The organism is Paraburkholderia yinzeri (assembly GCF_046581065.1).
Classification (GTDB): Bacteria; Pseudomonadota; Gammaproteobacteria; order Burkholderiales; family Burkholderiaceae; genus Paraburkholderia.
Genome location: NZ_JBFOCJ010000002.1, coordinates 229,446 through 689,281 on the forward strand (window position 1 = coordinate 229,446; position 459,836 = coordinate 689,281).

Sequence of the window (459,836 nt, forward strand, 5' to 3'; positions counted from 1 at the left end):
CGCGCCCGCTCGCTCGTTGCCGGCAATGCGAAAGATGCGCTCGCGCGCGACCTGCTCGCGGCACAGCAGCACAATCTCGACGCCAGCGCCGCGCAGAACGCCCGCGCGATCGTCGAGGCTGCACGCGTGCTGCGCAAGGTCAAGCACGTTCATGTGGCGGGCTTCCGCTCGTGCTACGCGGTCGCATTCGGGCTCGTGTACGAATATCGGCTGTTTCGCCCATCCGTTTCGCTGCTGGGCGGGGAGGCGGGCACGCTCGAAATGCAACTGCTGGGCATCGAGCGCGACAGCGCGACGATCGTCGTCAGCTTCGCGCCGTACTCGGTGGAGGCTGTGCGGGTGGCCGAAGCGGCCCTGGAAAAGGGGAGCCGGCTGATCGCGATTACCGATAGTGCGGTTTCGCCCGTTGCGCTCAATGCCGAAACGGTCCTTATCTTCACGCACGAGAGCCCGTCGTTCTTCCCGTCGCTCGTGGCTGCGACGGCGTTGACCGAATCGCTCGTCGCGCATCTGCTCGCACTCGAAGGCGCGGAAGCCGTCGCGCGGCTCGAACAGGCCGAGCGCTCGCTCAATGCCCGGGGCGCTTACGTGCCTTGAAGTGCCTTGAAGCGTGCTGAACGCGCGCTTTTTCCCGCTTTCCGATCGGCAGTCCTTGTTCATTGCCACGGCGGCTTTCAGCGATGAGGCCGCCGGGACTTTTACGCTACCTAGTAAGTCATTTGTTGTTAAATATTAATTATTGACAACATATGTTGATGAGGCGTATAAATCGGCCCTAGGCAATGGCGGGCACTCTTCGGACGTTTTTTCCGACAGGAAAGGCGCCAGAACACGGGCCCGATGGAACCAGGAACATCGATGCAGGAACTGAAGTGTTACCCCTTGGGCGGCACGTCCGAGGCGATAGGGCGGCAGCTTGGCCGTCTCGCCGCCCCCATCTTCGACGCCTACATGGCGCAGAGCGCGGCGTGGCAGGCGGTAAGCCGCTGGCGCGGCAGCGTGTTCGCGCAGCAGTTGCGCGATAGCGCACAACACTATTTTCCGGCCTACGTAGCCGAACTCGATGCCATGGCCGAGGCACTCGGCTGGCCCGCGGAAGATGTGTTCCTCTGGAACTGCCGCGGCGAACTGATCCATCGGGTGCCCGACGGATGCACGACCGTCGCGGCCCCCACGCCGGCGGGAGCGCTGATCGCGCACAACGAAGATGGCGACCCTTATCTGCGCGGCCGCTGCTTCCTCGTCGACGTGCAGCCCGAGGGCAAGCCCGGCTTCGTCAGCTTCTGTTATCCGGGCTCGCTGCCCGGCCACACCTTCGCGGCTACCCGAGCCGGTCTTGCCCAGACAATCAACAATGTGCGCATTCGCGCGCCGCGCGCCGGCGTGCCGCGCATGATACTCGCGCGCGCCGTGCTCGACGCGGCGACGCTCGACGAGGCGCTTGCGCTGCTACGCGACACCCCCCGCGCGAGCGGTTTTCATCACACGATTGGCGGCGCGCAGGCGGATGGCGTGCGCGTCCACAGCGTCGAGGCGACCGCGCAACGCTGCTCGATCGCAGCGCTGGACGAGCCGTCCGGCCATGCTAACCACCTGATTCATGCGGGCTGCGAGAGCGAAGCGCAGATCGTGACCGACTCGTCGCGCGATCGTCAGATTCGCCTTGCCGAATTGCTGCCGGCGCTGGACACGCAGCCGGACGGCGACGCACTCGTCGGCGTACTGCAAGACCGGGCCGGAGACGGTCTGCCGATTTTCCGCGACGATCCGCACGATCCCGACGACGAGAACACGCTCGCGACAGCCTGCTTCACGATTGGCGCCGAGGGTGTCGGCTTCGGCGTCTGGCAGGACGGCCGGCGCGTGTTCGATCGCTTCATCGCTGCTGAGGCCCGCCGCTGACAGCGCCGTTCCGACGAATTTCATTTCACCGCATCGAGAGAACCCCATGACCCATGTCTTTCATCGGATGCCCAAGCAGACGCTGCCCGTAGCGGTTGCGGGCGACGGCATCGAAATCATCGATTCCACCGGCAAGCGCTACATCGACGCGAGTGGCGGCGCGGCAGTCTCGTGCCTCGGCCACAGCAACGCGCGCGTGATCGGTGCGATCAAACGCCAGGCGGAGCAACTGCCTTACGCGCACACGTCGTTCTTCACGACCGAAGCGTCCGAGCAACTGGCCGATCACCTCATCGCCGCCGCGCCGGCAGGGCTCGATCACGTCTATTTCGTGTCGGGCGGTTCGGAGGCCATCGAAGCCGCGCTCAAGCTCGCGCGCCAGTACTTCGTCGAGAAAGGCGAACTGGCGCGCCGCCATTTCATCGCGCGCCGCCAGAGCTACCACGGCAACACGCTCGGCGCGCTGGCGATCGGCGGCAATGCCTGGCGCCGCGAGCCGTTCCTGCCGATCCTGATCGAGTCGCATCACGTGAGCCCGTGCTACGCGTATCGCGAGCGCCGCGAAGGCGAATCCGACGAGGTCTACGCCCAGCGCCTTGCCGACGAGCTCGAACAGAAAATCCTCGAACTCGGGCCTGAGACGGTTGCCGCGTTCGTGGCGGAAACGGTTGTGGGCGCAACGGCCGGCGCGGTGCCGCCGGTGCGGGAATACTTCCGCAAGATCCGCGCGGTGTGCGACCGCTACGGCGTGCTGTTGATCCTCGACGAGATCATGTCGGGCATGGGTCGTACCGGCTACCTGTTCGCCTGCGAAGAAGACGGGGTGAGCCCGGACCTGCTGACCATCGCCAAGGGCCTTGGCGCCGGCTATCAGCCTATCGGCGCGACGCTCGTCAGCCAGCGCATTTACGACACGATTGTCGGCGGCAGCGGCTACTTCCAGCATGGCCATACCTATATCGGTCACGCCACCGCCTGCGCGGCGGCGCTCGAGGTGCAACACGTGATCGCCGACGAGAAGCTGCTCGACAATGTGCTCGCACGCGGCGAGCAACTGCGCGCGAATCTGCGCGAACGCTACGCGGCGCATCCGTATATGGGCGACGTGCGCGGACGCGGGCTTTTTGTAGGCGTCGAACTGGTGAAAGATCGCGAGACGAAAGCGACCTTCGACCCTGCGCTGAAGCTGCACGCGGCGATCAAGCGCGAAGCGTTCGCGCGAGGCCTGATGGTGTATCCGATGGGCGGCACGGTGGACGGCAAGCATGGCGACCACGTGCTGCTCGCACCGCCGTTCATCTGCACGGCGCGCGATATCGATGCCATCGCGGAGCGCCTTGCCGACGCGATCGACGGCGCGCTTGCCGCAACGGGTGTGTCGCGCGCAGCGTGAGCGCGGATTCTTGCTTTCTGACTCTCGGAGTTCATCCATGACGCAATTGCGGAACCCGCGGCTTCCCGCTTTCGACGCCTCGCAGGCGACGCCGGAACAGAAGACCGTGCTCGATGAAATCCTCTCCGGTCCACGCGGCAACCTGAACGGACCGTTTCTTGGCTGGATCTACAGCCCTGAACTGGCGCAGCACGCCCAGCGCCTGGGTGCGTTTTGCCGCTATCGCACGGGTTTGCCGCTGCGCCTTTCGGAACTGGCGATACTCGTGACGGCGGCGTGCTGGCAGGCTCAGGCCGAGTGGTATATCCACTATCCGATCGCGCTCGAGGCGGGCGTGCCCGCTGCGCTGGCGGAGCAGATTCGCACGGGCGTGACGCCGCAGTTCGACGATCCCGACGATGCGCTTATCTACGCGTTCGCGACCGAGCTGTACGATGCCAGGCGTGTATCGGACGCGACGTACGCGCGGACGATAGAGCGGTTTGGGCGCGAGGTGACGGTGAATCTCGTTGGCTTGCTGGGATACTACGCGCTCGTGGCGATGACGCTAAACGTGTTCGACATGCGCGCCGAAGGGCAGCAAGGCGAGGGTGCGCTCCCGTTTCGCGAATAGGATGCCGGTCAGGCGACCAACCCCTCGAGCTCGCGGCCGGCGAGGGGTTCTCTTTCACGCGCATCTTTTGCCAGATTGACCTGCTTTGCGGAACTGGCTATGTCGAGCAGGTCGGCGTCGATGCTGTAGCCGTCCCGGTCGTTCAGCCACGCAAGAATGTCGGACAGGTGCCACAACGAGGGGTTGCCTTCGTGCACCGGCGCGGGAAAGTCCGTGGCGTGCGCGAGCATCAGTTTGCGCATGTTCTGACGGGACATGCCGGTTGCGTCGGCGGCGTCTGTCAAACCGACGAAATCCGGCGCCGCCTCGATAAGGCGAGCGGACGGAATGGCCTGCTTCACATCCTGAAGAGCAGTACGGATAGCCGTCCAGGCGTCAGGGCTCTCGCGCGTAAACGCAAGAGCGATCCGCCCTGGTTGCCCGATACCCGGGGTGGCGTCATCGCAGCCCGCCTCGCCAAGCCGTTCGACAAGCGCTTCGTGATCGCAATCGCTTGCCGTCAACTGGTATTTGAGAGTGAAAGCGTATTCCATGAGTTACTCCGGCTCGTGAGCGCTTGCGCCACATGGGGCATGTTCTGGACGGTGAGTCGTGCAGTTGCTGACGACCCGCATCAGGTGCGCCGCGTGATTCGCGGCGCTGCGAGGCGTGCTCCATACGCTCGTAATGCAAAATTCCCCGCAACGGCAATCTGCATCGTTGTAGGGACAGTAAATCCGTCCCCACGCATGGCCATTGCCCTTCTTTGGCCGCACCATCCAGCCGTTCGACTCGGCATACTGCAGCGCAGCTTCTATCTCTTTCCTCGGATGTGGACGTCTCATCAACTGCCTCAGTGTATGCGGGGTAACGTTGGTTGTCAACTGACAACTTCATGTGGCCTTCTTGCAAGTCGGATACCGTGTCGATGCGGCTCCAGAGCGATGTCCCGGTTTGGATCGGGCTCTTTTTGGGGAGCGAGAAAATCGGGCAATGTGACAGGCATTCTTTGCTGCTCGTCCTGCGGCAAATACCATGACTAATACCGGCAGGTCTGGGTTAATGAATTGTTCAAAAAGTGCTTCACGGTACATAACGAACAGCCTGCCGGCCGCAAAGCGTTTTCAATCGCCTCATGAAAATTTCAGACGGGCGATTATTCCGGGCATTCTGCGAGCCGCCTTTCAGCGGGTAACAGACAGATTATTGCGGCATTGCAGAACGAAATGCCGCGGCGCATTGCGCCGATTATTCGCCGGATTGCTGGCGGAGATTTTGCCCGTCGCGGTTGGGGCGCCCGGTAATTCGTGCTGCCGCGACCGGGGTTGCGGCATTGCCTGATTTCCTTTCTGTCCGTTTCATCTAAAAATCACTTGCGCGGAATAATTCGTATTGTTAGTCTTTCGAGACTTATAAAAAAGCCGGGTGCCATTATTGACAGACCGGCCTGCAAGCGGGGAAACGTATAACCCAGCCGGGTATGCATAACCCATTTCCGGGGAATAACATGCTTGATACGACCATCGACGTTGCCGAAAATCAGCGCGCCGCCATGGCCGGAATTGGCGACGTCGTCACCCTCAAATCCGGCGGTCCGCGCATGACCGTCATGTATGCCGGCCCGGTGGGCTTTGCGCCTGGCCACTGGCTGATCTGCCAGTGGTTCGATGAGCATGGCGAACTGCGGCAGGACATGTTCGCCCAGGACATGGTCCAGATCGAGCCGCGCTCCATTCCCGCCGGTTCGGTCAAGCTGCACGCGCCCGCTATGCGTTCGCCATCGGGGCGCGTTTGAGTTTCGTTTGCGGTTAGCTGGAGTTAGCTGGGAATTGGCTCGACGTTCACTCCGGGTACGCAGTGGCGCCGGCCAGCCGGGCTTGCCTTAGCGCTGCCCTTCGGCCGCGATTTTTACGGCGAGTCCCGCCAGCACCGTTCCCATCAACCAGCGCTGGATTGTGAGCCAGGCGGGACGCCCTGCCAGGAAAGCCGCGATCGTGCCTGCCGTCATGGCTACGGTGGCATTCACCGTGATCGAAAGCGCGATCTGGATCAAGCCGAGCATGATCGACTGGGCAAGAACGCTGCCCTGGTGCGGGTCGATGAACTGCGGCAGCAGCGAGAGATAGAGGATCGCGATCTTCGGATTCAGCAGGTTCGTGACGAAACCCATCAGAAACAGCTTGCGCGGGCTATCCGGCGCCAGTTCACGAACCTGGAACGGCGAGCGGCCGCCCGGCTTGAGTGCCTGCCACGCGAGCCACACGAGGTAGAGTGCGCCGCCAAAGCGCAGCGCGTCGTAGGCAAAAGGCACTGTCATCAGCAGCGCGGTAATGCCGAACGCGGCGCACAGCATGTAAAACACGAACCCGAGCGCGACGCCTCCGAGCGAAATCAGGCCGGCTTTGCGCCCCTGGCAGATCGAACGGGAAAGCAGATAGATCATGTTCGGGCCGGGCGTGAGGGCCATGCCGAGCGAGACGGCGGCAAATGCGAGGATCGGGGCGGCGTGATGCATCGTGGGCTCCGGAAAGTGCAGGGAAGACGGGCCGGTTCGTGTGACCGGTGAGGACTTCGAGTCATTATTTCACGCCGCTCCGGCCAACGGGTGCCCGTGCCGCATCCGCTGGCCATCGGGACAAGCCGGACGGCGCGGCATCCCTCAGCGCGACGGGCCTTTGCGATCACCGCTGCCGCGCGCGGCGCGCGCCGCTATGCGATCGGAGAGCATGCGCGAAAATCCCCCCATGCCAAGGCGTCGCTGGCGATCCCTGGTTTCTCTCGCGAGATCTTTGGGCGGATTCGGCTGGATCGACCAGTAGAGCGCCGCCAGCCAGCCGACGACGGACCAGCCGAGCACGGCATTGAAGAGCGCGATCGTCAGCAGGTCGTGACGCCTGCGGCGGTCTGCGATCAGCGCAGGCAGGAAATAGAGCACCACCGTCGCGACGAGGACGACGATATCGAAGACGGAATGGCTCGCCATGTCGATCCTCCCTTTATGTGAAAGCCCGCGCCGGGCTGCAGCGTAAGCTTACATTGTCGCCCTAAATGGGATTGCGCGCAGCCCCTGGCCGATCGGCCAGGGGGATATCGGCGGGCGGATGAACGGGTCTATCATCGGAGCTTTCATCGCGGGGACACAAACCATGATTTCCGATTCGACCCAGGACAGCCAGCAACTCGATCACGACGCATTGCGCGCCTTCGTCGAGCGCAAATGGAACGACGAGATCGTTTCCGCGCTGACCGACTATATCGCGGTGCCCGCGAAGAGCCCGGCCTTCGATCCGGACTGGGCGAAGCACGGTTATGTCGAGCGTGTCGTGCAGGACGCGGCGTCCTGGGCGGAGCGGCAGCCGGTGCGCGGTCTGAAGCTCGAAGTTGTGCGGCTCGTGGGCCGCACGCCGGTGATCTTCTTCGAAGCGCCGGCCACGCGCTCGGGCAGCGAGGAAACCGTCGTGCTCTACGGCCACCTCGACAAGCAGCCGGAGTTCGCGGGCTGGCGCAACGATCTGGGCCCGTGGACGCCGAAGCTCGAAGACGGGCGGCTGTACGGTCGCGGTGGTGCCGACGACGGCTATGCCATCTACGCGAGCGTCACAGCGCTGGCGGCGCTGGACGCACAGGGGATCGAGCGGCCGCGCTGTGTCGGCATCATCGAAACCTGCGAGGAGTCGGGCAGCTATGACCTGCTGCACTATGTCGACGTGCTGAGCGAACGGCTCGGCAAGGTCGGGCTCGTGGTCTGCCTCGACTCGGGCGCGGGCAACTACGATCAGCTCTGGCTCACCACGTCGCTGCGCGGCCTCGTGTCGGGCGATCTCGAAGTGCAGGTGCTCGACGAGGGCGTGCACTCGGGCTCGTATGGCGGCATTGCCCCGTCCAGCTTCCGCGTGATGCGGCAACTCTTCGAGCGGCTCGAGGACGCCGCGAGCGGTACGCTCCTGCCCAAGGGGTTCCATTGCCCGATTCCGCCGCAGCGCCTGCGTGAAGCGGAAGCCACCGCGAAGATACTGGGCGACGGCGTCTGGAAAACGCTTCCGTGGGCCTGCGGCCAGGACGGCCGCCGCGTGCTGCCCACGACCACCGATTCGCAAGAGGCGCTGCTCGATTCCGCGTGGCGGCCTTCGCTTTCCGTGACGGGCGCGGCTGGCTTGCCCGCGCTGACCGACGCGGGCAACGTGCTGCGCCCGCGCACGGCGTTCAAGCTGTCGCTGCGCCTGCCGCCGCTGGTCGAGGCATCGAAGGCCGTGGCCGAACTGAAGGCGCTGCTCGAGTTCGACCCGCCGTACAACGCGAGGGTGACCTTCAGGCCCGACACGGGCGCCGCGAACGGCTGGAGTGCGCCCGAACTCGCACCGTGGCTGGCGGACGCGCTCAATGCCGCTTCGCGCGAGCATTACGGCGCGGACTGCGCCTACCTGGGCCAAGGCGGCACGATTCCGCTGATGAACGTGCTGCAGGCGGGCTTTCCGAAATCGCAGTTCATGGTCTGCGGCGTACTCGGGCCGAAATCGAACGCACATGGCCCGAACGAATTCCTGCACGTGCCCTACGCGAAAAAGCTCACGGCCACGGTAGCGGAGGTGATTGCCGCCGCGCCCTGAAGTACCCCGAAACGTCCTGGGCGCGCCGCTCGGTTGCGCTCAGTTATGGTCCGGCGGCGGCGTGCCGTCCGCGGCGTGCAAAGGCGCATCTGCGTGACAGGAGCAGGATTCTTCATCCATGGGCTGCTCCAGATTTCTCATGATTCCGCATTCGCTGGTGCTGCTGTTGTGCGCGTGGCAGGTTTCGCGCAGCGTACGCAATTGTTGCTCCAGCGTCCGCATCGACGCGATCTGCTGGTGGATCCGCTCGATCTGGCAGTCGATGAGCTGGTTCACTTCGTCGCACGGCTGGCTCGGGTCTACCTGGAAGCGTCGCAGCATGCGGATATCGGCAAGCCCGATACCGAGCGAGCGGCAATGGCGGATGAAATTGAGCTGCGCGACATGTCCGCCCGCGTAGCTGCGGTAGCCGTTGGTTTCGCGCGCGGGTTCGTCCAGCAATCCCTCACGTTCGTAGAAGCGCACCGTTTCGACATCGCAATGAGCGAGGCGCGCCAGTTCTCCGATCCTCATGCTCGTGGTTCCCAAAAATGGCTTGACCCTGTAGCCGCTACAGGCTGTCCAATGATTGTGTCATTTTTGGGAGAAATCGGCCATGGTCACGGCTTTCAGGTTGCGGCACGCCGCGGGGCAACGCTATTGCGCGCGCATCGAAGGGCTGGCGGGAGATCCGTCCGGCGGGGCATCGGCGCTGGATGAGGGGCACGAGCATCGTCATGGTTGTGATCATGACCCTGCGCACGAGCACGACCATGCCCGTGATCAAGGGCACGACCACGGCCCTGGCTGCGGCGACGAACATGACCACGACCATGGCGGGCACAGCCGCGGAGACGACCACGGGCATGACCACGGTGCCCGCCATACGCACGACCACGCCAACACCTCAGCCCGCGCCTGCTGCCACGGCCACGATCACGCCGCAGCACCCAGCGAGCTGCCGCCGCCTGCCCCCGATGGCACACAGCGCGCGCGCTATCGCATCGACAACATGGACTGCCCGACCGAGGAGCGGCTGATCCGCAACCGCCTCGAACCGATGCCGGGCGTCGTGCGCCTCGATTTCAACCTGCTCGCGCGCGAGCTGACGGTGCACCACCGCCTCGACGATGCGCAGCCGTTGATCAAGGCACTGCGTGCCCTCGATATGGCACCGCGCGTGCTCGACGAGGCCGCGCCGACCGCAGGCCAGGTCGAGACGCTGCGTTTTGCGGGCCGCCAGAAGCTGCTGCTGGCAATCAGCGGCGTCGCGGCCGCGTCCGCCGAGGTGCTCGCGTGGAGCACCGGCCAGCCGACGCTGCGCAAGGGCTGGATCGCGCTGAAGAACGTCACGGTCAATATCTACTTCCTGATGTCGTTGGCGGTGATCGGCGCGGTCGTGATCGGCAAGTGGCCGGAGGCGGCGATGGTCGTGTTCCTGTTCGCGCTCGCCGAGGAGATCGAAGCGCTGTCGCTCGAACGCGCGCGCAACGCCATCCGCTCGCTGACGGCGCTCGCCCCCGACACCGCCGAGGTCTGGCAGGCGGAAGACGCCAGCCAACCTGCCGATGCCGCCGCGCGCGGCCTCGGCCGGTGGCTCACGCGCGCGGTCGGCGAGGTGGCGATCGGCAACCGGATTCGTGTGCGGACCGGCGAGCGCGTGCCGCTCGACGCTCGCGTGGTGGACGGCCCTGCGGCCCTGGACCAGGCGCCCATCACGGGCGAAAGCCTTCCCGTCGACAAGGCCGCGGGCGATACGCTCTACGCGGGCAGCATCGTCGTCGACGGTGTGGTCGAAGCCGTCGTCACGGCGACGGCGCGCGAGAGCACGCTCGCCCGCATTGCAGCCGCGGTGCAGGACGCCCAGGCGCAACGCGCGCCGACCCAGCGCTTCGTCGATCAGTTCGCGCGCTTCTATACGCCCGCCGTGGTCGCGCTCGCAGTGCTGATCGCGGTGGCCGGCCCGCTCGCCATCGGCGGCGCCTGGACTGGCTGGCTCTACAAGGCGCTCGTGCTGCTCGTGATCGCGTGCCCGTGCGCGCTCGTGGTCTCGACCCCGGTGACGGTCGTGAGCGGCCTCGCGGCCGCCGCGCGCTTCGGCATGCTCGTGAAGGGCGGCGTCTGGCTCGAACGCGGGCGGCTGCTGAAAGTCGTCGCGCTCGACAAGACGGGCACGCTCACGCGGGGCGAGCCGGTACTGACCGATGTGCTCGCCATCGCCGGGTTGCCTGTCGAAGCGGCGCTGCGCATTGCCGCGAGTCTCGACGAATCGAGCACCCATCCTGTGGCGCGCGCACTCGTGTCCGGCTGGCGCGAGCGGCAGCCCGTCGATACGCTCGAACGCATCGACGACTTCGCCGTGCTGGGCGGCCGCGGCGTGAAGGGGCGCGTCGACGGCCCGTTCTGGCATCTCGGCAACCATCGGCTCGTGGAAGAACTGGGGCTGTGCTCGCCCGAGCTCGAAGCGACACTCGCCACGCTCGAGGGCGCGGGCAAGACGGCCATCGTGCTGTGCTCGCCGAAGGAGGCGGTGGCCGTGTTCGCTGTCGCGGACGCCGCGCGGCCCGAGAGCGCGGCGGCGGTGCGTGCGCTGAAAGCGCTGGGCGTGCGGCCCGTGATGCTGACGGGCGACAACCCGGCGACCGCGCGGGCGATTGCGGGGCAACTCGGCATCGACGAGGCCCGCGGCAATCTGCTGCCGCAGGACAAGCAGGATGCGGTCGCGGAACTGTCCGCGCAGTCCGGCATGACAGGGATGGTCGGCGACGGCGTGAACGACGCTCCGGCGCTCGCGCGCGCCGACATCGGTTTCGCGATGGGCGCGGCGGGCACGGCGACGGCGCTCGAAACCGCCGACGTCGCGATCATGGACGACGATCCGCGCAAGATCGCGGCGTTCATCGGCCTGAGCCGCAAGACCGCGGCGGTGCTCACGCAGAACATCGCGCTCGCACTCGGCATCAAGGCGGTGTTTCTCTCCCTGGCGCTGGCGGGCGAGGCGACGCTCTGGATGGCCGTATTCGCGGACATGGGCGCGAGCCTGCTCGTGGTGGCGAACGGTTTGCGCGTGCGGCGCCATTTCGGGGCGCCTCGCTGATGGGCGGTCGCCGGAGCCGTGCCTGCGCTCGTTGCACTAGCACGACGGCCGCATCAACCGCGCCTGCAGAGCCGCGCGCACCGTTTCGTCGAAGGCGCCCAGCAGGCTGAAGCGTCCCGCCACGAGCGTCGCCGCAGGCACGCCGTCGCGAAACACGATGCGATTTCCCGCGAGCGCCGGCACCTTCTCCCCGGGCAGCAGCGTGCCGGCCAGATTGAGCGGGTCGGTGGCCGCGAGGCAGACCAGGGTGCCGTCGCCGGGGCCGCGCCGGCGCACCTCGCGCAACAGCGCGACGGCCTCGGGCAGCGCGAATTGTTCGCCCGAAAGGCCGGTGACGAAGCGCCCGCCGCGCACGTGCCCGCGCGCTTCCATGCGGTGCAGCACGCGCAGCAGGTCCCGCCATGGCGGCATCCACTCCGCCTCGCGTATCAGCAGTTGCCAGCACACCACGCCGTAGCGGCGCAGCAGCACGTTGGCCACGTGTTCGAGCAGATCGGGATCGGCGCGCGGCTGGGTGCGTGTATCCGGAATCGCCGCAACGTCTTGTTGACCCAAAGATTGGTCTACGGCGGCCGCATCGGCGACAGACAACTCGATGCGTCTCACCACCGCCCAGCGCCCCGCGTCGGCCATGCCCCCCACAAGCGGCGCGAAGCCGCGCGTGCGCCGCCGCCCCGCGTGCGCACTTCGCTTTGCCGCGGGCTTTACCAGCGCGCGCAGGCCCGCGAAGCTGTCGGCGTTCACGAGCCCCGCCGCGACCAGCTCGCCCAGCGCGGTTTCCAGCTCTACGCCCAGCAGATGCGTATCGGCAGCCAGTTCGTCGAAGAACATCGCGCCGTGCCGCAGCAGGGCGTCGTAGACGCGCCGCGCTCTGGCCGGCAGGCCGGCTGCGTCGGGTGTTGCCGCGAGCGCGGTCCAGCGCGCGAGTTCGCGCCGCGGCAGAAGTACGACCGGCGTGCTGCGCACCGCCGACCCCGCCGTCGCGCGCGACGGCAGGCGGCCCCACGCCAGGCGCCCGGAGCGGCACAGCTCGTCGAGCAGCATGGGGGTGAAATCGTCGATGCGCGCAGGCAGGATCTCGTCCTCCCAGGCGAGCGCCGAAGCCTCCCAGCCCTCGAACTGTGCGAGCACGGCGGCGAGCGCGTCGCGCCCCGAGCCGCGGGTGGGGGCGGCAACGTGCTGCCACTCGAACAGGAAGCGCATGAAGTCGTGGCGCTCGACCGGTTCGATCTCGCGGCGCAGCTTGCGCACGGTGTAGCGATGGATGCGTGCGAGCAGATGGCGCTCGCACCATTCCTCCTCGCGCGCGCCAGGCGTGAAGCGGCCGCGCATCACCGAACCTTGGGCTTCGAGCGCCGTCAGGGCCCGCGCGACGGCGCTTGCCTCCAGCGCGAGGGGCCGCGCCACCTGAGCGAGGGTGAGCGGACCCAAGCCCGACAGCCGGGCAAGAACCACTTCGACGAGGGCGGCTTCCTCGGTCCAGCTTTCGTCGTAGCCGGGTGGCGCCTGCAGCGGCGGTTCGGCGCGCGCCTGCGGATAGACCGCGCGCACGCAGTTCAGCCGTTCGGCCGCAATCCAGAGCGTGTCGTGTTCCGCGACAGGCAAACGCGTCGCGCGGCCCGAGCGTGCCAGTTCGCGCAGCCAGTCTGACCAGCCCGGCTCGCGTTGCACTTCGCTTTCGGTAAGGCAGGCAAGCGTCGTGAGCGCGTCGTGCATCTCTTCCGCGTCGCGCGCTTGCGGCCACGCTTCCTCGCGCACGCCCGCGATGGCTTCGGCATCGAGCGCGCCCAGGTCGTCGGCCGTTTCGGGGTCGCTCCAGCGACGGCTCAGCACGGCCTGGGTGCGGCGCTCCTCGATCGGCGCGTCGTCGAGGAACGCGTAGGGGCGCGCCGTGAGGATCTCGGCGGCGAGCGGCGACGGCCCGTTCAGGTCGCGGGTCACGAGCCGCACCTTGCCTGCTTCGATACGCCGGAGCAGGGCGAGCCATGCTTCGGTATCCATAGCATCGTGCAGGCAGTCGTCGAGCGTCTGGTCCACGAGCGGATGGCGCGGAATTTCGCGCTCGCCCACGAGGTTTTCCACGCAAGCCACCTGATCGGGAAAGACCGCGGCGAGCAAATCCTCGCTGCGCATGCGCTGGATCTGCGGCGGCGTCTTGCGGCCGCCTGTCTGGCGCGGCAGCGCGAGGGCCGTGGTGGCGTTCCAGCGCCAGCGCACGCCGAAGAGCGGAGCGTCGAGCAGCGCCTGCACGAGCAGGTGCCCGGCGGTATTCGAGTGCAGGTAGCGCCATACCTCGTCCAGCGCGAAGCTGTGCGCGCCGGTGAGCGAGAGGATGATGGCGTCCTCGGTCGCGGCGGCCTGCAGTTCGAAGTTGAACTGCCGGCAGAAGCGCTTGCGCAGCGCGAGACCCCACGCGCGGTTGATGCGGCTGCCGTAGGGCGTATGGATCACGAGCTGCGTGCCGCCCGATTCGTCGAAGAAGCGTTCCATCACGAGCGTGTCGTGGGTCGGCAGCGCGGTGAGGGCGGTCCAGGCGCGCGCGAGGTATTCGGCGATCTGGCGGGCGGCGGCGTCGGGCAGGCCGATCGTCGCGGCGAGCCAGTCGCAGACGCGCTCCACGCCGGACGAGGCTGGCTCGGCGGTCCGGGATGGCGGGCATTGCGGCTGAATGTCGGTCTCGTCTGAAATGCAACTAACAGCCAGTTCCGCCTCGCGCACGGCTTCCGGCGAGGGCGAGGCGGGCCGGTCAATTTTGTCTATAGCGCCAAGGGGTGTTTCCGCTCCCGCTAACAACCTTTCCGCCTGAGACCGGAGGCGTCCTACGGCGACAGAAAGCTCGTCGCTGCGTCCCGGCGCCTCGCCGAGCCAGAACGGAATGTTCGGCGGCTGCCCTTGTGCGTCTTCCACGCGCACGCGTCCCGCTTCGATGCGCAAAATGCGATACGACGCATTGCCGAGCTGGAAGACATCGCCCGCGAGGCTCTCCACCGCAAAGTCCTCGTTGACCGTGCCGATCTGCAGGCCTTGGGGTTCGAGCAGCACGCTGTAGTCGGCGTTATCGGGAATCGTGCCGCCCGACGTCAGCGCGACGAGCCGCGCGCCGCGGCGCGCGCGCAGCACGTGGTGCACGGCGTCGCGATGAAGGTACGCCGCCCGCGGTCCGTGCCGGCTCGTATAGCCCTCGGCGAGCATGCGCAGCACGGCGTCGAACGGCTCGCGTTCCAGCCGGGCCCAGGGCAGCGCCCGCCGCACGAGTGCATAGAGGGCGTCTTCGTCCCACGCTTCGCAGGCCACTTCGGCGACGATCTGCTGCGCGAGCACGTCGAGCGGCGCGTGCGGCACGCTCAGCCGGTCGAGTTCGCCGCGTCGCACGCAGTCCAGCAGCGCGGCGCACTCCACGAGGTCGTCTCGCGAGGTTGGAAAGAGCCGACCTTTCGGCATGCCGCCAACCTGGTGCCCCGAGCGCCCCACACGCTGCAGGAAGCCTGCGATCGAGCGCGGCGAGCCGATCTGGCAGACCAGATCCACGTCGCCGATATCGATGCCCAGTTCGAGCGACGCCGTCGCCACGAGCACGCGCAACGCGCCGCGTTTCAGACGCTGCTCGGCATCGAAGCGGTGCTCGCGCGCGAGGCTGCCGTGGTGCGCCGCGACGGCTTCGGCGCCGAGCCGGTCGCTGAGGTGGCGCGCGACGCGTTCGGCCATGCGCCGCGTGTTCACGAATACGAGCGTCGTGCGGTGCTGCGCCACGAGTTCGGCCATGCGGTCGTAGACGCGCTCCCAAACGTCGTTGGCCATCACTGCTTCCAGCGGCACGGGCGGCACCTCGATCGCCAGATCGCGCTCGCGCGTATGGCCGACGTCGACGATTTCGCAGGCCGGTGGCGTCTGCGGCTCGGGGCCCATGCCGACGAGAAAGCGCGCGACGGCATCGACAGGCTTTTGCGTCGCCGAAAGCCCGATGCGCAGGAGCCGCCGTCCGCACAGCGCGTCGAGCCGCTCGAGGCTCAGCGCGAGATGGCAGCCGCGCTTGTTGCCCGCGAGCGCGTGAATTTCGTCGACGATCACGCTGCGCGCCGTCGCGAGCATGCGGCGACCCGACTCCGAACCCAGCAGTACGTAGAGGGATTCGGGCGTGGTCACGAGGATGTGAGGGGCGCGCTTGCGCAGGGCGGCGCGCTCGGGCTGCGGCGTGTCGCCGGTGCGGACCGCGGTGCGGATTTCGACGGGCGGCAGATCGAGGCGCGCGAGTTCTTCGGCGATGCCTTCGAGCGGTCGTTCGAGGTTCAGGCGAATGTCGTTCGAGAGCGCCTTGAGGGGGGAGACGTAGACCACGAGCGTCGCATCTGGCAGGGCGCCGCCGTTTGCGAGTCCTTCGCGCACGAGTTCATCGAGCGCGGCGAGGAACGCCGTGAGCGTCTTGCCGGAACCGGTCGGCGCGGCGACGAGCGTCGCGCGGCCCCCGGCAATGAGCGGCCAGGCGGCGCACTGGGCGGCCGTGGGCGCGGCGAAGCTGCGCCTGAACCAGTTCGCGACGGCCGGATGGAAGCGTGCGAGCGGATCGTCCGCAGCCGCTTCGAGACTCAGGGTGGCAGGGGAAGGCAATGTCATGCTGACACAGGTAAGGGCGCACACGCGTTTGTCCAGCGTGCGCATGCGCCAGTCTCGCAGTTTTTGCGCGGGGCTGCATGGGGCGCAAGCGGCACGCGTTTCGCTGCGCTGTCGAAGGGGCTCGCTCCGGCCTGGCCGGTTTTCTGCACGCGCGCGCCGCGAGCAGTATTCTCGCCGGGGTCGGCTTTTCTCCCTGTTCTCAAAACGGAGGCATCACCATGCGATACAACACTCTTGGCCGCACCGGCCTGTTCGTCTCGGAACTTTGCCTCGGCACGATGACCTTCGGCGGCGGCGACGGCATCTGGAATCAGATCGGCGATCTGCAGCAGGCCGATGCCGAACGCCTGATCGGCCGGGCTATCGACGCCGGTATCAATTTCATCGACACGGCCGACGTCTACTCGCAGGGCGTGTCCGAGCAGATCACCGGGCAGGCGCTGAAAAACCTCAAGATTCCGCGCGAGCAGGTGGTGGTCGCAACGAAAGTCTTCGGTCAGATGGGCGCGACGCCCAACGAGGCGGGCGCCACGCGCTATCACATCATGGACGGCATCAAGGCGAGCCTGAAGCGCCTGCAGCTCGACCATGTCGATCTGTACCAGATCCATGGCTTCGACCCGGCTACGCCGATCGAGGAGACCGTGCGCGCGCTCGACACGCTCGTGCGGCAGGGGCATGTACGCTACGTCGGCGTATCGAACTGGGCGGCCTGGCAGATCGTCAAGGCGCTCGGCATCGCGCAGCACCATGGCCTCTCGCGCTTCGAATCGCTGCAGGCGTACTACACGATCGCGGGCCGGGATCTCGAGCGCGAACTCGTGCCCATGCTCGCCAGCGAAGGGCTGGGTCTCATGGTGTGGAGCCCGCTCGCCGGCGGCCTTCTGAGCGGCAAGTATGGCCGCGACAAGGCAGGGGAAGCGGGCAGCCGCCGCACGACATTCGACTTCCCGCCCGTGGAGCGCGAACGCGCGTGGAATTGCGTTGATACGATGCGGGCGATTGCCGGGCGCAAGGGCGTTTCGGTCGCGCAGATCGCGCTGGCGTGGCTGCTGCATCAGCCTGTCGTGACCTCGGTGATCGTCGGCGCGAAACGCGTCGATCAGCTCGACGACAACGTGGCGGCGACGCAGGTGAAGCTTTCTCAGGAGGAACTGGCGGAGCTCGACGACGTGAGCCGCCTGCCCGCCGAATATCCGGGCTGGATGCTCGCGCGCCAGGGCGACCGGCGCCGCGAGCAACTGAGCCAGGCCGGGTCGCGCCGCGGCTGACACGCGCACAGGCGCACAGGCGCTGCGGACGGCCCGAGGTCGAAGTCCAGGCCGGGGGCGCGGTATTTTGCGCCCCCGGTTGTGGTGTTACTGGGTCACGACCTTGAGGTGATCCTTCACCGAAGTGACGCCGGCGACGTTTTCCACGACCTGCTTCGCATTGTCGCGGTCTTCGGCGCTCGGCACGGTGCCGGTCAGCGACACGACGCCCTTGCGCGTCTTCACATGAATGTGCTCCGACTTCACGTTGTTCGCGGCAAGCAGATCGGCTTTTACCTTGGTCGTGATGGTTGCGTCGTCAACGTGCTGGCCCACGGTTTCCGAGCTGGCCGCCGGCGCGGTCGAGCCGTTTGCGTCCGTCTGCGCCGCGGCGGCGAGGGCGAAGGTCATGCAGGCGATCCCGGCTGCGGTCTTGAGAGTCAGGGTGTGCTTCATGCGAGCTTCTCCTTTTGCGGTGATGTCCGCCATGACTCGTGCAAGTGTTGTGCCGCGCCGCGCAACGTGGCGGGCGGCGCGGCTTCCGGAGCCCGCCGGTTCATCGCCGCGTCTGTCCCCACCGGCCACGTGCGCGGCCCGGCTGCAAGCCGTGCCAGTCGCGAGAATTTTCCGTGCGATTGTAAAAACGTGCCGACCGGGCGGGTGCCCGAAATTGCCTAGCAAGTGCCGATCCCGTTTCAGAACATAGACTTGTCGATACTGGCATGGGTGTTGCTTGATCTCGTTCACTTGCCTTTTCACGAACGGGATTCGCCATGCCTTCCATTGCGTTACACGCGCGCCAGCAGATCGCCCTGACGCCGCGCCTGCAGCAGGCGGTGCGCCTGTTGCAGCTATCGTCGCTGGAGTTCCAGCAGGAGCTTCGCGAAGCACTCGACACCAACCCGTTCCTGGAATACGCCTCGTCCGCGGCGGAGAACGGCGAGGCAGCCGAGACCGCGGACGGCGCGGCGGCGGGCATCGGCGCCGTGGCGGCGAACGCAACGCCCGAGACTGCCGCTGGGTCCGCGAGCGACGGGGCGGACGACGGCGCGCTCGCGTCGGAGCCGTCGGCCTACACCGCGGACCTGCCCGCGGCCGGCACGCTACGCACATCGAACTATCGCGGTGCCGACGATTCGGAATCGGAGGCCTCGGACTGGGTCCGGGTGCCGATATCGTTGCGCGAGCAACTGCACGATGCATTGCGCCTCTCGCCGCTCGACGATCTCGATCGCGGCGCCGTCCAGGTGGTGATCGAGGCGCTCGACGACGACGGCTACCTGCGCCAGGATCTGGCCGATCTGGCGGACGTCGAGGGTGTGGGCGACACGCTCGACGAAGACCGCCTGCGCGTGGCGCTGCGCGTCGTGCAGACGCTCGATAGGCCGGGTATCGGCGCGCGTTCGTTGTCCGAATGTCTCGCGCTGCAGCTTGAGTCGATGCCCGAGGACACGCCGAACCGGGATCTTGCGCACCGGATCGTCACGCAGCATCTCGAACGGCTGGCGCGCCGCGAGAACGGCGAGCTCCAGCGCCAGCTAGGCTGCGACGCGGGAGAACTGCAGGCGGCGTGCGCGCTCGTGCGCCGGCTCGATCCGAAGCCGGGCAACCAGTATGGCCGGGCCGACGGCGGCTACGTCGTGCCCGATGTGATCGTGCGCCAGGTGCGGGGCAAGTGGGTCGTGAGCGTCAATCCGGCTATCGAGCCGCGCGCGCGGATTCACAAACTCTACGCGGAGATGTTCGCGCGCTCGGGAGAGACGAGCCGCTCGCCGCTTGCCCAGCAGTTGCAGGAAGCGCGCTGGCTGATCCGCAACGCGCACAAGCGCTGCGAGACGATCCTGCGCGTGGGCGAATGCATCGTCGCGCGCCAGAAGGCGTTCTTCCAGTATGGCGAGATCGCGCTGCGTCCCATGCTGCTGCGCGACGTCGCCGACGAACTCGGCCTGCACGAGTCGACCGTTTCCCGGGCGACCGGCAACAAATACATGGCCACGCCGCGCGGCATCTTCGAGTTCAAGCGCTTCTTCCCGCGCGAGCTGGAAACGCGCACGGGCGGCACGTGTTCGGCGGCAGCCGTACGCGCGCTCATCAAGGAAATGATCGGTGCGGAGGATCCGCGCGATCCGCTCTCCGACGTCGTGCTCACGCAGGAACTCGAAAAGCAGGGTGTGCAGGTCGCGCGCCGTACCGTCACGAAATACCGGCAGATGATGAAGCTGCCGGCGGCGGAGATGCGCCGGCAGATCTGAAAGCGCCTGCGCTCACCCGCGCTGCCCGCGGGAAGGCCCGGATGCGAGGTGTAGAATGCGAGCGATAGCTCACATCTGCCCTGGCGTCCACGACCATGACCACCACGACACGCGGCGCGCGCCGCCGACCGGCACCGCTCGATGCGCGCAAGCAACCGACGCAGCGCCGCTCGGCAGCCACCGTCGAGGCCATACTCGAAGCGGCTGCCCGCATCCTTGAAACGACGGGTCTGCCAGGTTACACGACGAACGCGGTCGCCCAGCGTGCGGGCGTGAGCGTCGGCTCGCTCTATCAATATTTTCCGAATCGCGACGCGCTGACGGCCGCGCTCATCGAGCGCGAAAGCGCGGTCTTGCTCTCGGAGGTCGACGCGGCAGCCTTGGCGTCGACCTGCGAGGCCGGTCTGCTCGGCCTCGTCCGGGCGGGCGTGGCGCACCAGATGCGGCGTCCGGCGCTCGCGCGCGTGCTCGACTTCGAGGAGCGCCGCCTGCCGCTCGACGAGCGCGATGCGCGGGTGGGCGAGCGGCTCCACGCGGCACTCGTCTGTTTGCTGCGCCTGACAGATGCGCCGCGGCTGGACGATTGCGATACCGCCGCGCATGACGTGTCGGCCATCGTGCACGGCATGGTCGACGCGGCAGGCGAGCGCGGCGAGACCAATGCCGCGGTGCTCCAGGCGCGCGTGACGCGCGCGGTGATCGGTTATCTGTGGTGCAGCGAACAGCCGCGCTGAACGGTGCGGCCAGTCACGCCGCGCTCAGCCGTTCGATCAACGCCCTCGCGGCCGCGGGGTTGCGCACCTTGTAACCGCTGATCACGTAGAGGAACACGTCGCGGCCGTCCTTCGCGGCAAGCGGCGCGCCGAACGTGGGCAGATCGTCCGGCGTGCCGCCGCGGGCCCAGAGACTTGCCCGCTGCGCCCACCGGTCGAGCTCGCCCGGAGCGTAGCCCAGGGGCTCGTTCTCGCGCGTGCCCATGATGCGCGCATAGACGAACGGTGCGCTTGCGTCGGCGATAGAGACGTAATCGGAGTCTCCCGATACCACGATCGCCGCGCGGTGGCGGCGCGCCAGCTCGACAAATTCCGCGGTGCGGAAACTCGCGTCGCGCACTTCCAGTGCGTGCCGCAAAGGCACGCCTTCTGCCTCGGACGGCAGCAGTTCGAGGAATCGTGCGTAGTCCTCCGGATCGAACCGCTTGCCGGGCGTGAGCTGCCAGTTGATCGGGCCGAGCTTCGCGCCAAGGCGCAATACGCCCGAGGCGAGGAACCGTTCGATGGTCGGACCCGCTTCGGCCAGCACGCGGCGGTTCATCGCAAAACGCGGCGCCTTTAGCGCGAAGACGAAATCGTCGGGGGTCTCGTCGTGCCAGCGAGCGAAACTTTCGGGGCGCTGGGCGCCGTAGTAGGTGCTGTTGATTTCGATGGTCGACAGGCTGCGGCTCGCGTATTCGAGTTCGCGCCGCTGGGGGAGGCCGTCCGGATAGAACGTGCCACGCCATTCCGGATAGATCCAGCCGCCGATGCCGACACGGATGCGGGAAGCGGCGGAGAAATCGGAGGAAGCCTTCATCGGGATGCGTCCGCGATATTCGGAAAGCGGCAGTGTAGCGTGCCGGCGTAACGTCGGTGGCGCAATGGTCCGGGCGGAACGGCGCCCAGAGGCGTCGCGGAGTTTTGAGACTAGTCCGATATTGTCTGGCTGGCTTGAACGGTAACTTGGGAGGGTTGCTGTAAGAGAGAATCTCATGGAACATCAGATTTCCCGCCAGCCCTGCCTGGAGCTGAACGATGAACAATGGAACAGCGTCGCATCGCTGTTTCACGAAGGGCGTCTTGGCGGCCCGCGCCGCGGACGGCCCGCGCATTGCGCGCGGGCCGTGTTCGAAGCTATCCACTCGGTACTGCGGACCGGTTCGGTCTGGTCCGCGTTGCCCGACTGCTATCCCGACTTTCGCACCTGTCACCGGCGCTTCAAGGGCTGGTTCGAGGCGGGCCTCGTGCAGCAGGCCATGGCGAGCCTGTACGGCGAGGAGGGCATTGCCCTGTGTTCGGCGATGAGCGCCCGCATGCAGTCCTGGCGCGCCCCTGTGGGCCGCAAACCGAGCTTTCCGGTCGCATCCACGCTGCGCTGGCCGGTCGTGCGGCCAATCGTCGTGCGCTGACCCTCCCCGGGGCGCCGGCGCGGGCGACCGTCGCCGGTCCGATCCCGGGCGCCTGCCGGTGCGCCGTCACGAACGTCCCCGCCGGCAGGCCCGCGCCGGGCAGCGACCCTGCGGTATTCCACCTCATTCGATGCTGTTCGCATGCCGCGCCTCGCCATGTTTAGCGGGTGGCACGGCTTGACCGAATCGCTTCGCGTTTGCGCTCGTCTTTGTCCTTGCGCCCCACGGTGCGCGATACTGTTACGTTTTACACATCGATAACAGAGACAACATGGCGCACTTCGATGTATTCAACGGCGACGCGGACGGCATCTGCGCGCTGCACCAGCTTCGTCTCGCGAGGCCGCTGGAGACGAAGCTCGTGACCGGCGTGAAGCGGGATACGGCGCTCGTCGCGCGCGTGCCGGCCAGGGCAGGCGATACGCTGACGGTACTCGACATCTCGTTCGACACGAATCGCGAGGCGCTCGTCAAGCTGCTAGAAATGGGCGTACGAGTCGAATACTTCGACCATCATTACGCGGGCGACCTGCCGCACACCGTGAATCTCGTCGCGCATATCGACACCACCGCTCAGGTTTGCACGAGCGTGCTGGTGGATCGTCACGTGGGCGGACGCTATCGTGGGTGGGCGATCACGGCGGCGTGGGGGGACAATCTGCCCGCCACGGCTCGTGCGCTTGCGCAGCAGGCCGGTTTGAGCGACGCGCAGTCCGGGCAGTTGCGCGAGCTGGGCGAGTCGATCAACTACAACGCCTACGGCGACGCGGTCTCGGACCTGATGATCGCGCCCCAGACACTCTACGAGGCGATCCGGCCCTACGCCGATCCGTTCGACTTCCTCGGGGCCGAGCCGTTCGTCGGGCAACTCGCCGAGCGCCGCCACGAGGATCTCGCGCTCGCCCAGGCCGTGACGCCGCTCATCGCATTGCAGTACGGCAGCGTTGTCGTGCTGCCGGACGCGCCATGGGCGCGCCGCGTGCGCGGGGTGTTCGGCAATGCGCTGGCTGTCGAGGAGCCCACGCGCGCGCACGCCGTACTGACCACGAATGCGGACGGCAGCTATGCCGTGAGCGTGCGCGCGCCGCTCGCAAGCCCGCGCGGCGCCGACGAACTGTGCCGCGGTTTTCCGGGCGGCAACGGCCGGGTAGGCGCCGCGGGCATCAACTGCCTCGCGGCGGACCGGCTCGACGTGTTCGTGACCGCTTTCGCACGAGTATTCGGCCGGGGAGGCTGAGGGCGTTGCATAGCCTTGCGCAGTGATGCGCCGCTCGCATGCCGACCGCGTAACATGATTCTTGTGGACACCGCGCATTCATCCGCGGTGCATTGCCCGGGAGCCAGGCCATGCGTGCGATGCTGTTCGACGGCACGAGTCCGTTGCTGCGCGAAGTCGATTTGCCCGACCCCGAACCGGGCGAGGGCGAATTGCTGATCGACGTGCACGCGTGCGGCGTTTGCCGTACCGATCTGCATGTCGTCGACGGCGAGCTTCGGCATCCGAAGAAACCGGTGATTCCGGGGCACGAGATCGTCGGCACGGTCGCGGCGCTCGGGCGCGGCGTCACCGGGTTCGCGCCGGGCGACCGCGTGGGCGTGCCGTGGCTCGGCCACACCTGCGGCCATTGCCGCTTCTGCCTGCGCGGCCGCGAGAACCTCTGCGACACGCCCGGCTTCACCGGCTATACGCTCGACGGCGGTTATGCGCAACGCACCGTCGCCGACGCACGCTATTGCTTCCATCTGCCGCGCCAGTACAGCGACGTCGACGCGGCGCCGCTGCTGTGCGCCGGCTTGATCGGCTATCGCACGCTGGCGATGGCGGGCGATGCCGAGCGCATCGGCATTTACGGATTCGGCGCTGCGGCGCATATCGTCGCGCAGGTCGCGCGGCATCAGGGCCGCACCGTGTATGCGTTCACCCGTCCTGGCGACAACCCGGCCCAACAGTTCGCGCGGCGCCTCGGGGCTGCATGGGCGGGCGGCAGCGACGAGCCGGCGCCCGAGGCGCTCGATGCCGCCCTGCTGTTCGCTCCCGTGGGCGCGCTCGTGCCGGCCGCGCTGCGGGCGGTCGCGAAGGGCGGCACGGTGGTCTGCGGCGGCATCCATATGAGCGACATTCCGGCGTTTCCCTACGCGTGGCTCTGGGACGAACGGCACATCGTGTCGGTCGCGAACCTCACGCGCGAGGACGGCGCGGCGTTCATGGCGATTGCCGCGCGCCACACGCTCGAAATCGAGGCAAAACCTTACCCGCTCGCGCGCGCGAACGAAGCGCTCGCCGACCTGCGCGAGGGACGGCTGACGGGCGCGGCGGTGCTGACCCTGCGCTGATGAGTGCATGCGGGGCGGCGGCGCTCAATGGCCGCCGCGCATCATGGGCATTGCCCGGGAGGTCACGATGTACAAGGAAATTCTGGTGGCGGTCGATGGCAGCCGTAGCGGCCGCCGCGCGCTCGACGAGGCCGTAAAGATCGCGAAGGCGACGGGCGGCCGCGTGCAGGCGCTGTGCGTCGTGCAGCATCCCGCACGGCTCGTGGATGTCGCCTCGGGCTTCGCCGAGGAGCCGACGCGCCAGTCCGCGGAGAACGACGCCGCCACGCTGGCGTTCGAGGAAGCGAGGGCGGTGTTCGCGCGCGAAGGGGTAGAAGGCAGCACGCGCGCCGCCGATTCGAGCGGCGAAGAAATTGCCGCGGTGATTTATCGCATCGCGGCTGAAGAGGGCGTCGAACTCGTCGTGATGGGCACGCGCGGCCTTTCGGGCGTGAAACGGCTGTTGCTGGGCAGCGTGGCGGAATCGTTCCTGCGCATGGCCGATCGTCCCGTGATGCTCGTGCGCTGCGAGGACGAGGCCGCCGCGTGAGCGTCCACAATTCGTGAAGCACTTCGTGCTGGTCCGGCGATTAATCTCGAAATTGCTGGGAAAGGGGTTGGGTGGCGTCTGTCGGGTCACTCTGTTTTCTCGATAAATGATCTGGATCAGCGGGTGGAAGCGCATCCGTCACGCAGCGGCCAATCTTCGTGCCTATGATGATGAGGTGATCGAGCGAACCTGAAGTCTGCTGCATCCCGAACCCTCGGTGCAGCGCCGCCTGGGCCGCCGCGATCCGCTGCGCGCAGCCCGCACGTGCATCGAACGAACGTGCGTCGTGTGGCGCGCCGTCCGCGCCCGAAATCCGGACATGACCGGGTCCGAACCGCACATGCCGCCCGCGTTCGCTCCCGCCGGTCCGTGGCGCGCCGAACCCGGCGCCGCGCCGGGCATTCCGATCCTGAGAGGACCCCGCTCATGGCTACCGTTTCCTTTTCTGCATTCGATGCGTACCGAGTCAACGCCAGTGCCGCACTTCAACTGCTCGAACATGGCCAGCAGTGGCGCGAACAACTCCTGAAGTTGCAGCAGCGCCGCCTTGCGCGCGACAGGGCAGCGCTTGAAAGCACGCTGGAATCCTTGCGCGAGGCCCATGACTGGAGCGACTTCGCCACCGCCGGCCAGAGCGTGCTGCACGACTACGTCGGCGCGAGCACCGCGCTCTGGCAGGAGGGCGTCGCCGCCACGCTGCAGGGCGCAGGCGCGTGGAGCGATCTGGCGCGCGACCTCGCGCAGAACTGGCATGACTCGCTTGGCACGTTCCAGCCTGGCGCCGGCACGGCGTCCGCGCTGCCGATGCGCGACTGGATGGCGATGTTCGAGCGCGCCGTAGGCAGCGCTTATGCAGGCAATGGTGTGGTCAGCGACGCGGTCGTGCACACTGCCGAGCCCGCCGGGCATGCCCACGGAGAGCAGCATGGCCGCTAAACGTATCGCATTGGTAACGGGGGGCATGGGGGGCCTCGGCGAGGCGATCAGCCGAAGGCTGCACGACGCGGGCATGACCGTTGCGGTATCGCGCTCGCCCGGTAACGAGCGGGCGCCGGCGTGGCTCCAGGCGGAGCGTGCGGCCGGACGGCACTTCGAGTCGTACGAGATGAACGTCGCCGATTTCGACTCATGCCACCGCGCTGCCGAACGCGTCCTGAGCGAACTCGGCCAGGTGGACGTGCTCGTCAACAACGCGGGCATCACCTGCGACCGGACCTTCATGAAGATGACGAAGCCCGACTGGGACGCCGTGGTGCGCACCGACCTCGATGCGATCTTCAACGTCACGAAGCCGTTCGTGGCGGGCATGATCGAGCGCGGCTTCGGCCGCATCGTGAACGTCGGCTCGGTCAACGGCTCGCGCGGTGCATTCGGGCAGACCAACTATGCGGCGTCGAAGGCGGGGATGCACGGTTTCACGAAGTCGCTCGCGCTGGAGGTCGCGCGAAAGGGCGTTACCGTGAATACGGTGTCGCCGGGCTACCTCGCGACCCGGATGGTGGAAGCGGTACCGCAGGACGTGATGCAGACGCGCATCCTGCCGCAGATTCCCGTCGGGCGGCTCGGGCAGCCCGACGAAGTCGCCGCGCTGGTGGCGTTTCTGTGCTCGGACGACGCGGCGTTCATCACGGGCGCCGATATCGCCATCAACGGCGGAATGCATATGCAATGAAGCCGGCGGCGCGATGTGCCGTGGGCCAGCGGCAGCGAGCGCCGGGAAGCCGGCCGGAACGATGCGTCCCGGTCACGCTTTGCCCGTCTGCGGAATTCCGGATCTTCATTGAGGAATCCGATTTAACAGGCGAACAGCAAAAAAAGCCAAATCATTGCATTCGAACGGCACAACAATCCGCCGTGACGGCGAACGCGGCTTGCGCATCGTTTCTCGTATGGTCCACGCGCCGCGTTGCTGTGTCACATAATACCGCGAAACACGACTGTAGCGAAACTGTACCGCGGGACGACTATGCTGGTCGCTACGGGGAGTTCTGAACAGGAGAAATTCGATGCTCAGTCACCACGAGCTTGCTGCACTGCTGTTGATCCGGGATGCGGATACGCCGATTCAGGCACTCGATTCCGACTTTCTCGCGCTGCAACGATATCAACTCGTCGAGATGGACGTAACCGAGCGCGATCCGGCGCTGCGCCTCACGAGCCGCGGTCAGGAACTGCTGAAGCGACTCGCACCGGTTGGCGCGAATGGCTGAGTACATGGGCCGGCAGCACAATGGCAGGACGTGTCAAGACGTTGATAGCGAGCGCTACGTGCGTTACAAATGCGTAACGAACGGCGAAGCGGCTTGCGTTACAGTTTGTCACGTCGAGCATCACAACTATCATCCGTTGCGCGTTTGCCATCGCGTTCACTGACATTCGCGTTATCCGGCAAGCGATGCCGCACAAAGATGCGGCATTTTTTTACGCAATATTAATCAGGATTACATAGTAGATGCCGGAAGGAAACCGCTGTAGAGTCGTGGGTGTCATGGCTGTAACGCGGGTAAACGTCGCGCATATAATTGACACGCTCGCCGGCTATGCTGAGGCCGGCCGCAAGCTGGCCGTGGCAAGTTCTGGCGATGGTGGCCAGGCCGTGCCGGTCTTTGGAGCGGCGTTCGGCAATTCACGGCACAATGAGCCCGTCGGGTATGTCCGCTATCGGCGGTTGCGGCCAGCCGGTGCCGCGCCGCTTTCGAACGGCTACGAAGAACGATGAAGAAGTGGACTCTGGCCTTTGCTGCCGCAGCGCTCGCGGCTGGCTCCAGCCCGTCGCACGCGCAGGAGTTCTCGCTGTACGGGGGAGGACTGAGGAGCGGCTCCAACCACACCTACTCGTGGGCGATGGACTACACCGAAGGCTTCGGTGAGTATTTCGCGGCCAGTATCGACTGGCTCAACGAAGGCCACATTCCCGACCATCACCGTGACGGCCAGGCGATCCAGGGCTGGTTCCGCCTGCCGCTCGCGCAGCGGCGCCTCGTGCTCGCGCTCGGCGTGGGGCCTTATCGATACTTCGACACCGAGGCCGCCACGCAGGGGCTTGGCTACTCGAATACGCATGGCTGGGGCGTGGTCTACAGCGCACGCGCAACATGGTATGCGTCGAACCGGGTGACCGCAAACCTGCAACTGAACCGCGTGCAGGTCGTCAACGGTCCGTCGACGACCGCGCTGCTGCTCGGCATCGGCTATCAGCTCGACGCGCCCGACAGGCCGGGACCGCGCGATTGGGCCCTGCCGCGCACGCACGACGTCACGAACAACGAAATTACGCTGATGGCCGGGGAGACGATCCTCAACAGCCTTCAGTCGCAGACTTCGGCGGCGGAATCGATCGAATACCGCCGCGGGCTCTGGCATTTCGTCGACGCGACCATCGGCTATCTGCACGAGGGCAACGGCATCGAGGCGCGGCGCGACGGCGCCACGGCCCAACTCTGGCTCACGCGGGCGTTCCTCGACGACAAGCTCACGCTCGGCTTCGGCGCGGGCCTGTATGCGGCCGTCCATCATGGCCGCAATGGCGACGATCGCGATACGGGCGACGGGATTCTCTCCGGCCTCGTTTCGGTGTCGGCGTCTTACCGCGTGACGCAGCACTGGGCCGCGCGCGTCACGTGGAACCGGGTGGTGACGCGCTATAGCCGTGATACCGACGTGATCCTGGGCGGCATCGGCTACCGTTTCTGAGACGGCCGCCGCGAGGCTCAAGCGGGAGACAGACCGGTTCCGCCAGACGGGCGATCAGCCTCCGCCCGGCAGTCTTCCGCCACCCCCTCCTCCGCCGCCACCGCCCCCACCCGGCGGCCTTCCGCCCCCACCGGGCGGGCGGCCGCCAGAATTCCCGCCAGGCGGGCGCCCGCCGCCCGCGCCGGGTTGTCCACCGGGCGGCCGGGGGCCCGGGCCGGCGCCAGGGGGCCGGCCGCCTTGTCCCGGTCCTGCGCCCGGAGGCCGGTTGCCGTTGTGGCCCGAACCTCCACCGTGCGGCGGCGGCTTCCCGCCGTGCGAGGGCGGACGCGGACCCGGCCGGGGCGGCGGCGCGGGCCGCGGCGGCGGGTGCCGCGTCCAGCGGGACTGATTGCCGTACCAGGGGCGGTCGCGATAATAGTTGCCCCAATAGGCGCCGATCGAGAACGTGACGATGGGCAGGCCAATGGTGGCGCCATAGTTGAGGAGCGGAACGGGGCTACCCTGATACGGATAGTTCAGGTAGCCGCCGTATACCCAGCCGCGCAGGCCTGGCAGGCTCACGTCGCACCAGCTATAGCCCGCGACGCAGCCCATCACCGCCAGTTGCACGCCGCCCGGTACCTGCGCGACGACGGGGTAGTCGCCCGCCGGGCCCGCATAGAGATTCACGGTCATGCTCGTGATGGCCTGGCTTTGGGCGTATGCCGGCGCCGAGACCGCGAAGGTGCCGGCGAGACCGGCAAGCACTGCACCGACAAGCTGCTTGCGCATCGCAGTTGCTCCGTGGAGAGGGGATGGCTCGAAGATCGTTGCGTGATCAGCCATTACGGTAGCAGATCAGGCTCTCCGGAGCGCTGCTTTTGCCGGGATACCTTTACGACGTTTTGCTTGCTACCTGCGCTTGAGCTTTTGCAGCAGATAGTCGCGCAGCACGATCGCGTGATTGTGCTCGACGTCGCGCGAACCGTAGAGCAGGGCGACCGGCCCCTTCGCGCAGGCTTCGGCGAGCGGCTGCCAGGCGGCAGGATTCGCGTCGAGCTCCGCCAGGTAGCGCTGCTCGAACGCGTTCCATTGCGTCGGGTCCTGATGAAACCACTGTCGTAGCGCCGTGCTCGGTGCAACTTCCTTTAGCCACTGCACATGCGCGAGCGTCTCCTTGCGGATGCCGCGCGGCCAGAGCCGGTCGACGAGGAAGCACGCGTGACCGGCAGTGGGCGGCGGATCGTAGACGCGCTGGATGTCGATGATCGGCTTGCTCATGGTGCGGTCTCCCGAGGGGCGCTTGGTGGAGGAAGGACGCGAGGGCGCGAGCGCTGCCGCCACGCGCTCGCGCAGCGCCGGCAGCACGTCGTGCTCGAACCAGGTGTGGCGCTTGAGCCAGGGCTGGTTGCGCGGCGACGGATGCGGCAGCGGCAAATAGTCGGGCAGGTAGTCGCAGGCTTGCTCGACGGTCTCGGTCAGCGAGGCCTTGCGCCGCGCGCCGAGGAACGCACGCTGCGCGTACTGGCCGACGAGCAGCGTGAGCCGGACGTCGGGCAGTTGCGCCAGCAGGCGCGCGTGCCACAGCGGCGCGCATTCGGGGCGCGGCGGGTTGTCGCCGTCGGCGGCGCGTCCCGGGTAGCAGAAGCCCATTGGCACGAGCGCGACTTTCGACGCGTCGTAGAAGGTCTCGCGGTCGATGCCCAGCCAGCCGCGCAGGCGCTCGCCGCTCGCGTCGTCCCAGGGGACGCCCGAGGCGTGGACTTTGGCGCCGGGCGCCTGCCCCACGATCAACAGCCGCGAGCCCAGGCCCGCCTGCACGACCGGACGCGGGCCGAGCGGCAAGCTTTCGGCGCAGATCCGGCAGGCGCGGATTTCCGCGAGCAAACGGGGCAGGGCGGGTGTGGCAGGCACGATGAGGAACGAGACGGGGCCGGTGCAATCGATGGTGACGAGTCTATCAAACGCGTCGCCGTTGCCAACCGCCGCACCAACCGTACCAACCGCACCGCGGCCGCAGTGGCGAGACGCCGGAGTGCGAACGCGCGTAGACTCGGACGGAAGCGCCGTGCAGACGGATGTCGAGCAGGGAGGCGCGTTTCTTGCGCAGTGGCGCGGCGGGCGTCGTCGGTGCGATAGCCCCGGCGCATCGCAAGGAGGCTTCATGAGATTGCTTGCTGTTCATCCGAGCGGTCTGATGTATACGCGCGTATTCCTGCGGCTCGAACCGCTTGGCCTCGAAGCGGTGGCAGGTGCGGCGCGCGAGGCGGGCCACGACGTGCGCCTCGTCGACCTGCAGGCCGACACGCACGCCGGCCTCATGCGCACACTGCGCGAGTTCCGGCCCGAGGCGCTGTGCTTTTCCGGCAATTACCTCGCGAATATTCCCGAAATCGTCGATCTCTCGAAAGCCGTAAAGGCGGCGCTGCCGTCGTGCTTCGTCTTCGTCGGCGGCCATAGCGTCTCGTTCACCGCCGCCGACCTGCTGCGCCACGCAGCGGGCGCGATCGACTGTGTGCTGCGCGGCGAAGGCGAGGCTTCGGTGGCAGCCCTGCTCGAAGCGGTGGCGAGCGGCGGCAATCTGCTCGCGGTGCCGGGCGTATTGACGCGCGACGGGTCGGGGCCGCCGCCGCGCTTCGTCGAAGACCTCGATACGGTGCGCCCCGCGCGCGACCTGTTGCGGCATCGCCGGCGGTACTTCATCGGCACGCTCGATCCGTGCGCGTCCATCGAGTTCGCGCGCGGTTGCCCGTGGGACTGCACCTTCTGCAGCGCATGGACGTTCTATGGCCGCAGCTATCGCATCCGCAGCCCGGAAGTCGTGGTCGAGGAACTGGCCGCGCTGCGCGAGCCCGGGGTGTTCATCGTCGACGACGTGGCCTTCGTGCACGCCGAGCACGGCATGGCCATCGCCGAGGCGATTCGCCGGCGCGGCATCCGCAAGCGCTATTACCTCGAAACGCGCGGCGACGTTCTGCTGCGCAACAAGGACGTCTTCCGGGAATGGCAGGCGCTCGGGCTCAAGTACATGTTTCTCGGCCTGGAGGCAATCGACGAGGAAGGGCTCAAGGCGTTTCGCAAGCGTATCAGCCTCGACCGCAATTTCGAGGCGCTGGAGTTCGCGCGCTCGCTCGGCATCACGGTCGCGATCAACCTGATTGCCGACCCCGACTGGGACCGCGAGCGCTTCGAGACGATACGCCAGTGGTGTCTCGAGATTCCGGAGATCGTGAACATCAGCGTGAACACGCCTTATCCGGGCACCGAGAACTGGCAGCACGAATCGCGGCGCCTCACGAGCCTCGACTACCGGCTCTACGACATCCAGCACGCGGTCGTGCCGACGCGCTTGCCGCTGCCGGAGTTCTATGCGGAGCTTGTGCGCACGCAGCAGGTGCTCAACCGCAAGCACCTGGGCTGGACCGCGCTGCGCGGCGCGGCGGGCCAGGCCGCGCGCCTTCTCGCGCATGGGCAGACGAACTTCGTGCGGATGCTGTGGCGTTTCAATTCGGTGTTCGACCCGCGTCTGCAGATGGCCGACCACGAACGCAACGTGCGCTACGAGATGGCGCCGCCGCCGGCGACGAACAGCGAGTCGCGCGTCGATATGAAAGCCATCTTCATTCACGGACCCATGGGCCGCCGGGGCCGCAGGATCGACGATGCCACCGAGAAGTTCGTCGACGAAACGCGCATGAGCGCCGGTTGACCGGTGCCATGGCAGGGCGAACCCGCTCAGCCGGCTTTGACGCCGTCGAGCCAGCCGTTCTTCGCGCTCGCCGCGGCGAGCTGCTTTGCGATGTTCTTCGCGAGTCTGGCCGTGTCGGACGAAACGGTATCGCGCTTCGTCTCGGACACGCCGTGCAGGCCGCCGCTCACAGCCGCGGACGTGGCGATCTGCCCCGCGGCCGCGCCGACGCCCGCCGTTTCCGCCATGCCGGGCATGTGACCGCTGTCGGCATTCGCCGAGAAGGTGGCGAGCGGTTGCGGCGCGCCGTAGGCGGGCCGATAGAGCACCGCCACCGTGGCTTCCACTTCGCTCTTGCCCGCGCCGAGGCCGATCACGATACGGCGGCGGCGATTGCCCGCGTCGATCTTCTCGAACTGGCCTTCGACGATGAGTGCGTTGCGGCCGCTGGGGGCGGGGCCGTCCACGCGCATGGCGGGCACGCCCATCGACTGGAGCTGGTGCACGATGTCGTCGGCGAGCTGTTCGCGCGCCTTGAGCGCGGTCTGCAGTTGTTGCTGCGCGGCCGAGGTGCCGCTCGCCGTCGACATGAGCTTCTGGAGCAGGCCGCTGTCGTCGAGTTTGACCTGGTCTGCCGCGGCGTCGAATGCGTACACGTAGACGATTTCGGCTTTCGCCGCGGGCACCGGCCCGGTCGATTGCATGACGGGCATGGCCGAGGCGCAGCCCGCGCTGAAGATGGAACCGGCGATCAGCGCCGTGCCCGCGAGACGTTTGGCCTTGATGACGAGGGAATGGAGGGAGGGGTTCATGTCGATGTCCGTTGCCTGAGTGGCGCGATTGAGGGCGGCGGGTTGCCGACGAGTTGCCGATAATCGCCACATAATCAGGATTGCGAACTATCGGGGAGGGTTGCTCGACGCTTGCGGGCCGTTCGGGCCGGCTTCGTTTCGCAACGCTCAGGCGCAAGTATGAGGGGGTGGGCGCGATCGCGCCACGCGCAAATTATGTCGATTCATGTCACCGGCACGGTCGTGCGAAAGCCCGGAAGCGTTCAGGCGCGCGGCATGCCGGTCGGCACGGCGAGCGGATCGAGCGGCAGGACGACGAGCGCTTCGAGGCCGCCGCCGTCGCGGTCGCGGAAGGTGAGGGAGCCGCCATGCAGGCGCGCGATGCGATCGACGATCGCGAGCCCAAGGCCGGTGCCGCCCGAGTGCGTGCGCGCATTCGTGCCCCGGCTGAACGGCGCCTTCAGCCGTTCGAGTTCGGCGGCGCCGATGCCGTTGCCGCGGTCGCACACGGCCACATGCGCGGCGTCGTGCGCGACCCAGGTGCGCACGAGGAGGCCGCTGTGCCCATAGGCGACCGCGTTCTGCATGAGATTCATGAGCAGGCGCATTACGGCGACGGGCCGGAACGCAAATGGAGGAATCGGGCCTTCCTCGAACTCGAATTCGTGGCCGAGTCCCGCGAAATCGGCGACGAGCTGTCCGGCCAGCGCGTTGATGTCTCCCATCTGGGGTGGCTCGCGCTCGCCGCTGCCCGCGTAGTCCATGAATTGCTGCAGGATCGTGTCGATACGATCGAGATAGCTTTCCGACGACGCCACCAGCGCGTCGTTCGTGCCGCGCGGCAGGGCCATCGCGATCGCGAGGCGCAGCTTCGTGAGCGGCGTGCGGATGTCGTGCGACACACCGGCCAGCATCAGCGCGCGTGTCGTTTCGGCCTGCTGCAGCGCCTCGGTCATCTGGTTGAACGCGCGGCTCACCTGGGCGATCTCGGTCGGACCGTCGGTGGGCAGGGGCGGCGGAGTTTCGCCCGCGCTCAGGCGGCGAGCGGCGCGGGCGAGCTCGGCCAGCGGGCGGTTCAGGTGCAACTGGATCAGGTAGCCGGTGAGCGCCGCGAGCAGGGCGAGCACGAGCGAGAGGGCGAGCGTCGTCATGAGGCCGGCTGCCTGCGTGTCGGGGACCATCGGCATGGGTAGCCATGCCGGCTCGCCCGCCGCGTGCAGGCGGATCCACAGACGCTGATCGGCGCCGCCCTGCCATTGCACGGGCATGTCGGCGGGCAGGTGGCGCTGCAATTGCGCGACGAAAACGTCGCGTTGCCACGTGCGGAAAAAATTCAGGAGGGTGGGCGGCTGCGGGGGAATCGCGGGCGGCGGGTCGCGCTGCGCGTGAAGGCGGGCGGCGGCGGCGCGCCCTTCGGCGGGCGGCATGCCTGCAATGGCGCCGTCCAGCAGCATCACGTAGTCGGCGAAAATGGTCGAGGCGCGTTCGATGCGCGGGCGCTGCACGAAATGCAGCAGCACCGCAAGCGAGCACACCTGCGCGAGCGCGACGAGGATCACCAGCAGCGCGATATTGCGCGCGAGCAGCGAGCGCGGGAGCGTGGCGCGCATCACGCGTCGACGCCGGCCACGAGCATATAGCCGATGCCCCAGACCGTCTTGATGAAGCGCGGCTTCGCCGGATCGTCTTCGACGATCTGGCGCAGCCGCAGGATCTGGACGTCCACGCTGCGGTCGAGCGCGTCGTGATCGCGGCCCCGCGCTCGCGCCAGCAGGTTTTCCCGGCTCACGGCGCGGTTCGGCGAGGACCCGAGCGCGTGCAGCAGGAGCATCTGCGCCGAATGCACCTCGACGGGCTGGCCGTCGCGCAGGAGCGTTTGTTTGCCGACGTCGAAGGTGAAGTCGCCGAAGCGCAGGACCTGCGAGGTCACGGTCGGCTCGCCCGCCGCCATCTTCTGGCGGCGCAGCAGCGCGCGGATGCGCGCGATGAGTTCGTCGGGCAGGAAGGGCTTGGCGAGGTAGTCGTCGGCGCCGGTTTCGAGGCCGACGACCTTGTCGGCCGCGTCGCCCTTCGCCGTGAGCATGAGGATGGGCAGCGTCTGGCCCTCGGCGCGCAGACGCCTGCAGACAGCGAGACCGTCTTCGGGCTCCATCATCAGATCGAGCACGAGCAGATCGTACGGTTCGCGCTGCAGCAGACGGTCGAGCTTCCTGCCGTCCGCCACGGCGCGCACCTGGAAGCCGTGGCCGCTCAGGAAGCGCTGAAGCATATTGCGTAACTCCACCTCGTCGTCGAGTACGACGATCCTGCTGGCCTGCTCCATCGGTGGTCTCCTGGTAAGCCTGGCCGCGCCCGGCCTCAGCCGCCCTGACGGGCCGCCATCTTCTGGCGCATGAAGTCCTCGATCTGCGCCAGCGTGACGTAGCCCTGTTGCTGCGTGTCGATCTCGTCGAAATGCTGGGCCACCATCGGCATGCCGGCCTGCGCCTGGGCGCGGGTCAGCTTGCCGTCGCGGGTGGTGTTCGCGCTCGCGAAACGCGTTTGCAACTGGGATATCGCGCGTTCGACGCGGGCATTGTCGGCGCCCTGGGGCGGCGTGCCCTGAGCCGAGGCTGCTGCTGAAACGATACACAAAACGAGCACGGCAATCATCTTCTTCATGGGTTTCTCCGTGGGGTGGCCGGCATCCCTTGCCGGCCGGGTTGGGTTGATCAAGGTCGAAAGCGGTTGAACGGTCTACGGATCAGTTCCAGTGCGCGGGTACCCAGACGCCGCCGGCCCAGTGGCCCGGCACCCGGATGGCGGGGCGCGAAGCCGGTGCCACGTAGACGCCGCGGGGCACGACGTAGACGGATTGCGGCACCAGGCGAGCGACATACACGACCCGCGGCGGCGGCGCGACATAAACCGCAGTGGCGGGGGGCGGAGGCGCCACCACCACCGGCGCCGGCGCCACGGCCACGCCCACCGTCGTCACGGTACCGCCGGCGACAACCGCCGTTCCGCCTGTCGTGACCGTGCCGCCATGGACGACCGTCGTACCGCCCGAGGTGGTCACAACACCGGGCGCGACGCGCGTCGCGCTGCCCGAATGCGTGACGGTGCCGCCGTCCGTGCCGGTCGCGGTGCCCGAACGCGAGCAGGTCGAACCGGCGCAGTTCGTCGAAGCCGAGTGGCTCACCGTATTGCCGCCCGACCCCGTGATCGTGCCCGACGACGAATACTGTCCCGGTGCGTCGCGCGTCACGCTGCCCGCCGTCGAAGCGGTGCGTCCATCCGACCCGGTCATCGTGCCGGTATGCGAGCAGGTGTCGCTCGCGCAGCTCGTGTCGCCGGAATGCTGCACCGAGCGGCCATTCGGGCCGACGGCGGTGCCGCTGTTCGAGAACTGTCCCGGCGCGGTGCGCGTGACGGTGCCGGTGTTGGTGGCGACGCCGCCCCACGGCCCGACGGCTCCGCCCGCGTGCGAGCAACTACCGCCGCCGCACGAGCCCCCATGGGCCGTGTTGTAGGTGCCGTGCGGCGTGTAGGCGGTGCCGTGGCCGGACCATCCGGCGAAGGCCGGCGCGCTGGCACTGGCGAAGGCGAGCAGCGAAATGGCGGCGGCGAGAGTGCGGGTCTTCATCAGAGGTCCTTGCGATTCGTTTCGGGTCACGCTTTGGCGTGTCAGCGGGACGAACTATAGGACCGGGACGCGCGCCGGTCGCGTCATAAAGCATGTCGTGGTGTTACACGGAGGGCGGCTTCTTTGGGCGACGGGGTCCGGCGCATTTCCGGCGCTACGGTCCGTGCAGCGGGCGCGGGCGGGAATCCGGCGAACGCCGTTGCGCGGCATGCGTTCGCTTGCGCTGTCCGTGCGGCCCTCGGCGTGACAGGTGCCGTGACATACGGCGACATGGTTTGTGCGTGGTTTTTCCGGGGCCGCGCTTCTAGAGTGCGTTTCATCCGACGCACTGGCGGCCTGATCCGCCCACGGCGCGTCCTTTTTCACCCGACAAAAGACTCATCATGCTCACCACCGGAAAAATTGCGTACTACGTGACGTTGTTCGTCATCGTCGTTTCGTTGATCGAAGCTTGCGTACTGACGTGGCGCCAACGCCGCAGCGGCACGCCGTTCGATTGGTATGAAGTCTGGCTCTCGCTCGCCGACCTTGCCGGACGCAAGCTCTTCGCGCTCGTGCCGCTTTCGCTCGCCGCACCGGTCTTTGCCTTCGCCTGGGAGCATCGCCTTTACACGCTGCATTTCGACAGCCTCCTGCTCGCGTTGCCGATCTTCGTTGGCCAGGAGTTTTGCTATTACTGGTATCACCGTGCGTCGCACCGTATCCGTTTCTTCTGGGCGACACATGCGGTGCACCACTCGCCCAACCAGTTGACGCTCTCTTCCGCGTACCGGCTCGGCTGGACCGGCAAGCTCACGGGTCCCGCCATGTTCTTCGCGCCGCTCGTGTGGCTGGGCGTGCACCCGGAGGTCGTGCTCGCGATGCTCTCGTTCAATCTGCTCTACCAGTTCTGGCTGCACAACACCTGGATACCGAGGCTCGGCTGGCTCGAGTACGTGTTCAACACGCCCTCCGCGCATCGCGTGCATCATGCGTCGAATGTCGATTACCTCGACGCGAACTATGGCGGCGTGCTGATCGTGTTCGATCGGCTGTTCGGTACCTACGTCGCCGAACGTGCCGACGAACCGTGCCGGTATGGTCTCGTCACGCCGACGCGGCCGCGCAATCCGCTCGTCGTCGAGTTCGAGCACTGGGTCAGCCTGGTCCGTGACGTGGCCGCGGCGAAGACGCTATGGACGGCGGTGCGCCATGTCGTTCTGCCGCCGGGCTGGAGTCCGGACGGCAAGGGCACGACAACGGAAGCGTTGCGCAGGCGCAGCCTCGTGGCGGCGCGCAGCGAGGCTTGAAGCTGCGCCGCATGCTTGAAGCGATGTAAGGGTGTGCGCGCAGGCGGCCGACCGGCCGCCGTGTTGAATCGTGTTGAACCGGGATGGATGAAACGGCTATGGAAACGGGCACAACGGACATGACAGGCGCAGCCGGAGTCAAGGGCAAGGTGGTGGCGATCACGGGCGGCTTCGGCAATCTGGGCGTCGCGACAGCGGCGTGGCTGATTGCGCGCGGCGCACGCGTGGCGCTCATCGGACGCGGCGCAGCGCCCGCGAAGGACGCGCTGCCAGCCGGCGTCGGCGAAGCGGCTGGCATCGGCGGCGTCGATCTGACCGACGTCGCGGCGGCGCGCGAAGCGCTGGATATCGTGAACACGCAATTGGGCGGGCTCGACGCGCTGCTCAACATCGCTGGCGCGTTCCGTTGGGAGACCGTGGCGGACGGCGATCCGGCCACCTGGGACCTGATGTTCGAATTGAACGTAAAGACGGCGCTGAACGCATCGCGGGCCGCGTTACCGCATCTGCTGCGCGGCAAGGCGGGGCGGATCGTGAATATCGGCGCGGGCGCGGGATGGAAAGCCGGACTCGGGACGGGCGCCTATGCGGCTTCGAAAGCCGGCGTCGCCCGGCTGACCGAGGCGCTTGCGGAGGAGTTGAAGGACAAGGGCGTGACCGTCAACGCAGTCCTGCCGGGCATTATCGATACGCCGCAGAACCGCAAGGACATGCCCGATGCGGATTTCACGCGCTGGGTGGCGCCGCATGAAGTCGCAGCGCTCATTGGATTTCTGCTATCGGCCGAGGCCCAGGCGATTACGGGGGCGCTGATTCCCGTGAACGGGCGCATGTGAACGTCGTGCCGTTGCGCGGCGCCGGCCGCGCAACGGCAATCCCGCTTACCGGGGGCTGTGCCGGTTAGCGACCGCCGTGAGCGCCACCCATGCCACCCATGCCGCCGCCCCATTGGCCGCCGCCGCCGTGGCTACCACCGCCCCAGTGACCGCCGCCGCCGTGCCAGCCACCGCCATGCCAACCGCCGCCATGCCACCCTCCGTGCCAGCCGTTGCCATGCCACCAGTAGCCGTGATGGTAGTAGTAACCGCCGCCACCGCCCCAGAAGCCGATGCCTGCATCACCTGGGTAATAGCCGTAAGCGTAAGGATAGGGATAGCCATACCCATAATCGTTGTAATACGGATAGCCAGAGCCGTCATAGTACGGATAGCCATATCCAGGTGCCACGGCGCAGCCGGCCAGCATGGCCGCTGCCACGAGTACAGAAATAAGCCGCAACACGATCATCTCCGTCTGTTTTAATGCTTGGAAACAAAAGCACGGGGCCAGGTTCAAGCATAATTGTGTCGACAGTTTACCGGGTCGGGTGGCAACGTGCTGCGGCGGGCGCAACGCGTCAGGCATTCGACAGCTTCGGGCGGCGCCCCGAGGCCACGCGATCGGCGATCCAGACGGCGAGGATCGTCGCCCCCATCAAGGGAAATACGACGCCGAGCACGACGAGGCCGGCTTTCCACGCCCGCATGGGCGGTGCCGCGCGTTCGCGGGAGGGCGCGCCGAGCGTCCGCGAGGGCCGGCGCAGCCACCACATCACGAAGCCGGTCACGGCAAGGGCGCAGAGCCCGAGCGAGATCGCGGCGCAGATCCATTGATTGAGGATGCCGAAGTATCGCCCCATGTGCAGGGATGTACCGTAAGAGATGGCCTGGGAGACGGCGCCATAGTCGCGGTAGCGGATGTCCTTGAGCACCTTGCCGCTGTACTGATCGATATAGACGGTCCGCTCGTCCTTCGGATCGGGCGGGAAGTACGACACGGTGTAGACACCCGCGGGCGAGGCGGGCAGCGCGACGTCATAGCCGCCCGGCACGCCGAGTCCGCGCATTTGCGCCACCACGTCGTCGAGCGTCCGATGCGGCGAGCCGGCCTGTGCCGTGCCGGGCGAGCGCAGCACCGGCACGGCGCCGACGGCCCACGGCACGTTGGGCAACGGCAGGTCGTCCATCACCATGCCGGGCATTGCTTCCATGCCGTGTCCCGCGTGCTCGCCGCGAGCCGGCACGGAAGATTTCATCGCAGTATCGCCGCCCCATGAGCCAGCCGGCGCGCCGAGGTCGGCGCGCGTGGCGAGCGCCTTGAACTGCTTGCCCCATGAGCCGGTCCACGGCAGCCCGCTGACGACGAACGCGAGCGCGCCCACCGCGAGCCAGATGCCGATCACGCCGTGCAGCCGCTTCCAGAGCGGCCGGCCGCGAGAGGCAAGACGCGGGACCAGCGCCGCGCGCCACGAAGCGCCCGCGCGCGGCCACCAGAGCGCGGCGCCGGTGGAGATCATCACCAGCGTCCAGCAGGCGGCCAGCTCCATCAGCAGCTCGCCGGGCTTGCCGAGCAGCAGCTTGCGATGCAGCATGCGATCGACCTGCATGAAGCGCCGGTCCACGTCGAGCGTTCCGAGCACCGCGCCCGTGTACGGATTCACGTACACGCTTTCTTTCGTTCCGCCGGGCAGGGCGAAGACGAATTCGGCACTGCGCGCCGGATCCGCTTCCACGTGGGCCCGGATCGGGCGCGCCTCGCGGGGGAGCGCGGTGCGTGCGCGGCCGAGCAGGGTGTCGGCGGACAGTCGCGGCGTCGCCGCCGGTTCGACCACGAGGCGATGCGGATACAGAAGCGGCTCGATCTGAGGCTGGAAGCAGTAGATCGTGCCGGTGATCGCCAGCACGACGAGGAACGGCATGACGAAGAGGCCGGCGTAGAAATGCCAGCGCCAAAGCGTGCGATAGCCGGGGTGAATGGCGCCGGCGCCAGACGTGGCGCGGGCAGTGGGAGTGGGCAGCGAAACGGACATCGGAGGCTCCTTTCAGGAAGGCTCGGGCGGCGCGGCGCTCAGAGGCGCAGCTTCGCCTCGCAGTAGAACGTGCGGCCGGGATACGGGTGATAGACGAAGTAGCGCTCGTCGAAGAGGTTGTCGACGCCCACGCCGATCTCGCTCGCTTTCGTGGGCCTGAACGTGAACTTCACGTCGGCGACCGTGTAGCTGCTGGTGCCGCCGAAGACGTTCGGGTTCGTGTCGGCGTTGGTGAGCGTGTTGTACTGGCGCCCTGAATAGCGGGCGGCGAGCGTAAGTGCCGCGCGTGCGTCGAAGCGGTATGTGGCCACGAGGTCCGCGCGCCACAGAGGAATCCGGTAGAAGTACTTACCGATGCTTGCCGGGTTCTGCGCATTCTCGATAATCTTCGACTGCGTGTACGCCACGCTTGCCGCAAGGTCGAATCCGTCGATGCCCACGTCTTCGCCCTGATAACTCGTCTCCACGCCGCGCGAGCGTACCTTGCCGATATTCTGGAAGCTCGTGACGTTCGGAATGACGGTGGTGTCGGTCTGGCTGAAGATCGTGTTCTTCACGTCGTCCTGAAACAGCGACAGCCGGAAGATCCCGTTCCAGTGCGCCCATTCGGCGGTCAGCTCTTTCGAGAGATCGTCTTCGGGGCGCAGGTTCGGATTGTTGTTGACAAGGGACGAGCCGTTCACCTGACCCTGGAACAGTTCGCTGACCGTTGGGAAACGGTAGGCGCGGCCGATCGAGGCGCGCAGCGTGAGGTTATCGGTCACGTCGAACGAGAGCGACGCCTTGGGCGAGACATGCTGGTCGCTCGCGTTCGCATACGGCACCGTCGAGCCGCCCAGCGCCTGATCGCCGTCGTAGGCGCGCCAGTCCTCCCAGCGCAGGCCGTAGACGAACTTCCAGCGCGGCAGGAAGCGCCAGGCATCCTGGGCGTAGAGCGCCTGGGTCTGCGTTTTGCCGGAGAAGGCATTGGCGAAGCTGCTCGCACTGCCGTCGCGCCACGCGAGCGTGTTCCAGGTCTGGTTGTCGAGGAAATAGTTGTCGTAGTGGTAGCCGAACGTGAGCCAATGCGCGCCGGGTCCGGCGTTCGGTGTGACCGGCGTCCACGTTGCCTTCAGGTCGAGCGTCTTCCAGCCGGTGCCGTCACCGAAAGTCACGACGCCGGGGCCGTCTCCAGGACCGCCCTGGTTGGCCGTGCGCGCGACACTGCCGGAAACGTCGTAGTACGAAGCAATTGCCTCGGCATTCCAGCCCGTTGCCTGATGCGTGCGCAGTGTTGCACCGTAAAGCCAGTTCTCGCTCCAGCCAAGGCTCGGCGCGAGCGCGGCCGCGGGGATGTTGTATTCGTAGCCGTCGATCGCGACCTTGCCGCTGTAGACGGGATTACCGTTCGCGTCGTAGAGGAAGGTCGAGGCGCTGCTGTTGTAGCTCTGATGCCAATAGCCCAGCGTCACGCCGCCCTGGACGGTGGGCGTGAAATCGTACTGCATGCGCAGCTTGAACTGGTCCTGGATCGTATGTTCGATGCCTTCGCCGTTTACGCCCAGTACGACGGTGGGGGCATTGGTCTGGTTGTTGTAGAAGTACGCGCCGTGGACCGGCGTATCGCCGGGCTGCGCGGGCGTGGCGAACTGCAGCGGCTGGCTCGTGTTTTCGAGGTGGTTGACGCCCAGCAGGTACGAGAATTTGCCGATGCGGTCGCCTATCGAGGCGCTCGTCTCGCTGCCGTTGAAGTTCTGGTTCACGCCGTAGAGGCTGAAGTGCTGCGTGAACGCCTTGACGTCGGCGTCGGCCTCGAAGTGCGTCGGCATGCGCGTGGTGATCAGCACGGTGGCGCCGAGCGAGTTGCCCGGATAAAGCGCCGAAAACGGGCCGTAGATCACGTCGACCTGCTGGATCTGGTCGGGGAACACCATCGACCAGCGCGGCGGGAACGAGTAGCTGTTGCCGAGCAGGTTCGACAGCAGGAGCCCGTCCGCGTAGACGAGGCCGCGCGCGCTTTGCGTGTTGCTCGTGCCGCGCACCGCGATGATCGAGTTGAGGTCGCCGATGAAGCGTTTGCGCACGGCGAGGTTGGGCAGGTACTTCAGCACGTCTTCGGTGTTGACGACGTTCCATTGATCGAACTGCGCGGGCGTCACGGTTTCCACCGTGCCGGGCAGGTTCGGATCGACGGCGGGCACGGGCGCGCCGCCCATGCCGCCGGCCGATGCGCTGACCGTGACGGTTGGCAGCACGGCTGTATTGGTCGTGGCTTCGGCGACGGTGGTTGACGCGGGAGCGGCATCGGCCGCCCAGGCAGTGGACGCCGTGAAAGAGACAGCGAGGGGAAGCGGCAGCAGGCCGAGCGAGGCAAGTCGGACCTGCCGCAGGGAGCGCGGCAAGATACGCTCGCGCAGGCGAGCGCAGCCGCCGCGTGAATCGGGCATGGACATGAAAGCGGTTTCCGGAATGCGTTGGATCCGCGGCCGAACGCATCCCGGAACGACAGGGGACAGCAGGACGACCGATGACGACAGCGATCAGGAAACGGCAGGCGGGCCGCGCGGACGGCCGGATGGGAAGGCGCCGAGCGGCGTGAAGCGGGTGGAGAGCGCTGCGACGGTGTTCACCGTGACGAGGCGCCTGGCGGCAAGCTCAGGCGGCGCAAGCGGTGTGATCGCGGCCTGATGCTGGAGCAGATGGCAGTAGCCGCAGGCGCCGAAAGCGTCGTCGGGCGACAGATGCTGGGCCGGCGTGCCCGGCTGAACGGCGGAACACAGGGCGACCGCGGTATCGGGATCGTGCGCGCGATGCGCGGCGACGAGCTGGCTCACGAGCGGCGCGAGCACGATGAGCCACATGGCGACGAGGCCAAGCCATGCGGTCAGCAGTGCGTGCTTGCGTGGAATCATGAAATTGAAAGGAAAATCGGCGCGAAGTGTAACATGGCCCGGGGTTTCCCCGAGTTTCCCCTGCCGCGAACGAACTCGATGCGAGTTGCATGGTCCTATTTCGCCAGTGCAGGAGCGCCCGCGAGCGTGACGGGCGCCACGAAGGCAACTAAGATCACTCTTCGAGAAATGACAGGATCCCCTTTATGCGCCGACGCCAATTCCTCATTCATAGCAGCGCTGTGCTCGCAACCGGCAGCCTCGCCCTCGCGGGCTGCACGACGACTTCGCTCGACGGAGGCGACACCTCCGCACAAAACGCGGCGAAGCGCCAGAGCATCGACGCGGACGTGGACGCCACGCTCGCGCGTCTTTACAACACGGTGAACGGTTCGCGCGAACTGCTTTCGAGAGCCAATGGCATTCTGGTATTTCCCAGCGTGATCTCGGCCGGCTTCTGGATCGGCGGGCAGTACGGCACCGGCGCGCTGCGCGTGGATGGCCGCACGACGGGCTACTACAGCACCGTGGCCGGCTCGTTCGGCTTGCAGATCGGCGCGCAGTCGAAGGCCATCATCTTCGCCTTCATGAACCACGAGGCGCTCGACAGCTTCCTGAACAGCCAGGGCTGGTCGGCCGGCGCGGACGCGACCGTCGCCGTCGTGACGGTGGGCGCCAACGGCAACATCGACACCTCGACCGCGACCAGCCCGGTCGAAGCCTTCGTGCTGACCAATGCCGGGCTGATGGCCGGCGTCTCGCTGGAAGGGGTGAAGGTATCGCGGCTCGTGATCTGATATGAGCACGCCAGCCCATATCTACGCGCAGAAGCACAAGATCCACTTTTCCGAATGCGATCCGGCCGGGATCGTGTTCTATCCGCAGTACTTCATTCTGTTCAACGACCTGATCGAGTCGTGGATCGACACCTTGATGCCCGAGGGTTATCACGGCGTAATCGGTGCGCGCCGTGTCGGCATGCCGACCGTGCATATCGAGGCGGACTTCAAGGCGATCAGCAGGATGGGCGAGGAGGTGTGGCTCTCGCTCGATGTCGAGCGGCTCGGCGAAGCCTCGCTCACGCTCGCGTGGGCTTGCACGGGCGCGGACGGCGTGCTGCGCATGGCGGCGCGGCAGACTATCGTGACGACCTCGCTCGATACGCATCGGGCGATCGCGATTCCGGGCGATCTGCGTGCGGCGATCGAGCGGTCGGCGGCGGCCGGCTGCTGATTTTTCCTGAAGCCGTTATTGCCGCCTATCTTTTGTGCTGCGCTAGTTACCGGGCTTCGAGTGCGGCCGTGAAGCGCTCGAATGCGCGTTCGTCGGTTCGCTCGAAGTGCAGCGGCGTGACCGAGATGCGGCCGGCATGGACCGTGGCCGTTTCCGTATCGGGGCCGTTCTCGCGCGGGCCGCGCGTGAAGCGCAGCCAGTGGTAGTCGATGCCGCGCGGGTCGATCTGCGGCACGACGTCGATGCCCTGGACGAGACCCACGCCCTGGCGCGTGACGACGAGCGGGCCCGCCGCGCTTGCGTCGATATCGGGAAAGTTGACGTTCAGGCAGATGGGCCGGTCGTGAGTGACGGCCGCGAGGCGCCGGATCGTCTCGGGCGCGAGAGCGCGCGCCGTATCCCAGCGCACGCGCTCGCGGTCCCGGAAGGTCTGGCTGAGCGCGATCGACGGCACGCCGAGCAGCAGGCCGGTCATGGCGGCGCCGACGGTGCCGGAAAACATCGTTTCCACGCCCAGATTGGCGCCGCGGTTGATGCCCGAGAGCACGAGCGTGGGCGTCACGTCGCCCATCAGATGGCGCATGGCCATCACGACGCAGTCGCCGGGCGTGCCGAGCACGCCGAAGCGCCGCTCGCCGCGCCGGCTCACGCGCAGCGGGGAGTGCAGGCTGATCGAGTGCGAGGTGCCGCTCTGGTCGTGCTCCGGCGCCACGACCCAGACTTCGTGCGCAAGTTCGGCGGCGACGGCTTCGAGCACGGCGAGACCGGGGGCGTCGATGCCGTCGTCGTTGGTCAACAGCACGCAGGGGAGTTTCTGATCGGAAGCGGGCATGGCGAGTCTCTTTCGTGGTTGGGCGCGGATCGACAGTCCGGCAGTCTGGCAGGTTGAGGCGAGGAAGGCAGCGGCCATTATGGAAGATAAAGGGCCACTGTGCGACGGACCGCAAGCTATCCGGGATAGACTACCGCGTTGGCCGAGGCCCCCGCACGGTACGTCCGGCCGCGAGGGCCGCGGCGCCTTTTTGTGATTGTTTGTGATGATGCGGCCCCCGCCGCAAGGAGACCCCGTGAAGCAGCAAGACTTGCCAGACATTGCTCGAGCGCTGTTCGTCGTTGCGATTCTCTGCGCATTGACGGTCGGCTCCCTGTACGTCATGCGCCCGTTCATTCCGGGACTCATCTGGGCGACGATGATCGTCGTCGCGACATGGCCCGCGATGCTCGCGGTCCAGCGCCGCCTTGGCAACCGGCGCGGGCTGGCCACGCTCGTCATGCTGCTGATCCTGCTGGTCGTGATCGTCATGCCGCTCTATGAAGCGATCTCGACGCTCGCGGAGCACGGCGCCGAAATCATGGACCTGATCCGCAAGCTGCCTGAGTACGCTTTGCCGCCGCCGCCCACCTGGGTTCATGACGTGCCGATGGTGGGCTCGCGCGTGGCCGACGAATGGCAGACGCTTTCGGATGCGGGTCCCGGCGGATTGCTCGCGCGGCTCGAACCCTACGTCTCCATCGCGGCGCACTGGCTCATCGGCCATGCCGCTTCGGTGGGCGTATTCGTCATCCACATGGTTATCACGGTGGTCATCACCGGCGTGCTGTACACGCAGGGCGAGAGCGCGGCCGCCTTCGTCACGCGCTTCGCGGAGCGCGTGGGCCCGCGCTACGGCGCGGAGGCCGTGCGTCTCGCAGGCGCGTCGATCCGCGCGGTGGCGCTCGGCATCGTCGTGACGGCGGTGCTTCAGTCGGCGCTCGGCGGCATCGGTCTCGCGGTGGCCGGCGTGCCGGGCGCGGGCGTGCTCACCGCCCTGATGCTCATGCTGTGCCTCGCGCAGATCGGTCCCGGACTGCCGCTGTTCGGCGGCGCGATCTGGTTGTTCGTGCACGACGCGCATGTCGCGGCGATCCTGCTCGCCATCTGGTCCGTCATGGTCGTCATGCTCGACAACTTCGTGCGCCCCGTCTTGATCCGGCGCGGCGTGAACCTCTCGATGCTACTGATTCTCTCGGGGGTGTTGGGCGGCATGTTCGCATTCGGCATCGTAGGGCTCTTCATCGGCCCCGCGATTCTTGCGGTGTCCTCTACGCTGCTGACCGCCTGGATCGACAAGACGTCGCCCGCTTCCGTCGAAGCCTCGGAATGAGTGAGCTAGTCTGCCGCCCGGCTTTTCGCGGGCGGTAAGAGGCGAGTTCGCTGAAATCAGGTCGGGCAGTTGGATATTTAACGTATTACGTTGGATTATTGACTGATTTGGGCGGCGCACCGCAATACGCCGCCGCTCCGGGCATCACATCGTGCGCAACGCCGCACGCTTGAGCTTGCCGGTTTCCGTGCGCGGGAGAGCGTCGATGAACGCGATGACGCGCGGATACTTGTACGCGGCAACGGCGTTCTTCACGAAGTTCTGCAGTTCGCCGACCATCGCTTCGTCGCCCTTGAAGCCGGGGCGCAGCACGACAAAGGCTTTCACCACCTGCCCGCGCAGTTCGTCGGGCGCGCCGATCACGCCGCACTCGGCCACGGCCGGATGCTGCATGAGCACGGTTTCCACTTCAGGTCCCGCGATGTTGTAGCCCGAGGAGACGATCATGTCGTCGGCGCGCGCCTGGTAGTACACATAGCCGTCCGCATCGATCGAGACTGCGTCGCCCGGCAGATTCCAGCCGTCGCGCACGAACTTCATCTGCCGCTCGTCGGCCAGATAGCGGCAGCCCGTTGGACCGCGCACGGCGAGGTGGCCGGTCACGCCCGGCGCGACCGGCTGGAGCGCGTCGTCGAGGGCCTGCACGACATAGCCCGGCACGGCGCGGCCAATCGAGCCGGGCCGCACTTCGGCGCCGGCCGAGGAGATGAAGATATGGATCATCTCCGTGCCGCCGATGCCATCCACCATCTCGATGCCCGTCGCTTCGCGCCAGAGCTCCCGCGTGGCTTGCGGCAGCGCTTCGCCCGCGGAGACCGTCTTGCGCAGGCTCGACAGATCGGCGTCTTTCGCGAGCGGCGCCATTTGCCGGTAGAAGGTGGGCGCGGTGAAGACGATGGTCGCGCCGAACCGCTCGATGGCCTGCAGCAGCAGCGCGGGCGTGAGTTTCTCGATCAGCACGGTCGAGGCGCCCACGCGCAGCGGGAAGCACAGGAGGCCGCCCAGTCCGAACGTAAATGCGAGCGGCGGCGTGCCGCAGAAGACGTCGTCGGCCGAGGGCTTCAATACATGGCGCGGGAAGAGATCGCACATCGCGAGCACGTCGCGATGAAAGTGCATGCAGCCCTTCGGCGTGCCCGTCGTTCCACTCGTGAAGGCAATCAGGCACACGTCGTCGGCCGCCGTGTCGCAGGCGGCGAACGTCGCCGGCTTGCTGGCCGCGAGACTCTCCAGGCTGCCCGGTGCGTCGTCGTGGAAGTAGCGCACCTGCTTGAGGTCCGCGCAGAAGAACGCGTCGGCGGGGTCCGTGCAGCGCGCAAGCTCGTCGGCGAGCCGCACGTCGCACAGCGCCGCGGCGACCTGGGCCTTGTCGATGATCTGCTTGAGTTCCTTCGCCCGCAGCAGCGGCATGGTGGGCACGACCACGAGCCCCGCCTTCAGCGCGGCGAGCAGCGCCACGGCCATCTGCAGCGTGTTGGGGCCGCGCAGCAGCACGCGGTTGCCGGGCACGAGGCCCATGTCCTCGATGAGGACGTGCGCGCTGCGATCTACCAGCGTGCGCAACTGGGCATAGGTCGTGGCCTGGGGCTTGCCGTCGACGTCCGACCAGATGGCCGGCGCCTCGCCGCGTCCTGCCTCGATCGCACGGTCCAGCAGTTCCGCTGCGCAATTGAGCCGCGCCGGGTAGGCGACATCGGGATTGTCGAGCAGCAGCGTGGGCCACTGCGATTCGGCCGGCAGGTGGTCGCGGGCGAAAGTATCGACGTGGGCTGTCGCTTCCATGACGTCTCCAACATGGGTTCGTATTGTCTGTTGCCGTTTCCGAGGGTGCCGTTCAGGCGCCGCGTTTAGTCGGGAATCACCGCAGTGGCTTCGATTTCGACCTTCGCGTCGTCCTCGATCAGCGCGACCACCTGGATTGCGCTCATCGCGATGTCGTAGTCGCCGATCAGCTCGCGAAACGCCCCACCGATTTCCTTGAGCGCTGCGAGGTACTCGCGTTTGTCGGTGACGTACCACGTCATGCGCACGAGGTGCTCGGGCTTGCCGCCCGCCGCTTCGAGCACGGCGACGATGTTGCGCAGCGCCTGCACGGCCTGGGCGCCGAATTCGCGGCTCGTGAACCGGGCGTTTTCGTCCCAGCCAATCTGGCCGGCGATAAAGATCTGCGTGCCGCGTGCGGCGACGCCGTTTGCATAACCGCGGGGCTTGACCCAGCCGGCGGGAAGAAGAGCTTTTTTCATGTGTCGTCCGATTCGATGTATGGCGTTGCAGAGCGGGCTTATGCGCCGGCGTGGGCCTTGAGCAGGTCGCGCCCGACTATCAGTTGCTGCACCTCCGTCGCGCCTTCGTAGATGCGCAGCGAGCGGATCTCGCGGTAGAGCGTCTCCACCGTGTTGCCGCTTTGCACGCCCATGCCGCCCCAGAGCTGCACGGCCGCGTCGATCACCTGTTGCGCGCCTTCGCTGGCATGCCACTTCGCCATCGCGGCTTCGCGCGTGACGCTTTCGCCCTGGTCGCGCAGCCAGGCCGCGCGGTAGACGAGGAGGGCACTGCTGTCGATCGTCAGCGCCATCTGCGCGAGTTTTGCCTGGGTCAACTGAAAATCGGCGAGGGTCTGGCCGAACATCTTGCGCGAGGCGGCGCGAGAGAGGCCTTCGGCCAGCGCGCGGCGCGCGAATCCCAGCGAGGCCGCGGCCACGGACGTGCGGAAAATGTCGAGCGTGCGCATGGCGATCTTGAAGCCTTCGCCCGGCATGCCGAGCATCTGGCTGCGCTTTACGCGCGCGCCCGCGAAACGCAGGCGTGCGAGCGGATGCGGGGCGATCACGTCGATGCGCTCGGCGATTTCGAGTCCCGGGGTATCGGCATCCACCACGAAGGCGCTGATGCCGCGCGAGCCCGGTGCCTCGCCGGTGCGGGCAAACACCACGTAGAAGTCGGCGATGCCGCCGTTCGAGATCCACGTCTTCTCGCCGTCGAGCACGTAGTCGTCGCCGTCCGCGCGCGCGGCGAGCGCCATGGCCGCGACATCGGAGCCCGCCTCCGGTTCCGAGAGCGCGAACGCGGCGAGCGCTTCGCCGCGTGCCACGCGCGGCAGATAGCGCGACTTCTGCGCGTCGGTGCCGGCGAGCGAAATGGCGCCGGAGCCGAGGCCCTGCATCGCCAGGGCGAAGTCGGCGAGGCCCGAGTGTTTGGCGAGCGTCTCGCGCAGCAGGCACACGGCGCGCGTATCGATCGTGTCGCCGTGGCCGCCGTAGGCGGTGCCGCCCACGCCGTAGCTCAGCCAGCCCGCGTCGCCGAGCTGGCGCACGAGCGCGCGGCAGGTGGCGTCGACGTCGTCGTGCGGTACGTGGGCGAGATGCTCGCGCGACCAGGCTTCGATGCCGGCGGCGAGCGCGCGGTGGCGCTCCTCGAAGAACGGCCAGGCGATGGCGTCGTGGAGGTTCATGTCAGCGGCTGCGTTCAAATCAGTCTCCCTCGAATACCGGACGCGTCTTTGCCGCGAATGCCGTATAAGCGCGGCCGAAATCGCGTGTGGCCATGCAGATCGCCTGGGCTTGCGCTTCGGACTCGATCGCTTCGTCGATGCTCATGGTCCATTCCTGATGCAGCATCGTTTTCGTGATGCCGTGCGCGAACGTGGGGCCGGCGGCGAGATCCGCGGCCAGTTGCTGCGCGTCGGCCAGCAGCGTGTCGGGGTCGCACAGGCGGTTGTAGAAGCCCCACGCGAGGCCTTCTTCGCCGCTTGCCGAGCGGCCCGTATAGAGCAGCTCCGCGGCGCGGCCCTGACCGATGATGCGCGGCAGGATCGCGCACGCGCCCATGTCGCAACCGGCGAGCCCCACGCGCGTGAAGAGGAACGCGAGCTTGCTGCGCGCCGTGCCGTAGCGCATGTCGGAGGCCATCGCGAGAATCGCGCCCGCGCCCGCGCAGACGCCGTCCACCGCGGCGATGATGGGCTGCGGGCAGTGGCGCATGGCCTTCACGAGATCGCCCGTCATGCGCGTGAACATCAGCAGTTCGGGCATCGGCAGATCGACCAGCGGCGCGATGATGTCGTGCACGTCGCCGCCCGAGCAGAAATTGCCGCCCGCGCCGTGCAGCACGATGGTCTTGATGTCGGTTGCGTAGGCAAGCTGACGAAAGAGGTCGCGCAGCTCCGCATACGATTCGAACGTGAGCGGGTTCTTGCGCTCGGGGCGATTCAGCGTGATCGTCGCGACGCGGCCTTCGACGGACCAGCCGAAGTGTTGCGCACGATAGTCCGCCAGCGCGACGCGGTTGCCCGCGAAAAGCGCTTCGGCGTTGGAACGTGTCGTCAAGATAAGTCTCCTGTGTCGGCGGGAGTGGGTGGGAGTTGGCGCGTTGGCGCCCACCCCGGCCCCATGCCTGAATTTTGGCGCGCTTCAGTCTTCCAGACTGTCGCGCAGATGCTGCTTGAGCTTGCCGAGCCGGTCGTGCATCTTCGACTTCTCGTCGAGCGACAAGCCGCCGAACATCTCGACCACCCATTGCTCGTGGGCTGCCGCCATGCGGTCGAACAGCTTGCGGCCTTCCGGCGTGAGGCGCACGGCGATCGAGCGCCGGTCGGCCGGATCCGCGTCGCGCACGACGAGGCCTTCTTTTTCGAGCTGGTCGGTGATGCCGGTGACGTTGCCGCCCGTGACCATCATGCGGCGCGACAGCTCGGTCATGCGCAGCCCTTCCGGGTGGCGTTCGAGCTGCGCCATCAGGTCGAAGCGCGGCAGCGTGGTGTCGAACTCGGTGCGCAGGCGGCGGCGCAGCTCGGCCTGCACGAGGTTCGTGGTGGTGAGCAGGCGCAGCCACAGGCGCAGGCCCATGTGGCTGTCGGCGCCGGTGCTCATCTCCATGTCGACGACGTTCCCGGCCGGGTTCGCTACCCCCTTGCGCGGCGTTTTCGGAGCAGCGTTCTTGCGTGCGGGCAGGGGCGGGCTCATGTGATTTCTCCACCGGAAACGGAAATGGATTGCCCGGTGATGGCAGCGGAACCGGGCGCGCAGAGCCACAACACGGCGTTGGCGACTTCGTCGGGCGTGACGAAGCGCTGCTGCGGGTTGTGGCGAACCAGGATGCTACGCGCCTCCTCGGCGCTGCGCGAGGTCTTGCGCGTGATCTGTTCGATCGAGGCCTGCAACAATTCGGTTTCCGTATAGCCCGGGCAGACCGCGTTGACCGTTACGCCCTGCGTCGCGACTTCGAGCGCGAGGGCGCGCGTCATGCCGATCACGCCGTGTTTCGAGGCGCAATAGGCGGCGACATAGGGATAGCCGACCTGGCCCGCCGTGCTCGCGACGTTGACGACGCGGCCGCGCTTGCCGGCGAGCATGGCCGGCAGCACGGCGCGCGTGCAGAGGAACGCACCGGTCAGGTTGACGTCGAGCATGCGGCGCCACAGCGCGAGATCGGTTTGCGCGAAGGGGGCGGCCTGGGCCTGGCCCGCGTTGTTCACGAGGATGTCGACGGCGCCGAAACGTTCTGCGGCGCGGGCGAATGCTGTGTCGACGGCGTTTTCGTCCGTCACGTCCGCACTTTCGCAGGCAACGTATTCAGTATCGCCAAGCATCGAGCGCTGCGCTTCGAGGCGCGCAGCGTCGCGTCCCATCAGCGTGACGCGCGCGCCGGCGCGCAGCAGGGCGGCCGCCGTCGCGGCGCCGATGCCGCTGCCGCCGCCTGTGACCACAGCATGATGGTCCGCCAGGGTGTTCTGTGCGCTCATCACACGGTTCCTTCCGCGCGCTGGGCGCGTTCGAGCGGCGAGAGCCCCGCGCTCGCGGCGGCCGCGGCGCGCTCGCGCTCGATGTTGCGTTCGAGCTGGGTTTTGGCCGCCGTGTACTGGCGCGGCCACATGACGTCGAGATAGCCGATCTTCGCGGCCTCGGTGAGTGTCCACGAGGGGTTCGCGAGGTGCGGCCGTGCCACTGCGCAGAGGTCGGCGCGGCCCGCCGCGATGATGCCGTTCGCGTGGTCCGCTTCGGAAATTGCGCCTACGGCGATGGTGGGGATGTCCGCTTCGTTGCGCACGCGATCGGCGAAAGGCGTCTGGAACATGCGCCCGTAGACGGGACGTTCTTCCTTGCTCACCTGGCCCGACGAAACGTCGATCATGTCCGCGCCCGCCGCCTTGAAGGCACGCGCGATCTCGACGGCGTCGTCGGGCGTATTACCGCCCTCGACCCAGTCGTGTGCGGAGATGCGTACCGAAATCGGCTTGTCAGCCGGCCACACGGCACGAATCGCGGCGAACACTTCCAGCGGGTAGCGCAGGCGGTTCTCCAGCGAGCCGCCGTAGGCGTCGCTGCGCTGGTTGGTGAGCGGCGAGAGGAAGCTCGAAAGCAGATAGCCGTGCGCGCAGTGCAGTTCGAGCCAGTCGAAGCCGGCCTCGACGGCCAGTTCCGTCGAGCGTACGAACTGCGCCTTGATTTCCTCCATTTCCGCGGCGCCAGCTTCCTGCGCCCACTGGCTCACGCCGCGCAGATATTGCTGCGGCGAAGCGGAGACGAGCGGCCAGTTGCCGTCGGGCAAGGGCTGGTCGATGCCTTCCCACGCCACGCGCGTCGAACCCTTGGCGCCGGAGTGGCCGATCTGGATGCCGATCTTCGCGTCCGACTGCGTATGCACGAAGTCGACGATGCGCCGCCAGGCGTCGCGCTGTTCCGTCGTATAGAGGCCGGGGCATCCCGGCGTGATACGCGCTTCGGGCGACACGCAGGTCATTTCGGTCATCACGAGACCCGCGCCGCCCATGGCGCGCGCGCCAAGGTGCGTCAGGTGATAGTCGCCGGCCACGCCGTCGCGGGCCGAGTACTGCGCCATCGGCGAGACCACGATGCGGTTCTTCAGCGTGACGCCGCGGACCGTGTACGGCGTGAACATCGGCGGCACGGCGCGTTCGCTGGCACCCGCACGCGCGGCCAGCCAGGACTCGAAACCGCCGAGCCAGGCGGCGTCGCGCTCGCGTAGATTCTCATGCGAAATGCGCTGCGAGCGCGTGAGCAGCGAGTAGGCGAACTGCTCCGGCTCGAAGTGCGCGTAGCGGTCCACGTGCTCGAACCATTCCGTCGAGTTGCGCGCGGCGTTCTGGATGCGCAGTACGTCCACGCTGCGCACGCTCGTGTAGTGCGCGAGCGCGGTGCGCAAGTCGCCCGGACACGCGTCCATGCTGTTGGCGAGTTCGATCGCGTCTTCCAGCGCGAGCTTCGTGCCTGAGCCGATCGAAAAATGAGCCGTGTGCGCGGCGTCGCCCATCAGCACGACCGGTGTTTCGTGGCCGTCGGCGCCGTGCTTCCAGTGCACCCACTCGCGATTCACGACGCGCGGGAAGCGGATCCACTGCGAGGAGCCGCGCAGGTGCGAGGCATTCGAGCGCAGCGCGTGGCCGTCCAGATAGCGCGCAAAGAGCTTCTCGCAGAACGCGATGCTGTCTTCCTTGCTCATGGTCTCGAGACCCGCCGCGCGCCAGACATGCTCGGGCGCTTCGACGATGAAGGTCGAGGTGTTTTCGTCGAAGCGGTAGGCGTGCGCCTGGAACCAGCCCCATTCGGTTTCTTCGAACGCGAACGTGAACGCGTCGAAGAGCTTCGAGGTGCCGAGCCATACGAAGCGGCAATCGCGCAGGTCGATGTCGGGCTGATACGTCGCGGCGTATTTCTGGCGCGTGGCGCTGTTCAGGCCGTCGCTGGCGATGACGAGGTCGGCTTCGCCGATATCGTCGTCGGTGATCTGCGACTCGAACACGAGCTTCACGCCGAGTGCTTCGCAGCGCGCCTGCAGGATGTTGAGGAGGCGCTTGCGGCCGATGCCGCAGAAGCCGTGACCCGAAGACCGGATCGCGCGGCTGCGGTAATTGACCTCGATATCGTCCCAGTGATTGAAGGCGTCGAGAATTTCCGCCGCGCTTTCGGGGTCGGCCGCGCGCAGATTGCCCAGCGTCTGGTCCGAAAACACCACGCCCCAGCCGAACGTGTCGTACGGGCGGTTCCGCTCGATCACGGTAATGTCGTATTCAGGGTGGCGACGCTTCATCAACAGGCTGAAGTACAGGCCCGCCGGACCACCACCAATGCAAACGATGCGCATGCTCGCTCCTTGTTCTCGCTTCAGGATCAATTTAGGTCGAAATATTTTAGATGTCAAGTAAATTGGCGAAGGAGAACGAACTTGCCGAAGGCGAGGCGACGGGGTTAATCCGCCGCCATTCGCTGCCGCGCGCTCATGAAAGGTCCGGTCGGACGGCGCTCCGGCGCGAAGCGGCCGAAGCCAAAGGGGCCGGGCATGTCGATATAGACCGCCTCCATTCCCTGCCGGCTATAGCTCTCATGCCAGAAGCCCGCGCCGCCGCTGTCGCGCAGGAAGTCGCGCCACCAGCGGGAATGGGGCTCGCTGCGGGTAAAAGCCTCGAGGCTTTCGAGGTTGCGCCAGTACTGGCGGATGCCGATGTGGTTGAGGGCGAAGAGGAACGGCTCGCTCCACAACAATCCCGGCGGTGGGGCTGACTCGATCTGCCGCAGGCCTTTGCCGATGCCGAGCAAGGTGGCGATCCCCCGCAACCGACGGACGCGAAAGCCCAAAATGATGACGACGAGATCCGGATAGGCGCTGAGGTCGACGGACCTTCGGGTAGCGGAGGCTTGCATGGCGACTCCTTGATGTTTACGCTGTAAGCATAGTCCCGGATGATTACAGTGTAAACAGGCGATGAGCGATTCCATTTTGTCCCTTCCCGACCGGCTGGTCGATTGCGCGCTGGCGTTGCTCGAACAGGGCGAAAGCGATGTCAGCCTGCGTGCCGTGGCGCGGGCGGCAGGGGTTTCGGCGATGGCGCCCTATCGCCATTTCGAAGACAAGGCGGCGCTGATGGGCGCCGTCGCGCTCAAGGGCTTCGCCATGCTGGAGGCGGACACCGCGCGGGCCGACGAGGCGGACGATCCGGGCGAAGCATTGACAGCGCAGGGCTTGGCCTATGTGGGTTTCGCCCGCGCACATCCTGCGCTGTTCCGGCTGATGTTCGCGGATGGGGCAGGGCTAGACCTGCCGCCTGGGGATTGCCAGGGAGCCTATACGTTGATGGCGCGACGCATAGCCGAACTGGCGCCGCACCAGGTCGAGGCGGGGGGGCTTGCTTGTTGGGGACTGGTTCACGGATTGGCGACACTGGCGCTCGACGGACGCATTCCGGCCGATCCGGCCGCTGACAGGGCGGCACTGGCTCTGATGATGCAGGCACTGAGGGCCGCGCCGCCTGTCCCCATCGGTTTCTGACGCGGTTCCCATGACAGGGGCTGCTCCATTTCCTGCCGATGCGGTTGCAATTGCAGTTCAAGGGCAGCCCATGCGCACAGGCTCCGGAAAAGCGAACTAAAGAATGCGGTCCAACGCTTTGGCGAACCTGGCGGCCGCACCTTCAACATCGTGCAATTTGTCGAGACCGAATAGGCCGATGCGGAAAGTCTTGAAATCGTCAGGCTCGTCGCATTGCAGAGGAACGCCGGGCGCGATCTGCAAGCCTGCATCGGCGAATTTCTTGCCGGACCGTATGCCGTCGTCGTCCGAATAGCAAACCACCACGCCCGGAGCCTCAAAACCTTCGGCCGCCACGCTTTTGAAACCTTGGTCTGCCAGCAGCGCGCGAACGCGTTTGCCGAGCTCAAGCTGCTCGTCTTTCACCTTATCGAAGCCGTATGCCTGCGTTTCCTTTATCACGTCGCGCAGCGTCGCGAGACTGTCGGTGGGCATCGTGGCGTGGTAGGCGAACCCGCCGTTCTCATAGGCCTCCATGATCTGCAGCCATTTGCGAAGATCGCAGGCAAAGCTGGTGCTGGTTGTTGCATCGATTCTTTCCCGGGCGAGGGGGCTGAGCATGACCAGCCCGCAGCAGGGTGAGGCGCTCCATCCTTTTTGCGGCGCGCTGATCAGGACGTCGACGCCGCTGGCCTGCATGTCGACCCAGACCGTACCGGAGGCGATGCAATCCAGGACGAACATGCCGCCGGCCTCGTGCACCGCGTCGGATACCGCACGCAAATAGCCATCGGGCAGCATCATCCCGGATGCGGTTTCGACATGCGGCGCAAAGACCAAGTCCGGCTTGTTTTCCCTGATTGCCGCGACCACTTCTTCGATCGGGGGCGGTGCGTAGGCGGCCTGCCTTCCTGGTTGGACCGGACGCGCCTTCAAAACGATCGACCCGGACGGAATGCCGCCCATGTCGAAAATCTGCGACCAGCGGAAACTGAACCAGCCATTGCGAATGACCAGACACTTCTTGTTGGTCGCGAACTGCCGGGCAACGGCTTCCATGCCGAACGTTCCGCTGCCCGGAACGACAATGGCGGACTTCGCGTTGTAGACTTTTTTCAGGGCGTCGGAAATGTCGCGCATGACACCTTGAAAGAGGTGCGACATATGATTGATCGAGCGGTCGGTGTAAACCACTGAATATTCGAGGAGCCCCTCGGGGTCGACATGGGGAAGTAAACCTGGCACGCTCGCCTCCGGTAAAGGATGAACAATATGAGCAGTATTCGTGACGGGATACCGCTGCAACAACGCAAATATGCTTTTTCTCTACGAAAACAGATTCTAGCGAAAGCGGCCTGCAACTTGTGCGCAGATTCCTGCGTTATCCGGCGCAGGCTCAGGGGGTAGCCTCCGGCCGTCTGCCGAAGCCTGGGCTGGCTCGTCGCCATTGTGCGATGCAGCGGAACCCGTTTCCGGATCACTTCCTCATGGGCGGTTGTGGGTTGTTGGCCGGGTTCGTATCGAACCGGCTCACGCTTTCGATGCCCGCCTTGCCTGTGAGATCCGATAGCCGCGCATGCAGCCAGTCGGCGGTTTCCCTGGCGTAGACCGGTTCACCGCTCACGTACACCGTAAACGACCTCAGATATTTCGCCTTTTTCTCGGGGTTGCCGATCGTATCCTTCGTCCATTGATACAGCGGATACCGGTCCAGGCCCGCGCTTTCCGCCTCTTCGACGTATTCGACGAATGCATCGAACTGGCACTGCAAGGCGGCGTTGCGTTCGCGCAAGACAGCCTCGAGCAAATCGCGCCCCGCATGGTGTTCGCGCGCCCGCAACGCTTCGGCCAGCTCGGGCACGACGGTGATCCGAACCTGGAACTGCCATGTTTCTGCCATGTATGTCTCCTGCGGGGAACGAGCAGAGTGTAAGCGCCAGGGCAACCCGTCTTGAGGGGCGATAAAGCTCCGGAAAGCATTGTGTCCACCTGATCTACGTTGAACCAGCCTCGCTACGCCTTTCGGTTGCTCGCGAGGCCGTCCAGAAGAGGTTGCAACAATGACTGGGGCGGCCGCCAACGCCGCAACGAAGATCCGAACAGCGGTTTGCGAACCTGCTGGGCACTCATGGTCAAGACCTGGCGCCTCGTTTGATGAAACTGCATGCAGCGTTCGTCCCAGGCGAGTCCGCAGTGATCGAGCATCCGGCGGACGTTGTGCTCGAAGTCCTTGACCAGATCTTCGTAGCGGATTTCGAGCAGGGTGCCCTCCGGCAAGATGCCCCGCCAATGCGACATCAAGTCGGCGTAAGCATGATAGTAGCGGCCAAGCTCGCCCAGGTCGTAGGCAAACGGGACATCGCCGAACAGCTTTGAATAGATCGACAGGCAGGTTTCCACAGGATCCCTTTGGATGTGAATAAACCTGGCATTCGGCAAGGCCATATGAATCATGCCTAGATAGATAAAATTGAAAAGATACTTGTCTGTAATCCTAAGATAGTCGTTAGCGTTGGCAACGGCCGTGTGTATACGGTGCACATAATCGTGCCCAATCTCAGTCAATGGCGCGGCGGCCATGGCGCGGAGCGCGTCGACGTCGATCCTGCTTCCTTGGCTCGTTCGTGCCTTCAGCGCTTTTTCAAAGTCAGGTCGCTCTCCGGCTCCGAACACCCGGGGATGGCTGGAAAGTATCTGTTCGACCAGCGTTGAGCCTGAGCGTGGCATGCCTACGATAAAGACCGGGGAGCAGGATGGGTCGCCTGTGCCGCGACGGGCTTCCAGCAGCCCGGACGTGATCAGGCCGGGGATGTGCCTGAGCAGGTTGAGCGTGGATGTTTCGTCGTAGCGAATGCTGGCTCGATATAGGGCATTGGCCTTCTGAAAGTGTTCGAACGACAGTTCATGGTTTCCGTTGTCCGCCTGTGCCTGCCCGAATGCGAAGTGCAGATGCATCTGGTTGGACGGTGTTAACGAGTCGGTATGGTTGACTCGCTCGGCCATGGCAATGACGCACGGATCGCTGGTGGCCAGGCGTTTCGTTTCAACCAGAAGTCGGGAGTACGAAAAATTTTCCGGGTCGGCTGCAATCGCGTGCCGGAAGTGCGATTCCGCGCTATCCACTTCGCCTAACGACAGAAGTGTCTTCGCCAGATTGTTGTGTACCGCCGGAACGTTCGGCGCAAGTTCAACGGCTTGCCGCAAATGCCGCAGGGCCGCCTGCGAATCCCCGAGGTCATTCAGGACAGTCCCGAGATTGTTGTGCGCCTCGGAATTGCCGGGATCAAGCTCAACGGCCTTGCGATAGTGAAAGGCGGCATCCGGCAGATTCCCCTCGAACTGAAGGGCAAGCGCCAGGTGGTAGTGAAGCGTGGCGAAGCCGGGTTGCCTCGCCAATCCTTCCCGGGCGCTCCGTGCCGCCGCGGCGAACGTTTTCATCGTCAATTGGACGATGCACAGGCTGTTGTAGAACGCCGGATTGGGGAAGGCATTGATTGCGTGCGAGATCCAGGCTTCTGCGCTGGCAGGCTGGTTCGCGGCCAAGGCAACCAGACCGCGTAAGTGCAAGCCATCGGCATGCGCGGGATTGACGGCGACGAGACGTTCGAGCAACTGCGCGGCAGCGTCGAGTTTGCCCGACTGATAGGCCTGTTGAGCTTCCTTGAACTGGATCTCGCAATATTGCTGTAGGAAAACAGAATCCATGTCGAAAGCGTCGCTATCGTTCCGGCAATTGAGAGCAAATAGACGGCACGTCGGCGAGGGCGGCCGCAATCGGTACTTGACGAAAGTATATGAGATTGCAGTGCCCGGATTCCGGACGATGCGAAAAGAGGCCGGGCCGCGTGATCCGATGAAATCCTTTCGTGCCATGCCAGTCGGGCGGTTCATCGTTTGCCTCTCATCTGTTGCGGCGCATTATTTTGCGGCGCTTATGTCGTTGTTTTGAATATTTCAATGGACGCTGGCATGACCAACGCGGACGATGCGACGCATGAGAACAACGGAACAGGAACAGTCATGAAAGCGTTGGATGGCCTCAGGGTGCTCGATCTCGGAACCTTCGTCGCGGGCCCTTTCTGTGCGACGATCCTCGCGGAGTTCGGCGCCGAGGTCATCAAGATCGAGCCGCCCGACAGCGGCGATTCGCTGCGCCGCTTCGGTACGCCAACGGAATGCGGAGATACGCTGATGTGGCTCACCGAGAGCCGCAACAAGAAATGCGTGAGCCTCAATCTCGCCGACCCGCGCGGCCAGGCCATGCTGCGCGAACTGGCGGCCACCTGCGACATCGTCGTGGAGAACTTCCGGCCCGGCGTGATCGAGAAGTGGGGGCTCGACTTCGAGACGCTGCACGAGATGAACCCGCGCACGATCCTCGTGCGAATCTCGGCCTATGGCCAGGACGGTCCGAGTCGCTTCAAGCCGGGCTTCGCCAGGGTCGCGCACGCGTTTTCGGGGCTCGCCTACCTGGCGGGCGAGCCGGACCGGATTCCGGTGACGCCCGGTTCGACGTCGCTTGCCGACTACGGCTCGGGGATGTACGGCGCGATCGGCGCGCTGATCGCGCTGCAGGCGCGGGAGCGCACGGGCCGGGGCCAATGCGTCGATCTCGCGCTCTATGAATCGATGTTCCGCGTTCTCGACGAGATGGTGCCCGTCTATCACAAGTTCGGCCGCGTGCGCGAGCGCATGGGCGCGAACGCCGTCAACGTCGCCCCGCACGCGCACTACCGCAGCCGCGACGGACGCTGGATCGCGATCGCCTGCACGAACGACAAGATCTTTCGACGCTTCGCCAACGTGATGGCGCAACCGGAGCTTGCCGACGCATCGCGTTGGGGCCACGTCGCAAATCGCGTTGCCGACATCGAAGAGGTCAATCGCGTCGTACAGGAATGGGTGGGGGCGCGTGAGCACGGCGAGGTGCTGCGCGCCTGCGATGCGGGCGACGTGCCGGCGAGCCTGATTTACAGCGTTGCCGACATCTTCGAGGACGAGCAGTACCGAGCCCGCGGCAATATCCGCGTGATGCCGTCGCGCGCAGGCGAGGTGGCCGTACCGGACGTGATCCCGAAGCTGTCCGACACACCGGGCTGCGTCGAATGGCTCGGCGCCACACTGGGCAGCCACAACGACGAGATCTATCGCAATCTGCTTGGCCTCACAGATTCCGACCTTGCCGCGCTGCGCACGGCGGGCGTGATCTGACCGGGCCGGGGCGAACCGCATCGAGCAAGGAGTTTTTGTCCACCATGTCCGAATTGACCCGTTCCTATCTGTTCGCACCCGCCACCCGCCCGGAGCGCTTCGAGAAAGCGGCGCGCTCCGGCGCGGGCGCCGTGATCGTCGATCTGGAGGATGCCGTCGAGCCCGCGCGCAAGAACGAGGCGCGCGCCTCGCTCGCCGCAACGATGCCCGCGCTCTTCGATGCCGCACGGCAACGCGGCGTCGAGGTGCTCGTCCGCATCAACAGCCGCGGTACCGACGGGTACGAGGCCGATCTCGACGCCTGCGCGGCGCTCGGCGGCGGCCTCGCGGGCATTGTCGTGCCGAAGGCGGAAGACCCGGACGCCATTGCGCGCATTGCACGGCAACATCAGGGCTGGGCGCTGCATCTGCTGATGGAGTCGGCGCTGGGCTTCGAGCACATCGCGCCGCTGGCGCGCGCGCCACGGGTGTTCCGGCTGATGCTTGGCACGGTCGACCTGATGTTCGATCTGGGCGCCAATGAAACGGGCGAGCCGTTGAATTACTATCGAGCCCAGATCCTGCTGTATTCGCGCCTGGCAGGGTTGATCCCGGCGGTCGACGGCGTCTGCACGACGCTCGACGATGCGGCAATGCTCGACGACGAAGTGCGGCGAGCGCGTGCCTACGGGTTCGGCGCCAAGCTGTGCGTGCATCCCAACCAGATCGAGGCCGTCCAGCGCGGTCTCGGACCTGCGCCGCAAGAGGTGGCATGGGCGCGCCGCGTGTGCGAGGCGGCGTCCACGGGCGCCGCGGCGAGGGTCGACGGCAGGCTCGTCGACGCGCCCGTGCTCGCGCAGGCGCGCCGTATCCTCGCCGAGGCCGGTGATGCCTGACACGGAAGAGGCCGCCATGAGCGAAGGCGCGATTGCTCTGCCGTTGCCGCGTGCCCGGGTGCTCGCGCCCCTGCCCATGACCGTTTCCTCCCGCATTCCGACTGCCCCGCCTTCGAGCCGGGCCATTCATGATCTTCAGCATGTCCGCGCGTTTGTCGCGGTCGCCCGCGAGGGGAGCCTCACGCGAGCGGCACGCCTGCTGCATCTGACCCAGCCCGCGGTGAGCCTGCAGCTCAAGAGTCTGCAGGACCAGTTGAACCTGCGTTTGCTGCAGCGCTCGCCACGCGGCCTCACCTTGACCGCCGATGGGCTGAAGCTGCTGCCCTACGCCGAGCAGATCCTGCACGCGATCGGCGATTTCGAGGCGGCCGCCGGCAACATGCTGACCGTGCTGAGCGGCACGATCTCGATCGGTACGATTCTCAATCCGCCGACCATCCGTCTCGGCACGATTCTCCAGCACATGGCGAGTCACTACCCGGAAGTGCGCACGCGCCTGCGCCACTCGATGACCGGGCAGATTCTCGAACAGATCCGCAGCGGCGCGCTCGACGTCGGCTTCTATCTCGGCACCCCGAGCCAGATGGACGGGGTCGAACTGCATGCGGTCGCGCTCATGCCGCTCAAGTACTACGTCATCGCGCCGAAGGGGTGGCAGGAGCGCATCAGCGGGCGTGGCTGGGCCGAACTCGCTGCGTTGCCGTGGATCTGGACGCCGCCGACTTCGATGCACCACCGCCTGCTCAGCGACGCCTTCGATGCCGCCGGCGCGCGGCCGCATATCGCGGCGGAGGTGGATCTCGAGGCATCGATGGTCGAACTCGTGCGCGCCGGGGTCGGCCTGTCGCTCGCGCGCGAGTCGGTTGCCGTCGACGAGGCGCAGAAGCACGGGATCGCGATCTCGCGCGAGCTGCCCATCGAAATCCCGCTGTCTTTCCTCACCCTGGCCCGCCGCCGCGAGGAGCCGTTGATCGAGGCGATCTTCCTTGCCGCGCAGAAGGCGTTCGAGTAGCGCGCCGGCAGTATTGTCGCGGCCCTGGCGGGCCGCGGCGGCGAGGGCATGTAACGATAACGATACCGGAGACATCATGTCGGCTCACGCAGCAAACGCGGCACAGCGCCTCGACGCGCTGGAGATCGGGCCGTTCCACTGGCGTCTTCTCGGCCTGATCGGCGGCGGGATGTTCTTCGACGCGTTCGACAACTTCCTGACCGGCAGCGTGCTCGGCGCGCTCGTGCATCAAGGCCTGTCCGACCTGCATCTGAACGCGCTGTTCATCTCCATGGGCTTCGCGGGTCTCACGCTCGGCGCATGGGGGGCGGGCGTCGTCGGCGACCGCTTCGGCCGGCGCTTCTCCTACCAGTTCAACCTGCTCGTGTTCGGCATCACGTCGCTCGCGGCGTCACTCGCGCCGTCGATGACATGGCTCGTCGTGCTGCGCTTCGTGATGGGCATCGGGCTCGGTGCGGAGATCGTCGTCGGCTACAGCACGCTCAACGAGTTCGTGCCCGCGCACGCGCGCGGCCGCTTCGCGTCGTTGCTGAACCTGATCACGAACTCGTCGGTGCTCGTTTCCGCCGCCGCGAGCTACTTGATCATTCCGCACTTCGGCTGGCGCTGGATGTTCGCGATTCCGGGCCTCGGCGCATTGGTAATCTGGTATCTGCGCAAGTCGATGCCCGAATCGCCGCGCTGGCTCGCGGCGGTCGGCCGCCACGACGAGGCGCGGGTCGTCGTCGAGCGCATCGAGTCGCAAAGCCGGGTCCGCGCGGAGCCGGCCGTCGCCGCGCGGCAGGACGACGAGGTGCCTGGCCGTCTGCGCGACCTGTTCAGCGCGCAGCAGCTCTCGCGCACCGTTGTCGGCATCGCCGTGATCTGCATCTCGTTTACGGCGATGTACGCATTCGTCGCATGGGTGCCGACCTTCCTCGTCAAGCAGGGCTTCGGCATTTCCAGCTCGCTGCTCATCAGTTCGGCGATGTTTGCGGGCGGCCCTGCGGGCTCGCTCATCGCGATGGCGATCGCGGATCGCCTGGGGCGGAAGTGGGGGCTCGTGATCTTCTCGCTCGCGGGCGCACTGACCGGTTTTGCCTACCCGTTCGTGAAGGCGCCCGTTTCGATCGCGCTGGTCGGCTTCGGCGTTACCACGTGCATTTATGTGACGTCGGCGCTCGGCGTGGCGTGCTACGTCACCGAACTGTTCCCGACACGCTTGCGGCTGCGTGGAGTCGGGCTCTGCAACGCGGCCGGCCGCTTCGTCAACGTCGGCGTACCGTACGTCGTCGCGAACGTCTACGCGCTTGCGGGGCTGATGGGTGTCGTATCGTTCATCGGCGCGCTGTTCGTGCTGCTCGCGCTCGTGCTTGCCGCGCTCGGTGTCGAGACACGCAAGCGCACGCTGGAGGACGTGCAGGCGCCCGTCGGCGACAGCGACAAGGTAGCTGTAGGCAAAGGCCTGCATATCGGAGGCATGTGAACGACTGAAACACGGCAAACTTTGGAGGAGGGAAGCCGAATTATGACCGGGGAGGGTATGGCAAATCTTCAGAGACAGCCGGTGATGTAACTGATTTGCATTCCTAATTCTTATGACGATGGAAATCGGGCACGAGTTTTCATGGCCGGCGACTTATAGCCGGTGCCTTTGACGGACTCTATTGTTGCGGATCGCGCGCGCCTAAGCGCAAGCTTGCAGAGGTTGGGGAACCTCGTCGATGGGGCGCCGTCAATGCAGGATGCAGCACTCTTTCTGCTTACGGAAGCCTTTCCGCGTAACGGACTCGAACGTGCGTGATCTGGCACCGCGAACGTGCGAGCGATTCTTCGCTGGGCGGCGTACGCACCGAACCGGCGCGCACGCGCGGGCGATCCTCGGGAACCTGACAGGAACGAATACCGGCCGGCAGACCGAGCAAACGTCTTGCGCGACGATTGCCCGAATTGCGAAGAGCGGCATGGCGGCTGGCTTCGCGAGCGACGGGGTAGCGAACGGCGTGGCCCATTCGGCACAGTGTCGCGCGGCAGAGAATTGCTACGGGTCGTTACCAGGCCACACCTGCCAATTTTCTGGCATTAAAGTCGCATTGTGGATCGCTCGCGCTCGCGGGTCATTACACGGCCCTTTTACGGCGGGTGCGAGGAAAGAGCGTTCGCATAGCCAGGTCAATCGTCATTTATCAGGCATCCTTATAAATTTTCGGTTGCGCGCCGCATGACCGTTCGCATGCCGCCACCATCTTTCCATTGTCTTTACCGACCCGAACGGGAGCTTTCATTGATGAGTCAGACGGCGAAGCGATCGATCGAAATCGACTTTTTACGTGGATTCGCGTTGATCGCCATAGCACTCGATCACATTCCGGCGAGCGTGCTCTCGCACGGAATGCTGCATACCTTCGCCTTTTGCGATTCGGCGGAAGTCTTCGTGTTCGTGAGCGGCTATGTCTGTGCGGCAAGCTGGCTCGCGCTCGCCGCGCGCAAGGGCGTCGAGGCGGCCAACCAGCGCTTCTGGCGGCGCAGCCGGGAAATCTATGCGGCTTATCTCTGCACGGCCGTGCTCATGTTGCTCTCGGGGGCGGCGGCGGTGCTTCTGCACGTGAATTCGCCCCTCGTGGCGGGTTCGGGCTTTTTGCGCTTTGCCGCGCATCCTTTCACGATGCTTGCCAATATCGCGTTGTTCCGCGATCAGCCGTATCTAGCCGGTGTGCTGCCGATGTATGTGGTGCTCGTGACGGCATTGCCGTTCATCATGTCGGTTGCGCGCCGCTCGCCGGATCTCGCGCTCCTCGGCAGTTTCGGCATCTGGTTCGCGTCGTGCTGGCTCGCGAACGGGTTGCCTGCCGCACCTGGCGTGATCTGGCCGTTCAATCCGTTCGCGTGGCAGGCCATGTTCGTGCTCGGAATACTGTGCCGCCTCTATCCCGTGTCGCACGCCTTCCAGATATCGCGTGCCGGATGCGCGATCACGGCCGTCGCGATTGCGATTGCCGCGAGTTTCGCGTTCATCCGGCTGTTCGTGGAGATCGACCCGCAGCCGGGCTACATGAAGCAGAATCTCGCCAGCCTTCGCATCGTGAGCTTCGGCGCCGTTGCATGGCTCGCCGCGCAGGCGGTGCGGCTGGGGTGGGTTCGGCGTCTGGCCGAATATCTGCCGGCCATCGTCCGCGTCGGGCAGCAGGGGCTCGTGTGCTTCGTGGGCGGTGCCGTGGCATCGAACGTAGTCGACACGCTGTTGCGCGCCTCGCATCTGGACACCTACTTGCCTGCCCGTCTCGCGGGTGATCTGCTCGCCATCGGCGCGCTCGTCACGCTGGCCGGCGGCGCGCGCTGGCTGAAGGCCGCGCGTCCGCGCATGGCGCTCACCTGAAGCAGGCGTGAGCGGCCCGCGTTGAAGGCGAGGGCTGGCGCGGCCTCGTTACGCTTTCGCGAGTTCGCGGACGTCGGCCGTGGGCGTCGAACCGAAGGCGTCGCTCAACGCGTAATCGACGAGTTGCCGGGCAGCCGCTTCGGGCGTTGCAAGCTGGCCGTTCTGCTTCAGTTGTTCGAAGCGTTCACGCGAGGGGAACTGGTCGGCGGCCGTGGCGCGGATCGTTGCCTGCATGGCCGTATCGACGACGCCAGGCGCCACGCTGCAGATGCGCACACCTTGCGGCGCATCGAGCGCCACGGCACGCGCATGATGATCGAGCGCCGCCTTGGTCGCGCAATAGATGCTCCAGCCCGCGTACGCATTGCGCGCTGCACCGCTCGACACGTGCACGATGCGGCGTTCGGCTTCGGGGCTCGCCGCCGCCTGGGAAGCGACGGCGTTCGCGAGCATGAGCGGGGCCGTGACATTGAGTGCGACTGCTCGTGCGATCGCATCCGCTGCCTGCGCGCCGCACGGCGCGATCGGCTCCACCATGCCGGCGTTGTTGAAGAGCAGCACGCAATGGGCTTCGGCGGTGAAGCGACGTAGCGCGTCGGTGGCGAGCCAGCGCTCGATGGCGGGGGTATCGGAAAGATCGAGTGGCGTCTGGACGAGCGCGGCATGGTGGCGAGCGGCAAGCGCCGTATTCGTGCCGCGCCCGAGCCCCAGCACGCGGATGCCCCGCGCCAGCAGGAGTTCGGCTAGCGCGGCGCCCAGACCGCGGGTGTGTCCGGTGACGATGGCGCGGATCGAAGCGGGGGAAGTGGTCATGGATTGGGGCGATCGAAGGGGATCGGTACGGAAAGGAAGCGGGGCCGATGCCGCGGAAAAGCGAGGCGTGACTGTGCCGCTTCCATCGATACCGGGCAACCGGCCTGGCATGCCTTGTTTTCCGCTTTCCGAACCTCACCAGGGTATCAATATGCGCAGCACAATACGGCGTGCCAGAAATGCCGCTCGCGATTCGGTATCATAGCGTCCGATCCAATAAGGAAGAGATCTGGACGTGAAAGCCGCATCGCAACAACGCCGCACCCTGAGCTTCAAGGAAGGTCTGCAGGAAATCAAGAAGAGCATGGGGAAGGGCTCGGGGCAAAGTCCCGAAGAAACGCCGCCAGCGCCGGAAACGCCGGGAAGCAAGCCCGCGCGCAAGGGGCCTGCCGCGCACGCGAAGGACGCTCGCCCCCGCGCCCGGCCGCAGCAGCCGGGCGGCCGGCCGCAAGGGGCCAAACCCCGTCCGCCGAAGGAGGCGCGGGAAGGGCGCGCACAGCAGCCGGGCCAGCGGCCCGCCCAGCAGCGCCAGCGCCCCGTGCGCGCGGCGCAGCCGGCAGCCAACCTGACCGAGGAAGAAAAGGCGCGCATCGAGCGCAACCGCCAGCTCAATACGGTCTGGAACGTGCTTGCGAAACTGTACCCGGCGTTTCGCGATCGTCTGCCGTTGAAGATCGGCGTGGCGGAAGACCTTGTCGCACGTCACCCGGAGTACGAGCGCACGCTGATCGTCGCGGTGCTCAAGCGCCACGTCAACCACCCGCGCTATCACGAGCGCGTCGCGGCCGGCGGCTCCCGTTACGAGCTGGACGGCAGCGCTTCGGCGGGCCCGGGCATCGATCCGTCGCACGTCGGCCGCGCCAACGCGGCGCTGGCCCGCCAGAAGGCGAAGGCCGAGGCACAGGCCAAAGCCAGGGAAGCGGGGGCGGAACAGCCGCCCAAGGCTGCGGCACAACCGCAACCGGCCGGCCAGGCAGAACCGGAGCAGGCCGATGCGAAAGCGCCGGCTCAGGCCGCGGCGGTGCACGACTTGGCCGCGCCGGACGCGCCGGACACTCCGCAGGAACCCCCGGCCGCCGAAGCTTGAGCGTCGTCTGGATGCGCCATGCCGGGCCATTGCGTGCCCGGCATGTTGGCGAGACGGTACGCCTCAGTCGTTCTCTCAGTCCCGCGTGATCATTGCGTGCGGCGCAGGCGTGCTCAGTGTACGGACTGTGCGGCGGTGGCAGTCGTTGCATCCGCAGCGGACGAAGCCGCCGCCGCCGAAGCGTTGAAGGCGGGCGGAACGACGAACACGGCCGGCACGGCCGAAGCCTCGGCGCCGTCGGATGCGGGCTGCGCCGCCGCCGGCGTCTCGAACAGGCGGTTGAATTCCGCCGCGCGCGACTGGATTTTTTGCGCGTAGGCCATCGACCCGCCATAGCTCTTCATGGCTGCGTTCAGGTCGCCGCCGGCTGACTGGCGGTAACCGTAGAGGATCGACGAGCCGATATCGATATTCACGTCCGGATTAGTGAGATCCTTTACATGGCGCAGGAGATTCCGGTGTGCCGACGGTACGACCTGCATCAGGCCGGTCGCGCCGTTGGCGCCGTGCGCCTTTTCGCGAAAGCGCGATTCGGTCGAAATGATCGCCAGCAGAATGGCAGGGGGGAGAGAGTATTTTTCGGCAGCCGTGGTGACGGCCGCGGAGATCTGCGCCGCTTTTTCCTTCGCCACGCCGAACCGTTGCATCAGGTATGCGGAGATCGTGTCCGAGCCGGTGCCGGGACTGCTACTGGTGACGGGGCTTTGCTGAGCCCACGCTTGCGCAAGCAGACCCGGCAGCAGGACGATCAGGCAAAGTAATCGCCTCATGGCCAGTGCGTGTCGAGAAACGGGGAAGCAGCAAGTATAACCGCGTCGGCGGCCGGGTTGCCGGTTGCGTGCGCAGGCACCCTGGTGCGGCGCAAAAGAACAGCGTGGGAGCGGACGCCTCGCCCGCTCCCACGGCTGCCGGTTTTCCCTGCGGAAAAGGCCGCGTCAGTCTTTCTCGACCGACGCCTTCCAGATCTCGTCGATACTCGCGGCGAGGGTGGCGTCGAACTCGGCGTCGCTCATCGACTTCGTCAGATCGTTGATGAGCGCCCGCGAGAAGCTGGCGATCATGCCGTGGTTGGCCGCAAGGCGCCGGCATGCGTCGCTGCGCGAATAGCCCCCCGAAAGCGCCACCACGCGCACGACGCGCGGATGTTCGATGAGCGGTAGATAGAAGTCGGGCGTGCTCGGGATCGTCAACTTGATCATGACGTCGCGCGAGGCCGGCAGCGCATCGAGTCCCTTCAGCAGTTCGTCGCGCAGCAGCGCTTCGGCTTCGGCCTTGTCGGGAATCTTGATGGAAACCTCGGGTTCGAGAATCGGGACGAGGCCATGGGCGCCAATCTGCTCGCCCAACTCGAACTGCTGCGCGGCGATGGCGGCGATGCCCGTGGGCGACGCGCGCTCGATCACCGACCGCATCTTCGTGCCGAAGATGCCCGCCTGCACCGCGCGCGCAAGCAGGGCATCGAGCTCCGGGATCGGCTTCATGAGGCGCACGCCGTCGGCTTCCGTGGCGAGGCCCTTGTCGACCTTCAGGAAGGGCACCACGCCCCGGTCGTGCCACAGAAACGCCGGCACCGGCTTGTCCTGCGCCTTGCCGTCCATCGTCGCTTCGAACAGGATCGCACCGATGATCTTTTCGCCCGTAAAGGCCGGTGCGGTGACGATGCGCACGCGCATCCCGTGCATGAGGCGGAACATGTCGGCGTCGCCGCTGTAGGCGCTCTCGGGAATCCCGTACTGGCGCAGCGCGCCGGGCGTCGAACCGCCGCTCTGGTCGAGTGCGGCGATGAATCCGGGCTTCGAGCGCATCTGCGCCAGCATCGTTTCGTTCGGCATGGCCGTTTCTCCGTAAATGGGCGCCGATCCGGCGCGATCGGGCGGCCCGACGTTGACGAGTGTACTTGTGTCTATGCCGCGCCGTATTTTTTGCTGCGCAAGAATCTTGCGCGGCGATCCCGGCCAGCGGAAACCGGATTCTGCATTACGGAATATAATTTCGTCGACGCCAGGCGTCCGGATCGCGAGGGGTGCGGGACAGTCCGGAAAGCCGTGGCGCGATTCGAATGCTTATTTCTATTTCATGATGGCTGACATCGAGCACAAGACAGATCGGCCTGCGGCCCATAAAGAGGACCGGCATTTCGTGACGGCGCTGGCCCGGGGACTCGAGGTGCTGGCGTCCTTTCGCGGCGGGGTCACGACGTTGACCAATCAGGAAATCGCGCAGCGCTGCCGGTTGCCGCGCTCCACGGTTTCGCGTCTGACCATGACGCTCACGAAACTCGGCTATCTGATCCACCTGGAAGACAGTGGACGCTATCGCCTCGGCACCGCCTGTCTCGCGCTCGGCAGTTCGGTCCTCGCCCGCCTCGACGTGCGCAAGATGGCGCGCCCGCTGATGCAGGAACTGGCCGAGTTTGCGGGCGGCACGGTGTCGCTCGGCATGCGCGACCGCCTCTCCATGCTCTACATCGAAAGCTGCCGCGGCCCGGGGGCGCTTGCGCTCACGCTGGACGTGGGTTCGCGTATTCCGCTCGCCACCTCGGCGATCGGCCGCGCCTGGCTGGCCATGGCGCCGGCGCGCGAGCGGGCCGACGTCATGGGGCAGGTTCACGAGCTCGACGACGTCGCCTGGCCGCAGATCCGGCGGGGCATCGAGCAGGGCTTCGAAGACCATCGGTCGCTCGGCGTGACCTGCTCGTTCGGCGACTGGCAAAAAGACGTCAACGGCATCGCGCGCGCGTTCGAGCCGGGCGGCGGCCTGCCGGTCATGGCGATCAACGTGGGCGGTCCATCCTCGTCGCTTTCCAGGGCGTTTCTTCTCGAAGAGGTGAAGCCACGGCTGCTACGCCTCGTGGCTCAGCTCGAAGAGGGCGCCGTTTCGCCGCGCGAGGAAGGCTAACCCCGCCTGCCCTGCCTGCGCCGAGGGTTATTCCTGGGGAAAAGGACGAATCTGCCGTTTGCATCGCGGCCGCTGAGACGCTAGGATTTCTGCAATGCAGAATTCAAGTTCTGCTTTGCAGAATTATCCCGGCGGTTGGCAAGCCGCCTGCAAGACGAGGACGCGTCGATGGGCACAAGGGATCTGTTCAGTCTGCACGGGCGCGTCGCGCTCGTGACGGGCGGCTCGCGGGGGCTCGGCCTGCAGATGGCCGAGGCACTGGGCGAGATGGGGTGCAGGGTGGCGATCTCGGCGCGCAAGGCCGACGAACTGGATGACGCCGAAGCGCATTTGCGCGGGCGCGGCATCGAGGCAAAGACGTTCGTGAGCGACCTGCAGCAGCTCGATCGCATTCCGGTGCTGGTCGATGGGGTGCTGGCCGCGCATGGGCGCATCGACATCCTCGTCAACAATGCGGGCGCGACCTGGGGCGCACCCACCGAGGACTATCCCGACGCCGCATGGCACAAGGTCATCAACCTGAACGTGAATGCGCCGTTTTTCCTCACGCGCGAGGTGGGGCGGCGCAGCATGATTCCGCGGCGCAGCGGCAAGATCGTCAACATCGCCTCGATAGCGGGGCTGCGCGGCATGGGGCGCGGTGTGCACACGATCGCCTACAACACCTCCAAGGCGGCCATGATCAACTTCACGCGCGCGCTCGCTTCGGAGTGGGGCCGGCACGGCATCAATGTCAACGCGATTTGCCCGGGGTTCTTTCCGTCGAAGATGTCGGCGGGCCTGCTCGATTCGATCGGCGACGAAGTGATACGCCGCACGCCGCTGCAACGCTTCGGTGGCGACGACGACCTCAAGGGCGCGCTCGTGTACTTCGCCTCCGATGCCTCGCGGCATGTCACGGGCCAGTATCTCGCTGTCGACGGGGGGCGGTCCGCGATATGAAGATCGACTTCCAGAGCAGCTTCAGCGGCACGCGTCCCGTAGCGGAGGCGCATGCGTTCGACCTCGTACGGCTGGGCGCGTGGATGCGCGCGCATGTGGCGGGGTTCTCGGGGCGCTTGCGCGCCGAGCAGTTCAAGGGCGGCCAGTCCAATCCCACCTTCCTGCTCGAAGCGGACGGCCGCCGCTACGTGCTGCGCCGCAAGCCGCCGGGCACGTTGCTGCCCTCGGCGCATGCCGTGGAGCGCGAATACCGCGTGATCCGCGCGCTGGGCCAAACGGCGGTGCCTGTCGCGAAGGCCCATGCGCTGTGCGAGTACGCCGATGTGCTCGGCACGCCGTTCTACATCATGGAGTATGTCGAGGGCCGCATCTTCTGGGACCCTGCCTTGCCCGGCATGACGAGCCCAGAACGCGCGGCGATCTTCGACGAAATGAACCGCGTGCAGGCCGAGCTGCACGCACTCGATCCCGCCGCGATCGGCCTTGGCGACTACGGCAAGCCGGGGAACTACATTGCGCGCCAGGTGGCGCGCTGGACGAAGCAGTACCGCGCCGCCGAAACGGAACGTATCGAGGCGGCCGACCGCCTGATCGACTGGCTGCCGCTGCACATTCCCGCCGGCGACGAGAGCCGCATCGTGCACGGCGACTACCGGCTCGACAACGTCATCTTCCACCCGGACGAGGCTCGCATTCTCGCCGTGCTCGACTGGGAGCTCTCCACGCTCGGCCACCCGCTCGTCGATTTTGCCTATCACTGCATGATCTGGCACATGACGGCCGGCGAGCGGCGCGGACTCGTCGGACTCGATCTGCCCATGCTTGGCATTCCTTCCGAACGCGAGTATCTGCGGCGCTATCTGGAACGCACGGCACGCAAAGCGGGATCTGAAGCGGGCGTTCAAGCGGAGGTGTCGCCAGCGGAGTGGGGCTATTACCTCGTCTTCAACATGTTCCGCTTGGTGGGCATCCTGCAGGGCGTCGCGGCGCGCGCGCTGCAGGGTAACGCGTCGAGCACGCTTGCGCTCGAAACGGGGCGGCGCACGCGGCCGCTCGCCGAACAGGCGTGGGCGCTTGCGCAACAGGTCGACGCAATGCGTTGACCCCGTTCCGGCGACTACCCGGCTTGGCGCACGCAGCACCCACTGCCGGCGCCATCATTGCCCGGCAGACGGGCGCGCATATTCAGTGAGGAGATCAAACGGTGAATTTCGAGCATTCAGACAAGGTCAAGGAACTGCAGAAGCGTCTGACCGCGTTCATGGATCAGCACGTTTATCCGGCCGAAGCGACGTTCTCGGGCGAAATGGACGCGGCCCGCCAGTCCGGCAACGCCTGGCAGCTGGCCCCCGTGATGGAGGCGCTGAAGGAGCAGGCGCGCGCCGCGGGCCTGTGGAATCTGTTCCTGCCGGAGTCGCAGTATGGCGCGGGGCTCACCAACCTCGAATACGCGCCGTTGTGCGAAATCATGGGCCGCTCGGGCATCGGCACCGAGCCGTTCAACTGCTCCGCGCCCGATACCGGCAATATGGAAACGCTGGTGCGCTACGGCACGCCCGCGCAGCAGGACGAATGGCTGCGGCCGCTGCTCGACGGCACGATCCGCTCGGGCTTCGCGATGACCGAGCCCGCGGTGGCGTCGTCGGATGCGACCAACATCGAGGCGCGCATCGAGCGCGACGGCGAACACTATGTCATCAATGCGCGCAAGTGGTGGACCTCGGGCGCCAACGATCCGCGCTGCAAGATCCTGATCTTCATGGGCAAGACCGACCCTTGCAATGCCGATCCGCATCGCCGTCAGTCGATGATCCTCGTACCCATGGACACGCCGGGCGTGACGATCCTGCGGCATCTGCCCGTGTTCGGCTACGACGATGCGCCGCACGGCCACGCCGAGGTGCTGTTCGAGAACGTGCGGGTGCCGCTCTCGAACGTGCTGCTGGGCGAGGGGCGCGGCTTCGAGATCGCGCAGGGGCGGCTCGGACCGGGACGTATCCACCACTGCATGCGGCTGATCGGCCGCGCCGAGCGCGCGCTCGAAGCGATGTGCCGGCGCACGATGCAGCGCACCGCGTTCGGCCGCAAGATCGCCGATCACGGCGTTACGCGCGAGCGCATTGCCAATGCGCGTATCCTTATCGACCAGGCGCGCTTTCTCGTCCTGCATGCGGCGTGGAAAATGGACACGCTCGGCAACAAGCTTGCGCGCAAGGAGATTGCGATGATCAAGGTGGCGGCGCCCCAGATGGCCTGCCAGGTGATCGACTGGGCCATTCAGGCGCACGGCGGCGGCGGTGTCAGCGACGATTTCGGGCTCGCGCGTGCGTATGCGAGCGCGCGTACGCTGCGCCTTGCCGACGGTCCCGACGAAGTCCATCGCAACGCCATCGCCAAGATGGAACTCGGTGCCTATCTTTGAACTTGAAAGGAGTCCGAACGCCATGAGCGGAACTTTCGATCCGGCTCTTCCGCCATTCGTCAGCCTGCCCGACCAGATCCGCCAGTGGGCCGGCACCCAGGGTGAACGCGCGGCGCTCGTCTGCGAAGGCGAGACCGTGAGCTATGCGGCCCTCGACGCGCTCGCCGACCGCTGCGCGGCCGCGCTCCAGCGCGACGGCGTGGCGCCGCGCGACGTAGTCGCCATCTGCGCGACGGGCTCGATCCGCTATGTGGTGGCCTTCATCGGCGCGCTGCGCGCCGGGGCTGCCGTTGCGCCGCTTTCGCCCACGGCGCATGCGGACAGCCTCGCGGGCATGATCGAGAACGCCGGTGCGCGGCTCCTGTTCCTCGACGAAGCGGTCGAAACGGCGCTTGCGACAGCGACGGCGCTGCCCGCCGTTCGCACCATTCGCCTCGACGTGAAGGAAGGCGGCAACGCATTCGACACGTGGCTCGCGCCGGCGGGCACGGCGCCGCAGCCTGTGGCGATACAGCCGGAGTGGGCGTTCAACATCATCTATTCGTCGGGCACGACGGGCACGCCGAAAGGCATCGTGCAGTCGCACGCCATGCGCTTCGCCTACGCCCATCGCAGCACTTCGCGCGGCTACGGGCCCGAGGCCGTGACGCTGACCGCCACGCCGCTTTATTCGAACACCACGCTCGTGAGCTTCTTTCCGACGTTAGGACTGGGCGGCACCGTGGTGCTGATGCCGAAGTTCGATACCCGCCACTATCTGGAACTCGCGCAGCGTCACCGTGCGACGCACACGATGCTCGTGCCGGTGCAGTACCGCCGGCTGCTCGCGGACCCGGATTTCGACCGCTACGATCTCACGAGCTTCCAGTCGAAGTCGTGCACGAGCGCACCGTTTGCCGCGGATCTGAAGGCCGAGGTGGTGCGGCGCTGGCCCGGCACGCTCACGGAGTTTTACGGCATGACGGAAGGCGGTGCGTCGTGCGAGCTGCGGGCCGACGAGTGCCCCGGCAAGCTGCATACGGTCGGCCAGCCGATGCCCGGCCATGAAATGCGCCTGATCGACGCCGAAGGCAACGAGCTGCCTCGCGGCAGCATCGGCGAGGTGGTGGGGCGCTCGCCGACGATGATGACGGGCTACTACCGGCAGCCGGACAAAACGGCCGAGGCCGAGTGGTACGACCGCGAAGGCCAGCGCTTCATCCGCACCGGCGACATCGGCCGCTTCGACGAAGACGGCTTCCTCGTTCTGATGGACCGCAAGAAGGACATGATCATCTCGGGCGGCTTCAACATCTATCCAAGCGATCTCGAACAGGTGATCGCAGCGCATCCCGACGTGAGCGAGGCGGCGGTGGTGGGTGTCGCTTCGGAGCGCTGGGGCGAGACGCCGGTGGCCTTCGTCACGTTGCGCGAGGGCGCGGCGATCGATGCGTCCTCGCTCATGGCCTGGACCAACGAGCGGCTCGGCAGGATGCAGCGTCTCGCGCAGGTGGTGGTGGTCGAGGCGCTGCCGCGCAGTGCGATCGGCAAGGTGCTCAAGCGCGATTTGCGCGACCGTTTCGGGGCTGCGCTCGCATAGGGTGCGTTTCGATATTGTGACGTGGCAGCCGCTGCGTCAGTGCTTTCCCTACACCGCTGTTGTTACCAATAGAAATGTGTTGATATAGCGAAAATAATACGGTCGGACGGAAATTCCCCCAGTAATAAAAGGGTGCCCACACCAAGGAGACAATTGATGAGAATGTTGCGTTCGTTGTTGGTTAGCACGGCCGTATGTTCAGCGTTGATGTCTGGCGCCGCAAACGCGGAGACCGTCAAGATCGCCTTTATCGATCCGCTGTCCGGCCTGATGGCGTCGCTGGGAACGAATCAGCTGCACAGCTGGCAATACACGGCCGAATGGGCCAACGAACATAACTGGGCAGACGGCACGAAGTTCGAAGTGGTCGGGTTTGACAACAAGCTTTCGCCGCAGGAAAGCCTGACCCTGCTGAACCAGGCGGCCGACCAGGGCATTCGCTACATCGTGCAGGGTAACGGCTCGTCGGTGGGCCTCGCGCTGGAAGATGCGGTGGCGAAGTACAACGAACGCAATCCGGGCAAGGAAATCATCTACCTGAATTACGCCGCGGTGGATCCGTCGATGACCAACGCCCGGTGCGACTACTGGCACTTCCGCTTCGACGCGAATGCGGACATGAAGATGGATGCGCTGACGACTTTCCTCGCGCGCGACAAGGACGTCAAGAAGGTCTATCTGATCAATCAGGACTACTCGTTCGGCCACGATGTCTCGCGCGTGGCACGTGAGGATCTGAAGGCCAAGCGTCCGGATATCGTGATCGTCGGCGACGACTTCCATCCGCTCGCACGCGTCAAGGACTTCTCGCCTTACGCCACCAAGATCAAGGCATCGGGCGCCGATACGGTGATCACGGGTAACTGGGGCAGCGATCTCGCGTTGCTCGTCAAGGCCAGCAAGGACGCCGGCGTGACGGCCAACTTCTACACCTATTACGGCGGCACGACCGGCGTGCCGACCGCCATGGGCTCGTCCGGTGCCGATCACGTCAAGTACGTGGGGGTGTTCGGTCCGAACAGCACGGACAACCCGGCTGTGGTGGGGCAGATCATCGAAGGCTACAAGAAGAAGTACAACGACGACTACTACCTCGCTACGGCCTATACCGCCATTACGATGTTGAGCAAGGCGATCAAGGAAACGAAGTCGAGCGATCCGGTCAAGGTCGCCAAGGTCCTCGAGGGAATGACGGTAGACGGCATGAACGGTCCGGTGACGATGCGCGCCGCCGATCACCAGGCACAGCAATCGCTGGTGATCGCCACGTGGACGAAGGCTGACGGCAAGACCGTGAAGTATGACCAGGAGAATACGGGCTACGGCTGGCGCACCGACGTCCAGCTCGGACCGACGGCGGCAACGCAGCCGACCACGTGTCAGATGAAGCGGCCGAACTAAACGCTCTCCCGCCGGGGCAACTTCACAAGGATGATCGGGCAGTGGAATTTCTGACCATCTCTCTCTTGAACGGCATCAGCTACGGGCTGCTGCTGTTCATGCTTTCGTCGGGCCTGACTCTGATCTTCAGCATGATGGGCGTGCTCAACTTTGCGCACGCCAGCTTCTACATGCTCGGAGCGTACTTTGCCTTCACCATCGCCAGCAAGCTCGGCTTCTGGCCGGCGCTGGTGGTGGCGCCGGTGCTCGTCGCCTGCGTCGGCGCGCTCGTCGAACGTTTCGGCCTGCGTACGGTACACAAGTACGGACACGTGGCGGAGCTGCTGTTTACCTTCGGGCTGTCGTATCTGATCGTGGAAGGCGTCAAGCTGGTCTGGGGACTGGAGGCGGTGCCGTACGCGATACCGCCCGAACTCGACGGCACGCTGTTCAAGGTGTTCAGCTCGGACTTTCCGAAGTATCGGGCCTTCATGATGCTGGTATCGATCGCGATGCTCGTGGGGTTGTATCTGCTGCTAACGCGCACGCGCATTGGCCTCGTTATTCAGGCGTCGCTGACCCACCCCGAAATGGTCGAGTCGCTGGGCCACAACGTGCAGCGCGTTTTCATGATGGTGTTCAGCGGCGGCTGCGCGCTGGCCGGGCTGGCCGGCGTGATCGGCGGCAATGCGTTCGTCACTTCGCCGTCGATGGCCGAGTCGGTGGGGACCATCGTGTTCGTTATCGCGGTGGTCGGCGGAATGGGTTCGCTGCCGGGCGCGTTCATCGCGTCGCTCCTGATCGGCATCATGCAGACATTCGCGGTCACGATGGACACTTCGCTCTCCGACCTGTTTGCACTGGTTGGCATGAAAGTGACGGACAGCACGGTTCTGTCGTCGCTGTGGCGCATCCCGGTATCGCAGGTTGCGCCGATTCTGCCTTATTTGCTGATGGTGCTCATGATGATCCTGCGACCGCGCGGGCTGCTCGGCAAGCGGGAGGGCTGAACGATGAAACCGCTCATTCAGGCCAGTGCCGGTTCGACGATGCAGCACCGCCGGCTGTTTCATCCCGCCCATTCGCTGCGCTGGGTTATCTGGGGCGCCACGATCCTCGTGATGCTGGTGATGCCGCTCCTGTTTTCCAGTGGCTTTGCGATGGCGCTGCTCTCGCAGATGGGCATCATGATCATCTTCGCGCTGTCGTACAACATGCTGCTCGGTCAGACCGGCATGCTGTCGTTCGGGCACGCGGTGTATTCCGGGCTAGGTGCGTTCGTGGCCGCCCACGTGCTCAACATGATCGGTGCGGGCGAGTTCCCACTGCCGGTTTCGCTGCTGCCGATTGTCGGCGGCCTGGGCGGGATGCTGTTCGGTGTGCTGTTCGGCTATGTGACCACCCGCAAGTCAGGCACCACGTTCGCCATGATTACGCTCGGTATCGGCGAAATGGTGGCGGCCAGCTCGCTCATGTTTCCCGGGTTCTTCGGCGGGGAGGGCGGGGTGCCGACCAATCGCACGGTTGGCCATGCGGTGCTTGGCATTACTTACGGCCCGGCGATTCAGGTCTATTACCTGATCGCCGCCTGGTGCCTCGTTTCGATGATTGCGATGTACGCGTGGACGCAGACGCCGCTTGGCCGCATGGCCAACGCGGTACGGGACAACCCCGAGCGTGCCGAGTTCGTCGGCTACAGCACGCAGCGCGTGCGCTACCTCGTGATGATCCTTTCGGCGTTCTTTGCCGGGATCGCGGGCGGCCTCTCGGTGATCAACTTCGAGATCGTGACGGCGGAGAACGTCGGCGCCGCACAGTCCGGCGGCGTGCTGCTCGCCACGTTCATCGGCGGCGGGGCGTTCTTCTTTGGCCCGATCATCGGCTCCATCCTTTTCGTGCTGTTCGCGGTCGCGCTGTCCAATCTCACGCATGCCTGGTTGCTCTATCTGGGGCTGTTCTTCGTGCTGATCGTGATGTACGTGCCGGGTGGCGTATCGAGCCTGCTCATGAAGCAAGTCCCCCTCATCGCCGCGCGCAAGCTGCACCGCATGCTGCCGTCCTATGCAGTGATGCTGGGCGCGGCGCTGATTGTTCTCAGCGCTCTGGTGCTGACCGTGGAACTCGTCTACAAGATCCAGATCGATAGCGACAACGGTACGGTCATGGCGCTCGCGGGCCTGAATTTCGATGCCGCTTCGTGGGTACCCTGGGCCGCTGCGGCGGTGCTGTGGGTGGTGGGCGTACTGGCCGCGCGTGTGGCGGCCGCACGGGTGCGCAGCGCGTGGGATCAGGTGCAACGGGAAATCGCAGGGAGCAGCGCATGACGGCCGCGTTGGAGTTACGTGAAGTGCGCAAGAAATTCGGGCGCACGGAGATCATTCGCGGCGTCAACCTGGATGTCGTGAAGGGCGAGCGTCATGCGCTGATCGGTCCCAACGGCGCCGGCAAGTCGACGACGTTCAACCTGATTTCGGGGCGCTTTTCGCCGAGTTCCGGTACGGTCAAGCTCAACGGCGTGGATATCAGCGGGTTGCCGCCGTACAAGATCAACCGCATGGGGTTGTCGCGCAGCTTCCAGGTGACGAACATTTTTCACCGTCTTTCGGTGTTCGAGAATTTGCGCTGTTCGGTGCTGTGGGCGCTCGGTTACCGGTATTCGTTCTGGCATCGGTTAGGACAGTTACGCGACGCCCGCGAGCGCGCCGATGAAGTGCTCGAACTGATCGGGTTGCAGGACCGGCGCGACACCCATGCCGGACTGTTGACCTATGCCGAACAACGCGCGCTCGAAATCGGCATCACGATTGCCGGCGGCGCCGAGGTCATCCTGCTCGACGAGCCCACGGCGGGGATGAGCCGTTCGGAGTCGGACCATGCGGTCGAACTGATACACAAGGTCACGGTCGGCAAGACGCTGGTGATGGTCGAGCACGACATGAGCGTCGTCTTCGGCCTCGCAGACCGCATTTCGGTGCTGGTCTATGGCGAGGTGATTGCCACCGACACGCCGGAAGCCATCCGCAACAACCGCAGCGTGAAGGAAGCCTATCTGGGCACCACGCTGGACGAACCCGCAGGTGCGCATTGATGGGATCCTCTACTCCGATGATCGAGGTGCGCGACCTGCATGCGTACTACGGCAAGAGCCATATCCTGCACGGTGTCGAGATGCAGGTGGGCGAGGGCGAGATCGTCGCGCTGCTTGGACGCAACGGTGTAGGTCGCTCGACGCTGGCCAAGTCCATCATGGGTCTCGTCCGGTGCGAGGGACATATTCTGCTGCGCGGCAACGACGTGCGGGGGCTGCGGACCTTCGAGGTCGCGCACCGTGGAATAGGCTACGTGCCGGAAAACCGAGATATTTTCCCTACGCTGACGGTTCGGCAGAACCTGTTGCTCGGCGAAAAGCGTAATCCGAGCCAAAAGAAGCCGCGCTGGCAGCTCGATGACATGTACCAGATGTTCCCGCGCCTGAAGGAGCGGGCGGACACGGCCGCCGGGGTGCTGTCCGGCGGTGAGCAGCAGATGCTGACGCTGTGCCGAACGTTGATGGGCGATCCGGATTTCATCATCATCGACGAGCCGACGGAAGGACTGGCGCCTCTCGTCGTCGCGCAGGTGGGCGAGTATCTCAAGACACTCAAGGCGCGCGGGATTTCGGTGCTGCTCGTCGAGCAGAAACTGGCTATCGCGCTGGATATTTCGCAGCGCGTTTACGTCATGGGCCACGGGCAGATGGTGTTCGAAGGGACACCTCAGCAGCTCAAGGCCGATGCCCGCGTCCGGCAGGAATGGCTGGAGGTGTAGGGCGCGAGAACAGGCCAAACAGGCCAGCCTGAGGTATCGCTTCGCTTCGGCGCATATTTTGCCAAATCGACAGGAATCCTTATTGTTATTGGAGGGATGATTCTTGAAAGTCTTCGAGCAACTCAGCGAACTTCAGACCTGCGTGGGCGAAGCGCTCGGCGTGGGCGAGTGGATGACGATCGACCAGCAGCGCATCGACCTGTTCGCCGAGGTCACACACGATCATCAGTGGATCCACGTCGATCCGGAACGCGCGGCGGCGGGCCCGTATGGCACGACCGTCGCCCACGGCTTTCTGACCCTGAGCCTGCTGCCGGCCCTGTGCGCGAGCGCTTTCGGCGTGTCCAATATACGCATGGGCGTCAACTACGGGCTCAACCGCGTGCGCTTTCCTGCGCCCGTTGCCGCTGGCAGCCGCATCCGTGCGGCTTGTCGGCTGCTGGAGTACACGCCGCTCGAGAACGGGGCGCAACTCACGGTCGAAGCCACCGTGGAGTGCGAAGGCTCAACCAAACCCGTCTGCGTCGCGGAGATGGTGTCGCGACGCTACGGCTGAGCGAGCAACACGAAGTGGACGATCTGGATTCCGAAGGGAGAAGGCGCTATGCGTTTCAAGGACAAGGTAGCCATCGTAACCGGCGCGGCCAGCGGTATCGGGCGAGCGACCGCCCGACGGCTCTATGACGAAGGGGCGACGCTCGCGCTGATCGACCGCAATGCCGACGCACTCGCAACCGTGGCCGACGGCATGGAGCGCGCACGCGTCTGGTACACCGGCCTCGACGTCGCGCGCGAAGACGACGTGGCGAACTGCGTAGACCAGGTGCTGCGCCAGTTCGGCGCGATCGACGTGCTGTGCAACAACGCGGGTATCGCGGGTGGCGATTACTCGCCGGTCAGCGAGACCAACACGGACGTCTGGCAGCAGATCCTCGCCGTCAACCTGATGGGCGTCGTGCATTTCACCAAGTGGGCCTCGCGTTCGATGATCGAGCGCAGCCGCGGCGCGATCGTCAATACCGCGTCCGTGGCCGGCGTGCGTTCGGGCGCGGGCGGGAATGCCTACAGCGCCTCGAAGGCAGCGGTCATCAATCTCACGATGACGAGCGCGTGCGATCTCTCGCCCTGGCATATCCGCGTCAACGCCGTATGCCCCGGACTGATCGAAACGGGCATGACGGCTCCGGTGTTCGAGCGGGCGCGCGCGCAGAACAAGGAAGACCGGCTTGGCTACCGGTGCGAACTGCGACGCCCGGGACGCCCCGAGGAAGTGGCCGCCGCCATCGCGTTTCTCGCGAGCGACGACGCGAGCTATGTGACCGGCCAGGCGCTGCCGGTGGATGGCGGCAATACCGCTTCGCTGAATTTGCCGGGAATGAAGGTCTGAGACCGGCTGGGGCAGGTGGGGGAGAGGACTGCATGGAGATCCGGGCTGCCTGGTGGTCCAGGCTATACCGAAGTGCTCGCATGGTCCGGCAAGTATTTCAGTAGTTCTCTAAAAATTACTGAAATACTCAGGCAGGCCGTTTTTCAGTAAAATATTGGAAATTACTGAAAACGGGCTCGACATGCACGGTTTTCCCCTTTACCAGCGCCACGACCAGGCTTACTGCGCCCAGTTTGCCAATATCGAGCAGGCGGCTGCGACGCAGGACAGGGTACTCATCGGGGCGCCGGGAACGATCCTCGAGCACAGGCGCGGAGACCTCGTCTACTACGCCCGGCAGTTCATGAACGCCGAAGGCAGGAAACAGGAGGAGAGCCTTGGCGGTCCTCGCGGCGACCCGGATGTGGAGGCGCGCGTCGAGGAAATACGCGACCGGATCCTGCAAAGCAAGGACCTCGTGAACCGCATCCGCGAACTCGCGAAGCTGGGCTTCCAGGTTGCCGACAACAAGACTTACGCCACGATGGGCGTCCTGTACAACCATGGTCTGTTCCAGGCCGGAGCCGTGCTCATCGGCTCCCACGCGTATGCGGTGTTGCTCAACAGCCTCGGTATCAAGGCCGTCGCTTACGAGACGGAGGACATCGATATCGCACGCGGGCGGCAACTCGCGCTGCAGCACGTGCCCACGGGCGGCCTGCTTGCCATCCTGAAAGAGACGGGCATTGCGTTCGTGGAAGTGCCGCCGATGACCCGCGGGGAGCCCTCGACGTCTTACAAGCAGGCCGGCGCAACCCGCTTTCATGTCGATCTGCTGGTGCCGTCGGACGACGATTCGTTTCCGACGATCGCCGTACCCGAACTGGGCGCGCACGCGACGGGGCTTCCGTATCTTGCGTACCTGCTAGGCCGGTCGCAGTTGAGCACGCTGCTGTCGAGACACGGCGCGGTGCCCGTGCGCGTGCCCGATCCGGCGCGCTTCGCGATCCACAAGCTCCTGGTATCGCGCCTGCGCACCAACATGCTCGTGAAATCGCACAAGGACGTTCAGCAAGCTTGCGTATTGCTCGCGATGCTCGGTGAGCACAGAACGGGCGATATCGAAGCGGCCTGCGAGGAACTGCCGGCGTCGGCTCGTGCGCTCGTGCGCCGAGCGTTGCCCGAAGTGCGCCGCTTGCTTGCGGTGCATGAAGGTGCGTTAGGTGAGTTTGAAACGGGTATCGGGGCATGGCGGAAAATGTGATAATTTATCTTATGTAAAATTTCAAGGACTAGTCCGAGCATTTAACATTTGGCGTGCGAGATCCGAGGGAGAGTTTGCGGCGGTCCTTATCCGATGGCGGACGCTCGCCTTCGAGCTCCCTCGGGCATGGCGGTCGGGAAAGCTGTTGGCACGCGCCCAATTGGCGATTCAGCGTGCGCTATCGTTCTGTGCTATGTGGGAATATCGCTTCGATTTCTGCGGTATCCCATCGCCCGCGCTTCATCGCCTCAGCCAACATTCCCAGCGTCAACGGGACGGTAGTTTCGCGTCGGTAGCGCTTCGAGAACAGTCCGAGGAAGCCGGACACCAGTTCCTGACCTTCTGGCCGGAAATAGCGGCGGTACGGGAAATCTTGCACCTGCACCTTGAACGTTTCCGCCCACTTGTCGATAAATTCGACAGCATCCAGCCCGGTTAGACCTAAATCGTCCTCAAGACGGGATGCCGGTAGCAAATTGAGCTTCCCGCCGAATAGCGGTCGCCCAAGTTCTTCCCGCGCGAATAGTTCGAGCTGCTTCCAGACATCGCTATTCATCAAAGCACCCGATCTTCCGGCTTCACAATGCGGTTATATACCATCACCGTCTTGCGCATAATCAGCGTCGCGTCTACCGCCAAAAAAATTTCCCCGACTATCGGAATCGTACGTCCGACCCAGGCACCGAGGTTTCGCGTAAACGCAATGCGAACGCCGGAAAGCCCTGCGCCGGTAATCATCGGCAGCCGAACGGCGACCTTGACCGGCAGCAACCTGCGCGCGACCAACGAGGCGACGGACGTGCCTGCTGTCGCGCCGGCGAACTTACCTGGCGCTGGCACGTCAGCCTGGCCTAGTAGCATGGCTGCCGCCGCACTCAAATCACCGAACCCAAGCTGCTTTTGCGTCTCGTCAATTGCCACATAAACGAACAGATCAACAGGCCTTAGATTTTGATGGATGCCGTATGCGTAATGATTTTCGCTCATTCAAGTCACCATTATTTCGGAGAACCCTACTCTCTTAATATCCCGATATTTTCACGCGAATCCGGTACTTTACCTGACATGCTCGTCGCTCACCTTCTTCCGTTTGCCATTTATGCAAAATTAATGATTGCGGGTATACAAGTGCCAAACAATTGCGAACGCGGCCCTTTCCTGACGTGCCTGACAGCGTCTCCCTGACATCAGGATACGGTATGCTTCAAGTTGACAGGCTCAAAATGGGAAATTCGGGATGGAACCAGGGGTTGAAAATATTTCGCGCTTCAGCGTATCTGGCTTAACCGTTCGCACGACTAACCGTGCCGAGTTCAGTCAGGACACCGCAAAAATTCCAGACTTGTGGGAGCAATTTTTCTCAAGGGGACTGGCAGATAACATCCCGAATCGGCTGCCGGATGCGCCAATTTTTGGCGTGTATTCCGCTTATGAATCTGATGCCACGGGCGCTTACGATCTGACGGCCGGTGTGTCCGTTAGCCAGCGAAATCCCGACTTTAGAAATATTGGGATTCAGGACGGCAAGTACCTCGTCTTCGAAGCCAGCGGTCCAATGCCCACTGCCGTTATTCAAACCTGGGCTGCCATCTGGGCATATTTCGAACAGCATCCCCAGTTCGGCGCAGCTTTCTGACGGATTTTGAATCTTGGTGCGGCCCAGAGGAAGTTCAGATTCATATTGGCGTCGAGACATCGTAAAGATGTCGCGAATAGGTGTTTCGGCGGCAAACGATCCTCGTGGCTCGGTGGCGATCACCGCGCCACCGTCACGGGCTAACAACTACAAAGCAGCCGCAGTGCTATCCGCACGCTGAGGCTTAACATACGTAAAAGTCTGTTTATTGAGGGCACCCCGTCTCGAAACCCAAGTTTTTCTAGATGGGGGTAGCAGTGATTTCCAGCTGCATGCCGAGAGTAGAGAGCGCGGCCGCGATAATGTAGATCTTGGGTTTGAAGCCGGAAACCGTCACGGGCAGCTCGGGGAATATCTCGGCCTGCCCGCGTGCGAGCGTAAGCGTCAGGCGCGGTTCCTATTGCATAGGGACAGTCGCTATCGCGGCATAGACGCGGATGCGCATCGCGCCATTGTTTGGGGCGTCGATCAGGTCGGGAATGTCTGAGCCGAATGCACGGCGCTTGATGCGTGAGGCGAGCGGCGTCGACAGGATTTGTCCGATCGACTGATACAGATGATCGAGTCCGCTGAGCGCGCGTTTACGAGTCAAGTCGCCCTGCTCGCGGTGCGCGTGTTTCGGCAGGCTGATGCCCTGGGATTTCACTTCTTTAAGCACAACGCGCTGTACTACGCGGGTTGCGTTGCATCCGTTGACCGTGTTGCCTTTCCTCCCGCACAGTCACTTCCCCCAAGCCCCCACAAACACCGTGCGTCCCCCTCCCCTCAACCCGCCCGACTCAACCGGTTCGCCGCAAGCCACCCCGACCCGCCCCCCAGCCCCGGCCCCGGATGCGTCGACGCCCCGATCTGGTAAAGCCCCGCATAAGGCGTGTCATGCCCGCGAGCGCCCTTCGCACCCGCGAACGGGCGCAGCCAGAAAAACTGATCCGGCGAGCACACGCCCGAGTACGGATCACCGCCCACGAGATTGCAGTTCATCCCCTCCAGATCGGCGGGCGAACAGGCGCGCCGCCCGACGATCTTCGCGGCAAGCCCCGGCATGACGCGTTCGAGCCGGCTCTGAATACGATCCGCTACACGTTCGCGTACCGCCTCGGTCCAGCGGCCGTCAGCGGGTACGTCGATCTCGCCGGCCGCGTCGCCTGCCAGGCGCGACGGCATCTCCTGCATCTGCAGCCACAGGATCGCCCCGCCTTCGGGTGCGCGCCCCGGATCGACCGCCGTCGGCTGGCCGATCGCGATGGTCGGCCGTGCCGGGATGAGGCCGTTGTTGGCTTCGGTGACCGACATGCAGACGGTCTCCATGCTTTCCGTGAGATGCACGAGCGGTACCTTCGCCAGCTCCGGGTCGCACCAGTCGGGTGGCGACGAGAGCGCGAAGTGAATCTGCATGTCGCCTCGCCCGAAGCGATAGGCGCTTGCCCGCTCGCGCCATGCGCCCGGCGCGTCGGGCAACAGGCCGTTGTAGAGCTGCGCGGGCGTCACGTTGCACACTACCGCCTCTCGCGCGCGCAGTGCGGCGCCGTTGGCGATCACGCCGACAGCCCGGTTTTTTTCGATCAGCACACGCTCGACATGCGTGCCGAGCAGAAAGCGCCCGCCGTGACGCTCGATCACCGCGCGGAACGCCTTGACGATATTCGCGCTGCCGCCTTTCACCACCGGCATGCCGCCCGCCACGACGGCCGCGAACGTGAGCTTGCCGATGAGCGCCGAGCTCGCGTCGTCGGGGCCGAGGCCCGTGTGCAGCGTCCACGGCGCGATGGCGGCGCGGGCGAGACCGGAACGCAGCTCGCGCATGCCCCAGCGTCGAAAGCTTTCGAGCGACTGCGCGCCAAATGCCGCGAGTCCGTCGACTCCGCGCCGACGCCACTCGCTCCACAGGAGCTTAAGCATCGGCCAGCTATACGGATTATTGCCAAGCAGTCCGAACGTGAGCGCCGCATCGGCGCCGAACAGGCGTTCGGCGGCGGCCGCGAACGCCGCGCCGTCGCCGGTGCAGTGCGCGTCGAGGCGCGCAGCCGTGTCGGCCACGTCCTGGCGGAATGCTAGCGAGCGGCCGTCCGGCGTCACGATGCCTGTCGAGTAGTCGCCCTGCGCGAACTCGAGCCCCGCCGCATGCAGTTCGTCCTTGAGCTCGGCATAGCCGGGACTGCCAACGAATAGCGGATACCAGGACGACATCACGTCGTGGAGGTAGCCGTCGAACAGTTCCTCCGTGCGGATACAGCCGCCCGGTTGTGCGTTGCGCTCGATCACGAGCACGCGCTTGCCGCGGCGCGCGAGCAAACCCGCGCACACGAGCGAATTCATGCCGCTGCCGACCACGATGACGTCTGCTTCGTCCCCCATCTACCCTCCTGTTTAGCCGTGTTGCACGGCGCGCGCGTAGAGCGGCGCGTCGGTGCCGTCCATGAACGGCAGGTGTCCGTACTCGACCAGCTCCCACTGGTTGCCGAACGGATCGAGGAAATAGTTCACGCGCAGGCCCGCGCAGGGGCCCTCGTCGATCACGATCGGGCCGTCCATCACGGCGACGCCACGTGCGCGCAGGAAGGCCAGCGCGGCGTCGAGGTCTGCGACCTTCAGCGCAATATGGCTCGCGCCGAGATCGCAATTGCGGCGCGGATCGGTGCGCGCGTCGGCGGGCAGCTCGTAGCGGAACAACTCGAGCATCAGGTTCTTGCCGAGCGCGAGCATGGCGAGCGTAAGGCGCGCGCCCTCCACGTTCAGATGGGCGAGCGTCCAGTCGCGCCCGTCGGCAGTGCGCGGCAATTCGCGCGCATCGAACGGTCCGAGACGGTACAGCTCGATGGCGCCCAGCACGTCGCGATAGAAGCGCACGCCTTCGTCGAGATCGGGTACGGTGAGCGCGACGTGATCGACGTGCATCAGTCCAGGCAAGGTGTTCTGCATGGTTGTCTCCAGGTTCGTGTCGAGGCGACGAGGCTCACGGCAGGCTGCGCGCGCCGCCGAGCGCGGCGACCGGCCTGAACACGGTCAGTCGCAGTGCGGGATAAAGCACGACGCACAGAATCAGCGTAGAAAAGAATTCGACCGGCACGAAGCGGTTCAGCACGTAATGCGAGAGCAGCACTGCGACGATTGCCGTGATGACGCCCGCCCAGTTGACGGTCTCGCTATCGCCGAAGTTGCCGGCATCGGCCACGCCCGCACCCGTGACCCGCCGCACGATAAAGAAGTCCGCCACGATCACGCCCGCAAAAGCGGTGGTCAACACGCCGAGAATCGTGATCCACGAGTTGACGAGCGCAAGGATCTGGCCGTAGAGCATCAGGAGGCCGATCACGTTCGCGAGGATCACGAACATCAGGCGGCCCGGGCGCCAGTTGAAGGCGTCGAAGAGATTCGAGAGCGAAAGCGAGGCGCTATACGTGTTGATGACTTGCGCCTTGCTTTGCGCGAGCACCATCAGGAGCGCGCCGAACGCACCGCCGAACACGACGAATGCCGCCGTGATGCTGTCGGGGCTTTGCAGCGCGGCCTGCGCAGCCGCTTCGCGCGTCATCCCCTCGGTGTGGACGTAGAAGTCGATCAGCGCCGGAATGCCTGCGTACATGATGATGCCGCCAAGGCTCAGCATGGCGATGTCCATCATCAGGTTGCCGATCAGCGCGGCCACGCCGATGTCGCGCGAGCTGCGCGCGTAGCGGCCAAGGTCGGCGTCGACGAGCGCAAGTGCGCCGGCCGATCCGATCAGCACGTTCACGCAGAAGACGAACTTGCCGATGTCGGTGCTCGCGCCCATGCCCGCCAGCACCTGGGGCGGAAACTGCGAGCCGAACGCGAGCAGGTCCGCCCCGCTATGCGGCGCGCCCGCAACGACGACATAGGTGATGTACGCCAGCACGGCCAGGAACGCCACGAGCGTGATCGACGAAACGCGGGCGACGAGCGTGAAGCCATAGGCCGTGAGCAGCACCCAGACAGCCGAGAGGAGTCCGTAGATTACGACACGCGTCGTCACCGTATCGGCGAGGTGGAAGTAGAACACGAAGCCGCGATAGAGCAGCGCGTTTTCGAGCGCGAGAAAGCCGATGATCATGAACGCGAAGATCAGCGACGAGATTACCGAGCCTTTCCTGCCAAAGCCGAAATGACGGGACAGGACCGTGCTCGACAGGCCCGAGCGGTAGGCGACATGGCCGCAAGCCCAGCCGAGCAGCGCGCCCACGATGGTCACGCAGGCGCCGGCCGCGAGCGCGATCTTGAAGCCGGCGACGAACGTGACGAGCGCGCCGAGAAAGAGCTGCACGAGTGTCGTTACGATGCCGGCGGTGTTCCATGAAAGGGCGAGCCAGCCCTGGCGCGCGTGGTCGGGTACGCGTTCGAGCGCATGGTCCTCGATCGCGGAACTCAGATCGGTTTCACTCATTCAGATCTCCGTGCGAAAAATTATTGGTCTCCGCCCGCGCCGAGCTCAGCGCCCCACTGGGCCCACCGGGACGGGGCCATTGTTGAAGGGCAATATCCGGCGGGCTAGCCGGTTTGCGCAGCAAGGAGGCCGAATTGCGCAGCGGCCGCGCGCCGGGACGGTTGCCCGCCCACCCCGGGCAAACGCGAATTTCGACTCGCTTTCCGCGCGGATATGCTTTAGGCTTAAAGGAATGACGCGAATATTCCCGTCCGCGAGCGCCCCATGCTGCCGATTACGTCCACGCTCGAATCGTCGTGGCTGAACCGCTACCGTCTGTTCGAGTCGTCCGATCTGGAGGACACCCGCGAGCGCGTCTCGCGCGTGCTGCAGCCGCACCGGCTACTGCCCGGCCGGTTGCGCCACGGCCTGCACGCCTACGTCAACTGCGCGTCGTTCGGCAACCTGTCGTTCGGCTCGATCGGCTATGCGAGCACGATGAACGTCGATGCGGGCGAGGTCGACGACTATTACCTGCTGATTCTGGCCCCGAAGGGCTATGGCGACGTGACGGTGGGCACGCAGCGCATGATCGTCGGCCAGTCGCAGGGGATCCTGGTCGGGCCGCGCACGCACTTCTCCGGCACCTTTTCAGACCATAGCGAGCAATACTTCCTGCGCATCAATCGCGATGCCCTGCTCGCCCACTCGGGCCACGCGCAACTGCGTTTTGCCAGCGCGATCGATCTTTCGAGCCGTGCGCTCGCGCCGCTCGTGGTTCAGCTCGCGGCGCTCGCCGCCTCGCCGGAGACCGTGCAGCTCGCGCAGCGCGACAGCCGCGTCGCCGTCGAGCTGGAACGGCTCATCGTGACGCTGCTGCTCGCGGGCCAGCCGAACGACGCGCTGCCGCCAGGCCGCGAATGGGTTAGCGTGCCGAGAGCCTTGCGTCGCGCGGAGGCCTATATCGCCGAGCATGCGCTCGAGCCGCTGCGCGTGAGGGACATTGCGGACGCGGCCGGCGTGCCGGTGCGCACGCTGCTGCACAATTTCAAGGTATTTCGCGAGACAAGCCCGATGCAGCGCGTGCGCGACGTGCGCATGGAGCACTCGCACGAGCGATTGAGGCACGCGGGCGAGTGCGAGCGGGTGGCCGATGTCGCGCTCGCCTGCGGCTTCGTCAATCTGGGGCGCTTTGCGAAGGCCTATCGCGAACGCTTCGGCGAATCGCCTTCCGATACGCTGCGCAAGGCACGCGCGCAGCACGGTTAGCACGTTCACCGGCCTCACGTCACGGCTGCCGCGCGAACCAGTCGCGCGGCGAGACGCCCTGATCGGGGCCGAGGCTCGAAAAACCGCCGTCCACGGGCACATCGACGCCCGAGATCCACGAGGCGTTCGCCGAGCAGAGAAACGCGACCACGCGCGCAATCTCCTCGCCGCGCCCCACGCGCCCAAGCGGATGGAGCGGCTGGCCGACACGATCGGCGAGCGCGATCGAGCCGCTGGCCAGGCGTTCGAGCGAGGGCGACCACGTCCAGCCTGGCGAAACGCTCACGGCGCGCAGGCCGCGCGGGCCCAACTCCATGGCCAGGTTGCGCGTGAGCTGGAGCAGCGCGGCTTTCGAGGCCGGATAAAGCGCCCTGCCCGCCGCGCCGAACTTTCCGCCGGTGCTGCCGAGATTGACGATCACGCCGTCGCGCCGCAGATGCGGCACGGCTTTCCAGGCGAGGATGGCGGCTGAAACGAGGTTCACGTCGAGCAGGCGGAGCCATTGCTCGCGTGTCGAGGCAAGGCCGGCGTCGTCATAGCTGCACGCATTGTTGACGACGATATCGAGCCCGCCGAACGTGCCGATCGCGGCTTCGATCGCGCGGTCGAGCGCGGCGTCGTCGGTGACGTCGGTTTCGACGAAGCGCGCCGCGCCGCCGATCGACGCCGCGACCGCACGGCCCGCCTCGGCGCCGAGCCCAGCGATCAGCACCGCGGCGCCCTCATTCGCCAGGCCGCGCGCGATATCGGCGCCTATGCCCTGCGCCGCGCCCGTGACGATGGCGACCTTGCCGTCGAGACAGCCCATGCCCCTGCGTGGCGCTTCGGAACGCGAGCCTGAGTTCATGAGGTCTCCCTGGCATCGCCATTGCCAAAGATATCGGCGACAGTCGAGATCGTCGCAACAAGCCGCATCGATTCGAGCGACGCATCGTGCTGGCGCGGGTCCGCGCACGCGCAGGCATCGGCGGCGACGGCCGCGGTATAGCCGAGATCGACCGCGTGACGCACGGTCATCTCGACCGTCGAATGCGTGGCGACGCCGGCGACCACCAGATGACGCACGTCGTGCGCCGCGAGCAGTTGTTCGAGCGGCGTGCCGATAAAGCCGCTCGTGCGCCGATGATGGAGCACGTAGTCGAGGGCGCGCGCGGGATCGGGTTCGAGCCCCGGGTAGAACTGGGCGCCCCACGTCCCCTCGCGCAGCGCGCCCAGTTCGGCGGTTCGCGCGAAGATCGGCGCGTTGCGCAGCAGGTCCGCGTAGTCCGCGCGAAACGCAATGCGGATGTGGATCAGCGGCAGTTCGCGTCGGCGCGCGCGTTCGAGCAGCGAGCGCGCAGCACCCAGCACGGCTGCGCGCTCCGATTGCGCCCCGTCGAAACCCACCCGGATCTGGCCGCCCGGATCGACCACATCGTTCTGATAGTGCAGCGCGATCACCGCGGTGCGCGCGAGCGAGACCGCCGTCACAGGAACACCTCCAGGTTCGCGAGCGCGTCGGTGGAATTGACGAGGTCGATGCGCTTCAGATAGATCTTCCAGTCGTCGCCGGTGTCGATCTTGTGCGTGACGAGGCCCGCGAGCGTGCGCTGACCGAGCCGCCACTCGTTGACGAGCAGCGTGGAGTGCACGATCAGCCGCCCGGCCGTATCGCGCCCCTCGATCATCACGTTGCCGATCAGCCGCGCCGTGCGCGTGGCCGGCTGCTGCGACCAGTTGCGAGCATGGGTCACGCGGCGCGCGCGGACCTGGCGCAGCGTCGCGTCCTCCCAGAAGAGCGAGATGTGATCGTGCGGGCTCGCCTGCCCCGGTTCGTGCGGGACCCAGTACATGCCGTCCGGCGTGAAGAGGTCGAGCCAGGCGTCGAAGGCGCGCGTATCGAGCAGGCGCGCCTCGCGATAGAGGAACTGCTCGGCTTCGGCCCGCAGGGTTGTGTCCAGCGGGCCCGGCGCGACGGAGCCGGCCGCCGCGGTCGAAACGTCGAAGGTCGGGTCGTGCAGCATCAGGCGTCTCCGCGGTTCTGTCCGGTTTCGTCGATCATGAAGCGCTTCCATGCGGCGAACTGGTTGCGCATGGGCAATTCGCTCGTGCCGTTGAGCGACACGAAGCCGTCCTCCACGGCGCGATCCGTGCCCGCGTAGCGATGCAGGCTGACCCAGTCGCCGCCGCGCGTCTGGTTGCCTTCCTGGCAGCGTGCGTAGACTTCGACGTCGTCGGGCATGACGTTCGACGAAGGCGAGTTGATCACGTTTGCGTACGTGAGCGCGCGGTCGAACACGGCTTCGGGCGCGCCCTTCAGGCGGAATACCTGGATTTCGACGAGCGTTTTGTCCACTGCAAGCGGACGGATCACGCGAAACTGCTGGAATACGGTGTGCGGCGAACCGCTGCCGTAGATCACCGTGTTGTGACGGTTCATGCCGAGAATCTGCCGCGCGAGTTCGTCGCCGCGGGCCGCGGCCAACGTCGTGAAATGCGCATTCGAAACCGGGTCGCGATTGGCCGCCGCTGGGTCGAAGATGCCTTCCATGTAGCCGTGCCCGTACTCGTAGGCGCGCAGTTCGAGTTTTTCCCAGAACTCGTAGGGCTCGCCGTTGCCGTCCATGATTAGCAGTTCGAACGGCTTCGCGCCCAGTTCCTGCGCCTGCGAGCGCGCGGAAACGACCGACGATTCGTGCGTGACGCGCGCGTGCATCGTGTCGTGCAGATTCTCGTAGAAGATCTTCCAGTTCGAGCGCTGCAAGACGCGGAACACCCCGCCCGCGACTTCGACTTCGCCAACCGGCGAGCGATCGCACAGATTGTCGATCGACGAGGCCACGCCATTGAGAAACGTTTTCAGGTCCGGCCCCTCCGCGGCCTGGCTTGCGAACACGAAGCCGCGATAGTTCTCGACACGGGCGACCCGGCGCATCGAAAAATCCGGATGCGCCGGATCGAAGCCGGTATCCTGCAGGCCGTTGCGCAGCGGCGCCGAGAGGTGCGTGCCGTCGAGCCTGAACGTCCACGCGTGATAAGGACAGCGGAAGAACTTGCCGGCGCAACCGCCCCCGTCGGGGACGATCTTCGCGCCCTTGTGCGCGCACCGGTTGTAGAGAACATGAACCTGCCCGTCTGCGGCACGGACCATCACGACATCCTGATCGCCAATGCGCGTGGCGTGATAGTCGCCAGGCGCCTTGACCTGGCTTTCATGACCGACGTAGATCCAGGCTCGACCATAAATCCGCTCCATTTCCAGATCGAAGATCTCGGGGTCGGTGTAGACACGCTTGTTGACGCTGTCCGGCCGAACGAGGCCGGATAGCGTTGCAGCAGTAAGAGTCATGCCGATTCCTTACAGGGTGAAATTGCAGACCGAGGACGAGGCACCCGCCCTTCGCGCGCGAGATGCGCGTACGGATAGACTGTATGGCCGCGCAATGGCCGTGAATATCCGCGAATCGCAGCGCGTGGCCGGCACGCGCAGGAAATCGGGCCAGTCTCGGGGGAACCTCAGGCAGACCGCCGGCGAACCCGGCGCAGCGTATCCGAAGGCGATTCGCCGAACTTCTCGCGGTACGCGAGCGCGAAGCGGCCAAGGTTCGCAAAGCCGCAGCCAAGCGCGATATCGGCGACGCGTTCGGCCTCGCGCGCGGCCAGCAGGCGCTCGCGGGCGCGCTCCAGCCGCGACTCGCGCACGAACTGCATCGGGCTTGCGTGCGAAAACCGCTGGAAGCCGTCGAGCAGCGTGCGGACGGGCACGCCCGCCGCTGCGGCAATCTCGGCGAGCGTGATCGGCTCGCACGCATGTTCGGCGATGAAGGCCTGGGCGCGCTTGACCGTGCGCGGGACAGCCGCTGCCACCGGGCTCGACACGAGGCGATGAGGCTGCCCGGCCAGCAGCAGCGTGACGACGAGCCCCTCCAGTCCGGCGGCGACGCGCGCGTCGCGCTGCGCGAGCGCGATGGTCTCCGGCGAAGCGGCCAGCATGCGCAACTGCGCAAGCCACGGCGCGAGCTCGGGGCGCGTGAGGTCCAGCGCTGGCTCCATCTGCAACTGGTCATAGCCCGTGTGCGCCTGCACCGTGCGCTTGTCGATGCGCACGAAGAACTGCTCGCAGTCGCCGGAAAACGTGCCGCAAAAGCGGGTGGACGGCCCCACGAGCACGCCCTGGGTCGGGCCGACGATCATGCGCCGGCCGCCGACGCTTACGTCCGCATAGCCGCTCAGGCTCAGGATCGCGAGGTAGTAATCCTCGATCTCGCCGGCGTCGACGCCCATGGCGCCCGCGTAGCCGATCGTGCCGAACGCGAGGCCGTCGATGCGCACGTAGTTCATGTGCGCCGACTGGCCGGAGCGCGCGACGCCCGGCATCAGGCGGTGCGGCTGCAGCACCGTGGCGATGCGCTGGCGCGTGTCGTCCACGTCGTTGGACTCGAAGTACCGGTATCGACGCAGCGAGACCGGCTCGATCAGCAAAGAGGCAGGCGGCATGGCGGATCCTTCCTCATCGGGTTTGCGAAGAGGCCGGAGGGCGCGGGAGGCAATGACTCGCGCATCGTATTCCGGCGATGACGCCACTGTATACGTTCGAAATTCGCGTCAAAAGCGCGGAAAACCCCGTCTCACGCGCTTGCGGGAACGGGACAGGCAACCCGCCGCGTCTGCGCTAAATGGATAGATCGCGATTTTTGGCCGCGGAAAGCTGTCTAGCCTGCCCTAAATCTCGCCGCATCCGCGGCGCCTCGTGCTCATGGAACCCAGGGAAACTTCGGTTGCCGCCGGAAAATGACCACGCTAGCATTCAATCAAATAGAAATTCTATGTGAAATTCTATTCAACGCTGGTCGGTCGCCGCCGGTGGAACGTCGCGACCTCGCGCGTAGAGGATTCGTAGACGCGCTCCATCCGTTCGAGACATGCCGTGGCTTCTTTCGCCGCGGACCGGATGCCCGCCGTGGCCTCGGCCAGCTTGAGCAGCACCGTTTCGCGCAGGCGCGCATACGCTTCGCACACGCGCGCGCCTTCCGCGGTTGCGATGTAGTACACGCCGGTACGCGCCGAGCCGTATTTCTCGACGAAGCCGGTCTTGATCAGCTTGCGTAGTTCGTACTGCATATTAGCGACGTCCTGCCGGTTGGTCAGGTGCAGCAGGTCGCGAATGGTCTTGGGCCGCTCGTGCATGTGGATGACGTGCAGCAGTGCGTTCTCCTGACCGCTCAGCGTCGTGCCCGTCACGGCGGCCATGCACTCGGACTGCCAGCGCGAGAACGACTGGTCGAGCCGCATGACGGCGTATTCGAGGTCGGTGATCTCGACGCCGAATTCGTCCTTTGCGAGGTGCCAGCGGTGCTCTGCCGTAGCGCTCTTTTTCTGGGTTCTGCGTGATTGTTCGGTCATTGCGGAATCGGGCTGTCGAGGGTCACGCCGTTGATGGCGTAAAGGAAACAGGCTGCCGCAAGGCGGTCCGTCATGGAAGCAAATTTTACTGCGCGAGGACTGAGATGAGACGAATTCTGGACACCAGGGATTTCATTCTGGGGACGTTTGCGACGAACTGCTCGGGCGGCATGTCGGTGACGAAGATCGGCGAGCGCTGGGACAACTCGTGGGAGAACAACGAGAAGCTCGCGCTCATGCTCGACGAAGCGGGGATCGACTTCATGCTGCCCATCGCCCGCTGGATCGGCTACGGCGGCGAGACGGACTTCCACGGCTCGGTGCTGGAGACCATGACGTGGGCGGCAGGACTGCTGGCGAAAACGCGCCGTCTCACGGTGTTCGCGACGATCCACACGGCGGCGAACCACCCTGTCGTGGTGGCCAAGCAGATCGCGACGCTCGACCAGATCGGCGCCGGCCGTGCGGGCCTGAATATCGTCGCGGGCTGGAACCGCCCCGAATACGAGGCACTCGGGCTGCCGCTCGCCGCCGGTCACGACAAGCGCTATGCGTATGCCCAGGAATGGTTCGACGTCGTGCAGAAGATCTGGACGCACGAAGGCCCGTTCAACTGGGAAGGCGAGCATTTCCAGTTGAAGAACGTCTACGGCCTGCCGCGTCCATGGAATGGCGAACGCCCGCCTATTCTGAACGCGGCGGGCTCGGGCGAGGGACGCGACTTCGCCATCGGCAATGCGAACTTTCTGTTTACGCCCGCCATCGATCTCGAACGCTCGCGTGCCGAAGTCGCGGCGCTCAAACAGAAGGCGGTCGACGCGGGCAAGCCCGTGAACGTGCTGACGTTCTCGCACGTGGTCTGCCGGCCGACCGAAGAAGAAGCGCGCCAGTACCTCCAGTATTTCGCGCAAGACCACGCGGACTGGGGGGCGGTCGACAATCTGGTCGCGCTGCAGTTCGCGAACGCCCAGTCGTTCCCGCACGACCTGCTCGCGTTGATCCGCGACCGCATGGCGGCCGGGCACGGCGGCTTCCCTCTCGTCGGTACGCCGCAGCAGGTCGCGGCCGGCCTGATTTCGCTGGCCGAGGCCGGTTTCAAGGGCACGACGCTCTCGTTCGTCGACTATGTGAAGGAGTTCCCGTACTTCCGCGACACGGTGTTGCCTATCCTGGAGGCACACGGGCTGCGCAGCCCGCGTGAAGCACGCCGTGCAGCCTGATCGCAGTGCAACGCTCAGCAACCGCTTCGTGCAGGCAATGCGCGGTTTCGCCGGCGCGGTCTGTGTCGTGACCGTTGCCGACGGAAACGAGCGCAGCGGCTTCACGGCCACGTCCGTCTCGTCGTTCTCGGCCGAGCCGCCGATGGTGGTGGCGTCGATGAAAGCGACGAGCTCTTCGGCGCAACTGCTCGAACGCACCCGTCGCTTCGGCGTGAATCTGCTGCGTGCGGAACAACGTGCGATCGCCGAGCGCTTTACGGGCTTTCGCGGCGAACAGGGCGCAGCGCGCTACGGCGACGACGAGTGGATCCAGATGACGCACGGCGGCGCACCGCTGCTGTCGAGCAGCGCCGCGGCGCTGGACTGCGAGGTCGAGGAGCTGATCGCGCGTCATGGCCACCTTCTCGTCATCGGCCGCGTATGCGGCGTGGTGCGCGACGACGCCGTGCCGCATCCGCTCGTGTACTGGCGGGGTCAGTACACGGCGCTCGCGGCGGCAGAGTGACCGGTCGACCCACGCCAGCAAGCCGGTTTCCGGGACAACTTCAGGGACAACTTCAGGGATAACTATGATTTTGGAAATGTTTATATTTAAACTATACTGGCCTCACCCCTGACGAGGCGCCGTCGTGCGCCCCGCGTGTCTCACGAGAAAGGACGAACATGGCTGAGCGGTCGTTTGTCGAGGAAGTGAAGAAGCTGCGCCTCGGCGCTGGCGAGGTATTCAGCGGCGAGGGCATCCTCGCTGTCACGAAGGCGTTGCTCGAATCGGGCGTGGCCTATGTGGCCGGCTACCAGGGCGCGCCGATCTCGCATCTGATGGACGTGCTCGCCGACGCCCGCGACATCCTTGGCGACCACGGCATCCGCTTCGAGAACAGCGCGAGCGAAGCGACGGCGGCTGCCTCGCTGGCCGCGTCCGTCAACTATCCGCTGCGCGGCGCCGTGACGTTCAAGGCGACGGTCGGCACGAACGTCGCCTCGGACGCGCTGGCGAATCTCGCCTCGGGCGGCGTGACCGGCGGCGCGCTCATCATCGTCGGCGAGGACTACGGCGAAGGCTCCTCGATCATGCAGGAGCGCAGCCATGCGTTTGCGATGAAGTCGCAGATCTGGCTGCTCGATCCGCGTCCGAACCTGCCCGCCATCGTGCAGGCTGTGAAGGACGGCTTCGAGCTTTCCGAAGCGAGCCACACGCCCGTGATGTTGCAACTGCGCATTCGTGCCTGCCACGTGCACGGCCAGTTCGTGGCGTCGGACAACCGGCGCTCGACGTTCACGATCCAGGACGCGCTCGAAAATCCGAGCCGCGACGTCAACCGCATCGTGCTGCCGCCGGCCAGCTTTCTGCACGAGCGCGAAAAGATCGAGGAGCGCTGGCCGGCGGCCGTGCAATTCATCGAAGCGCGTGGGCTCAACGAATTCTTCTCTGCGGATGCGAGCGATATCGGCATCGCCGTGCAGGGCGGCAGCTACAACACCGTGCTGCGCGCGCTCGAACGGCTCGGGCTTGCCGACGTCTATGGCGAATCGCAGATTCCGCTCTACGTGATGAACGTGGCCTACCCGCTCGTCGATTCCGAATGGGAGCGCTTCTGCGCGGGCAAGCGCGCGGTGCTGGTGATCGAGGAAGGACAGCCGAACTTCGTCGAGCAGAACGCAAGCGCGATTCTGCGCCAGCGCGGCGTGGAGGCGGCGCTGCACGGCAAGGACGTGCTGCCGCTTGCCGGCGAGTACAACGCCGCAACGGTCATGAAGGGCCTGCGCGCGTTCTTCGAACGCTATGGCGTGCTCGAACCGCAACCCGCGCCACGCAAGATCATTCCGGTGAAGGCCGTTCCGGCCGATGCCGATACGGCGGCGCCTCCCGCTTCGCTCGACGAGACCGTCCACGCCCGTCCGCCCGGCTTCTGTACGGGCTGTCCCGAGCGGCCGATCTTCACGGCCATGAAGCTCGTCGAGCGCGAACTCGGGCCTCACCACGTGAGTGCCGACATCGGCTGCCATCTTTTCTCGATCCTGCCGCCGTTCAACCTCGGTGCGACGACGATGGGCTATGGGCTCGGCAGCGCGAGCGCGGCGGCGCTCAATGCCAGGGCGGAAAAACGCGCCATCTCGGTGATGGGCGACGGCGGCTTCTGGCACAACGGCCTCACGAGCGGCATCGCAAACGCCGTGTTCAACAAGAGCGACAACCTGACCATCGTCGTCGACAACAGCTATACGTCGGCCACGGGCGGCCAGGACATCCTCTCGTCCACGGCGCTCAATCCTGCGCGCAGCACGGGTCATGCGATCGAGCAGGCCGTGCGCGGCGTCGGCGTGGACTGGGTCAGGACAGTGCGGAGAACTTACGACCTGAAGACGATGATGGCCACGCTCAAGGAGGCGTTGACCACGGCGACGCAAGGCCCGAAAGTGCTGATCGCGCAAAGCGAGTGCATGCTGAATAAACAGCGGCGCGAAAAGCCCAGGCAGCGCAAGGCCATCGAATCAGGCGAGCGCGTGGTGCGCGAGCGCTTCGGCGTCGACCCCGATACCTGCACGGGCGATCACTCGTGTATCCGGCTATCCGGCTGCCCTTCCCTCTCGATCAAGCCGAACCCCGACCCGCTGCGCACCGACCCGGTCGCGAGCGTGCTCGACAGTTGTGTCGGCTGCGGGCTGTGCGGCGAGGTTTCGCATGCGGCGGTGTTGTGCCCGTCGTTCTATCGCGCGCAAATCGTGTCCAATCCGACACGAATGGACAAGCTTCGCCAGCGCATGCGCCACGCCGTGATCGGCTGGCTGCAACGCCGTGCCGCGCAGCGCCGCGCGCGCTACGCGTTCTGAACCGGAAGGAAACCGAAATGAAGGCTCAACCCATCAAGATCGCGATCCTCGCCATGGGCGGCGAAGGCGGCGGCGTGCTGGCCGACTGGATCGTCGATCTCGGCGAGCATAACGGCTATTACGCGCAGACCACGTCCGTACCGGGCGTGGCGCAACGTACGGGCGCCACGATCTACTACGTCGAGCTCTTTGCGCGCGAGGCGGGGGAAAGCCGCACGCCGATACTTGCATTGATGCCCACGCCGGGTGACGTCGATGTCGTCATGGCCTCGGAGCTGATGGAAGCGGGCCGCGCCGTGCAGCGCGGGCTCGTGACATCCGGGCGCACCACGCTCGTCGCTTCCACGCACCGTGTCTATTCGATTGCGGAAAAGGCCGCGATGGGCGACGGCCGTGTCGACAGCGAAGCGTTGATCGCCCATGCGGAACAGGCCGCGAAGCGGTTCGTGCGCTTCGACATGGCAGAAGCCGCGCAGGCTTCGGGCAGCGTGATCAGTGCGGTGCTGTTCGGCGCGCTGGCGGGCACGGGCGTCCTGCCGTTCAGCCGCCGCCAGTTCGAAGAGACCATCGAACGGGGTGGCGTGGGCGTGAAGCCGAGCCTGCGCGCCTTCGATCTGGGCCACGGCCGCGTGAACGGGGACGACGCGAACGCGGGGCACGACGCACCTGCGCCGGAACAAGCCGCACCAGCGCCGCGCGATCCCGCGGTCGCGCGCCTTCTCGAACGCGTGCGGCAGGAACTGCCCGCCGAAGTCCAGCCGATTGCGATCGAAGGCGTACGCCGCCTGATCGATTATCAGGACCCCGCCTATGCGGCGTTCTATCTGGACCGCCTGGCGGGTCTGCGGCGCGCGCTGCCTGAGGCGGGCGTCGCGTTGCTGCGCGAAACGGCGCGCCATCTCGCGCTGTGGATGTCGTACGAGGACACGATCCGCGTGGCCGACCTGAAGACGCGCGGCTCGCGCTTCGAGCGCGTGCGTAGCGAGGTGCATACGCAGGCGGATCAACTGCTGGCCATCAACGACTTCATGCATCCGCGCATCGAGGAGATCTGCGAGACGCTGCCCGCGGGTCTCGGCCGCTGGCTCGAAAAGCCGCACTGGATGCATCGCCTCGTGCGCCGCTTTACGCATTCGGGGCGCGTGGTGCAGACGAGTTCGCTGCGTGGCTATTTGCTGCTGTCCTTCGTCGCGAGCCTGCGAGGCATGCGTCGCCGCACGCTGCGCTACGAACTGGAAAACAGGCGTATCGAAGCGTGGCTCGCGCAGATCGTCGAATCCGCGCAGCACAATCCGGCGCTTGCCACCGAAGTCGCACAATGCCAGCGGCTCGTGAAGGGCTACAGCGATACGCACGCGCGCGGCCTGAAGAACTATCAGACCGTCATGACTGCCGTCACGAAGGCCGGCGCACGGCTCGCGCCCGCGACCTTGCGCGAGTTGCGCGACGCCGCCCTCGCCGACGAGCACGGCCACAAGCTGCGCGCGGCGCTTACCCGCCACGCGCTGGCCTGAGCGGCGGGCAAGGACAGCATGAGCATGGAAACCCCAACGTTTCGCCGCAAGCACAAGATCCATTTTTCCGAATGCGACCCGGCCGGGATTGTGTTCTATCCACAGTACTTCGTACTCTTCAACGACCTGATCGAATCGTGGATCGACGAGTTGATGCCGGAGGGTTATCACGGTGTGATCGGCGTGCGCAGTGTCGGCATGCCGACCGTACACCTGGACGTCGATTTCAAGGCCGTCAGCAGGATGGGGGATGAAATGTGGCTCTCGCTCGAAGTCGAGCGCATCGGCAACAAATCGCTTGTGCTTGCGTGGGAATGCCGGGGCGTGGATGGCGTGGTGCGCATGTCGGCAAGGCAGACCATCGTGACGACCTCGCTCGATACCCATCAGGCGATTCCAGTGCCGGACGATCTGCGCGAGGCGATCGAGCGTGCCGTCGTGGCCGCGCGCGCGGTGTGAACGTTCAGTGCAAGGCGGTTGCCGCTGCGTTGCCGCTCAGGCCGGCGGCCGATGCAGTTCGATGAGCAGCCGCAGCGTCGCCTTCAGTTCCTCGGCCTTCTTCTTGCCGAGCGGCGCCAGCACCTGTTCCTCGTGCGCCTTGGCCTGCTCCATCAGCGAGGCAACGAGCTGTTGGCCGCGCGGCGTGATGCGTACGAGCGTCACACGCCGATCGGTGTCGTGCGGGATGCGTTTGACGTAGCCCTGCCCCTCCATGCGGTCGAGCAGCCGCGTCACGGTCGGTTGCTTCGTCACCGAAATCTGCGCGAGGCGACCGATGCTGATCGCCTCGCCATCGGCCAGGGTGCAAAGCACGCGCCAGTCGGAGACTTCGAATCCGCTGGCCTGCACGATGACGTGGAATTCGCCGGAAATGAGCTGGCTGACCTGCGCGAGGAGCGCCGGGGTGTAATCGTCGACAAAGCTGGCTTGAAGAGACTGACTCATAGGTAAGCAGGGCGGCAAGCGAGACGGGTTAACCATGATTATGGATTATTTTAACCCTAAAGATAATTCAGCGATGCCCCGGAAGCGGGGCGCGTTTTGTGGCCACGTGGCGCGTTCGATCGCGTCGACATGACGGTGAAAAGGAGTGCAACATGACGAGCAGTCTGGAACAGCTAACCTTCGATCTGGCGAGCGGCCGTGTGCGCGTCGTCGACCTGACGCAAACGCTTTCGCCCGAATTTCCCGCGCTGCAACTGCCGCCGCAATTCGGCCAGGTCTGGGCGTTCAGGATGGAAACAATCAGCCAGTACGACGAACAGGGACCTGGCTGGTACTGGAATAACTTCTCGTGCGGCGAGCACACCGGTACGCACTTCGACGCACCCGTGCACTGGGTCACCGGCAAAGACCACGCGCAGAACTCGGTCGATACGATCGACGCGAAGAACTTCATCGCGCCCGCGATCGTGCTCGACGCGAGCGCCGAAGTCGCCGCGAATCCCGACTGGCTGCTGACCGTCGCGTTTCTCGAGGCATGGGAAGCGAAGCACGGCCGTATCCCGGCCGGCGCGTGGGTGCTCCTGCGTTCGGACTGGTCGAAGCGCACCGACCCCGCCGAATTCCTCAACCTGCACGAAGATGGCGCACACACGCCCGGCCCCACGCAGGAAGCCGTGGAATGGCTGATCCACGAGCGCAAGGTGCATGGTTTCGGCGTGGAGACCATCAATACCGATGCGGGACAGTCGTATGCATGGCCGACGCCGTATCCGTGCCACACGCTGATGCACGGTTCGAACCGTTATGGTTTGCAGTGCTTGAAGAATCTCGATCAACTGCCGCCGACGGGGACCGTTATCGTTTCGGCGCCGTTGAAGATTCAGGCGGGCTCGGGCAGCCCGCTGCGGGTGCTCGCGCTGGTTCAGCAGTAAGCACCCGGTGTATCCGGCGGGGAGGCGAACCGGCATTCGCACGAAGAGCCGCACGCCAAGACGCTCTTCGGGCCGCGCCACCGACCGGCTCACCGCGGCGGGCGTGACGCTCGCCGCGGTGGCCGCCAGCGTGTGTATCGAATGAATGGTGAGCGCGGAAGCGGTTGCCGTTGCGACGCGTCAGACGTGAACATCCCGCATCTGCTTCAAACACGCGCGCATCTCGTGCTCCAGTTGCGCAAAGAGTTCCGCCGCCGGCAGCGCACGCGCCAGCGCGGCTGCCTGTCCCGCCCATTGTGCGCCATAGCCGTACTCTCCCCTGGCCTTCGCGGCCGCATGGAGCGCCTTGCCGGCGTCGTAGGCGATGGGATAGGCGGGCGAGTTCGGCGCGCGCGGATCGTCGCCGAGTTCCGTGAAGCGGTTCACCATGCTGCGCGCGACGCGTCCCGAGATGGCCTTCGTGAACGTCGTGCGTTGCGCGGCCGCGCTGAGCAGCGTGCGGCGGTAGCCTTCGTCGATCGAGGTTTCGGTCGACGCGACGAACGCGGTCCCGAGTTGCGCGGCTTGCGCGCCCAGTGCGAGCGCCGCGACGATGCCCGCGCCGTCCATGATGCCGCCGGCCGCGATCACGGGCACGCGCAGAGCGCGAACCAGCAGGCGCGTGAGCGCGAAGGTGCCGAGGCGGTCGTCCGCGGCGTCCGGATCGAATACGCCGCGGTGGCCGCCCGCTTCGATGCCTTGCGCCACGACCGCATCCACGCCGGCAGCCTCGGCCTGGCGCGCTTCGTCCAGATTCGTCGCGGCGGCGAACAGTTTGATGCCGGCGCGCCGGAGTTCCGCGATCGTCTCCGCCGCCGGGAGCCCGAAGTGGAAACTGACGACAGCCGGCCGCTCTTCCACGAGCATGGCCTGCATGTCGCGGTCCACGAGGAAGCTCGTGTAGATTTCGCCGAGCGCAGCCGGCGGGGTTGCGCCGAACTGCGCGAACGCGGGCGCGAGCCACTCGCGCCATGCCTGCTCGACCGCCGCGTCGGCGTGCGCCGGCTCATGGCAGAACACATTGATGTTGAACGGCTTGTCCGTGAGCGCGCGCGTGGCGCGAATGGTCTTGCGCGCGCTTTCGGCGTTCATCGCGCCGACACCGAGCGAGCCGAGACCGCCCGCGTTGGAGACGGCGGCAGCCAGTTCGGGCGTGGTCACGCCCGCCATCGGCGCCTGGATGATCGGTTTCGCGATGCCCAGTATGTTCAGCAACGTGCCGTTGCCGGATACATGACTCATTTCCTCTCTCCGCAAAACAAAAGGCCCGATTCATTCAACGTCCGCGCGCCCAGTGCGCGAGTGCGGCGCAGGTGGCCAGCAGCGCCGCCGTTACGTAAAACACCGAGTGCAGCCCGAGGTGCACGCCTATCACGCCGCCCACCAGCGGCCCGAACACCTGGCCGCTGAATTGCGCGGACTGCAGATAGCCGAGCATCTGCCCGGTCGCGCGTTCGTCCACCGACTGCCGCGCGAGCTTGCCGATGGAAGGCAGCAGACCGGCGAGCGACATGCCCATCGCCACGCGCAGCGCGGCCAGTTGCCACCAGTGCGTGACCCAGGCCTGAGGCACCATGGCGAGCGCGGTCGCCAGCAGGCACCCGATGATGACATTCCAGCTACCGATGCGGTCGGCCAGCGCCCCGAGCCGCGACGCCGTCAGCATGCTCCCGAGCGCCGAGCACGCCATGACGAGCCCGGCGGTGCGCGCCAGATGCCCGGCGTTCACGCCAAGGCCGCCGATATAGACCGTGATGATCGGCTCGATCGACATATTGGCGAGCAGTACCATCATGGCGGTCACGAGGATCGCGGCCACGGCGGCGCGGCGCGTGGCGCGATGCGCGGCGTGCTGCGACCCGGCGCTCGCCCCGCCCGCGCGGGCCCGTCCGTCGCGGCCCGGATGAAAGTCCTCGCGCACCACGGCCATCGTCAGCAGCGCGGCCAGGGCGATCACGGCGCCGCCCGCAAAGAACGTTCCACGTATGCCGATCCACCCCGGCAACAAACCGCCGATGAGCGGCCCGACGAGATTGCCCGCGAGCGCTCCTGTCGAGAGGATGCCGAGCGCCCAGCCGGCGCGCTCGCGCGGCGCCTGGGTGCCGATCATGACGGTCGAGGCGGAGGCGTAGCCGCCCACGAGCCCGGCGACGAGCCGCAGGCCGACGAGTTCGTACACGTTGTGCGCGAGTCCGATTAGCGACATCACGATCGCCATGCCGATGGCCGCGCGCACGAGCATGGGCTTGCGGCCGAAGCGGTCCGCGAGGCGCCCCCAGACCGGCGCCGTGACGGCCGTGCCGAGAAAGGTCGCGCTGAACGCGACGCCCGACCACTGGATCACCGCCGACTGCGAGCTCACGCCAAGCTGCCTCACGTACAGCGGCAGGAACGGCAGCAGCATGCTGAGGCTGACCAATGTGGTAAACGAGCCGAATACGCAAACGGCCAGATTGCGGCGCCAGTAATTCGCGTTGCGCTCGACATAACTGGAGACGGCAGCGGAAACGGCAGTGGAAGCCGAAGCCGCGCCCGGCGTGGAGGAAGCAAGCTGATTCATCGCGCGCTCCCCGTGCCGTGCCGGTCTTGAGCGGGGGATGCGGGGGAATTCGGTGCTGTGGACTGCATCTCGCCTTTCCATGCAAAAAGCACCGCGAGGGCGCTCGTCGTCGATGAAAGCGAGTCTAGATTGATGCGCCAATAGAGAGAATCACCGACGTACGGAAGTCATTCTTCCGTAGCTCGATTCAATCGCGGTCCGTGATGCGTTGCAGCCGGGCGAAGTGCGCGCGCAGGCGCGGCGTCGCGAAATCGACGAACGCGCGCACCTTCGGCACCGAGAGCCGCCCCTGCGGGGTCAGCAGATGGATCGGCAGCGGCGCGTGCTCGGCGTCGCGCAACACGATCTTCAGCGCGCCGGACCTGACATGCTCGGCCACGTGGTAGGAAAAGACCCGCGTGAGGCCGTGACCGGCCAGCGCCGACGCTACCGCGCCACGAATCGTATTGACGGTCAGGCGCGGCGCGAACTGGACCACCTGCGGGATGGCGGCTTTGCCGGCGGTGGGAAAACTCCACGAGTCGAGCCCGAAGTGCGTCATGGAGATGATGGGGTGCCCGGCGAGATCGGCGGGATCCCGGATGGCGGGATGCGCCGCCAGATAGTCCGGCGAAGCCACCACCACGCGCCGCACCTCGCCGATGGGGACCGCCACGAGCGTCGAGTCGGCGAGATGCGCGAAACGCAGCGCCACGTCGACGCCCTCGTCGATCAGGCTGACCGGACGGTCGAGCAGTTGCAGACGCGCCGATACCTCGGGGTGACGGTCGATGAACTCGTCCAGCAGCGGGCGCAGCACGTCCTCGCCGGCGGCGACCGGCCCCGTCAGCGTGAGCAGTCCGCGCGGCGCCGAGCGTTCGTCGGCAACCAGCATGTCGGCTTCTTCGAGGTCCGCGAGAATGCGCCGGCAGGCCAGCGCGTAGCGCTCCCCTGCCTCGCTCAGCTTGAGCGTGCGCGTGGTGCGGTACAGCAAGGGCGTGCCGGTATGGGCTTCGAGGAACGCAATGGCGCGGCTCACCGCGGCGGGCGAACGGCCGAGCCGGCGTCCCGCGCCCGCGAGGCTGTTTTCGTCGAGGGCGGCGATGAAAACCTTCATCGCGTCGATTCGATCCATGGCGCGTGGTGGCAGTCGGGCAGAGCAAAAACGGGGCTGCTGCAGTCTACCGTATGGCGCGGGAGAGCCGCTGCGACGCGGGCAGCGGCGGGCGCGCAGGCGCCCGTGACGCGCGGGTGGCGCGGTGCGCGCCACCCTGCCGGCTTACTTCGTCGTTACCGGATCGTCGTTGAGCGTCTTGAGGAACGCGATGATGTCGCGGATATCGTCGCTCGTCATGGCCGGCGTGTCGCCGAACTTGCGGTCGAACGGCGCGTCGGTCACGTCCACGTTCTTCTGCAGCGCCAGCGGGATATCGTCGTACTGCTCGACCTTGCCGTCGGCGCCGCGCGGATAGAACTTGCCCGGGTCCGTGTTGCGCTCGTTGTAGAACGCCATCACGTGATCGAGGTCGTGATAGACGCCGTTATGGAAGAACACCGTTCGCGTGGCCGAATTGCGCAGCGTCGGCGTGAGGAACATTCCGCAGTACTGGGTCTGGTCCTTCAGATCCTGGCGGAACGGCCCGCACACGCCGAGATCGAAGAACTTCGGGTCCTGGTTCTGCGCAAGCTTGCGGTTGCGCGGCACGCCGAGCGCTTCGTACTGGTAGTCCGTGAACATCGGCGGCAGGCCGTCCTTGCCCGGTTTGGAGAGGTGGCAGCCCGCGCAGTTGGCCTTGTTCGGATCGTTGAAGAGGCGCAGCCCGCGCAGTTCGGCCTGGGTCAGGCGCGCGTGGCCTTCGAGCCAGCGATCGTACTTGCTGTTGTACGGGTGGAACGACGGGTCTTCCACCTGGTAGCGCGAAATCGCGAACATCGCCTCGGACACGGCCAGCCGCTTGTCGCTGAAGATGCGCGGACCGAAGAGCTCGGTGAAGCGCTTCGCGTACGGCAACTGCTCGAGCTTGGCGGCCACGGTGTCCACGTTCGGGTTCGCCATCTCCACGGGATTGAGCAGCGGGCCATACGCCTGCTGCTGCAGCGTGTCGACGCGGCCGTCCCAGAACAGGCCGCCCTGGGGCACCATCTCGACGGAGGTCGAAGGACCGCCTGCCGTCTTCTGCGACTTGACCACGTCGGCCGACGAGGCGGCGACCTGCGCGACCGTGGGGGCGTCGTCGTTTTCGCCGGCATCCGGGCCGATGCTGAAATTGGGCTGACGATACAGATACATGAGCGACGGCGGCGGGCGATAGCCCTCCTGCTTCATCGCGAGACCGCCCTCCTGCACGTCGAGGCCGTTCGGCGGCCCGTACGAGTGCTCGGGGCTGTGGCACGAAGCACACGACTGCTGGCCCGAGGCCGAGAGCGACTTGTCGTAGAAGAGCTGCTTGCCCAGCAGCGCCATGGCCGAAAGCGGCGCCACGGGCGGACGCTGCAGCACGACCGGATGCGCATTCGCGCCGGTGAGATTTTCGACGATCTGGCCGACGGAGTCGGGCACGTCGGCCGGACGGGCCAGCGCGAACGCGCCGAAGCCGAGCGCGGCGACGACGACGGCAATGGCCAGCCGCAAGGCGATGCGCGCGCCCGACGGCGCGGCTGAGGAAGCGGGAGAAGACGACGCGGAAAGCTCAGTCATGGTGCAATCTTCGGGTGCCAGGTGATAGATGCAAAAAGCCGTGCGGCTGGCGCACGGCATGGGTTCCGGCACTGAGCCGGTCCGTACCCGCCGTCCGCGGCGCGTCATCGACGCTCGCGGACGGCGGTGCCGGTCAGGTGGACGACGGCGGCGTGGCGACCTGGGTGCCCTGATTCGGGTCGATGTACAACACCGGGTTGAGGCCGGTGCTGTTGAAATTGAACAGCGCGCGCATGTCGCCTGCCGTGGCGTCGAACGAACCGCCGCCAAGACGCGCGCTGCCCAGCCAGTTGTCTTCGATGAAGCGCGTTACCGAAGCCTGGTTGATGAGCGTGTGATCCACGTAATTAGGCTTTGCCCACGGCGAGATCACGAGGAACGGGATGCGCGTGCCCGGGCCGCAGCGGCCGTTGACCGGCGAACCGGAGACGCCCGTCGGCGGCGTGCCGGTACCGCACACGCCGTTGCCGTTGAGCTGGTCGACTGCGTTCATCGACGACGTGACGGGCGTCACGAACTGGTGGTCGTACCAGCCGTCCGAATCGTCATAGGTCACGACGACCGCCGTGTTTTTCCAGTCGGGCTGCTGCATCAGGAAGTTCACGACCTTCGTCACGAAGAGCTGCTCGTCGAGCGGGTCCGAGTAGCCCGCGTGCGCGTCCTGGGCTGCCGGCGCCTTCAGGAAGCTGACCGACGGGTAGTTGCCCGCCTGCACGGCCGCGAAGAAGTCGTCCGTGTCGTACTGGTGGTTCGCCGGCTCCGGCGTCTTGCCGTCGCTCTCGAGGCTGGAGCCGATCGCGGCCATCGAACTCGGGCGCGTATGCTGCGGATTCGAGGTCGACTGGAAGTACTGGAACCAGTTGTGGTGCGGCACGTAGTCGGCCGTCGCGGCGTTGACCGCCGTGGCGATCGTGCTGCGCTTGCAGCCCGTCGTGCCATTGCTGTTCACGGTCTGCAGGTTGAACCCGCCCATGAAGCCGCCCCACGTGACGCTCTTCGCGTTGAGCAGGTCGCCGACGTTCTTGGCGTTGATCATGATCTGGTCGGTCGTGCTCGAGCACATGTCGTAGCCCGGATCCGCGTCGCCAATCTCGGTCAGGCCGCCTGCGCCGTCCTCGATGTAGTACGAGGACTTCGCGAGCGTCGAAGGCTGCGCCGTCGTCTTGACGATCTGCATGCCGTTGGTCTGGCCCGAGACCACTTCGAGGGCGCCCGGCGTCGACGGACCGTAGGCGGCCGTCCATGCGTTGTCGCTCATCGCGAAGTGCTGCGCGTAGTTCCAGAGCGCCGTGACGGTGTTGCCGTCGAAGTAGCCCATCACCTGGCCCGTCGTGCCGAACGCGCCCGCGCCGCCTGCCGTGCCGCTACCCGTGTACTTCGGGAACAGGTCCATGGCGCCGTTGTTATAGGCCTGCTGCTCGGGCGTATAGGCGTGGTTCTGGTCCGACGTGGCCGCCTGCGTGCGGTCGAGGCGGAACGGATTGGCCTGGCCCGGCGCGTTGGCGGCGTTCGTGAAGTTCGGGTTCGACGTGAGCAGCGAGCCCGAAAGACCGTTGGGGGTCGGCGTGCCCGCTGCGGACGTGAATGCCGGCTCGCCTGACGGATTCGTGGCGGTCGGGTACGTGGCGAAGTAGTGATCGAACGAGACGTTCTCGTTGTAGATCACGACGAGATGCTTGATCGGGGTAGCGGTCGCCAAGGCGTCCTGCGCCGACACGGCCGTTGAGGGGCTGCTGGAGTTCGAGCTGCTGCCGCAAGCGAAGAGCGTGGCCAGAAGGCCAACGCACGGCACAGCCAGTAAAGCACGGTGTTTCATATTAACGGGCTCCATCGATTGTTCGAATTGCTTTCTTAGAGTCCTGTACTACGCGACGAAAACGCGTAAGTCCCATCCATCGCGCCAGCCAGTATTTGTGAGTGCGCCAGACATCAGAGCGAGCGCATTACACCACTGCAACGTGACTACACGGCGACCGTTTAATTTCCTTTTCCTTTCTTTTTATTTCCATTCTGTAATAAATGGGGCCTTCCCCTGTTGCACTCCGGCGCGCGCGAGCTATAACGGAAGGACGATGCGGATGTTCTCTGCGCGCCCCGCTTTCCCCTCTCCTTGCGACGCGCCGCATCGTGGCGCCCCCTTTGCGCGGGCGCGCAGGCCCTTGAAGCTGTTGGCTAACACGTTCGGCAGCCGCGCCGGCCGGCCGGCATCCCGACTTTTCTTTCGAATGCGCGAGGCACCGTGGCGTGTGTCCCGCGTGCGCCGTCCGGCATCGCCGCAAGCGCGCGACGCGCCCCTTTGAGCGGGTGCGTGAAAGAAGGAGTGTTGAAATGAAGACCCGATTGGCGTTGATGGCCGCCTGCGTCGCGGCCGCGACCGGCGGCATGCCCGGCACCGTGCATGCCAGGCCCCCCACCCCCGCGCAGCAGCAGGCGCATCAAAGCATGCTCAACGACGCGGACGCTTCGGCCCAGTCCGGCACCGACATGTCGTATGGCGGCGTGCCCGATACGAGCGGTCAGTCCGGCGCCCGCCTTCGCACGGGCAAGATGTGCTGGCCCCGTTCGCAGTGCGAAGCACCTTCCGGCCAGTGAGCGTCGACTTCCGTAGCCGGCAGTCGCGCAGGCATGGACTGGCGGCCGCCGCCTTCGCATAACGCGAAAAACCGCAAAAATACGATATGGGCCGCCGGCCCATATCGCCCACCAAAGCCGCGGTGGCAAACACCGGCGGGTGGAGTCGCCGGCGCGTACTTCATGCTCTGCCGCTTGCGCTCAGCGGTATTGCCCGGCAAGCGCCGACACCTGCTGGATGTTCTGCGGCGTGATGAAACCCGGACCCGAAGCGATATTGCGCGCCTCATAAACGGGCTTGAGGCCATAGTCCTTGAGCCGTTGCTGGAACTTCGGATCCTTTTCTAGCTCCGCGCGCGCCGCTTCCACATTGGTGTTCTTGTTCCGATGCATGATCGCGAGTATCGCTATCGGAATGTAGCCCTGCAGATAGGGCTGCTGATCGGTACAGAACTTGATCGTGCCATCCTTGATGGCTGCGGCCACGTCGGGGTCGATATCGAAGGTGGCAAACCAGATCTTGCCGGCGAGCCCGAGGCTCTTCACCGCGCGAATGGTGGGGTCGGCCGAGGTGGGGCCGAGCGTGAGCACGGCCTGCGTGTCCGGATGATTGCGCAGATACGCGCTCACCTTCGACTCGATGCCCGTGGGGTCGGTACCGGAATCGAGCACGGAGGTCTTCATGTCGGCGCCGATGGCGTCGGCGAAACCGCGGCAGCGCTCGAACGAGAGCGGATTCGTCGCGTAGTGGTTCACGCACAGGAAGGTCTTCACGCCGTCGGCCTTCGCGCGCAGGCCCGCCGCCTTGCCCGCGAGATATTCGGGCTGTCCCACGTGCATCAGCGCGCCCAGCTCTTCGCTTTGTTGCTCCGTGCCCGTATTGGCGGTGATGAACGGGATGTTCTTCGCCTTCAGGCGCCCGAGCGAACCCTTGAGAAGATCGTAGTCGGCGATGGTCGTGACCACGCCGTCATAGTTTCTCGCAGCCGCCTGGTTCACGAGCTGCACCATGTCCGCAATGTCGCCATTAGGCGGATTGCGATAGTCGGTCTGCACGTTGAAGTCCTCGTCGGCCTGCTTGATGCCGTTCTTCACCGTATTCCACCACGCGTCCGAATCGGGCGCGTGCGAGATGAAATCGAAGTGCGCGACGGGCTCTGCGCGCGCGCCCGGGCTCAGGCCCAACGCGAGGACGGCCGCCGCGAACGGCACCACGCGCAACATTCTGCTGAACGTGAAACTCATGATTGTCTCCTTGGGTATGTCGTTATCGTCTTCGGGTGGAATTAATCGGTTGCCAGGCCGATGAAGATCCTGCCGTCCTCCACCTTCACCGGATGCGTCGCGAGATTGACGCAGACGGGCGCACCCTTCGCGGCGCCGGTAGGGATATGAAAACGTCCCATATGCATGGGACACTCGATGATTTCGCCGAAAACAAGGCCTTCGGCGAGGCGCGCCGTTTCGTGCGTGCACACGCCGGCCGTCGCGTAGAAGCCCGTGGGCGTGTGATAGACCGCATAGAGTTCGCCGTCGCGGTCGAACTCGATCACGTCTTCTTCTTCGAGGTCGTCGCTCGCGCAGACCTCGTGCCATTGCAGGATGTTCATGGTGGGTGTCTCCTTCGGGGTATCAGCGCACTTCGGCCGCAAATCCGGCAGCCTCGGACGGGCTTTGTGCAACGGGCGCCGTCTTGCCCGGCACCTGCGGCGTGACCATGTAGTCGGGGTCGCGGCGTTGCATGCGGAACACGTGCAGGATTTCGCTCCAGGCGCTGGCGAGCCCGTCATAAGCCGGCGGCAGGTCGTTCTCGATTGCGCGGCGCAGCTTCGGCAACGCGTGGAACGGCACGTTGGGGAACATGTGGTGCTCCACGTGATAGTTCATGTTCCAGTACAGGAACTGCAGCACCGGATTGAGACGGATCGTGCGCGTGGAAACGCGGTGATCGAGTTCGTTCTCGCGCAGCCCCGTGTGCTGCGTGATGGCCAGCAGTTCGTGCAGCCATGCACCGTACGAGCGCGGCAGCAGAAGAAACACGACCGGCAGCCAGCTTTGCGCGGCGATGGCCGAAGCCCCCACGCCCACGTAAAGCACCAGCATCACGCGTGAATTACGGCACATTGCGCGGTATTCGACTGGCGGCACGACGGCCTTGGCGCTCTTCGAAACGATGCCGAGGCTGTGCAGCACGATGTTGCCCACATGATGGATGCCGTGAGAGAGGCGCAGAAAGTCGGTAGCGAGCTTCAGATAGTTCGGCGGACGCTTGACCGCGATTTCCGCGTCGGCCGGCACGGTGGCCGTGAGGTGGGTATAGGTGTGATGCTGCGCGTGCGACCAGCGGCTGTAGATCTGCTCGCGCCACGTCATGAAGCAGATGATCCAGTGCACCGACTCGTTGAGCCACTCGCTGCGAAACGGCGTGCGATGGCGCAACTCGTGCTCCATCGCTTCGGCGAACGCGAAGATCGTGCCGTAGAGCAGGAGCGCCGGGAGGCACCAGAGCGTGCCGAGCGCGAACCAGCCGAGCCCCCCCGTGATGGCGACGAGCGCCATAAACCCGCCGAAGTACGCGAGCGCAACGTGGTCGTTGCGGCGCGTGAGCTCCTTGAGCGTCTTGCGCTCGAGCCGGCATTTGTACCAGTCGTCCATCGTGATCGGTTGCGAGCGACCCGGCTGGGCGGAAGTGACAGACATGGGAGCGTCTCCGGTGCAAGGGCTTGAGTGCATGTTCGGGAGGGCCGGCCTGCGGCGTTCGGCCTCGCCTTTGAGGCATATTAAAGTCTCTAAATGAGCAATCGTCAAAAGACTAAATGCCTCATTTAGAGCTATAAAGGGTAAATACCTGGCTCTAAGCCCAGTGAAATCACGAAACGCATGCCGAAATCGGCGCATTAGTCTCAAATTGAGGCAAAATGGCGGGAAACGCGCTCGATCAGGAATCGCAATGAAAGGCCGCCCCACCCTCAAGCAGCTCATGGAAGTCACCCAGCTCAGCCGGGCGACCATCGACCGCGTGCTCAACGAGCGTCCCGGCGTGCATCCGCGCACGCGCAGCGCCGTGGAGGCCGCTCTGCGGGGGCTGGAAACGGGCACGGCGTTGGCCGCGCCAGGCAAGGCGCCCCTGGCCGGTGCGCAAACGCCCTATCGCGCGCGCTTCGTGCTCCAGGCAGGCGATGCCTTCACGGCGGAACTCATGCGCACCGCCGATGACCTCGCCCCCGTACTCGCGCAAAGCGGCGTGATGCTCGATATCGTCGACTGCGTGGGCGCGTCCGACGAAACCGTCGCGCAACGCGTGCGCGAGGCGGCAAGCGAGGCCGACGGCATCGGCGTCATCTGCACGAACACGCCGACGATCACGGCGGCGCTGCGCGAGTGCATGGCGGCGGGTAAAGGAGTGGTGACGATGATCACGGATGTGGATGCCGATGCGCGCCACATCTACGTGGGTGTCAACAATCGCGCGGCGGGACAGGCGGCGGCCTTTCTGATCGGCCGGCATCTGGAAACACGGCCCTCGCCTTCGGTGGCCGTGGTGGTGGCAACGTTCTCGTATACCTGTCACGAAGACCGCGAGATCGGCTTTCGTTCGCTGTTGCGCCAGCGCTTTCCGGGCGTTAACGTGGTCGAGGTCATCAAGGGCGCGGATTCGGGCGCGGCGACCTATGAAGCCACGCGCCGCTGCATGGAAATGCATGGCGCGCTGGACGGCATCTACAACGTCGCGGGGGGCAACGAAGGGCTCGCTCAGGCGTTGCGGGAGCGCTCGCTCGCGGGCAAGACGCTCTACGTGACGCACGAGGTCAATCGCGTGACCGAGCCCCTGCTGCGCGCGGACGTGATCGACTATCTGCTCTCGCAGGACTTGCGCCTTCTGATCGGCACCGCGGTGGAGCATCTACGCGGCGCGGCGCAGGGCAGCGCCGCGGCGAGCCAGGCGCTGCTTCCCATTGAAACCTGGTCGCGTTATTCGCTGTCCTGATCAGCCGCGTGCGGTTCCGCACGCAAGCTGGTGCACGGCTCAGTGCGCAATGCAGACGGATTTCGTCTCGGTGAAGCTTTCCACCGCGCCCTTGCCGAATTCGCGTCCGATGCCCGACTGCTTCATGCCGCCGAACGGCATGCTCGGGTCGAGCGGCACATGGGAGTTCACCCACACCGTACCCGCATCGATCTCGCGCACCAGTTTCATGGCGGCCCGCAGATCGTTCGTCCACAGGCTTGCCGCGAGACCGTACTGGGAGTCGTTGGCGAGCCGCAGCGCTTCCTCGGGCTCGTCGAACGGCACGAGCGCGAGTACGGGTCCGAACACCTCGTCGCGAATGATTGCCGCATCCGGCGGGACATCGGCGATCACGGCCGGCCGCACGTAGTAGCCCGGACCCTCCACGGTCGCGCCGCCGGCCATGAACTTGAGCCCGGCCTCTTTGGCGACGGCGATATGACGCTCGACACGTTCGCGATGCCCCGCCGAAACGAGCGGATTGATCTGCGCCTCGGGATCGATCCCCGGGCCGATCTTCATCGACCGGGCCACGTCGGCGAGCGCTTCGGCAATCGTGCGGTACTGGCTGCGGTGCACGTAAATGCGCGAGGCCGCCGCGCAAACCTGCCCCTGGTTCAGAAAGCCGCCGGCCAGCATACCCTGCACAGCCGTATCGACGTCGACGTCGGCCAGCATGATGGCCGGATTCTTGCCGCCCAGTTCGAGCGAGAAGCGCGTGAGGTTCTGCAGCGCGGCCGCGCCAACGAGCTTGCCGGTGGGCGTCGAGCCCGTGAACGAGATCTTCGCGACGCCGGGATGCGACGCCAGCGCCGCGCCGCTCTCGCGCCCGCCCGTGACCACGTTGAACACGCCGGCGGGAATGCCGGCCTCGATGGCCAGCTCGGCGAGGCGCAAGGCCGTAAGCGGGGTTTCGGGCGACGGCTTGATGACGACCGTGCAACCCGCGGCGAGCGCCGGCACGAGCTTCCATACCGCGATCATCAGCGGAAAATTCCACGGCACGATGCCCGCCACCACGCCCACCGGCTCCTTGCGCGTGAATGCCGTGTATTGCGCGCCCGGCGGAAACGGAATCGACACGTCCAGCGTCTCGCCGTGAATCTTGGTGGCCCAGCCCGCCATGTAGCGCACGTATTCGACCGTCGCCCCGACTTCGATCGCTCTCGCGATGTTGATCGATTTGCCCTGATTCAGGGTCTCGAGCTGCGCGAGTTCCTCGCCGTGCGCCTCGATCACGTCGGCGAGGCGCAGAAGAATGCGTTCCCGGTCGGCCGGGCGCAGACCGCTCCAGCGGCGTTCGACAAAGGCCTCGTGGGCGCTGGCGACCGCGCGGTCGACGTCTGCGCCGTCCGCGTCGGGCACGCGCGCGATCGCCTCGCCGGTCGCCGGATTGAATACGTCGATCCAGCGGCCCGACTGTGCCGGCTGCGAACTGCCGTTGATGAAAAGACCGAAGTCCCGGTCAAGGAATCGCTCGATGGCCGCACGGGCCGCTTCCGTGGCGTTGCTCGTCATGTCAGTGCTCGCATCATGTGGGTCTGGGCCCGGGTTTCGGTTCAGGCGACGGCCAGGTAGTGCTTCACGAAGCCGTCCGAGATCACTTCCCAGACGGTCGACGTGCCCTTCGTCACAAACCACGAATCGCCGGCCTTGAAGGTGCGGGTTTCACCCGTCGATTCGTCGGTAATGCGCAGTTCGCCCTCGACCACGGTCGCCTGTTCGGAGAACGGGTACACGAGCCGGAACTTGCCCCGCGTCGTCCCGAAGTAGCCCGCCGAAACGGGGTCGGTCGGCGCGCCGTAGGTCATCTTGCCGAACACGGCCACCTCGTCGCCTTCGAGGATCTGCGCCCCGAGGTCGCTCAGCTTGCCCCACGGTTCGAGTTCCGCCATCTTGATGCCGCGCTGGATCGTGGTAAGACTCATGTTTTAGTATTCCTCTTCAATGAAAAGATCTGGCCGCGCTCAGCGCCGGCCGTGCCAGTAGCCCGAAGTCTGGTGCATGACCTTGCCGAGCGTGACCAGCAACGCGCGATATTGGTCCTTGCCGCGGATCGTCGCTCGCGGAATCGCGCTCACGAGGCGGTAACGTTCCGAGCCGCCCAGAATGCCCTCGGAGAGAATCTTGCAGATGATCTGGCTGGGTGTGACGCCGAAGCCCGAATAGCCCTGCACGAAAAACGCATTCGGCCGGTCCGGCAGCGTGCCGATCTGCGGAAACAGGTTCAGCGTCGTGGCCATCGGACCGCCCCACGCCAGATCGATCTGGACGTCCTTGAGGTAGGGGAACACCTCCAGCATCAGGCGCCGGTTCCATTCCTTCAGGTCGCACGGAATATGCTCGACGAGCGACGTGGACGAGCCGAACAGCAACCGGTTCTCGTTCGTCACGCGGTAGTAGTTGATAACGGGCCGGATGTCGCTATACGCGCCGCGAATCGGACTGATGCGCTCGATGAGCTCGTCGCTCAACGGCTCGGTCATGGAGTTGAACGCATAGACGTTGATCGTGCTTCTGTGCAGTTCCGGTTCGAGGCCGTTGATGAAGCCGTCGCAGGCCCAGACGATCTTCTTTGCCTTGACGCTGCCCTTCGCGGTGCGCACCTGCACCGTATTACCGTAATGGATCTGAAGCGCCGGGCTGTATTCGAAGATGCGCACGCCGTAGATTTCCGAAACCGCTTTGGCCTCGCCAAGCAGCAGATTCAGCGAATGCACGTGACCGCCGCCCATATGCAGCAGGCCGGCGTGATAGACGTCCGAACCGATGATCTGCTTGACGTCGGAGCCTTCGACGTAGCGGATTTCATGCGGACTGCCGAGCGACTTGAATTCCTTTTCCCAGTTCCGCAGCGTCTTTGCCTGGCGCGCGTTATAGGCGAGGTAGCCGTAGCCGCTGCAGAAATCCGCGTCGATGTTGTATCGCTCGATGCGCTCGCGCATGATCTGCGGACCGAGATCGCTCAGCGCGAAGATCGTGCGCAGCCCTTCTTCGCCCACGTCGTGCTTGATCGCGTCGAGGTCGTGGCCGATCCCCGCCATCACCTGCCCGCCATTGCGCCCGGTACCGCCAAAGCCCAGATAGCGCGCCTCCAGCACCACCGTGTTGGTCACGCCGTTTTCGGCCAGTTCGAGCGCCGTGTGGATGCCGGAAAATCCGCCGCCGATAATCACCACGTCGGCTTCGAGATCCGCTTCCAGCGACGGGAAGCTCAGGTCGTACTTTTTGGTAGCCGTGTAGTAAGTCGCTGTTTCGTCGATGTGCATCGTGTTTTCTGCAAGCGCGTTTCGGCGCTGAAGTCCGTGTTCCTGCTCACTCTAAGTGCCCCGAGGCGTGATCGTCAGCACAGATCGGCAATGTATCGCCGACCTCGGGAAAATACGGAGTTGCCTGTAGGCAGGCGGTTGATTTGCGGTTCTTGTTGCTTTGGCCTTTCCTTGTGTTCGTGGTGGTGTGCCAGGGTTGCCCCTGTGCGGGGCGGCACCTACTTTCTTTGCCGCGGCAAAGAAAGTAGGCAAAGAAAGCCGCTCACCCCGCTAATGCCAGCCACCATTCACCCCGCACCACAATAGCCAGTGGCTCCGGAGCGTCTGTCACCCCGCACCCTCCACATTAGTGACAAAGGGCTCATTCTTCCTGCTGCGCGCTACGCGCGCCGCAGACAGGTCTGCAAGGGAAACCGGCCTTGCTGCGGAGCATTTCGGTGTACGTACCGCTGGTTTAAGTTATGCCCTTCGGCGCGCGCAGCGCCGCCGGAAGGATGAGCGCCTTGTCACTCCGGCTAACGGTCAGTGATGGCAGACGCCCCGGAACCACTACCAGGGTGGGCGAGTGGCGGACGGCGTCACACTGGCGGGGTGAGCGGCTTTCTTTGCCTACTTTCTTTGCCGCGGCAAAGAAAGTAGGTGCCGCCCCGCACAGGGGCAACCCTGGCACACCACCACGAAAACAAGGAAAGGCCAAAGCAGCAAGCCCCCCTCACGAATCAAAATTCCAAAACACTCATCTAAAAATTAACCCGCACTCCGGCCAGAACGGCCAACTGTCGATCGGAATTGCTATTGGCGAGATTAGGAATCTGCGCATAGTTCACGCTCGCGCCGGTGGCCGGATCGATACCAAGCCCCGCGCCTGAAGATTTCTGCGCGAAGGCGAGCAAATACAGCGCCGTTCGCTTCGAAATCGCGTAATTCGTGCCAAGGTTGATCTGGTGAAAGCGCGTGGAGCTTGCGCCGCTCACCTTCGCGTCGTTGAAGATGTACGCCGCGCCGAGCGTCCATGCGTTCGTCAGGTTGTAGACAACATTCAGTTCGGCAATGTCGAAAGAGACGTCCGCGCCGCCGGGATTCGCCCCGCTCGCGAAATACTGGCTGTTTTCGAGGCGCGTATGCGTATAGACAACGGCGACCGTGGCCTTGTCGATCGCGACCGAGCCGCCCAGTCCCCATGCCTTCAGCGACGAGGCGTTCTGCAACTGGCAATATTGGGCATCGGCATTCGCGCACGAGAAGTCGCCGATATAGTCGCTCGCCCCGCCAAGCGCGGCATCGAGCGGCTGATTCAGGGAAAGGTAGCCCGCGCTCAGCGAAAACGGTCCGTGGTTGTAGGCGGCCGCGAGCGCATAGCCGCGCTTCGCGGCGAAATCGCCGGCCTGGCCGCCGAAGCTGAACGTGCCGCCAAACGTGAACCCGCCGAAATTCTCGCTCGTGAACTTGAGCGCGTTGTTGAAATTGAAGGCTTCGTTCAGGTTGTCGACGTCGCCGAAGTGAGAGCCGTACAGCGTCGCCCAGTTGTTGCTCGACGCATAGACGCCGAGAAAGTCCGAATACGAATCGTATTGCCGCCCTGCCGTCAGCGTGCCGAAGCGCGCATCTTCCAGCCCCACCCACGCCTGCCGGTTGAAGAGCGATCCGCTTTGCAGCATCGCCCCCGTGCCCGTGAGGAACTGGTTTTCGAGGTCGAAGCTGGCCTTGACGCCTCCGCCAAGATCTTCGCTTCCCATCAGGCCCCAGCGCGACGGAACGAGGTTGCCGCCGCTCATCTGCACGGCATGGCCGCTGCTGACCGAACCGTTCGCGTTGGTCGCCTGCTGGCTCGTGGAATAGATCACGCCGGCGTCGACGGTGCCATAGAGCGTTACGCTGCTTTGCGCATGAGCGCCCGTCGACATTCCAATGAAAAGGAGTACTAATGCCTTACCCGTCGGATTGTGTTTTATTGTCATGTGAAGTTCGATGGAGGGTGAGTGGATACCGCCCGGGCCAAGCTCCGGGCGGTCAGCGGAATCAGAGCTTCGAGCTGCCGAGCTGCGCGAAGGCGCGCGGATTGCGCCGCTTGAGACGGACTGCCGCGATCACGCCGATCACGGCGAACACGGGCAGCAGCGCGGTCAGTGCGTAGGAAAGCCCGGCGCCCGCCCCGGTGAGCAAGGGGAAGTTCACGATGGCCAGCACCAGCACGACCACCAGCGCGATGCCCGAGAGGGCCGGCAGCACCTTGACGCGAAAGGCGCTCTCTTCCGCCGCGGGCAGCCTGCCGAAGAACGCCATCACGGCAGCCGACGACAACGCCATCAGCGCGATGATGCAAAGCGTCGCCACGTTGGTGAGCCACGAGAACAGCGTCAGCACCGGGTCCGCTTTCGCGACGATGAACACGAGCACGACCGCCGCGGCCAGCACTGTCTGCACCACCGATCCCGCGTGCGGGCTGCTGTGCACGGGGTGCGTGCGGCCCAGGCGGCCCGGCAGCAGTCCTTCGCGGCCTGTGGCGTAGAAGTAGCGCGAGGCGGAGTTGTGGAAGGCGAGCAGCCCAGCGTACACGCTCGTGATGAAGAGCACGCTCATGGCGTCGGTCAGCGTGGCGTTCGCGTAGTGGTCCGACAGCGTGTAGAGAAAGGTCGTCGGGTCGGAAAGCGCGGTGAGCGTCTTCACCACCTCGGCGCTGCCCGCGCCGACGATCATGCACCAGACCGAAAACGCGTAGAAGCCGCCGATCAGCAGCACGGAAATGTAGGTGGCGAGCGGCACCGTACGCTTCGGGTCTTTCGCTTCCTCGCTATAGATCGTCGTGGCCTCGAAACCGATGAAGCTCGCGAAGCAGAACAGGAAACCGATCGCCGGCGCACCGCCGAGGAACACGTGCGGCGTGAAGGAAACGGTGTCGACGCCATGCGCGCCGCCGGCCTTCAGAATCGCGACATCGAGGATCAGCACGACGACGTATTCGCCCAGCACGAGCAGCGAAAGCACTTTTGCCGAAAGATCGATCTGGCGATAACCGAGCACGGCGATGCTCGCCATTGCCACGAACGAGCAGGCCCACCACGGCGCCTGCATGCCGAAATGCATGCTGAGAAAGCCGGCCGTCACGGCGCCGAACATGCCGTAAAGACCGATCTGCATCGTGTTGTAGCCGAGCAGCGCCAGCAGCGCCGCGGCGCCCCCGGCCGTACCGCCAAGCCCCCGCGCGGTGAACGCATAGAAGCCGCCCGCATTCGTGATATGCCGCGACATGGCCGTATAGCCCGCCGCGAACATCAGCAGGATCGCCACCGTGGCGATCAGCAGCGCCGGTGTTCCCGCGCCGTTGCCAAGCATGATGCCGATCGGAAATCCGCCCGCAATCGCGACGAGCGGACCGGCCGCGGAAATCACGAAAAAGACGATGAAGCCCAGACCCAATGCGCCTTTGCGCAATTCGGTCGAGGGCGATGAGTCTACCGCTGCGTTCATGTGATCTCTCTCCATTGAGCCGTTCTCGTATTCGTTCTGGCAGTCGCAGGCGCGCACGGGGCCCGCGCTCCACAACGTACCAACCGTGGAACGCAATGTAGGAGGTCAAAAATGTAAAGCGGCAGCACAAATCGGCAACCCTGCAGCCGTGACGTGCGGCTTCAGGGTTTGTACCGAGGGGCCGGACGTGCGCAACGGCACGTCGGCAGGGTGGGAACGGGCAGGCGGTGCCGTCTCTAGTAACCGAACGCCTGCGCCATCTCGTCGATCAATTGACGCTGGAACGCCGCGAAACGCGGGCTCGGTTGCTGCGCGATCGCGAGATCGAGCATCGGGTCTTCGACTTTCGTGCGCACGTCGGCGAGCGTTTCGACGATGGCGTGGCCGCAGAACGGCACATACGCCTCGGAATAGCCGCCCTCGTGGACGATCGCCAGACGGCCTTTGCAATGGCGCTCGGCGGCGTCGCGCACGAGCTGCGTCATCGCACGATAGCTCTCGCTGTGCAACAGCATGCGCGCGAGCGGATCCACCGCACTCGCATCGAGCCCGCTGGCGACCACGATCAACTCGGGGCGAAAGCGTTCGAGCGCGGGCAGCACGATGCGCTCGAAGGCATACAGATAGGCGTCGTGACCGCCGCCCGGCAGCAGCGGGATATTGACGTTGGCCCCCTCGCCGCGCCCGGCTCCGCGTTCGTCCGCGCCGCTATAGCCGGGCGGAAAGCAGTTCTCCTGGTGCAGCGAGATCGTCAGCGTGTTGGGGTCGTCGTAATAGATCGACTGCGTGCCGTTGCCGTGATGCACGTCCCAGTCGATCACCGCCACGCGCCCGACGCCGTGCTTCGCACGCGCCGCTTCGATCGCGACGGGAATATTGGCGAACAGGCAGAAGCCCATCGGCTTGTCGCGCAGGCAGTGATGGCCCGGCGGCCGCGACAGCGAGAAGGCATTGGCCGCCTGCCCCGAGAGCACCGTATCGACGGCGCCCAGCGCGAGACCGGCCGAAAGCGCCGCGATTTCATAGCTGCCCTTGCCGAACGGTGCGAGATCGCCGAGGTCGCCGCCGTTCTCGTCGCTCAGCGCCTTGAAGCGGGCGAGGTAGTCGCGCGGATGAATCCGCAGCAGATCCTCTTCGGCCGCCGCGGGCGCGCCGCGCAGGTCGAGCGACGCCGCGAGTCCCGACGTCTGCACCAGCGCCAGCAGGCGCCGCTTCGATTCGGGCGACTCGGCGTAGCCGCTCGCCGAAGGCGGCTGCACCCAGCCGCCTACCGGAAAGAACAGTGCGTGGGTGCCGCCCGTGTGCCAGAAGGTCCGCTCGTCGGTGAAAAATGCTGTCTTGCTCATGAAGGTCTCTTGCTCGTGGTTCACAATCGGTCGAAGGTGGCAGCGACGCCGGTGTCATCGGGCGCGCGCGGAAGGTGGGGAGCCGGGCGTCAGTTGCGCTCCACGTGCAGCAGGCACAGGCAGGAAAGCACGCAGATCGCGACCGCCCCCGCGAACAGCGCGGCGAGCGACGCGCCCGCATCGAGCAACAGGCCGGCGATCAGCGGGCCCGCCGCGAGCCCTGCGCCGATCACGAAATTCAGCGAAGCGATGAGCCGGCCCGAGCCGTCGTGCTTCGCCGCGGCGGCGAGGATGAACGGCAGCACGAAGGTCCACGCGAATTTGAAGGCGAACACCGCCCCGCAGTAACCGGCCGTGCCGGGATGCATCGCGAGCCCCGCGAGCGAGACCGCAAGAATCGCGTAGCCCGCGAGCAGCATGGCGAGCCGCGCCAGCCGCCCGCCGATGAGCGAGGCGCACGCCGCGCCGACGATGCCCATCACGCTCGCAATGGCGAGCACCTCGCCGGTGCGCGCCGCGTCGAAACCAGCCAGCGCCGCCGCCTTGCTCGCGAACGTCCATACGCCGCCAATCGCCACGTAGAACGCGAACACACCGCCGATCACGAACGCGGCGTTCACCGCCGCGCCGGCCGTGACGGAGGTCTGCGAGGCATGATTGTTCGCGGGCGCATGCGATGCGCAGCCAAGCGCCGGATCGAAGCCGCGCACGAGCGGCGCGGCGCACAGGCCGAGCGCGCCGAGGGCGAAGTACAGCACGCGCAGGCCGAAGTTCGCGAACAGCGCCGGCAGCACGAAGAGCCCGATAGCGCCCGCCACCAGTTGCCCGACCACCCACAGGCCGTAGACGCGATCGCGGTTCGTGCTCGTGGCGGCGCTCGTCATGCAGAGCACCATGAGCGTGCCGCCGCCGAGCGCGGTGATCGTGCGCAGGACGAGCAGCCCCGCGAAACCCGGCATCAGCAGCGCCGTCGCGAAGTTGCCGGCGCAGAACACGACGATGGCGCAGGCCGCGACGCGGCGGGCGTCGACGCGCCCGAGCCACAGCAGCGAAGGCAGCGTCGCACTGCTGAACGCGCCGAGCTCGACGAAAAAGTAAGTGCCGATCTGCGAGGCGGATAGCCCGAGCTGCGTGCCGAGTTGCGCTGCGACGGCCGGGGCGACCAGCAAGAGGAGCGGCGTGATGGCCGCGAAAACCACGAGCGAAAGCAGCGTCGAGGCGGAAAAATCGCGCGGCGCGAGATCGGCCGGGGCGAAGGACGGTGAGAGATTCTTCATGGCGGTCGAGTCCGGCTCCATGGGGTTGTTTCGGTCTGCGCACAGTGTCCGTAGCGGGAAAAAGGGTGAACAGACGTTCAAGTGGACGTTGCGGAAAACCCGCATGCGCGCCGCGCGGCGCGCTCGGGCCGCCCGTACGGGGCCCCGCGGCGGGGACCGCAGGCACGCCGTAGCGGTCCGCCCCGTTCAAATGGAGGGGGTAAACGGGCATTCAGGAGCGGGGTTCGCCGAAAAACGGCGGCCCGTATAATCGGCTCGAAGCCGGCGCTTGACCGGCCACGCCGGAAACCGCAGCGGCAACGACAACGGCACGACAGCACCGGAGGAGTCCAGCTTGACCCGCATCGCAAACCGGCTCCTGCCATCCGGGAGCGCGCCGGACATGCCGGCAGCCATTGCCGTCGACGGCTATACGCAGTCGGCGCCGCCTACGCGCAGCGCCGACTTCGAAGGCCCGTTCGCGCGCAACGGCGCGCCGGGGCGCGACCTGAGCGTCCTGCTGCTCGATCTCTACGCGCTGGCGAACGAAACGGGCATCGGCGAATTCGAAAACGGCTTTTTCCGGCTGCTGTCGCAACTGCTCCCGTTCGATGCGGGATGGACCGGCGTGACCACGCATACGGAAAGCGGTCCTGTGATGCACAACAGCTTCACGTGGTGCCTGCCCGATACGTTCTTTGGCGACTGGATCAAGGTGCGCGAGTGCGACCCGCTGGCAGAGCGAACGCGCGGCGCGTATGGCCGCGCGATGTCGGTATCGATTGTCGAGCCGGGCGTGCCGCCGCGGTTTCGCGACTGGTCGGTCAAATACGGGCTGGCCCAGTTGATGGTGGTGACCGCGCTCGATCACCGCTTCGGCTTGACGACGTTCCTCTCCGTCTACCGGCGCGCGCTCGACAAACCCTTCACGCGCGAAGACGCGCACAAGGTCGAGGACATCATTCCTCATCTGGCCGCGGCACTGACGATCAATCGCTCGTTCCAGCTCACGCGCGAACGCGGCATTACCGCCGGCGCCTCTCCCGCGCGTGCGATCTGCGATTCGTTCGGCACTGTGCATCAAGCGGACAAGGCATTCGAGACGATGCTGCGCGAGGACTGGCCCCTCTATGCGAACCAGACACTGCCGCAGCCGCTTGTCGAGTGGCTGCGCGACGGCGCGGGGCATCCGTTCGCGGGGGAACGCGTAACCGTGCAGTGCGTGCGGACCGCGGGCCTGTTTCAGCTCGAGGCGCGGGTACGCTCGGGGCTCGACCGGTTGAGTCCGCGCGAGCTGGTGGCGATCCAGCACTACGGCGAAGGACTGTCGCACAAGGAGGTCGCCCAGCGCATGGGGATCTCGCCGACCACGGTCCGGCACTATCTGCGCTGTGCGTACCGCAAGCTCGGCATGCACGACAAGATCGAAATTCCCCGGCTGCTGGCTTCGCTCAGGCAGGTCGAGGCGGCCTCTCCCCCTCGGGACTGAGCGCGCCGCCGGGTCCGGCGCAGCGGTTCGTCCCCTGTGTTGCGAAATCCCCGCATCCTGGGCCCGCGGGGCTTGATTTTGTGCGGCGCATCACTATAATAGGGTTAACCCTTAGGTAACAACCCTGAACGAGAACATCATGGTCGCGATTATCGCCGCAGTGTCGTCCACCGCCGCCCAGGCTTTCGAAGTGGTCCGCCGTTTCAGCGTCAAGGCACTGAACCGCCATCTGGAATACTGCGAACTCCTCGCAGAGGCCCAGCGCCGTTTCTGATTCGCTGCCGCGGTCTCCTGCTGCCGGCATCAGCGATGCATTGGCCAGGATCAAGCCGCGTTCATCGCCCCGGGCGCCAGCCGACCTCGCGTAACGCATCGACGAGGCGCGCTCCGCCCAGTGCTTCGGCGCGCGCGCCGCGCGCCTCCACGTCGCTCGCCGCGACGAGGGCATTGATGATCGCCTCTTCCACCGCCTCCGCCGCTGCCACGAACAGCGCGGAGATATGGTCGTTGCTCACCATCTTCACGTCGATTGCCGGCGCGCCCTTGCGTCCGTAGTTCGCCGCAGGCAGCCCGCGGTTGCCGGTTGCGAAGGCGAGGAAGATGTCGCCGCTCGAATCCTCGGTGCCGCCGCCCACCCGTGCCAGGCCCACGCTCGCCCGCTGCGCGAGGCGCGCGCATTGATGCGGCAGCAGCGGCGCGTCGGTGGCGAGGGTGACGACGATCGAGCCCATGCCGGCCTCGCCGCGCGCGGCCGGCGCGCGAAATGGCGAATGCACGTGCCGCAGCACTTCGCCCACCGGATAACCGGCGACCCTCAGCATGTCGCGCCGGCCGTAGTTCGCCTGCACGAGCGCGCCAACGGTCCAGCCGCCCGCCTCGGCCTCGACGACCCGCGACGCCGTGCCGATCCCGCCCTTGAACTCGTGGCAGATCATTCCCGTGCCGCCGCCCACGCAGCCCTCCTCCACCGGCCCCGACTGCACTGCCGCGAGCGCTTGTCCGACGTGCGCCGCGCTTACGTGCTGCCCCCAGACATCGTTCAGGACTCCGTCATAGGTCTCCATCACGACCGGCATGCACCAGTAGACGCGCTCGCGCGCAAACTCGCGCTCGGCCGCGACGAGCGCATCGCGCACGACGCCCACGCTATGGGTATTCGTCCAGGCGATCGGCGTCGTGAGCAGACCGGCTTCGCGGATCCACTCCAGCCCGGTGGCATCGCCGTTGCCGTTGAGCACGTGCACGCCCGCGAAACACGGCTCGTCGCGCGCGGCGCCCGCGCGTGGTTCGATGATCGTCACGCCCGTATGAACGGACCGGTCGCCGGCCTCGGCGTTCAGCGTGCAATGCCCGACGCGCACGCCCGGCACGTCCGTGATTGCGTTGAAACGGCCCGGCGTGCCGAGCCCGATGCGGATGCCGAGATCCCTCGTACGCATGGTGCAGATTCTCCTTTGACTGACAGTGACCGTTCAAACGGTCGAGGTTCAGAGCGCGCGAAACGTATCGCTATGGCGCGCCCAGGCGGTGTACATGACGAGCGCGGCAACGAAGAGTCCCGCAATGATGTAGAGATCGGCGGGCCTCGTGGCCGTGGCGAGCGTCGTGTAGAGGATGTACGCGGCGCCGGCCACGGCGACGAGCGGCGTCACGGGCCACAGCGGCATGCGGTAATGGTGCTCCACGTCGCGGCGCAGAAGCCGGCTCGACAACGCCGCCAGCCCGACGACGAGATAGACGACCAGCAACAGGTCGACCGTGAAGGCGGTCAGCTCGTCGAGGCTCGACACGAACACGAGCCCCGCGGACGGCACTGCCAGCGTGAGTGTCGCGAGCCACGGCGAATCGAGGCGCGGATGGATCGCCGAGAACGCGCGGTTGCAGGGGCGCGGCCACAGCGCATGACGGCCGCTGCTGTAGAGCAGACGTCCCATCGTGATCACGATCGCGATGATCGCGTTGAAGACCGAGAGGAAAATGCCGCCGCTCACGGCGCGCGAGACGGCCGTGTTGCTGAGCGCACGCACGACATAGCCGATCGGATCGGCGCTCTTCGAGAGTTCCGTGAGCGACGGCGCACCGAGCACGATCGCGATAAGCGGCAGGAGCTCGACGACCAGGATCACGAGCAGCGAATAGATCACGGCTTTCGCGACATTGCGATTGCCGCCGCGCAGGTCTTCCGCCAGAAACACGGCTGAGCCGAAACCGTTGTAGCAGAAGATCGCCGTGCCGATTGCCGGCACGATCGCGGCGGCCGTAGCCGGTATGAGCGCGGCGCCGTTCGCGACCACGGGATGGGTCAGCGCGTCGAGGCCGCGGTGCGGGGCACCGAATCCGAGGCCCGCGATCAACATGAGCACACCGACCTCGACGAGGAGAAAGGCCCCCGTGATCCACGCGTTGGTCTTGATGTTGAGCATGCCCAAGGCATAGCTGAGCAGCACGATGGTCAGCGCTACCGATTGATTGCCGAACTGCGTGCCGAGCGCGTTGTTGAGATAGGGTGCCGCGCCGCTCGCGAGCACCGCCGGAATGAACACACTCACGGAGAGGACCGTGATGAACGTGAGATAACCCGGCAACGTGCCGAACACGCGCTTGGCCATCACGTACTCGCCGCCCGCGCTGCGGTGCGCGGCGCTCAGCTCCGCGTAGCAAAGCGCGAACGCAAGCGCGAGCACGCCGCCCAGAAGGAACGACAGCACCGCGCCGCTGCCGGCCTGCTGGATCGCAAACGGCGCGATCACGAAAATCGAGCTGGCGGGCGTAACGCCCGACACCGTGATCATCACCGCGTCGCGCACGCTGAGCGTCTGCGCGAGCGTGCGCGACGCATCGTCTGCTGCAGAAGGCGCTTGCATCGCACCTGTCGATTCCGACATCATCGCCATCTTGCTCTCCTGTGCTGCCGCTTTTTGAACGCCCATACTTCGGGCCACCAGTTTGCGTGGCAGTCTAGGAAGCCAATTTCTGAAGCGCTATTCCCCCTTGGGGTTACACCCTTTCGGTTGTTTCGGTTGCCTATGGATCGCCTGTTTTCGGAAATCGCCATGCATCAGGCGCTGGGCCGCGCGCTCGACCAGCTCGGCCAGCCGCGTTTCTGGCGCCATCTCGTGCTGCTGCTCAACGAAATCGTGCCGTTCGAGAACGCATTGGCGACCGCGATTGGCCCGGACGGCGTGCCCTTCGTGCTCGAGGAATACGACGCGTTCAGTCACGACGCGCCCTCGCCCGTCCCGCTCTACCTGAACGGGCTCTACCTGCTCGATCCGTTTCTGCAGGCGGCGCACGACGGCCTGCGCGACGGCTGCTACCGGCTGGAGGAAGTGGCGCCCGATCTGTTCCGCCAGAGCGAGTATTTCCTGAGCTATTTCCGCGACGCAGTGGGCGAGGACGAGATCCAGATCCTCGTACGGCCGCAGCCCGACATGCTGCTTTCGCTGTCGCTCGGTGCCTCGGCGCGCTTCGATGCCGAACCGCTCGGCAAACTGGTCACGGCGCTTCCCTGGGTGCTCGCGACCATGCGCCAGCACTGGAAGCTGGCCGGCGAGTCGGCGCACAGCGCGCCCGACGCCGTCGATCTGGGGGCGCGCGTCGAGCAGGCGCTTGCCCGCTTCGGCGCCGGTCTCTTGACCGAGCGTGAAATGGCGATCGCCCGGATGGTGCTCCGCGGCAACTCGTCGAAGGCGATCGCCGAGCAGCTCGCTATCTCACCGGAGACCGTGAAGGTACACCGCCGGCATCTGTACACGAAGCTCGGGGTTTCGACGCAGCCGGAGCTGTTTTCGCGCTTCATCGAAGCGCTGGGGGAGTAGCGGCGCGGACACTTTCCGCCTTCCGTTCTCCGATCCGTACCGCTATCCGGCCTCCAATCTGTACCGGTACTGTACAGACCATACTCGATACACTGCGCCGGTATAGATCGTTACCCGGAGTGCCCGCGTCATGTTGCCCGAATTGCTCAGCGCCCTGCCCGCCGGCATGCTCTTCGTCGTCGTCACGACCATCACGCCCGGCCCCAACAACACCATGCTGCTTGCTTCCGGCGTCAACTTCGGCTTTCGCCGCACGGTGCCGCACATACTCGGCATCAGTGCCGGCGTCGTCGTGCTCATGCTCTGCGTGGGATTGGGCCTTGGCGAAGCGTTCCAGCACATTCCCGTTCTCTACAACGTGCTGGAGGCGGCGAGCGTCGCGTATCTGCTCTATCTGGCATGGAAGATCGGCACCTCGGGCGAGCTCAAGGTGAAGCGCGGCGAGCATCGGCCCATGCGCTTTCACGAAGCCATCGCCTTCCAGTGGATCAACCCGAAGGCTTGGATGATGGTGCTCACGGCCGTCACGACAATCCGCCTTTCGGCCGATTTCAACCTCAATACCGTGATCATGGCGGCGCTGTTCTATGTGATCGGCCTGCCCTGCATCTGTATGTGGGCCGCGTTCGGCACCGGCGTGCGGCGCTTTCTCTCGAATCCGCGGCGCATGCGCGCGTTCAACGTCGCGATGGCGCTCTCGCTCGTCCTCTCGATGTATCCGCTCTTCGCGCATTTCATTTCGCGCTAATCTCACGTCCGCTTCAGCGCACGCGGGCAATGAAGCGCCACAGCGCGTCGTCCGTCGAGTACGGCGCGTTGAAGCGGAACCAGCCGCTGGCCGCGTCGTCGGGACGGAAGTAGGAGCCCGGCGCGAGCCAGATGCCGTCGGCGAGCGCCGCCGTGGCGATCTCGCCGGCGCGCGCCGGCTCCACGGGCAGGCGCGCCCAGACGAAGAGCCCGGCGCGCGGCCGGTGAAAGATCTCGAACCCCAGCGCGTCGAGCCGCTCCTCGACCACGGCGTGCGCCCCCTTCAGCCGCTCGTTCACGAGTTCGACGTGGCGGGCGTAGCGGCCCTCCAGCAATACCTTGTCGACAATGCGCTCGATCGTTTCCGACGAAGTCAGCCCCACGGCCATCTTGGCGCGCGCCAGCTCGCGCAGCACGTCGCGCTCGGCCACCACGTAGCCGCAGCGCAGCGAGGGCGTCACCGTCTTCGAAAAGCCCCCCACGTACAGTACGCGCGAGAGCCCCTCCATCGCGGCGAAGAGCGGCGCCCCCGCGGGCGCAAGCTCGCGGCTCACGTCGTCCTCCACCACCCACATGCCGTGGCGCTCCGCGATCTGCAGGAGGCGGAAAGCGTTCGCCATCGTGAAGGTCGCGCCCGTGGGGTTCTGCAGCGTCGTATTCACGAAGATCGCCTTCGGCTGGTGCGCCGCGGCCTGCTGTTCGAGCGCCTCGATATCGAGCCCCGCCGGTGTGCGCGGCACGCCATGCACCGAGAGCCCCGCCAGCTTGAGGATCTGCAGCAGGTTGCAGTAGCCGGGGTCTTCGACGAGCACGACGTCGCCGGGGCGCAGCAGTGTCCGCACGATCAGGTCGAGCCCTTGGGTGGCGCCTTGCGTGAGCAGCACGTTGGCCATCTCCACCGGCAGGCCCTGGCGGTCGAGCTGCGCGGCAATGCGCTCGCGCAGCGGCGCGAACCCGTAGGGATGGCCGTAGTCGCCAAGGCGCACGGCCGGCACCCGGCTCGTCGCACGCAGCGCGTGATGGAGCCCGGTTTCGTTGATCCACTCGCTCGGTATCCAGCCGCAGCCCGCCTTGATGGGCACGGAATGGTCGGCGAATACATCCGAAAGCAGCCAGGTGGCCGTGAGCGTGGGAGGCTGCCAGTGCGCCGGGCTTGCGTTCGCAGCCGGCGCGCGCGGCGCGACGCGATAGCCCGAGCCGCGCCGCGCCACCACGAGGCCCATGGACACCAGCCGCGTGTAGGCCTCGGTAACCGTATAGGTCGAGAGCGCGTGCTGCTGCGCCAGTTGCCGCACCGAGGGCAGCAGCGCGCCCGCGCGCAGCGAGTGTCCTTCGATTGCCCGCGCGAAGGCGCTCACGAGCTGTTCGACGAGGGTGGACGTGGCGCGGCGGCCGCGCTCGAGTTCGAGTTCGATCATGGGAAACGGTGATGAATGGCGGTCGGCATGGCGCTCTTGCCAATACAGTTGGCGAGGATTGCCCAGCACAGTTATCAGCGCAGTATAGAGACTGTCTATGCCGACGTTCAAGTCGGGGCGCTACAGTTCGTCTCACCTACTTATGGAGGAGAACAGCATGACTTCGCGCCCCGTCATCGACGATCTGTCGTCGTTCTGGATGCCCTTCACGGCCAACCGCCAGTTCAAGGCCGCGCCGCGCCTGCTCGAATCGGCCAAGGGCATGTACTACCGAACCAGCGACGGCCGCGAAGTGCTCGACGGCAGCGCGGGCCTCTGGTGCGTGAACGCGGGCCACGCGCGCGACGAAATCGTCGCCGCGATCGCCCAGCAGGCCGGCACGCTTGATTTCGCGCCGACCTTCCAGATGGGCCACCCGCTAGCCTTCGAAGCGGCGGCCAAAATCGCCGGGCTCATGCCCGAGGGCCTCGACCGTATTTTCTTCACGAACTCGGGCTCGGAGTCTGTGGACACGGCGCTCAAGATCGCCCTCGCCTACCACCGCGCACGCGGCGAAGGCCAGCGCACGAAGCTGATCGGCCGCGAGCGCGGCTATCACGGCGTGGGCTTCGGCGGCATCTCGGTAGGCGGCATCGTCACGAACCGCAAGGCGTTCTCGGGTCAACTGCTGCCGGCTATCGACCATCTGCCGCACACGCACAATCTGGAACACAACGCGTTCACGAAAGGGCAGCCCGCGTGGGGCGCGCATCTCGCCGACGAACTCGAGCGCATCGTCACGCTGCACGACGCCTCGACCATCGCGGCTGTCATCGTCGAGCCGGTGGCAGGCTCGACTGGCGTGCTGATCCCGCCGCAAGGTTATCTGCAACGCCTGCGCGAGATCTGCACGAAGCACGGCATCCTGCTGATTTTCGACGAGGTCATCACGGGCTTCGGCCGTCTCGGCAAGGCCACGGCGAGCGAGTATTTCGGCGTCACGCCGGACCTCATCACGATGGCGAAGGCGATCAACAACGCCGCCGTGCCGATGGGCGGCGTGGCGGCGAGCCGCACGGTCCACGACACGATCGTGAACAGCGGCGCGCCGGGCGCGATCGAACTGTTCCACGGCTACACCTATTCCGCCCACCCGCTCGCGGCGGCGGCCTGCGTGGCCACGCTCGACCTGTATCGCCGCGAAGGCCTGTTCGAGCGGGCCGCGAGCCTCGCGCCGAAGTTCGAAGCCGCCGCGCACGCGCTGCGCGACGCGAAGCACGTCAAGGACATCCGCAACCTCGGCCTCGTGGCCGGCATCGAGCTCGACTCGCGCGACGGCGCCCCGGGCGCGCGTGCCTACGAAGTGTTCCTCAAGTGCTTCGAGGCCGGCGTGCTGGTCCGCTTCACGGGCGACATCCTCGCGTTCTCGCCGCCGCTGATCGTGAGCGAAGAAGAAATCGCGCGTATTTTCAACACCGTGCGCAACGCGCTCGCGACCGTGCAGTAAGGCTCATGCCAGCGCCGCGGTTGCGGCGCGAACGGTTCCATCACACGAGCAAGGCGGCCCCGGACGAGTCACTGAAACGGGCCGCTTTTCATTTGAGCCGCCGCACCTTTCCCGGCGACGGCTCAGAAATGACGGCACGACGCGCGCCAACGGCGTATCTTCGGGTTATCGAAGCATGCAACGCCGCGATGGCGCGGCTCGTGGAGAATGGACCGATGAAGACACCGATCCGTGTGGGGACGCATATCGAAGGCGTCCACTGGGTAGCCGAGTACTTCACGAACACACACGAAATCCGCGTGTTTCGCGAGGGGCAGGAAGTCGAGACCTTCGATGCGCCTGCCTCGATGTTCGGCGAGGAACGCGAAGCCGGGTCCGCCAGCGACGCCGCGACGCGCGCCGAGGAAGCCGCCCTGCTCGCCACGCTGCGCCGCTACGTCGCCGAAGGCGAGCCCGAGGAATAAGCCCCCGCGCCCGCCCGGCGCCTCCCGCTCAGCCCTGCGCTCCGTCTTCCTCGCGGAAGATGCGGTCGGCCAGGTGGTACGCCGAGTTCGCCGCGGGCACGCCGCAATAGATTGCCGTTTGCAGCAGCACTTCCTTGATCTCCTCGCGCGTCACGCCGTTGTTCTTCGCGGAGCGCAGATGCAGCGCGAGTTCCTCGCCGCGGTTGAGCGCGACCATCATCGCAATCGTCAGAAGACTGCGCGTGTGGCGCGGCAGACCCTCGCGCGTCCAGATCTCGCCCCACGCATAGCGCGTAATGAGCTTCTGGAACTCCTCGGTGAGTTCCGTGCGGTTCGCGATCGAGCGGTCGACATGGGCGTCGCCCAGCACCGCACGCCGTACCGTCATCCCGGCTTCGTAGCGCTCGTCTTCGGTCATCGTGCCTCCCGCAGAAAATCGGCGACGGTCTTCGTGAACGGCCCGGCAAGCTCGACGTTCGAGATGTGCGAAGCGTCGAGTTCCACGTAGCGCGCGCCCGGAACCGACTCCGCAAGCTCGCGGCCCTGCGCGGGCGTGGCGGCGAGATCGTGCGTGCCGGAGATCACGAGCGTCGGCGCGGTGATCGAGCGGGCCTCGCCGCGCAGGTCGGCCGCGTTGAGGGCGTCGCAGTTCGACGCATAACCTTCGTTGTCCGTGTGCGCGAACACGTCGCGCGCCTGGGCGATCACGAGCGGATTGCGCTCCATGAACCCGGCTGTATACCAGCGCGGCAGTACGGCGTCGGCGAGCGCGAGCATCCCTTCGTTGCGTGCCTTCGCCGCGCGCGGCCCCCACACTTCGGGCGAGCCGATCTTCGCGGCCGTGTTGCACAGCACGAGACGGTCGATACGGCTCGCGTAGCGGGCGCCGAGACCCACACCGGTCAGACCGCCCATCGAAAGACCCGCGAAGTGCGCACGCTCGATGCCGAGGTGGTCCATCAGGCCGATCACGTCGCCCGTGAGCTGCTCGATGGTGTACGGTCCCGGCGGCACGTCCGAATGACCGTGGCCGCGCGTGTCGTAGCGCAGCACGCGGAAGTGCTTCGAGAATTCGACGAGCTGCGGCGTCCACATCGACACGTCGCTGCCCAGCGAGTTCGACAGAACCAGCCAGGGCGCGGCACCGTTCGCGGCTCCGTCGATGCGGTAAAACAGCTTCGTGCCGTTGACGGCTGCATAAGACATGCGGATTACTCCTCGTGAGTCTGCGATGAAGAAGGGGTGGCGCGCTTCGCGTACGACGCGAGCACCGCGTCGACGAAAGCATGCGCCTCGCCCGTGTAATTGGCCGGATCGAGCAGCGCCTTGAGGCGCGCGGCATCCAGATGTTGCGTGACGGCGGGGTTGGCCGCGAGCACGTCGTAGAGCGGGCGGCCGCTCTGCACGGCCGTTTTCGAGGCCTGCTCGACGAGGTGATGCGCATCGAGCCGGCCGATGGCGTCGCCGAGCGCGAGCATGACGGCCTCGCCGAGAATCAGGCCGTGGGTGGCGTCGAGATTCGCCGCGAGACGCTCGGGCCGCACTTCGAGACCGCCCGCGATCTGCCCGATATGGGCGAGCGCGCCACCGGCAAGGCGCGCGAGGTCGGGCAGCGCATCCCACTCGGCCTGCCAGCCGCCGAGCGCGCGCTCGTGCTCCTGCACCATGCCGCCGAACACCGTTGCGACGAGGCCGGGCGCGCGCGCCGCGGCAGTCAGCACGGCCGCGCAGCCCACGGGGTTGCGCTTGTGCGGCATCGTGGAGGAACCGCCCTTGCCCGCCGCCGCCGGCTCGGCCAGCTCGCCTACTTCGGTCTGCATCTGCAGCGAGATGTCGCGCGCGATCTTGCCGAGCGTGCCGATCAGCATGCCGAAGAAGGCGGCCGCCTCGGCAATGCGGTCGCGCTGCGTGTGCCATGGCAGCGTGGGTTGCGCGAGCGCCAGTTCCTGCGCGAGCGTTGCGCTCACGTTCGCCGCCGCATCGCGCAAGCTCGCGAGGGTACCGGCCGCGCCGCCGAACTGCAGCACGAGCGCGTGCTCGCGCAGCGCCGCGAGCCGCTCGCGGTGGCGCAGCAACGCATCGAGCCACTGTGCGAACTTCAGGCCTAGCGTGATGGGCAACGCCTGCTGGAGCCACGTGCGGCCCACCGCGGGCGTCGAGCGATGCGCGCGCGCGAGGCCCGCCAGCGTCGCACAAAGCGCGTCGAGCCCGGCCTCGATCAGCGCCAGCGCGTCGCGCAACTGCAGCACGGTCGCCGTATCGATGATGTCCTGGCTCGTTGCGCCCCAGTGCACGTACTTCGACGCTTCGGGATCGATATCCTTGACGCGCGCCGTCAGTTGCTTGACGAGCGGAATGGCCAGATTGCCGCCCAGCGCGGCGTCGCGCGCGAGTGCCTCGGCGTCGAGCCGGTCGGCCTGGCAGGATTCGGCGATCGCGGCCACGGCCGTGTGCGGAATCACGCCATGGACCGCCGACGCGCGCGCGAGCGCCGCCTCCACGTCGAGCATCCGTTGCAGCGTCGCGCGCGGCGACCAGACCGCGTTCATCGGTTCGGTTCCGCAGATCAGGTTCGTCAGGCGTTCAGTCATGGGGCGGGCAGAAAGATGTCAGGCTTCGGAGTCGGCGTGCAATACCCTGGAATGCGCACATGGCGCGGCGCCCGCGCGGCAGGTGCCGCCGGCTGCCGCGCCATGCCGTCAAGCTAAAGCGCATGCGCCCACGTCAGCTCGGGTCGCAAGCTCAGGTCGCAGGATCAAGCCGCGCGGCGCGTTCCGGTGGCGTCGATCAGCGGTACGCCGGCCAGTTTCCGCAGCGCGTCGAAGTCGATGTCCGAGTAGATCTCGCGCACGGCGAGGCCTTCGCCGGTCACGTCGAACGCGGCGATGTCGGTGTAGATGCGGTCCACGCACTGCACGCCGGTCACGGGATAGGAGCACTCGGCGACGAGCTTGCTCTCGCCCTGCTTGGTCAGGAGCTCCATCATCACGAAGACCTGCTTCGCGCCGATGGCCAGATCCATCGCGCCGCCGACGGCCGGAATCGCATCCGGCGCGCCCGTGTGCCAGTTCGCGAGATCTCCCTTCGCCGAGACCTGGAACGCGCCGAGCACGCAGTAGTCGAGATGGCCGCCGCGCATCATCGCGAACGAATCCGCGTGATGGAAGTAGGCGCCGCCGGTCAGCAGCGTGACGTGCTGCTTGCCTGCGTTGATGAGTTCGTCGTCTTCCTCGCCGGGCGCCGGCGCCGGGCCCATGCCGAGCAGACCGTTTTCGCTGTGCAGGAAGATTTCCTTGTGCGGATCGAGGTGGTTGGCCACCAGCGTGGGCACGCCGATGCCCAGATTCACGTACGCGCCTTCGGGAATGTCCGCGGCCACGCGCTGGGCCATTTCATCGCGATTCAATCGTTTCATGGCTTGTCTCCTCAGGCCGCCTGCTCGGCTCGCTGCGTCGGGTGCGCCGGCTGCGGCACTTCGACGACACGTTGAACGAAAATGCCGGGCGTGACGATCACCTCCGGGTCGAGTTCGCCGAGCGGCACGACGTCCGACACCTGGGCAATCGCGACCTTCGCGGCGCTCGCCATGATCGGGCCGAAGTTGCGCGCGGTCTTGCGGTAGACCAGATTGCCCCAGCGGTCGCCCTTGTACGCCTTGATCAGCGCAAAGTCGGCATGGAGCGGCGACTCCAGCACGTAGTGGCGGCCGTCGATGAGGCGCGTCTCCTTGCCTTCGGCCAGCTTCGTGCCATAGCCCGTGGGCGTGAAGAAGCCGCCGATGCCGGCGCCCGCCGCGCGGATGCGCTCGGCGAGATTGCCCTGCGGCACGAGTTCGAGCTCGATCTCGCCGGCGCGGTAGAGCGCGTCGAAGACATACGAGTCGGTCTGGCGTGGGAACGAACAGATGATCTTGCGCACGCGTTTTGCCTTGAGCAGCGCGGCGAGGCCCGTGTCGCCGTTGCCGGCATTGTTGTTGACGATGGTGAGATCGCGGGCGCCCTGCGCGATGAGCGCGTCGATCAGTTCGGCCGGCATGCCGGCCGTGCCGAAGCCGCCGATCATCACCGTGGCGCCGTCGTGCACGTCGGCGACGGCGACTTGAAGCGAGTCGAAAATCTTGTTGATCATGCCTCTTCCTGAAAGCGGCGCGCCCAGCGACATGTGTCTGCCACTCGATCGCAAAAAGTTCTATATACGAACGTTGATTCGTTTAGCGAACGCTTGGCGCATTATCGGAGCCGTCAAGGCGGATTGTCAAGGCGTGCGTCACCTGGGGTGCAGACACGAAAGCTGCCAGCGGTGCGGCACCTGACCGGCACCACCGCAGTTGAAACCGCAGTTGAAACCGCAGTTGAAACAATACGCCCGGCAGCGAACGGCTGGCGCAAATCGTGTCCGCGCTGCACGGTCATACATAAAACATGAAACAATGCTTGCTCGTGGTGCGCGCCGCGCGGCGCCGGCCACATGACAGGAGCCGATTGCATGAGCGACGGAAAAAACGCAGGCAAGACGAAGAAAAGCAAGTCGCAACCCGTGGCCCGCCCGTCGCGGACGGAAGCCGAAGATGCCGTACGGGTGCTGTTGCGCTGGGCCGGCGACGACCCCACGCGCGAAGGCCTCATCGACACGCCCGCGCGCGTGGTGCGCGCCTACGAGGAGTTCTTCGCGGGCTACGAAGTGGACCCGCGCGAGATCCTGTCGCGCACGTTTTCGGAAGTGGACGGCTACGACGAGATGATCGTCCTGAAGGACATCCGTTTCGAAAGCTACTGCGAGCACCACATGGTGCCTATCATCGGTCGCGCGCACGTAGCCTATCTGCCCGAGCATCGCGTCGTGGGCATCTCGAAGCTCGCGCGCCTCGTGGACGCCTTTGCGAAACGCCTGCAGATCCAGGAAAAGATGACGGCGCAGATCGCCGACACGCTCAACGAAGTGTTGCAGCCCAAGGGCGTGGGCGTGATCCTCGAAGCGGCGCATCAGTGCATGTCGACGCGCGGGGTGCACAAGGCAGGCGTAGCGATGGTCACCTCGCGCATGCTGGGCACATTCCGCTCCGACCCGTCCACGCGCCGCGAATTTCTCGCCATTGTCGGCAATTCGGGGGCGATGAGCCTCTCCAACACCTGAGTCCGGTGAGCCAGGCAGGGGACGCCGCTCACGGCATCCCCGCGCCTTACTTCTGCGACCCTTCTTCGCCGCGCTCGATCTCGCGGATCTTGCCCTGCCGCACGCTGCTGCCGGGCGGCACGCTATGCGTGAGCCACACATTGCCGCCGATCACCGACCCACGCCCGATCGTCACGCGGCCGAGGATCGTCGCGCCCGCATAGATCACCACGTCGTTCTCGACGATCGGGTGGCGCGCATTGCCCTTGACGAGCGTACCGTCCTGATCGGTCGCAAAGCTCTTCGCGCCGAGTGTCACGGCCTGATAAAGACGCACGCGTTCGCCGATGATCGCGGTTTCGCCGATCACCACGCCCGTGCCGTGGTCGATGAAGAAGCTCGGGCCGATCTGTGCGCCGGGGTGAATGTCGATGCCCGTCAACGAATGGGCGATCTCGTTGATGAAGCGTGCGAGCAGCGGCACGCCGAGCCGGTGCAGCGCATGGGCAAGCCGGTGGTGCGTCATTGCCCAGACGCCGGGATAGCAGAGCAGGATTTCGGTGATGTGCTGCGCGGCCGGGTCGCCGGAGAAGGCGGCCTGGATATCGCTCACGAGGAGCGCGCGGATGCCCGGCAACTGGCGGCCGAACTCGCGCGCCACTTCGAAGGCGCGAGCGCGCAAGATTTCCTCGCCGGTATCGGCATTTTCCGGCAAGAAACGCAACGCGCGGCGAATCTGCTCCGCGAGCAGGCGCAGCGTGCTTTCGAGCGTGTGGCCGACGTAGTAGTCCACGCTCTCGTCGGTGAGATCGGGCGCGCCGTAATGCGTCGGGAAAAGCGCCGCGCGCAGGCCTGCGACGATGCTGACAACGGCGTCGCGCGAAGGTAGCTCGCGAATGCCAAGCGGATGACGCGTGCGGTGCAGTTGCTCGCGCGACGCACGCAGGTCGGCGACGATCTGTTCGAGTCCCCAGTCGGGGGTAGCGGCATTTGACATGGTCAAGCGGGCGTGGCGGCGTGGGCCGCCGGTGAGATGTACGGACCCCAAAGATTACCGCGTTTTGCACGAGTTCGCCGAGGCGCCCGTGGCTGGGTGCCTCTGCTTTCAGAGGTCTGTGGCCAGGTCCGGCCGTGCGCTAGAGCGGCACGCTGCTGGCGTCGATCCAGCGCACGGCCCAGTCGCGTGCGTGCGCGATGGCGGTAGCTTCGTCGGGAAAGCGCAGCTCTGCGGGAAAGAACCGGTTGGCAACCAGTTCGCCGTCGCTCGAACGGGAAATCACCACATAAGGTTGCCAGCGGCCATCGCCCGTGCGCGCCGGTGCGCAATTGAGCAAATAGCCGCGATGCGTGAATGCAGCGTCGAAGTGCATGTGTGTCATCCGCCCCTGACTGCCTCTTCCGTTTTTCCGTTATCGGCGGGCGCGTCCAGGATCATGCGGCAAAGCCACGGCACGGCCGCCTGTCAGGGCCGTTGATTGATAGCGCGCCAACTCGTTGAAAGAGGATCATACTCCGAGGAAAAAGCGCGATCCAAACTAAAAAAGGTTAAATCGCTGGAGCCGTTTCCCTGGGCGTTCGCCTTGCTTTGCGGCCCGTTTCAGGCCACGGAGGAACGCGCGGGGCACGGCTGCCCGCACGGCGGCCAACCCGCAACCTCCCTGGAGGACGCACCATGAAACGCAGAGACGACGCGGTCGAGCAGCGCCGCGAGCTGGCGGCGCTCGCCGCCAACGCCGGCATGAGCTCCGACGAGGTCACGACGAGCGACGCGACGCTCGACAACAGCATGCCGGAAGCCGGCGACGGTCTTGGGGGCTTCGACAGCCGTAGGGGCGGACATCATCTGCTGTTCGCCCTGGCGCCCGGCTTCGAGATGCTGGACAAGGGCATGGCCGCCCCGCTCACCGCCTACGACTTCGACTGGCAGTTCGTCGACGCGCAGCCGCCCGGCACGCGGCGCAGCCCCGGCCGGCTCCACTATTCGCTCAATCATCTGCGGCCAACGCGCATTGTCGAGCTGCAGCGCAAGGGTTGATGCGCCCCGGGCCGCGCCTGCGGGAGCCCTCGCGCGCCCGTGCCTGCCGATGGGCTACACAGCCTTTAGGCCGCAGTGCTGCGCGCGGCGCGAAGCGGGACAGGCTTTACTCTCTTGCGCCGTTAAACACCTTACCGGCCCGACACTTCTCCGGCGATGCCGCTGCCATTCCCCTTTCGTCTTGCCAGACTTAAAGCCAGGGAAAAACAATGAGGGCGAGATTTAGTGATAAATTGTTACATCATAAGAAGCGAGGCCGGATCTCGCCAGGGCTCGACTTGCGATCTGGCCCACCGCCGACGGAGAGTCTTGAAGTGCCTCTACATTTCATCGAGCAGATGTCGCCCGTACTCGACGCGCCAGGAGAGGCCGCGTGGTTCGAGGCGGTGACCCGGCTCGCCAGTTCATGGGGATTCAGCCAGATCTTGATGGCGATCCTGCCGCGCCCGGGGATGCGGCTCGAGGATGCCTTCATCCGTACGAACTACGCCAGCGCCTGGCGGCAGACGTACAACGACCACAACATGGCGTATTTCGATCCGACGGTGGCGCATTGCACGACGCGCTCGGCGCCGCTGATCTGGTCGCCCGCGCTGTTCGCCAGCGAGCAGCAACAGACGATGTACGAGGAGGCCCGGTCGTACGGCCTGCGCGCGGGCATCACGCTGCCGATCCACGGCCCGCGCCAGGAGATCGGCATGCTTTGCTTCGTCAACGACACGAATCCGACCGAGCAGTTCTGGCAGGACGTCGATCGCGCCCTGCCGAATCTCGTGCTGCTGCGCGATCTCGTGCTCGACACGAGCCAGCGGCACCTGAACGACCACGTTCAGTCGCTGATCCCCAAGCTTACGCCGCGCGAAAAGGAATGCCTCAAGTGGACTGCTCTCGGCAAGTCCACCTGGGAGATTTCGCACATCCTGAACTGCTCGGAAGCCGTCGTGAACTTCCACATGAAGAACATTCGTGCGAAGTTCGGCGTCAATTCGCGGCGCGCGGCGGCCGTGATCGCGACCCAGATGGGGCTTATTGACCCGGGCTAAGCGCTGCCAGCGGCAGGTCGGCGCGACGCAGAACGCGCTCGGCACGGCCGAGATCGCCGTCCGAAATCGTCTTGTTGAAATAAAGACCGAGCAAAATCGAGACCGGCGGCGGAATTTCCGCGCCCGACTCGAACCGGCTGCCGCGCGACTGGGTAACCCCGAAACGGGCCCAGAAACGGCGCTGGCTTTCTTTCTTCTTCTTGCGATACGCAATGATCAGGATGCGGTCGATTGCCGACGACAGTTCGCCTGACGGAAGCGACTGCGTATGCGCACCCACATGCCATTGATGATCCAGAAGTTCCATGGTGTTTCTCGCTCTCAGAGTTATGCCTGGTGAGTGACTGCCGCCGAAGTCATTCTCCAGAACTGACCCTCTCCGCGCACCTACCTATCTGGATAGGTGTTCTTTTGTACCCAAAACGCATAGCTTTCGATCGGTACTGCTGTACTTCCTACACGCAACCGGGAGAAAGCCATGCAAGCTGTTATCCGGATAGGACAAAGACAGGATTTCAATAACGAAGACGTCAACGAGATGTACCGCCTGCGGGCCCGTGTGTTCCGGGACCGCCTGGGGTGGGACGTGCCCACCATCGCCGGTATGGAAGTCGACGGCTATGACGCGCTCGGGCCCCACTACATGCTGATCCAGGAGCCGTCCGGCCGCGTACGCGGTTGCTGGCGCCTGATGCCCACGGAAGGCCCCAACATGCTGCGCGACACCTTTGCCCAACTCCTGCAGGGCGAGAGCGCGCCCGCCGACCGCCAGATCTGGGAGCTGAGCCGCTTTGCGATCGAATCGGACAACGACCATGCCTTCGGTTTCGCCGACCTGACCTCGCAGGCGATCCGCTCGGCCATTACCTTCGCCGACCGCATGGGTATCCAGCGCTACGTCACCGTGACGACGACCCCGATCGAGCGGATGCTGCGCCGCACCGGCATGGAGATCAAGCGGCTCGGGCAGCCCCAGCGCATCGGCGTGGAGAATGCCGTCGCGCTCGATATCGCCATGAGCCAGCAGACCCATACAGCCATGTTCGGGCAAATGGCGAGCGCCGCCTGAACCTTTGCCCCGATCCTGGGAACCGGCAAGGCCTGCATCAGGGCGGGAAGCTTACGCGTTTTGTCTGAGGATTGTGTCTGAAGTGACTGCCGCCAACGGTCGTCAGCGCAACCGGGCCGATGCGGAGCCGTCGCCCACCCGCTGCTTCAGCAAGCTCACGGGGTTTTAGCCGCCGGCGCCGCGCGGCCGAAGCGGATATGCGAGATCCGCCGCACAAGCAACGCCGCCACGAGCGCGGCGACGCCCGTCAGCCCGATGCCGAGGTGAATGGCATCGACGAGCACATGGCGCACCGCCTCCATGAGCCCCGCCCCGTCGAGCCCGGCGGTTTTCAACTGGGAGACGAGCGTGTCGCGCAGCGCCGGATCGACCAGCACGCGCGGATCGGCCAGTTGCGGCCGCCAGCGCGCCTGCAGCGGCGCGCCCAGCACGGCCAGCGCGTCGCCCACGCCCGCCGCGTAGCGGTGATTGACGATCGTCGCGACGATGCTGGTGCCGAGCATGCCGCCCACCATCCGGGTCGATTGCAGTAGCGCGGTCGTAATGCCGAAGCGCTCGCGCCCGGCAATCTCCTGCCCGAACACATTCAGGTTGTTGAGGATGAAACCGAGCCCGATGCCGACCGCCGACATCGCCAGCTCGAGCCACAGGTGCGGCGTGCGCAGCGTCGCGAACGCGAGGCTTGCCGAAGCGATCACGAGCAGGCCGAAGCCCACCGTGAGAATCGCGGTCGGCTTCGGCAGGCGGATCACGATGCGCGTGTTGATCACGCTGCCGAGCGCGATGCAGGCGGCAATCGGCGTCGCGAGCAGCCCCGCTTCCTGCGGCGAGAGGCCGAAGCCGCCTTGCAGCAGCAGCGGCGCGAAGAAAATCAACGAAAACATCACGAAGCCCGACAGCGTGGACAGCGTAAACAACGTGACGAGCTGCGGATCGCGAAAGAGATCGAGCGGAATCATGGGATGCGTCGCGCGCCGCTCGCAGACGAGAAGTGCCGCCGCGCCGGCCACCACCACGGCGGCAAGCGCCAGGCTCGTCACGCTCAAGCCCTCCTTCGGCACGGCTTCGATCAGGGTCTGGAAGCAGCCCAGCACGAGCGCGACGAGCGCCGCGCCGGTCCAGTCGATGCGCACCTCGCCCGTGCGGGCAGGCCGGTAGGCAGGCAGATGCGCCCAGATGAAGTACAGCGCGAGCGCGCCGACGGGCAGATTGACGAGAAACGTCGAACGCCAGCCGAAGTGCTCGCTGAGCCAGCCGCCCAGCGAGGGCCCCGCCGCCGTGCCGATGCCGTACGCGGCCGCCATGACGACCTGCCAGCGCACGCGGGCGCGCGGATCGGGAAAAAGATCGGGAATCGAGGCGAACGCCGTGCCCACCATCATTCCCCCGCCGATGCCCTGCAGCGCGCGCGCCACGGCGAGAAAGCGCATGCCCGTGGCCAGCCCGCACAGGACCGAAGCCACCGTGAACACGATCACGGCGGCGATCACGAACCGCTTGCGCCCGAAGTAGTCGCCGAGCCGGCCGAACACCGGCACGGTCACGACCGAGGCCAGCAGATAAGCACTCGCGATCCAGGCATAAAACTCGAAGCCGTGCAGTTCGGCGACGATGGACGGCAATGCCGTGCTGACGACGGTCTGGTCGAGCGCGACCAGCATGTTGACGAGCCCGATGCCGAGCATGGCAAGCAGTGCGTCGCGAAACGACAGGGAGGAAGAGGCGGAAGTCACGGCAGGAGTCGAAAGCGGCGCGGCGCAGCGAAAGAGTCGCCACGATAGCGAGACGGCAGAGCCTCCGCAAGTCTCCGGCCGACGTCCATTTGTTGATCTTCCTTCCAGCCGCTTCCATTTCTCATACAACTGACCCGCATTTTTTTCCACAATCGTTTAGACTTTCTGTCAGCTTGGTCAGCCCTACCGGATCTTTCAAGGCTGCGCCATCACGCGAAGTCCAAGCCGCGCACGTTCCGATCTCATACAAGCGGAGGTTCCATGTACAAACGCATTCTCGTCGCGGTCGACGGCAGCGACACGTCGCGGCGAGCCTTCGAAGCGGCGCTCGAACTCGCGAAAGCGATGGACGCGACCCTGCAGCCTTACTACGTGATCGAAAACACGCCGATGTACTTCGACGCACCCGGTTACGACCCGTCCATCCTGCGCAACCAGATGATCGCGCAGGGCAACGAGCTTGCGGCGCAGTTGACCAGCACCATGCGCGAGCGCGGCGTGAATGGCGACATGCTCACGGGCGAGGCGTCGTCGCTCGACGACGTTCCCACGCTCGTGCTAAACGCCGCGAAGACGGCCGGCGCCGATCTGATCGTGATGGGCACCCACGGCCGCCGCGGGTTCCAGCGGCTCATTCTCGGCAGCGTTGCCGAGCGCTGCGTGCGCCAGTCGACGCTTCCGGTCCTGCTGATTCCGTCCTCGGCCGGCGCGACGGTGGCGGTATAATAAAAAGATAGCGGTCCGAAACTTGACGCTTGACAAGAGGCTGCTTGCGCGTATCCCTTGACGCGCGCGGCCTCTGACAACGCGCAAAGACATCCATCTCAAAAGCGCGTCATTTTGCCGCCAATTCAAGTCTGAAACACGGTGGGACAATTGCTCCAGCACAAATACAGGAGCAGGCAGATGCTAACGCCAACCGTCGTCTCTCATACCACCGTACGCCGCACGAACCGGACGTCTGCAGCGAATCTTCGCAGCTCGGCCCGCTGCTCCAGTTGTGCGATGCGCCACCTCTGCATGCCGCAGGGCCTCGCTGTCGACGACATGCCCAAAATCGAAGCCCTTATCTGCAGCGCACGCAGCGTGCGGCGCGGCGAAGCGCTCTATCGCGCGGGAGATCCGTTCGACAATCTCTACGCGGTTCGTTCCGGCTCGCTCAAGACCGTCATGGCCCACCGCGACGGGCGCGAGCAGGTAACAGGCCTTCGTCTCGCCGGCGACCCGCTAGGCCTCGACGGCATCAGCACCGACAGCCATACCTGCTCGGCCGTCGCGCTCGAGGACAGTTCCGTCTGCATCATCCCGTACTCGGCGCTCAAACACCTGTGCCGTGAAACCGGCGCGATGCAGGACCGCCTGCACCGGCTGATGAGCGAGCAACTGTACCGGGAGTCGTCCCAGATGATGGTGCTAGGCTCGCTCTCGGCCGACGAGCGCGTCGCGGCCTTCCTGCTGGACGTATCGGACCGCAACGGCCAACGTGGCTATTCGCACGCCGAATTCAATCTGCGCATGACGCGCGACGACATGGGCAGCTATCTTGGCATGACGCTGGAAACCGTGAGCCGTACCTTGTCAAGATTTCAGAAGCGCGGCCTGATCGACGCGCAGGGCAAGCTCATTCGCATCATCGACTTCGAAGGGTTGCGCCACGTCTGAGCGTCGCGCCGTGGCACGACTCCTGCGACAGCGGTAAAGTCTCGAACACCGCCCAAGCATGGAGAACCGCCATCATGCCTCTCCCGCCCGCCCTCACGCTCGGCGAGCGCCTTATCGCCGCACGCGCCGCCAGCGATGCACTATTCGACATCGTCAAGCCCGAGTTCCTCTACGAACGGCCGATAGGCGAGCGGCACCGGATCGTGTTCTATATCGGCCATCTCGAAGCGTTCGACCGCAATCTCTTCGATCAGCGCCTGTTCGACCTGCCGTCCGTCGATCCCCGGCTGGACCGGCTGTTCGCCTTCGGCATCGATCCCGTCGACGGCGGGCTGCCCACCGACATGCCGGAAGACTGGCCTCGCCTCGCCGAAATACGCGATTATGCGCACGCGAACCGTGCACATATCGACGAACGGCTCGCCACGCTCGGCCTGCCTCCCGACACCTCGCATCATGCAGGTCCCGGGCAATTGCTCAACGTGGCGATCGAACATCGGCTCATGCACGTCGAGACGCTCGCCTACATGCTTCACCAGTTGCCGCACGGCCAAAAGCAAGCGCTCGCTGCGACGTGCGCCCTGCCGGATCATCTGTACACCGTAACGTCTTCGATGGTCAGCGTGCCGGCGGGCCGCACCGAGCTCGGGATGACGCCGGAACGCGGCTTGTTCGGCTGGGACAACGAATTCGGCGAACAGCAGGTGGAGCTTCCGGCCTTCGAGATCGACCGCTACATGGTCAGCAACGGCGAGTATCTGGCGTTCCTCGAAGACGGGGGCTATCGCAACGAGACCTGGTGGAACGATGCCGACTGGGCGTGGAAAGAGGCACAAGGCGTCGCCCATCCGGTGTTCTGGTCGCAGAACAAGGGGCAATGGCGCCTGCGAACCATGTTCGACGACATTCCCCTGCCGCTCGCCTGGCCTGCGTACGTGAGCCACGCGGAAGCGAGTGCGTTCGCGCGCTGGCGCGGCGCCCGCCTGCCAAGCGAGGCGCAGTGGCAGCGGGCGGCACATGGCGCCCTGCCCGGCACGACCGACAATTTCGATTTCCGCAGCTGGAATCCCGTTGCCGTGGACGCGACTTCGGATAGTGCAAGCACGTGGGGCGTGGAAGGGCTGTATGGCAACGGCTGGGAGTGGACGTCGTCGGTATTCGGACCGTTGCCCGGCTTCACGGCCTTTCCTTTCTACGAGGGGTATTCCGCGAATTTCTTCGACGGCCGGCACTACGCGATGAAGGGCGGGTCGCCGCGAACGGCGGCTTGCATGCTGCGGCCGACGTTCCGCAACTGGTTTCAGCCGAGGTATCAGTATGTGTATGCGGGGTTCCGGTGCGTGAGGTCGTAAGGAGCAACGCCTGCACCAGAACCATCGTACTCCTGTTCAATGCAGTTCGTTGAATTCGATGCGACCGCCCTTCATCACCAGCGGAATGTGGTCGCCCTGGCCGCCGAGACAGTTCAAGTCGCGCAGCGGATCGCCATCGACCACCAGCACGTCGGCGCAGGCACCCGGCGTAAGGCGTCCCAGCTTGCCCGTCATGCCGAGAATTTCGGCGCCGATAGTCGTGGCGCTACCGATGATCTCCGCGGGCGTCAGGACTTGTGCGCGAATCGCGAACTCGTCGCTTTGCATGCGATGCGACGGGCCGAGCAGATCGCTGCCGAAGCCCATCTTGACCCCGGCGCGTTTGAATATTTCCAGCGACTTCAAGCCGGCCTCGCGCACGATGTCGATCTTGGCCGCGCTCTCGGGGGGCAAGCCGTAGCGCACGCCCTCGAGATGCAAGGCCTCGTAGGCCACCAGCGTAGGGACCGCGTACGCGCCGTACTCGGCCATCAGCGCGGCGCTTGGTGCGTCGATCAGGTTGCCGTGCTCGATGGTGCGCACGCCGCAGCGCACCGCACGCTGCATCGATTCAGGCGTATAGGCGTGCGCCATCACGTAGGTGCCGCGCGCCTCGGCTTCGGCGACGACCGCGCGGATCTCGTCCTCCGAGTAGCCGAGCGCGCCAACCGGGTCGGTCGGCGACGCAACGCCGCCGGAAGCCATGATCTTGATCTGGTCGGCGCCCATCTGCAGTTCTTCCCGCACTGCCCGGCGCAACGCGTCGACACCGTCGACTACCCGGCTCAATGCCCCGACGCGCACGCAGCAGTTACACGGCGCGTCGCCGGCGATGAAGTCCGAGCGCGCGCGCACGTCGCCGTGGCCGCCGGTCTGGCTGAGCGCGCGCCCGGCGATGAACAGCCGTGGGCCCTGCGCGAGGCCCATTTCTATCGACTGCTTGAGCGCGAAGCCGGCACCGCCCGCATCGCGCACCGTCGTGAACCCGCGCCGCAAGATGCCGCGCATGATCGGAAGCGTCTTGAGGGTCACGAATACGTTGGGCATTCTGGCCTGGCTCGGCAGGTCGAACTGTGTCGCGATCATATGTGCGTGCAGGTCGATCAAGCCAGGCATGATGGTCTTGCCTTCGAGGTCGATGACCTGCGCGTCGTGCGCGGCAATCGGCTGTTGCGATACTTCCTTGATCGTGTCGCCCTCCACCAGCAGATTGTGGCCCGGCTGCAAGGCCCCTCGCTGTGGATCAAGCAAAGCGCCGTTCTTGAACAGGATGCGGTCCATACGTTCCTCCTTCGAATGCCTCGTGTGAGCGCACCATGCGCGGGCTGCGAGCGGTTCAGCGTTTCAGGCGCATGGCGGCAATTTCTTCCAGCGATCGGCCGCGCGTGGGTACGCCCATGATGAGAACGGCGAGCGCGCCGATGATCAGTACCAGCGTCGTGGCGCCGAAAACTCCGCCGAAGCCCAGACGCGGGTAGAGATAGCCGACCAGAATGGGCGCGGCGATCGCGCCCAGGCGCCCGATTGCCGAAGCAACGCCCATGCCGGTCGCACGGACATCGGTGGGGAACACTTCGGGCGTGAAAGCGTAGACGCCGGCATAGGTCCCGTTCATGAAGAACGACAGCAAGAAACCCGACGTCAGGATTCCGGCATTGCCGTGCGTGAGCGCGAGCCCCAGCGCGGAGATACCGCCAAGGGCCATGTAGATCGCGATGGTGGCCTGGCGGCCGATCTTTTCATTGATCCACGCACCCGAAAAGTAACCGGGAATTTGCGCCAGGTACATGACGAGCGAATACGAAAAGCTGCGTGTAATGGTCATGCCGCTTTGCACCAGCAGGCCGGGGATCCACGTAAAGAACGCGTAGTAACTGAACGTGATCGACAGCCACATCAACCAGGCCATCGCGGTAATGCTCGCCAGTTCGCGCGACCAGAGCGCCTTGAGGTTACCCAGCGGTGTGCCGCGCCCCGCGGTGGCCAGGGCGACCGGCTCGTGCGCCTGCAGCGGTTCGAGCTGTACGCCGGCGGCACGCAACTCCGCCTCCATTTGGTCGACGATCGCCTCCGCTTCGGCGGTTCTGCCGCGGCTGTCGAGCCAGCGCGGCGATTCCGGCAGCGCGCGCCGCCACCACAGCAGCATGACGACCGGGAGCGCGGTGATCACCGAGACAAGACGCCACGCGCCGGGCGCGAGCGGAATGACCAGATAGCCGAGCACCGCGGCAGCGACGAAGCCGAACGAGAAGAATGCCGCCAGACTACCGGTGAACGTGCCGCGATACTTGCGCGCCACGAACTCCGAGAGGAACGGCGCCACGATGGCACTTTCGGCGCCGGTGCCGACACCGGCGACGATGCGCATCGCCATGAAGAAGGGCCAATCCTGCGCCGCGGCGCTAATGAGCGAGGCGACGCAGTAGATGATCAGCGCCCACACCATGACCGTGCGCCGGCCGATCACGTCGCCGAGGATGCCGGCCACCGCGGCGCCGAAGAAATAGCCAATGAACGTGCCGCTGCCGAGCACGCCGGTCTGCACGCTGCCCAGATGCCACTGCGCGCGCAGCACGGGCAGCATGAAAGCCAGCACGGCGGCATCCATCGCATCGAACACGTACCCCAGCCCTCCCAGCCACAGCAGTCGACGATGAAAGCTCGCGTACGGCATGCGTTCTATGCGTGCTGGAATCGTCGACATGGCTTGCCTCCGGGAGGGGAGCGGCGTGGCGTCGGGCAATGTCAGGCGAGTATATGGAGCCAAAACAGACGCGTCTTGGCAAAAAGACACGCCCAACATGCGGATTCCAGCATAACGGCAGGCCGCATTGAGCGAAGGGTTGATCAAGTCTTATATAAGACATAAGACATTTGACGTTACAGGGCATTGGAACTAGAATCGCGATCAAAGCAGTGCCCGGAACAGCCTCGCCGCGCCCGGCCATCCCCTGAAACGCAATACCAGCAGGTCCACCATGCTTGAAAACTTCCGTGCTCATGTAGCCGCGCGCGCCGCGCTCGGCATTCCCCCCCTGCCGCTGACGGCTCAGCAGACCGCCGAGCTGGTGGAACTGCTGACGAATCCGCCCGCGGGCGAAGAGCAGACCCTGCTCGACCTGATCACCCACCGCGTGCCCGCCGGCGTGGACGAAGCCGCCCGCGTGAAGGCCGGTTTCCTGGCCGCCCTCGCCAAGGGTGAAACCGCCTGCGCGCTGATCTCGCGCGCTCGCGCCACCGAACTGCTGGGCACGATGCTGGGCGGCTACAACATCGCCCCGCTGATCGAGCTGCTGTCCGACGCCGCAGTGGGCACCACGGCCGCCGAAGCACTGAAGAAAACCCTCCTCATGTTCGACCAGTTCCACGACGTGAAGGAACTGGCCGACCAGGGCAACGCGAACGCCAAGGCCGTGCTGCAAAGCTGGGCCGACGCCGAATGGTTCACGAGCCGTCCGGAAGTGCCGCAAAGCCTGACCATCACCGTGTTCAAGGTGACGGGCGAAACCAATACCGACGACCTCTCGCCGGCCCCGGACGCCACCACGCGCCCGGACATCCCCATGCACGCGCTGGCGATGCTGAAGAACGCCCGTCCCGGCATTACGCCGGAAGAAGACGGCAAGCGCGGCCCGGTCAAGTTCATCGAGTCGCTGAAGGAAAAGGGCCACCTGGTAGCCTATGTGGGCGACGTGGTCGGCACCGGCTCCTCGCGCAAGTCGGCCACCAACTCGGTGCTGTGGTTCACGGGCGAAGACATTCCCTTCATCCCGAACAAACGCTTTGGCGGCGTGTGCCTGGGCGGCAAGATCGCCCCGATCTTCTACAACACGATGGAAGACGCCGGCGCCCTGCCGATCGAACTCGACGTCTCGCAGATGGAAATGGGCGACGTGGTCGAACTGCGCCCGTACGAAGGCAAGGCCCTGAAGAACGGCACAGTCATCGCCGAATTCCAGGTCAAGTCCGACGTGCTGTTCGACGAAGTGCGCGCCGGCGGCCGCATTCCCCTCATCATCGGCCGTGGCCTGACCGCCAAGGCGCGTGAAGCGCTGGGCCTCGCCCCGTCGACGTTGTTCCGCCTGCCGCAGCAGCCGGCCAACAGCGGCAAGGGCTTCTCGCTCGCGCAGAAGATGGTCGGCCGCGCCTGCGGCCTGCCGGAAGGCCAGGGCGTGCGCCCGGGCACGTACTGCGAACCGAAGATGACCTCGGTCGGCTCGCAGGACACCACCGGCCCGATGACGCGCGACGAACTGAAGGACCTGGCGTGCCTGGGCTTTTCGGCCGACCTCGTCATGCAGTCGTTCTGCCACACCGCCGCCTATCCGAAGCCGGTGGACGTGAAGACCCACCAGACGCTGCCGAACTTCATCAGCAACCGTGGCGGCATCGCGCTGCGCCCGGGCGACGGCGTGATCCACTCGTGGCTGAACCGCATGCTGCTGCCCGATACCGTGGGCACCGGCGGCGACTCGCACACGCGCTTCCCGATCGGCATCAGCTTCCCGGCGGGTTCGGGCCTCGTCGCCTTCGCGGCCGCCACCGGCACGATGCCGCTGGACATGCCGGAATCGGTGCTCGTGCGCTTCAAGGGCAAGATGCAGCCGGGAGTCACGCTGCGCGACCTCGTCAACGCGATCCCGCTGTACGCCATCAAGCAAGGCACGCTGACGGTCGCCAAGCAAGGCAAGAAGAACATCTTCTCCGGCCGCATTCTCGAAATCGAAGGACTGCCCGACCTGAAGGTCGAGCAAGCGTTCGAACTCTCGGATGCATCCGCAGAACGTTCGGCCGCCGGTTGCACGGTCCACCTGAACAAGGAACCGATCATCGAATACCTCAACAGCAACATCACGCTGCTGAAGTGGATGATCGCGCAAGGCTACCAGGACCCGCGCAGCCTCCAGCGCCGCATCAAGGCGATGGAAGCATGGCTGGCCGATCCGCAACTGCTGCAACCGGATGCGGACGCCGAGTACGCCGCCGTCATCGAGATCGATCTGGCCGACATCCACGAGCCGATCGTGGCCTGCCCGAACGATCCGGACGACGTGAAGACGCTCTCGGACGTGGCGGGCGCTACGATCGACGAAGTGTTCATCGGCTCGTGCATGACCAACATCGGTCACTTCCGTGCCGCGTCGAAGCTGCTGGAAGGCAAGCGCGACATTCCGGTCAAGCTGTGGGTCGCTCCGCCGACCAAGATGGACCAGAAGCAACTGACCGAGGAAGGCCACTACGGCGTCTTCGGCACGGCCGGCGCGCGCACCGAAATGCCGGGCTGCTCGCTGTGCATGGGCAACCAGGCACAGGTGCGCGAAGGCGCGACGGTCATGTCCACCTCGACCCGCAACTTCCCGAACCGCCTTGGCAAGAACACGAACGTATACCTCGGCTCGGCGGAACTGGCGGCGATCTGCTCGCGTCTGGGCAAGATCCCGACCAAGGAAGAGTACATGGCCGACATGGGCGTGCTCAGCGCCAACGGCGACAAGATTTACCAGTACATGAACTTCGACCAGATCGAGGACTTCAAGGCAGTCGCCGACAGCGTGACGGTGTAAGCGCGCTGCCGAACTCCGGCGCGGTGTTTGCGTCGTAGTCGTAGCACCACGAAATGGCGCCGCAGGCTGAACGCTTGCGGCGCCATTTCTTTTGGCGTGCCCTGAGGGACCGTTTGTGCGTCACACTCCGTTATCGGAGCCGCCACCCAATCTGGAAAACACCATGAAACGCCTGTTACTTGCCGCGCTCGCCGCCGCCTCGTTCACGACTTGCGCTCATGCGCAAAGCACCGCGTCCGATGCGCTCGTCACCGCTTCAGGCACACTGCAATTCGTGCGCGACGACCACGATTTCGTCGCCATGCTCGACAAGGAAATTTTCGACCGCTTCGACGCGAAAACGCTGGTGCATTTCGACGAAGCCGGCCAGGAAACTGACCACGCAAGCGGCACGATCACGCGCATGCTCGTGCAGACCGCTTACGGTCCCGTACTCTACGACTTTCGCCGCCATCCGCCGCTTGTACAACGCTCGAATCTGCGCATGACGGTCAAGCGCGTGTACTGGCAACCCGATGAAGTCGTGATGCAAAGCCCGGAAGGCTGGTTCCGGTTCAGAAACGGTACGCTGACGAAGCTGCAATCGTCGACGACAACGTACCATTGACGCACTCACGCACGGTCAGGCCGGCACGTGGGCTTCGCCGGCCGGTTGCCAATGCTCGGCGATAGCCTTGTCCGGTATGCGCACCGTTGCAAGCAACGGCAGGTAGCCAAGCAGCCTTGCCTCACTAATCGCGAGTCTCTCGGAACGAAGCAGTTCCTTCGATATCTTCGTGCCATCCTGCGTTTCAATGCGATAGCCATCAATCGGCCCCCACTGCCCCTTCGGTACCGGCTCGATATAAACGTGCAACATCTCGTCTCTCCACAGGTTCAAGAATCTTTATGTAGAGAGTACCGGGATAAGTGACCGTCGCGGCCCCCATGCCATCTCTGCGGAAGCCAAAAAAAACATTGTTGATTCAACGACATACCACCGTCTTGTCACAATACGCAATTCACTCCAACGATACGCAACGTCTGTCTGTTGCGCCGCGGCAGCGTTTTCTGGCATACGCGACATAATTTTGTATTGTGAGATTTGGGCATCATCCCGGCATGCCGGCACCCTCGCTGACTAACCGCGCTTCGATCCCGCTTTCGTGCGCGCGCTCATCGCACGAAAGCACAGACCGTCCGCGATGGCAAAATACGGCTATCGGCTGCGGCAGGCCGCCGGGAAACCGTCTCGCCGCTTCCGGTTGCGCTGATCGGGAACAAAAATTGCCGCGTCAGCCCGCTGAATCTCCGTGCCCCCTTCGGCAAATTTCATACGTCACGCCGGAAGGCACCTTCTGACAACACGATGATTCCACTCCCTGGCCTCGGCTTGTTCCTGCCTGGCGTGCTCCTCCTTCTGGTGATGCCGGGCCCCACCAATACGCTGCTTGCTGCCGCGGGACTCGCGCAGGGTTTTCGCCGGTCGTCGCGACTTACCCTTGCGGAGGCCGGTGGATATGCAATCGCTATCTCCTTCTGGGGGATGTGCCTCACCACGCTCGCGCAGAGCTTGCCCTGGCTTCCGGCCGTCGTGCGAGGGGGAAGCGCAATCTACATCGCTTATCTCGCGGTGCGCTTGTGGAATGCGACGCTCGAACTCGCCAACGGAGAACATAAAGTGATCGGCACGCGGGACCTGCTTTTCGCGACGTTGCTGAATCCGAAAGCGATTCTGTTCGGCGGAACGATTTTTCCCAAAGCCGCTTTCGCGAGCGGCGTGGCCTGGCTGGAAGCAATGGGACTCTTTCTCGCCTCGGTGTTTCCCATCGGACTGCTCTGGGTGGGTCTGGGCGCGCAGCTCGGCGCCAGTCGCCTGGGAGTGCTGACGCCGAAATATCTGCTTCGCAGTGCTTCCCTTGTCCTCGGCGTTTTTTCGGTGACGGTCGCGCTATCGGCCTTGCGTTCATGAATACGCCCTTTCTGGAAGCCAGCACAATGAACTCATCGAAAAGCGATTCGAGCCGGCCGGACGTGCTGATCATCGGCGGCGGCCCCGCCGGCGCCACGGCGGCAGCCTTCCTCGCGATGAAAGGACGCCACGTCGTGCTCGTGGAGAAGGAAGCGCATCCGCGCTTTCATATCGGCGAAAGCCTGCTGCCGCGTAACCTCGACGTTTTCGAGCGGCTCGGCGTTCTGGATCAGGTACAGGAGATCGGCGTCCATAAGCCGGGGGCCGAATTCGTTTCGGACCGTACCGGCCGCAGTTGTGCGTTTCCGTTCGAAAACGCGCTGAATCGAGATCGTACGCACGCCTGGCAAGTACGGCGTGCGGACCTCGATGCCCTGTTGTTCAGACACGCCGGCGCGCGCGGGGCCGAGTGCTTCGAGCGCACGCGTGTCACGGAAGTCAGGCTGGACGACGCCGGCGGACGTCACGTCGTGTCCGCACAGGACGAATCGGGCGGCACCCGCGAATGGCATCCGCGCTACGTGCTCGACGCTTCGGGCCGCGATACGTTTCTCGCGTCGCGGATGAAGGTCAAGACTTCGAACAAATACAACAACACGGCGGCCGTTTATGCGCATTTCACAGGCGTGGCGCGCCGGGAAGGCGACCTCGCGGGCTACATCAGCATTCATCTGGCGGAGGACGGCTGGTTCTGGCTGATCCCGCTGCCCGGCGACACCATGAGCATTGGCTTTGTGGGCAACCAGGCAGCGTGGAAAGCCCGCAAGGGAACGCCGACCGATCTGCTGACCGAGCGTATCGCCTCGAGCCCGACCGTCGCGGCTCGCGCGCAAGGCGCACAGCGCGTATCGGACGTCTACAGCACCGCCAATTACAGCTATCGCGCGCGCGAGGGCAACGGTAACGGCTTCCTGATGATCGGCGATGCCTACGGCTTTGTCGATCCGATGTTCTCGACAGGCGTATTGATGGCGATGACGGGAGGAGAACTCGGCGCCGAGGCGGCCCACGTCTGGCTCGACGATCCGGCACGCGGAAAGAAGCTTGCGCAAACCGCCAACGAAGAACTGTCGGCGGCAATGGATCGGATCAGTTGGCTGATCTATCGCGTGAACGACCCTGTCATGCGTACGCTTTTCATGGCGCCGTCCAACGGTTTGTGGATGCGAGACGGCATCGTCAATCTGCTGGCGGGCAATCTCCGCGGAAGCTGGCGCGCCGCACTCCCGGTGATGTGCTTCAAGGGCGTGTATCACGTGCTTTCTGCACTGCACCGCCGTGGCATCGAGATCTCGCTGCCGGAGGCGCCCCCGTCCGAAACCTGAAGGGCTTCGCTTGCGGATTGCGGATTGCGCTTTGAAACGGGCTTGAGCGCGTCAGAACTTGTGAACCATGCCGACGATGATGCCGCGCGTATTGGCCCCCGGTGTAACGGCGATACCGCCATAGGCCGTACCGTTCAGCGTGAATTCACCCGTGTTGCGGTTCTCGATGAAGCCGGCCGACACGTTGCGTCGACGTTGTATCGACGGGGCCGGTGCCGGGCGTATCGCTTTGAGGGAGGAAGAATATCGGCAGGAAAATCGACTGTCCCTGCACAAAAATTCGATTCGACAGCACTTTCGGAAGTGCCGGTGCCATGCGGGTTACTATCTGGCATTGAGCGGGCCTCGCGCCCGAAGGCAGAAGAACCGCCCGGATGTGCAGCGAACGACAGGAGCATGCCTCATGAACGCAAACGCAGCGGCCACAGCCGGTCTGGACCAGATCATCCAGCATGTCTTCGTGCTGATGCTGGAAAACCGGTCCTTCGACCATCTGTTCGCGCTGTCGGGTATCGCCGGAATCGCGGGCGCGACCGCCGCAAATTCGAACGCCTTCAACGGCGCCGCCTACGCATTCGGCGGCGGCGCGCCTGGCCAGATGCCCACCGACCCCGGGCACGAATTCACCGACGTGGTCGAGCAGCTTTGCGGCCCGGGCGCGCAATTCCAGCGGGGCCAGCCCTATCCGCCGGTCGACAACTCCGGCTTCGTCTCGAACTACGCGACCACCCGCACCGAGGGCGCGCCACCGCGAGGCGGCGACGTGGACGACATCATGCTCGGCGTCGACGCCCGCGCGCAGTCTCCCGCGCTGTACCAGCTCGCCACGCAGTTCGTGCTATGCGACGGCTGGCATGCGTCGATGCCCGGCCCCACCTGGCCGAACCGCTATTTCCTGCATGGCGCTTCTTCGGCCGGACTCGATCATTCGCCAAGCTCGGACGAGATGTGCACGTGGGATGGACTGGACGGTTTCCCCTATCCGAACGGATCCATTTTCGACGCGCTCGGCAAAGGCAACTACCGCCTGTACCAGGACCACCTGGGCGATCCGCTCGGACACATACCGCAGGTGGCGTCGCTCAAGGGCATCAGCTTCAGCGACATCGACGATCTGTCCCATTTCGAAGCGGACCTCGCCTCGAACTACACGGCCCGCTATACCTTCATCGAACCGGGCTACGGCAACGTCGTGAACAACACTTACGAGAACGGCAGTTCGCAGCATCCGATGGATGGCCTCTCCGGCGGCGACCAGCTTGTCGCCCGCGTCTACGGCGCGATCCGCAACTCGCCGGTGTGGGACAAGAGCCTCCTTTTGATCCTCTACGACGAGCACGGCGGCTTCTACGACTCGGTCAGGCCCGGCCAGGCCGTGCCGCCGAACGACGGCGCGCCCGCGACGCTGAACGCAAACGGATTCGGCTTCGACGTGTATGGCGTGCGCGTTCCCGCCATCGTCGTGTCGCCCTGGGTCGCACAGGGTCAGGTCGATCACACGACGTATGATCACAGTTCGGTGCCAGCGACCCTGCAACGCCTGTTCGGCCTCTCACCGCTGACCGATCGCGACAGGGACGCCAACGACGTCCTGGCGCTGATCACCCAAACCTGCCGCCCGGACTGCCCGGAAAGGATCGGAACATGACCCAGCCAACGCCCGCGCACGAGCGCGACCACGAGCCCGTGCCCGATTCCAGCACGCTGATGGGCCTGCTACACGTGCTGCGCAAGGCACACAGGGAACGGGTCGGCAACGACGCGGCACACGCGCGCTTCAGCCGGGTCGCCACGCGTGGCGACGCGCGCGAGTACATCCTCGAGGTGATGGCGCCGCTGAAAGAAGAGCGCGAGAAGCAGCGGCAAAAACGGCAACACAACACCAGGAGCGGATGACGTGAAAGCCTTGCAATTCAAATCCTTCGGCGCCCCGGACGTTCTCGAATACGTCGACGTGCCCACACCGGAACGGGACAGCAGCAGCGCCATCGTCCAGGTTCGCAGCGCGTCGGTGAATCCGAGCGACGTCAAGAACGTATCCGGGCATTTCGACCACACGGTTCGGCCGCGCATCCCCGGACGGGATTTCAGCGGCGTCGTGGTGGAAGGGCCGTCCGAATGGCTCGGCAAGGATGTGTGGGGCACCGGCGGCGACATCGGCTTTACGCGTGACGGCACGCACGCCGAGTACCTCCGGGTGCCGCTTGCGGCGCTTTCTCGCAAGCCCGAAACGCTCTCGCACGAAGAGGCGTCGGCCATCGGCGTGAACTTCGTCGTCGCCTGGCTCGGGACCGTCACCTATGCACAACTGAAAGAAGGCGAAACGATTGCCGTGATCGGCGCAGGCGGGGGAGTCGGCGGCGCCGTTACGCAAATCGCAAAGGCGCGCGGCTGCCGGGTGATCGGCATTGGCACTGCCGCGCCGGCTGCCGGCTCGCCTGCTGCGGAGCTCATCGACGAATACGTGCCGTTCGACGACAACACGATCCACCGTGTTCGCGAACTGACGGGCGGCGTCGACGTGGTGTACGACTCCGTGGGTGGCATTGCCTTCGAAACCGCCCTGCATCTGGCGAAGCGGCGCGGCCGCGTGGTGGAGATCAGCGCCACGGGCAAGCGGCGGGTGGATTTCGACATGATCGACTTCTACCACAACGAAACCCAACTGTTCGGCGCCGACAGCGCGAAGCTGAGCGTCGCCGAGTCGGCGCCGCTCATGACCGCGCTCGTAGAAGGCTTCGAAAGCGGCAAGCTGAGAGCGCCCATCATCGCTCACCGCTTCGATCTGGCTCACGGCCAGGACGCATATCGCGCCGTCGCCGCGGGTACCGCCGGCCGTGTTGTCATCAACATGTAATTGCGTTTGATCATCGAATGACTCTACCAGGGAGTACGAATTACGGAGTGCGCGAGTAACGACGGACTCAACCGCCGGAAGCGCGGTTCAGCACAAAAGTGAAATCGAGCGTGCTGAAGGGCGTTTCCATGATCGTGCCGTCCGGCGCCGCCCCGGCTTCGTGACGATGCCAGTCGGCAATCAGCGATGAGCGCACGCCGAAGACGGCGTCGGAGTCGAGGTACTGGTCGCCGTCGCGAAACACGTGCGTAATCAGACGCTCGTAGCCCGGCGCCTCGATCATGAAATGGAGGTGAGCCGGCCGCCACGGGTGGCGTCCCAGTGCCTTCAGCATGCGCCCCACCGGGCCGTCGTGAGGAATGGGATAGGACTCCGCCGTGATCGAGCGGAAGTGGAAGGTGCCGTCCTCCTGGCTACGGAGCGTGCCGCGCCCCTTGTTTTCCGCCTGCCCCTCGTACTGCACGTCGTAGAAGCCGTCCGAGTCGGCCTGCCAGACCTCGACGCGCGCGTGCGGCACCGGCTCACCCGCGAGGCCCGTCACCTTCCCGCTGACGAAGCACGGCTCGCCCTTCGCCCCATTGCCCACGTCGTCGCCGTTCTCGTATTCCGGCGCATTCTCGACGAAGAACGGTCCGAACACCGTGGATTCGGTGCAGCCGGCGGGCTTCCGGTTATTGAGCGCCGTGACCAGCATGGATAGCCCCAGGGTATCCGAGAGCAGGATGAACTCCTGGCGCTTGTCGTCGGTGATATGCCCGACGTCGGTGAGAAACTGGATGCCCTTGAACCACTCTTCCTCGGTCAGCTCCACGTCGCGCGCAAAGGCGTGCAGGTGCTGAACCACGCTCGTCACGATCTGCTTGAGACGCCGGTCGGTCGCATTGGCGTGGCGAGCGAGAACGATCTGGGTAATGGTGTCTTCGTCGACGTTACGCATGGTGTCTCCGTGTTTGTCCGCTTTGAGACAAAATATAGTCGACCGTCGGCCGGTGAAAAAGCCCGCCGCCGGGAAACATAATCCCGCCCGGCGGGAAACCGGAGACAGACGTGGACAAGTGGGCGGAAGTCCAGCTATTCGTGGAAACCGCGGAGCGCGGCAGCATTTCGAAGGCCGCCGAGGTGCTGGGGCTTTCGACGTCGGCGGCCGGCCGGCATCTCGCCAATCTCGAACAGCGCCTGGGTGCGCGGCTCGTCGAGCGCAACACGCGGCGCCTGTTCCTGACGGAGGTTGGCGAGGAGTTCTATCGCCGCTGCCGGAATCTGCGCTCGGAAATGGAGGAAGCGGAGGCGTGGGTCGGTTCCGCCCTGTTGAGCCCGGCCGGCACGCTACGCCTGACCGGATCGGTCTCGTTCTGCTCGCAGATCCTCGCGCCGTTGCTGCCTCAGTTCACGGCGCTCTATCCGAAGCTGGAGGTCGCCATCACGGCGGCCAACCGCTACTTCGATCTGATCGAAAGCGGCATCGACCTGGCCATCCGCACGCGCGAGCACGAAGCGGATTCAGGCCTCGTCATTCGCCGTCTGGCGGAAACGCGGCGCATTCTTGCCGCGTCGCCCGAATATCTCGCGCGTCACGGCACGCCGCGCTCGATCGACGAGCTCGCCGGGCATCAATTCCTCATCTATACGCTCGCCAACAACCCGCACGAGCTTTCGTTCACGAAAGGCGCGTTGACCCGGACGGTCAAGATCGGCGGCACGCTCGAATCGAACGAAGGCCAGGTGATCTGCAAGGCGGGACTGAGCGGGCTTGGCATCGTCATCCAGCCGATCTACATCATCCACGACGACGTGGTGGCCGGCCGGCTCGTTCCGATCGTCGACGACTGGGATCTGCCCCGCCTGAAGATCAACATGGCCTACCCGAAGCGGCAGTACGTGCCGTCGAAGGTACGCGCCTTCATCGACTTCCTGGTCGCGCACTTCGACGCCATGGAGTACGAGCGGCGCTGGACGCAACGCTGGCCATGATGCGCATTCAACGCTTGATCGGCAACGACTCAGGGGTTCGGCACGCTTTTCGGCACATACACGACGAACTCCGGTTGATCGGGAAGATTGTCCAGCAACACGGTGCTGTTCCCGCTCGCGTCGTAGCGATAAATCTGGCGCTGCTTCCGAAGGGCAACGTAGAGGTTGCCCGTGCCATCGAGCGCCATGCCCGATCCCGAATCCGGCAGTTTGATCTTTTTGGTCAATGCCAGCGTTTCTCCGCCCTGCCCGACCGGACTACCGCTCCAGATCCGGTCGCCCGCGCACACGAGCAAGGTCGTGCCTTGCGCGAGCAGATGGGTCACGTCGCCAACGGCGTCGCTGGCGCCCCAGTAGGTGCCCGCTGCCGGGTCGTACAGCCTCACGACCCCGGCCGCCTCATCGGCCACGCACAACACCCCGTTGCAGAGCACCACGTCGCGGACCGAATGATGGATCTTCTCCTGCCCGCCCCTGGCCGCAGCGTCCGCTCCGGCGGTGGTCGTACTGTAGGCAAGGCCTCCCTTGCCGGTCGGCACGGGGGGCGTAGCCGGCACCGGCGGCAAGGCGGGCGTGGCCGACGCCACCAGGGTGCCGTCGAGAAAGGCGGTCTTCTTCGATGGATCGAGAAACTGGTTGAGCCAGGATCCCGCGGGACCTGGCTGCACGCTTGCCGTTTTCCCGTCGACCGAAACGTTTAGCAACGTCACGACGTTCGTGTCCTGGCTGGACACGAAACAGGTGCGTCCATCCGCCGTGAATTCGACGGCGAACGGATGATCGATCGCCCGCACGTCCGTGCCGCCCTGACCGCCAGAAGCCAGCGCGCCCACGTAAAACCAGTTTTCGTTGGGCAATGGCGAGGCGGGCGCCTTGACGAAGCAAAGGACGTTGCTGGTCGCCTTCGCGCCGTTGGCCACGTAGAGATAGCCGTTTGCGAAGCTCAGGTCCCGCAACTCCGAAAGCTCGACGCCCGCCGGCACGCAGAGAATGTTCAACCAGGGCGGAGGCGGCCCGTCCGGGGCCGTCTCGTCATAGGCGTAAAGAGGGTCGGCCGGGATTCGTAAAATTTTCGCCAAAAGCACTTTAAGCCGCTGATTCAAAAACGAAATCGATGCTCGGATCGAGCGGTGGCGCCTTCCGCTGGAGATCCAGCAAGTAGGAGCCGAGCCGGTTGATGTGCTCGCGCCGGTACGGCGACAGCACCCGCAGCACCGCAGCGTCGACCGGATGGCGCTTGGCCTGCAACTCCTTGAGCTTTCGGGACATCCACTGCACGTTGTAGAGGATGACCATGTTCGCGACGAGCTGGTTGTACTTGATGACCTTGCGCTGCTCGTGCCGCAGGTTCTCCGCGATCACATCCCCGCCGAACATCAGCCACTTCGCGAAGTCGTTGAACTGCTCGCTCTTGTTCGTTGCGGCGTGGATCGTGCGCCGCATGTCCGGCTCGTTGATGTAGCGCAGCAGGAACATGGTGCGCACGACGCGCCCGAGTTCGCGGAAGGCGAAATACAGCTTGTTCTTCACGCTCTCCGAGCCCAGGCGACGCAGAATCGTTGAGGGCGTCATTCGGCCAGCCTTGATCGAGATGGCGACGCGCAGCATGTCCGCGAAGTGTCGCTCGATCAGCGCCCAGTCGATACTCGCCCGAAATAACGACTCGATGTTCTTGTACCGCCGGCGCCGATCGGCCTTGTAGAAAACCAGATCTTTGACGTCGCGGATGCGCGGCATCAGGTTGATACCGAGCAAATGCGCGAGCGCGAAGACCGGCGCGCTTTGCGCGTGCGTGTCACCGTGAACGGTATCGGGCGGCACGTCGGACGTGTTCTTGATCAGCCCGTCGAGGATGTAGACGGCTTCATGCACGCCGCAGGGAATGAAGTGGCTGAACAGCGCGATGTACTTGTCGGAGACGTGGTAATAGCCGATGCCGCCATAGCCGCCGTACCGGATGTGGTATTCGGACAGCAGATTCTGCTCATAGAGGTTCCACTTCGTGCCGTCGGCTGACACGCGGCTGCCGGAACCCCAGAATTTGGGCAACATGAATTGGTTGAAGGCGTTGATGACCTTGACGATCGCCTTGTCGAGCCGCTCCTCGGTGACGTGGCGCAGATTGAGCCAGGCAACCTGCTTGCGGCTGAGATTCTTCACCGAGCGCGCGGTCTGCGTCGGGCCCAGGTTGCAACCGTAGCAGAACAGCGTCGTGATGAAGCGCTTGCGCGGCTCGTCGACCTTGGCCTCGAAGCCCGAGAGCGGGCCAAAGAACTTGTGCAGATCGAGCCACTGCTCGGTCTCGCTCAGGATGTCGAGAATGCTGACGGCCCGCATCGACGCCGTGATGGCGTGGTCGATCAGCTCCATGTTCGGGGGATCGGGCTTCTTCTCGAGCTTGTGGAGAATCAGACCCTGCTCGCCGATCTCCACGTGGTCGTTTTCCGGGAACGCGGCATCGACCGCGTCGGCCAGTGCGCTCAGTTCATCCTTGAGTTGCCGCACGAAGGCGCTGCCGTCGATGGGGAAGTCGACGAGTTCGCTGTAGCGCGGCAGCTCGTCGCGGAATTCGTCCCACGACACTTGATGCTCGCGGGGATCGTCGAACTGGTCACTGTGCTCAACGTAGACGTCGCCGGAGTTGAGTTCGCGCATGAGCTGGCTGAACAGGCACAGTTCGAAGTACTTCCGGTGCAGCAATCGAGACGATCGGCCATCCGGAAACACGCACTTCTCCCACTTTTCCGGAATCCAGTCGAGAGGCAACTGGGCAAGATCGGCCTCGCTAAGCAGCAGATACTCACGTCGCGACGAGCGGTATGGCTTTAGCCAATCGAGCGCTTTGAGCAGCGCATCATCCTGCGAGCTCGACTTCACTGAGAGGATGTCGAGGCATTGAAACAACAGCGAGCGAAGCTTTTGGTATGGCGCCAGTAAGAACGGAAACGTGTGGTTGCCGGCTTGCGCGATGTGCTCGTTGCACTGAACCAACACCGAATCCGGATCGTCGTTGAGGGCTACGCGCATGCGCTCGATGCGAGCGGCCGCGGGCAACTCGTCATCTTGGAGGATGTGAAGCACATCGCGAAATTGGCTAACGAGCGATTGCAACTGATCGGCGTGTCTCAGTCGATATTGCTCGAGCCGGAGCTTGGCCGTGCTCTCCAGGTTGCGCACCGTCTTGATGAAGATCTCGGCGACGTCGTCGAGCGCTTTCTGCAACTGCGAGAAGATAAACAGGACGGCAAGCGTGTAGCGTTTGGTAGGCTTGAGGGCACGCATCTCATGGATGTCGAGTGCCCGCGCCTCCGTGACGAGCTGCATGCGTTTCGGCACGGAGAGGATATCCGGCGCCGGCGGCAGTCCATCGGCCAACTCGCTCATCGCCTGGATGTGCTTGAGAAAGCTTGCCACCTCGCGCGGTCCCGGGCGCTTGGGTTCGCGCTTCAGTTCATCCCAGGCTGTGCGGCCTGCGCGTGCCAGGAAAAGCTCGTCGAGCCGCTTTCGCAAGGGTTCGTCCAGCGCCTCTGTGAATGCGCGGTAGATGGCCTCGTTGAGCTGACCGCGGGCCTGGCTCGCGATGCGCGAAAGTGTCGCGAGCGGCGGCAATTCGTAGCGATGGCGAACGAGCTCCTCGAGCATGACGTTGATGATGTCAGGCAGTTCGGCCTTGGTGCGCGCAGCGTTGGCAGCCCAGGAAGTGAGCTGTTCGTTGGTCGAGGCGTCCAAGGGAAGAATGCGGGCGTACTCGCGCAGGATCTTCTGATGCCGAGACTTGCTGCCCGAGCGGTCGTAACGCGTGAGCGTTGTGCGCGGCAACGGGCGTGCGCCGAGCACCGTGCAGACATGCTCGATGATCGCCGACGGCACGTCGGATACGAGCGGCATGTATCCAAGCCGTTGCAACAGCTTCAACTGCGTGAGGATCAAAACGCGCGTCGGCGCCTGGCGGAACAGGCCGCCAACGAAGCGAATTTCAACCGAGCTGGGCGTGTAGACCACGCGTAGCTCGTCGTCGCTTACCTCGGCAGGCAGGACGGGGTAAGCGGTGTCGTGAACGTTGCTCATACCGTCGGGCTGGATCGATTGTCGAACTGCGGCGGTTAGGTGAAGGCACAGGCGTTGGCTCGTGCGTCGTGCAGCGCGTGATGCTCGCCCCCGTGCTCGGCGAAGTATGACGCAAGGCGTTCCGCGCTCAGCCGCGGATTGACGTTCTCGTTCTTCCAGCCCCGAGGCAGCGGGCCGCCGAGCAACAAACCAAGCAGCACAAAGTCGCCTTCATAGTCGTAGCACAGCACCGGCTTTGGCCTGGTCGGTATGGCTTGCAGCCAAGCCAGTAGTTCGCATTTCAACTGTTCGGCCGTCATCGCTCGCCCCGGGAACTGGCCGAGTTGTGGGAGCACAACTTCGCGGACGAAATCACTGCACCGCGCACGATCGAAGTCCGAGCGCTCGGCGTAAAACTCACGGTCATCTTCGCCGACGATCGCCACGCTAACGAGCTCGCAGGCATCGAAAGACGTGAATTCGGTGTCGAGAAAGTAACGGGTCTTCCACGGACTGCGCGGGGCATTCATCGTTGTTGTTCCCGAGAGGTGCGTTCTGGCCGCGCGATTGTAGCGCGGGGCGTCGGGCAGCTCGACGACGTATGCGCCGAGTCACATCATCACGTCGCCTGGCGAGAGCGTTTCGTCGCGCGCGCCGGCGTGGGCTCTGCTCGCGCACTGAGCTGCCCACGCAAGAGGGCAATCCCCTGGGCAAGTGCATCGCGCTCGCGCCGCAGTTCGCGCGCTTCCTCCATGACGCTCGTGAGCTGCTTTTCGTGTCGCTCGGCGAGGCGCCGCTGCTCGGCCGCGTCGGCCGTGAGCCGCTGTACGTCGCCGACGAGCTGCTCGTTGCGCTGCTGGGCCTTCGCAAGAGCGGTTTCCGCGCGGCGCTGTGCGTCGCGAGCCTCCTCGCTTTGCATCATGACACGCTTTTGTACGCTCTCGAGCCGCACGGTGGCCGTGTCGATTTCTACGCGCAAAGTGGCCTCCTGAGCAACACGGTCAGCTCGAAGCGCATCGAGCTCGCGGGTGTGCGCCGCCTGCGCTGCACGCAGTGCCTCTTCGCCCTGGGCACGGGTGTTGTCGCGTTCCGCAGTAGCAGCCTGCGCGGCTTGGACGGCCGCATCGCGCTCGGCTTGCGCACGCGCGCGCTCGACGGTCACCGCGGCGAGTTGCTCCTCGCGTTCATCGAGCTGCGCACGCAGCGTCTGGGCATGGGCCTCCAGCGCCGCGTGAGCAGTGGCCAGGGATTCGGCCCGCGCCGTGGCGTCGGCCGCTTCGCGCTCAAGTTCCTCGCCGCGTCCGGCGAAAGCCTGCTCACCGTGCTCAACGGCGAGGGCCCAAAGCGAAAGCATTGCGTTGGCGACCGGCGCAGGCAGCGCTGCTGCGAGCGCGTCGTTGCGCGCCTGTTCGTCTTTCCAGAGCTTCAGTTCGTCGTTGATCGTCGTGCGGCTGCCCTGGCGGATCTCGGCATAAATCATGTCAACGGTGAGTGCGTGCGGGAGCCGACCAGCGGCGACAAGGCGTGCGGCGGCTTCGCGGGTGCGCAGACGGGTATCACTGATGCGGCTCATGGGCGGATTTTCACCGTGAAAAGTAGTCAGGACGGCGGAGTTTTGCCGACGATTTTACATGTATATCACTGTATTACGTTATGCACGTAACGATATTGGCTGCAAATTTACGATAACACCTATAATCGAAATGATTTCCGGTGTACGCTGCAATCTCGCCCTTCCAAAACGTGCCAGCGATGAACCTGCCCGCCCCGGCATCCGAAGCGCTCCTGCCGCTCGCTCTGCCTGTCGCGCTTGATGGCCGCGACGGCGCCAACCGGGCACACGGCGTCCACCGGCAGATCGCCGCCGACACGGACGTTGAGGCCGTGCGCCTGTGGCTCGCGGAATACGCGGGCTCGCCGCACACCCTGCGCAGCTATCGCAAGGAAGTCGTGCGTCTGCTCGTGTGGACCACCCGGACCCTTGGCAAGCCGCTTTCGAGCCTCACGCGTGAGGATTTCCTGCTCTACGAGCGGTTTCTGGCGGCGCCGACGGTTGACTGGACCGACCCGACGTTGCCGCGCCGCGGCGGGGCACGGCGCCTGTTTGAGGGGCCACTCGCCGAGCGCAGTCGCCGGCAGGCGCTCGGTATCCTCTCGGGCCTCTTCAACTACCTGGTGGCTGCCGGCTACCTTGTCGGCAACCCGCTTGCACTGCGCCGGGGACGGTCCACGCCCGCGGTGCGCACCCGGCGCGTCGAGCGCTATCTCGATGCAGCGCTCTGGCGTATCGTGCTCGATTCCCTGGAGGCGTGGCCGCAAACCAGCGCGCGCGAGCGCCAGCACTACGAGCGCAGCCGCTGGGTCATGCGCTTCCTTTATCACACGGCACTGCGCGCGAGCGAGGCCGCCAACGCGAAGGCAGCCGACTTCTTCCTGCGGCGGGGACGTTGGTGGCTGCATGTCGTCGGCAAGGGGGGCGTCGAGGGCGAGGTGCCCGTGAGCGATGCATTGATCGCCGACTTTGGCCGGTACCGGACCTTCCACGGCATGCCGTCGCTGCCACGCGCCGACGAACTTGCGCCGGCGGTGATGGGCATTGCCGGGGATGCCGGACGGCACCTCACCCCTGCAGCCGTCTATCTGATCGTGAAGGAAGTGTTCCGTCGAGCGGCACATGCGCTCGAGCCCGCTAACCCCACGGGTGCAGCAACGCTGCGGCGCGCTTCCACGCACTGGTTGCGTCACTCGGCAGCCTCGCACCAGGCGGACGCGGGCACCGACATCCGCTTTATCCAGAAGAATCTACGGCACGCATCCATCGAGACGACGGGGCTTTATCTGCACGCTGAGGACGATCGACGTCATGCGGATACGGTAGGCGAAATGCCTCATTGAACACGTATCATTGGCCGCCCACTCACTGCTGCATCTTTCCAGAATATGGAAACACCGTCTCGAGCCCACGTTCTGCGCCAGATACCCCGAAGCGTCATACTGGGCTGCGTCAGCCTGTTCATGGACGTGTCCTCCGAGATCATCCATAGCCTGCTGCCGATGTTCCTGATGGCAGGACTCGGAGCCAGTGCCACGACGATCGGCCTGCTTGAAGGCATCGCAGAGGCAACCGCCCCTGTCGTCAAGGTGTTTTCCGGGACGCTGAGCGATTACCTGGGCCATCGGAAATGGCTTGCAGTTGCGGGATATGGTCTGGGTGCGCTGAGCAAGCCGCTGTTTGCGATGGCGCCGACCATCGGCGTCGTGATCGCGGCGCGCGTGATGGACCGGGTCGGCAAAGGCATCAGGGGAGCGCCTCGCGATGCGCTCGTCGCCGATGTCACGCCATCGCATCTTCGGGGCGCCGCCTATGGGCTCAGGCAGTCGCTCGACACGGTTGGTGCCTTCCTTGGGCCACTGCTCGCTGTTCTCATCATGCTGACGTGGGTGGACAACTTCCGGCTGGCGTTCTGGCTTGCCGTCATTCCCGGTCTGCTCGCCGTTGCCCTGCTCACCGCAGGCATCCAGGAGCCCGCGCGGGAGCGCGGTGCGAAGCGGGTCAATCCGGTTCGCTGGGAAAGCCTCAGGCAACTCGACCGGCGTTACTGGGAAGTCGTCGCGGTGGGCGCGGTGTTCTCGCTAGCGCGCTTCAGCGAAGCGTTCCTCGTTCTGCGAGCCATGGGAAGTGGCGTGCCGGTTGCACTGGTTCCGCTCATGATGGTCGCCATGAATGTGGTCTACTCGCTATCGGCGTACCCGTTCGGCAAGCTTGCCGATACGATGAGTCATGCCCGGCTGCTGGTAGCGGGTCTCTTCATGCTGTTCGCCTCGGACCTGGTCCTGGCACATGGCATTCACTGGGGTATGGTTCTGGTCGGCGTCGGATTGTGGGGGCTGCACATGGGAATGACCCAGGGGCTGCTCGCGACGATGGTCGCTCATGCCGCACCGGAGCAACTGCGCGGCACGGCGTTTGGTTTCTTCAATCTGCTCGGTGGAGTCGTTACGCTGCTGTCCAGCGCGATTGCAGGTGCGTTGTGGGATCGCGTTGGCGCGGCCACCACGTTCTATGCGGGCGCCGCGTTTTGCGTCGTGACCATCGCGCTGGTTTGGCTACAGGGGCCGCCTCAGAGAACCTGAAGCACGTCGGGCCTGCCACAGTGGCAACAACGGGCTGGACTCGCGCAATCAATCCGCGCGCTCCAGAGCCCGTGGCGCTCCGGCCATCGCCGTGCACCGGCCCTCGTACCAGTTTTGCCTGCCGTCGCGAGCGGTCGTTGATGACCTGGTGCCGGCGGTGGTCCGTCATTGTCTTCCAGTTGCGGATTTCATCGCGTGTGCGCAGGCAGCCGGCGCAGAATCCAGTCCGGCCATCCATGGCGCACACGTCGATGCACGGCGATCTGTCAGCCACCGGTCAGGCCGCGAGCCGCAAAGGCAATTGCTGGGACACGCGCCGACGGATAGCTTCTTCGATAGCCTGAAAAACGAACGGGTTCATGCAACTCGCTATCACACGCATCGCCAAGCCGCAGCGGACTTGTTCAAATGCATCGAAGTGTTTTACAACCGCGGTCGCCGTCATTCGTCGCCCGGCTTCGCGTCACCGTCCCAGTTCATGCGAGACTGGCTCGCGGCTCAACAGAAAAAGGATGCTGCTGCATAACCCCAAGCATCTGGAAGGCCCCCGGCGTCAGAATAGTTGTCACGTTGTTTGATTCTTGGACATGGTCCGGGGGCGGTAGAAGGCGAAAAACAGAGGGAAGGTCACTGGCTTGCACACTCGAAGCTGTCGGACGTGATGCTCCTCGTCATTAGTATCGTTGGCACGATGATCGCACCCTAGCAGTTGTTCTTCCAGCAGAGCTATGTGATCGACAAGCGCATCACGCCGCGCTTCATGAAGTATGAGAAAGCTGACCTGTGGATGGGCATCGCGCTGATGCTGATCGGCGCGGTGGCCGTGATGGCATTCAGCGCCGCGCTGTTCTCGGGAAAGCCTGAATTTGGCAATTCCACGGATGCGGGCGGCGTCATCACCGGCCTTGAAAAATACGCCGGACGTACCTCGACCGTGCTGTTCGCGATTGTGCTGTTCGATGCGGCGATCATTGGCGCAGCGGCGGTCTGGTTGTCGACCGCCTATGCGGTGGCTCGATCACGCCGCCCCCGAAATGGCCCTATAACGCCGCCCGCTGACACGCCCGTTCTTGCGCGCCCCCAAACCGCCAAGACTCGACCCGGATGATATAAATTATCGGGGATGCGCAGAGGTTGTCCTATCGTCGGGTCTCAGCTCTGAATGACAGGTCGGCCGCAAATTTTTTCTGATTGCACGAGCATTATCATGATCAACATCAAATACCGGTTGTACCAGCCGAACCTCGCACCCCGCCGTACGCGGGTCCAGGTTCCTGGCTGGGGCGGCACAAGGGATCCCCGGCGGGACGGCTCCCACGAACAAGGCTGGCATTGCCTGCCGTTCGTGGAAGGCGCGCAATACGGTATTGAGCTGTTTTATCCCCACGGCAGCGAGGTCCGGGTCAGCCGTCGTGACGGACAATTCGCTTTTGAGGGGGACTTCGGCCCCAACCCGAACAACGGTGTGAACTGGCCCCCTTTCCGCGCATTTGGGGAGAATTTCTACACCTACCAGCTTCTGTTCGATCTGAAAGTCCCGGAAGGTTATGCCGTGCGCACCGAACCGCATCCGCGCTTCTACCTGAGTGATGCTGAAGACGTGCCGCTTGCCGTACCGGCACTGCTGCGCACAGCCTGGTGGCCCATGATTAACTTCGTGGTGTTCAAAGCCCCGCCTCAGGGTGGCGTTCACGTGTTCCGCCCCGGTGAGCCTTTCATGCAACTTTGTGTCGTGCCAGCTGAGCCGGATTTCACGCTCGAATCCATGGGTGTGGAGGAGGCGGCTGAGCGGGAAATGCAATCGAGACGAATTCATGCCAGCCGCGACACACTGGGACAGGACACAAGGTGGACGTCGTCAACCAATACGGTCTTCGACGGCACTTACCGCCGTATTCTGGGTGCCGCCCGGGCGAGGGATCGGATGGCAGACGATTAGTTTCCGTATATCTGAAAACCAATACCGGGTAACATCATCACCGCATTGTTGTGGTGGTGATGGTAGTAAGGCGGTGGCGGTGGTGGTGTGTAATATACGGGTGGTGGCGTGTAATACTCGGAGCCCGGAGCATAATATCCATGATGGTGATGGTGATGGTGATGGTGATGGTGATGGTGATGGTGATGCTCGCCGCCCGGATACCATTGCACCTGCTCAACCTCCGGCCCTGCTCTGTGTGCCTGTTTCGCCAGCTCTGCATTGTGAGCCCTGAGTGTCTCAACGGCGTTTGGAATGGGCTGAAGCAGGTCAGAATAGGATGACACGGGCAAAGGCACCTGCGGCGCAGCGACATCGGCTGCGGCGTGTGCGCTGGTACTGCTCAGGGTGGCAAGTCCGGCTAGTGTGCCGAGCAGCCCCGCGATCTTACGCTCCATCCGATACTCCTTTATTCAACGAATCGATGTTTCATGACGAAGTAGCGAATCGGCAAATGTGCCGGGATACCCGCTTCATCATGCTCATTCACCACGTGTCCTGCGTTGCGTAAATTGAAAAAGACGCGCTCGCCTGGGTATGCATGGAGAATCCAATTGACGTCCGATTTTAATCGTCACCCTACGCGTCGTCTTTCTGTCGCTCGTCAAATATGTAAGCGGTGGTAACGTCCGGCGACATGCTCGTTGTGGTCAGATGGCGCCGAGTCGGCGTGCCAAGCACGTCGTAAAGCCCCAGAGGATCAGGTTGCCCACCAGCCCGTGTCTTGCCAGTTTCCGACGCGAAGACCCAATGACGTGCATCAACAGTCCGGAAATATCTTTTCCGAACCCACTGGGCCTCTTTGTTCGGATGCCGGCACCGAGCCCAGCGCCACAAACAATTGCCATATCGCGCAACTGACCTTGGCAAAGGTCCGCTTCTACACGACTAAGCGCCTGCACAAAAGTTCAGGGCGCGTTTTTCGTCACTACGGCCTGACCTCGCGAGAGCTGGCATCGGGATGCCCGGCGGCAGATTCCGGCTCGAGTGGCACCAGTTGAGCCCGGGGCAGCCCCGCGCCCAGTTCAAGATTGAGGGCGACGCGCGTCTCGTCGAGTCCGCGCTCAAGATCGTAGACGCCGATACGGGTGCGCAGTGCGGTCGATTCATAGTCGATTATTGCGCGTTGATCGAGCGTGCCCTGGTTATATGCCTCTCGCGCGCACTCGACCTGCTCGTCGGCCGAAACGGCCTCTTCGCGCGCGACGGCCAGGGACGTGGCAATTTGCTTGCTGCGTACCTGAAGCCCACGAATGGTCGAGTCGACCTGATCGAGGCGGGTCTGATACTGCTCATGAAGCAAGCGCCGGGTGGCACGGGTTTTCGCGACCTGGCCCTGGTTTCTGTCAAATATTGGCAGGTCGAACGTGACAATTGGACCACCCGAGCGGATTGCGTCGGTGTCCGAGCCCCACGAACCCCCAAGGACCAGCGTGGGAAACTGTCCGAGAATCGCCGCGCGCACGTCTGCGTCTGCGGAGCGATATCCGAGTTGAAGCGCAATCAGGTCTGGGCGTCGTGCCGGAAGTTCGGTGATTTGCGCATCAAGGTTCGATGGCATTGCCGGCAGTTCGGGCTGGGTGATCCGGAAGCGTGCATCCGCCGTCATGCCTAGCAGTGCGTCGAGTTCCTGCCAGTTTCTGATCTGTGCCAGACGCAGGGACGAGATGGATTGCTCAAGCCCAGCCTTCGATGCCAGCAGCGGGGCAAGATCCGACTGACTCATCTCGCCCTTGTAAACCACCGCACGAACTTCCGAAGCCGCGTGTGAAACTGAGGCAAGCGCCGCTTCGCTGCGCTCGATCGACAATCGTCCCCAGTATAGATCGACAGCCAGAAGGCGCGCCTTTTGTGCCACCTGCCATTCCTTCCAGAGCAGTTCGGCGTTGACTTGCGATACATGCTCACTTGCCGACACCACACGCCATCGATAGGTCAAGAGGGACTTCACGTCCTGCGAAAGCGACGCACTGAACGCATCCGTCGTACCCGGGCCGCCAAGCAACGCAGCGTAACCGAGGCTGACGGACGGATTGGGCAGGACCTCACTTTGCGTGAGGCCCGCCTGCGCAAGATCGGATTCGCCGTGCCACGCTTGCAGTTCGGGATCGTTAAGTATCGCGAGCAATCCGATCTGGTCAACACTCAATGGCCTGTCCACGTCGATGACTTGCGGCTCGCCCCCCGCCGCCGCAGGCAACGCATGCCTGACGTCATCGATGCGGCTCACGAGTTGTGCATGAGCGGGGAGCGGTAGCGGGTGATAGGACGCACATCCGCTAATCCCGCTGACCGTGAGGACGCTGGCGAACAGCCTTTTGCCCGGCATTCGTTTTTGCATGTCTGGCTTCCTCAGCATGTCCCACGTGGTTGTACGAATGCATCGACATGGCTTCATCATGGCGCATCGCGCTGTGCAAGGCGCGCAAGCTGCCTGCGGCGCCCATGCAGATAAAGCGCGGGAATCAGGTTTGTGCTGCGCACAGCGCTCCAGAGGAGCCCGCCGAGGATCACGACGGCGAGCCCCTGTTCAGGCGCCGCACCCTGACCGAGTCCCAACGCAGTTGGCAGCATGCCGAGCATCGCTGTGACAGCGGTCAGCACGATCGGTCTGAAGCGCACGTGGATGCCTTCACGCACCGCGTCTTCCACCGGCATGCCTGCGGCCTCGTTTTTCTGCACGCGATCAAGAAGAACGATGCTATGACGAAGACCGATTCCGATCAGTGTGAGGAAACCGATCATCCCCGTCGCATTCAGTCCGACGCCGCTCACAACGAGTGCAGTCGTACCGCCAGTCAACGCCAGTGGTATTTCCAGCAGCAGGATGGCTGGAATCAGAAGGCCATCGAATTGCAGCAGCAAGATACCGACCATGATGCCAAAAGCCGCGAGCGTTGCGATGACGAGCCCGAGCGCAGCGCGCTCGAGCTGAGCGGCCAGTCCGCCGAATTCGATCCGGTAGCCGGCCGGCAGATGAAGCCCGGACAAGGCCTCGCGCGCGGCGGCGTCGGTGCTGCCGAGTGGCCCATTCGGCGTGGCCAGGATGTCGAGCGCCCGCGCACCCGCAACGTGCTGCATCTGGTTTGGCGTAGCAACCAGCGAGAGAGTCGCGAGCTGTGAAAGCGGTGTCCAGCCTGCCGGAGTCCGTATAGGGAGTGCGTCGAGCATTGCCACGCTCTGCTGCGATGCGTCGGCAAGGCGCAGATACAGACTGAGAGGGACGTTCCCTTCAGGCACCCGCGTAATCACTTCGCCGTTCACGAGGGCATTGACCTGCTCATAGAGCGACGCCGGTGTCATCCCATAGATACCGGGCGCCTGCGCGTCAGGGATGATCTGCAATTGCGTGACGGGGTAGCCATCGTTGTTGAATACGTCGCTGAGCGCGGAGACGTGATGCAACCTCGCCGTAATCCGGTCGGACAGTGCCCGCAATTCCGCGACACTGCTCCCGAACACGTGGATCACGAACGGCTGCGGCAAGCCCGACAAGCTCTCGCCGACCCGTTCGATCGTGGGCGTATCTACGGCGAGCTGGACGCCGGGCAGCCTCGACGCATGCTGAATGCGTTGGCCGATCGCGTCGAGCGCATTGACGCTCACACCGGGCTTGAGCACGACCTCGATCTCACCGGCGTAGGCCGGTTCGGTGTACGACGTGGATGCCGATGAACCCATGCGGGCGTACACGTGCGCGACCGCATCGTCGTGCAGCAATCGCCGGGTAATGGTCGCGACGGCTTTGCGGGTATCCAGGAGCGAGCTGCCGGGCGGCAACGTAAACGATTCGAGAAGCACACCTTCATTGGGCAGTGGCAGGAAATTGATTGGGACGAGGACGAGACCCGCGAGGCTCAGCACCAGAACAGCAAACGTGATCGCGAGACTCGTCCGGGGCGCTCGCGAGACCCACTCAAAAAGCCTCTCGTTTCCTCGCTGAAGGTGCTGCAGCAGCCGGTGGCCGCTACCCATGCCAGAAGCCGGCTTCGCATTCAGAAAGCCCAGGCCGAGCGGAGTCAACGTCAGCGAAACGACCAGCGACGAAAGCAGCGCGACGATCATCGCAAGCGAGAACGGAATGAAGAAAAGCCCGACCAGTCCGCCTACGAACAGTAGCGGCACGTAGATCGCGACATTCGTGAGCGTGCCGGTGATGTCGGGAATGGCGATCGCCTTCAGACCATTCCACACCCCTGCCCAATGCGCGTCCCCGCTTTCCCAGCGGTGATAGATGCTTTCCAGCACGATAATGGCGTCATCAGCGAGCAGTCCGACCGCCACGCTCAGCGCTCCGAGTGTCATCAGGTTGAGGTCCTGTCCGGATGCGTGCAGGGCAGCAATGGCGAGCGCGAGCGATAGCGGAATGCTCAGTGCGAGCGTCACGATTCCGCGTCCCGCGCCTAGTATCCAGAACAGCACGACAATGGCGAGCACCGCGCCGATCAGCAGGTTGCGCCCAAGGTCGGCTCCAACGAGTCTGACGACGTGTCCTTGACTGTACGTTCTCACCCAGCGCACGCCGGAGGGCAACTGTGACTGGCTGCCATTGAGCGTCGCCTGGACCGCACGGGTAACGGCGAGCGTGGACGCGCCCGGTTGCTTGATGACGGTCAGTGCGACACTCGGGTTTCCATCAAGCGAAACGGCACTGTGTGTCGGGATCGCCGAGCGCACGATTTTCGCGAGCGCCCCGAGCGGTATGGCGCCGTTCGGCGTAGTCACCGGAATCGCTTCGAGCTGCGCGATATGCACGGGCAGGCTGCGTGCCTCGATCAGCACGTCGTTATGGCCTAGCGTAACAAATCCGGCAGGCTCGAGCAGAATCTGCGCCTTGATGGCCTGCGCGAGCGCCGTGACCGGCACGCCGTAGCGCTGCATTGCGCGGAGATCCGGTTGAATCCAGAGCGATTCATCCCCCGCGCCAAACACATGCACGAATTGCACGCCGGGAATCGCACGCAACGCCGGCGCGATGTTCGCCAGCACGGCTCGTTGGACCTGGGCCGGCGCTACATCGGCGGGAATCCGGGCGCTATAGTCGGCAACCTCGTTGATCGCATTGCCCATGATCTGTGCGACCGGATCCATCTGCGCCGGCAGTTCTGCACGTGCCCGGTCGATCGCTCCGTTGACCGCCTGCAGGTCAATCTGGGCGTTGCTGCCTTCGCGGAAGCGCACGTCGATTTCGACAGTGCCGTTGCCCATCACCGAGCGCACGCTGCCGAGATTCGTCAGGGTAAGAATCTGGCTTTCGAGCGGGTTGACCACGAGTTGCTCAAGCTCGGTCGCGGTCGTACCCGGCAGATGGGCTGTTACGCTGATCTGCGGAAAATCGAATTGCGGTAGCACTTCAACCGGTGTGTGAACGAGCGCATACGCCGCGCAGAGCAACACGGCGCCAAGCAGCAGTATCCAAAGCACCGGGCGTTGCAATACGCGCGGTATGGCGACATCGCGATCCATAAGTCGGTCCGTCAGTCGGGCGGTTGATAGGTCTGCGCGATGCCGCGGTGGTATTCGAGAAAGGCGTCCCGGGCAACGATTTTTTCGCCGGGCCGCAAGCCGGAGACGATGCCGGTCCACCAGCCTCGCGCCGGGCCAGGGACCACGCGTCGAGGCTCGTCGCCTTTCGGCGTGTGAACAAGCACCCACCACTCGCCTCGATCAAGAATCAGCGCGGCTGTCGGCACCATCACGAGCGGCGCCGATGGGCCGTCGAGCGTGACAGTACCCCATTGCCCACTGATCCAGTGCGCTTCCGGGATTGCACCCAGGCCGACTTGCAAGCCGCCGTCAGCGCCAACGGCGGGCGCGATCGTGGCTATCTTGACGGGGACGGGAGCACCGCCACCGACCGGCGCAAAACGGCCCACCATGCCGACATAAAGCATTGACGCGTTGGCACCGTAGTACTTCGCGCGCACCCACAGAGGGCCTCGCGGTTCAATGGTGAGCAGCGTTTGCCCAGCATGAGTCTGTTCGCCATCGGCTGCCTGCACCGCGATGACGGAGCCTGCAACGGGTGCCGTGATCGCCAGAAGCTCACTCGTCTCCGCCAACTGCGCCTTCGCGGATTGTTCGGCCGCACGCGAGGCGGCGAGCTCGCTGATTGCGGTGTCGACTGCCTGCCGGGTCCCCAGGTGGATGGCGAGTTGTTCGCGGGCGATTTCGAGTGCGTGCGTCGCGGCGTCGAGCCTCGCCTTTGCGCCTTGTAACGCCCCCTCGCGCTGGGTCATCAACGAATACATTTGCGGGCCGCTCACGCGTGCGAGCACTTCGCCGGCGGCGACGATGCTACCGGGCAGGACATGCAGGTCACCCAGCGTCCCTGCGTCAACGGTGCGCACGTTTATGATTGCCGTGGGCTCGACCTGTCCGTATGCAGTCAGCCGCACCGAAAATGTCTGCTCACGCGCGACGACGGTCGGCGCTGCTCCTGCGTCGATGCCTGAACGATCGGCACGTGCGGATTCGCCGAATGTACCGGTCAGCCACAGTAGTGCCACCAGTCCAGCCACGAGGCTGCGACGATTGCGATGAATCAAGACGTCCATGCGAGCAGGTGGCGCAAGATGGGTTCGCCGTACAGGGCGCCGAGCAAACCGGCGACCATCAGCAGGCCCGCAAACCGCGCCTCGATCCGCGGAGATGTCAAGGCAGATGACATCTGCGATTCGGGTAGCGGCGCAAGGAGTCGTTCTATCCGTCGCTGCAGGGCGTCGCGATCGCCGACAAGAAGCGCGTGTGCCTGTATTGTCGACCGCCCCGGCCGACTCGGCTCCTTGCGCGCACCCTGCGTATGACGCAGCGTCGTCAACAAGGCGGCCGCCAGATCTTCGCCCGAAGTCCCCAGGCTGCGCGCCTCATCGTCGCGAGCACATTCGAGGGCCTCCAGCCAGCCATCAAAACGCGCACGTGCACCCGGCCATGGCCATTGCAAGTCGGTTGCGAGCTGTGCGAGCCAGATGCGCAGCGGGTCGCGATGACAAGCGTGTGCCTGCTCGTGTTGCCATGCCGCTTGCAGTGCCGCATCGTCCAGCGTCCTCGCGAGGAACGGAGAAAAAAGCACCCGTGGCCGCAGCAGACCGACAGTGCATACATCAGCATCTCGCGGGTCGCGCCCAAGTGCCCAGACCGCTCGGGCCACCGCCCGCGCAGCAATCAAGGCGAAAGGCAGACAGGCACCGATCAGCACCCATTGGCTGAGGCGATCATCTACTGGATCGGGTTCGCGCAATGCCCAGCCGCAGAGCCACGCTGCCACGAGCATCGCGGGCATGACCGGTAGCCAGAGCCGCAGCCACGCATGGCGCTCGACACCGTGAGCGCCGCCGACCGTCGGGCGCAGCGGAAGCATGGCCAGGGGCTGAAGCGCAACGCCACCGAGCAGAACCACCAGCACGGTGAGTAACGATTCACGTTCCATCGTTGTGACTCCTTTTGGCGTGGATCGCTCGTTCGAGCTCGTCCAGCAAGACCGGGTCTATCTCGTCGACCGCATCCACGAGCGTGGCGACGGCCGCATGGGGCGCGGATCCGAGCAGTCGGGACACGAGGTGTCGTGCCCGGGCGCGGTCAACCTGCACCCGACCGACGGCCGGCGTGTAGACGAATCCGCCCGCGACGCGCTCGCGCGTGATCAGTCCTTTTTCACGCAAGCGATCAACGACCTTCGCGGTCGTCGTATAGACGCGGCCGGCAGGCGCGCCGAGCCGCTCGTGCACGGCACGCACGGACGCCGTGCCCAACTCCCACAGCACGTTCAGGACGGCGTACTCGAGGTCATCGGCAGGTAGACGGAATGGACTCATTCGGGTAGATTACGACAGCTGTCGTAGCTGCGTCAAGCAATGAGACCCTTGGCACCGTGACGCGCACTGAAGCTACCTCGCCAGGTTCTTCGCCCGCATCGTGCTCGCAGCACGCCAGGCGTTGATGAAGTCCGTTCAATCCGTCTTGCCAGCCCATGAGGAAGATCGTGTGCTCGACCTGAGAAACGCATTCGACGAAAAGAAGCTTTTTATTGCCTTCGAGGTGAGCTTGTGGTTCAAGGGCGTTTTTGCCCTTGCTGAGGCGGTATCAGGCGTTGCCGCTTATTTGGCTTCGCCTCGAATCCTGCTGTCCCTCGTGCTTTGGGTTACCAGGGGAGAGTTTGCCGAGGACCCTCATGATCTGGTGGCACACTGCCTCCTTCATTCCGTGCAGCATCTTTCGGTAACCGCCCAGAAATTCGCGGCAGTCTATCTGCTCGCACACGGACTGCTCAAGCTATGGCTGATCGTCGGCTTGCTGCGGCGGCGTCTCTGGTACTACCCGGTGTCAATGGTCGTGTTCGCCTTCTTTATTGCTTACCAGATTTACCGATACACGCTGACCCATTCCGTATGGTTACTGCTGCTCACAGCGATGGATGCGGTCGTCATTGCGCTGACGTGGCACGAGTATCGATACCTGCTGTTCCGTCGCGATCTAAACGGTATTCTGTAGTGCGAGATATTTGGCGTTGAGACAGTGGCGGATGTCTCGCGCTCAGCGAGAATGAATGAACCGCAGTCGAACGCGAGACGTAGATCGACACCCGGCGCAATGTTGTCGCGCGCTGCAAGAGCAACGGCCCCGGGATGCTCGCCCGGGGCCGTCGCTCAGAACGGATCGTCGATGTGATGCCGCACCGGGGCGGACCATGGTTGCCTGCTGCGCTGGATCTGCTCTGCGTATGCGCTGCTGAACCACAGCAGCCAGTCGCACAACAGTTGCTGGATCTGGGCCGCCGCCTCGTCGGTGAGCGCGGGTAGCGGCGGCGGTCGTGGCCCGATACGCGTGGACGGTGTGCGTGACTGACCTGGCTGCTGAGGGCGGCGGCTCATCGCATTTCCCCAATCGCCTGCTGCAACAGCTCGTCGGGCAGATGGTTCAGCCCTTTGGGCACAGCCAGCTGCATGGCGGTGCGCAGGATACGCCCGGCATTGCGCGGCAATCCGCGCGAAGCCTGGCGCAGCAGTTCGAGCCCGGTTTCGGAGATCAGCGTGTGGTTGCAGCCGGCGGCCTTGAGCGCGTGGGCGATGAGCTGTGCGAAGCGGGCGTGCTCGGTGACGGGCTGCAGTTGCACGCGGGTCTGGATGCGGCTGTAGAGCGCGGCGTAAGCGTTGCGCTCGAGCATCGGGGCCAGCTCCGGATGGCCGGCAAGCCACACGGTGATGAGACTGCGGGCGTCGAAGGCGAAGTTCAGGAACGAGGGGAAGTCGCGGAAGAACTCCGGCGGCAGGTTCTGCGCCTCATCGATGATCCACACCGGCAGGACCTGCTTGCCGTTGGCCAGCTCGGTGATGCGCTGCTTGATGTCGCGCCACAGGTCCGCGCGCCGGTAGCTGGGTTCGAGCCCGAGTTCGCGGGCCAGCGAGCGGTACAGGTCGATGCGCCCGAACTCGGTCTCGGACAGATAGATGGTCTGGTAGCGGTGCGGATTGAGGTTGCGCGTGAGGTGGCGCAGCATGGCGGTCTTGCCCACGCCGGGCTCCCCGGTGAGCAGGCCGATGCCGGGGCTGTCGAGCAGCCACTGGAAGCGTTCGGACAGGCGCGCGAGCGCGCCATCGTCCCACAGATCGGTGCCGTCGGTGTCCAGCGGCGCGCAACGCAGGCCGAAGTGTTGGCGGTACATGTGTCAGTCCTCGCGACGGTAATGATGTTGATGGACGAGTTCGATGAGGTTGGCTGTGGCAGCGGGCGCTGCAGTCGCGGCAACGGCGGGCGTCCTGCTGCGCCGGCGCCGGCTGTTGGCCAGCGCATCAAGCGCGGTGGCCGCGCCCAGTGGAGCGCCCTGCCTGCTCTGGACACGCACGACCGTACCGGCGTGCGGATCGACGACGAGCACGACGTAGTGGCCGCTGAGTTCATAGGGCACCTCGAAGACGGCGCCTTCGTACGAGACGGTGCCGTCGCGGCGCACGCGTCGCTCGACGCGGTGCAGGAACAGCTCATCGAGCCTGGGGGCAAGCGAGCCGAGCGCGCGGATGCGCGGCAGGTCCTGCCGGTAGCGCGAGAGCGGCGTCACGTTCTCGCCCAGCGCGCTGTGTGGCTCGCAGTGGTAGACCTGTTCGAGCCACGCCCACAGCCGCGCGTTCAGGTCAGTCAGCTCGCGGATGTGTGTGGTGTCCAGTTCGGAGAGGAACTGCTCGCGTACGGTACGGTGCCAGCGTTCGAGCTTGCCCTTGCTTGTGGGCTGGTAAGGCTGGCAATGCACGAGACGCACGCCCAGGTCTGCGCAGATGGTCTGCAGGCTCGCGGCGCGATAGGCCGCGCCGTTATCGACGACGAGCATCTTTGGAATTCCGCGACGCAAGAGCGCCTGCTTGAGCACGCCCTCGATCTCGAGGGCCGTCTCGGACAGACAGAAGGCGCTGTGTGCAACGAGGCGCGAGGCATCGTCCATGAGCGAGACGAGATAGGTCTTGCGGCGCGCCCCGCCAAACGAGAACGTCGGGCCGTGCATGACGTCACCGTACCAGATGGAGCCAGCGTACTCGGCCACGAAGCTGCGCTTCTCCTGGGCAACGACTGTAGGGCTGGCGATACGCGAGAGGTCGTGAGACTTGAGCAGGCGGTGCACGGCGCAGCGTGAGAGTGTGCCGCGCGCCACGATGCCGGTGGCCTCCAGCAACAGCCGGATCTGGCGCACCGAGCGGCTGGGGTTCTCGCGTTTGGCGGCGAGCACCGCAGCCTGCACGACCTCGGGCAGCTTCGAGCGACCCGTGTCGGTGCGCGGCCGGATGGCGAGCCCTGCGATGCCTTCGCGTCGCCAGGCGTAGTACCACGTCTGCAACGTGCGCTCGCTGATGTGACGCCGGCGCGAGCCCGGGATCGCGTACTCCTTGAGGGCGAGCTGACGCAACAGCTGTAGCAGCTCGCCGCGTTCGAGTCGCTCGCGGCTCACGATGGGGCCGAGCACGGACAGCCGGAACAGCGCCACGGGGTCGATGTCGTTCATGAAGTCTCCGTTGAAGTGGAAGAGACCTCATGAAACGCCTGATGCCGTGCAGGCGGCAGTGGGCAGACCCTGTGGGTTGCCCGTTACCGCGTCCGGCAGTGCGTCTCGTGTGGAATTGCGTTCAGCCGATCACGGGACATCGAGGCCATCCAGATCAAGCCAGGCCATCGCACGCGACAGCGACATGAGCGCGAAGCAGGGGCGCCAGAAGGTCGCCGTGTCGGCTGCGCGGCCCAGTTCGGGCAAGCGGCTTCGCAGGGCGAAGGCAAAGTCCTCACTGCAGCGCATGAGCCATCGCCACCAGCGGCGCACGGTGTGGCGATCGATGCCGACCAGGGCTGCGATGCGGCGCAGCGACAGGCCAGAGAGGATCAGGCAGAGCACGAGTTGCTGCAACGCCCAGCCGTACCAGCGCAGCGGGCAGATGCACAGCGGCAGGCGCGAACAGGTACGTCGGCAGGCGGCACAGCAATAGCGTGGCACGGGCACCGGATTGAGCGCGCCGGTGACGCTTCGGTCGGCCTTGCGTTCATAGAAGCCGTGCGCCCACAGGCACGTGCGGCCGCAGTGCGGGCAGCGGCCGGGATGATAGGACTGGGGCGTGGTGACGATGGAGCGAAGATGCTGTTCGAGCGTGAGAAAGGAATGTACGATCCGAAGCATAGGCCGGGCTGTTCTGCGTTCGTGGGCTGGTGTGAGAGCCGTCTCACGATAACAGAGGAGTACCGGCCTATCTCATGTCCACCGCATCGCACGATGCTCACGCTGAAATTCAGGAAATCGCCCTGGACGAACGCGAGACAAATACCCCCCGCCCAAACTCAAATAGCCCGAGCCGTAACACCTGCGAGCAGAAGCGCGTTCGGGTGTCCAGTCCGTCCGGCACCAGCCCCTCAAGTCATGAATCTGCAATGGAAACCATCGAAGCATTCAATCAAGCCATTTTTCTGCAACTCAACGCTACGCCTGCCACGCCACACTGGCTCGTCGCCGCAAGCCTGTTCATCGCCAGATATGTGATCTGGGCTGTCCCGATCATGCTCGGCTGCATGTGGCTATCCGGTGGCGACAATCAGCGAAAAACCGCTGTTCATGCGACCTTCGTCGCATTTGTGGCGTTAGGGATCAACCAGTTGATCGGCATCGTGTGGTATCACCCCAGGCCATTTGCAATAAGCCTGGGGTACACATTCCTGGCGCACGCCCCAGATTCGTCATTTCCAAGCGATCACGCTACGTTGCTTTCCGCTATTGCTTTTACGCTCCTCTACGACGGCAAGCGCCTGTTTGGCGCGCTTATCGTCGCTGCGAACATTACTGTCGCCTGGGCTCGCGTGTTCGTCGGCGTGCACTTCCCATTTGACATGGCCGGAGCAGCGTTGATCGCGTGGTCGACCTGTTTGCTCAGCGCTCCGCTGTGGCGAGTTGCGGGTGAGCCGTTTTCACGAGCGCTGATCGCAGCGTATCGCAAGGTCGTCGCTTGGCCGATTAACCGTGGGTGGCTACGACCATGACGAGATCACGCATTAAAGGCGAACAATTTTTTTATTTAAGATCAATTGGTTAAGCCTATTTTGGCGAAATTTTTGCTTATCCCGGCCGCCCCTCGTAAACGTTGTTGACAGGACAAGCTACGTCTTTGGTGGGCTTGCCACCGTGGAAGGTCACGAGCAGCATCGGAAATCCCCTGGGCGTGGTGGGCGAATGATCCATCCGGAGTAGGCCACAAATCCGAAATACGCCGCGGTCATCGCCCCATCCACGGCCAGGGAGTTCCCGCCCTACCCGCCGCGGGTGGTAAGTTGGGGCAGGAAACCGCCTACCCTGTGCAGGCCGAATGACGAGATCGCCCATGTCCGCTTCCAGTTCCTACCAGCCGAAGTCCGCCTGGACCATTGCCGTCCTGCTCACGGGCTTCTCCATGATCAACTTTCTGGACAAGATCGTCCTCGGCATGGTCGCCGTGCCGCTCATGGCCGACATGCACCTCTCGCCGGCCGAATTCGGATTCGTCGCCGGCAGTTTCTTCTGGCTCTTCTCGACCTCCACGGTCATCGTCGGCTTCCTCTCGAACCGCGTCGCGACACGCTGGATCCTGCTCGCCATGGGCGCGACCTGGTCGATCCTCCAGGTGCCGCAGGCGTTCGCCGGCAGCGCGCCTGCGCTACTCGTCTGCCGCGTGCTGCTCGGCGCCGCCGAAGGCCCCTCGTTTCCCACTTCGGTGCACGCCCTGTTCAAGTGGTTTCCCGACCAGAAGCGCAGCGTTCCGGTTGCCGTCATCAATCAGGGGGCCGTGCTCGGCATGATCCTGGCCGGCCTCGGCATTCCGCTCATCACGCTGCACTGGGGCTGGCGGACCAACTTCTTCGTGCTGGCGGGCATCGGGGGCGTCTGGTGCGTGCTGTGGCTGTGCTTCGGCCGCGAAGGCGTGCTCGTGGACCGGTTGCAGCGGCAGCAGGATCTGCCCGGGCCGGGCGCCGACCTCTCGGCACCCGAGCGCCTGCCGTACCGCCGGATCCTCACCGACGCCTCCGTGCTGTCCGTGTTCCTGCTCGGTTTCGTCGCCTACTGGCTACTCGGGCAATCCATCACCTGGCTGCCCACCTACCTCGAAAAGGGGCTGGGCTTCGGCAGCATCGCGTCGGGCCGGGGTTTCGCGCTCATCATCGCCTTTGCCGCGCCCGTCAATATCGGTTTGAGCGCCCTGTCGCAGCGCATGATGAAACACGGCGCGACCACGCGCGAAGCCCGTGCGCGGCTTTCCTGCGTCACCATGATCGCCGGCGCCCTGCTGTTCATCACGCTCGCCACGCTCGACCTCACGCCGGTCGAGAAGGTGCTCTGCTACGCCCTGGCCGGCGCGCTGCCCACGTTGTGCCTCTCGGTCGCCCCCGCCATGCTCGCGGAGATGGTTCCGGCCGCGCAGCGCGGCTCGATTGTTGCGATCCACACCGCCGTCGCGAGCCTCGGCGCCGCCGTGGGGCCGGTCGTGATCGGGCAGATCATCCAGGCGCACCCAAACGCGGGCAGCCACGCCTATGAACTCGGCATTCTCGTCACCGCCATCCTGTTGATCGCGGCCGCGATCGTGGCGCTGCGCTTTCTGCACCCCGAACGTTCGCAGCTCATGCTGAGCCGCGACGCCGCAGCGCTCACCGCCTGAGAAGAAACAGAACGATCCCTGTTGGAGGAAACACATGGAAGTCACCCTTAACCCGCCGGGCGAAACACATGCCGCCCCGGCGCCGTCCGAAAGCTGGCCCTTCACCGTCACCCGCCACACGCCGACCATCGGCGCCGAAATCAGCGACATCGACCTGCGCGAGCCGCTCGACGACACAACCTATCTCGCCCTGCGCCGCGCGCTGGTCAAGCACAAGGTGCTGTTCTTCCGCGATCAGGACATCACGCCGGCCCAGCACGTGGCCGTGGCGCGCCGCTTCGGCGAGCTGGAAGTGCATCCCACCTTCCCGCACCACCCCGACCATCCCGAGCTCGTGATCATCGGCCGCGGCGATTCGAAACGCGGGCGCGAAAATCTCTACCATTCCGACGTGTCGTGGCGCGAAATTCCGTCGATGGGTTCGATGCTGCGCTGCGTGCGGTGTCCGGAGGTGGGCGGAGACACCCTCTGGATCAACATGGTGGCGGCCTACGAAAACCTGCCGCAGGACGTCAAGACGCGCATCGCCGACCTCAAGGCCATGCACGAATTCCTGCCGCTGTTCGGGATCGTGGTGCCGGAGGATCAGCACGACGAAATGCGCAAGCGCTTCCCGCCCGTGGCTCACCCGATCGTGCGGACCCATCCGGAGAGCGGCGAAAAGATCCTGTACGTCAACGAGGCCTTCACGACGTACATCGCCAACTATGGCCACAAAACCGTGGACCGCTATCGCTTCGGCTTCGACTTCAAGCTGGCCGAAATGGAGCTGCTGCAGTATCTGTTCCGGCAGGCCCAGGCGCCCGAGTACCAGGTGCGCCTCAAATGGCGCCCGAATACGATCGCGTTCTGGGACAACCGCTCGTGCCAGCACTACGCCGTCCAGGATTACTTCCCGGCGGTGCGCCACATGATGCGCGCGACCGTGATCGGCGACCGCCCGGTCTGAGACGCCGCCCCTTTTCCGTGGTCCTTTTCGGAACTCCATCATGACTACGTTGAATCGTTTCTATATCGACGGCAAATGGGTCGAGCCGTCGCCCGGCGCCACCGCGTTCGACGTCGTCGATCCGGCCACCGAGGAACTGACCGGCAAGCTCGCCATGGGCACCGGCGCCGATGCCGATCGAGCCGTCGCCGCGGCGCGCGCCGCGTTCCCGCGTTGGTCAGAATCCGGTCTCGACACGCGCCTCGCGCTGCTCGGGCGCATCGCGGCGATCTACGAGCGCCGCATGCCCGAGATCGCGGAAGCGGTGCGCAAGGAGATCGGCGCCCCCCTCGCCCTGTGCAGCGCGCTGCAGGCGCCGATCGGCCTCGCGCAGGTGCGCGCGGCCATCGCGACGGCACAGCACTTCGAGTTCGAAACCACGCACGGCAAGAGCTATGTGCGGCGCGAGCCGATTGGCGTGGCGGCGCTCATCACGCCGTGGAACTGGCCGCTGAACCAGATCGCGGCCAAGGTCGCGCCGGCGCTGGCAGCCGGATGCACGGTCGTGCTCAAGCCTTCGGAAATCGCGCCGCTCGACGCGATGATCTTCGCCGAAATCATGCACGAGGCCGGCACGCCCGCCGGCGTGTTCAACATGGTGTTCGGCGAAGGCCGCACCGTGGGAACGCGGCTCGCCTCGCATCCGGACGTGGACATGGTCTCCATCACGGGATCGACGCGCGCGGGCGTGGAGGTGGCGATCAGCGCCGCGCCGACCGTGAAGCGCGTGGCGCAGGAACTGGGCGGCAAGTCGGCCCTGCTCGTGCTCGACGACGCGGATCTGAAGGCGGCGGTGGCCGGCGGCGTGGCGCAGTGCATGGCGAACTCCGGCCAGACCTGCGTGGCGCCCACGCGCATGCTCGTGCCGCGCGCGCGCTACGAAGAGGCCGTCGCGATCGCCGCGGCAACCGCGAACGCGCTGACCGTGGGCGACCCCGCCGACCCCGTCACGCGCATGGGGCCGATCTCGAACCGTCTGCAGTACGAAAAAGTGCAGAAGATGATCGCGACCGGCATCGAGGAAGGCGCCCGCGTGGCGGCCGGCGGACCGGGGCGTCCCGCCGGGCTCGAGCGCGGCTTCTACGCGCGGCCCACCATTTTCGCCGACGTGCACAACGGCATGGCGATCGCCCGCGAGGAGATCTTCGGCCCCGTGCTGACGATGATTCCCTACGAGGACGAGGAAGACGCCATCCGGATCGCCAACGACAGCGTCTACGGGCTCGCCGGCTACATCGCGTCGGGCAATCCGGAGCGTGCCCGCAAGGTCGCGGCGCGGCTGCGCGTGGGGTCGGTGCGCATCAACGGCGCGATGCTCGACGTCATGGTGCCGTTCGGCGGCTACAAGACATCGGGCAATGGCCGCGAGTACGGCGCGGAAGGTCTCGCCGAGTTCCTCGAATGCAAGTCGGTTTCGCTGTAAACAGCCGCTGTGACCGGCATATGACCGGCGTAACCGGCAAGCGCGCGCCGCTCAGGGTTCGAGCGGCGCGCGCTCGCGTTTGAGCTGCTGCGTGATGGAAATGCGGTTGGCCGGATAGATCGTGTCGGTCACCATTGCAGGAGTGGGAGATGAAGCAAGCTTCCGGCGCGGAGCAACAAGCGCGGTGATGGGCGGTTTCAGGGTCTCTATGGGACTATGGGAGACCCTGAATGAGGTTCTTAAACCGTGCCGACCAGTTCCGGCACGAGCGTGAACAGATCGCCCACGACGCCATAGTCGGCCACGCTGAAGATCGGGGCTTCCTCGTCCTTGTTGATCGCCACGATCACCTTCGAGTCCTTCATGCCCGCCAGATGCTGGATCGCGCCCGAGATGCCCACTGCGATGTACAACTGCGGTGCGACGATCTTGCCGGTTTGACCCACCTGGAAGTCGTTGGGGACGTAGCCGGCGTCCACCGCGGCACGCGAGGCGCCCAGCGCGGCGTTCAGCTTGTCGGCCAGCGGCTCCAGCACCTTCGTATAGTTCTCCCCGCTGCCCATGCCACGCCCACCCGAGACGATGATCTTCGAGCTCGTCAGTTCAGGACGATCGAGCTTCGTCACTTCGCGGCTCACGAACTGCGACAGGCCGCTGTCTGCCGCCGCTTCGAGCTTCTCGATGCTCGCGCTGCCACCTTCGGATGCGACGGCGTCAAAACCCGTCGTGCGGACCGTGATCACCTTGATCGGGTCGCCCGACTGCACCGTTGCGATCGCATTGCCTGCGTAGATCGGACGTTCGAACGTGTCGGGCGAATCTACTGCCGTGATGTCCGAGATCTGCGCCACGTCCAGCTTCGCGGCAATACGCGGCGCCACGTTCTTGCCCGCGGCCGTAGCCGGCGCAAGGATGTGCGAGTAATTCTTTGCGATGCCCAGAACCGTCGCCTCAACGTTTTCCGCCAAGCCTTGTTCAAGCTGCGGCGCATCGGCCAGCAGCACCTTCGCCACGCCGGCGATCTTCGCCGCGGCGTCCGCCGCGCCCTGCGCGTTGTGGCCCGCCACCAGCACGTGCACATCGCCGCCAATCTTCTGCGCGGCAGCCACAGTGTTCAGCGTCGCGGCCTTGATGGACGCGTTGTCGTGTTCGGCAATAACCAGAATCGTCATGTCTTTACGCTCCTCAACCCTTAGATGACCTTGGCTTCGGTCTTCAGCTTCTCGACCAGCGTCTTCACGTCCGGCACCTTCACGCCGGCCGAACGCTTCGGCGGCTCGGCCACCTTCAGCGTCTTCAGGCGTGGCGTGACGTCCACGCCCAGGTCTTCGGGCTTGATCGTCTCCAGCGGCTTCTTCTTCGCCTTCATGATGTTCGGCAGCGTCACGTAGCGCGGCTCGTTCAGGCGCAGGTCCGTCGTGACCACGGCGGGAAGCTTCAGCGACAGCGTTTCCGCGCCGCCGTCCACTTCACGCGCCACTGTCGCCTTGCCGTCCGCCACCGTAACCTTCGAGGCGAAGGTGGCCTGCGGCAGGTTCGCCAGCGCGGCGAGCATCTGGCCGGTCTGGTTCGAATCGTCGTCGATAGCCTGCTTGCCGAGAATTACGAGCGAAGGCTGCTCCTTGTCCACGAGCGCCTTCAGGATCTTCGCCACGCCCAGCGGCTCGACGCCATCGCTTGCCTCGACAAGAATCGCGCGGTCCGCGCCGATCGCCAGCGCCGTGCGCAGCGTTTCCTGCGCCTGCGCCACGCCCACCGACACCGCCACCACCTCGGTCGCCACGCCCGCTTCCTTCAGACGTACCGCTTCTTCCACCGCGATCTCGTCGAACGGGTTCATCGACATTTTCGCGTTCGCCAGGTCAACGCCCGTTCCGTCCGATTTGACGCCGACTTTCACGTTCGCGTCCACGACGCGTTTTACTGCAACCAGTACCTTCAAGGTCGTCTCCTTTGCTCTTCCATCTTTGGCTCACATGTTCGGATAATTCGGCCCACCGCCGCCTTCGGGCGTGACCCACACGATGTTCTGCGTCGGGTCCTTGATGTCGCAGGTCTTGCAGTGCACGCAGTTCTGCGCGTTGATCTGCAGACGGTCTTCGTTTGCGTCGTCCTTCACGAACTCGTACACCGCGGCCGGGCAGAAGCGCCCCTCCGGACCCGCATAGGTGCGCAGGTTCACACTCACCGGCACCGATGCGTCTTTCAGCGTCAGGTGCGCAGGCTGGTTCTCCTCGTGATTCGTATTGGAAATGAACACCGACGAGAGCCGGTCGAACGTCAGCCTGCCATCGGGCTTCGGATACTCGATCGGCTGGCACTGCGACGCGGGCTTGAGCATCTCGTTGTCGCAATGCCGGTGATGCAGCGTCCACGGCACGTTCCCGCCCAGCAGCCTCTGCTCGATGCCCACCATCAGCGTGCCCAGGTACAGCCCCTTGCTCATCCACTGCTTGAAGTTGCGCGCCTTGTACAGTTCCGTGTACAGCCACGACTGCCTGAATGCTTCCGGGTACGCGATGAGTTCATCGCTCTGGCGGCCCGCCTGCACCGCTTCGAACGCCGCTTCCGCCGCCAGCATCCCGGTCTTGATCGCCGCATGGCTGCCCTTGATGCGCGCGGCGTTCAGGAACCCCGCGTCGTCGCCCACCAGCGCGCCGCCCGGGAACACCAGCTTCGGCAGCGACATCAGGCCACCGGCCGTCATCGCCCGCGCGCCATACGAGACCCGCTTGCCGCCTTCCAGGTACTGGCGGATGGCCGGGTGCGTCTTGTAGCGCTGGAATTCCTCGAACGGCGAGAGATACGGGTTCGTGTAGGCCAGACCCACGACGAAACCCACCATCACCTGGTTGTTGTCGATGTGATAGAGGAACGAGCCGCCATAGGTGTCGTTCTGCAGCGGCCAGCCGGCCGTATGGATCACGAGCCCCGGCTGGTGCTTCGCCGGATCGATCTCCCACAGCTCCTTGATGCCGATGCCGTAGACCTGCGGGTCCGCGTCGCGGTCGAGCTTGAGCTTCTCGTTCAGTTGACGCCCCAGGTGCCCGCGGCAGCCTTCGGCGAACAGCGTGTACTTCGCGTGCAGCTCCATGCCGAGCTGGAAGTTTTCGGTGGGCTCGCCATCCTTGCCGATACCCATGTTGCCGGTGGCGACACCCTTTACCGAGCCATCGTCGTTGAAGAGCACTTCGGCCGCCGGGAAGCCCGGGAAGATCTCCACGCCCAGCGCCTCGGCCTGCTGGCCCAGCCAGCGCGTGACGTTCGCGAGGCTGATGACGTAGTTGCCGTGGTTCCTGAAGTTCTCGGGCAGCGCCCAGTTCGGTACCGCCTTCGCGCCGGTTTCGGACAGGAAAAGAAATTTATCTTCGGTGACGGGCACGTTCAGCGGCGCGCCCTGTTCCTTCCAGTCGGGAATCAGTTCGTTGAGGGCGCGCGGGTCCATGACTGCGCCCGAGAGGATATGCGCCCCGATCTCCGAGCCCTTTTCCAGTACGCACACGCCGGTCTCGACGCCTTTCTCTGCCGCGAGCTGCTTCAGGCGGATCGCCGCCGACAGGCCCGCCGGGCCGCCGCCTACGATCACCACGTCGTATTCCATCGATTCGCGCTGCCCGGCAACGCCGACGTCATGATTCATCGGGTTCGACACGGTTCTTCGTCTCCATCAATCGTTTTCTTCAAGCGGGCGCCGCCAGGGCGCCGAGCGTGCTTCAGTCCAGACGGGAGTGCCGTCCTCGATACGGTAAGTCGGGCCAAGGGACATGACACCACCCATGTCGGGTGGACGTGCGGCATCCGCACAAAAAACGAAGGGACCGGAAATCCGGTCCCTTCGGTCGTGCAACCGCGCACGGAGCGTCAGAAGGTGGACAGCGTCAAGGTATTCTTCACCGAGGTCACGCCCGGTACAGTTTGCGCGACCTGCGTCGCCTGATCGATCATGGCCTGTTCGGGCACCCAGCCCTGGAGAAGCACGGCGCCGCTGTTGACCCGCACCGTGATGCCGGCGGCGCGCAGACCCTTGGCCTTGCCCAACGCGGTGAGGATGCGGCGGCGCAGCGCGCGGTCGGCCGCCTTCGACGCGGCCGGGGTGGCGGCGCTTCCCGTCTGGGGCGCTGCTGTCGCGGCCGGCGCCGAAGAGGCGTCGCCCTGGGCATGGGCGCTCAATGCTGCGGCGGTCAGAAGGCCGGCGACCACCATCAAGCCGGTTTTAGCGATTTTCATACGTGTTTTTCCTTGTTCGATGCGCGTGGGGAACGGGCGCGGCACGAATGCGTCCTGCCGCGCGAAGCGTTATGGGATCAGAAGCGGTGCGTCATACCGAGAACAGCAAGGATCTGCTTCGTATCGGTCGAGGCCACCGCAATACCCGGCCAGCTCATTTCCGCCACGCCGTTGTTCTTCATGTAGCCAGCACGTGCATAGAGTACCGTGCGCGGGGACAGATTGTGGTCGATGCCGAGTTCCACGCCTTCCGTGTTGTCGTCCGCGCCGCGCACATCGCGAGCGATGCCCGCGATCTCGATGGCGTCTACCGATGTTGCCTGGATTGTCGCGCCGGCTTCAATCAGACTGTTGGAATTGGCCGCATCGAAAATGGCCGCCAGCGAGTGGGCCGGCGCGTCGTGCGGCTTGCTGTAGGAATAGTTGAACTGCAGATTGACGATGCCGATACGGTAGCCGAGCGCGGCCGTGTAGTGCTCGGTGTCCACGAGATTCATGGTGAACGTCGAACCCAGAAGCTTGACGTAGGCCGCCGGGGTCGCGATGCCCGCTTCGGTGCCCGCATGCTGGTACTGGTAGGCAAGGGCTGCGTACAGTCCATAACCCGAATACGACATGGCAAGATCGAGCGTGTTGCCGGCGTTCTGGGTCACCCCCGACGCGGCGAGCGTCTGGGAAGCGGCCAGGCCATACATGCCATAGAACTGGAACCCGCCCAGGTTCGGCGATCTGTAGAGGATCGAATTGCTCGTACGGCCCGTCACGCTTTGCGTGGCGAGCGACTTGGTGTCGACGGCAAGCACGCCGGCCGTCAGCGGCGACAGGATTTCGTTACCGCGGAACGGATCGGTCGGGTAGACAACCCAGAAGGTCGGCTGGTACTGCCGGCCAAACGTGAGCGAACCGTACTTGTCGTTGCTCAGGCCAACCCACGACTGACGATAGAACATGTCGTTGTTCACGGCGAAGAAGCTGCCGTTGTTGACGTTGAAGCCGTTTTCCACGTCGAAGATCGCCTTGAGCCCGTTGCCGAGATCCTCCGTACCCTTCAAGCCGAACTGCGAACCCGTGTTGCCGCCGCTGCGCTCCGAGAACGAGTGATTGCCGCCGTTGTCGAGATACTGCCCGAACACGTCGACCACGCCATACAGCGTCACGCTGGACTGCGCCGCAGCGCTTCCCGCGATCAGCGCCGCGGCCGCCCCGCAAACGCCCTGACTGATCAATCGCATGCACGTCTCCTCTTTATGTTTGCCGCGCCGGCAAGGCACGGGTGAATGTGGAACTCGTTGGCATTGCTACACGTATGCGGCGCAGTGTTGCAGGGTTGGCCGACCTGTCACCTACCCGAACGGAGTGGGGACGGGAATACCCGACACCATCGGCGCGTTCGGAACGGCGCGTACCCGCGATGGCCCGAACGGTGCTGCGACTACCCGCCGCGGGTGGGGACGGGCCGCCGCGGCGGCGCCATCATGGCGGCATCGCACCCGGCATGGCGTCAGCTCTGCCGCGGCACATTCAGGAGCGAGAGACGATGTCCGGGAATTCCACTGCAACCCTGGCCCGACAGCGGGTCCATACGCGGCAGATCGTCTGCACCGGCTATGCGCGCGACGACGGCCTCTATGACATCGAGGCCCGCATGACCGACACGAAGGCCCATCATTCGAACCTGCTGTTCAAGGAAGTCCCGGCGGGCGGCGCGATCCACGACATGTGGCTCACGATCACGATCGACGCCGATCTCGTGATCCGCGACGCGCACTCGCGCACGGAAACGGCGCCCACGCCGTACTGCGCCGAGATCAACGATGCCTACAGAAAACTCATCGGCGTGAAGATCGCGAGCGGTTTCATGACGGAAATCAAAGCGCGGGTCGGTGGCACGAAAGGCTGCACGCATTTGACCGAACTGCTCGGCCCGATGGCCACCACGGCGTTCCAGACGATCATGGGACTGAGGAATGGCGCGCCGGTCGGCAACGGCGTGCCGGCCCTGCCCATGCTGAACGGTTGCCACGCCTGGCGCGCGGACGGAGAAGTCGTACAACTGGTGCGCCGGCGCGCTGCCTAGCCCATTGGCTCAACCCACCTATCCAGGGCCGATCCGGCCGCCCCCCACTCCCGTCATGCGGCACGGCAGCACAGCCGGCAGGCTCCACTGGCCACCGGCCGGCGCGCGCTACAATAGCCCGATATCTGTATCGTCATCGGGCGCGCGCGGCATCGGCAGCGCCTCGACTGAAAGGCGCACGCGAGCATGCCGCATAGTCCAGTCCCGCCCAATGCGGACCATCCACACAAGAACCCCGGTGTTGTCCCCGGCAGCGCGTCGCGCATCATGACGCCCCGGAACAAGACGCGCATCGTCGCGCGCGAACGCCTGATCAACCAGTTGCTGGAAGCCCGGCGCAAGCGCTGCATCCTGGTCCAGGGCCCCGCCGGCTGCGGAAAAACGACCCTGCTCGTGGCCTGGCGCGAGGCGCTGCTGCCACTCGGTTTCGATCTGGCGTGGCTCACGCTGTCACCGGAAGACGACGACCTGGCCAGTTTCCTCGACTACCTCGTGGCCAGCCTTGCCCAGATCGATCCCGGCATGTGCCGCGAGGCCGCCATTCTCGGCGGGCGCGGCGTGGACGACGAAGCGGTCGAGCGCACCGTGATCGCGCTCGTGCGCGGCATTGCGAGCCGCGCGAGCGACCTCGTCCTCGTCATCGACGACCTGCAGCACGTCGCCAATCCGCGCAGCCACCGAACGCTGCAGTGGCTGCTCGACTATGCGCCGCCCAACCTGCACGTCGTGCTGGTCTCGCGCGGCACCTTTCCCGTTTCGGTAGGACGCCTGCGCGATCAGGACCTGGTGCTCGAACTCAACATGCGCGACCTGCGCTTCACTGCCGCCGAGTCCGCGCAATACCTGCGCGCGCAATTGGGCGAAGTGAACGAGCGCGACGCGCGCGAAATGTACGCGCTGACCGACGGCTGGGTTGCGGGCCTGCAGCTCTTCGCCATGCATCTGAAACGGCGGCGCGGGGCATCCGGCGCAGCGGACGTGGCCGAATCGCTCACCGAGTCGGTCGCCAACATGCAGTTGCACGACGCGCGCGCATTCGGCGACTACTTCGAGCGCGAGGTTCTCTCGCGGCTCTCGCCCAACGAGGTCGAACTGCTTGTGCGCACGTCGGTCTGCGCGCGGCTCTGCTCGTCGCTGTGCGTGGCACTCGTCGGCGACGCCCTGCCCCCGGCCGACGTGATCACCCTGCTCGCCCGGCTCGAAACCGACAACCTGTTCATCGCGCAGGTCGAACACGTCGGCAACGAAACCTGGTATCGGCTCAACCCGCTCTTTCGCGAAAGCCTGCGCCACCGCTTCCGCGAACGCAGCCAGGCGTTGCAGCGCGAGGTGCATCATGCGGCGTGGTGCTGGTTCCGCGACCACGACCTGCCGGACGAAGCCGTGCGCCACGCGCTGCAGGCTGGCGAAGCGAGCGCCGCGGCGGACCTCGTCCTGAAGGTGGCCCGCGGCCTGCAGGTGGCGGGCGATCTGCGCAAGCTCGTGTCGCTCATGCATCTGCTGCCGCGCGCCGAAGTGGAAGCGCGCGTCGGGCTGCGTATGTGGCACCTGCAGCTGGAGCTGTACGCGCGCGACTTCGAGGCCTGTGCGACCAGCATCGCACGGCTCGACGCCGATATCCCGCCGGAGGACCTCCGTTCGCGCTATCGCCTCAACCTGCTGCGCGCGGCGGTCGACGTGCAGCGCGACGACCCGGACGGCGTGGCGGCACAATTGCCGCAGATTCTCCACGCGCCCGACGACGCCGACAGCTTCTCCATTGGCGCCCGCAACAATCTGCTGTCGTGGTCCTGGATGCACAGCGGCGAATACGAGGCGGCGCGCGCGGTCCAGCTCGATGCCACCCGTCCGCTGATCGAGGGCTCGCCGCTGATGGGCACCTCGGCCGGCGTGCTCAACGGCCGCTGCATGATCGGCTTCAGCCATGCGCTCGAAGGCCAGTTCGCACAGGTGGAACGCATCAGCCGAGAAGTGCTCGCCGAAGCCGACCTGCGCGGCAGCAGCGCGGCGGAGCCGGCCAGCCTGGCGGCCGCGCAACTGGGCGAGGCGCTCTACGAGTTCAACGACATCGCGGGCGCGCGGCGGCTGCTCGAAGACCGCGTCGACGTGCTCGAACGCGTCTCCATTCCCGACTCCATCGTGCGCGTATTCAGCGTGCTTTCGGCGTCGCACTGGGTCGAGGGGCACCGCCTCGACGCCTTCGCCTATCTCGAGCGGCTCGAAGACTACGCGAACCGGCACGGCGTACAGCGGCTCGCCGCCCACAGCCTGGCTGCCCAGGTCGAACGCCACCTGCAATGCGACCAGTTCGACGACGCCGAAGCCGATCTTGCGCGCCTCGACGCGATCGCGGCACGCCTGCGCCCCACCCGGCCCATCGCCTTTCGCGACGTAGAAGCGCTGGTCGGGCGCGCACACGTGAGCTGGTCCATCGCACACGAAGATTTCGAAGCGGCGGCCCTGCACCTTTCCACGCTCGTCGCGCTGTGCGGCGAGCACGGCTGGCAGCACTACGCGGCCCGCTTCCGGATGCTGTCCGCGCTCGTCGATCTCAAGCGCTCGCGCGCGGACGCCGCGCACCAGAGCGCGCTCGCGAGCCTGCGTCTTGGCCACCGGCTCGGGCTCGTGCGCAGCCTGCTCGACGTGGGCTCCGAGGTGGTGCCGTTCGCCGCGCGGGCGGTGAGCGCCGAGCCGGACGACCCCGTGCTGGCGTTCTACGTGGACCGGCTGCGCGCCGCCCAGGAGGCCGCGGCGGCACTGGCGAGCCCCGCCGGTTCCACGGCCCGCCCGCCTGTTGCGACGCCGGGCGGCGCCGAAGCGCTCAGCGAGCGCGAGGCGAAAGTCGTCGGCCTGCTGGCGCAGGCGCTGCCGAACAAGAAGATCGCCCGCACGCTCGGCATCTCGCCGGAAACGGTCAAGTGGCATCTCAAGAACATCTACGGCAAGCTCGGCGTATCGAGCCGCGACGAGGCCGTTGCGCGCGTGCGCGATCTCGGCTTCGACCGCTTCGACCAGTAAGCGTCTTCCCCCCGCCGCGCGGGCCTGCCGAAGGCCACCGGAACGACCCGCCCCGCATTGCCCCGCTACCCGGTTCGGGTGGTACGGCCCGCCGTCCGAGCCGCTATTCTTGGTTTCAAGGGGTTTTCGCCGGATAGACGAGGCGCAGACCCTCCTGGATCAGAAAACGCATGAGGAGACACGGCGTAATGACTACGCTCACGCCCAGTTCCACGCCGGCGGCTGCATTCCGTCCGGTGCGCATTCCCGCAAGACGCACGCTCGTCGAACGCCGTAGCGACGGCAGCCTGATTCTGCGCTCGGCCAACCCGCCGCCCGTCATCGAGCAAACCAGCTTTGCCGACTTCGTGGAGGGCTGGGCCGAGACGCGCGGCGATACCCCCGCCTTCTGCGAACGCGGCAGCGACGGCGCCTGGCGCAAACTGAGCTGGCGCGAGTTGTGGAGGCAGGTGCGCGCCGTCGGCGCGGCACTGCTCGAAATGAGCCTCGGTCAGACCCGGCCGCTCATGCTGCTCTCGGGCAATTCAATCGAGCAGGCCGTCGTGCTGCTCGCGGCCGAATATGTCGGCATCCCCACGGCTCCGGTATCGCCGGCCTATGCGATGCTCAGCAAGGACTTCGCCCGCCTCAAGGGCATCAGCGAGATGGTGCCGCCGGCAGCCGTATTCGTGCAGAACGGCGCGGCGTTCGAGCGGGCGCTCGCCGTCCTCGCGCACACCGGCGCGGCGATCATCGCCGTGGACGCTGTCCAGCCGGGACAAACCGGCTGGGCAGCGCTCGCGGCGACGGACTTCACGGCCGCGCGCGAGGCCCAGGTGAGCGCCGCCCACGCGGCAATCCCGGCCGACGCCACGGCGCGCGTGCTCTTCACGTCCGGCTCGACCGGCGTCCCGAAGGGCGTCAACCTCACCTACGGCAACTTCAAGGCCGTGGCCGCCTACTACGCCGACAACCTCGCTTTCCTGCGCGAGACCGAGCCCGTGTTCCTCGACTGGCTGCCGTGGCACCACGGCCTGGGCGGCGTCCTCAACCTCGGCCGCTCGGTCCAGTTCGGCGCAACCCATTACATCGACGACGGCCGCCCGCTGCCGGCCCTCATCGCGCGCACCGTGCGCAACCTGCGCGAAGTGGCGCCGACCATTTTCACGAGCGTGCCGTCCGCGTGGACCGTGCTCGCCAACGAGCTGGAACGCGACCCGGCGCTCGCCGCCAACCTGTTTTCGAAGGTGCACTTCTTCGGCTATGGCGGCGCGAGCCTGCCCACCGAGGTCTGGGAGCGGATCCAGCGCGTGGCGGAGCAGACCGTCGGCGAGCGCATCGCCTTCCTCACCGGCCTCGCCTGCACGGAAACGAGCGGCATGGGCACGTACTGCGGCGGGGTTTCCGATACGGTCGGCAACATCGGCACGCCCGTGCCCGGATCGGAGGTCAAGCTGCTGCCGCTCGAAGGCTCGGACGGCCGCTACGAAATCCGCATGCGCGGCGCCAACGTGTTCGGCGGCTACCTCAAGAACCCCGAGCTGACCGCCGCCGCGTTCGACGAAGAAGGCTTCTTCCGGCTTGGCGACGCCGTGCGGCTCGCCGATTCCGAAGACCCGTCGAAAGGCATGCTGTTCGCCGGGCGCGTGGTCGAGGACTTCAAGCTCACCAACGGCACCTGGGTCCGCACGGGCGCGGTGCGCCTCGAACTGCTCGACCACTGCGCCCCACTCCTCACCGACGCCGTGATCTGCGGCCACGACCACGACTACGTCGCCGCGCTCGCGTGGCCCAACGTGGCCGCGTGCCAGCGCCTCGCACCGGGCCTGGAAGGCCTCGACGCGGCGGCGCTCGTCGAACACCCGCTCGTGGTCGCGACGCTGGCCGAACGGCTCGCCAGCCAGGGCGTCACGGGCGCGAGCCTCGTTGTCAAGCGCCTCATGCTGATGGCCGAGCCGCCCTCGATGGACGCCAACGAAATCGCCGACAAGGGCTACGTCAATCAGGCGGTCACGCGCGCGCGCCGCGCCCATCTGGTGGCGGCGCTCTATCAGCCCGAACCCGCCGCGCACGTGGCACGTGCGCGCTAACCCGCTGCTCCGAACCCCAACGTTCAAGACCAGGAAACTGACATGCAAATCAACCGTAACGTCTTCCGCGACGATCATGAGATGCTGCGCACGACCGCGCGGCGCTTCCTCGAAAAAGAGTGCGTACCGAAGCAGGCCGAATGGGACAAGGCCGGCAAGGTGGACCGCGAAACCTGGCTCAAGGCGGGCCGCGAGGGCCTCTTGTGCCTCACGCTGCCCACCGAATACGGCGGCGGCGGCGGCGACTTCGGCCATGCAGCCGTGTTCAACGAGGAAATCAATCGCGCCGGGGTCAGCGGCCTCGGCTTTTCGGTGCACTCGGACATCGTCGCGCCGTACATCGCCCGTCTTGGCAATGAAGAACAGAAGCAGCGCTGGCTGCCGAAGATCTGCTCGGGCGAAGCCATTCTCGCCATCGGCATGACCGAGCCGGGCACCGGCAGCGACCTGAAGGCCATTCGCACGACCGCCATTCGCGACGGCGACGAGTACGTCATCAACGGCAGCAAGACCTTCATCAGCAACGGCCTGAACACGGACCTCATCATCATGGTCTGCAAGACCGATCCGGCGGCCGGCTCGAAGGGCGTGAGCCTCATCGTCGTGGAAGCGGACCGCGAGGGCTTTCGCCGCGGCCGCAAGCTGGAGAAGGTCGGCCAGCATGCCCAGGACACCGCCGAACTCTTCTTCGACAACGTGCGCGTGCCGGTCTCGAACCGTCTGGGCGAGGAAGGCAAGGGCTTCGCCTATCTGATGGCCGAACTGCCGCAGGAGCGCCTCTCGATCGCCGTGGGCGCGGCCGCGAAACTCGAAGTCTGCCTCGAACACACGCTGAACTACGTGAAGGACCGCAAGGCGTTCAACCAGACCGTCTGGGACTTCCAGAACACCAAGTTCAAGCTCGCCGACATCAAGGCCCAGGCGCTCGCCGTGCGGCTCATGGTCGATCACTACCTGTCCGAGCACGTACGCCGCCGCCTGACGCTCGAAGAAGCCGCCGTCGTGAAGCTCTTCGCGACCGAAGCGCTCGGCAAGGCGCTCGACGACATGGTTCAACTGCACGGCGGCTACGGCTACATGCTCGAATATCCGGTGGCCCGCGCGTTCGCCGACGCCCGCGTGATGCGCATCTACGGCGGCACGAGCGAAGTGATGCGCGACCTCATCTCGCGCAAGCTCTAAAAAAATCTTTTTCGATAAGGAGTCCTGATATGAAACGCAATGCATTCGTAGCCGGTGTTGGCATGATCCCGTTCAAGAAGCCGGGAACCAGCGAAACGTATGACGTAATGGGTTCCACGGCGGTCCGCCAGGCGCTGGCCGACGCGGGCCTCGAGTATGGCGACGTGCAGCAGGCCTTCGCCGGCTATGTCTACGGCGATTCCACCTGTGGCCAGAAGGCGCTGTACCGGGTGGGCATGACCGGCATTCCGGTCATCAACGTGAACAACAACTGCGCCACCGGCTCCTCCGCCCTCTTTCTCGCGCGCCAGGCCGTGCAGAGCGGCGCCGCGGACTGCGTCCTCGCGCTCGGCTTCGAGTTCATGGGACCGGGTGCGCTGAAGTCGGTGTGGACCGACCGTGCCAGCGCGCTCGAACGCGCGCTCGACATAACCGACGAACTCGTCGGCCGCCCGGAGGGCTTGAGCAACGCGATCCGCCAGTTCGCGGGCGCCGGCATGGCGCACATGAAGAAGTACGGCACGAAGCTCGAAACGTTTGCCAGCATCCGCGCAAAGGCGAGCCGCCATGCGGCGCGCAACCCGCTCGCCGTGTTCCGCAACGTCGTCACGACCGAAGACGTGATGGCCGCGCCCATGCTGTGGGACGGCGTCCTCACGCGCCTGATGGCCTGCCCGCCCACCTGCGGCGCGGCCGCGGCGCTGATCGTCTCGGAGGACTTCGCGAAGAAGCGCGGCCTGCGCACCGACGTGGTCATCGCCGGCCAGGCGCTCACCACCGACACGCCGAGCACCTACGACGCGCGCGACATGATCCGCGTGGTCGGCTTCGACATGGCGAAGTCGGCGGCCGCGATCGCCTATGAGCAGGCCGGCGTCGGACCGAAGGACATCGACGTCATCGAACTGCACGACTGCTTCGCGCAGAACGAGCTGCTGACCTACGAAGCGCTCGGCCTGTGCGGCGAAGGCGAAGCCGAAAAGCTCGTCAACGACGGCGACAACACCTACGGCGGCCAGTGGGTCGTGAATCCGTCGGGCGGCCTGCTCTCGAAGGGCCATCCGCTCGGCGCAACCGGCCTCGCCCAGTGCTACGAGCTGACCCAGCAACTGCGCGGCGCGGCGGAAGAGCGCCAGGTGGCAGGCGCGAAAGTGGCGCTCGCGCACAACGTGGGTCTGGGCGGCGCGTGCGTCGTGACGGTCTACAAGTCGGCCTGAGTCCCGGCGCACCTCAAGAAGTCACCGTCAAGGAGTCACCGGCATGATCGACAAGCAATTCATCGGCAAGACACTGCCCGCGTTTCGCGCGGTGGCCGAAGCGGGCCGCTTGCGCTTCTTCGCCAAGGCGATCGGCGAGACGAATCCCGTCTACTTCGACGAATCCGCCGCGCGCGACGCGGGCCACCCCGGCCTGCCGCTGCCGCCAACGTTCCTGTTCTCGCTCGAATTCGAGCAGCCGGACGCGTCGTGGCGCGACGAGATCGGCATCGAGCTGCCGCGCATCCTGCACGGCGAGCAGCAGTTCACGTATCACCGCCTCGCGTACGCGGGCGACGTGCTGCTGTTCGAGTCGCGCATCGCGGACATCTACGACAAGAAAGGCGGCGCCCTGGAGTTCGTCGTGCGCGAAACGCGCGTGACGAACCAGCGCGGCGAGCACGTGGCCGATCTGCGCAGCGTGATCGTGCAACGCAATGGCTAACGGAGGCACACGCATGGCTAACCTCAACTACGACGCGATCCAGGCAGGCGACACGCTCCCGCCGCTCGAACTGCCGCCGGTCGACCGCAAGATGCTGGCGCTGTTCGCAGGCGCCTCGGGCGATCACAACGCGGTGCACATCGACATCGACTACGCGCGGCGCGCGGGCATGCCCGACGTGTTCGCGCACGGCATGCTCTCGATGGCCTGGCTCGGGCGTCTCTTGACCCAGTGGGTCGATCAGCGCCAGCTACGCCAGTTCGGCGTGCGCTTCGTGGGCATCACGCATCTCGGGCACCACATCGCCTGCACGGGACGCGTGGTCGAGAAGTTCGAAGCCAACGGCGAAAAACGCCTGCGCCTCGAAATCCAGACCGCCAACCAATATGGCGAACCGCGCGTCGTCGGCGACGCCGTGGTCGCATTTTCTTGAAATTTGCATTAACCGGAAACAGGAGACTGCAGCATGGGTAAGCTCGATGGCAAGGTGGCGCTCGTCACCGGTTCGGGTCGCGGCATCGGCCGTGCAATCGTGGAAAAGCTCGCCAGCGAAGGCGCGCGCATTGTCGTGAACGACCTCGACGCCGAGCCGGCGCACGAAGCCGTCGAAGCGTTGAAGAAGATGGGCACCGAAGCCGTCGCCTGCGTGGGCAACGTCACGGCGCCCGACTTCGCCGACCGCTTCATCAACACCGCGATGAGCACGTTCAAGGGCATCGACATCATCGTCAACAACGCGGGCTATACGTGGGACGACGTGATCCAGAAGATGACCGACGAGCAGTGGTACGCGATCCTCGACTGCCACATGACGGCGCCGTTCCGCATCCTGCGCGCCGCCTATCCGCACATCAAGGCGCTGCATGCCGCCGACGTGGCCGAGAACCGCGCCGTGTATCGCAAGATCGTCAACATCTCGTCCACCTCGGCGCTCAACGGCAACGCGGGCCAGATGAACTACTCGTCCGCCAAGGCCGGCGTGATCGGCATGACGCGTGCGCTCGCACGCGAATGGGGCCGCTTCAACGTCAACGTCAACGCCGTGGCGTTCGGCCTGATCCATACGCGCATGACGGCTGCCGACGCGAAGGCGGGCGCGACGGTACGCATCGACGGCCGCGACATTCGTGTGGGCCTGAATCCGGAAATGCTGAAGACGCACGCGCAGCGCAATCCGCTGGGCCGCGGCGGCACGCCTGAGGAAGCGGCAGGCGGCGTGTACCTGTTCTGCTCGCCCGAGTCGAACTACATCACAGGACAGACGATTGCGGTGGCCGGTAATCTGCAATAAGCACGAAATGCTCTGAGGTGTTTTTGCAAGCCCGCAGCGATGCGGGCTTTTTTTATTGCTCGCAATAAAAATAAAGAGGCACCGCCAAATCCGGCGGCGCCTCCGCGCACGGCATAGTCAGTTCAGCTTAGTCCCGGTAAGCCAGTCCCCGGTCGCGCAAACGCGCGATTGCCTCCTCGCCGAAGCCCCAGTCGCGCAATGCGGCAAGACCGTGTTCGCCACGCTCGGGCGCCGGCCCGGCAATGGACGAAGGCGTAGACGAAAATCGCGGCGCCGGCGCCGGCTGTACCACACCGGCCACCTCCACGAAGCTCTTCCGTGCACGATGCTGCGCATGCGCGGGCGCCTCCGAAAACGTCAGCACCGGGGCGACGCAGGCGTCGCTGCCTTCGAAGATCTCGCACCATTCGTCGCGCGTGCGCGTGAGGAACGCGGCGGCAAAGCGTTCGCGCAGAATGGGCCAGCCGTCGCGATCATGTTGCCTCGGCAGTTCCGCGCCGGTGAGACCCAGCTTCGCGATCAACTCCGCGTAGAAGCGCGATTCGACCGCGCCGACCGACATATAGTGGCCATCCTTCGTGCGATAGCTGTCGTACCAGGGCGTGCCGCCATCGAGCAGGTTGCTTTCGCGCTGCTCGCGCCAGTTGCCCGATGCGAGCAGCCCCCAGACCACCGCGCCAAGCTGCGCGGCGCCTTCGATCATCGCCGCGTCCACCACCTGGCCCTTGCCGCCGCGCTGCACATTGAGCAGGGCGGCAACGACCCCGAGAGCAAGCAGCATCCCGCCGCCGCCGTAGTCGCCGACGAGATTGAGCGGCGGCACGGGCGCTTCGCCCGCGCGCCCGATGCCCGACAGCACGCCGGACAAGGCGATGTAGTTCAGGTCGTGACCCGCGCGCGCGGCGAGCGGCCCCGTCTGCCCCCACCCGGTCATGCGTCCGTAGACGAGCCTGGGGTTGCGTGCGAGCGCCACGTCCGGACCGAGCCCCAGCCGCTCCATCGTCCCGGGGCGAAAGCCCTCGATCACGACGTCGGCCTCGCTCATCAGCTCCAGCGCCGCTTCGATCGCGGCGGGCTGCTTGAGGTCGAGCGTAACCGAGCGGCGTCCGCGCCCCGTCACGTTGACGCGTTTGCCCGTGGTCTTCGGCCCGAGATCGTCCGGCGCCTGCGGACGGTCGATGCGCAGCACGTCCGCGCCCATGTCGGACAGCAACATCGCGCCGAATGGCCCGGGCCCGATCGCCTCGAACTCCAGCACGCGAATACCGCTCAGTACACTCATTCCGCTCTCCTCCTGTCTGCTCTGGCTGATTTTGGCCTACGCCGGCGCGTTCTGCCCTGAGGGAGAACGCGCCTGTTCCAGTTGACCAGTAAACCAGAGCCGGGGGGGCGTGTGACCACCCTTTTTGGGTGGAGCGGAGATCGGGCCTGAACGAAAGCGCCCAATACGCCCTGGTGCATCCATTACTGTCCGGCAGAAGCGGTCTCGCTCTGGATGATGTCCGCCAGAATGGGACGCGCGATCCGCACGTAGTCCTCCGCATTGAGGATAACTGATCGATCCAGCCGGCCGGCATTGAACGCGATTTCCGAATTCTCGTGAATCAGCGCGGGATCCACGACGAGCTCGATGTGGTCGCCAAAGACGAACGGCGGCACGGCCCCCATCACGCAATCGGTCAGCGCCCTCGCAAGCTCGGGGGAAGCCAGCGTCGCCTTCTTGCGTCCCATGATCGCGCTGAGCTTTCTGAAGTCGAGCTTCCGGTTGCCGGGAATCACCGCCAGCACCGGCGTCGCCTCCGGATCCTTGAAGACGCAAAGCATGGCTTTCGCCCCTTGTTCGGGCGCGGTGCCGCGTAGCAAGGCAATGGCATCGGACCGCCCTTCCTCCGGGTGCTCCAGAACGCGGAAACGAACACCCGAGTTCACCAGAAGATCGTTGAGTCGTTCAAAAACCGGTCGATTGCTCATCGCATTGCTCTCAGGATTCTTGCCTGGTTACGAATTCATTATGTTGTCGATGATATCGGATAGGCGCCCCAAAAACAGAAAACCCGCAACAGATCGAACTGTTGCGGGCTTCAAACCATCGCGCCCGATCAGAACTGCATGACGATCCCCGTCGTCGCGCCGAACTGGCCGTGCCCGTAATCCGGGTTGCCGTTGTCGACGCTGCCGTTGACCGGGTCATCGTTGATATTCGCGCCGTAAGTCCCCCCGCCCAGTCCGAGATTGGACGTCGCGCTATTGTGCAGCCAGGCCAGCTCCGCATACAGGAACGTACGCTTCGACAGGTTGTAAGTTCCGGCCAACGTGTAGAGCGTCGCGTTGCCGTTACCCCGGTTGGCGTTGCTGTGATAGATCGCTCCGGTCAGCGACGTGAGCGCCGACGCTTGCCAGGTTGCGCCAAGCCATTCCTGATCGACTGCGGTAGGCAGCGATACGCCGGCCGGCTGCGTGGCGGGGGTAGCCGCGCCGAAATAACCCTCATTCGACGCGTCCGGTGCGCTCAAATGCTGATAGCCCGCAATGAATTTCACGGGACCGAGGGTATAGCTGCCGCCCGCGAGGATCGACCGCGAAGCGACATAGACGTTGCTGAACTGGCCGTACTGGTCGCGAATTTCGTCATAGATCGCCATCAGTTGAAGATCGCCGCCGTCGTATAGCGCCTCCAGACCGTCCGAGCGGCCCTGCGCGCCGCCCAGTTGACCCGGCCCGCTGCCAGGATTGCCGGCATTCCACGTCGTGCTGTTGGTAAGGTCGTACTGCCCCTTCAACGTGACGCCGGCGAGCGCCGGTGACGTGTATTCCAGACCGTTGCCCGCGGTCGACCAGTCGCGTCCGCGCACCAGCGTGATGAGCGACCATATCTGGAACACCTGGGGATCGACGTCAAAGCTGTCTTCGTTGATTTCGTAGATGCCCAGATTGCCGAGCTTGAACGTGCCCCAGCGATCGTTGGTCACGCCCACCGTCGCCTGACGGCCGAACAGCGTCCCCATCGACGTTCCGTTCAAGGTATCGAGGCCGGCCTCCAGCGTGAAAATGGCCTTGGTGCCGTTGCCAAGATCCTCGCTCCCCTTCAGGCCGAACTCGGAGGGCGCCCAGTTTCCGGTTTCGAGACCCACCTGGCTGCCTCGCGCAAGACCGGTTTGATACTGGATGCCGTTGTCCATACGGCCGTAGAGCGTAACGCTGCTTTGAGCATGCGCCATCCCCGTCACGGCCAGGAAGATGCTTGCTGCAATTCCGGTTTTCAATTTCTAGTCCTTATTAATTTCATGACGCCGGCTGCGTGTCGAGCAGATCTGCGCCATCGTCGTCGCGTAGTAGCGGCCGCCTTATTTCGCGCCGTAGATATCGAAATCGAAGTACTTCTTGTTGATGCGCGCGTAGGTGCCATTCGCGAGGATTTCCGCAAGCGCCTGGTTGAATGCCTCGCGCAGTGCCACGTCCTCCTTGCGCAGACCGAGACCGTCGCCCTGGCCGAAATATTTCGGATCGTCGATGGTCGGCCCCGCGAACTGGTAATCCTTGCCCTCGGGCTTGTTCAGGAATCCGTCGCTGGCTTCGATCGAGGCCTGGAACGCGGCATCGAGCCGGCCCGAGGTCAGATCCGCGTAGACCTGATCCTGGTTCTGGTAGGCCACGATCTCCACCCCTGCGGGCTGCCACATCGCACGCGCATAGTCCTCCTGGCTCGATCCCTGTTCGACGCCGATCCGCTTACCCTTGAGCGACGCCGCATCCGGAAGCAGCGGAGAGCCCCGGCGCACCACGAGGCGTGCCGGCGCATTGGAGATCTTGTTGGTGAACGCGATTTGCTGCTCGCGTTTCGGCGTAATCGTCATGGATGACGAAATAACGTCGAACTTGCGCGCCAGCAGCCCCGGAATCATGCCGTCGAAGCTCATCTCCACCCACACGCATTTCGCGTGCATCTGGGCACACAACGCATTCGCAATGTCGACACCGAAGCCCGTGAGCTTGCCGTCGGGCGTCTTGAACTCGAGCGGCGGATAGGTCGGGTCGACGGCAAGCCGTATCTCCTTGCCGCTCCAGTCTTCCGCATGTGCCGTACCGATCATTGCCGCACAAGCCAGCGTCAGCGCCATTCTCCAGTTTTTCATCTTCGTCTCTCCTTCCATGGGTTGAATAATGTAATCAGGCCGGGTACCGCATCATTGCAGGATCCGTTCGGCGAGGCAGACCCAGTAGCTCGCACCGATCGCGAGACAGTCGTCGTTGAAATCGTATTCGGGATTGTGAAGCGCGCAGCCCCCCGCCCCACCGCTCCCATCGCCGTTGCCGATCGAGAGGTAGCTTCCGGGGCATCGTTCGAGCATGTACGCGAAGTCTTCGCTCGCCATGAGCGGATGCAGGTCGTCGATCAACGCGTCCGGGCCGCCCCACTCCAGCGCCACCTCGCGCGCGAGTCCGGTTTCCCTCGCATGGTTGACGAGCACCGGGTAGTCGTGCCGGTAATCGATCTCCACGCGCGCGCCGTAGCTCGACGCCTGTCCGAGCACAATCTCGCGAATTCGCCGCTCGAGCAGCACGCGCACCTCCGGCGAGAGCGCGCGCACGCTCAGCGAGAGGTCGGCGTGCGGGGGAATCACGTTCGACGCCGTTCCCGCGTGCATCTCGCCTACCGTGACAATGGCCGGATGCTGGGGGTCGACGTTGCGGGCCACGACACTCTGGAGCGCCATGACGATCGACGCGCACGCGACAACCGGGTCGATCGTCTGCTGCGGCGAAGCCCCATGCCCGCCACGCCCGAACACGCGGATCCTGGCCTCGTCGGCCGACGCCATGAACGCTCCGGCATGGAACCCGAGACGACCGGCGGGCAAGCCCGGCACGTTGTGCATGGCATAGACGGCATCGCAGGGAAAGCGCTCGAACAGCCCCTCTTCGATCATCCTGCGCGCACCGCCCAGTCCTTCCTCCGCGGGCTGAAAGATCAGGTTCAGCGTCCCGCGCCATCCGGTGCGTTCCGCCAGACAGCGGGCGGCCGCGAGCAGCATCGCCGTGTGACCGTCATGCCCGCAGGCGTGCATCACGCCTTCCGTGCGGCTCGCCCAGGGCAGCGCCGTGGCTTCCCGTATGGGCAACGCGTCCATGTCCGCGCGCAGGCCGAGACAGGGTCCGCGCCCTCGCGCAAGGGTGCCGACCACGCCCGTGCCGCCCACGCCGCGCGTCACACGATAGCCGTACCGGGCCAGCAGCGTCGCGACGAGCGCACTCGTGTCATGCTCCTCGAAGCCCAGTTCCGGATGGGCATGAAGCCTGCGGCGAATTTCGATCACTTCGCTTTCTATCGCTGCGATTTCCGGTAACACCCTTTGTCTCTTCACTACGCCTCCCTGGCACGAATTCATGAGCTCGCTTTGCCGGCATCGCGTGACCGATAGACCGGCGACTCATCGTGAGGCGGATCGTATGCAACCAGAATGCGCGGGAACAGCCGCCGTTTTGTTATGATGACAACCGCTTGTTGTCACTCCGCCCATCGCACCGCCAACGATCTGTTCATCCATGAAACTGCATCAACTGGAGGCGCTGGTCGCGAGTGCGGATGCCGGCAGCATTCGCGGCGCGGCGCGCGCGCTCGGGCTATCGCAGGCTGCCGTCACGCGCGCGCTGCGCGAACTGGAGGCGAACGAGCGGCTGCCGCTCCTCGTGCGCGCGCCGGAAGGCATCAGCTTCACCGAACACGGCAAGGTCCTGCTCACCCATGCCCGACTCGTCCTCAATCAGCTCGAACGCGCGCACACCGACCTCGAACGGTCGCGCGGCCGGGTGGAGGGCCGGCTCATGGTCGGTGTGACGCCCTGGGTCACGCTGACCTTCCTGGCCGAGGCCGTCCGGCTGTTTCGCAAGCGGATGCCGGAGATCCGTCTCGAACTGTTCGAGGGGCTGATGGCCGTTGCGCAGCCGCTCTTGCGCGAAGGGACCATGGACTTCGCCATCGGCCAGTTGCAGCCCGCCGCCGGCGCGCAGGAATTCGCCAGCGAACCCGTGCTCACGTACGAATCCTCGGTCATGGTTCGCGCGGGACATCGGTCCGCACGGGCAACCTCGATTCATGATTTGCTCGACAACGACTGGGTACTCAACTTTCCGCCGGACGGACAGGCAGCGCTCGTCGACTATCTCTTCACGCGGCACGGCGCACAGATCGACGAACGCCGCATCGTTCGCGCGCAGTCGCTCGCCATGCTGCAGACCATGGTCGAGCAGGCGGACATGTGCACCTGGAGCCCCGCCATCCTGAGCCAGGTGCCCCCCTTCGGGGGCCGCCTCAAACCGCTCGCGTTGCGCGAGCATTTCGAGCCCCGACAACTGGGCATCGTCACGCGCCGCAACAGCACGCTCAGTAACGCGGCGGTCGCGTTTGTCGAATGCCTGCTCGACGTGATCCGGCGGCACGCGAGGTCCGCGAAAAAAGACGATCTGGCGCTGTTCAAGACGCTAACGCTATTAATCTGAGAAGCGCGCGCCCGGTCGCTTCGGTACTATTTTCCGCTCCCGAACCGAACCTGCGAGTAGCCGTCCGGATGCACCTCTAATCGCCCGATTGGCTTGCGCGCCGATCATTAGACTGGGTACTCGATGCAGGTCCGGAAGGTTTCTGCGAGATTCTGCCCCTCCCTTTAACGCAGGCTGTCATTCCGATCACCGGCGAATCCTTTCGTCGTCGAAGGAGCACCCTGCGTCGATCCCCAACCACAATCGGGAACGGCTTCCGGTTCACCCTTCATTCGATTTATTCAGGATTACTAAATCGTGAGTTTCAAGACCCTCATGATGGGCCTTGTGGCCAGTATCGTCCTCGCTCTGCCAGGCGCGGCCGCCGTGGCAGGCTGCATCAGCGACCCGCCCGACCAGTCCAACGCATCGTTTCCCGCCTCGCTCACCGGTAAGCTCGTCTATCACAGCTACGTCAACTACGGCGACGGCACGAGCTAGATCTTTCTCTATGATTTTTCGGCGCACACGCTGACCCAGTTGAGCAAGCCCTCCTGGGGCATCACCGACCCCATGAACGCCGTGTTCAGCCCCGACGGCAAGTGGCTCGTCTTCATGGGCGTCAGCAACGGCGCCTGGAACGTGTTCATGTATCCGCTCGGCAGCAACAAGGCGCCGTTCAACATGACGAACAGCACGGGCGCCACCCGCAACGAAGATCCGAAATTCAGCGCGGACGGCAAGACTGTCGTGTTCAAGCAGAACGGAAACGTCAAGTTGGCCACACTCTCGTACACGAGCGCGGGCCCGGTCTTCACGTCGGTCGTGAGCCTCTCGAACGCGCCGCCCGGCGGCGAGTATTCCATGCCCTTCCTCGCGCCAGACGCAAGCGCCGTCTATTACGCCACCGGCACGGGGGCGAACATGGGTCTCATGAAGCGCACGATCGCGACCGGCGCCACGACCGTATTCGATCATCCCCCCGGCCTGGAAACTTACTATCCGATCGTGCGCGCGGACGGCATGGTGTTCTACGCGCGCTGGAAGAACGGCAGCGAGCTCGACCAGATCTACGAAAAGACGGCCGACCCGGAATCGACTCCGAACTCGTTGCCGCTCAACGACTGCGTCAGCAACAATTCCGACCCGGCTCCGGTAAGCGGAACGAACTACCTCTTCTTTTCGTCGACGACCGCGGGCGGTTACCAGCTCTACGTGGGGGATGTCACGACAGGACGACGCTGGAGCCTTACGCCGTTCGGCGTGAATGCCGACCATACGAGGGCCAAGCTTGGGGCGAGCTATTACGGTGGATCGGGTGCGCCGACGGCGACGCTTGTTACGCAAGCGGCTCGATAGGGGCTTGCTGGGTGCAAGGCGAGAGCGCCGGTGCGAGCCGGTGCGTTTCTTGCGATTGTGCCCGTTTAAGAGGGCAGCTCGAACGTCGCGGGCTGGATCGTATTAATTCTGGGGGTTCTTGCTGTTTTGGGCTTTTCTTGTGTTCGTGGTGGTCTGCCAGGGTTGCCCCTGTGCGGGGCGGCACCTACTTTCTTTGCCGCGGCAAAGAAAGTAGGCAAAGAAAGCCGCTCACACCGCTAATGTCAGCCACCATTCACCCCGCACCACAACAGCTAGTGGCTCCGGAGCGTCTGTCACCCCGCACCCTCCACATTAGTGACAAAGGGCTCATTCTTCCTGCTGCGCGCTACGCGCGCCGCAGACAGGTCTGCAAGGGAAACCGGCCTTGCTGCGGAGCATTTCGGTGTACGTACCGCTGGTTTAAGTTATGCCCTTCGGGGCGCGCAGCGCCGCCGGAAGAATGAGCCCCTTGTCACTCCGGCAAACGGCGAGTGATGACAGACGCCCCGGAACCACTACCAGGGTGGGCGAGTGGTGGACGGCGTCACACTGGCGGTGTGAGCGGCTTTCTTTGCCTACTTTCTTTGCCGCAGCAAAGAAAGTAGGTGCCGCACCGCACAGGGGCAACCCTGGCACACCACCACGAATACAAGGAAACGCCAAAACAGCAAGAACCACAAATCAACCGCTCCCCCCCCCCACAACATCATCACCCCGCGCAAACCCCCAACAAGCACCGAAGAAATTCCGCATACATCGCTAATCGTCAAACTCCCCCACCTGCAGCGCCAGTTCAAAATCAGTAATCCAAAGCGCGAAGCGATCAGTCTCGTAGATCGCCGTTTTACCGTTGCCGATCCGCGTCACGGAAATCTGCCGGATCGCCCCGTTACTCCCCCCCGGGCGGATGGCCGCCATTGTCCGTGATCCTGAACTCGCGCAGATCGAGTCCGCGGCTCGCGAGACCGGCGAGCCAGCTCACTATATATCCCCTCTGGGGATGATCAAGATTCCCGAAGCCGCCTTCCACCCTCACCACGATTGTTCTGGCTCAGGCAACGCTGTTTTCAGTCTATGGAAATAGACTTTCGATAGAACTGCCCTAAGATGATTTCCCATGTCACTGCGATCGTCGGCGCTCGGCCCGATCGACATTCTTTTCGATGAATCACGAGGTGGTGCGATGGTGCAAATTCTCGAAGGCGCGGCGGTCATTGCCGCCATCAGCTTTTATCTGATCCCGTCCATCGAGGCGGATGCGCACGGGCATAGCGATGCCTTCGCGATCACGGTGGTCAACATCCTGCTGGGCTGGACCCTGGTGGGCTGGTTCGCGGCGCGCGCCTGGGCGCGCAGCCGGCATGACGCACGGTTGCTGGCGCGCGCGGCAAAAAGGATTCGTAGCGCGGCGGGCCACGTGACAAGCCAGAAGATCGTGCAGCACGTAAGGCTGCGTGCAGCGCTCGAAAGCCACAAGAAAGGACCGCATCGCAGCGTGACGCGGCCCTGCTCGTGAATGCGGCGAACCGGCCCCGCCGGCCGGAAATGACACGCTCGCTGTCGCGCTGGCTCGTTTCGGTTGCGGGACTCTGTGCAGTGCTAACCGGCTGTGCATCGGCCACGAACGTGACCTCGACAGACAAGCCGGGCACCTACACGGTATCGGCCTCGGCGACCGGCGGACGTCTCGCGTGGGCACGCGCCCATCAGCGTGCCCTGACCGAAGCAACGGACTATTGCCAGAACCGCGGCTTGCAGACAAGTTTCGTGACCGAGCGCACGGTTGGCCGGGAAACGCTCCAGCAGCAAAACTCCGTGATCGAGTTCGAGTGCCATCCGAAGTTGTGAGGCACGGGCCGGCTGAAACGGCTACAGCGAACGCCCGATCGCCTGCTCCAGCAAATCGAGCCCGAGGTCGATCTCCTCCTCGCTGACGGTCAACGGCGGAGCGATGCGAAAAACGCCGCCCATCCCCGGCAACTGCACGATATTCATGCTGAGCCCCAGCTTCATGCACTCGCGCGTGATCCGGGCGCCCAGCCCCTCGGCCGGCTCCTTCGTGCGGCGATCCTTGACGACCTCCATGCCCAGCAGCAATCCGCGGCCGCGGACGTCGCCTATGCAGTCGAAGCGCTCCATCAGGTCCAGCAAGCCGCGCCGGAGCCGCTCGCCCATCACGCCGGCACGCGCCACCAGCCCCTCGCGCTCGACCACGTCGAGCACGCGCAGCCCCACGGCGGCGGGTAGCGGATCGGAAACATGCGTCGTATAGAAGAGATAGCCGCGCTCGTGAGCCTGCTCTTCGATCTGCGCGGACGTGACGACGGCCGCGAGCGGCAGGCCCGCACCCAGTGTCTTCGAAAGCGTGAGGATGTCGGGCGTGACGCCGTCGCGCTGGCAGGCGAACATCGTGCCCGTACGCCCGACGCCGGTCTGCGCCTCGTCCAGGATCAGCAGCATGCCGCGCTCGTCGCATTTGTGCTTGAGGGCGGCCATATAGCCTTCCGGCAGTTCGATGATGCCGCCGGAGCTCAGGATCGGCTCCGCGATGAAGGCCGCGAGACTACCGCTGGACTGCCGGTCGATGAGATCGAAGGCGTAATCCAGCTCCGCCAGCCAGTCGTACGCGCCGTGGCGCTCGAAACGCGGGCGGTACGCGAACGGCGCGGGTATCGCGAACGAACCGACCGCGGCAGGGCCGACGCCCTTGCGTCCAGCGCTGTAGGTTGCCGAGGCCGCGGCGCCCGTCATGCCGTGCCACGACTGCGCAAAACCGACGATCTCGTAGCGGCCCGTGACGAGTTTCGCCATACGAATGGCGGCCTCGTTCGACTCGGCGCCGGTGCTGAGCAGCAACGCCCGGTCGAGTCCGTCCGGTGTGATCCCGGCCAGCCGCGTGGCAAGCTCGACCACCGGACGGGACAGCATGCCGCTGAACAAATGATCGAGCTTGCCGACGTACTCCTGAACGACCGAGACGATTTCCGGGTGGCTATGTCCCAGCACGGCGCTCATCTGGCCCGAAGTGAAATCGAGGATCGGGCGATCGTCCGCGTCGTAGACGAAACTGCCTTGCGCCCGCTCGACGATCATCGGTTCGAACGCGCCGCCATAGCGGATGAGGTGCTGCCTGGCGTTGCGCCAGAAGGTTGCATCGTCGTTGCGGGACACCGTGCTTCTCCTCGTGCGTAGCGGCAATAAGCAATGACTTGCAGTCTAGTCGGCGCTCTGCTTTTATAGAATCGAATAGTTCTTATGGAAGCCAGAAACAAGGCTAATACCTGGGGCGGATACCTTGAGTCGCACACTCGAAATCGATTTGCTGCGTTCGTTTGCCGTCATCGCCGAAGTCCGCGCGCTTAGCCGCGCCGCGAGCCGCGTCGGCCGGACCCAGTCCGCGCTGAGCCAGCAGATGAAACGCCTGGAAGAAATCGTCGATCAGCCGCTGTTTCAGCGCACCGGCCGCGGCGTGGTACTCACGAATCCCGGCGAACGGCTGCTGATCCACGCCCAGCGCATGCTGCGGCTGCACGACGAAGCGATGGCCGATCTGCTCGGCAAGGGCTTGTCGGGCAGCATCCGCTTTGGCTGCCCCGATGACTATGCCGCCGTGTTTCTTCCCGCGCTGTTGCGCCAGTTCTCAAGCCAGCATCCGCATGCGCTCGTGGAAGTGGTTTGCGGACCCACGCCGCGGCTCGTCGAACACCTGGAGAAGCGCGCGGTCGATCTGGCCATGATCTCGCTGCCGGAAACCGGCCCCGGCGACGACGTCATCCGCCGCGAGCAACTGGTCTGGATCGGCTATCCGGGGCTCGACGCCGCGCACTTCGATCCGCTGCCGCTGGCGCTTTCGGACATGGACACGCTCGACCATATCGCGGCCTGCGAAGCGTTGCAGCGCGCCGGCAGGGCCTACCGCGTCGCCTATGCGAGCAGCAGCCTCGCAGGCCTCACGGCCCTCGTGCGTTCGGGACAAGCCTTCGCCATCATGACGCAAACGGCCGTGCCGCCGGATCTCGCCATTCTCAACGGCGATCCTTCGCTGCCGCCTTTGCCGGCCGTCGGCATTACGCTCAGGTTCGGGCGCAAGCGCCCCTCGCCGCTCACGGCGGCCTTTGCCGAGCATCTCCGGTTCACGCTGCCGCTGCTTTGATGATTGGTCAGTATTCCTTCATTATCACGTAGCTATGTCCGTCCCATCGACCGCTTCATGCCGTAACCGGAACACGCCAACCGCGTCGTTCAACTGGCGCCCCTGATCTTCGAGCGAGCTCGACGCCGCAGCCGCCTGCTCGACGAGCGCCGCGTTCTGCTGCGTGACGCCTTCGAGTTGCGCAATCGCGAGATTCACCTGCTCGATCCCGCGGCTTTGCTCGTCCGAAGCCGCTGCGATCTCGACGACGATGCCCGCCACGCGGTTCACCGCCTGCGTCACTTCCGCCATCGTCCGCCCGGCCTCGTTCGCCAGCACGGAGCCTTCCTGGATCTTGCCGACCGACGCACTGATCAGCGCCTTGATCTCCCTCGCCGCCGACGACGAACGTTGCACAAGATTGCGCACCTCGCCCGCCACGACGGCGAAGCCGCGTCCCTGCTCGCCCACCCGTGCCGCCTCGACCGCCGCATTAGTCCAGGTGCAGCTATATAATTTTTATCAAAGTTGCGCCAGCGCAACAGGGGCAGACCGGAGAAGCCCGTCCGACGGGTATCCGGTGTGCCGGGCCCGGGTCAGGGTTCGATCAGGAAGCGTTCCCGCTTCTTGCCCAGGATCCACGCTGGCGCCCGGCCCCGGCCCGGCCAGGTCGCCCCGCTCGCCGGATCGCGGTACTTCGGTGACGGGCGCCGGATCGGCTGGCCACGACGCGACGACGGAAACAGGTCATGCTCGGTCAGTTCATACAGTTCGATCTGTGCCTGGATTTCATCAATGGCTGCCTGCATCTCGGCGACGCGCGCCGCCTCCGCCTGCCCGTTCAGCCGCTCCAGCTGCTTCTTCAGTTCGTGGTAGGTTGCCATCGGGTCACCTTAGGAAATTGGTGGTCAAGCCCCCCATCATACGCATGCGCCACCGGCATCGACCAATCCGCCCCATCAGGAACCGGACGACAGCGCAGATCCTCGCGACCGACGTCGAACGTTCACACCCAATCGACTGTTACTTCGGCTCCATCCGTTCCTCCGCAAGTGGCTCACGAATCTCGTTGGCGTAACGACGGTACAACCACGCCGAGCACGATACGCTCAGCAGGATCTGCACCGTCGCACCGAGCTGCGTCGCAACCCCGAAAAACCATGTGGCTACCGTTCCTGTGGATTCTCCGGAAACAGCAGACACAAGGCGGGTAGCCGAGGTCGACGACGGAGTCGGGTGTCACCAGCGCGTTGCCCTGGTCGTCGGCAAGGATCCACTGCGGAATGTCGCCGGGCAGGAACCCGAAATAGTCGAGGCCCTCCAGTGCGGGCGTCACGCCCGTGAGCACGCCCGCAGCCAGTGGCAGACGGTTCAGGTCCGGCACGCCTGCGACGGGCGGCACGTCGGGAAACGGAATCAGAACCATACGCACGTAAGGGCCAGGCTTGCGACATGCCGTCACACGAACCACTTCCGTGTGCGGCGTCGACGCTTGTTTCCCGTCAAGCTTCGTTGAGACCGGCAGCTTGTGTTGCCGGTGGGCAACGCTGAACGGTGCGCTGGTCGCTATATTCGACTGCGCTCTGGCAACGGATGCAGGACCACCGCATGGATCCGCACGTTGCGGCTCCCAGATGAACGCCAGGCAAGGAAACAGACATGATGAAACTCAATCTGAAAAGAACGCTGGTCGCCCTGGGCATCATCGGCGCATTCAGCACTGCAGCACATGCGCAGAGCAGTGTGACTCTTTACGGATCGCTCGATGCGGGCCTGCTGTACGTGAACAACGCGGGTGGACACAGTGCCTGGATGCAGGACAGCAGCGCGCTGTCGAACACCTATTTCGGTCTGCGAGGCAGCGAGGATCTCGGTGGCGGCACCCGGGTGATCTTCCGCCTCCAGTCGGCCTTCGCGATAAACAATGGAACCTTTTCCAGAAACGAATCGCTGTTTAACCGCCAGGCCTATGTCGGCCTCCAGAACGCCACCTACGGAACGCTCACGCTAGGTCGCCAGTTCGACTCGGTGGTCGATTACCTGTCGCCGCTTTCACTCTCGGGAACCGGGGCGGGGGTCAATGTAGCCGGGCATCCGCTGGATAACGACAACCTGGGTACCCAGCGCTCCGTTGCCAATGCGGTCAAGTTCGAAAGCGCCAGTTACTCGGGATTCCATTTTGGCGCCCTCTACGGCTTCAGCAACGATCCCGGCCAGTTCGCCAACGGGCGGGCGTGGAGCGTCGGTGCAGGTTATTCAAACGGCCCGTTCAGCATTGCTGCCGCGTATGACCAGCTAAACAGCGATCCGCTTGATGCGAATACAGGTGGGGCAGCCGTCGACGACCCGCTTCCTGCACGTGTGCATCGCGTGTTTGGCGCAGGCGCGAACTATGCGTTCGGAACGGGCACGGTCGGCCTGCTCTGGACACACTCGCAGCTTCAGGGTTCGTACGCCTTCGCGCCGGTCCCGTTGAATGCGCACTTCGACAACGTGGAGCTGAACGGCACCTATGGCATCACACCCGCGCTGGCACTGGTCGGTGACTACACCTATACGACTGGCAAAACGTCGGGCTCGGGTACGGTATCGGGTACCCCGCGCTGGCATTCGATGACACTGGGTACGGACTATTCGCTCAGCAGGCGCACGGATATCTACCTGGCAGGCGTATACCAGCACGCATCGGGGGACGTCTATAACGACGGTCAGGGCGATGTCATAGGTAATACGACGTCAATCGCGGGCATGCTGCCTCCTTCGTCGACACCCAATCAGGTGGGTGTGACGGCGGGCCTGCGTCATCGTTTCTGACGCCCTGTCAGGCTGGCTGGTCGTCTGCCCGACGGACCTGATTGCACAGTGCAATCAGGTTCGCAACAGCGGGTGCAGCGTGACAGCCTGTAGCCGGTGCGCCCGCCGCTGTTACGTCATGGCATAGGCCCCGTTGAGCGCGAGGCCGCGCTGGTTGAGTTCGTCGCGCATGCCGCTGACGACCGCGTGGCCGTCCTGCGTATTCATGCCGTAGACGTTGACGGTGCCGATATGCGTATCGACCGAGCTGGTGTTCACCGTCGAACCGCCGCCGGACTGGCTCGCGTTTCCCGCCGCGAGCATCGGTGCCATCGAAGCACCGCCCGCGCGCGATGCCTGCAGTGCCGCGCCCATCTCGGCGACCGAGATCGAGGCCCGGTTGTTGCCTTTACCCGCGTAGTGCGAGCGGCCGGTATCGGGATCGGCCACGCTCGCCCATTCGAGCGAGGCGGCCTTGATCGCGGCGCGCAGGTCGTTGCTCTTGCCGCTCAGATAGTCGCCGATAGCCTTGCGCTTGTTTTTTACAAGGTACTCCGAAAAAATCCGGTCCTGCATGGCCTTGTCGAACTTCTCGCTGCCCGTAAGGCCCATCGCCTTCGCGACTGACGCGAGCGTGTCGCCGATGATCTGGTAGCGGCCCGCCGCATTGAAGCGGTGGGCGCGCTGCGCCGCCATGACGTCGGCGACCGTCATGTTCGAGAGGTCCTCGGTCCCTGCCGTGTAGCCATGCGCCGCGCCGCGATTCACTACGTTGTAGTCGCCCTCGCCGCGCGCGATCAGCAGGTCGAAGGCCGAATCCGCTACGCGATTGGTCACTGCGCGCGTATCGGCTGCGGATCGCGCTGCAGCAGTTGGAAGGCAATGCGGCATGAACGTACCCGTCGAAATTCGCCATGCGTCCCGCCTGCTCACGTTCGTATGGGAGGACGGCACGATCCGGCAGTTCGCTCATGCGGACCTGCGGCGCGCCTGCCCGTGCTCGGCCTGCCGGCGAGCGCGCCTCGCGGGCGCGCCGGCCGAGACGCACGCCGACGTCGAGCTCACGAACATGGCGTCGATGGGTTATGGAGTCCAACTGATTTTCAGCGACGGACACGACCGCGGGGTCTTCCCTTGGGCGTGGTTCCAGGCGTTCGAGACCACCGCGTAAGGCGAATCCTCGCGCGTGCGGACAGGTAAGCCGCGAGATGAGCCGTGATGGGCGCCATTGCGGCGCCCGGCCCGCATCAGGCGTTTTTCCAGCGCGCGTCGGTAACGGCGAGCTTTTGCGGAATGAGCTTGAGCGCGTAGAGCGTATCGGCAATCTGCTGCTGATACGCGAAACGGCCCGCGTCCACGGGCAGGATGCCGTAGCCCGTACGCCCCAGCGCGAGTTCGAGCGTGCCGGTGTCGAGCCCGGTAAGGGGCGCGAGCTGGGCGGCGACGGCCGGCACGTTCTGCGCGGCCCAGGCGTCGAGCTGCTGCAGTTCGGCCAGCACAGCGTGCACCACTTCCGCGTGCTGCGTCGCGAACGCACGGCGCGCAACGTAATACTCGATGTTGCGCACGAGCCCTTCGCCGTTGGCGAGCACGCGGGCTCCAAGCTGCCGCTCGGCAGCCGCCAGATACGGATCCCAGATCGACCAGGCGTCCACGCTGCCGTTGGCAAATGCGGCGCGAGCGTCGGCGGGAACGAGGTAGGCTGGCTGGACTTCGTCGTAGCCGACCTTGCCGCGCTCCAGCGCCTTCACGAGCAGGTAATGGCTGTTCGAGCCGCGGTTGCAGGCCACCTTCTTGCCGCGCAGTTCGGCGAGCGAGCGGATCGGCGAGTTCTTCGGCACGATCACCGCTTCGCCGCGCGGCGCGTCCGGTTCGGCGGCGATGTAGACGAAGTCCACCCCGCCCGCCTGGGCAAAGACGGGTGGCGTCTCGCCCACCACGCCGATATCGACGGCATTCGCGTTCAGCCCTTCGAGCAGTTGCGGCCCCGCCGGAAACTCGAGCCATCGCACGGAAAAGCCGAGCGGCGCAAGACGCTTTTCGAGCGTGCCGCGCGCCTTGAGAATGATGAAGTTGCCGTACTTCTGGTAGCCGATACTGACCACCTTGCCGTCCTGCGCGCGCGCCGCGCCGCTCGCGGCGAGCGCCGCACCGGCGGCGCCCAGTCCGCGCAGGGCCGCGCCCGCGCCAAGGCCTGCGGCCATCTTCAGTAAGGAGCGGCGGCTTTCGCGGTAGCGCGTCGAATATTCGTATTGCAGCGCGTCGATCAACGGCTTCGCGAGGGGATCGAGGGGCGAAGTATCGATAATGCGGTAGCTCATGGTCGTTGCATTCGGAGTGGGCTGCAAAAGCGGCTGCCTGGTTTGTTTTTTTCCGGAGTAGCCACGCTGATTTCGTCGGCGCGTCGTTTTTGCGCGGCGACGAAACGTCAAATCAGGAGCAAGAGTAGCCCCGCAACACGAGCAATTTAACCAAGTATTTCTAATATCTTTATTTATGCATTAATCGTCTCTTTATAAGGGGTTTCGCATTTCGACCGGCCAGTGCCGCTGCCGTTGCGTCGACAATGGCTCAGGGCTCGTCGGGCTGCACGGCCGCGATGGCGCGCTGACACACCACCTCGCCTTCGGCCTCGAACGCCACCGTCAAGGGCTCCTTGAGCGGCGCGCGGCAAACCGAAGACCGTAAGCAGTCCGCAAAGGTGTGCCCGCTCATCGGCGTCGCGCGGCTCGATGGCCAGCATATTCGCTCCGTGATAGCGCAACGAACTGCCGCTGGAATGGACTTTGACGAATCGTTATGACGAGCCGCGCGGCCAGCCCCGATCCGCCCCAATCAGCCCTTCTCGTCCGCGAGGTACGCGCGAATCACGTCGGCAAACGCGGTGTCGCCCGTAAAACCAAGCGCCCGCGCGCGCGACGTGTCCCATTCGCCCGGCCAGCTGCGCACCATCGCGGTCAGACGCGGATCGATCTCGTGGCGAATTCTTGCCGCCACCGCGTCGCCGGCCACCTCGCGCAGTGCCGCGATCATGTCCGCGACGCTGACCGAAAGCCCCGGCAGATTCACGGTCCGGCGCTCGCCAAGCGCAGCGCCGTCGATCTCGCCGCCCATTACGAGCGCGTCGACGACGGCGCGCGGCGAGAGCAGCCACAGACGGGTGTCGAGCGGCACGGGGCACACCGCGTCCTCGCCGTTCAGCGGCTCGCGCAGAATCCCGCTCGCGAACGACGAAGCCGCCGCGTTCGGCCGCCCCGGCCGCACGCTGATCGTCGGCAGACGCAGCGCGCGCCCATCCACGAAGCCGCGGCGCGTGTAGTCGGAGAGCAGCAGTTCGGCAATCGCCTTCTGCGCGCCGTAGGACGTCTGCGGATTCAGCGCGGTGTCGTCGAGCACGACGTCGGGCACCGTGCCGCCGTAGACCGCCACGGAACTCGTAAACACGACGCGCGGCCGATGGCCGAGCACGCGGCAGACTTCGAGCAGCGTGCGCGAGGCTTCGAGATTGATGCGCATGCCGAGTTCGAAGTCCGCTTCGGCCTGGCCGCTGACGATCGCGGCCAGATGGAAGATCGCGTGCGTTTGCGTGTCGATCGCGCGTTCGAGCACCGCGCGATCGGCAATGTCGCCGACTATCGCCGTCACGCGCGCGTCGTCGAAGCCGGCTGCTTCGACGACATCGAGCAACACCAGTTTCTCGATGGGCTCCCGCTGCCCCGAAGGACCGGTCAATGCGCCGAGGCTCAGCAGTTTCGTTGCGAGGCGCCGGCCGAGGAAGCCGGCGCCGCCAGTGATCAGGACTTTCATAGGCAACTCGTCACGGTGAGAGGTTGAGGCACACGGTTCAACGATTCGGCGCGACCGTTCACAGATACGGGCGCAGCCACCCGAGCCCCGCCGACGTCGCGGCCTTGGGCCGGTATTCGCAGCCGATCCAGCCTTCGTAGCCGAGCGAGTCGATCAGCGCGAACAGGTACGGATAGTTCAGCTCGCCGAGATCGGGCTCGTGACGCTCCGGAACGCCGGCAATCTGGATATGGCCGATGCCCGCCATGTCGCGCCTGAGCTTCGTCGCGAGATCGCCCTCCACGATCTGGCAGTGATAGCAGTCGAACTGCACACGCAGGTTCGGCACGCCTATCTCGCGGCAGATGGCCTGCGCGTCGTCCTGCCGGTTCAGGAAGTAGCCGGGCATGTCGCGCGGGTTGATCGGCTCGATCAGGATCTGGATGCCGTCGCGGCGCGCGGTATTGGCCGCGTACGCGAGATTGCGCAGGTACGTGTCGCGCTGCTGCGCGCGATCGCCACCGGCGGCGACGAACCCCGCCATCACGTGCAGTTTGTCGTTGCCGATCGTGCGCGCATAGTCGAGCGCGGTATCGATCGAGCGGCGGAACTCGTCCTCGCGCCCCGGCAGCGACGCGATCCCGCGCTCGCCGGCTGCCCAGTCGCCGGGCGGCGCGTTGAAGAGCGCCTGCACGAGCCCGTTGTCGTCGAGACGCGCGCGGATTTCGGCGGCCGCGTGCTCATACGGAAAAAGGAACTCGGCTGCGCGAAAGCCGTCACGCGCGGCGGCGGCAAAGCGGTCGAGGAACGGGTGCTCGTGGTACATCATCGAGAGATTCGCTGCGAAGCGGGGCATGGATAAGGCTCCGGTCAGTATGTGTCACCAGCGGGCGCCGAAACTGCGCCGCAGGTCGTCGAGCGCCGCTTCATCCAGCGGCTCGGGTTTCGGGTTCGTCATGAGCCACAGGCGCGCGGTCTCCTCGAGTTCCTCCAGCACCGCGGATGCCTGTTCGACGGTAGGCGCCCAGACCACCGGGCCGAGCCGTTCGAGCAGCACGCCGCGCACGCGGTCGGCAAGCGCGGCCACTTCGTCGGCGACCTGCGGATCGCCGGGACGGCGGTAGCGGATCAGCGGAATATGGCCCACCTTCATGACGTAGTACGGCGTAATGGGCGGCAGCACGTCGGTGTCGCGCCAGACGCCGGCAAGCGTCAGCGCGACGAGATGCGTCGAATGCGTATGGACGACGCCGCGTGCCCCGGCGTTGCGCGCGTAGATGCCGCGATGCAGCGCGAGCGTCTTCGAAGGCTTGCCGCCGGAGACCGTCTGCCCGGCCAGGTTCACCTTCGCGATCTGCACGGGATCGAGCCGGCCGAGGCACGCGTCGGTCGGCGTGATGAGCCAGCCGTCGTCGAGCTTCGCGCTGATGTTGCCGGCAGTGCCGACGGCGTGGCCGCGTGCGTAGAGGCTGGCGCCCACGGTGCAGATCGTTTCGCGCAGGATGGCTTCGGTGCTCATGCGCGCTTCTCCAGCCGTTGCAGCGCTTTTTCGAAAAAGTCGGCCGCGCCGAAGTTGCCCGACTTGAGCGCGAGGCCAATCGCGCCGTCGAGCGTCGCCGTGGCCGGCACACCCGGATCGATTTGCGCGCCGATCTGCAGGGCTTTCACGTCGAGCGCCTGGACCACCGCGCCCGACGTCTCGCCGCCCGCGACGACGAACTTGCGCACGCCGAGCGCGAGCAGCCCGCGCGCGATTTCGGCGAGCGTGGCTTCGACGAGCGCACCGGCCGCTTGCGCGCCGAGCTGTTGCTGAACGGCCTTCACTTCAGCGGGCGAGGCGGTCGCGTAGATCAGCACCGGCTCGGGCAAATGCTCGCGTGCGAACGCGAGCGCGGCCTGAACCACCAGCTCGCCGCGCGCCGCCGCGAGCGGATCGATGCGGAACGCGGAACGCGCCGCGCGCCAGGCCGCTACCTGGGCATTCGTCGCCTTCGAGGCGCTGCCGGCCAGCACGGCCGAGTAGCCGGTAATGTCCGGAAGCCGCGCCGCGTCGCTGCGTTCAGGCAGCAGTCCGGCGCGGCGGAAGTTTGCGGGCAAGCCGAGCGCGATGCCGGATCCCCCCGTGATCAGCGCGTGATCGGCACAGGCCTCACCCAGCACATGCAGATCCGCATCCGCCAGCACATCGGCAATCGCGAAGCGCACCCCCTCGGCGCGCAACTGCGCGAAGACCTCGCGCACCGCCACAGCGCCGCGCGCGACCGCGTCGTAGCGAACGAGGCCGACCTTCGACGCCGTTTGCCGCTGCAGCACGCGCACGAGGTTCGCGTCCTTCATCGGCGTGAGCGGATGGTTCTCCATGCCCGACTCGCCGAGCAACACGTCGCCGACGAACAGATGGCCGCGATAGACGGTGCGGCCGTTTTCCGGAAACGCGGGGCACGCAATCGACAAGGCGGCGGGTTCGCCGAGCGCGTCGGCGAGCGCATCGGCAACCGGACCGATATTACCGGCATCGGTCGAGTCGAATGTTGAGCAGTACTTGAAGAAAATCTGGCGGCAACCCTGCTCGTGCAGCCAGGCAAGCGCGGCGAGAGACTGCGCGACCGCTTCGCCTACGGGAATCGTGCGCGACTTCAGCGCGACGACGATCGCGTCGGCATCGATCCGTGTACCGGGCGCGGGCACGCCGATGGTCTGCACGGTGCGCATCCCGCTCTTCACGAACATGTTGGCGAGATCGGTCGCGCCGGTGAAATCGTCGGCGATGCAGCCGAGCAGCGGACGGGCGGCGGCGACGCTGTGGTGGGAAGCGGAATTCATGACGGCGTTCGTGCGCTCAACGGGTAGTGGGCAGCGTGATGCCCGGGAAGATCTTGATAACGGCCGAATCGTCCTCGCCGCCGTGGCCCGAGGTCGACGCGTTCATGAACATCTGGTGCGCGGTGGCCGAAAGCGGTAGCGGGAATTTGCTGAGGCGCGCCGTATCGAGCACGAGGCCCAGGTCCTTCACGAAGATGTCGACGGCCGAAAGCGGCGTGTAATCGCCGTCAAGAATATGCGGCACGCGATTCTCGAACATCCACGAATTGCCGGCGCTATGCGTGATCACGTCGTACAGCGCATCGGGATCGACGCCTTCGCGCAAGCCCAGCGCCATGGCTTCGGCGGCGGCGGCGATATGCACGCCCGCGAGCAACTGGTTGATGATCTTGACCTTCGATCCCGCGCCATACGCTTCGCCGAGCCGGTAGACCTTGCCCGCCATCGCCCCGAGCACGTCCTCGCAGGCCGCGTAGGCCGCGGCGGGTCCCGAGGTCATCATCGTCATCTCGCCCGATGCGGCGCGCGCGGCGCCACCGGAAATAGGCGCGTCCAGCATCAAGAGGCCAGCCGCCTCCACGCGCGCGCCGAGCTTCGCGGCAAACTCCGGCGCGACCGTCGCGCTCGAAATCAGCACCGCGCCAGGCCGCATGGCGGCAACGGCGCCGTGCTCGCCGAACAGCACGCTCTCCGTCTGCGCCGCATTGACGACGAGCGTGACGACCACCTCGCATTGCGCGCCGAGTTCGGCAGGCGTCGCGCAACGCACGCCGCCCTCTGCCGCGAAGACATCGAGCACGCTCTCGCGCACGTCGCAGGCATGCACGCGAAAACCGGCGCGCAGCAGCGAACGCGCGACACCCAGCCCCATGGCGCCTAGACCGATGACTCCAATCTGTCGTGACATGATAATCCTTCGAAGTGCGTAAGAAATTCGGACGGTCGGCAAAGGCCCGCGAGCGCGAGGCGCCGCCGGGCTCCCTCCGAACCGGCGTCCGCCAAAGCGGCGCGGTTATCCGGTCATCATACAAATTAACGCCCACGTTCGCCGCCGAAGGGAAAACCCGCAGCCGGAGAAGCCGCAACGCCCACCCCCTCCGGGTTTACTTCAATTCCACTATCTGAAATTAATTTTACTATTCGTAAATCCATTCACTGGATATGCATCGATACATCGGCCCGGTGACGCCGGGCGGAAAGTAACGGGCCGCACGAGCCCGGCCGCACCCACAAAGAGGAACAAGAGGAGACACAGCATGACCGACAACGACCGCACCGCCGGGCTGTTGCTTGCCCGGCTCGACCGGATTCCGAACTGGACGATGCCGCGCCTTTTCGCGCTGATCATCGGCATCGGTTTCCTGTTTACCTTCTACGACATCTTCGACATCAACGTCTCGTTCATCCAGACCTGCATGGCGCTCGTGCCCGGCTGCACGCCGGAGAGCGCGGGCGGCTACATCGGCCTGCCCGTCCTGCTCAATCTCGCGGGCTACGTGGTCGGCACGCTGCTGCTGAGCCCGCTGGCCGACCGCATGGGCCGGCGCGATTTGCTGCTCGTGACGATGATCCTCACCGGCATCGGCTCGGCCATCACCGCCGTGGCGCACTCGTACGGCACCTTCGTCGCGGCGCGCGCGTTCACGGGCATCGGCATCGGTGCCGACCTCGCCATCGTCAACACCTATATCGGCGAGTTGGCGCCGAGCGGCGGGCGCGCCCGCTATACATCGATGATCTTCATCTTTTCGGCGATCGGCGCGGTGCTCGGCATCTGGCTCGGCCTGTGGCTCACCACCCCCTCCACGCCGCTGCCGCTCGGCCTGCCGTTCGCGCTCGCCAGCAAGGATTTCGAATACGGCTGGCGCGTGATGTACCTGATCGGCGGCGCGCTCGCGCTCGTCGGCGTGCTGCTGCGCTTCCAGTTGCCCGAGTCGCCGCGCTGGCTCGTTTCGCGCGGCCGCTTGCAGGAGGCCGAACAGGTGGTCGCCGAAATGGAAGCGCGCGCGCACGCGATCAATCCGCTGCCGCCCGTGCCCGAGCAGATTCCGCCCTTGCCGCCGAAGGACGAAGCGATGCCGTTCGGCGCCATCTTCCGCAACGCGGTCTATCGCAACCGCACGCTTCTGCTGACGGCGATGTGGTTTCTCGCCTATATCACGGTCTATTCGTTCGCGGCCGGCTTTACCACGCTGCTCACGGCCCTGCACTTCCCGCCGCCCGAGGCCGGCCTCATTACGGCCATGGGGACGTTCGGCTTCGTGCTGTGCGCCATCGTTGCCTATGCGTTCGGCGAGCGCATGGAGCGCAAGCGCTGGACGCCGCTTGCCGCCCTCATCACGCTGGTGGGCGGCGTCATGATCGCGCTTGGCGGCGAGAACTTCTGGCTGGCGATTCTCGGCTCGATCGTCGTCTTCTTCGGCTTCAACGTGTGGGTGCCCATCGCCTACACGTGGTCGATCGAAAACTACCCCACCCGCGCGCGCACGACCGGTTTCGCGATCGTCGACGGACTGGGCCACCTGGGCGGCGGGATCGGCATGTTTGCGATTGCCCCGCTCATTCCGGTGATCGGCGTGTTCTGGTCGCTGATGCTGATCTGCGGGTTTCTGGTTGCGGCGGCGCTGATCGCGCAGTTTGGCATTTCCACGCGCTCGCGGTTGCTGGATGAGATTTCGCCCTGAGCGGTTTGGGTTCCTGGTGGTTGCCTTTTTTCTTTCGATATGCCATGCCGGTTGGGGGGTTCTTGTTTTCGTGGTGGTATGCCAGGGTTGCCCCTGTGCGGGGCGGCACCTACTTTCTTTGCCGCGGCAAAGAAAGTAGGCAAAGAAAGCCGCTCACCCCGCCAGTGTGACGCCGTCCGCCACTCGCCCACCCTGGTAGTGGTTCCGGGGCGTCTGCCATCACTGACCGTTAGCCGGAGTGACAAGGCGCTCATCCTTCCGGCGGCGCTGCGCGCGCCGAAGGGCATAACTTAAACCAGCGGTACGTACACCGAAATGCTCCGCAGCAAGGCCGGTTTCCCTTGCAGACCTGTCTGCGGCGCGCGTAGCGCGCAGCAGGAAGAATGAGCCCTTTGTCACTAATGTGGAGGGTGCGGGGTGACAGACGCTCCGGAGCCACTGGCTATTGTGGTGCGGGGTGAATGGTGGCTGGCATTAGCGGGGTGAGCGGCTTTCTTTGCCTACTTTCTTTGCCGCGGCAAAGAAAGTAGGTGCCGCCCCGCACAGGGGCAACCCTGGCACACCACCACGAACACAAGGAAATGCCAAAACAGCAAGAACTACGAATCAAACACCCCACGACAACACCAACATCACCTCACCAAGATCTCAAATACGCTCTCAGGCCAGCGCCGACTACCGCTGCGCGCACACCTTCATCAAGTTCGCAACAAAATATATGGCGACCGTGCCAAAGCCGGCGCGCGGCGGCAAGCACAAGAAAACGCCGGCAAGCTAACTCCCCCAGCTTGAGGAGTGTTCAGCTTGCCGGCGCATTTCGCCAAGGATTCCTTATATTATCCAGACCGAACGTCGCAGGATCAATCGGACTGCAGCACGCCGGCATCCGTACGCCGCGCCAGCGCGCGCGGAGCGGTTTCGATCAGGAACATCGAAACGAAAACACCGCATACAAGGCCGCCCAACGCGAACTGCAGCGTGAACTGGATCCCGGCGTGCTGCGCGATATACCCGGCGATGGCGGGCGCCACGCCCCCGCCGAAAATCTCGCCGGCGCCCGAGGTGATGCCGATGGCCGAGGCGACGAGGCCCACCGGCGCCGCTTCGGTTGCGATCGGCCCCGTGAGGACGCCCAGCATGCCGAGCGAAAAGAACGACACGATAAAGAGGATGACGAAGAGCTCCCAGGGATTCGCGCCAATGCGGGCGAAGACATAGAGCGAAATCGCCGCGCCCGCGAACGCGATGACCGAGGTCGGCCGCCGCCCCGCGAAATCCGAGAGACTGGCGAGGCCGAATTCGCCCAGAAAGCCGCCGAAGCCGATGGCCGAGACGACAAAGCCCATGTGCGAGGTGTCGAGGTGCAGGTAGTCGACCAGATAGTTCGGCACCATCGCGCCAATCACGAAGATGCCGGCCATCGCACAGAGCGTCGCCAGCATGGCCAGCACGACGTTGCGGCTGCCGAAGAGCGCGCTCCAGCGCGGCCGGTCCGCATCGCGCACGGTTAGCCCGCCCGCCGGTTCGCTGCGCGGCGCATCGCGCAACAGCACGGCGATCAGCACCGCCACGATCAGCCCCGGGATCGCCGAGACCGCGAACACCCAGTGCCACGACGGCACGACGCGCAGCAGTTGCGTGGCGATGATCGGCGCAAGGCCGAGCCCCATCAGGGCGAACATGCTGAGCTGCAACCCCTGGTTGAGGCCGCGCCGCGACGGATGCGAGGCTTCGCCCACGGCCGCGACGCTGGCCGGCAGAAACGCGCCTTCGGCCACGCCCATCAGCCCGCGAATCAGCAGCAGGCTCAGAAAGCCGCCGGCGAGCCCCGAGAAGCTGGAGAGCAGCGAGAACATCACCATCGCGGCGATCATGATCTTGCGCCGCCCGATGCTATCGGACAAACGGCCCATGGTGATCGAAAACAGACCCCAGGCAATGCTGAGAATGCCGATCAGCGACCCGAGCTGCTGATAGTCCAGGCCGAGGTCCTTCATCATGTGCGGAAAGAGCGGCGCGATCATCCAGCGGTCGAGCCCGACCAGGCCGAAGCCGATGGCCAGCAGGATCAGCGTTGTGCGTTCGTTGCGCAGATCGTGCGCGGCGGAAGGTGTCGTCACCTGGGTCTCCTCGTTGCTATTGGGTTCGATCCATCAAGTTCATTATTCGAACACTTCTTCGATAATCGAACTCGGAGACGTGATCCTAGGAATCTCTACCCGGGATGTCAATCAAGGCTGACCCTCCCTGTACACAATTCGCCATTACATAATTCTTACTTTTCCACGTATACCCCGAGTTTTGGCGCTTGCCCGTTGAAATAGCGAGATAGCTGTATACAATTTGTACACAGCACTCTCTTTTCGGCTCAACGCATGAACGACATCGACGACATTCCTGCCAGCACGCGTGCCGGTTCGTCCGCCTCGCAAACCGTCAAGGCGCAGCTCGGGCTGCGCGAACTGATCCTCGGCGGCGAACTGAGCCCCGGCGAGCGCATTTCCGAACTCGGCGTGGTCGAGCGTCTCGGCGTTTCGCGCACGCCGGTGCGCGCCGCACTCATACGCCTGCAGGAAGAAGGACTGCTCGAACCGATTCCGAGCGGCGGCTATGCCGTGCGATCTTTTTCGGAGAACGAAATACGCGACTCGATCGAGCTGCGCGGGACGCTGGAAGGACTCGCGGCGCGGCTCGCGGCCGAGCGCGGCATCACCCATTCGATGTTTCGCGACCTGCACGATTGCATCGAGGAGATCGACCAGTTGCTCGTCGGCGAGCTGACCGAGGAGACTTTCTCGCGCTATGTCGAAGCGAACCGGCGCTTTCACCGCCTGCTCGCGAGCGCGTCGGACAGCGAGGTCGTGGCGCGGCAGATCGAGAAGGTCGCGACCCTGCCCTTCGCCTCGGCCAGCGCGTTCGTGGTCGTGCAGTCGCTCGACCCGCGCGCGCGCGAAACGCTGATCGTCGCGCAGGCTCAGCATCGCGCGGTGCTCGAAGCGATCGAAAACCGCGAAGGCGCGCGCGCCGAAGCGCTGATGCGCGAGCATTCGCAGATCGCCCATCAGAACCTGCGGCGCGTACTCGACAACCAGCGCGCCATGACGCGGCTGATTGGCGGCAATCTCATTCGCCGTAACGTCCGCTAACGCGGTCGTCGACACCCTGTACAACCGGATAACGGCGTGCCGGCACGCCCTGGAGGAGACGCATGTTCCTGAAAAATACGTGGTACGTGGCCTGTACGCCCGATGAAATCGATGGCAAGCCGCTTGGGCGGCAAATCTGCGGCGAGCGCATGGTGCTCTATCGCGTGGCCGCCGGAACCGTTGCTGCGCTCGAAGACTTCTGCCCGCATCGCGGCGCGCCGCTCTCGCTCGGCCAGGTGCGCGACGGGCACCTGGTGTGCGGCTACCACGGCCTCACGGTGGGCGCGAACGGCAAGTGCGTGAGCATGCCGTGCCAGCGGGTGGGCGGCATTCCGGCGGTGCGCAGCTATCCCGCCGTCGAACGCCACGGCTTCATCTGGGTCTGGCCCGGCGACGCCAGCGAGGCCGACCCCGCCGCGATCCCGCACCTCGAATGGGCCGAAAGTCCCGCGTGGGCCTATGGCGGCGGCCTGTATCACATCGCGTGCGACTACCGCCTCATGATCGACAACCTGATGGACCTCACGCACGAGACCTACGTGCACGCGTCGAGCATCGGGCAACCCGAGATCGAAGAAGCGCCACCGAAAACCGCCGTGAACGGCGACACGGTCACGACCAGCCGTTTCATGCACAACATCATGCCGCCGCCGTTCTGGGCCGCGGCGCTGCGCGGCAACGGCCTCGCGGACGACGTGCCGTGCGACCGCTGGCAGATCTGCCATTTCTCGCCGCCCAGCCACATCATGATCGAAGTGGGCGTCGCGCATGCGGGCAAAGGCAGCTACGAAGCCGATCCGAGCGAGAAGGCGTCGAGCATCGTGGTCGACTTCATCACGCCCGAAACGGAAACGTCGATCTGGTACTTCTGGGGCATGGCGCGCAGCTTCGCCGTGCACGATGCGGCGCTCACCGAATCGATCCGCGCGGGCCAGGGCCGGATTTTCGGCGAGGATCTCGAGATGCTCGAATCGCAGCAGCGCAACCTGCTCGCATGGCCCGAGCGCCCGGTCCTCAAGCTCAATATCGATGCGGGGGGCGTACAGTCGCGCCGCGTGCTCGACCGGCTGATCGAGAAGGAGCGCAGCGCCGCTCCCGCGGCCGTCTGAGGCCACCTTCCCTCAATTGCCTTTACGCCTCATGAAAGTCATCCTCGCCCGCAAGCAATCCGTTGCCACCGATATCTGCGTTTTCGAACTCGCGAGCGCCGACGCCGCGCCCCTGCCGGCGTTCACGGCGGGCGCGCACATCGACGTCCATCTCGACGGCTTCGTGCGCCAGTATTCGCTCTGCAACAGCCCGTCCGAAGGCGGCGTCTACCGTCTCGGCGTGCTGCGCGATCCGGCCTCGCGCGGCGGCTCGACGGCAATGCACGCGCTTGCGCCGGGCGCGAGCCTCGAAATCAGTAGCCCGAAGAATCACTTTCCGCTCGACGAATCGGCCGCGCATACCATCCTGCTCGCGGGCGGCATCGGCATCACGCCGCTCATCGCCATGGCCGAACGGCTGCGCGAGGCCGGCCGCTCGTTCGAGCTGCACTATTGCGCGCGCGAACCGGAGCGTATGGCCTTTCGCGAACGGCTTGCCGAACCGGGTCTTGCGGAGCACACGCGCTGCTATTTCGACAGCGAAGGCCCGAACGCGTGCATCGACCTCGCGCGCGTGCTGACAAAACCCGCTGCCGGCACGCACGTCTATGTGTGCGGCCCGGCGGGCTTCATCGATGCCGCGCTCGGCGCCGCCGCGAGCGCGGGCTGGCCCGAGCGGAACGTGCATCGCGAGTACTTCGGGCAAGCCTCGAACGCTGCCGGCAACACCGACAGCGCCTTTCAGGTAACGCTCGCAAGCTGCCAACGCGTGATCGACGTGCCGGCCGGCACCACCATCGTCGAAGCGCTGCGCGCCGGCGGCGTGGAGGTGCCGGTGTCGTGCGAACAGGGCGTCTGCGGCACCTGCCTCACGCGCGTGCTGGCGGGAGAGCCGGACCATCGCGATCTCTATCTGACTGACGAGGAACGCGCGGCCAACGATCAACTGCTGCCCTGCTGCTCGCGCTCCCGCACGCCGATGCTCGTGCTCGACCTCTGATCCTCGGCGGAAAGCGCGGATCTGCACCTGAACCTTGCTGTCGCAAATCGGCATGAGGTCGGGGCTGTCCTCGCCCACGTCATGGCGGACAGCACGCGCACGGCGCCGGCTTGATACGGACAACGACAGGTTCCGTCAGCGCCGCAAGGCGATCCAGCCGCCCGAGCCGACCGTCACGGGTACCGTGTCGAGCGCGCTGCCCGTGCAGGGTCCGTCGATACAACGGCCGTCTTCGAAGCGGAACAGCGCGCTGTGATGCGCGCACATCAACACCTGCGCGCGATAGCACGAGATCTCGCCGGGCTCGAAATCGAGCGGCACCGAAAAGTGCGGGCACCGGTTCACATAGGCCCACACCGCTTCCCCGCGCCGCACGATGACGACCGGCACGCCCGCCTCGGCGCTATCGATCACCTTTGCCCCGCCGTCGGGAATATCGGCCACCCGGCACACGCCGCTCCCGTCCATCGCTCACACCCTCCGCTCGGGATTGCCGAGGCTCCAGTCCCAGGGACGGATTTCGACGCGATCGAACAAACCCGCCTGCATGTAGGGGTCGTTGCTCACGAACGCCATCACGTCGTCGAGGCCTTCCGCTTCGATCACGAGCAAGGTTCCGTTCATGGTGTCGCCCCGGGGCGCGAGCGTGGGCCCGCCGAGCCGGACGAACACGCCGTGCTGCATGGCACTGCGCAGATAGGTCCGATGGGTGGGACGCACGCGCTCGCGCACCTCGCGCATATCGGGTTTGTCGGTGGCAAAAACGGCAAAGAAGCGTGCCATGGCGTTCAGCTCCATCCAGTGTCCTTCAGTCTTTCATTCGCTTGGCGCCGCCGCGGGGCTCAGCCAGGGGCCGCGCCTTCCCAGGCCCGCTGCAGCAGCGCGCGTATCGCCTCGCGCTCCACGGCGCGGGGGTTCGCATAAGGGTTCCGGCAGGCAAGATCGGCCGCTTCGTCGAGTCCCGCTTCCGGCATGCCCATTGCACTCAGCGCCGCCGGAATGCCGAGCGCGCGGTTCAGCGCGTACAACAGCGGACCCGCCTGCGCGGCCTCGCTGCCGCCAAGCGCGCGCGCCACGCGCGCAAGCGCTTCGGGCGCCGCCGTATGGTTGTAATGCGCCGTATGCGGCAACAGGGCCGCATGCATGGGTGCGTGCGGCAGATTGAACGTCCCGCCCAGTGTGTGGCAAAGCTTGTGATGCAGCGCCATACCCACTGCACCCAGGCACGTGCCGGCGAGCCACGCGCCATACAGCGCGCGGCTGCGCATCGCCTCGTCATCAGGATTGCGAACGATATACGGAAGCGCCTCGCCGAGCGCGCGGATCGATTCCTCCGCCATCAGGCTGATGATGGGATTCGCGTCTTCCGCGTAAAGCGCTTCGACCGCGTGCGCCATCGCGTTGACGCCCGAGGCCGCCGAAATGGATGCCGGCAGCGACAGCGTGAGCGACGGATCGTAGATCACCGTGCGCGGCAGCACGCGCGGATCGCGTCCGGTGCGCTTGAGGCCGCCCTCGGTGAGACCGTAGATCGGCGTCATCTCCGAGCCCGCATAGGTGGTGGGCACCGCCAGGATGGGCAGCGACGATTCGAGCGCGATCGCCTTGCCGAGCCCGATGGTCGAACCGCCCCCTACGGCCACGCAGCAGTCGGCGTCGAGCGCGCGAGCGGCTGCGCACGCGGTGCGCGCTACTTCCACGGGCACGTGCATGACCGCTTCGGCGTGCACGCCGACGGCACGCGTACCGAGTGCGCGCGCCACCTCCTCGGCCAGCGCGCGCTGCTCGGGTGTCGCCAGAATCAGCGCGCGCCGCGCGCCAAGGCGCTCGACCTCCTCGGGCAAGCGCGCGAGCGCGCCCCATTCGAACACCACGCGCGAGGGCATCCCCTGCCAGACGAATCGCTCCATGGCGGCCTCAGCGCTTGAAGTGCGGCGGCACGTTGCCGTCCACGTTGACCCAGACCGAGCGCGCTTCGGTGTAATCGTGCATCGCCTCGAAGCCCATTTCGCGGCCGTAGCCCGACTGCCCCACACCGCCAAACGGACTACCGGGGTTCACGCGCTTGTAGCAGTTGATCCAGCACATGCCCGCGTGAATCTGCCCGGCCAGTCGATGGGCGCGCGACAGATCGCGCGTCCACAAGCCGCTGCCGAGTCCATACTGCGTGCCGTTGGCGATGGCGAGCGCCTCCTCGTCGGTGCGAAAGCGCAGCACGGTGACGAACGGACCGAACACTTCCTCCTGCGCGACGCGGTCACACGGGCTCGCGGCCTCCACCACGGTCGGGCTCACGTAATAGCCGTTGGCCAGTGCAGCATCGCGCGGCGCGCTGCCGCCCGTCAGCACGCGGCCACCCTCCTCGCGCACCACGTCGACGAATGCCAGCACGCGCTCCTGATGCTGCTTCGACGTGAGCGGTCCCATTTCCGTTTCGGGATCGAGCGGATGGCCGACACGAATCGACGATGCGAGCGCAACGAAGCGTTCGAGGAAGGCATCGGCAATGCGCTCGTGCAGGATGAGCCGCGAGCCGGCAATGCAGGCCTGCCCCTGGTTGTGAAAAATCGCCCATGCGGCGCCGTTGATGGCGGCGTCGAGATCCGCATCGTCGAACACGATGTTGGCGCCCTTGCCGCCCAGTTCGAGCTGCACGCGCTTGAGGTTGCCCTGCGAGGCTTCGACGATGCGCCGACCCGTCGCCGTCGATCCGGTGAACGCGATCTTGCCCACGCCCTCGTGCTCCGCCAGCCGCTGCCCGGCGGTATGCCCGTAGCCCGCAACGATATTGACGACGCCCGCGGGAAAGCCCACTTCCGCCATCAACTCGACAATGCGCAGCGTGGAAAGCGGCGTGATCTCGGAAGGCTTCAGCACGACCGTGTTGCCCGCGGCGAGCGCCGGGCCCATCTTCCAGCTCGTGAACATGAGCGGGAAATTCCACGGCACGATCTGGCCCACCACGCCGATGGGCGCGCGCTGCACGTAGTTCAGAAAGCCCGTCTCGACGGGAATCACAGAGCCCTGCAGCTTGTCGGCCATGCCGCCGAAGTAGCGGAAGCATGCGGCCGTGCGCGGCACGTCGAGCGCGCGCGAGTCGCGGATCGGATGGCCCGTGTCGAGCGATTCGAGCTGCGCCAGTTCCTCGGCGTTCGCCTCGATGGCGTCGGCGAGGCGCAGCAGCAGGCGGCCGCGCTCGGCGGCGGGCAGCGCGGCCCACTTCGGAAAAGCGCGTGTGGCGGCGGCGACGGCGAGATCGACGTCGGCGGCCGTCGCGGCCGCGATCTTCGTGATCCGCGTGCCGTCGTGCGGATTGAGCACGTCGATCGTGCCGCCTTCCACGGCGTCGGTGAAGCGGCCGTCGATGAAGAGTTGCGTTTGCATGAAGGGTCCTCGGTGAATGCGGGCGAGCGGCTGGCTTTAGAAATCGACGGGATACGGCTTCAGCTCGCCGCTTTCATAGCGTTTGGGCAGATTCGGCGTGGCGTTTTCCCACACCAGCAGCATGGAGCGCTTCGTCGAATAGCCCTGGTGGCGAATGTCGGCCGGCATCGCGCAGATGTCGCCCGCCCGCATCGTGATGCGCGCGCGCGGCGCGCCGGTGTTCTTGTCGCCGATATCCCAGACGATTTCATCGGAGAGCTGAAGAAACCACTCGACGCGATCGTTGCCGTGAAAGACCGGCAGGATGAATTCCTCGGTGGTCGGGCAAAAGAGGCTCTGGCCGCAGACCGACGTGACGGACGGGTTCCACGTGACGTCCGAGCGCGAGAGGTACTTGAAGAGGTTGAACGCGTGCAGTTGCCCTTCGAAGCCGGGCTCGACGTGTACTTCGGGCTCGTCCTGGGGCACGTCGGCGAAGGCGCGGTTCACGGGCAGATCGTCGCGCAGCGGCGAGTCGCCTTCGAGGCCCGGCATGCGGCGCGTGGCGATACGCGTGCGCTCGATCGCGGCGTCGTTGTCGCCGTGCTTGCGGCCGAAGGCCGTGCCGGTTTCCTCGGGCGCCGCGAACGGATCGAAGCCTTCGTTGGTCCAGTCGTGCAGGATCGCCTTGAAGGTCGCCATGATGGCCGGCGTCTCGAAGGTTTCCATGTAGTCCACGCCGGCTTCCTTCATGATGCCGTTGAAGGAGCCCGCATAGATGTCGACCTTGCCGTAGTGATTGCGCGTGCCGAACACGTGGTCGAAGTTGACCCAGCCGTAAAAGAAGCCCCAGGCGACGTCGCGCATCATGGCGCGCAGGAATGCGTCGGCCGGCACGGCGTGCGTGCGGGTCTGGCCTTTCGCGGGCCAACTGATCTTCACGAAGTACTCGTCGCGCTGGAATTCGAATCGGCCGAGCGTGTAGCGGCGATAGCCGGTCACGGCGTCGGGCTCGCCTGCCTGCACGAGGTCGGCGGCAAAGCCTGTTGCGGGCAGGTTGGTTTCAAGGGTTGCCATGGTTTGTCTCCTGATGGGGTCGCTGAGGTAGTCGCTCAGTGCAAACAGATATCGGCCCACTTCTGCACCGAAAGCGCTCCGATCATCGTCTGCACGAGCGCGACCCCGGCCTTCGGCGCGTTGAAGCGATACGCGCAGCCCGCGGGCAGCAGTGCCTGATGGCCGCGGCGCAACACGACATGGCCCATCGCGCGGCCCTGCGGAGCCTCGCCCGCGAGGACGGTGCCCGTGCTGCCCGCGGGCGGCGTGTCGAGCTTGATGAAGTCGATGCGCGCCTCGCCGTCCATCAGGATGACGAACTCATCGTGCGCGCAGGCGAACCAGGGCGACTGCCCCTCGGTGCGCAGCACCTCGATCACGTATTCGAGATTCTTGCCGGCCACGACCTTCTCGTAGGGCGCCGACTTCGCTGCGACTTCGAAGATGTTGGAAAAGACGTAGTGGCTGGCGGAGCCACTGGTGATTTCGATCTCGCCCTTGCGGTACGTCTCGAGCGAGCCGAAGTTGGTCTGGAACGACGAGGTGGTCATTGCTGTCTCCTTTGCGACGATTCGAAAGTGTCGTTGGAGACAACTTTAAGAGCGCAACGGAACCGCAACAACCGGCGACGCAACGATTACGGCATTCGCGCTTCGCGAACAATCCCGCCGATTGCGCCCATCGCGCCGTTAGCGCACCCAGCCGCGTTCGAGCAGCGGCAGATCCCACACCGGCTCGGGGCCGAGGTATTCGGCAAGAAATTCGACGAGCGCCTTCACCTTGAGCGCCTGTCGCTGCGTTGCGGGATAGACGGCCGCGAAGCTCAGCGGCGCAAGCGCGTAGTCGGTGAGAATCGGCACGAGCGAGCCGTCGAGCAGCGCGGCGCTCGCCACGAGCGTGGGCAGGCACACCACGCCGCCGCCCGTGAGCGCGTAGTCGCGCAGCAGGTGCACCGAATTCGAGCGGATCATGCCCGGCAGTTCCATCTCGACGACCTCGTCGCCGCGCGTCATGACCCAGCGATTGCGCGAGGGATAGCCCGAATAAAGCGCCGTGGTGTGCTGCAGCAAGTCGCGCGGATGCTGCGGTGCGCCATGCTCGAGCACATAGGCGGGGGCCGCGCAGAAGAGCCGCCGCACGGCGAAGAGCTTCCGCTCGATCAGCGATTCGGAGATGGGCGGAAAAATCTGGAACGCGACGTCGAAGCCCTCTTCGATCGGATCGACCACGCGATCGTTGACGATCACATCGAGCTGAATGCCCGGATAGCGGCGATTGAACTCGGCGAGCGCCGGCCCGAAATGACCGAGCGCGAAGCCAGGCAACATCTGGATGCGCAGGCGGCCCGTGGGCGTGGCGCGCAGTTCGCGCATCTGGTCGGTCAGTTCGTTGACGCGCCCCACCACTTCGGCGCACTCGCGATAGAACGCCTCGCCCACTTCGGAAAGGCGTACGTGCCGCGTACTGCGGTGAAAAAGCGGCGCGTTGACGAACTTCTCCAGTTGCTGGATGCGGTTCGTCACCACCGAACTCGTCACGCCCAACTGCCTCGCGGCTTCGGCGAAGCTGCTCGTCTCCGCCACCCGCACGAAGGCTTCGATGCTCAAAAAGCGGTCCATTCTGTTCCCTCGTCCCCGTGTTTGGTCTCCCAGCGCTCAGTGTATACGCGGGGCCGCGCGCTGCCGGATCCTGCAAGATCCGGCAGCGCGCGCCAAGCAGGGAACCCGGGAAAACGAACCGCTTCGGCCTCCTTACTCCGGTTGCTCGCCCGCCGGGAATTCGACCGCCGCCAACCCGCGCCTGGCGAGCCGGGCCGGCGCGGTCTCCACCAGCAGCAGACTTACGACGATGCCGAGCAGCACGGCGCAGATCGGCAGCCAGAGAATGTTCTGAATGCCGAAGTGTTTGGCGACGAAGCCGGCGATCGCGGGCGCCACGCCACCGCCGAAGATCTCGCCCGCGCCCACCACCACGCCAATCGAGGTCGAGACCATGCCCACCGGCGCCGCTTCCGTCGCGATGGGTCCGGACAGCAGCGAGACGAGGCCAAGCGTGAAGAACGCCGCGACGAACAGCGTCGCGAACAGGGCGACCGGCTGGGCACCGAGTCCGCGGAACACGTAGAGCACGACGGCCGTGCCCGCGAAACCGACGATGCTCGCAATGCGCCGCCCGGTGAGATCGGAGAGGCCGGGCAAGCCGAACTGGCCGACGAACCCGCCAAAGCCGATGGCCGAAACGATCACGCCCATGTGCTGCGTATCGATCGAAAGGTATTCGGTGAGATAGAGCGGCATCATGGCGCCGAGCACGAACACGCCCGTCATGGCACAAAAGAGCGCGGCCATCGCAACGGGAATGTTGCGGCTCTTCAGCACGTCGCGCCAGTGGCCGCGCTCGCGCTGCACCGCCACGCGCACCGCTGTCCGGGTCTGCGCCGCCTTCGGTTCGCGAATCACGCGGAACATGAGCAAGCCAAGAATCAGCCCCGGAATCGACACGAGCGCGAACACCCAGCGCCACGTGACCACGTTCAGCAGTTGCGTCGCGATGATCGGCGACAGCGCGAGCCCGAACAGCGCGAAGCCGCTTTGCTGGAGCCCGAGGTTGAAGCCGCGGCGCCTGGGATGCGAGGCGTCCGCAGTCGCGGCGAAGCTCGTCGGGCAGAACGAGCCCTCGGCCACGCCCATCAGCGCGCGCACGGCCAGCAGGCTCGCGAGGCCGCCCGCGAGGCCCGAGAAACCGGACAACAGAGAAAACGCGAGGATCGCGGGAATCAGCACCTTGCGCCGCCCGATCTTGTCGGAAATGCCGCCCATCAGCGCCGCGAAGACGCCCCACGAAAGCCCGAGTATGCCGATGCAGTTGCCGACGTCCTGCGCATCCAGATGCAGGTCCTTCATGATGGACGGAAAGAGCGGCGCGATCAGCCACCGGTCGAGGCCCACGAGGCCGAATCCCAGCGCCAGCAGCGCAACGGCCTTCCATTCGTAGGCCACGTCCCAATCGTTCGATTTCATCTGTGTCTCCTTGAATCGACACGGCATCGGGACCGCCCCGGCTTCGTGCGTCGATGGCGCAAAGATAGGGGCAAGGGCAACACGGCAGGAACGGGATAACGACCGAATACGTCATTCGCGGATCGCGAACAATCGCGGCGACTCACTGCCGGATTGCGGCCGTACAAGGCGGCCGGCGACGCGTCATGCGTCACGGCCGGCGTGATGCGTCCAACCCAGGATAACTACGGGTAGACGCGGAGAAGACGGGAAAGCGGTAGGCCTGAATGTTCGCCGGAAGCGCCTGCCATGGGCTCTCGCCCGCGCTACTGCGGGGCCCGCTGGCCGCCGCACGCGTCGATGTCGCGTTCCGCCACGCCCACCATGCGCGCGGCGTCGACGATCTGCGCCCAGCTCGTCGCATCGACAGGAATGCCGCGCTCGCCGCGCGTGCGCCGCGTCGCATCCTCGCGCTCGCCGGGCAACAGCACGTCCTCCACGCCCGGTTCGCGGCGCGTGGCCTTCAGCCACGCCACGAACGCCTCGGCTTCGCTATCGCGTGCCGGCGCATCGAACGCGTCCGGATCGACGATCACCGAGGTCATGCAGTTGACGATCGCATGACTCGTGACGATGGTCTCGGTATGCGAAGTAAAGCCGCCGCTCAGCGCCCCGGCGAGCAGCTCGCACATCGCCGCGAGCCCCGAGCCTTTATGGCCGGCCACGGCGCCGCCGAACGCCCGCAGCGCGCCGTGCTGCGCCTCGGAGAAGAGCGCGCCGGGGTCGCGGGTCGGCCGGCCGTCCTGGTCGATCAGGGTCTCGTGCGGCACCTCGACGCCCTTGTTGTAGGCCACGCGCACCTTGCCCGCCGCAATCGCGCTCGTGGCGAAGTCAAGCACGATGGGCGCTCGCCCCGGGCGCACGAACGCGGCGCAGAACGGGTTGGTGCCGAAGCGCCGGTCGATGCCGCCGAACGGCGCGACGAGCGGGTCGCCAGCCACGTTGACGAAGTGAAACGATACGAGCCCGGCGCGCGCGCACTGCTCGGCCCAGTGGCCGATGCGGCCGATGTGATGCGCGTCGCGCAGGCCCACCGCGCAAATGCCGAACGCCTTCGCGCGCTCGATACCGCGCTCCATAGCCTCGAACGCGACCACCTGCCCAAAGCCCCGCCCGCCTTCCATCGTCAGGACCGCGCCCGCGTCGCGCACAAGCTCCACGTGCGCGTTGAGCTTCAGCTCGCCCTCGCGGCACGACAGTACGTAGCGCGGAATCATGCCCACGCCGTGCGAGTCGTGTCCGGCCAGGTTGGCCCCGACGAGATGGTCGGCCACCAGCGTTGCCTCACGCCGCTCGCTGCCGGCGGCGCGCCAGATGGCGACGACGAATGCGTGCAGCGCTTGCGCATCGATGACGACTTCGGAGCCCGCGGGGAAGGCGGCGTTCGGCATGGGATGACCCTCTCAGATATGGGTAATGAAAGAAAACATCGATCCAGTCCACCGTGGCAAAGGTACTTGATCGAGAGATCGTCGTCGAGACCTTGCTTCTATCCTTCGCGAACAGAATGCACGAGGGCGATCGCGGTGAGCAGCGTATTTTCGACGGCCGTGGCTCGGGATTTTTCAGCCTCGTTATCTACGCATTCCCCGGCTTGTTTACACCCGCACGCCCGAAAGCCCGTTTTTACGCCCAACGGCATCTGTTTGCATCCCTCTCTCGTTTACGATACTTTATGCTCGTTTTTGATCGATTCCCATCCGAAGAACCGGCGGAACCGAAACCCGAGACGAGCCTATGCAACGAACCCGAACGGAAGCCCTGGCAGGGCTCATGCCCGACGAGCGCGAGCGGCTGATTCTCGAGCGCCTGCGCAACGACGGCCGCGTGCTGGCCGCCCAGCTCGCCACGGAGCTCAACACCTCCGAGCACACCGTCCGCCGCCACCTGCGCGACCTGGCGGACGCCGGCCACTGCAAACGCGTCTACGGCGGCGCGCTGCTCGCCTCGCCGGCCGATCGGCCGCTCGCGGCACGCATGCAGGAAGACCCGCAGGCGAAGGCGCGGCTTGCGGGCGTGGCGGCATCGATCGTGCAGCACGGCCAGGTCATCCTGCTCGACGTCGGTTCGACCAATGCGGAAATCGCGGCCGCGCTGCCCGATCATGCCGACCTCACCGTGATCACCACTTCGCCCGAAGTCTGCGTGCGCCTCGTGCATCGCCCCGGTTTCAAGGTCGTCCTCATCGGCGGGTCCATCGGGCCGCGCGTGGGCGGCGCCGTCGGAGCGACGGCGCTGGCCCAACTCCAGCAGATACGCGCCGATCTCTGCTTCGTCGGCGTCTGCGCGCTCGATCCGGCCGAAGGCCTCGCCGCATTCGATGCCGACGATGCGGAGATGAAGCGCGCGATGATTCGCGCAAGCGGCCTCACCGCCGCCGCCGTCACGTCCGCGAAGCTGATGCGCTCCGCGCCGTTTACGGTCGCCCCCGTGGCCGGGCTCGACTACCTGATCGTCGAGCCCGAGGTCCAGCGCACGCATCTCGCGCAACTGCGCAAGGTCTGCGACAACGTTCTGGTGGCTCGCTCATGAACCTCGTCAAGGAACGATGCGCCACGGTCGCCGTGTTCTTCGCGAACGGCTTCGCGATCGGCGCGTGGGCGGTGGAAGTCCCGCGCGTGAAGGAAAAGCTCGCGCTGTCCGACACGGCGCTCGGTATCGCCCTCTTCGCGTTCGCGCTGGGCGCGATCGTTGCGATGCCGCTGGCCGGCCGGTTCGCGGCGAAACTCGGCAGCGGCCGCACCACCGCGCTGCTGGGCGCGCTCTTCATCGTTGCGTTCCCGCTGCCGGCGCTGGTGCCCGATTTCGCATTGCTATGCCTGGCACTGCTTTTCTTCGGCGCGACCAACGGCGCGCTCGACGTATCGATGAACGGTCATGCGAGCGCGATCGAGACTGCGTGGCGCGCACCGATCATGTCGTCGTTTCATGCGGCCTGGAGCGCGGGCGGTCTGGTCGGCGCGGCCACCGGCACGATGCTGCAGAAGCTCGGCGTGGGCGTGACGGGCAGCCTCGCGTTGCCGGACGTGCTCGTCGGCCTGCTGATCGCAGGCGCGATGGTTGCCGCGCTGCGCGACATCGGACCGCGTCTTGCCAGGGCCACGGGTTTCGCGCTGCCCACTCGCGCCGTGATGAAGCTCGCGGCGCTCGCCTTTCTCTGCATGATGATGGAGGGCGCGGTGGCCGACTGGAGCGCCGTGTTTCTGCGCTCGGTACTGCCGTACGATGCGGCAAGCGCGGGGCTCGGCTACTCCGCGTTTGCGTTCTCGATGGCGGCGTGCCGCGTGGTCGGCGACGTTTCGGTGCGGCGCCTCGGACCCGGCCGGGTCGTCGCGCTGGGCGGCCTGCTCGCGGCAGCGGGGCTCGCGCTCGTACTCGGGTTGCCGAATCTCGTCACGGCGGTGGCCGGTTTCGCGCTGATCGGCATTGGCCTCGCGAACGTCGTGCCGGTCATTTTCAGCGCCGCGGGACGCTCGACCGAAACGCCGGCAACCGGCGTTTCGATGGCCGCGACCCTTGGTTATGCGGGGTTCCTCGTCGGGCCGCCCGTGATCGGCTTCGGCGCGGGTCTGTTCGGTTTGAGGACGGCGCTGTGCGTGCTGCTGCTCGCCGCCGTGACCGTCGGTCTCGCGGGGGCGCGAGCCGTGCGCAACCCGGCTTCCGTCGCCAATGCCCCGGCGGAACGCCGAGCGCTCGACGAATGCTCGTGATTGGTTAGCATAACGAACGATGACGAACGGCGAACGCCGGCCGCGCCGCTCATGCTGCCCGGTGAAGCGGCACCTCGGCCGCCGGCACTTCGGGTCCAGGCACCACCAGCACGTTGCAGCTCACACGATCGAGCAACAGCCTATCGTCGCGCCCGTCCCACCAACGCGCGAACGCGCCCCTGCGGTGATGCCCCAGCACCACGAGGTCGGGGTTCAGCTCCGCCACGAACCGGGCAATCACGTCGACGGGGTTGCCCACGGCGAAGTGGCCTGTCGCCACAAGTCCGCTGCCGCTCAGACATTCCACGCCTTCGCGCAGCACGTCGTTCGCCGTCTGCTCGGCCAGATCGACCGGCATCGCGAAACCGACGTCGGCACCCCATTGCCCCGGCTCCCGTTCGAGCACGGCGAGCAGATGGGCCTGCGCCGCGTAGTGCCGCGCCAGATCCGCACCTTCGCGCAAGGCTCGGCGCCCTTCCCGCGTTGCGTCGTAGCAGAGCAGAATACGCCTGAACATTCGATTCCTCCGGCGGGATCGAGCCCGCCATGCGGGCGGGGCCGCCCCCGCGCTTCCCACGCCGTGCCGCTTCGACACCGGCGTTTCGCGAGCCTGACTGCCTCGTATTCGCGGGGGTTGCCTCCATTATAGATCACGCTGTGACATATAATGATCCCGCCCTACGGGTGCGCTGTCCCGTGGCCAACTCAGGTCAGGAGCCGACCATGCTTGCAGAATGGATACTCGAACAGACGACCGACGCCCTCATCTATGCAAGCCGCGACGGCATGATCGCGCGCTGGAACGAGGCGGCGAGCCGGCTATTCGGCTACGCGCGCGATGAAGCGCTCGGGCAGAGCCTCGACCTCATCATCCCGGAGCCTCTGCGGGGGCCGCACTGGAAGGGATTCGACGCCGCAATGGCGAGCGGCGTGACCCGGCTCGGCGGGCGTCCGTCCTTGACCCGCGCCGCGCACAAGAGCGGGCGGAAGCTTTACCTCGAAATGTCCTTTGCGCTCGTCAAGGACGACGCGGGGCAAGTGGCCGGCTCGGTCGCCATCGCGCGCGACGTGACGGAGCGCGTCGAGCGCGAACGGGCCGCGCGCAACGCCTCGCCGCCGCCCTCTCCCTGAGACCGCAGGGACGCGCGCCGGTCACGCCGGCTCGCGCCGCGTCCGCGAAGCGCTGCGGGGCGCCAGTCGGCCGACGCGCGTTGCCGGTCGTCATCGCGCTCTTCGAGCGCTGCCGGCGCCGGGAGCGCTTCAGCCGTCCTGTCCTGCGACGGGGTATCGAAAGCGTACGCCAGATACGCGTAGAACTGCCTCCACTTCATGGATCTCGGTCTCCCCGGTGTGTCAGTAAACGTCGCGCACGTAACGCTTTTCCCGCGCAAGCGCACTGACGAATTCCTGCGTCGCGTCGGCGTCCATGCCGCCATGCGCCGCAACGATATCCCGGAGCGCGGCGTCCACGTCTTTCGCCATGCGGCTCGCGTCGCCGCACACGTACAGGTGCGCGCCCTCCTGCAGCCACGCCCACAACTGCGCGCCCTGCTCGCGCATGCGGTCCTGCACGTAGATCTTGTCGCTCTGGTCGCGCGAGAACGCGAGGTCGAGCCGCGCGAGGTGGCCGTCGCCGTGCATCGCTTCGAGTTCCTCACGGTAGTAGAAGTCCGTTGCCGCATGCTGCTCGCCGAAAAACAGCCAGTTGCGGCCGCGATCGCCGCGCGCGCGCCGCTCGTGCAGGAAAGCGCGGAACGGCGCGACGCCGGTGCCGGGACCGACCATGATCATGGGCGTATCGCCGTGGCGCGGCGGCCGAAAATGCGTGCTTTTCTGCACGAACACCGGCACGCTGCCCGCCTCGGCGCGGTCGGCGAGGAAGGTCGAGGCCACGCCCTTGCGTTCGCGCCGGCCGTTGCTGTAGCGCACCGCCGAGACGGTGAGATGCACTTCCCCCTCATGGGCCTTGGGGCTCGACGAGATCGAATACAGGCGCGGCTGCAGCCGCTTGAGCATGCCCAGCAGTTCGGCCGCCGAGAGTTCGACGGGGAACTCGTGGAGCACGTCGGCAAGCTGCTGCCCCCAGAGCCAGTCGCGCAGGTCGATCCTGCGCTCTTCGGCCAGCAGGTCGGCAAGGCCGCCCGAGCGCGTGCGCGAGGCGATGAAGCGCAGCGCGTCAGGGCCGGGGCGCGCGATCTCGTAGTGCCGGCCCAGCGCATCGGCAAGGCGCATCTCGCCCACGCCGCTCACGCTCACCGGCGCCTCGGCGGAAAGGCGCGTGAGCGCAAGCACTTCGTCCACGAGCACCGGGCAGTTGGTGGGCCATACGCCCAGCGCGTCGCCGGCTTCGTATTCGAGCCCCGCCTCGCCCGCCGCGAGCGCCGCGAGCGCGAAGTAGCGCGTGTCCTTCGCCGCGCCCTTGCGGTTCAGGCGCACGTTCTTCACGAGACGCGACGATGCCGGGCGGGCCTTCGTCGGTGCGCAGCCGGGCAGTACTTCAGGAATCGCGCCGTTGGGCGGCACCGCATGCAGCGCGGCATCGTCCGCCTTGATGCGCGCGACGACCCGCTCGAACCAGGCATCGGCGGCGGGCTGGAACTCGGCGTCGCAGTCGGTGCGCGCGAAAAGGCGCACGGCACCCAGCGCTTCGAGGCGGGCGTCGAGGTTGCGGCCATGGCCGCAGAACTGGTCGTAGTTGCGGTCGCCGAACGCCAGCACCGCGTAGCGCAGCGTGTCGAGACGCGGCGCGTTGTCCGCCTTGAGCGCACTCCAGAATGCCTCGCCGTTGTCCGGCGCGTCGCCGTCGCCGAACGTGCTCGTCATCAGGAGTGCATACTGTGCTTTCGAAAAACTGTCGGGCGTATAGTCCGCCATGCAGGCCGTACGGATTTCGAAGCCCGACTCCATCAGTTGCGTCGCGTAGCGCTCGACCAGCGATTCGACGTTGCCCGTTTGCGAGGCCCACAGCAGCACGACCTTCGGGCGCGAGTGCACGATGCGCACGTTGCCTTCGCTCTCATCCGCGCCCGCCGGCCTCGCGAGCCTGTCCGGGGCCGGGGCGCGTGCTTCGTCCGTTCTGCTGAAGAGTCCCGCGAGCAATCCATCGAGCCATGCGCGCGCGGCGTCGGGAAACGGGGCATGGGCCGGCAGTACCGGCACCCCCGCGGCCTGCCCGGCCTTTAGCGTTCGCAGGCCGCCCACGAAGCCGGCCAGGTACTGCCGCTGCACCTCGTTCAAAGCAGGCGCGGCGACCTCGTCGAGGCCGAGGAGCGTTGAAAAAGCGTCGATACGGGACATATCATGTTCCTGCGGCTGTTTGTCTGCATCTTCGGCATCCTCGCCAGCCGGCTCGCGCCCGGGTTCGACGCGGGACAGGGCGACGGTGCAGAACTTCAGTTCGGGCTGCTGGGAAACGGGGTCGATCGCGTCGTTCGTGACGGCGTTCACGCAGAGGTCTTCGCCGAATACGTCGTTCCAGTGCATGGGCGCGAAGCAATTGCCGGGCAGCACGCGCTCGCTGACCACCGCGGGCAGCACCACCCGGCCGCGGCGCGAGCGGACCTCCACGCGGTCTTTCTCCGCGATGCCGAGCGCGCGGGCGTCCTCGGGATGAAGCTCGACGAACGGCCCGGGGTTGAGCCTGTTCAGCATGGCCACCTTGCCGGTCTTGGTCATGGTGTGCCATTGATGCTGGAGGCGCCCGGTGTTGAGGACGACGGGATAGACCTCGTCGGGCAGTTCGGCGGGCGCGGTATGGGGGCGAGCGAAGAACACCGCCTTGCCGCCAGGCGTCGCAAAGGCAATGCGCGGCCGGGTGCCGTCGGCGCGCGCCCGCAAGGTTTGGCTCACGCCGTCGTTCAGGTAGCGCAGCGGGTTGCGATCCTGCTGGGCGTCTGGCGCGCACGGCCATTGCAGCGGCGTTTCGCGTAGCCGCGCGTAGCTCGCGCCGCGCAGGTCGTAGCCCGTCTTCGGGTTCGCGAAGCGCGCGATCTCGTCGAAGACCTCGGCGGCGCTCGCATAGCCGAATGCGTGCGCGTAGCCCATTTCGCAGGCCACGCGCGCGACGATCTGCCAGTCGGCCAGCGCCTCGCCGGGCGGCTCGATGGCCTGCTGCGCGAGCGTCATGTTGCGCTCGGAGTTGATCATCACACCGTCGGCCTCGGCCCACAGCGCGCCGGGCAGCAATACATCGGCGTACTGATTTGTTTCGGTATCGAGAAAGGCGTCCTGCGCGATGACGAGTTCCGCGGCCTTCAAACCGGCCACGACCGTCTGCCGGTTGGCCACCGTCGCCACCGGGTTCGTGCAGATGATCCAGCAGGCCTTGATCTCGCCGGCGGCCATGCGCGAGAACATGTCCACGGTGCCGCCGCCCACCTTCGTGGGCAGCGTGCCCGGCGCAAGGGCCCAGGCCGCTTCGACGAACGCACGGTCCTCCTCCACGAGCACCGAGCGCTGACCGGGCAGGCCCGGCCCCATGTAACCCATCTCGCGCCCGCCCATCGCATTCGGCTGGCCCGTGAGCGAGAACGGCCCGCTGCCGGGGCGGCAGATCTTGCCGGTGGCGAGGTGCAGGTTGCAGATCGCGTTGGTGCTCCATGTGCCGTGGGTGCTCTGGTTCAGCCCCATCGTCCAGCAGCTCATCCACTCCGGCGCTTCGCCTATCCACTGCGCGGCGCGGCGAATGTCGTCCTCCGCGAGGCCCGTGAGGGCCGCCACTTTCTCCGGCGTGTAGTCGGCCAGAAACGCGGGCATGGCGTCCCAGCCCTCGGTGTACTCGTCGATGAAGGCCGCGTCCGTCTGGCCGTTCGCGTGGAGCAGATGCAGGAGGCCGTTAAGCAGCGCGAGATCGGTGCCCGGCCGGATCTGCAGGAAAAGCGAGGCCTTCTCCGCAGTCGCCGTGCGGCGCGGGTCCACCACGATCAGCTTCGCGCCGGCCTTCACGCGGTCCATCATGCGCAGGAACAGGATGGGATGGCAGTCGGCCATGTTCGCACCGATCACGAAGAAGAGATCGGCGCGATCGAAATCCTGATAGGAACCCGGCGGACCGTCCGCGCCCAGCGAGAGCTTGTAGCCGCTGCCCGCGCTCGCCATGCACAGGCGCGAGTTCGACTCGATGTTGTTCGTGCGCACGAAGCCCTTCGCGAGCTTGTTGACGAGATACTGCGCCTCGACCGACATCTGCCCGGAGACATAGAACGACAGCGCATCAGGGCCGTGCGCATCGAGCGTCGCGCGCAGCCGCCGCGCGGTATCCGCAATCGCCTGATCGAGCGCGAGCGGCACCGGGTCCTCGCCGCGCGCATGACGCACGAACGCGCGTTCGAGCCGGCCCGACTTGCGCAGCGCCACGTGCGCCGACGATCCCTTCGTGCACAGCCGGCCGAAATTGGTCGGATGATCGGGGTCGCCCGCGATCTTCGTGACCTGGCCGTCCGCGATCTGCAGGATCATGCCGCAGCCCACGCCGCAGTACGGACACACGCTCTTTACGCTCTTGCTCGTCATGCCTTGCGCTCGATATCGGCGTTGGAAGGGACCGGGGGCGAACCTCAGGCAGCCACGTAAACCTCGCCGTTCACCACACGCGTCGCATACGGGCTGACCGACTGCTGCGGCGCTTCGAGGCACTCGCCGGTAGCCAGATCGAAGTGATGCTTGTAGATCGGCGAGGCCACGACGATGCGTTCGCCGAGATTCCCCACGAGACCGCGCGACAGCACGGCAGCCTGCGAGTTGGGATCGTAGTTGCCGATGGCGAAGACGCGCGCGGCGCCGTCGTCCACATGAAACACGGCCACCTGCTCGCCGTTCACGAGCGCACACACGCCCGTGTTCGGCACGATATCGTCGAGCCGGCACACCGAAGTCCAGTGCGCGGGAAGGGTTTGATCGCTCATTTCGCTCTCCTGTTGAGAAGGACAAGGTTCAGACAGCTTCGACGACAACCGGAATCTCTTCCAGCACGGCATATGCCGCGCCCCTGGGTTCGACCGCACGCTCGGCCGGCGTGGCCGGACGGATCTGGCCGCGCTCCTCGACGAAGCGCACGTGCTGATCGCCCGCCTCGCTATTGACGAAGTGACGAAAGCGCCGCCGCGTATCCGGGTCGGTCACGGCCTTTTTCCATTCGCACTCGTAGGTCTCGACCACGTGCTGCATCTCGCTTTCGAGCTCGGCTGCAAGGCCGAGCCTGTTGTGCACCACCACGTCGATCAGATACTCGAGACCGCCCTCGAGGTTGTCGCGCCATACGCTCGTGCGCTGCAGGCGGTCGGCCGTGCGCACGTAGAACATCAGGAAGCGGTCGACGTAGCGGATCAGCGTGGCCTTGTCGAGGTCCGAGGCGAGCAGTTCCGCGTGACGCGGTTTCATGCCGCCGTTGCCGCAGACATAGAGATTCCAGCCCTTCTCCGTCGCGATCACGCCGATATCCTTGCCCTGCGCCTCGGCGCACTCGCGCGTGCAGCCCGAGACGCCGAACTTGATCTTGTGCGGCGCGCGCAAGCCCTTGTAGCGGTTCTCGATCTCGATGGCGAGGCCCACCGAATCGCCCACGCCGTAGCGGCACCACGTGGAGCCCACGCACGACTTCACGGTGCGCACCGCCTTGCCGTAGGCATGTCCCGATTCGAAGCCCGCCGCGATCAACGCTTCCCAGATCGCGGGCAACTGCTCGACGCGCGCCCCGAACAGATCCACGCGCTGGCCGCCCGTGATCTTCGTATACAGCCCGTACTGCTTCGCGACCTGCCCCACCGCGATCAACCCCTCCGGCGTCACCTCGCCGCCAGCCATGCGCGGCACGACCGAATAGGTGCCGTCGCGCTGGATGTTGGCGAGGTAGTAATCGTTGGAGTCCTGAAGACCTGCATGTTCCTTCTTGAGCACGAATTCGTTCCAGCACGACGCGAGAATGCCGGCCACGGCGGGCTTGCAAACGTCGCAGCCCAGCCCTTGCCCATGCTTCGCGAGCAGTTCGGAGAAGGTCTTGATGCCCTCCACGCGCACGATGTGATAGAGCTCCTGGCGCGAATAGCGGAAGTGCTCGCACAAATGGTTGTTGACGGCGAGCCCCTGGCGCTGCATCTCCGACTTCATGACCTGAGTCACGAGCGGCACGCAGCCGCCGCACGAAGTCCCCGCGCAGGTGGCGCTCTTCACCGCCGCGATGGTCGTCGAGCCCTCGCGCACCGCCGCGCAGATCTGCGCCTTCGAAACGTTGTTGCACGAGCAAATCTGCGCGCCGTCGGGCAGCGCCTCCACGCCGAGAGCCGGCCTGGCCTTGCCGCCGGACTCGGGAAGAATCAGGAATTCGGGGGCTTCGGGAAGCTCGATGCGGTTGAGCATCATCTGCTGCAGCGTGCCGTAGTCGCCTGCGTCGCCCACCATCACCGCGCCGAGCAGTTGCTTGCCGCATTCGGACACGACGATTTTCTTGTAGACCTGGCGGCGCTCGTCGGCATAACGGTACGCGCGGCTACCCGGCGTTTTCCCATGCGCGTCGCCCAGGCTCGCCACGTCCACGCCCATCAGCTTGAGTTTCGTGCTCATGTCGGCGCCGGCAAAGCCCGCTTCCTCGCCCGCCAGCGCCTTCGCCGCGACGCGGGCCATGTCGTAGCCCGGCGCGACGAGGCCGAAGGTCTGGCCGCGCCACGACGCACATTCGCCGATTGCGTAGATGTCCGTATCGCTCGTGCGGCACTGGTCGTCGATCGCCACGCCACCGCGCGCACCGAGGTCGAGGCCGCAGGCCCGCGCAATCTCGTCGCGCGGGCGAATGCCGGCCGAGAACACGATCATGTCCGCTTCGAGGTGCGAGCCGTCGGCGAATACCATGCGGTTCGCCGCCGTTTCGCCGTCGACGATCGCCGTAGTCTGCTTCTGCGTGTGCACGGTCACGCCCAGTTCCTCGATCTTGCCGCGCAGCACGCGGCCGCCGTCGTCGTCCACCTGCACGGCCATGAGGCGCGGTGCGAATTCGACCACATGGGTTTCGAGCCCCATGTCTCGCAGCGCCTTCGCGCATTCGAGGCCGAGCAGCCCGCCGCCCACCACCACGCCCGTACGGGCGCGCGCGCCGCGGGCCTGCATCGCTTCGAGGTCTTCGATAGTTCGGTAGACGAAACAGTCTGCGCGGTCGTTGCCCGCGATGGGCGGCACGAACGGCGACGAGCCCGTGGCGAGCACGAGCTTGTCGTAATGCAGCGTTTCGCCGTTGGAGACCGTTATGGTGCGCGCCGCACGGTCGACTGAGACCGCCTTCGCGCCGAGCACGAGCCGCACGTCGTCGCGATCGAAGAACCCGGCCTCGACGAGCGAGAGATCCTCGGCCGAAGTGCCCGAAAAGAATGCGGAGAGGTGCACGCGATCGTAAGCCGGACGCGGTTCCTCGCAAAGCACGGTCACCCGCACCTGCGGCGCGCCCTCGGCAAGCAGGCACTCGAGAAACTTGTGGCCCACCATGCCGTGGCCGACAACGACGACTTCCATGACGGAGCCGTCGACTGCAAACGTGGATTGCACCATGCTGAGCACCCTGAAAATAAAAAGGCGTCCCGCGATACCGGCTTGTGAGAAGCCAGATTCGGGGGACGCCATTGCCCTGTTTTACGGTGGCAGATCGAGCGCTGCGGTGCTGCGACGCAGAGGGATCGCCGTTGATCCCTGCCGACCTGTGTCGCGTCAGATAACGCAAACACCGTGCCATACGGTGCCCTGCGGGCTCGAAGGTACAGTTGGCGGGCATTCGCGGCCTTTGTCCGCGAGCCGCTACAAGTGCAGGCATGACGCATCGTGATACGGCGAAGCACAAGATTGGTGCTGTGCAGCACATTCGCTGTGCGATTGCGCGGCCACCCGGTTCACTCGCTTCGCGCGTGCGTGCCCTCGCGGCACGGCCGGCATGGACGCAGCGGTCAACCTGTCTGCATGCTCATGCTGGTCTGAAATTTGCATCACACGTTGCATCCGGCAACGCTGCCGGATGTCGCGCGGGAGTGCCGCAGGCGGTTCGCGCCACTCAGGAAATGTGTCTATCAAAATGTGTCTATCAACCAGGATCAACCAGGACAATGGCGTCCCCTCGCCGAACCCGGCGAGCGGACGCCATTTGTTTTTGACGGCGCGCACGGCCGTGTGTGCCGCACGCAAGAGGACAAACATGATGGCAACGGGCAAGGTCACCTTGTTGAGCGCGGGTCCAGGCGACCTCGACCTGCTCACGCTGAAAGCCGTGAAAGCGCTTGCGAGCGCCGACGTCGTGCTGCTCGACGATCTCGTGAATCCGGAGATCGCAGCGCTCGCCCCCGCCGCGCGCGTGATCCGGGTAGGCAAACGCGGCGGCTGCCGCTCCACGCCCCAAACCTTCATCGAGCGGCTCATGCAACGCTACGCGCGGCGGGGCCTGCACGTCGTGCGCGTGAAAGGCGGCGACGCGCTGCTGTTCGGGCGCGCGGGAGAGGAACTGGGCGCGTTGCAGCGGGCGGGTATCGCCGTCGAGATCGTCAGTGGCGTGTCCTCGGCTTTCGCCGCCGCCGCGAGCCTTGGCGTATCGCTCACGCACCGCGACCACTGCCAGGGGGTGATCTTCGTGACGGCGCATCTACGCGACCACAGCGAACCCGACTGGGTCGCGCTCGCGGCAACCGGCATGACGCTCGCGATCTATATGGGCATGAGCCGCATCGAAAACCTCTGCGCCACGCTTGCGCAGTCGCTGCCGCGCAGCACGCCCGCGGCCGTCGTGCAATGGGCCGGCACGGCCAGCGAGCGGCGCGTGACCGGCACGCTCGCCACCGTCGCGCACGACGCACAAGCGGCCGGGCTGGGCAGCCCCGCCATTATTCTCGTAGGCGATGCGATTGGCGAGGCCATGTCGTTCAAGCGCTTCGAAGCGTTCGAGTCTGCGAGGGATGCTCTCCCTCCTCTGTTGCGACGGGCCTGAATGGCGTCTACGGCATTCCGACGAGCCGCGCCGCCGAAGCCAGATAGCACTCCGACACATTGCGGCGATCTTCGCAAAGACACGTATAGGTCATCTTGACGACATGATCGTCATCTGAAAGCACCGCCAGCCGGCACGCTTCGTTCCAGTCGCCTTCTATGGCCGGCACATCGGGCTCGACGTCCAGGGGCTTGCGCACCGTTGCGTAAGCGGCGCACAGCGCAAACCATAGATCGGGCAGCAATTGCTCGGCCAGCGAGTCGGGCAACCGGGCAAACAGAATGCGGGCGGCGTGCGTGCCCGTGACAGTATGGAGTACTGTGAAATCTGCCGTCCGCCAGTACACGGAGATAGCCGCTCGTGCCATGTCGTCGAGCAACGATGAGGTCGCCGGAGGCGAGAGAACTGCCTGCTGGAACCGGGCATCGCCGGCCACGGCGCGAAGACGCGCCGTTATCGAGTTGCCGTTCACCGGGTCATCGGCCATGGCTCGCGCAACCTCGTAAAACGCGGCGTCGACGCTTTCGGCACGGCGGCTGCCATCGACAGGAATGGCAATCGGCAAATGCGACGAGACCAGCGCAGCCAGGCCCGCAGCCATCTCGCCGGCATGCGCGGCCTCGATGCCGTAAGCCAGCCGGACGAGCGCATGGAACGCGCCCGTTGCGGGTGCGAACGGCACTGCGCTCAGAACCTGGGTGATCACCGGAATGGGGCCGTCGTCCGCCATCCAGTCCAGAAAGCAAAGGCGCAGCGCTCCGAATGCAGCAGGATTGGCGAGTTGGCGCGACCAGTCGCGACGACTGATCGTCACGTCGACGCGTGGCGCGGGCAGCGCGTACTTGCGCTCCCACATCGCGAAGAACTCCCGTAACCGCGACGGAGAAGCTCCCATTCGGGACAACGCAACGAGCGCCATCGGGCAATGGTTGGTCGTCCCCCTGGCTGCCAGATCGAAGCCAGCGTTCGCGTCCAGCAGTTCGTTCAGGGTGGCGTCCATGCGGTCCACTTGCATGATTAAGTCTCCGGGACAGAAAGCGAAGCTGCATTGTGATAGTTCAAGTAAACTTGAAGTCAAGCCCATTCATCCAGAAACGTCATGAAAGACATTTCGATCTCCATCGGCGAGCTCGCCAGACGCTCTGGCGTAGCAACGAGCGCGATCCGCTTCTACGAGGAACAAGGACTGGTCAGCAGTTGCCGGACGGAGGGTGGTCAGCGTCAGTACCGGCGTGAGGCGCTGCGGCGAATCGGTTTCATTCGCGCAGCCCAGGCCGTGGGTTTGAACCTGGCGGAGATTCGTTCGGCACTGGCGACGTTGCCCGGGCAGCGCACGCCGACCAAACAGGACTGGCAACGTCTGTCCCGCACCTGGCAGCCCATGCTGCAGGAGCGAATCGATGCGCTGATCGCGTTGCGCGATCGGCTTGCTTCGTGCGTGGGATGCGGCTGCCTCTCGCTGAAGAGTTGCTCGCTTTATAATCCGGGGGATATCGCGCGAAGTCGAGGAAGCGGCGCCCGATATCTCATGGGCGATAGCTCGCGTGATTTGCTAAACGCGGCTGATCCGGGTGAACCGGAGCGGTGACGCGCCGCCGAAGCCCCTTCTCGCTCGAACCACCTGGTATGCGATTATCGTTATCCCGTCTCCCTACCCAATGCCCATGCCAATCCGGAACACCTTGTCCCGCTACTTGCTGGCGACCTTTCTTGCCTCGCACGGCCTGGCTTGCTTCGCAGCCGCAACGTCCAGCCAGGAAGCGAAGCCTTCGAGTCCGCCGCGCCAGCAGGCCGACGAACACGTTGCGACCTACGGCAACGTACGCTACCAATACACGATCGATTATCCTGCCGACCTGCTGGCCGCCGGCCGTGAAGCGGACGACAGCGACGGCGTCGTCTTTTCGGCGAAATCGGGCACCGCGCAAGTCACCGTCTGGGGCAGGTTCAACGCGAACGACGATACGCCTGCTCAAATCCTGCGCAGCGAAGAACAGGGCCCCTGCGCGGGCGTGCGGGCGAGCTATGAAGTGAGCAAGCGGCATCTCGTGGCCTTTTCGTGCCAGACGCCGACTAACGAAGTCGTCTACGAGAAGATGATCATTCACGGCGATACGCTGGTTGCCGTGCAATTTGTCTATCCTGTCGCGGAGCAGGCAACGTGGTCGCCGGTGATCAAGCAAATGTCGGGGTCGCTGCGTATCGAGTGATTGAAGGCGTTTGTGCGGTGGCAGTGTTGCCCGCGGCCGTAGCTCGGTGGCGCACCGAAACGCCCTCGTGAGCGACCGCTTCAAGACCGGCGTCGCCGCTACCCGCCCGTCTGCGAAGGCACATCGCCCAGCCATTGCATGAATTCGCCCACGTGCTGCGCCCAGAGGTCGGGGCGCGTCATGGTGAAATGGCCCGGCGACGACGGCGTGCCCTGCTGCACCACGTCCCGGCCGTGCTGCAGCGTCGGCACGAGTCGCTCGAGGACATGCAGCGTGTCTCCGCAGTACCCGGAAGCCATCGATCCAGCCGCGCGGCGTTTGCGTATAGTCCGCGTTCTTCCAGTTGGCACTATCGAAGAAGCCGTTTTCCGTCCCGGAATCCGTGACTACCAGGAATATCGATAGCCGGCCTGACCGAAAACGGTGCGCGCGTACTCGCCCCCAATGTTGCGCGCGTACTTGATATTGACGTACAGCTCGGACGACTTGCCCATGCTCGTCGTCACACCCGCGCCCACGTCGTACCAGGTCCTGGCCGGATCGGCCTCGAACGGCGTGCCGCCCACGCTGGTCTGCCCAGGAGAGAGGAAGTCGTGCAGTACGTCGAAGGTCAGATAAGGCGTTGCCGCGCCCGTGCGTCCGTCGTTTTGCAGATTCGCCCGAAACAGCCGGAAGCCCACGCGTCCGCGCAAGCCATTCGTACTGGTGCTGGAAATCGGCGAAACCCCATCGTCTGCCGCATTCATATGCAGGTACTGATAGAGCAACTGCACCTGCGGTTCAATCGCGATGCCCGTCGAACCAGGAAGCAGGAAGGGCTTGCCCACCTCGCCCGAGGCCCCTGCGCTGAAACCGTTCTGGGTTGCCTCGTCGCCGTAGATGTCGCCGTATTTGTTGTAGTAATGCGTAAGTTGGCCTACACCGTCGAAATAGGTGCCGTCAGGCAGATATTTCGTCCAGTAGCCGCCAATGGATTGCGCTTGCGTCTCCACCGAGCCCGTTGCGTCGGACAACTGTGAATCAAGGCTGCGCAGGCTGTCGTCGAAAGTCGCCGACATCGAGCCGAAAGTCACCATCGCGCCCGCATGCGTGCTGCCCCCATTGGCGCCGCGCGCGAGCGTCCAGTCCTTGCCGAACTGCCCGAAGAACGTCTGTTCGCTGGCCGAGAACCCGTTGTTTGAATCGACGTCGAAATTCTCCCCGCTCACACGGCCCCAGACCCCATCATTGTTGTCGGCGCCGGTCTTATTGGCTTGTCCCGCTTCGACGCTTGCGATGTCGCCCACGCGCTCGTTCAACGTCCCCATGATCGTAAAACCGTAGTCGGCATCGAGCAGCGGAGTCAGCGAATAGCCGGCAGCGCCTGGACGATATGCAACGTTCCCGGAAGGCGTGACAGCGCCACTTGCCCCCGACGACGATTCGAACATCGAGCGCAAATACCAGTCGTTAGCGCTCGCAGTACCGCCCTGATACAGCAGATACTGATAGGCACCGCTCTGTATCACATTGCCCATGCGGAAACTGTTCGCCGCCGACGTTCCGTCCACCTGCACAAGCTCGATGCCATCGCCCACCGTCTGCACGCCCGTGCCTGTCGCGTGTACCTGAATGGTCGTGCTGCCACTCGTATTGCCTGTAACGACGAGCTGGTCCGTCTTCGTGGCCGCACCGCCCTGGTTAAGCAGCGTGTTCAGTACCAACTGCCCGTTGGCGCCCGAGTAGTTACCGCCGACCGTCAGCACGTTGCCGATCTGCCCGGACGCAGCCGCCACGTTCACCACACCCTGATTCACCAGATTGCCGCCGATCATGAACGAGCCATTCGCATCGGCCGCAAACGAAGGCAATGCATTGGCGACGGCGATCGTGCCCGCATTGGTCACCGCACCCGCTACCGTGCCATAACCACCGAGCGTTGCGCCGTCTGCCACGGTCGTTGCGCCCGCACCGAGAGCCGCGTTCGCATGCGCGGCATCGCCGACGGCAAGCGTGCCGTCTGAAATGGTCGTGCCTCCGCTGTAGGTGTTCACCGCATTCAGGACCGTGACGCCCGGACCTGTTTGCGTCACGTTGCCCGTGCCGGAAATTGTGCCGCCGAAAGTGAAGCTATCCGAACGATCGAAGGCCAGCGTCCCGTTGTCGGCGACATTGCCGAGAATGCTGCCCGAGGTTCCGCCATTGCCGAACTGCAACGTCCCTGCCGAGATCGTCGTGCCACCGGTGTAGGTATTGTTGGCCGTCAGGATGGTCGTGCCGGTACCGATCTGGTCGACCGCGCCAGTGCCGGAGACCGTGCCGCCGAAAGTGAAGCTGTCCGAACGATCGAAGGCCAGCGTGCCGTTGTCGGCGACATTGCCGAGAATGCTGCCCGAGGTTCCCCCATTGCCGAGCTGCAATGTCCCTGCCGAGATCGTCGTGCCGCCGGTGTAGGTATTGTTGGCCGTCAGGATGGTCGTGCCGGTACCGATCTGGTCGACCGCGCCGGTGCCGGAGACCGTGCCGCCGAAAGCGACGCTGTCCGAACGATCGAAGGCCAGCGTACCGTTGTCGGCGATATTGCCGAGAATGCTGCCCGAGGTTCCGCCGTTGCCGAGCTGCAGCGTGCCCGCCGCGATCGTCGTGCCGCCGGTATAGGTGTTGTCGTCCGTCAAGGTCAGCGTGCCCGCGCCTTGCTTGGTCAGGCCGCCTACGCCCGACATGACGGTCGATGCCGTCACATTGAAACCATTGGAATCCAGGATCATGCCCCCGGCACCGATGATGAAATTGTCGGGCGCAAAACCATAGATCAATGCCGAGTCGGGCATGCTGTCGGCGGTCGCCCGCAGGGTGCCGTTATCAAATGTCGCCGTCGCGTCGCCAACGCCCGGCAGCAGTGCCGCTGTTTCGAGGACCCCGTTGGTGTCGACGGTCAGCGTGCCGTTAGTGCCGCTGTCGGCACCGACAAGTACCCCCTCCGACGCCGCAACAAGGCCGCCGTTGCTGATGGTCAGCGTTCCCTGCCCTGGCGTACCCCCGAAGGTGGTTTGCCCGATATAGAGAACGCCGGAGTCCGCGAAGCTGGAACCTGCCCCCGTCACCAGCATCGACGCGGCGCCGTTTACACCGATGCCGGCGTTGACAGCCTGGATCGTGGCGCCGTTGGAAACCGTCACACCGACACTGTTCGTCGCCCCACCCGCCGAGAAGTTGCCGGCGTTCCAGACGGTACCCGCTCCGTCCACCAGCACAGCGATGTTGGATGCCACGGTAAATCCCGGGCCTTCCCCAATCGAGGCGGTGCTGGTCGTGAGCCGGGCGCCGTCTGTCAACGCGATCGAGGCATCCCCGCCCCGGCCGACGGCAAGGTAGTCTGTTGTCAAACTCGAGCCGCTTCCCGTGACCGTCAGGGCGCCCGAGTTGAGGCTCAGGAAGCCAACCTCGACGGTGTCCGGGATCACGAGCTGAGCGCCGTTGGAAACGGTCAACCCGCCGCTGCCCGCCCCGTTGACATCGAAGGCGCCGCCAAAGGTACCTGCGTTCCAGACCGTACCCGCCCCGCTCAATGTCAGGGTAGAGGCGCCCGTGTTCAGGTTCAACCCGTTACCGGAGCCGCTGCCTACAGCCGTTCCGGTGGGCACCACGGTCCCGCTGGGGGTTGTGACATTTCCTGACAGGGTAAGGTCTGGAAGGTAGTCATTATTGGTGTTTGCGTCTGTAATCGCACGGGTCAGATCGGATGCCGTGCCCACGGAGTACGACGCCTGCGCGTTCGCCGGACGCACGCCGGCGGCCGCGCAGAAAAGCGCGGCAATCGCCGTCGACAGCATCAGGGAGCGGCGGGAACGCACGCCCGTGCCTGGGCATTTAGCGGCGGCACGTTCTTCCTTGTTTCCCGGTATGACACGTGAATTGCGTACAGAAACCGTATTTATGGTTTTCGCTGATTTATTGAAATTTTGTTTCATGACGTCCCCGATCGCCGTTATAGGCAGCACAGCATTTTCTAATGCGCATCACTCCCTATTTATTGTGCAAACAGGCGTGATAGGTATTTCACCCTTTCCAGACGATTTCCCCGTCTTCACTATTTTGTCGCGCAGGGCATTGAAGCGCACGTCGACGTCAAGCTCATCGATCTGTGCAGCGTTATCCCCGATACCGGGATTTCGCTTGTATGTGGAGCCCCGTTTCGCACCACCTGCCAGCGGCGGTTAGTCTTTCATTTATCTGTTATACGGATCAACCATGGCTTTGATTTTCCGTGCCAGAAGCGTAGTCGCCGGGCTAGCAAAAAGCAATCTTGATAAGCACACGCAAGACCCGCCCGTTTCGCACAATCGGTGCGACGATCAACAATGCCGGAGATTTGCAAAGGCTGTTAATTCTTGTTAAATACTGGCATTTGAAGCAGGGCTATCTCACGAAACGGTAGATTGCGTTGACGTTTCTGGTCACCAGGTTCTATACACCTGTCTGACGAAGGGCGCGGGTGCCGCATGGCATCTCAAGCCACTGCACCGTATGACAATTTGAACGGCCGGTGTGCTTCTCAAACCGGCCTGTCGATTCGATGGAATCGACAGGCCGCTCGGGGTCGGCTCATGCCTTTCGCATGAAAGGCGCGACCGAGGCAATCGCCGCACCAGGTTGTCGGGCGCTAGCCGGCCAGAAGGACAAGCTCAAGCTGTCAAGGCACGATTCGTTGAACAGCCGAAAGCGGCGGGCGCCCGCCGTTTTGCCGGAGGTCTCGTGCTGCATGGCACTTCCCGCCCGACTGGCGCTATTGCAAGGTCACAGCACCATCACCATCTCGTGCCAGGACATGCCTCCATGGTCGGAACTGGACGGCCTGACGTAGCGATAGCCCATACGTTCATACAGTGCTACGTGACGGTCCTTGCACATCAAATGGATGGTTTTCTTGCCCATCTGGGACATTTGAGCGACGAAAGTTCGCATCATCAGCGACGCGTACCCTTTTCCCTGATGTGATGGATCGATCACGACAGACATGATCACGACGTTGTCCGCAGACGGATCATGTCCGACAAGCTCCTTGAACGCCTCGTCGGACATGACGACTTCGTGCGCGCATCCGCTGTTGATGAATCCGATCAAGTTGCCGTGCAGTTCCATAACCAGAAAACCTTCCGGATATTCGGCAATGCGGGTTGCGATCCTGGCGCGCGTGGCTGCTTCGTCGCCCTCGTAAGCCGAAGTCTCGATTTCGAAGACGCGGTCAACGTCCATGGGCCGCGCCAGGCGGAAATTTGGAACTGTCATGAGTGAGATAGACCGGAACCGCCGGCCTGGAACATTTGAAGTGACAGGATGATAGAACACGCGCAAACTGCAAACACTGCATTTTATTCAGGAAGTACTGCACGTTATGCATTATTTGCTTCGACGGATAGACCTCAATCTGTTGTTGGTCTTCGACGCCTTGTTTCGGCATCGAGGAGTCGTCTCGGCTGCCGAAGAGCTTTCACTAAGCGCGTCTGCCTGCAGCCATGCGCTTGCACGTTTGCGCATTGCTCTGGAAGACGAGCTTTTCGTCCGGCACGGCAACGGAATGTTGCCAACCGCAAAGGCTGAGCAGATGGCTGTGGGAGTGCGCGAGGCGCTGCAGACGCTTACGGACAGCCTGGAAAACGCGAGTCCGTTCGACCCTTCGACCAGCAAGCAAGAGTTCGTGTTTGCGGCAACCGATTTCACCGCGTTCGCGGTGCTGCCGCAGCTCGTTGCAGCGCTGGAGCTGCATGCCCCGGGAACCCGCGTGCGCGTGGTTTACTCGACCCAGCGCGAGTCGCTGGAAGACCTCGCTTCGGGGCGGGTTCATTTCGCGCTGGGTTTTTCGGATGAGACGGAGCTGCAGGCTGCCGGACTCGCGTCTTTACAATGCTTCGTGGACGATTATGTCGTCGTCGTCCGTCGGGGACATCCACGAATCGGGCAGAAGCTGTCCTTGACTCGCTATCTTGCTGAACGGCATGTCGTCGTGACACCCTGGAACACCGAGGGTAGCGTCATCGATGCCGCTTTGCTGGATTCTCAACACATCCGCGATGTGGCAGTGCAACTTCCAAGCGTGATGGCTGCGCCATTCATCGTTGCCAATTCCGAGCTTCTGTTGACGCTGCCCCGACGGGCCGCGTTACAGCTTTCTCTGGCGATACCGCTCGTGATATACCCGGCGCCGTTCAACGTTCCTCGCTACGTTCTAAAAGCACTTTTTTACAAACGACACGCCAGATCGGCAGCGCATCGATGGATGCGGGAGTTGATGATCGATATTTTGGGCAAGGCGAGTACGCCTGATCCTGCTGGCAGTTGACCGCAACCAGATCGAGAGCGGACTGGGTCCCTCACTGCCTGGCGCGGCCCCTTGGGCCCAAACGAGAAAGCCAGGGTTGCAGCCGTACGGCGCGCCCACCGGACAGCACCCAACGAAAGCAACCCCGCTGCCCCCATCCGAACGCTACAAATATCGCGCTTGATCCAGATCCGATATGAGCGACGGTCCGGTCGGCCGCCAACCGAGGCGTGCCTGAGTCCACGCACTGGAAGCCGGCATGTCCATGCCGACGAACATGGCCATCCAGCCGAACTGGGCTTGCGCCTGCTCCGGAGCGATCGACACGACGGGCAGCTTGAGACCTCGCCCTAGCGATTCGGCAATATCTCGGCTGCTAACGCCCTCCTCCCCCACGGCGTGATACCGGGCCCCTCGTTCCGCTTGCTCGATCGCGAGCCGATAGAGCCGGACGACATCGGACAGATGCCCCGCCGGCCAACGGTTGCGGCCCTCGCCGACATAGGCCACGGCGCCTTTCTCACGAGCGATCGCGATCAGCGGAGAAATCAGCCCCTGCTTGAGCGGGTTATGCACTTGCGGCAACCGCATCACCGAGACGTTCACGCCCGCATCGAGCAGCGTGTTTCCCGCTATTTCCGATCCGATGCGCGGATTGGGATGACTCGTGTTGAAAACGCCCTCGCGCGCGAGCTCTCCGGGCTCGTCGTTGCCGACGCCGGTGCCCGACGTGATGAGGATGGGGCGATCCGAGCCGGCCAGCACCGAGCCGAGCGCGGCGATCGCGCGCTGGTCCTTTTCGCAGTTTTCGACGAATCGTGAAAAGTCGTGGTCGAACGCCGCGTGTATCACGGCATCCGCCTTTTCGGCACCGCGCTTCAGGCTTTCGACGTCTTCCAGCGTGCCTGGGTGAGGCTCGGCGCACGCCGCCTTGAGCGCCTGCGCGCCGGCTTCCGAACGAGTCATGCCAATGACATGGTGTCCGGCCTGAATCAGTTCAGGTACCAGGGCCGAGCCGATAAAACCGGTCGCGCCCGTCAAAAAGATTCGCATCGTCAACTCCTCCTGGTCGTGACCTCCACACTATCCGTCGATTTCTTATTCCGTTAAAGTAGTGACGTTATCATGGTAAAACGACTAACAGGAATCTCGTGCCGGTCACCCCGCCTACGTCGCTCGGCGACTTCCTGAAGAGCCGCCGCATCCGGCTCGACCCCGCGAGCTTCGGCTATTCGGGGCGTCGGCGCACGCCGGGGCTGCGCCGCGAAGAAGTGGCGCAACGTGCGAATATCAGCTCGACCTGGTACACGTGGCTCGAACAGGGGCGTGGGGGCGCGCCCTCCGCAGACGTGCTGGAACGCATTGCGAGCGCGCTGATGCTCACCAGCACCGAGCGCGAACATCTTTTCATGCTCGGATTGGGCCGGCCGCCGGAAGTCCGATACCGGGCCGTCAACGACGTCAGTCCGCGGCTGCAGCGCTTTCTCGATTCCCTGCAATCGAGTCCCGCCATCATCAAGAATCCGGTTTGGGACGTTGTCGCGTGGAATCGCGCCGCCGCCGTCGTACTGACCGATTACGGCGCGCTGCCGCCCGATGGGCGCAATATCTTGCGCTTTCTGTTCGGCAATCCGCTGGTGCGTGCGAAGCAGCATGACTGGGAGAGCGTCGCGCGTTTTGTCGTGGGGGCGTTCAGAGCCGACGTGGCGCGAGCGGGCCTCGTTTCGGAGGCCGGCGAACTCGTCGACGAGTTGTGCAGCACGAGCCCCGAATTCGAAGCGTTATGGCGTGAGAACGACTTGCATAACCACGCCGATGGCGGCGTGAAACGTCTGTCGCATCCGGAACTCGGACCGATCGAGCTCGAATACTCGGCATTCTCTGTCGATGGCCGCCCGGATCTAGGCATGATCGTTTATACGCCGCTCGACGACGACACGGCCGAACGTATCAAGGCGCTCGCGTCGTGCCGACCGAACCGCTCAGCCAAAAAATCGATAAACGCGCGCGCACGCGACGATTGATTCCGCTTGTTCGGGTAGTAGACGAACAGGTCTGCAAGCGGTTGAACGAACTCCGGCAACACCACGCGCAGGCGTCCGCTCTCCAGATATTTTGCGAGATCCCACTCCGAGCGCAACAGGATGCCGTGCCCCTCGACCGCCCAGCCGAGCACGATGTCGCCGTCGTTGCTCGACAGCATGCCGTGCACCTTCACCGAATGCGCCTCGCCATGGCGCTCCAGGCGCCAGACACCGTAAGCGTTATCGTTCTGCCGATGGACGATGCACTGATGGTTGGCGAGATCGGCAAGCGTGGCAGGCGTGCCGTGCCGCTCCAGATAACGCGGCGAGGCACACAGCAAGCGGCGGTTCGCCATGATGCGCCGCGCGTTGAGCCGCTTGTCGGGCAATTCGCCAAAACGGATCGCCAGATCCACCCCGCTTTCGACGAGGTCGACGGGCCGGTCAGTCACATCGAGCTGCACCTCGACATGCGGATGGCGCCTCGCAAACTCGGAGACGAGCGGCGCGATCGTCGTGCGTCCGAAGCCGAGTGTCGCATTGACGCGCAGCAGGCCGCGCGGCACCGACCGGCTCGACGACACCACGTCCTCCATTTCCTTCACTTCGGCCAGAATCCGGGTCGCGTAGTGAAGAAAAGTCTCGCCTTCGGCGGTCAGGCTCACGCTGCGAGTGGTCCGGTTGACGAGCCGCACGCCGAGCTTCGCCTCCAGCTGCGCGAGCCGCTTGGTCGCCGCCGGCGGTGTGATATCCATGTCGCGCGCGACGCTCGAAAGATTCCCGTAACGCCCGAGCAGGACGAAAAACTCAAGATGGGAAGTCAGGTCACTTTTCACCGCAGGTTAATAAAGATATGAAAACAAGTGAATCATAGTACCGATCCCGACGCCTAACCTAACGTCTCCCGCACCCCGCTGCCTCGAATGCCGGCCGTGCCCCCAGGAGACATCCGTGAGAATCGTTGAAATCCGCGAAAAGACCGTTCCGATCCGTTCCTCGATCCGCAACGCCTATATCGACTTCAGCAAGATGACGCTCAGCCTCGTCGCCGTGATCACCGACGTGATCCGCGACGGCAAGCCCGTCGTCGGTTATGGCTTCAACTCGAACGGTCGCTATGGCCAGGGAACGCTGATGCGCGAGCGCTTCATTCCCCGCGTCCTCGAAGCCGCCCCGGCCTCGCTCGTCGACGAGACGGGCGACAACCTCGACCCGCACAAGATCTGGGCCGCGCTGTTCACCAACGAAAAACCGGGCGGCCACGGCGAGCGCTCGGTGGCGATCGGCACGATCGACATGGCGGTATGGGATGCCGTCGCGAAGATCGAGGGCAAGCCGCTCTTCCAGCTGCTCGCGGACCGCTACGGCAACGGACAGCCGAACCGCAAGGTCTTCGTGTATGCGGCGGGCGGCTACTACTACCCCGGCCAGGACCATCACAAGCTGAAAGACGAAATGCGCAGCTATCTCGACCGGGGCTACACGGTCGTGAAGAAGAAAATTGGCGGCGCGTCGCTCGACGAGGACCTGCGCCGCATCGATTCGATCCTGAGCGTGCTCGGCGACGGCCAGAAGCTCGCGGTCGACGCCAACGGCCGTTTCGATCTGGACACGGCAATCCGTTATGCAAAGGCGCTCTCGCAATACGACCTGTTCTGGTACGAGGAGCCGGGCGACCCGCTCGACTTCGAGTTGCAGGCCGCACTGCGCAACTACTACGACAAGCCGATGGCGACCGGCGAGAATCTGTTCTCGATGCAGGACGCGCGCAACCTCGTCCGCTACGGCGGCATGCGAGCGGACCGCGACTGGCTGCAGTTCGACTGCGCGCTGAGCTATGGTCTCGTCGACTATCTGCGCACGCTCGACATGCTGCATCAGCACGGCTGGTCGGCGGCCCGCTGCATCCCGCACGGCGGCCATCAGATGTCGCTCAACATCGCGGCAGGCCTCGGGCTCGGCGGCAACGAGTCGTACCCCGATCTGTTCCAGCCCTACGGCGGCTTCCCCGACGGCGTGAAGGTGGACAAGGGCTACATCACCATGCCCGATCTGCCCGGTATCGGCTTTGAAGGCAAGGCCGACCTGTTCGCGGAAATGCAGAAGCTCTCGGCTTGAGGCCGAGGAAAGAAGAGGAACCGCGACCAGAAACACAATCGCTGCACGCACGGCGGTTGGCGGTCGCCCAGATCGACCCGGATGGCGCCATGCTCAGGAGACAGACATGCGGCCCTCGAAATTCAGGAAGTCTCTTTCGAAGCTTTACGTGCAGGTCCTGATTGGCATCGTGGCCGGCGTTCTCGTCGGCCATTTCTACCCGGATATCGGGGCCAATCTCAAGCCGCTCGGCGACCTGTTCATCAAGCTGATCCGCATGCTGCTTGCGCCGATCATCTTCGCTTCGGTCGTCGTGGGCATCGCCCGCATGAACGACCTGCACGAAGCGGGCCGCGTGGGCGTCAAGGCGGTGCTCTACTTCGAAGCGGCCTCGACCATCGCGCTCGTCGCGGGCCTCTTTGTCGTCAATCTGATCCAGCCCGGCAGCGGCATGAACATCGATCCGGCGCACATCGACAGCTCGACGATCGCCAGCTACACACACGCCGCGCATGAACACACGACGCTCGGTTTCCTGCTGAGCATCGTGCCGAACAGTATCGTCGGCGCGTTCGCGAATGGCGAAATCCTGCCGATCATCTTCTTCTCCGTCCTCTTCGCCATTGCACTGGCGAGACTCGGTCCGCGCACCGCGCCGCTCGTGGATATGCTCGACATGTTCCTGCAAGGGATGTTCGGCGTCGTCCGCATCGTCATGTACGTGGCACCGCTCGGTGCGTTCGGCGGGATGGCATTCACCATCGCGAAGTACGGCCTCGGCACGCTGGCATCGTTCGGACAACTGATGCTGTGTCTGTACCTCACGTCGGTCTTCTTTGTCGTGGTCGTGCTCGGCACCGTCATGCGGCTCTGCGGCCTGTCGCTCTGGAAATATCTTCGCTATATCAAGGATGAGATTCTCATCACGCTCGGCACGGCTTCGACGGAGGCCGTGCTGCCCCAGATGCTCATCAAGATGGAGAACCTCGGCTGCTCGCGCCCGGTCGTCGGCATGGTGTTGCCGACCGGCTACACGTTCAACGCCGACGGAACGGCGATTTACCTCACGATGGCGGCAATGTTCGTCGCGCAGGCGATGAATATCCATCTGACGTTGCTGGATCAGCTCGTCGTGCTGGGCGTGCTGCTCCTGACCTCGAAGGGATCGGCCGGCGTGGCGGGCGCGGGGTTCGTCGCACTGGCGGCGACGCTCGCCTCGATGCACAAGATACCCGTCGCGGGGCTGGTGTTGCTGCTGGGCGTGGATCGCTTCCTGAACGAAGCCCGCGCGGTAACGAACCTGATCGGCAACGGAGTCGCGACGATCGTCGTCGCACGGTGGGAAGGCGCCATGGACGTCGAACGGGCGCGCGCCGTTCTGAATCGCGATGCCGACCTCAGTATCGGGAATGCCTCTCCGGAAACGCCGGAATCCGTAGACATGTCGTTGTTGGCGGGCGCGCCTGCGCGCCGGCACCGGACGTGAAAAAAGTTTCACCCGAGTCTCATGGTCCCTTAATCGGCATGGTCTAACGTGGAAACCGCTATGGCCGGAATTGCGACCGATTCGGCGTGAACGGAGGACGAAAATGAAACGTCTCTATTCTTTGGCGGTGTCGTTTGGCCTGTTATTGCCCCTGGTGACACCGGGACAGCAAGCATTTGCGCAATCGGGCGGCGGCAACGGCTCGACGGCGGCAACGAGCCCCAGCGCCATTCCCGACAAAACGCTGGTGCGGCACGTCCAGTGGGCGCTGTCTCGTACCAATGGCCTCGATCCGACGCATATTTACGTCAATGCGCAAGGCGGCAGGGTCACGTTGACCGGCACGGCCATAAGCGAGCAGCAGCTTGAGCTTGCGGGTCAGACAACGCGCGGCGTAACGGGTGTCACCGCGCTTTCGAACCGGCTGACCATCCGCTCAGCGGGCCGAGAGTCCGATTAACCCCCACCCGCCGGGCGGCTCTTCACGTAATCAATGAACGCGCGCAGCTTCGGCAAGATCTGCCGGCGGCTGGGATAGCAGAGGAATACGCCCGGAAGCACCGGCGCGTACGCGTCCAGCGCGTGCACCAGCTTCCCCGCCCTCACCCCTGCGGCGACCATCGGCTCGGGTAGCTGCGCGAGACCCATGCCTTCGACCGCCGCGCCTAGCAGGGTCGGAAAGTCGCTCGCGATCAATGGACCGGATACGGCAATCTCGACGGCCTGACCGTCGCTGTTGAACGACCACGGCGCGAGTGCGCCGCTGGATCGCCGCCATCTGAGGCAGGCGTGTTGCCGCAGATCGTCCGTGTTCATGGGCCGCCCGCGCCCCGCAAAGTAGGCAGGACTACCAACGACGACGAGTCGGAACGGCGGTGTCAACGGCACCGCCACCATGTCGGCGGCGACGAGCTGCCCCAGCCGGATCGCGGCGTCGAACCCTTCCGCCGCGAGATCGATCAGATCCTTGCTGGTGGCCAGCTCCACTTCGATCTCGGGCCAGGCCTTGCAGAACGATGCGATCAGCGGCTCCAACAGCAGCGGCACCACCGCGCGCGGCACGGAAAGCCGCAGCAGTCCGGACGGACGCTGACCCAGGCCGCGCGCGGCCTCGCCGGCAGCAACGAGTTCCTCGAAAGCAGGCTTGGCGCGCGAAAGAAACCGTTCGCCGGCTTCGGTCAGGCCGACACTGCGCGTGGTGCGCGTGAAAAGCGCTGCGCCAATGCGCGTCTCGAGCACGCGCACCGTCTGGCTGACGGCCGACGGCGTCACGCCGAGCGCCGCAGCCGCCTTGCGAAAGCTGCGATGCTGGGCAACGCTCAGGAACACCTCCACACCATCGAGAGCGCCCTGCCTGACTGTGAAGTTCTGCTTCATAGCCCGTCAACATTGTGATGAATAGTCGCTCACTCCGGGTCATGGTACACCTGGCGCATGGGGATCAGCGCGCGTTCCCGCCGATCAATGCTCCCCACAACGGAGGAAGCCCGAATCATGTCGCCGAAACTTCTCTTTCAGTTGCATCTCGTCCTGGGGTATGTCGCCTGGCTGCTCTGCTTCGGCGCCTACGTCTGGCCCAAACTCAAGTCGATAACCCCGTTCGACGCGCAGCGCGCCATCGCCACGTTGCACAGCTTCCGGTTCTTCGGGCTGGTCTTTCTCCTCCCGGGCGTCGTCAGTCCGCAGCTTCCGGCCAGCTTCGCCGTGTTCGCCGCATACGGCGATCTCGCAACGGGCGTGCTGGCCATGCTGGCGCTCGTAACCGCACGGGTTCGCCAGGTCTTCTGGGCCTTCGTCGTAGCCTTCAACGTGGTGGGCACGATCGACCTCGTCGTCGATTACTACCACGCCATCCATGCCGATCTTCCCGCGCATGCCGGGCAATTTGGCACCACGTACGCGATTCCGGTTATCTACGTGCCCTTGCTGATGATCACGCACGTCGCCGCTTTCTGTCTGATGCTGCGCCCGCAGCTCAAGGCCACTCCCGGCTATTGGTCCTTCCGCAAGTCATGACGTCGAGCGGTACGTCGCCCGCTTGCGGCAACCGCGATCGTGGCCGGCTCGGGATCGCTGAACAACGCGAGCTATCAAGGCACCGGCATCAGGATCGATTTGCTCGCCGCAGACGGATCGACGGTGGTCGATAGCACGTTACGCAGCAATCTGACCGTGGTGCCCTTGAGCGGCGCGATGATCGCCGCGCCGAGCGAACTTGATCTGAAACGGCTGCCGCCCGAGGCGACCTGTTTTCCCGAATTCCAATATAGTGGGGTAAACGCGGGGCCTTGAATTTTCCAAACCCGTCGTCTCTCGCCTCGCTCCCCATCCTCGCAGAAAGGTTCATTACAATGTTCGATGCCCTCAAATCGGCTCTGTCTCCGCATCACACCTCGTCTGACCCGGCACACTCGACGCAAACCACAAACACCAGAAAGGTCGATGTCATGCTGATCGGCGGCGGCGTCATGAGCTCGACGCTCGGCGTCCTCCTGCACGAGCTCGAACCGGAGTGGTCGATGCTGATGCTGGAGCGGCTCGACGCGGTCGCGAACGAGAGCACGAACGGCTGGAACAACGCAGGCACGGGGCATTGCGCGCTCGCGGAACTGAACTACACGCCCGTGCAGCCCGATGGAACGGTTCAGATCGAGAGCGCCGTCGCGATCAATGAAGCGTTCCAGATATCGCGCCGGTTCTGGACGTCGATGGTCGAGCGCGGCGTGCTCGGCGAGCCGCGCCGCTTCATCAACGCGGCCCCGCACATGAGCTTCGTTTTCGGCGACGAGGACGTCCGCTTTCTCCGGCAGCGCTACGAAGCCCTTCAGGCCTCGCCGCTGTTCGAAGACATGCACTATTCGGAGGACCAGGCGCAGCTTCATCAATGGGTGCCGCTGATGATGGAGGGACGCAATCCGGCCGAGAAGGTCGCGGCAACGTGGTCGCAAATGGGCACGGACGTGAACTTCGGCGAAGTCACGCGCCAGTACGTGACCCATCTCCAGCGCCGTTCGGACTTCGATCTTCAGCTATCCTGCGAAGCGCGCCATCTGAAGCGCAATCCCGATGGAACCTGGCGGGTGTCGTGGCATAACCTGCGCGACGGGACCGACCACGTGGTCGACGCGAAGTTCGTGTTCGTGGGCGCCGGTGGCGCCGCATTGCCGCTGTTGCAGGCGTCGGGCATTCCCGAGGCGCGCGACTATGGCGCCTTTCCTGTCGGCGGGGCCTTTCTCGTTACCGAGGACGAGGACATTGCGCGCCGACATCTGGCCAAGGTGTACGGCCGCGCGTCGGTGGGCGCGCCGCCGATGTCCGTCCCGCACCTCGATACGCGCGTGCTCGACGGCAAACGGGTCGTGCTGTTCGGCCCGTTCGCGACGTTCTCGACGAAGTTCCTGAAGCACGGGTCGTATCTCGACCTGCTGCACAGCATCGGCCTGGACAACATCGCCCCCATGCTGCACGTCGGCTTCGACCAGTTTCCGCTCGTCGAGTATCTGGCCGAGCAACTGAGTCTGTCCGAAGAGGATCGGCTGAACGCGCTCCGCGAATATTTTCCGCGCGCGCAGGGCGAAAACTGGCGGCTGCTACAGGCAGGCCAGCGCGTCCAGGTCATCAAACGCGACGGCGCCAAGGGCGGCGTCCTGAAGATGGGCACCGAGATCGTAAGCGCCGAAGATGGCAGTATTGCGGGCCTCCTGGGCGCGTCTCCTGGTGCATCGACGGCAGCGCCGATCATGCTCGACCTGCTGCACCGGGTGTTTCGTACGCAATGCGAGTCGGGCCGGTGGCGCGACAAGATTCGCGAGCTCGTGCCGCATTACGGCAGCAAGCTTGGCGATAATGTCCGCGCACTGCGCGCCGAATGGGCGAGTACCAACGCGGTGCTGCAACTGGCTCCATCGTCCTTGCCGAGCTGAGCATCGCTACCGGTCTGCGTCTGATCCATTTGTTTGTTGGTCCAGCGGCAATGTCCCTGGGCCAGCGGCACGCTATCCGAAAACCCGGCCCCAAACCGCCCGGATGCGCCGCGCGCGATCTTCGAATAGCCAGGAGGCGATCAGCGCGAGTAGTCCGGACATGACCCCCGTTGCGATGTGCTCGACAATGGGAATGCGGTAGCGGCTCGTGTGCGAGTAGGCGTCGCCTAACGTCGTCAGGCAGCCGACGATCAGCGCATTGCCGTATCGATGCGCATAGAGTTTTCCCGCAGGCGTAAAAGTCAAAAATACGGCCAGAATTCCGGTGAACAGTCCCGTCTGGAGAGCAATCGTCCAGTGGGCCAGACTCATGACGTTGCCCCAGCTTCCTGGCATGCAGGTCATGCATGCGCTGGTCGGCTGCCAGAAACGCTGGGCAAAGAGCCTGATGCGGCGCTTCCACTCGCCTGACATGATGTATTCCCCGTCTGGATACGCTGGATTGTCGGCGAACTTGAACGATCGCGAAGGTACGGTGGAATACTACACCGCGATTGGGGCATCCCGGTGCAGGACGGCTTTGCCAGCAAGTGCATTCATGACTCGAACGCTTCACGCGCCGTTTTGCAAGGTGGGTTATTCTCGTAGGGACATGAAACGCAAACCATCCGAAGTGAATTTTTCAGCGTGGTTACCGGTTCTTAAAAATCTGGTGCGCGAGGTGGATCATGGCTAAAAATGTCGAAGAAGTTGCATTGGAGCTGACCGAGAAATTCAGCGAAAAATTCAGCGAAAGCACGCACTTCAAGACTTATTGCGAAATCGGCGCCTATCTCTCGTCTCTCGACCATTGCAAGGATGCGTTACGCATATTGGAGCATGCCCTGCTTACGCAGGCGTTGATTCGAATCCCGCTGATCGCTCATAAGATAAAGACCGAACTGGGAGAAGAATTCGAGCACCAGGCGTTATTCAAATTTTTTCTCGGGATTCGAAAGAAAAGATGGCTTGACAGCAACAAATCAGAGGGCGTAGAAAATTACAGAAAATATGAAAAAGAATTCTTCACGAAGCTGTTGAGTTCTACGTTAACAAAATGGGAAAGCCAAAATGGGTTCGCGATTATCGAAGGCGACTCGGCCGATATTTTGTTTGGCAACCCTACCCGGCTCTTTAACGAACAGTTGGCATCCGGGCGTCCGTTCAAAGACATCGGTGCGGGACCTATGCACGGGGAATACTCGCATCGAATACAGTGGTATCTCGCCGGCGTGGGTTTGAAAATCGATCAGATCGGCAGTCTCTATATGGATATAAAGAGATGGATAACGCGAGACAAGCTGGAAGGATTAGATAAAAGTACCGCCATAAAGCGCTATTTATGGGAATGCCTTCTTGATCGTGACGGGATACCGACCAATGCGGCTTCTGTAGCGTTCGGGGCAGACGATAAACTGGATTTCCGGGCGCCGAGCAATTTGAATCTCTACCTGACAAGCGAAGAAGCCGGAGAAATTTATCCTCTTCTTGGGCTTTGCGTGGCGGACCGATATCTAAAGCGGCAAGCCGAAGCCAAAGATTCCTCGCGAATCGATACGAGCTATGTTTACAAAATAGCGAGGAATAATGCCAGGGTACAAATCGTGCACAACGCCAGGCTAGGGGTTCTGGTGCACGGTGAAGCCACCGAATCCAACGCCAAGTACTACAACGTCGCCCAGTCGGGCTTGTTCATTCGACGAAAAGGCACTGTCGTCGATGTCAACTGGCAAGCGTGGCCGGCCTAGAATCAGAAGAGCCAGGACCCGCCGCCTCTCAGTGCAATCGTGCGCGGCTGCCAGTCAAAGCTGCGCTGACGGCGGCGCGACGCTCGCACGGACCCGGTAGAGCAGCGAAGGATCCTGGCCGACGATTTGCCACTCGACCCATTGACCCGCCGGCACGACCAGTCCCGGATGGCTGGCGCGCACCTGGCTAAGCTCCGGCGGCAATTTGCAGCCCTCCGGGGTTTGGGGTGTGGTATCGCTTTCGACCGTCTCCCGTGCCTCGATGGCGAGAACCGCCCCGGTCGAGTCCGCCCGCAGCGGCGAGACCGTGAGGGTGCGCTGCAGGTCGATACTGCCGGCGGGTTGATTCTTGCAGCCGACATTGTGCGTGACGACCTTGTGATGCGTGTTGGTGCTGCCCTGGCCGACGGCGGCCGATCCGTCGAATGAGTCGATCTGCTGGCCGTCGCGGATTACCTGCAGCGTCCAGTTGACGACGGGCTGCGCGGCAGGTTGCGTGTAGGGTTGAGACGCTGGTGCCGGTTGTGCGTAGGGCTGCGGTGCTGGCGCGGGTTGCGCGTAAGGCTGTGGTGCTGGCGCTGGCTGTGCGTAGGGCTGTGGCGTTGGCGCTGGCGGCACGTAAGGTTGCTCCGCCGGTTGCCGCGTTGGCTCAGGAAGAATAGGCGGTGCTAACTGCACAGTGGGCTGCGGGGCGGTCTTATAAGTGGGCTCATGAACACGCCTATGCGCAGGCTTGTGAGCCGCCTTTTCAGGCGGCTTCTCAGCGGGCTTTTCGACACGCTTTGCAGCCGGCTGTTGAGTGGGCTGCGGCGCGGACGCGGGCGGGTTCAGCGGAACGGCGTGCACCACCGGTTGCGAAGCCGAAACCGCAGGCTGCACCACCCCCTCCACCTGCGTTTGCGCCCTCGCGGGCACGAACGCGGCAGCAGCGGCGCACAGGGCGGCGGCAAAGCAGTTCTTCCACGACATCATCTCGCCAGGCTCCATGCACGCGTAACTTTGCCGAGGCGCAGCACAATGCGTGCCCGGACGTTAGCTGGCGAAGAGGCAAAGCACACCCGTCCCGTTTCGCACCCTAAAGCTCAACCTGGATCAGTCTGGTCCATCCCTACCGCATTAGTGCCATAGGGAATTCTTGCATTTCCAGTCGAATATGTGCAAACTGCATATGTGTGTAATGCACATATTTGGGGACCCCAATGACGCTGCGTACGGAAAATCTGCTCGGTGCGCTCGCCCTGCTGGTCACGGACGAGATGTATGCGCTGAACACCCTCCCCGCCCTCGCCGGCCCCACTGCGCGGGCGATGCTCAACGCGATCGGCCAGTATCCGGACGCGTCGATCGAACTGCTTCGCGATGCCGTGGCGCTGTCGCATCCGGCGGCTGTGCGCGCCGTAGCGGGCCTGGTCGACGCCGGTCTCGTCGAGAAGCGGGTCGGTCTCGACAAACGTTCCGTTGCACTCGCGCTGACCAGCGCCGGCCGGCGAGAAGTGAGGCGTCTGCGGAGCGCGCGCGAAAGCCTGCTCACGCGCATCGTAGGTCATCTCGACGGCGATGAGCGCCGGGTGTTCGAAGACTTGCTGATCAAGATGCTCTGGCACGAGACGCGCGACCCCGCGCATGCGATGCAGCTTTGCCGCTTTTGCGATGAAGGGCCGTGTCTCGAAGCGGGCTGCCCGATCGAATGCCGCGAAGAGGGTCTGCCCATGCCAACCCGGGGCAGGTCATGAAATCGCCGGCACCGGTGCGCTGGCCGGCCATCGCCGCACTGACCGCCGTATCGACGCTCGCGCAAATCGGCCAGTTCGGCATCGGCTTCATCGTGCTGCCGGTCTGGCTCGCTCATCAAGGCCTCGACGCGCCGCGCGCAGGCCTCTTCGCCGCATCGCAGTGGACAGGTATGCTCGCGGGCCTCACGGTAGCCCCGGCGCTAGTTGCGCGAATCGGCGCAAAGCGAACGGTGTCGCTCGGACTCGCGGCCAGTATCGTCGCGTTTTCGGCCGTAAGCCGGCTGTCGTGGCCGCTCTGGATCGTGCCCGGTATCCTGACCGGGCTGGGCATCGGCCTGCGCTGGATCGCCAACGAATCGTGGCTGTATAGCCTCGTACCCGAAGAATTGAGCGGCCGCGTGGTCGGCGTGCATGAGACGCTGATTGCAACGGCTGGCGTCATTGCACCGGCACTAGCCGCATGGTGCGGTCCCGACGGACGCGTAACGATTGCCGCCGGCCTGTTATTTACATTGGCCGCCGCTGTCCCGCTCTGGTTGACCGCATCGGGGCATCCGGCAAGTCCCGTTTCCCATGAGGCATCCGTTCACGGAAGCGTCTGGAACACGCCCGTCAGCTCTCGGGTCTGCCTCGGCATGATCGTGGTGGCAGTGGGCGGAATCAGCGACGGCGCGCTCTATGGCCTCTTTCCACTGTATGCCGGTGCGCGCGGCATGAGCGCCACGCAAACGGCCCTGCTGCTGTCGTGCCTTGGCCTCGGCGGGATGGCGCTGCAATTTCCGGTCGGCTGGCTAGCCGACCGTGCGGGTTTGGGATCGACAGTCATCGTGTGCGCGACGGCGAGCACGCTGGCACTGCTCGCTTTCACGCTCGCCCCGCCTATGACGTGGCGGGTTCCGGCGAGCGGCCTCGTAGTCGGCGGCATGAATAGCGCATTCATCACGCTTGGCATGTACGCTGCGGCGTGCAGCGAGAAAGCTGCGCTCGTCCGGAACATGCGTCTGGTGTCGCTGGCATTCACGTCCAGTTCCATCGTCGGGCCACTCATCGCGAGCGCGGCGATGAAGGCCTTCGGCAACGACGTCTTGATGTGGCCACTTGCGATCGCAAGCGGCGCGCTGGCCGTCTTTACCCTCGGCATCTGCGAGGGAAAGCGTCAAAGCAGCCGCCCTGCGCCTGTGACCGGCACTTAAGCGCTGTTCGCCACCGCCCGCTCCTCGCGCGCGTACTGCGCGGGCGGCCTGCCCACATGCCGCGTAAAGGCCACGCTGAACGTACTGGCGGAGCTATAGCCGACACGCTCCGCGATCTCGGCGATACGGCCTTCGTGACGGCGAAGCCAGTCCTTGGCGAGCGCCATGCGCCAGGTCAGCAGATATTCCATCGGCGCGACACCCACTGCGCGGCTGAAGCGTTCGAAGAAAGTCGAGCGCGAGAGCGCGGTCGCTTTCGCGAGTTCGGCAACCGTCCACGCGCGCGCCGGATGCTCGTGCATCCCGCGAATCGCAGCGGCGAGGCGGCCGTCGGCAAGCCCGCGCACGAGGCCCGGAGACGCGCCGGTGCCGGCAGCGGATCGCAGCGCTTCGATAAGCAGCACCTCCAGCAACCTCGAGAGCACCACTTCGCGCGCGGGCCGCTGATCGCGCGACTCCTCCCGCACGAGTTGCACGAGCGTGGCCAGCCTGTGTTCGCCGCGCACATGCACGATCTGCGGCAGCAGCGAAACCAGCAGGTACGCATCCGGCGAACCGAAACTGCAATGACCGGCCATCATGCGCGTGTCGACCGGGCTGCCTTCGGCGCCGATCCGGTATTCACCGTTGCCCAGCGCGACCGGCGCCTGGGTCTCGACGCCCGGCGGCGGCGCTTCGAGGCTGGACATCGCGACGCCATAGGCCGCGGGAATGAGAACGAAGTCGCCCGAGAGCAGTTCGATCGGCTCGTGTCCGTCGATCGCGATGCGGCACCCGCCTTCGAGGATGACGCAATAGAACGGCTGGCCGGCATCCGAGCGGCTGATGCGCCAGGGACTGGCGCCATGGACCAGCTTGGAGAACCGGGCACTGGGCTGCAGCAGCATCACCACCTCAGCCAACGGATCGATCATGACCGGACTCCCGCAAATGAAATTCGGATGATGGATTGTAGCAAGTACGGTCTCGGCAATCTATCGTAGGAGTGCATTTCAACCACCCCGCAGGAGTTTTCGTGAAAACCGTGTTGATCACCGGCTGCTCTTCTGGCTTCGGCCTCGAAATCGCGCGCTATTTCCTGGACCGCGACTGGCGCGTCGTCGCCACGATGCGTACGCCGCGGGCAGACGTGCTGCCGCCCTCGGACCCTCTGCGCGTGCTCGCGCTCGACGTTACCCGCCCGGAGAGCATTCGCCTCGCCGTGGAGGCCGCGGGCCCGATCGACGTCCTCGTCAACAACGCGGGCTTCGGCGCGGCTGCCCCGGCCGAACTGGTCCCGCTCGAATCGGTGCGCGCGGTGTTCGAGACCAACACCATCGGCACGATTGCCGTGACGCAAGCGGTCTTGCCCCAGTTCCGGCAGCGCAAAGCCGGCGTGATCGTCAACGTCACGTCGAGCGTGACGCTAAAGGCACTGCCGCTTCTCGCGGCCTATCGCGCAAGCAAGGTGGCCGTGAACGCCTTCACCGAGTCGATGGCGCTCGAACTCGAACCGTTCGGCGTGCGCGCGCGCCTCGTGCTGCCGGGCCGTGCGCCGGGGACGCGCTTCGGCGAGAACGCGCGCGCCCATATTCACGGCTTCGAGCACGAAGCCTACGCCGGGCTTGTCAGCGAGGTGCTCGCGCGACTCGGCGATCAGTCTGCCCCGATCACCGAGGCACAAGACGTCGCCGAAGCCGTGTGGCGCGCGGCGACTGATCCGTCGTGCCCGATGCGCCTCCCGGCCGGAGCAGACGCCGAAGCCTGGGCGGCCGAGGCACGCTGACGGACCAGCACCATCGCTTTGCACAGTACCTCTAAATACTCAGCAATACAGCAAGGAGATTGCCATGCAGGACAAACCCATCGCGCTCGTCACCGGAGCCAACCAGGGAATCGGTCTCCAGATCGCCAGGGATCTCGTGGCGCACGGTTTCATCGTGCTGGCCGGATCGCGCAATGCCGAGCGCGGCGAGGCGGCGGCTCGTGAGATCGGGCCGGACGCACACGCGCTCCAGCTCGACGTGACGGATCAGGCCTCGATCGCCGCCGCGGCGCAGCGGGTCGGCAGCGAGTTCGGCCGCATCGACGTGCTGATCCAGAACGCGGCCATCTCCAACACGAGCCGGCAGCCCGGCCAGTCCGTCGAGGACTACGCGAGGACAACCCGGCCGGCCAACGTGTCCCTCGATGAAATGCGCGCGGTATGGGACACCAACGTCTTCGGCGTTCTCGCCGTATATCAGGCGATGCTTCCGCTCCTGCGCAAGGCGCCGGCGGCCCGCATCGTCAACGTGTCGAGCGGCGTTGGGTCGTTGGCGGCGAATACGGACCCGGCCTTCCCATGGCGCGCGATCTTCGGCCCCGTCTACCCGGCGTCCAAGACGGCGCTCAATGCGCTGACACTCGCCATGGCGATCGAACTGGAGCCGGAAGGGATCAAGGTCCATGCCGTCTCGCCGGGCTTCACGAAGACCAACCTCAACGGCTATACGGGCACGGACACCGTCGAGGACGGCGCCCGCGAGGTGGTACGGGTCGCGTTGCTGGGGCCCGATAGCCCGACGGCCACGTTCACGCGCTGGGAGAACCAGACGATCCCGTGGTGACGAAGCGGCTCGCCCCCCTCTCGCCCGCCGGCACCGCGATCGCCGCAAGCGCGGCTTCGCGCGGCAGCGCCCATTCGAGCCAGCGCGTGCGCAGCGCAACCACGAGCACGAAGGCCAGCGCGGCAATCGTGCCGAAGGTCGCAAAACCCATCTGATAGCTGCCGGTGCTTTCCTTCGCCATGCCCATGACAACCGGCAGATAGAACCCGCCTATGCCCCCCGCCGCGCCGACGATGCCCGACATCAGCCCCGTGCGGCCGGGCCAGCGGCGCGGCACGAGCTGGAACGTGGCGCCGTTGCCAAGGCCGAAGCAGACGTAGGTGAACGCGAGCAGCACGATGCCCGCCGCGAACGTCGGCATGAGCGCAGCGAAAATAAAATCGGCGAGCGAGATGGCCGCGAGCAGCAGCACGAGAGCGCGTACGCCGGAAATGCGGTCGGCGATCAGACCGCCCACGGGCCGCACCATCGCGCCGGTCAGCGCAAGCAGCGACATGATCATGCCCGCCTCCAGCTTCGGAACCTGGTAGAGCGAAATAAGCAGCGTGGAGATATACGAAGACATGCCGACGAACCCGCCAAACGTGATGCTGTAGACGAGCATGACGACCCACGTGTCGCCCTCGGCCAGCACGCGGCGGTAATGCGCCGGCAGCACCGCGATGGCCAGCAGCGCACCGAACACGGGCAGCAGCAGCACGCCGGTCCTTCCCGCGCCGAACACGCCCGCATGCACGGCGAGCACGAGCGCGAGCAGCCCCGCCAGGGTGATGCAGAACGCGCGCAGCGCCTTGTAGGCGCTGCCCGACTTCTGGCCGAGGTCGCGTGCCCAGAAGCAGACGGCGGTCGCCGCCAGCGCGAGCAGCGGCAGCGCCGCGCCCGTCGCGCGCGCCCAGCCGGAGTGCGCCGCCACGCCTGGAAAGAGGAAGCCGTCGAGCACCGCGCCGATGTTGCCAGCCGCGGCGAGGCCGAGCACGAGCCCCTGCACCTTCGGCGGATAGTTGCTGCCCGCCATCGGCAGCGCAACGGCGAAGCTCGCGCCGCCCACGCCCAGCAGCACGCCGAGCACGAGCAGCAGCGTATAGGACGGCGTTCCCGGCATCGTCAGGAGAACGATGGAAGGAATGGCCGAGATCGCAATGCCGAGAAGCGCGATGCGCCGCCCGTCGCAGGCCTGATACAGGTTGCCCAGCGTGACGCGCAGGATCGCCGCGCCCAGCACGGGCACGGCCACGAGCAGGCCGAGTTCCGCGGGCGACATCGGCACGTCCTTCTGGATGAACGGCGCGAGCGGGCCGAACATCACCCAGACCGTGAATCCGGTGTCGAAGTAGAGGAAGCACGCGACGAGCGCGCGCCAGTTGCCGCTCTTCAGCGAGTGCATCAGTTCTTTCACGAGACGCTCCAGGGTAAAGGGACTTCAACCCGCATGACGGCGGATTCCTGCTTGTTCATCATCAGTAGTACACATGATCCCGCGAATGGTCTGCCATGCACGGCAGCCCACGGCGCTCCGCCTTGGGGCTGGCCAAAAAAAACGTCCCGAAGCCCACCGGGCACGCAATGCATGCTCGAGGTGTCGCTTCGGGACGCCGTTGCCCCGCATCATCCACTTGTCCCCGCAGCATGCGGGGACAGCCATTCTCTGGACCGTCGTTGGCCCGAGGCTGACAAAGCAATACGCGTGCCTATGTCGTCGCGTGGGCCTCGCGCGATAGCCGGGGTCAGGGTAAAAGGCTTGTCAGGCGGGAATCGCGCCGCTGCGGGGCACGATGACCATAGGGGGCCGGGACCGGCCCTCTACGCGCAGACACCGAGGTACGGCCACCATTCATGTGCCGGATGCGACTGCTGCTGGTGCACTGCAGCGTGCCCGCGCACCGCGCGCGGGCATGGCTTTGCAGGAACCGTCACTGCGTACGCAGGACGGGCGTGCGGCGCACTTCGGCAAGATAGATGAGGATCAGCGAAACCCAGACCACGCCGTAGAGAAACATGAAGCACGTCGAGCGCACCCGGAACACGTCGAGCAGCGAACCGAAGATGATGGGCAGCAGGAAGCCGCCCAGCCCGCCCGCGAGGCCCACGATGCCGCTCACGACCCCCATGCTTTCGGGAAAGTCGTCGGCCACGTACTTGAACGTCGAGGCCATGCCGAACGCGAAAACGGCGCCCAGCACGAACGTCAGCGCGACGAATGCCACGACGGGCGTGTGCAATTGCAGCGTCACGTCGCCGTCGAGCGTATGGATCACGAAGTCGGTTGGCGGATACGACAGCAGGAACAGACAGATCCAGGCGACCCACAGACCCCACCAGGTGACGGAGTGCGCACCCAGGCGGTCGGCGAGCGCGCCGCCCACCGCGCGCAGTACCGAGCCCGGCAGCGAAAATCCGGCGGCAAATGCCGAGGCGGCGACGAGCGACATGCCGTACTCCGCCTTCAGGTACTGAGGAATCCACAGCGAGAGCGCGGTGAAGCCGCCGAAGGTGATCGAATAGTACTGGCAGAGCCGCCAGACGTTCGGATTGCGCAGCACCCGGAACGAATCGAGCCACGACCCGCTGCCCTTGCCCGCGCCCGGATCCGGCGCCGACGCGAACCAGAAGATCACCGCGGTCACGAGGAGCGCCACGGCATAGACGCGCGGCACGAAGCGCCAGCCATAGGCGGCCTCCAGCGCAGGCGTGACGAACAGGTTGACAGCGGCGCCTACCGTGCCCGCGCCGAAGAAGCCCATCGCAAAGCCGCGGCGCGCGGGCGGAAAGAAACGCGCGACGTAAGGGGTGCCCACGGCGAACGACGCGCCCACGCAACCGAGAAAGAGCCCGATCAACAGGAACTGCCAGAGCGCGGTCGCATAGCTCACCACGAACACCGGCACGGCGCACGCCGCGAGCAGGATCGTCATGACGATGCGCCCGCCGAAGCGGTCGGTCCAGGCGCCGAGTGGCAGGCGCATGAGCGCACCGGTCAGCACGGGCGTCGAGGTCAGCAGGCCGAACTCGGTACTGTTCAGATGCAGGTCCTCGCGCAACTGCACGCCCAGCACGCCGAACATCATCCACACGACGAAGCAGATCATGAACGCGAAGGTGCTCGCGAACAGGACCAACCACGCCCGGCGAGAGACGGACGCATCGGGTACGGGCCGCACAGGAATATCAGGTGAACTCATGTTGGTTTCCTCTTCATTGGACGAGCGGTCCGGCTGCACCGGCCAGCACCGCACCTTCGACCCGCGCCGCGCCGGCCAGCACGGACACGTACTGCTGCATGGCCTTGTGGCGCACGTGCGTCTCGAGGAAGGCGGCAATATCGGCCTCGACCGCCGCGAACGGCAGCGCCTCGCCCTCCACGCGCCGGTCGATGCGCACGACGTGAAAGCCGAAGCGCGTATTGACGAGATGCGGCAGGATGCCGAGCGCTTCCGTCCCGAACAGCGCGCGCTCGAACTCGGGCACGCTGTCGCCGCGCAACAGTTGTCCCAGGCTGCCGCCCAACGCGCCGGACGGACAATTCGAGCGCTCGCGGGCGGCCGCTTCGAAGTTCTGCGGCGCCTCGCGCACCTCATGCAGCGTCTCCTCGGCCATGGCCCGCACGCGCGCAAGCGGCGAGCGTTCGGTCACGGCAAAGAGAATGTGGCTCGCGTAGACGATGTCGTTGCGCCTGAACCGCGCCGTATGGCCGGCGTAATAGTGTTCGCACTCGGCGCGCGTGGGCTGCGGGACTTGAAGCTCGCGCGCGAGCAACGCGTCGAGCGCCGCGTCGTCGAGCGTGGCGTCCTGGCCCAGCAATTCGAGCGCGACGGCGCGCTGGCGCAGCAGCTCGCGAATCGCGAGCGCGCATCGCGCCGCGCCGTACGGGTCGGGATCGTCTTCGTGATGACGACGCTCGGCCGCGATCTCGGCCATGTCGATCGCGACGTCGTTGACGCGCAGCATCGCCGCCTGCGCTTGCGGTTCCGTCACGCAGGCTTCGCGGTTGTCCATGTCGCCTCCTCTCAACGCCGGCGCACGAGCTGATACGGCCGGATCAGATACGCGACCGAAGCCAGGCCGCTCCAGATATGCACCATCCGCGTGAACGGCGAAACGAGGAAGATCGTGAAGCCAAGCGCGATATGAAGCTGGTACGTGAGCGGCACACCGTCGAGGAGCCCCGCGATGCCGGGCCGGAACGTGACGACGCCTTTCACGTAATCGGTGAGCTGCTCGAACAGCACGCCATCCATGTGATGCAGCGACAGCCACACGGTGCCGAGGCCGAGCGCGAGTTGCACCCACAGCATCAGGACGATCACGATGTCCCAGACGCGGCTGTTGTGGCGAATGCGCGCGTCGGACAGGCGCCGCCAGATCAGGATCGTCAGGCCGATGATCGCCACGGCGCCCGACGCCCCACCCGCGATCATCGCGACGAGCTGGTGTCCCGACGCCGAGAGAAACGGCGAAACGAGCCAGTGCGGCGCGAGAAAGCCCGCGAAATGCCCGAGCACGACCACGAGCACGCCCCAGTGAAACAGATTGCTGCCGAGGCGCAGCGCGCCGTGCCGCAGCAGTTGCGACGAGTCGCTCTTCCACGTGTACTGCTCGCGGTCGAAGCGGATGAGACTGCCCAGCAACAGCACGGCCAGACAGATATACGGGTAGATGCCGAACACAAACTGATGGAAGTAGCCGCTCATGGCGATTCTCCTCGTGCTGGGTGGCCGCGCCCGTTGCGCGGGCGCGGTGTGCGGGCCGTCACCTGCGCGCCGGCCGCTTGTCGTAGAAGTGCACGGGCTCCGCGGCCGGCGCCGTCGCGCCGACGAAACGCACGGGCTCGTCGGTATAGGCGGCGTCGAGCGCGCGATAGTCGGCGGCGGATGGCGGTCGATGCGCGTCGTCCTCGGCCTCGGCGTCGGCGGGCATCGCCGCGCCGCCCGCCAGCGCCAGCAGCGCGCCGATCACGAAGCCGTAGTGGCTGGCACGCTGGCCCAGCGCATCCGCCAGCGACTGCAGGATCTCGACGGTCTCGGCGAGCAGCGCGCGCGCCTCCTTCACCGGCAGACGCGAGAGATATTCCAGGAACACCGGCAGATAGTCGGGCAGCTCGTTGGCGGCCAGGTAGAGCCCGTGGCGCGCATAGGTCTGCAGCAGATCGATCATGGCCTGCCCGCGGTCGCGCGACTCGCCGTGCACGTGCTCGAACAGATAGAGCGACGTCGCGCGCCCGCGGTCGAACAACGCGACATAGTTCTCCTGCAGCGTGACGAGTTCGCGTTCGGCGCAGTAGTCGAAGAAGCGCGCAAGGCCCGCGCGCGCCTCGCGCGGCAGCGCACGCTCCGCCATCAGCCGCTCGCGCGCCTCCGGCAGCGCCTGCACCAGGGCTGCGTCGGGATAGTCGAGCAGCGCCGCCAGCACGGCGTACACCCTGCCCTGCTGCTCGCGTTGAAGCGTTTGCATCATGTCAGGACTCCTGGCGGATCGGAATCGTGCGTCCGCCCTTGCGTGTGCTGAAGAGGCTCGCCTCCGAGCGGCCGTCCGAACAGCCGTTGCCGAACGAGAAGCCACAGGACGAGCGCAGATCGAAGGCATCTTCCGCGTACTCGCGGTGGGTGGTCGGGATCACGAAGCGATCCTCGTAGTTGGCGATCGCGAGATAGCGGTACATGTCCTCCACCTGCGCGACCGACAAGCCCGCTTGCGCGAGCACGCCCGGCGCCTCCACGCCGTCCACGTGACGCGCGCGCATGAACGCGCGCATGGCCAGCATGCGCTCCAGCGCGCGCTTCACAGGGGCTTCGTCGCCGGCCGTGAGCAGGTTGGCGAGATAGCGCAGCGGAATGCGCAGCGATTCGACGTCGGGCAGATAGCCGTTCATGCCGAGATCGCCGCTATTGGCCGCGGAGTTGATCGGTGAAAGCGGCGGCACGTACCAGACCATCGGTAGCGTGCGGTACTCGGGATGCAGCGGAAACGCGATCTTCCAGTCGATCGCCATCTTCCACGTGGGCGAGCGCTGGGCGCTCTCGATCCAGGCGTGAGGGACGCCATCGCGTTCGGCCTGCGCGATCACGGCCGGGTCGTGCGGATCGAGGAAGACCGAAAGCTGTGCTTCGTACAGATCGGTCTCGCGCTCGACGCTTGCAGCCTCGCCGATGCGATCGGCGTCGTAGAGCAGCACGCCGAGATAGCGGATGCGCCCCACGCAGGTCTCCGAACACACGGTGGGCTGCCCGACCTCGATGCGCGGATAGCAGAAGATGCACTTCTCGGCCTTGCCGCTGTGCCAGTTGTAATAGATCTTCTTGTATGGACAGCCGGAGACGCACATGCGCCAGCCGCGGCACTTGTCCTGATCGATCAGCACGATGCCGTCCTCCTCGCGCTTGTAGATCGATCCCGAGGGACAGGCCGCGACGCAGGCCGGATTGAGGCAGTGCTCGCACAAGCGCGGCAGATACATCATGAAGGTGTTCTCGAACTGGCCGTAGATGTCCTTTTGCACGTTCTCGAAGTTATAGTCCTTCGCGCGCTTCTCGAACTCGCCGCCGAGTATCTCCTCCCAGTTCGGACCCCACTCGATTTTCTCGAGCCGCTCGCCGCTGATGAGCGAGCGCGGCCGCGCCACCGGCATCGCGCGCGTGTTGCCCGCGTCCTGCAGATGGGCGTAGTCGAACGTAAAAGGTTCGTAGTAGTCGTCGATCTGCGGCAGCCGCGGATTCGCGAAGATCTGAGCAAGCAGACGCCACTTGCCGCCCAGGCGCGGCTCGATCTTGCCGTCGGCCTTGCGCGTCCAGCCGCCGTGCCAGCGGTCCTGGTTCTCCCATTCCTTCGGGTAGCCGATGCCGGGCTTCGTTTCGACGTTGTTGAACCAGGCGTACTCCATGCCCTCGCGGCTCGTCCAGACGTTCTTGCAGGTCACCGAACACGTATGGCAACCAATGCACTTGTCGAGGTTGAGCACCATCGCAATCTGCGCACGCACTTTCATGACGCTTCTCCTTCGCGGACCCTGCGTTCGGTGGCGGGAGCCATCTGCTGGGGCGGCGTGTCGTCGAGCCAGTCGACCGTGCTCATCTTGCGTACGATGAGAAACTCGTCGCGGTTCGAGCCCACGGTGCCGTAGTAATTGAACCCGTACGAAAGCTGCGCGTAGCCGCCTATCATGTGAGTGGGCTTGAGCGCGATGCGCGTGACCGAGTTGTGAATGCCGCCGCGCGTGCCCGTGATTTGCGAGCCCGGCGTGTTCACGATCTTCTCCTGCGCGTGGTACATCATCACCATGCCGCGCGGAATGCGCTGGCTCACCACGGCGCGCGCGCACAGCGCGCCGTTCGAGTTGTAGCATTCGATCCAGTCGTTGTCGGCCACGCCGATCTGCGCCGCGTCGCGCTCCGAGATCCACACGATCGGGCCGCCGCGCGAGAGCGTGAGCATTAGCAGATTGTCGGTATAGGTGCTGTGAATGCCCCACTTCTGGTGCGGCGTGATGAAGTTGAGCACCATTTCCGGGTTGCCGTTCGAGTGCTTGCCGACCATGTGCTCGTAGCTGCCCGTGTCGATGGGCGGCTTGTAGACGCAGAGCGATTCGCCGAACGCGCGCATCCACGCATGGTCCTGATAGAGCTGCTGACGGCCCGTGAGCGTGCGCCATGGAATCAGCTCGTGAACGTTGGTGTAGCCCGCGTTGTACGAGACATGCTCCGACTCGATGCCGCTCCAGGTGGGCGACGAGATGATCTTGCGCGGCTGGGCCTGAATGTCGCGAAAGCGGATTTTCTCGTCGGCGCGGGCCTCGGCCAGATGCGCGTGTTCGATGCCCGTGATCGAAGAAAGCGCGTCCCACGCCTTGACCGCCACCGCGCCGTTGGTCTCGGGCGCGAGCGAGAGGATCGTCTCGGCGGCGTCGATGGCGGACTCGATGCGCGGCCGGCCTTCGGCCGTACCCGCACTGCCCACGCGATAGTTGAGTTCGCCGAGCAATGCCACCTCCTCGCGCGTATCCCAGTTGATGCCCTTGCCGCCATTGCCCAGCGTATCCATCAGCGGGCCCAGCGAGGTGAACTGGCGATACGTGGCCGGGTAGTCGCGCTGGACGGTTATCACCGACGGCATGGTCTTGCCGGGCACCGGTTCGCATTCGCCGCGCTTCCAGTCGAGCACGTCGAAAGGCTGGGCAAGCTCGGCCGGACTGTCGTGCGCGATCGGCGCGAGCACGACGTCGCGCTCCACGCCAAGCTGCCCCACGCTCAGTTCGGAGAAACGCTTCGCGATCCCCTTGAAAATCTCCCAGTCGCTCTTCGATTGCCAGGCGGGATCGACGGCCGCCGAAAGCGGATGGATGAACGGATGCATGTCGGACGTGTTCATGTCGTCCTTCTCGTACCACGTCGCGGTGGGCAGCACGATGTCCGAATACATGCAGGTGGTGGACATGCGGAAGTCCAGCGTCACGAGCAGATCGAGCTTGCCGCGCGGTGCCTCCTCGCGCCATGCGACCTCCTCGGGCCGCACGCCGCCGTTCTTGCCTATTTCCTCGCCCTGCACGCCGTTCGTCGTGCCAAGCAAATGCTTGAGGAAGTACTCGTGCCCCTTGCCCGACGAGCCGAGCAGGTTCGAGCGCCACACGAACAGGTTGCGCGGAAAGTTGTCGGGATCGTCGGGATCCTCGCAGGCGAGCTTCAGGCTGCCGGCCTTCAGGCGCGCCGCGATTTCGGCCGGCGCGGCCTCGTGCCCGGCGAGCTCGCGCCCGAGGTCGAGCGGATTGCGCTTGAGTTGCGGCGCGCTGGGCAGCCAGCCCATGCGCTCGGCGCGCACGTTGTAGTCGATCGGCGCGCCGTGAAAGTGGGTCGTGTCGGCCAGCGGCGACAGCAGCGCCGTGGGATTCATCGGATCGTAGCGCCACTGGTCGGTGTGCGCGTAGAAGAACGACGTCGCGTTCATCTGGCGCGGCGGGCGATGCCAGTCGAGTGCGAACGCGAGCGCGGTCCAGCCCGTTTGCGGGCGCAGTTTTTCCTGGCCCACGTAGTGCGACCAGCCCCCGCCGGATTTGCCGATGCAGCCGCACATGATCAGCATGTTGATGATCGCGCGGTACGCCATGTCCATATGGAACCAGTGATTGATCCCGGCGCCGATGATCACCATCGACTTGCCCCCGGTCTTGTGGGCGTTCTCCGCGAACTGCCGCGCCACCGCGATCACGTCGGCGCGCTTCACGCCGGTGATCGCCTCCTGCCAGGCCGGCGTGTAAGGCACGTCGTCGTCGTAGCTGGCGGCGATGTCCGCGCCGCCCAGCCCCTGATCGAGCCCGTAGTTCGCGACGAAAAGATCGTAGACGCTCGCGACGAGCATCGTGCCGTTCTGCGTGCTCACGCGGCGAACGCCGATGCGGCGCGTGAGCGTGGACGCATGCGAGGTCGATTCGAAATGCGCATGCGCTTGATTGCCGAAGTAAGGAAACTTCACGTCCACGACGTCGTCGTGCGCGCCGACGAGCGACAGCCTCGGCTTGTGCGCCGCGCCGTTCGACGCTTCGGCGCGCAGATTCCACTTGCCCTTGTCGCCGCCCTCCTGCTGGTTCCAGCGAAAGCCCACCGACCCCAGCGGCACGACGAAGTCGTTGCTCGCCTCGTCGATCGCCACGGTCTTCCACTCCGCGTGATTCGTCTCGCCGAGCGCCCCGTCGAAGTCGGAGGCGCGCACGAGCCGCTCGGGCACGTAGCCCTCGCCATGCGGCACGAGGCGCACGAGGCAGGGCATGTCGGTATAGCGGCGGCAGTAGTCGGCGAAATAATCGCTCTTGCCCGCCAGATGAAACTCCTTGAGGATCACGTGCCCCATCGCGAGCGCCAGCGCCGCGTCGGTGCCCTGCTTCGGATGCAGCCAGATGTCGCCGAACTTCGCGCCCTCCGCGTAGTCAGGAAACACCGAGACGATCTTCGTGCCCTTGTAGCGCACCTCGGCCATGAAATGCGCGTCCGGCGTGCGCGTCTGCGGAACGTTCGAACCCCAGAGCATGATGAACGTGGAGTTGTACCAGTCCGCGGATTCGGGCACGTCGGTCTGCTCGCCCCAGGTCTGCGGCGAGGCCGGCGGCAGATCGCAGTACCAGTCATAGAAGCTCAGGCACACGCCGCCGATCAGCGACAGATAGCGCGAGCCCGCCGCGTACGAGACCATCGACATTGCCGGAATCGGCGAGAAGCCCACCACGCGGTCGGGACCGTGTTCGCGGATCGTGTAGACGTTGGCGGCCGCCACGATCTCGTTGACCTCGTCCCAGCTCGACCGCACGAAGCCGCCCAGCCCGCGGCGCTGCTGATAGCTGCGCCGCGCCGCTTCGTCGGCCACGATCGAGCGCCACGCCTCGACGGGCTCGAGCGTGCGGCGCCGCTCGCGCCAGAGCGTGAGCAGCGCGCTGCGCACCATCGGATACTTGAGGCGGTTCGCGCTATAGAGGTACCACGAATACGAGGCGCCACGCGAGCAGCCGCGCGGCTCGTGGTTCGGCATGTCGGGCCGCGTGCGCGGGTAGTCGGTCTGCTGCGTCTCCCATGTCACGATGCCGCCCTTCACGTAGATCTTCCACGAGCAGGACCCGGTGCAGTTCACGCCATGCGTCGAACGCACGATCTTGTCGTGCTGCCAGCGCTGGCGGTAAGCGTCCTCCCACTTTCGGTCTTCGTCCGTGACAGCACCGTGACCGTCGGAGAAGGTCGGGCGGGTGGTCGTGAAATAGCGCAGCCTGTCGAGAAAATGACTCATGGCAATCTCGATAAAGTGGGAATCGAATCGTGGCCGCACCGCCACGCGGGTAAGGTATCGCGCGTGGCGACGAAGAGGCGCCCGGCATGGATATGCACGGAAAAATATATCGGAGTCCGCATTATCCGATGTCGATACCGCTCGATCATGCGCCTCGCATCGTGACAGATGCTATCGTGCGGCAGCGGTGGCCGTGCGGCCCTGGGACGGAGACTACGCGGTGGCGTGAGTGTTACCGGCATGTCATCAAGTTGTCGAAATCCGGATGGAAACGGGCGTTTCAACACACTGCGAAGCCGTCATTCAAATGACACGAACGACAGCACTGCTCAGCTTCATTGATGCATCGGCGATGCGGACCTGGCTAATCAGGCACGCGATGTGCATCTTTACTCAGACTCGAACGATGGTCAAGCTGAATGGAAGCCGGCTTATCGAGCCACGTGACGTTCACTAACGATCGGCACGAGCATCGATTCGGAACTACGTCGCAGCGAAACGCGTTGTACAGCGGGGGCGATCTTACGTCGCGCCCTCCGGTTCGAGCTGCGAGCAAATGCCACATCGGCAGATTCTACGGACCCGACCTGCGGCGTATATGATGTATATCAAATACATCTATTAGCGGGAGCGCAGAGCATGAATCTCCACAGCATCGCCGAACCGCCGGCTGCGCCGCGCCGCCGCTTCGCCCTCTGGGCGCTCGGCTTTCGCCCGTTCTATCTGGGCGGCGCGCTGTTCGGCAGCGCCGCGATGCTGGCGTGGCTGGCCGCGATAGACGGCCATCCCCTGCCGGGTCTCCAGTCCTCCCTGCCCGGCGTCCTCTGGCACGCCCATGAAATGATTTTCGGCTTTGCCGCGGCCATCGTGGCGGGCTTCCTGCTCACCGCCGTACGCGCATGGACTACCGTGACGCCCGCCCAGGGCCGCTCGCTCGCCGCGCTGTGGCTGCTCTGGCTGGCGGGACGCGCGGCGGTGGCCTGGGCGCCCGCCGCGCTCGCCGCCACGGTCGACGTCGCGTTCCTGCCGGTCTGTGCGTTCGTGTTGCTACGCGTGCTCGTTCGCGCGCAGAACCGCCACAACGTCTTCCTGCCCGTTGCGCTCGGGTTGCTCGCGGCCACCAACCTCGCGTTCCATCTGGCGGCCGGCAGCGGACATGCGGACTGGGCGTTGCGTAGCGCCTGGCTCGCGGTCGGCCTGCTCGTGCTGTTCGTGACCGTCATCGGCGGACGCATCATTCCGTCCTTCACCGCCAATGCGGTTCCGGGCTACACCTCCCGGCGCTGGCGTTTTGTCGAAGCCGCGGTGATGCCGCTCACCGCGCTCGCCTTTGTCATGGACGGGTTTGGCGCGCCGCGCTCCGTGGTGGCCGCCGCGAGCCTCGCCGCCGCCCTCGTGCAGGGTTGGCGGTGGTTTGGCTGGCGCTCGTGGCGCGTCGGCAATCGCCCCATCCTCGCGATCCTGCACGTTGCCTATGCGTGGATTCCGTTCGGCTTCGCGATGCTTGCGCTCGCATCGTGCGGCTACGTCGCGCACTCGCTCGCGATGCACGCGTTCACGGCCGGTGCGATCGGCTGCGCGATCATCGCCATGATCACGCGTACGGCGCGTGGGCATACGGGCCGGCCACTCGTCGCGGGACGCATCGAGATCGCATGCTATGGACTGCTGATGCTGGCCGCCGTGATGCGCGTAGTCGTGCCCGCGCTGGCGCCGGCCTGGACGCTCGCCGCCATCGACATATCGGCGGCCTGCTGGATCGTGGCGTTCGCTGCGTATTGCGCGCGTTACGCGGGATGGCTCTGGCGTCCGCGGCTGGACGGCAAGGAAGGTTAGCGCAAGGCTGTTCAACGCCCCTCGCGGTTCCGTCACCGGCACGTTGCTCGATAGAATTTTTATCTACGTCGTCCCCGCTCCGCATCGCCAATTTGGAAGCATTTTCTCGCGCCGGGCCGGTAGGATTTTCCCCTTCGATTGGCGGAGCCCCTATGACGACGAACCCCGGACACCTGCATTACTTCGACTACGCGGCGACCACGCCGGCCGACCCGCGCGTTATCGCGGCCATGGGCGAATGCCTCGGCATGGACGGCGTTTTCGGCAATCCCGCGTCGAGTTCGCACGACGCGGGCACCCGCGCCCGTGCGCTCGTGGAGCGCGCAAGGCAGCAGGTCGCGGCGCTGATCGGCGCCGAAGCCGCCGAGATCGTGTGGACCTCGGGCGCGACCGAATCGAACAATCTGGCGCTCAAGGGCTATGCCGAAGCCGCCACGGCGCGGCCGCACCTCGTCACGAGCGTGCTCGAACACAAGGCCATTCTCGATACGGCCGCCAGCCTCGAAAAGCGCGGCACGCCCGTTACGTGGGTGCGCCCCGCCCCCGACGGCTCGATCTCGCCCGCGGCCGTTGCCGCCGCGCTGCGCGAGAACACCGGGCTGGTCTCGCTGATGCTGGTGAACAACGAGATCGGCACGCTCACCGACATCGCCGCCATCGCACCGATCGTGCATGCGGCCGGCGCGCTGCTGCACGTCGATGCGGCCCAGGCGCTCGGCAAGACGCCTGTGGACGTGAAAGCGCTCGGCATCGACCTCATGTCGATGTCCGCGCATAAGGTTTATGGACCCAAGGGCATAGGCGCGCTGTATGTGCGCGAAGACATTGCCGCGCGCCTCGCTCCGCAGATGCACGGCGGCGGCCACGAACGCGGACTGCGCTCGGGCACGCTGGCCACGCATCAGATTGTGGGCATGGGCACGGCGTGCGCTATCGCCGCCGCGGACGGGGAAGCCGACAACGCCCGCATCGCGCGGTTGGGCGCACGGCTGCTGGACGGCATTGCCGGGATCGAAGGCGTCTCGCTCAACGCGCGCGAGGCGCGGCGTATTGCGCACACGATGAGCCTGCGCGTCGACCACGCGGGCTTCTTTCCGTTTCTGCTCGGGTCGGACTTCGCGGTTTCTTCGACGTCGGCCTGCAGTTCGGCGGCCGGCACGCCTTCGCATGTGCTGATGGGAATCGGTCTTGCCGCCGAAGCGGCGGCGCGCACGATCCGGCTGAGCCTCGGCCGGTTTACGCAACAGGAAGATGTCGACTTCGCGGTGGGCCGTCTGCGCGAAGTGATCGAATCGGTGAGCCCGGCGGCAGTCCAGGGCGTTTGACGCGTCGACTAATCGTCGGCTTTCAGGCGTGCTGCGCGATCGCGATGATGAGCGCCGAGACAGAGAGCGCAATCGCGACGAGTGCAACGGCGATGGCAGTGTTGTTCGGGAGTTTCATGCTCGGTCCTTGTTCAGGCCGGTACGTTACCGTCTCGCGAGCCATGCGGATGTTAGCAATTGTCAGAAAGCGTATCCACGCTTACCCTGAGTGCCCTGCTTGCACCCCGCTTGCACCCCGTTTCGACCCCGCTAGCGCCCTGCCGGCGCCGCGCTCGCGCCTGCGACATACAAACAGCGTACAAGCAACAACGCCCCGGGGCCGCGAAAGCCCCGGGGCGTGAACGATGACGCGAGGGACGCCCGGTCAGACCGTGTGCAGGTGCAGGTAGTTATAGAGTCCGGCTGCCGCGGCTCCGCCAACGAGCGGCCCGATCACCGGAATCCACGCATAGCGCCAGTCGCTGTCGCGCTTGCCCGGAATCGGCAGCAGCGCGTGCATGATGCGCGGGGACAGATCGCGCGCCGGACTCATCGCGTAGCCCGTGGGGCCGCCCAGCGAAATACCGATGCCCAGCACGAGCAGGCCCACCGGCAACGCATCGAGCGCACCGAGCCCCACCTGCGGCGAAGCAAGATACAGCACGCCGAGAATCAGGATGAACGTGCAGATGGCCTCGGTCAGCACGTTGTGCTTCACGCTGCGGATCGCGGGCGCCGTGCAGAACACAGCGAGCTTGAGGTCGGCGTCGGCTTCGCGCGCGAAGTGCTGGCGATAGGCAAGCCACACGATCAGCGCGCCGGCCATGCCGCCCAGCATCTGCGCGGCAATGTAGCCGCCCACCTTCGACCACGCGAACTTGCCCGCGAGCGCGAGGCTGATCGTGACGATCGGATTCAGGTGCGCGCCGCTGAACGACGCCGTGACATAGACCGCGACGAACACGGCCATGGCCCAGCCAAACACGATGACGATGAGATCGGCGCCGTTGCCTTTCGTCTTGGCGAGCAGCACGTTGGCGACCGCGCCGTTGCCGAGCAGCACGAGAATCGCTGTGCCGATGAATTCTGCAATGTATGGTGACATGATGTGTCTCTCTACCCACGCGGCAGGTACGCGCTCATGCGCGTCCCACTGCATGAAAAATGTTTTTTGTTGGTATGCCTGATTGATTGGGAATGCGGCTCAGTGCGTGTCGTCCGCCCATGCCTTGGCCGCCCGCACCGCGCGCTGCCAGCCGGCGCGGCACTTGTCCACCTGGTCGGCCGCCATCCCGGGGCCGAAGCGGCGGTCGAGCTGCCACTGGCTCTGCACTTCGTCGATGCTCTTCCAGTAACCCGTCGCGAGGCCCGCGAGGTACGCAGCGCCCAGCGCCGTGGTCTCGGTGATCTGCGGGCGCACCACGTCCACGCCCAGCATGTCGGCCTGGAACTGCATGAGCAGATTGTTCGCGCTCGCGCCGCCGTCCACGCGCAGCTCGCCGATGCTGATGCCCGAGTCGGCTTCCATGGCCGAAAGCACGTCGAGCGACTGGTAGGCAATCGAATCGAGCGCCGCGCGCGCAAGGTGCGCCGAGGTCGTACCGCGCGTCACGCCGAAGAGCGAGCCGCGCGCACGCGCGTTCCAGTGCGGCGCGCCGAGACCGGCGAACGCCGGCACGAGATAGACGCCGTCCGTATGCGCCACGCTCGCGGCAATCGCCTCGATCTCGGCCGCGCTCTTGATGACGCCCATGCCGTCACGCAGCCACTGCACCACGGCGCCCGCAATGAAGATGCTGCCTTCGAGCGCGTAGTTCACTTCGTTGCCGATCTGCCAGGCGATCGTCGTGACGAGATTGTTCTTCGACTCGATCGGCTTCGTGCCCGTGTTCATCATCAGGAAGCAGCCCGTGCCGTAGGTGTTCTTCACCATGCCCGAAGTCGTGCACATCTGGCCGAAGAGCGCCGCCTGCTGGTCGCCCGCGATGCCCGCGATGGGAATCTTCGAGGCGAACACCGTGGTCTTCGTCGGCCCATAAACTTCGGATGACGAACGGACTTCGGGCAGCATGCTGCGCGGAATGTCGAGCGCCTCTAGCAGGTCGTTGTCCCACTCGCGCGTATGGATGTTGAAGAGCATCGTGCGCGACGCGTTCGTCACGTCGGTCACGTGCAATTCGTGCTTCGTGAAGTTCCAGATGAGCCAGCTGTCGACCGTGCCGAACGCGAGCTTGCCCTGGCGCGCTTTTTCGCGCGCGCCTTCCACGTTGTCCAGAATCCAGCGGATCTTCGTGCCCGAGAAGTACGAGTCGATCGGCAGGCCGGTCTTCGCGCGCACCTTCGCTTCGAGACCCTGGGCCTTGAGCTGGTCGCAGAAGTCGGCCGTGCGGCGGTCCTGCCAGACGATCGCGTTATAGATCGGCTGGCCCGTCTCGCGGTCCCAGACGATGGTCGTCTCGCGCTGGTTCGTGATGCCGATGGCGGCGATATTGGCGCCGTTCATGCCCGCACGCGTGACGGCTTCGGCGGCCACGCCGGCCTGGGTGGACCAGATTTCCTGCGGGTCGTGCTCGACCCAGCCCGGCTGCGGGTAGATCTGCTCGAACTCCTTCTGTGCCATCGAAACGATGTTGCCCTGGCGGTCGAACAGCATCGCGCGCGAACTCGTCGTGCCCTGGTCGAGCGCGAGAATGTATTGATCCTGCATGTCTCTCATCTCCTTCCGTTGGTAGTTGTGATTCGCGCCGCACGAGGCGGCACGTTTTGATTGCCAGGCCTCGCTGCCCGGCTTTAGTGCACCACTTAGTACGCCGCGCCCTGGGCTGCCGGAGCCGCCGCTGCTCGCGCGACGCCGAACCAGGCGTCGATGGCGGCCGTCACGTCGCCGAACGTATCGGGCGCAATGTGCAGGCCAAGCTTCGAACGGCGCCACAGGACGTCCTGCGCGCAGGTCGCCCATTCGGCGTCGCGCAGGTAACGCAATTCCGCTTCGTAGATTCCCGGCGCGATCTCCTCGCCGAGCCCCGCCAGCGAGACCGCGTCGCCCACCACGCGGCTCGCGCGCGTGCCGTAGGCGCGCGCATAGCGGTGCAGGAGCGGCGCGGGCAGCCACGCGTGACGTTTCGCGAAGGCCTGCTCGAACGGCTCGAAGCGCGCATTGGCCATGTCGCCGCCCGGCAGCGGCGCGCCCGCCGTCCACGTGCCGGCATTCGAGCCGAGCGCGCGGCACAGCAGGTCGGACGCCTCTTCGGCAAGCTTGCGGAAGGTCGTGATCTTGCCGCCGAACACGGAGAGGAGCGGCGCGCCTTCGCCTTCGTCCAGCTCCAGCTTGTAGTCGCGCGTCACGGCGGCCGGGTTGTCGGCGCCCTCTTCCTCGAGCAGCGGACGCACGCCCGAATAAGTCCAGTAGACGTCGGCGGGCGAGATCTTGCGCTTGAAGTAGCGGTTGATCGAGTCGCACAGATAGCGCGTTTCGTCGCCGTCGATGGCAACCTGTGCGGGATCGTTGTGATACTCCACGTCGGTCGTGCCGATCAGCGTGAAGTCGTGTTCGTAAGGAATCGCAAAGATAATGCGCTTGTCCGGATTCTGGAAGATGTACGCATGATCGTGCTCGAAGAGGCGCTTCGTCACGATATGGCTGCCCTTCACGAGCCGCACGCTGTGCTGCGCGCCGCGGCCCAGCGCGCCGTGCAGCACCTCGCCCACCCACGGGCCCGCCGCATTGGCGATCGCGCGGGCGCGCACGTCGAGGACCGATCCATCCGCGCGCTGCAGCCGCGCCTGCCACTCCGCGCCATTCGCACGACGGGCCGACACGAGCTTCGTGCGCGTGAGGATCTCGGCGCCGCGCTCCTTCGCATCCATCGCATTGAGCACGACGAGGCGCGCGTCGTTCACCCAGCCGTCCGAATAGACGAAGCCGCGGCGAATCGAATCGACGAGCGGCGCACCTGCCGGGTGGCGGCGCATGTCGATGCCGCGCGAGCCCGGCAGCAGTTCGCGCTTCGCGAGGTGGTCGTAGAGGAAGAGGCCGACGCGGATCAGCCATGCGGGACGCAGGTTCGGCATGTGCGGCATCACGAAACGCAGCGGCCACATGATGTGCGGCGCCGCGCGCAGGAGCGTCTCGCGCTCCTGCAGCGCCTTGCGCACGAGACCGAACTCCTTGTACTCGAGATAGCGCAGGCCGCCGTGAATCAGCTTGGTGCTGGCCGAAGACGTATGCGAAGCGAGATCGTCCTGCTCGCAAAGGAGCACGGAGAGGCCGCGCCCGGCCGCGTCGCGCGCGATGCCCGCGCCGTTGATCCCGCCGCCAACCACGAGCAGATCGTACCGATTCTGTTGACTCACCTGCTGTCCCTGAAAATTAGACGAACCCGAAATGTTCGAATTCGAAATCTAACGAACAAATTCGAAAAAGTAAAGTTCGTTCTTGATTAGGGTTTGCCTGAGTATGCGGGCCGCTACAGCAGCCGGAGGCCCAACCTGGCGCGACGGCAACGAGGCCGTACCGGACGGCCTCTGCGTGGAAGAAGACCTCGATAAATGGGCTCGAAACCCGGCCTGGCAGTACGCCATTCAGGTCCTGAGCGAGCACGGTGCGTGCCGCAGTGGCACGCGGCTGGGGCGGTTTCGATGTTCGAATCGTGCCGGTTTCATGTTCGAACGAACATGAAACGCGTGCCCGGCACGCTCCCGCCCCTGGAGAGGCCGCTACTCGGCCACGTAGACCTGCGTGCCCGCCGCCGCAATGGTCTCGTTCATTTCGGGCGGCAGCGGTTTGTCGGTGAAGAGCGCGTGGACCTGGCTCAGATGCCCCTGGCGCACAAGCGCCGGCCGGTCGATTTTCGAATGATCCGTCACCAGATAAACGGTGCGCGCGTGCTGCATGATGGCCTCCGCCACGCGCACCTCGCGCGTGTCGAAGTCGCGCAGCGTGCCGTCCGTTTCGATGGCCGAGGTGCCGATGATCGCGTAGTCCACCTTGAACTGGCGGATGAAGTCGATGGTCAGCTCGCCTACGATACCCTTGTCCCACGGCCGCACGATGCCGCCCGTGATCAGCACTTCGCACTCGGGATAGCCGCTCATCATGCTCGCCACGTTCAGGTTGTTCGTGATGACGTGCAAGCCGCGATGGTGGTTCAGGGCGCGCGCCACCTCCTCCGTGGTCGTGCCGAGGTTGATGAAGAGCGAGGCCTGATCGGGAATGTGTTTCGCCGCGAGCGCCGCGATGCGCCGCTTCTCGTCATGGAACAGGCCCTGGCGCGCGCTGTACGAGAGGTTCTCCGAGCTCGTCGGCAGGCTCGCCCCGCCGTGGTAGCGGCGCAGGAGGTTCATGTCGGCGAGCCAGTTCACGTCGCGGCGGATCGTCTGCGGCGTCACATTGAAGTGCGCCGCGAGATCGTCCACCGTGACGAAGCCGTCGCGCTGCACCCAGTCGAGCAACTCCTGCTGGCGCGCATTGAGGGTGAGGCGTAGGTCTCGGGTCATGGTCTGGGCTGGCCGGGCGTGAAAAAGCTGTCCCTATTGTAAGGGGAGTCATGCGACTAAAAATTTTTGCGTGGCGCGCGACGGATTCCGGATGCCGGGCCGTTAAAGGAAAAACGGGACACTGTCCCCGTCAACGCCCCGGAGAAAAAGTCATGCAAACCATCCCTCTCAAGCGCCTCGCGGTCGCCGTCATCGCAGCGCTCGCCACCTCGGCCGCGGTTGCCCAGGTCATTGTCGCCGCGCCGCCGCCGCCGCGCGTCGAAGTCGTGCCGCCGCCGCGCGCCGGCTTCGTCTGGGATCCGGGCCACTGGCGCTGGGACCAGGGGCGCTACGTCTGGATTGGCGGCCACTGGCAGCGCGTCCACCCCGGCTACCGGTGGGTGCCGGGCCACTGGGTCCAGCGCGGCCCGAACTGGCGCTGGGTAGAGGGCCACTGGGCGTAAGCCCGCGGTGCTTCCGGCGACAAACATGAAAACGTCCCTGCTACTTGTGTTGACCGCGGTCTTGACCGCCGCCCTGCTGTCGGGCTGCATCGTGGTCCCTGAAAGGCCCGCCTACTACCATCCGGCGGTCGTCGTATATTGAACCTGAACGCTCGCGACCCCGTCGATCCCGCCACGCGGGGCGATCCGCCTGGCGGGCACGCGCGGCACCTGTACAAGCAGAACCGGTGGCCCGGCCGGGTCTCGCCCGCGCGCGGCCGAGGCGCCTGGACGGAGGCCGCCGGACCGCTGTTCAGCCTGGGAGTGGATAACGATGAAACACGCGCGGCAGGCCCGACGACCTGTCCGAACGAGGTGGCACAGCCGGCTCACGCCGGGCACGTTGCGCCCGAACCGCTCCGGTGTGTCTTGAGCGAGCGCGATCCCGACGCGGAACTCGTCGCCCGGGTGGGCGCGCGCGATGCGGGCACCGTGCGCACGCTCGTCACGCACAAGCTGCCCCGGCTGCTCGCGCTCGCCACGCGCATGCTGGGCGACCGCATGGAAGCCGAAGACGTCGCTCAGGAGGCCTTCATGCGCATCTGGAAACAGGCGCCGCAGTGGCGCACCGGTGAAGCGAAGTTCGACACCTGGCTGCACCGCGTGGCGCTGAACCTCTGTTACGACCGCCTGCGCGGCCGGCGCGAAGAGCCCGTGGACGATCTGCCGGACGAGCCAGATCCGGACGCCGCGCCCGAAGCGCGGCTTGCCGCCCGCGCGCGCGACGAACGCGTGCGCGAGGCGCTCGCCACGCTGCCCGTGCGCCAGCGCGAGGCGCTGGTGCTCACCTACTATCAGGAGTTGTCGAACATCGAGGCCGCGGTTCTGATGGATATTTCCGTCGACGCACTGGAGAGCCTGCTCGCGCGAGCGAGGCGCTCGTTGCGCGCGCAACTGGCCGGCGACGGCGCAAGCAAGGACATAGCATGACACCCGAACGCTTCCACACACTCGTAGGCGCCTATGGCGCCGATCCGCGCCGCTGGCCGTCGCACGAACGCGAGGATGCGCTCGCATGGGCGCGCTCGCACCGGGCCGAAGCCCAGGCAACGCTGGAAGAAGCCCTGGAGCTGGACTCCTGGCTCGCGCGCGACACGATCGCACCGCCCACGCGCGCGTTCATCGAGCAGATCGTCGCCACGGCGCCCACGCCCGCCCCCGTGCGCGCCGCGGCGCCGAAGCGGCGGCTCTGGTGGTCCGGTGCGGCGTTCGCGGGGGCCGGCCTCGCGGGCGTCCTGGCCGGCGCGCTCGTGATGTCCTTCTTCGTGCTCGGCAGCACGCCGCACGCCTCGTACGACGCGTACGAGGCGCATGACAGCAGCTATCTGGGCACGGGCTTCGGCGGGTCCAGCGCCGACTGGAGCGACGAATGAACAGCCGCGGCTGGAAGGTACTGATCGCGGGATCGGTACTGCTCAACGTCTTTCTGCTCGGCGCGATCGCGGGAGGCGCGTGGCGCTGGTTCGCCACGCAAGGCGCGCGCGAGGTGCAGCCCGCGCAGCGCACGGCCCTGCGCTTCGCCGCCGACGATCTTTCGCCCGAGCGGCAGGCCCAGTTCGTCGCAGCCCTGAAGAACGCGCGCCGCGAAGGCAGGGCCTACGCGCGCGAAGCCCGCGACGATCGCCGCGTGGTGCTCGACCTGCTCGCCGCGCCGCAACTGGATCGCGCCGCGCTGGACGACGCCCTCGCGCGCACGCGCACGGCCGACTCCGCGCTGCGCGCGCAGGTGGAAAGCGGCATCGCCGACTACGCCGCCACGCTGACGCCCGAAGAGCGCGTGAAGTTCGCCGAAGGCCTGAGGCAGCGCGGCCAGTGGCGACTGCCGGCCGCGAAGCCGCCGAAACCGGTGAGCGACACGCAATGATGCGGGTGCCACGCGTTTAAAAAACTTCGGGGACGAGCGACGGATTTGCGCAGTGTGTCCGTTTAACGAGGGTACGCACTGCATGCAGCACTCTGAAGGACTCCGCATGGAAACCCAGCCCACCATCAGCACCGCGGCGATCGCGATGAACCGTTTCGGGCTCGGCGCGCGCGCCGACGAAGCGCCGCCCGCCGAGCCCCGCGACTGGCTCCTCGCGCAGTTCGCGCAATACGAACCGCTGCCCGCCGCATGGAGTCAGCAGCCGGGCGCAGCCGCGATCGCGCAGCGCTTTGGCGCCGAGCGCGAGCAGGCCATGACCGACATGGCCGCCAGCGATGCCTCGAAACCCGCCCGGCAATCCTCACAATCGCCGCAGTTGCCGCAATCGCCGCAGTCGCAACAGGCAGCGCGCCAGGCGGCGAACCGCGATATCCGCCGCGAGAGCGTCGAGATCTATCGCAACGCCGTGAACGCTCGCCTCGCGAGCGCGCTGGCGAGCGATACGCCCTTCGTCGACCGTCTCGTGTATTTCTGGTCGAATCACTTCGCCGTCTCCGTCGACAAGGGCCAGGTGGCCGGGCTCGCGGGCGCGTTCGAAATGGAGGCGATCCGGCCGCACGTGCTGGGGCGCTTCGAGGACATGCTCGTGGCGGTGGAGCAACATCCGGCCATGCAGGTCTTTCTGGACCAGACGCGCTCGGTGGGCCCCGACAGCAAAGCGGCCCTGCGCGCGGACGCACACAACCCGGCCCAGAAGCGCGGGCTCAACGAAAACCTCGCGCGCGAGATCATGGAGCTGCATACCTTAGGTGTGCGTAGCGGTTATACGCAGGACGACGTGAGCCGGTCTGGCGGCCCGGCTCGCCGGCCGGCTACGACGACATTGCCGCTAGCTGGGCCGCGCCCGACGCCCTCGTGCGCCGCGTGGAGGTGGCGCAGCGCTTCGCCGCCCGCGTGGGCGACCAGATCGACCCGCGCACGCTGGGCCAGACGCTGACGGCCGGCTCGCTCAGCACGCCCACGGCCACGGCGGTCGCCCACGCCGAGAGCGCCCCAACGGCGCTTGCGCTGCTGCTCGTCTCGCCCGACTTTCTGAGGAGGTGATCGCCATGGTCCCCCGTATCGATTCCCGCGGTGGCGCTTTCTCTCGCCGCCGTTTCCTGCGCGTTGCCGCCGCCGGCGCGGGCGCGATGCTCGTCGCGCCGCAAATGGTCTTTGCGAACGTGGCCACGGACCGCCGCTTCGTCTTCGTGATCCAGCGCGGCGCCGCGGACGGGCTCAATATCGTCGTCCCCTACGCCGAGCCCGCCTATGCGACGCTGCGCGGCCCGCTCGCCATCGACGCGGCAAGCGCGACGAAGCTCGACGGCACCTTCGCGCTGCACCCGTCGCTCGCGCAGATGGCGCAGATGTACCAGTCGGGCGAAGCGCTCTTCTATCACGCCATCGCTTCGCCGTACCGCGACCGCTCGCACTTCGACGGCCAGAACGTGCTGGAAACGGGCGGACGCGCGGCGTACCAGGTCAAGGACGGCTGGCTCAACCGGCTCGTCGGCCTGATGCCCGCCACGCGCGAAAACGCCATCGCGCTCGCGCCCACGGTGCCGGCCGCGCTGCGCGGGCCCGCGCGCGTGACGTCGTACGCGCCTTCGGCCCTGCCGACCGCTTCCGACGATCTGCTGCTGCGCGTTTCGGCGCTCTACGAGGCCGATGCGCAACTGGCGCCGCTGTGGGCGTCCGCCATGAGCGCGCGCGGACTGGCCGGCGACGTCGGTCCGCGCCAGGACCCGGCGAGCCTCGGCAAGCTCGCGGCACAATTTCTCTCGCGCCCCGACGGTCCGCGCATCGCGATGATCGAAACGGGCGGCTGGGACACCCACAGCGCGCAGAACGCGCGCCTCGCCAACCAGCTCAAGGCTCTCGATACGATGCTCGCCTCGCTGCGCGACGGTCTGGGCGCGGACTGGAGCAAGACGACCGTGCTCGTCGCCACCGAGTTCGGACGCACGGCGGCGGCCAACGGCACGGGCGGGACGGATCACGGCCAGGCCTCGGTGGCGATGCTCGTGGGCGGCGCCGTCAAGGGCGGCCGCGTGGTGGCCGACTGGCCCGGCCTGCGCAGCACCGATCTCTACGAAGGGCGCGACCTCAAGCCCACGGCCTCGCTCGACGCGCTCATCGCGGGGGCGGCCAGCGAAAGCCTGGGACTCGATCCGCACCGCACCGCGACCGCGCTCTTCGCCGAAGCGGGCACGCCGGGCGCGATGACTGGCCTGATCCATACCTGAACGCGCTCACCATCATGCATGAGCAATACACCGGCTTACCACTCTAAGGAGTACGAAACGTGAAGAAGAACGTAAAAATCTCGGCGACGCTGCTCACGTGCACCGCGCTGCTTTCAGCGTGTGTGGTCGAACCGGCGCGGCCGCCCGAGCCCCCGCCGCGCGTGGAAGTCGTCCCGGCCCCGCCGGCGCCCGGCTACCATTGGGTCAAGGGGCATTACCGCTGGGATGGCAACCACTGGCAGTGGATCCCGGGGCACTGGGTAGCCGCCTGGTGAGTCAGGCAACCGAGGGGTGCGCCGTGTGCCACTCGTCCACGGTGTCCTTCGCTCGGTGCTCGACGGCCGAAAGCGCCATCAGCACGTCGATCTTCAGCTTGGGGATCGTCAGCTCGACGGAAGGCAGCGTTACGTTCTGTGCCTCACCGGCAATCCCTTCGATCTTTGCACTGCACAGCCATTGCGTGTCTGTTGCGTCTGCCTTCGCATCGACAGCGACTCGAAAACCACGGTACTCGACTGCCATTTTCTCTCCGATACCTTACAAACAGTAATGCCACTGCCGCGTTCGCAGCCAAAGGGAGAATATAGCACTGCTGTGCACTGCGCTCAGCAGTGCGCACACCGTCGCGCGAGGCGTCATTCGACACGCTTTGACGCACGATTTGGCGCGTCAATTCAAGAGCTTGGGCAAGATTCGCTCAACAGCCCGCGGCAAGCCCGTCGCGCCGCGAATCGCTCGCGGCCACGTAGCCGCGCTCCGGGTCGTTGCGGTCGAGCTTCCAGATGAACTGGCCCGAGCCGAAGTCCATGTACGGGTCGTCGATGCGCTTGATGGAATGGCCGCGGTCCTGCAGCGCTTGCACGGTATCGGGGTCGAAGGTCGATTCCACGTCTAGCGTGAAATCTCGGTTGACCTTCCAGCGCGGCGCATCGCAAGCGGCCTGGGGCTGCTGGCCGTAATCGAGCATGCGCACCGCCGTCTGCAAGTGGCCTTGCGGTTGCATGTCGCCGCCCATCACGCCAAAGCTCATCACCGCCTCCTGGCGGCCATCCACCTGCTGCGTGAGGAACGCCGGAATGATCGTATGGAACGGCCGCTTGCCGCCCGCCACCACGTTAGGCGAGGCCGGGTCCATCGAAAAGCCGCAGCCGCGATTCTGCAGCGCGATACCCGTGCCTGGCACGACCACGCCCGAACCGAAGCCCATGTAGTTCGACTGGATGAAGCTCACCATCATGCCGCGCTCGTCCACCGCCGACATGTAGATCGTGCCGCCCGCCTTGGGCATGCCGAAGCCGAAATGCGTCGCGCGCTTCGGGTCGATCAGCTTTGCGCGCGACTCGAGGTAGGCATCGTCCAGCATCTGGGCGGGCGTGACCTCCATCGAGCGCGGATCGGCCACGTAGCGATAGACGTCGGCAAACGCGAGTTTCATCGCCTCGATCTGCACATGCTGGGCTTCCGCGCCGTCGAGCGGGAGCGAGGCCATGTCGAACTGTTCGAGGATGCCGAGCGCGACGAGCGCCGCGATGCCCTGCCCGTTCGGCGGAATCTCGTGCACGGTGTAGCCGCGGTAGGTCTTGCCGATCGGCTCGACCCATTCGGCGCGATAGCCGCGCAGGTCGTCCAGTGTCATCGCCCCGCCGCACTCGCGCGAGAACGCCGCGATACGCTCCGCGATCTCGCCTTCGTAGTACGCGCGCGGCCCCTCTTGCGCGAGCCGGCGCAGCGTGGCCGCGTGACCGGGGAAACGCACGCGCTCGCTCACCTTGGGGGCGCGGCCGTGCGGCATGAAGGTTTCCGCAAAGCCCGGCTGATTGCGCAACTCGGGCACCGCGGCCTGCCACTTGTGCGCAACGATGCTGGCCACGGCATGGCCGCGCTCGGCGATCTCGATGGCAGGCGCCATGAGATCGGCGAACGGCAGCGAGCCGAACTTCGCATGCAGGGCTTCCCAGCCCGCGATGACGCCGGGCACCGTCACGGCGTCCCAGCCGCGTACGGGCTGCTTCGCGAGGCCGCCTTCCTCGCCGTGGCGGCGGCGAAAATACTCGACGTTCCAGGCCGCGGGCGCCGTGCCCGAAGCATTGAGGCCATGGAGGCGCGCGCCGTCCCACACGAGCGCAAAGGCGTCGCCGCCGAGACCGCACGAGACAGGCTCGACCACGGTAATGGCCGCCGCCGCCGCGATGGCCGCGTCGACGGCGTTGCCGCCTTTCCAGAGCATGCGCAGACCGGCCTGCGCCGCGAGCGGATGCGAAGTCGAAACGATGTTGCGCGCGAATACCGGCAGGCGCACGGTCGGATAGGGGTTGTGCCAGTCAAAGCGTGTCATGGGCAGTCGGGAATGTTGACGGTCTGGGAGAAAGAATAGCAGCCCCGCCTGGATTTGCTGCAACGAAAGCGCCCTGCCGCAAGACGAAAAAAAACGATATGAGCATCCCGCCCATATCGCCCACAGCACACGTCGTGGAAAAAACGCCGGCGGGTGGAGACGCGCCGGCGGACAACACTCATTCACACGCGCCGCCTGCGATTGCGGTACTGGTCCGCAATGACGGCCGCCACGATGATCGCGCCTTTGACGATTTCCTGGTAATACGCGTCGATGCGCAGGAACGTGAAGCCCGAAGTCATCACGCCAAGAATGAGCACGCCGATGATCGTGCCGCCGATACGGCCAACGCCGCCGGCCAGCGACGCGCCGCCGATCACCGCGGCCGCAATCGCGTCGAGCTCGTAGTTCACGCCCATGCCGGCCTGTCCGGTAATCGCGCGGGCAGAAGTCACCATGCCGGCCAGCCCGGCGAGCAAACCCGCGATCGAATACACGAGGATCAGGTGTCGGCCGACGTTGATCCCCGACACGCGCGCGGCCGCGCGATTGGCGCCGATCGCATAGGTAAACTTACCGTATCGGGTGTAGCGCAACGCGATATGAAACACGAGCGCGACCGCAAGAAAGATCACCACGGGATGCATGCCGGCGCCGATCCAGGCAAAGTCGTCGCTGAGCATGCTGATCGGGCGGCCATGCGTGTACCACTTCGCCGCGCCGCGCGCCGACACCATCATGCCGAGCGTCGCGATGAACGGCGGCAGGCCGGTATAGCTGATCAACGCGCCGTTGATGAGGCCGCACACGAGTCCCACGGCAAGCCCCGCAAGAATCGGCCAGACGATGGGCAAGCCGGTCAGCGCCGGATAGACCGCGCGCTCGTATCCCGCCTCCTGCGCGAGACTCGCCGAAACCATGGCGGCCACGGCCACCACCGAACCGGACGAAAGATCCACGCCGCCCGTGATGATCACCTGCGTCACGCCGACCGCGATGATGCCGATGACCGACATCTGCAGGATCATCACCTCGAGCCGATCGGCGTTGAGCAGGAAGCTCTGGCCATTGACGATCCAGCCCAGCACTTCGAAAAAGAGGCTCATGCCCACCAGCACGAGAAAGATGCTGGCCTCGGGCGGCCAGCGGCGGCGCAATGGCCGGACCGCAACGGCCTGCGCTTCGATTGCAACGTTGCTCTGTGTCATCTTCGTCTCCTGAATGTGGGTTTATCGTGCGGCGCCGCGGCCCGCCCCAGCCTCAGCGCGAGGCCAGATCCATGATCGTCAGCTGATCGGCCTCCGCACGATCGACCACGCCGGTCATGCGTCCTTCGTGCATCACGACGATCCGGTCGCACATGCCCAGCACCTCGGGCAGCTCCGACGAAATCATCAGGACTGCGACGCCCTTGCCCGCGAGCTGGCACACGAGCCGATGAATTTCGGCCTTCGCGCCCACGTCGATGCCGCGAGTCGGTTCGTCCAGTATCAGCACCCTCGGTTGCGTCAGCAGCCAGCGCCCGATGAGCACCTTCTGCTGGTTGCCTCCCGAGAGGTTCTCAACAGGTTCGTAGAGACTCGGCGTTTTCACGCGCAGCGCCGCGGCCATCTCGCGGCAGGCATTCGCCATCGCGCCCTGCTCGACAAAGCCCGCCTTCACGTAGCGCTGGTTCAGCACGGCGCTCTCCATGTTCGAAAGCACGTCCAGCATCAGAAAGCAGCCCGTTTCCTTGCGGTCTTCGGTGAGGAACGCAAAGCCGCGCTTCATCGCGGTGGCGGGCGAATCGATCCGCACCGTCTCGCCGTCGATACCGATCGTGCCGCGCATGGCGGGCACGACGCCGAACAGCGCTTCGGCCACGTTCGAGCGCCCCGAGCCGATCAGCCCCGCCATGCCGACGATCTCGCCCGCGCGCACGTCGAAACTCACGCCGTCGAACACGCCGTCCACGCCGAGATCCCGCACCGAAAGCACGACGTCGCCAATCGGTACGGTCTCCTTCGGGAACATCTGCGTGATCTCGCGGCCCACCATCATGCGGATGATCTCGTCGCGCGTGACTTCGCTCGCCGCATGCGTGCCGATGTAGCAGCCGTCGCGGAACACCGACAGTTCGTCGGCGATCTGCGCGAGCTCGTTCATCTTGTGCGTGATGTAGACGATCCCCTTCCCCTGCGCCTTGAGGCCCCGGATGATTCTGAAGAGGCGCTCCACTTCGTGCTCGGTCAGCATGGACGTCGGCTCGTCCATGATCAGCACGTCGGGGTTGCAGGAAATGGCCTTCGCGATTTCGACCATTTGCCGGCTCGCGATCGAGAGGTGCCGAACTTCGACCGCCGGATCGATATCGACTTCGAGGGTCGCGAAGAGCGCGCGCGTCATCGCCTCCATCTGCCGGTGATCGATTAAACCCAGGCGGTTGCGCGGCTCCCTGCCGATCCAGATGTTTTCCGCCACGGTCATGGTCGGCATCAGGTTCAGCTCCTGATGGATCATGGCGATACCGTTGGCGAGGGCGTCGATGGGCCCGCGCAACTGCGCAGGCCGGCCGCGCAGGCACAGCTCGCCCTCGTCGGGCGTGTAAACCCCGGCAATGATCTTCATCAGCGTGGATTTTCCCGCGCCGTTTTCGCCCATCAGCGCGTGCACGGTCCCGCGTTTCAGTGCGAAGCGCACGTTGTCGAGCGCCACGACGCCGGGAAACGCCTTGCGCACGCCGCGCACTTCCAGCAGGGGGCCGCTGTCTTCCGGGTTGTCCGTGCCGGCCAAAACCCCGCCTGTAGCCCGATAGGCCGGCGAACTCATCGCCGCTTCAGCTTCAGTAAGCATCACACACTCCTTTCCTTCGTCAAGGTATCCTCATGAAGGCATGACCGACGAGGAAAGCTCAGTTCCGGCTGGCGAACCTGGGCAGATTCGCCGGCGTGACGAGTTCAAAAGGAATCCAGACCATGGTGTCCACTTTCTGGCCGCGGGCAAGCTTGAGCGCCGTTTCCACGGCGTCCGCGCCTTGCGCCGCACCGTTCTGGAACACGGTCACCTTCAGGTCGCCGGCCTTCATCGAGGCCAGCGCATCCTGAGTCGCATCGATCCCGGCCACGATGGTGCCCTTCTGGAATTTGCCTGCCGACTTCAGCGCCTGAATCGCGCCCAGCGCCATCTCGTCGTCATTGGAGACGATCGCGTCGAAGCTGAGGCCCGCGGAGAGCCAGTTGTTCATCAGATCCACTGCGTCCGTGCGCTGCCAGTTCGCCGAGCGGGCATCGACGATCTTGATGCCGTTGCAGGGCGGCTTCGCAATCACGTTCTTGATGTCCTGGGTGCGCTGACGCGCGGCCTGATTCGCGAGGTCGCCGATCATCACGAGGATGCTGCCCTTGCCGCCCATCAGCCGGCAGACCTCGCTCATCTCCAGCGTGCCCGACTCGACCTCGTTGGAGCCCACGAACGACACCTTAGGCGGCAACTGCTTGTCGGACGGCATGCGGTTGACATAGACGAGCGGAATGCCGGCTGCCGCCGCGAGCTTCGTCATCTTCGGCGTCGCGTCGGTATCGACCGGGTTGACGATGATCGCGTCGACCTTCTGCGCAATGAAGTTCTGGATCTGGTTCAACTGCTTGCCGACGTCGTTCTGCGCGTCCTCGAACTGCAGGCTCACGTCTTTCCGCTTCGCGGCGTCGGTACTCATCGCACTGCGAACGACGGTCAGGAAGTTGTCGTCGAAGGCCGACATGGACACGCCGATCTTTTCCGCCCGCGCGGCCGACGAGGTGGCCAGCACCGCGCCCGCCACGAGCGCCATCAAATATCGCTTCATGTTTCCTCTCCTCCTTGTGTATGCCCGGCCCGGTTGTCTCCTCCGGGGGCTTGGGGTCGATCTGCCTGCGGCTCAGGCCAGCCCGGCCCGAACGTAGTCCATGCTGGTCCGCAGCCGGTGCTCGATGTCGCCGGCCTCTGCGACCTCCGCGGCGAAGGGCTCGAACGAGAACGCGCCGCGATAGCCGCGCCGCAGCAGCGTCTTCAGTTGCCGGACGTTGCCCAGACGGTCCGCCGCGCCAACCAGCACGCGATGGCCATCCCGCATGCGCGCGACGGGCAGGTCGTCCTCCACGCCCGAGATGTGCACGAGCCCCGTGAGATCGGGATAAAAGATGTCTTCGCCCGACAGGTGATGATGAAAGGTGTCGTGGACGAGCTTGAACACACGCTCGCCTGCCGCGGCATAGATGCCCTTGACCGCGTCGGACTTGCGGCGCAGCGCGCATTCCTCGAAGCCGAGCGGCTCGATCAGACCGATCAACCGCCGCTCGCCCAAGATGGGCGCCAGCGCCTGCAAGGCTGTGACCAGATCGGCGTGTCGGTCGCCCGCCGTACGCCGGTCGTCGCGCGAATTCGTCGGGCACAGCACCAGCGCCTGCACACCGCAACGGGCCGCGAAATCGGCCAGTTCGATAGCCTCGCGCTCGCGCCCGGCATCCCATTGCTCGAAGCGCTGCAGCGCGTTGATGGTGAGTATCGTGAGATCCGCGTCTTCGGCTGCCGCACGAAGCTCGGCGGCCGACGTACCGTCGCGCGTTTCCACGCCGTCCAGATCGTTGCGGATCTCGATCGTGCGAATGTCGAGCCGCTTGCACAGCGAGACGTATTGCCCGAAAGGCAAACGCGGCGCGCTCATGCGATTGAGGGAAAAGTGAAATCCGGGTGTTGTCATCGCTTCCTCTATGGCCTGCGGTTTGATTCACTACGTTATGCTTATCGATTTACCGATGATGATGCCGACGTGGCGGCGCACCGCCGTACCGCGCTTCCATCTGATCGAGCCACAGGTCGCGCAGCCAGCGCGCGCACGCCACGTTATCGCGCAGCGCGTCGAGCCCGGCGCCGTTGCGGCGACCGGCCGGCGACGCAAAGGCGCAGGTAATCTGCCGCAGCCGCGGCCGAAGTTCGCTCGCCTGCCAGTGGATCAACTGATGCAGGCCTCGGCGCCAACCTTCCGCGCGGGCTTTCGCCCAGAGCTGCGGGGCGGCAGGCGAGCCGGAACGCTCCCCAGGCGCCGACGCAGTCCCGGCGCGTCCTTTCCCCGCCGACCGCGACAGCGCACCGCGGGTCCGCACGTGACAGACCCAGCCACGGTCGATCCAGTCCGCGTGCCGCTGCGCGACCGCCCTGGCGTGAGACGTCCCGGCGAGCATCGTGTCGGCGTCTTGCGCAGCAGGCGCTTGCAACGCTTCCTCTTTGATGAGGAGATCAGAATGATCCAGCGTGACCCGAAACGGCGCCCCCATGAGCGCGAGCCGGTCCCCAAGTCGGGCGATGCGCGTGCGGTCCCGGCCGGACGCGAAGCAGGCATCGAGGCTCGGCACGCAACCCGCCCGCTCGCCCCATTCGCACAACTGCAGCCAGAAGGCGACAAGCTGTTCGTCCGAGGGCGGCGCGTCGTCGCGGCGCCCGGCGAGGCGCACGTTGAGCACCTTGCCGCCCACGCGCGAGCCGGCGTCGATGAGATCCTTCGCGTTCGCTTCGTCGCCGCCAACGCCCCACGTGCCGTCAATCACGCGTATGGGCAGTGCGTAGCGATCGACGAGTTCGAAAAAAGGCTTGAGATGAGCGGCCGCGCTCGCATGAATCTCGACAAAGTCGAATACCCCCGCTTCCGCGGCCACCCGAAAACCGTCCGCCTGCCGCGCACGGCGCGATCCGCCATTGCCCGGCAAGCCGTCGATGTCGACGCCGATGAACATCGGTTCCGCCATGATCTGCCCGCTCCCGCATCCGGTTCGGATTCAATGTAGTGAGCGTGCCGCCGTCAGGCACGGGCTTTTTTGCCGAAAAATCGGCATAATGAATGTCGATTTTTCGTCAAAACGAGCGACCCGGACGCCCCATGGCCAAGTCACCGTCACGCCGTAAACGTTCGGCACGCTTCGTCGAAATCGCCGAGGAGGCAGGGGTCTGCACTGCCACGGTCGACCGCGTGCTCAACGAGCGCGGCAGCGTCTCCGCCGCCACCCGCACGAAGGTGGTGGAAGCCGCCCGGCGGCTGGGCGTGCCGCGCGTCCTGCCGGAGGTCCGGCATGGCCTCGTCCACCTCGACATCCTGCTGCCGAGAAACAGCACGCCATTCCATCGCCGCCTTGCGCTCGCGCTGCATCGTTCCATCCAGATGCTCGACCGGCGCGTCATCGTGCATCGCGCCGCGCTACCGGAAGACGACGAGGCCTTGATTCTCGACGCCATCCTGTATCCGCCCTACCGCCGCCACGGGCTGATCATCACCGCCCACGACACGCCGCCGGTACGCAAGGCGCTCGACACGGTCGTCGCGGCGGGCGAACCCATCGTGACGCTGGCAACGGATATCGGCGGCATCGACCGCGTGCATTACGCGGGCATCGACAACTACCGGGCCGGCCGCGCGGCGGGCCATTTCATCGGACGCATGGCGCAAGGGCCGGGGCGCGTGGTGGTCTTGTGCAACGCCCTGCAGTACCGGTCGCACGTCGACCGGACGCGCGGTTGCCGGGACGCGATAGGCGAGCGCTTTCCGGGCCTGGTTTGCGATCCGGCGAGCGTGGAAACGCACGACGATCCCGACCAGTGCTATCTGGCCATCCTGCGTGCGCTGAAGAAGCACCGCGACGTCGTCGCGCTCTACAACAGCGGTGCGGGTTCGACCGGCATCGACGCGGCGCTGCACAAGCTGGGCGTTGCCGGCAAGATCGTCTGGGTCGGGCACGAGATCTCCGACGAGCATCGGCGCTATATCGAGGACGGCACGATGGACCTCGCCATCGATCAGGACCCCGACGGACAGGCCATCTCCGCGTTGCAACACCTGCTTCATGCCTGCGGCGTGGTGGACGAAGCACCGCCCGCCGAAGGCAACGAGTTCCGGCTGTACATGTCGGAAAATCTGCGCAAAACCGGCTATCTACCCGAATCCTGAAGCGCCGCCGCGTGCGCATGCGCGGAACGCCGCGTGCGCCGAGCCGGTATAGTGATTCCGCCATGCGAGCCACGCCCTTCCGATTACCGGTCGCGCACCGCCACAGCGCGCTGCGCGGGCGCTGCCTTGCCGCGCTCACGCTGCTGCTGTGCGTGGCCACGCTGTCGGGCTGCCAGTTGCCGCCGCTCGCGCCGCGTACGCAATCGGCGGCACTGGACACGCAGGAAGCACTCGCCACGCCGCTGGGCGCGGCCGTGGCGCCCGAACTCGCCGAGCATCGCGAACTCACGGGCATCGACCCGCTGCCGGACCCGCTCGAAGCCTTCGCCGCGCGCATGGCGCTCGTGCGCCATGCGCAGCGCACGCTCGACGTGCAGTACTACATCTGGCGCGACGACCTCACCGGCACGCTACTGCTCGAAGCCCTGCACGAAGCCGCGGATCGCGGCGTGCGGGTGCGCCTCCTGCTCGACGACAACGGCATCCCCTCTTCTCTCGATCCCACGCTCGCGGCGCTCGACGCGCATCCGAACGTCGAGGTGCGGCTCTTCAACCCGTTCGCGGTTCGTAGACCTAAGCACATCAGTTTCCTCTGGGACTTCGCGCGACTGAACCGGCGCATGCACAACAAGTCGCTCACGGCCGACGGCATTGCGACGATACTCGGCGGACGCAATATCGGCGACGAATACTTCGGCGCGACCGACGGCGTCGTGTTCGCCGACCTCGACGTGCTCGCCGTCGGCCCGGCGGCCACCGACGTGGCGCACGATTTCGACCGTTACTGGGCCAGCGCCTCGGCGTGGCCCGCCTCGCAGCTTCTCAAACCGGCGCCGCCCGACGCCCTCGACCTGCTGGACCGCGCGGCACAAGCCGTGGAGGCAAATCCCGCCGCAGCGGACTACGTGGCCGCGCTGCGCAAAACGACGGACGTGCGCCGCCTGCTGGACGGCGCGCTGCAGTTCGAATGGGCGAAGACGCGCCTCGTGAGCGACGATCCCGCGAAAGCGCAAGGCAAGGCCGCGCCCAACTCCCTCGTGATCGCGCAACTGCACGCCATACTCGGCAACCCGCAACACGCGCTCGATCTCGTCTCGCCCTACTTCGTGCCGGGAGAGGCAGGCACGCGCTACTTCACGGATCTCGCCGCACACGGCGTGGACGTGCGTGTGCTGACGAACTCGCTCGAAGCCACCGACGTGGCGGCCGTGCACTCGGGCTACGCGCGCAGGCGCAAGGCCCTGCTCGAAGGCGGCGTCAGGCTATTCGAGCTGCGCAGCGCGGCCGCCATGAATACCGACGAGGCCGGCAAGACCGCGGGCGGCAGCGGGTTCGGCAGTTCTGGGTCGAGCCTCCACGCCAAGACCTTCTCCGTGGACGGTCAACGCGTGTTCGTCGGCTCGCTGAACTTCGACCCGCGCTCCCTGCGCCTGAACACCGAACTCGGACTCATGATCGAAAGTCCCGTGCTCGCGGAGCGTATCGATACCCTGTTCCACACCCAGATGCCGCAGCTTGCCTACGAAGCGAAGCTGGACGCCGACGGCTCGCTCTACTGGCTCAAGCGCAGCGGCGACACGGTCACGCGCTACGACACCGAACCCAATACGCCGTGGAGCGCGCGCCTCGGCGTATGGTTCTTCTCGATCCTGCCGATCGAATGGTTGCTGTAAGACTTCCGTTAGCGGGTTGACGCGACAACGAAGATGACCGGGGTTATTCCCTATTCCGCCCGAGTTGTCTATACAACATCATCCGGAAAACCCGCCGTTCCGCGTGCGGACATTTTTGCCGATCCGCCCCTTTCCGGAGTCCATCGTGGCCCAACCCGAATCCCTCGTCCGACCCGCGCCCGAGAGCCGCAAGCTGCTCGAAACGCGTTCCATCGACTATATCCCCGACACGGAACGCCACGGCAGCCTGTTCAGCCAGTTCACGCTCTGGCTTTCGGCCAACCTGCAGGTCACCGCGATCATCACCGGGGCGCTCGCCGTGGTGCTGGGCGGCGACGTGTTCTGGTCGCTCGTCGCGCTGTTGATTGGACAACTCGTGGGCGGCGCGGTGATGGCCCTGCACGGTGCGCAGGGGCCGCAACTGGGCCTGCCGCAGATGATTTCGAGCCGCGTGCAGTTCGGCGTCTACGGCGCGGCCATTCCCATCGTGCTGGTGTGCGTCATGTACATCGGTTTTTCGGCGAGCGGCACCGTGCTCGCCGGCCAGGCCACCGCGCAGTTGCTCAATGTTTCCGACACCACCGGCATCTGCCTCTTCGCCGCGCTCATCGTCGTGCTCACGCTGCTCGGCTACCGCTCGATTCACTTCGTCGGGCGCATTGCAAGCGTGATCGGCGTCGCCGCCTTCGTGTTCATGTTCGCGCAACTGTTCGCACACCATGACATCGGCGCGCTGCTCGCCAACCGCCACTTCACGCTGCCGAGTTTCCTGCTCTCCATGTCGCTCTCGGCTTCGTGGCAGATCGCGTTCGGCCCTTATGTGGCCGATTATTCGCGCTATCTGCCGCGCTCGACCTCGTCCGTGCGCACGTTCCTCGCCGTGGGATCGGGGTCGGTGATCGGCGCGCAGGCCGCGATGGTGTTCGGCGTGTTCGCCGCCGCGCTCGCCGGGCACGCGTTCGCGCATCACGAAGTCGCGTATATCGTCGGGCTCGGCGCGAGCGGCGCCGTGGCCGCCATGCTCTACTTCAGCATCGCGTTCGGCAAGCTCACCGTCACCACGCTCAATGCCTACGGCAGCTTCATGTCGATGGCGACCGTGGTGAGCGCATTCCGCGCGAAGCGCGCGATTTCCACCCGGCACCGCTTCGTTTATATCGTCGCGATGGTGGGCATCTCGACCGCCGTCGCACTCGCGGGCCGCCACTCGTTCCTCAAGGAATTCACCGCGTTCATCCTGTTCCTGCTGGCGTTCTTCACGCCGTGGAGCGCGATCAATCTCGTGGACTACTACTGCTTCACGCAATCGCGCTACGACGTGCCCGCGCTCTCCGACCCGAACGGACGTTACGGCCGCTGGAACACGCGGGCCATCGCCATCTACGTGCTCGGCGTGCTCGTGCAGATGCCCTTCATTTCGAGCAGCTTCTATACGGGTGTTTTCGTCGACGCGCTGGGCGGCACCGACATTTCGTGGATCCTCGGCCTCATCGTGCCGGCCGTGGTGTATTACCTCGCTCAGCGCCGCTCCCCGCAATCGATCCCGGACCGGCTGATCCTGCCGGCCGAAAGCCGCTGATCGCAATCGAGGCCATCATTCCGTAATTGTCCGATTTCTGGTTCCCTGCCCGGGCTTTACGATGGAGCCGGAAACCGGCCTCCCCGGACAATATGGAGTGATCGAATGGAAGGACAGCAGTCAGACAGCCGCAACGAGCGAACCGAAACCCCGAAGCCGATTGGCATGGTCTTCGTCAACGCCCTTGCGCTCTTGAAGGTCAGTCGCACCGTAACGGCAAACCGCTTTATCACCAACATGATCTTCGAACCCCATGGCAAGGTCGCCATCGCGGTGGAGAATGGTCGGATCGAGGTCGATACGATCGATTGCGACGTGATGGAGCAGGAATCCATGGACGGCGGCAGCATCGCGCTCGTCGTTTCTCCGGCCCTCCCACGGCACGAGGGCGCGCTGCAGTAACGCGAGAAAACCCACGGCGGCCGATCTTCAATTCCCGCTTCGGAACTGCGGTCTTTCCGTATGCGGCTATGCACAATTTCGAGATTCGTGATACCGTTCATGCGTTCGTCAAGAACATGTTCTCGGGGCGGGGTGCAATTCCCCACCGGCGGTAATCGCCTTTGACACGGCGTAGCCCGCGAGCGCTCCGCCATCGCAACCCGCTTCGCGCGATGGCGGAGGTCAGCAGACCCGGTTGGATTCCGGGGCCGACGGTATAGTCCGGATGAAAGAGAACGGGACGGTTTGCGTCCTTCGCTGCGTGCGAGGACGCTGGCCGTCCTACGCCCTGTTCACACAAACAGGCTGAAGTCCATGAACACCACTACTTCCATCGAAACTCAAGCAGTCGCTTCCTCCGCCGGCAACCGTCCTCGCATCGCGTTCGTCCAGGCCTGCTGGCACCGCGATATCGTCGACCAGTGCAAAACCTCCTTCCTGCAGGCCATCCAGAAGTACGGCTATGTCACCGAAGACATCGACCTGTTCGAGGTGCCTGGCGCCTTCGAAATTCCGCTGCACGCGAAACGGCTGGCACAAAGCGGCCGTTATGCCGCGGTCGTGGCCGCCGGCCTCGTCGTCGACGGCGGTATCTACCGCCATGAATTCGTCGCTCAGGCCGTCATCAACGGCCTGATGCAGGTGCAGCTCGAAACCGGCGTGCCCGTGTTCTCCGCCGTGCTCACGCCGCACCACTTCCACCATGGCGACGAACATACGGGCTTTTTCCGCGAGCACTTCCTCGTGAAGGGCGCCGAAGCCGCTCATGCGTGTGCGGACACGGTGAGCAAGCTGGCTGCGCTGCCGGTGTCGACGCGCTAAGTCACGCGTTTCGCAAGCAGTCCTGCTGACTGCCGGCTACCTTCGTTGCGTAGCCAGCGGTCAGCCTCGGAGCGTACGCGCCTGCGCGGTGCGCTCCATCGCATAGTCACGACATGAACATGCCGCCATCGACGTTGATGGTCTGCCCCGTGATATACGCGGCATCGTCGGAGGCCAGGAACGACACGAGCCCGGCCACGTCCTTGCCGGTTCCCGCGCGCTTCATCGGAATGTTCTCGACCCATTCGGCCATGAGTTCGCCCGGCTTGTAGTCGCCGAGCAGCTTGCCCCAGGCTTCGTCGTTGTAGGCCCACATGTCCGTGCTGATGATGCCCGGGCAGAACGCGTTCACGGTGATGCCCGTAGGCGCCAGTTCTTTGGCGAGGCTCTGCGTGATACCCACCACGCCGAACTTGCTGGCCGCGTAGTGCGGCGTATAGACGAAACCCTGGCGCGCCTGGCCCGACGCCGTATTGATGAGCCGCCCGGCCTTGCCTGCGCGCAGCATGCGCGTCGCCGCTTCCTGGCAGCACAGGAACACGCCCTTCGTGTTGACGGCCAACACCTTGTCCCATTCCGCTTCGCTCAGATCCTCCAGCCTGGCAATGGTGATCACGCCCGCGTTCTGCACGGAGATATCGACCTCGCCGAGCTTCGCGGCCACTTCGTCATAGAGCGCGACGACTTCTGCCTTCTGCGTCACGTCCGCTTCGACGGCGATCGCGTCGAAGCCCGCTTCGCGCAGGTGCGCCGCCGCGTCGTGCACGCTCTTCTCGTTGGCCGATACGCACACCTTCGCGCCTTCCTGCGCAAAGCGCTCCGCGATACCGAGCCCGATACCCCGGCTGCCGCCTGTCACGACCACGACCTTGTTGACGAACCGCTTTGCTTCGTAGACCACGTTGCACTCTCCTGTCACCATCGATTTAAAGACGTCCAATCCACTGCAGCCATTGCGCGTGATTCTGCGCCGCGGCCTGCACGCCGTTGCCGGGCTCCACGCGCCGCGCGACCACCCGCTTTGCCGCCCAGGCATCGAGCGAAGCGATCAGTCCGGCTTCGAGCGATGCCAGCGCGGCAGCCCCCGCAGCCGAAATCTCGCTCAGCGCCAGCGTGCTGACCGGACGGTTCAAGGTATCCGCGAGATATTGCAGCAGGAAGGGACGCTGCACGAGGCCGCCATCCAGATGCAGTTCGCGCAGCGGAATATTCGAGGCCCGCTCCATCACCGTGATCACGTCCTTGATCTGGTACACGATCGATTCGTAGGCCGCTCGCACCACGTTCCGCCACGACGAAGAGAAGCTGAGCCCGACAATCTGGGCTCCACCCGGATACTTCCAGTGCGGGCAGCCGATGCCGGAAAACGCCGGAATCACGAACACGCCGCCGTTGTCGCATTCGGTGAACGCCGCTTCGGCCTCAGCGAAATCGTCGAACAGGCGCAGCTTCTCCTTCAGGAAGGCAGGCGTGGACCCGGCGCTGATGATGATGCCCTCCAGCGCATAATCCACGCGCGCCGCCGTGGCAAAGCACAAGGTCGAGACAAGACCCTGCGCCGCCGTCTGCGGCTGGCTGCCCACGTTCATCATGATCGACGAACCCGTGCCCATGGTGGCCTTCGCGACGCCCGGCATCAGGCATCCTTCGCCCACAGCGGCTGCGTGCGAATCGCCGATCATCGAAACGATCGGGATGGGCTGCGCCAGCAGGCCATCGAAATCGGTCGCCCCGAAATACGCGGCAGACGGCTTGAGTTCGGGCAGACGCAGGCCCTGCAAGCCGAACGCCGCGATCAGCTCGCGATCCCATTCGCGCGACCCGAGGTTGAACAACATCGTGCGCGACGCGTTCGTATAGTCGGTGCAGTACGCCGCCCCCTTCGTCAAGCGATAGAGCAGCCAGCTATCGACCGTTCCGAAGCGCGCGTTGCCCGCCGCCATTTGCGCGCGCACGCGCTCGTCGTTCTCGTTGAGCCAGATGAGCTTGGTGCCCGAGAAATACGGATCGATCAGGAGTCCGGTCCTTGCGGCGATCATATCCGCCAGGCCGTCTCGCTTCAGACGCTCGCAGATCGCGAGCGAGCGCTGGCATTGCCACGACACGGCCGGCGCGATGGGCTTGCCTTCCGCGTCCCACAGCACCACCGTTTCGCGCTGGTTCGAAATGCCGATACCCGCGATCTCGCGAGTCTCGCCCGCAAATTCGGCGAGACACATCGCAACCGACTTCAGCACCGATTCGTAGAGTGCGTCAGGATCCTGCTCGACAAAACCCGTGCGTGGATGCGTGCACGGCACGGCGGCAAACCCGCGCGCATGAACCTGCCCGTGAGCGTCGAAAACTAGCGCCTTCGTGCCGCTGGTTCCCTGATCGATGGCCAGAACGTATTGCATGTGACATTCCACTGAGGAGGGCTGCGTGCCGGCTCACGCGGTCAACGAAACCATGCGCGACTGCAGGCGCTGCTGCAACTGGTCGATGACGACGGCGAAGATGATCACGAGACCCTTGATCACCATCTGCCAGAAGTCGCTGATCCCGCACATGACCATGCCGTCGCCGAGAATGCTGATGACGCAGGCGCCCACGACCGAACCGAACACCGTGCCGCGCCCGCCCATCAGCGCTGTGCCGCCCAGCACCACGGCGGCGATCGCGTTCAGCTCGAAGGTCTCGCCGGTCAGCGGGTGAGCGGTCTGCAACTGCGCGGTAATGACAAGGCCGACAATCGCGGCACAGAAGCCCGAAAACATATAGACGAAGAGTTTCACGCGATGCGTGCGGATGCCGGAAAAGCGCGCGGCCTGCTCGTTGCCGCCGATGGCGTAAATGCGCCGGCCAAGCGGCGTCTTGCGCGCGATGAAGATAGTCACCGCCGCCAGCAGCAGCATGATCCACACCGGCGTGGAAAGCCCCAGAATCGTACCATTGCCGATGAACTCGAAGCCCGTGTTGCCGAGCGCCGCATTACCCTCCAGATCGGCATAGGTGCTGCCGTTGTTGACGAGCAGCGCCGCGCCGCGCACCACGTAAAGCATGCCGAGCGTCGCAATGAACGGCGCCACGTTGAGCGCGGTGATCAGATAGCCGTTCACCGCACCGATCAGCGCACCCAGTACGCAGGCAAGCAAGGCGACGCCCCACGGATTGAAGAACACGACGTAATGGCCAACGTGGACGCCCTCCAGCAGCAGATAGCCGGCGGCCATACCGCTGATGCCCACGATGGAGCCAACCGAGAGATCGATCCCGCCCGTGAGGATCACGAGCGTCATGCCGATGGAGAGAATCGCGACGATCGTCACGTGCTTGGCCATGATCAGCAGGTTGCCCGTCGAGAGGAAATTGTCCGCCGTGATCGAGAACACGATGATGATCGCGAAGAGCGCGATGAAAATGCGCAGCTTGAGCAGGTTCACCGCGATGCGCGAAGCCCTGTAGGCGCCTTGCCGGTTGTGCTTCGCGTGAGCCGGGTGCAGCGATGGATTGCTGCTGTTGGGAGTATTCATGGTGTTGACCTCGGTTGCCTCAAACCACGGCGGTATCGGGTGTCGACGCGCGCACGATGCGCTCGCTGTCGAACTGGGAGCGTTCCAGGACGGCCGTGAGCTTCCCGCTGGCCATCACGAAGACACGATTGGAAACGGCCATTGCCTCGTCCAGCTCGGAAGTGGCGTAGATGACGGCAATACCCGATTGCGCGAGCAGGCTGATGGTCTTGTAGACGTCTTCTTTCGCGCCGACGTCGATGCCGCGCGTAGGCTCATCCATCAGGAGTACTTTCGGCGCGGTGAGCAGCGCCTTGCCGATCACCACCTTCTGCATGTTGCCGCCCGATAGCGACGTGATGGGCGCATCGACCGAAGCGGCCTTAATCGCGAGGCGCTTGACGATATCGTTGGCGGCCTCCACCTGCCGCTCGCGCCTGAGTGCGCCCAGCGCGAAGCGGCTTGCGAATTTGCCGAGACTCGAGAGTGTCATGTTTTCGAGTATCGACATGAGCTGCACCATGCCCTGCTTCTGCCGGTCCTCGGGCACGAGCGCGATGCCGGCTTCGATGCGCCCGGGAATCGGCAGGTCTTCAATGGCTTTGCCGGCCAGCTCGATTTCGCCCAGTGCGAGCGGCTGCGCGCCCAGCAGCGATTCGAGCAGTTCGGTGCGCCCGGCGCCCATCAGCCCGTAGATGCCGATCACCTCGCCGGCGCGCACCGAGAAAGACACATGATCGACCGCATAGATGCCGTTCGGCCGCTTGAGCGCGAGGTCCGTCACCTTCAGAACTTCGGCGCCGATCTTGTGCTGCTCGAAAGCGAAGCGCTTCTTCGACGAGCCGACCATGGCTTCGATGATCCACGGAATGTCGATCCGGGCGATATCGTCTTCCGCCACGAGCCGCCCGTTGCGCAGCACCGTGATGCAGTCGCCGATCGCCATGATCTCTTCGAGACGATGCGAGATATAGATCACCGTCACGCCCTCGTCCTTGAGCTGGCGAATGATTTTGAAGAGGATTTCAACCTCGTTGCGCGACAGCGCCGAGGTGGGCTCATCCATGATGAGCACCTTGATGTGCTTCGAGAGCGCCTTCGCGATCTCCACGAGCTGCTGCTGGCCGACATAGAGGTCGCCAAGACGCGTGCGCGGAGGGATAGGAATCTGCAGACGATCGAGCAGCGCCTTGGCCTGCCGGTTCTCGTCCTTGCCGCGTATCACGCCCGCGCGCGTCGGCTCGTTGCCGGCGAAGATGTTCTCCGCCACGCTCATGTCGGGAAAGAGATTCAGTTCCTGGAAAATGATGCCCACGCCGTGCGCTTCGGCGCTGCGCACGTCGCTGATCTGCGCCACGGCGCCGTCGATGCGGATCTCGCCGGAAGTCGCCGTCTCGGCGCCGGCAAGCAGCTTCATCAAGGTGGATTTTCCCGCGCCGTTCTCGCCGATCAGCACGTTGACCTTGCCGCGGCGCACCTTGTAATCCACCTCCACGAGCGCCGCGGTGCCGGGATAGATCTTCGAGAGCCCGCGCGTCTCGATGACGTTCGCGGAGTTCGTCCCCGGGTTGATCCCCGGGTTGATCCCTTGCAATGCGTTCATTTCCAGGCCACCGGTATCGCGCGAATTTCGCCGGAAGGTTCGCTCCAGCCGCTGTAGACGGCCGCCACGTCCACGCTCTCGCCCACCTGGAGCTTGAGCGACTGCTCCGCACGGGCCACCACGAGCTTGTTGAGCGCCTGGCCGAAGGCGGCAAAGCGCGTCTGATCGTCGAAGTCGCTGTATTTCACGCCGGGGAAGCCGTCGCGCACGCCCGTGCCGATCACGACGGGCCCCGTTTCCAGCGCCACGTGTATCGCGTCGCCGCCGCCCGGCGGGCTCACGTCCACATAGGCCTTGCCCACGCGCGAGGCGGTGTCGATGCGCGTGACCTTGCCCTGCACGCGTATCCAGAAGTTGCACGGAAACGCGGCACTCTGGCGAAAGCCGTACTGCTTGCACGCGTCGTCGAAATTCTGGCTGAGCGCGCCGATAACCTGCGCCGCCGGCTTCGCGTTCTTTTCCGCGTAAGGGATCACCTGCTCGCTGAAGATCTTCGCCGGATCGGGGCCGTGATGCTGGCCCTGGCTGCGAATCGCGGCCAGCTCCTGATCGGTCACGACGTGGCAGCCTCCGGCCGAGACGATTTCCAGCAGCACCAGCGCGCCAATCGCCGCGATGAAAACAGAGGAGCGCAAAGCGCTAAGGGATGAAACCATGACGACCTCACTTGAAGACTTCCACGGGCGCGCGGTGCCGGCGGCGCGCCCGTAGCACACCCAAAGACCGTTACTTGGTGTAGTAGAAGTCGTTCACCTTCGAGGCATTGTCCTTCGTGATCAGGATGCCGCGGAACAACTGACGCTCGGGCTCGCCGGTCTTGCCGGTACGAATATAGCGGTCGAGCAGGTCGACGCCATGAATGGCGATCGTCTGCGCCTGCAGCATGACGGTCGCCTTGAGCTTGCCCGCCAGAACCGAATCGCGCTCGTCGTTGCTGCCGTCGATACCCATCACGACCACGTCGCTGCGGCCCGCCGAATCGAGCGAGGCGATGGCGCCGAGCGCGACGGGACCGTTACCGCAGATCACGCCCTTGATATGCGGGTGCTCCTGCAGAATCGAATCCATCGCCTGCTTGCCCGGCAGCAGCGCACCCTTCGCGTCCTGGCGCGCGACCATCTTCAGGTCCGGATACTGGTCCAGCACCTGGTGGAAGGCCTGCGAGCGCGTCACGCAGTTCTTGTCCGCAAGGTTGCAGGTCAGTTCCACGTATTCGCCCTTCTCGCCGATCGTGTCGACAAAGCGCTGCGCAACCTCGGTGCCGGCCTGCAGATTGTTATGGCTGAGCTGTGCGATGGCGATGCCGTCCTTCGGGATCTCGCGGTTGATCAGCACCACCGGCACATGCTTTTCCTGCGCGGTGCGCACCGTGGCAACGCTGCTGTTCGAATCCGCGTTATCCAGGATGATGCCCTTCACGCCCTTGCCGATCACGAGATTGACCAGTTCGTTCTGCTTGTTGACGTCCTCGCCATGCGACAGCACGATGGTGTCGTAGCCAAGCTTCTTCGCTTCCGTGTCCGCCCCCTTCGCTTCCGCGGCGTAGTACGGATTATCGAGCGCGTTCACGAGAATCGCGATCGTGCCTTTACCGGCTGCCAGCGCATCGGCCGGCTGCAGGGCCATCACGAAAGACGCGGCAACCGCTGCCGTGACTGCAAGCTTCTTCCACATGTTTGTCTCCGGGTTCACTTTCTATTTCTTCGATGAAGATGAAACAAACGGCCCCCGCCACCGCGAAGGCCGCACGAGCACAACGAACTCAGCAAATGGTGTAACCGCCGTCGATCATGATGTCGGCGCCGGTGATCATGTCCGCGCCGTTCGAGAGCAGGAACAGAATGGCGGCGGCAATCTCGTCGGTATAGGCGAAGCGGCCCACCGGAATCAGCTTTTTCATGGCTTCGCCCTTCTCGCCTTCCCAGGCCGCCGCACCCATGGGCGTCAGCACGACGGTGGGCGAAACGGTATTGACGGTGATGCCGCGGCCGGCCCACTCTTTCGCGAGAACCTTCGTCATCCCGATCAATCCGGCTTTGGCCGAGGTGTAGGCACAATGCTGGTCGATCGCGACGGTCGCGGCCTGCGAGGCAATATTGACGATCTTGCCGCCGTGCCCGCTCGCGAGCACGTGACGGGCGAAATGCTTCGCGCAGAGAAACGGTCCGGTGAGATTGACGCCAATCTGCTTCTGCCACTCGTCGAAGCCGATCGCCTCGGCCGGCGTGAGCGTAATGCAGCCCGCCGCGTTGACGAGCAGATGCAGATCGCCGAAATGGGCAATGGCCGCCTGCATGGCGCGTTCGACGTCGGCCTCGCTGGCGACGTCGCAGGCAAAAGCCTTCGCGTTCTGCGCCCCCAGTTCTTCGATCGCGGCCTGCACGCGCGGCGCCTCGAAGCTCGGGTAGAAGATGGCGACGCGCACGCCCTTCGCGATCAACGCGGCGTTCGTGGCCATGGCGATGCCGCCAAGGCCGCCGGTCACGACCGCCACCTTGCCGTCCAGCCGAAAATCGAAATCGACGCCGTGACGCAGCGTCATGTCGTACTGAATGCTCATCCTGTCTGTCTCCGTGATAGGGCCTGGTGCGCCTGCCGCCGCGCTTTCAGCGCGCGAGCTGGGCGCGCACGGCCGCTACGATGCCCTCTGCGTCGATGCCGTAGTGGCGGCGAATTCCCTTGCGCGTGCCGTAGCGTGCGAACTCGCCTTCGGTCACGCCCAGCGTGGTCAGGCGGCGGTGGATCTGGCGCCGCGCCATCAGGAGCGCGACCGTCGCGCCCACGCCGCCGTGCAGCGAGTGCTCTTCCACAGTCACCACCGCGTCGTGGCGCTCGACGATCGACGCCAGGGCATCCTGATCGAGCGGGCGCAGCGACGAAAGATTCACGAGCGTCGGATGGATATCGTCCTGCTGCAGTTGCTCGCAAGCGTCGAGCGCTTCGCCCACCACCGACCCGAGCGCGATCACCGCCACGCCGCTGCCCTGAATCAGCACGTCGGGACGGCCCGGCTCGAACCGGTACGTGGCGTCGTGCACGACGGGAAACTTCGCGTTGTCGAGGCGGATGTAGACCGGCCCCTCCATCGCCGCTGCGTAGTCGATCATCTGCACGACTTCCACCTCGTCGCACGGCGCAAAGATCTGCACGTTGCCAAAGCCGCTCATGATCGAAATGTCGTCGATCGCGTGGTGGGTGGAGGCAAGCGGCCCATAGGCCACGCCCGCGTTGAGCCCGAGCATCTTCACGTTGGTGGCGCTGTAGCAAATGTCGTTCTTGACCTGCTCGTTGGCGCGTCCCACAAGAAACGGTGCGGCATTCGCCGTAAAGACGACATGCCCGCCCAGCGCGAGGCCGGCAGCCATGCCGACCATGTTTTGCTCGGCAATGCCAACGTTGATCACGCGCTCCGGGTAGCGGTCGAGGAAAGGCGCGATCTTCGCGGTCGAAGTGGAATCGGCCACCATCACGACAATGTCTTGCCCCTCTTCGGTCAGACGGCTCAACGCGCTCACCGCACCGTCGCGCAGATCCGCGAAGTTACGCATGGTCCAGCTCCTTCAATGCCTGCTTCAGTTGTTCTTCGTCCGGAAACTTGTGGTGCCAGGCGGGAACGTTCTCCATGAACGAGACGCCGCGCCCCTTGACCGTATGGGCGATCACCACCTTGGGCTTTCTATTTTTGTAATCCAGACTTTCTATTAGTTTCCAAATAGCGTCAGAATCGTTTCCATTGACGTCGTGAACTTCGAAACCGAAAGCCCGAAACTTCTCGTCGAGCGGATCGAGATCCATGATGTTGTGCGTGAAGTCCGCCAGTTGCAGACGATTGCGGTCGACGATCGCGACGAGGTTGGCGACCTCGAAGTGCGCCGCCGACATGGCGGCTTCCCAGTTGGAACCCTCTTCGAGCTCGCCGTCGCCCGTCAGCACGAAGACCCGGCCCGGCACGCCTTCGGTGCGCGCCGCATGGCGCTGTTTCGCCATCGCAAGACCGGCCGCGATGGGCAGGCCGTGGCCGAGACCGCCCGTGTTGACCGTCACCCAGCCAGGCAGCTTCTGGCGGACCGGATGACCCGGCAACCGAGAATCGTCCCGCAGATAGGACAGCAACTCGCGCTCCTCGAGCCAGCCCAGTTCCGCGAAACACGAGTAGAGACCGCCCACGCCATGACCCTTGCTGAGAATAAATTCGTCATGCCAGGTGACGGCGCCGTTGCCGTCCCGGTTCGCGTTGACTTCATAGCGCAGCACGTGGAAGTACAGCGCAGCCAGAATGTCCGCCTCGGACATGTCCCCGCCCGTATGGCCGCTCTTCGCCGCCGCGTTCATGACACAGATCTTCTTGCGGATCTCCTGCGCGCGCCGGTGAAGCGCCTCGCCGGACTGCTTGAAGGGATTTTCCATTCCCTGCTCCCGGGCTTCCTGTTTGCTTGAATCGTAGCTTCCTTTTCTTTCTTTAGAAAGTCAAAGAGAAATTAAAAGAAACAGGGAAAATACCAGGGAGCGCCGCCGGGCGTCCGAATCGGGCAAAATACAGCCTGCAATGTCTAATGCCCGCCAACCTTGGCGGTTTGCGGGGAAATGGGAATGGATCAAAGGACCAGAACAGAAAAGATTCTCGAAAGGGTGCAGGCCGCAAGGCTCGTCAAGCTCTCCGAGCTTTCGAACGAATTTGGCGTATCCATGCCGACCATCCGGAAGGACATCGACGAACTGCAACGCCTCGGCCGGGTCGAGCGCGTGCATGGCAATGTGCGCCTGAAGTCCGAGCCTGCCCCAACGGCGCGTCGCCCCTACGACGCCCACATTCTTCCGACCAGCGAGGAAAAGGCGCAGATCGGACGCATGGCGGCCGGCCTCATCGAAAACGGCGACTCCGTCATTCTCGACTGCGGCGCGACCACCACGGAACTCGCGAAGAATCTGCTGGAGCGGCAGAACCTGCGTATCGTGACCAACGCGCTGAACATTGCGATTCTGCTGGGCGCGGAGCCGACCAATCGCGTCATGCTCACAGGGGGCATCTTCAAACCGGAGACGATCGCGGTTTCCGGCGAAAAGGCGTCGACTTTCTTTGAAGGCATGTTCGTCGACAAGCTATTTCTGGCGGCCGGCGGCGTCTCGATCGAGTCCGGCATTTCCTATCCGGACTTCATCGACCTGCACGTCAAGCGCGCGATGATCGATGCGGCAAAGACGGTCTGGCTATTGGCCGATTCGAAGAAGTTCGGCAAGCGGGAGTTTGCGACCTTCGGCGCGATGGACCGGGTCGACTTCCTCGTGACCGACAGGGGATTGAGCGCGGAGCACGCCGCCTGGCTGCAACGCCTCGGCATCGAAATCATTTATGCCGAGGCAGCAGGGAGCTGAGGCGCACGCGGTCTGGGCAGCGTTGCGCCGTACGTCTTGCGGTACGTCTATTTCGCGGCGTTGAGCGCCTGCACGGCGTCCAGCGCGCCGCCCACCATTTCGCGCAGCACGGGCTGCACCTTGTCCGCCAGCGCCGGTGCATAGTCGAACGGCGCGGTCTCGTTCATATAGGCCGACTGGCACATTTCGAGCTGGATGGCATGCACGCCGTCCCGCGGCGCGCCGAAGTGGCGCGTGATGTAGCCGCCCTTGAAGCGCCCGTTCGCCACCCACGTATACGCGCTCGCCGCCGCCGCGTCGACAGCGGCCGCCTGCACGTCCGGAGCCGCCGTGCGCCCGTCCTGCGTGCCGAGGTTCAGGTCCGGCAGCTTGTTCTCGAAGAGCCGCGGCAGCACGCTCGCAATCGAATGCGCTTCCCACAGCAGCACGTTTGCATGCTGCGCGCGCAGGCGCTGCAGTTCCGCGCGCAAGGTGTCGTGATACGGCTGCCAGTACGTCGCCACGCGGCGTTCGCGCTCCGCCGCATCGGGCGCGCAACCCTCGCGATAGATAGGCTCGCCGCGAAAAGTTTCGGTCGGGCACAGCGACGTGGTCGTCTGCCCCGGATAGAGGCTCTCGTCGTTCGGCGGGCGGTTCAGGTCGATCACATAGCGCGACACGCGCGCACCGAGTATCGTCGCGCCCAGTTCCTTCGCGAACGCGTAGAGACGGTCGAGATGCCAGTCGGTATCCGCGACGGTCAGGGCAATATCGGTGTACTGATCACGCAGCGCGTCGGGAATCCGCGTGCCGAGATGGGGAATCGAAATCAGCAGCGGCGCGGTGCCGCGTTCGAGCGTATAGAGGTCGGTCATGGTTCGTCGAAATCGGAAGGGCGGATCGGCTCAGGCGTTGGACAGCAGACGCGCAAGCGCCTTGCGGTAATCCGCATACAGGCGGTCTTCGTGACAGTGGCGACGCTGCTTCACCACGCGTTCGCCGCCCGCGTATACGTCGAGCACGGGCGTCTCGCCATGCTCGCAGAACACGGCCGACGAAAGCCACGTACCGACGGCCTGCTCCGCGAGGTTCGGGTGCTGCGGATCGAGCACGATCCAGTCCGCGCGCGCGCCCTCGACCAGCGCACCCGTGCTGCGCCCCGTGGCACGGGCGCCGCCCGCGAGCGCGCCTGCGAACAGGCGGTCGGCGACCTGCACCGTCTGCGGCGACGCGAGCACGTTGCGCTGGCGCCGCACGAGCCGCTGGCCGTATTCGAGCAGACGCAGTTCGGCGCGCCAGTCCACGCCGATGTGGCTATCGGAGCCGATGCCGAACGCACCGCCCGCGTCGAGATAGTCGTGCGCAGGGAAAATGCCGTCGCCGAGATTGGCCTCGGTCGTGAGGCAGAGCCCCGCAACCGCCCCGCTCTTCGCGAGCGCGCCGGTCTCGGCCGGGTCGACGTGCGTGGCATGCACGAGGCACCAGCGCGCGTTCACGTCGAAGCGCTCCAGCAGCCATGCTACGGGACGCGCGCCCTCGGTCGCGAGGCAAGCTTCCACTTCGGCCGTCTGCTCCGCAATGTGGATATGCACCGGCGCGCCGGGCAGCATGGCGTCGAGCCCTTCCAGCATCGCGCGCAGCGAGGCCTGCGAAACGGCTCGCAGCGAGTGCGGCGCCACGCCATAGCGCAGCGCGCCGTGCTCGGGCCGTGCGGTTCGCAGCGTATCGATGAGCGCGAGCAGTTGCTCAGGCGTATTGATGAAACGCCGCTGGTCGTCGCGCGAAGGCTGCGCGCCGAAGCCGCTGTACTGATAGAGCACAGGCAGCATCGTCATGCCGATGCCGGTCTCGCCCGCCGCATCCACCACGCGCTGCGCCAGCTCCGCGGGGTTGCCGTACCGGCGGCCGTCCTCGGCGTGATGGACGTAATGGAATTCGCAGACGGACGTGTAGCCCGCTTTCAGCATCTCCGCATAGAGCCAGTGCGCGATCGCTCCCAGGTCGTCGGGCGTGATGCGCGCCGCGAAACGGTACATCAGGTCGCGCCAGCTCCAGAAACTGTCGGTGGGGTTCGCGCGATATTCGGTCAGGCCCGCCATCGCACGCTGGAACGCATGCGAATGAAGATTAGGCATGCCAGGCAGCAGCGGACCGGCCGCGTGCGTCACGCCCTCGGGCGCCTGCACGAGATCGGGCGTAACGGCACGCAAGGTGCCCGTTTCGTCCCATTCGAGCAGGACGTTGCGGCGCCAGCCGCCGGGCAGATACGCGTGCGCCGCGAAGAGCGCGCGTGAAGTCGGATTCAGGGTCATGATGGAGTTCATGCGTTCGGACGGCGCTCGAAGACGGTCTCGCCGGCACGCACGACCCGCTCGCACAGCGGGCGTCCGATCCAGTAGGCCAGCTCCGCGAGCGATTGCACGCGCCAGACCGCGAAGTCGGCGGGACGGCCCGCCGCCAGCGTGCCGTGCCGTTCGCTGTCGCCGAATGCGCGCGCCGCGTGTTGCGTTACGCCCAGCAGCACCTCGGGCACGGTCATGCGGAACAGCGTGCTCGCCATGTTCATCATGAGCAGCAGCGAGGTCGTGGGCGACGTGCCCGGGTTGCTGTCGGTCGAGATCGCAATGGGCACCTCATGGCGCCGCAGGAGTTCGAGAGGGGGCAACTGCGTTTCGCGGATGAAGTAGTAGGCGCCCGGCAGCAGCACGGCCACGGTGCCCGCGGCTTTCATGGCGGCTACGCCCGCTTCGTCCAGAAACTCCAGATGGTCGGCGGACAAGGCGCCGCAGCGGGCCGCCAGCGCCGTGCCGCCGCTGTTCGAAAGCTGCTCCGCGTGCATCTTGACGGGCAGGTTGCGCCGCGCCGCGGCCTCGAACACGCGCTCGCTCTGCGCAAGCGAGAAGCCGATGCGCTCGCAGAACACGTCGACGGCGTCGACGAGGCCCTCGTCGGCGAGGGCGGGGAGCATGTGCTCGCAGACTGCGTCGATATAGGCGTCCGCGCGCCCCGCGAACTCCGGCGGCAACGCGTGGGCGCCGAGGAAGGTCGTGCGCACGGTCACGGGATAACGTTCGCCGAGGCGCCGCGCCACGCGCAGCATCTTGCGCTCGGCCGCGAGTTCGAGGCCATAGCCCGACTTGATCTCCACGGCGGTCACGCCTTCCGCCAGCAGCGGTTCGAGGCGCGCGGCCGACTGCGCGAACAGTTCGTCCTCGCTCGCGGCGCGCGTTGCGCGCACGGTCGAAACGATGCCGCCGCCCTGGCGCGCGATCTCCTCGTAGCTCGCGCCCGCGAGCCGCTGCGCGAATTCGTCCGCGCGCTGGCCGCCGTAGACGAGATGAGTGTGGCAATCGACGAGGCCCGGCGTGACCCACGCGCCGCCGAGATCCTCGCGCGGCCACGCGGCATGGTGCGCAGGCACCTGCGCGGCGGTGCCGAGCCAGGCGATCCTGCCGTCCTCGACGGCGATGGCCGCGTCGTCGAGCGTCTCGCGCGGGTCGCCCTGCGCGCACAGCTTGAGGTTGTGCCAGAGAGTCTGTTTCATGGGGTGCTTCGTTGTGTATCGAGTGCGATGGCCAGCACCGCGCCTTCGCCCTGCGTTTCGATGTCGATGGGTTGTACCGCGTCGATGCGCAGCGTGTCACCGGCTGCAAGCGTCACTGGCTCGGCGTTATCGACTCGCGCCTCGACGTGCCCACGCGCGCAGTACAGCAACACTGTCTGCGCCGTGAAGCGATGCTCCGTTGCCGTGCGCCACACGTCGAGCGTGCCGCACGCCGCGCCACGGCGCACCATCAGATTGAAATCGCGCGTGGGCCCGTCCACGAGCCGCGCCTCGATCGCCGCTTCGCCCGCGAAGCGCGCAACGTCCAGCGGTTGCGTAAGCGCATGCGTGCGCGCGGCCGGTCCGGCCTCGTCGAGCAGCATGCCCGCGCCTTCGAGCAGCACCAGCGTGCGGTCCACGTCCTCGAAGCGCGAGAACGGGCCGGCTTGCGCAACGTCGGCCACACTCACGCGCCATGCAAAGGCGTCGAGCCCGGCACCCGCCCCGCCGGCGGGCGCCGAACCGACCACCACCGCGCCGGCAGACGCCGCCGCGATCTCGCGCGTGACGCCGCCGCCGTTCTTCCACGGCGACGCCACCAGGTCCGCACCACGCAGAAGCGCGACGCGCGTGTCACCCTGCAATGCGTGCGCGCCGCTCATCGGCCGAGCATCGGCAGCTTCAGGCCCGCCTCGCGCGCGGTCTGCTGCGCGAGTTCGTAGCCGGCGTCCGCATGGCGCATCACCCCCGTCGCCGGGTCGTTGTGCAGCACCCGGCCCAGACGCTCGTGCGCCGCCGCCGTGCCGTCCGCCACGATCACCACGCCCGAGTGCTGCGAGAAGCCCATGCCCACGCCGCCGCCGTGATGCAGCGACACCCACGACGCGCCCCCCGCCGTGTTCAGCAGTGCGTTGAGCAGCGGCCAGTCGCTCACCGCGTCCGAACCGTCCTTCATCGCTTCCGTCTCGCGATTCGGGCTCGCCACCGAACCCGTGTCGAGGTGATCGCGGCCGATCACGATCGGCGCCTTCAGCTCCCCGTTCTTCACCATCTCGTTGAACGCCTGGCCCAGACGATAGCGGTCCTTCACCCCCACCCAGCAGATCCGCGCCGGCAGCCCCTGGAACGCAATGCGCTCGCGCGCCATGTCCAGCCAGTTATGCAGGTGCGGATCGTCGGGGATCAGCTCCTTCACCTTCGCGTCGGTCTTGTAGATATCCTCAGGATCGCCCGAGAGCGCCACCCAGCGGAACGGCCCCTTGCCCTCGCAGAACAGCGGGCGGATATACGCCGGTACGAAACCCGGGAAGTCGAAGGCGTTTTCGACGCCCATCTCCAGCGCCATCTGGCGGATGTTGTTGCCGTAGTCGAGCGTCGCCGCGCCGCGCGCCTGCAGCGTGAGCATCGCGCGCACCTGCTGGGCCATCGATGCCTTCGCGGCCTGGACGATGCTCTCCGGCGCCACCTTCTGCGCCTCGCGCCACTGTTCGACCGTCCAGCCCTGCGGCAGGTAGCCGTGGATCGGGTCATGCGCGCTGGTCTGGTCCGTCACGCAGTCCGGCACGATGCCGCGCGCCACGATCTCCGCGAACACGTCCGCCGCGTTGCCGAGCAGGCCCACCGAAACCGGCCTGCCGGTCTGCTTCGCTTCCTCGACGATGGCGAGCGCCTCGTCCAGCGTCTTCGCCTTGCGGTCCACGTAGCGCGTCTTCAGGCGGAAGTCGATGCGCGTCTCGTCGCATTCCACCGCGATCATCGAAAAGCCCGCCATGGTCGCCGCGAGCGGCTGTGCGCCGCCCATGCCGCCCAGTCCGCCCGTGAGGATCCAGCGGCCCTTCGGGTTGCCGTTGAAGTGCTGGTTCGCCACCGAGTAGAACGTTTCGTAGGTACCCTGAACGATGCCCTGCGAGCCGATGTAGATCCAGCTGCCCGCCGTCATCTGGCCGTACATCATGAGGCCCTTGCGGTCCAGTTCGTGGAAATGCTCCCACGTGGCCCAGTGCGGCACGAGATTGGAGTTCGCGAGCAGCACGCGCGGCGCGTCCGCGTGCGTGCGGAACACGCCCACCGGCTTGCCCGACTGGATCAGCAGCGTCTCGTCCTCGTTCAGGTCCTTCAGCGACGCGAGAATCTGGTCGAAGCATTCCCAGTTGCGCGCGGCGCGGCCAATGCCGCCGTACACCACGAGCGCGTGCGGATGCTCGGCGACTTCCGGATCGAGATTGTTCTGGATCATCCGGTAGGCCGCCTCGGCCAGCCAGGTCTTGCAGACCTTCTCACTGCCGCGCGGCGCGCGGATCGTGCGGGTGGGATCGAGGCGGGGATCGGCAAATTTCGGATTGTTCATGGCGTCGGTGCGTAACGAGGTGAGTCGGTGCTGAGGGCAACGCCAGCGCGGAATCACACGGCCGCAAGTCTGGTGTTGCAACGTGGACCCAGTCTAACGCCACCAAGTTGTATATACAACTCGTTTATAGAGATTTCTCGTAGGGGATTACCCTGAATGATTTCCCTAAATAGACGAGCGATTACTGACGGGACACGCACGCGTATTCATTGGCATGTTGACTAGTCAACGCAGCCCAAATGAACTCATCAAGTAGAAGCTCGCGCGGCATCTCGTGCGCGCCTGAACAGAAAGCGGCGACGCCCGCCTGCCCAGGCCGGCGCGCCGCTCGAAGCGGGAAAGAACGGATGCGGGCCCGGAGAACCCAAAGGACCCGAAGGACTCAGACGGTCCCGGCGAGATGAAAGCGCGACGACGGATGCCACAGCCGCACCGAGGTCGCCACATGCGGGCCCACCCAGGTGCGCCGGATCAGCAGCAGGCAAGGCTCGCCAATCTCCATTTCGAGGTACTGTCGCACGCGCGCCTCGGGCTTCTGCGCGTAGATGCGGAACTCGGCGCGCTGCACGGGCGCGACGCGCACCATGTAGTGCGTCGGCGTCTCCTGCATGAAGTCCTGCTGGAGATACAGCGGAAACACCGCCGGATTCACGTAACGGTCCTCGTACTGGATCGGCTCGCCCTCTTCGCTGTGTACGATGCGCGAATGGAATACCGGCCCCGATTCGACTTCGAGGGCGGCGAGCGCCTGCGGATCGTCGCTCTCCTCCAGCGAGAGGATGCGCGCCGTATGGTGGTGGCCGCGTGCGGCGATCTCGTCGGCGATATTGCGGATCTGCAGCACCGTCGATTCGTACTGCCGCGGCGCCACGTACGTGCCCGATCCGCGCACCCGGTTCAGCACGCCTTCGGCCATCAACTCGCGCAGCGCCCGCGAGACCGTCATGCGCGCCACGCCGAATTCCTTGACCATCTCCGTTTCCGAGGGCACGACGTCCCCCGGGCGCCAGGCGCCCTTTTCGATCTGCTCGAGGACGTAACGCTTGATCTGTTCGTAGGCGGGCAACGCGGTGCTGCGGGCCAGTTTGTTTTGCATGGGTTCGTTCTGGGCAAAGGCAAATGAGGGCAGATGAGCGGCCGACCGGATCCAGCCGGCCCTCATTTTACCGTCGCCGCGCGGCCGTGCCTCCCCGTACCGTTCCGGATGGCCCGCCCCGGCTCACTTCGGCTGCGCGACGTAGCGCAGGTAGGGCTTCAACGTTCTGAACCCTTGCGGATACTTCGCTTTCGCGGCCTCGTCCGAAACCGAGGGCGGGATGATCACTTCGTCGCCCGGCTTCCAGTTCACCGGCGTCGCGACCGTGTGCTGCGCATTCATCTGCAATGCGTCGAGCAGGCGCAATACTTCGTCGAAATTGCGTCCCGCGCTCATCGGATAGACGAGCATGGCCTTGACCTTCTTGTCGGGTCCGACGATGAACACCGAACGCACGGTGGCATTGTCGGCCGCGGTGCGGGGACCGCCGCCGCTCGCGCTCGGGTGAATCATGTCGTAGAGCTTCGCGACCGTGAGATCGGCGTCGCCGATGAGCGGATAGTTGATGGCCGCGCCCTGGGTTTCCTCGATATCTTTGACCCAGTTGCGGTGATCGCTCACCGGATCGATGCTTAGCCCGATGATGCGCGTGTTGCGGCGGTCGAATTCGGGCTTCAGGCGCGCCATATAGCCAAGCTCCGTGGTGCACACGGGCGTGAAGTCCTTCGGGTGGGAAAACAGAATGGCCCAGTGATCGCCAATCCATTCGTGAAAGCGGATCGTGCCTTCGGTCGTTTCCGCCGTGAAATCGGGTGCGTCTTCACCTAGACGAATCGTCATATCAAGCCTCCAGTTGGGCATTGAGGGCGCGAGGCGCGCCTCGCGCAAGCGTGCCTTGCTGTTGCATTGTAGACATCGCGCGCCGGGTTACAGGCATTACAGGCGGCATTACAAGCTATAGGCCGCCCTGCTATCGTTTGTCCCGGGCGCCGCGTTCGGAGCTGAAAACGTTATGAAACATCGTTCTGCGAAACGACTCGGGAGAGTGAGCGGGCTCACAGGTCTCGCGCCGCCTCTCGCCCCCTCCGCGGATTTCCGGTTCAGCGCCGACGGCCGCGATTTTCTGCTGCGCGGCGAGCCATTCCAGATCCGCAGCGGCGAACTACATCCCGCGCGCATTCCACGCGCCTACTGGGCGCACCGCATTCGTATGGCCAAAGCAATGGGCATGAACACCATCGCCCTGTACGTGATGTGGAATTACCACGAGGCACAGCCCGGTGTCTTCGACTTCGCGAGCGAGAACCGCGACATCGAAGCATTCATCCGCCTGTGCCGGCAGGAAGAACTTTGGGTGCTGCTGCGCCCAGGGCCGTACGTGTGCGCCGAATGGGACCTGGGCGGCCTGCCGCCGTGGCTGCTGGCCATCCCCGATATCCGGCTGCGCTCGGCAGATCCGCGCTACTTGCAGGCCGTCTCGCGCTACCTCGCCGAACTCGCGCGTCGCGTCACGCCGCTCTTGATCGCGAATGGCGGTCCGATCCTGATGATCCAGATCGAGAACGAATTTGGCTCGTATGCGCACAACCCGACGTATCTCGAAGCGCTCTGCGCGCTATGGCGGCAAAACGGCATCGGCGGCCCGTTCTACACCGAGGACGGGCTCATGCAACTGCAGCAGAACCGCTCGAACGTGTCCGGCGGCGCGATTGCGCTCAGCAACGGCAACGCGGAACAGATCGCACAGGCGCGCAAGGCGTATGCCGGCGTGCCCGTCATGGCCGGCGAGGTTTACCCGGGCTGGCTCACGCACTGGGGCGAGCCGGCGCTGCAGGGAACGGCCGTCGATCTTTGCGCGACGCTGCACGCCTTCATGCGGGAGCAACTCTCGTTCAATCTCTACGTCATCCACGGCGGCACGAACTTCGGGTTCCATGCCGGCGCGAACGTGGATCCGCAAACGCGGGATTACCAGCCCGACATCACGAGCTACGACTACGCAGCGCCGATCAGCGAGCAAGGCGTGGCGACCGCGAAGTTCCATGCGTACCGGCACATCATCGCGTCGTATCTGCCGTCCACACCGCCCACACAGCCGCTGCCCACCGTTCCCGCGCCGATCCCCACCTTCTCGCGCAGCGGTGCCGATGCCCTGCGTCCCGCTCCCTGGGCCTCGCTGTGGGACAACCTGCCCGCGCCGCTCGCGCTCGAACCCGGCAACGCTGCGCTGCCGTTCGAGCACTACGGCCTTTCGTATGGATTCGTGCTCTACCGGAAGCGGCTCGATCATGACGACGGCGGCGTGCTGTCGATCGATGCGGTCCATGACTACGCAACGGTATTCATAGGCGGACGCTATGTGGGCGCGCTCTCGCGCGCTCGCGTGCAGGAGGCATTCGCGCGCGAGCTGGGACTGGTTCACGGCGCAACGCTCGCCTTGCCGCCCGCGGAGCCCGATACGAACGGCAGCGTGCTGCTCGAAATCCTCGTGGAAGGCATGGGCCGCGTGAACTACGGCCCCGAACTGGCGGACCGCAAAGGCCTGATTGGCGAAGTCGCGCTACACGATCGCGCGGGCAGGCGCCGCGTTCTGACCGGCTGGGACGTCACGCTGCTGCCGATGGATCGCGATTACGTCGCGCAGTTGCCGGCTGCCGCCACGACGCAACGCAACGCGGCAAAGCCAGGACGGTTCTATCGGGCAACGCTGCAACTGGACGGGAACGCGCCCGCCGACACCTACCTCGACATGCAGCACTGGACCAAGGGGCTCGTCTGGGTCAACGGGCATGCGCTCGGGCGCTACTGGCGCGTCGGTCCGCAGCAGCGCCTCTTTTGCCCGGCCCCGTGGCTCGTGGCGGGCGAGAACGCCATCACGATCTTCGATCTACACCAGCTCGAACCGATGCCGGTTGCACTCGAACGTACGTTGAACTGAATGTCGCTTCAGCCCGTGGAGGCCCGCGCCTGTAGCTCCAGTACCAGCACTTCGAACGGCGCGAGCCGCACGGCCTGCGGACGGTCGGCGTCGAGCTGCGCAGGCAGGTCGCCCGCGTGCGAGCCCCACGGATCGCGCACCGCGAATTGGCTCGGCGCGCACGCCGGCAAGGCCAGCTCGCGCCGCAGATCGAGAACGAAGGTCTGCGCGCGCTCGTGCGGATTGCGCAGCGCGACGATGGCAGCCGTCTCCGTCCACGCAGCCCAGCCGTAGACTTCAAGCGCATCGGGCGCGCCGCCCACCCAGTGAGTGTCGCGCAGGACCCGCGCCCGCGAGCGCGACCAGCGCGCCGCGGCCGCGAGCACGTCCCAGTCGTCGGCATCGAGCAGTGCGGGCGTGATATAGAGCTCCTGCAATTGCGTCCCGCTCGCGAAATACGAGCGCACTTCATGGCGGAACGCCTCCCCCTCGCGCCGGTTCAGCCGCGCATTCCTCTGCGCGAAGATCACGCCGTGCAGCATCAGCGAGTTCAGCGGAAAAAGCGGACTTGCGCGCACGACGTTATGCCAGGTCTGGGCATCGCGATACGTGATCCAGCGCTCGCGCGCGTTGCCTGCGCCGGCTTCGCCATTGTCGGCACCGCCGCGCCAGACCGAATCGACGTGGCGCAACCAGAACGGCGACGGCACCGTGCCGGTCGAGAGATTGACGAACGTGGCGGGCCGCACCGCGCGAATCGCATCGATCAGGTGAATCGCCGCGTCCCAGTCGCTGTCGAAGGCACTGTCCGGTACGACGCAATCGGCGTTGCCCGTGCCGTCGAACTTGAAGTGGTTCACGCCCTGCCTCTCCAGCAGGTCCATGACGACCTCGCAAAAGCGCCGGTAATAGCGCGGACCTGAGAGCGCGAAGCCGTTCCCGACCGTTTCGTAGCCGAGCGCGCGACCGTGCGCGACGCGTGTCTCGCGCGGCTCGCAATAGCCGCCCCACGGCGAGAGCCAGACGCCCGGCGCCGCGCCGAAACGCGCGGCCGCATCGCGCAGCGGCACGAAGCCCTCGGGAAACGCCGCGCTGAAGCGCCAGTCGCCGCCAAGATCGTCCCAGCCGTCGTCGAAGAGAAACGAATCGATTTGCACGCCACGGCGCTCATGGAGTTCGCGGCCCACGGCCGCGATGCGATCGAGCGCCTCCCCCTGCGTATAGGGCGTGAGATAGCCGATGTCGTACCAGGAGTTGTAGTGCAGGAAGGGGGCATACGGCCGGGCACGCGTGGCTTCGAGGTAGCGTGCGAAATCGCGCCGCAACTGCCCTGCGCGCGCCACGCCCACGACGGCTGAAAGTACGATGTGCTTGCCGCGCGACAGCGGCAATGCGCGCCTCAGCGTGAAGCGCGTGCCCGCGTCGGCAGTCTCTGCCTGCGCAAGCGGGCTTTCGATGCCCAGATAGAGATCGCCCACGACAACCGGCACGCCCGCATGAACGCCGCACACGCGCGCCTGCGGCGCTTCGGCGTGCAGCATCGTCACGGCCGCCAGAGACGCGTCGCTCGCAAGGGCCGTGATTTCGAGGCTCATGCGCAGCCAGGCTTCGCCGTCGCGCTGTTCCGCATGCCACCCGATCTGCAGGCGACGCGTAGCATCGACGAGCGTCGCGCTCACGCGCAAGCCCGGCTTGCGCGCTTCCAACCGCGTGGCACCCGCATCTGCCGCCAGTGGCACCGCGCGATAGCCGTCGAGCAGATCGAGATCGGCGAAGCCGACCGTGGCACCGTCGGCAAACGTCAACTGGAACGCCGCGACGAGCGGCACGGTACGCCCATGGGCACGATCGATCAGCGCGAACGCGCCGGCGCGTCCGTTCTCGACTCGCCAGGTCAACGCCACGGCGGCGTTGCCGAACGCCAGGCCCTCGCCGTTCTGATCGAATCCAGCCGCCCCGGGCTCCACCAGCGCCGCTTCGTCTTTCGTCAGCATGAACTCGACCTCCCGATCGAAGCGCGACGCGAGCTTACGAACATACATCGCGCCGGCGCCGTCAGGAAGCGTCGGCCACATGTCTTTCACAATGCTTTCGTTTTCATCGCACAGGAAACCGCAGCCAACCTCCCGGCTCATTGCGTTACGATCTTGACATCCTTCAGGCAGGCGACGAACATTGCGCGGTTCGATTAACGAAACGATGTTCTAATTTCGAACATTCGATAAAAAAGCAGGCCGTCTTCCCCCCGCGAAGGCACGACATGAACCGCTGCGCCGTGGCCAACCCGTCGCCGCACGCGACCAGAACACAAGCATGAAACGAGACAGCTATTCCACCCCCAACACGCCGTCCACCGGCGGCCGCGGCATCGTCGCCGCCCTCGTCTACCTCTTCGAGCGGGTCATGCCCGACCCGTTCGTGCTATCGGTCGGCCTCACGCTGCTCGTCGCGCTGCTGGCGCTCGCCGTCGCACCGCACGGCAACGTGCCGACGCTGCTCGACGCCTGGTACACCGGCACCTTCGGCATCCTCGGTTTCGCACTGCAGATGATCCTGATCCTCGCCACGGGCTACGCGATCGCCAACGCGCCTGTCGTGCAGCGCGGTCTGCGCGCGCTTGCGTCCCGGGCCCAGACTCCCGCGCGCGCCGCGCTGCTGGTGTTTCCGGTGGTCGCCGTGGCGGCATGGCTCAACTGGGGGCTCGGCCTGATCGTGGGCGCGCTGCTCTCGCGCGAGATCGCGCGGCGCGTACATGTGGATTTCGCGTGGCTCGTCGCCGGCAGCTACTCGGCCTGGTCGATCTGCAACAGCGGCCTGTCCAGCTCGATCGCGCTCTCCCAGGCCTCGCACGGCAATGCGCTCAATCTCGTCGAGAAAGCGACGGGCCAGGTCGTGCCGCTTTCCGCCACGATCTTCGCGCCGTTCGTGTTCATCCCCACCGTGCTCGTGGTGGTCGTGATGACGTTCATCTTCATCCGCATGCATCCGCAGGCGGACCAGGTCGTCTCGTTCCAGCAGACGGCCGAAGCCGAAAGCGATGCGGGCAACGACGACCCGCACGCGAAAAGCGGCAACACGCCCTCGCTCGCGACGCGCCTCGAACAATCGATGCTCGGCACGCTCGTTCTGCTCGTGCTCGGCGTGGGCTATCTCGTGATGGAGTGGAGCGAAAAAGGCTTCGATCTCGACATCAACACAACGATCCTGATCTTCCTGCTGATCGGCCTCGCGCTGCAGCGCACACCGATCGCCTACGCGAACGCCATTCGCGGCGCGGCGCGGCAGACCGGCTCGATGCTGCTGCAGTACCCGGTCTATGGCGGCATCATGGGCATCATGAAGGGCACGGGACTCGCCTCGATGATCGCCAAAGCGTTCGTCACCATCGCTACACCGCTCTCGCTGCCGCTGTGGAGCTATCTGAGTTCGCTCATCATCACGCTGCTCGTGCCGAGCGCGGGGGGCCACTGGGCCGTGCAGGGACCGTTCGTGCTGCCGGCCGCGCTGAGCCTGCATGCCTCCGTGCCGCGCACGGCGATGGCCGTCGCGATGGCCGAGAACGTCTCGAACATGCTGCAGCCGTTCTGGGCCGTGCCCATCGTCGCCATCGCGGGCATCCGCATTCAGCGCGTGATGGGCTACACGGCTGTCACGTTTGCCGTGTCGCTCGTGATCTACGCGGCCGCGCTCTGGCTCGTGCCCTGATCGAGCCCCGAAGCCGGGCTCGTGCTGCGGTGCAACCACGGCGGGCCTGCCTGGCTGAAACAGCAGTGAAACGGCAGGCCGCCCGGCAAGCTACCGCTCCCCGGTAGTCATTCGGCCTCCCTGGCAATTCGCCGCGCATGACACGGGCTCCGCGGCGCGCCCGTTCCTGGTGTCAGTCCTGATTGGCGCGCACACGCGAGCCAGGCGACGCTATTCCTGCCACCCGCGTTTGCGCCGCCATTCGGGGGGCGGAATTTTTGCGCGCGACGTGGTATCGTTCAATCGTCGGAGTCGAACGTTCTGGCTTGCCCGTCCATCGACCGCTGTTACTTTCGCGAGCGTCGCCATGAGTGATGTACGCCAATACCTGAGTCCGCGCGACCGCGTGGAACTGCTCTGCTGGCTCACCTGCGGGAGCCTCGGAGCGTACTACCTCAACGAAGCCTGGCCGAATGCGGCTTTCCACGTCCAGGCTGCGCACAAGTGGCTGGACCGCCACAGCCGCGAAGCCGACTGGCTCGCCATCGCGAAGCTCACCGCGCTCGCGCAGGGCATTGCGCAGCAACACGCGTGGTTCGTCGACGCCGCCTGGGCGCGCGACGCCGTCGAAGAAATTCTCGATACCGACGACCTCAATTACCAGGCCAAGCTCGTCCTCCAGGTGCTGGCCGACTGCGAGCGCGCGCTGGCCGACCGGCGCCCCGCCGATTAAGCGGTGACTGCGTCCTGATCGCGCGCGCCAGGCGAAAACCGGCTGGGGAAAGGGCACGAGCAGACACAGCCAGGTCCCAGCACGCCCAGCCGCGATCGTTCCCTGCTATGACTGTGCCGCGCTCGCGGCAGCCGGAGCCGCCGGCCCCGGCTGGCCCGTATTGGCCTTTGCATCGACGGCCGGCGTCCAGCCGTAACCCAGCGCCTTGTACAAGGCGACAATCTGCGCGAGTTCCTGATCCTGCAGCGCCGATTGCTGAAGCTGCGCGGTAAAGAGACTGCGTTCGGCATCGAGCACTTCCAGATAGCTCGTGTACCCGCCCTCGAACAGATCGCGCGATAGCGACGTGTAGTCCGAAAGCGCAGCCACCTCGCGCGTGGTCGCCTGCAGTTGTTCGCGCGTCTGGGTAATGCCCACCAGCGCATTCTCGACGTCGGCAAATGCCTGCTGGATGGTCTGCTGATAACTGAGCAGCGCCTCCTGGTGCACCGCTTCGGCTTCATGCACCGAACCCCAGATCGCACCGCCCTCGAAGATCGGCTGCGTAATCGAGCCCGCGAACGACCACACCCGCGCCGGCCCCGTCCACAGCCCCGTAAGCGCCGTGCTGGCCGCACCAAAAAGACCCGTGAGCGAGATATCCGGGAAGTATTGCGCGCGCGCCGCGCCTATCGATGCATTCGCCGCGATGAGCGTCTGCTCGGCCTGCAGGACGTCAGGCCGCCGCTCGAGCAACGACGAAGGCAGTCCCGCCGGAATCGCCGGCGCCGTAAGCTCCGTGATCGGCTTGCCGCGCGGAATCGGGGCCGGATTCTGCCCGAGCAGGAGCGAGATCGCGTCTTCCTGCTGCGAAATCTGCTGCTGGATCGAATGGACCGAAGCCAGCGCCGATTCGTATTCCGAACGCGCCTGGCTCAGTTGCAGCTTCGACACCACGCCGCCGCCGAAGCGCTCCTCGAAAAGATGCACAGCGTCGTCGCGGCTCTTGAGTGTCTCCTGCGCAATGAGGAGCTGATTGTCGTAGTCGCGCAGTTGCAGGTAGGCCGTGGCGACGTTCGCGATCAATGCGATGCGCGTGGCCTCCTGCGCGGCCTGGGTGCCCAGATAGTTCGCGCGCGCCGCTTCGGTCAAACGCCTGAGACGTCCGAACAGATCGAGTTCCCACGACACCGTGCCTTCCAGTTGCACCTGATTGCCGACCACCGGCGGATAGCCCGGCGCCAGCACGCCACGGCTGCGCGAGGCGCCGAAATTCGCGCCCACCTGCGGGAAGAGCCCCGCACGCGTGACGACATAGCTTCCGTAGTACTCCTCCACGCGCGCCGCCGCGATGCCCAGATCCTGGTTCTGTGCGAGCGCCTTCACGATGAGATCGTCGAGCACGGGATCGTTGAACTGTTTCCACCAGTCGAGGGAGGTATCCACGACTTCGGCATTGGACGCGGCAAACCGGAACGTGGACGGCGTATCGACGCTCGGACGATGATAGTCGGGCCCCACGGTACAGGCCGCGAGCCACGCACAGCAAGCGGTCAGAACGAGCGGACCGACGCTTCGGGTGATGGCGGGCTTCATCGTTCAGCCCTCCTGCGAAGGAGGAGCGGCGGGCGGCAGCGCCGCGGGAGGCGGTGCGGCGGGTCCAGCCTTCGCCTTGCTGCGCGAGGATAGCGTCTCCAGCCCCCAGAAGAACATCGGAATGAAGAAGAGTGCGATCAGCGTAGCGCCGAGCATGCCGAAGATCACACCCGTACCCAGCGAGCGGCGGCTCGCCGCCGACGCCCCGCTCGCGATAGCGAGCGGCACGCAGCCCAGGATGAACGCGAGCGAGGTCATGATGATCGGACGCAACCGCAGCTTCGCGGCGGCCAGCGCGGCATCGTAGGGCGTCATGTTTTCCTTCTCGCGCATCTCCACGGCGAACTCGAAGATCAGGATCGCGTTCTTCGCCGCCAGGGCGATCAGCACGGTCAGGCCGATCTGGAAGTACACGTCGTCTTCCATGCCGCGTATGAGAATGCCCACCAGCGCACCGAAGATCGCGAAGGGCACGGCGAGCAGCACGCCGATCGGCAGCGACCACTTTTCGTACTGCGCCGCGAGAATCAGGAACACCATCAGCAGCGCGAACGCGAACACCATGCCCGCGGTCGAGCCGGCCTTCTTCTCTTCGTAGGCCTGACCGCTCCATTCATAGCTGTAGCCCTCGCCCAACGTCTCCCGCGCGATTTCCTCCATCGCCGCGATCGCTTCGCCCGAGCTGTGGCCCGGCGCGGCATCTCCCGTGATCTTCGCCGCCGGGAAATTGTTGAAGCGGTTCACGATGTCCGAACCCGGTACGAACCGGAACGTCGTCACGGCCTTGATCGGCACCATCTGGCCGCTCATGTTGCGTACGTAGAGCTGCTGGATGTCGTCGGGTTGCGTGCGGTATTGCGGCTCCGCCTGCACGATCACCTGGAAGAGACGGCTACCCTTCGGAAACTGGCTCACGTACGACGAACCGAACATCGTCTGCAGTGCCGAATAGACGTCCTGAACCGGCACGCCCAAGGTTTCGCAGCGCTCGCGGTCCACTTCCACGAGCAACTGGCGCGAACGCGTATTGATCGTGGAATTCACCCCGCGCAATGCCGGATTCTGGCGCGCTTTCGCGATCATCTCGCGCACCTTGCCTTCGAGCTGCTGATAAGTACCGTCACCGGTGCTCTGCAGCCAGAACTCGAAGCCGCCTGTCGTGCCGAGACCAGGAATCGAAGGCGGATTGAGCGGCACGACCACACCGTCCTTGAAGCCCGAGAACGCTTTGCTCGCGTCGCGAATCAGGTCCTGTGCGGTGCCGTCCTTGCCGCGATCGCCAAAGCCCTTGAGCGTAATGAAGAGCGTGCCCGCATTCGACTTGTACTGCGAATCGATCAGGCTGTAGCCGATCGGCGCCGCTACCGATTTCACGGCGGGCTGCTTCGCGAACCAGTCTTCCGCCTTCTTCGAAAGGTCGCCCGTGCGGTCGAGGCTCGCCGCGTCGGGCAGCACGACCGCGCCGAGCAGATAGCCCTGGTCTTCCACCGGCACGAACGACGTGGGGATGTGCTTGAAGAGGCCACCGGTGGCGAGCACCATCACCAGGATCAGGCCGATGGAGAGCATTACACGCCGGATCGCGCTTTGCACGCCCCTGCCGTAGCCCGCGGTGAGCTCTTCGAACTTTTCGTTGAACCAGGTGAAGAAGCGATTCTTCCTGTGCTCGCCCGGCTTGAGCAGGATGGCGGCGAGCGCCGGCGACAGCGTCAGCGCGCAGATACCCGAAAGCACCACCGACACCGCAATCGTCACGGCGAACTGCTTGTAGAGCTGGCCCGTAATGCCCGAGAGGAACGCCACCGGAATGAACACCGCCAGCAGCACGAGTACGATAGCCACCACCGGCCCGCTCACCTCGTCCATCGCGCGCTTGGCGGCTTCCTTCGGCGGCAGCTTGAATTCGGTCATGTTGCGCTCGACGTTCTCGATCACCACGATCGCGTCGTCCACCACGATACCGATGGCGAGCACCATGCCGAACAAGGTCAGCATGTTGACCGAAAAACCGAATGCCATCATGCCGATGAACGCGCCGATGATCGACACCGGCACGGCAAGAATCGGCACGAGCGTCGCGCGGAAACTCTGCAGGAAGATGAACACCACGAGAATCACGAGGATCACCGCGTCGCGCAACGTGTGCACGACCTCGCCGATCGACTCGCGCACGAACTCGGTCGTGTCGAGCGCGACCTCGTACTTGAGGCCCGGCGGGAAGCTCTTCTTCAGTTGTTCGAGCGTCTCGCGCACCTGTTTGGCCACCTGCAGCGCGTTCGCGCCCGGCTGCTGATAGACGGCGAGGAGCGTGGCCGTCTTGCCGTTGTAGCGCCCGCGCAGCGAGTAGTCCTTGGCCGCCAGTTCGGCATGGCCGATGTCCTTGATGCGCACGATCGCCGCGTTGTCGGAGCTTGCGCGCAGGATGATGTTGTCGAAGTCGGCCGGCTCGGTGAGGCGCCCCTTGGTCGCCACCGGGAAGGTCTGCTGCACCGGACCGTTGGTGGGCGACTGGCCAAGCCGCCCCGCCGAGAACTGCTGGTTCTGCGCGCTGATGGCATTCTGCACGTCGGAGACGGTGATGCCGAGCTTGGCCATGCGGTCGGGCTTGAGCCAGATACGCATGGCATAGTCTGCAGAACCGAAGATTGCGGCCTGGTTCGCGCCCGGAATGCGCTTGAGCGCATCGAGCACGTACACGTTCGCGTAATTCGCCACGTAGGCCTGATCGTAGGCGTTATCGGGCGAATAGATTGCGATCACCATCATGAACGCCGACGAACGCTTCTGAACCGAAACGCCTTGCGCCGTCACCGCGTCGGGCAGCGTGGGCAGCGCGAGGTTCACGCGGTTCTGCACGTCCACTTGCGCGAGCGACGGGTCGGTGCCGATGTTGAAGTACACCGTGAGCGTCATATTGCCCGTCGAGGAACTCGACGAGTTCATATACATCATGTTGTCGGCGCCGTTCACCTGCTGCTCGATCGGCGCGGCCACGTTCTGCGCGACGACCTCGGCACTCGCACCCGGATACGTCGCGCTCACGGTGATCTGCGGCGGCGCGATGTCGGGGAACTGCGCGATCGGCAGATTGAACATCGCCACGAGCCCCGCGACAACGAGGATGATCGATATGACCGACGCAAAAATGGGCCGGTCAATGAAGAAGTGGGAGAACTTCATCGATCAGCCTCCCGTCGCCTGGGTGAGCGTCACGTCGACGCGGCGAGACTTGTCGGGGGCATCGTTGGCCACGATCTTCGCGGGCTTGCGCATCTCGATGCGGGCATTCTCCACGCCCGCGACGATCAGCGCGGCTCGCACCGTTGCCGCGCGTGCTTTGGCGAGGCGTTCGTTTTCGGCGAGCGAGCCGCTCGGGTCGGTGTAGCCGGAGATCACGACACGCGCGCCGGGAGACGCAACGAGCTGCTTCGCAACCGCCGCGAGCGCCTCGGCCGACTGCGCGTCGAGACTGGAACTGCCGGGTGCGAAGTAAAGCGAGGTGAGTTCGCCGCTAGCAGGCACGGCGGAGAGATTCGTGCTGTTCGAACCGCTCGTGCCGTTTGTGCTATTCGCAACGTTCGTACTGCTTGCCGCATTGGCGTTAGCACTGCCGCTGCCGTTGGACCCGGCGTTGGACCCGACGTTGGCGCCGGCCGCCGCACCCTGTGCACCCGCGGCACCCGCCCCGCTCGCGGCCCCTGGCGCCGCGGCATTGCCGCCTGCCGTGTCGTCCGGCGCCGTACCCTGGGCCGCCACGTTGACGCTCGGCGCGGGCGCCGGCACGAGATGCACATTGAGAGGCGCACCCGGCATGAGGCGCAGCGTGTTGTCGAGAATGACCTTGTCGCCCGGATGCAGGCCCGCTTTGATGACCCAGTCGTTGCCGTTCCACTCGCCGGTCTCGACCGCGCGCTGCTGGGCCTTGCCCTGCGCATCCACGGTCCAGACGAATTCGCCGCGCGCGCCCTGCTGCACCGCATCCTGCGGCACGGCAATCGCGTTCGGACGGACCGCGCCCACGAGCTTGATCCGCACGAACTGGCCCGGCCGCAACGCGCCGTCTGCGTTCGACACGGCCGCGCGGATCAGATAGGTGCCGGTTTCCGTGCTGAGCGCGGCATCGGTGAACGCGATATGACCGCGCTGCGGGTAGATGCTGCCGTCGGCAAGCACGATGACGGCCTCCAGCTTGCCGCGCTCCGGCAGCCTGAGTGTGCCGTTGCCCGTCTGCGCACGCAGATCGAGCAACTCGCTCTCGGAGAGCGAGAAGTTGATCCACATGGGGTCGAGCTTCGCCACGTAAGTCAGCAGGCTGTTGGCGGCGTCGATATACGTGCCGTCCTGCTTCTTCGCGAAGCTCGAAAGCCCCGTTACCGGCGCGGTGATGGTCGTATAGCCGAGGTTCAGGCTCGCGCTCAGCACGTTCGCGCGCGCCTGATCGAGCGCGGCGGCGGCGGCCTGCTGCTGGCCGATCGAATCGTCGAGATCTTTCTGGCTCAGCGCGCTCTTCGCCGCGAGCGGGCGCACGCGGTTCAGGTTCGCCTGCGCCGTGTCGAGCCGTGCCTTCTGCTGCGCGTATTCGGCCTGCGCGGCATCGAGCGCGGCCTGGAACGGCTTCTTGTCCATGACGAACATGACGTCGCCTTCATGGACGAGCGAGCCTTCCTGATAGACGCGCTTCTCGAGGAAGCCGTTCACGCGAGCCCGGATCTCGACCTGCTGCGAGCTTTCGGTCTGGCCGACGTAGTCGAAAACCACCGGCACGTCGCGCAGGGCGACGTCGATGACATCCACGTTGGCGGGCGGTGGCGCCGACGCGGCGGGCTTATTGTCATGGCAAGCAACGACTGCAGCCAGCAACCCCAACGACAGGCACAACCGGACAACCCGAATTCCGCATGTCATGCTGTTCTCCGTAGCCGACGATCTACGCTGGACCGACGAACCAAGGCAGACTTCGGGACGACCCGAAGGCAAACCGCGTCCTTGGCGCTCGCTCAGATACTACTGTTTTTCCGGGCGACGCAGAACGTGTTTGCCAACCTGTGCGCGCGTTTCGGTCAACTATTCACAGCCCATCAAAACAATGGGCTGCATCGTTTTAATTTCCGAAACGACCGATTGGCGACGGTGTGGAGAACAAGGGATGCGCGGCAAGCCGCTCGCGTCGCGTGCTAGGGTCTTTCCAGCAGACGAATGGTGCCGAACTCGGCGCTGGTGACCGTGCGGATCAGAACGGCCATCGCCTCGCTCACGCGCGTGCGTTCGAGTTCGATATGCAGGCAGGCCAGATCGCGGCGTCGGTCGATGTCGATGGTATGGATACCTAACGCGCTACCCAGCATGCGATGCAACGCGCGGCGCGCCGTTTCGGCATCGCGCGGCGCTACGCGCACGACCATCTGCACGCTGACGCGAGCGGCTGCCGCATGCCGGCTCGCGCGTGCGGGAGCTTTCGCGAGGGGAGAGGCAATCGATTGAAACGCGGACTTCGAGACGGCCTTGACGGTCTGACGTATGGGGAGGGTTTGCATCGTCTGCGTGCGCACCACGACGGAGGACGGCGCGCGTACTGTTGAACATGAAACCGATTCTACGAAGCCGCGTGCAAAGAACCCGTAAAGACTCGCCGTGCGGGCGGCAAAATCGTGTAGCGCCCGACGCTCAGATCTGGATCAGCCGCGCCAGCACGGCTTCGCGCCTCAGGCGCGCAAGAACCGTTGGGCGAGCTTCACCCAGTACGCCGCGCCCGCCGCGAGGCAGTCGTCGTTGAAATCGTAGCCGGGGTTGTGCACCATGCAGCCGCCCTCGCCGTCTCCGTTGCCGATGATCAGATAGCTGCCCGGGCAACGCTCCAGCACGAACGAAAAATCCTCGCTGCCGGTGAGCGGCGCCATGTCCTCGATCAGACCCGCCTCGCCCACCCACTCGCGCGCGACCTCCTGCGCGAAGGCGGTCATCTGCGCGTCGTTCACGAGCACAGGATAGCGACGCTGATAGTCGATGCGCGCCGTCGCGCCATAAGAGGCGGCCTGCGCGTGCACAAGCGCCGTGATGCGCTCCTGCAGCAGATCGCGCACCTCCGGGCGCAGCGCGCGCACCGAAAGCTTCATCTGCGCGGTCTGCGGAATCACGTTCGGCGCGTCGCCCGCGTGAATGGCGCCCACGGTCACGATCGCCATGTCGAGCGGCGGCACGTTGCGCGACACGACCGTCTGCAGCGCGAGCACGATGCTCGCGCACACCACGACCGGATCGATCGCCTTGTGCGGCACGGCGCCATGCCCGCCCCGGCCGTCGACGTCGACGATCACGGTGTCGGACGACGCCATGAACGGTCCCGCGCGAAAGCCCAGTTTTCCGGTTGGAAACCCCGGCATGTTGTGCATGGCAAAAACGGCATCGCACGGAAAGCGCTCGAAGAGGCCTTCGTCGAGCATGCGCTTAGCGCCGCCCAGGCCCTCTTCGGCCGGCTGGAAAATCAGGTGCAGCGTGCCGTCGAACGAACGCGACTGCGCGAGATGCTTCGCCGCCGCGAGCAGCATGGCCGTATGACCGTCGTGTCCGCAAGCGTGCATCTTGCCGGGAATGCGGCTCGCGTAGTCGAGCCCCGTGGCCTCAAGGATCGGCAACGCGTCCATATCGGCACGCAGGCCGAGCCGGCGCGCTCCGTCGCCCATCTTCAGCGTGCCGACAACGCCTGTGCCGCCCAACCCGCGATGCACCTCGTAGCCCCACTCGGCGAGCCGTGCCGCAACGAGGTCGCTCGTCACGAACTCTTCGAAGCCAAGTTCCGGATGGGCGTGGATTGCGTGGCGCAGCGCGATCATCTCTTCTTCGATCGCGGCAATTGCAGGCGGGATCGTCATCGTATTCATGTCGTGTCTTCCATGGGCTTGCCGTAGCACCCCAGAATAACGACGCACCCGACTCGACAACAGATCTACAATGGTTGGCCCGCCAACCAGAGGTAGGCATCCGGGTTTCCCCTCATGAAGTTCCACCAGTTCAGGGCGCTCGTCGCCATGGCCGATACCGGCAGCATCCGCGCGGCCTCGCGCCAGCTCGGCATTTCGCCCGCTGCGGCCACCAAGGCCGTGCGCGAGCTGGAAGCCGAGCAGCAGATCGCGCTCGTCACGCGCAATGCGAACGGCATTGCATTCACCGAAGCGGGGCAGGCGCTGCTCGTGCACGCGCGGCTGATCGTGCAGCAGATGTCGCGTGCCCAGGACGAGCTCGACGCGCGGCGCGGGCGTGCCGGCGGCAAGCTGTCGATCGGCGTGACGCCGTGGCTTGCGCTCTCCTTCGTGCCCGACGCCGTTACGCTCTTTCGCAAGCGCATGCCCGGGATGCAGCTCGAGTTTTATGAAGGCCTCCTGAACATCGTGATGCCGCGCCTGCGCGACGGGTCGCTGGACTTCTCGCTAGGCAAGCCGGGGCCGGCCTCGCTGCATGCGGAGTTCGTGCAGACACCGATATTCGCGACCGAATCCGCCGTGGTCGTGCGCAAGGATCATCCGCTCGCACAAGCGCATTCTCTGGCCGAACTTCAGGACTGCGAATGGCTGCTCAACTGGGATCCGGGCAGCAAGGACATGATCGCCGACGACGTCTTCCGCCGCCACGGCCTGCCGCTGCCGCAGACGGTCCATCTGGCGCATTCGTTCATCGTCGCCATGGGGCTCATCATGAACACCGACATGGTGAGCATTTTTCCGTGGCCGCTCGTGGAGACGCGCTTCGCGCGCGAGAACCTGCGAGCGCTCGTACTGCGGGAGGAAGTGGACCGCACTGTGGTCAGCGTGGTAGCCCGGCGCGGCGTGCCGCTTCCGGCCGCCGCAGAGTGCTTCCTCGACTGCCTGAAGGAGGCGATCCGTTCGGGCGAGGCATCGCGCGATCCCGAGCGCCGACGGCTCTATCACTCGCTCGAGCTTCTGATCTAGAGATTGACGGGGAAACCAGCCGGAAGAAAAAAACGGCGGGAGTAGCGGCGAACGCCGCAAAGACAGGAAGACCAACGAAACAACGCATCCGGGGCCTCGTCACGCCAGTGACAGGCCCCGGAACTGTGCGTTTAGAACGACGTACCGATCTGGAACTGGAACTTCTGGTACTGGTCGCCCGTGTGCTTGACGATCGGGAAGCCGAGGTCGAGCTTGAGCGGGCCGATCGGCGAAATCCACTCGAGACCCATACCATAGCTGTAACGCAGGCCGTTCGCGCCGATACTCGTGCCTTCGTCGCCCCAGACGTTACCGCCGTCCACGAAGGTGAAGACGCGCAGCGTGCGGTCGTAGCCCGTGCCCGGCAGCGGGAACGTGAGTTCAATGCTGCCCACCAGCATCTTCGAACCGCCGATCGGGTCGCCCGTGCTCACGTCGCGCGGACCGAGGGAGCCCGGTTCATAGCCACGCACCGAGCCGATACCGCCCGCGTAGTAGTTCTTGAAGATCGGGTACGGCTTGCCTTCGAGGCCGTTGCCGTAGCCGCCCTGGAAGTTCAGGCCCAGCACGAAGCCGCGTGCGAACGAATAGTAGTACTGCGACTGAATATCGGCCTTGTAGTACGAGACACCCGTGATCGGCGTGCCGTACTCGGCGTTGGTCTGCAGGAAGTAGCCCTTGCTCGGCACCAATGCGCTGTCGCGGTTGTCGCGCGACCAGCCAACCGTCAGCGGCACGATGTTCGACACGCGGCCGAAATCGTTCACGTAATCGATGTAGCTCTGCGGCGTCGTGGAGTCGATGTCGAGACGATCCTGTTCGATGCCGAGACCGAAGTACACCATGTCGGTTTCGGAGAACGGAATGCCGAACTTCGTGTCCGCGCCGTACGAAATGATGCGGAAGCTCGTGTCGGTCGTGCTCGAGTAGTACAGCGGCTCGGTGGTGCGGTAGTAGGCATCCGTGATGCGCTTGATGCCGTCGATCGTAAAGTACGGATCGACTTCGGTCACCGACAGCGTGCGGAACGTCGTCGCCGTGTTCACGTTCAGCGAAAGGCTGTTGCCCGAGCCGAACACGTTGTCCTGCGAAATACCCGCCGACAGGATCGGGCCTTCGCCCGAGCCGTAGCCCACGCCGAGAGACAGCGTGCCGGTGGGCTTCTCGGTCACCTTCACGTCGACGTCCACCTGGTCCGGCGTGCCCTCCACCGGCACCGTGGTCACGTCCACGTCGGTGAAGTAGCCAAGACGGTTGATACGGTCCTTCGAGAGCGCGAGCCGGCTCGAGTCGAACCACGAGCTTTCGAGCTGGCGCATTTCGCGGCGGATCACTTCGTCGCGGGTGCGCGTATTGCCGGCGATGTTCACCTGACGCACGTACACGCGGCGGCCCGGATCGACCTGCAGCGTGAGCGCCACGACGTGATGCTGCTGGTCGATCTGAGGCTCGGCGTTGACGGTCGCGAATGCATAGCCGTATTCGCCGAGCTTGTCGACGAGCGCCTTCGTCGTGTCCTTCAGCTTGGCCGCCGAAAAGCGCTGGCCCGGCTTGATCGTGATGAGCTTCTTGAGCTCCGCCTCGCGATTGAGCAGGTTGCCCGCGAGCGAGACGCCCGAAATCGTGTACGGCTCGCCCTCATGGATCCCGATCGTGAGATACATGTCCTTCTTGTCGGGCGAGAGCGACACCTGGGTCGAGTCGATGTTGAACTCGAGGTAGCCGCGGTCCAGGTAGTACGTACGAATGTTCTCGAGGTCGCCCGTGAGCTTGTCCTTCGAGTACAGGTCGTTCTTCGTGTACCACGAGAACCAGTTCGGCGTGGAAAGCTGCATCTCGTCGCGCAGCGTGCCTTCGCTGAACGCGTGATTGCCGATGAAGTTAACCTGGCGGATCTTCGCGCTCGGCCCTTCGATCACCGAAAACAGCAGGCCGACGCGGTTGCGGTCGATTGGCGTGACGGTGGTCGTGACCTCGGCCGCGTAATAGCCGCGCGTGAGGTACTGGCGCTTGAGCTCCTGCTCCGCGCGGTCCACGAGCGCCTTGTCGTAGCTGCGGCCCGGCGAAAGCCCCACCGACTTGAGCGCCTTGGTGAGCGCGTCCTTGTCGAATTCGTGGATGCCGGCGAAGTCGATCGTGCCGATGGCCGGTCGCTCCTGCACCTGCACGACGACCACGCCGCCTTCGGTGGAGATCCGCACATCGCTGAAGAAGCCCGTCGCATAGAGTGCGCGGATGGCGTCCGACGCCTTGTCGTCCGTAAAGGTATCGCCCTGCTTGATGGGCAGATAGGCGAACACCGTGCCGGGCTCGATGCGCGAAAGCCCGTCGATACGGATGTCCTGGACCACGAAAGGCTCGGTGGCGCTCGCGGCGGTGGCAACGAGGCCGAGGCCGGCGAAGGTCAGCGCGCGGGTGTAGCGCGCCGTGGTAGTTGAAGCCGTCATGCGGGAATTTGTATTTAAGGCCAACAAGAAAACCGCGAACCCGTTCGCGGCCGGAACGACGCGGCGCGTCGCGCGTTCACTGCGTCTTACTGCATGTTCACGCCGCCCGGATTTTACCGTACGCTCATGCCGCCCGGACGAAGAACCATCGCGAGCCCCGTCGTCGCGAGCGTGAGCACTTCGGTCATGTGCGCGGCCTGCACGCGAAGCCGCTCAGACTACCATGATTACCTGCGCGAAGATTCTAACAGAAGGAATCCGGCTGCAACAGAACCTGCTATGGGCAAGCAGCGCAGACTCTATCACACCTCAACCTTTCAGAAACAATTCAGAGGCGTGGTTCGACCGACTAGATCTGTAAGAATTCAAGCGCTCTCCTGCCCCGCTGCACGCGCATCGGGGCCCGCGCCGCCCCACGTCATCCACGCTACAATGCGGCTCTCGTTCGATCCGTCCCTTGCCGCCGCTTCCCCAACATGCAGAAATCCGACCGGGCCTTCCTGCTGGGCCCGTTGCTCAAAGGCGTTTCCCGCTCGTTCTATCTCACGTTGCGCGTGCTGCCCGCGGGGATGCGCGATCCGGTGGGTGTGGCCTATCTGCTCGCGCGCGCGGCAGACACGATCGCCGACACCTCGCTGATCCCGCCCGAGCAGCGCCTCGCGCTGCTGCTGTCGCTGCGCGAGCGCATCAACGGCGCCGCGGACGACGCCGCCGGCCCGCGGCGCATCGCCGACGAGGTCGCGGGCCAGCAGACCCAATCGGACGAAAGGCAGTTGCTCGAATCGCTGGGTGGCGCCCTGGAGGTGCTCGCGCAACTGGACGAGGCCGATCGCGCCGCGGTGCGCGAAATCGTGACGACGCTCACGCAAGGCATGGAATTCGACCTGCGCACCTTCCCCGACGAACGCTCCGGCCAGATCGCCGCGCTTGCCAGTTGGGACGAGCTCGACCGCTACACGTATCTGGTGGCCGGCTGCGTGGGCGAATTCTGGACGAAGATGACGTACCAGCACGTCCCGGGCGCGCTCGATCCTGCGTTGCGCGAAACGATGTACCGGCGCGGCGTGCGCTTCGGCAAAGCGCTGCAGATGGTGAACGTGCTGCGCGACTGCGGCAGGGACCTGCGCATCGGCCGCTGCTATCTGCCGGCTTCGATGCTCGCGCAGGCGGGACTCGCCGCGCAGGACCTGCTGCGGCCCGAGTCGTCCTCGCGGGCACGCGGCATCTTGTACGAACTCGTGCGCATCGCGCTCGATCACTTCCGCGCCGCGATCGACTATACGTTTGCGCTGCCGCGACACTCGCTGCGGCTGCGCCTCGCCTGCCTCTGGCCGATCCTCATCGGACTCGAAACGCTCGAGCGGCTCGTCGCGAACGAGCAATGGCTCGATCCGGCGAAGACGTCCAAGGTAACGCGCAATGACGTCTATCGCATCCTCGCCGGCTCGACGCTGCTCGCGCCGTCCGATGCCCTGCTCGAACGGTGGTTCAGGCGGCTCTTCGCGCGCGTGGAAGCACGCATCAAAACATAAGCGGCTCGCAGCGCGCGCTGCGAGCCGTGCCCGCCGCTATTCCTTCTCGCCGCGATACAGCTTGATAACGGCGGAAAAGTCGAGCTTGCCGTCGCCGCGGCTGCTCATGGCCTGGTAGAGCTGCTGCGCGAGCGCGCCCATGAACGCCGGCTGGCGCACGCCCTTTGCCGCATCGGTCGCGAGGCCGAGATCCTTGAGCATCAGATCGGTGCCGAAGCCGCCCGTATAGCCGCGCGACGCAGGCGCCGTCTCGATCACGCCCGGATACGGGTTGTACGTGTCCGAGCTCCAGCAGCGGCCCGTCGAGGTGTTCATGATGCCGCCCAGGACCTTCGGGTCGATGCCGAGCGACTCGCCCAGCGCCATCGCTTCCGCGACGCCCGCCATCGTGACGCCGAGCACGAGGTTGTTGCAAATCTTCGCGACCTGCCCCGTGCCGGTATCGCCGCAGTGGACGATGTTCTTCCCCATGCCTGAGAGCACCGGTTTCACGCTCTCGTACACGGCCGCCGTGCCGCCCACCATGAAGGTCAGCGTGCCCGCCACCGCGCCGCCCGTGCCGCCCGATACCGGCGCGTCGACAAAGGTGTTGCCCCGCGCCGCCGCCAGCGCCGCGAATTCGCGGGCGCTGGCGGGATCGATCGTGCTCGAGTCGATGATCGTCACGCCTTTCGCGACGCCCGCCAGCACGCCGTCCGCCGCGGTGAGCACCGTGCGCACATGCGCGGCCGCGGGCAGCATCGTCACGACCCATTCGGCGCCGCTCGCCGCGTCCCCTGGCGAGGCGGCGCGTTCCGCGCCCGCTTCGGCGAGCGTCTGCAAGGCCGCTTCGCTGAGATCGAACACCTTGAGCGTGTGCCCCGCCTTGAGCAGATTGAGCGCCATCGGCGCGCCCATGTGACCTAGTCCGATGAAGCCGATTTTCATTAGTCTGTCTCCTGCAACGTCGTTGCCGCTTTCGTTGCGAATTTTGTTGCGCAGGCAACCTTGCCGCGTCAGCGCAGGCTGATCGTGGTGTTCACGCCGTCGCTGACGGTGGCGTCGTCGAACCAGCGCGCGGTGACGGTCTTCGTCTGCGTATAGAACTGCACGACCTGCTTGCCGTACGGGCCGAGATCGCCGAGCTTCGAGCCGCGCGAGCCCGTGAAGCTGAAATACGGCACCGGCACCGGAATCGGAATGTTGATGCCCACCTGGCCGATGTCGATCTCGCTCTGGAATTTGCGGGCCGCCGCGCCGCTCTGCGTGAAGAGGCCCACGCCATTGCCGAACGGATTGGCGTTGACGATCGCGATTGCCTCGTCCAGATTTGCCGCGGTCAGCACCACGAGCACCGGGCCGAAGATTTCATGCGTGTAGATGTCCATGTCGGTCTTCACGTTCGTGAACACCGTCGGCCCGACGAAGTTGCCCTCCTCGTAACCCTTCACCGTCACGTCGCGGCCGTCGAGCGCCAGCGTCGCGCCCTGCTTCACGCCCGATTCGATGAGACCCAGAATACGCGCCTTCGCAGTACGAGAAACCACCGGACCGACGTCGGTGCCCGGCTCGTGGCCCGCGTTGACCTTCAGCGTCTTCGCCTTTTCGACGAGGTCGGGCAGCCACTGCTGCGCCGCCCCGACCAGCACGACCACCGAAGTCGCCATGCAACGCTGCCCCGCCGCGCCGAACGACGCGCCGACGAGCGCGTTGATGGCCTGCTCGCGGTTCGCGTCGGGCAGAACGACCGCGTGGTTCTTCGCGCCCATCATCGACTGCACGCGCTTGCCGTGCTCGCTGCCGAGGCGATAGACATGCGTGCCCACCGCCGTCGAGCCGACGAACGAGATCGCCTTGATGAGCGGGTGAGAGCAGATCGCGTCGACCACTTCCTTGCCGCCATGCACGACATTGAGCACGCCTTTCGGAATGCCGGCTTCGAGCGCCAGCTCGACGAGCTGCATCGTCGAAAGCGGATCCTGTTCCGAGGGCTTCAGCACGAAGGTGTTGCCGCAGACGATGGCCATCGGGAACATCCACAGCGGAATCATCGCGGGGAAGTTGAACGGCGTAATGCCCGCGCACACGCCAAGCGGCTGCTGCAGCGTGTACGTGTCGACGCCGCCCGCCACGTTCTCGGCGAACCCGCCCTGCTGCAGCGTGCCGATCGAGCAGGCGTGCTCGACCACTTCGAGGCCGCGGAAGATGTCGCCTTCGGCATCGGGCAGGGTCTTGCCCTGCTCGGCGGTGAGCGTCTTCGCAATGCGCGCCATGTTCTCGCGAATCAGCGCCTGGAATTTCAGCATGATGCGCAGGCGCGCGCCGATCGGCGTGTTCTTCCACGTTGCGAACGCAGCCTGCGCGCTCTGCACGGCCGCATCGACTTCGGCCACGGTAGCGAACGGCACGCGCGCGAGCACTTCCTGCGTGGCCGGATTGACGATGTCGCGCCATTCGCCCGTCTTCGACTCGACGAATGCGCCGTCGATCAGCAGCTTGACGGTGGGGACATGGGCATTCGATGCCTGGGTGACTGCGTTCATCTTGGACTCTCTTGCATGGGTTGAAGGGAACCGGTTCGGACCGGGTAATCAGGAATACGATAAAAAATCATCCGTCGTGCCGCGAGCGCATCAGCAGCGTGCAGATCAGCGCGATCACGCCGAGCGCCACCATATAGGCAACCACGTAATGCGGCCTGCCGCCGCCGTAGGCGAGCAACGCGGTCGCGATCATCGGGGCGACGCCGCCGCCCAGCACGCCCGCCAACTGCACGGACACCGAAATGCCGCTATAGCGGATCTCCGCGGGAAACTGCGCGGCAAACAACTGCGATTCGGGCGCATAGAGAATCGGGAACACCACGCCGACGCCCAGGACCATCGCCCACCACACCGCCACGGGCTGCAGCGTTTCCAGCATCGAGAAAAACGGCGCAACAAACAGGCCCATGATCACGAGGCCGGCGAGAAACAAACGCTTCTGGCCGATCCGGTCGCTCAGCCAGCCGCAGAACGGCATCGTCGCAAGCGAGAGCACGGCGCCGGCGGTGATGGCGTGCAGAATTTGCGCCTTCGGAATCTTCAACTGATTGGCAGCATAGGCGAGCGCGAACGCCACTACCAGATAAAACCAGGTGTTCTCCGCCGTGCGCGCGCCGATGATGAGGAGAAGCTCGCGAGGCTGGCGGCGCAGCACTTCGAGCACCGGCGCCTCCACGGGGCGGCCGGTCTTTTTCACGCGTTCGAAGTCGGGCGATTCGGGCACCCGCACGCGAATCACCCAGCCCACCAGCACGAGCAGGATGCTGGCGAGAAACGGAACGCGCCAGCCCCACGCCAGCAGGTCGGCTTCCGGGAGCGCCGTCACGGCGGCCATCGCCAGCGACGAAAGAATCAGCCCGAAGCCCACGCCCGTTTGCGGCAGGCTGCCGAACAAGCCCTTGCGGCCACGCGGCGCGTGTTCGACGGCCATCAGCACTGCGCCGCCCCACTCGCCGCCCACGGCCATGCCTTGCAGGAACCGCATCGCGACGAGCAGCGCCGCCGCCCCGTAGCCGATGCTCTGGTACGAAGGAATCAGCCCGATCGCCATGCTGGGAATGCCCATCAGCAGCAGCGTGGCGAGCAGCATGGACTTGCGGCCGATGCGGTCGCCGAAGTGGCCGAACACGATGCCGCCCATCGGGCGCCCGATGAAGCCGACGCCATAGGTCGCGAAAGCGGCGAGCGTGCCAAGAATGGGGTCGAGCGTCGGGAAGAAAACCTTGTTGAAGACCAGGGCGGCAGCCGTGCCGTAGAGGAAGAAGTCGTACCACTCGATCGTCGTGCCGGCCATGCTGGCCCAGCCTGCAAGCAAATAATCGCGCGCGCGCTTCGGAACCGGAACGGCCGCGGCGGCCCTTTCGGGGGTCGACTGCATGTGCATCGTCTGTCTCCATCCTTGTTGTTTGCAGACCGTCTTCGGAGCTTCTGTCCCAGGGTCTGCAAACGAGTATATTTATTCGAATATCCACGGTATAGAGACGAAAAAGCCCATCCGATATGCAAAAAAGCACAACGAACAAGCTGGAGACGCTGAACTGGGACGACCTGCGCTATTTCCTCGCGGTGGCCCGCACGCAGCGGGCGAGCGCCGCGGCGAAGAAGCTGGGCGTGGACCACACGACGGTCGCGCGCCGCGTGCGGGAGCTGGAGACCGCGCTCGGCACGGTGCTGTTCGACAAGTCGCGCTCGGGCGGCTTCGTGCTGACCGCGGAGGGACAGCGGCTGCTCACCCATGCCGACGCGGTGGAAACCACCGTGCAGTCCGTGAGCGAGCAGTTCGCCATGGGCGCGCAGTCGCTGTCGGGACACGTGCGGGTGGGTTCGACGGAAGGCTTCGGTTGCTTCTTTCTCGCGCCGCAGCTCGCGCGCTTCTCGGGCCAGCACCCGGACATGTCGATCGACCTGCTGCCGGTGCCGCACTTCGTGAGTCTCTCGAAGCGCGAGGCCGATCTCGCGATCATGCTGGAGCGGCCCGAGCGCGGCCAGTACGTGTACACCAAGCTCACCGACTACCGGCTCAGGCTGTACGGGACTCCGGACTATCTGGCGCAGCAGCCGCGCATCCGCACGCCGGCGGACCTGCGGCACCACGCGTTCGTCAGCTATGTCGCCGATCTCGCGTTCAGCCACGAACTGCTCTATCTCGAACGCACGGCGCCAAACGTCAAAGCGAATCTCTGCAGCACGAGCGTGATTGCGCAATACCACGCCGCGCTGCAAGGCAGCGCGCTCGCGATCCTGCCGTGCTTCATGGCGGAACCGGACCCGCGCCTCGTCGCGATCCTGCCCGACGAGATCGTGGTGACGCGGCGCTTCTGGCTCTGCAGCCGCGAAGACTTGCGCAAGCTGCGGCGCATCACGTCGTTATGGGACTATCTGCGGGCCGCCGCCGAGGCGAACCAGCCGCTGCTGCTGGGCGACTCGCCGCAGATGCATTACGTCGAGCCTTGAAGAAAACGCATGGCGGTCAGCTCGCGAGCTGGGATTTGACCCAGCGATAGAACTGCTGAATCGCGGCCTCGCGCGGATGGCCCTCGCGCCACGTGAAGTAATAATCGAGCGACGCAGGAATACGTACCTGGCTTAGCAGTATCAGTTCGCCTCGCTCGATGTAGCCGCGCGCAAGCTGAAGCCGCGCGGTCGCGGCTCCCTGCCCGGCAACGGTGGCCTGCAGCAGCAGCCCCGCGTCGTCGAATATGGGGCCGCGTTCGGGCTCGTCGCCCGCCACGCCGGCCGCCTCGAAGAAGTCGCGCCACGAGCGGCGCGAAAAACGCAGCAGCGGCATTTTCGCGAGGTCTTCCACGCGAAAGTCCGGATAGCGCACGAGCAGCGCCGGGCTGCAAACGGCCACGACCTGGTCGTCCAGCAACTTGCGGATCTGGAAGCCCGGCTCGTCCACGCGGCGATGCCAGATGCCGATATCGAACGGATAAGGATCGGGCGGCGTCACGTCCGCATGCATGCGTAGCGAAAGATCGACGTCCGGATGCCGATCGTAGAAGTCGCCAAGACGAGGGATCAGCCACACCGATGCAAAATCGGACATCACGCTCAGTTCCAGCCGCGTGACGCCGCTCACACCGGGACGCGTCGCGTCGAGCGCCTCGCGCAGCTCGCCCAGGCTGCGCCGCACGCGTTCGGCGAGCTGCGCGCCGGCGGCCGTGGGAATCATCTGGCTGCCCGCGCGGCGAAACAGCTCGACGCCCAGCTCGCTTTCGAGCCCCCGCAGGTGATGGCTCACGGCACTGTGCGTCAAATGCAGTTCTTCGGCAGCACGGCTGAAGCTGCGCCGCCGCGCCGCTGCTTCTAGCGCGCGCAGGGCCTGGAGGGGAGGAAGCGATCGGGACATGACGTCAAATTCTACTCACAATCCCGTCCGAAATCTCTCGCTGGCCTGGCGCCCGGGAATCGCCAATAATCGTCACCCAGGCATTCATTCCCCTTTCGCGCCGCTTCCGCATCATGACTTCACTCAGATTGCGCGTTTTCGCCGTCTTTGCACTCGGTTACTTCGTCTCTTATCTCTTCCGGGGCGTCAATCTCGGCTTTGCGCCGTTTCTGACCCATGAACTGGGCATGACGGCCACCGATCTCGGCACGCTCACGAGCCTCTACTTCCTCGGCTTCGCCGGGGCGCAGATTCCCGGCGGCGTCCTGCTCGACCATTTCGGGCCGCGCCGCGTCACCGCCAGCGTCATGCTGGTCGCCGCCGCCGGCGCGCTCGTCTTCGGCCTCTCGCACAGCATCGGCATGATGATGGTCGGGCGGCTTCTGATCGGCGTCGGCGTTTCGGTCTGTCTCGGCGGCGCTTTCAAGGCCACGGCGCAGCACTTCCCCGTGGAACAGCTCACGCTCGTGAACGGCCTCGTGATGGCGGTCGGGGGACTCGGCGGCGTGGCGGTGGGCGCGCCGCTGTCGTGGCTGCTCTCCGTGGCGCCGTGGCGCGGCGTGAGCCTCGGGCTTGCCGCCCTCACCGCCATCGTGGCCGCGATCATCTGGATCGGCGGCCCGCGCACGCGCGACACGCACCATCAGGCAACCGTCTTCGAACAGTTCAAGGGCACCGCGCACATCCTGCGCAGTCATGCATTCTGGAAAACGGCGACGTTTTCCGCGCTCACCCAGACCGTGTTCTACGCCATGCAGTCGCTGTGGGTCGGCGCATTCCTGCGCGATGTCGTGCCGGCCGGCACCGTCGACGTCGCAACGCGCGCCGCATCGCTCGTGTCGGTGCTGGGCGGCGCGTTCATCGCGGGCAATATCGGCTTTGGCGCGCTCGCGCGCGCGTTCGAGCGGCGCGGTGTGAGCGTACAACTCTTCTCGGGCGTGACGATGATGCTCTTCGTCGTCGTGCAGGTCTTGCTCGCCGCGCGCGTGCCGTTGCCCGCGCCTCTGCTGTGGGCCGCCTATGGCGCGCTGGGCGGCACCGGCATCCTCACTTACGCGGTGCTCGCCGAATACTTCCCGCCGCGCATGATCGGGCGCGTCAACACGACCTTCACGCTCGTCATCTTCGTCGGCATCTTCGTCGCGCAGATCGCGGTCGGCGCGGTGCTCGGGCACTGGACGGCGGTCGACGGCCATTATCCCGCCGTCGCGCATCAGACCGCGTGGGCCGGCCTCATCGCACTGCAGCTCGCCGGCGGCATCTGGTACTTCATGCCGGCACGCCGCGCAGCGGCCACGGCCATGGATGCGCACTGAATCCGCTCGGTGACGCTGCGATACTATCGTTCGCTGTACTGACCGACCCATCGGGCCACGGCGCTTGGGCCGCGTTCGACACCACATGCCAATGGATACTCATTGGCCTCTCATCCGCCGGTAGCCGCCCGACCGGTTGGTCGACAATGCCTGCGCAAAGGCACGCCCGCATGCGCCTATGGCAAAGCCCTGATGGCGTGAGAAAATGCGTCCGCGAATGCACCGGCGCGAAAACGCAAAGGCGCGCAAAGACGACGACAGGAAAACGGGAAAAACTGGACGCAAGCCGGTGCTTTTCCGACTTCTTGCTGTCAAGCCAGCGTAACCTCGCACCGGTTCAATTCGACTGTGCCGATTCACGACAAAGAGAGAAACATCCATGCCCGAACATAACCCCTCGCACGACAATCACTCCGACTCGTGCGGCTGCGGCGATCTGCTTCATCTGCTCAATGGCGTGGACGAGTTCAGTCATCGCGTGTTTCCGGGCAACAAGGAGCTGTTTCATAGCCTCGCCCATAACCAGGCGCCGCATACGCTGTTCATCACCTGTGCGGATTCGCGCGTCTCGCCCGAGATGGTGACCCAAACGCGCCCCGGCGAGCTGTTCGTCTGCCGCAATATCGGCAACATCGTGCCGGCCTACGGCGAGATGCTCGGCGGCGTTTCGGCCGTGGTGGAATTCGCGGTGCTCGCGCTCAACGTGCGCCAGATCGTCCTGTGCGGCCATACCGACTGCGGAGCCATGAAGGGTCTCGCCGCCGGCGGCGCCGCCACGGCGGAGATGCCGACCGTCCAGGCGTGGCTGCGCAACGCCGAGGCGGCACGCAGCGTCGTGCAGACGCGCGGCCTGAACGAAGATGAGATCGTGCAGGCGCTCGTGGAGGAGAACGTGCGCCTGCAACTCACGCACCTGCGCACGCACCCGGCCGTCGCGGCCCGCGTGGCCCAGGGGCGGCTGGCGCTGCAGGGCTGGGTCTACGACATTGGCCACGGCAAGGTCACGGTCTTCGACGAAGGCATCGGACACTTCCAGACCCTTGGCGAAGCACGCGCCCGGTTGCGCAAGCGCGCCGAGGGTTAATATCCGCAGCGCATAAATCCGGCGGCAACCTTCCCTCTTTTGCAACACTGAATTGGCGCTGAATCGAAAAATAGGTATTTACCCTGGGCTCTAACGCGACTATACTGCGCCCCGTACTAGAAGCGGCTCCCCGCCGCAACGGAAAAAGCTTCAGCCGTTCGCAGTCCCGCCGTCGCTGTGGCAGTACCCCAGGATCCTTGCAATACCTCTTTGCAGTGCCAAGTTCGACCGCGTGACACCGTCTCGCGGCACGCAAAGCCCGTCGTCGTCGACCTTCTGGCGCCGGCGGGCCAATCAGGCCCACTTCACGTCCCTGGCCGATCCGGACCGCGCTTCATCGCGCGGCGGGCGGCACGCGCCATCTTGCGCGGGAGGCCGGTAATGGGCTCTTCGCCCCACGAGGGCACCGAACCCGTTGACCGAGGAAAACGACAATGCAATACCTGCCGAAACCGCCCGCCAAAGTCGAAGTGAAGCTGCAACTCCACCCGAACGACCATCGCCGCGCGCTGGCCATCGCGAAGGCCGCCAATCTGCCCGTGCGCGACTTCTTTGCCCTCGCGATTCACCTGGGCGCTGCCCAGATCCTGAGCTCCGCCGACAAGCGTTAAACACTGCGGCGCGCGGCTTGCCGCACGCCGTTCCCTGCTCACCCGCAACGGATCACCCGCAATACGGCTTCAGACCGGCGAAGGATTGCGCTCGGCAAAACCCTCCTGATGCCAGTACGGATACGCGGGTCGGACCGCGCTGGCCGCATCCAGCTTCGCCACCTGCTCGGGCGTGAGATTCCAGCCCACTGCGCCGAGATTCTGCCGCAGTTGGGCTTCGTCTCGCGCACCGATCAGCACGGTGGAAACCGTCGGCCGTTGCAGCAGCCAGTTGAGCGCAATCTGCGGAATCGTCTTGCCCGTTTCCTGCGCAACCTCGTCGATGGCGTCGATCACGCGGTACAGGTACTCATCGGGCACCGGCGGCCCCATGTCCGCCGTCTTGTGCAGACGGCTCTTCTCGGGCAGCGGCTGGCCACGGCGGATCTTGCCGGTCAGACGCCCCCAGCCGAGCGGACTCCACACCACCGCGCCCACGCCCTGGTCGAGTCCCAGCGGCATCAGTTCCCATTCGTAGTCGCGGCCGATCAGCGAATAATAGGTCTGGTTCGCGACATAGCGCGGATAGCCATAGCGATCCGCCACGTCGAGCGACTTCATCAGATGCCAGCCCGAAAAATTCGACACGCCCGTATAAAGGATCTTGCCCGCGCGCACGAGATCGTCGAGCGTCGAGAGCACTTCTTCGGCCGGCGTTCTCGCGTCGAAGCCGTGTAGCTGGAACAGGTCGATATAGTCGGTCTGCAGGCGCTTGAGCGCCGCGTCGACCGCACGCTTCAGATGCGCGCGCGACGAGCCCACGCTGTTGGGCCCGTCATCGAAGCGAAAGGTGGCCTTGGTCGAAATGATGGCCTTGTCTCGGCGTCCCTTGAGCGCCTCGCCCAGCACCGATTCCGACGCACCGCTCGAATAGATGTCGGCGCTGTCGAACATCGAGACGCCTGCGTCGAGGCAAATGTCGACGAGACGCCGCGCCTCGGCGACGTCGGTCGCGCCCCAGGCCTCGAAGAACTCGCCCTTGCCGCCGAACGTGCCGGTACCGAAGCTCAGCACCGGCACCTTGAAGCCCGATGCGCCCAGAAAGCGGTATTCCATTGCGTAGCCTCCACGAAAGAAGTGGTTGAGGAAAGAGCGATTCAGTGTACGCGGGTCGCATCCTGCCTGCCGGAAACGAGCCAGCGCGGGAACGCTGTACAGAAGCGCGTGCGTATTGGAAACTCTCTGGAAACTGTCGCCTTTCGGCCCCGGGAGCGCATGAGGAATACCCGGGGCGTCGCCTACGGAGATCCCATGACCCGCACGTCCGCACGCGCCCCGGCCATCGGCTGGCTGCCCTACGTTGTGGCCGCAACCTTCTTCATGGAGTATCTCGACACCACCGTCATCGCCACGGCGCTGCCACAGATGGCCCATTCGTTCGGCATTGGCCCGAACAGCCTGAGCCTCGGCGTCACCGCCTATATGCTCGCGCTCGCCATCTTCATCCCCGCGAGCGGGTGGGTAGCCGACCGCTGCGGGTCGCGCACGGTGTTCTTCAGCGCCGTCGTAACGTTCACCGTGGCTTCGGTGCTGTGCGGGCTGTCGCAGAACGTCGGCGAATTCGTCGCGGCGCGGGTGCTGCAAGGCATGGGCGGCGCGATGATGGTCCCGGTCGGACGCATGATCGTCGTGCGCAGCACCGACAAGAGCCGCCTCATGCAGGCCATCTCCACCATTACGTGGCCCGCGATCGCCGCGCCCGTGGTCGGGCCGCCGGTGGGCGGCTTCATCACGACCTATGCGTCGTGGCGCTGGATCTTCCTGCTGAACGTACCGTTCGGCCTCGCCGTACTCGCCGCCGTCGTCGCGCTCGTGCCCAATCTGCGCGGCGAGAAAAAGCGGCCGCTCGATCTCGCCGGCCTCGCGCTGAGCGGCGCCACGCTCACCGCGATCCTCTACGGCGCCGAACTGGCCAGCCAGCCCGGCAAAGACCCCTGGATGGCGGCCGCGATCGTCGCGGCGGGCCTCGCATTCGGCGTGATCGCCGTGGCGCATGCGAAGCGCCATCCGCATCCGTTGATCGATGTTTCCACTTTGAGAATCCCGACGTTCTCGGTGACGGTCGTCACCGGTTCGTTCACGCGCATCGGCATTGGCGCCGTGCCCTACCTGATGCCGCTCCTGTTCCAGATCGGCTTCGGCCTCTCGGCTTTCAAGTCCGGCCTGTTGCTGCTCGCAAGCGCGGTCGGCAACCTCGGCATGAAAGCGCTGACCACCCGCATCCTCGAACACTGGGGCTTCCGGCGCGTTGCAATCGTCGACGTCGCCATCGCCGGCTTCGCGACGATCGCATGCGGGCTGCTCACGCCCGAGATTCCGCTCGCTGTGGTGCTGATCGTCGTGTTCATCTACGGCGTCACGCGTTCGATGCAGTTCTCGACGCTGGCCACGCTCGCCTACGCGGACGTTGCGCAGCCGCAGATGAGCGCCGCCAGCACGCTCTGGAGCGCGGCGTCGCAGATGACGAATGGCCTGGGGATTGCCTTCGGCGCGGTCGCGCTGCGCGCGGCGGCCGCCTGCCACGGCGAGACGAGCGGCCATGCGTTCACGCTCGACGACTTTCGCCTCGCATTTCTGGCGGCGGGCCTCCTGACGCTGGCCTCGATCTGGGGCTACGCCCAGCTCGCGCGCGATGCCGGGCAGAACGTGGGCGGCGGGTCGCGGCGCCAGCGCGCCTGAGTCCGCCGTTGCGCCGGCGGTTGCGTGCGCACGGAGCGCGCAGGAAGCGTGCAAAAAGCGTGCAACGTACTACTTCGACAAGCTCGCGCGCACGGTGAACGCTTCTTCGGCGCCCGATTCGGGCGGCTCGCTGTCCCGCGCATGCGCGGCATGGAATTCGGCCGAAAGCGGCTCGACCGGATAGCCGTGGCGCTCCCACGCGTCCAGGCCGCCCTTGAGCGCGTGCGCGTGATAGATATGCTTGTTGCGCATCTGGTTGACGATGCGCTTGGCCGTTGCCTCGTTCGGGCACACGCAATACACGACGATCGGGCGCTCGAGCAGTTCGGGCGGCAGCGCCTCGTTCGAGTCCAGATTCAGCGGTCGGGCGCCGGGAATCCGGTACGCCTCCTTCTCGCGCACGCTCTGCGGCCGCGCGTCCAGCACGAGCGGCGGCGTGTGCGATTTCAGCATCTCGTCGAGCTGGTCCGGCGAAATGCGATGCGTGGCCAGCCAGCGGCGGAACTGCCAGCGGCGCAGCCAGCGCCAGGCGAGAAACAGCACGAACGCCACGGCCAGCACGTCGAAAATCGTGCCGCCGTTGGCGCGCACGAACGTCACGAAGCGCGCGATCTGGGCATTGAGCGCCGCGCCGCCCAGAAGCCAGGTGGCCGCCCACAGCGTTGCACCCAGGGCATCCCAAAGCAGGAAAATACGCGTATTGATCGAGGTCGTACCGAGCAACGGCGCCGAGATCAGGCCGAGCCCCGGCACGAACTTCGCCACCGAAAGAATCGGCGCACCATAGCGCTCGAACACGTTGCGCGCCATGCGGATCGTCGTATCGAGCGACAGCGAGAAGCGCACGAGCCCGTTCAGCAGCCGCCGGCCACGCATCCTGCCCGCCGTGAACCAGAGCGAGTCCGCCAGCAGCGTGGCAAACACCGCCGCCGCCAGCAGGTGCACGTAGGACACCTCGCCGTCGGCCGCCATGGTCCCGGCCAGCACGAGCACGGGCGCAGCCGGCACCGGCACGCCGAGTTGTGTCACGAGCACGCTGAGAAAGACCACCCCGGCGCCGAAATCGGGCGGAATGGCCGTCGGGAGAGTCCACATTGCGGGAGTTCCTGCGCTTGAGAGGCCTGACGAAAAACGACACACACAATAATGCGGCGCGCTCGCGCGAGCCGGAGTGGGGAGATTACCCCAAACCTGTGAAACCTTGCTTGCCGTGCCGATGAAAGGGTCTTTTGCATGGCGGCAACAAGCCATCACCCCGGCCGACCCGATCCGCCCCTTTTCGGCTGTCCGAGGCTGGCGAGGCGGTTGCGCATAATCCGCGCACGAGGTGCTAATCTTGTAAAAGTGTTTTTTCTCCCGCGGTTTTCCGTTACGAAACATGCGTTACTGGCGTCTCGACCGGCCGAAGCCGACAGGCCAATTCGACTTGTCACGCGTCACGAACCTCGTTTCGGCCATTGGCCGCGACGACGCCAACGCGCTCGCCACGGAAGTGCTGAACCTGATCGGTCCCGCGGCCTCGGTTTCGCAATGCACCGTGTTCGCCTACGAATTCGGCAGCCGGCCACGCACCGTCTCGGTCGCGGACCATCGCGGCGGCCGCTTCCTGCGCGATGTCGCCGACACCTACGCGCGCCTCTTCTACGCGCTCGACGGCAACCAGCAAGTCGTCACGGGCGCGACGGGCGGACCGCCGGGCTCGTCGCTCGTACTGCACTGGCAGTCGAGCGACGACATCGTGCACGAGGGTTACCGCAATGCCTGCTACGCGGCGCCCAATGTGTCCGACCGGCTTTCGCTGCTGCTGCAACCGGCCGCCGACATCTGGCTCTCGGTGAACCTCTACCGCGAACGCGACGCCGGCGTTTTCCGGCCCGGCGAGATCGAGCTCGTCGAAACCCTCTCGCCACTGATCGGCGAAGCCGCGCGGCATCATTACGCCCTGCACGGCCAGAGCCAGATGGGCATTCCGCAAATGATGCTCGCGCGGCTGCGCGGCCTGTGTCCGACGCTCTCGAAGCGCGAGCTCGACGTGCTGCGCGGCGTACTCGAAGGATTCAGCGCGGCCGAGATTGCCGAGCGCATGGGCGTCAAGCCCACCAGCGTCGTGACCTACCAGAAGCGGGCGTACCAGCGGCTCGGTATTTCCAGCCAGCGGCAATTGTTCGCGCTGTGCCTCGCCGCCGACCAGGCCTGAGCACCGTCCCCGACCCCGTCTTGATCGCCGTACCGTCCGGCGTTTCCGATACGACCTCGCTGTACCCAAATTGAGGACAGCGCGCGCGCTGTCACGCTCCATACTGCCTCCATCGCCGCCGTATCTTCTACAGGAACACACGATGAGCGCAGCATTCAAGCCGTATCCGTTCGAAGCCAGGCAGTACGCCGCGCGGATACCCGAACTCGATAACGACCGTGAAACTCACCGCCATGCGGTCACGATCGTCGGCGGCGGCCCTGTTGGCCTGGCCGTCGCCCTGGGCCTTGCGCGCCACGGCGTGCGCCCGGTGCTGATCGAAGCCGACGAATCGGTCTGCTACGGCAGCCGCGCGATCTGCATCTCGCGCCGCAGCCTCGAAATCGTCGAACGACTTGGCGCGCTCGACGGCTTTCTCGCGAAAGGCCTGCCGTGGACCGGTGGCCGCAGCTACTACCGCAACGACGAAGTGCTGCATTTCCAGATGCCGCAGGACGAAAACCAGAAGCTGCCGCCCATGGTCAACCTCGCGCAGTACCACATCGAGCAGTTCCTGCTCGACGCGGCCGAGGCCAGGGCAGACCTCATCGACATCCGCTGGCAGACGAAAGTCACCGCGCTGCGCGAGGACGCACAGGGCGCGACGCTGCAGCTCTCGACGCCCGAGGGCGACTACGAAATGCAGACCGACTGGCTCGTGGCGGCGGACGGCGGCCGCAGCACGATCCGCGAAGCGCTCGGCCTGAAGCTTGCCGGAACGAGCTACGAAGGCCGCTACGTAATCGTCGATATCCTGCTCGACAGTGCGCGCCCGACCGAACGCCTCGCGTACTTCGATCCCGCGTCGAATCCGGGTTCGACGGTGCTCGTTCACAAGCAGCCCGACAACGTCTGGCGCATCGACTATCAACTGCGCGACGGCGAGGACGCCGAAGAGGCCGTCAAGCCGGAGAACGTCATGCCGCGCGTGCAGAGCCTGCTCGACATGATGGGCGAAACGGCGCCGTGGTCGCCCATCTGGATCACGATCTACAAGGCCAACGCCCTGACGCTGGAACGCTATCGCCACGGCCGCGTGCTGTTCGCAGGAGACGCCGCGCATCTGGTGCCGATCTTCGGCGTGCGCGGCGCGAATTCCGGCATCGACGATGCCGACAATCTGGCGTGGAAGCTCGCGTATGTCGTAAAGGGCCGCGCGACGGACGCGTTGCTCGACAGCTACTCCGACGAGCGCGTGTATGCGACCCACGAGAATCTGGGCTACGGCACGAAGAGTACGGAGTTCATGGCGCCGCCTTCGTTCGCGTTCGATCTCATGCGTACCGCCGTCCTGAGCCTCGCGCGCCGGCATCCTTTCGTGCGCCCGCTCATCAACCCGCGCCAGACCTCGGCCATCACGTACGGCGCCTCCCCGTTGAACGCAGCAAGCTCCACGCCGTTCGCAAACGGTCCGGTGCCTGGCGCCGTGCTGCCCGAGTGCCCACTGACGATCGTCGGCGCCGGGGCCTCGCGCGAAGGGCATCTGACCGATCTCGTCGAACCGCGTTTCACGGCATTCTGGTTCAGCACGGATGGCTCGGTGCCCGCCGCGTTGACCGCGCTGGAAAGCACGCTCGCCGCTCGCGACGTGCCCTTCGCCGTCGTGCCGCTCGCCACCCGACGGCCGCCGGACAGCGTGCGCGCAACCGGCTGGGACCACACGGGGCGTCTCTTCCCGATGTATGGCGCCACGGCCGGCACGCTCTATCTGGCGCGGCCGGACGGCCACGTGCTGGGCCGCTGGCAAGGCGCGGCCGATACGCTCGCGGCCCATGCGCTCGCCACCATCGACCACACGCTGCGGGCCTGACCCGTGGCAGCCCGAGGAGACTTCCATGACCGACAGCGAACTCGATACCGTCTATACCCGCCTGTGCAAGACCATGACCGAAGTGGGCGAGACGCAGGCGCCGCTTTTTCTCGCGCGCTTCGCGCTGCTCGCAATCGAGCGGATTGGAAACGCGGATGCCGCGCTGGGCCTGATCGCCGCAGCGCATGAAGACCTGCCCGCGCCAGGCGCGCATTGAGCCTGGCCGCGGACCGCCCCATCATCTCAGGTCACGGAATTAAGCGCGAAACGCCGCGGCCGCGCGGATCGGAAACCGGGTCCGGCGTATCGCCGTCGATCTTGATGGCCTGGATATCGCCGCTGAAGTCCTGCCCCTTCAGCACATAGCCCTTCGCTTCGACCTGCTTCGCGAGATCGCCGTTGATCGGCTCGTACGGCTCCCAGAAGATCGTGTTCGGCGGCAGCAGTTGATGATGGAAGCGCATCGAGGCAACGGCGTCCTTCAACGGCATCTTGAAGTCATACACGTTGTTGATCACCTGGAAGATCGACGTGAAGATGCGCGAGCCGCCCGGCGTGCCGATCACGAGCGCCACCTTGCCGTCCTCCGTGAGGATCGTCGGCGTCATCGACGAAAGCGGGCGCTTCTTCGGGGCAATCGCATTCGCGTCGCTGCCCACCACGCCGAACATGTTCGGCACGCCCGGCTTGGACGAGAAGTCGTCCATCTCGTCGTTGAGCACGATGCCCGCGCCCGGCACGACCTCGCCCGAGCCAAAGTAGCCGTTGATGGTGTAGGTATTCGACACGGCGTTGCCCCACTTGTCGACCACCGAGAAGTGCGTCGTCTCCGCCTTCTCGGGCATCGACGTGCCAAGGCCCGGTTGCACGCTCTTCGTGTCGGAAGGCTTGTCGGGGTCGACTTCGGCGGCGCGCTTCGCCAGGTAGGCATCGTCCGTGAGCTGCGCGACCGGCACCTTGTAAAAGTCCGGGTCGCCGAGGTATTGCGCGCGGTCCGCGAACACACGCTTTTCGATCTCCGCGATCAGATGGATGTACTGCGGCGAATTCAGCCGCACGTCCTTGAACTGCGGCGCAAGCATCGCCTTCATCTTGAGCAGTTGCACGAGGCCGACACCGCCCGAGCTCGGCGGCGGCGCGGTGATGATCTCGTAGCCATTCCACTTCGCCTCGACAGGCTGACGCCAGACTGCCTTGTACTCCTCAAGATCGCGCTTCGTGATGAGGCCGTTGCCCTCCTTCATCGCGGCGGCGATGAGGTCGGCGGTCCTGCCGTCGTAGAAGTCCCTGGCGCCCTCGTTCGCAATGCGCGTGAGCACGGCGGCCAGGTCGGGCTGTTTGAACGTCGTGCCCTCCTTCATGTCGCCGAAGTACCGGTCGAAGTTGGTCTTGCCGCCGAACTCCTTCGATGCCTCGTCGCGCCGCTTCGCAAGCTGTTCGTCGACGAGGAAGCCGTCACGCGCGTAATGGATCGCGGGCGCGAGCACCTGCGTCCACTTGAGCTTGCCGAAGCGGCGCTGCGCCTCCCACATGCCGTCCACGGTACCCGGTACGCCCACGGCATCGTAGCCGTAAAGGCTCTTGCCTTCGATCACGTTGCCCTTGTCGTCGAGGTACATCGTGCGCGTGGCGGCGAGCGGCGCGCGCTCGCGATAGTCGAGGAAATACGGCTTGCCGTTCACGTACAGCGTCATGAAACCGCCGCCGCCGATATTGCCCGCTTCCGGATAAGTCACGGCCAGCGAGAAGGCGATCGCCACGGCCGCATCGACGGCGTTGCCGCCTTCCTTGAAGATCTGCTCGGCGGCATCGGCGGCGTACTTGTCCGCCACGGCCACCGCCGAGGCGGTCAGCACGGCAGGCTGCTGCGTTTCCTTCGCAAAAGCGGGAGAGGCTTCGAGGAAGCCCGCCGAAAGCGCGGAGAGCGAAACGAGCGCGACGGCGGTGGATATTTTCGTTCTTTCGACCAACTTCATTGCGTGTCCTCCATGGTCCGGTTCATCAACGGCGCTTCGATCAGCTTGGGTCTGCTTTGGCCTGCTTTGGCCTTATATAACATGCTGACAAAACGATTGCGATCCAGCCGTCCGCCACGGGATGCGCGATATGAGAACACTCAGGCCCTGGCGCGTCGGCCGCGCGCGATCTCGTCGCCGGCATTGGCGGGCAGCCGCATCGTCACGGGAATCGATGCCACCGAGAACAGCCCCACCACGAGGAACGCAGGCCAGAAGTCGGACCAGACAATGGTGGGATGACCCTGCAACTCGTGCGAGATCTGCAGCACGATGCCGGCAATCGTCACGCCAAGCCCGAGCGACACCTGCTGAATCACGCTCGCCACGCTCGTCGCGCGGCCGATGTCGCGCGTCGGAATGTCGGCATAGGCCAGCGAGTTGAGCCCCGTGAACTGCAGCGAAGGAAACACGCCGCCGAGCAACACGATGAGCCAGATGACCCAATGCGGCACGCCGGGAAAGAAGAGCCCATAGATGGCGATCGACATGCCGGCCAGCATCGCATTGACGATCAGCGTGCGGCGAAAGCCGAAGCGCCCGAGCACGCTCGATACGATCGTCTTCATGAAGATCGAGCCGAACGCGGAAGCGCAGGTGATCGAGCCGGAGACGAAAGCGGTCATGCCCAGCCCTTCCTGCAGCGCGAGCGGCAGCAGAAAAGGCACGGCGCCAAGGCCAATACGAAAGAGCGAACCGCCTGCCACGCTCGCGTTGAAGCTCGGGATGCGCAGGAAACGCAGATCGAGCACGGGCCGCTCCACGCGCTGCGCATAGAACCAGTACGCCGCGAGCAGCGCCGCGCCGATGACGCACAGGATCACGGCACGGTCATTCGATACGAGCCCGCTGCCGACGAGCGAGAGCCCGAGCATGAAGAGCGAGGCGCCGCCCGCCGAAAGAATGAAGCCCGGCCAGTCGAGACGCCCGGGGTGCTCTTCGTGCATGTTCGCGATGTGCCGGTTCGCGAGCCAGATGCCGAGCACGCCGATCGGAATGTTGATGCAGAAGATCAGGCGCCAGTGCAGATAGGTCGTGATGAAGCCGCCGAGCGGCGGCCCTACCACGGGCCCGAGCAGCGCGGGCACGGTGAGATAGTTGACGGCGCGAATGAAGTCCGACTTCGGCAGCGAGCGGAAAATGATGATGCGCCCGACGGGCACCATCATCGCGCCGCCTATGCCCTGCACGAATCGCGCGGCCACGAACATCCCGAGCGAGGTGGAGGCGGCGCACAGCAGCGAGCCCGCCATGAAAATGCCGATGGCCGTGCGAAACACGTTGCGCGAGCCGAAGCGGTCGGCCACCCAGCCGCATACCGGAATGAACACGCCAAGCCCGATCACGTAGCTCGTGACGGCCAGCTTCAGGGTGATGGGATCCTGGCCCAGATCGCGGGCCAGCGCGGGAAGCGAGGTGACGATGACCGTCGCATCCACGTTCTCCATGAACATCGCGCACGCGACGATGAGGGGAACGATGAAGGCGCCGAGGGCAAGTGGCATGGGCAGGAACGACAGTCAGCGCAGCGGATGGCGACAAGCCCTCATTATGTCACCGTGTTGCGAAGAACGGTTGACGTCGCAACAGATGAAGCCGCCACGCCTCGTTTTCAGACCGCCGTCTGCTTGACCCGGCTCACCACGGGACGCAGTTGCGGCAGCACTTGTTCGGCCGCGCGCATGACGTCGTTGGGGAAATCGATCTCGATCCACGGCGCGCCGGTGACGTCGGCCGTTTCGAACTCGCGGCCGCGCTCGAGCAACAGGTCGCGCAGCGCCTCTTCGTGCGGCAGGTTCGCCCGGTCCGTCTTCACGTAGCCTTCGACGATCTGCGCGAAACGGCGCGCCGTCTCCTCGTTCAGGCGGAAAAAACCCACCGATTCGCCTATGGTGTCGTATTGCAGACCTACCGCGAGTTGCTTGCGCAGCTCGACAGGCACGCCATCGCGCAGGCACAGCTTCACGGGTTCGTCGCCGGCCTCGAAGTCGCGGTCGATCAACAGACGGTTCGCCGGCGCCTCGCCCGCGACGAGCGGCGCAAACACGCGCTCGTCGTAGAGCACGTCGGCGTCCATGAGCAGCACGTCGCCGCCGCGCGTGAGCGCCTCGGCCGTGCGATGCACGGTCAGCACGCTGCCCAGATCGAAGCGCGGATTCAGCACGATCTCGATGTCGTGCGGCCAGCCGATACGCTTGATTTCAGCCTCGACCCGCTCGGGCTGGAAGCCAAGCGCCAGCACGACTTCCGTGACGCCCGCCCCCTCCAGCATCTGCAAATGCCGTTCGAGCAGCGTCGTGCCCTCGAACTGCAGCAGGCATTTGGGAAACTGTTCTCCAGCGCGTTGCTGAAGGCGCAGGCCGAGGCCTGCCGCGAGAATGATGGCGCGCATGCGCAAACGTTCCTTGGGAGAAGAAGATCAAACAGCGAGGTCAATCGGCGATTTCGACGGCGGCCACGCGAACAGCGCGCCGGCGTTGCCAGCTTCTTTCGCTGAAGTGCAGATACAGAAGGCCCGGCAGGCCGAGCAGGATTTCGCGCGCGCGTTTGGCGAGCGAGAGCGCAAGCGCGGCTTCGGGCGGCAAGCCGACGAGCGGAGCAAGCAGCAGATAGCCGCCTTCCTGCACGCCAAGCGAGCCCGGAATCGCGAAGGCCGCGCCGCGGATGGCCTGGCCGATGCTCTCCAGCAGAAGCGCATCGATCCAGCCGACGGGATGGCCGAGAAAGCGCAGCGCGAGCCATACTTCGGCAGTACCCACGAGCCAGCCGACGAAGCTCAGCGCGAAGCTCGCCGCCACGCGGCCGCGCTCGTCGTAGAGCGACCTGACGGCGGCATCGACGGCGTCGGCGCGCGTGGCGAGCGACGACCAGTCGTGCTTGCCGAGTACCTTCGAAGCGAGACGCATCGCGCGACCGAACAGGCCGCGCCGTTGCGCGACGTAAAAGAGGGCGATGAGACCCGCGAGCACGCCGGTCGCGATCAGCGCGGCGACGCCGAGATCGCGCGGCGCGCCGTTCGGGGTGCTGTTCGCGGCGTAGATCGAAAAAAGCGCAATGCCGAACACGGCGAAAACGATCTGCGCGACGGCCTGCAGCGTGGTGCTGACCGTGATGGCGGCGGCGGCATCGCGCATGGCCATGCCACGCTGCGCGAGCTGGCGCACCATCGCGACCGGACCGCCGATCTGGCCGGCCGGCAGCAGGCTGTTGACCGATTCGCCGCTCCAGCGCGCGAAAAGCGCGTCGCGCGGCTCGACGCGCGCATCCCTGCCGAACAGCACCGCAATGGCGGCGGCATCGAACACGAGCGGCACGACGTGAAACGCGGCGACGAGCACGAGCCCCCAGCCGGCGGCCGCGAGTGCGCCGGTCACGGAGCCGAGCCCCTGCCACGCGAGCAGCGCGATGAAGAGTGCCGTGCCGATCGACAGCAGCAGGATGGCGACACGGCTCACACGGAGTCTCCCGCCTTGTTCCCGGCGGCGGCACGCGCGCCCAGCAAGGCCCTGCGGAACACCTGGCGGAAACCGAAGTACGCGATCGCGTCCTTCATGTTCGAGATGAAGCGGCGCCACGGACGCATGTTCGGGTCCGTCACGTACTCGAACGTGAGCGAAACGCGCACTTCGCCCTCGGCGCTCGGCGTGACGCGATGGCGCAGCTTGTCGCCGTCGAAAAGCACGAGCGCGCCCGGCGGATACTGCACCGAGCCGGGCACGTCGGGCTGGCTGTCGTCGCGCGTGTGCAGTTCGTAGTCGAGGCGGCACGACGAGTCGTCGATCACGCCGAGCAGCATCGTGTAGCGGCGGCCGTCGTAATAGGACGTGTCGTAGTGCCAGCCGATATGGTCGCCCGCCCGCGTGTAGTAATACAGCGCGTAGGCGTGCGGATCGTCTTCCGGCGAAAGCTGCAGACGATCACCCGTCACTTTCTCGAGCCAGGCGAGCAACTGCGGCGAGCGATACAGCTCGGCGATGTACGGCGCGAGCCGGTCGATCGTGTGGCGGCTCACGCTGCCGCCGGCCTTGTGGCCCGGAAGATAGTTGCGGTTGACCTCGGGAAGCAGCGCATTGGCGGCGTCGGCGAGCTGCTGTGTCGCGTCGGCGGGAAGAAACTCGGAGAGATAAAGGAACGAGCCCTGCTGCACGTAGTCGCTGCGCAACTGCGCGACGTTCAACGGATTCAGGGCGCGGCCGACTGCACCATCCGGGTTGCCGGACGCCGCGGCCCCGCTCGCATGGCCGCGAACGGGCGATGCCACGACTTCTTCTTGTTCTGCTTGCACACTCATCTGCTGATCCAGGCTTGATTCGTATCCTTTCCGGGCCGGTTGCGACGCATGACGCGCCAATAGTCCACCACGACCCAGACGGCGAAAAGCGGCGCCCCGATAGAGGCTGCCACGACGAATGGCGAAACCACGCCGGTCAGCGTGACGAGCGGCAACAAATAGAGAACGTCCTCAGTCTCGAAGCCGCCGACGAACGCCTGCTGCGTGCCCGCCTTGCCGGCCATCTCCTCGATACGCATGCGCAGGAAAAAAATCACCGCGACCGCAACGCCCGCGATGCCGCCCAGCACGGCCGGCGGCACCCGCCAGTCGCCGACGCCATGGCCCATTGCTGCCTGGGCGCCCAGCCCCCAGCCCATGCCGAGAAACAGCAGGACGGTGACGATGGCGTCGGCGGCGAGATCGTAGAAATGGCCGATCCGGCTAGTTTTACCGCTGATCCGCGCGAGTTCGCCATCGGTATGATCAACAAAATTCGATAAAACGACTAAAAACGCGCCAAGATTGGCGTGCAGAAAATCGCCGCGCGCCAGATAGAAAGCCCCGACAAGCCCGATCAGAAGGCGCAGGGTCGTGAGATGGTTTGGCGTAACGCGGGTGGGCACGAGCGGCGTCACGAGCCAGCGGGCGGCGCGCGCGTCCCAGGTGCGCGGAAGCGGCACCGCCCCCGGCACCGCTTTCGCAGGTTGGTCTTTTCCAGTCATAACCGTGAAATATATACGCCTTCCAAAAAACTTGCAGATTTTCCGGCGTTCCAACCCGCTTCCCACGGGCAATCCGCGGAATTTCCGCGTCAGTCTGACAGGACGGGAGGTCCGCCGATGCCGCAGCGCGACAAGCGAAATTGCGCGAACACGCGTACAGTGCATCCCTTTGCCGCACCGCGCGAGATGAGCCGCGGCGCCGTTCCGGCCATAGCGGGCCATCGGCGGAGCGACGGCGCGGCGCATTTGCCAGAATTCCAATGAAACGCTTCCTTCTCGCAGCCCTTTTGCTCGCGGCCTTGCCGCTCGCAGGCCACGCGGCCGCCCTCGACGAATCGCTGACCTGCCAGGAGTCTGCGCACGACTTCATCTCGGGCCTGATCGACCAGAAGCTGATCGAGCCAACGCCTTCAAGGGTCGAAAGCAATTCGATCAACGCATTCTGGCCGGTGCACGGCGAGCACATGACGGCCTATGGATTCAGCGTGTTCGCGGTCGTCGGCTTCCAGCAGGACGACCCGCTCTTTCGCACCGGCAAGGGCACGCCAATCGCGCGCTCAGCCTACGGGGCCGTGGTGTTCGGCAGCGTGGCGAAGGTCCAGGCGGCCCTCACCGAATCGGGCAATACAGCTATCGTCCACCACGCGGGGCCGATGCTCACCGCGATCTTCTGTCAGCAGGAGTGAGCGAATAGCAGGGAGCGGACATTAGCCGATCCGGTCGAAACCGCCTTCGGCCCACTCTTCGGCGCGCGACTTCGTGAGCTTGAACCCGGCAGCGACGCGTCGCTGCGCCAGTTGCTCGCCAAAGGCGTCGAGCGCGGTCAGTACCGCATAGGGCTCGTATTCGTCGGGCACGATCTCGAGGGTCACATCCACCTCGCCCTCTTCCACGCAGATGCTCACACGCTTGTGAAGCATGGCGTGCAACTGCTGCTCATGGCGGCGCAGCACTTCCGAAGCCGTCTTCACGAGCGTGTTGAACGCCGCCGTGTCAAGCGGCTTGGGATTCTTCTTGTCGCGCCCCATGGTCCACGGCCCGACCAGCGCCGGCTCCGCTTCTCCCGCCTTGATCATTTCGACCGCCCAGCCGTCGTCGTCCTCGTTCTTGATCACGCGCGCGGTCCAGCCATCCTTGCGCCACAGGCGCGGTTGCTCGCACACTTCGGCGTCGCCGATAACGTCGTCGTTAAGGGGGTTGGAACTCATTTCAGGCGAGGAATCGGTCATGGCGGGTTCGGTCTGGTTCTTCACAGCAGGCCCCTCCAGGGGCCAGAGCTGGATTTTACCCGCAAGAAAGCACCGGCCGGTCGATTGAAGTCGAGGCCATGCGCTGGATTAATCGCCTATTAATAATGTCTCGCGATCCGCCGTAACAATCTGTTTCATTTTCAATTGAACTAAAAATAGTTCAATATCGACAGGCAGAAAAAAGCGGCCACAGGCCGCCTGAAACAGATGAAAAAAGATCACCCCTGGTCAAGGGGCGGAACTATTTTACCGCCCGCCAGTCGGGGCTTCGAGCGCATAAGCTGGAATAGTTCATTTCGCAAAATGGCTTGAATCTCGGGGAAAATCGTGCCGTTATCCAGTGATGCAAATCGTATTAGAAGTCCCGAAACGTGGCACTCACGCAACAAAATAATTGTTGACACGAAATTTCCCGACTTATTCCCGAATAGAAAATCCCTTTATCCCCAGCGACTTACGCGCATTGATGCGATTCCTACAATATTGAGAAAGTATTGTTGCGCGAGTCGGCGCGAATGCTGGGGATTACCAGAATAAACTCTGCTCCGAATCGTTAGACCACGTGCCGTGCCCGCTTCTTTCGCGGCCGTGTGATTCCCAAGTACTGTTCGGAGTTAGAAAGCATGAAAAAAACCCTCATCCTCGCTGGCGTTCTCGGTGCATTTGCAATGAGCGCTCACGCGCAAAGCAGCGTCACCCTTTATGGTTCGCTCGACGCAGGTATCCTGTACGCCAACAATGCTGGCGGCCACAGCACGTGGAATCAAAGCAGCAGCGGCCTCTCGTACACCTATTTCGGCCTGAAGGGCTCTGAAGACCTCGGTGGCGGTCTGAAGGCGATCTTCAAGTTGGAAAGCGGCTTCGACATCAACAACGGCGGCCTCTACAACAGCAACAGCCTGTTCAACCGCCAAGCCTACGTCGGCCTGAAGAGCGACCAGTACGGCACGGTGACTCTCGGCCGTCAGTATGACTCCGTCGTCGACTACCTGTCGCCGCTGTCGGAAGCGGGCCAGGGCTACGGCAACAACCTCGCCGCTCACCCGTTCGACAACGACAACCTTGATCAGTCGTTCTCGATCAACAACGCAGTCAAGTTCCAGAGCGCGAACTACTCGGGCTTCCAGTTCGGCGGCCAGTACGGCTTCAGCAACCAGGCAGGCAACTTCGCGAACGGCCGCGCATGGAGCGTTGGCGCTTCGTACGGCAATGGCCCGCTGAACTTCGCGGCCGGCTACTCGCAACTGAACAACTCGGGCAGCCTGAACAACTCGACGGGCGCGGCGGCGGCTGCTAACGACACGAACATCGCGGCAGTTCTGCAGCGTACCTACGGCGCAGGCGTGAACTACACGTACGGCCCGGCACAAGTGGGCTTCGTGTACACGCATTCGCAGATCGACGGCATTGGCACCCTCCAGAGCGCCGGCGTTTCCGCTGGCGGCATGGGCGGTCTGAACCTGCACCTCGACAACTACGAACTCAACGGCGCGTACCACCTGACCCCGGCTCTCGCGCTCACGGGCTCGTACACGTTCACCGACGGCACCGTGACCGGCGCCGGCACGCAGTCGCCGAAGTGGCAAACCGTCGTACTGGGCACGGACTACTCGCTCAGCAAGCGTACCGACGTGTACCTGGCTGGCGTGTACCAGCATGCTTCGGGCTACCTGGGCATCGACCCCACCACGGGCGCCGCTGTTCAGAACGTCGCAGCGATCAACTCGCTGGCTCCGTCGTCGACGGCCAACCAGGTCGCCGCAACGGTCGGTCTGCGTCACCGCTTCTAATCGCCACGGCGATCAGGCAGACGGCGCGATCCGCCGTCTTGCCCACTCTTCACGCAACGCACATGCGGCACAACCGCATGTGCGTTTTTTTTCGAGCATGCCGCTTCCGGCGCACAGGCTTCCCGCCTGCCGCACATCCTGTTGCATCTTCTTACGTGCCGCACCGCGCAGCGTGCTTATACTGGTTCGCGCTCACCGCTGCCTACTCACCGCCTATTCGCCGCCTATTCGATCGATCTGCCGCCCATGAAACCCCTTCTTCGATGCCTGCTTGCCGCTTCGCCTCTCGTCCTGATCGCCGGCTGCGGATCGACGCCGCACCCGGGCGCCGCCGCGAACAGCGAGCAGATGATCTACGCCTCCTCGGCGCGTTCGCCCGAGTCGATCGCAAGCTGCCTTGAGGACCGGCTGCCGCGCGTCCATGAATCGACGAGCGGCAACGCGACCGAACTGAGCGTGGGCTCCGGTTCGGACGCATCGTACTTCGTGATGCTCACACCTTCGGGATATGGCTCGGTCATCAGCGTGACGCGCGGCGCCTCGTCGTCCGACGACCCGCCGGAACCCGAGTTGCGCTTCGACGTGGCGCGCTGCACGACCTGAGACACACACGCCCCGGCCCGGCGATCGTCTGGGCGCTTGCGCGCTGCCGCGTGGATCGTCGATTCCCCTGTCATAACAGCGCCGCATCTGAGAAGATGTGCGCCCTTTCGACTTCGCACACTCCGCTTCATGGCATCAGGCCCTGCACATCACGCGACCGGCTGGGCGGCCGGCGTCATCGCCACGGCCATGGTCACGCATCAGCACGCGGAGGGGCCCTGGCATCTCTATGCGGCGCTTGCCTTCATTGCCGGCGCGGCAGGCGGTTCCGCGCCGGACTGGCTGGAGGTCGCATGGTGGCGCAAGAAGCGCCAGCTCTGGATCACGCATCGCACGCTGACGCACTGGGGTATAGGCTGGATCGCGCTGCTCGTCTGGTCCTGGCAGAAGCTCGGCCATCTGCCCGCGGCTGCGCCGGTGTTCGGCTTTGCCTGCGGAGGCGTGATCCATCTGCTCGCGGACTGGCCCAATCCGCTCGGCGTGCCCTGGGTCATCCAGCGGCATTCCCTGAACTGGTGGAAGAGCGGTCGGTGCGATCTGATCGTGGTAGCCGCGTCATGGGTCGCAGCATGGTTCTTCGCCCTGCATGGGTGGCCGCACGGCTGGCCGACGGCCCCGCTGCGAAGGCTGGTGTCGTAAGCGTCGAGGCGCCGCGCTTTCACGCGACGCCGTTTTTCCAGAAGGAAACTGCGGGTCAATCGAGCCTGAAATCGATGCCCTGTGCCAGCGGCAGCGCCGACGAATAATTGACCGTATTCGTCGCGCGCCGCATATAGCCCTTCCACGCATCGGAACCCGACTCGCGGCCGCCGCCGGTTTCCTTCTCGCCGCCGAACGCACCACCTATCTCGGCGCCGCTCGGTCCGATATTCACGTTCGCGATTCCGCAATCGCTGCCGCAGGCCGAGACGAAACGCTCGGCTTCGCGCAGGTCGGTCGTGAACACGCACGACGACAGACCGTGCGATGCGCGATTGTTGGCCGCAATGGCTTCGTCGAAGTCGCGATACTTCATCACGTAGAGAATCGGCGCGAAGGTTTCCTGAAGCACGATATCGGTCTGCGCCGGCATCTCGACCAGCGCAGGCTCCACGTAATAGCCTTCCGCAAGGCCCGCCACGCTCACCCGGCCGCCGCCCGCCACCTTGCCGCCTTCGGCCCGCGCCCGCTGCAGCGCGTCCTGCATGCGCTCGAACGCCTGGCGATCGATCAGGGGTCCCATCAGCGTACGCGGCTCGAGTGGGTTTCCGATCGGAACCTTGCCGTAGAGCTGCTTGAGCCGGCTCACCGTGTCGTCATAGACGCTCTCATGCACGAAGAGACGCCGCAGCGAGGTGCACCGCTGCCCCGCGGTGCCCACTGCCGAAAACAGGATCGCGCGCAACGCGAGTTCGCGATCGGCGCTGGGCGTCACGATGCCTGCGTTATTGCCGCCAAGCTCGAGGATGGCACGGCCGAAACGCTGCGCCACGGCAACCCCGACGGCGCGCCCCATGTCCGTGCTGCCGGTAGCGCTGACAATGGCCGCGCGCGGATCGGCAACCAGTTGCGCCCCGACTTCGCGACCGCCGACGACGAGCGAAACGAGACCGTCCGGCGCATCGCCGAATTCGCGCAACACGTCGTCCATCAGGCGTTGCACGGCGAGCGCCGTGAGCGGTGTCTTCTCGGAAGGCTTCCAGATCACGGCGTCGCCGCAGACGAGCGCGAGCGCTGCGTTCCACGACCACACGGCGACCGGAAAATTGAAGGCGGAAATGATCGCGCACACGCCGGCCGGATGCCAGCTCTCCGCCATGCGGTGCCCCGGGCGCTCGGAGGCGATCGTCAGGCCGTAGAGCTGGCGGGAAAGACCGACTGCGAAATCGCAGATATCGATCATCTCCTGCACCTCGCCAAGCCCCTCCTGGAGGATTTTGCCGGCCTCCAGCGACACGAGACTGCCGAGCGCGTGCTTGTGCTTGCGCAACCGCTCGCCGAGCAGCCGGACCAGCTCGCCGCGGCGCGGCGCGGGGACGTCGCGCCAGGCGAGGAAAGCGCCGTGCGCACGAGCAAGCGTCGCGTCGACGTCGGCCGCCGCGTGGCTTGCCACCCTGCCGATCACTGCCCCGGAAATGGGCGACCGAACTTCGATATCGCCTGCGCCAGCGTGTTCGAGAATGCCGAGATCGGCAAGAATTCGTGATGCGTCCATAGCGAGCCCTTAATTTCCGATAAGAAACATATTCAGGTTCGCCGACTATACACGCGGGCCGACGAGGCGACAAGCCGGGTGACGCCCACCAGTCGCACGCGCAAGGCCATAGGGATCACGGCCAATGCAAGCTGGATAGACCACCGACAAGGCACGGTTTGACGGAAAGTTTCCTTTCAGAAATTCCCGGCGGAGATGCAATTCTGAAGCGAATGGCGGAGTGGAGCGCCGCACCGAAAATCGGGCGGCAAGAAACGATCGACGAAAGCCCCTGTTCGCACGTAATTCAATATGAAAACATATGCAAACATTCGATCAGGTTTCTAGACAAACGAACTAACCAAAGAGGCTATACCGCAGCAATAAAAATTACTCTCAATACCGGCTCAAGCCGATCAGACGCGCCGAACATTTTCCGCACGGCCCATGCGGTGCCCAAGGAGCAGCCCGGCGTCGTATGCCGACTCCAGTGCGCGTCCAAGGTCTTCGGCATTCACGACGTGGAAGTCCAGCGTCTGCTTGCCTGTCAACTCGAAGCTGTCGATGCCGAGCGTCCTGCGCGATATGGCTAATAACAATTCGAGGCGTTCGTCATTCATGATTCTCTCCCCATTTGATCTATATCATCCGGTATAAATCTTATAGTGATAACGCCGGCCACTAGCGCGGCGTCCGGACGCAGTTCGAAGAACTATTCAAAAATGGAAATCCGATGAAACTTCCTGAAGATAAATGAGAAATCCCGGGAAAGGTTTAAATACTGTTAATTAATATCGTCAATTATTGAAAAGCCTCGGCACTGATCGTTGGGTACGTTCATGTACCACGCCGGCAGAGACATCGGCCGAACGGCCGAGGTTTCCGGACATCGCGGGTTTGGTAATATCGGAAACCTATGCGCCGCCCTGGCGTTTCCGATGCGCTCCCCATGGATACCACGTTCAGCCCACCCGCCGGATCGACCGCCCCCGACCTCGGCCGCCGCGTACGCGCCGCCCGCCTCGCACACGACCTGACGCTCGATACCGCGAGCCGGCTGTGCGGCGTGTCGCGCTCGACACTCTCGAAGATCGAAAACGGCAACATGTCGCCCACTTTCGACGTTCTCCAGAAGATCGTCGTCGGGCTCAAGATCGACCTGGGCGAGTTGTTCGGCTCGGTGCCGAAGCTCAACGCAGGCGGCCGCCGGGCACTGACGCGGCGGGGCGCCGGGCAGCGGCACGCCTATCGCGGCTATCAGATGGAACTGCTCGCCACGGACCTGGCTCACAAGGTGATGCTGCCGTTTCGTATCCGCATCACCGCGCACTCGCTCGATGCCTTCGACGACTGGGGGCGCCACGAGGGCGAGGAGTTTCTCTACGTGATCAGCGGCAGCGTCTGCCTCTACTCGGAGCTGTACGCCCCCACCCATCTCGAAGCCGGCGACAGCCTCTACTTCGACAGCCGTACGGGTCACGCAGCCATCTCCACGAGCCAGGAAGACGCCGAAGTGCTCTGGATGGCCACCAGCGCCACCGCCCCCGGCGCGTCGGCACAGATTGCGCCACCGGCAAGAAAAGCGGCGCGCGGCCGGATCAAGCCCGCCGACGTCTGAGCACCGACGTCGCCGGTTAACGCGGGCGCGCGGGCGGACGAGCAGGCGAGCGAGCGCCCGGCGCCGCAGCCTTCGCCGCGCCACGTTTGCTTCGCCTGCGCCGTCCCTCCTGTTCATCCGCCGACCGCGCCGTGCGCTCGCGCGCGGCGCCCTTCACCGCCTCGATCAACGCACGCCCGGCCGGCGAAGGCTGCGCATCCGTGCGCAGGATCAGCCCGACCGGCTCCTCGCCGCCTCCGGACGGCAGCGGCAAACGCACGAGGGCGCCCTGCCGCAGGTCGTATTCGACCGCACCGGCGGGCACAAACCAGACCGCGTCGTTCTCGAGCGCGAGCGAGCGGCCCACCGACACCGAGAGCATTTCCACGAAGGCCGGCAAGGTCTGCGCGCCCCAGGCCGACAGAAGACTGTCCGCCGCCTGGCGGATCAGCGTGCCGAACGGCGGCAGCACGAGCGGATATTGCGCAAGCTGCGCGGGAAAACCGCCGCCTTGCGCGAGCGGATGCTCCGCGCGCACCACGACGGCGAGCGGCTCGTTGTAGAGCAGTTCGAAGCTCAGGCCGACCATGCGCTCGGGATCCGCGAGACGGCCGATCGCAAAGCTGATCGCGCCGGATTTCAGGCGCTCGAGCAGTTCCGCGTTGGCCGCCGTCGAAAGCCGTACGCTCACGCGCGGCCACTGCACGGCGAAGCGCCGCAATGCACCCGACAAAACATCGGTGGCCACGGTCGGCAGCACGCCCACGTCCAGCGTCGCCGCCACGGCGCCTTCATCGCGGGCGAGCAGTTCCACACCGTGGCGCAGCGCGCTCACGCACGCGCTCGCGTGCGGCATGAAGAGTTGCCCCTCGCGCGTCGGGATGGCGCCGTGCCGGCCGCGCTCGAAGAGCCGCACGCCCAGCACCGACTCCAGCTCGGCAATGGTCTTCGATACCGCGGGCTGCGTGATCGAGAGACTCTCCGCCGCCTGCTGCACGCTGCCGAACTGGGCGACCGCCAGAAAGCACTGGAGGTGCCGAAACTTGACGCGGGCGTCCGCGAGCCGGGTTTGCATAACGATCCGTTATACGAGATGCGAGAAAACATCATTTTGCATAACTTTCCCGATTGGATAAAGTCGTGACGTCTGCACGCATCATCTGCCCGGCGTGCGGCCCGCTTCCCCATAATCCTCAGAGGAGACACCCATGGACGAGTCCATCCTGTCGCCGCGCGACTTCGATTCGCACCCCGCGTACATCCATCCGGAATATCGTTCGTCGGTCAAGCGCGGACCGACGCGACCGCTAATTCCACTAAAGGAAAAATTGCGCGATCAGCGCGCGCCCGTCTACGGCGCGGAAGATCTCGGCCCGCTCGACCACGATCTCACCCGTAACGCGGCGCGCAACGGCGAACCGCTCGGCGAACGCATCATCGTGACGGGACGTGTACTCGACGTCGGCGGCAAGCCCGTGCGCAATACCCTGGTCGAAATCTGGCAGGCCAACGCCGCCGGCCGCTATGTCCACAAGCAGGACCAGCACGACGCGCCGCTCGACCCGAACTTCCTCGGCGCGGGCCGCTGCCTTACCGACAACGAAGGCCGCTACCGCTTCCTCACGATCAAGCCGGGCGCCTACCCCTGGGGCAATCATCCCAATGCGTGGCGGCCGAACCACATTCACTTCTCGCTGTTCGGCGATTACTTCGGCTCGCGCCTCGTCACGCAGATGTACTTTCCAGGTGATCCGCTGCTGGCCTACGACCCGATCTTCCAGGGCACGCCCGAGCAGGCGCGCGACCGCCTGATCTCGCGCTTCACGCTCGACGTCACCGAAGAGAACTATGCGCTCGGCTACGAGTTCGACATCGTGCTGCGCGGCCCCAATCAGACCCCCACGGAGCGTTGAACCATGGCACACAAGGAAACGCCCTCGCAGACCGTCGGCCCGTATTTCGCCTACGGCCTCTGCCCGCAGCAATACGACTTCGACTTGAAGAGTCTCTTCACCGCGGATCTCGTCGCGCCGGAAACGCGCGGCGAGCACATCACGCTGATCGGCAACGTGTACGACGGCGACGGCAACGCGGTCCACGACGCCATGCTGGAGTTCTCGCAGGTGGACGGAGACGGCGGCTACCCGGCCACGCGCGAAGATATCGCGCGGAGCGGCTTTCGCGGCTTCGCGCGCGTCGGCACCGGCACCGACGCCCAGAAGCGCTTCATCGTGCGAACCGTCAAGCCCGGTCGCGCCAACGCAGACGAGGCTCCGCATCTGGACGTCATCGTCACGATGCGCGGACTGCTGACCCACGCGTTCACGCGTATTTACTTCGACGACGAAGCCGCGGCGAACGCAAGCGATCCCGTCCTCGCATCAGTGCCCGAGTCGCGGCGCGCAACGCTGATCGCAAAGCGCAGCGAACAGGACGGCCGCGTGATCTATCGCTTCGATATCCGCATGCAGGGCGCGGACGAAACGGTGTTCTTCGACCTCTGACGCGGATCGTTCAGCAAACCTGTCGGACTTTCACGGTCCTTTCACGAACGGGCCCTATGATCCTGCCAGCGATTTGATCGCGGAACTCCGAGTAGTACTTCCGAAGCCTGCCGCAAACAGGCTTCTTTTTTTGGCGCGGAGCCGCGACTCCGCCGAACGAATCCGCCTGGCGGGCGTAATCAGGCCCGCTACCCGAATCGCCATTGCCGCCTCTTTGCCCGAAGCAGACCGAAAATGGCGACGATTGTCGCGCAACTGGCTCGTGCGTCCAATTGGTCAGGCGTAAAAACTACGTCATTAGAGAGTGCATTACCGGTCTAATAGAACAAAACAGATTTGTGCGACACGCAAATAATCCACAGCGTCGCCCGTAACACGCGCTTTAAACCCGACACTGAAGAAAATGCCGAAGCGGCCGACAAGCGACGGGAGTGATCCCTGTAATGCCGCTCGCCACGGGATGCCATACCGGCTTCACCCGGGCTTCGTACGATTAACAGCGAAAATGCTCGATATCCTGCCCTGCATGCATGTAACGCAAAAGCCAGGAGGGCATCTCGCCCTCGCCATTCCAGGTATTGCCATAGGCGTCGCGATACTTCGGCTGCTTTTCGCTTTCGGCAATAGACGTTTCAAGATCTTCGAGCGTAATGCCGTACTCTTCCATGCGGCGTCGAATCCACACGATGAGCCGTTCGCGCGCCTCTCCATCGAGGTCGAACATCGGATAATTCCTCTCGCTTCGTCAAGGGCCAGGCGCCGACTGAAATCGAATCGTCTGCCCTGAAAAGACAAAGGCTTCGCGACTGCGCTGCGAAGCCTTACTGCACTGATGAGGTGCCGCGGGTGTCGCACCCGTGGCCGGATCGGAGGGGATCTGCTGGTCCGCTGCTCCGCTCGCCAGAGCTGGACGCCGCAGATGGGCGACCGCTTGCTGCAAGCGGAACCGATCATACCGTGCGCTCGCCGCACAGATCAAGCGGTTTCAGCACGGCGCGGCCCGCGCAGGTGCCGCCCCGCGCCGCGCCCCGCTTCAGTGCGAAGTCGCTGCGCGGCGGTCTGCGCGCGCCGTCTCCCCTTCCACGCCGTTTTCCTCCGTACGCGCACGCGCGAGCACCGGTGCGAGTGCCGCGCCCGTGTGACTGGCCGGCACTTTCACGAGTCCCTCGGGATCCGCGGCGGCGACGATCGTGCCGCCGCCCACACCGCCCTCGGGACCGAGGTCGATGATCCAGTCGGCTTCGGCAACCACGTCCAGATCGTGCTCGATGACGACCACGCTGTGCCCCGCGTCGGCAAGACGATGCAGCACCCGGATGAGCCGCGCGACGTCGGCCATGTGCAGGCCGACCGTCGGCTCGTCGAGCACGTAGAGTGTGTGCGGCGCCTTCTGCCCGCGGCGGGTGATGTCGTCGCGCACCTTGCTCAGTTCCGTGACGAGCTTGATGCGCTGCGCCTCGCCGCCGGAGAGCGTCGGCGATGGCTGTCCGAGCGTGAGATAGCCGAGGCCCACGTCCTTCATCAACTGCAGCGGATGCCCGATGTTCGTGATCGCCGCGAAGAACTCGACGGCCTCGTCGATCTCCATCGTCAGCACCTCGCCGATGTTCCGGCCGCGCCACGTCACCGCGAGCGTTTCCGAATTGAAACGCTGGCCGTGGCAGACGTCGCAAGGCACCTTCACGTCCGGCAGGAAGCTCATGCCAATCGTGCGCACGCCCTGGCCTTCGCACGCCGGACAGCGGCCGTCGCCCGTGTTGAACGAGAAACGCGAGGCGCTATAGCCGCGTGCGCGCGCTTCGAGCGTATCGGCAAAGAGACGCCGGATGGCATCCCACACGCCGATATACGTGGCGGGGCACGAACGCGGCGTCTTGCCGATCGGCGTCTGATCGACTTCGAGCACGCGGTCGATGCTCTCCCAGCCCGTGATCGAGTCGCAGCCTTGCCATGCATGCGCGACGTCGAGCTTCGGCTTCGTCGCGCTGCGCGCGAGCACGCTCGAACGCTTCGCCGCAGCCGCCTTGGCAACAGTCGGCGCCTCTCCCTGCGCGGCCTTGCGCGCCCGTCGCTCGGCCGGCGAAGACAGCACCGAACGGCCCACGGCGTCGAGCAGGTTGGAAAGCAGCACGTCGCGCGCGAGCGTCGATTTACCCGAACCGCTCACGCCCGTGACCGCCACGAGCCGGCCAAGCGGAATCTGCGCCGTGACGTTGCGCAGGTTGTGGAGGTTGCCGCCGTGCACGGTCAGCCATTGCGCGGGCACGGCCTCGCGTCCCGCACGCGCGGGCTTCACGTCGCGGCGAGGCTGCAACGGATGCACGATCGGATACGCGAGATAGCGGCCGGTCAGCGAATCGGGCTGCGCGGCAAGGTCGGCCACCTTGCCCTGGGCGACCACGCGGCCGCCGCGCTTGCCGGCACTCGGCCCGATGTCGATGATGTGGTCGGCGCGGCGAATCGTATCCTCGTCGTGTTCGACCACGACGAGCGTATTGCCCTTCTCGCCCAGGCTGCGCAGCGCGTCGAGCAGGATCTGGTTGTCGCGCGGATGCAGACCGATGGTCGGTTCGTCGAGCACGTAGCACACGCCCTGCAGATTGCTGCCGAGCTGCGCCGCCAGCCGGATACGCTGCGCCTCGCCGCCCGAAAGACTTGGCGCCGCGCGATCGAGGCTCAGATAGCCAAGACCCACCTCTTCGAGGAACTGCAGACGGCTCCTGATTTCGCTCACCACGTCACGCGCGATCTGGGCATCGCGGCCATCGAGCTGCAACGTGTCGATCCACTTGCGCGTGTCCGCGACGGTCCATTGCGCGACCTCGACGATGGCATGCTCGTCGAAAGTCACCGCACGCGCCACCGGATTCAGACGCGTGCCGCCGCAATCCGGGCAGGGCGTTTCGCCGACGCCTTCCGGCTCCTGCTCTTCCGAAGGCAGCGTCTGCTCGCGGCCGCGGCCATCTTCGGCCACGATGGTGTCGTCGTAGGCCGCGCGCTGTTCGCGCGTGAGCGCGAGGCCCGTTCCCACGCACGAGCCGCACCAGCCATGCTTGCTGTTGTACGAGAACATGCGCGGATCGAGTTCGGGATAGCTCGTGCCGCACACGGGGCACGCGCGCCGCGTCGAGAGCACCTTGACGGTACCGACACGCGCCGTCGATCCGCCGTTGCCAATCGCCCGCTCGAGTCCGTCGAGCGGCGCGAGCAGATGCACGATGCCCTTGCCCGCCTCGAGCGTCGTGTCGAGCAACTGGCGCAGTTGCGCCTCGTTTTCAGGCTCGATCACGAGATCGCCCACGGGCAGTTCGATGGTGTGCTCGCGGAAGCGGTCCAGCTTCGGCCACGGCGCGACCGGCACGAACTCGCCGTCCACGCGCAGATGCGTGTTGCCGCGTGCCTTGGCCCATTTCGCGAGATCGGTATAGACGCCCTTGCGGTTCACGACGAGCGGCGCGAGCAAGCCGACATGCTGCCCGCGATGCTCGCGCAGCAGTTGCGCCACGATCGCGTCCACGCTTTGCGATGTCACGGGCGTGCCGTCATGCACGCAATGCTGCACGCCGAGCTTCACGTAAAGGAGCCGCAGGAAATGCCAGACCTCGGACGTGGTCGCCACCGTGCTCTTGCGCCCGCCGCGCGAGAGGCGCTGCTCGATCGCGACCGTAGGCGGAATGCCGTAGACGGCGTCCACTTCCGGGCGCCCGGCAGGCTGCACGATCGAGCGCGCGTAGGCATTCAGCGATTCGAGGTAGCGGCGCTGCCCCTCGTGGAACAGAATGTCGAACGCGAGCGTGGATTTTCCGGACCCCGAAACACCGGTGATCACGTTGAAGCGCCCGTGGGGAATATCCACGTCGAGCGCCTTGAGATTGTGTTCGCGCGCGTTCACGATACGCACCACGTCCTCGCCCTGCACCTCGCGTCTCGACTGCGCGGCCCGCAACGCCGTTTGCAGCGCCACGCCCTCTTCTTCCGCGACGAGCGCACCGGCGCCGCTGCCGAGCGCCGCCTCGTAGCGTTCGAGTGCCGCGCCCGTATGCGAGCGTGGGCAGGCGATCACGTCGTCGGGCGTACCCACGCAAACGACTTCGCCGCCGGCGTCACCGCCTTCCGGGCCGAGGTCGATGAGCCAGTCGGCCGCGCGGATCACGTCGAGATTGTGCTCGATCACGAGCAGCGAATGGCCGCCCGCCAGCAGCTTGCCGAATGCGCGCATCAGCTTGGCGATATCGTCGAAGTGCAGGCCGGTGGTAGGCTCGTCGAACATGAAGAGCCGTCCGCCCGCAGGCACCTTCTTGCCGCCCCCCTGCGCGGTCTCGGCCAGATAGCCCGCCAGCTTGAGGCGCTGCGCCTCGCCACCCGAGAGCGTGGGCACCGGCTGGCCGAGCTTCACGTACTCCAGACCGACATCCACGATAGGCTGCAGCACGCGCAATACTTCGGCATCCTCACTGAAGCAGTGCACCGCTTCGCTCACGGTCAGATCGAGCACGTCGGCCACCGAAAGCAGGCGCCCGGCGCGCTCGATCTTCACTTCGAGCACTTCTGCGCGATAGCGGCTGCCCTCGCAGTCGGGGCAGCGCAGGTACACGTCGCTCAGGAATTGCATCTCGATGTGCTCGAAGCCCGAGCCGCCGCAGGTCGGGCAGCGCCCCTCGCCCGAGTTGAAGCTGAACATGCCCGCCGTGTAGCCGCGTTGCTTCGCGAGCGTGGCCTTCGCAAACAGCTTGCGGATCTCGTCGAACGCGCCGACGTAGCTGGCCGGGTTCGAACGCGCGGTCTTGCCGATCGGCGACTGGTCGACAAACACGGCGTCGCTGATTTGCTCCGCCCCGCCCAGCTTGCGATAGATCCCCGGCGATTCGGTGGCCTTGCCGAGGTGCCGCGCGAGCGCCGGATACAGCACGTCCTGCACGAGCGTCGATTTGCCCGAGCCCGATACGCCCGTCACGACGACGAGCCGCTGCAGCGGAATCTGCACGCTCACGTCGCGCAGATTGTGCTCGCTCGCGCCTTCGAGCAGGAGGCTCGGCGTCGACGCATCGACGGGACGCCGCGCCCAATGCGACGCGTCCGCAACGGCGCGGTGGCCGGCCAGGTACTCGCCGGTCAGCGTGCCGGCCCGGCGGATAGCGTCGGGCGTGCCGTCGAAGACGATCGTGCCGCCGCGCTCGCCCGGCCCCGGTCCCATGTCGATCAGGCGGTCGGCGGCGAGCATCACCGAAGGATCGTGCTCGACCACGACGAGCGTATTGCCGGCGTCGCGCAGCCGCTGCATGGCCTCGACGATACGGTTCAGGTCGCGCGGATGCAGGCCGATGCTCGGCTCGTCGAGCACGAACAGCGTCTTCGTCAGCGAGGTGCCGAGCGCCGTGGTCAGGTTGATCCGCTGCACTTCGCCACCCGAGAGCGTGCGGCTCTGGCGGTCCAGCGTGAGATAGCCGAGCCCCACGTCGCACAGATATTTCAGGCGCGTGCGCACCTCGGCGAGCAGCAGTTTCAGCGCGTCGTCGAGCAACGCGGAGGAGAGCGAAAGATTGTCGAAGAACCGGCGGATGCGCTCGATAGGCAGCAGCATCACGTCATGCAGCGTGAGACCGGGCAACGCTTCGAGCTGCGCGCGCGTCCACTCCACACCGTACGGCAGGAAGCGCGCTGCGGGCGCGAGAACTTCATCGGCGTTCTGCTGCGTGCCGAGACGCCATAGCAGCGCCTCGGTTTTCAGGCGCGCGCCGCCGCAAGTCTCGCAGGGCGTATAGCTGCGGTACTTCGAAAGCAGCACGCGAATGTGCATCTTGTACGCCTTGGACTCCAGATACTGGAAGAAGCGCTTCACGCCGTACCACTGCGACTGCCAGTTGCCGCGCCAGTCGGGCGCGCCGTTCAGCACCCAGTCGCGCTGCGCCTGCGTGAGTTCCGACCACGGCGTATCGCGCGGAATGTCCGCCTTGGCGGCGTAGCGCATCAGGTCGTCCTGGCATTCCTTCCAGGCGGGGGTCTGCAGCGGCTTGATCGCGCCGCCGCGCAGCGTCTTGCGTGCGTCCGGAATCACGAGGCCCCAATCCACGCCGATCACGCGGCCAAAGCCGCGGCATGCGTCGCAAGCGCCATAGGCCGAGTTGAACGAGAACAGCGCGGGCTGCGGGTCGGCGTAGCGCAGGTCGCTGTCCGGGCAATGCAGGCCGGTCGAGAAGCGCCAGATCTGCGGCTGTGCCTGCGCATCCGCTTCGCCGTCCGCCAGCACGTAGACGTTCACGCGGCCCCCCCCGCGCTTGAGCGACGCCTCGATCGCCTCGATCACCCGGCTCTTTTCCGCGTTCTGCAAACGGAAGCGGTCGGCCACCACGTCGAGCACCTTGCGCGTCCCCTCCGCCGTCTTCACCTCGCGCTGCGCCTGCACGCGCGTATAGCCGCTCGCGGAAAGCCATTGCGTGACCTCCTCGTCGGTGGTCGTGTCGGGCAGTTCGACAGGGAAGGTCATCGCGAGGCGCGGATCGCCGGCGGCCGTGCGCGCCTTGAGTTCCGCGTAGATCGTCTCGGGAGTGTCGTGACGCACCGGCTGCGCCGTGACGCGGTCGAACAGGTTGGCCGCGCGCGCGTAGAGCAGTTTCAGATGGTCGTTCAGCTCGGTCATCGTGCCGACCGTCGAGCGCGAGCTGCGCACCGGATTGGTCTGATCGATCGCGATGGCGGGCGGCACGCCGTCGACGCGATCGACCTGCGGCCGGTCCATGCGGTCGAGAAACTGGCGCGCGTACGCACTGAAGGTCTCGACGTAGCGGCGCTGACCCTCGGCGTAGAGGGTGTCGAAGACGAGACTGGATTTGCCCGACCCCGAGGGCCCCGTCACGACGGTCATTTGGCCGGTGTGCAGATCGAGGTCGAGGTTCTTCAGGTTGTGCTGACGGGCACCACGGATGCGAATCAGGCTATTTGACGACACGGTTTTATCGCAAAATCAAAAGGTTAGCTCACTTCCAGAGCGGCTCTGGCACGCCCTGGAACACCAGGCCTTGCACCCATGAATCGAGCCCGGGACGGGCGCGGCGGGTCGGCTCGCCGGGCGCGCGCGGCTATTCGCGCGGCTCCTCGGAGCATCGCTCGTGATAGTAGCACACTGTATATTTATACAGCCTTCAGGCGAAGCGGCGGCGTTCTGCCGGCTCAATGGCCGGAACAAAGGGACGGACTGCCGGGGGGGAACGGATGGACGAACGAATACGTCCGGAGGCGGGGGACGGATGGGTATGACCCGCCGGCGCCGCTCGGGTGAGCGGCGCCGGCGGGTTCAAGGTCAGGATAACTACATGGTCGAAGCCGTCTGGATCGACAGGCTCGGGCAGTAGTGCGTGGCGCTGAGATAGGACGCCTGCTGCGACCGGGTACCGCCGGCGCTCGAGGTCGGAGGATCGATGAAGATGGAGGCGTTATTCGATCCCACCGGCGCGGTGAAGGTCATGGTGATCTTCCACCAGTTCCCCGCTTTCACCGCCGACAGCGAAGTGGCCTGGCCCGCGCCCCACGTTCCGCGAACGATACTGCCCGTATTCGTGTTGAGGACCCAGGCGAACTCGGTGCCGTTCGAGTCGTCGGTCTGGATCGATCCGCCGGGAAATACCGTTGCGTTCGTCGTCGCCAGCACATAGTCGGTGAAGCTGTACGTCTGCCCGCCCTGGACCCGGATGACTTCATGAATGTTCGCCACCGCGGAGCCATTCGTGGCCGTGACCAGCGCGGCGCGCTGGCTGGTGCCGTAGATGTCGGGAGCAGGCTGCGCGGTTCCGCCGTTGCTCTGGCTCCACGCATCGGGAATCGCAAGGCTCAAGGGTGAATTGACCAGATTGCCCGCGTAGCAAGCGGCGAGTTCCTTGTCCTTCGGCGGGCCATAGAATTCGGCGATGCTGCCCTGGATGGCGTTGTCCGTCGTGTCGGTGGTCGCCTTCGTGAGGACCGCGCCTTCGAAGAACTGGATCGGCGCCGAGCTGCCGTCCCCGCCTTCGCCAAGTGAAAGGCCGCCCTGCCATTGGCCGTTGAAGGCATGGCCCGCGTCGTTACTGAAGTTGTAGGCTTCCGGCGGCGCTGCATCGTAGACGGCAGTGAGCACCCCCTGTGACGCCGCCCCACCCTTCACCGCGAATATATTGGACGCCGTGTTGGGCGAATACTTCGCGAGCACCGTGACGAACTTCTCCTTGGGAGGCTGCTGAGGTCCGTAGAGATAAACGCCCGCTTCCGCGTCGACACCGGGCCAGTTGACGTCGAGCCCGTTGCACACCGGGTCTTTCACGGTCGGCGCCTGACCCGAATCGCCGTCGCAGTAGCCGAATACCGCGGCCGCGCCGTCCGAGAACGCCAGCGCGAACATCTCCCCTTCGACTTCCCCATGCGCATAGGTGCTGGAATTCGCGCTGCTCTCCATGTTGCCGTAGGTCCCGCAACACGTCGAAGACTGGTCGTAGTGCGCGCCCGCCACCATGTATTCGGCGATATCGGTATCGCCGATCGACTGGTTCACGGTCCCGAAGCGGTTCCGGTACGCCTGCCCAGCCAGCGTCGACAACGCCGGGATCGTCCCGCCGTTGAGCGGTACCAGCGCAAGCTTCGCTGCTGAGCCCGTCAGCGCCGGCAGATCGTTGCCGACGGTCAACTGAAGGGTGGGCGATTGCGTCGTCAAGGCAACCGGCGGCTGCGACAACTGAACCGTCAGGGTTCCTGAGCTTCCGGGCAGCGTGATCGTCGCGAAGCCGTTGAGGACCGGCACCGTGACCGGGCTTTGCGAACCAGGACCGCTGCTCGGCAACGTCAGCGACTCGCCACCGTTCTGATTCAGCGTGAGCGTTGCGGGGACATTGCCGTACGCACCGCCTTTGAGCGCCGCGACACGGTCGATCTGATCGTAGAGATACGACACCGAGCACGTGGTGTTGTTGCAGAAGGCATTCACACTGCCGAGGTTGGTCGTTCCGACCAACTCACGGCGAGCACCGCCTGGAAGCGTGGCCGACGTGTAGGGATAGATATCCTTCGTGGTGTTATCCGAGGCGCGCAAGATCTGGAACAACGGCCCCGTATAGGTCTTTGTCAGCAAACGAGTCACGCTGTGGGCCGCCGAGCACGGCGTGCCCGCGGCGGCAGCGGCGTCGCACGGCAGCGGTGTCGACGTCCCGACTTCCGCGGACGCCGCCGCATTCGTCTGCGCCGCGGCGCTCGTTGGTGCAACGCTCGAATTCGCCACACCGGCGACCTGGGATCCGGACGACGAATCGCCATTACACGCCGACAGCGCGAGGGCTGCCGACAACAACAGAGAAACCAGTCCAACTGTTCTACACGCCATGATTCCCTCCAATAAGCCAGCGTTGCTTTACGCGCTTATAACGCAGGATTACTAAACGATTCACGAGTAACAGTTACCGACGACGCACGACTGATCAGCATGAATTACGCGAAAACAGGAGCGCGCGATGAGACGCCTGCAATGCGTCGATCGCGGCCCTTGGCGCAAAACTCCCCTTCGCCATCCGCGCGGGTTAGCGCCGGATTTCGGATAGGGATTTCAGGTGGGAACGGTGCGCTCTGGGTGGCGCACCTCACGGTGTCACGAAGCCGCCGCGCTAATAATATTACTCATTATTATTAAATATTGCCCTGGTAGATTCCCGTAGGTTTTGCAAACACCTTCGATATGCACATGGCATGCGAACTACGCCATGGAGGCGGCAGATATTATTACTAATATCGATCGAACATCCGGGGTCGCAGCCGCCGAAGTCAGATGGCGCGATGACGCTGCGTCCACATCGCTTCGTAGGCGGCTTCGATATCGCGCGCGAAGCGCGCGCCGTCCATCAACGGCGAACCTGTCATGCGCGCGCGCAGACAGGAACGCAGCGCCGCAAGGCGCGGCAGATCGTTCGCGAGATCGACCGCGGTTTCGGCGAAAGTCTCGTCCGAATCGGCGGCGAGCGCTTCGAGGCCCAGGTTGACAAGCTGGCTCAAGCCCGCGCGCCCCGCCACCGTCGGGCCGATACGCGTGACTACCGGCACGCCCATCCATAGCGCGTCGAGCGTCGTGGTATGTCCGTTGTACGGCAGCGAATCGAGGCCTATGTCGATCTCGTGATAGCCGCGCAGATAGGCATCGCGTGCCCTGAACGGAACGAAGCGCGCACGGACCGGATCGATTCCCGCCTGAGCCAGCCTCGCGCAGATCCGTCGTCTCGCATCGCCCTCCGGTGCCATGAGCACGAGGTGTGCTGACGGCAAGCGTGCGAACACGCGCGCCCATAGCCGCAGCGTTGCCGGCGTGAGCTTGCAGGGGTTGTTCAGGCTGCCGAACGTAACGTGTCCCGCGCTGGCGGCCGGCAACGGATTCACTTCGGGCTCCATGGCAAGCGGGTCATAGCACCAGAACGTATGCGGCAGGCGCCAGGACTGCTCGCTGTAGTGAGCATCGTGCGCGGGCGGGTCGAGATGCGGATCGGTGATCCGCCAGTCGATCGCTCCGATACCCGTGGTGCCGGGATACGCGAGCCATGCCACCTGCACCGGCGCCGGCTTGCGCGCGAACAGCAAAGGCCGGCCATTGCCCATGTGCATGGTGAGATCGATCAGGATGTCGATGCCGTCCGCGCGTATCTTCGCCGCCAGCGCCGCGTCGTCCAGCGTGCGCACGTCGTGCCAGGCCTCCACGCAGGCGGCTAGCCGCGCGGTCGTCGCATCGGGGCGCGCGACGCTCGAATAGGCGTGAATCTCGAAGCGCGTCCGGTCGTGATGCGCGAAGAGCGGCGTTGTGAATAATGCCTGGCAATGCTCACGAAAATCCGCCGATACGTAGCCAACGCGCAGGCGGCGCTCTCCGGAGGGCTCGATAGCCGCAAGCACAGGCATCGGCACGACTGGCGCGGCGTGCCGTGCGGCCCACCCGCGCGCCGCTTCGAGTATCGCGCCCGAGTCGAACGACTGGAACGACAGCGCGTAGACAAGGTTGCTGTGCGCGATCAGATTGCCCGGATCGCTTGCAATGGCCCGGCGAAAGCACGCGATACCCTCGTCGAGGTCCCCGCTGTCCTTGAACACATTGCCGAGATTGTTGAGCGCGGACGAATGCGCCGGATCGAGTTCGAGCGCGCGGCGCAATAGCGCGTGCGCGTCGTCGAGTCGGCCTAGCGTGCGCAACAGATTGGCCGCGTTGCTGTACGGGTCGACGAAATCCGGGCGCACACGCATCGCCGTTTCGAAAGCGTCCAGCGCCGCGCGATGATCGCCAAGCTCGCGGTACACGTTGCCGAGGTTGTTCGCAGCCTCGGCATGGGCCGGATCGAGCGCGAGCGCGCGAAGATACTGCGCTTGCGCATCGCGAAGGCGACCGAGAGCATGAAGCGCATTACCGTAGTTATAAGCCGCCTGCGCGAAATCCGGATCGCGTGCCACGGCGCGCGCGAGCACATCGGCTGCCTCGTCGGGGCGCCCAAGCCGGGTCAGCAGCACGCCGAGATTGACCATCGCCGTTGGCGCATCCGGCGCGGCCGCCAACGCGGCCTGCAGCAAGCCGAGCGCCTCGTCATGGCGTCCCTGCGCCTGCAGAAGCGTGCCGAGATTCGTGAGTGCGTTCGCATCGTCGGGCCGCACGGCCAACGCATGCCGATACGCCGCCTGCGCCCCATCAGCGTCACCCGACAGCCGAAGGCAGTTCCCCAGATTGTTCGAGGCGTCGGCCGACCGGGGATCGCATTGCGCCACCCTTCGCCACGCATCGGCCGCTTCGATCAAGGCGCCCTGCGCCTGCAGCGTCGTGCCGAGCGCAAACCACCATTCGGCCGAGGTGCCATCCTCTGCAAGCAGGCCGCGGAGAAGCTCGGCCGCTTGCGCGTGTTGCCCGCCCATTGCGCAGGCTTGCGCGAGCGCCTCGCGATAGCGCCGATATCCGGGTCGAAGCTCCAGCAAGCGCTGCAGCCGGACGCGTGCGGCGGACGGCTGGCTTTCCTGCAGATCCAGCACGGCCAGCCGGAACATCGCGTCGGCATGCGCGGCGTCACGCTCCAGCTGCGCCATGTACAACTTGCGCGCGGCAAGCAGATCGCCTGCGAGATGGGCCTCGCTGGCGCGCTCGAAGAGGGGATCGTTGGGCATCCGGTTTGTGCGGGTCGGGTCGCGTTCGGTAGGACTACGGGGTGCGTGGCGCCACGCGCCAGCCGCAGCGCGAGCATAGCCGCCAACCCGTTTCCTTCGTTTACCAACCCTTACCACAAATTACGGAGGACATGTAACCCGATCCGCCGATACCCTGTACCGCAGCCAATGAATCAGCCGACCTTGTAGCGCTCGAGCCAGTGCGCGTAGGGCGCGGGCAAGGTCCAGGCGGCGCGCTCGACACCGAGTTCGCGCGCAGCATGGTAAGGCCAATGCGGATTCGCGAGATGCGCACGGCCCACCATCACGAGGTCGAGCTGCTCGCTCGCCACCGAACGCTCGGCCAGCGCCGGCGTATCGATGCCCCATGCCGAAGCGACCGGCAATCCGGTGGCGCGGCGCACTTTCTGCGCGATCGGCGCGAGGAACGCGGGAGCCCATGGAATCTGCGCAGTCGGCGTGGAAAAGCCCACGCTCACGCTCAACATGTCGAGCCCTTCGCGCCGGAAACCCTTCGCGAGCTCGATCGACTCGGCCAGCGTTTCGTCGTCGCGGCCGTCGTATTCGATCACGCCGAAACGCGCGGTCAGCGGCAGGTGCTCCGGCCAGACCTTGCGCACGGCCGCCAGCGTTTCCAGAAGGAAACGGCTGCGGTTTTCGAGGCTGCCGCCGTAGGCGTCGTCACGCTGGTTCGAGTGTGTCGAGAAAAAGCTCTGGCCAAGGTAGCCATGGGCGAAGTGCAGTTCGAGCCACTCGAAGCCGGCCGCGAGCGCGCGCCTCGCCGCCGCGACGAAATCCTCGCGCACGCGGGCGATGTCGTCGAGCGTCATCGCCTTCGGCACCTTCGGTAGATGAGCGCCGAACGGAATCGCGGACGGCGCGATGGTTTGCCAGCCGCGCGCGTCGCCCTCGGGAATGTGGTCGTCGCCTTCCCAGGGACGGTTCGCGCTGGCCTTGCGGCCCGCGTGCGCGATCTGGATGCCGGGCACCGCGCCGGCAGACTTGATCGCGGCAACGGTCGGTGCAAAAGCTTGTGCCTGTGCATCGTTCCACAAGCCCGTACAGCCCGGGGTGATACGCCCTTCGGGCGATACGGCGGTGGCTTCGACGATCACGAGGCCCGCGCCGCCGCGCGCGATCTGCGCAAGATGCGCACGATGCCAGTCGTTGATCACGCCGTCGACGGCCGTGTACTGGCACATGGGCGGCACCGCGATGCGGTTGCGCAGGGATACGTCCTTGAGCTTGAACGGTTCGAACAATGCGGACATCTACTGCTCTCCAGATGGACGCAGGCCGTGGGCAGCACGGCGCCTGCGCCAGGTTGAAAGATCGGGTATTTCGTATCGGCAACGCCGCCCGGCTTTACGCGCGGCGCAACGCCTGGAGCAGCGCCTCGGCCACCGGCTCCGAGGAAGCCGGATTCTGGCCCGTGATCAGAAGCCCATCGACGGCGACATGAGGCTGCCAGTCGGCGGCCTTCGTGTAGTGGCCGCCGCTGCCCTTGAGCATGTCCTCGACGAGGAATGGCACGACCTCGGTCAGGCCCACCGCCGCCTCTTCGGTATTCGAGAAGCCGGTCACCGACTTGCCGGCCACGAGCGGCTTGCCGTCCGCGCCCTTCACGTGCCGCAGCACACCCGGCGCATGGCATACGGCGGCCACCGGCTTGCCTGCGGCAAGCGTCCTTTCGATCAAGGCGATCGAGGCGGGATCCTCCGCGAGATCCCACAGCGGACCATGCCCGCCCGGATAGAACACGGCATCGAACGCGTTCACATCCACATCCGCAAGCCGCTTCGTACTGGCAAGCTCCGCTCGGGCGGCCGCGTCGGCGTCGAAACGGCGCGTCGCCTCGGTCTGCGCGGACGGATCGCTGCTCTTCGGATCGAGCGGCGGCTGGCCACCCTTCGGCGAGGCCAGCGTCAACTGTGCGCCGGCATCGCGCAGCGCGTAGTACGGCGCCGCGAACTCCTCTAGCCAGAAGCCGGTCTTCTTGCCCGTGTTGCCGAGGTCCTCGTGCGAGGTCAAAACGATCAGTACCTTCATCGGAATTCCTTTCTCGATGGCATCCCGGCGCTCTCGCGCCGTTGTGGAAACCGGTCCGTCATCAGTCAGTCAGCAGACTATTAGACCGGTCGTCTAGTCTATCGCGGCACGTCGAATCATGCGGCGCGGGTGCCCGCCCAGGCGGCGGCGCGCCCGCTCGCCGCCGGATTATCCGGCGGGCGGCAGGCCCAGCATGCGGCGCGTCGTCACCATGGCTGCATCGAGGGGCCGCCCGTCACGCCGGATCTTTCCCAGCAGCGTCGCCCCTAGCCACAGTTCATAGAGCGATGACGCCGTCACGGCTGCGTCGCTCACGCTCGCGAGCGTCCCGTCCTCGCGTCCTGCCTCGATGCACGCGGCGAGCCGCGCCACGATCTGCTCCGTGCCGCGCTGCAGGGCAAGGCGCATGGGCTCGGACAGATCGCAGACTTCGGCGCCCAGCTTGACCGTGAGGCATTTGCCCGCCGGGTCGTCGGCGCACTGCGTTGCGCGCCAGTCGTCCCAGTAGCGCATGAGCCGCTCGGCCGCCGTGCCCGGATGGCGCTCCAGCAGTTCGTCCAGGCGTTCGACATAATCGGCGAAGTAGGACGTCAGCAAAGCGACGCCAAACGCCTCCTTCGAACCGAAGTAGTGGTAGAACGACCCTTTGGGAACGCCGGCGGCCGCGAGGATCTCGCTGAGGCCGACCGCCGAGAAGCCCTTGCCCAGCAGGATGGGCATGGCGGTATCGAGGATGTATTGCCGCATTTCGACGGCGCTCTCTGCATTCATGGTGTGGCAGTCTACCGGCCCATTAGACCGGTCGTCTAGTCATCTCGCAGAATTCGTAGTGGCATGGCAGCGCCCGACGGACGCGATACGCGCTGTCGGGATTTCGCATCGGCAACTTATCCGCAAACGAGGAAACATATGGCGACCCGCACCCTGCTCTGTTACGGCGACTCCAACACGCACGGCACCAAGCCGCTCAACCTGCCCGGCGTGCTCGAACGCTTCGGCCCCGCCGACCGCTGGCCCGGTGTGCTGCGTGCGGCGCTGGGCGACGGCTGGAATGTCGTGGAGGAAGGCCTGCCTGCGCGCACCACCGTTCACGACGATCCCATCGAGGGCCGGCACAAGAACGGCCTCGCGTACTTGCGCCCCTGCCTCGAAAGCCAGTTGCCCGTCGACGTGGTCGTGCTCATGCTCGGCACCAACGACCTCAAGGCGCGCTTCTCCGTCACGCCCGCCGACATCGCGAACTCGGTCGACGTGCTGCTGGAGACGCTCGTGGCCTGCCGGGCCGGCCCGGGCGGCGCGACGCCGCACGTATTGCTGATGGCGCCCGCGCCGATCGAGGAAGTCGGCTTTCTCGGCGAAATCTTCACGGACGGCGCGGCCAAATCGCGCCTGCTCGCTCCGCTCTACGAGCGCGTGGCCGTGAAGTACGGCTCCGCGTTCCTCGACGCCGGCGACATCGTCAAGGTCAGCCCGACCGACGGCGTGCATTACGAGGCCGAGCAGCACCACCGCCTTGGCAAGGCCGTGGCCGAACTGGTCCGCCAGCGCTTCGGCGCCTGAGCGGCATCTGCGTCGCACCCGAAAGTTTTCTCGCTTTCCGAAGCGAAACCGCGAGCGCCAATGACAAACGCCGCCGGCTTTGAAGCCCGGCGGCGTTCGTCGTTCGTGCGCGCAGCGAAGCGTTGCGCACGATCCGACAATGATGCTCAGCGCGACATCATGTTCATGGCGACGTTGTGCATGACCCACAGCGTGCCGACGATCACGATCAGCACCGTCATCACCGTGAAGCCAAATGCTGTCACGTTCCAGCGCTGGCCCGACGACGTGTTCATGTGCAGGAAGAACACGAGGTGGACCACGATCTGCACCGCGGCCAGCACGGCAAGGCCAATCAGCGCGGTCTCATGCGGGAAGCCGCCATGCAGCACGAGCCAGAACGAAGCGGCCGTGAGCACCACCGCCAGGACGAAACCGGCCAGATAGCCGCCGAAGCTGCCGTGGCTTTCTTCTTCGTGGATAGGATGAGCACTCATTTAAATCACGCTCGCAAGATAAACAAAGGAGAACACGCAGATCCAGACGATGTCCAGAAAGTGCCAGAAGAGGCTCAGGCACGTCAGGCGGCGCACCGAGCGCTCGTCCAGTTCCGGGGCCTTCATCACCTGCACCATCAGGACGATCATCCAGATCATGCCGAACGTCACGTGGATACCGTGGGTGGCAACCAGCGTGAAGAACGACGAGAGGAACGCGCTGCGGCTCGGGCCCGCGCCTTCTTCGACGAGATGCGCGAACTCATGCAGTTCGAAATACAGGAAGGTCGCGCCCAGCAGGAACGTGACGGCCAGCCAGAACAGCACCTGGCCGGCGCGCTTCTTGTGCGCGCCGATCATCGCGAAACCGTACGTGATGGACGACAGCAGCAGCACCGCCGTTTCCATCGCCACGCCCGGAATGTCGAACAGGTCCTTGCCCGTCGGGCCGCCTGCGAACTGGTTCTGCATCACCGCGAACACGCCGAACAGCGTGCCGAACAGAATGCAGTCGGTCATCAGGTACAGCCAGAAGCCGAACACCGAATGCGCGGGCGGGTGATCGTGGTGATCGTGCTCCGCGAGTGCGGCCGCACTTGTCTTCGTCAACATCAGTTGGCCTCCAGTGCTTCTTCAACCTTGCCACCGCGCTGCTTGCCTGCAAACGCCTTGACCAGTGCGCGATTGCGCTCTTCTTCGTCGGCCCGGACCTTGGCGGCCGGGATGTAGTAACCCTCGTTCTTCTGGAAGCTGTAGCCGATGATCGTCGCGAGAATGCCGACGAAGCCGACGATCATCAGCCACCAGATGTGCCAGATGCCTGCGAAGCCGAGCACCAGCGCGAAGAAGCCGCTGAAGACACCTGCGCTCGTGTTGGACGGCATGTGGATGTCGGCGTACTTCGTGTTGATGACGTCCGGCGTTTCGCGGCCCGTTTCCTTCATGTGCTGGAACTCGTCGAGCTCGCTCACATGCGGGATGACGGCGAAGTTATACGACGGCGGCGGCGATGCGATCGCCCATTCCAGCGTACGGCCACTGCCCCACGCATCGCCCGTCAGGTCGCGGTTTTCCGGCAGGTTGCGGTCGCGGATCGAAACGTACAACTGCGCGAACTGATGCACGATGCCGATCAGCACGAGCACGGCGCCGAACCAGGCGATGATCATCCACGGATGCCATGCCGGGTTGTCGTAGTGGTTCAGACGGCGGGTGGCACCCATGAAGCCGAGCACGTACAGCGGCGTGAACGCGACATAGAAGCCCGAGAGCCAGAACCAGAACGCGCGCTTGCCGAGCTTTTCGTTGAGCTTGAAGCCGAACGCCTTCGGGAACCAGAAGTTGAAGCCGGCGAGGTAGCCGAACAGCACGCCGCCGATGATCACGTTGTGGAAGTGAGCAATCAGGAACAGCGAGTTGTGCAGCACGAAGTCCGCACCCGGGATCGCCATCATCACGCCGGTCATGCCGCCGATGGTGAAGGTGACCATGAAGCCGATCGTCCAGAGCACCGGCGAGGTGAATTCCAGACGGCCGCGGTAGATCGTGAACAGCCAGTTGAAGATCTTCACGCCCGTCGGGATCGCGATGATCATCGTCATGATGCCGAAGAACGCGTTGACGTCGGCGCCCGAACCCATCGTGAAGAAGTGGTGCAGCCACACGACGAACGAGAGCACCATGATCGCGCACGTTGCGTACACCATGGTCTTGTAGCCGAACAGCGGCTTCTTCGCGAACGCCGAGACGACTTCCGAGAACACGCCGAACGCCGGCAGGATCAGGATGTACACCTCGGGGTGGCCCCAGGCCCAGATCAGGTTCAGGTACAGCATGGCGTTGCCGCCGCCGTCGTTCGAGAAGAAATGCATGCCGAGGTAGCGATCGAGGCCGAGCAGCGCGAGCGTGACGGTCAGGATCGGGAACGCGGCCATGATCAGCACGTTCGTGCAGAGCGCCGTCCACGTGAACACCGGCATCTTCATCAGCGTCATGCCCGGGGCACGCATCTTGATGATCGTGACGAAGAAGTTCACGCCGGTCAGCAGCGTGCCCACGCCCGAGATCTGCAGCGCCCACAGGTAATAGTCGACGCCGACCCCTGGACTGTATGCAAGCTCCGAAAGCGGCGGATACGCGAGCCAGCCCGTCATCGCAAACTCACCCACGACGAGCGAGATCATCAGCAGGACCGCGCCGACGGTCGTCATCCAGAACGACAGCGAGTTCAGCATCGGGAACGCCACGTCGCGTGCGCCGATCTGCAGCGGCACGACGATGTTCATCAGGCCGACCATGAAGGCCATGGCCATGAAGAAGATCATGATGACGCCGTGCGCCGTGAAGATCTGGTCGTAGTGGTGCGGCGGCAGGTAGCCCGGCGCGTTGTACGCCAGCGCGAGCTGGGTACGCATCATGATGGCGTCGGCGAAGCCGCGCACGAGCATGACGAGGGCGAGCACGATGTACATCACGCCCAGACGCTTGTGGTCGACGCTCGTCAGCCACTCGGTCCAAAGGTACTTCCATTTGCCGAAGTACGTGACCACGCCTAACACGAAGGCGCCGATGACCGCCATGCCGATCATCGTGCCGAGAATGATCGGCTCGTGATACGGAATGGCATCCAGTGTAAGTTTTCCGAACATGCCTCGTTACCCCTTCGTACCGCACGACGCGTCATTGAAATCCGTGACGTGGCCGTTGTTGTACTTCGCGATGATGTTGTTGAAGAGCTTCGGGTCGACCGTCGAGAAGTACTGAACCGGTACCTTCTCGCTCGGCTGCGCGACCTGCGCGTACTTGTCCATCGAAAGCTGCGTCGAGGACGCCTTCACCTTCTGGACCCACGCGTCGAAGTCTTGCGGGTTCGATGCGATCGTGCGGAACTTCATGTCCGAGAAGCCCTTGCCGCTGAAGTTCGCCGAGAGGCCGTCGAAGTCGCCGGCGTGGTCGGCGATCAGGTGCAGGCGCGTTTGCATGCCTGCCATCGCGTAGATCTGGGTGCCGAGCTGCGGGATGAAGAACGAGTTCATCACCGAATCCGACGTGATGTTGAAATTCACGGGCGTGCCGACCGGCAGCGCCAGTTGGTTCACCGTCGCGATGCCCAGATCCGGATAGATGAAGAGCCACTTCCAGTCGAGTGCGACCACGTCGACGGTAATCGGCTTGACGTTCGATTCGAGCGGCTTGTACGGATCGAGCTCGTGCGAGGTGTTCCACGTCAGTACGCCAAGGAACAGGATGATCAGCGTGGGAACGGTCCAAACGACCACTTCGATGGCCGTGGAGTGCGACCATTTCGGCGCATAGGTGGCGCTGCGGTTCGTCGCGCGATAGCGGTACGCGAACCAGAGCGTCAGTACGATCACGGGGATCACCACGATGAGCATGGCCCAGGTGGAAGTGGCGATCAACTGCTTCTCGGCAACCCCAACGCTACCCTTGGGATCGAGGATTCCCGCGCTGCATCCGGAAAGACACGCGGCCAATCCGGCTCCGACGGGAAGCAATAACCTTTGCAAGGTTGTTCTTTTCATCACGTTTGCCTGAATTTCATTCATTGAGTGGTTCCGGACACATCCTCTGACATCGGACAAAGGAAGCGCGCCCGCATCATACAGCCGCTTTGATTTTTAACAAGCAATGAATGTGGAAAATGATCTTTGCCGAAACGAAACTGAGACACTTTGCCGCACACGTTCGCCGCGTGCTGTCGCACCCGGAGGCGAACGTCTACGTGTTTGCCCTGCGTCGTTTCGCCGCCGATCCCGCCGCGGCTTTTTTTCGAAACGCCCTGCTATTCGAAAACCTTCTTTCACACGTACACGCGCGCCGTGGCGCATCTCACGATGCGGCACGGCGCGCGTGTACGCGGTCAAACCTGAGTGATCACGTCGGGGAACGCTGCGCGTTGACTTCCGCGCCGGCGCGCACCGCTTCGGCAGACGCAGCACCGTCCGCCGGCTGCTTCGAGCGAAGCGCCTGCGTGACGAGATTCGCCGCCGACAGCTCGATCGCATCCGTCATGGGCTTCGGATAGAGGCCCACACCCAGCACCAGCGCCGAGAGCGAAACGAAGATCAGCAATTCGCGGCCGCCGATGTCGGCCAGCTTTGCCACGGTCCTGTTCGCAACAGCGCCGAAGATCACGCGCTTGTACATCCACAGGGTGTACGCAGCGCTCAGAATGACGGTCGTCGCGGTCAGCGCGCCGATCCAGAAGTTCACGCGGATCGCGCCCATGATGACCATGAACTCGCCCACGAAGCCCGAGGTGCCGGGCAGGCCCACGTTGGCCATGGCGAACAGCATGAAGAAGGCGGCGTAACGCGGCATCGTGTTGACCACGCCGCCGTAGGCCTCGATGGAGCGCGTCTTCGTGCGGTCGAACAGCATGCCGGCCGCGAGCAGCATGCCGCCCGCGACGAAACCGTACGAGATCATCTGCACGATCGCGCCTTCGGTGCTGAGCTGGTTGAAGAGGAACAGACCCAGCGTGACGAGACCCATGTGGGAGACCGTCGAGTACGCGAGCATCTTGGCCATGTCGGTCTGCGCGAGCGCGAGCAGGCTGCCCCACACCACGGCCACGAGCGAGAGCGCAATGATGACCGGCGCCAGGAAGTGCGCGGCGTCGGGAGTGACAGGCAGCGTGAAACGCAGGAAGCCGTAGGCGCCCAGCTTGAGCATCGCGAGCATCACGGCCGCGCCCGTCGGCGCTTCGAGGTTCACGTCGGGCAGCCAGGTATGCAGCGGCCACATCGGCACCTTCACGCCGAACGCGGCGAAGAAGCCGATGAAGACGAGGAGCTGCGGGACGAGGCCGAGCTGCAGGTTGTGCCATGCGGCCATGTCGAAGGTGTGCGCCTCGCTGTAGAGATACAGCATCGACACCAGCATCAGCAGCGAGCCGCCGAACGAGAAGAAGAAGAATTTCACGGCCGCGTGGATGCGGTGCGCGTTGCCCCACACGCCGATCAGGAGGTACAGCGGGATCAACTGGGCTTCGAAGAAGACGAAGAACAGCATGCCGTCCGTCGCCGCGAAGGTGCCGACCATCAGCCCCGAAAGGATCAGGAATGCGCCGAAGAACTGGGCGACGCGCATGCTGATCGACTGCCAGGAGGCGATCACGATCACGAGCGTCGTGAATGCGGTCAATACGACCATCCACAACGAAATGCCGTCGATCCCGAGGCGCCACGCCACGCCGAACTCGGGCAGCCAGTTGCGGAACACCACGAACTGCATGCCGGTGACGGTATTGTCGAAGCCAGCGATCAACGGCAGGGTCAGCAACAGGCCGACGACGGCGCCGACGAGCGCGACCCAGCGCGCGCGCTGCGGATGACCGGAACCCACACGCAGGACGACCACGCCGAACAGGATGGGAATCCAGATCGCCAGACTCAGGAACGGGACGGATTGCATTTCACAAGAGACCTTAAAAACGCCCGGCGCACAGCGCCACGTACGCGCCACAAGGCGCGAAAGCACATTGAAAGATTGCCGCGGGTAGAAATTCGGACCGGACCGACTGTAATGTTTTTGTTAGCGCCTCGGCAAAGAACGACACACGCTCAAGGGTTAACGAGGGTAATCAATCATCGCAGATTTTGCAGCGCAACAATACAAGCCGATTCAGAATTTGATATAAGTCTCTGTTTTAAAAAGATTTTCTATCGTCACAAAAAGTAACATCTGCGTGCTTCCATCGTTTTTTTGACCAGAACTCAGGGGGGACAGGCACCCTGCGAGCGGTTCCGCGACGCGGGCGTCCATTTGTCGCGGCCCGAATAATACCTTACTTGATTATTTCGTTTCAATTACTCACGCGACGAAGCCCCCGCGCGAGCCGGTGCGTGCGAGCACGAAAAAAAGCCCCGACCGGAAAGGATCGGGGCCAAGCTCTCACTATGCGCCAGGGACTTCGCAACGCATTGTTCGCCACTCTAGCCCCTTCCGCTGCCGCCATTAAGCATCGTATGCGGAAGAGTCCTTTCTACGGAACGCGGGATCCCATCCCGGTTGCAGCACGGCAGGTCAAGGACCTTTCCTGCGATCTGGGCCGCCCATACATAAATGAGAATCATTTGCATTTACAGCGAGAATGCCTCATCATGGAGCCCGTGCCGGCGAGCCCGGCGTTTGCTGGAGCTTCCATGCACCCCATCGCCCGTTTTCACCGCAACGACACGCTGCTGGAGGACTCGTTCGCCCAGCATCCGGACAGCGCGGAGCAAACCGTCCTGCGCGCGGTTCGCACCTGGCTGCGCCCGCACTGCGACGCCTACGGCAAGGAAGAGAGCTGGCGCGGAGTCCTCGTCGAAGCGGGGCTCGGCGCAGACGGAGTGGGCCATTTCGACCTGCTGATGGGCACGCTATGCCGCGCTTCCTGCCGTCCGCTCGATACACGCTGCCGGTGCGCCTCCGAACTCGCCACCGATGAGGCCTCGCTGCTGCGCACCCTCGCGCTGCTGCAATCGACGCGCAGCGAAGCGGCGGTTCAGTTGCTCAACGACTGGCTGCCCATGCCGAGCGTCTCCGGCATGCTCAAGTCGGCCCGCTGGTTCGCGATCGCCCTGCTCGACGCGGGCCTGCGCCTCTCCGAGCGGCCGCGCCGCGTCACCTACATGCACTGAAGCCGCGCCGGCCGAAGCACGGCGCGTTCGGTTGGTCGGCCTCGTCGATTGCCGCGGCGGGACCGGATCGCCGGAGACGCAGCATTGGCTCACCGTTTCGCGCCCCGCCCTCTCACGAATCGCAGCACCGCGCGCGCGATATGCGGATACTGCTCGCCGGGCACCGCGAAGAGCACGAGCGCGCAGAGCGCCAGCAAGCCGCAGAACAGGAACGTACCGCGATAGCCCAGCGCCTGCACGAGCAGCCCCGAAAGCACGCCGGAGAGGATCGAGCCAAGCCGCGCCGCGTTGAAGAAGAGCGCGGTGGCACGGCCCGGTGAATCCGGCATGAGATCCTGCACGTAAGTCATGCCGAGACACGACGTGACGGCCACCACGAAGGCATTGAGCATCTGCATGGGAATCAGCGCGTGCACGCCGGGCGCCGACGCCATCGCGACGAAGTAGACCGCATGCACGACCGCGCACGCCGCGAGCCAGCGTGGCTTGTTGAGCACCGAGGCGCGCGCGCCGAGCGCGAGCATCATGGGGATCTCCATGAGCGCGCCGAGACCCAGCATGATCGACACGTCGATCCGTGTCCCCTGCAGCCCGTGAACGATATAGAGCGGCAGCACGATCATCGTGGCATTGGCCGCGAGGCCGATCAGCGTCAGCGCCACGACGGCGCGCATGATGTCCTTTGAGGACACCTCGGGCGTCGACACCTGACGCCTCGCCGCCATGCGCGCGCCGGCGCGCCCGAGACTATGCCCCGGCTCGACTTCGGCCTGCGTGAGCGGCTGGCCCTCGTAGGGCAAGTCGTCCCGTTCTTCCTGTTCGCCCTGCCCGGCCGGCGGCGCCGTGGGGCGCGGCATCAAATGCTGCGTGGCGTGCTCGTCCACGCGCGGCTCGCGCATGCGCCAGACGATCGTTGCGCAGGCCGCAAAACTCGCGGCCGCAAACAGAAAGAGACCATAGAACCCGGCGGCCGCAAGCACGAGCGCGCCGACCGCCGGCCCGAACACCCAGGCCGCCGAAAGGATCGTGCGCAAGGTCGCGCTGGCAAACGTCCGCTCGGCGTCGTCGGCGGCGGGCAGCGCGGCACGGCTGAACGAGAACACGAGCGACAGCGCGCAGCCGCCCGCGCCGATGAACGCAATGCCGACGGCGAGCAGCATCCGGTAGTCGCGCACGATGCACAGGCTCAGATAACCCAGCGTCGCCGCGCACAGCGAAACCAGCAGCAGCAGCCGGTGCTTGCCGGTCGCGTCGCTGTAGCGGCCCGCGGCCGTGCTGGCGATCACGCCGCTCGTGGCGATGGCCGTCATGAAAATACCGAGCCTGAGCGGCGACATGCCGGCACGTTCGACGCCGAAGAGCGACAGATAGGGGGCGGTGAAAGACATGGCCACGCCGAGCATGAGCGTGGCGCCGGCGAGCGGCAGGAATCCGGGGATACGCAGAAGACCGGCAAAGCGCGAGTAGTTGAGCACGGCGCGACAGAGAATGGCGTGGGGTGGACCGGCAACGCGCGCTGCCGCGTCAGGCGCCGTATCAGCAGCGATTATCGGGCGGAATCGCGTGAGCGCGCAACAAACGGGACAAGCGGGACAAGCGGAATCGCGCCGTCCGCTTGGGGTTGACGTGCGTTCGCGAACGCACGACGAGTTTTCCACAGAATCGGTGCAAAACCCTGGGGATAACTTCCGCCGGAAAGTTCATCGCGCTCAAGCCAGCGCGAGCGCCCCCGTAAGATCGCCCGGCGGCGTCTGCCCGCGCGAGACAAACGCGTGATCGCGCGCCGCCACGGCCTCGAGCGGCGTCAAGCCGTGAACGCGCGTGATGAAGCGCAGGATCGAGGTGGTGTCGTACATCGCGTGATCCACATAGCCTTGCCTGGCGAACGGCGCAATCACGAGCGCGGGCACGCGCGACCCCGGGCCCCAGCGGTCGCCGATGGGCGGCGCGACCGGATCCCACCAGCCGCCGTTCTCGTCGTGCGTCATCACGATCACGGTGTTCGCCCACAGCGGGCTGCGCTGCAGGTGCTCGATCACCGTCGTGACGTGCCGGTCGCCCGATTCGACATCGGCGTACCCCGCATGCATGTTGAGGTTGCCCTGCGGCTTGTAGAACGTGACGGCCGGCAGCCGTCCGGCGTCGATGTCCGCGAGCAGGCGGTTGGTCGACGGATCGTCGCCCACGCCCGCATCGCGCAGGTGCCGCGCGCGCGCCGCCGTGCCCGGGGCGAAGTTGGCAAAGTAGTTGAACGGCTGGTGGTGATACTGGAAATCGGGCACCGCGCCGGTGTCGCGATGGTCGAGCGCGTACTGCCAGGCACCGCTGTACCAGGCCCAGTCGATGCCCTTCGCCGAAAGCCGGTCGCCGATCGTGGCGTATGTCTGCGGCGTCAGCACGCGCGGGTCGGACGGGTCGGCGAGAGCCGGATTGCCGTCCCCGGCGGGCCGCGCGCTGCTCGGCTGATACGGCGGCGCCATCGTGTTCACGGCGTAGCCGTCGGGCGTGAAAAGGCCGTCGCGGACGAACTTCGGCGGCCCGGCGAGCGCCGATGCGGGGCAGTCCGGCGCCGGCTTCAGGCGCGTGCCGCGCGGATCGTCCCCCTCGACCACGGAGACGAGGTGCTTCGCCGGGCTATTCTGAATGTCAGGATAGTAAGGCGCCTGGCCCGAGATCAGAAAGACATGGTTCAGCCACGATCCGCCAAAGGCCGCCATGAAGAAGTTGTCGCACAGCGTGTATTGCTGCGCGAGGCGCCAGAGCCGCAGCGTCTGCGCGGAGTTCTCGTAATAGCCCATCACGAGGCCGCCCGAATCTCCCCATGCCGCGAACTGGTTGTTGCGGCCCGCGTTGATCTGCATCTGGTTCTGATAGAAGCGATGCACGAGATCGCGCGTGATGATTCCGTTCGGCAACGGCTGCCCCTGCGCGTCTACGATGCGAAACGGCGCGTTCGACAAGCCGGTGATGGCGTGCTCCGCGATCATGTAGCGCTTGCCGTCCAGCTCCTGCGCCTGCGGCACGAGCCCGCCCCAGATCTTCGGCAACTGCGCGAGCGGCGTCTGGCCGTCGCGGTCGAGCTGCGTGTAGCGCTCGGCGCTCACGTTCGCGAGCGGATGCTGCACGCCCGGGAAGTTGCCGTAGAGATTGACGAAGCTGCGATTCTCCGCGTAGATCACCACGATGTGGCGCACCTGGTCGCGCAGCGCCGCGTCGATACGCAGGTCGGCCGCACTGCGCGGCGCGGCCGACGCACTGTCTTCGGCCGTCTGGCAGCCGCCGAGCGCAATCCCTACACCAACCGCCGCAAGACCCGTGAGTACCCGGCGGCGCGCCGGATCGTCGGGACCGGCGGGTGCGGATTGCGCGTCCAGAGGACGCTCCTCGTTGTCGTTGCCGGGATGCGAGTCGTTTTGCTTCATCGGGCTGTCTCTCCTGATCACGCGCGCCGCTGCGCGCCATCGTTCAGGAGAGTGAGCATACCGTTTCCGTTCTTGCCGGGGCAGGCTGCATGCCGGCCGCTTCGGTGAACTTTCCGCGGCAGCTTGCTGGCCATCGCGTCAGTCCTGGCCCGGCGCGCCCCGCTGCGGCTGCGCTTGCGCGAGCGTCTGCGCCGGACGCGCCTGCGGCGCCTGCCCATCCGGCAGCGGCCGCGGCACCGCCGGCAGGCTCGCGCGCTCGCCGCGCGGCACACTCGCCGTTTCGGCCCAGAGCGGATCGGGAATCTCGCCGAAGACCTGCCGCAAGCGCGCCCCCCAGGTCGAATGGATCATCTGGAAGTACTCGTTGTCCTGGTCGAGCAACGCGTAGCGCGTGACGCGCAGCGAGTCGCGCTCGTAGACCAGCAGGTCGAGCGGCAGACCGACCGAGAGATTCGAGCGCAGCGTGGAATCCATTGAAATCAGTGCGCATTTCGCGGCCTCGCCGAGCGGTGTGTCCGGGGTCAGCACGCGGTCGATGATCGGCTTGCCGTATTTCGATTCGCCGATCTGAAAGTAGGGATTGACGCTCGACGTTTCGATGAAATTGCCCGCCGCGTAGATCTGGAACATCCGCATCGGCTGTCCGCGCAACTGCCCGCCAAGGATGAAGCTGCAATTGAAGTCGACATTGAAGCTCCTGAGCGCCTCGGCGTCGCGCCGGTGCACCTCGCGCACCGCCTCGCCGACCACGCGCGCGGCCTCGACCATCGTGGGCGCATTCCACAGCGTAGGACGCGTGCCGTCGTGCGGCTCGGTGAGCACTTGCAGCGTAGCCTGCGTAATCGCGAGATTGCCGGCCACGAGCAGCACCAGCACGCGCTCGCCCGGGTCCTCGAACACGGTCATCTTGCGCGATGTGCTGATGTGGTCGACACCCGCATTCGTGCGCGTGTCCGACAAGAACACGAGCCCCTCTTCCACCGCCATCGCCACGCAATACGTCATACCAGGCCTCCGCCCTGCCCCCGCTTGCCCTCGCAGCGGTTTCCGTTGTTATATCGAGAAAACTATTCTATTGCTGTGACGCCTCGACGTTCACCTGCACGCTCACGTCCATCGTTTCGCCCACCCCGCCCACGCGCCGTCCGCGCACCGGCGCCGCCGCCTCGTAATCGCGCCCCACCGCGATCCGGCAGTATTTTTCGCTTGCGAAACACGCGTGCGTGACGTCTACCGTCACCCAGCCGTTGTCGAGCCAAACGTCCACCCACGCGTGGCTCGCCATTTCGGGCACGTCGCCGGGATCGACGTAGCCGCTGACGTAACGCGCCGGCACCCCCCGCGCGCGACACAGCGCCAGCATCACGTGCGCGTGATCCTGACACACGCCGCGGCCGAGCGCAAACGCGTCGGCAGCCGAGTGCGTCACGTCCGTCACGCCCGCTTCGTAGCGCACGCGCTCGGCCACCCGCGCCGCCGCGTCGAGCAATGCGCCCGCGTCGCCGAGAGCCGGCAGGCTCTGAGCGAAGTCGGTCAGCGCCGCGTCGGCCTCGGTGAGCCGCGTGGGCGACGTAAAGTGCTGCATCGGAATGGGTCCCTCGCCTTCCGGCAGACGGCCCTCCGTCAGCGGCACCGTTTCGACCTGCCCGCGCACGCGCAGGCGGATTTCCCGGTGCGGACGCGTCAGCACGAGCGTCATCAGCGCGTTGCCGTACGCATCGCGCCCCGCTTCGAGCTTGCCGGGCGCGTCCACGAGCCATTGCGTGACGATCTGTGCGGGCGTGGTGAGCGGCGAAAGCCGCAGTTGCTGGATCGAATAGTGCACCGGCGCTTCGTAGCGGTAAACGGTGTCGTGGCGAATGGCGAGCTGCATGACGAAAATCCTCTGGTTCCACAATGACGGAAACGACCGGTGCCGTGCAGGCGCGTGCCTACTCTACCGGCATCATCAGATAGGTGCGCGCGACCTGGTTGCCCAGTTCGTACACACGCGCGAGGAACTGCGTGAGAAACGTATGCACGCCTACCGAAAAAATCTGCCGCAGATCGGCATAGAGCAGTTCGGCGCGCAACTTGCCTGCCGTGCGTTCGACTTCGCGCGAGGCGCCGGTGCGCAGCATGGTCAGATTCGTGCAGACGCCCTCCATGGACGCCAGCAGCGAACGCGGCATCTGCTGGTTGAGGATCAGCAGCTCGACCACGCGCGCGGGCGTCACCACGTCGCGATAGACCTTGCGATAGATTTCGAGGGCCGACACGGAACTCAGGATCGACGTCCAGTAATAGAAGTCTTCGAGCTGTCGCGCCGCCGAGCGCGAGTCGGCCTCCTGCACCTCCACGAAGCGCACGTCGAGAATGCGCGCCGTGTTGTCAGCGCGTTCGAGAAAGGTGCCCAGTTGCGTAAAGAACAGCGCATCGTCCTGCAGCGCCGTGCCGAGCGTCACGCCACGCGACAGATGCGAGCGGAACTTGACCCATTCGAACAGCGTCTCGGGGTGGACCGAGAGCTCGTCGCCGCGCAGGCGTTCGGCGAACTGCAGCCAGGATTCGTTGATCGTCTCCCACCATTCGGTCGTGAGCGTGCCGCGCACGGCGCGCGCGTTCTCGCGCGCCGCCAGCAGGCAGGAATAGATGCTCGAAGGATTCGTCGGATCGGCGACGAGAAATTGCAGCACGTTCGAGCTCGTCACCTCTTCGTGGCGCGCGTCGAACGCGGGCTCCAGTTCGGAGATGCGCAGCATCGCGCGGTGCGTGCGCGCCTCGCTGTCCGCGCTGCGAGGCAGCAGCAGCGCCTTGAGATTGATGTCCAGCATGCGCGCGGTGTTCTCGGCCCGCTCCATGTAGCGGGCCATCCAGAACAGGTGATCGGCGGTACGGCTCAGCATGGTCGGTCCTTATACGGGTCGGGGTTACGCGTGCGAACTCGTTCGCAACGTCATTCGCGAAGTGGTTCGCGACGTTACTCAAGCACCCAGGTATCTTTGGTGCCGCCGCCCTGCGAGGAATTGACGACGAGCGAACCCTCCTTGAGCGCGACGCGCGTGAGTCCCCCGGCCGCCATCTGGATCGTCTTGCCCGAGAGCACGAACGGACGCAGATCGATATGGCGCGGTGCGATGCCCGCCTCGACGAAGGTCGGGCACGCCGAGAGCGACAACGTGGGCTGCGCGATGTAGTTGCCCGGGCGCGCGAGCAGCCGCTCGCGAAACGCCTCGATTTCCGCGCGCGTCGAGGCCGGCCCCACCAGCATGCCGTAGCCCCCGGCGCCATGCACCTCCTTCACGACGAGTTCCGGCAGATGATCGAGCGTCCAGGCGAGGTCGTCCGGGCGGCGGCACTGCCACGTCGGCACGTTGTTGAGGATGGGCTTTTCGCCCAGATAGAAGGCGATCATGTCGGGGACGTAGGGGTAGATCGACTTGTCGTCGGCCACGCCCGTGCCCATCGCATTCGCCAGCACGACGCGGCCCGCGCGATACGCCGTCAGCAAACCGGGCACGCCCAGCGCCGAATCGCCGCGAAATGCGAGCGGATCGAGAAAATCGTCGTCCACGCGCCGGTAGATCACATCCACGCGCCGCGGCCCCTGGGTCGTGCGCATGAATACATAGTTATCCTCTACGAAGAGATCTTTGCCCTCCACGAGCTCGACACCCATCTGCTGCGCGAGGAACGTGTGTTCGAAGTACGCCGAGTTGTACATGCCGGGCGTGAGCAGCACGACGACGGGATCGTCCACGCCGGTGGGCGCCGAAGTGCGCAGCGTGTCGAGCAGCAGGTCCGGATAGTGCGCAACGGGCGCGATCTTGTGCTGAACGAACAGTTCGGGAAAAAGCCGCATCATCATCTTGCGGTTCTCGAGCATGTACGAGACGCCGGACGGCACGCGCAGATTGTCTTCGAGCACGTAGAACGCACCATCGCGGCCGTCGCGCACGATGTCGATGCCCGCGATATGCGCATAGATGCCGAGCGGAAGATCGATGCCCTGCATCTCGGGCCGATACTGCGCGTTCGTATAGACCTGCTCCGCCGGAATCACGCCGGCACGCACGATATTGCGTTCGTGATAGACGTCGTGGAGGAACAGGTTGAGCGCCCGCACGCGCTGGCGCAGGCCCGTTTCCAGCAGCGCCCATTCGTCGGCCGGTATGACCCGCGGTATGAGGTCGAACGGGATGAGCCGCTCGGTACCGGACAGGTCGCCGTTGACCGCGAACGTGATGCCGACCCGCCTGAACAGCAGGTCCGCCTCCGCGCGCTTGCGTGTCATCGTTTCGGCGGTCTGGCGCTCCAGCCAGCGCTGGAACCGCTCGTAGTGCGGGCGCGCCGCGCCCGCTTCGCGCATCTCGTCATAGACTTGCATCGGCTTGTTCTCGCGCGTGAATGCAGCCGCGTTTGCGCATGCCGCCGCTGGATTGCGACGTCATGCCATGCGCGCTGCGGTCCTGCCAGAAAAGCAAGTGATATGCCATGTGCGATCGCAAATTCTGCGCAGGAATGGTGCACCGTCGATGACGATGATAAGTCGAACGCGCCCGCTTCGGCGCATGCGTGGCGCACCCGCCCCAATGTGGTGCGCGCGGCCGCCGGGTATGGCGCGTGCGACGCGCGGTAGCGTCTCGCGAGAGCAGTCTTTTTCTATGGATGAACGTCGCGCGGGCTGGCTCGCGCTGTTTGTACGGAGCGCGTGCGTAGCCGTTCTGGGCGCATTCCTGAGCGCGTGCGCGGCTGTCCTGAGCGCGTGCGCGTCTGTCGATACGCCGATGCCCGCCGCCGTCGATCCCGGCCAGGCCGGTGTCGCGCACACGTTCGTTGCCGTCGTCCGGCGCGATTGGCATACCGACGTATGCCTGCGCACGCGCGACGCCGGCGCCTGGGCACTCGACCTCGCGCACGGCTTCGACGGGGCGACCGTGCTGTGCTTCGGCTTCGGGGAACGGCAGTACGTGGTCGGGCGCAGGCACGATCCGCTCACGATGCTCGGCGCACTTCTGCCGAGCCGTGCGGCGATCCTGATGACGGTGCTGCGGGCCACGCCCGAGGACGCGTTCGGCGAGAAAAACGTGGTCGAAGCGCCGGTGGGAGACGCGGGCCTCGAAGGCCTCCAGCGTTTCCTGCGCGATTAGATCGAGACGAATGGCGCAGACGAGCCGCAACGCCTCGCGGACGGCCCCTATCCCGGCAGCCTGTATTTCGCGGCGAGAGGGACTTACGACGCCCTGCACACCTGCAATACATGGACGGCGCGCGCCCTGCGCTCGGCGGGACTTGCGAGCGTGGCGGACACGCCATTCGCGGGGCATTTGATGCGCGAGACGCGCGCGGCCGCGGCACGCGCGCCCGACGAGGCCAGTCCCTGACGCCGGCGACCGGGCCGTTAGCCGCCGCTGGCAACATGAATATGCATGGCGGCGCGTGCCGGCGAAAGCAACGATACAGCGATCAACACGGTGCAGCGCAGGTCGTACCCGGAGGAGGCGGCGCAGGCACCGCCGTTGGCTGGGGCACGACCACGGTCTCGCGCGGCGGCGGATTCGGGTCGCTGCTGCTGAACGAAAGGCAGCCCGCCAGCGCAAGCGGCAAGACGAGGGCAATGAGGCTCGAGCGTTGCATGTGGACTCTCCGGGATCGGCTGAAGCCGCCACGCTCCGTTGCGTGACGGCAGCACCTTTCAGAGAGCAAGCCGGATGCCGCTCAACTCAGACGAATGCAGGACCGCGTTCCCTCGCGCCCGGAAACCCGGCACCCTCAGCGCAACGGCGCCGGCCGCTCGCCGTTGCCCGGCGAAGTGAGGCCCGTGCGTTCCTGCACGCCCCACTTGCGACGGCCCAACAGGAAATGCAGCCAGCCGAGCGCCGCCCCGATGTGTCGCATCAACTGGAACGAGAACGGCTCGAAGATCGCGGCGAGAAAGGCCATGCCGAAGCTCGAACTCGTGCGGTCGCCGCTCCACTTCCGGTACAGGTGAACCGAGTACAGGTGAAATGCGAGGTCGATCGCGATCTTGCCGACGATCACGCCCAGCACCGGCAGCACGATCGTGAAACGGCCGTCGAAGAGAAAGCCGAGCAGCAGCGCAAACGCGGTGAGCCCGTAGATGGGCTGAACCGTATCGAACGCCTTGACCGGCAGCATCAGCAGACCGAGCTTTCCGTAGCGGCGGTTGCCGGTCATGTCGCGATACCAGTACTGCGTCTGCAGGAAACCCGCGAACCAGCGGCGGCGCTGACGCAGAAAACTCGCGAGCGTGCCCGGCGCATCGGTGCGCGCGCGCGCCGCGCCGATCACGCGCACGTCCCAGCCCAGGCCCTCGTGCGCCGAATGGCGGCGCAGACGATGGATCAGCTCGTAGTCCTCGACGAGACAGTACGGATCGAAGCCGCCCACCGCCGTCACGGCGTCGCGCCGGAAACAGGCGAACGCGCCCGAGACCAGCAGCAGGCTGTCCGCGCGCATCCATGCAAAGCGCGAGATGAAATTGCGGATGTATTCGTAGGTCTGGAACCACTGGAAAAAACGGCCGGAGAGCGACGTGTTGCACACCGGCGTGAGCAGCCCCGCCGCCGCCACGAGCTCACGCTCGCGGCCGAACGCGCGGGCCATCGCCGCGCAGGCATCGGGTTCGAGGAGCGTGTCGGCGTCCACGGTCATCAGCGTGTCCGTATCCACCGCGAGGAGCGCCGCGTTCAGCGCGCGCGCCTTGCCGCCGTGCGGCAGCTTCAGCCACCGCAGGTTCGGATACTGTGCGGAAGGTGGGCTCAGGCGGCCTTCGCCCGGGTCGGCCAGGCCGTAGCGTTCGGTCAGCAGCGCCGCCGTGCCGTCGGTCGATCCGTCGTCGGCGATCACGATCTGCTGCGGCGGCAGCGTCTGCGCAAACAAGGCGTCGAGCGTGATCGGCAGCACCGCCGCCTCGTTGTGCGCCGCCACGATCACGCCGAGCGTGGGCGGCGCTCCGCCATCGGCCGCGGTTGCCATTTCAGTTGCCGCCGCATCGGCCACGGCAATATCGCTCGGCGGCCTGAGCAGCACGGCCGCCTTCCATGCCACGAACAGCAGCAGCAGCGTGTCGTACACGACATAGGCAATACCCGTTGACCACGCAACGACGCCCTGCAGAAAGAACGCGCGCGCAAACAGCACGAACCATAGCACCATGACGCCCAGGTGGATCATGATGCTCGCGAGCGGCGTGGGCGGCGGCGCAAGGCGTGGCGAAGTGCGCGCGAGCGCCTGTTCAAGCGTGTTGTTCAAGACTTTCCCTTGCGTGGCTTACGGCATCATCCGGCGCAGCACTGAATGACAATCGATCCATTGATGCTTGAGCGCGCCCGCAATGTGCAACGCGAGCACGCCGTAGAGCGCATAGCTGCAGGCGGTATGCAGCGCGCCGAACTGCGTGTGCAACTGATCCTTCGTGGCCGGGTCCAGGCTCATGATGAAGCCGATGCGCGGCCAGGGCACGAGACCATAGAGATACATGGGATGCGAGGCCGCGGCGACCCACGCGGAGTCGTGCAGCCAACCCGTGAGCGGCATTGCGAAGATCAGCACGTAGAGCGCGATATGGGCGGCATGCGCCGCCGCACGCTCCCAGCCTGGAAATTCGGCGGGCAACGGCGGGGGACGATGCGTGAGCCTCCACAGCACGCGCAGGATCGCGAGACCGAGCACGGTGATGCCGATCGATTTGTGCGTGTCGATCACGAGGCGGATGTTCGTATCGGAAAGCGTGCCGTCGGGCAACAGCGCCGCGGTCAGGCCGAGCACGACGTTGGTGAGGATCAGGAGCGCGATCAGCCAGTGCAGCAGCACAGCAACGCGCGTGTATTTCTGCGCGGCGGCAGGGACGTCGTTGAAGCCGGACTCAGCGGAAAGGGAGGTTTTCACGTGGCTAGCCTGGGCGGTTCAGTGAGGGTAACGCTCGGCGCGGGCGGTTTATTCCATGCCTTCATGCCGCGCGCCAACGAGCCGCATTATGCGCCCAGGCGGTTTCTGCTGCAGAAAGCGGTGGCGGGCCTTGGGGCCTCGGACGACGAGAGCCCGCAGTCCTCGAAAGTCGCTCACAGGCTTGACGCCACTCAAATCGGGTTCCTCCGGCCCATGCTGGCGAAATAACATATTTGTTACTATAATCGGCATGAGATACCTGATCGACTTCTACAGCGAACGGGTTGAGCGCAGTCTCTACGCCCTACCCAAAATGCTTGCAGTCCGCTTCGTTGCCCTTGCCGAGCGCATGGAAAAGTACGGGCCGAATCTCGGCGAACCCCACACCAAAGCGATGGGAGAAGGCTTGTTCGAACTACGGCTCAAGAGCCCCGAAGGTATCGCCAGAGTGTTCTACTGCGCCGTTGTTGATCGACGCATCGTGATGCTTCATGGCTTCGTGAAAAAGACGCAACAAACACCGCGCAAAGAACTGGAAATTGCCCGCAAACGACTGCAGGAGGTTAAAAGTGGGGACGTTTAAAGCAATGCGCGAACGGGTCCTCGCCGATCCCGAAGCGCGGGCCGAGTACGACCGATTGAATCGCGAAGAGTTTGCCCTGCTCGACCAGATGCTGGCCGCCCGCCATGAAGCCGGCCTTAGCCAGGCACAGGTGGCCGAGCGCATGGGCACCAAGGCACCCGCCGTGACACGCCTCGAGCGCGCGCTGGCGTCCGGCCAACACTCGCCCTCCCTCGATACGCTCCGCAGGTACGCTGCGGCATGCGGCAAGACGCTGCGGATTTCGCTGGTCTGAGTTCCCGCAGGCACAAGAAGCCGGCTGGCGAAAAGCCCTTCCGGAAACCAGGCTGACGGCCGGAACGAAGTGACCACACCGTCCCCAGGGTGCTGCCGTCAGCATCTCATGCACCACGCATTTTCCATACGAATCAATTATCTGGCGTGATGCTGCATCGCACAAATATTTCTTGACACACCATTCTGGTGCGCTATCATGGAGTCCAGATTGCTGCAACGCACCAAACCGGCGGGACGGCGATCGATTCGAACGTTTTCCCATTTTCCAAACGGAACCGCCCCGCCGGTTCGTCATCAGGAACGAAGACATGACTCTGCCGACTCCCGAACAATTCGCCGCCAGCCAGAAAGCCAGCCTCGAGACCCTTTTCGGCCTCACGAACAAGGCGTTCGACAGCGCCGTCAAGCTCGCCGAACTGAACATCCAGACCGCGCGCGACGTCTTCGCGCAAGGCCAGGAACAGGCTCAGGCAGCGTTCTCCGCGAAGGACCCGCAAGGCTTCTTCGCCGTGCAGGCCAACCTCGCGCAACCCGCCGCGGAAAAGGCGCTGGCTTATGGCCGCAGCGTGTACGACATCGTGTCGGCCGCCCAGTCGGAATTCACCCGCGCCGCCGAGTCCCACCTCGCGGAGCAGCAGCGCGCTGTCCAGTCGCTCGTCGAAAGCGCAGCGAAGAACGCACCGGCCGGCTCGGAAAGCGCCGTCGCCGCGATCAAGACGGCGTTCAACGCCGCCAACTCGGCGTATGAGTCGGTGAACAAGGCAGCGAAGCAAGCCGTCGAACTCGCCGAAAGCAACTTCCAGGCTGCCACCAAGGTTGCCGCGAAGGCATCGACTCGCGCCACGAAGCAAACGGCGTAAGCCAGAAGCCGTCGTCATCGGCGGCCGTCAGAGGCGGGCCGGTTTCGCACGAAACCGGCCCGTCGCGCCTTACTCACCTCCCCCTCAGCATCCCTCTGACGGCCGTCCCCCTGGACCGTCAGTCGACGCAACTTCCCGTATCGAACATCGTCGCCAGCGCGCACGCCGACGTGAGCATGCGTCTGCCGTCGTGGCCCACGCCCGGCACGATATCCATCGACTGATTCAGCCCCTCCGGATGCCGCCCCTGCAGGTAGCGGAAAAAACCCTGCGCACGCGCCATGCGCTGCGGCCCCTGCGCCTCGGCTTCGCAACGTTTGTCGAGTGCGGGCTGCGCCGGGTCGGTGTCGTCGCCGCCTATCAGATAGACGATGCGCCGCTTCACGTAGTCCGTCTCGATCTGCGCCGGTGTGCGGTCCTGCATGAACGCCGGGCGTCCATCCATGCCGTATTTCCACTGATCGAAACCGGGGCAGCGCGACGCATCGAATGGCGCCGGTGAGCCGCTCGCGTCGGGACGCAGTGCGTCGAAGTACGCATACGACGAGGGATTGGCCACCAGAAAACGCACGTCGATGCCGGCGGCCGCGAGCGCATCCGCCGCGTGGGACGCCTCGGCGTAACGCTGCACGAACTGGGCACCGCCGGAGTGGCCCGCCAACACCACCGACTTCAACGCGGGAAAGCGATGCCGGTCGGCGAGCCGCTCGACTATGCGGTCGAGCACCGCGTACGAACTCACCGGCACGGCGCCTGCCGCCGGGCCGCCATCCATCCAGGCGTCGCCGTGCCAGCGCAGCAGGTTGGCGGGTGAAGCGAACGCGCGGGTATCGACGCCCGCGAGGAATTGCGGCGCGATCAGCAGCAGCGTCGCGGGATCGGCGTGCGCGGCCGCGCGTGCCGCTTCGAGCGATCGGAAATAGACGTCCGCGTTGCGCAAACGCCCGTGCAGCACGATCACCACGCGTGTCACGCGCGGCTGAGGAATCGTCCAGTCCTCACTCACATAGAGCGGAAATTCGGCGTGGCCCTGCGGCGTATCGATCGGCAGGCGCGCGGAGGCGATCACCTTGACGGCATGGAGAGGCGGCGTACCCGCAGGCCCGGCAAGCACCGACCCCGTGGCCAGTGCCGCGGCCAGCGCCATGCCCTGCAGAAACGTCGAACGCAGCATCGGCGCCGCTCCTCATGAAAGGACAACCGGAAAGCCGAAAAAGAAGGGGTGCCGCGAGTCAGGAACCGAACATGCGGTTGACGGCGCGTTCAAGGTGCGCGCGCATTGCGTGCGACGCGCGTTCGGGATCGCGCGCACGCACCGCTTCGAGCACTTCGAGATGTTCCTGCTGAACCACGCGCTGGCGTTCGATCGACTTCACGAGCGAGAGGTTGCGCGACAGGTTCATGCTGAACACCATCTGCTCCTGGATGCCCGAGAGCGCGGTGATGAAAAACGGATTCTTCGACGCGCGGGCCACGGCGAGATGAAACGCGAAATCGTCCTTCGCGCCGATGCCCGAGGTTTCGATGATCGTCTGGAGGTTGTCCCACTCGCGCTGAATGGCTTCGAGGTCGGTGTCGTCGGCCTTCTGCGCGGCCAGCGCCGCCGCGCCGGCTTCGACCACGATGCGGTACTCGTAGCAGCGGCGGATGTCCGACAAACTTTCGAGCGGCGCGAAGCGGCGCACGTCCGGGTCCGGCCGCCGCATCACCGTGGTTCCCGATCCGTGGCGCGTCGCGATGATGCCGTCCGCCCGCAGTTGCGCGAGCGCCTCGCGCACCGTCGGCCGCGAGGTCGCGAAGCGCTCCGCGAGCATGTGCTCGGTCGGCAGGCGCTCCCCTTCCTTGTATTCGCCTTCGATAATGCGGTTCAGGATGTCGCTGTAAATCCGCGCCGGCATGTTCGGCGCCTTCTGCTCAGCCATGTTCGGACGCACGCTATTGAGTTGTCAGGAATGTTGTTAATTGTAAGTCATACGGCACTCAGAGCATCCCGGCGAACGAAGGCTCGGGCAATCCGCGCACGCCCGTCTCGAGCACGAACACAAGGCCGTCCCCGTCGCCCACTTCGGGAGGACAGATCGTCGTCACGAACAACTGGTCGAGCCCGGGACCACCGAACGCGCACATCGAAGGCTTCGACACCGGCACCGCCACGCGCCGATCGACCTTGCCCTGTGGCGTGAAGCGCAGCAGCAGGCCGGCGTCGTTGGCACAAATCCAGTAGCAGCCGTCGGCATCCACCGCCGCGCCGTCCGGGCGGCCCGCGTAGTCGTGCAGGTCGGCGAACACGCGGCGATTCGTGGGCACGCCCTCATCGGTGTCGTATTCGAAGGCCCAGATCAGCCGGCTCGATGGATGGGAGTCCGAAAGATACATCGTGCGGCCGTCCGGCGCCCAGGCGAGCCCGTTCTGGGTGCACAGACCCTCTACCACCGGCACGGAGAGGCCGTCCTCCGCCGTGTAGCGATAGAGCTTGCCCGCCGGCTGCGGCCCCACCGCGTCCTGCACCATCGTTCCGGCCCAGAAGCGACCTTGACGGTCGCACCGGCCGTCGTTGAAGCGCATGCGCGGCGCCTCGTGCGCGACGGTCGCGAGGCGGCGCACGTCGAGCGCGCCGTGCTGCGCCCCCTCACCCCCACTCGCCGCCTGCGGCTCGTGCAGCGTCAGCGCGAAGATGCCGGTTTCGAGCGCGGCCAGCACCTTGCCGTCGTGCGCGAAGGCGAAACAGCCGATGCGCTCCGGCAGATGCCATTCGGTGCGTCGCCCGGCAGCCAGTTCGTAGCGCACGAGCGTTTGGGCTGGAATGTCTTCCCAGTACAGCGCATGGTCCTGCGCGCACCAGACCGGGCATTCGCCCACCGACGAGCGGCGCGCATCGCGCATCTCCAGCGGCCGCACCGGCACGCGCTCCTGTTCGATCGTCATTGCCTCTTCCTCGCCGCGTTCAGCCCTGCTGGGTCTTGCGCCATTCGGCGAAGGCGGCCAGCGTTGCCTCGTTGGGCGGATAGGTGCCCGGCAGCGCGGCGCCCGCTTCGATGCGCGAGGTGATGAAGCGTTCGAGCACCTCCTGCTCCCACGCGGCCTCGGCCACTTCCTCGGCCAGATGGCGCGGCACGACCACCACGCCGTCGGCATCGCCGACGATGATGTCGCCCGGGTACACGGCCACGCCGCCGCAGCCGATCGGCACGTTCAGGTCGACGGTGTGGTGCTTCGTGAGGTTCAGCGGCGCCGAGGCGCCCGCGCAGAAGACGGGCAGCCCGAGCGCGGCGATGGTGGCGCTGTCACGCACGGGGCCGTCGGAGACCATGCCCGCCACGCCGCGCACCTTCAGGCGCGTCGCGAGGATCGAACCGACCGACGCCGCCGCGTGCTCGCCGCGGCAATCCTGCACGAGCACGGCGCCGGCCGGCACTGTTTCGACGCCCTTGCGCTGCGGATGCTCCGGATTCTGGAACGCGCTCAACTGGTCGAGATCCTCGCGCGCCGGGATGTTGCGCATCGTGAAGGCCGGGCCGACGAGATTGGGCGCGCCGGGCGCCGGCGCGACGAGCGGCTTCACCCCCTCCAGGAACACATTGCGCAGTCCGCGCTTGAAGAGCTGCGTGGTGAGCGTCGCGTTCGAGACGTGGCGCAGTTTTTCGAGAGCGGATTCGCTCACAGAGATGACGGGTGAATTCATCGTGTCTCGTCCAGAGTCGTGGGATACGGGCCGAGCGGGCCGCCGGCCCGCTCGGGTTTCCAGCAGTGTGCCTGCATTGTTGTAATACAACTGGAAAATTGTCAACCAGCGACTCTTCGACGGCCGGGCGCCATGCAAGCTAAAGCGGCGACATTTCTGCCAAGCCTCATTCTGCGGTCATCCTTTTACCGTTTTGCAGGGCTCGCCCAGCAGTGAGGCGCCTCATTTTTCAGCCGGCACCAGGGCAAATCCCGACCCACGCCAGATTTGCTTTACAACTTTACCGCAAATAGAATGATGTCTTACATGCCGGGCAGCAGGACTCCCCCAACCCGACGAGGTTTTACAAGCGACGCCAGACGAAGGAGACACGCAGTGCAACGCAAGACTATCAAGGGGCTCCGTTGGTGGATCATCGGCCTCATCATGATCGGCACCATCTTCAACTACCTTGCGCGCAGTTCGCTCTCGGTAGCGGCGCCCACGCTCACGCAGACGATGCACATGACCACGCAGCAGTATTCGTACGTGGTCACGGCGTTCCAGGCCTGCTACGCACTCGCGCAGCCCATCGCCGGCCTCGTGCTCGATTCGCTGGGCGTCAAGATCGGCTTCGCGATCTTCGCGTTCGGCTGGGCCATCTCCAACATGCTGCACGGCCTCGCCACCAGCTGGCCCTCGCTCGCGTTCTTCCGCGGCCTGCTCGGCGTGAGCGAAGCGGCGATCTTCCCCGCCGGCATGAAGGCGATCAGCCAGTGGTTCCCCGCGAAGGAACGCTCGGTCGCCACGGGCTGGCTCAACACCGGCACCTCGGTGGGCGCCATGATCGCCCCGCCGCTCGTCGTCTGGTGCATTCTCAAGTACGACTGGCAGTTCGCCTTCGTGCTGACCGGCGGCGTGGCGCTGATCTGGGTCGGCCTGTGGCTCGTGTTCTTCCGCACGCCCGCCGAGCATCCGATGCTCTCGGCCGAGGAAGCCGACTACATCCGCGCGGGCCAAACGGCCGCCCAGCATTCGCCGGCCGGCAAGCCTTCGTGGAAGGAAGTGCTCAGGCAGCGCCGCTTCTGGGGCATCGGCATTCCGCGCATGCTCGCCGAACCCGCGTGGCAGACGTTCGGCGCGTGGATTCCGCTCTACATGGTCACCGTGCGCCACATGAACCTGAAGGAGATCGCTCTCTTCGCGTGGATGCCGTTCCTTGCCGCCGACCTCGGCTGCCTCGTCGGCGGCTATCTGGCGCCGCTTTTCATGCGCTGGTTCGGCTGCTCGCTCATCACCTCGCGCAAGCTCGTCATCACGACCGGCGCGTGCCTGATGATCGGCCCGGCCTGCGTCGGCCTCGCCGCGAGCCCCTATGCCGCGATCGCGCTCTTCTGCGTCGGTACGTTCGCTCACCAGACCATCTCGGGCGCCCTGTTCACGCTGGCTTCGGATGTCTTCGGGCAGCACGAGGTGGGCACGGCCACGGGGCTTTCCGGCATGTTCGGTTATCTTGGCGCCACGGTCTTTTCGCTGATCGTCGGGGCGGTGGCCGGCACCATCGGCTACAACCCGCTGTTCGTCTGCCTGATGCTGTTCGACGTGGTCGGCGCGATCGTGGCCTGGCGGCTGGTCTCCGACCAGCAGAAAGCCGACGCCGCGCTTGCCAGAGTCGACGGCACACAAAGCGTGAAGGCCTGAGTTTTCGGCCGGTGCCCCTCGGGGCGCCGGCTTTTGCCGTTTTTCTGCGAGGTAACTCCACCGTGAAGAAAGTTGCATTGACCGGCGCGGCCGGCCAGCTTGGCACCGTGCTGCGCCGCGCGCTCCTTGCGCGCGGCGTGAACCTGCGCTCCGCAGCCGGCTCGAAGCCGCTCGAACCGATCGTTGCCGGCGAAGACGTCATGCATGGCGACCTGCGCGAGCGCGAGGTGGTCGATCGCCTGCTCGACGGCGTCGATGTGCTGATCCACATGGCCGGCACGAGCGTCGAGCGCCCGCTGCCCGAGATCATCGAAAACAACCTGCGCGGGCTCGTCGAGGTCTACGAAGGGGCGCGCCGCCACGGCGTGAAGCGCATTCTGTTCGCGAGCTCGAATCACGCGATCGGCATGTATCCGGTGGAAGAGAAGCTCACGCTCGATTGCGCGTTCCGGCCCGACGGCTTCTACGGCCTCTCCAAGGCCTGGGGCGAATCGCTCGCACGGCTCTACTGGGACAAGCACGGCATCGAGACGGTCTGCGTGCGCATCGGTAGCTGCGTCGAGAAGCCCACCGAATTCCGCCATCTGAGCACGTGGCTGGGCCACGACGATCTGCTGCAGCTCATCGATCGCGTCATCAACGTGCCGGAGATCGGCTTCGCGGTGGTGTGGGGGGTATCGAACAACACGCGCAGCTATTGGGTACAGAGCGGCGCGGACAACGATGCCGAGCGGCTTGGCTATCGCCCGCAGCAGAATGCCGAAGACTATGCGGAAGAGATCCTGAAGAAGCCGAATCCGCTCGACGCCGTGGCGCAGCGCTATCAGGGCGGCGGATTCGCCAGCATCGATTTCACCCCGTTCGAGGCGCGCGGCAAGCGCGGGGACTGAACGTCCGGCGGCGGCGTTTGCGCCGCCATTCCCCTACTCTGTGCGCTCGAACCCGTAATCGCGCTCGACGCGGCAGATCCGGGTCTGGTAGCTCGCATACCACTGCTCGCGGCCCTGGCGCTGGGCGATCTGATGCTCGGCGTTTTTCTTCCACGCCGCAATCGATTCGAGACTCTCCCAATACGAAACCGTGATGCCCAGGTCCTCGCGCGCCGACTCCACGCCGAGAAAGCCCGGCTGTGTGCCGGCGAGTTCGACCATGGCATCGGACATGCTGGCGTAACCGTTGTCGCCCTCCGTGCGCAGCGACGTGAAGATAACGGCGTAGTACGGCGGGGTGGGCGTTCGGGCGATCGACATCGTTCATTCTCCGCAGTGCAGGGAACCGGTGGGCGCTATCTTACTGCGAAGTCCCGGCGTACATCGCAAGCAACCGGCGTGAAACGACCCCGTTCGGCGCTATAGAATGGAAGTCCGGAACCGACTGGGATTCCACTTGCCATGACCCTGACCGCCTTCAGTCATTACAACCTGCGTGCCGACCGCGCGACGCTGGACACGCTGCGCGACTTCTACGTGAACGTCGTGGGCCTGCGGCTCGGCGAGCGCCCGCCTTTCTCCAGCTTCGGCTACTGGCTCTACGCGGGGTCCAAGGACGTTCTCCATCTTTCCGTAGCGGGGCCGGGAGAAGAACGCGACACAACGGCGAGAAACACGTTCGATCACGCCGCCTTCGCCTGCACCGATCTGCAGGGGACGATGGCCCAACTGCAGCGGTTCAAGGTGCCTTTCACCTGCGCCGACGTGCCGCTAACCGGCCAGCGGCAGATATTTTTCTCCGATCCGGCCGGCAATGGTGTCGAGCTGAACTTCGCGCGCGAAGACGTGTGAGCTTCGCGGGCGTTTCCGATCCGGCAAAAAAACGGCGGCCGCCTCGCGGCGCCGCCGTCAACCTGACAACTCCTACTACGTGATTGTGTTCAGACCTGCCTAGTGAATCTCGGGCTCGCCGCCGCTGCCCTCGCAAGCACCGCCCGCGCCGTCACGCTGCAGGAAGTCGAAATCGCAGCCCTTGTCCGCCTGCATCACGTGCATCTGATGCATCGCGCCGTAGCCGCGCGTGAAGCGCGGCTCGGGCTCGACCCACGCGGCCTTGCGGCGCGCGAGTTCCTCATCGGAAATCAGTATGTTCAGGCGGCGCCCGGGCACGTTCAGCTCGATCATGTCGCCGTCCTTCACGAGCGCGAGCGGCCCGCCGATGAACGATTCCGGTGCGACGTGCAGCACGCACGCGCCATAGCTCGTGCCGCTCATGCGCGCATCGGAAATGCGCAGCATGTCGCGCACGCCCTTCTTGAGGATCTTCTGCGGAATCGGCAACTGGCCCCACTCGGGCATGCCGGGCGCGCCAATCGGGCCGGCGTGCTGCAGCACGATCACGCAGGTCTCGTCGATGTCGAGGTCTTCGCTGTCGATGCGCGCGGCCATGTCGTTATAGTCCTTGAACACGACAGCCCGGCCCGTATGCACGTGCAGATGCTCTTCGGCCGCGCCCGGCTTGATCACGGCGCCGTCCGGCGCGAGATTGCCGCGCAGCACGGCGAGGCCCGTGTCCGGCATCAGCGGCGCGCTGCGGCGGCGGATCACCTCGTCGTTGAAAATCTGCGCTTCGGCGATGTTCTCGCCGAGCGTCTTGCCGTTCACGGTCATCTGCGTACCGTCGATGAGGTCGCCCAGTTCCTTGAGCATCGCCATCAGGCCGCCGGCGTAGTAGAAGTCCTCCATGAGGTACTTGCCGGTGGGGCGCACGTTTGCGAGCACGGGCGTGTGGCGCGCGATGTCGTCGTATTGCGCGAGCGTGAGATTCACGCCGGCGCGGCGCGCCAGCGCGATCATGTGCACGATCGCGTTGGTCGAGCCCGAAAGTGCGAGGCACGTCGTCACCGCGTTGTCGACCGACTTGCGCGTGAGGATGTCCGAGGGCTTGAGGTCTTCCCACACCATATCGACAATGCGCATGCCTGTCTTCGCCGCGTACTGCGCGTGGCGCGAGTCCGCCGCGGGAATCGACGCGAAACCCGGCAGCGTGAAACCCAGCGCCTCGGCCGCGCTCGTCATCGTCGAGGCGGTGCCCATCGTCATGCAGTGGCCCGGCGAACGCGCGATGCCGCCTTCCACGCCCTTCCAGTCCTGCTCCGTGATCTTGCCCGCGCGCAGGTCGGCCCAGTACTTCCAGGTGTCCGAGCCGGAGCCGAGCGTCACGCCGTTCCAGTTGCCGTTGAGCATCGGGCCCGCCGGCAGGAAGATCGCGGGCAGGTCCGTCGAGATCGCGCCCATCAGCAGCGCCGGCGTGGTCTTGTCGCAACCGCCCATCAGCACGACGCCGTCGGCCGGATACGAGCGCAGCGTCTCCTCCACTTCCATCGCGAGGAAGTTGCGATAGAGCATGGTCGTGGGTTTCTGGAACGGCTCGGAGAGCGTCTGCACCGGCAGCTCGACCGGAAAGCCGCCCGCCTGCCAGATGCCGCGCTTGACCTCTTCCACGCGCTGCTTGAAGTGCGTATGGCACGGATTGATCTCGCTCCACGTATTGAGGATCGCGATCACCGGCTTGCCCGCATATTCCTCGCGGCTGTAGCCCATCTGCGCCGTGCGCGAACGATGGCCGAACGAACGCAGGTCGTTCACGCCATACCAGCGATGGCTGCGCAGTTCTTCGGGGGTTTTACGCTTGTTGCTCATGTTGCCTTGCTCCAGGGTCTGCCAGGTCGTTCCTGTGGGGTGAGCCGCCGTCGCCGGTCAGCGCTGCTCCTTCACGCGCGACACGAGCTGTGCCGGGCTCACGAACTGCAGCGCCACCAGCACCCACGCGAGCGTGATCGCCATATAGATCATCGCCATGGCGTCGATCGACTGCGGCGCGCGAACGCCCGTCGAGAACACCGCGTAATACAGCGCGACAACGAGCGTCTGCGTGTCGGGTCCGGCGGTAAAAAAAGTGAGTTCGAACATGCCGATCGTGCGCACCAGCACGAGCAGCCCCGCCGCCAGCATGCCCGGCACGAGCAGCGGCAGCAGCACGTAGCGGAAATAGCGCAGCGTGTTCGCGCCGAAAATGCGCGCGGCGGATTCGAGATTGGGATCGATCTGCTCGATGAACGGCGTCATCACGAGGATCACGAACGGCAGCGCGGGCACGAGGTTCGCGAGGATCACACCGGGCAGCGTGCCCGCAAGGCCGAAGCGATACATCGCGGTCGCCATCGGAATGCCGTACGTGACGGGCGGCACCATCAGCGGCAGCAGGAACACGAGCATGGCGAGGCGCTTGCCCGGAAACTGCGCGCGAGCGAGCGCGTAGGCGGCGGGCACGCCGAGCACGATGGACAGCAGCACGACGGCGCCCACCACTTCGAACGTCACCCACAGCACGCTCGAAAGCTGGAAGTCGCGCCATGCCTGCGCGTACCAGTGCAGCGTAAAGCCCTGCGGCAGCGGCGTACCGAACCAGCGCGTGGCGATGGAGTTCACGCCGACGGTGGCGATCAGCAGCAGCACGTTCAGGAGGAAGAACGCCACGCCGCCCCAGACGAGGCATTTCCACAGCCGGTCAGCGAGGCGTGCGGGCGGCTTCGAGGCTACGACGGTAGACGACACGGCCGGAACATCGCCCGAGAGCGGCGCACCGGCAGAGAGACCGGCGGCGTTGCGGTGATGTGCGCTCATCAGCCCTTACCCCCGCTCACCGGACCCGCATAGAACATACGCCGCGCCGCCAGCATCGCCGCCACGACCACGAGCTGCACGAAGCCCATCACGATCGCGATGGTCGAGGCCAGCGAATAGTCGTAGCTCTCGAACGCGGCTTCCGCGGCGGCAATCGAGATCACGCGCGTGGGGCCTGCCGGCGCGCCGAGCAGCACCGCGGACGGGAACACCGAATAGGCCTGCACGAACGAGAGGCAGGCGGCCATCGTGAGGCCCGGCACGAGCAGCGGCAGATAGATCAGCCGGAACTGCTGCCACGGTCCCGCGCCGAGCGTGGCCGCGGCGCGCGCGAGCGTCGGGTCGATGCCGGTGACGTACGAAAGCGTGAGCAGAAAGGCGAACGGAAAACCCGAGACGATCAGCGAGATCAGCACGCCCCAGTAGTTGTGCGTGAGACGGATTTCTTCGCTGGTGTAGAGATGCACCGCGTGCAGCGCCTGCGGAAACCAGCCGTTCGGGCCGAAGTAGCTGAGCATGCCGTCGGCGATCAGCACCGTGCCGAGCGTCACCGGGATCACGAGCAGCGTCGTCGCGAACTTCTGCCAGGGCGAATTGCGGCGCAGCGCGAACGCCACCGGCACCGAAAGCCCGACGTTGATCGCCGTCGCCGGCACCGCGAGCTTCAGCGTGACGAACACGGTCGGCCACAGCGAAAGGTCGGTGAAAAACTGCACGTAATTGGCCAGCATGCCGCCGCCGTTCATCGGCTTGAACGAGAGCACGAGGCCGTACGCGAACGGATAAAGGAACAGCGCGGCGATGAAGCCGAGCGCCGGCGTGACGAGCCAGCCACGTGCATCGCGCGGCTGGCGGGCGAGCGTGGAAACCAGCGTGCTCATGCGGCACGCTCCGCGTAAGCGAGCACGCGCGACGGCGCGACCCGCAAGGTGGCGCGCTCGCCCGCCGCGAATTCGCCGGCCACGCGCGCCCACAGCTTGCCGAACGGCGCATTGGCGAGCAGCAGCGAATCGCGGCCACCGTATTCGACCAGCTCCACTTCCACGTCGAAGGCGTTCGCGTCGCCGGCTGTGGCGCGCTCGAAGTCTTCGGGACGCATCGCCACCGACATGCCGCCCGCGTCGACCTCGTCCATCGCCACGCCGGTCAGCGTGACGCCGGCAGCCGTCAATGCGACGTGATCGCCGCGCTCGCCCGAGATCGAGAACGGCAGCACGTTGCGATAGCCCATGAAGCGCGCAACGTGCAGGTTCGCGGGACGCCCGTAGATCTCCTTCGGCGTGGCCACCTGCTGCACGACGCCCTCCTTCATCACGACGATGCGGTCGGCCATCGAAAGCGCCTCGTCCTGGTCGTGCGTCACGTAGATCGTCGCGCGTTCGAGCTGGCCGTGAATGCGGCGGATTTCGGCGCGCATCTCGATGCGCAGTTTCGTGTCGAGGTTCGAAAGCGGCTCGTCCATCAGCACGAGCGGCGGTTCGATCACGATCGCGCGCGCAATCGCCACGCGCTGCTGCTGGCCGCCCGAAAGCTGGCCCGGCAGCTTGTTTTCATGACCGACGAGCTGCACGAGCTGCAGCGCTTCGCGCACCCGGCGCTTCGCCTCGTCGCGCGGCACGCCTTGCATCTTCAGGCCGAAGCCCACGTTTTCCAGCACGCTCATGTGCGGAAAGAGCGCGTAGTTCTGGAACACCATGCCGAAGCCGCGCTTCTCGGGCGGCAGGACGTCGATACGCGTCTCGTCGAGCCAGATGCTGCCGCTCGTAAGCGGCATCAGGCCCGCGATGCAGTTGAGCGCCGTCGATTTGCCGCAGCCCGACGGCCCGAGCAAGGCGATGAACTCGCCGCGGCGTATCTCGAGATCGAGGCCGCGCAGCGCGGCCAACTGTGCGCCCTCGGCGCTCGTGAAGCTGCGGCACACCGAGTCCAGACGCAGACGATCGAAAGAATGCTTCATGTCACGTTCCTGATCTGCCTTGACTGCGTTGAGGGGGCTGCACGGCGGGCATGACCGACCCCGCCGCCGTACTCGCCCGCTTGCGTTACTGGGACTTGGCCGCGCCGACTTCGCGGTCCCACTTCTGGAAAGCCGCCACCATTGCCTGCGCCGAAAGCGGCACGACGTGCGGATAGGCCGCGAGCCACTTCGCGTACTCGGGGCGCCCGTACTTCGCGATCACATCCTGGCTGTCCTTCGGCGCCATGTTCAGCGTGACGCCCGCCACGGCCGGGCCCGGATAGAAGTAGCCGTCGTCATAGGTCATGGCCTGCTGCTGCGGCTCGAGCATGAAGTTCATGAGCTTGATCAGCACCGCGAGTTTCTCTTTGGAAACGCCCTTCGGAATCACCATGTACTGGGCGTCGTTCACCCAGGTCATGTTGTCGAAGGCCTGCACCTTGAAGTCGGCCGGCACGATGCCGAGCGCGCGCGGGTTGATGTCCCAGCCCGTCACCGTCACCGTCATGTCGCGCGTCCCTTCGCCCAGCTCCTTCATCACCGCCGAGGTGCCGCCCGGGTAGTACGGCACGCACGCGTTCAGTTCCTTGAGAAAGGCCCAGGTCTTGTCCCAGCCGTTGACCGGGTCTTGCGGATTCTTGTCGCCGAGCAGATACGGCAGGCCCATCAGGAAGGTGCGGCCCGGACCCGAATTAGCCGGGCGCGCGTAGATAAGCTTGCCCGGGTTGGCCTTGCACCAGGCCAGCAGTTGCTCGGGCGTATGGGGCGGATTCGGCACCTTCGCCGGGTTGTATTCGAGCAGCGGACCGGCGGGCATGTAGGCCACTTCGAGGCCGTAGCCCTGCGCGAGGTCCTGCATCTTGCGCGGCCCCGGCGCGTAGTGGTCGAGGACGCCGGGCAGCGCGGCCGCGTTGTCGGGCAGCAGCTTGACCCAGAGGTTCTGTTCGATGCCGGCCGAAAGCGCGTCCGTGCCGGTCAGCACGAGGTCGATGTCGGAGCGGCCCGCGGCCTGCATCGCCTTGATCTTGCCCGGTAGTTGCGGCGCGGGCGCGTTGGTGTAGGTGATATTGGAGACGAGGTTCGGATACTTCGCCTTGAAGGCTTCGAAGGCTTTCTGCGTGAGCTGCAGATCGCCGGCCACGTCGACTATGTTCAGGGAAACCGGATCGGCCTGCGCCGCGCCCGTACCGAGCGTCATCACAGCAGCGGCCGATACACACAGGGCCAGGCGTCTGGCCGACAAGCGTCCTTCGAACATCGCATCTCCTCACATCTGATTATGGGATTTATTCTCTGCGGCCCGTTCGCGACTTGCGCTCAGCGCGGGCTCGCAGCACAGGATGCAGAACCACGCCGCAAGTTGTCAAGCAACATCGGGCTTTATGTCACGAATATCATCGCCTTGTCGGCAACGGTGCGGCGGCTGCCCGATTACCAGGCTGGCGGCCCCACTGCCAGCCTCCGCCTGTGGGTTCAGGCGCGCACCAGTTCGCCGTCGCGCAAGCGCCAGAGCGCGAGCGGATTGTCGTTCTGAAGCGCGGGCGGCAGCAGGTCGGCCGGCAAATCCTGGTAGCAGACCGGGCGCAGAAAACGCTCGATCGCCATCGCGCCCACCGAAGTCGTGCGCGCGTCCGAGGTGGCCGGGAACGGTCCGCCGTGCACCATCGCGTACGACACCTCCACTCCCGTCGGGAAGCTGTTGGCGAGAATGCGGCCCGCCTTGCGTTCGAGCACCGGCAAGAGGCGCCGCGCCTGGGCGTAGTCGCCGCTGTCAATATGCAGCGTCGCGGTCAACTGGCCTTCCAGATGTTCGGCCACGCGCAGCAGTTCCGCCTCGTCGCGGCAGGCCACGACCAGCGACACCGGCCCGAAGATCTCGTCCGCCAGCGCGTGCTGCACGAGGAATTGTCCGGCCGTCGTCTTGAACAGCATTGGCAGAGCGGCGCAGTGCGCGTCCGACTGCGTGCCCTCGGCCACGCGCTCCACGCCCGGCTGCTGCGCGCGCGCTTCCACGGCCTTGCGGTAGCTCGCGGCGATGCCGGCCGTCAGCATGGTCTGTGCGGTCTTCTGCCCGAGCGCTGCTGCGGCTTGCGCCACGAAGCGGTCGAGGTCGGGGCCGTCGAAACCGAGTACGAGACCCGGATTCGTGCAGAACTGCCCGACGCCCAGCGTCAGCGACTCGACGAAGCCCTTCGCCAGCGCCTCGCCGCGCGCGGCCAGCGCCGCCGGCAGAACGAACATCGGATTGATGCTGCTCATCTCAGCATAGACGGGAATTGGCTCGGCACGCTCTCCGGCAATGCGCGCGAGCGCGAGACCGCCGCCGCGCGAACCCGTAAAGCCCACCGCCTTGATCGCCGGATGCGCGACCAGCGCTTCGCCGAGCGCATTGCCGCCGCCGAACAGCAGCGAGAACACGCCCGCGGGCAAGCCCACGTCGGCGACGGCCTGCTGGATCGCGCGGGCCACGAGTTCCGAGGTGCCCGCATGAGCGGGATGCGCCTTCACCACGACGGGACAGCCCGCCGCGAGCGCCGAAGCGGTATCGCCGCCCGCCACCGAAAACGCGAGCGGGAAGTTGCTGGCGCCGAATACGGCCACGGGGCCGAGGCCGATGCGCTGCGCGCGCAGATCGGAGCGCGGCAGCGGCTTGCGCTCGGGCAGTGCCGAGTCGAGCACGGCGCCGCACCAGCGGCCGTCGCGCACGAGCGACGCGAAAAGGCGCAACTGACCGACCGTGCGGCCACGCTCGCCTTCGAGGCGGGCCTTCGGCAGCGCGGATTCGAGATGCGCGCGCTCGATCAGCGCGTCTCCGATCCCCAGAATGCGTTCGGCGATCGCTTCAAGCAAACGCGCGCGCGTTTCGAGCGGCGCGGCGCGCAAAGGGTCGAAGGCCTGCGCGGCCAGCGTACAGGCCCGCTCGACTTCGGCGCTACCGCCAAGGCCGAACGAAGGCTCGATCTCCGCGCCCAGTGCGGGCGCGAAGGCGCGCATTTCGCCCTGGGTACCGCGCACGGCGTCGGCACCCAGGAGCATGTTTCCGGATATCTGCATGGTCGCTCCGTGAATTCCTTTCGCGCACACGCGCGCTTTACGCGCACGCCGCCTGCACGAGCGAGTTTTCGAACGCGAGCAGCGCCTTGGCCGCCTGTTCGATGGCGGGCAGCGCCGACTCGGGCGAACCGCTCAGGAGCGGCAGGATCGGACCCATGTTGCCGATGCCGGAAAGCGTCACGGCGTCGTGCAGCACGCGGATGAGCGAGATGTCGTCGCGCAGCGTTTCGAGCGGCATGAAGTGGCTGTAGAGGCGCTGCGCCTCTTCCGCGCGGCCTTCTTTCGCGGCGGCGAGAAGCGCCATCACGGCGCGCGGCGCGATGCAGCCCGAGCCCGTGGTCCAGGCGGCGAGGCCGAAGTCGCGCACGTGGACGAGCGCCGGACGCTCGCCCATGCCCGAGACGACCTTCGACGCCGGCACCCGCTCGAGCAGGTGGCGCAGGTAAGGATCGTTCGTGGGATCCTGGCGCACGATCGCGTATTTCACGGCGGCCAGCGTGCCGCTCTCGACGAGGCGCGCGAGCGTATCCACGTCCACGTAATCTTCGCTCTTGACATAGAGCGTGAGCGGGATGCCCGCGGTGTCGCTGATGCGCTTCAGGCCCGCCTCGACGCCGGCCGGCGTGGTGAAGCCGCCGAGCGGCAGCACCATCGCGGTCTGGTACGAGGTCTGCGCGAGAATGCGCGCCTGGTCGAGCATCTTGCCGAAGTCCGGACCGATGGCGGGAATCACGCGCGTTTGCGGCCCGGTCAGGTCGGCGAGCATGTCAAGCAACTCGCGGTATTCGCTGACGGCGACGTGGTAGAGATTGGCATTGCCGCCATAGAGCAGCGTGCGGATGCCGCCCGCCTCCATGTGACGGATCAGCCGGCGGTTTTCTTCGACGTCGAGCGTCAGGTCGGAGCGGCGTGCCAGCGGCGGCACGGCCATCACGGTCGAGGCGAATTCGCTCTCGGCAATCGGGGACACGTTCATGAGGCCTCGTGCGGATTAGTGGGTTGTCGATAGATCGCACAGTAGCAGCCGCCCCTATTGTTGTCAAACAACTTTGGTATTTGTTAGGGTTTGTAGGGTGGCGCGAATGACAACCCCTGCCGAAGATCCGGCGCTTCGTCATTGGGGCAGGCTTGCGATCCCGCCGGCGCAACCGGAAAGTAATTTTTCGACACACATCGTTGCGGATAAAAACGGGCCGATAGCAGAAAATGAAATGGTCGGAGAAACATCATGATCAAACTCTTCCTGGCACTGGCATTGATCGCGGAACTCGCGGGATGTGTGGTGGCCCCGCCTTACGCCTACGCGCCCGCACCGGCGTACGGCTATTACCCCGGCTACTACGCGGCGCCGAGCGTCAACGTCGGCATCGGCTACAGCGGTGGCTGGGGCGGTGGATGGCACCACTAAGCAATTCCGCGCCGCTCAATTTTCATCTTCTTTACAGCACCTTTCAAAGAACGGAGGGCGCGCGTTGGGGGATTGCCCGACCTATCTGATCGGATAGCTATGCAGCCCGAAACAGATAGCTACAGTGGCGTTAAAGCTGGATATATAAGATCGAACTTGCATCGCGGGGAATTCATGAGACTCATCGACCAGGAAATCGCGCATATCACGCGCATCATGATTCCGTCACTGGAAACGGCCAGTGGCGTTCCAATCCTGACCCCGGATTACTGGCACCGGCGCCTCTCGAATCTGCTCGACACCGCTCAGCTTTCGCACGCCCAATTTCGCACGATCGACGCACTGATGAACCAGATCGAACGCATTCTGACCGTCGCACGCAATGAGGTCTGCAGCGCGGCCTGAGTGCAAGTGGCATGCATGGGACGTCCTGCATGCCTGCCCGTTTCCCGCCATGTCACCCGAGCATGGATCGGCCCGCCATCAGGCGGGCCTTCTTTTTTACAGGCTCGCGCCAGACGAGCGGAAACTGCCGCAAGCGCACTGCGGGAGTAACATGGTCCCGTTGGATGGGGTGGAGAATGAGACTACCCACTGGAGGTGCGCCATGTCATCCGTTCGAGGCTTGAAGCTTGGGGCCGCCCTCGGCATTTGCGCCGCCATCGCCGCTTGCGCACCGGTGGAAGGATCCGGACCGCAACCCTCTCAGACCGCCGTCGTCAAACCGGCCGGCTCCTGCCAAACTCCGGATGGCAGCCTGGTGGCGGACAGCACTATCGTGCACCGGTGCGCCATACCGGGCCAGACGGTTACCGGATGTCCGCAGTACCTCTGCCAACGATGCAACGACGGAATCTGGAGTAACGAGTACTCCTGTGCATTGCAATGAGACGCCCGCGCCCCGGGATTAGAGTTCAGGCAGAGCCTCCGCATTGCGCAAGGCAAGATGCGTCCATGCCGTCACCCCGTTGCTGTCGACCGTGCCAGGCTGTAGCCGCGCCTTGATCTCAATTCACCGCTGCCCTCGCCTCGAAGTGCGCGCCCGGCACACGGCACCGCCGCACGAGCCACGCCATCGCGGCCCGATCGAGCGCCGTGCACATCACGAGATAAAGCGCGGCGACGAACAGGAAGACGGGTATCGGATACACCATGAGCCGGTTGTTGACCTGCGTGGCGACGAACGACAGTTCCCCCACGCCGACAATGTACGCGAGCGAGGTGTCCTTCACGAGCGAGACCCACTGATTGACGAACGAGGGCGCCATGATGCGGATCGCCTGAGGCAAGACTACGTGGCGCAACGCCGCGAAGCGTGTGAGCCCCAGCGAAAGCCCTGCCTGCCACTGCGCCTCGCCCACGGCGACGATGCCGGCATGCACGGAATGCGCGAGATACGCGCCGCCGATCAGCGAGAGCGCCCATACGACGGCCACAAGGCCCGGCACATCCATATGAAACAGCACGGGCAGCAGGAAGTAGGTCCAGAAAATCAGCATGAGCACGGGAATCGCGCGAAAAAAGCCGATGACGACCAGCAGCGCGGTACGCGTAATGCGCCCCGCCATCGCCAGGGCAATACCGAGGCCGAGGACCGCGGAGACCAGCGCGGAAGCCGCAGCCAGCACGAGCGTCAGCGCGGCGCCGCCGAGCGGTCCTTGCGGAAACGCTCCGACCAGCAGATACGGCAGGTTCGCGACGAATACGCTCCAGGGCATCATCGGCGTACCCCCGTCGCATGCGTGCGCGCGTGCAGCAAACCCTGCAGCGCGGCTTCTATCACCGCGATCGCGACGATATAAAGCACCGTGGCGATGCCGAACGACGCGAAAGTCTGGAACGTTTCCGTCTCCACCTGGCACGCCCGCGCCATCATTGCCGGATCGTCGCGTCCCGAACCTGCGCGGCGGTGAACTGCGCCGCCGCCTTCTGCAGCGCCAGCGTCTGCAACTGCTGCTTCACCGTATCCTTCGCCTGGTCGAAGGCCGGAATCTGCGTCGGCCGCTTCGCATCCAGCTTCACGATCGCCCAGGCCGTACCCACCTGAACCGGCTGCGGCGTGATCCCGCCCACCGGCAGTTGCACAATCGCCTGCGCCAGCGGCAGCGGTACGCCCTGCGTGTTGCCTTCCGTCAGCGGTGTCCTGAAGCTCACCCACGGCATGGCGCCACCGTTCGCCCTGCTCGGCGCCACGCTGTATTCCTTCGCCAGCGCATCGAAGGGCTGCCCCGCCTTCACCTTGCCCAGCACCGTCTTCGCCGTCGCTGCATCGGGCACGACGATCATCTGCGACTGGAACTCCTCCTTGCCCAGCGACGCCACGATCTGGTCGTAGCGCGCCTTCACCTGGTCGTCCGTCACCGCGTCCGGATGGATGTTGTCCTTCAGGTACAGCTGGATCTCGGTACCCACCTTCGCGTCCGCTGCCGCCTGCTGGACTTCCGGCTTCTGGTCGTAGTGCGCCTTCACCGCGTTCTGGCGGAACACCTCACGCACGATCAGTTCATTTTTCAGCACCTGGCGCAGTTGCGGCGTATCGGGTGCGCCCGTTTTCGTGGTCACCGCGCGCACGGCATCGTCGAGCTGGCTCTGCGGCACAGCCACACCGTTGACAACGGCCATCGCCCCTCCCGGCAATCCTGCGGCAGGGGTATCGATCGCGTAAGCGAAAGACGGACCGAGCGAGCCGGCCATCAGCGAAGCGAAGGCCGCAACGCGGGCCGTATGGACGATACGGTTAAGACGGAACATCACTTGAACTCCTGTTCTTCAGGTTGGTTGCCTGACCCCGGCGGCGGGAGCCTCCGGGGTCGTACCGACGACAACGAAGATGCCACCCGGTCGGGTGTCGATCGCTATGCAGTTGCCCTGTATTGACATGCCAGAGCCACTGCGGTGATGCAGGTACGAGAACACGCCCCCTCCGGCAAAATGCAGCGTGTGGGAAGTCGTGTCCTGCGTACACGCAATTTCATGGCGGAGGACCGTCGCGAGATTCTGGATCTCCACACGCTCAATTTTCGGAATGTGCGCGTTGACGGCCCCCGTTTCGGAAACGATGATTTTCTCGCCGTCCCTGCCTTCAATCAGATAGCTGCCATCCGGGAAGTCTGTCCGCGTACTGCCGGGAAGCCTGACAGACGTTGGCCGATTGCCCATGCTGAACTCCTGGTGATCGTGTAGCCTCAGAATGACCAGTTGAACGTCCCCAGCGCAAGCGTCGCGCGTGGGCCAATTGATGCAGGTCGGCAAAGCTGCCGCCCCACCAGCCCCTCACCCGAGAACTGCTGGCTGCGCCACTGCCATTGCACGCGCAGGCCGGCGCCCACGCCCACCAGCGTGGGGAAGCCCGGCGTGGCGATCAGGTTCGCCTTGCCCGCATCGAGAAACACATAGGGCTCGACACGCCCGTCGTGCCAGACCGGTACATTCACCCACGCCAGTTCGTTGCGCGAGTAAAAGCCGCGGTCACCTGCGAGATCGCCCGAGCGAAAGCCCCGGATCGTGTCCATGCCCCCCAGGTACAACTGCTCGGTGCCGTAGAGGGCGACATTCGTGAACTGGCCGCCCACGGTGCCGCGATAGACAAGCGCCGCATGGCCCAGCTTCGGCAGCGGAATGGCAAACGTGCCCGTGGCGTCGAGCTTGGTAAACTGGCTGTGGGCATAGTCGCTGGGGATATCCGGCGCGTCGTGATCGGCCTCGAACCACGGCAGCCCCTGCGAGATGCCCGCGTCGAGCGTCACGTTGCCCGGCGCATCGTTGAGCACAAACCGGTGCAGCCAGTTGCCGCCCAGGCGCAGCACCGCGATGTGCTGCGGATCCAGGTCGATATCGTTGATCTCGCGGTCGGTGCGCCGCCAGGACAGCGTCGCATCGAGCGCAGTGAGGTCCGACGAGGTACGGCCAAGCTGGTAGTTCCACTCGAAGATATGGCTGAGCGTGCGGCCATACTCCAGCCCGCTGGTCCCGATGACCTGCTGGTACTCGGAATCGGACAGTGTGTAGCTGAACGTGTGACGCCCCCACGGAATCGCGAACGACCCGACGAGCGCGTTGCTCTCGATGCTGTCGATGTAGTTCAGGCTCAGCATTTCCTGCAGGCCGATGAGATTGTCCAGCTCGAGGCCGGCGCGGTAGCGCGTCACGCCCGTCGATTCGGCGCCATAGTTGTCGACGCCGAGCGTGCCGTACACGCTGTCGCCCGGCTGGTTCCGGACATCGACGACGGAGTCGCCCACCGACTGGCCGGGCAGGATCTGCACCCGTGCCTGGTTGCGCTGCAGGCGGTTGATCTGCGCCACGCCCTGGTCGATATCGGACAGGCGCAGCGGATCGCCCGGACTGGACGGGAAAGCGGACTGGTAGCCCTCGTCCGTAAGCCAGCCGCCACCGGCAGACGGCTCGTTGGTCGCGAGGCGGTGAACGGGTTTGCCGTTGACCGTGAAGGCCTCGATCCGTCCCACCAGGACCGTCACGGCCAGCGTGCCCGAACCGATATTCTGCGGCGAAAACATCGCGCGCGTAGTCGCATAGCCGGCCGAAACATAGGCGTCGGTGAGGCGGCGCAGCAGGACATTGATCCGGCGCGTGCCCATCTGCTGGCCGGTAAACGGCGCGATCAGCGCATCGAGCGTTGCCTCCGGCACGGCGGTCTTTGCAAGCGGCGTGCCGTTCGGCCCGACCAGCACGATGTGCGTCACCCTGAACGTCGGGCCCGGTTCGGCGATCTGGTCGACGGGCGTGTCCAGTGGGATGTTGAGCGTGCTGTCGCCACCCTGCGGCGCGACGCTGACCTGCGCCGGGGGCAGCGCCAGCTGCCGCTGCCGGTCCGCCTCGCGCTGCTGGTCGATCAGCTGCTGGGCGGGATCCTGCACCGGGCGCGGCGCGACGGGCGGTGGAGTCTGGGCGTAAGCGTTCACGACCATCGCGGTCGCCGCGGGCAATGCGGCGAGCCGCCATTTCTTCTTCTGCATCGGTCAGTACCACCACCACGTCGTGAGGCCAAGGTGCTGGCCGATCACTACGGGCGTCGTCGTCGGCGCGCGAACGGTCGTGATGCCGCCCGTCGCGCTTGTGCCCTTCCCGCCCGAAATGTAGCCCCCGTTGACGACCGCGTCGCCCGTGAGCGTCACGAGACCGTCGGCGGTGAATCCGCCACCGACGTCGGTCGCGAGGATCTGCGCCCACGTGCTGCCGAAGAACGCCTTGAAACCACGATCCTGGTTGATGGCCGAATAGCCCGTGACGCCGGTTGCGTACGTGAGCGGTGCGCTCACGTCGAGATTGCCCTGCGCGTACACGTTGCTACCGGCGTCCGTCGCGCTCGTGCCGGCCGTGATCGAGACGTTCTGGCCGGACTGGATCGTGCCGCCATAAGGCGTCACGTTGCTCGACGCGCTGCCGTGGCAGAAGATGAAGCAGCTCTGCGAGTAACTGGCCTGACCGGCAAACACGGCCGCGTTGGTGAACACATCCTGCGCGCGGATCGTGATGTCACCATCGTTGGACTGGATGATTCCACCCGAATTCGTGACGTTGCGCCCCGAGATCGAGACCGGGCCGGCCGTCGAGGCGATCAGGGCGAGCTGGTCCGGCTGCGTGACGCTGCCGTAATCGACATTGAACCCGCTCGACGTATGCACGAAGAACAGGAAGCGGCCGCCTTCGTAGGAGTACGCCACGGGCGCTCCACCATTCACGCCGCCCGTGTGGTCGATGACGTTGTTCACGTCGCCCTGGGCCGCGAGCGTCACCGCACCGTTGGATTCGATACGGGCGTTGTCGTTGGTGATGTCGCCCTGTGCGTTTAGCTGCGCATCGGCCGCCGCGGCAAACAGGATGCCCAGGTTCGTGGCATCCGAGCGGTTCGTGATGCTGCCGCCGGCGTTCAGGACGAGGTCGCCACCGCTCAGGGTGCCGTCGGCCGCGATCAGTCCGGCCTGCAGCTGGCTACCCGTGTTGCTGATGTCGCCGGTCGCGGTCAGCGTGAGGGCATTGTCAGCCGTGACCTTCGAAGGACCGGACGCGTCGTCGGTGACGGCTATGCTCGCGGCGTCGAGCGTCGTGTTGTTCGACGCACCGATCTGCACGCCCTGCATCGACAGGGCGCCGGTGGCACTCAGGGCGACGTCGTGCCCGGCCAGGATCTGCTGGTCGGTGAGCGACAGCGCACCGCCTGCGTCGATCGTCGCATCGTTGCCGGCCTGGAGCCCTGCGCCCTGCAGCGAGACATTGCCGCTGGCCGTCAGCACAACGCCACCATTGGCATGGACGGGCGTGCCCTGCATCGTGAGCGCACCTGCAGCCGTCAGCGAGGCATCGTTCGCTGCGGTGATCGAGCCGCCTGCGGTCGTGATGTCACCGTTGGCCTGGACGACGGCGTCGCCCGCGGTGGCGTTGAGCGTGCCGGCACTGCGCACGCCCGCGCCCTGGTCCGTGACGATCAGTTGCACGCGGCCCGCGGTCAGTCCCCCGGCTGCCGTGATATCGACGGCCCAGGCTGGCCCCTGCACACCGGGTGACGTCAGGCCGACGAGCCAGTCGTGGCCGTTATCGCCCGGGGAGAACGCGGTATCCCAGGTGGTCGTGCTGCTGCCGGTGATCGCACGGATGCCACCGGTCGAGCTCGTATAGCCGTTAGTTACCGGCCCGTTCACAGCCAGTTGCTTCGAAACGAGGTCGAGGTTGACAAGCGTGCCCGAAAGACCGCCGGGACCGACAGTGATCGTGCCGCCGTTCGTCGTGAGCACGACGTTGCGCTGGATCTGGCCCGGCGCGGGGGTGGTGTCGCTGAAGCTGACCTGTCCGGTAGAGAGCACGACGTGGCCGGCGTTCACGAAGGAACCGCCATCGACCGTGATGCCGTTCGGGTTCGCCAGAATGACGTTCGCACGCGGGCCCAGCACGTTGATCGCCCCCTGGATCAGCGAGGGATTCGTGCTGGTGACCTGGTTGACGATCGTGTTCGCGTTGATGCCCGCGTTGTTCAGGTCCGCGCCCGCTGCGCCCACGTTGAACGAGCGGTAGGTGTTGTTCGAGACGCCGCCCACGGCAGGTGCGATGCTGACGGTCTGGTGACCGTTTGCTGCCGTCGAGACGCTTGTCGCGGTGTTGCCGTCCGTCACGATGCCCACAGCAAATGCGTTTGCAGCGGTGCCCCCTAGCAGGGCAACAGCAGCCAAAGCGCCACACCCCATCTTGCAGTTTTGGCTAACTAACCACTTCTTCATATACATACGCAGTACGAAATGTTAAATTTTCTGCAATGACCTTTGTGATACTGCAGTCTGCCGCTACGGATCCAGGCCGATCCCGCGCGTTCCAAAATGAACACTGGCAGCGCCCAGTAGAAGACCTGCCAGCGTGGCTCCAAACGCCAACCAGAAATACGCGTCGAACGTAAACATCTGGAAAGCCCTCTTCAGGCTGAAGATTCCAAACGCGAAGAAGAGATTGCCTGTGTTGATCAACACAACGCTCAACACTCTGGAATAAACTCTGGACGTCACGATGCTGGCCTGTCTGTTCTGTGCCTCAATACCAATGACCGATCCATCTGCCCGTTCATACCACGTCCCGGCATATCCGGGTGGCGTCGTGGTCGGAGTAGCACCGTTCAACAACTGCTGTCCCTGCTCCTGTCGATTAGGGAGATGGTGGCGTAATTACTAAGCTCGCGTCGATACCACCGCGCCGCGCCTTCTCAACACATCGAAGCCAGTCCCTCCAAGCAGCAGGATCAGCCGTCGTCCCATCAGGAAGTAAACTTAGGTCACCCAACAACGAACCAAGTTCATCGGATTGCGTTCGCTGGTAAAGCTCGACGATGAACTCGAACATCGCAAGATATGCTTCTTGCAAGCTAAGGTTCTCAGCATTCGTAGTCATTTCGCTCTCGATTCCGTCCAAGCTGCAATCGTCACAAGCCCCGGCCGAAGCCCGGTCTGTCGTTTCGCGATCGATGCGCGCAATTGGTGCCTGCTAGCCGATCCTGCAACGATCATTTTTTTAGTTTTTCACTCCAAGGTCGGAATTTCCTCTCAAGGCGAAACTGAACCGCAGCCACGCAGATCAAGCACAACCCTTTTGCGACCTTCAGATAATTCCCATCCGTGTTCATGTAGCGCTCGGCGCGCGAGATCTTCGCCCACAGATTGCCCAGCTTTGCTGCTCGCAACAACAGTTCGTCGGTCTTGGCGTCATCCTTTTCAACACCGAGACCATTGGCATACAGATGCGCCAATCGCAACATGGAGGGCGCATATTCTCTTTGAGTTCCGATAGAAAATATCTCGCAAGCCTTAACGTAGTCCTTTCTTCGAAAATAAAAATAACCAACGGGAAGAGTTGCAACCGCCGATCCAGACTCTATAGATTTCCGATACCAATACTCCGCCTGCTCGAAATCCGGTCCACCATCGTTTTTGGACCGGAATTCATATCGACTCGCCAAGTTCACCATGCTCAACACGGACCCTCTGCTAATGAGAATCCTGTACGCTGCCGCAGCCGCAACGAAATCGTGGACTCCTGCAGTGCGCTCCAGAGTCACCGCATCTGGCTCCATGTTCCACTCTTGTTTTTCTCTAGAAAGGGCATTTTTCTTCATAACGCTCACTTACCAGGCGGATTCTGCTTAAATGGATCGGGAATAACAGGTTGAATGTCGTCTTCCTTTATCAGCTCAAGAGCATCTTTCGGGTCCATTGGACCACTCCCAGCATCCGACTGACTGCCGATAGTCTGAGGCGGACTCCAGCACAGCAGGCAAACCAAAGCCTGCACCCAATGCTTGGTACCGTTATTCAGCGCTTCATTCTCCGCCGCGGTGGTACCTGCCGTCGCATTCTGCCCTGCGAGGTCCGCAAGTCCACCACCAGCCAGCATAGACAGCGCCGTAACTGTCGCAATCTGCGCGTTCGTCAGCGGCGCGCCTGTCGGATCGATGGCGCTCATTACCGCTGGCGAAAGCAGGGCACTCGTGGCCCCGCCAATCGCCCCGCCCCCACAGCCCGCACCCGTCGCCGCACCCGCTGCACAGCCGAGGGCTGCATGCGCCGCGATGTATTCCGCCTCGTTAAGACTGCCCTGTGCGTCACCGATATCGAACGCCCCGGCCGCGGCCACGTCGCCCACCGCTGCATTGCGCAGCGCGTCCAGGAAGCTGCCGCCCTCGATGCCTGCCTGGGCACCCGCCTGGATCAGCGCTTCGCCCGCAATCCCGAGCGCCTGTCCCGGCAGGTTCGCCAGCGTGCCTGTGGCCTGCGGCACGAGCGAGCCGTTCGAGGGCTGTACCCCGGCAAGATTCGCCAGGCTGTCGGAAGATCCACCCATCGAGAAGCCGAAGCCCGAGTCCCCGGAATACGTGATCCCGCTCGCCAGCCCCGCCGAGATACCCGCAACCAGCGCAGTCTCGAACGCGCTGCCCAGGTTCAGCGAACCGGTGCTGACCAGTTGGCTCGCCGCACTGGCTGCAAATCCCGTCGTCGCAGCCGCCAGCCCGGTCGCCAGCACGCCCGCGCCCATCGCGCTTTCATAGGCGGCAAGCACCTCCGGACCGGCGTAGATCGAGATCACCGCCGCGGCCACCATGCCGATGATCGACATGAACCCCATGCCGCCGTCGCTGTAAGCCATCGACGTGGTCAGGTCATTGCTGACCGTGGACTGCGTAAAGTTGCCGCCGAGCTGGTCCTTCAGGCTCGCGAGCAGTTGCGCCGTCGCTGCGTTGTTCGCGCTGCCGTCTGCGTTCACCTGCTGCAGGGTGCCGCTGATCTGGTTGATCGTGTCGGCCGTCAGGCTGTAGTTCGCGGCCGACATGAAGCCGCCCTGCTGCACCACCGTGCCGGTGGTGGCCGCCACGCCGTCGCTCACTTCCTGGTAGATCGTGCCGACGTTGGTCGAGCGCTGCTCGTTGGTGAGCGTGCCCGTGTTGACCGTCAGGTTCTGCGCGCTGATGCTGCCGGTGTTGAGGATGCTGTTCGCGTAATTGAGCGTCACGTTCGTGCCGCTGATCTCGCCATCGGCGCTCACGCTCGCGTAGTTCTGCGGCAGCAGCACCTCGGGCATGAGCGCCTGCACGGTCGGGCACGCACCGTTGCCGGTGGCCGTGCAGCCCGGCTCGGGTACCGTCTGTTCGACGTACCAGAGCATCGGCGCATTGATCTGCGCGAGCTGCGCCTGACTCAGCTGCGTGCCCAGCGCGACATTGTTCTGTTCGGCGTACTGGAGCGCTGCGCCGTACAACGCAGCCGTATCCTGGTTGTTGATCGAGGTCTGGCTCTGGCTGTCCGTCTGCGACGGCATCGCGTAGAAGCTCGACTGGCCCGTTGCCTGCAGGGCTGCCTGCTCGACCTGCTGCGCCTGCGTGTACGGATCGTAGTAGAACTGCGTCGTACCCGGCTGCAGGTTCGAGGGCAGCGCTGCGATGAGCGCCGCCGGCGAGAGATCGTTCGTCACGGCCGAGGCCGGGCTGTTGAACAGGTATGTCACGTTGACGCTCTGGCCGCCGACGGTCTGGACCGTGGTGCCGCCCGCCGGGCCGACCGTGTTCGCCACCGGCGGCGCCACCGGCTTGCCGACCGTCTGCGTACCGATCGGCGTGTTCGACGGCAGACCGGCTCCGCCGGTCACCGACGTTGGCTGCCCGCTGAGCGTCGTCACCTGCCCCGCGCTGTTCACGGTGGTCGTGGCGCCCGCCGGCACCGACGGCGGGCCAAGCGGAATCACCTGGCCGGCGATGGCCGGCGGCGGTGTATAGACGTTCGGGTTCGTGATGCCGTTCACCAGCGTCGAGCCGGTGAGGTTCACCGTCTGACCAATCACGTTGCCGGTGTTGGTCAGCGTCGGCGAGTTGACGGCCAGCGTGTTCCCCGCCTGGATCGTGCCCGCCACGAAGTCGGGCAGACCCACCGCATCCGGCAGCCCGGCCGGATCCTGCGCCTGCCCGCTCTGGTACGCGCTGCCGTAGAGCTGCGCGCACAGTGCCGCATTGCCCGCGCAACCCCATGCGGGGAAGCTGGCGTCGTAACTGGTCACGTTCGCGTGCCAGTACGCATTGAGGTACTGGTTGTCGCTGCTCGCACTGGTGGTCGCGTTGATCGTGACGTTGTTCAGTCCCGTGATCAGGCTGCCCGTATTCGCGAACGTGTTCGCATTCAGGTTGACGTTGTGGTTCGCCGTGATCGTCGAAGGCGCCGCCGACTGCACGTCAACGTAAGCTTCGCAGTTTGACGAGCAGCCGGCGAACGGCGTCGCGCCACCGTAGTTCTGGTGGATCTGCACAGGTGCCGCAATGGTGTTCACCAGGCTCGCGGCATTGATGTCGACGTCATTGCCGGCCGCGATGGCGCCCGAGGTATTCGTCACGCCTGCGGCCTGCGTGACACTGGCCGGCGTGGCCGGGCCGTCGCCCGCCACGGTCCCCGCCCCGCCAATCACCACGTTGCGGCCGGCGACCAGGTTCCCGTAAGTATTGCTGACCGTATTCGCGGCAATGACAATGTCGTTGCCAGCGGTGACGTTCGCGTTGATCTGCTGGTAGCTGTAGGTCTGCGAGTTCGGATTCGTGGTATTGAGCGACGAGCAGCCCGCGCTGAAGCCCGCCGCGCAACCCGCGGTGGTCGTCATCGTCCCGGTGTTGGTGCCCTGGTTCGTGAAGCTGCTCGCGGTGATGTTGACGTCGTTGGCGGCGGCAATCGTACCCGCGTTCGTCAGGTTACCGCCCGAGAGGTTCACGTTGTGACCGGCCACGATCTGCCCGGCCTGCCCCTGCACGGTCACTGACGAGCTGACCGACGGCGCCGTCACCGTACCGGGCGCATCGACGGTCAGCGTTTCGGCCGGCGTATAGCCGCTGGACCATCCGTTGCTGGGAACAATGCTTCCCATGACCGATACGGCTCCCCCGAGCTTGAAGGAGGTCGCGCTGAATGCGGACAGGAAGGCATTGAGCGAAGCCGCATCCACCGTGTCCGTCACGGTGGAGCTGTACGTCGAGCCGCCGTTGGCGAGCGACTGCACGTTGATGTTCGCGTCGTTGCCGGCGCTAATCGTACTCCCCGTGTTGTCGAGGCTCGTGGCCTGCAGCGACAGGTTGTTACCCGCGGCAATGACGGAGGGCACCGTGCTGCCCCCGGTCGTTGTGGTCGTCTCGGTGACGCTCGGCAGCGCCACCGTCATGGTCGCGTACGCACCGGTACTGCCTGACGTCGGAACCGCCCCGTCCTGCACGTACCAGTCATTCTGCGTCACGGGAATGCCCATGGCGTTCCAGGACGTGACCGTCGGAACGTCGACGAACTCCACGGTACCCGAGGTGGCGACCGGTGCCGTCTGGCTGTCAACAGGAACCTCCAGCTGGGCGGGCTGGAAGCGTTGTGGCCAGCTGGTATCCGGAACACCATCGTCATACCAGACCGTACCCGCGTCCGGTACAGTGCCGCTTGCGGAGAGCAGGCCGCCAAGCGTCAATGGAACGGTTGCGTTGACCCCGCTCCCGAGAACCCCCGTGGGGCCGTCATAATTCGCATAGACCGCTTCGGTGCCGATTACCATCGACATCAGCAACGCGCTGTTATCGACCGTGGTCGTCGTAGTCGTCGTGGTGCCCGCGGCGCTTGCACCCGTATTGACGACACTGTTTGCCGTGATCGAGAGATCGTTAGTGGCAGTGATCGTGCCGCCGGCATTGGTAAGGTCTCCCGACAGGTTGATCGCCATGTTGCCGGCACCGGTCGTGGCGTTGCCCGCCTGGGTGACACCATTCGAGTTGTCGTAGCTCGATCCTGAAATGTTCAGCGCGTTCTGTGCCTCCACCGTCCCCGCGTTCGTACCGGAGCCATTCAGTGTGAAGGCGTCGTTGGCCTGCACGGTCGCGCCCGCCTGGTTGGCGAGGCTGCCGTTGATCGTCAGATCCTGCGCGGCCACGGTGCCCGAGTTGGTCACATCGCCATTGAGCGCGAGCGAGCCCGACGCCTGGCTGATCGTGCCAGCGTTGCTGATGCCCTGGCTGGCCGTCACGTTCACGGTCGTGTCCGGCAGCACCCATGCGCCGGTATTGTTGATCGACTGCACCGACAGGTTGAACGCGTTGCCGCCATTGAGCGTGCCCATCGTGGCGCTGGAGGGATCGATCGCCTGGTTCGGCAGGTTCAGCGTCAGGCTGTTCTGCCCGAGGATCTGACCGCTGGTGTTGTTGAACGAACCGTTGCCGCCGGTGACGTTCACCGTCACGTCGCCCGTCGCCGCGTTCGGGTTGTTCACGTCGCCCGCAAAGATCAACCCATTGGTGTTGTTAAGGCTGCTGGCCGAAATCGTGAGCGCGTTCGTCGCGAGCAGCGCCCCGGAGTTCGTGAGGCTGTCTGCGACGTTGATGTTCGCCGTCGAACCGTAGATCGAGCCGCTGTTGCCCAGGTCCGTGGCGTTGACGCTGGCCGTCTGCAGCGACGAGAGCAGCCCCTGGTTGCTGATCTCGCCCCCTGACACGTTCAGGTTGCCGGCGGCCATCTGCGTGCCGACGTTGGTCATTGAAGCGCCGCTGAGCGAGGCATCGCCCATGTACGCAGCGGTGCCGCCCGTGGTGAGCGTCTGCGAGGCCGTCGCGGTGTACGTGCCGCCGATCACCGCATTGGCGGTCGTGACATTCGCGCCCGAGAGCGTCGCGTTGCCGTTCACGCTCAGCGTCGGCGCGTTGGCATCGTAAGCGGCGTTCAGCTGTCCGGCCGAGGTGTCGAGGCTGTTCGTCGCGGTGGCCGCGAGGTTGCCGCCGACCGCGAGACCCTGCGTAGTGATGTTCGTGCCAGTCAGCACCGCATCCTGCGCGACCGTCGTCTGGCCGTTCAGCGTCAGGTTCTGGCCAGCATTCAGCGTCGCGTTGCCCGCGCTCGAAACCGGGCCTGACGCCGTGACGCTGCCACCCTGCGCATTGACATTCAGGTTGCCCAGCGTCTGCACGCTGCCCTGCGCGTTAATGTCGGTACCAGCGGTGATGCTCATGTCGCCGCCCGAGAGCGCGCTGTCGGTCAGCGTGACACTGCCGCCCGTGGCGGCAAGCGTTTCGCTGCCCACCGCCGTGGTCGCCGCGACCGACAGGTTCTGCGCGGCGGTTGCATCGAGATTGTTGCCGGTCTGGATCGCGCCCGAAACCGCGAGATTGCGCCCGGCGACCAGGCTCGTGTCGCTAGCGACGTTAAGGGTGCCCACGCCGTTGAGATCACGCCCGGCGTTCACATTCAGGTTGCCCGAACCATCCACCTCCACGCCGCCATCCAGACTGACGTCCCGGCCGGCGCTCACGCTCGTGTCGCCACCGGTGTGCACCGTGCCCGTGATGATCGCGTCCTGACCTGCGCTCACGCTTGCCGCCCCCGGGCCCGACAACGTGCCGGCCACCGTCACGCTACCTGCGGACGAACTGATCGCGGCGTTGCCCTGGCTGTAAACGCTGCCGCCCAGGCTGACACCCTGCGCCCCGCCCGCAGTCAATGCGCCGAGGCTCACGACGTCTCCGGTCGCGGACAGCACACCCGCCGTTGCCGTCAGCACCATGTCGCCGACCGAGCTCGCCGTCCCGTTGATGGACGCGTTGCCGCCTGCCTGGACCGTCAGCGTCGAACCGGCTGTCGCCGCGCCGTCGAGCGTCGCGTCCTGACCGGCCGTGATGGCCACCGCGCCCGGCGCGGTCACGGTACCGCCCAGCGTCGCGTTGCGGCCCGCGCTGGCCGTCACCGTGGTACCGCCCTGCAGGTTGCCGGTGGTCGCGATATCCTGCCCGGCCTGCAGGGTCACGGCGCCGTTCGACGAGGCGACATCGCCCTGGCTGCTGACCGAGCCGTTCGTCGCGGTAATCGAGACGGCCCCCTGCGCCTGGGTCGTGCCGCCCAGCGTGGCGTTCTGCGCGGCCGTAACGGTGAGCGCCCCGTTGGTTTGCACGTCGCCCGCGACCGACACCGAACCGGTCTGCGCCGTGATGCCCGTGTCCCCGACGCTGCTGACGGTGCCGTTCACCGTCGCATTGCGCGCACCGGTCAGCGTCACCGTGCTGCCCCCCTGCACCGCCCCGTTGATCGTCAGGTCACGACCGGCTGCCGCCGTCACCGTACCCGGCGCGGTGAGCGCCGAATTGATCGTCAGGTCGCCCGCCGTCGTCTGCAGCGCGATGTTCTGCGCGCTGAGCGAACCGAGCGTCATCGCGTTGCCCGCGACGAGGCTTGCCGTACCATTGGCCGCGACCGACGCGGCGTTCAGGTTGCCGCCAGCGGTCAACGAGACGTCCTGTCCGGCCGATACGGCCCCTGACGCATCGATGTCGCCTGCCGCGCTGACCGTGTAGTTCTGGTTCGCCAGGCCCGCGTCCGTCATCGAGGTATTGCCGGCGCTGGTGAGGTTGACGTTCTGGCTCGCGAAGGTCTGCCCGACGGTGATGTCGCCACTGGAATTCACGACGGCGTTGCCCGCCGTCGCCGAGAGTGCGCCGAGCTGGTTCACCCCCATGCCGGCGGCGGTCGAGACGATATACACCTGCCCCGAGGTCACCGAGCCGAACTGGCTCGCGTCGATGGCAATGCCGCCGTTACCGATGGCGGCGGCCGTGTTGGCCGTACCGTTGGATGAAGTCCCGTACGTGGTCCCCGCGGCGCCGGCGGCGGTGGGCGTGACGAGCTGGTTGCCCGAGATGAGGTTGACGCGGCTGTCGGCCTGGATGGGCGCGTCGACCGTGAGGGTCTGGCCGATGAGATCGATGTTGCCTACGGTCCCGGCGATGCCAGGGCCTGGCGTGCCATCGTTACCCGGCGCTCCGTTAATGGCAATGTTGCCGGAGCTCACGCTGTACGCGAGCGCGCTGGCATTGGCATAGCTGGTCGCCGTCCCACCCGCTGCCGTGATGAACTGCGGCGTGCCGGTCGTGAGCGTGAGGTTCGAGATATTGGTGAGCGACGTGCCGCCCGGGATAGAAATGCCGTTCGGGTTGGCAATGATGAGCGCGGCGGTATTGCCAAAAACCTCAAGCGGCCCGGCAATCACGGACGCGTACTGGCTGCCCGTGGAGCTCACCTGCGCCAGGATCGTCGATGCCGTGCGCCCGGCAAGATTCGGGTTGGCGCCGACCTGGCCACCGGTGAGCGAGGTGCCTGCGACCAGGCTGTTGTCGAAGATCAGGCCTTCAGCACCCACCGACAGGCTCTGGAACTGCGAGACGGACAGACCGTTCGCGTTCGGCGCGGGAATGTTGACCACCGGCGTGCCGGCCGAACCCTGCGTCATCGTCGGCTGGAACGGGACAGGCGCACGCGGATCGACGATCGGCGCGGCGTGGGCGGTCTGGTCGGCAAGCAGCACGGCGGGCGCGAAGTACATCACGACCGTCATAAATGCGGCGGTGAGCCGCATCCACAGCGGCCGAACGCGCGGCACATAAACACGCGCGCAAGCGAAGCGCTGTCTCTCAAGCGCAACGTTTCGTTCTGCCAACTGCCTGATCGACCGCTGATCCATCATGCTCCTCGTTGCCATTATTGTTCTTGCGCGGAGCGTGGCGCCTGGATGCATCACGACCCGGGAGCGGATTCTAGGAGCGGATCACCGGGACAACTGTCAAATATCGTCATGGATTGCGCCGTGCACGCCGGTCACGTGATGGCGATCAATTTCTCAATGAAATTGATGTTGCATTCACATCCATTCCGATCTGTCCGTCGTGCGGGATGACATGCTATCCGCATACCTTTTAACAAGGAGGGAGACGATGCGGGTACTGGTGTGGGGGAAGAGTACGTACCGGAATGCGGTGATGGTGTTTCATGCGCTCGACGCCTTCCGGGCGCGTCGCGGTATCTCAACGGTGGTACATCGCGGATCGGGAAGAATCGGACAGGATGCCGAAGCGTGGGCGAACGTGGCGGAGGTGGACAGTGAGGCGTGGCTGGCTGGACCGGGCACGGGTGGGCGCCGGCAGCGTGACCTGTCGGTCATCGAAACGGGACGCCTCGATGCAGTGCTGGTGTTCGGCGAGACGGGACAGAAGACACCCCTGCTGAAACACGCGCACCGGCAGGAGATCAGTCTGGTGAAGGTGGAGGGCGAACGGCCCGCGATGATGAAACTGGTGCCGTTCGTACCGGTTGAAGCGCCGTCGGCGACAGGAACGTCGGGTGGCGCACGAAAGCTCCGGGCTGATCGTGCGAGGAAAACGGCCCGTTGGCCGGGGCGCGCGAAAACGCAAAGCCTGGCGGGATGACGGGATTCGCGATGAAGTCGAGCGCGAGCGTCGGCGCCGGGATCGCAGGCGCGCCCTGGCACCGCCGCGCCGACGCCAGCCACAGTCCGCTCATCCGTGCACCCCGCAATCAGTGCGCCCCGCGCAGGCGCTGGAGGGGTCCGGCTGGAGCGGATGCCGGTGCAGGCTGTGCCTGCGGCAGCGTGATGCCACCGCCGTGACCACCGGTATCGGACACCGAGTTGTGGTCGCCCTCGACATAGACAAACGTCCAGGCGCCGAGGACAAGCACAATCCCGCCGGCCAGGCGCGCGGCGTATCGCAGGCAGTAGGGCATGATGGAAAAGTCAGTCGTGCTGGTTCGCGGGCGTCGCACCCATGCCCGCGTTGTAGTGCCTGAGGATCTGACCGGCAGTCAGTGCGTAGTCATAGACCGCGAATTCGCCGATGAGGCCGTCGAGTGTGCCAGCCCCGAGTGCCGCAGCACCGATATACAGGCCGGCTTCAATCAGCGGCGGCAGTGCATCGCCGCCGTACTGCGTTCCGGTGAACTGTCCGTCCAGATACGCCGACAGCGTCTGGTTTTCGCCCGTATAAACGGCGGCAAAGTGCGCGAGCGTGAGCGGCAGCGTGCAGTGCACGCCGAGATTGACGAGATTGGCCGTGTAGTAGGTCATCACACCGCGCGGACTTTCCGATGCGCTGATCGTCCAGCCCGTCGTTCCGCCTGGCGCGGTCTGTGAAGACATGAGCGCACAGCCGTAGTTGTCGGGCAGGACGAGGAATGCGAGAACGTTGATCCAGCATTCGAGGCTCCAGTCGGTGCCGGCGCAAAACTGGTTAGCAGCGCTTACGTCAACATAGCCGCTCCCAGGACCCGACATGCTGACATAGCGCGCGGCGGGTAACGCGGGTAACAAGGTGTGTTCTGCGAGCGAGACCGGCGCAACATACGCGCCGTGGCGACGGTTGCCGCCCGAATCGGCCGCCACGGCGCCCGATACTTCGTCGAGCCGCCAGTACGCATACGGGCCATCGGCGAGCACGACCGGCCCATAGGCGTCACCCGATATCCCCAACAGGCGTC

Annotated in this window: 406 protein-coding genes, 11 pseudogenes and 1 riboswitch (2 of these 418 cut by a window edge); of the genes and pseudogenes, 173 read left to right on the forward strand and 244 right to left on the reverse strand. The window is 65.3% G+C overall.

Annotated features, from left to right (window positions below; translation table 11 throughout):
- The 4 genes from WJ542_RS18150 to WJ542_RS18165 all read left to right on the forward strand — a co-directional run.
- A protein-coding gene (locus tag WJ542_RS18150) for a MurR/RpiR family transcriptional regulator (RefSeq protein ID WP_411190797.1) crosses the window boundary here: on the forward strand, positions 1-597 show its 3' portion. Its footprint begins 264 nt before the window's first position; 597 of the gene's 861 nt are visible here — the last part of the coding sequence; the start codon falls outside the window, past its left edge; its stop codon occupies positions 595-597.
- Between the two features lie 261 nt (positions 598-858).
- The gene (locus WJ542_RS18155; RefSeq protein ID WP_411190798.1) at positions 859-1,902 is read left to right on the forward strand and encodes a C45 family autoproteolytic acyltransferase/hydrolase; all 1,044 of its coding nucleotides are present in this window, start codon (positions 859-861) and stop codon (positions 1,900-1,902) included.
- A 46-nt stretch (positions 1,903-1,948) separates the two neighbouring features.
- On the forward strand, positions 1,949-3,295 hold the full coding sequence (locus WJ542_RS18160; protein ID WP_411190799.1) for an aspartate aminotransferase family protein: 1,347 nt from the start codon (positions 1,949-1,951) through the stop codon (positions 3,293-3,295).
- Positions 3,296-3,332: 37 nt separating this feature from the next.
- On the forward strand, positions 3,333-3,908 hold the full coding sequence (locus tag WJ542_RS18165) for a carboxymuconolactone decarboxylase family protein (protein ID WP_411190800.1): 576 nt from the start codon (positions 3,333-3,335) through the stop codon (positions 3,906-3,908).
- 8 nt (positions 3,909-3,916) lie between these two features.
- Here WJ542_RS18165 and WJ542_RS18170 read toward each other — a convergent pair whose 3' ends face one another.
- Both WJ542_RS18170 and WJ542_RS18175 read right to left on the reverse strand, forming a co-directional pair.
- Positions 3,917-4,441, reverse strand: coding sequence for a helix-turn-helix transcriptional regulator (locus WJ542_RS18170; protein ID WP_411190801.1), 525 nt, complete (start codon positions 4,439-4,441; stop codon positions 3,917-3,919).
- A 3-nt stretch (positions 4,442-4,444) separates the two neighbouring features.
- Positions 4,445-4,735 carry a hypothetical protein gene (locus WJ542_RS18175; RefSeq protein ID WP_462849260.1) on the reverse strand — a complete coding sequence of 97 codons (291 nt, stop codon included), beginning with the start codon at positions 4,733-4,735 and terminating at the stop codon, positions 4,445-4,447.
- A gap of 659 nt (positions 4,736-5,394) precedes the next feature.
- On the opposite strand from WJ542_RS18175, the gene WJ542_RS18180 reads away from it, so the two are divergent.
- Positions 5,395-5,682: a YodC family protein gene (locus tag WJ542_RS18180; protein ID WP_411190803.1), complete on the forward strand. Its 288-nt coding sequence runs from the start codon at positions 5,395-5,397 to the stop codon at positions 5,680-5,682.
- Between the two features lie 87 nt (positions 5,683-5,769).
- Here WJ542_RS18180 and WJ542_RS18185 read toward each other — a convergent pair whose 3' ends face one another.
- Entirely contained in the window at positions 5,770-6,402 is a 633-nt protein-coding gene (locus WJ542_RS18185) for a LysE family translocator (RefSeq protein ID WP_411190804.1), read from the reverse strand.
- Positions 6,403-6,546: 144 nt separating this feature from the next.
- Positions 6,547-6,870 (reverse strand): superinfection immunity protein, encoded by a 324-nt coding sequence (locus WJ542_RS18190; RefSeq protein WP_411190805.1) that lies wholly within the window; start codon positions 6,868-6,870, stop codon positions 6,547-6,549.
- A 163-nt stretch (positions 6,871-7,033) separates the two neighbouring features.
- On the opposite strand from WJ542_RS18190, the gene WJ542_RS18195 reads away from it, so the two are divergent.
- Positions 7,034-8,494, forward strand: coding sequence for a M20 family metallopeptidase (locus WJ542_RS18195; protein WP_411190806.1), 1,461 nt, complete (start codon positions 7,034-7,036; stop codon positions 8,492-8,494).
- Between the two features lie 39 nt (positions 8,495-8,533).
- On the opposite strand, the gene WJ542_RS18200 is transcribed toward WJ542_RS18195, so the two are convergent.
- Positions 8,534-9,007, reverse strand: coding sequence for a Cd(II)/Pb(II)-responsive transcriptional regulator (locus WJ542_RS18200; RefSeq protein ID WP_411190807.1), 474 nt, complete (start codon positions 9,005-9,007; stop codon positions 8,534-8,536).
- Positions 9,008-9,210: 203 nt separating this feature from the next.
- Between WJ542_RS18200 and WJ542_RS18205 the strand changes: the two genes are divergently transcribed.
- Both WJ542_RS18205 and WJ542_RS18210 read left to right on the forward strand, forming a co-directional pair.
- Positions 9,211-9,513, forward strand: a complete 303-nt coding sequence (locus tag WJ542_RS18205) for a hypothetical protein (protein WP_411190808.1) — start codon at positions 9,211-9,213, stop codon at positions 9,511-9,513.
- On the forward strand, positions 9,486-11,570 hold the full coding sequence (locus WJ542_RS18210; RefSeq protein WP_411190809.1) for a heavy metal translocating P-type ATPase: 2,085 nt from the start codon (positions 9,486-9,488) through the stop codon (positions 11,568-11,570). The genes WJ542_RS18205 and WJ542_RS18210 overlap by 28 nt, the downstream gene beginning before the upstream one ends.
- Before the next feature lie 36 nt (positions 11,571-11,606).
- On the opposite strand, the gene WJ542_RS18215 is transcribed toward WJ542_RS18210, so the two are convergent.
- Positions 11,607-16,181, reverse strand: coding sequence for an Lhr family helicase (locus WJ542_RS18215; protein WP_411190810.1), 4,575 nt, complete (start codon positions 16,179-16,181; stop codon positions 11,607-11,609).
- Between the two features lie 218 nt (positions 16,182-16,399).
- On the opposite strand from WJ542_RS18215, the gene WJ542_RS18220 reads away from it, so the two are divergent.
- The gene (locus tag WJ542_RS18220) at positions 16,400-17,452 is read left to right on the forward strand and encodes an aldo/keto reductase (RefSeq protein ID WP_411190812.1); all 1,053 of its coding nucleotides are present in this window, start codon (positions 16,400-16,402) and stop codon (positions 17,450-17,452) included.
- An 87-nt stretch (positions 17,453-17,539) separates the two neighbouring features.
- Here WJ542_RS18220 and WJ542_RS18225 read toward each other — a convergent pair whose 3' ends face one another.
- Positions 17,540-17,887 carry a BON domain-containing protein gene (locus WJ542_RS18225; protein ID WP_411190813.1) on the reverse strand — a complete coding sequence of 116 codons (348 nt, stop codon included), beginning with the start codon at positions 17,885-17,887 and terminating at the stop codon, positions 17,540-17,542.
- 317 nt (positions 17,888-18,204) lie between these two features.
- On the opposite strand from WJ542_RS18225, the gene WJ542_RS18230 reads away from it, so the two are divergent.
- Both WJ542_RS18230 and WJ542_RS18235 read left to right on the forward strand, forming a co-directional pair.
- A complete protein-coding gene (locus WJ542_RS18230; RefSeq protein WP_411190814.1) occupies positions 18,205-19,683 on the forward strand; it encodes an RNA polymerase factor sigma-54 in 1,479 nt (492 codons plus the stop codon).
- A gap of 95 nt (positions 19,684-19,778) precedes the next feature.
- A complete protein-coding gene (locus WJ542_RS18235) occupies positions 19,779-20,417 on the forward strand; it encodes a TetR/AcrR family transcriptional regulator (protein WP_411190815.1) in 639 nt (212 codons plus the stop codon).
- A 13-nt stretch (positions 20,418-20,430) separates the two neighbouring features.
- On the opposite strand, the gene WJ542_RS18240 is transcribed toward WJ542_RS18235, so the two are convergent.
- Positions 20,431-21,255 carry a DUF72 domain-containing protein gene (locus WJ542_RS18240; protein ID WP_411190816.1) on the reverse strand — a complete coding sequence of 275 codons (825 nt, stop codon included), beginning with the start codon at positions 21,253-21,255 and terminating at the stop codon, positions 20,431-20,433.
- Positions 21,256-21,430: 175 nt separating this feature from the next.
- Here WJ542_RS18240 and WJ542_RS18245 point away from each other — a divergent pair, with 175 nt between their 5' ends.
- From WJ542_RS18245 to WJ542_RS18280, 8 genes are all read left to right on the forward strand, one after another.
- Positions 21,431-21,847, forward strand: coding sequence for a transposase (locus WJ542_RS18245; protein WP_411190817.1), 417 nt, complete (start codon positions 21,431-21,433; stop codon positions 21,845-21,847).
- A gap of 271 nt (positions 21,848-22,118) precedes the next feature.
- Positions 22,119-23,084 (forward strand): acetyltransferase, encoded by a 966-nt coding sequence (locus WJ542_RS18250; protein ID WP_411190818.1) that lies wholly within the window; start codon positions 22,119-22,121, stop codon positions 23,082-23,084.
- Between the two features lie 110 nt (positions 23,085-23,194).
- Positions 23,195-24,181, forward strand: coding sequence for a zinc-dependent alcohol dehydrogenase family protein (locus tag WJ542_RS18255; protein ID WP_411190819.1), 987 nt, complete (start codon positions 23,195-23,197; stop codon positions 24,179-24,181).
- Between the two features lie 67 nt (positions 24,182-24,248).
- Entirely contained in the window at positions 24,249-24,710 is a 462-nt protein-coding gene (locus WJ542_RS18260; RefSeq protein ID WP_411190820.1) for a universal stress protein, read from the forward strand.
- A 426-nt stretch (positions 24,711-25,136) separates the two neighbouring features.
- Positions 25,137-25,646, forward strand: a complete 510-nt coding sequence (locus WJ542_RS18265; protein ID WP_411190821.1) for a hypothetical protein — start codon at positions 25,137-25,139, stop codon at positions 25,644-25,646.
- Positions 25,636-26,382, forward strand: coding sequence for an acetoacetyl-CoA reductase (phbB, locus tag WJ542_RS18270; protein ID WP_411190822.1), 747 nt, complete (start codon positions 25,636-25,638; stop codon positions 26,380-26,382). The genes WJ542_RS18265 and phbB overlap by 11 nt, the downstream gene beginning before the upstream one ends.
- Positions 26,383-26,716: 334 nt before the next feature.
- Positions 26,717-26,920 (forward strand): hypothetical protein, encoded by a 204-nt coding sequence (locus WJ542_RS18275; RefSeq protein WP_411190823.1) that lies wholly within the window; start codon positions 26,717-26,719, stop codon positions 26,918-26,920.
- Between the two features lie 505 nt (positions 26,921-27,425).
- Complete coding sequence (locus WJ542_RS18280; protein ID WP_411190824.1) at positions 27,426-28,403, forward strand: hypothetical protein; 978 nt, start codon at positions 27,426-27,428, stop codon at positions 28,401-28,403.
- 54 nt (positions 28,404-28,457) lie between these two features.
- On the opposite strand, the gene WJ542_RS18285 is transcribed toward WJ542_RS18280, so the two are convergent.
- The 3 genes and pseudogenes from WJ542_RS18285 to WJ542_RS18295 all read right to left on the reverse strand — a co-directional run.
- Positions 28,458-29,174, reverse strand: a complete 717-nt coding sequence (locus WJ542_RS18285) for an SH3 domain-containing protein (protein WP_411190825.1) — start codon at positions 29,172-29,174, stop codon at positions 28,458-28,460.
- A gap of 120 nt (positions 29,175-29,294) precedes the next feature.
- Positions 29,295-29,663 (reverse strand): DUF488 domain-containing protein, encoded by a 369-nt coding sequence (locus WJ542_RS18290; protein ID WP_411192485.1) that lies wholly within the window; start codon positions 29,661-29,663, stop codon positions 29,295-29,297.
- A gap of 18 nt (positions 29,664-29,681) precedes the next feature.
- Positions 29,682-30,325, reverse strand: a pseudogene (locus tag WJ542_RS18295) (uracil-DNA glycosylase family protein); the annotation flags it as partial.
- A gap of 221 nt (positions 30,326-30,546) precedes the next feature.
- Here WJ542_RS18295 and hpnR point away from each other — a divergent pair.
- A complete protein-coding gene (gene hpnR, locus WJ542_RS18300; protein WP_411190827.1) occupies positions 30,547-32,091 on the forward strand; it encodes a hopanoid C-3 methylase HpnR in 1,545 nt (514 codons plus the stop codon).
- A 26-nt stretch (positions 32,092-32,117) separates the two neighbouring features.
- Here the strand turns inward: hpnR and WJ542_RS18305 are convergent, their stop codons facing one another.
- The 5 genes from WJ542_RS18305 to WJ542_RS18325 form a co-directional block, all read right to left on the reverse strand.
- A complete protein-coding gene (locus WJ542_RS18305; protein WP_411190829.1) occupies positions 32,118-32,882 on the reverse strand; it encodes a DUF4410 domain-containing protein in 765 nt (254 codons plus the stop codon).
- 242 nt (positions 32,883-33,124) lie between these two features.
- On the reverse strand, positions 33,125-34,471 hold the full coding sequence (locus WJ542_RS18310) for an ATP-binding protein (protein ID WP_411190831.1): 1,347 nt from the start codon (positions 34,469-34,471) through the stop codon (positions 33,125-33,127).
- Positions 34,471-35,184, reverse strand: a complete 714-nt coding sequence (locus WJ542_RS18315) for a response regulator (RefSeq protein WP_411190832.1) — start codon at positions 35,182-35,184, stop codon at positions 34,471-34,473. Before WJ542_RS18315 ends, WJ542_RS18310 begins: the two co-directional genes overlap by 1 nt.
- A 35-nt stretch (positions 35,185-35,219) precedes the next feature.
- Positions 35,220-35,522 (reverse strand): EF-hand domain-containing protein, encoded by a 303-nt coding sequence (locus WJ542_RS18320; RefSeq protein WP_411190833.1) that lies wholly within the window; start codon positions 35,520-35,522, stop codon positions 35,220-35,222.
- A gap of 82 nt (positions 35,523-35,604) precedes the next feature.
- The gene (locus WJ542_RS18325; protein ID WP_411190834.1) at positions 35,605-36,486 is read right to left on the reverse strand and encodes a hypothetical protein; all 882 of its coding nucleotides are present in this window, start codon (positions 36,484-36,486) and stop codon (positions 35,605-35,607) included.
- A gap of 383 nt (positions 36,487-36,869) precedes the next feature.
- Here WJ542_RS18325 and WJ542_RS18330 point away from each other — a divergent pair, with 383 nt between their 5' ends.
- The gene (locus WJ542_RS18330; RefSeq protein ID WP_411190835.1) at positions 36,870-37,775 is read left to right on the forward strand and encodes a sterol desaturase family protein; all 906 of its coding nucleotides are present in this window, start codon (positions 36,870-36,872) and stop codon (positions 37,773-37,775) included.
- A 98-nt stretch (positions 37,776-37,873) separates the two neighbouring features.
- Positions 37,874-38,611: an SDR family NAD(P)-dependent oxidoreductase gene (locus WJ542_RS18335; RefSeq protein ID WP_411190836.1), complete on the forward strand. Its 738-nt coding sequence runs from the start codon at positions 37,874-37,876 to the stop codon at positions 38,609-38,611.
- Positions 38,612-38,675: 64 nt separating this feature from the next.
- Here WJ542_RS18335 and WJ542_RS18340 read toward each other — a convergent pair whose 3' ends face one another.
- The 4 genes from WJ542_RS18340 to WJ542_RS18355 all read right to left on the reverse strand — a co-directional run bounded on the left by WJ542_RS18340 (position 38,676) and on the right by WJ542_RS18355 (position 43,514).
- Positions 38,676-39,110: a hypothetical protein gene (locus tag WJ542_RS18340; protein WP_411190837.1), complete on the reverse strand. Its 435-nt coding sequence runs from the start codon at positions 39,108-39,110 to the stop codon at positions 38,676-38,678.
- Positions 39,111-39,171: 61 nt separating this feature from the next.
- Complete coding sequence (locus tag WJ542_RS18345; protein WP_411190838.1) at positions 39,172-40,623, reverse strand: PepSY-associated TM helix domain-containing protein; 1,452 nt, start codon at positions 40,621-40,623, stop codon at positions 39,172-39,174.
- Between the two features lie 38 nt (positions 40,624-40,661).
- On the reverse strand, positions 40,662-43,055 hold the full coding sequence (locus WJ542_RS18350; protein WP_411190839.1) for a TonB-dependent receptor: 2,394 nt from the start codon (positions 43,053-43,055) through the stop codon (positions 40,662-40,664).
- Positions 43,056-43,142: 87 nt separating this feature from the next.
- Positions 43,143-43,514, reverse strand: a complete 372-nt coding sequence (locus tag WJ542_RS18355; protein ID WP_411190840.1) for a DUF2946 domain-containing protein — start codon at positions 43,512-43,514, stop codon at positions 43,143-43,145.
- Positions 43,515-43,699: 185 nt separating this feature from the next.
- Between WJ542_RS18355 and WJ542_RS18360 the strand changes: the two genes are divergently transcribed.
- Complete coding sequence (locus WJ542_RS18360) at positions 43,700-44,290, forward strand: BPSL1445 family SYLF domain-containing lipoprotein (RefSeq protein ID WP_411190841.1); 591 nt, start codon at positions 43,700-43,702, stop codon at positions 44,288-44,290.
- 1 nt (position 44,291) lies between these two features.
- Entirely contained in the window at positions 44,292-44,726 is a 435-nt protein-coding gene (locus WJ542_RS18365; RefSeq protein WP_411190842.1) for an acyl-CoA thioesterase, read from the forward strand.
- 46 nt (positions 44,727-44,772) lie between these two features.
- On the opposite strand, the gene surE is transcribed toward WJ542_RS18365, so the two are convergent.
- The gene (surE, locus tag WJ542_RS18370; RefSeq protein ID WP_411190844.1) at positions 44,773-45,558 is read right to left on the reverse strand and encodes a 5'/3'-nucleotidase SurE; all 786 of its coding nucleotides are present in this window, start codon (positions 45,556-45,558) and stop codon (positions 44,773-44,775) included.
- A gap of 208 nt (positions 45,559-45,766) precedes the next feature.
- Between surE and ydiK the strand changes: the two genes are divergently transcribed.
- Entirely contained in the window at positions 45,767-46,870 is a 1,104-nt protein-coding gene (ydiK, locus tag WJ542_RS18375; protein WP_487007207.1) for an AI-2E family transporter YdiK, read from the forward strand.
- A 144-nt stretch (positions 46,871-47,014) separates the two neighbouring features.
- Here ydiK and WJ542_RS18380 read toward each other — a convergent pair whose 3' ends face one another.
- The 8 genes from WJ542_RS18380 to WJ542_RS18415 form a co-directional block, all read right to left on the reverse strand.
- Complete coding sequence (locus WJ542_RS18380; protein WP_411190846.1) at positions 47,015-48,652, reverse strand: AMP-binding protein; 1,638 nt, start codon at positions 48,650-48,652, stop codon at positions 47,015-47,017.
- A gap of 65 nt (positions 48,653-48,717) precedes the next feature.
- Complete coding sequence (locus WJ542_RS18385) at positions 48,718-49,113, reverse strand: RidA family protein (RefSeq protein ID WP_411190847.1); 396 nt, start codon at positions 49,111-49,113, stop codon at positions 48,718-48,720.
- 38 nt (positions 49,114-49,151) lie between these two features.
- Entirely contained in the window at positions 49,152-50,321 is a 1,170-nt protein-coding gene (locus WJ542_RS18390; RefSeq protein WP_411192486.1) for an acyl-CoA dehydrogenase family protein, read from the reverse strand.
- A 19-nt stretch (positions 50,322-50,340) separates the two neighbouring features.
- Positions 50,341-51,195, reverse strand: coding sequence for an enoyl-CoA hydratase family protein (locus tag WJ542_RS18395; protein WP_411190848.1), 855 nt, complete (start codon positions 51,193-51,195; stop codon positions 50,341-50,343).
- Positions 51,196-51,279: 84 nt separating this feature from the next.
- Positions 51,280-51,831 carry a MarR family winged helix-turn-helix transcriptional regulator gene (locus WJ542_RS18400; RefSeq protein ID WP_411190849.1) on the reverse strand — a complete coding sequence of 184 codons (552 nt, stop codon included), beginning with the start codon at positions 51,829-51,831 and terminating at the stop codon, positions 51,280-51,282.
- On the reverse strand, positions 51,828-52,610 hold the full coding sequence (locus tag WJ542_RS18405) for an SDR family NAD(P)-dependent oxidoreductase (protein ID WP_411190851.1): 783 nt from the start codon (positions 52,608-52,610) through the stop codon (positions 51,828-51,830). Before WJ542_RS18405 ends, WJ542_RS18400 begins: the two co-directional genes overlap by 4 nt.
- The gene (locus WJ542_RS18410) at positions 52,610-54,970 is read right to left on the reverse strand and encodes a bifunctional salicylyl-CoA 5-hydroxylase/oxidoreductase (protein ID WP_411190853.1); all 2,361 of its coding nucleotides are present in this window, start codon (positions 54,968-54,970) and stop codon (positions 52,610-52,612) included. Before WJ542_RS18410 ends, WJ542_RS18405 begins: the two co-directional genes overlap by 1 nt.
- A 104-nt stretch (positions 54,971-55,074) precedes the next feature.
- Entirely contained in the window at positions 55,075-55,527 is a 453-nt protein-coding gene (locus WJ542_RS18415) for a monooxygenase family protein (RefSeq protein WP_411190855.1), read from the reverse strand.
- A 61-nt stretch (positions 55,528-55,588) separates the two neighbouring features.
- Between WJ542_RS18415 and WJ542_RS18420 the strand changes: the two genes are divergently transcribed.
- Positions 55,589-56,152 (forward strand): TetR/AcrR family transcriptional regulator, encoded by a 564-nt coding sequence (locus WJ542_RS18420; RefSeq protein WP_411190856.1) that lies wholly within the window; start codon positions 55,589-55,591, stop codon positions 56,150-56,152.
- A gap of 96 nt (positions 56,153-56,248) precedes the next feature.
- Here the strand turns inward: WJ542_RS18420 and WJ542_RS18425 are convergent, their stop codons facing one another.
- The 3 genes from WJ542_RS18425 to WJ542_RS18435 form a co-directional block, all read right to left on the reverse strand.
- Entirely contained in the window at positions 56,249-57,376 is a 1,128-nt protein-coding gene (locus tag WJ542_RS18425; RefSeq protein ID WP_411190858.1) for an aminotransferase class V-fold PLP-dependent enzyme, read from the reverse strand.
- A 232-nt stretch (positions 57,377-57,608) separates the two neighbouring features.
- Positions 57,609-58,031, reverse strand: coding sequence for a hypothetical protein (locus WJ542_RS18430; protein WP_411190860.1), 423 nt, complete (start codon positions 58,029-58,031; stop codon positions 57,609-57,611).
- 113 nt (positions 58,032-58,144) lie between these two features.
- The gene (locus WJ542_RS18435) at positions 58,145-60,022 is read right to left on the reverse strand and encodes a tetratricopeptide repeat-containing sulfotransferase family protein (RefSeq protein WP_411190862.1); all 1,878 of its coding nucleotides are present in this window, start codon (positions 60,020-60,022) and stop codon (positions 58,145-58,147) included.
- Positions 60,023-60,151: 129 nt separating this feature from the next.
- Here WJ542_RS18435 and WJ542_RS18440 point away from each other — a divergent pair, with 129 nt between their 5' ends.
- The 5 genes from WJ542_RS18440 to WJ542_RS18460 all read left to right on the forward strand — a co-directional run bounded on the left by WJ542_RS18440 (position 60,152) and on the right by WJ542_RS18460 (position 66,584).
- Positions 60,152-61,342: a CaiB/BaiF CoA transferase family protein gene (locus tag WJ542_RS18440; protein ID WP_411190864.1), complete on the forward strand. Its 1,191-nt coding sequence runs from the start codon at positions 60,152-60,154 to the stop codon at positions 61,340-61,342.
- 44 nt (positions 61,343-61,386) lie between these two features.
- Complete coding sequence (locus WJ542_RS18445) at positions 61,387-62,217, forward strand: HpcH/HpaI aldolase/citrate lyase family protein (RefSeq protein ID WP_411190865.1); 831 nt, start codon at positions 61,387-61,389, stop codon at positions 62,215-62,217.
- A gap of 76 nt (positions 62,218-62,293) precedes the next feature.
- Positions 62,294-63,229, forward strand: coding sequence for a LysR family transcriptional regulator (locus WJ542_RS18450; RefSeq protein WP_411192487.1), 936 nt, complete (start codon positions 62,294-62,296; stop codon positions 63,227-63,229).
- 76 nt (positions 63,230-63,305) lie between these two features.
- Complete coding sequence (locus tag WJ542_RS18455; protein ID WP_411190867.1) at positions 63,306-64,694, forward strand: MFS transporter; 1,389 nt, start codon at positions 63,306-63,308, stop codon at positions 64,692-64,694.
- An 801-nt stretch (positions 64,695-65,495) separates the two neighbouring features.
- On the forward strand, positions 65,496-66,584 hold the full coding sequence (locus WJ542_RS18460; protein WP_411190869.1) for an OpgC domain-containing protein: 1,089 nt from the start codon (positions 65,496-65,498) through the stop codon (positions 66,582-66,584).
- 48 nt (positions 66,585-66,632) lie between these two features.
- On the opposite strand, the gene WJ542_RS18465 is transcribed toward WJ542_RS18460, so the two are convergent.
- Entirely contained in the window at positions 66,633-67,397 is a 765-nt protein-coding gene (locus WJ542_RS18465; protein WP_411190870.1) for an SDR family oxidoreductase, read from the reverse strand.
- A 235-nt stretch (positions 67,398-67,632) separates the two neighbouring features.
- On the opposite strand from WJ542_RS18465, the gene WJ542_RS18470 reads away from it, so the two are divergent.
- Positions 67,633-68,484: a ProQ/FINO family protein gene (locus WJ542_RS18470; protein WP_411190871.1), complete on the forward strand. Its 852-nt coding sequence runs from the start codon at positions 67,633-67,635 to the stop codon at positions 68,482-68,484.
- A 113-nt stretch (positions 68,485-68,597) separates the two neighbouring features.
- On the opposite strand, the gene WJ542_RS18475 is transcribed toward WJ542_RS18470, so the two are convergent.
- Positions 68,598-69,254, reverse strand: a complete 657-nt coding sequence (locus WJ542_RS18475) for a transglycosylase SLT domain-containing protein (RefSeq protein WP_411190872.1) — start codon at positions 69,252-69,254, stop codon at positions 68,598-68,600.
- Between the two features lie 165 nt (positions 69,255-69,419).
- Positions 69,420-70,316, reverse strand: coding sequence for a fructose bisphosphate aldolase (locus WJ542_RS18480; RefSeq protein ID WP_411190873.1), 897 nt, complete (start codon positions 70,314-70,316; stop codon positions 69,420-69,422).
- A 247-nt stretch (positions 70,317-70,563) separates the two neighbouring features.
- On the opposite strand from WJ542_RS18480, the gene WJ542_RS18485 reads away from it, so the two are divergent.
- From WJ542_RS18485 to WJ542_RS18545, 13 genes are all read left to right on the forward strand, one after another.
- Positions 70,564-71,382 carry an IclR family transcriptional regulator gene (locus WJ542_RS18485; RefSeq protein ID WP_411192488.1) on the forward strand — a complete coding sequence of 273 codons (819 nt, stop codon included), beginning with the start codon at positions 70,564-70,566 and terminating at the stop codon, positions 71,380-71,382.
- A gap of 168 nt (positions 71,383-71,550) precedes the next feature.
- Positions 71,551-72,324, forward strand: a complete 774-nt coding sequence (locus WJ542_RS18490; protein ID WP_411190874.1) for an SDR family oxidoreductase — start codon at positions 71,551-71,553, stop codon at positions 72,322-72,324.
- On the forward strand, positions 72,321-73,427 hold the full coding sequence (locus WJ542_RS18495; protein ID WP_411190875.1) for a phosphotransferase: 1,107 nt from the start codon (positions 72,321-72,323) through the stop codon (positions 73,425-73,427). Before WJ542_RS18490 ends, WJ542_RS18495 begins: the two co-directional genes overlap by 4 nt.
- Before the next feature lie 101 nt (positions 73,428-73,528).
- Positions 73,529-74,746 carry an acyl-CoA dehydrogenase family protein gene (locus WJ542_RS18500; RefSeq protein WP_411190877.1) on the forward strand — a complete coding sequence of 406 codons (1,218 nt, stop codon included), beginning with the start codon at positions 73,529-73,531 and terminating at the stop codon, positions 74,744-74,746.
- Between the two features lie 22 nt (positions 74,747-74,768).
- Positions 74,769-76,325 (forward strand): class I adenylate-forming enzyme family protein, encoded by a 1,557-nt coding sequence (locus WJ542_RS18505; protein ID WP_411190878.1) that lies wholly within the window; start codon positions 74,769-74,771, stop codon positions 76,323-76,325.
- Positions 76,326-76,481: 156 nt separating this feature from the next.
- Positions 76,482-77,726, forward strand: a complete 1,245-nt coding sequence (locus WJ542_RS18510; RefSeq protein ID WP_411190879.1) for a branched-chain amino acid ABC transporter substrate-binding protein — start codon at positions 76,482-76,484, stop codon at positions 77,724-77,726.
- Between the two features lie 41 nt (positions 77,727-77,767).
- Entirely contained in the window at positions 77,768-78,715 is a 948-nt protein-coding gene (locus WJ542_RS18515; RefSeq protein WP_411190881.1) for a branched-chain amino acid ABC transporter permease, read from the forward strand.
- A 39-nt stretch (positions 78,716-78,754) separates the two neighbouring features.
- Positions 78,755-80,029: a branched-chain amino acid ABC transporter permease gene (locus tag WJ542_RS18520; RefSeq protein WP_411192489.1), complete on the forward strand. Its 1,275-nt coding sequence runs from the start codon at positions 78,755-78,757 to the stop codon at positions 80,027-80,029.
- A complete protein-coding gene (locus WJ542_RS18525) occupies positions 80,026-80,793 on the forward strand; it encodes an ABC transporter ATP-binding protein (RefSeq protein WP_411190882.1) in 768 nt (255 codons plus the stop codon). Before WJ542_RS18520 ends, WJ542_RS18525 begins: the two co-directional genes overlap by 4 nt.
- Positions 80,793-81,512 (forward strand): ABC transporter ATP-binding protein, encoded by a 720-nt coding sequence (locus tag WJ542_RS18530; RefSeq protein WP_411190883.1) that lies wholly within the window; start codon positions 80,793-80,795, stop codon positions 81,510-81,512. Before WJ542_RS18525 ends, WJ542_RS18530 begins: the two co-directional genes overlap by 1 nt.
- A gap of 103 nt (positions 81,513-81,615) precedes the next feature.
- A complete protein-coding gene (locus WJ542_RS18535; protein ID WP_411190885.1) occupies positions 81,616-82,068 on the forward strand; it encodes a MaoC family dehydratase in 453 nt (150 codons plus the stop codon).
- Between the two features lie 48 nt (positions 82,069-82,116).
- Positions 82,117-82,899, forward strand: coding sequence for an SDR family NAD(P)-dependent oxidoreductase (locus WJ542_RS18540; RefSeq protein WP_411190886.1), 783 nt, complete (start codon positions 82,117-82,119; stop codon positions 82,897-82,899).
- 181 nt (positions 82,900-83,080) lie between these two features.
- Positions 83,081-84,142 (forward strand): GSU2403 family nucleotidyltransferase fold protein, encoded by a 1,062-nt coding sequence (locus WJ542_RS18545; RefSeq protein ID WP_411190888.1) that lies wholly within the window; start codon positions 83,081-83,083, stop codon positions 84,140-84,142.
- 178 nt (positions 84,143-84,320) lie between these two features.
- On the opposite strand, the gene WJ542_RS18550 is transcribed toward WJ542_RS18545, so the two are convergent.
- Together WJ542_RS18550 and WJ542_RS18555 are read right to left on the reverse strand one after the other, a co-directional pair.
- Positions 84,321-84,698 (reverse strand): DUF1493 family protein, encoded by a 378-nt coding sequence (locus WJ542_RS18550; protein ID WP_411190889.1) that lies wholly within the window; start codon positions 84,696-84,698, stop codon positions 84,321-84,323.
- Positions 84,698-85,129, reverse strand: a complete 432-nt coding sequence (locus WJ542_RS18555) for an STM2901 family protein (protein WP_411190890.1) — start codon at positions 85,127-85,129, stop codon at positions 84,698-84,700. The genes WJ542_RS18550 and WJ542_RS18555 overlap by 1 nt, the downstream gene beginning before the upstream one ends.
- A gap of 250 nt (positions 85,130-85,379) precedes the next feature.
- Here WJ542_RS18555 and WJ542_RS18560 point away from each other — a divergent pair, with 250 nt between their 5' ends.
- The gene (locus tag WJ542_RS18560) at positions 85,380-85,778 is read left to right on the forward strand and encodes a GyrI-like domain-containing protein (RefSeq protein ID WP_411190891.1); all 399 of its coding nucleotides are present in this window, start codon (positions 85,380-85,382) and stop codon (positions 85,776-85,778) included.
- A 400-nt stretch (positions 85,779-86,178) separates the two neighbouring features.
- Here WJ542_RS18560 and WJ542_RS18565 read toward each other — a convergent pair.
- The 4 genes and pseudogenes from WJ542_RS18565 to WJ542_RS18580 form a co-directional block, all read right to left on the reverse strand.
- Positions 86,179-86,370, reverse strand: a pseudogene (locus WJ542_RS18565) (GPW/gp25 family protein); the annotation flags it as partial.
- Between the two features lie 173 nt (positions 86,371-86,543).
- A complete protein-coding gene (locus WJ542_RS18570) occupies positions 86,544-88,133 on the reverse strand; it encodes a phytoene desaturase family protein (protein WP_411190893.1) in 1,590 nt (529 codons plus the stop codon).
- A 12-nt stretch (positions 88,134-88,145) separates the two neighbouring features.
- The gene (locus WJ542_RS18575; RefSeq protein ID WP_411190894.1) at positions 88,146-88,697 is read right to left on the reverse strand and encodes a VOC family protein; all 552 of its coding nucleotides are present in this window, start codon (positions 88,695-88,697) and stop codon (positions 88,146-88,148) included.
- A 34-nt stretch (positions 88,698-88,731) separates the two neighbouring features.
- Positions 88,732-90,177, reverse strand: a complete 1,446-nt coding sequence (locus WJ542_RS18580; protein ID WP_411190895.1) for a purine-cytosine permease family protein — start codon at positions 90,175-90,177, stop codon at positions 88,732-88,734.
- Positions 90,178-90,441: 264 nt separating this feature from the next.
- Between WJ542_RS18580 and WJ542_RS18585 the strand changes: the two genes are divergently transcribed.
- Complete coding sequence (locus tag WJ542_RS18585; RefSeq protein WP_411190897.1) at positions 90,442-91,425, forward strand: AraC family transcriptional regulator; 984 nt, start codon at positions 90,442-90,444, stop codon at positions 91,423-91,425.
- A 19-nt stretch (positions 91,426-91,444) separates the two neighbouring features.
- Here the strand turns inward: WJ542_RS18585 and WJ542_RS18590 are convergent, their stop codons facing one another.
- From WJ542_RS18590 to WJ542_RS18615, 6 genes are all read right to left on the reverse strand, one after another.
- Positions 91,445-92,272 (reverse strand): SDR family oxidoreductase, encoded by an 828-nt coding sequence (locus WJ542_RS18590; RefSeq protein WP_411190899.1) that lies wholly within the window; start codon positions 92,270-92,272, stop codon positions 91,445-91,447.
- Positions 92,269-92,895 carry a cysteine hydrolase family protein gene (locus WJ542_RS18595; protein WP_411190901.1) on the reverse strand — a complete coding sequence of 209 codons (627 nt, stop codon included), beginning with the start codon at positions 92,893-92,895 and terminating at the stop codon, positions 92,269-92,271. The genes WJ542_RS18590 and WJ542_RS18595 overlap by 4 nt, the downstream gene beginning before the upstream one ends.
- Complete coding sequence (locus WJ542_RS18600) at positions 92,892-93,428, reverse strand: aromatic-ring-hydroxylating dioxygenase subunit beta (RefSeq protein WP_411190902.1); 537 nt, start codon at positions 93,426-93,428, stop codon at positions 92,892-92,894. The genes WJ542_RS18595 and WJ542_RS18600 overlap by 4 nt, the downstream gene beginning before the upstream one ends.
- Positions 93,428-94,753, reverse strand: coding sequence for an aromatic ring-hydroxylating dioxygenase subunit alpha (locus WJ542_RS18605; protein ID WP_411190904.1), 1,326 nt, complete (start codon positions 94,751-94,753; stop codon positions 93,428-93,430). Before WJ542_RS18605 ends, WJ542_RS18600 begins: the two co-directional genes overlap by 1 nt.
- A gap of 167 nt (positions 94,754-94,920) precedes the next feature.
- Positions 94,921-95,901, reverse strand: coding sequence for an anthranilate 1,2-dioxygenase regulatory protein AndR (andR, locus tag WJ542_RS18610; RefSeq protein WP_411190906.1), 981 nt, complete (start codon positions 95,899-95,901; stop codon positions 94,921-94,923).
- A 339-nt stretch (positions 95,902-96,240) separates the two neighbouring features.
- A complete protein-coding gene (locus WJ542_RS18615; RefSeq protein WP_411190907.1) occupies positions 96,241-96,807 on the reverse strand; it encodes a winged helix DNA-binding protein in 567 nt (188 codons plus the stop codon).
- Between the two features lie 104 nt (positions 96,808-96,911).
- On the opposite strand from WJ542_RS18615, the gene WJ542_RS18620 reads away from it, so the two are divergent.
- From WJ542_RS18620 to WJ542_RS18640, 5 genes are all read left to right on the forward strand, one after another.
- Complete coding sequence (locus tag WJ542_RS18620) at positions 96,912-98,027, forward strand: LLM class flavin-dependent oxidoreductase (RefSeq protein WP_411190908.1); 1,116 nt, start codon at positions 96,912-96,914, stop codon at positions 98,025-98,027.
- Complete coding sequence (locus WJ542_RS18625; RefSeq protein ID WP_411190910.1) at positions 98,005-98,532, forward strand: flavin reductase family protein; 528 nt, start codon at positions 98,005-98,007, stop codon at positions 98,530-98,532. Before WJ542_RS18620 ends, WJ542_RS18625 begins: the two co-directional genes overlap by 23 nt.
- A gap of 158 nt (positions 98,533-98,690) precedes the next feature.
- Positions 98,691-100,859, forward strand: coding sequence for a thiamine pyrophosphate-dependent enzyme (locus WJ542_RS18630; protein ID WP_411190911.1), 2,169 nt, complete (start codon positions 98,691-98,693; stop codon positions 100,857-100,859).
- A gap of 17 nt (positions 100,860-100,876) precedes the next feature.
- Entirely contained in the window at positions 100,877-102,373 is a 1,497-nt protein-coding gene (locus WJ542_RS18635; protein WP_411190912.1) for an indolepyruvate oxidoreductase subunit beta family protein, read from the forward strand.
- Positions 102,374-102,397: 24 nt separating this feature from the next.
- Positions 102,398-102,832: an acyl-CoA thioesterase gene (locus WJ542_RS18640; RefSeq protein WP_411190914.1), complete on the forward strand. Its 435-nt coding sequence runs from the start codon at positions 102,398-102,400 to the stop codon at positions 102,830-102,832.
- 36 nt (positions 102,833-102,868) lie between these two features.
- On the opposite strand, the gene WJ542_RS18645 is transcribed toward WJ542_RS18640, so the two are convergent.
- Entirely contained in the window at positions 102,869-103,318 is a 450-nt protein-coding gene (locus tag WJ542_RS18645; protein ID WP_411190915.1) for a MarR family winged helix-turn-helix transcriptional regulator, read from the reverse strand.
- Positions 103,319-103,470: 152 nt separating this feature from the next.
- On the opposite strand from WJ542_RS18645, the gene WJ542_RS18650 reads away from it, so the two are divergent.
- Entirely contained in the window at positions 103,471-104,250 is a 780-nt protein-coding gene (locus tag WJ542_RS18650; RefSeq protein ID WP_411190917.1) for a cyclase family protein, read from the forward strand.
- A 36-nt stretch (positions 104,251-104,286) separates the two neighbouring features.
- Here WJ542_RS18650 and WJ542_RS18655 read toward each other — a convergent pair.
- The 6 genes and pseudogenes from WJ542_RS18655 to WJ542_RS18680 form a co-directional block, all read right to left on the reverse strand.
- Positions 104,287-104,382: pseudogene (locus tag WJ542_RS18655) on the reverse strand (LysR family transcriptional regulator); the annotation flags it as partial.
- Between the two features lie 48 nt (positions 104,383-104,430).
- Positions 104,431-105,531: an NAD(P)H-dependent flavin oxidoreductase gene (locus WJ542_RS18660; RefSeq protein WP_411190919.1), complete on the reverse strand. Its 1,101-nt coding sequence runs from the start codon at positions 105,529-105,531 to the stop codon at positions 104,431-104,433.
- A 34-nt stretch (positions 105,532-105,565) separates the two neighbouring features.
- Positions 105,566-106,849: an MFS transporter gene (locus WJ542_RS18665; protein WP_411190921.1), complete on the reverse strand. Its 1,284-nt coding sequence runs from the start codon at positions 106,847-106,849 to the stop codon at positions 105,566-105,568.
- A 187-nt stretch (positions 106,850-107,036) separates the two neighbouring features.
- Entirely contained in the window at positions 107,037-107,963 is a 927-nt protein-coding gene (locus tag WJ542_RS18670) for a LysR family transcriptional regulator (RefSeq protein ID WP_411190922.1), read from the reverse strand.
- Between the two features lie 144 nt (positions 107,964-108,107).
- Complete coding sequence (locus WJ542_RS18675) at positions 108,108-109,526, reverse strand: cytochrome-c peroxidase (protein WP_411190924.1); 1,419 nt, start codon at positions 109,524-109,526, stop codon at positions 108,108-108,110.
- 133 nt (positions 109,527-109,659) lie between these two features.
- Positions 109,660-111,342 (reverse strand): phospholipase C, encoded by a 1,683-nt coding sequence (locus WJ542_RS18680; protein WP_411190925.1) that lies wholly within the window; start codon positions 111,340-111,342, stop codon positions 109,660-109,662.
- A gap of 512 nt (positions 111,343-111,854) precedes the next feature.
- Here WJ542_RS18680 and WJ542_RS18685 point away from each other — a divergent pair.
- Complete coding sequence (locus tag WJ542_RS18685; RefSeq protein ID WP_411190926.1) at positions 111,855-112,118, forward strand: hypothetical protein; 264 nt, start codon at positions 111,855-111,857, stop codon at positions 112,116-112,118.
- 180 nt (positions 112,119-112,298) lie between these two features.
- Here the strand turns inward: WJ542_RS18685 and WJ542_RS18690 are convergent, their stop codons facing one another.
- Genes WJ542_RS18690 through WJ542_RS18700 form a run of 3 tightly spaced genes read right to left on the reverse strand, consistent with a single transcriptional unit; the run spans position 112,299 to position 114,797 of the window.
- Positions 112,299-113,342 carry a sugar ABC transporter substrate-binding protein gene (locus WJ542_RS18690; protein WP_411190927.1) on the reverse strand — a complete coding sequence of 348 codons (1,044 nt, stop codon included), beginning with the start codon at positions 113,340-113,342 and terminating at the stop codon, positions 112,299-112,301.
- Positions 113,343-113,383: 41 nt separating this feature from the next.
- Positions 113,384-113,707 (reverse strand): non-heme iron oxygenase ferredoxin subunit, encoded by a 324-nt coding sequence (locus WJ542_RS18695; protein WP_411190928.1) that lies wholly within the window; start codon positions 113,705-113,707, stop codon positions 113,384-113,386.
- 22 nt (positions 113,708-113,729) lie between these two features.
- Complete coding sequence (locus WJ542_RS18700) at positions 113,730-114,797, reverse strand: fatty acid desaturase (protein WP_411190929.1); 1,068 nt, start codon at positions 114,795-114,797, stop codon at positions 113,730-113,732.
- A gap of 250 nt (positions 114,798-115,047) precedes the next feature.
- Between WJ542_RS18700 and WJ542_RS18705 the strand changes: the two genes are divergently transcribed.
- Positions 115,048-116,085, forward strand: a complete 1,038-nt coding sequence (locus WJ542_RS18705) for a LacI family DNA-binding transcriptional regulator (RefSeq protein ID WP_411190930.1) — start codon at positions 115,048-115,050, stop codon at positions 116,083-116,085.
- A 39-nt stretch (positions 116,086-116,124) separates the two neighbouring features.
- On the opposite strand, the gene WJ542_RS18710 is transcribed toward WJ542_RS18705, so the two are convergent.
- From WJ542_RS18710 to WJ542_RS18740, 7 genes are all read right to left on the reverse strand, one after another.
- Entirely contained in the window at positions 116,125-117,624 is a 1,500-nt protein-coding gene (locus WJ542_RS18710) for an aldehyde dehydrogenase family protein (RefSeq protein WP_411190931.1), read from the reverse strand.
- 41 nt (positions 117,625-117,665) lie between these two features.
- Positions 117,666-118,034 carry a cupin domain-containing protein gene (locus tag WJ542_RS18715; RefSeq protein ID WP_411190932.1) on the reverse strand — a complete coding sequence of 123 codons (369 nt, stop codon included), beginning with the start codon at positions 118,032-118,034 and terminating at the stop codon, positions 117,666-117,668.
- 39 nt (positions 118,035-118,073) lie between these two features.
- Positions 118,074-119,375 carry an NAD(P)/FAD-dependent oxidoreductase gene (locus WJ542_RS18720; RefSeq protein WP_411190933.1) on the reverse strand — a complete coding sequence of 434 codons (1,302 nt, stop codon included), beginning with the start codon at positions 119,373-119,375 and terminating at the stop codon, positions 118,074-118,076.
- A gap of 740 nt (positions 119,376-120,115) precedes the next feature.
- The gene (locus WJ542_RS18725; protein ID WP_462880681.1) at positions 120,116-121,279 is read right to left on the reverse strand and encodes a porin; all 1,164 of its coding nucleotides are present in this window, start codon (positions 121,277-121,279) and stop codon (positions 120,116-120,118) included.
- Between the two features lie 115 nt (positions 121,280-121,394).
- Complete coding sequence (locus WJ542_RS18730) at positions 121,395-122,843, reverse strand: APC family permease (RefSeq protein ID WP_411190935.1); 1,449 nt, start codon at positions 122,841-122,843, stop codon at positions 121,395-121,397.
- 236 nt (positions 122,844-123,079) lie between these two features.
- The gene (locus tag WJ542_RS18735) at positions 123,080-124,189 is read right to left on the reverse strand and encodes a class II histone deacetylase (protein WP_411190936.1); all 1,110 of its coding nucleotides are present in this window, start codon (positions 124,187-124,189) and stop codon (positions 123,080-123,082) included.
- An 89-nt stretch (positions 124,190-124,278) separates the two neighbouring features.
- Positions 124,279-125,466: an MFS transporter gene (locus WJ542_RS18740; protein ID WP_411190937.1), complete on the reverse strand. Its 1,188-nt coding sequence runs from the start codon at positions 125,464-125,466 to the stop codon at positions 124,279-124,281.
- Between the two features lie 382 nt (positions 125,467-125,848).
- Here WJ542_RS18740 and WJ542_RS18745 point away from each other — a divergent pair, with 382 nt between their 5' ends.
- Both WJ542_RS18745 and WJ542_RS18750 read left to right on the forward strand, forming a co-directional pair.
- Complete coding sequence (locus tag WJ542_RS18745) at positions 125,849-126,934, forward strand: helix-turn-helix transcriptional regulator (protein WP_411192490.1); 1,086 nt, start codon at positions 125,849-125,851, stop codon at positions 126,932-126,934.
- A 139-nt stretch (positions 126,935-127,073) separates the two neighbouring features.
- Entirely contained in the window at positions 127,074-127,208 is a 135-nt protein-coding gene (locus WJ542_RS18750) for a hypothetical protein (protein ID WP_281175886.1), read from the forward strand.
- Between the two features lie 61 nt (positions 127,209-127,269).
- Here the strand turns inward: WJ542_RS18750 and WJ542_RS18755 are convergent, their stop codons facing one another.
- Positions 127,270-128,373, reverse strand: coding sequence for a DmpA family aminopeptidase (locus WJ542_RS18755; RefSeq protein WP_411190938.1), 1,104 nt, complete (start codon positions 128,371-128,373; stop codon positions 127,270-127,272).
- 48 nt (positions 128,374-128,421) lie between these two features.
- On the reverse strand, positions 128,422-129,828 hold the full coding sequence (locus WJ542_RS18760; RefSeq protein ID WP_411190939.1) for an APC family permease: 1,407 nt from the start codon (positions 129,826-129,828) through the stop codon (positions 128,422-128,424).
- Positions 129,829-129,960: 132 nt separating this feature from the next.
- Between WJ542_RS18760 and WJ542_RS18765 the strand changes: the two genes are divergently transcribed.
- Positions 129,961-130,752, forward strand: a complete 792-nt coding sequence (locus tag WJ542_RS18765; protein ID WP_411190940.1) for a helix-turn-helix transcriptional regulator — start codon at positions 129,961-129,963, stop codon at positions 130,750-130,752.
- Between the two features lie 130 nt (positions 130,753-130,882).
- Positions 130,883-131,500, forward strand: a complete 618-nt coding sequence (locus tag WJ542_RS18770; RefSeq protein ID WP_411190941.1) for a LysE family translocator — start codon at positions 130,883-130,885, stop codon at positions 131,498-131,500.
- Positions 131,501-131,513: 13 nt separating this feature from the next.
- Here WJ542_RS18770 and WJ542_RS18775 read toward each other — a convergent pair whose 3' ends face one another.
- Positions 131,514-132,917 (reverse strand): aminotransferase-like domain-containing protein, encoded by a 1,404-nt coding sequence (locus WJ542_RS18775; protein ID WP_411190943.1) that lies wholly within the window; start codon positions 132,915-132,917, stop codon positions 131,514-131,516.
- A gap of 157 nt (positions 132,918-133,074) precedes the next feature.
- Between WJ542_RS18775 and aptA the strand changes: the two genes are divergently transcribed.
- Both aptA and WJ542_RS18785 read left to right on the forward strand, forming a co-directional pair.
- Positions 133,075-134,403 (forward strand): omega-aminotransferase AptA, encoded by a 1,329-nt coding sequence (aptA, locus tag WJ542_RS18780; protein ID WP_411190944.1) that lies wholly within the window; start codon positions 133,075-133,077, stop codon positions 134,401-134,403.
- A gap of 215 nt (positions 134,404-134,618) precedes the next feature.
- Positions 134,619-134,867 carry a hypothetical protein gene (locus WJ542_RS18785; RefSeq protein ID WP_411190945.1) on the forward strand — a complete coding sequence of 83 codons (249 nt, stop codon included), beginning with the start codon at positions 134,619-134,621 and terminating at the stop codon, positions 134,865-134,867.
- Positions 134,868-134,895: 28 nt separating this feature from the next.
- On the opposite strand, the gene pcaC is transcribed toward WJ542_RS18785, so the two are convergent.
- The 5 genes from pcaC to WJ542_RS18810 all read right to left on the reverse strand — a co-directional run bounded on the left by pcaC (position 134,896) and on the right by WJ542_RS18810 (position 138,995).
- Positions 134,896-135,285, reverse strand: a complete 390-nt coding sequence (gene pcaC / locus WJ542_RS18790; RefSeq protein WP_411190946.1) for a 4-carboxymuconolactone decarboxylase — start codon at positions 135,283-135,285, stop codon at positions 134,896-134,898.
- Complete coding sequence (pcaD, locus tag WJ542_RS18795) at positions 135,282-136,073, reverse strand: 3-oxoadipate enol-lactonase (protein ID WP_411190947.1); 792 nt, start codon at positions 136,071-136,073, stop codon at positions 135,282-135,284. Before pcaD ends, pcaC begins: the two co-directional genes overlap by 4 nt.
- A 5-nt stretch (positions 136,074-136,078) precedes the next feature.
- Positions 136,079-137,458, reverse strand: a complete 1,380-nt coding sequence (locus WJ542_RS18800; protein ID WP_411190948.1) for a 3-carboxy-cis,cis-muconate cycloisomerase — start codon at positions 137,456-137,458, stop codon at positions 136,079-136,081.
- Positions 137,459-137,622: 164 nt separating this feature from the next.
- Positions 137,623-138,282: a 3-oxoacid CoA-transferase subunit B gene (locus WJ542_RS18805; protein ID WP_411190949.1), complete on the reverse strand. Its 660-nt coding sequence runs from the start codon at positions 138,280-138,282 to the stop codon at positions 137,623-137,625.
- Positions 138,283-138,293: 11 nt separating this feature from the next.
- Entirely contained in the window at positions 138,294-138,995 is a 702-nt protein-coding gene (locus WJ542_RS18810; RefSeq protein ID WP_411190950.1) for a 3-oxoacid CoA-transferase subunit A, read from the reverse strand.
- A gap of 357 nt (positions 138,996-139,352) precedes the next feature.
- On the opposite strand from WJ542_RS18810, the gene folE reads away from it, so the two are divergent.
- Complete coding sequence (gene folE, locus WJ542_RS18815) at positions 139,353-140,000, forward strand: GTP cyclohydrolase I FolE (RefSeq protein WP_411190951.1); 648 nt, start codon at positions 139,353-139,355, stop codon at positions 139,998-140,000.
- Positions 140,001-140,046: 46 nt separating this feature from the next.
- Here folE and epsC read toward each other — a convergent pair whose 3' ends face one another.
- Both epsC and WJ542_RS18825 read right to left on the reverse strand, forming a co-directional pair.
- A complete protein-coding gene (epsC, locus tag WJ542_RS18820; RefSeq protein ID WP_411190952.1) occupies positions 140,047-140,976 on the reverse strand; it encodes a serine O-acetyltransferase EpsC in 930 nt (309 codons plus the stop codon).
- Positions 140,977-141,115: 139 nt separating this feature from the next.
- Entirely contained in the window at positions 141,116-141,349 is a 234-nt protein-coding gene (locus WJ542_RS18825; protein ID WP_411190953.1) for a hypothetical protein, read from the reverse strand.
- 302 nt (positions 141,350-141,651) lie between these two features.
- On the opposite strand from WJ542_RS18825, the gene WJ542_RS18830 reads away from it, so the two are divergent.
- Positions 141,652-142,014 carry a DUF3005 domain-containing protein gene (locus WJ542_RS18830; protein WP_411190954.1) on the forward strand — a complete coding sequence of 121 codons (363 nt, stop codon included), beginning with the start codon at positions 141,652-141,654 and terminating at the stop codon, positions 142,012-142,014.
- 338 nt (positions 142,015-142,352) lie between these two features.
- Entirely contained in the window at positions 142,353-143,057 is a 705-nt protein-coding gene (locus WJ542_RS18835; RefSeq protein WP_027794511.1) for a helix-turn-helix transcriptional regulator, read from the forward strand.
- Here the strand turns inward: WJ542_RS18835 and WJ542_RS18840 are convergent.
- Positions 143,041-143,364: a helix-turn-helix domain-containing protein gene (locus WJ542_RS18840; RefSeq protein ID WP_411190955.1), complete on the reverse strand. Its 324-nt coding sequence runs from the start codon at positions 143,362-143,364 to the stop codon at positions 143,041-143,043. The two genes, WJ542_RS18835 and WJ542_RS18840, sit on opposite strands and share 17 nt — an antisense overlap.
- A 171-nt stretch (positions 143,365-143,535) precedes the next feature.
- Here WJ542_RS18840 and WJ542_RS18845 point away from each other — a divergent pair, with 171 nt between their 5' ends.
- The gene (locus WJ542_RS18845; RefSeq protein WP_027794509.1) at positions 143,536-144,126 is read left to right on the forward strand and encodes an acyl-homoserine-lactone synthase; all 591 of its coding nucleotides are present in this window, start codon (positions 143,536-143,538) and stop codon (positions 144,124-144,126) included.
- A gap of 155 nt (positions 144,127-144,281) precedes the next feature.
- Here the strand turns inward: WJ542_RS18845 and WJ542_RS18850 are convergent, their stop codons facing one another.
- On the reverse strand, positions 144,282-145,811 hold the full coding sequence (locus tag WJ542_RS18850; protein ID WP_411192491.1) for an MFS transporter: 1,530 nt from the start codon (positions 145,809-145,811) through the stop codon (positions 144,282-144,284).
- 309 nt (positions 145,812-146,120) lie between these two features.
- On the opposite strand from WJ542_RS18850, the gene WJ542_RS18855 reads away from it, so the two are divergent.
- The 3 genes from WJ542_RS18855 to WJ542_RS18865 all read left to right on the forward strand — a co-directional run bounded on the left by WJ542_RS18855 (position 146,121) and on the right by WJ542_RS18865 (position 148,873).
- On the forward strand, positions 146,121-146,585 hold the full coding sequence (locus WJ542_RS18855; RefSeq protein ID WP_411190956.1) for a universal stress protein: 465 nt from the start codon (positions 146,121-146,123) through the stop codon (positions 146,583-146,585).
- 180 nt (positions 146,586-146,765) lie between these two features.
- Entirely contained in the window at positions 146,766-147,521 is a 756-nt protein-coding gene (locus WJ542_RS18860; protein WP_411190957.1) for a helix-turn-helix domain-containing protein, read from the forward strand.
- 74 nt (positions 147,522-147,595) lie between these two features.
- A complete protein-coding gene (locus WJ542_RS18865) occupies positions 147,596-148,873 on the forward strand; it encodes an SUMF1/EgtB/PvdO family nonheme iron enzyme (RefSeq protein WP_411190958.1) in 1,278 nt (425 codons plus the stop codon).
- A gap of 36 nt (positions 148,874-148,909) precedes the next feature.
- Here WJ542_RS18865 and WJ542_RS18870 read toward each other — a convergent pair whose 3' ends face one another.
- Both WJ542_RS18870 and WJ542_RS18875 read right to left on the reverse strand, forming a co-directional pair.
- Positions 148,910-150,154: a metal-dependent hydrolase family protein gene (locus WJ542_RS18870; protein ID WP_411190959.1), complete on the reverse strand. Its 1,245-nt coding sequence runs from the start codon at positions 150,152-150,154 to the stop codon at positions 148,910-148,912.
- Positions 150,155-150,209: 55 nt separating this feature from the next.
- Entirely contained in the window at positions 150,210-151,577 is a 1,368-nt protein-coding gene (locus WJ542_RS18875; RefSeq protein WP_411192492.1) for an MFS transporter, read from the reverse strand.
- Between the two features lie 274 nt (positions 151,578-151,851).
- On the opposite strand from WJ542_RS18875, the gene acnB reads away from it, so the two are divergent.
- The gene (gene acnB, locus WJ542_RS18880) at positions 151,852-154,437 is read left to right on the forward strand and encodes a bifunctional aconitate hydratase 2/2-methylisocitrate dehydratase (RefSeq protein ID WP_411190960.1); all 2,586 of its coding nucleotides are present in this window, start codon (positions 151,852-151,854) and stop codon (positions 154,435-154,437) included.
- 163 nt (positions 154,438-154,600) lie between these two features.
- Positions 154,601-155,044, forward strand: coding sequence for a hypothetical protein (locus tag WJ542_RS18885; RefSeq protein ID WP_411190961.1), 444 nt, complete (start codon positions 154,601-154,603; stop codon positions 155,042-155,044).
- A 15-nt stretch (positions 155,045-155,059) separates the two neighbouring features.
- Here WJ542_RS18885 and WJ542_RS18890 read toward each other — a convergent pair whose 3' ends face one another.
- Complete coding sequence (locus tag WJ542_RS18890; RefSeq protein WP_411190962.1) at positions 155,060-155,296, reverse strand: hypothetical protein; 237 nt, start codon at positions 155,294-155,296, stop codon at positions 155,060-155,062.
- Positions 155,297-155,809: 513 nt separating this feature from the next.
- Here WJ542_RS18890 and WJ542_RS18895 point away from each other — a divergent pair.
- Positions 155,810-156,388 (forward strand): LysE family translocator, encoded by a 579-nt coding sequence (locus WJ542_RS18895; protein WP_411190963.1) that lies wholly within the window; start codon positions 155,810-155,812, stop codon positions 156,386-156,388.
- A gap of 26 nt (positions 156,389-156,414) precedes the next feature.
- Positions 156,415-157,713 carry an NAD(P)/FAD-dependent oxidoreductase gene (locus WJ542_RS18900; protein WP_411190964.1) on the forward strand — a complete coding sequence of 433 codons (1,299 nt, stop codon included), beginning with the start codon at positions 156,415-156,417 and terminating at the stop codon, positions 157,711-157,713.
- A 51-nt stretch (positions 157,714-157,764) separates the two neighbouring features.
- On the opposite strand, the gene WJ542_RS18905 is transcribed toward WJ542_RS18900, so the two are convergent.
- Complete coding sequence (locus tag WJ542_RS18905) at positions 157,765-157,896, reverse strand: hypothetical protein (protein ID WP_411190965.1); 132 nt, start codon at positions 157,894-157,896, stop codon at positions 157,765-157,767.
- 220 nt (positions 157,897-158,116) lie between these two features.
- On the opposite strand from WJ542_RS18905, the gene WJ542_RS18910 reads away from it, so the two are divergent.
- The 3 genes from WJ542_RS18910 to WJ542_RS18920 are packed head-to-tail and all read left to right on the forward strand — an operon-like array spanning position 158,117 to position 160,570.
- Positions 158,117-159,361: an alkaline phosphatase family protein gene (locus tag WJ542_RS18910; RefSeq protein WP_411190966.1), complete on the forward strand. Its 1,245-nt coding sequence runs from the start codon at positions 158,117-158,119 to the stop codon at positions 159,359-159,361.
- On the forward strand, positions 159,358-159,609 hold the full coding sequence (locus WJ542_RS18915; RefSeq protein WP_411190967.1) for a hypothetical protein: 252 nt from the start codon (positions 159,358-159,360) through the stop codon (positions 159,607-159,609). Before WJ542_RS18910 ends, WJ542_RS18915 begins: the two co-directional genes overlap by 4 nt.
- A 1-nt stretch (position 159,610) precedes the next feature.
- Positions 159,611-160,570, forward strand: coding sequence for a quinone oxidoreductase family protein (locus WJ542_RS18920; RefSeq protein WP_411190968.1), 960 nt, complete (start codon positions 159,611-159,613; stop codon positions 160,568-160,570).
- 67 nt (positions 160,571-160,637) lie between these two features.
- Here WJ542_RS18920 and WJ542_RS18925 read toward each other — a convergent pair whose 3' ends face one another.
- A complete protein-coding gene (locus WJ542_RS18925; protein ID WP_411190969.1) occupies positions 160,638-161,507 on the reverse strand; it encodes an intradiol ring-cleavage dioxygenase in 870 nt (289 codons plus the stop codon).
- 110 nt (positions 161,508-161,617) lie between these two features.
- Here WJ542_RS18925 and WJ542_RS18930 point away from each other — a divergent pair, with 110 nt between their 5' ends.
- The gene (locus WJ542_RS18930; protein WP_411190970.1) at positions 161,618-162,541 is read left to right on the forward strand and encodes a LysR family transcriptional regulator; all 924 of its coding nucleotides are present in this window, start codon (positions 161,618-161,620) and stop codon (positions 162,539-162,541) included.
- 29 nt (positions 162,542-162,570) lie between these two features.
- Here the strand turns inward: WJ542_RS18930 and WJ542_RS18935 are convergent, their stop codons facing one another.
- The 4 genes from WJ542_RS18935 to WJ542_RS18950 form a co-directional block, all read right to left on the reverse strand.
- Positions 162,571-163,539 (reverse strand): hypothetical protein, encoded by a 969-nt coding sequence (locus WJ542_RS18935; protein ID WP_411190971.1) that lies wholly within the window; start codon positions 163,537-163,539, stop codon positions 162,571-162,573.
- 88 nt (positions 163,540-163,627) lie between these two features.
- A complete protein-coding gene (locus WJ542_RS18940; RefSeq protein WP_411190972.1) occupies positions 163,628-166,609 on the reverse strand; it encodes a Tn3 family transposase in 2,982 nt (993 codons plus the stop codon).
- A 35-nt stretch (positions 166,610-166,644) separates the two neighbouring features.
- Entirely contained in the window at positions 166,645-167,118 is a 474-nt protein-coding gene (locus WJ542_RS18945; protein ID WP_411190973.1) for a 3'-5' exonuclease family protein, read from the reverse strand.
- An 89-nt stretch (positions 167,119-167,207) separates the two neighbouring features.
- Positions 167,208-168,161, reverse strand: a complete 954-nt coding sequence (locus tag WJ542_RS18950; protein ID WP_411190974.1) for a DNA-binding protein — start codon at positions 168,159-168,161, stop codon at positions 167,208-167,210.
- A 179-nt stretch (positions 168,162-168,340) separates the two neighbouring features.
- On the opposite strand from WJ542_RS18950, the gene WJ542_RS18955 reads away from it, so the two are divergent.
- On the forward strand, positions 168,341-169,483 hold the full coding sequence (locus WJ542_RS18955; protein ID WP_411190975.1) for a tyrosine-type recombinase/integrase: 1,143 nt from the start codon (positions 168,341-168,343) through the stop codon (positions 169,481-169,483).
- Positions 169,484-169,528: 45 nt separating this feature from the next.
- Positions 169,529-170,722: an MFS transporter gene (locus tag WJ542_RS18960; RefSeq protein WP_411190976.1), complete on the forward strand. Its 1,194-nt coding sequence runs from the start codon at positions 169,529-169,531 to the stop codon at positions 170,720-170,722.
- Positions 170,723-170,825: 103 nt separating this feature from the next.
- Here WJ542_RS18960 and WJ542_RS18965 read toward each other — a convergent pair.
- A pseudogene (locus WJ542_RS18965) lies at positions 170,826-170,996 on the reverse strand (DUF1289 domain-containing protein); the annotation flags it as partial.
- A 13-nt stretch (positions 170,997-171,009) separates the two neighbouring features.
- Between WJ542_RS18965 and WJ542_RS18970 the strand changes: the two are divergent.
- The 3 genes and pseudogenes from WJ542_RS18970 to WJ542_RS18980 all read left to right on the forward strand — a co-directional run.
- Positions 171,010-171,248: pseudogene (locus WJ542_RS18970) on the forward strand (IS3 family transposase); the annotation flags it as partial.
- Between the two features lie 102 nt (positions 171,249-171,350).
- Positions 171,351-171,734: pseudogene (locus WJ542_RS18975) on the forward strand (divalent metal cation transporter); the annotation flags it as partial.
- Between the two features lie 195 nt (positions 171,735-171,929).
- A complete protein-coding gene (locus WJ542_RS18980; protein ID WP_411190977.1) occupies positions 171,930-172,661 on the forward strand; it encodes a hypothetical protein in 732 nt (243 codons plus the stop codon).
- Here WJ542_RS18980 and WJ542_RS18985 read toward each other — a convergent pair.
- The 6 genes from WJ542_RS18985 to WJ542_RS19010 form a co-directional block, all read right to left on the reverse strand.
- Entirely contained in the window at positions 172,658-173,098 is a 441-nt protein-coding gene (locus WJ542_RS18985) for a hypothetical protein (RefSeq protein ID WP_411190978.1), read from the reverse strand. The genes WJ542_RS18980 and WJ542_RS18985 overlap by 4 nt on opposite strands.
- A gap of 530 nt (positions 173,099-173,628) precedes the next feature.
- The gene (locus WJ542_RS18990) at positions 173,629-175,041 is read right to left on the reverse strand and encodes a TolC family protein (RefSeq protein WP_411190979.1); all 1,413 of its coding nucleotides are present in this window, start codon (positions 175,039-175,041) and stop codon (positions 173,629-173,631) included.
- Positions 175,042-175,097: 56 nt separating this feature from the next.
- On the reverse strand, positions 175,098-178,286 hold the full coding sequence (locus WJ542_RS18995; RefSeq protein ID WP_411190980.1) for an efflux RND transporter permease subunit: 3,189 nt from the start codon (positions 178,284-178,286) through the stop codon (positions 175,098-175,100).
- On the reverse strand, positions 178,178-179,257 hold the full coding sequence (locus WJ542_RS19000) for an efflux RND transporter periplasmic adaptor subunit (RefSeq protein ID WP_411190981.1): 1,080 nt from the start codon (positions 179,255-179,257) through the stop codon (positions 178,178-178,180). The genes WJ542_RS18995 and WJ542_RS19000 overlap by 109 nt, the downstream gene beginning before the upstream one ends.
- Positions 179,245-180,129: a hypothetical protein gene (locus tag WJ542_RS19005; RefSeq protein WP_411190982.1), complete on the reverse strand. Its 885-nt coding sequence runs from the start codon at positions 180,127-180,129 to the stop codon at positions 179,245-179,247. The genes WJ542_RS19000 and WJ542_RS19005 overlap by 13 nt, the downstream gene beginning before the upstream one ends.
- The gene (locus tag WJ542_RS19010; protein WP_411190983.1) at positions 180,119-180,514 is read right to left on the reverse strand and encodes a BlaI/MecI/CopY family transcriptional regulator; all 396 of its coding nucleotides are present in this window, start codon (positions 180,512-180,514) and stop codon (positions 180,119-180,121) included. Before WJ542_RS19010 ends, WJ542_RS19005 begins: the two co-directional genes overlap by 11 nt.
- A 124-nt stretch (positions 180,515-180,638) precedes the next feature.
- Here WJ542_RS19010 and WJ542_RS19015 point away from each other — a divergent pair, with 124 nt between their 5' ends.
- On the forward strand, positions 180,639-181,190 hold the full coding sequence (locus WJ542_RS19015) for a DUF2127 domain-containing protein (protein WP_411190984.1): 552 nt from the start codon (positions 180,639-180,641) through the stop codon (positions 181,188-181,190).
- Positions 181,191-181,345: 155 nt separating this feature from the next.
- Here the strand turns inward: WJ542_RS19015 and WJ542_RS19020 are convergent, their stop codons facing one another.
- From WJ542_RS19020 to WJ542_RS19035, 4 genes are all read right to left on the reverse strand, one after another.
- On the reverse strand, positions 181,346-181,570 hold the full coding sequence (locus WJ542_RS19020; RefSeq protein ID WP_411188278.1) for a hypothetical protein: 225 nt from the start codon (positions 181,568-181,570) through the stop codon (positions 181,346-181,348).
- Positions 181,567-182,361 (reverse strand): ExeA family protein, encoded by a 795-nt coding sequence (locus WJ542_RS19025; RefSeq protein ID WP_411188277.1) that lies wholly within the window; start codon positions 182,359-182,361, stop codon positions 181,567-181,569. The genes WJ542_RS19020 and WJ542_RS19025 overlap by 4 nt, the downstream gene beginning before the upstream one ends.
- A 3-nt stretch (positions 182,362-182,364) precedes the next feature.
- Positions 182,365-183,687, reverse strand: a complete 1,323-nt coding sequence (locus tag WJ542_RS19030; protein ID WP_411188276.1) for a DDE-type integrase/transposase/recombinase — start codon at positions 183,685-183,687, stop codon at positions 182,365-182,367.
- Between the two features lie 129 nt (positions 183,688-183,816).
- Complete coding sequence (locus WJ542_RS19035) at positions 183,817-184,350, reverse strand: DUF6431 domain-containing protein (protein WP_411188275.1); 534 nt, start codon at positions 184,348-184,350, stop codon at positions 183,817-183,819.
- Positions 184,351-184,424: 74 nt separating this feature from the next.
- Between WJ542_RS19035 and WJ542_RS19040 the strand changes: the two genes are divergently transcribed.
- The 4 genes from WJ542_RS19040 (at position 184,425) to WJ542_RS19055 (ending at position 189,261) form a co-directional block, all read left to right on the forward strand.
- Positions 184,425-185,201 carry a phosphatase PAP2 family protein gene (locus WJ542_RS19040; RefSeq protein ID WP_411190985.1) on the forward strand — a complete coding sequence of 259 codons (777 nt, stop codon included), beginning with the start codon at positions 184,425-184,427 and terminating at the stop codon, positions 185,199-185,201.
- Between the two features lie 338 nt (positions 185,202-185,539).
- Complete coding sequence (locus WJ542_RS19045) at positions 185,540-186,850, forward strand: MFS transporter (RefSeq protein WP_411190986.1); 1,311 nt, start codon at positions 185,540-185,542, stop codon at positions 186,848-186,850.
- Between the two features lie 34 nt (positions 186,851-186,884).
- Positions 186,885-187,799 (forward strand): TauD/TfdA dioxygenase family protein, encoded by a 915-nt coding sequence (locus WJ542_RS19050; protein WP_411190987.1) that lies wholly within the window; start codon positions 186,885-186,887, stop codon positions 187,797-187,799.
- A gap of 40 nt (positions 187,800-187,839) precedes the next feature.
- Complete coding sequence (locus WJ542_RS19055) at positions 187,840-189,261, forward strand: aldehyde dehydrogenase family protein (protein WP_411190988.1); 1,422 nt, start codon at positions 187,840-187,842, stop codon at positions 189,259-189,261.
- Between the two features lie 239 nt (positions 189,262-189,500).
- On the opposite strand, the gene WJ542_RS19060 is transcribed toward WJ542_RS19055, so the two are convergent.
- The 5 genes from WJ542_RS19060 to WJ542_RS19080 all read right to left on the reverse strand — a co-directional run bounded on the left by WJ542_RS19060 (position 189,501) and on the right by WJ542_RS19080 (position 194,720).
- Positions 189,501-190,433, reverse strand: a complete 933-nt coding sequence (locus tag WJ542_RS19060; RefSeq protein ID WP_411190989.1) for an electron transfer flavoprotein subunit alpha/FixB family protein — start codon at positions 190,431-190,433, stop codon at positions 189,501-189,503.
- Between the two features lie 20 nt (positions 190,434-190,453).
- The gene (locus WJ542_RS19065; RefSeq protein ID WP_411190990.1) at positions 190,454-191,203 is read right to left on the reverse strand and encodes an electron transfer flavoprotein subunit beta/FixA family protein; all 750 of its coding nucleotides are present in this window, start codon (positions 191,201-191,203) and stop codon (positions 190,454-190,456) included.
- Positions 191,204-191,233: 30 nt separating this feature from the next.
- Positions 191,234-192,901, reverse strand: coding sequence for an electron transfer flavoprotein-ubiquinone oxidoreductase (locus tag WJ542_RS19070; RefSeq protein ID WP_411192493.1), 1,668 nt, complete (start codon positions 192,899-192,901; stop codon positions 191,234-191,236).
- Between the two features lie 221 nt (positions 192,902-193,122).
- On the reverse strand, positions 193,123-193,488 hold the full coding sequence (locus tag WJ542_RS19075) for a BON domain-containing protein (protein WP_411190991.1): 366 nt from the start codon (positions 193,486-193,488) through the stop codon (positions 193,123-193,125).
- A gap of 77 nt (positions 193,489-193,565) precedes the next feature.
- Positions 193,566-194,720 carry a porin gene (locus tag WJ542_RS19080; protein WP_411190993.1) on the reverse strand — a complete coding sequence of 385 codons (1,155 nt, stop codon included), beginning with the start codon at positions 194,718-194,720 and terminating at the stop codon, positions 193,566-193,568.
- A 305-nt stretch (positions 194,721-195,025) separates the two neighbouring features.
- On the opposite strand from WJ542_RS19080, the gene WJ542_RS19085 reads away from it, so the two are divergent.
- From WJ542_RS19085 to WJ542_RS19120, 8 genes are all read left to right on the forward strand, one after another.
- On the forward strand, positions 195,026-195,565 hold the full coding sequence (locus tag WJ542_RS19085) for a DUF2889 domain-containing protein (protein ID WP_411190994.1): 540 nt from the start codon (positions 195,026-195,028) through the stop codon (positions 195,563-195,565).
- Between the two features lie 267 nt (positions 195,566-195,832).
- Positions 195,833-198,583: a winged helix-turn-helix domain-containing protein gene (locus tag WJ542_RS19090; RefSeq protein ID WP_462880721.1), complete on the forward strand. Its 2,751-nt coding sequence runs from the start codon at positions 195,833-195,835 to the stop codon at positions 198,581-198,583.
- Positions 198,584-198,819: 236 nt separating this feature from the next.
- A complete protein-coding gene (locus WJ542_RS19095; protein WP_411190996.1) occupies positions 198,820-200,652 on the forward strand; it encodes a feruloyl-CoA synthase in 1,833 nt (610 codons plus the stop codon).
- Between the two features lie 42 nt (positions 200,653-200,694).
- Positions 200,695-201,834 (forward strand): acyl-CoA dehydrogenase family protein, encoded by a 1,140-nt coding sequence (locus WJ542_RS19100; RefSeq protein WP_411190997.1) that lies wholly within the window; start codon positions 200,695-200,697, stop codon positions 201,832-201,834.
- Positions 201,835-201,863: 29 nt separating this feature from the next.
- Positions 201,864-203,051 (forward strand): lipid-transfer protein, encoded by a 1,188-nt coding sequence (locus WJ542_RS19105; RefSeq protein ID WP_411190998.1) that lies wholly within the window; start codon positions 201,864-201,866, stop codon positions 203,049-203,051.
- Positions 203,052-203,094: 43 nt separating this feature from the next.
- Positions 203,095-203,535, forward strand: a complete 441-nt coding sequence (locus tag WJ542_RS19110) for a MaoC family dehydratase N-terminal domain-containing protein (protein WP_411190999.1) — start codon at positions 203,095-203,097, stop codon at positions 203,533-203,535.
- 13 nt (positions 203,536-203,548) lie between these two features.
- Positions 203,549-203,968: a MaoC family dehydratase gene (locus WJ542_RS19115; RefSeq protein ID WP_411191000.1), complete on the forward strand. Its 420-nt coding sequence runs from the start codon at positions 203,549-203,551 to the stop codon at positions 203,966-203,968.
- A gap of 33 nt (positions 203,969-204,001) precedes the next feature.
- Positions 204,002-204,826, forward strand: coding sequence for an SDR family NAD(P)-dependent oxidoreductase (locus WJ542_RS19120; RefSeq protein ID WP_411191001.1), 825 nt, complete (start codon positions 204,002-204,004; stop codon positions 204,824-204,826).
- Positions 204,827-204,953: 127 nt separating this feature from the next.
- Here the strand turns inward: WJ542_RS19120 and WJ542_RS19125 are convergent, their stop codons facing one another.
- The 5 genes from WJ542_RS19125 to WJ542_RS19145 all read right to left on the reverse strand — a co-directional run bounded on the left by WJ542_RS19125 (position 204,954) and on the right by WJ542_RS19145 (position 210,213).
- Positions 204,954-206,108 carry a CaiB/BaiF CoA transferase family protein gene (locus WJ542_RS19125; RefSeq protein ID WP_411191002.1) on the reverse strand — a complete coding sequence of 385 codons (1,155 nt, stop codon included), beginning with the start codon at positions 206,106-206,108 and terminating at the stop codon, positions 204,954-204,956.
- A gap of 182 nt (positions 206,109-206,290) precedes the next feature.
- Positions 206,291-206,797: a YbaK/prolyl-tRNA synthetase associated domain-containing protein gene (locus tag WJ542_RS19130; RefSeq protein WP_411191003.1), complete on the reverse strand. Its 507-nt coding sequence runs from the start codon at positions 206,795-206,797 to the stop codon at positions 206,291-206,293.
- Between the two features lie 128 nt (positions 206,798-206,925).
- On the reverse strand, positions 206,926-208,089 hold the full coding sequence (locus WJ542_RS19135) for a porin (RefSeq protein ID WP_411191004.1): 1,164 nt from the start codon (positions 208,087-208,089) through the stop codon (positions 206,926-206,928).
- 81 nt (positions 208,090-208,170) lie between these two features.
- Positions 208,171-208,959 (reverse strand): ABC transporter substrate-binding protein, encoded by a 789-nt coding sequence (locus WJ542_RS19140; RefSeq protein WP_411191005.1) that lies wholly within the window; start codon positions 208,957-208,959, stop codon positions 208,171-208,173.
- Between the two features lie 51 nt (positions 208,960-209,010).
- A complete protein-coding gene (locus WJ542_RS19145) occupies positions 209,011-210,213 on the reverse strand; it encodes a M20 aminoacylase family protein (RefSeq protein WP_411191007.1) in 1,203 nt (400 codons plus the stop codon).
- Between the two features lie 157 nt (positions 210,214-210,370).
- Here WJ542_RS19145 and WJ542_RS19150 point away from each other — a divergent pair, with 157 nt between their 5' ends.
- Together WJ542_RS19150 and WJ542_RS19155 are read left to right on the forward strand one after the other, a co-directional pair.
- Complete coding sequence (locus WJ542_RS19150; RefSeq protein ID WP_411191009.1) at positions 210,371-211,324, forward strand: LysR substrate-binding domain-containing protein; 954 nt, start codon at positions 210,371-210,373, stop codon at positions 211,322-211,324.
- A 297-nt stretch (positions 211,325-211,621) separates the two neighbouring features.
- A pseudogene (locus WJ542_RS19155) lies at positions 211,622-212,650 on the forward strand (TolB family protein); the annotation flags it as partial.
- Positions 212,651-213,421: 771 nt separating this feature from the next.
- Here the strand turns inward: WJ542_RS19155 and WJ542_RS19160 are convergent.
- On the reverse strand, positions 213,422-213,580 hold the full coding sequence (locus tag WJ542_RS19160) for a hypothetical protein (RefSeq protein ID WP_411191010.1): 159 nt from the start codon (positions 213,578-213,580) through the stop codon (positions 213,422-213,424).
- 199 nt (positions 213,581-213,779) lie between these two features.
- Between WJ542_RS19160 and WJ542_RS19165 the strand changes: the two genes are divergently transcribed.
- Both WJ542_RS19165 and WJ542_RS19170 read left to right on the forward strand, forming a co-directional pair.
- Positions 213,780-214,178, forward strand: coding sequence for a superinfection immunity protein (locus WJ542_RS19165; RefSeq protein ID WP_411191011.1), 399 nt, complete (start codon positions 213,780-213,782; stop codon positions 214,176-214,178).
- Between the two features lie 29 nt (positions 214,179-214,207).
- Positions 214,208-214,510 carry a hypothetical protein gene (locus WJ542_RS19170; RefSeq protein WP_411191013.1) on the forward strand — a complete coding sequence of 101 codons (303 nt, stop codon included), beginning with the start codon at positions 214,208-214,210 and terminating at the stop codon, positions 214,508-214,510.
- A gap of 21 nt (positions 214,511-214,531) precedes the next feature.
- On the opposite strand, the gene WJ542_RS19175 is transcribed toward WJ542_RS19170, so the two are convergent.
- Positions 214,532-215,833 (reverse strand): aspartate aminotransferase family protein, encoded by a 1,302-nt coding sequence (locus WJ542_RS19175; RefSeq protein WP_411191015.1) that lies wholly within the window; start codon positions 215,831-215,833, stop codon positions 214,532-214,534.
- Between the two features lie 124 nt (positions 215,834-215,957).
- Between WJ542_RS19175 and WJ542_RS19180 the strand changes: the two genes are divergently transcribed.
- Positions 215,958-216,815, forward strand: a complete 858-nt coding sequence (locus WJ542_RS19180; protein ID WP_411191017.1) for a LysR family transcriptional regulator — start codon at positions 215,958-215,960, stop codon at positions 216,813-216,815.
- A gap of 24 nt (positions 216,816-216,839) precedes the next feature.
- On the opposite strand, the pseudogene WJ542_RS19185 reads toward WJ542_RS19180, so the two are convergent.
- From WJ542_RS19185 to WJ542_RS19195, 3 genes and pseudogenes are all read right to left on the reverse strand, one after another.
- Positions 216,840-217,289, reverse strand: a pseudogene (locus WJ542_RS19185) (methyl-accepting chemotaxis protein); the annotation flags it as partial.
- Positions 217,290-217,390: 101 nt separating this feature from the next.
- Positions 217,391-217,678 (reverse strand): H-NS histone family protein, encoded by a 288-nt coding sequence (locus WJ542_RS19190; RefSeq protein ID WP_411191018.1) that lies wholly within the window; start codon positions 217,676-217,678, stop codon positions 217,391-217,393.
- Positions 217,679-217,851: 173 nt separating this feature from the next.
- A complete protein-coding gene (locus WJ542_RS19195; RefSeq protein ID WP_411191020.1) occupies positions 217,852-218,226 on the reverse strand; it encodes a hypothetical protein in 375 nt (124 codons plus the stop codon).
- 242 nt (positions 218,227-218,468) lie between these two features.
- Between WJ542_RS19195 and WJ542_RS19200 the strand changes: the two genes are divergently transcribed.
- Positions 218,469-219,608: a porin gene (locus WJ542_RS19200; RefSeq protein WP_411192494.1), complete on the forward strand. Its 1,140-nt coding sequence runs from the start codon at positions 218,469-218,471 to the stop codon at positions 219,606-219,608.
- A gap of 111 nt (positions 219,609-219,719) precedes the next feature.
- Here WJ542_RS19200 and WJ542_RS19205 read toward each other — a convergent pair whose 3' ends face one another.
- A complete protein-coding gene (locus WJ542_RS19205; protein ID WP_411191021.1) occupies positions 219,720-220,424 on the reverse strand; it encodes a lysozyme family protein in 705 nt (234 codons plus the stop codon).
- 52 nt (positions 220,425-220,476) lie between these two features.
- Between WJ542_RS19205 and WJ542_RS19210 the strand changes: the two genes are divergently transcribed.
- Positions 220,477-220,758: a DUF971 domain-containing protein gene (locus WJ542_RS19210; protein ID WP_411191022.1), complete on the forward strand. Its 282-nt coding sequence runs from the start codon at positions 220,477-220,479 to the stop codon at positions 220,756-220,758.
- 76 nt (positions 220,759-220,834) lie between these two features.
- On the opposite strand, the gene WJ542_RS19215 is transcribed toward WJ542_RS19210, so the two are convergent.
- The 7 genes from WJ542_RS19215 to ltnD all read right to left on the reverse strand — a co-directional run bounded on the left by WJ542_RS19215 (position 220,835) and on the right by ltnD (position 227,103).
- On the reverse strand, positions 220,835-221,791 hold the full coding sequence (locus WJ542_RS19215; protein WP_411192495.1) for a sulfonate ABC transporter substrate-binding protein: 957 nt from the start codon (positions 221,789-221,791) through the stop codon (positions 220,835-220,837).
- 367 nt (positions 221,792-222,158) lie between these two features.
- Positions 222,159-222,302 (reverse strand): hypothetical protein, encoded by a 144-nt coding sequence (locus WJ542_RS19220; RefSeq protein WP_411191023.1) that lies wholly within the window; start codon positions 222,300-222,302, stop codon positions 222,159-222,161.
- Between the two features lie 120 nt (positions 222,303-222,422).
- Positions 222,423-223,394 carry a D-erythronate dehydrogenase gene (gene denD / locus WJ542_RS19225; protein WP_411191024.1) on the reverse strand — a complete coding sequence of 324 codons (972 nt, stop codon included), beginning with the start codon at positions 223,392-223,394 and terminating at the stop codon, positions 222,423-222,425.
- Positions 223,395-223,452: 58 nt separating this feature from the next.
- Positions 223,453-224,229, reverse strand: coding sequence for a 2-oxo-tetronate isomerase (gene otnI, locus WJ542_RS19230; RefSeq protein ID WP_411191025.1), 777 nt, complete (start codon positions 224,227-224,229; stop codon positions 223,453-223,455).
- A gap of 24 nt (positions 224,230-224,253) precedes the next feature.
- Positions 224,254-224,892, reverse strand: coding sequence for a 3-oxo-tetronate 4-phosphate decarboxylase (otnC, locus tag WJ542_RS19235; RefSeq protein ID WP_411191026.1), 639 nt, complete (start codon positions 224,890-224,892; stop codon positions 224,254-224,256).
- Entirely contained in the window at positions 224,889-226,196 is a 1,308-nt protein-coding gene (gene otnK / locus WJ542_RS19240; RefSeq protein WP_411191027.1) for a 3-oxo-tetronate kinase, read from the reverse strand. The genes otnC and otnK overlap by 4 nt, the downstream gene beginning before the upstream one ends.
- Positions 226,197-226,212: 16 nt before the next feature.
- A complete protein-coding gene (gene ltnD / locus WJ542_RS19245; RefSeq protein ID WP_411191028.1) occupies positions 226,213-227,103 on the reverse strand; it encodes an L-threonate dehydrogenase in 891 nt (296 codons plus the stop codon).
- Between the two features lie 349 nt (positions 227,104-227,452).
- Between ltnD and WJ542_RS19250 the strand changes: the two genes are divergently transcribed.
- Positions 227,453-228,880: an MFS transporter gene (locus tag WJ542_RS19250; RefSeq protein ID WP_411191029.1), complete on the forward strand. Its 1,428-nt coding sequence runs from the start codon at positions 227,453-227,455 to the stop codon at positions 228,878-228,880.
- 860 nt (positions 228,881-229,740) lie between these two features.
- Here WJ542_RS19250 and WJ542_RS19255 read toward each other — a convergent pair.
- Positions 229,741-231,000: an MFS transporter gene (locus WJ542_RS19255; RefSeq protein WP_411191030.1), complete on the reverse strand. Its 1,260-nt coding sequence runs from the start codon at positions 230,998-231,000 to the stop codon at positions 229,741-229,743.
- A gap of 255 nt (positions 231,001-231,255) precedes the next feature.
- Between WJ542_RS19255 and WJ542_RS19260 the strand changes: the two genes are divergently transcribed.
- The 3 genes from WJ542_RS19260 (at position 231,256) to WJ542_RS19270 (ending at position 234,114) form a co-directional block, all read left to right on the forward strand.
- A complete protein-coding gene (locus WJ542_RS19260) occupies positions 231,256-232,026 on the forward strand; it encodes a GntR family transcriptional regulator (protein WP_411191031.1) in 771 nt (256 codons plus the stop codon).
- Positions 232,027-232,088: 62 nt separating this feature from the next.
- The gene (locus tag WJ542_RS19265; protein ID WP_411191032.1) at positions 232,089-233,135 is read left to right on the forward strand and encodes an aromatic ring-hydroxylating dioxygenase subunit alpha; all 1,047 of its coding nucleotides are present in this window, start codon (positions 232,089-232,091) and stop codon (positions 233,133-233,135) included.
- A 31-nt stretch (positions 233,136-233,166) separates the two neighbouring features.
- Positions 233,167-234,114, forward strand: coding sequence for a PDR/VanB family oxidoreductase (locus WJ542_RS19270; RefSeq protein ID WP_411191033.1), 948 nt, complete (start codon positions 233,167-233,169; stop codon positions 234,112-234,114).
- Between the two features lie 135 nt (positions 234,115-234,249).
- On the opposite strand, the gene WJ542_RS19275 is transcribed toward WJ542_RS19270, so the two are convergent.
- From WJ542_RS19275 to WJ542_RS19315, 9 genes are all read right to left on the reverse strand, one after another.
- On the reverse strand, positions 234,250-234,582 hold the full coding sequence (locus WJ542_RS19275; protein WP_411191034.1) for a Rieske (2Fe-2S) protein: 333 nt from the start codon (positions 234,580-234,582) through the stop codon (positions 234,250-234,252).
- 3 nt (positions 234,583-234,585) lie between these two features.
- On the reverse strand, positions 234,586-234,897 hold the full coding sequence (locus WJ542_RS19280; RefSeq protein ID WP_411191035.1) for a YciI family protein: 312 nt from the start codon (positions 234,895-234,897) through the stop codon (positions 234,586-234,588).
- A 59-nt stretch (positions 234,898-234,956) separates the two neighbouring features.
- Entirely contained in the window at positions 234,957-236,024 is a 1,068-nt protein-coding gene (locus WJ542_RS19285) for a maleylacetate reductase (protein WP_411191036.1), read from the reverse strand.
- A gap of 7 nt (positions 236,025-236,031) precedes the next feature.
- Complete coding sequence (locus WJ542_RS19290) at positions 236,032-237,498, reverse strand: aldehyde dehydrogenase family protein (RefSeq protein WP_411191037.1); 1,467 nt, start codon at positions 237,496-237,498, stop codon at positions 236,032-236,034.
- Between the two features lie 36 nt (positions 237,499-237,534).
- Entirely contained in the window at positions 237,535-238,554 is a 1,020-nt protein-coding gene (locus tag WJ542_RS19295) for a hydroxyquinol 1,2-dioxygenase (RefSeq protein ID WP_411191038.1), read from the reverse strand.
- A 35-nt stretch (positions 238,555-238,589) separates the two neighbouring features.
- Positions 238,590-239,084 (reverse strand): cupin domain-containing protein, encoded by a 495-nt coding sequence (locus tag WJ542_RS19300; protein ID WP_411191039.1) that lies wholly within the window; start codon positions 239,082-239,084, stop codon positions 238,590-238,592.
- A 138-nt stretch (positions 239,085-239,222) separates the two neighbouring features.
- Positions 239,223-240,152: a LysR family transcriptional regulator gene (locus WJ542_RS19305; RefSeq protein WP_411191040.1), complete on the reverse strand. Its 930-nt coding sequence runs from the start codon at positions 240,150-240,152 to the stop codon at positions 239,223-239,225.
- A gap of 132 nt (positions 240,153-240,284) precedes the next feature.
- Positions 240,285-241,553 (reverse strand): MFS transporter, encoded by a 1,269-nt coding sequence (locus WJ542_RS19310; protein ID WP_411191041.1) that lies wholly within the window; start codon positions 241,551-241,553, stop codon positions 240,285-240,287.
- A gap of 305 nt (positions 241,554-241,858) precedes the next feature.
- The gene (locus WJ542_RS19315; RefSeq protein ID WP_411191042.1) at positions 241,859-242,983 is read right to left on the reverse strand and encodes a malate/lactate/ureidoglycolate dehydrogenase; all 1,125 of its coding nucleotides are present in this window, start codon (positions 242,981-242,983) and stop codon (positions 241,859-241,861) included.
- A 346-nt stretch (positions 242,984-243,329) separates the two neighbouring features.
- Between WJ542_RS19315 and WJ542_RS19320 the strand changes: the two genes are divergently transcribed.
- Together WJ542_RS19320 and WJ542_RS19325 are read left to right on the forward strand one after the other, a co-directional pair.
- A complete protein-coding gene (locus WJ542_RS19320) occupies positions 243,330-244,124 on the forward strand; it encodes a DeoR/GlpR family DNA-binding transcription regulator (protein ID WP_411191044.1) in 795 nt (264 codons plus the stop codon).
- Positions 244,121-245,302: an MFS transporter gene (locus tag WJ542_RS19325; protein WP_411191045.1), complete on the forward strand. Its 1,182-nt coding sequence runs from the start codon at positions 244,121-244,123 to the stop codon at positions 245,300-245,302. Before WJ542_RS19320 ends, WJ542_RS19325 begins: the two co-directional genes overlap by 4 nt.
- A gap of 49 nt (positions 245,303-245,351) precedes the next feature.
- Here the strand turns inward: WJ542_RS19325 and WJ542_RS19330 are convergent, their stop codons facing one another.
- Entirely contained in the window at positions 245,352-245,819 is a 468-nt protein-coding gene (locus WJ542_RS19330) for a universal stress protein (RefSeq protein ID WP_411191046.1), read from the reverse strand.
- Between the two features lie 206 nt (positions 245,820-246,025).
- On the opposite strand from WJ542_RS19330, the gene WJ542_RS19335 reads away from it, so the two are divergent.
- Positions 246,026-246,433 carry a PAS domain-containing protein gene (locus WJ542_RS19335; protein WP_411191047.1) on the forward strand — a complete coding sequence of 136 codons (408 nt, stop codon included), beginning with the start codon at positions 246,026-246,028 and terminating at the stop codon, positions 246,431-246,433.
- 222 nt (positions 246,434-246,655) lie between these two features.
- Here WJ542_RS19335 and WJ542_RS19340 read toward each other — a convergent pair whose 3' ends face one another.
- From WJ542_RS19340 to nirB, 3 genes are read right to left on the reverse strand one after another with little or no spacing between them, the layout of a single operon-like run.
- Positions 246,656-250,813 (reverse strand): bifunctional nitrate reductase/sulfite reductase flavoprotein subunit alpha, encoded by a 4,158-nt coding sequence (locus WJ542_RS19340; RefSeq protein ID WP_411191048.1) that lies wholly within the window; start codon positions 250,811-250,813, stop codon positions 246,656-246,658.
- 44 nt (positions 250,814-250,857) lie between these two features.
- The gene (gene nirD / locus WJ542_RS19345; protein ID WP_411191050.1) at positions 250,858-251,205 is read right to left on the reverse strand and encodes a nitrite reductase small subunit NirD; all 348 of its coding nucleotides are present in this window, start codon (positions 251,203-251,205) and stop codon (positions 250,858-250,860) included.
- A 28-nt stretch (positions 251,206-251,233) separates the two neighbouring features.
- On the reverse strand, positions 251,234-253,798 hold the full coding sequence (nirB, locus tag WJ542_RS19350; protein WP_411192496.1) for a nitrite reductase large subunit NirB: 2,565 nt from the start codon (positions 253,796-253,798) through the stop codon (positions 251,234-251,236).
- A 670-nt stretch (positions 253,799-254,468) separates the two neighbouring features.
- Here nirB and cobA point away from each other — a divergent pair.
- A complete protein-coding gene (gene cobA, locus WJ542_RS19355; RefSeq protein WP_411191051.1) occupies positions 254,469-255,251 on the forward strand; it encodes a uroporphyrinogen-III C-methyltransferase in 783 nt (260 codons plus the stop codon).
- A 7-nt stretch (positions 255,252-255,258) separates the two neighbouring features.
- On the opposite strand, the gene WJ542_RS19360 is transcribed toward cobA, so the two are convergent.
- Positions 255,259-256,266: a questin oxidase family protein gene (locus tag WJ542_RS19360; RefSeq protein ID WP_411191052.1), complete on the reverse strand. Its 1,008-nt coding sequence runs from the start codon at positions 256,264-256,266 to the stop codon at positions 255,259-255,261.
- An 84-nt stretch (positions 256,267-256,350) separates the two neighbouring features.
- Here WJ542_RS19360 and soxR point away from each other — a divergent pair, with 84 nt between their 5' ends.
- On the forward strand, positions 256,351-256,839 hold the full coding sequence (gene soxR / locus WJ542_RS19365) for a redox-sensitive transcriptional activator SoxR (RefSeq protein ID WP_411191053.1): 489 nt from the start codon (positions 256,351-256,353) through the stop codon (positions 256,837-256,839).
- A 94-nt stretch (positions 256,840-256,933) separates the two neighbouring features.
- A complete protein-coding gene (locus tag WJ542_RS19370) occupies positions 256,934-257,461 on the forward strand; it encodes a hypothetical protein (RefSeq protein WP_411191054.1) in 528 nt (175 codons plus the stop codon).
- Positions 257,462-257,559: 98 nt separating this feature from the next.
- On the opposite strand, the gene WJ542_RS19375 is transcribed toward WJ542_RS19370, so the two are convergent.
- The 3 genes from WJ542_RS19375 to WJ542_RS19385 all read right to left on the reverse strand — a co-directional run bounded on the left by WJ542_RS19375 (position 257,560) and on the right by WJ542_RS19385 (position 262,729).
- Positions 257,560-257,760, reverse strand: coding sequence for a hypothetical protein (locus WJ542_RS19375; RefSeq protein WP_411191055.1), 201 nt, complete (start codon positions 257,758-257,760; stop codon positions 257,560-257,562).
- Positions 257,761-257,847: 87 nt separating this feature from the next.
- Positions 257,848-261,411, reverse strand: a complete 3,564-nt coding sequence (locus tag WJ542_RS19380) for an autotransporter outer membrane beta-barrel domain-containing protein (protein WP_411191056.1) — start codon at positions 261,409-261,411, stop codon at positions 257,848-257,850.
- Between the two features lie 826 nt (positions 261,412-262,237).
- Positions 262,238-262,729 carry a GNAT family N-acetyltransferase gene (locus WJ542_RS19385; RefSeq protein WP_411191058.1) on the reverse strand — a complete coding sequence of 164 codons (492 nt, stop codon included), beginning with the start codon at positions 262,727-262,729 and terminating at the stop codon, positions 262,238-262,240.
- Positions 262,730-262,835: 106 nt separating this feature from the next.
- Here WJ542_RS19385 and WJ542_RS19390 point away from each other — a divergent pair, with 106 nt between their 5' ends.
- Positions 262,836-263,780 (forward strand): LysR substrate-binding domain-containing protein, encoded by a 945-nt coding sequence (locus tag WJ542_RS19390; protein WP_411191059.1) that lies wholly within the window; start codon positions 262,836-262,838, stop codon positions 263,778-263,780.
- 144 nt (positions 263,781-263,924) lie between these two features.
- Here WJ542_RS19390 and WJ542_RS19395 read toward each other — a convergent pair whose 3' ends face one another.
- Positions 263,925-264,812 carry an SDR family oxidoreductase gene (locus tag WJ542_RS19395; RefSeq protein WP_411191060.1) on the reverse strand — a complete coding sequence of 296 codons (888 nt, stop codon included), beginning with the start codon at positions 264,810-264,812 and terminating at the stop codon, positions 263,925-263,927.
- 98 nt (positions 264,813-264,910) lie between these two features.
- Between WJ542_RS19395 and WJ542_RS19400 the strand changes: the two genes are divergently transcribed.
- The gene (locus tag WJ542_RS19400; protein WP_411191061.1) at positions 264,911-265,783 is read left to right on the forward strand and encodes a helix-turn-helix transcriptional regulator; all 873 of its coding nucleotides are present in this window, start codon (positions 264,911-264,913) and stop codon (positions 265,781-265,783) included.
- Here WJ542_RS19400 and WJ542_RS19405 read toward each other — a convergent pair.
- Positions 265,675-266,619, reverse strand: a complete 945-nt coding sequence (locus WJ542_RS19405; RefSeq protein WP_411191062.1) for a LysR family transcriptional regulator — start codon at positions 266,617-266,619, stop codon at positions 265,675-265,677. The two genes, WJ542_RS19400 and WJ542_RS19405, sit on opposite strands and share 109 nt — an antisense overlap.
- A gap of 115 nt (positions 266,620-266,734) precedes the next feature.
- On the opposite strand from WJ542_RS19405, the gene WJ542_RS19410 reads away from it, so the two are divergent.
- From WJ542_RS19410 to WJ542_RS19420, 3 genes are all read left to right on the forward strand, one after another.
- Positions 266,735-267,901: a mandelate racemase/muconate lactonizing enzyme family protein gene (locus tag WJ542_RS19410; RefSeq protein WP_411191063.1), complete on the forward strand. Its 1,167-nt coding sequence runs from the start codon at positions 266,735-266,737 to the stop codon at positions 267,899-267,901.
- Between the two features lie 106 nt (positions 267,902-268,007).
- Positions 268,008-269,366, forward strand: coding sequence for a C4-dicarboxylate transporter DctA (gene dctA / locus WJ542_RS19415; protein ID WP_411191064.1), 1,359 nt, complete (start codon positions 268,008-268,010; stop codon positions 269,364-269,366).
- Between the two features lie 103 nt (positions 269,367-269,469).
- Positions 269,470-269,826, forward strand: a complete 357-nt coding sequence (locus tag WJ542_RS19420) for a BON domain-containing protein (RefSeq protein WP_411191066.1) — start codon at positions 269,470-269,472, stop codon at positions 269,824-269,826.
- On the opposite strand, the gene WJ542_RS19425 is transcribed toward WJ542_RS19420, so the two are convergent.
- A complete protein-coding gene (locus WJ542_RS19425) occupies positions 269,823-270,743 on the reverse strand; it encodes a LysR family transcriptional regulator (RefSeq protein ID WP_411191067.1) in 921 nt (306 codons plus the stop codon). The two genes, WJ542_RS19420 and WJ542_RS19425, sit on opposite strands and share 4 nt — an antisense overlap.
- A 117-nt stretch (positions 270,744-270,860) precedes the next feature.
- Between WJ542_RS19425 and WJ542_RS19430 the strand changes: the two genes are divergently transcribed.
- The 3 genes from WJ542_RS19430 to mqo are packed head-to-tail and all read left to right on the forward strand — an operon-like array spanning position 270,861 to position 273,289.
- Positions 270,861-271,382 carry a hypothetical protein gene (locus tag WJ542_RS19430; RefSeq protein WP_411191068.1) on the forward strand — a complete coding sequence of 174 codons (522 nt, stop codon included), beginning with the start codon at positions 270,861-270,863 and terminating at the stop codon, positions 271,380-271,382.
- 39 nt (positions 271,383-271,421) lie between these two features.
- Positions 271,422-271,658, forward strand: a complete 237-nt coding sequence (locus WJ542_RS19435) for a hypothetical protein (RefSeq protein ID WP_411191069.1) — start codon at positions 271,422-271,424, stop codon at positions 271,656-271,658.
- Between the two features lie 59 nt (positions 271,659-271,717).
- The gene (gene mqo, locus WJ542_RS19440; RefSeq protein ID WP_411191070.1) at positions 271,718-273,289 is read left to right on the forward strand and encodes a malate dehydrogenase (quinone); all 1,572 of its coding nucleotides are present in this window, start codon (positions 271,718-271,720) and stop codon (positions 273,287-273,289) included.
- A gap of 72 nt (positions 273,290-273,361) precedes the next feature.
- Here mqo and WJ542_RS19445 read toward each other — a convergent pair whose 3' ends face one another.
- A complete protein-coding gene (locus tag WJ542_RS19445; RefSeq protein ID WP_411191071.1) occupies positions 273,362-273,763 on the reverse strand; it encodes a hypothetical protein in 402 nt (133 codons plus the stop codon).
- A gap of 254 nt (positions 273,764-274,017) precedes the next feature.
- On the opposite strand from WJ542_RS19445, the gene WJ542_RS19450 reads away from it, so the two are divergent.
- Complete coding sequence (locus WJ542_RS19450) at positions 274,018-275,076, forward strand: LirA/MavJ family T4SS effector (protein WP_411191072.1); 1,059 nt, start codon at positions 274,018-274,020, stop codon at positions 275,074-275,076.
- A 54-nt stretch (positions 275,077-275,130) separates the two neighbouring features.
- Here WJ542_RS19450 and WJ542_RS19455 read toward each other — a convergent pair.
- Positions 275,131-275,571 (reverse strand): annotated as a pseudogene (locus WJ542_RS19455) (hypothetical protein); the annotation flags it as partial.
- A gap of 704 nt (positions 275,572-276,275) precedes the next feature.
- On the opposite strand from WJ542_RS19455, the gene WJ542_RS19460 reads away from it, so the two are divergent.
- Positions 276,276-276,809: a MarR family winged helix-turn-helix transcriptional regulator gene (locus WJ542_RS19460; protein WP_411191073.1), complete on the forward strand. Its 534-nt coding sequence runs from the start codon at positions 276,276-276,278 to the stop codon at positions 276,807-276,809.
- Positions 276,806-278,002 (forward strand): MFS transporter, encoded by a 1,197-nt coding sequence (locus tag WJ542_RS19465; protein WP_411191074.1) that lies wholly within the window; start codon positions 276,806-276,808, stop codon positions 278,000-278,002. Before WJ542_RS19460 ends, WJ542_RS19465 begins: the two co-directional genes overlap by 4 nt.
- Here the strand turns inward: WJ542_RS19465 and WJ542_RS19470 are convergent.
- A complete protein-coding gene (locus WJ542_RS19470; RefSeq protein ID WP_411191075.1) occupies positions 277,999-278,916 on the reverse strand; it encodes an AraC family transcriptional regulator in 918 nt (305 codons plus the stop codon). The genes WJ542_RS19465 and WJ542_RS19470 overlap by 4 nt on opposite strands.
- A 101-nt stretch (positions 278,917-279,017) precedes the next feature.
- Between WJ542_RS19470 and WJ542_RS19475 the strand changes: the two genes are divergently transcribed.
- Together WJ542_RS19475 and WJ542_RS19480 are read left to right on the forward strand one after the other, a co-directional pair.
- A complete protein-coding gene (locus WJ542_RS19475; RefSeq protein ID WP_411191076.1) occupies positions 279,018-279,767 on the forward strand; it encodes an SDR family oxidoreductase in 750 nt (249 codons plus the stop codon).
- A 64-nt stretch (positions 279,768-279,831) separates the two neighbouring features.
- On the forward strand, positions 279,832-280,590 hold the full coding sequence (locus WJ542_RS19480) for an SDR family NAD(P)-dependent oxidoreductase (RefSeq protein WP_411191078.1): 759 nt from the start codon (positions 279,832-279,834) through the stop codon (positions 280,588-280,590).
- Here WJ542_RS19480 and WJ542_RS19485 read toward each other — a convergent pair.
- The 7 genes from WJ542_RS19485 to WJ542_RS19515 form a co-directional block, all read right to left on the reverse strand.
- The gene (locus WJ542_RS19485) at positions 280,556-281,986 is read right to left on the reverse strand and encodes an MFS transporter (protein ID WP_411191079.1); all 1,431 of its coding nucleotides are present in this window, start codon (positions 281,984-281,986) and stop codon (positions 280,556-280,558) included. The genes WJ542_RS19480 and WJ542_RS19485 overlap by 35 nt on opposite strands.
- A gap of 514 nt (positions 281,987-282,500) precedes the next feature.
- Entirely contained in the window at positions 282,501-283,769 is a 1,269-nt protein-coding gene (locus tag WJ542_RS19490; protein WP_411191080.1) for an MFS transporter, read from the reverse strand.
- A gap of 13 nt (positions 283,770-283,782) precedes the next feature.
- On the reverse strand, positions 283,783-284,583 hold the full coding sequence (locus WJ542_RS19495) for a peptidylprolyl isomerase (protein ID WP_411191081.1): 801 nt from the start codon (positions 284,581-284,583) through the stop codon (positions 283,783-283,785).
- Positions 284,584-284,594: 11 nt separating this feature from the next.
- On the reverse strand, positions 284,595-285,278 hold the full coding sequence (gene narI / locus WJ542_RS19500) for a respiratory nitrate reductase subunit gamma (protein ID WP_411191082.1): 684 nt from the start codon (positions 285,276-285,278) through the stop codon (positions 284,595-284,597).
- A 58-nt stretch (positions 285,279-285,336) separates the two neighbouring features.
- A complete protein-coding gene (gene narJ, locus WJ542_RS19505; RefSeq protein ID WP_411192497.1) occupies positions 285,337-286,038 on the reverse strand; it encodes a nitrate reductase molybdenum cofactor assembly chaperone in 702 nt (233 codons plus the stop codon).
- Positions 286,039-286,042: 4 nt separating this feature from the next.
- A complete protein-coding gene (gene narH / locus WJ542_RS19510; RefSeq protein WP_411191083.1) occupies positions 286,043-287,569 on the reverse strand; it encodes a nitrate reductase subunit beta in 1,527 nt (508 codons plus the stop codon).
- The gene (locus WJ542_RS19515) at positions 287,566-291,345 is read right to left on the reverse strand and encodes a nitrate reductase subunit alpha (protein ID WP_411191084.1); all 3,780 of its coding nucleotides are present in this window, start codon (positions 291,343-291,345) and stop codon (positions 287,566-287,568) included. Before WJ542_RS19515 ends, narH begins: the two co-directional genes overlap by 4 nt.
- 639 nt (positions 291,346-291,984) lie before the next feature.
- Here WJ542_RS19515 and WJ542_RS19520 point away from each other — a divergent pair.
- Together WJ542_RS19520 and WJ542_RS19525 are read left to right on the forward strand one after the other, a co-directional pair.
- Positions 291,985-293,181 (forward strand): NnrS family protein, encoded by a 1,197-nt coding sequence (locus WJ542_RS19520; protein ID WP_411191085.1) that lies wholly within the window; start codon positions 291,985-291,987, stop codon positions 293,179-293,181.
- A gap of 152 nt (positions 293,182-293,333) precedes the next feature.
- A pseudogene (locus WJ542_RS19525) lies at positions 293,334-294,500 on the forward strand (cysteine desulfurase family protein); the annotation flags it as partial.
- A 370-nt stretch (positions 294,501-294,870) separates the two neighbouring features.
- Here the strand turns inward: WJ542_RS19525 and WJ542_RS19530 are convergent.
- From WJ542_RS19530 to WJ542_RS19545, 4 genes are all read right to left on the reverse strand, one after another.
- On the reverse strand, positions 294,871-295,590 hold the full coding sequence (locus tag WJ542_RS19530) for an MIP/aquaporin family protein (RefSeq protein ID WP_411191087.1): 720 nt from the start codon (positions 295,588-295,590) through the stop codon (positions 294,871-294,873).
- 99 nt (positions 295,591-295,689) lie between these two features.
- Positions 295,690-297,192 carry a glycerol kinase GlpK gene (gene glpK, locus WJ542_RS19535; RefSeq protein ID WP_411191088.1) on the reverse strand — a complete coding sequence of 501 codons (1,503 nt, stop codon included), beginning with the start codon at positions 297,190-297,192 and terminating at the stop codon, positions 295,690-295,692.
- A 95-nt stretch (positions 297,193-297,287) separates the two neighbouring features.
- Positions 297,288-298,838, reverse strand: coding sequence for a glycerol-3-phosphate dehydrogenase (glpD, locus tag WJ542_RS19540; protein WP_411191089.1), 1,551 nt, complete (start codon positions 298,836-298,838; stop codon positions 297,288-297,290).
- A gap of 363 nt (positions 298,839-299,201) precedes the next feature.
- Entirely contained in the window at positions 299,202-299,981 is a 780-nt protein-coding gene (locus tag WJ542_RS19545; protein WP_411191090.1) for a DeoR/GlpR family DNA-binding transcription regulator, read from the reverse strand.
- 152 nt (positions 299,982-300,133) lie between these two features.
- On the opposite strand from WJ542_RS19545, the gene WJ542_RS19550 reads away from it, so the two are divergent.
- The 7 genes and pseudogenes from WJ542_RS19550 (at position 300,134) to WJ542_RS19580 (ending at position 304,890) form a co-directional block, all read left to right on the forward strand.
- Entirely contained in the window at positions 300,134-300,424 is a 291-nt protein-coding gene (locus tag WJ542_RS19550; protein ID WP_411191091.1) for a hypothetical protein, read from the forward strand.
- A 288-nt stretch (positions 300,425-300,712) separates the two neighbouring features.
- Entirely contained in the window at positions 300,713-301,393 is a 681-nt protein-coding gene (locus WJ542_RS19555) for an RNA polymerase sigma factor (RefSeq protein WP_411192498.1), read from the forward strand.
- The gene (locus WJ542_RS19560) at positions 301,390-301,836 is read left to right on the forward strand and encodes a hypothetical protein (protein WP_411191092.1); all 447 of its coding nucleotides are present in this window, start codon (positions 301,390-301,392) and stop codon (positions 301,834-301,836) included. The genes WJ542_RS19555 and WJ542_RS19560 overlap by 4 nt, the downstream gene beginning before the upstream one ends.
- Complete coding sequence (locus tag WJ542_RS19565) at positions 301,833-302,327, forward strand: periplasmic heavy metal sensor (protein ID WP_411191093.1); 495 nt, start codon at positions 301,833-301,835, stop codon at positions 302,325-302,327. Before WJ542_RS19560 ends, WJ542_RS19565 begins: the two co-directional genes overlap by 4 nt.
- 106 nt (positions 302,328-302,433) lie before the next feature.
- Positions 302,434-303,431 (forward strand): annotated as a pseudogene (locus WJ542_RS19570) (DUF1800 family protein).
- A 5-nt stretch (positions 303,432-303,436) separates the two neighbouring features.
- Positions 303,437-304,615, forward strand: coding sequence for a DUF1501 domain-containing protein (locus tag WJ542_RS19575; protein ID WP_411191094.1), 1,179 nt, complete (start codon positions 303,437-303,439; stop codon positions 304,613-304,615).
- Positions 304,616-304,674: 59 nt separating this feature from the next.
- Positions 304,675-304,890 (forward strand): YXWGXW repeat-containing protein, encoded by a 216-nt coding sequence (locus WJ542_RS19580; protein WP_411191095.1) that lies wholly within the window; start codon positions 304,675-304,677, stop codon positions 304,888-304,890.
- A gap of 1 nt (position 304,891) precedes the next feature.
- Here WJ542_RS19580 and WJ542_RS19585 read toward each other — a convergent pair whose 3' ends face one another.
- The 7 genes from WJ542_RS19585 to WJ542_RS19615 all read right to left on the reverse strand — a co-directional run bounded on the left by WJ542_RS19585 (position 304,892) and on the right by WJ542_RS19615 (position 312,709).
- Positions 304,892-305,137 carry a hypothetical protein gene (locus WJ542_RS19585; protein WP_411191096.1) on the reverse strand — a complete coding sequence of 82 codons (246 nt, stop codon included), beginning with the start codon at positions 305,135-305,137 and terminating at the stop codon, positions 304,892-304,894.
- 175 nt (positions 305,138-305,312) lie between these two features.
- Positions 305,313-306,950 (reverse strand): gamma-glutamyltransferase family protein, encoded by a 1,638-nt coding sequence (locus WJ542_RS19590; protein ID WP_411191097.1) that lies wholly within the window; start codon positions 306,948-306,950, stop codon positions 305,313-305,315.
- A 182-nt stretch (positions 306,951-307,132) separates the two neighbouring features.
- Complete coding sequence (locus tag WJ542_RS19595) at positions 307,133-308,158, reverse strand: ABC transporter permease (RefSeq protein ID WP_411191098.1); 1,026 nt, start codon at positions 308,156-308,158, stop codon at positions 307,133-307,135.
- A 52-nt stretch (positions 308,159-308,210) separates the two neighbouring features.
- Complete coding sequence (locus WJ542_RS19600; RefSeq protein WP_411191099.1) at positions 308,211-309,782, reverse strand: sugar ABC transporter ATP-binding protein; 1,572 nt, start codon at positions 309,780-309,782, stop codon at positions 308,211-308,213.
- Between the two features lie 58 nt (positions 309,783-309,840).
- A complete protein-coding gene (locus WJ542_RS19605; RefSeq protein ID WP_411191100.1) occupies positions 309,841-310,773 on the reverse strand; it encodes a sugar ABC transporter substrate-binding protein in 933 nt (310 codons plus the stop codon).
- Positions 310,774-310,845: 72 nt separating this feature from the next.
- A complete protein-coding gene (locus WJ542_RS19610) occupies positions 310,846-311,667 on the reverse strand; it encodes a TIM barrel protein (protein ID WP_411191101.1) in 822 nt (273 codons plus the stop codon).
- Positions 311,668-311,716: 49 nt separating this feature from the next.
- Entirely contained in the window at positions 311,717-312,709 is a 993-nt protein-coding gene (locus tag WJ542_RS19615; protein WP_411191102.1) for a hypothetical protein, read from the reverse strand.
- A gap of 131 nt (positions 312,710-312,840) precedes the next feature.
- On the opposite strand from WJ542_RS19615, the gene WJ542_RS19620 reads away from it, so the two are divergent.
- From WJ542_RS19620 to WJ542_RS19640, 5 genes are all read left to right on the forward strand, one after another.
- Complete coding sequence (locus WJ542_RS19620; protein ID WP_411191103.1) at positions 312,841-313,902, forward strand: LacI family DNA-binding transcriptional regulator; 1,062 nt, start codon at positions 312,841-312,843, stop codon at positions 313,900-313,902.
- 62 nt (positions 313,903-313,964) lie between these two features.
- Positions 313,965-315,575, forward strand: coding sequence for a phospholipase D family protein (locus WJ542_RS19625; protein WP_411191104.1), 1,611 nt, complete (start codon positions 313,965-313,967; stop codon positions 315,573-315,575).
- A gap of 193 nt (positions 315,576-315,768) precedes the next feature.
- Positions 315,769-317,154 (forward strand): purine-cytosine permease family protein, encoded by a 1,386-nt coding sequence (locus WJ542_RS19630; RefSeq protein ID WP_411192499.1) that lies wholly within the window; start codon positions 315,769-315,771, stop codon positions 317,152-317,154.
- 105 nt (positions 317,155-317,259) lie between these two features.
- Positions 317,260-317,556, forward strand: coding sequence for a hypothetical protein (locus WJ542_RS19635; RefSeq protein ID WP_411191105.1), 297 nt, complete (start codon positions 317,260-317,262; stop codon positions 317,554-317,556).
- 114 nt (positions 317,557-317,670) lie between these two features.
- Positions 317,671-317,837: riboswitch (FMN riboswitch) on the forward strand.
- A gap of 73 nt (positions 317,838-317,910) precedes the next feature.
- Complete coding sequence (locus tag WJ542_RS19640; protein WP_411191106.1) at positions 317,911-318,417, forward strand: 6,7-dimethyl-8-ribityllumazine synthase; 507 nt, start codon at positions 317,911-317,913, stop codon at positions 318,415-318,417.
- A 106-nt stretch (positions 318,418-318,523) separates the two neighbouring features.
- Here the strand turns inward: WJ542_RS19640 and WJ542_RS19645 are convergent, their stop codons facing one another.
- From WJ542_RS19645 to WJ542_RS19685, 9 genes are all read right to left on the reverse strand, one after another.
- The gene (locus WJ542_RS19645) at positions 318,524-319,318 is read right to left on the reverse strand and encodes a glucose 1-dehydrogenase (protein WP_411191107.1); all 795 of its coding nucleotides are present in this window, start codon (positions 319,316-319,318) and stop codon (positions 318,524-318,526) included.
- A 25-nt stretch (positions 319,319-319,343) separates the two neighbouring features.
- The gene (locus WJ542_RS19650; protein ID WP_411191108.1) at positions 319,344-320,813 is read right to left on the reverse strand and encodes an FGGY family carbohydrate kinase; all 1,470 of its coding nucleotides are present in this window, start codon (positions 320,811-320,813) and stop codon (positions 319,344-319,346) included.
- Between the two features lie 33 nt (positions 320,814-320,846).
- The gene (locus WJ542_RS19655; protein WP_411191109.1) at positions 320,847-321,929 is read right to left on the reverse strand and encodes an ABC transporter permease; all 1,083 of its coding nucleotides are present in this window, start codon (positions 321,927-321,929) and stop codon (positions 320,847-320,849) included.
- 19 nt (positions 321,930-321,948) lie between these two features.
- Complete coding sequence (locus WJ542_RS19660) at positions 321,949-323,511, reverse strand: sugar ABC transporter ATP-binding protein (protein ID WP_411191110.1); 1,563 nt, start codon at positions 323,509-323,511, stop codon at positions 321,949-321,951.
- On the reverse strand, positions 323,508-324,167 hold the full coding sequence (locus WJ542_RS19665; RefSeq protein ID WP_411191112.1) for a DUF2291 family protein: 660 nt from the start codon (positions 324,165-324,167) through the stop codon (positions 323,508-323,510). The genes WJ542_RS19660 and WJ542_RS19665 overlap by 4 nt, the downstream gene beginning before the upstream one ends.
- A 70-nt stretch (positions 324,168-324,237) precedes the next feature.
- Complete coding sequence (locus WJ542_RS19670) at positions 324,238-325,185, reverse strand: D-ribose ABC transporter substrate-binding protein (RefSeq protein ID WP_411191113.1); 948 nt, start codon at positions 325,183-325,185, stop codon at positions 324,238-324,240.
- Between the two features lie 88 nt (positions 325,186-325,273).
- The gene (locus WJ542_RS19675) at positions 325,274-326,071 is read right to left on the reverse strand and encodes a GolD/DthD family dehydrogenase (RefSeq protein ID WP_411191114.1); all 798 of its coding nucleotides are present in this window, start codon (positions 326,069-326,071) and stop codon (positions 325,274-325,276) included.
- 46 nt (positions 326,072-326,117) lie between these two features.
- Positions 326,118-327,059, reverse strand: coding sequence for a transketolase family protein (locus WJ542_RS19680; RefSeq protein WP_411191115.1), 942 nt, complete (start codon positions 327,057-327,059; stop codon positions 326,118-326,120).
- Complete coding sequence (locus tag WJ542_RS19685; protein ID WP_411191116.1) at positions 327,052-327,843, reverse strand: transketolase; 792 nt, start codon at positions 327,841-327,843, stop codon at positions 327,052-327,054. Before WJ542_RS19685 ends, WJ542_RS19680 begins: the two co-directional genes overlap by 8 nt.
- A 258-nt stretch (positions 327,844-328,101) precedes the next feature.
- Between WJ542_RS19685 and WJ542_RS19690 the strand changes: the two genes are divergently transcribed.
- Positions 328,102-328,884: a DeoR/GlpR family DNA-binding transcription regulator gene (locus tag WJ542_RS19690; protein WP_411191118.1), complete on the forward strand. Its 783-nt coding sequence runs from the start codon at positions 328,102-328,104 to the stop codon at positions 328,882-328,884.
- A gap of 47 nt (positions 328,885-328,931) precedes the next feature.
- On the opposite strand, the gene hutG is transcribed toward WJ542_RS19690, so the two are convergent.
- From hutG to WJ542_RS19725, 7 genes are all read right to left on the reverse strand, one after another.
- Positions 328,932-329,738, reverse strand: a complete 807-nt coding sequence (gene hutG, locus WJ542_RS19695; RefSeq protein WP_411191119.1) for an N-formylglutamate deformylase — start codon at positions 329,736-329,738, stop codon at positions 328,932-328,934.
- Positions 329,739-329,768: 30 nt separating this feature from the next.
- Positions 329,769-331,175, reverse strand: a complete 1,407-nt coding sequence (locus WJ542_RS19700) for a formimidoylglutamate deiminase (RefSeq protein ID WP_411191120.1) — start codon at positions 331,173-331,175, stop codon at positions 329,769-329,771.
- Positions 331,176-331,183: 8 nt separating this feature from the next.
- The gene (gene hutI / locus WJ542_RS19705; RefSeq protein WP_411191121.1) at positions 331,184-332,407 is read right to left on the reverse strand and encodes an imidazolonepropionase; all 1,224 of its coding nucleotides are present in this window, start codon (positions 332,405-332,407) and stop codon (positions 331,184-331,186) included.
- The gene (locus WJ542_RS19710; protein ID WP_411191122.1) at positions 332,404-333,069 is read right to left on the reverse strand and encodes a HutD/Ves family protein; all 666 of its coding nucleotides are present in this window, start codon (positions 333,067-333,069) and stop codon (positions 332,404-332,406) included. Before WJ542_RS19710 ends, hutI begins: the two co-directional genes overlap by 4 nt.
- A complete protein-coding gene (gene hutU / locus WJ542_RS19715; protein ID WP_411191123.1) occupies positions 333,066-334,754 on the reverse strand; it encodes a urocanate hydratase in 1,689 nt (562 codons plus the stop codon). Before hutU ends, WJ542_RS19710 begins: the two co-directional genes overlap by 4 nt.
- A gap of 382 nt (positions 334,755-335,136) precedes the next feature.
- The gene (hutC, locus tag WJ542_RS19720) at positions 335,137-335,850 is read right to left on the reverse strand and encodes a histidine utilization transcriptional repressor HutC (RefSeq protein ID WP_411191124.1); all 714 of its coding nucleotides are present in this window, start codon (positions 335,848-335,850) and stop codon (positions 335,137-335,139) included.
- 123 nt (positions 335,851-335,973) lie between these two features.
- The gene (locus WJ542_RS19725) at positions 335,974-336,630 is read right to left on the reverse strand and encodes a peroxiredoxin (RefSeq protein ID WP_411191125.1); all 657 of its coding nucleotides are present in this window, start codon (positions 336,628-336,630) and stop codon (positions 335,974-335,976) included.
- A gap of 172 nt (positions 336,631-336,802) precedes the next feature.
- On the opposite strand from WJ542_RS19725, the gene WJ542_RS19730 reads away from it, so the two are divergent.
- Complete coding sequence (locus WJ542_RS19730; RefSeq protein ID WP_411191127.1) at positions 336,803-338,728, forward strand: beta-galactosidase; 1,926 nt, start codon at positions 336,803-336,805, stop codon at positions 338,726-338,728.
- Positions 338,729-338,736: 8 nt separating this feature from the next.
- Here the strand turns inward: WJ542_RS19730 and WJ542_RS19735 are convergent, their stop codons facing one another.
- On the reverse strand, positions 338,737-340,749 hold the full coding sequence (locus WJ542_RS19735) for an enterotoxin (protein WP_411191128.1): 2,013 nt from the start codon (positions 340,747-340,749) through the stop codon (positions 338,737-338,739).
- Positions 340,750-341,020: 271 nt separating this feature from the next.
- On the opposite strand from WJ542_RS19735, the gene WJ542_RS19740 reads away from it, so the two are divergent.
- The gene (locus tag WJ542_RS19740) at positions 341,021-342,412 is read left to right on the forward strand and encodes a TIGR00366 family protein (protein WP_411191129.1); all 1,392 of its coding nucleotides are present in this window, start codon (positions 341,021-341,023) and stop codon (positions 342,410-342,412) included.
- Between the two features lie 346 nt (positions 342,413-342,758).
- A complete protein-coding gene (locus WJ542_RS19745) occupies positions 342,759-343,124 on the forward strand; it encodes a hypothetical protein (RefSeq protein WP_411191130.1) in 366 nt (121 codons plus the stop codon).
- A 105-nt stretch (positions 343,125-343,229) separates the two neighbouring features.
- Here WJ542_RS19745 and WJ542_RS19750 read toward each other — a convergent pair whose 3' ends face one another.
- From WJ542_RS19750 to WJ542_RS19770, 5 genes are all read right to left on the reverse strand, one after another.
- Positions 343,230-344,699, reverse strand: a complete 1,470-nt coding sequence (locus WJ542_RS19750) for an efflux transporter outer membrane subunit (RefSeq protein ID WP_411191131.1) — start codon at positions 344,697-344,699, stop codon at positions 343,230-343,232.
- Positions 344,700-344,702: 3 nt separating this feature from the next.
- Positions 344,703-347,879, reverse strand: a complete 3,177-nt coding sequence (locus WJ542_RS19755; protein WP_411191133.1) for an efflux RND transporter permease subunit — start codon at positions 347,877-347,879, stop codon at positions 344,703-344,705.
- Between the two features lie 3 nt (positions 347,880-347,882).
- Positions 347,883-349,493 (reverse strand): efflux RND transporter periplasmic adaptor subunit, encoded by a 1,611-nt coding sequence (locus tag WJ542_RS19760; RefSeq protein ID WP_411191134.1) that lies wholly within the window; start codon positions 349,491-349,493, stop codon positions 347,883-347,885.
- A gap of 380 nt (positions 349,494-349,873) precedes the next feature.
- Entirely contained in the window at positions 349,874-350,233 is a 360-nt protein-coding gene (locus tag WJ542_RS19765; RefSeq protein WP_411191136.1) for a hypothetical protein, read from the reverse strand.
- 168 nt (positions 350,234-350,401) lie between these two features.
- Positions 350,402-351,577 carry a M20 aminoacylase family protein gene (locus WJ542_RS19770; protein WP_411191137.1) on the reverse strand — a complete coding sequence of 392 codons (1,176 nt, stop codon included), beginning with the start codon at positions 351,575-351,577 and terminating at the stop codon, positions 350,402-350,404.
- A gap of 114 nt (positions 351,578-351,691) precedes the next feature.
- Here WJ542_RS19770 and WJ542_RS19775 point away from each other — a divergent pair, with 114 nt between their 5' ends.
- The gene (locus WJ542_RS19775; RefSeq protein WP_411191138.1) at positions 351,692-352,642 is read left to right on the forward strand and encodes a LysR substrate-binding domain-containing protein; all 951 of its coding nucleotides are present in this window, start codon (positions 351,692-351,694) and stop codon (positions 352,640-352,642) included.
- Between the two features lie 131 nt (positions 352,643-352,773).
- On the opposite strand, the gene bamA is transcribed toward WJ542_RS19775, so the two are convergent.
- On the reverse strand, positions 352,774-355,089 hold the full coding sequence (gene bamA / locus WJ542_RS19780; protein WP_411191139.1) for an outer membrane protein assembly factor BamA: 2,316 nt from the start codon (positions 355,087-355,089) through the stop codon (positions 352,774-352,776).
- Positions 355,090-355,565: 476 nt separating this feature from the next.
- On the opposite strand from bamA, the gene WJ542_RS19785 reads away from it, so the two are divergent.
- Positions 355,566-356,621 carry a phytoene/squalene synthase family protein gene (locus tag WJ542_RS19785; protein WP_411191140.1) on the forward strand — a complete coding sequence of 352 codons (1,056 nt, stop codon included), beginning with the start codon at positions 355,566-355,568 and terminating at the stop codon, positions 356,619-356,621.
- A 36-nt stretch (positions 356,622-356,657) separates the two neighbouring features.
- Here WJ542_RS19785 and mmsB read toward each other — a convergent pair whose 3' ends face one another.
- The 3 genes from mmsB to WJ542_RS19800 form a co-directional block, all read right to left on the reverse strand.
- Entirely contained in the window at positions 356,658-357,548 is an 891-nt protein-coding gene (gene mmsB / locus WJ542_RS19790) for a 3-hydroxyisobutyrate dehydrogenase (RefSeq protein ID WP_411191141.1), read from the reverse strand.
- 68 nt (positions 357,549-357,616) lie between these two features.
- A complete protein-coding gene (locus WJ542_RS19795) occupies positions 357,617-359,143 on the reverse strand; it encodes a CoA-acylating methylmalonate-semialdehyde dehydrogenase (RefSeq protein WP_411191142.1) in 1,527 nt (508 codons plus the stop codon).
- 67 nt (positions 359,144-359,210) lie between these two features.
- Positions 359,211-360,527, reverse strand: a complete 1,317-nt coding sequence (locus WJ542_RS19800) for an MFS transporter (protein WP_411191143.1) — start codon at positions 360,525-360,527, stop codon at positions 359,211-359,213.
- Positions 360,528-360,643: 116 nt separating this feature from the next.
- Between WJ542_RS19800 and WJ542_RS19805 the strand changes: the two genes are divergently transcribed.
- The gene (locus WJ542_RS19805) at positions 360,644-361,597 is read left to right on the forward strand and encodes a LysR family transcriptional regulator (protein ID WP_411191144.1); all 954 of its coding nucleotides are present in this window, start codon (positions 360,644-360,646) and stop codon (positions 361,595-361,597) included.
- A gap of 16 nt (positions 361,598-361,613) precedes the next feature.
- Here the strand turns inward: WJ542_RS19805 and WJ542_RS19810 are convergent, their stop codons facing one another.
- On the reverse strand, positions 361,614-362,495 hold the full coding sequence (locus WJ542_RS19810) for a LysR substrate-binding domain-containing protein (RefSeq protein WP_411191145.1): 882 nt from the start codon (positions 362,493-362,495) through the stop codon (positions 361,614-361,616).
- Positions 362,496-362,608: 113 nt separating this feature from the next.
- Here WJ542_RS19810 and WJ542_RS19815 point away from each other — a divergent pair, with 113 nt between their 5' ends.
- The 3 genes from WJ542_RS19815 to WJ542_RS19825 all read left to right on the forward strand — a co-directional run bounded on the left by WJ542_RS19815 (position 362,609) and on the right by WJ542_RS19825 (position 365,545).
- Positions 362,609-363,850, forward strand: a complete 1,242-nt coding sequence (locus WJ542_RS19815) for an MFS transporter (protein ID WP_411191146.1) — start codon at positions 362,609-362,611, stop codon at positions 363,848-363,850.
- A gap of 379 nt (positions 363,851-364,229) precedes the next feature.
- Positions 364,230-364,934 carry a carbonic anhydrase gene (locus WJ542_RS19820; RefSeq protein ID WP_411191147.1) on the forward strand — a complete coding sequence of 235 codons (705 nt, stop codon included), beginning with the start codon at positions 364,230-364,232 and terminating at the stop codon, positions 364,932-364,934.
- A 434-nt stretch (positions 364,935-365,368) separates the two neighbouring features.
- Positions 365,369-365,545, forward strand: coding sequence for a hypothetical protein (locus WJ542_RS19825; protein ID WP_411191148.1), 177 nt, complete (start codon positions 365,369-365,371; stop codon positions 365,543-365,545).
- Between the two features lie 69 nt (positions 365,546-365,614).
- On the opposite strand, the gene WJ542_RS19830 is transcribed toward WJ542_RS19825, so the two are convergent.
- On the reverse strand, positions 365,615-366,640 hold the full coding sequence (locus WJ542_RS19830) for an aldo/keto reductase (protein ID WP_411191149.1): 1,026 nt from the start codon (positions 366,638-366,640) through the stop codon (positions 365,615-365,617).
- A gap of 195 nt (positions 366,641-366,835) precedes the next feature.
- Between WJ542_RS19830 and WJ542_RS19835 the strand changes: the two genes are divergently transcribed.
- Entirely contained in the window at positions 366,836-368,263 is a 1,428-nt protein-coding gene (locus tag WJ542_RS19835) for an MFS transporter (protein ID WP_411191150.1), read from the forward strand.
- 69 nt (positions 368,264-368,332) lie between these two features.
- Here WJ542_RS19835 and WJ542_RS19840 read toward each other — a convergent pair whose 3' ends face one another.
- Positions 368,333-369,358: a VTT domain-containing protein gene (locus WJ542_RS19840; RefSeq protein ID WP_411191151.1), complete on the reverse strand. Its 1,026-nt coding sequence runs from the start codon at positions 369,356-369,358 to the stop codon at positions 368,333-368,335.
- Positions 369,359-369,641: 283 nt separating this feature from the next.
- Here WJ542_RS19840 and WJ542_RS19845 point away from each other — a divergent pair, with 283 nt between their 5' ends.
- From WJ542_RS19845 to WJ542_RS19855, 3 genes are all read left to right on the forward strand, one after another.
- The gene (locus tag WJ542_RS19845) at positions 369,642-370,460 is read left to right on the forward strand and encodes a helix-turn-helix transcriptional regulator (RefSeq protein ID WP_411191152.1); all 819 of its coding nucleotides are present in this window, start codon (positions 369,642-369,644) and stop codon (positions 370,458-370,460) included.
- A gap of 142 nt (positions 370,461-370,602) precedes the next feature.
- Positions 370,603-372,309: an FAD-dependent oxidoreductase gene (locus WJ542_RS19850; RefSeq protein WP_411191153.1), complete on the forward strand. Its 1,707-nt coding sequence runs from the start codon at positions 370,603-370,605 to the stop codon at positions 372,307-372,309.
- Positions 372,310-372,334: 25 nt separating this feature from the next.
- On the forward strand, positions 372,335-372,526 hold the full coding sequence (locus WJ542_RS19855) for a hypothetical protein (RefSeq protein ID WP_411191154.1): 192 nt from the start codon (positions 372,335-372,337) through the stop codon (positions 372,524-372,526).
- A 31-nt stretch (positions 372,527-372,557) separates the two neighbouring features.
- Here the strand turns inward: WJ542_RS19855 and ggt are convergent, their stop codons facing one another.
- The 6 genes from ggt to WJ542_RS19885 all read right to left on the reverse strand — a co-directional run bounded on the left by ggt (position 372,558) and on the right by WJ542_RS19885 (position 379,319).
- Complete coding sequence (gene ggt / locus WJ542_RS19860) at positions 372,558-374,285, reverse strand: gamma-glutamyltransferase (RefSeq protein ID WP_411191155.1); 1,728 nt, start codon at positions 374,283-374,285, stop codon at positions 372,558-372,560.
- A gap of 140 nt (positions 374,286-374,425) precedes the next feature.
- Positions 374,426-375,829 (reverse strand): MFS transporter, encoded by a 1,404-nt coding sequence (locus WJ542_RS19865; protein WP_411191156.1) that lies wholly within the window; start codon positions 375,827-375,829, stop codon positions 374,426-374,428.
- A 107-nt stretch (positions 375,830-375,936) separates the two neighbouring features.
- Positions 375,937-376,716, reverse strand: a complete 780-nt coding sequence (locus WJ542_RS19870) for a phosphocholine cytidylyltransferase family protein (RefSeq protein WP_411191157.1) — start codon at positions 376,714-376,716, stop codon at positions 375,937-375,939.
- A gap of 40 nt (positions 376,717-376,756) precedes the next feature.
- The gene (locus WJ542_RS19875) at positions 376,757-377,779 is read right to left on the reverse strand and encodes a flippase-like domain-containing protein (protein ID WP_411191158.1); all 1,023 of its coding nucleotides are present in this window, start codon (positions 377,777-377,779) and stop codon (positions 376,757-376,759) included.
- Positions 377,776-378,615 (reverse strand): HalD/BesD family halogenase, encoded by an 840-nt coding sequence (locus tag WJ542_RS19880; protein WP_411191159.1) that lies wholly within the window; start codon positions 378,613-378,615, stop codon positions 377,776-377,778. Before WJ542_RS19880 ends, WJ542_RS19875 begins: the two co-directional genes overlap by 4 nt.
- Positions 378,612-379,319, reverse strand: a complete 708-nt coding sequence (locus WJ542_RS19885) for a CDP-alcohol phosphatidyltransferase family protein (RefSeq protein ID WP_411192500.1) — start codon at positions 379,317-379,319, stop codon at positions 378,612-378,614. Before WJ542_RS19885 ends, WJ542_RS19880 begins: the two co-directional genes overlap by 4 nt.
- 260 nt (positions 379,320-379,579) lie before the next feature.
- On the opposite strand from WJ542_RS19885, the gene WJ542_RS19890 reads away from it, so the two are divergent.
- Entirely contained in the window at positions 379,580-380,005 is a 426-nt protein-coding gene (locus WJ542_RS19890) for a hypothetical protein (protein WP_411191160.1), read from the forward strand.
- 21 nt (positions 380,006-380,026) lie between these two features.
- Here the strand turns inward: WJ542_RS19890 and WJ542_RS19895 are convergent, their stop codons facing one another.
- Entirely contained in the window at positions 380,027-380,527 is a 501-nt protein-coding gene (locus WJ542_RS19895; RefSeq protein ID WP_411192501.1) for a hypothetical protein, read from the reverse strand.
- Positions 380,528-381,192: 665 nt separating this feature from the next.
- On the opposite strand from WJ542_RS19895, the gene WJ542_RS19900 reads away from it, so the two are divergent.
- From WJ542_RS19900 to WJ542_RS19910, 3 genes are all read left to right on the forward strand, one after another.
- Positions 381,193-382,359: a porin gene (locus WJ542_RS19900; RefSeq protein WP_411191161.1), complete on the forward strand. Its 1,167-nt coding sequence runs from the start codon at positions 381,193-381,195 to the stop codon at positions 382,357-382,359.
- Positions 382,360-382,605: 246 nt separating this feature from the next.
- A complete protein-coding gene (locus WJ542_RS19905; RefSeq protein WP_411191162.1) occupies positions 382,606-382,962 on the forward strand; it encodes a sugar ABC transporter ATPase in 357 nt (118 codons plus the stop codon).
- A 129-nt stretch (positions 382,963-383,091) separates the two neighbouring features.
- Positions 383,092-383,601 (forward strand): metal-dependent hydrolase, encoded by a 510-nt coding sequence (locus WJ542_RS19910; RefSeq protein ID WP_411191163.1) that lies wholly within the window; start codon positions 383,092-383,094, stop codon positions 383,599-383,601.
- A gap of 55 nt (positions 383,602-383,656) precedes the next feature.
- On the opposite strand, the gene amaB is transcribed toward WJ542_RS19910, so the two are convergent.
- Together amaB and WJ542_RS19920 are read right to left on the reverse strand one after the other, a co-directional pair.
- Positions 383,657-385,156 carry an L-piperidine-6-carboxylate dehydrogenase gene (gene amaB, locus WJ542_RS19915; protein ID WP_411191164.1) on the reverse strand — a complete coding sequence of 500 codons (1,500 nt, stop codon included), beginning with the start codon at positions 385,154-385,156 and terminating at the stop codon, positions 383,657-383,659.
- 395 nt (positions 385,157-385,551) lie between these two features.
- Positions 385,552-385,755: a DUF6900 domain-containing protein gene (locus WJ542_RS19920; protein ID WP_411191165.1), complete on the reverse strand. Its 204-nt coding sequence runs from the start codon at positions 385,753-385,755 to the stop codon at positions 385,552-385,554.
- Between the two features lie 329 nt (positions 385,756-386,084).
- On the opposite strand from WJ542_RS19920, the gene WJ542_RS19925 reads away from it, so the two are divergent.
- Positions 386,085-386,753, forward strand: coding sequence for a helix-turn-helix domain-containing protein (locus tag WJ542_RS19925; RefSeq protein WP_411191166.1), 669 nt, complete (start codon positions 386,085-386,087; stop codon positions 386,751-386,753).
- A gap of 16 nt (positions 386,754-386,769) precedes the next feature.
- On the opposite strand, the gene pcaQ is transcribed toward WJ542_RS19925, so the two are convergent.
- Positions 386,770-387,807: a pca operon transcription factor PcaQ gene (gene pcaQ, locus WJ542_RS19930; protein ID WP_411191167.1), complete on the reverse strand. Its 1,038-nt coding sequence runs from the start codon at positions 387,805-387,807 to the stop codon at positions 386,770-386,772.
- A 133-nt stretch (positions 387,808-387,940) separates the two neighbouring features.
- Here pcaQ and pcaH point away from each other — a divergent pair, with 133 nt between their 5' ends.
- Positions 387,941-388,645: a protocatechuate 3,4-dioxygenase subunit beta gene (gene pcaH / locus WJ542_RS19935; RefSeq protein ID WP_411191168.1), complete on the forward strand. Its 705-nt coding sequence runs from the start codon at positions 387,941-387,943 to the stop codon at positions 388,643-388,645.
- A gap of 3 nt (positions 388,646-388,648) precedes the next feature.
- Positions 388,649-389,236: a protocatechuate 3,4-dioxygenase subunit alpha gene (gene pcaG / locus WJ542_RS19940; RefSeq protein ID WP_411191169.1), complete on the forward strand. Its 588-nt coding sequence runs from the start codon at positions 388,649-388,651 to the stop codon at positions 389,234-389,236.
- 493 nt (positions 389,237-389,729) lie between these two features.
- Here pcaG and WJ542_RS19945 read toward each other — a convergent pair whose 3' ends face one another.
- The 7 genes from WJ542_RS19945 to WJ542_RS19975 all read right to left on the reverse strand — a co-directional run bounded on the left by WJ542_RS19945 (position 389,730) and on the right by WJ542_RS19975 (position 404,191).
- Complete coding sequence (locus WJ542_RS19945) at positions 389,730-389,960, reverse strand: H-NS family nucleoid-associated regulatory protein (RefSeq protein ID WP_411191171.1); 231 nt, start codon at positions 389,958-389,960, stop codon at positions 389,730-389,732.
- 309 nt (positions 389,961-390,269) lie between these two features.
- Positions 390,270-396,182 carry an excinuclease ABC subunit UvrA gene (gene uvrA, locus WJ542_RS19950; RefSeq protein WP_411191172.1) on the reverse strand — a complete coding sequence of 1,971 codons (5,913 nt, stop codon included), beginning with the start codon at positions 396,180-396,182 and terminating at the stop codon, positions 390,270-390,272.
- Between the two features lie 360 nt (positions 396,183-396,542).
- On the reverse strand, positions 396,543-398,576 hold the full coding sequence (locus WJ542_RS19955) for an arabinofuranosidase catalytic domain-containing protein (protein WP_411191173.1): 2,034 nt from the start codon (positions 398,574-398,576) through the stop codon (positions 396,543-396,545).
- Between the two features lie 434 nt (positions 398,577-399,010).
- Entirely contained in the window at positions 399,011-401,371 is a 2,361-nt protein-coding gene (locus WJ542_RS19960) for a tetratricopeptide repeat protein (protein WP_411191175.1), read from the reverse strand.
- Positions 401,372-401,544: 173 nt separating this feature from the next.
- Positions 401,545-402,642: an NADH:flavin oxidoreductase/NADH oxidase gene (locus WJ542_RS19965; RefSeq protein ID WP_411191176.1), complete on the reverse strand. Its 1,098-nt coding sequence runs from the start codon at positions 402,640-402,642 to the stop codon at positions 401,545-401,547.
- A 94-nt stretch (positions 402,643-402,736) separates the two neighbouring features.
- Positions 402,737-403,420: a type 1 glutamine amidotransferase domain-containing protein gene (locus WJ542_RS19970; RefSeq protein ID WP_411191177.1), complete on the reverse strand. Its 684-nt coding sequence runs from the start codon at positions 403,418-403,420 to the stop codon at positions 402,737-402,739.
- Positions 403,421-403,588: 168 nt separating this feature from the next.
- Positions 403,589-404,191: a TetR/AcrR family transcriptional regulator gene (locus WJ542_RS19975; RefSeq protein WP_411191178.1), complete on the reverse strand. Its 603-nt coding sequence runs from the start codon at positions 404,189-404,191 to the stop codon at positions 403,589-403,591.
- A gap of 138 nt (positions 404,192-404,329) precedes the next feature.
- Between WJ542_RS19975 and WJ542_RS19980 the strand changes: the two genes are divergently transcribed.
- Positions 404,330-404,980 carry an SGNH/GDSL hydrolase family protein gene (locus WJ542_RS19980; RefSeq protein WP_411191179.1) on the forward strand — a complete coding sequence of 217 codons (651 nt, stop codon included), beginning with the start codon at positions 404,330-404,332 and terminating at the stop codon, positions 404,978-404,980.
- A 146-nt stretch (positions 404,981-405,126) separates the two neighbouring features.
- On the opposite strand, the gene cyoD is transcribed toward WJ542_RS19980, so the two are convergent.
- The 5 genes from cyoD to WJ542_RS20005 all read right to left on the reverse strand — a co-directional run bounded on the left by cyoD (position 405,127) and on the right by WJ542_RS20005 (position 410,892).
- Positions 405,127-405,456 carry a cytochrome o ubiquinol oxidase subunit IV gene (gene cyoD / locus WJ542_RS19985; protein WP_411191180.1) on the reverse strand — a complete coding sequence of 110 codons (330 nt, stop codon included), beginning with the start codon at positions 405,454-405,456 and terminating at the stop codon, positions 405,127-405,129.
- Complete coding sequence (gene cyoC / locus WJ542_RS19990) at positions 405,457-406,068, reverse strand: cytochrome o ubiquinol oxidase subunit III (protein ID WP_411191181.1); 612 nt, start codon at positions 406,066-406,068, stop codon at positions 405,457-405,459. It abuts the gene before it with no gap.
- Complete coding sequence (cyoB, locus tag WJ542_RS19995; protein ID WP_411191183.1) at positions 406,068-408,104, reverse strand: cytochrome o ubiquinol oxidase subunit I; 2,037 nt, start codon at positions 408,102-408,104, stop codon at positions 406,068-406,070. The genes cyoC and cyoB overlap by 1 nt, the downstream gene beginning before the upstream one ends.
- Positions 408,105-408,110: 6 nt before the next feature.
- Positions 408,111-408,998: a ubiquinol oxidase subunit II gene (gene cyoA / locus WJ542_RS20000; RefSeq protein WP_411191184.1), complete on the reverse strand. Its 888-nt coding sequence runs from the start codon at positions 408,996-408,998 to the stop codon at positions 408,111-408,113.
- A gap of 352 nt (positions 408,999-409,350) precedes the next feature.
- A complete protein-coding gene (locus tag WJ542_RS20005; protein ID WP_411191185.1) occupies positions 409,351-410,892 on the reverse strand; it encodes an NADH-quinone oxidoreductase subunit M in 1,542 nt (513 codons plus the stop codon).
- 731 nt (positions 410,893-411,623) lie between these two features.
- Between WJ542_RS20005 and WJ542_RS20010 the strand changes: the two genes are divergently transcribed.
- Entirely contained in the window at positions 411,624-412,103 is a 480-nt protein-coding gene (locus WJ542_RS20010; RefSeq protein WP_411191186.1) for a hypothetical protein, read from the forward strand.
- Between the two features lie 89 nt (positions 412,104-412,192).
- On the opposite strand, the gene WJ542_RS20015 is transcribed toward WJ542_RS20010, so the two are convergent.
- The 6 genes from WJ542_RS20015 to WJ542_RS20040 form a co-directional block, all read right to left on the reverse strand.
- A complete protein-coding gene (locus WJ542_RS20015) occupies positions 412,193-413,578 on the reverse strand; it encodes a sugar efflux transporter (RefSeq protein ID WP_411191187.1) in 1,386 nt (461 codons plus the stop codon).
- 234 nt (positions 413,579-413,812) lie between these two features.
- A complete protein-coding gene (locus WJ542_RS20020) occupies positions 413,813-415,525 on the reverse strand; it encodes an acid phosphatase (RefSeq protein WP_411191189.1) in 1,713 nt (570 codons plus the stop codon).
- A 138-nt stretch (positions 415,526-415,663) separates the two neighbouring features.
- Positions 415,664-416,530: a proteasome-type protease gene (locus tag WJ542_RS20025; RefSeq protein WP_411191191.1), complete on the reverse strand. Its 867-nt coding sequence runs from the start codon at positions 416,528-416,530 to the stop codon at positions 415,664-415,666.
- A gap of 67 nt (positions 416,531-416,597) precedes the next feature.
- On the reverse strand, positions 416,598-417,398 hold the full coding sequence (locus WJ542_RS20030; protein ID WP_411191192.1) for a transglutaminase family protein: 801 nt from the start codon (positions 417,396-417,398) through the stop codon (positions 416,598-416,600).
- A 58-nt stretch (positions 417,399-417,456) separates the two neighbouring features.
- A complete protein-coding gene (locus WJ542_RS20035) occupies positions 417,457-418,410 on the reverse strand; it encodes an alpha-E domain-containing protein (RefSeq protein WP_411191193.1) in 954 nt (317 codons plus the stop codon).
- Positions 418,411-418,484: 74 nt separating this feature from the next.
- Positions 418,485-419,891 carry a circularly permuted type 2 ATP-grasp protein gene (locus WJ542_RS20040; RefSeq protein WP_411191194.1) on the reverse strand — a complete coding sequence of 469 codons (1,407 nt, stop codon included), beginning with the start codon at positions 419,889-419,891 and terminating at the stop codon, positions 418,485-418,487.
- Between the two features lie 277 nt (positions 419,892-420,168).
- Here WJ542_RS20040 and WJ542_RS20045 point away from each other — a divergent pair, with 277 nt between their 5' ends.
- The gene (locus tag WJ542_RS20045) at positions 420,169-420,654 is read left to right on the forward strand and encodes a hypothetical protein (RefSeq protein WP_411191195.1); all 486 of its coding nucleotides are present in this window, start codon (positions 420,169-420,171) and stop codon (positions 420,652-420,654) included.
- Positions 420,655-420,888 carry a DUF2459 domain-containing protein gene (locus tag WJ542_RS20050; protein WP_411192502.1) on the forward strand — a complete coding sequence of 78 codons (234 nt, stop codon included), beginning with the start codon at positions 420,655-420,657 and terminating at the stop codon, positions 420,886-420,888.
- Positions 420,889-420,970: 82 nt separating this feature from the next.
- Here WJ542_RS20050 and WJ542_RS20055 read toward each other — a convergent pair whose 3' ends face one another.
- The 3 genes from WJ542_RS20055 to WJ542_RS20065 form a co-directional block, all read right to left on the reverse strand.
- Positions 420,971-421,141: a hypothetical protein gene (locus WJ542_RS20055; RefSeq protein WP_411191196.1), complete on the reverse strand. Its 171-nt coding sequence runs from the start codon at positions 421,139-421,141 to the stop codon at positions 420,971-420,973.
- A gap of 135 nt (positions 421,142-421,276) precedes the next feature.
- Positions 421,277-422,779, reverse strand: coding sequence for a glycosyltransferase family 2 protein (locus WJ542_RS20060; protein ID WP_411191197.1), 1,503 nt, complete (start codon positions 422,777-422,779; stop codon positions 421,277-421,279).
- Between the two features lie 18 nt (positions 422,780-422,797).
- Positions 422,798-423,415 (reverse strand): cytochrome b, encoded by a 618-nt coding sequence (locus tag WJ542_RS20065; RefSeq protein ID WP_411191198.1) that lies wholly within the window; start codon positions 423,413-423,415, stop codon positions 422,798-422,800.
- A gap of 250 nt (positions 423,416-423,665) precedes the next feature.
- Between WJ542_RS20065 and WJ542_RS20070 the strand changes: the two genes are divergently transcribed.
- From WJ542_RS20070 to phaP, 3 genes are all read left to right on the forward strand, one after another.
- On the forward strand, positions 423,666-423,998 hold the full coding sequence (locus WJ542_RS20070; protein ID WP_411191199.1) for a type II toxin-antitoxin system RelE/ParE family toxin: 333 nt from the start codon (positions 423,666-423,668) through the stop codon (positions 423,996-423,998).
- Positions 423,999-424,002: 4 nt separating this feature from the next.
- Positions 424,003-424,272: a helix-turn-helix domain-containing protein gene (locus WJ542_RS20075; protein WP_411192503.1), complete on the forward strand. Its 270-nt coding sequence runs from the start codon at positions 424,003-424,005 to the stop codon at positions 424,270-424,272.
- A gap of 310 nt (positions 424,273-424,582) precedes the next feature.
- Positions 424,583-425,134 (forward strand): TIGR01841 family phasin, encoded by a 552-nt coding sequence (gene phaP, locus WJ542_RS20080; protein ID WP_411191200.1) that lies wholly within the window; start codon positions 424,583-424,585, stop codon positions 425,132-425,134.
- Between the two features lie 118 nt (positions 425,135-425,252).
- On the opposite strand, the gene WJ542_RS20085 is transcribed toward phaP, so the two are convergent.
- Genes WJ542_RS20085 through WJ542_RS20100 form a run of 4 tightly spaced genes read right to left on the reverse strand, consistent with a single transcriptional unit; the run spans position 425,253 to position 428,816 of the window.
- Positions 425,253-426,308: an alpha/beta hydrolase gene (locus WJ542_RS20085; RefSeq protein ID WP_411191201.1), complete on the reverse strand. Its 1,056-nt coding sequence runs from the start codon at positions 426,306-426,308 to the stop codon at positions 425,253-425,255.
- A 58-nt stretch (positions 426,309-426,366) separates the two neighbouring features.
- The gene (locus WJ542_RS20090; protein ID WP_411191202.1) at positions 426,367-427,056 is read right to left on the reverse strand and encodes a FadR/GntR family transcriptional regulator; all 690 of its coding nucleotides are present in this window, start codon (positions 427,054-427,056) and stop codon (positions 426,367-426,369) included.
- A gap of 58 nt (positions 427,057-427,114) precedes the next feature.
- Positions 427,115-428,059 carry an SMP-30/gluconolactonase/LRE family protein gene (locus tag WJ542_RS20095; RefSeq protein WP_411191203.1) on the reverse strand — a complete coding sequence of 315 codons (945 nt, stop codon included), beginning with the start codon at positions 428,057-428,059 and terminating at the stop codon, positions 427,115-427,117.
- Positions 428,060-428,078: 19 nt separating this feature from the next.
- A complete protein-coding gene (locus WJ542_RS20100; RefSeq protein WP_411191204.1) occupies positions 428,079-428,816 on the reverse strand; it encodes a ribonuclease activity regulator RraA in 738 nt (245 codons plus the stop codon).
- Positions 428,817-429,191: 375 nt separating this feature from the next.
- On the opposite strand from WJ542_RS20100, the gene WJ542_RS20105 reads away from it, so the two are divergent.
- Both WJ542_RS20105 and WJ542_RS20110 read left to right on the forward strand, forming a co-directional pair.
- Positions 429,192-430,496, forward strand: a complete 1,305-nt coding sequence (locus tag WJ542_RS20105; protein ID WP_411191206.1) for an MFS transporter — start codon at positions 429,192-429,194, stop codon at positions 430,494-430,496.
- A gap of 62 nt (positions 430,497-430,558) precedes the next feature.
- Entirely contained in the window at positions 430,559-431,386 is an 828-nt protein-coding gene (locus tag WJ542_RS20110) for an NAD-dependent epimerase/dehydratase family protein (protein WP_411191207.1), read from the forward strand.
- 33 nt (positions 431,387-431,419) lie between these two features.
- Here the strand turns inward: WJ542_RS20110 and WJ542_RS20115 are convergent, their stop codons facing one another.
- Entirely contained in the window at positions 431,420-431,746 is a 327-nt protein-coding gene (locus tag WJ542_RS20115) for an antibiotic biosynthesis monooxygenase family protein (RefSeq protein ID WP_411191208.1), read from the reverse strand.
- A 141-nt stretch (positions 431,747-431,887) separates the two neighbouring features.
- Between WJ542_RS20115 and WJ542_RS20120 the strand changes: the two genes are divergently transcribed.
- Entirely contained in the window at positions 431,888-432,277 is a 390-nt protein-coding gene (locus WJ542_RS20120; RefSeq protein WP_411191209.1) for a VOC family protein, read from the forward strand.
- A gap of 99 nt (positions 432,278-432,376) precedes the next feature.
- On the opposite strand, the gene araD is transcribed toward WJ542_RS20120, so the two are convergent.
- The 7 genes from araD to WJ542_RS20155 form a co-directional block, all read right to left on the reverse strand.
- Positions 432,377-434,128 carry an L-arabinonate dehydratase gene (gene araD / locus WJ542_RS20125; RefSeq protein ID WP_411191210.1) on the reverse strand — a complete coding sequence of 584 codons (1,752 nt, stop codon included), beginning with the start codon at positions 434,126-434,128 and terminating at the stop codon, positions 432,377-432,379.
- 57 nt (positions 434,129-434,185) lie between these two features.
- The gene (locus WJ542_RS20130) at positions 434,186-435,112 is read right to left on the reverse strand and encodes an ABC transporter permease (protein WP_411191211.1); all 927 of its coding nucleotides are present in this window, start codon (positions 435,110-435,112) and stop codon (positions 434,186-434,188) included.
- Entirely contained in the window at positions 435,112-435,993 is an 882-nt protein-coding gene (locus WJ542_RS20135; protein WP_411191212.1) for an ABC transporter permease, read from the reverse strand. Before WJ542_RS20135 ends, WJ542_RS20130 begins: the two co-directional genes overlap by 1 nt.
- Entirely contained in the window at positions 435,990-437,069 is a 1,080-nt protein-coding gene (locus WJ542_RS20140; RefSeq protein ID WP_411191213.1) for an ABC transporter ATP-binding protein, read from the reverse strand. The genes WJ542_RS20135 and WJ542_RS20140 overlap by 4 nt, the downstream gene beginning before the upstream one ends.
- 85 nt (positions 437,070-437,154) lie before the next feature.
- Positions 437,155-438,267, reverse strand: coding sequence for an extracellular solute-binding protein (locus tag WJ542_RS20145; RefSeq protein ID WP_411192504.1), 1,113 nt, complete (start codon positions 438,265-438,267; stop codon positions 437,155-437,157).
- A 275-nt stretch (positions 438,268-438,542) separates the two neighbouring features.
- Positions 438,543-440,123, reverse strand: coding sequence for an aldehyde dehydrogenase (NADP(+)) (locus WJ542_RS20150; protein ID WP_411191215.1), 1,581 nt, complete (start codon positions 440,121-440,123; stop codon positions 438,543-438,545).
- Between the two features lie 37 nt (positions 440,124-440,160).
- Positions 440,161-441,099 (reverse strand): dihydrodipicolinate synthase family protein, encoded by a 939-nt coding sequence (locus WJ542_RS20155; RefSeq protein ID WP_411191216.1) that lies wholly within the window; start codon positions 441,097-441,099, stop codon positions 440,161-440,163.
- Positions 441,100-441,205: 106 nt separating this feature from the next.
- On the opposite strand from WJ542_RS20155, the gene WJ542_RS20160 reads away from it, so the two are divergent.
- The 3 genes from WJ542_RS20160 (at position 441,206) to WJ542_RS20170 (ending at position 441,936) form a co-directional block, all read left to right on the forward strand.
- Positions 441,206-441,355: a hypothetical protein gene (locus WJ542_RS20160; RefSeq protein WP_411191217.1), complete on the forward strand. Its 150-nt coding sequence runs from the start codon at positions 441,206-441,208 to the stop codon at positions 441,353-441,355.
- Positions 441,352-441,531, forward strand: coding sequence for a hypothetical protein (locus WJ542_RS20165; RefSeq protein WP_411191218.1), 180 nt, complete (start codon positions 441,352-441,354; stop codon positions 441,529-441,531). Before WJ542_RS20160 ends, WJ542_RS20165 begins: the two co-directional genes overlap by 4 nt.
- A gap of 174 nt (positions 441,532-441,705) precedes the next feature.
- Positions 441,706-441,936 carry a hypothetical protein gene (locus tag WJ542_RS20170; RefSeq protein ID WP_411191219.1) on the forward strand — a complete coding sequence of 77 codons (231 nt, stop codon included), beginning with the start codon at positions 441,706-441,708 and terminating at the stop codon, positions 441,934-441,936.
- Positions 441,937-442,538: 602 nt separating this feature from the next.
- On the opposite strand, the gene WJ542_RS20175 is transcribed toward WJ542_RS20170, so the two are convergent.
- The 10 genes from WJ542_RS20175 to WJ542_RS20220 all read right to left on the reverse strand — a co-directional run bounded on the left by WJ542_RS20175 (position 442,539) and on the right by WJ542_RS20220 (position 457,902).
- Positions 442,539-443,249: an amino acid ABC transporter permease gene (locus WJ542_RS20175; RefSeq protein WP_411192505.1), complete on the reverse strand. Its 711-nt coding sequence runs from the start codon at positions 443,247-443,249 to the stop codon at positions 442,539-442,541.
- Positions 443,249-443,407, reverse strand: coding sequence for a hypothetical protein (locus WJ542_RS20180; RefSeq protein ID WP_411191220.1), 159 nt, complete (start codon positions 443,405-443,407; stop codon positions 443,249-443,251). The genes WJ542_RS20175 and WJ542_RS20180 overlap by 1 nt, the downstream gene beginning before the upstream one ends.
- Positions 443,404-444,282, reverse strand: a complete 879-nt coding sequence (locus WJ542_RS20185; protein WP_411191221.1) for a peptidylprolyl isomerase — start codon at positions 444,280-444,282, stop codon at positions 443,404-443,406. Before WJ542_RS20185 ends, WJ542_RS20180 begins: the two co-directional genes overlap by 4 nt.
- Before the next feature lie 18 nt (positions 444,283-444,300).
- Entirely contained in the window at positions 444,301-444,690 is a 390-nt protein-coding gene (locus WJ542_RS20190; protein ID WP_411191222.1) for a hypothetical protein, read from the reverse strand.
- A gap of 26 nt (positions 444,691-444,716) precedes the next feature.
- On the reverse strand, positions 444,717-446,507 hold the full coding sequence (locus WJ542_RS20195) for a ShlB/FhaC/HecB family hemolysin secretion/activation protein (protein ID WP_411191223.1): 1,791 nt from the start codon (positions 446,505-446,507) through the stop codon (positions 444,717-444,719).
- A 3-nt stretch (positions 446,508-446,510) separates the two neighbouring features.
- Entirely contained in the window at positions 446,511-448,730 is a 2,220-nt protein-coding gene (locus WJ542_RS20200; RefSeq protein ID WP_411192506.1) for a two-partner secretion domain-containing protein, read from the reverse strand.
- 96 nt (positions 448,731-448,826) lie between these two features.
- The gene (locus WJ542_RS20205) at positions 448,827-449,156 is read right to left on the reverse strand and encodes a hypothetical protein (protein ID WP_411191224.1); all 330 of its coding nucleotides are present in this window, start codon (positions 449,154-449,156) and stop codon (positions 448,827-448,829) included.
- A 22-nt stretch (positions 449,157-449,178) separates the two neighbouring features.
- Positions 449,179-449,421: a hypothetical protein gene (locus WJ542_RS20210; protein ID WP_411191225.1), complete on the reverse strand. Its 243-nt coding sequence runs from the start codon at positions 449,419-449,421 to the stop codon at positions 449,179-449,181.
- A 112-nt stretch (positions 449,422-449,533) separates the two neighbouring features.
- A complete protein-coding gene (locus WJ542_RS20215; protein WP_411191226.1) occupies positions 449,534-450,142 on the reverse strand; it encodes a tetratricopeptide repeat protein in 609 nt (202 codons plus the stop codon).
- Between the two features lie 5 nt (positions 450,143-450,147).
- Positions 450,148-457,902, reverse strand: coding sequence for a two-partner secretion domain-containing protein (locus WJ542_RS20220; RefSeq protein WP_411191227.1), 7,755 nt, complete (start codon positions 457,900-457,902; stop codon positions 450,148-450,150).
- A gap of 376 nt (positions 457,903-458,278) precedes the next feature.
- On the opposite strand from WJ542_RS20220, the gene WJ542_RS20225 reads away from it, so the two are divergent.
- Positions 458,279-458,770, forward strand: a complete 492-nt coding sequence (locus tag WJ542_RS20225) for a hypothetical protein (protein ID WP_411191228.1) — start codon at positions 458,279-458,281, stop codon at positions 458,768-458,770.
- A gap of 326 nt (positions 458,771-459,096) precedes the next feature.
- On the opposite strand, the gene WJ542_RS20230 is transcribed toward WJ542_RS20225, so the two are convergent.
- On the reverse strand, positions 459,097-459,836 hold the 3' portion of the coding sequence (locus tag WJ542_RS20230; RefSeq protein WP_411191229.1) for a LamG domain-containing protein. Its footprint extends 16 nt past the window's final position; only the last 740 of its 756 coding nucleotides appear in the window; its start codon lies beyond the right edge, outside the window; the stop codon is at positions 459,097-459,099.

Coding starts and splice junctions, on each gene's coding strand:
- WJ542_RS19015 (WP_411190984.1), top strand. CDS start 180,639: ATGAAGTCCGTTCAATCCGTCTTGCCAGCCCATGAGGAAGATCGTGTG.
- WJ542_RS19850 (WP_411191153.1), top strand. CDS start 370,603: ATGAGCGCAGCATTCAAGCCGTATCCGTTCGAAGCCAGGCAGTACGCC.
- narJ (WP_411192497.1), bottom strand. CDS start 286,038: ATGCAAACGCTTCAACGCGAGCAGCAGGGCAGGGTGTACGCCGTGCTG.
- WJ542_RS18745 (WP_411192490.1), top strand. CDS start 125,849: ATGCCGGCAGCCATTGCCGTCGACGGCTATACGCAGTCGGCGCCGCCT.
- WJ542_RS18770 (WP_411190941.1), top strand. CDS start 130,883: ATGTTGCCCGAATTGCTCAGCGCCCTGCCCGCCGGCATGCTCTTCGTC.
- WJ542_RS18545 (WP_411190888.1), top strand. CDS start 83,081: ATGCACGGTTTTCCCCTTTACCAGCGCCACGACCAGGCTTACTGCGCC.
- pcaQ (WP_411191167.1), bottom strand. CDS start 387,807: ATGCAAACCCGGCTCGCGGACGCCCGCGTCAAGTTTCGGCACCTCCAG.
- WJ542_RS19250 (WP_411191029.1), top strand. CDS start 227,453: ATGACCGACAACGACCGCACCGCCGGGCTGTTGCTTGCCCGGCTCGAC.
- ltnD (WP_411191028.1), bottom strand. CDS start 227,103: ATGTCACGACAGATTGGAGTCATCGGTCTAGGCGCCATGGGGCTGGGT.
- WJ542_RS18490 (WP_411190874.1), top strand. CDS start 71,551: ATGGGCACAAGGGATCTGTTCAGTCTGCACGGGCGCGTCGCGCTCGTG.
- WJ542_RS18585 (WP_411190897.1), top strand. CDS start 90,442: ATGCTGCCGATTACGTCCACGCTCGAATCGTCGTGGCTGAACCGCTAC.
- WJ542_RS19305 (WP_411191040.1), bottom strand. CDS start 240,152: ATGGACCGCTTTTTGAGCATCGAAGCCTTCGTGCGGGTGGCGGAGACG.
- WJ542_RS19390 (WP_411191059.1), top strand. CDS start 262,836: ATGCATTATTTGCTTCGACGGATAGACCTCAATCTGTTGTTGGTCTTC.
- WJ542_RS20130 (WP_411191211.1), bottom strand. CDS start 435,112: ATGAGCGCACATCACCGCAACGCCGCCGGTCTCTCTGCCGGTGCGCCG.
- WJ542_RS19380 (WP_411191056.1), bottom strand. CDS start 261,411: ATGAAACAAAATTTCAATAAATCAGCGAAAACCATAAATACGGTTTCT.
- denD (WP_411191024.1), bottom strand. CDS start 223,394: ATGAAAGTCCTGATCACTGGCGGCGCCGGCTTCCTCGGCCGGCGCCTC.
- WJ542_RS20090 (WP_411191202.1), bottom strand. CDS start 427,056: ATGGCTGAGCAGAAGGCGCCGAACATGCCGGCGCGGATTTACAGCGAC.
- WJ542_RS19665 (WP_411191112.1), bottom strand. CDS start 324,167: ATGGTTTCATCCCTTAGCGCTTTGCGCTCCTCTGTTTTCATCGCGGCG.
- WJ542_RS19650 (WP_411191108.1), bottom strand. CDS start 320,813: ATGCAATACGTTCTGGCCATCGATCAGGGAACCAGCGGCACGAAGGCG.
- WJ542_RS18690 (WP_411190927.1), bottom strand. CDS start 113,342: ATGAGTTTCACGTTCAGCAGAATGTTGCGCGTGGTGCCGTTCGCGGCG.
- WJ542_RS19420 (WP_411191066.1), top strand. CDS start 269,470: ATGAAACGTCTCTATTCTTTGGCGGTGTCGTTTGGCCTGTTATTGCCC.
- WJ542_RS18155 (WP_411190798.1), top strand. CDS start 859: ATGCAGGAACTGAAGTGTTACCCCTTGGGCGGCACGTCCGAGGCGATA.
- WJ542_RS20155 (WP_411191216.1), bottom strand. CDS start 441,099: ATGAACGTGTCCCCGATTGCCGAGAGCGAATTCGCCTCGACCGTGATG.
- WJ542_RS18555 (WP_411190890.1), bottom strand. CDS start 85,129: ATGAGCGAAAATCATTACGCATACGGCATCCATCAAAATCTAAGGCCT.
- WJ542_RS20005 (WP_411191185.1), bottom strand. CDS start 410,892: ATGCAATCCGTCCCGTTCCTGAGTCTGGCGATCTGGATTCCCATCCTG.
- WJ542_RS18680 (WP_411190925.1), bottom strand. CDS start 111,342: ATGAAACACCGTGCTTTACTGGCTGTGCCGTGCGTTGGCCTTCTGGCC.
- WJ542_RS19265 (WP_411191032.1), top strand. CDS start 232,089: ATGTTCCTGAAAAATACGTGGTACGTGGCCTGTACGCCCGATGAAATC.
- WJ542_RS19080 (WP_411190993.1), bottom strand. CDS start 194,720: ATGCGATTGATCAGTCAGGGCGTTTGCGGGGCGGCCGCGGCGCTGATC.
- WJ542_RS19815 (WP_411191146.1), top strand. CDS start 362,609: ATGACTTCACTCAGATTGCGCGTTTTCGCCGTCTTTGCACTCGGTTAC.
- WJ542_RS19605 (WP_411191100.1), bottom strand. CDS start 310,773: ATGAAGCGATATTTGATGGCGCTCGTGGCGGGCGCGGTGCTGGCCACC.
- WJ542_RS19620 (WP_411191103.1), top strand. CDS start 312,841: ATGGCCAAGTCACCGTCACGCCGTAAACGTTCGGCACGCTTCGTCGAA.
- WJ542_RS19575 (WP_411191094.1), top strand. CDS start 303,437: ATGGTCCCCCGTATCGATTCCCGCGGTGGCGCTTTCTCTCGCCGCCGT.
- WJ542_RS18355 (WP_411190840.1), bottom strand. CDS start 43,514: ATGATTCCACGCAAGCACGCACTGCTGACCGCATGGCTTGGCCTCGTC.
- WJ542_RS19165 (WP_411191011.1), top strand. CDS start 213,780: ATGTCACTGCGATCGTCGGCGCTCGGCCCGATCGACATTCTTTTCGAT.
- WJ542_RS19060 (WP_411190989.1), bottom strand. CDS start 190,433: ATGACGATTCTGGTTATTGCCGAACACGACAACGCGTCCATCAAGGCC.
- WJ542_RS18620 (WP_411190908.1), top strand. CDS start 96,912: ATGAGACGAATTCTGGACACCAGGGATTTCATTCTGGGGACGTTTGCG.
- WJ542_RS18430 (WP_411190860.1), bottom strand. CDS start 58,031: ATGGCAGAAACATGGCAGTTCCAGGTTCGGATCACCGTCGTGCCCGAG.
- WJ542_RS19045 (WP_411190986.1), top strand. CDS start 185,540: ATGTCCGCTTCCAGTTCCTACCAGCCGAAGTCCGCCTGGACCATTGCC.
- WJ542_RS18335 (WP_411190836.1), top strand. CDS start 37,874: ATGGAAACGGGCACAACGGACATGACAGGCGCAGCCGGAGTCAAGGGC.
- WJ542_RS18875 (WP_411192492.1), bottom strand. CDS start 151,577: ATGTCGACGATTCCAGCACGCATAGAACGCATGCCGTACGCGAGCTTT.
- WJ542_RS18365 (WP_411190842.1), top strand. CDS start 44,292: ATGAGCACGCCAGCCCATATCTACGCGCAGAAGCACAAGATCCACTTT.
- acnB (WP_411190960.1), top strand. CDS start 151,852: ATGCTTGAAAACTTCCGTGCTCATGTAGCCGCGCGCGCCGCGCTCGGC.
- hutC (WP_411191124.1), bottom strand. CDS start 335,850: ATGCAAAACAAACTGGCCCGCAGCACCGCGTTGCCCGCCTACGAACAG.
- phbB (WP_411190822.1), top strand. CDS start 25,636: ATGGCCGCTAAACGTATCGCATTGGTAACGGGGGGCATGGGGGGCCTC.
- WJ542_RS19685 (WP_411191116.1), bottom strand. CDS start 327,843: ATGAACGCGGCGGCGAAGAGCGGCCATACGGGCGGGGACATGTCCGAG.
- WJ542_RS20135 (WP_411191212.1), bottom strand. CDS start 435,993: ATGAGCACGCTGGTTTCCACGCTCGCCCGCCAGCCGCGCGATGCACGT.
- cyoC (WP_411191181.1), bottom strand. CDS start 406,068: ATGTTGACGAAGACAAGTGCGGCCGCACTCGCGGAGCACGATCACCAC.
- WJ542_RS19000 (WP_411190981.1), bottom strand. CDS start 179,257: ATGGACGTCTTGATTCATCGCAATCGTCGCAGCCTCGTGGCTGGACTG.
- WJ542_RS18520 (WP_411192489.1), top strand. CDS start 78,755: ATGCAGCACCGCCGGCTGTTTCATCCCGCCCATTCGCTGCGCTGGGTT.
- WJ542_RS18590 (WP_411190899.1), bottom strand. CDS start 92,272: ATGAACTCAGGCTCGCGTTCCGAAGCGCCACGCAGGGGCATGGGCTGT.
- nirD (WP_411191050.1), bottom strand. CDS start 251,205: ATGAGCGATCAAACCCTTCCCGCGCACTGGACTTCGGTGTGCCGGCTC.
- WJ542_RS18210 (WP_411190809.1), top strand. CDS start 9,486: ATGGACTGCCCGACCGAGGAGCGGCTGATCCGCAACCGCCTCGAACCG.
- WJ542_RS19360 (WP_411191052.1), bottom strand. CDS start 256,266: ATGCAAGTGGACCGCATGGACGCCACCCTGAACGAACTGCTGGACGCG.
- WJ542_RS19820 (WP_411191147.1), top strand. CDS start 364,230: ATGCCCGAACATAACCCCTCGCACGACAATCACTCCGACTCGTGCGGC.
- WJ542_RS19895 (WP_411192501.1), bottom strand. CDS start 380,527: ATGAGTTCCAACCCCCTTAACGACGACGTTATCGGCGACGCCGAAGTG.
- WJ542_RS18985 (WP_411190978.1), bottom strand. CDS start 173,098: ATGGAGCGTAAGATCGCGGGGCTGCTCGGCACACTAGCCGGACTTGCC.
- WJ542_RS20200 (WP_411192506.1), bottom strand. CDS start 448,730: ATGGGGTGTGGCGCTTTGGCTGCTGTTGCCCTGCTAGGGGGCACCGCT.
- WJ542_RS19515 (WP_411191084.1), bottom strand. CDS start 291,345: ATGAGTCATTTTCTCGACAGGCTGCGCTATTTCACGACCACCCGCCCG.
- WJ542_RS19955 (WP_411191173.1), bottom strand. CDS start 398,576: ATGGCGTGTAGAACAGTTGGACTGGTTTCTCTGTTGTTGTCGGCAGCC.
- WJ542_RS18315 (WP_411190832.1), bottom strand. CDS start 35,184: ATGGAGCAGGCCAGCAGGATCGTCGTACTCGACGACGAGGTGGAGTTA.
- WJ542_RS19050 (WP_411190987.1), top strand. CDS start 186,885: ATGGAAGTCACCCTTAACCCGCCGGGCGAAACACATGCCGCCCCGGCG.
- WJ542_RS19445 (WP_411191071.1), bottom strand. CDS start 273,763: ATGTCAGGCGAGTGGAAGCGCCGCATCAGGCTCTTTGCCCAGCGTTTC.
- WJ542_RS19725 (WP_411191125.1), bottom strand. CDS start 336,630: ATGACGATTCGTCTAGGTGAAGACGCACCCGATTTCACGGCGGAAACG.
- WJ542_RS18675 (WP_411190924.1), bottom strand. CDS start 109,526: ATGACTGAGCTTTCCGCGTCGTCTTCTCCCGCTTCCTCAGCCGCGCCG.
- WJ542_RS19585 (WP_411191096.1), bottom strand. CDS start 305,137: ATGGCAGTCGAGTACCGTGGTTTTCGAGTCGCTGTCGATGCGAAGGCA.
- WJ542_RS18185 (WP_411190804.1), bottom strand. CDS start 6,402: ATGCATCACGCCGCCCCGATCCTCGCATTTGCCGCCGTCTCGCTCGGC.
- WJ542_RS18580 (WP_411190895.1), bottom strand. CDS start 90,177: ATGAGTGAAACCGATCTGAGTTCCGCGATCGAGGACCATGCGCTCGAA.
- WJ542_RS20045 (WP_411191195.1), top strand. CDS start 420,169: ATGGATGAACGTCGCGCGGGCTGGCTCGCGCTGTTTGTACGGAGCGCG.
- WJ542_RS19470 (WP_411191075.1), bottom strand. CDS start 278,916: ATGATCGATCCGTTGGCTGAGGTGGTGATGCTGCTGCAGCCCAGTGCC.
- WJ542_RS19330 (WP_411191046.1), bottom strand. CDS start 245,819: ATGTTCAGGCGTATTCTGCTCTGCTACGACGCAACGCGGGAAGGGCGC.
- WJ542_RS19890 (WP_411191160.1), top strand. CDS start 379,580: ATGAAACGCTTCCTTCTCGCAGCCCTTTTGCTCGCGGCCTTGCCGCTC.
- WJ542_RS18495 (WP_411190875.1), top strand. CDS start 72,321: ATGAAGATCGACTTCCAGAGCAGCTTCAGCGGCACGCGTCCCGTAGCG.
- WJ542_RS19945 (WP_411191171.1), bottom strand. CDS start 389,960: ATGTTCGACCTCGATGGAGAGGCGCGCGAACGGCTCATCGTGTGGATT.
- WJ542_RS19615 (WP_411191102.1), bottom strand. CDS start 312,709: ATGGCGGAACCGATGTTCATCGGCGTCGACATCGACGGCTTGCCGGGC.
- WJ542_RS18940 (WP_411190972.1), bottom strand. CDS start 166,609: ATGAGCAACGTTCACGACACCGCTTACCCCGTCCTGCCTGCCGAGGTA.
- WJ542_RS18575 (WP_411190894.1), bottom strand. CDS start 88,697: ATGCAGAACACCTTGCCTGGACTGATGCACGTCGATCACGTCGCGCTC.
- cobA (WP_411191051.1), top strand. CDS start 254,469: ATGATGGCAACGGGCAAGGTCACCTTGTTGAGCGCGGGTCCAGGCGAC.
- WJ542_RS18750 (WP_281175886.1), top strand. CDS start 127,074: ATGGTCGCGATTATCGCCGCAGTGTCGTCCACCGCCGCCCAGGCTTTC.
- WJ542_RS19750 (WP_411191131.1), bottom strand. CDS start 344,699: ATGAAGCCCGCCATCACCCGAAGCGTCGGTCCGCTCGTTCTGACCGCT.
- WJ542_RS18285 (WP_411190825.1), bottom strand. CDS start 29,174: ATGCGCAAGCAGCTTGTCGGTGCAGTGCTTGCCGGTCTCGCCGGCACC.
- WJ542_RS20210 (WP_411191225.1), bottom strand. CDS start 449,421: ATGACTACGAATGCTGAGAACCTTAGCTTGCAAGAAGCATATCTTGCG.
- WJ542_RS19075 (WP_411190991.1), bottom strand. CDS start 193,488: ATGAAAATCGCTAAAACCGGCTTGATGGTGGTCGCCGGCCTTCTGACC.
- WJ542_RS18255 (WP_411190819.1), top strand. CDS start 23,195: ATGCGTGCGATGCTGTTCGACGGCACGAGTCCGTTGCTGCGCGAAGTC.
- ydiK (WP_487007207.1), top strand. CDS start 45,767: ATGCGGCCCCCGCCGCAAGGAGACCCCGTGAAGCAGCAAGACTTGCCA.
- WJ542_RS18345 (WP_411190838.1), bottom strand. CDS start 40,623: ATGTCCGTTTCGCTGCCCACTCCCACTGCCCGCGCCACGTCTGGCGCC.
- otnC (WP_411191026.1), bottom strand. CDS start 224,892: ATGAGCACCGAAGCCATCCTGCGCGAAACGATCTGCACCGTGGGCGCC.
- WJ542_RS20145 (WP_411192504.1), bottom strand. CDS start 438,267: ATGACGCTCGGTACGGGCGCGGCGCAGGCCGATCCGGTTTCCCTGAAC.
- WJ542_RS20010 (WP_411191186.1), top strand. CDS start 411,624: ATGCACCCCATCGCCCGTTTTCACCGCAACGACACGCTGCTGGAGGAC.
- cyoB (WP_411191183.1), bottom strand. CDS start 408,104: ATGTTCGGAAAACTTACACTGGATGCCATTCCGTATCACGAGCCGATC.
- WJ542_RS18390 (WP_411192486.1), bottom strand. CDS start 50,321: ATGAACCTCCACGACGCCATCGCCTGGCCGTTCTTCGAGGAGCGCCAC.
- WJ542_RS19965 (WP_411191176.1), bottom strand. CDS start 402,642: ATGTCCGCATTGTTCGAACCGTTCAAGCTCAAGGACGTATCCCTGCGC.
- WJ542_RS18445 (WP_411190865.1), top strand. CDS start 61,387: ATGTCCGAATTGACCCGTTCCTATCTGTTCGCACCCGCCACCCGCCCG.
- WJ542_RS19260 (WP_411191031.1), top strand. CDS start 231,256: ATGAACGACATCGACGACATTCCTGCCAGCACGCGTGCCGGTTCGTCC.
- WJ542_RS19825 (WP_411191148.1), top strand. CDS start 365,369: ATGCAATACCTGCCGAAACCGCCCGCCAAAGTCGAAGTGAAGCTGCAA.
- WJ542_RS18540 (WP_411190886.1), top strand. CDS start 82,117: ATGCGTTTCAAGGACAAGGTAGCCATCGTAACCGGCGCGGCCAGCGGT.
- WJ542_RS19970 (WP_411191177.1), bottom strand. CDS start 403,420: ATGAAGGTACTGATCGTTTTGACCTCGCACGAGGACCTCGGCAACACG.
- WJ542_RS18280 (WP_411190824.1), top strand. CDS start 27,426: ATGAAGAAGTGGACTCTGGCCTTTGCTGCCGCAGCGCTCGCGGCTGGC.
- WJ542_RS18705 (WP_411190930.1), top strand. CDS start 115,048: ATGAAAGGCCGCCCCACCCTCAAGCAGCTCATGGAAGTCACCCAGCTC.
- WJ542_RS19140 (WP_411191005.1), bottom strand. CDS start 208,959: ATGAAAAACTGGAGAATGGCGCTGACGCTGGCTTGTGCGGCAATGATC.
- WJ542_RS19340 (WP_411191048.1), bottom strand. CDS start 250,813: ATGACGAGCAAGAGCGTAAAGAGCGTGTGTCCGTACTGCGGCGTGGGC.
- WJ542_RS18800 (WP_411190948.1), bottom strand. CDS start 137,458: ATGACTGAACGCCTGACGAACCTGATCTGCGGAACCGAACCGATGAAC.
- hpnR (WP_411190827.1), top strand. CDS start 30,547: ATGAGATTGCTTGCTGTTCATCCGAGCGGTCTGATGTATACGCGCGTA.
- dctA (WP_411191064.1), top strand. CDS start 268,008: ATGCGGCCCTCGAAATTCAGGAAGTCTCTTTCGAAGCTTTACGTGCAG.
- WJ542_RS18835 (WP_027794511.1), top strand. CDS start 142,353: ATGTCGCCCGTACTCGACGCGCCAGGAGAGGCCGCGTGGTTCGAGGCG.
- WJ542_RS18775 (WP_411190943.1), bottom strand. CDS start 132,917: ATGATCGAACTCGAACTCGAGCGCGGCCGCCGCGCCACGTCCACCCTC.
- WJ542_RS19465 (WP_411191074.1), top strand. CDS start 276,806: ATGAAATCGCCGGCACCGGTGCGCTGGCCGGCCATCGCCGCACTGACC.
- glpK (WP_411191088.1), bottom strand. CDS start 297,192: ATGCAGGATCAATACATTCTCGCGCTCGACCAGGGCACGACGAGTTCG.
- WJ542_RS18195 (WP_411190806.1), top strand. CDS start 7,034: ATGATTTCCGATTCGACCCAGGACAGCCAGCAACTCGATCACGACGCA.
- WJ542_RS19300 (WP_411191039.1), bottom strand. CDS start 239,084: ATGACCACCTCGTCGTTCCAGACCAACTTCGGCTCGCTCGAGACGTAC.
- WJ542_RS19480 (WP_411191078.1), top strand. CDS start 279,832: ATGCAGGACAAACCCATCGCGCTCGTCACCGGAGCCAACCAGGGAATC.
- WJ542_RS19800 (WP_411191143.1), bottom strand. CDS start 360,527: ATGCACATGCAGTCGACCCCCGAAAGGGCCGCCGCGGCCGTTCCGGTT.
- WJ542_RS19150 (WP_411191009.1), top strand. CDS start 210,371: ATGAAACTGCATCAACTGGAGGCGCTGGTCGCGAGTGCGGATGCCGGC.
- WJ542_RS18350 (WP_411190839.1), bottom strand. CDS start 43,055: ATGTCCATGCCCGATTCACGCGGCGGCTGCGCTCGCCTGCGCGAGCGT.
- WJ542_RS18265 (WP_411190821.1), top strand. CDS start 25,137: ATGGCTACCGTTTCCTTTTCTGCATTCGATGCGTACCGAGTCAACGCC.
- WJ542_RS18885 (WP_411190961.1), top strand. CDS start 154,601: ATGAAACGCCTGTTACTTGCCGCGCTCGCCGCCGCCTCGTTCACGACT.
- WJ542_RS18760 (WP_411190939.1), bottom strand. CDS start 129,828: ATGGCGATGATGTCGGAATCGACAGGTGCGATGCAAGCGCCTTCTGCA.
- WJ542_RS19120 (WP_411191001.1), top strand. CDS start 204,002: ATGGGTAAGCTCGATGGCAAGGTGGCGCTCGTCACCGGTTCGGGTCGC.
- WJ542_RS20190 (WP_411191222.1), bottom strand. CDS start 444,690: ATGGGCAATCGGCCAACGTCTGTCAGGCTTCCCGGCAGTACGCGGACA.
- WJ542_RS19795 (WP_411191142.1), bottom strand. CDS start 359,143: ATGAACGCAGTCACCCAGGCATCGAATGCCCATGTCCCCACCGTCAAG.
- WJ542_RS19030 (WP_411188276.1), bottom strand. CDS start 183,687: ATGAACGACATCGACCCCGTGGCGCTGTTCCGGCTGTCCGTGCTCGGC.
- pcaD (WP_411190947.1), bottom strand. CDS start 136,073: ATGTCTTATGCAGCCGTCAACGGCACGAAGCTGTTTTACCGCATCGAC.
- WJ542_RS19385 (WP_411191058.1), bottom strand. CDS start 262,729: ATGACAGTTCCAAATTTCCGCCTGGCGCGGCCCATGGACGTTGACCGC.
- WJ542_RS19770 (WP_411191137.1), bottom strand. CDS start 351,577: ATGAATACGATGACGATCCCGCCTGCAATTGCCGCGATCGAAGAAGAG.
- WJ542_RS18735 (WP_411190936.1), bottom strand. CDS start 124,189: ATGAGCAAGACAGCATTTTTCACCGACGAGCGGACCTTCTGGCACACG.
- WJ542_RS19145 (WP_411191007.1), bottom strand. CDS start 210,213: ATGAATTCGTGCCAGGGAGGCGTAGTGAAGAGACAAAGGGTGTTACCG.
- WJ542_RS19710 (WP_411191122.1), bottom strand. CDS start 333,069: ATGAGCGGCGCGCACGCATTGCAGGGTGACACGCGCGTCGCGCTTCTG.
- WJ542_RS19295 (WP_411191038.1), bottom strand. CDS start 238,554: ATGGCAACCCTTGAAACCAACCTGCCCGCAACAGGCTTTGCCGCCGAC.
- pcaC (WP_411190946.1), bottom strand. CDS start 135,285: ATGACCGAAGACGAGCGCTACGAAGCCGGGATGACGGTACGGCGTGCG.
- WJ542_RS19160 (WP_411191010.1), bottom strand. CDS start 213,580: ATGGCGGCCATCCGCCCGGGGGGGAGTAACGGGGCGATCCGGCAGATT.
- WJ542_RS19635 (WP_411191105.1), top strand. CDS start 317,260: ATGGAAGGACAGCAGTCAGACAGCCGCAACGAGCGAACCGAAACCCCG.
- WJ542_RS18855 (WP_411190956.1), top strand. CDS start 146,121: ATGTACAAACGCATTCTCGTCGCGGTCGACGGCAGCGACACGTCGCGG.
- WJ542_RS19220 (WP_411191023.1), bottom strand. CDS start 222,302: ATGAGCGGGCACACCTTTGCGGACTGCTTACGGTCTTCGGTTTGCCGC.
- WJ542_RS19125 (WP_411191002.1), bottom strand. CDS start 206,108: ATGAGTGTACTGAGCGGTATTCGCGTGCTGGAGTTCGAGGCGATCGGG.
- WJ542_RS18230 (WP_411190814.1), top strand. CDS start 18,205: ATGCCTTCCATTGCGTTACACGCGCGCCAGCAGATCGCCCTGACGCCG.
- WJ542_RS19900 (WP_411191161.1), top strand. CDS start 381,193: ATGAAAAAAACCCTCATCCTCGCTGGCGTTCTCGGTGCATTTGCAATG.
- WJ542_RS19315 (WP_411191042.1), bottom strand. CDS start 242,983: ATGCCGAACGCCGCCTTCCCCGCGGGCTCCGAAGTCGTCATCGATGCG.
- WJ542_RS19085 (WP_411190994.1), top strand. CDS start 195,026: ATGTCCGGGAATTCCACTGCAACCCTGGCCCGACAGCGGGTCCATACG.
- WJ542_RS18505 (WP_411190878.1), top strand. CDS start 74,769: ATGAGCGGAACTTTCGATCCGGCTCTTCCGCCATTCGTCAGCCTGCCC.
- WJ542_RS18915 (WP_411190967.1), top strand. CDS start 159,358: ATGACCCAGCCAACGCCCGCGCACGAGCGCGACCACGAGCCCGTGCCC.
- ggt (WP_411191155.1), bottom strand. CDS start 374,285: ATGAAGTTGGTCGAAAGAACGAAAATATCCACCGCCGTCGCGCTCGTT.
- WJ542_RS18310 (WP_411190831.1), bottom strand. CDS start 34,471: ATGCGCGCCACGCTCCCGCGCTCGCTGCTCGCGCGCAATATCGCGCTG.
- WJ542_RS19845 (WP_411191152.1), top strand. CDS start 369,642: ATGCGTTACTGGCGTCTCGACCGGCCGAAGCCGACAGGCCAATTCGAC.
- WJ542_RS19490 (WP_411191080.1), bottom strand. CDS start 283,769: ATGAGTTCACCTGATATTCCTGTGCGGCCCGTACCCGATGCGTCCGTC.
- WJ542_RS19595 (WP_411191098.1), bottom strand. CDS start 308,158: ATGACACAGAGCAACGTTGCAATCGAAGCGCAGGCCGTTGCGGTCCGG.
- WJ542_RS19590 (WP_411191097.1), bottom strand. CDS start 306,950: ATGACACGCTTTGACTGGCACAACCCCTATCCGACCGTGCGCCTGCCG.
- WJ542_RS19755 (WP_411191133.1), bottom strand. CDS start 347,879: ATGAAGTTCTCCCACTTCTTCATTGACCGGCCCATTTTTGCGTCGGTC.
- WJ542_RS18715 (WP_411190932.1), bottom strand. CDS start 118,034: ATGAGTCTTACCACGATCCAGCGCGGCATCAAGATGGCGGAACTCGAA.
- WJ542_RS18725 (WP_462880681.1), bottom strand. CDS start 121,279: ATGTCGACGGGCGCTCATGCGCAAAGCAGCGTAACGCTCTATGGCACC.
- cyoD (WP_411191180.1), bottom strand. CDS start 405,456: ATGAGTGCTCATCCTATCCACGAAGAAGAAAGCCACGGCAGCTTCGGC.
- WJ542_RS19020 (WP_411188278.1), bottom strand. CDS start 181,570: ATGAGCCGCCGCCCTCAGCAGCCAGGTCAGTCACGCACACCGTCCACG.
- WJ542_RS19980 (WP_411191179.1), top strand. CDS start 404,330: ATGGCGACCCGCACCCTGCTCTGTTACGGCGACTCCAACACGCACGGC.
- surE (WP_411190844.1), bottom strand. CDS start 45,558: ATGCCCGCTTCCGATCAGAAACTCCCCTGCGTGCTGTTGACCAACGAC.
- WJ542_RS19375 (WP_411191055.1), bottom strand. CDS start 257,760: ATGGCTTCCGGGTACTGCGGAGACACGCTGCATGTCCTCGAGCGACTC.
- WJ542_RS18180 (WP_411190803.1), top strand. CDS start 5,395: ATGCTTGATACGACCATCGACGTTGCCGAAAATCAGCGCGCCGCCATG.
- WJ542_RS18160 (WP_411190799.1), top strand. CDS start 1,949: ATGACCCATGTCTTTCATCGGATGCCCAAGCAGACGCTGCCCGTAGCG.
- WJ542_RS19170 (WP_411191013.1), top strand. CDS start 214,208: ATGACACGCTCGCTGTCGCGCTGGCTCGTTTCGGTTGCGGGACTCTGT.
- WJ542_RS19740 (WP_411191129.1), top strand. CDS start 341,021: ATGAAACGAGACAGCTATTCCACCCCCAACACGCCGTCCACCGGCGGC.
- WJ542_RS19550 (WP_411191091.1), top strand. CDS start 300,134: ATGCAAACCATCCCTCTCAAGCGCCTCGCGGTCGCCGTCATCGCAGCG.
- WJ542_RS18695 (WP_411190928.1), bottom strand. CDS start 113,707: ATGAACATCCTGCAATGGCACGAGGTCTGCGCGAGCGACGACCTCGAA.
- WJ542_RS18435 (WP_411190862.1), bottom strand. CDS start 60,022: ATGAACCGCCCGACTGGCATGGCACGAAAGGATTTCATCGGATCACGC.
- araD (WP_411191210.1), bottom strand. CDS start 434,128: ATGAGCAACAAGCGTAAAACCCCCGAAGAACTGCGCAGCCATCGCTGG.
- pcaG (WP_411191169.1), top strand. CDS start 388,649: ATGGCACACAAGGAAACGCCCTCGCAGACCGTCGGCCCGTATTTCGCC.
- WJ542_RS18865 (WP_411190958.1), top strand. CDS start 147,596: ATGCCTCTCCCGCCCGCCCTCACGCTCGGCGAGCGCCTTATCGCCGCA.
- WJ542_RS20215 (WP_411191226.1), bottom strand. CDS start 450,142: ATGAAGAAAAATGCCCTTTCTAGAGAAAAACAAGAGTGGAACATGGAG.
- WJ542_RS18665 (WP_411190921.1), bottom strand. CDS start 106,849: ATGAATCAGCTTGCTTCCTCCACGCCGGGCGCGGCTTCGGCTTCCACT.
- WJ542_RS18870 (WP_411190959.1), bottom strand. CDS start 150,154: ATGGACCGCATCCTGTTCAAGAACGGCGCTTTGCTTGATCCACAGCGA.
- WJ542_RS18455 (WP_411190867.1), top strand. CDS start 63,306: ATGTCGGCTCACGCAGCAAACGCGGCACAGCGCCTCGACGCGCTGGAG.
- WJ542_RS19040 (WP_411190985.1), top strand. CDS start 184,425: ATGTCCACCGCATCGCACGATGCTCACGCTGAAATTCAGGAAATCGCC.
- WJ542_RS18415 (WP_411190855.1), bottom strand. CDS start 55,527: ATGCAAGCCTCCGCTACCCGAAGGTCCGTCGACCTCAGCGCCTATCCG.
- WJ542_RS19600 (WP_411191099.1), bottom strand. CDS start 309,782: ATGCTTACTGAAGCTGAAGCGGCGATGAGTTCGCCGGCCTATCGGGCT.
- WJ542_RS19975 (WP_411191178.1), bottom strand. CDS start 404,191: ATGAATGCAGAGAGCGCCGTCGAAATGCGGCAATACATCCTCGATACC.
- WJ542_RS19520 (WP_411191085.1), top strand. CDS start 291,985: ATGAATCTCCACAGCATCGCCGAACCGCCGGCTGCGCCGCGCCGCCGC.
- otnK (WP_411191027.1), bottom strand. CDS start 226,196: ATGAATTCCGCTTCCCACCACAGCGTCGCCGCCGCCCGTCCGCTGCTC.
- WJ542_RS19745 (WP_411191130.1), top strand. CDS start 342,759: ATGAGTGATGTACGCCAATACCTGAGTCCGCGCGACCGCGTGGAACTG.
- WJ542_RS19110 (WP_411190999.1), top strand. CDS start 203,095: ATGATCGACAAGCAATTCATCGGCAAGACACTGCCCGCGTTTCGCGCG.
- WJ542_RS18325 (WP_411190834.1), bottom strand. CDS start 36,486: ATGAAGACCCGCACTCTCGCCGCCGCCATTTCGCTGCTCGCCTTCGCC.
- WJ542_RS19460 (WP_411191073.1), top strand. CDS start 276,276: ATGACGCTGCGTACGGAAAATCTGCTCGGTGCGCTCGCCCTGCTGGTC.
- WJ542_RS18765 (WP_411190940.1), top strand. CDS start 129,961: ATGGATCGCCTGTTTTCGGAAATCGCCATGCATCAGGCGCTGGGCCGC.
- WJ542_RS18605 (WP_411190904.1), bottom strand. CDS start 94,753: ATGACTCTTACTGCTGCAACGCTATCCGGCCTCGTTCGGCCGGACAGC.
- WJ542_RS18845 (WP_027794509.1), top strand. CDS start 143,536: ATGCAAGCTGTTATCCGGATAGGACAAAGACAGGATTTCAATAACGAA.
- WJ542_RS19090 (WP_462880721.1), top strand. CDS start 195,833: ATGACGCCCCGGAACAAGACGCGCATCGTCGCGCGCGAACGCCTGATC.
- WJ542_RS19425 (WP_411191067.1), bottom strand. CDS start 270,743: ATGAAGCAGAACTTCACAGTCAGGCAGGGCGCTCTCGATGGTGTGGAG.
- WJ542_RS20070 (WP_411191199.1), top strand. CDS start 423,666: ATGAGATACCTGATCGACTTCTACAGCGAACGGGTTGAGCGCAGTCTC.
- WJ542_RS19005 (WP_411190982.1), bottom strand. CDS start 180,129: ATGGAACGTGAATCGTTACTCACCGTGCTGGTGGTTCTGCTCGGTGGC.
- WJ542_RS20220 (WP_411191227.1), bottom strand. CDS start 457,902: ATGACGGTCGTGATGTACTTCGCGCCCGCCGTGCTGCTTGCCGACCAG.
- narI (WP_411191082.1), bottom strand. CDS start 285,278: ATGAGCGGCTACTTCCATCAGTTTGTGTTCGGCATCTACCCGTATATC.
- WJ542_RS18840 (WP_411190955.1), bottom strand. CDS start 143,364: ATGGAACTTCTGGATCATCAATGGCATGTGGGTGCGCATACGCAGTCG.
- WJ542_RS19625 (WP_411191104.1), top strand. CDS start 313,965: ATGCGAGCCACGCCCTTCCGATTACCGGTCGCGCACCGCCACAGCGCG.
- WJ542_RS19870 (WP_411191157.1), bottom strand. CDS start 376,716: ATGCGCGCCATCATTCTCGCGGCAGGCCTCGGCCTGCGCCTTCAGCAA.
- WJ542_RS18635 (WP_411190912.1), top strand. CDS start 100,877: ATGAAGGCTCAACCCATCAAGATCGCGATCCTCGCCATGGGCGGCGAA.
- WJ542_RS20185 (WP_411191221.1), bottom strand. CDS start 444,282: ATGTTCCGTCTTAACCGTATCGTCCATACGGCCCGCGTTGCGGCCTTC.
- WJ542_RS19690 (WP_411191118.1), top strand. CDS start 328,102: ATGGATCAAAGGACCAGAACAGAAAAGATTCTCGAAAGGGTGCAGGCC.
- amaB (WP_411191164.1), bottom strand. CDS start 385,156: ATGGACGCATCACGAATTCTTGCCGATCTCGGCATTCTCGAACACGCT.
- WJ542_RS19530 (WP_411191087.1), bottom strand. CDS start 295,590: ATGTCACCATACATTGCAGAATTCATCGGCACAGCGATTCTCGTGCTG.
- WJ542_RS19775 (WP_411191138.1), top strand. CDS start 351,692: ATGAAGTTCCACCAGTTCAGGGCGCTCGTCGCCATGGCCGATACCGGC.
- WJ542_RS18525 (WP_411190882.1), top strand. CDS start 80,026: ATGACGGCCGCGTTGGAGTTACGTGAAGTGCGCAAGAAATTCGGGCGC.
- WJ542_RS18925 (WP_411190969.1), bottom strand. CDS start 161,507: ATGCGTAACGTCGACGAAGACACCATTACCCAGATCGTTCTCGCTCGC.
- WJ542_RS18200 (WP_411190807.1), bottom strand. CDS start 9,007: ATGAGGATCGGAGAACTGGCGCGCCTCGCTCATTGCGATGTCGAAACG.
- WJ542_RS19885 (WP_411192500.1), bottom strand. CDS start 379,319: ATGACTGGAAAAGACCAACCTGCGAAAGCGGTGCCGGGGGCGGTGCCG.
- WJ542_RS18685 (WP_411190926.1), top strand. CDS start 111,855: ATGAAGACCCGATTGGCGTTGATGGCCGCCTGCGTCGCGGCCGCGACC.
- nirB (WP_411192496.1), bottom strand. CDS start 253,798: ATGGAAGTCGTCGTTGTCGGCCACGGCATGGTGGGCCACAAGTTTCTC.
- WJ542_RS18305 (WP_411190829.1), bottom strand. CDS start 32,882: ATGAACCCCTCCCTCCATTCCCTCGTCATCAAGGCCAAACGTCTCGCG.
- WJ542_RS19855 (WP_411191154.1), top strand. CDS start 372,335: ATGACCGACAGCGAACTCGATACCGTCTATACCCGCCTGTGCAAGACC.
- WJ542_RS18420 (WP_411190856.1), top strand. CDS start 55,589: ATGAGCGATTCCATTTTGTCCCTTCCCGACCGGCTGGTCGATTGCGCG.
- WJ542_RS18910 (WP_411190966.1), top strand. CDS start 158,117: ATGAACGCAAACGCAGCGGCCACAGCCGGTCTGGACCAGATCATCCAG.
- WJ542_RS18700 (WP_411190929.1), bottom strand. CDS start 114,797: ATGTCTGTCACTTCCGCCCAGCCGGGTCGCTCGCAACCGATCACGATG.
- WJ542_RS18290 (WP_411192485.1), bottom strand. CDS start 29,663: ATGAGCAAGCCGATCATCGACATCCAGCGCGTCTACGATCCGCCGCCC.
- WJ542_RS18275 (WP_411190823.1), top strand. CDS start 26,717: ATGCTCAGTCACCACGAGCTTGCTGCACTGCTGTTGATCCGGGATGCG.
- WJ542_RS18220 (WP_411190812.1), top strand. CDS start 16,400: ATGCGATACAACACTCTTGGCCGCACCGGCCTGTTCGTCTCGGAACTT.
- WJ542_RS18740 (WP_411190937.1), bottom strand. CDS start 125,466: ATGAAGAATCTCTCACCGTCCTTCGCCCCGGCCGATCTCGCGCCGCGC.
- WJ542_RS19905 (WP_411191162.1), top strand. CDS start 382,606: ATGAAACCCCTTCTTCGATGCCTGCTTGCCGCTTCGCCTCTCGTCCTG.
- WJ542_RS18225 (WP_411190813.1), bottom strand. CDS start 17,887: ATGAAGCACACCCTGACTCTCAAGACCGCAGCCGGGATCGCCTGCATG.
- WJ542_RS20100 (WP_411191204.1), bottom strand. CDS start 428,816: ATGAATTCACCCGTCATCTCTGTGAGCGAATCCGCTCTCGAAAAACTG.
- WJ542_RS18830 (WP_411190954.1), top strand. CDS start 141,652: ATGAAACGCAGAGACGACGCGGTCGAGCAGCGCCGCGAGCTGGCGGCG.
- WJ542_RS19610 (WP_411191101.1), bottom strand. CDS start 311,667: ATGACAACACCCGGATTTCACTTTTCCCTCAATCGCATGAGCGCGCCG.
- WJ542_RS18900 (WP_411190964.1), top strand. CDS start 156,415: ATGAACTCATCGAAAAGCGATTCGAGCCGGCCGGACGTGCTGATCATC.
- hutI (WP_411191121.1), bottom strand. CDS start 332,407: ATGAAACAGACTCTCTGGCACAACCTCAAGCTGTGCGCGCAGGGCGAC.
- WJ542_RS19735 (WP_411191128.1), bottom strand. CDS start 340,749: ATGTATGTTCGTAAGCTCGCGTCGCGCTTCGATCGGGAGGTCGAGTTC.
- WJ542_RS18850 (WP_411192491.1), bottom strand. CDS start 145,811: ATGCTCGGCATCGGGCTCGTCAACATGCTGGTCGCGCTCGACCAGACC.
- WJ542_RS18810 (WP_411190950.1), bottom strand. CDS start 138,995: ATGATCAACAAGATTTTCGACTCGCTTCAAGTCGCCGTCGCCGACGTG.
- WJ542_RS19925 (WP_411191166.1), top strand. CDS start 386,085: ATGGATACCACGTTCAGCCCACCCGCCGGATCGACCGCCCCCGACCTC.
- WJ542_RS18380 (WP_411190846.1), bottom strand. CDS start 48,652: ATGGAAGCGACAGCCCACGTCGATACTTTCGCCCGCGACCACCTGCCG.
- WJ542_RS20170 (WP_411191219.1), top strand. CDS start 441,706: ATGAGACTCATCGACCAGGAAATCGCGCATATCACGCGCATCATGATT.
- WJ542_RS19335 (WP_411191047.1), top strand. CDS start 246,026: ATGCTTGCAGAATGGATACTCGAACAGACGACCGACGCCCTCATCTAT.
- WJ542_RS19430 (WP_411191068.1), top strand. CDS start 270,861: ATGTCGCCGAAACTTCTCTTTCAGTTGCATCTCGTCCTGGGGTATGTC.
- pcaH (WP_411191168.1), top strand. CDS start 387,941: ATGGACGAGTCCATCCTGTCGCCGCGCGACTTCGATTCGCACCCCGCG.
- WJ542_RS18755 (WP_411190938.1), bottom strand. CDS start 128,373: ATGCGTACGAGGGATCTCGGCATCCGCATCGGGCTCGGCACGCCGGGC.
- WJ542_RS18480 (WP_411190873.1), bottom strand. CDS start 70,316: ATGCCGAACGAAACGATGCTGGCGCAGATGCGCTCGAAGCCCGGATTC.
- WJ542_RS20020 (WP_411191189.1), bottom strand. CDS start 415,525: ATGAAGCAAAACGACTCGCATCCCGGCAACGACAACGAGGAGCGTCCT.
- soxR (WP_411191053.1), top strand. CDS start 256,351: ATGAAAGACATTTCGATCTCCATCGGCGAGCTCGCCAGACGCTCTGGC.
- WJ542_RS18825 (WP_411190953.1), bottom strand. CDS start 141,349: ATGCACTTCGACGCTGCATTCACGCATCGCGGCTATTTGCTCAATTGC.
- WJ542_RS20025 (WP_411191191.1), bottom strand. CDS start 416,530: ATGACGTATTGCGTGGCGATGGCGGTGGAAGAGGGGCTCGTGTTCTTG.
- WJ542_RS18860 (WP_411190957.1), top strand. CDS start 146,766: ATGCTAACGCCAACCGTCGTCTCTCATACCACCGTACGCCGCACGAAC.
- WJ542_RS19675 (WP_411191114.1), bottom strand. CDS start 326,071: ATGAGCATTCAGTACGACATGACGCTGCGTCACGGCGTCGATTTCGAT.
- WJ542_RS18510 (WP_411190879.1), top strand. CDS start 76,482: ATGAGAATGTTGCGTTCGTTGTTGGTTAGCACGGCCGTATGTTCAGCG.
- WJ542_RS20180 (WP_411191220.1), bottom strand. CDS start 443,407: ATGATGGCGCGGGCGTGCCAGGTGGAGACGGAAACGTTCCAGACTTTC.
- WJ542_RS18945 (WP_411190973.1), bottom strand. CDS start 167,118: ATGAATGCCCCGCGCAGTCCGTGGAAGACCCGTTACTTTCTCGACACC.
- WJ542_RS18330 (WP_411190835.1), top strand. CDS start 36,870: ATGCTCACCACCGGAAAAATTGCGTACTACGTGACGTTGTTCGTCATC.
- WJ542_RS18960 (WP_411190976.1), top strand. CDS start 169,529: ATGGAAACACCGTCTCGAGCCCACGTTCTGCGCCAGATACCCCGAAGC.
- WJ542_RS18730 (WP_411190935.1), bottom strand. CDS start 122,843: ATGAACGCAGCGGTAGACTCATCGCCCTCGACCGAATTGCGCAAAGGC.
- WJ542_RS18955 (WP_411190975.1), top strand. CDS start 168,341: ATGAACCTGCCCGCCCCGGCATCCGAAGCGCTCCTGCCGCTCGCTCTG.
- WJ542_RS19115 (WP_411191000.1), top strand. CDS start 203,549: ATGGCTAACCTCAACTACGACGCGATCCAGGCAGGCGACACGCTCCCG.
- WJ542_RS19805 (WP_411191144.1), top strand. CDS start 360,644: ATGCAAAAAAGCACAACGAACAAGCTGGAGACGCTGAACTGGGACGAC.
- WJ542_RS19105 (WP_411190998.1), top strand. CDS start 201,864: ATGAAACGCAATGCATTCGTAGCCGGTGTTGGCATGATCCCGTTCAAG.
- WJ542_RS19785 (WP_411191140.1), top strand. CDS start 355,566: ATGCAGAAATCCGACCGGGCCTTCCTGCTGGGCCCGTTGCTCAAAGGC.
- WJ542_RS19325 (WP_411191045.1), top strand. CDS start 244,121: ATGAACCTCGTCAAGGAACGATGCGCCACGGTCGCCGTGTTCTTCGCG.
- WJ542_RS19310 (WP_411191041.1), bottom strand. CDS start 241,553: ATGAAATCGAACGATTGGGACGTGGCCTACGAATGGAAGGCCGTTGCG.
- WJ542_RS20040 (WP_411191194.1), bottom strand. CDS start 419,891: ATGCAAGTCTATGACGAGATGCGCGAAGCGGGCGCGGCGCGCCCGCAC.
- WJ542_RS19100 (WP_411190997.1), top strand. CDS start 200,695: ATGCAAATCAACCGTAACGTCTTCCGCGACGATCATGAGATGCTGCGC.
- WJ542_RS19010 (WP_411190983.1), bottom strand. CDS start 180,514: ATGAGTCCATTCCGTCTACCTGCCGATGACCTCGAGTACGCCGTCCTG.
- WJ542_RS18250 (WP_411190818.1), top strand. CDS start 22,119: ATGGCGCACTTCGATGTATTCAACGGCGACGCGGACGGCATCTGCGCG.
- WJ542_RS20195 (WP_411191223.1), bottom strand. CDS start 446,507: ATGCAGAAGAAGAAATGGCGGCTCGCCGCATTGCCCGCGGCGACCGCG.
- WJ542_RS18215 (WP_411190810.1), bottom strand. CDS start 16,181: ATGACATTGCCTTCCCCTGCCACCCTGAGTCTCGAAGCGGCTGCGGAC.
- narH (WP_411191083.1), bottom strand. CDS start 287,569: ATGAAAGTGCGTGCGCAGATTGCGATGGTGCTCAACCTCGACAAGTGC.
- WJ542_RS20095 (WP_411191203.1), bottom strand. CDS start 428,059: ATGACGATCGAACAGGAGCGCGTGCCGGTGCGGCCGCTGGAGATGCGC.
- WJ542_RS19285 (WP_411191036.1), bottom strand. CDS start 236,024: ATGGAGCGATTCGTCTGGCAGGGGATGCCCTCGCGCGTGGTGTTCGAA.
- WJ542_RS18615 (WP_411190907.1), bottom strand. CDS start 96,807: ATGACCGAACAATCACGCAGAACCCAGAAAAAGAGCGCTACGGCAGAG.
- WJ542_RS18170 (WP_411190801.1), bottom strand. CDS start 4,441: ATGGAATACGCTTTCACTCTCAAATACCAGTTGACGGCAAGCGATTGC.
- WJ542_RS20030 (WP_411191192.1), bottom strand. CDS start 417,398: ATGCAGCTCGCCATTCGCCACGACACCGTTTACCGCTACGAAGCGCCG.
- WJ542_RS18460 (WP_411190869.1), top strand. CDS start 65,496: ATGAGTCAGACGGCGAAGCGATCGATCGAAATCGACTTTTTACGTGGA.
- WJ542_RS19450 (WP_411191072.1), top strand. CDS start 274,018: ATGGCTAAAAATGTCGAAGAAGTTGCATTGGAGCTGACCGAGAAATTC.
- andR (WP_411190906.1), bottom strand. CDS start 95,901: ATGCCGCCTGCCTCTTTGCTGATCGAGCCGGTCTCGCTGCGTCGATAC.
- WJ542_RS19130 (WP_411191003.1), bottom strand. CDS start 206,797: ATGAGCAATCGACCGGTTTTTGAACGACTCAACGATCTTCTGGTGAAC.
- WJ542_RS19055 (WP_411190988.1), top strand. CDS start 187,840: ATGACTACGTTGAATCGTTTCTATATCGACGGCAAATGGGTCGAGCCG.
- WJ542_RS19035 (WP_411188275.1), bottom strand. CDS start 184,350: ATGCTTCGGATCGTACATTCCTTTCTCACGCTCGAACAGCATCTTCGC.
- WJ542_RS18640 (WP_411190914.1), top strand. CDS start 102,398: ATGGAAACCCCAACGTTTCGCCGCAAGCACAAGATCCATTTTTCCGAA.
- WJ542_RS19830 (WP_411191149.1), bottom strand. CDS start 366,640: ATGGAATACCGCTTTCTGGGCGCATCGGGCTTCAAGGTGCCGGTGCTG.
- WJ542_RS18950 (WP_411190974.1), bottom strand. CDS start 168,161: ATGAGCCGCATCAGTGATACCCGTCTGCGCACCCGCGAAGCCGCCGCA.
- hutU (WP_411191123.1), bottom strand. CDS start 334,754: ATGAACAATCCGAAATTTGCCGATCCCCGCCTCGATCCCACCCGCACG.
- WJ542_RS19660 (WP_411191110.1), bottom strand. CDS start 323,511: ATGAACGCATTGCAAGGGATCAACCCGGGGATCAACCCGGGGACGAAC.
- WJ542_RS18165 (WP_411190800.1), top strand. CDS start 3,333: ATGACGCAATTGCGGAACCCGCGGCTTCCCGCTTTCGACGCCTCGCAG.
- WJ542_RS19280 (WP_411191035.1), bottom strand. CDS start 234,897: ATGGCACGCTTCTTTGCCGTTTTTGCCACCGACAAACCCGATATGCGC.
- WJ542_RS19270 (WP_411191033.1), top strand. CDS start 233,167: ATGAAAGTCATCCTCGCCCGCAAGCAATCCGTTGCCACCGATATCTGC.
- WJ542_RS18720 (WP_411190933.1), bottom strand. CDS start 119,375: ATGCACATCGACGAAACAGCGACTTACTACACGGCTACCAAAAAGTAC.
- WJ542_RS20175 (WP_411192505.1), bottom strand. CDS start 443,249: ATGCCCTGGAGCGTATTCGTCGCGAACCTGCCGTATCTGCTGGTCGGA.
- WJ542_RS19810 (WP_411191145.1), bottom strand. CDS start 362,495: ATGTCCCGATCGCTTCCTCCCCTCCAGGCCCTGCGCGCGCTAGAAGCA.
- phaP (WP_411191200.1), top strand. CDS start 424,583: ATGACTCTGCCGACTCCCGAACAATTCGCCGCCAGCCAGAAAGCCAGC.
- WJ542_RS20150 (WP_411191215.1), bottom strand. CDS start 440,123: ATGCAGATATCCGGAAACATGCTCCTGGGTGCCGACGCCGTGCGCGGT.
- WJ542_RS20115 (WP_411191208.1), bottom strand. CDS start 431,746: ATGTCGATCGCCCGAACGCCCACCCCGCCGTACTACGCCGTTATCTTC.
- WJ542_RS20085 (WP_411191201.1), bottom strand. CDS start 426,308: ATGCTGCGTTCGACGTTTCTGCAGGGCATGGCGCTGGCCGCGGCACTG.
- WJ542_RS19290 (WP_411191037.1), bottom strand. CDS start 237,498: ATGCAAACGCAACTCTTCATCGACGGCCGCTTCACCGACGCCGTGGAA.
- WJ542_RS18980 (WP_411190977.1), top strand. CDS start 171,930: ATGATCAACATCAAATACCGGTTGTACCAGCCGAACCTCGCACCCCGC.
- WJ542_RS19025 (WP_411188277.1), bottom strand. CDS start 182,361: ATGTACCGCCAACACTTCGGCCTGCGTTGCGCGCCGCTGGACACCGAC.
- WJ542_RS18260 (WP_411190820.1), top strand. CDS start 24,249: ATGTACAAGGAAATTCTGGTGGCGGTCGATGGCAGCCGTAGCGGCCGC.
- WJ542_RS18645 (WP_411190915.1), bottom strand. CDS start 103,318: ATGAGTCAGTCTCTTCAAGCCAGCTTTGTCGACGATTACACCCCGGCG.
- hutG (WP_411191119.1), bottom strand. CDS start 329,738: ATGACCGACCTCTATACGCTCGAACGCGGCACCGCGCCGCTGCTGATT.
- mmsB (WP_411191141.1), bottom strand. CDS start 357,548: ATGAAAATCGGCTTCATCGGACTAGGTCACATGGGCGCGCCGATGGCG.
- WJ542_RS18990 (WP_411190979.1), bottom strand. CDS start 175,041: ATGCAAAAACGAATGCCGGGCAAAAGGCTGTTCGCCAGCGTCCTCACG.
- WJ542_RS19275 (WP_411191034.1), bottom strand. CDS start 234,582: ATGGACGGGAGCGGCGTGTGCCGGGTGGCCGATATTCCCGACGGCGGG.
- WJ542_RS19730 (WP_411191127.1), top strand. CDS start 336,803: ATGAAACATCGTTCTGCGAAACGACTCGGGAGAGTGAGCGGGCTCACA.
- WJ542_RS18660 (WP_411190919.1), bottom strand. CDS start 105,531: ATGAGTCATGTATCCGGCAACGGCACGTTGCTGAACATACTGGGCATC.
- WJ542_RS18650 (WP_411190917.1), top strand. CDS start 103,471: ATGACGAGCAGTCTGGAACAGCTAACCTTCGATCTGGCGAGCGGCCGT.
- aptA (WP_411190944.1), top strand. CDS start 133,075: ATGACTTCGCGCCCCGTCATCGACGATCTGTCGTCGTTCTGGATGCCC.
- WJ542_RS18630 (WP_411190911.1), top strand. CDS start 98,691: ATGGCTGAGCGGTCGTTTGTCGAGGAAGTGAAGAAGCTGCGCCTCGGC.
- WJ542_RS19495 (WP_411191081.1), bottom strand. CDS start 284,583: ATGGACAACCGCGAAGCCTGCGTGACGGAACCGCAAGCGCAGGCGGCG.
- WJ542_RS20165 (WP_411191218.1), top strand. CDS start 441,352: ATGATCAAACTCTTCCTGGCACTGGCATTGATCGCGGAACTCGCGGGA.
- WJ542_RS18240 (WP_411190816.1), bottom strand. CDS start 21,255: ATGAAGGCTTCCTCCGATTTCTCCGCCGCTTCCCGCATCCGTGTCGGC.
- bamA (WP_411191139.1), bottom strand. CDS start 355,089: ATGACGGCTTCAACTACCACGGCGCGCTACACCCGCGCGCTGACCTTC.
- WJ542_RS19920 (WP_411191165.1), bottom strand. CDS start 385,755: ATGAATGACGAACGCCTCGAATTGTTATTAGCCATATCGCGCAGGACG.
- WJ542_RS18205 (WP_411190808.1), top strand. CDS start 9,211: ATGGTTGTGATCATGACCCTGCGCACGAGCACGACCATGCCCGTGATC.
- WJ542_RS18805 (WP_411190949.1), bottom strand. CDS start 138,282: ATGAAACGATTGAATCGCGATGAAATGGCCCAGCGCGTGGCCGCGGAC.
- cyoA (WP_411191184.1), bottom strand. CDS start 408,998: ATGAAAAGAACAACCTTGCAAAGGTTATTGCTTCCCGTCGGAGCCGGA.
- WJ542_RS20035 (WP_411191193.1), bottom strand. CDS start 418,410: ATGCTGAGCCGTACCGCCGATCACCTGTTCTGGATGGCCCGCTACATG.
- WJ542_RS18405 (WP_411190851.1), bottom strand. CDS start 52,610: ATGAGCGCACAGAACACCCTGGCGGACCATCATGCTGTGGTCACAGGC.
- WJ542_RS18440 (WP_411190864.1), top strand. CDS start 60,152: ATGAAAGCGTTGGATGGCCTCAGGGTGCTCGATCTCGGAACCTTCGTC.
- WJ542_RS18320 (WP_411190833.1), bottom strand. CDS start 35,522: ATGAAGAAGATGATTGCCGTGCTCGTTTTGTGTATCGTTTCAGCAGCA.
- WJ542_RS18600 (WP_411190902.1), bottom strand. CDS start 93,428: ATGCTGCACGACCCGACCTTCGACGTTTCGACCGCGGCGGCCGGCTCC.
- WJ542_RS18385 (WP_411190847.1), bottom strand. CDS start 49,113: ATGAAAAAAGCTCTTCTTCCCGCCGGCTGGGTCAAGCCCCGCGGTTAT.
- WJ542_RS19565 (WP_411191093.1), top strand. CDS start 301,833: ATGAACAGCCGCGGCTGGAAGGTACTGATCGCGGGATCGGTACTGCTC.
- WJ542_RS18190 (WP_411190805.1), bottom strand. CDS start 6,870: ATGGCGAGCCATTCCGTCTTCGATATCGTCGTCCTCGTCGCGACGGTG.
- WJ542_RS19215 (WP_411192495.1), bottom strand. CDS start 221,791: ATGGCCGCAGGCCTTGGCGCGGGCGCGGCCCTGCGCGGACTGGGCGCC.
- WJ542_RS19840 (WP_411191151.1), bottom strand. CDS start 369,358: ATGTGGACTCTCCCGACGGCCATTCCGCCCGATTTCGGCGCCGGGGTG.
- WJ542_RS20075 (WP_411192503.1), top strand. CDS start 424,003: ATGCGCGAACGGGTCCTCGCCGATCCCGAAGCGCGGGCCGAGTACGAC.
- epsC (WP_411190952.1), bottom strand. CDS start 140,976: ATGTCAAATGCCGCTACCCCCGACTGGGGACTCGAACAGATCGTCGCC.
- mqo (WP_411191070.1), top strand. CDS start 271,718: ATGTTCGATGCCCTCAAATCGGCTCTGTCTCCGCATCACACCTCGTCT.
- WJ542_RS19700 (WP_411191120.1), bottom strand. CDS start 331,175: ATGACCCTGAATCCGACTTCACGCGCGCTCTTCGCGGCGCACGCGTAT.
- WJ542_RS19880 (WP_411191159.1), bottom strand. CDS start 378,615: ATGAGTGTGCAAGCAGAACAAGAAGAAGTCGTGGCATCGCCCGTTCGC.
- WJ542_RS19320 (WP_411191044.1), top strand. CDS start 243,330: ATGCAACGAACCCGAACGGAAGCCCTGGCAGGGCTCATGCCCGACGAG.
- WJ542_RS18670 (WP_411190922.1), bottom strand. CDS start 107,963: ATGGATCGAATCGACGCGATGAAGGTTTTCATCGCCGCCCTCGACGAA.
- WJ542_RS19655 (WP_411191109.1), bottom strand. CDS start 321,929: ATGAATACTCCCAACAGCAGCAATCCATCGCTGCACCCGGCTCACGCG.
- folE (WP_411190951.1), top strand. CDS start 139,353: ATGAGCGACGGAAAAAACGCAGGCAAGACGAAGAAAAGCAAGTCGCAA.
- WJ542_RS19640 (WP_411191106.1), top strand. CDS start 317,911: ATGAACACCACTACTTCCATCGAAACTCAAGCAGTCGCTTCCTCCGCC.
- WJ542_RS18530 (WP_411190883.1), top strand. CDS start 80,793: ATGGGATCCTCTACTCCGATGATCGAGGTGCGCGACCTGCATGCGTAC.
- WJ542_RS18550 (WP_411190889.1), bottom strand. CDS start 84,698: ATGAATAGCGATGTCTGGAAGCAGCTCGAACTATTCGCGCGGGAAGAA.
- WJ542_RS19395 (WP_411191060.1), bottom strand. CDS start 264,812: ATGCGAATCTTTTTGACGGGCGCGACCGGTTTTATCGGCTCGGCCCTG.
- WJ542_RS18245 (WP_411190817.1), top strand. CDS start 21,431: ATGGAACATCAGATTTCCCGCCAGCCCTGCCTGGAGCTGAACGATGAA.
- WJ542_RS20055 (WP_411191196.1), bottom strand. CDS start 421,141: ATGCAACGCTCGAGCCTCATTGCCCTCGTCTTGCCGCTTGCGCTGGCG.
- WJ542_RS19070 (WP_411192493.1), bottom strand. CDS start 192,901: ATGAATCATGACGTCGGCGTTGCCGGGCAGCGCGAATCGATGGAATAC.
- WJ542_RS18890 (WP_411190962.1), bottom strand. CDS start 155,296: ATGTTGCACGTTTATATCGAGCCGGTACCGAAGGGGCAGTGGGGGCCG.
- WJ542_RS18570 (WP_411190893.1), bottom strand. CDS start 88,133: ATGGGGGACGAAGCAGACGTCATCGTGGTCGGCAGCGGCATGAATTCG.
- WJ542_RS20160 (WP_411191217.1), top strand. CDS start 441,206: ATGACAACCCCTGCCGAAGATCCGGCGCTTCGTCATTGGGGCAGGCTT.
- WJ542_RS18360 (WP_411190841.1), top strand. CDS start 43,700: ATGCGCCGACGCCAATTCCTCATTCATAGCAGCGCTGTGCTCGCAACC.
- WJ542_RS18560 (WP_411190891.1), top strand. CDS start 85,380: ATGGAACCAGGGGTTGAAAATATTTCGCGCTTCAGCGTATCTGGCTTA.
- WJ542_RS19910 (WP_411191163.1), top strand. CDS start 383,092: ATGGCATCAGGCCCTGCACATCACGCGACCGGCTGGGCGGCCGGCGTC.
- WJ542_RS20140 (WP_411191213.1), bottom strand. CDS start 437,069: ATGAAGCATTCTTTCGATCGTCTGCGTCTGGACTCGGTGTGCCGCAGC.
- WJ542_RS18465 (WP_411190870.1), bottom strand. CDS start 67,397: ATGACCACTTCCCCCGCTTCGATCCGCGCCATCGTCACCGGACACACC.
- WJ542_RS18410 (WP_411190853.1), bottom strand. CDS start 54,970: ATGCGCATCGTTTGCATTGGTGGTGGTCCGGCGGGCCTGTACTTCAGC.
- WJ542_RS20225 (WP_411191228.1), top strand. CDS start 458,279: ATGCGGGTACTGGTGTGGGGGAAGAGTACGTACCGGAATGCGGTGATG.
- WJ542_RS18785 (WP_411190945.1), top strand. CDS start 134,619: ATGAAGACACCGATCCGTGTGGGGACGCATATCGAAGGCGTCCACTGG.
- WJ542_RS20120 (WP_411191209.1), top strand. CDS start 431,888: ATGACCCTGACCGCCTTCAGTCATTACAACCTGCGTGCCGACCGCGCG.
- WJ542_RS18235 (WP_411190815.1), top strand. CDS start 19,779: ATGACCACCACGACACGCGGCGCGCGCCGCCGACCGGCACCGCTCGAT.
- WJ542_RS19560 (WP_411191092.1), top strand. CDS start 301,390: ATGACACCCGAACGCTTCCACACACTCGTAGGCGCCTATGGCGCCGAT.
- otnI (WP_411191025.1), bottom strand. CDS start 224,229: ATGCCCCGCTTCGCAGCGAATCTCTCGATGATGTACCACGAGCACCCG.
- WJ542_RS19765 (WP_411191136.1), bottom strand. CDS start 350,233: ATGCAAACCCTCCCCATACGTCAGACCGTCAAGGCCGTCTCGAAGTCC.
- WJ542_RS19960 (WP_411191175.1), bottom strand. CDS start 401,371: ATGCCCAACGATCCCCTCTTCGAGCGCGCCAGCGAGGCCCATCTCGCA.
- WJ542_RS18475 (WP_411190872.1), bottom strand. CDS start 69,254: ATGAGGCGATTACTTTGCCTGATCGTCCTGCTGCCGGGTCTGCTTGCG.
- WJ542_RS18450 (WP_411192487.1), top strand. CDS start 62,294: ATGACCGTTTCCTCCCGCATTCCGACTGCCCCGCCTTCGAGCCGGGCC.
- WJ542_RS19190 (WP_411191018.1), bottom strand. CDS start 217,678: ATGGCAACCTACCACGAACTGAAGAAGCAGCTGGAGCGGCTGAACGGG.
- WJ542_RS19865 (WP_411191156.1), bottom strand. CDS start 375,829: ATGCCACTTGCCCTCGGCGCCTTCATCGTTCCCCTCATCGTCGCGTGC.
- WJ542_RS19545 (WP_411191090.1), bottom strand. CDS start 299,981: ATGACCCGAGACCTACGCCTCACCCTCAATGCGCGCCAGCAGGAGTTG.
- WJ542_RS19680 (WP_411191115.1), bottom strand. CDS start 327,059: ATGCGTAACTTCGCGGATCTGCGCGACGGTGCGGTGAGCGCGTTGAGC.
- WJ542_RS18710 (WP_411190931.1), bottom strand. CDS start 117,624: ATGACGAGCAACGCCACGGAAGCGGCCCGTGCGGCCATCGAGCGATTC.
- WJ542_RS19670 (WP_411191113.1), bottom strand. CDS start 325,185: ATGTGGAAGAAGCTTGCAGTCACGGCAGCGGTTGCCGCGTCTTTCGTG.
- WJ542_RS19835 (WP_411191150.1), top strand. CDS start 366,836: ATGACCCGCACGTCCGCACGCGCCCCGGCCATCGGCTGGCTGCCCTAC.
- WJ542_RS18400 (WP_411190849.1), bottom strand. CDS start 51,831: ATGAGCCCGCCCCTGCCCGCACGCAAGAACGCTGCTCCGAAAACGCCG.
- WJ542_RS18485 (WP_411192488.1), top strand. CDS start 70,564: ATGGCTGACATCGAGCACAAGACAGATCGGCCTGCGGCCCATAAAGAG.
- WJ542_RS19210 (WP_411191022.1), top strand. CDS start 220,477: ATGAACGTACCCGTCGAAATTCGCCATGCGTCCCGCCTGCTCACGTTC.